Below are 461,373 nucleotides of genomic sequence, written 5' to 3'. Positions count from 1 at the left end.
TGCCGCCGGTCTGCTCGGCGGTGGCTCCCGCTTCCTCGGGGTGACCGAGGACTCTGGGATGTATCTCGATGAGGCCCTCCAGGGGCGGGACTTGCCGACTGACGATGCGGGGTGGGACGAGCTCGCACTGGAGGTTGTCACTGCAACGCGGGAGGCCGGCAAGTATGTCCCCGGTCTCGGGCATCCGGTGCACAAGGTCCAGGATCCGCGGACCCCGGTCCTGATCGGGATCGCCGAGGAGGAAGGCCTGCGCGGTCCACACCTCCGACTCTTCGAGGCCATCGGGCGGGTACACGAGCAGGTACTCGGCCGCAGGCTCCCGCTGAACGGAGCCGGCGTGTGCGGCGCCGCGCTCGCCGATCTCGGGCTGCCGGTCGAGTTGCTGCGCGGATTCGCCTTGTTGGCCAGGGCTGCCGGGTTGCTGGGTCAGCTCGCCGAGGAACGCCGCCGGCCGATCGGTATGGACGCCTACCTCACCGTGGACCGCAACGCCGTCTACGTCGATCCCGCTAGCTGAAGGAGCACCACATGGCCACAGTCGCCGCGGTCATCGCCTCCACGCATCACCCGTTCTACTACCGCGCGAGCACCGCCACCGGAGCCGACCGGCCGCCGTTCGCCGACGAGTGGGTGGCGAAGATCGAGGCGTTCCGGGAGACGCTGACCAAGGCCCGGCCGGACATCCTGGTGATGGTCGGCAGCGACCACTTCCACCAGCTCTGGCTGGACAACATGCCGCAGTTCCTGGTCGGCAAGGCGCCGTACTTCGATGCGAACTGGTACAACGAGGAGCGTGAGTTCGGGCTGCCGCGGATGACGCTGCCGGGGGAGGAGCGGCTGGCCGCGCACATCCTGCGGAACGGGCTGGACGCCGGCTTCGACCTTGCCTTCAGCAACGAACTGCGGATCGACCACAGCATCACCTGCCCGATCATCACGCTCCGCCCGGAGGCGGACCTGCCGATCGTGCCGATCTACACCAACATCTTCGCGCCACCGTTGCCCCGGCCCGGGCGGTTCGTCGAGCTCGGCCGGACGATCCGGCAACTGGTGGAGTCGTGGCCGATCGACGCCCGGGTCGCGATCATCGGCACCGGGCACCTGTCGCTGGAGCTCGGTGGGCCGCGGCAGTTCGGCGAGCACGGTCCGGATCCGGAGTTCGACCGCAAAGCCGTCGATTGGATCGCGAGCGGCGACGTCGACGGCTGCCTGGCCGAGGTGACGCTGGACAGCCTGCATCTGCCGGGCAACGCGACCCACGGTTTCATGGACTTCATGCTGATGATGGGCGTGGCCGGCGCGGGTGCGAAGGCGGATCACGTCGACTCGCTCGACCTCTTCCACACCATGGAGGCCTACTTCACCTGGTACCCGAACGGAGTGCCGTCGTGAACGAGCGTAGCGAGTTCACCATCAAGCACAGCGCGGTCCGTGCCTCATCAGCGCCCGGAGCGAAGCGAGGACGGGGATGAGCAAGTACCTGCTGGACAAGTTCCTCTACACCGTCGACCGCGATCCCGACCTGATCGAGCGCTATCGCGAGGACGCCGGCGGGACCGTCGCCTGGTGGGAGCAGGAGATGGCCAATCAGATCCTCAATTGCCACGCCGCCGAGCGGTCCACGTGGCTCGCCTTCACCGACGAGGAACGCCGGGCGCTCATCGAGCACGATCATGTCGCGCTGTTCGGGCTAGGCGCACACCCATTCCTCACGCTCACGCTGTTCATCGCGATGTTCGAGCGGGACCACGGGCCGCTCGAGTACCAGAAGGCTTACGGCCGCGCGCTGCAGCATCTCACGCTTCCCTATCCAGACGTCGCCACCTAGGAGATCCCGTGCGAGCCGCAGTCCTGCACACCCACGGCCAACCGCCGTCCCACGCCGACCACCCGGACCCGGTGTCGTCCGACGGGTACTCCGTCGTCCGCGTCACCGCGGCCCCCGTCGTACCGCTCGACCTGCTGTGTGCGTCCGGTACGTCGTACTTCGGCCAGCCGGCGGTGCCGTATGTGCCCGGGGTGCAAGGGGTCGGGGTGGTCGAGCAGTCCGAGGTGGTGCCGCCCGGGACGAGGGTGTTCTTCGCGACGTCGGCCGGGATGGCCGCGGGTGACGGCAGTTTCGCCGAGCGCTGCGCCGTACCGGATGTTGATCTCGTGGTGCTGGACACCCCCGTCCCGGACACGGAGGTCGCCGCGCTCGGGCTGTCCGGGGTGGCGGCCTGGATGGCGCTCACGTGGCGGGCTCAGTTCAAGCCGGGGGAGCAGGTGCTCGTGCTCGGTGGCGGCGGGGCGGTCGGCCAGGTCGCGATCGGCGCGGCCCGGCTCCTCGGTGCTGACGGTGTGGTCGCCGTGTGCCGGTCGGACGCGGCACGGGACCGGGCCCTGGCCGCCGGCGCCGACGAAGTAGTTGCCTCAGGCCCCGACGTGGATGCGCTCACCGCCCGGCTGAGGGACGCGACCGATGGTGCTGTCGACGTCGTCATCGACCCTGTCTTCGGCATCCCCGCCACCGCGGCCTCGCGGGTGCTCGCCCCGTACGGCCGCCTGGTCAACCTCGGCGGTTCGTCCGGTGACGAGGCGGTGTTCTCCTCGTCGGTCCTCCGCAGCCGTACGGCGAGTGTCCTCGGCTACACGAACAACGCCATCACCCCGGAGCAACGCCGCGATGCGCTGACCGCCGTACTGCAACACGCCGCGAACGGAGCCGTCGCTGTCACGCACGAGACCGTCTCGCTCGCCGATATCGCCACCGCCTGGCATCGCCAATCCACCGGCAGCACCGACGGCCGCCTCGTCGTCACCATCTAGCCGAGAGCCGTGACGGCGTCGACGATTCTGGTCCAGAAGGCTTCGCGATCCAGTTCGACAGCGACCTGCGCGTTGGGCGCCCGGCCGGTGTAGTTGAAGAGGTCGACCGGGGTCGCACCGGACGTCCACTCGCCCTGTGTCTCGACGACGACGTTCGCCTCGACGCAGCGCACGATCGCCGGATCCATCACCCGGGCGACCGCGACCGGATCGTGCAACGGCGGCGCCTCGAACCCCCACAGTTGCCGGTACGTCGAGGCGAAGAACGTCATCCACTCGACGCAGATCCGGGCCAGCGGCGTCCCGATCCGTTCGAAGCGCGCCAGTACGTCGTCCGTCACCAAAGCCTGATGCGTGACGTTGAGACCGCACATGGTGAACGGGACACCCGACCGGACCACCTGGTCCGCCGCCTCGGGATCGACGTACGCGTTGGCCTCCGCGAGCGGCGCGATGTTGCCGCGGTCCGTCGAGCCGCCCATCCAGACGATCTCGGCGATCTTCGGGGTCAGCGCAGGCTCCGATGCGAGCAGCCGCGCGATGTTCGTGAGCGCTCCCGTCGCCACGATGGTGACCGGCGTGGAGTGCTTCCGCAGTACGTCGATCAACACATCCTGGGCAGCTGACGGCGACTCGGGCACGGTCGGCTCGGTTTCGAAGAGCGGGCCGTCCAGACCGGTCTGCCCGTGGACATCGTCGGCGATGCGCAACCGTCGTACCAGCGGCCGGTCGGCACCACGGGCGACCGGGACATCCGTCACTCCGGCCAGGGACAGCACTCGGCGGGCGTTCACCGTGCACTTGTCGACTGTCTGATTGCCCGCGACAGTCGTCACCGCGAGCAACTCGACCGCGGGATCGGCTACCGCCAGCAGCAGCGCCATTGCGTCGTCGTGTCCCGGATCGCAGTCGAGCACCAGGGGGATCGCCATGCCAGATCGTACCGGCGCCGACCGGTCGCCGGAGTGGCGTCGGTGCTCGGCAAACCCGCCGGTGGCGACCTATGTTGGGCTGAGGCCGCGTGTCCAGGGCGCGGGCAGGTCACCAGCGGAGCCAGCATGAGTGAGAAGGATCAGCCGCCGCAGGAGAAGTCCACGCCTGATCAGGGGGACCGGGACAACGGATCGCAGCGGCATCCCCACAAGCCGTGGCGGACCGAGGGGCTGCCGACCGCTCAGGGCAACGGGGACAAGCCGCGGCGGCCGCGGTGGTGGCGGTGGGTGGCCTGGGTCGTCGGTGGGTATCTGGTGCTGTTCCTGATCACCACGATGCAGGACCAGATGTCCGGCGGCGAGCAGACCGTCGCGTACACCGACTTCACGGCGCAGGTGCAGAAGCAGAACGTCGCCGAGGTGTTCTCGCGTGGTGACACCATCGAGGGCCGGCTGAAGGCGGCCGCCCCGATCCCGGGCAAGACCGACTCGACGTACACGAAGTTCACCACCGAGCGGCCGACGTTCGCGAACGACGACCTGTTCGGGGCGCTGCAGAAGAGCGGCGCGACGGTCCGGGCGACGCCGGTGGTCCAGCAGCGCGGCGTGCTGTGGAACCTGCTGATCTCGTTGGGCCCGTTCATCCTGATCGCCGCGTTCTACTTCTGGTTGTTCCGGCGCAGCCGCGCCGCCGGCGGTGGGCTGGGCGGCCTGCTCGGAGGCGGCCAGCAGAAGAAGCCGATCGATCCCACCAGCGTGCGGGTCACCTTCGCCGACGTCGCGGGCATCGACGAGGTCGAGGCCGAGATCACCGAGGTCGTCGACTATCTGAAGGACCCGGACAAGTACCGCCGGCTCGGGGCCCGCGCTCCCAAGGGCGTGCTGCTCGAGGGTGCGCCCGGGACCGGCAAGACTCTGCTGGCTCGCGCGACCGCGGGGGAGGCCGGGGTGCCGTTCTTCTCGGCCAGTGCCTCGGAGTTCATCGAGATGATCGTCGGGGTCGGCGCGAGCCGGGTCCGGGAGCTGTTCGGCGAGGCGCGCAAGGTGGCACCGGCGATCATCTTCATCGACGAGATCGACACGATCGGACGTGCCCGCGGCGGTGCCCGGTCGATCAGTGGTCACGACGAGGGCGAGCAGACCCTGAACCAGATCCTGACCGAGATGGACGGCTTCACCGGCACCGAGGGTGTCGTCACCCTCGCGGCGACGAACCGTGCCGATGTCCTCGACCCGGCGCTGCTCCGGCCGGGCCGGTTCGATCGCACGATCACCGTGCACGCGCCGGACCAGAAGGGGCGCGAGGCGATCCTCGAGGTGCACGCGCGCGGGAAGCCGCTCGGCCCGGACGTCGATCTCCGTGCCATGGCCCGGTCCACGCCCGGGATGACCGGCGCCGATCTGGCCAACCTGCTGAACGAGGCCGCGCTGGCCGCCGCCCGCCAAGGCCAGTCCGAGATCGACCAGCGCGATCTGACCGACGCCCTGGAGAAGATCCAGCTCGGTACGGCGCGCAACGTGGTCATGCCCGAGGAGGAGCGACGTCGTACGGCGTACCACGAAGGAGGTCACGCGCTGCTCGGGATGATCCAGGTCGGCGCGGATCCGGTCCGGAAGGTGTCGATCATCCCGCGTGGCCGGGCACTCGGTGTCACACTGTCCACGCCGGAGATGGACCGCTACGGGTACGACACGGAGTACCTGCGCGGTCGCATCATCGGAGCGCTCGGGGGTATGGCCGCCGAGCAGGAGGTCCTCGGCGTGGTCACCACCGGCGCCGAGAGTGATCTGGAGAGCGCGACCCGGATCGCGCGCTCGATGGTTGGCCGCTGGGGCATGTCGGAAGCCGTCGGCCCGGTCTCCGTCCTGCCGTCCGAGGGTGACCCCCGGATGGCCGGTGCCTCCGACGAGCTGCTCAACACCGTCGACGAGGAGGTACGCCGCCTGATCGACCAGTGCTACCAGGAGGCCAGACGCCTCCTCCGCGAGAACCGCACCCGCCTCGACTCGATCGCCGAGCAACTCCTCAAGCACGAAACCCTCGACGAGGCCGACGCGTACGCCGCCGCCGGCATCCCCCACGACGCCCGCACCTGACGGTTTGTGCGGCCGGCACAGTCGCCGGCCGGAAGTTCGGCTCGCCGGGCCAGGAAGGGAGAGGCCCTGAGTTGCGATTCTTGGTGTTGCCAGCCGGAACCCCACCTCGGCGACACCGAAAGGAAACTCCGATGATCGCCTTTCTCATCCCCGTCCTGTCCGTCATCGCCCTCGGCGTCCCGATGGTCGGGCTGCGGTTGCTCGCCAAGCAGCACGGCTGAATCAGGGTGCAGGAGGCATCAGCACCGAGCCGGCCAGCCAGCGGCAGGCGACGAGCGCCAGTTCGAGTTCCAGGCGCTCGTCGTCCAGCGGCCGGCCGCGTTCCTCCAGTGCCTTGTCGACCCGGTACTTCACGGTGTTCTTGTGCAGATGGATCCGCTCCGCGGTGGCCAGATAACTGCCCTTCTCGGCCAGGAACACCAGCAACGTCTCGCGCAGCCGGTCGGCCGCCTCGGTATCGGCCGCCAACGGCCCCAGCGCGTTCCGCACCAGCCGGCGGGTCCCCTCGAGGTCGGCGGCCATCATCGCCGCCGTCCGGACCTGCGGATCGGCGAACGTGGTGACCCGGTGCGCGCGTTCCCGCGCCGCCAGCGCGACCTGTTGAGCCCGCAACGCCTCCAGGTGCGTGACCCGGAACCCGTCCGCTCCGGCCGCGGGTGAGCCGACCGCGATCCAGCGGTCGCCGTCGTCGTCACCGGCCACGGTGATCGCCGGGCGGCCCCGGCCGAGCGGGATCCAGCCCCACCCCGTCGATCGGTCCCGCGGCACGAACAGCGGTTGCCCTGAGCAACCAGCCGCGGTGGCCGCCTGCTGCAGCAGGCGTTCGAGCTGGCGGAGGTTCTCGTCGCCACCGGACCCCGACGTACTCCAGAGCACGACCCCGACGTGGTTCTGCCGGAGCCGGTAGCTGAGCGCGCCCTCGGCCGCGGCCAGGTCGACCGGTTCGCCGCGGAGCAGTTCCTCGATCATCGCCTTGCGGAGCGTGTTGCGGTTCGCCAGCCAGCGCACCCGCTCCGACTCGTAGGCGGTCACCACCTGCTCGGAGATCCGGTCGATGTAGCGGAAGGTCGTGTCCACGATGATCCGGCCGGCGGCGAGCGCGACGGACTGGTCGGCATCCCGCCCGAGTTCGTCGAAGGCCCAGTCCAGTACTTGCTGCTGTCCGAGCCGGTAGGCCCGGACCAGCGCGATCGGCGCGATCCCGCGCTGAGCCAGCCGGCGCGCGTACTCCTCGGCGGCGAACGGGGTGGCGACCTCGTCGACGGCGACGTCGTACCGCAGGATGTGCGCGACCGTCTCGAGGTTGCTCTCGATACTCGCCCCCAGCAGCTCGACGATCAGCTGATCGCCCTGCAGGTCCTCGATCGAATCGGCCAGGACCTTGTGCAGGGTCTTGGTCAGCGCCGGCAGCTCGGTGCCCATCTGAGTGGCGAGTGCCGTCACGCGGGCGACCGCGGCCCCGTGCAGCCTGTCAGCAGTCACGGCAGCTCCGTTCTCCCGGTCCGATTGTGCGCCCGGTCGCCGCGGCTGTCAGCCCGCGAGCACGAACCGGCGGCCGAGCTTCGTGTCCCGCGCACAGTGCACGACGACCCGCGAATTCCTACCGTCGAGGACAACCAGAGCGGAGGAAACCGTGACCAATCTCGACTATCTCCCGTGGCGTCGGCCCGCGGCGTACGACGACCGGCCCGCGATCCGTGACGCACACCATGACCTGACCTACGCCCAGTTCGGCGCCTGGACCGACGCCGTCGCCGAGCAGTTCGCCGGGTACGGCGTCGGGCCGGGCTCCGTGGTCGCGGTAATGCTGCCGAATCGCGTCGAACTGCTCGTCGTGCTGGTCGCCGCCTGGCGCCTAGGTGCCGCCGCGACCCCGATCAACCCGATGTTCACCACGCACGAGGCCGACTACCAGATCAACGACGCCGACGCCGCCGTCGTGGTGAACGCCGGCCCGGACGCGCCGACCGGTGGCCGGCCGAGCATCTCGGTCGACGATCTGCGCCGGACCCGCCGCGGCGACCGGACGCTGTCCGCACCCGTCACCGAATCCGGCGACCTGGCGCTGCTGATCTACACCAGCGGGTCGACCGGCCGGCCGAAGGGCGTCATGCTCAGCCACAGCAACATCGGCGCGATGGCCGCGATGATGGCCGAGCACCTCGAGATCACCGAGCAGGACCACTGCCTGCTGGTCCTGCCGCTGTTCCACGTGAACGCGATCTGCATCAGCTTCCTCACCCCGATCGCGGTCGGAGGCCGGCTCACCATGCTGCAGCGGTTCCAGCCGGTGGAGTTCCTGGCCGCGATCGCGAAGTACCGGCCGACGTACTTCTCGGCCGTGCCGACCATCTACTCGCACCTGGTCTCACAGCCCTTCGATGTCCTCGCCGACACGTCCTCGATCCGGTTCGCGATCTGCGGCGCGGCGCCCGCCTCGACGGAACTGCTCGCCGCGACCGAGGAGCGCTTCGGGATCGGACTGGTCGAGGGCTACGGCCTGACCGAGGGCACCTGCGCGTCGACGGCCAACCCGGTCGACGGCAAGCGCAAGGCGGGAACCGTCGGTGTGGCACTGCCCGGACAGCGGGTGGCGATCATGGCGCCGGACGGCACGCTGGTGCCGACGGGGGACCGCGGCGAGGTCGTGATCCAGGGCGCCAATGTGATGCAGGGCTACCTGAACCGGCCGGAGGCGACCGCCGAGGCGCTCGGTGACGGCTGGCTGCACACCGGCGACGTCGGCATCCTCGACCAGGACGGGTATCTGCGGATCGTCGACCGGATCAAGGACATGATCATCCGTGGCGGCGAGAACATCTACCCCAAGGAGATCGAGACCGTCCTGCACGGTCACAGCGCCGTCCTCGAGGCCGCCGTCGTAGGCGCGCCGCATCCGGTGTACGGCGAGGTCCCGGTCGCCGTGGTCGCGCCGTACCCGGACCGGATCATCGAGGTGGACGAACTGCTCGCGCTCTGCCGGACGAAGCTCACCAAGATCAAGGTCCCGGTCGCGATTCACGTGGTCGAGGCGATCCCGAAGAACCCGGTCGGCAAACCCGACAAACCCGCCATCCGCAAGTCCCTCCGCCACTGAAGGAGCGTCACGATGGGATTCAGCAAACCCTCGGTTCCCCCGGTGGAACCGGACAAGGTCTACGACCTGCCGTACCTGGAGCGGATCAGGATCCTGTCCCGCTACTGGGCCGAGAACGGCTTCGGCTCACCGAAGATCTTCCACGTCATCTACATCGTCAAGCTGCTGTTCTTCTACATCGCCGGTGGCTACCTGGTCGGCACTCTCACCTCGGGCTTCCACCCGCTCCACCCGGGCGGGTTCTGGACCGAGCCGGTGCTCTACCAGAAGTTCATCCTGTGGACCGTGCTGCTCGAGGCGCTCGGCGTGGCCGGGTCCTGGGGTCCGCTGGCCGGGCACTTCAAGCCGTTCACCGGCGGCTGGCGCACGTACGGCCGGGTCGACACGATCCGTGAACCACCGTGGCCCGGCAAGGTGCCGCTGACCGACGGGGACCGTCGTAGGCCGGTGGACGTCGGCCTGTACCTCGCGATCATCGTCACGCTGGTGCTGTCATTGGTCCTGCCAACGGTCGACGACGCCGGGCTGACCGCGCACGGTTTCACCGGCGGCCGGGTGTCCCCGGTGCTGATGGTGATCCTCGGCCTACTGCTGATCGGGCTCGGCCTGCGGGACAAGGTGTTCTTCCTGCAGGCCCGCGGCGAGCAGTATCTGCCCGCGATCGTGTTCTTCGCCCTGTACGGCGCCGTCGACATGATCGTCGCGCTCAAGCTGCTGATCGTCGTGGTGTGGGTCGGGGCGGGCTTCTCGAAGTTCGGCAAGCACTTCGGCATGGTCGTGCCGCCGATGGTCAGCAACACGCCGTGGGTCCCGTTCAAGGCGATGAAGCGGATCAACTACCGGAAGTTCCCCGAGGATCTGCGGCCCTCCCACGCGGGCAACCTGCTCGCCCACGTCGGCGGCACCCTGGTCGAGATCGTCACGCCCCTGGTGCTGCTGTTCTCGACCAACAAGACCGTGACGATCGTGGCCGCCGTACTGATGATCTGCTTCCACCTGTTCATCACCTCGACGTTCCCGCTGGCCGTGCCGCTGGAGTGGAACGTGCTGTTCGCGTTCGCGGCCGGGTTCCTGTTCCTCGGCAATCCCAACTGGGACGGTTTCGGTCTGGGGGACATGACACCGTGGTTGCTCGTTCTGACCGCGGCGGGCCTGCTGTTCTTCCCGGTGCTGGGCAACCTGCGGCCGGACCTGGTGTCGTTCCTGCCGTCGATGCGCCAGTACGCCGGCAACTGGGCGTCCGCGACCTGGGCCTTCGCGCCTGGCGCGGAGCAGCGGCTGAACGAGCGGCTGGTGAAGCCGGCGCCGATGGTGATCGACCAGGCCACCGAACTGCTCGGCAGCCGCGACGCCGCTGAGGTCGCGCTCTACCAGGTGATGGGCTGGCGCGCGCTGCACAGTCAGGGCCGCGCGCTGAACTCGATCCTGGTCGATCAGCTCGGCGACGACCTCGATCACTACGCGATCCGCGAAGCTGAGTTCATGACGAACTGCATCGTCGGCTTCAACTTCGGCGACGGCCACCTGCACGACCACAAGTTCATCGCCTCGATCCAGCGGCGCTGCGGATTCGCCCCTGGTGAGTTCATCGTGGCGTGGATCGAGTCGCAGCCGGTGCACAAGAACTTCCAGCGGTACGTCGTGATCGACGCGGCGCTCGGGATCGTCGAGCGCGGGACCTACCAGGTGGCCGACGCCGTCGCCGAGCAGCCCTGGCTGCCGAACGGACCGATCCCGCTGACGGTCGAGTGGCGCCTGCCCGGCTACCAGCGCGTTCGCTACCCGCGGCCGGGTGCGGTAGACAAGACGGTACCGACTCCTCCGCCTGCGACCGTCGAGTCGGCGCCGGACGGCTCGGGAGGTGGTGGATCATGACCAGGGCAATCGTCGTCGGGAGTGGGCCGAACGGACTGGCTGCCGCAGTCACTCTCGCCAAGGCCGGGGTGGACGTCGAAGTGCTCGAAGCCGCCGACCGCCCCGGCGGCGGCACCCGCAGCAGCGAGCTCACGCTGCCCGGACTGATCCATGACGAGTGCTCAGGGTTCCATCCGCTGGCCGTCGACACCGCGTTCTCCCGGTCTGTGGACCTGGCCCGGTTCGGCCTGACCTGGCGGTGGCCGGAGGTCCAGTACGCGCATCCGCTGGACGGCGGGCGCGGTGCCGCCGTACTGCGATCGGTTGAGGAGACCGCTGCGTCGCTGGGGCCCGACGGTCGCCGGTGGCGGCAGGTGTTCGGCCCGCTGACGGAGCGGTTCGACCGGATCACGTCGGATTTCTTGCGCCCCGTCGTACGCGTGCCGTCGCATCCGGTCGCGATGACGCGGTTCGGTGCTCTGTCCGCCCTACCGGCCTCGGTGCTCGCCAAGGGATGGTCGACGGAAGAGGCGCGGTCGCTCTTCGGCGGTGTGGCGGCGCACGCGGTGCGACCGCTGTCAGCGCCCTTCTCGGCGGCGATCGGCGTGGCCCTCGGTACGGCGGCGCACGCCTACGGATGGCCCGTGGCAGAAGGGGGATCGGCGGCGATCAACCGGGCGATGATCGCCGCCCTCGAGGAGCACGGCGGCAAGGTCGAGACCAACGTGCGGGTCGAATCACTCGATCAGGTCGGCGATGCGGACCTCGTTCTGCTGGATCTCGCACCGAGTGCGGCCGTGCGGATCGTGGGGGACGCGATGCCGGCCAAGATCCGGCGGGCCTTGCTCCGGTACCGGCATGGGCCGGGGGTCTTCAAGGTCGACTTCGCACTCTCCGGTGAGGTGCCGTGGACGCACGAGGCGTCCCGGCGGGCCGGGACCGTGCATGTGGTCGGGGACTACGCGGAGCTGGCGCGGGCTGAACAGGACGTGGTGTCGGGGCGGATGCCGGACCGGCCGTACGTTCTGGTCGGGCAGCAGTATCTGGCCGACCCGTCTCGTGCCGAGGGTTCCGTGCGGCCGCTGTACACCTATGCGCACGTGCCCAGCGGCTACGGCGGTGACGCGACGCTGCTGATCGAGTCGCAGATCGAACGGTTCGCTCCCGGCTTCCGCGACCTGATCCTGGCTCGGACCGTCCAGACGACAGCCCAGTTGGAGGAACGCAACGCGAACTACCTCGGCGGTGATGTGATCACCGGTGCCAACACCGCGCGCCAACTGATCTTCCGGCCGCGTGTCACCCTGCATCCTTACGGCCTCGGCGTACCCGGTGTGTTCCTGTGCTCTGCGGCGACACCGCCCGGCGCGGGGGCGCACGGGATGTGCGGCTACAACGCAGCCCGCGCTGCACTGGCGAGCCTGCGATGACCGCCCTCGCGAACGGTTGCCCGCAGCAACTGGCCGGTACCCTGCCGGCGGGCGGAAGCATCCTGGCCGTCATCGCCGAGGAGCCCGTCGCCGTGCCGCGGGTCGAGGAACGCCTGCGGACGATCGGCGTCGCCTCGGTATGGCAGGAGCTGCCGCGGGTCGTCGACCTGCTCGCGCTGGAGGCCCACCGCTACTCGGCCGCCTGACGCTGGTGGGCCGGAGTCAGGTGGTGTGCCCGGAACCAGGCTCCGGGCACACCGTTCGGGGCCTGGATCCTTATCCGACAGTCACCGTCTGACCGAGGTCGTTGTAGCCGGTGCTCGGTTGCCAGGTTCCGTCGTTCGCGAGACGGATCGAGTACTCGGGGCGGGTGGACAGGAGCGGGTCCGGCAGGTTGAGGAACAAGCGATACTTTCCGGGGATCGGCGGTGCGGCGACCTTCCAGTTGAGGTTGGTCGTCGTACCGGCGCCCCACCGGCGTGGGTCGGCCGGGACGTTGACCTTGAAGGTGTGCTTGTCGTTCTGGAAGATCAGCTGCACCTGGTGCGGGTTGTACGGAGCGGCCCAGCCGTCGTTGCGGACCTGCAGGTCGACCCTGACATCACCGCGCGGCTGCGCCTTGGTCGTGACCGTGCTCTGCGCGAGGGCGAATCGGTAGCCGAGCTTCTGCTTGACCGTCGTGAGGTTGTCGCCCCAGGTGTCCAGCACGTCCTGGTTGTATTCGATGTTCAGGAAGGAGAAGTGCAGTCGCGCCATCTCGGCCGACGCCGACTCCCAGTCCGACCGTGGTGAGTTCACCGCGCAGGTCTCGCCGCCCTCGGGCACGTAGTTCGTGTCCTGGGCAACGAAATCCTTGTCGAGCTCGATCGGGTCACTGAGGTAGGTGCCGAAGTCGTCCGGGCTGGCCAGGAAACAGTCGTTGTGATGACCGACCCGGGCCAGCGGCGAACCGTCGTACGCCTGCGCCGCGGTCAGGGCGCCCGCGGTCCCGGTCGGCACCCCGAGCATGCGCTGCTTCATGTACGGCGTCCGCACCTGGATCATCCGGTCCTTCGGGAGCGCCTTCAGCTCGGCCATGACGACGGCCTTGCGGTCGGCCCAGTTCTGGTCGGTGACCACGCTCGGGTCCTGCGGATCGGAGAAGTAGTCGGTGTAGTAGCCCTCACCCCACAATCCGACGAACCCGGCTTGGACGACCGCGATCACGTCGGAGTTCTCGCGCAGGATCGGGGTGAGCTGCTGGATCTGCTTGACCACGCGGGCCACCGGTGCGTCGCCGTACGGCGTCGGCGGCGGCCAGCCGTCGCCCGGCAGAGCGTAGGCGAAGCGGACGATCATCTTGACGCCCGCGGCGCGTGCGGTGCGGAAGTCCGCACGGACCAGGTCGAGGTAGTGCTGGTCGATCACGTCCTGCTTGGAGAACTTCTCCAGGTAGAACAGCCGCAGGATCTGGGTGATGTTCTCCTGGGTGCGGAAGTTGCGCAGGGTGGTGAGGTCGAGTGGGACATAACCGGTGCCGTCGGCCCGGTAGTGCGTCTCGGTGTGGTGGTAGAAACCGCGCTCCGGGTTGGCGATCACCTCGTCGGTCGACGTGTAGGTGCGGGTGGTCGTCGGCGGGTCGTTGTGCGCCATGGCTGCCTGGGTTGGCAGTAGCAGACCGATCGCCGCGACCGCTGTGACAAGCCTTCTCATCAAGAACTCCCTAGCTGACGGTGAGGGTGTGCAGGAGCGAGTTCATCCCGGTCGCCGCGTCCCAGGTGCCCTGGTTGGCGAGGCGGATCGAGTACTCGGGGCGAGTGGACAGGAGTGGGTCCGGCAGGTTGAGCAGCAGGGTGTAGGAACCCGCCGGCACGTTGGCGGGCACGGTGAGCGTCTGCGACACCGTGGTCGACGTACCCGCGGTCCAGCGCCGCGGATCGGAACTCATCGCGAGCCGGTAGGTCGTGCCGGTCGACGTGTTCCGCAGTACCAGCTCGAGGTTGCGTGGGTTGAAGGGCGTCGCATAGCCGTCGTTGTGGACGGTGAAGGACACCGGCAGGCTGCCGCCGGGTGAGGCGGTCGCCGGGTACGTGCCGGACTCCAGGCGGAAGCGGTACCCGAGGTTCTTGGTGACGTCGGCCAGGCAGCCGCCCGTATTCCACGAGTTCAGCACGGTTGGCTCGTAGTCGGTGTTGAGGAAGGACCAGTGGAACTGTGCGAGCTCACTGGTGGCCGTCGGGCAGCTGGACCGCGGTGGGTTGGAGCCACACGTCTCGCCGCCCAGCGCGACGTACGTCGTGTCGGACTGAAGGTACGGGTATTCGACCGCGGTGTTCTCGTAGGTGCCGAAGTCGTCCGCGCTGGCTAGGAAGCAGTCGTTGTGGTGACCGAGCCTGGACAGCGCCGAGCCGTTGTACGCCGCGGCCGACTGAACCGGCGTGGTCGAGTACAGGGTCCGCTTGAACTTCGGCGTCCGCAGCTGCACCATCCGGGTCGACGGCACGACACTGAGCAGCTTGTCGGTCACCGCCTTGCGGTTCGCCCAGTCGGTCGTCGTGATCGTGCCCGCGTTGCCGAAGTTCTGCGTGTAGTACCACTCACCCCACGCGCCGATCAGCCCCGCCTGCACGACCGCGATCACGTCCTTGCCTGCGTTCAGGTACGGCGCCAGTTGGTCGAGGTGGGCCAGGATCCGGTCCTTGGTCGTGTCGTCTCCGGCGGTCGACGTGGTGTAGGCGAAGCGCAGGACCATCTTGAGTCCGGCCGCGCGGACGGTGTCGATCTGCTGCTGCAACTGGTCGAGCGCCGCCTGCGCGATCGGGCCGTTCTTGTACTCGGCCAGGTAGAAGACGCACATCACCAGCGAGATGCCCTGGCTGGTGCGGTAGCTCTGCAGAGTCGTCTGGGAGAAGTCGGCCTTGTCGCAGTCGCCGGTGTGGTGGTAGAAGCCGCGCTCGGGGTTGGCGAAGTTGTCCGTGGCCGCGGTGTACGTCACGGTGCCGCCGGATCCGCCGCCGCTGTAGACGTGGGTGTACTTGCTCGAAGACTCCAGCGGGGCCTCCACCTGGAAGATCAGGTCGGCGTCGTTGGGGGAGGCGCTCTCGCCGAGGTCGGCGCGATTCACGGTCCACTGCGCGACTCCGCCCGTACCGGAGAAGGTGACCGCGCTGACCAAGGTCCAGCTCCAGCCGCTGCCGGTGTGCTGGTAGAGGCTGCCGTTCTCCAGCAGGTAGTCGGCGCCGGTGCCGCCCTGCGCGAAGCCCGTGCCGGCGTTCCGGTCGGTGTCGACGTAGACCCGCAGGTACTGCGGGGATCCGGTGTAGGAGAAGCGGTAGGTGACTGTCGTCGCGGTGTTGGTGGCGGTGCTGCCGCTGATCGTGGCGTGGGCGGGGGAGACGAGGACGGCGCTGAGCACAATGCCGGCCAGGGCAGCGCTGAGCAGGCGGAACGGACGCATCATGATGCTTCCTCTCGCTGGGCGGGCGATAGGAATAATCATGGAGTCCAGGAAAACTATGTCAAGGCCTCAGGCCGTTGTAGACGGCGGACTCCACCTGCTCGAGGGCCAGCCGGACCGCGCCGAGCGCGACCCCTTCGTCGGCGAAGGCGGAGATCCGGATCTCGGGTGTCCGCAGGCACCAGCGGTCCAGCTCGCGACGCAGCGGCTCGACCATCACGTCCGCCGACCGCGAGAATCCGCCACCGATCACCACCAGTTCGGGATCGAGCGTCAGGACCAGCGCCGAGGCGCCGACGGCGAGGTCGCGGACATACCCGCGAACCGCCCGGACAGCCTCGCGATCGCCGCCGCGCGCAGCGAAGAAGACGCTCTCGAACTCGTCCGACACGTCCGGCCGTCCGTTTCGCGCAAGCCAGTTGTGCAGATGCTCCGGCGCCCGGAGCCAGCCGGCGGCGGGCAGGGCGCCGATCTCACCGGACCAGTTGGCGAACCCGCGGTGCAGCTTCCCGTCGATGATCAGGCCGGCGCCGGTGCGCAGTCCGGCCAGCAGGAACACCACGTCCTTCGCGTACCGGGCGACGCCGCGCCACGTCTCGGCCAGCGCTGCGAGCTTGCAGTCGTTCTCCACCCGTACCGGTCCGGAGACGAGCCGGCGTACGTGCCCGGCGAGGTCGACCCCTGTCCACTCCGGCAGTGAGTCGGACAGCAGCACCTTGCCGGTTCCGTCGACGAGGCCGGTGGTTGCGACCCCGGTGGACCAGATCTGCCCCGGCTGGACACCGGCGATCGCCTTGGTGACGCATTTGTCCAGTACAGCAAGCCGTTCCCGGCGTCCGAGCCCGGGATCGACCGCGATCCGGGCCTGGCTCAGCACCTCGCCGTCGAGATCGGTGACCAGGGCAAGCACCTTGTGCCCGCCAATGTCCAGGCCCAGTAGCCGGCCGGCCCCGGAGTTGAACCGGTACCGCCTGGCCGGCCTTCCGACCGAGCCCAGCGCGGGCGCCACCTCGGTCAGCCAGCCCCGTCCGAGCAGGTCCCGGGCGACGTCCTCGGTCGAGGCCCGCGACAGCCGGGTCCGCCTCGACAACTCCGTCAGAGTGAGCGGTTGGTCGCCGCGCAACTCCCGGAGCACGGCGGCCGCGTTGAGCTGCCGCAACCGGGACAGGTCCCCGCCGGCGGGCTCCTCGCTCATCGTGACTCCTCGGATAATGCTGGACTCCTGAATAACTATAAGCATTCGTTCTGCGCACGGATCTCATCGTGCGAACGGGCGCGCCGACCCCTCCTCTTCCGCGATGACAACGTTGTACGGTGGTCCGGCGGTCGATCCGAAACGTTCCCACTGAGGAGGACCATGGTGTCCAAACCGCTCAAGATCGCGACCTTGAGTTTCTGGCACGTGCACGCGGGCGACTACTCCAGGCAGGCGCAACAGCATCCGGGTACGGACCTGGTGGCCGTCTGGGACGACGACGCCCAGCGCTGCCAGGACGCGGCCGACCAGTTCGGTGTGGAGTTCACCGGCGACCTCGATGCGCTGCTCGCCCGTGACGACCTCGACGGTGTCGCGATCACCACTCCGACCAACGAGCATCGCGACGTGATGCTGAAGGTGGCCCGGGCCGGGAAGCACATCTTCACCGAGAAGGTGCTCGCACCTACCGTGGCCGAGGCCGAGGAGATCATCGCGGCGACCGATGCCGCCGGCGTGAAGCTGATCGTCTCGCTGCCGCGGCTCTACCACGGCTACACCCAGGCGATCACAGAGGTGATCGACAGCGGGCAGCTGGGGACGCTGACCTACGGCCGGGTCCGGCTCTCGCATGACGGCGCGATTCCGCGCGACGGTGTCGCCGGCTGGTTGCCGCAGCGGTTCTTCGAGCCGACGACCGCGATCGGCGGCGCGCTGACCGACCTTGGCTGTCACCCGGTGTACCTGACCCAGCTGTTCCTCGGCGCACAGCCGGACACGGTGAGTGCGACCTACCGGTCGATCGCCGAACGCGGCCTGGAAGACAACGCTGTCGTGGTCGTCGGGTACGCCGACCAGAAGATCGGTGTGATCGAGGCAGGGTTCGCCAGCCGGAACCCGTTCACGATCGAGCTCTTCGGTACCGAAGGCACGCTCACCTACACCGACGACGGCAATGTCCTGACGGTGAACGGCGAGCAGGTGCCGGTGCCTGACCACGGCCAGGACGCGTTCGCGCAGTGGGTCGACCACATCAACAACGGCACCCGCGCGGACGAGAACATCGAACGCGCGCTCGAGCTGACCAGGTTGGTCGTGGCCGCGAACGAGGCCGCTGACCAGGGCACGTCCATCGCCTACAGCTGAGGAGACTCTGATGATCAAGGTTGGGCTCATCGGCGGCGGTGGGATCGCGTCCGCCCACATCAAGGGATACCGAGCGCACGCCGACAAGATCGGCATCACCGCGGTCGCGGACGCAGTCGAGCAGACCGCTGCCGCTCGCGGCGAGGAGTTGGGCGCGACGCCGTACACGGATTATCGGCAGATGCTGGCGACCGAGGAACTGGACGCGGTCGACATCTGCCTGCCACATCACCTGCACAAGGATGCGATCGTCGCGGCCGCCGAGGCCGGCAAGCACATCCTGTGTGAGAAGCCGCTCTGCCTCAGCGCGGAGGAGGCCGCGGACGTGCGTAAGGCGGTCACCAAAGCCGGCGTGACGCTGATGTGCGCGCACAACCAGCTGTTCATGCCGACCGTGGCCAAGGCGAAGGAGTTGCTGGACGCCGGGACCATCGGCACGGTCTACGAGGTGCGGACCACCGACAGCTTCTTCAACAACTTCGACCCGAGCTCGATGGGCTGGCGGGCGAGCGCCAAGACGAGCGGTGGTGGCGAGCTCATCGACACCGGGTACCACCCCACCTATCTGATGCTGCACCTCGCCGGCGGGCTGCCGGTCGAGGCCACCGCGATGCTCTCCACGCACCGGTTGAAGTTCATGGAGGGCGAGGATTCCGCGCAAGTTCTGATCAGGTTCGACAACGGTGTCGTCGGACAGATGGTGACCAGTTGGGCCTATCAGCCGGCTGCCTCGACCGAGCGGTTCTCGGCGGTCGGAGAGCTCGGCTCACTGACCAGCGACGGTACGACGCTGTCCTACCGGCTCCGGTCCGGTGAGAGCAAGACGTTCGAGCTGGAGCCGGTCGACACCTTCGTCGCCGAGATCGGACACTTCGCGGACTCGCTGCTCGGCAAGACCCGCCCGATCCACACCGAGGACGAGGGCATCGCCGTACTCGGCATCCTCCTGGCCGCCTACGAGGGATCGCGCACCAAGACGATCGCGCCGGTGCTGAAGGTCTAGGCACTGCGCGGCCGGAAGGCTGCTGCGGACATTCCGGCGGACCGGGCGTTGGGGCCCGGGACAGGAACTGGTGGGCTGGTACATGTCATTCCTTGTCCCGGCCCACCAGAAGGTGTCCAAGCCCTCAAGACCTGGCAACCGGAGCACCAGTGAGGACCGGTCGCACTCACCCGCGCGCCCAACCCCGGCCCGACCATCCAGCCAGGAAGCCGCCCCCCAGCCAGCCAGGAAGCCAACCGCCCGGTCAGGAAGCCGCCCAGCCACGAAGCCGGTCGCTTTGTGGAACATCGCTGCCACTCCGCTCACATTTATTACCGCAAACCCGATCGCCAGCCCATCCGGCGGTACGTCGCGCCTGTCAGCGGACCGCCACGAACCTCATCACCTGGTGCTGTTAGGCAGTCCGGAAGTAGAAGGCCTCGGCCAGTTCCTCGAGCAGGCCCGGGTACGTCGGGTGCCAGTCGAGCAGTTCGCTGGTCCGGGCGGCGGACGTCGGGTTGTCGATCCCGGCGAACGGCGCCAGGAAGCCGATGTACTCGGGCGCCTGCTCCGGCGTGACCGACCGGGCGGGTAGGTCGAGGCCGCGTCCGATCGCCTCGGCGATCCGGCGGACCTCGATGCCCTCGTCGGCGACGGCGTGCAGCCGGGTGCCGGCCGGGGCGGACTCGAGCGCGAGCCGGTAGAGCCGGGCGGCGTCGATGGTGTGGACCGACGGCCAGCGGTTGGTGCCGTCGCCGACGTACGCCGAGAATCCGTTCCGGCGGGCGAAGGTGATGAAGGCCTGCGCGAAGCCGTGGTGGTCGAGGGTGCTGTGGGTGATCGGTGGCAGCCGCACGACCGAGGTCCGGATCCCCTTGGCGGCCGCGTCGACGATGAAGTTCTCCGTGTCGATGCGGTAGCCGCCGGGCATGGTGTCGTCCTCGGTGCCGGGGCGGTCCAGTCCGGCGCGGCCGAGGAGCCCGGTGCCCGATGTGCCCACGAACGGCTTGTCCGTGCCGGCCAGGGCGTCGACGATCGCTCGCGCCGCGGCCAGATCGGTTTCGGCCGCGGCGGACAGATCTCCGGTCATCATGGCGTCGTGCCGGAAGGCGAGGTGGATGACGCCGTCGGCGCCCTCGGCCGCGGCGCGCAGACCGTCGAGGTCGTCCAGGTCGCCGCGGACGAACTCGGCGCCCCACTCGGTGAGCCGGGCGGCGGAGGCGTCGGAGCGGGCCAGGCCGACGACCGAGTGGCCGTGCTGCCGGAGTTCCGGGACGAGGGCGGAGCCGACATGTCCGGAGGCTCCGGTGATGAACACGCGCATATGCTGTTCCCTTCAGTGATGTCAGTCAGTGACATCACTATGCTACGACTCGTGATGTCAGTCAATGACATCAGCTAGGATCGGGCCTATGGGACGGTGGGAGCCAGGCGCGGCGGGCCGGCTGCGGGAGGCGGCGATGGCGTTGTACGCCGAGCGCGGCTACGACCGCACGACCGTCGCCGAGATCGCGGACCGGGCCGGGGTGACGGCGCGGACCTTCTTCCGGCATTTCGCGGACAAGCGCGAGGTACTGTTCGCCGGCTCCGAGGAGCTCGAGCGACACATGGTCGAGGCCCTGGTCGCCGCACCGGAGTCGGCGACCCCGATGGAGGCCGTGGCGGCCGCCGTACTGTCGTCCGCCGACTTCTTCGACGATCTCCGCCGGGACTACTCCAGCCGGCGGCAGGCCGTCATCGCCGCGACCCCCGAGCTTCGCGAGCGCGAGCTGATCAAGCTGGCCTCGCTCACCGCGGCGTTCACCGAGGCGCTGCGCAAGCGGGGTGCCGGCGAGGACGTTGCGGCGTTGGCGGCCGAGACCGGTGTCGCGGTCTTCCGGGTCGCGTTCGAGCGCTGGATCGCCGAGCCGGACGGCGTCGGCCTGGCGGACGTGATCCGATCCACGCTGGCGACGCTGTCGGGCCTTACTGCTTGACGCTCTCGTTCCACGAGGCGACGCAGACCAGCAGCACGCAGGTCACCGCCAGTAGCGCGAGGTCGGCCTCCACGCCGATCCACGGAGTCGCGAGGGGGAGCAGCAGGACGACCGCGACACCGGCGAGCGCGGAGCCCAGATGGAACCGCGACGGTTCCGAGATGACCCGGTGTACGGCCCACAGCAGGCCGACGAAGGCGGCGATCGGAATCGCCACGGCGTAGCTCACGGCGGTCGGTGTCAGGTGCAGGTCGTGCCCGGTCTGTTCGACGCTGACCTCGAGGCCGGCCCCGAGGGCTGCCAGCGCGGCGAAGATTCCGTAGTGGCCGTAGCCCCATCGGTACGAGCGGCTCCGGCGCTCCTCCAGCCGTGGACCGGCGGGGTGCAGGAAGTACAACCACCACAGGGCGAACAGGATCACCAGGCCACAGGCCGCGACCAGGATCAGGTCAGCGCTGCCCACGGTCTCCTCGACGGCACGTCGTACGGCGTTCGACGACGCCAGGACCGCCTCGCCGAGCAGGATGATCGTGAACAGGCCGTACCGCTCCGCGATGTGGTGGGGGTGCCAGGTGGTCGACCGGGGCCGCTCGGCCCAGAGGGGAACGCAAAGCTCGAGGATCGCCAGGACGACGAACAGGACGACCAGAGCAGTGTCCGACACCGCGCCGGTGCCGGCCAGGTAGAGGCGCCCGAACCAGCCGATCTGCAGGGCGCCGATCCCCATGGCGTAGCGGAACGCCGTACGACGGCGGGGCGGATCCTCGATGCCTGCCCGCAGCCATTGGGTGATCAGCCCGACCCGCATGATCAAGTAGCCAACGGTGATGAGGAGGTAGTCCCCATGATCGGCGGCCGCCGGGACGCCGGCGGCGAGGACCAGGACGCCGGCCATCTGGACCATGGTCAGCAGCCGGTAGGCGACGTCGTCGGTGTCGTACGACGACGCGAACCAGGTGAAGTTCATCCACGCCCACCAGATCGCGAAGAACACCTGCAGGAACGGGATCACCCCGTCGCCGGCGTGACCCTCGGCGATGGTGTGCGCGAACTGGTCCGTGGCCGCCGCGACCGCGACCACGAAGGTCAGGTCGAACAGCAGCTCGAGCTGGCTGGAGACCCGGTGCGGCTCGTCGATCGGCCGTGCGGTCATCCGGACCCGGATCCGGATCCTGGACGGTCCGTCGGCCGGCTCGGCGGCCGGTCCGGGAGCAGGCGCGGCGTCGGGCACAGTGGTCCCCCTCGGGGTGGTTTCGGACTGTCCACTTCTTCAGACAGGACAGCGCTGCCGGTTGTGACCGGGGTCTCCGCGGGTTGGCTGTCACAAGCCCGCGGTGTGCCCTGTCTTACCAGGTAACCGGGCGGCAAGGGATGCCGTCGGCAACGAAAGGGTTCTGCGATGAAGATCGTCGTGATCGGCGGCACCGGCCTGATCGGATCGAAGCTGGTGGCCAAGCTCGGGGAGCACGGCCACGAGGCGGTGCCGGCCGCGCCGAGCACCGGCGTGAACACCCTGACCGGCGAAGGCCTGGCCCAGGTGCTGGAGGGCGCCGACGTCGTGATCGACGTGGCCAACTCGCCGTCGTTCGAGGAGAAGGCCGTGATGGAGTTCTTCAAGACCTCCACCGGCAACGTGCTGAAGGCGGAGGCCGAGGCCGGCGTCCGGCACCACGTCGGGATCTCGATCGTCGGCACCGAGCGGCTGCCGGAGAACGGCTACTTCCGGGCCAAGATCGCCCAGGAGGAGCTGATCAAGGCCTCCGGCATTCCCTACTCGCTGGTGCACGCGACGCAGTTCATGGAGTTCGTCGCCGCGATCGCGGACGAGGGGACCTGGGACGACGGCAAGGTCCACATCGCGCCGGTCGCGTGGCAGCCGATCGCGGCCGACGACGTTGCCGCGATCCTCGCCCGGACCGCGATCGGTGCGCCGCTGAACACCCGGATCGACATCGCCGGTCCGGACGAGTACCGGATGGACGAGTTCTTCCGCAAGGCGCTGGCCGAGCGTGGCGACACCCGCGAGGTCGTCACCGACGAGCACGCCCGGTACTTCGGGTCGGAGCTGACCGAGCGCAGCCTGGTGCCGATCGGCGAGGCCACCCCTGGCGAGCTGCACTACGACGCGTGGTACGCGGCGCAGGCGAAATGAGCGGCAGCCAGGACGACCCGGTGCTGCGCGGTCTCGAGGTCGAAGTCGACGCCGATCTCGAGCTGATCGCCGCCAGCGGTGTGGACGAGAACGACCCCGGTCCGCCCGGCCAGTGGCAGTTCGATCCGGCCGAGGTCCAGGAGGAGGAGGTCGACCTGCGCAGCCTGCGCGGCGCGATCGAAGCGCTCGAGGGCGATCACCGGCGCGATCCCGGCTCGACCGTATCCTCGGGCTGACAGACGGGTGGTGCAGATGGCGGAGACCGGGCCGGCCGGCGATCTGGACGAAGCGGTCAGGATCTTCAACGGGGTGCGTCCGCGCCTGATGGGGATCGCGTACCGGATGCTGGGCAGTCACAGCGAGGCCGAGGACCTGGTGCAGGAGGTCTGGCTGCGCTGGCAGGCCGCCGATCGCAGTGCGGTGGTCAGCCCGGTCGCCTATCTGTCGACCGCCGTGACCAGGCTCGCGATCAACGCGAGCCAGTCCGCGCGGGCCCGGCGCGAGACCTACATCGGCCCCTGGCTGCCCGAGCCGGTCGACACCAGTGCCGACCCGACGCTGGGGGCCGAGCGCGGGGAGGCGTTGAGCTTCGCGGTCCTGCTCGTGCTCGAACGACTCTCGCCGACCGAGCGGGCGGCGTACATTCTGCGCGAGGCGTTCGACTACCCGTACGACGAGCTCGCCGCCATCCTGCAGTCGACCGAGCCGGCAGTGCGGCAGCTCGTCAGCCGGGCCCGCAAGCGGATCCGGGCCGAACGCCGTACCGAGATCAGTGGCAGTCAGCAGCGGACGTTGCTGACGGCGTTCGTCAACGCGGCGCGGTCGGGTGATCTCGCGGCGCTCGAACGGTTGCTGGCCAAGGACGCGATCAGCTACTCCGACGGGGGCGGCGCGGCCCGGGCGTCGCGCTTCCCGGTCGTCGGTGCGCCGCGGGTCGCGAAGTACCACCGGGCGTTCGCCACGCGCTTCTGGGCCGGCGTCGACGTGGAGTTCGGTACGGCGAACGGCCGGTCGATCGCGATGCTGCAACGCGATGGCGAGGTGTTCGCGGCACTCACGGTCACCGCGTCGGACGACGGGATCGACCAGGTGCTGTGGATGATGAACCCCGCGAAGCTCACCGCCGTACCCGCCTGACCCTGCTGGAGGAGATGTGAGCTTCCGACCGAGGCGGGCAGACGAGGCGGTCGTCCATCGGTTCGCGTCGGCCTGCGGCGCGGGTAGCATCGGTGCGATCCGGAGCCTGCTCGCCGCGGAGGTGGTCGTGGTGAGCGACGGCGGCGGGAAGGTCGCGGCCGCGCTGAGTCCGGTGCGGGGCGCCGATGCGGTCGCTCGCTGCGTCACCGAGTTGCTGAGTGCTGAACCTGGTACGGCGCTGAGCGTGGAAGCGGTCAACGGCCAGGCCGGCGTCGTACTGCGCAGGGCCGGGCAGGTCATGGCCGTGGTGAGTCTGAGTGTCACGGGCGCGAAGGTCGCGGCGGTCTGGATCGTGCTGAACCCGGACAAGCTCCGGCACTGGGTGTGAGGTCAGCCGTCGAGGTGGGTGCGTAGCGCGTCGAGGTTGCCGTCCCAGTCGCGAGCCATCGCGGCTAGGAACTGCTGGGCGACCTGCATCGGCGCCGAGCGAAGGCGGTAGCGGACGCGGCGGCGCTCGCCGTGTTCGGCTGTCACCAGACCGGCCTCGGACAGCAGAGTGAGATGCTTCGCGATCGCCTGGCGGGTGATCGGCAGCCGCTCGGCCAGATCGGTGGCCGTGGCCGGGCCGCCGGCGGCGAGGGTCGCCAGGATGTTGCGCCGGCTCGGATCCGCGAGGGCGACGAAGACGTGTTCCGCGATCGCCTCGGCCTCGGGCGCGACCAGGCGCTCGGTGCGATCGGGAAAGCCCACGGGTCCTCCGGTGGTGACGAGCATTGCAACCATGTGGTTGCTTCAAACTATAGCCTCCCTGGTCCGGGAATGCGGCCCGGGTCTCGCCGTGTTGACATGTCAACCTAGTATTTGATGTGGCGAACAGATGGGAGCAGGACATGGCCGACCTCGTGTTCGGACTCGACACCTTCGGGGACATCCCGGAAGGTGACGACGGCGCACCGATCACGGACGCGGCGGCGATCCGGCAGGTGGTTCGGGAGGCGGTCCTCGCCGACGACCTCGGCGTCGACGCGATCGCGCTCGGCGAGCACCACCGGCCGGAGTACTCGATCTCCACACCGGAGACCGTGCTGGCCGGGATCGCGTCGCTGACCCAGCGGATCAAGCTCGGGTCCGGCGTGACGGTGCTGAGCTCGGACGATCCGGTCCGGGTGTTCCAGCGCTTCTCGACCGTGGACGCACTGTCGAACGGGCGGGCCGAGGTCATCCTCGGGCGCGGCTCGTTCACCGAGTCCTTCCCGCTGTTCGGCTATGACCTGGCCGACTACGACGTCCTCTTCGAGGAGAAGCTGCAGCTGTTCTCCCGGCTGCTCGACGAGAAGCCGGTCACCTGGAGCGGCACCACCCGGGCCGCCCTCGACAACGCCGACGTCTATCCCAAGACCGAGTCCGGTCACCTGAAGACGTGGGTCGGGGTCGGCGGATCACCGCAGTCCGTCGTGCGTACGGCGTACTACGGGTTGCCGCTGATGCTCGCGATCATCGGTGGTGCGCCGGACCGGTTCGCGCCGTACCTGGATCTCTACCGGAAGGCGGCCGAGCAGTTCGGGACGACCGCGCAGGAGATCGGGATGCACTCGCCGGGCTTCATCGCCGACACCGATGAGGAGGCTCGCGAGGTGTTCTACCCGCGGTACAAGGTGATGCGGGACCGGATCGGCGCACTGCGTGGCTGGCCGCCGATCCGCCGGGAGGAGTTCGACTCGGAGGTCGAGCACGGCTCGATGTATGTCGGTTCGCCGGAGACCGTGGCACGCCGGATCGCCGCGGCGGTGCAGAGTCTCGGGGTGGGTCGGTTCGACCTGATCTACTCCGCCGGACCGGTGCCGGTCAGTGCTCGGCTGAAGACGGTCGAGTTGTACGGCGCGAAGGTGATCCCGATGGTTCGCGAGATTCTGGCCGAACAGGAGAACTGATGACGCTCGCCATCCTCGGCGCCGGGAAGGTCGGCACCGTACTCGCGCGGCTCGCGGTCGCGGCCGGCTACCGGGTGCTGATCGCGGGATCTGGTGAGGTGTCGAAGATCGCGCTGATCGTCGAGATCGTGACGCCCGGCGCGATCTCGACCACCGCGGCCGAGGCGGTCGCGGAAGCCGATGTGGTGATCCTGGCGCTGCCGCTCGGGAAGTACCGCACGATCCCGGCCGGGGCCTTGCGCGGGAAGCTCGTGATCGACGCGATGAATTACTGGTGGGAGGTCGACGGCATCCGCGACGACCTGACCGACCCGCGCACGTCGTCCAGCGAACTCGTCCAGGCCTTCCTGCCGGACTCGCGCGTGGTCAAAGCCTTCAATCACATGGGCTACCACGACCTGGAGGAAGGCGCCCGCCCGTCCGGATCGCCCGACCGCAAGGCGATCGCGATCGCCGGTGAGCCCGGTGACGCGGCCGAGGTCGCGACGATCGTCGACGCCCTCGGCTTCGACCCGGTCATCGCCGGCCCGCTCGCGGAAGGCGTCCGCCTGGAGCCCCACACCGACATGTTCGGTGCGAACGTCGGAGCCGCCGAAGTCCGCACCCTGCTGGAGCGCTTCCCGGACTCCCCGCGCGGCAAGGCGGTCGCGGAAGCCCGCACCACCGCCGAAACCGCAGCGTAGCCCGCGACGGCGCCGAGCTGTCAGGCGCATTCCTGCTGGCTCAGGGGCTGTCCCTGACCTTGACCGTCGACTACGCCGGTCGGCTGGTCCGGCTGCGTGGCGACTGAGCGTCGGCTGTGGGCTCGCTCTGCGCCCATGCCGGCGGCGACGACGCAGGCGATGCCGACGGCTTGCAGGAGGCCGGGGGACTGGCTGAGGAAGATCCAGCCGATGAGCAGGGCGAGGGCTGGTTCGAGGCTCATCAGGGTGCCGAAGACGCCGGCGTCGAGGCGGCGCAGGGCGAGGTACTCGAGGGTGAACGGGACCACCGGCAGCAGCAGCGCCAGGCCGAACCCGATGGCGACGAGCTGCCAGGTCATCACCGGGATCGTGCTCGGGCCCGCGACGATGGTCGCGACGAGGGCGGCAACCGGAATGGACACGCCCATGCCCTGCAGACCGGTCACATTGTCGCCGACATGCTGCGTGAGCAGGATGTACGCCGCCCAGCAGGCGGCCGCGCCGAGTGCGAACAGGACGCCGAGGCCGTCGACCGAACCGTGCCACGGCTGGGTCAGCAGCATGACTCCGGCAAAGGCCAGCGCGGGCCAGATGAGCCGGCCGCGACTGCGCAGTACGGCGACGGTCAGCGGACCGAGGAACTCCAGCGCGCTCGCGGTGCCGAGCGGGAGCCGTGCCACCGCGGCCATGAACAGCAGCGTCACGCCACCTGTCGCGACGCCGAGGCCGACCGCGGCCAGGAACGAGTTGCGGTCGAACGAGCTGGGGCGGGGGCGGAACAGCACGAGCACGATCAGCGCAGCGCACGCCAGGCGCAACCACGCGGCCCCCTCGGGACCGACCCGGTCGAAGAGGCTGACGGAGGTGGCGAGACCGAGCTGGACCATCGTCATCGACAAGACGGCGAAGGCCACTCCGGTGCGGCTGTCACGCGTGCTCATGAACCCAGTGAAGCTCGCGAATCCGTTCGCGTCCACGTGATTATCGTGGACAGATCGTTCGGGATTGCTGAACAATGAGAGCATGGATGTACGCCGCCTCGAGCTGCTGCTGGCCCTGTCGCGCCAGGGGTCGATGCATGCGGTTTCCGAGACCCTCGGCGTGACCACCTCGACCGTCTCGCAGCAGATCGCCGCACTGGCCAAGGAGGTCGGTACGCCGCTGCTCGAGCCCGACGGCCGCCGGGTCCGGCTCACCCCGGCCGGTCGCCGGCTCGCCGGCCACGCCGTAGAGATCCTGGCCGCGCACGAGGCGGCGCGGGCCGATCTCGACCCATCGGCCGAGCCGGCCGGGACAGTCCGCATCGCCGCGTTCCACACCGTGATCCGGGACACCCTGTTGCCCGTCGTCCACCGGTTGGCCGCCGACCATCCGGCGGTGCGGCTGGAGATCCAGGAGCAGGAACCCGTCGAGGCCCGGGCCATGCTCGAGCGGGACGAGGTCGACCTCGTGGTGAGCTACGACTACAACCTGGCCCCCGCGCCGCACGACCCCGCGTTGGTGGTGACCCCGCTGTGGGAGCGCAGCTGGAGCCTCGCGGTCCCTACGCGGTCCCGGCGTACGACGGGACCGGCGGCCGATGTGGTCGCGGCGTTCGCCGACAGCGACTGGATCGTCAACTCCCGCGACAGCGGAGACGAGCAGGTCGTCCGCACGCTCGCCGCCCTGGCCGGCTTCGAACCCCGCATCACCCACCGCGCCGACAGCCTCAGCCTGGTCCAGGAGATGATCACCGCCGGCCTGGGCGTCGCCCTGCTGTTCGCCGACTACCCGAAAACCACCGGTATCTCCCTGCGCCGCCTCCGCGACCCCGAACCCAGCATGCGAGCCCACGCCCTGACCCGCCGCGGTCGCGACGCCTGGCCCCCACTCGCGCTGCTCCTCACCCTCTTGGCAGCTTGAGGCCTGTCACTCGACCAGCTTGCCGTCGGACGAGACGTGGCGCATCAGGGTGCGGAACTCGTCGGGGATCGGTGGGATCGGCTCGTGCTCGATCGATCCGGGGCCGGACCACACGAGGTTGACCTGGAGGGATTCGTCGAGGTCGGGGTAGTCGGAGCGGTTGTGGCAGCCGCGGGATTCGCGGCGTTCGAGAGCTGCGTCGAGGGTGGCGCGGGCGGCCATGGCGGAGGCCTTCAGGTCGAACGCGTGGGCCAGGTCCTGGAAGCCGGCGATGTCGGGATGGACGCCCATCCGGGTCATCCGATCCTCGATGTCGGTGAGCTCCGACAGTCCCGCCAGCAGGCCGGTCGCATCGCGTACGACGCCGGCCCGGGCGGTCATCGTGTCGCGGAGCGCCCGTTGCAGGGCGCGGACGTTCTCCGGGCCGTCGTTCGCCAGGAGGGCATCGACTTCCGCGCGTGCGTCGGCGACGGCCTCCGCGGATCGCTGCTGGGATTGCCGGCCGATCGAGTACTTCGCCGCCTCCTCCGCCACGATCCGGCCGAAGACCAGGAGCTCGATCAGTGAGTTGCCACCCAGCCGGTTCGCTCCGTGCAGCCCACTCGCCGCCTCGCCGATCGCGTACAGCCCGTCGATGCCCGTGCCGTGGTCCTCCGGCCGGACCCACACCCCGCCCATCGAGTAGTGCGCGGTCGGGGCGATCTCGATCGGCTGCTTGGTGATGTCGAGCATCTGGAGCTCGAGCAGGGTCTGATAGACGCGGGGGAGCCGGCGCATGATCGTCTCGCGCGGGAGGTGTGACACGTCGAGCCAGACCCCGCCGTTCGGTGTACCGCGGCCTTCCTTGATCTCCGTGTACTCGGCGAGCGCGACCCGGTCCCGGGTGGACAGTTCCATCCGCTCGGCGTCGTACCGCGTCATGAACCGCTCGCCCAGGGCGTTGCGGAGCTGGCCGCCTTCGCCGCGGGCGGCTTCGGAGACCAGCGTGCCGGCGGCGTTCTCGGGCTCGATCAGGCCGGACGGGTGGAACTGGACGAGCTCGGGGTCGCGGATCCGGCCGCCGGCCTGGACGGCGAGGCGGAACGAGTCACCCGTGTTCTCGTCCCGGCGAGACGACGTACGGCGCCAGATCCGGGTGTGACCGCCCGCGGCGAGGATGACCGCGTCGGCGTGGATGACGTAGCGCCGCCCGGTGGTCAGGTCGAACCCGTACGCGCCGAACACGGCGTTGTCGCGGACGAGAATCCGCGTGACGTAGACCGTGTCGAGGATCGGGACGCCGAGCTGGACGGCGCGGTTGATCAGCGTGCGCTGGATCTCCAGGCCGGTGTAGTCGCCGGCGAAGGCGGTCCGGCGGTAGGTGTGCGCGCCGAAGAAGCGCTGCGAGATCCGCCCGTCCGCCTCGCGGGCGAACGGCATGCCGTAGCTCTCCAGGTCGGCGATGCCGCGGGCCGCCCCCTCGGTGACGATCCGGACCGTGACCGGGTTCGCCAGCAGGTAGCTCTCCTGCAGTGTGTCGGCGGCGTGCTGCTGCCAGGTGTCCTCCGGGTCCATCGTGGCGAGCGCCGCGTTGATCCCGCCGGCTGCCAGCGAGGTGTGCGCGTCCGAGCGCGGCCGCTTGCCCAGTGCAAGGACTTCGACGCCCTGCTCGGCCAGCTCGATCGCGGCCCGCAGGCCGCCGCCACCGGTGCCGATCACCAGGACGGAGGTGGCGATCTGCTGTTCGGCGATACTCATCTGATCTCCCTTGTCGGCTCGCGGCGTACTCACCAACTAGGACAGTCCACGGTGGCGATCTGTGACTGTCTCGCCGGTCACAATCCTGCTGTCCGGCTCGTCACAACCTGCCGGGCTGTCCGGTCCTTCTTGGTGACCCGAGAGAAGGAGAACCTCATGAACGAACAGAGCCCGGTCGTGGTGCTGGTCCACGGCGCGTTCGCCGAGTCGGCGAGCTGGAACGGCGTCGTCGAGCGGTTGCAGGCGCGGTCGATCGACGTCGTCGCGGCCCCGAACCCGTTGCGCAGCCTCGACGGTGACGCGGCGTACGTGCGCGACGTCATCGCCGGCATCGGCCGGCCGGTGGTCCTGGTCGCGCATTCGTACGGCGGCATGGTGATCACCGAGGCGGCGGCGGAGAACCCGGCGGTGAAGGCGCTGGTGTACGTGTGTGCGTTCGCGCCTGACCAGGGGGAGAACGCCTTCGGGCTCTCGGTCCAGTTCCCCGGCAGCACCCTCGGGGACGCTCTCGACACCTACCCCGTCAGCACCGGGGGCAACGATCTCCGGATCAAGCCCGCCCTGTTCAACCACCAGTTCTGCGCGGATGTCCCGGCCGAGCAGGCAGCCGTGATGGCCGCGACCCAGCGGCCGGCCACCGACGTGGCGCTGACCGGCAACCTGGTGACCGCGTCGCCCGCTTGGAAGACGATCCCGTCCTGGTTCGTCTTCAGCGACGAGGACCTCAACATCCCGGTCGCGCTGCACCGCTTCATGGCCGAGCGCGCCGGTGCGAAAGACATCCGCGAGGTCGCCGGTGCGTCGCACGCGCTCAGCGTCTCCGCCCCCGAGCCGGTCACCGCAGCCATCCTGGACGCCCTGTCCGCCTGACGCAGTGGTGGTCTCCGGCCCTGCGGTCGGAGACCGTCAGTGCGTCACCCGCGATCGGCCGGTTCCTCGGTCTCACAGATCTCGCAGTAGGCCAGATCGTCGTGCCGGATGCGGTAGAGCTCGAGCTTCTGCTGGTGGTACTGGTCGGTCTCGCCGATCCACTCCATGCCGATCCGCCGAGCGGTGGCGACGGCCCGGTCGTTGCCGGGCGAGACGAGCGCGAAGACCTCCTGGACCCCACTCCGGTGCAGCGCCCAGCGCGCCACCGCGTCCCCGGCCTCGGTCGCATACCCGTGGCCCCAAGCCGGGCGCGCGAGCTGCCAGCCGAGCTCGAGGTCTTCCCAAGGCGCGAGCCGGAGCACCGCCGCGCCGCCGACGATCTCCCGGGTGTCACGGCGTTCGACGGCCCAGTGGCTGACCGGCGCCACATCCTGGTCCCGCCACTTGCGCAGTACGTCGTGCATGGTCTGGACGTCCGGAACCCACGCCATGGCCGGAGTGAGCCAGCGAGTCACCTCCTCATCGCCGTAGATGGCCAGCGCGTCCGACGCGTCGGTGTCACGCCAAGGCCTGAGCAGCAGTCGTTCGGTCTCGATGGTGGGATTCATGTCACGCTCCACGGCTGGGGATGGGCCGGCACTGGTATGACCGCGTACGTCGATCTGCTGTGACACCCCACGAACCACAGGGGGAACCACGCACTCGACCACGGACTCTCCATGGCGCGGTGCGCTGCCGGCCCGGCGAGGGTGGGAGAAGCCCCCAGTGGAGGAGTCCGGATCATGAGTACGTCGACGGCTGGTGTGGATGAATTCGTGCAGGTACGACCGCGGCTGCTCCGGATCGCGCGCCGGATTGTCGGCAATCCGCATGAGGCCGAGGAGTTGGTGCAGGAGGCGTGGCTGCGGTGGCAGCGCACCGATCGGTCGGCCGTCGCGGATCCGGGGGCGTTCCTGGCGACCACGGTCTGCCGGCTCGCGATCAACCTGGTGCAGTCGGCCCGGCGTCGGCACGAATTCTCGGTCGGGCCGTGGTTGCCCGAGGAGAGTGCGGCGGGTGAGGTGGATCCGCAGAGTCTGGCGGAGCAGCAGGAGGCGTTCGACGACGCCGTACGGCTGTTGCTGGAGCGGTTGTCGCCGGCCGAGCGAGCGACCTACGTACTACGGGAAGGCTTCGAGTACCCGTATCGGCAGATCGCGGAGACGTTGCGGATCGGCGCGCCCAACGCGCGGCAACTGGTGAAGCGGGCCCGGGACCGGCTGTCGTCCGACCGGCGCCATCCAGTCAGCCCGGCTGCGCACCGAAGGTTCCGGCACGCGTTGGTCTCGGCGTCGCGCGCAGGTGAACTGGCCGACCTCGAACACCTCCTCGCCGCCGACCTCGCCCGGACGGCCTGCTGACCAATCTGGCGCTATTGCGACACTGCAGAGTTCTACCGCGCATCAGGCCTTGGGCTCTAGCCTCTGATGAGGTGGTGGAGCCATGGCGATTGGTGGACCGGCGCCCGAGCTACGCGGGCGGCGAACGGAGTGTAATCGGCTGGATCAGGTGGTGTCCGGCGTGCGCTCCGGCGACGGCCAGGTGCTGATCGTCCGAGGTGAGGCGGGCATCGGGAAGTCCGCTCTGCTCGAGTATCTGGTCGGGCAGGCCGACGGCTGCCGCGTCGCACGAGCGGCCGGCGTCGAGGCCGAGATGGAGCTCCCGTTCGCCGGTCTGCATCAGTTGTGTGCTCCGATGCTGAGCCTGGGGGACCATCTGCCGCGCCCGCAGCGTGACGCGCTGGCAGTCGCGTTCGGGCTCGAGTTCGGTGGTCCGCCGGACCGGTTCCTGGTCGGTGCGGCCGCGTTGAGTCTGTTGTCGGCGGCCTCCGACAACCGGCCGCTGCTGTGCGTCATCGACGACGCGCAGTGGCTGGATCAGGCGTCGGCCCAGGCGCTGACCTTCGTCGGTCGCCGCTTGTTCGCCGACCGCATCGGCCTCGTGTTCGCCGTCCGCGAGCCGGTGACCGGGCCGGAGTGGCGCGGCTTCCCCGAGCTGCCGGTCGGTGGGCTGACCGACCGGCACGCCGGGGCTCTCCTCGACGCTGTGGTCCCCGGGCGGTTGGACGAGCACGTCCGGGATCGGATCGTCTCCGAGACCAGAGGCAATCCGCTGGCGCTGCTGGAGTTGCCGAGCGGGCTGACCGCGGGTGAGTTGGCGGGTGGATTCGAGCGGCCGGACGCTCGCCCGTTGGCGAGTCAGATCGAGCAGAACTTCACTCGCCGGGTGCAGGCACTCCCGGTGGATACGCAGCGGTTGCTGCTGACCGCGGCCGCCGAGCCGATCGGCGACGTACCGCTGCTGCTGCGGGCGCTGGCGGTCCTGGACGTGCCGATGAGCGCGGCCGCACCCGCTGAGGCCGCGGGCCTGATCGAGCTCGGCGCGCGGGTCCGCTTCCGGCATCCGCTGGTCCGGTCGGCGACGTACCGTGCGGCGGATCCCGTCGATCGCCGCCAGGCGCATCAAGCCCTCGCCGACGCGACCGACCCGGATCTCGATCCCGACCGGCGGGCGTGGCACCGCGCGAACGGCGCGGACGGCCCCGACGAGGACGTCGCCGCCGAACTGGTCAACTCCGCGGACCGGGCACAGCGCCGCGGCGGCGTCGCGGCGACAGCAGCGTTCCTCCAGCGGGCGACCGAGCTGACCCCGGACCCGTCCACTCGGGCGGTCCGCGCTCTCGCCGCCGCGCAGGCGACACTGCGGGCCGGCGCGTTCGAGATCGCGCTGCGGCTGCTCGTTACCGCCGGCGAGGGTCCGATGAACGGCCTGCACCAGGCACGGGTGGAGCTCCTCCGCGCCCAGATCGCCTTCGCTTCGGGCCATGGGCGCGAGTCGGGGCCGCTCTTGCTGGCGGCGGCCCGCCGCCTCGAACCGCTGGACCTCGGCCTGGCCCGCGAGACCTATATCGAGGCGATCGTGGCCGCGCAGTTCGCGGGGCGGTTCGGCCGGACCTCAGGACCGGATGGCTCCGACGCACTCGCCGAGGCAGCGCTGGCGGCCCGGGCCGCGCCGACACCGGATCGGCGGCGCAAACATGACGTCCTGCTGGACGGTGTCGCGGTGTTGTTCACCGACGGGTACCCCGACGCAGTGCCGCTTGCCCGGGAGGTGATCCGGTTGTTCTCCAGCACGAACGGCACGCCGGATCAAGACGATATGCGGTGGCTCTGGCACGCGGAGCTGCTGGCAGTCGACCTCTGGGACGACGAGGGCTGGGACGCCTTGACCTCCCGGCACGTGCGGATCGCCCGCCGGCTCGGCGACCTCAACGAACTCCTGCTGGTCCTGAACCACCGAGTGCACCTCAGCCTGTTCACCGGCGACCTCGCCGCGGCCGGCTCGCTGGTCGCGGAGATCAACAACATCAATGACGCGACCGGCGCGGACCTGACGCCGTACGGCGCGATGAGCCTGGCGGCCTGGCGTGGGCGCGAGGACGGGGCCACGGCCGTGATCGCCGCTGGTATGGACGATGCGACGAACCGCGGCGAAGGCGGTGGGCTGAGCACCTGTCACCTGGCGAACGCCGTCCTGTTCAACGGCCTCGCGAAGTACGGGGACGCACTCGCGGCGGCGCGGGAGGCGACGGCCTATCCGGTCGAGTACGGCGTGGCGAACTGGGCGCTGCCCGAACTGGTCGAAGCGGCGGCTCGCACCGGCCGGCCGGAGCTGGCGGTCGACGGGCTGAAGCTGCAGGGGGAGATCGCGACGTCCTCGGGCACGGAGTGGGGTCTCGGCCTGCTGGCCCGGTCGCAGGCCCTGCTGGCCAGGGGCCGGCAGGCGGAATCGGCGTACCAGGAGGCGATCGAGCGTCTCGGCCGGACTCGGATGCGGATGGACCTTGCCCGGGCTCAGCTGCTGTACGGCGAGTGGCTCCGGCGGGAGGGACGGCGGCAAGACGCACGCGTCCAGCTGCGGACGGCGTACAAGCTGTTCGCGACGGCCGGTGCCGACGCCTTCGCCGACCGCGCGAGCCGTGAGCTGACAGCCACCGGAGAGACGGTCGGAGAGCGCACCGGCCGCGCCGCCGATGCCTTGACCGCGCAGGAGGCGCGCATCGCCGAGCTCGCCGGCGCGGGGCTGACCAATGCCGAGATAGGTGCGCAGATCTTCCTCAGCCAGCACACTGTCGAGTGGCATCTCCGCAAGGTCTTCCAGAAGCTCGGCATCACGTCCCGCAAGCAGCTTCGCCCCTGATACGTCACAACCCACGCGGCTGGGTTGTCTTCAACTACAGAGTCTCGACCGGAGAGAGGACACCCGTGCGCAGGATCCTGGTGGTCGGTGGTGGGTACGCCGGTTTTTACACGGCGTGGAAGCTCGAGAAGAAGCTCAAGCGTGGTGAGGCCGAGGTGGTCGTGGTCGATCCGCGGCCGTACATGACCTATCAGCCCTTCCTTCCCGAGGTGGTCTCGGGATCGGTCGAGGCACGCCACGCCGCGGTCTCGTTGCGTCGCAACCTCGACCGGACCCGCATTGTCTCCGGCTCGGTCACCGCGATCGAGCACGCCCAGCGGAAGGTCACGGTGCGGCCGACCCAGGGGCCCGACTTCGAGCTCGAGTACGACGTCCTCGTGGTGACCGCGGGCGCGGTGACCCGGACCTTCGACGTACCCGGTGTGGCCGAGCGGGCGATCGGGATGAAGCACGTCGAGGAGGCGGTCGCGATTCGGGACCGGCTGCTGACGGCGTTCGACGAGGCGTCCTGTCTCGAGCCCGGTCCGGCGCGGCGTCGATTGTTGACGATCACCTTCGTCGGCGGCGGCTTCTCCGGCGTGGAAGGGTTCGGTGAGCTGTTGTCGCTGGCCACCGCCTTGCTCAAGCGCTATCCGGAGCTGTCCGAGAGCGACCTTGCCTTCCACCTGGTCGAGGCGACCGGCCGGATCCTGCCCGAGGTCACCGATCAGCCCGGCCGGTGGGTGGTCTCGATGCTCGAGCGGCGCGGTGCGCAGGTCCACCTGAGCTGCACGCTGACGTCGGCCGAAGACGGGCACGTCGTGCTGTCGGACGGGACCGAGTTCGACTCGGAGCTGATCGTCTGGACCGCCGGCAACGCGGCGACCCGGCTGCTGCGCAACCACACCGACCTTCCGCATACGCCGCGCGGACTGGTCCAGGTCCGGGCCGACCTGCGGATCGGCACCGACACGGATCCGGTGCCCGACGCCTGGGCGGCCGGCGACGACGCCGCCGTACCGGATCTGGCGTCGCCGACCGAAGGCGCATTCACGGTGCCCAACGCGCAGAACGCCGTCCGGCAGGGGAAGCTGCTGGCGAAGAACCTGGTGCGGACTATGCGTGGACGCGAGCCGAAGCAGTACGTGCATCACAGCCTTGGCGCTGTGGCGACGCTGGGGTTGGGGAAAGGCATCTTCCAGTACCGCCGGCTCGTCATCAAGGGCTTCCTCGCGTGGCTGATGCACCGCGGGTACCACGTCCTTGCGGTCCCGACGTGGGACCGCAAGGTGCGCGTCTTCGCGATCTGGCTGGCCGCTGTCTTCTATGGCCGGGACATCGTGTCGCTGGCCTCGGTCCAGCGTCCGCGTGATGCGTTCACGTCCGCGGTCGACGCTGCGGCGCTCAGTTCTCGTCAGGCCAGTTCGGGGGAGCCCAAGTCGGGTGAGCTCAGTTCGACTCGCCCGGGATGAGTAGGTCGGTCAGGTCGAACACCGGGCCGGCGGCGGGCAGGGTCGGCTCCCAGTCCGGCTCGAGGCTCAGGTAGCTGGCCGGGTCGGCGCGGAGCAGACCGATCAGGACCTCCGCCACGATCCGGCCGCCGACCGGGCCCAGCCGGTCACCGCCGCCGAGGTGCTCGGATTCCTTGAGAATGTAGAACCACAGCGGGGTGCCGTCCGGCCATCCGTCCACAGTGAGCGGCGGTACGCCGATGTACTTGGCGAGCGCCTCACCGCTCGGCAGGCCGGTGGTGTCGCCGCGGAGCAGGTCGCGCACTGCCAGGGACCGGTAGGCGGCGGTGTCGACCACGCCGGTGACCTGCTCGGGGAGGCCGATGAGGCTCGCGGCGAGCCGGCCGTCGAGGCGCTTCGCGCGCTGCGCGGGTGGTCGGCCAGGTACGTCGAAGACCTGCGTCAGGTCCAGTCGCCGACCCGCGCTCGGCGGCCCGAAGCCGACCAGATCGGGGAACAGTGGCAACTCCGGTCCGCCGTCGACGAGCCGGTACGTGTGCCGGATCTGACCGTGGCCGTAGCGGAAGGCCGCGTCGGCGAACTCCAGCGGGATGTAGGCCTTCATCGGCTCGGGCGCGAACCAGCGGCCGCCCTTGGCGAGAACTTCCTCGACCAGGTCCGGTCCGACGAGCCGCGGCAGGAAGTCGTGGACCGCGATCCACTGGTAGTGCCAGGTGAGCGTGGTGCGGGCCTTCTCGAAGACGTCGCTCTCGGGTACGCCGTTCGCCCGCAGATTGTCGACGATCCGATTGTGTGCACGCAGCAGCGCGACATGCAGAGTCAGGGTGAACAGGTGTACGTCGTTGCGCGGGTCACCGATCAGTGCCACGCCCTGCTGGTTGCGCGGTACGTCGTACCCGTCGGGGCCGAGCAGGAACTTGGCCGGGTCGTGGACGTCGAACAGGTACGGCGAGCCGACCGGGCCGTCCGAGTACATGATCTCCAGGTTGAGCTTCGGCGACCGCGCGTTCCGCAGCGCCTCGGGATCGACGCCGCCGGTGATGGGGGAGCGGTCCGCGGTGATGTCGTGGGCGATGATCTGCCCGAAGAACGGCCACCCGGCCGCCTCGGTCGCGTCGTCGCCGTCGCTGCTCCGGTCGAGCTCGGCGGCGGCGTCGCAGATCCCGCCGTCACCACCCGCCCGCATCAGCACCTGGGGGTCGGTGCCCAACGGCTCCAGGCCCGCGAACATCCGCCCGTACCGCGCCCCGCCAGTCGGCCGATCCACCGCCCGCGCCGCGCTGAGACAGTGATCCCGCCCCGCCGGATGACTACTCATCCCAAACCTCCCGTACACCGACCGCCGTGCGCGGCCCACACCAGAACAAGACAGCACAGACGCTCCTCCTGTGACCGGTCAGGAATCAAGAAGCACGCCACCGCGGTCCGTCACCAGCGTGATGGCCATGACGACGACAGCAAGATCCGGCCCCGGCGCAGTCAGCTGATCCGCGTGAGGCGGCCGTCCGGTAGCACTCGGATGGTGGTCTTTCGCCGGCCGACGGTGAGATCGACGAAGAACATCGTGCCGACGGTGCGGCTGGTGAACGCGACCGACTCGCCGGTGCCGGCCGGCACGACGGCGGACAGGATCGTGGCACTCGTCGCGTTCCGGTTGAACTTGACCACGGGGGCCGGCAGCCGGTGGAAGATGTCCAGGAAGTACCAGCCCTGCACCGGATCCTGCTGACCCTGCGCGACGGTGATGGCATCGGCGGGCAACTGTTGCCTGTAAGGGATCTGCAGCAGATAGGTCTTCGTGCGATCGCCAGGTTTGGCGGCGACGGCCGTGGTCGGCGACTGCACCGTCACCTTCTGGTCCGGTGCCAGGTGCCACAACGTCTCGTACCGCTGGTCGGTGGCCGACTGCCCACGGTCCAAGGTGACGATCAGATCAGGATCCTTCAGCACGAGCACGTCCCGAGTCCGCTGCACACCCGGCGCCGGGCTGTCGGTCAACGTGTAGTACTCCGAGGTCGGTGCGATCGCCGCCCGGACCAGCCGCGTCTCCACCGAGGCGGTGTTCGCCGACGGGATCGTCATCACGTTGTGGGCGGCCTGGCTCTTGGTCCAGGCCTGCCACTTGTCGAGCTGATACCCCGAGTGGCCGGGATCGATCAGGATGTCCCGGCCGCGCGAGGTGTAGGTGATCGACATGTGGTCGTCGTGCCCGTGATACCGGCGGCCCGGGCCGAACCGGATGCTGTACGTCGATTCCTGCGTGAACGGCCGGGTCTCGCCCCAGCCGGTCCGCCCGAACACGTAGCCGGCATCGAAGATCGCGGTCCGCTCGGTCGGTTTCGTACCGCTCCGTCCGAGCGTCGCGGCGTACTCCAGGGCGGTGCCGGTGGCGCCCTGAGGCGTCTGGCGTACGGCGTCGCCGACCTGCTGGAGTTCGCCGGTGGACTTGGTGGCGAGTGCCAGCCACTCCGCCAGCGCGCGGCGCCGCTCGTCGATGACCCGTCCTGGATCGGCGCCGCAGCGCTTGAGGGCCGTGGTCGCGCGGCCCCACAACTGGTAGTTGAACATGGCGTACCCGACCGACTGCTCGTTCGTCGAGCCCTGCGGGTCGATGGCTGTCGTGATCGCCTCGGTCAGTCGTTCGACCGCGCGACTCTTCAGATCTGCTCGCTTGAGCGTGCAGCCGACGCCGAACATCGCGATGCTCTCGTCCGTCCCGTGGTTCGACGGTCCGCCCCAGTTGTCGGTCATGAACTGGGCATGATCGAGCAGCGACTGATCCAGCCAGGCGTACTGCGCGGGCAGTGAGCGGACATGCAGTCCCGCGAGCACGGCCTGGCGAGCACAGATCAGCACGTTGGTGCGGTGCATCGTGGCCTCCCAGGCGCCGACATCGCCCTTCCACGAGTACGGGTTGTCGCGGACCCAGTCGTGGATGATCGCCATCACGTGCGTCAGGGCTTTCCGGTCGCCGTTCGTGGCGGCCTTGATGCCCTGGCCCAGCCAGCGCAGCGAATGCAGCCACATGTACCAGCTCGGCTTGTGGTACGGGTCGGAGCGCCAGTTGACGTCGCCCGAGCCGTCACCGACGCGGTACGGCGGATCGTCGCCCCAGACGAAGGTGTCCTGCAGGACCATCGACACCGGGACCTTCGACTCGATGCCGCTGTAGCCGGGGCACTCGTAGGTCCCGGTCACGGCCACCGGCGTCGACGGCGGGGGAGCAGCGGGGGTGTCGACGCCCGGGATCGGCTCGGTCGAGGCCGGGTCGCTCGGGGCCGGGAGGCTCGGGGCCGGGAGGCTCGGGGTCGGGCCGAGCGGTCCGGTGGCGGCCGCCGTCGTACTGCGCTGCCGGGTGCTCGGCATCAGCACGGTCACCGCGCCGGCGAACGCGACCGCGCACACCAGCACACACACGACGGTGAGCGCGACGGTGGTGCCCCACCGTCTGCTCCGCTGCGCAGCCACCCCAGTCCCCCCATGTTCGGCCTGCGATACCCCGGATCTCCCCGGCCGGCGTCGTCACGATGAAAGACGCGATCGGGTACTCAAAACGTTGCATGTGCGGACCAGACCACTAGGTTCCTGGTTGGCGAGCGATTGTTCAAGCCCCGTGCTCGCTGTGGCGAGCGTGGTCAGGAACAGCGTGATCGTGGTGGCGGCGGACGCGACGATCACGCAGGTGACGAAGCCGGTGGTGAAGCTGTGCGTGGTGCCGAGGAGTGGGCCGAAGATGGCGACACCGACCGCCGCGCCGATCTGGCGGGAGGTATTGAAGGCTGCGGACGCGGCGCCGTGCAGGGCGGGCTCGACGGCGGCGATCGACTGCGAGGTCATGGTGGGCACGAGCAGACCCGAGCTGAAGCCGGCCGGCAGCAGGGCAAGCACCAGCGGCCACAGCGCCGAGGATGTGCCCGCCCAGGCCAGGGCGAGGAGTGCGATCGCCAGGACAGCCTGGCCGACGCTCAGGACGGTCGCTCGGCCGAAGCGCTGCGCGAGCGGGGTTGAGCAGAGGCTGCCGATCGAGATCAGCCCGGTCAGCGGCAGGAACAGCAGACCGGTGGCGAGCGCGCTGAGTCCGCGGCCTTGCTGGAGCATCAGGCTCAGCGCGAACAGCACGCCGTAGAAGGCGAAATTGAACAACGCGCCCTGTACGGCGGTGACGGCGAAGCCGCGATCGGTGTAGATGCCGGGCGGCAGCAGCGGTTCGGGGATGGACCGCTCGACCCAGACAAAGCCGACCAGCCCGCCGACGGTCAGCGCGGCGGCGGTGATGACCGCGGGATGCCGGCCGAGCGCCGGTGCCTCGATCAGCGCGAACACCAGTCCACCGATCAGCACGGTCGCGGTGCCCATGCCACCGACGTCGAGCCGCCGGCTTCGACGTACGACGGAAGGCATCGAGAGCAGACTCCACACGACGGCCGGGATCCCGATGACCACGTTGACGGCGAAGACGGCCCGCCAGTTCGCGAGCGCGACGAGCGCGCCACCCAGCAACGGCCCGGCCGCCATGCCGACGCCACCGGCCGCGGCCCACCAGCTGACGAGGCGATGCCGCGTGTGCTCGTCGGTCGCGGACGCGGTCGCGAGTACGAGCGCGCTCGGCAGGAGCAGCGCGGCACCGGCGCCCTGGACGAGCCGCGCGAGGTTGAGCATCAGCATCGAGGTGGCGACCGCGCAGACTGCGGACGACGCGGTGAAGACGATCACGCCCGCGACGAAGGCCCGCTTCGCGCCGAGGGTGTCCGTGATCGCGCCAGCGCCGAGCATCACCGCGGCGAAGGAGAGCGTGTAGGCGTTGACGGCCCACTCGAGTTCGGCACGAGAGGCGTGCAGGTGGGTGGCGAGCTGGGCCAGGGTGACGTTCACGATCGTGCCGTCGACGAAGACCATGAAGGCCGCGATCAGCGCGAGTCCCGCCACACCCCGGCGATGTTCGACAGTCATGAAACAACTGTAAGCCAGTGTTCGACCACCGTCGAACAGTAATCCAGCAGCAGACCAGGACGTGCGTCAGCTGACAGGGAAACCGGGGTCGGGTTCGGCGACGTGGCAGGCGGCGTCGTGGTCTTCGCCGAGGCGGCGGAGGACCGGCGTGACCTGGTGGCACTTGTCGACGACCAGCGGGCAGCGCCAGCGGAACCGGCAGCCGGGCGTCGGATCGATGACCTTCGGCGGCTCACCTGTGTCGCCTTCGACCGCCGCCGTCAGCGGTGCCCGCGGATCCGGGACCGCCCCGAGCAGGAGGTCCGTGTAGGGGTGCTTCGGGTTGGCCAGCACCGACTCCGCCGGACCGGACTCCACGATGTGACCGGCGTACATGATCATCAGCCGGTCCGCGACGTACCGCGCGCTCGCGATGTCGTGCGTGATGTAGAGGAACGACACGCCTTCGGAGCGGCGCAGCTCCGCCATCAGGTTGAGCAGGCCGATGCGGATCGACACGTCGAGCATCGAGACCGGCTCGTCGGCCAGGATGAGCTTGGGCTTGTGCGCCAGCGCCTGGGCGAACCCGATGCGCTGCCGCTGGCCGCCGCTGAGCTCGTACGGATAGCGGTTCATGATGTCGCCCGCCGGCGACAGTCCGACCGCCTCGATGACGCGCTCGGCTTCTTCGAGGCGCTGGGCTCTGGTGAGGTCGCGGCGGTGCAGCTTCAGGCTGCGCAAGACGCCGTGGGACACCCGGAAGGCGGGGTTGAGCGAGCCGAAGGGGTCCTGGAACACCATCGGTACGTCGCCACGGTAGGCCAACTGATCCCGTCGCGACCCCATGCTCGACATGGGCCGGCCCTGGTAGTAGATCTCGCCGCTCGTCGGCCGGTAGACCCCGGCGAGCAGACGGGCGATGGTGCTCTTCCCGCTGCCGCTCTCGCCGGCCAGCGCGACGATCTCCTGCCGGCCGATGGTGAGATTTACATCGTCGACGGCGTGCAGCAGCTGCTTGGAGAGGCCGCGGCCGACCCGGAAGTGCCGGCTCAGCTTCTTGGTCTCGAGCAGCGGCGCCTCGTCCGCATCGGTCGCTGCGATCTGGTCGGTGCTCACCGAGGTCATGGGGCCTCCCGGCCTGGACTGAGGAGTGGAGGGAGCGCGGTCGTGGGGCCTCCCGGCCTGGACTGAGGAGTGTAGGGAGCGAAGCGACTGGAGCGACGAGGGAAGGCTGGGAGTGAAAGCCCCATGACCCGCCGTGCCGGAGGCGCGGCCAAAGGCGCAGCGACCGGAGCGACGAGGGAAGGCCGGGAGCCAAGGCCCCATGACCACGCCGGCGCCGAAGGCCCGGCCAAAAACACAGTCATGGTGTCGTCTCCCGGACGGGCTCTTCGGCCTGGATATGGCCGGGGGCGTGGAGGAGGCAACGAGCCTGCACGGGGCCGACCTGGTAGAGCTCGGGCGCGATCTTCGGGCAGTCCTCGAACGCCTTCGGGCAGCGCGGCTGGAAGCGGCAACCGCTCGGCGGGTCGGCGAGGTTCGGCGGGGCGCCGGGAATCCCGGTCAGCGGCACCTTCGGCCCGCGGATCGACGGGAACGCGTCGAGCAGCCCCTCACTGTAGGGATGGGCGGGATGATCGAAGACCGCCCGGGTGGCGCCGAACTCGACCACCTGGCCGGCGTACATCACCATGAGCTGGTCGGAGAAGTGGCTGATCAGCGACATGTCGTGGGTGACGAAGAGGACCGCGAATCCGAGTCGTCGCTGCAGTTCCTTGATCTGCACCATCAGCGACCGTTGCGCCACCACGTCGAGAGCCGAGGTCGGCTCGTCCATGATGATGAGGTCCGGCGTGAACAGCAGCGCCATCGCGATCATGGCCCGTTGCCGCATCCCGCCGCTGAGCTGATGCGGAAAGCTCTTCAGGTGGATCGGGTCGATGCCGACCAGTCGCAGTACCTCGGCCGGGCGCTCGTCGGCCACCGGTTCGTCGTGCGCCATGATCGCGTCGTTGAACTGAGCGCCGATGCTCGTTACCGGGTTGAGAGCGTTCATCGCGCTCTGCATGACCACGGAGTAGTCACGCCAGCGCAACGCCGCCAGCTTCTTCTCGCTCATCGCGACCAGGTTCTGGCCCTGGAACGTCACGCTGCCGCCGGTGATCGCGGCCGGAGGGCTCAGCAGCTGGGCGATGGCGAACAACAACGTCGACTTGCCGCAGCCCGACTCGCCGACCACGCCGACGAACTCACCCGCGTGTACGTCGAGATCCACCGCGTCGACGGCGACGACCGGACGATCGCCGCCGGTGTCGTACTCGACGGTGAGATCACGGACCTCGAGGATTGGCTTGCCCTCAGTGCTACTTGGCACGTCGCCTCCGAACCGGCCGCAGCGCGGGGTTGCTGATCTCGTCGAACGCGTAGTTGAGCAGGGCAAACGAAACACCGAGCAGCGCGACCGCCAGGCCCGGCGAGAGCGCCCACGCCGGCAGGCCGTTCACCAGGGCGCCCTGGTTCTGGGCCCAGTACAGCATCGTGCCCCAGCTCAGCGAGTTGGGGTCGCCGAGCCCGAGGAACTGCAGGCCGGCCGCGGTGAGCACCGCGTACAGCGCGGCGCCGAGGAAGTTCGCGACGATCAGCGAGATCATCGTCGGCAGCACTTCGACCACGATGATGTACGACGACCGCTCGCCTCGGACCCGGGCCGACTCGAGGAAGTCCCGGTTACGCAGCGACAACGCCTGCGCGCGCATCTGGCGGGCGCCGTAGGACCAACCCGTCAGGATCAGCACGATGATGATCACCGTCAGATTGCCCTTACCGGCGTACGTCGCCAGCACGATGATCAGCGGGAACGTCGGCAGCACCAGGAAGATGTCGGTCAGCATCGAGAGCCCGTCGTCCGCGTAGCCGCCGAGATACGCAGCCGAGACACCGATGATGACGGACAGGATCGTCGCGCCCAGACCCGCGACGATCGCGATGACCAGGGACTCGCGGGTGCTGTAGATGAGCTCGGCGTACACGTCCTGGCCGAGGCCCGTCGTACCGAGCCAGTGTTCGCTGGACGGTTTCGCCAGCGGCATGTCGCCGATCGCGCGCGGATCGCCGTGCAGCCAGGGGACGAAGAGGTGGGGGAACGCCGCGAGCAGGACGAAGAGGACCAGCAGACCCACGCCGACCATGGCCTTGCGGTTGTGCAGGACGGCCCGCAACAGGCCGCCCCGGGGGCGGCGGGTCGCGGTCGGTGCTGCGGGCGCGGCGGCGCCGGTGACGATCGCGCTCATCAAATCAACCCTTCGTCCGGGCTCGCGGGTCGAGCAGGAACACCGCGAAGTCGCAGAGCAGGACACAGATCAGCACGGCCAGCGTCACCAGCAGGAACAGCGCCTGCAGCAGTGGGTAGTCCGTGCTCACGGTGGCGTTGTAGAACATGTAACCCAGGCCGGGGTAGTTGAACACGTACTCGACCAGGATCGTGCCGGAGATGACGAAGCCGAGCGACATCGCGAACCCGGACAGATTGGGCAGGAATGCGTTCCGGCCGGCGTACCCGAACATGATCTTCCGGCTCGGGATTCCCTTGGCCCGGGCCATCCGGACGTAGTCCTCGGCCAGCGTGGTGACCATGTTGTTGCGCATGGTCAGGATCCAGCCACCGATCGCGGTGATCAGGATGGTTCCGGCCGGCAGGATGCCGTGCTTGAGCACGCTGCCGATGAACTCGGGGTTGAAGCCCGGCGTCAACCCCTGATCGTAGTTGAAGTCGTTGGGCAGGACCGGATGGCTGCCGATCGCGAACAACGAGATGAACAGCAGCGCGACCCAGAAGTACGGCAGCGCCGACGTCACGATGAAGAGCGGCGGCACGACCCCGTCGATCAGCCCGCCGCGACGCCAGCCGGCGATCGTGCCGATGAACGTGCCGATGAGGAACGCCAGGATGGTTGCGATGCCGACGAGGCCGACCGTCCACGGCAACGCGCTGCCGATCAGCGTGGTCACCGGGACACCGAGGCTGCTGCCGATCGACACGCCCCAGTGCCCGGTCACCATCGCCTTGAGGTACTCGATGTACTGCAGTGCGAGGTTCTTGTTCGGATCGAACCCGAACTCGGCCAGGACGGTCTGCAACTGCTCTGCCGTGACGACCGCGCCGCCCTTGCTGAGCCGCTGCCGCAGTGCCTCCTCGGGACTGCCGGGCATCATCCGCGGGATGAAGAAGTTCAGCGTCATCGCTGCCCAGAGAGTGAGCACGAAGAACCCGAGACGACGTATCAGGTACCGCACGACCACCAGCTCCTCGAGCTCACTCTCACGAACGATTCCTTACTTCTGGGCCGACTTGGAGTACAGGTTCGTCAGGACCTGTCCGACGTCGGGGATGTTGTACGGCGCGGGCTGGGCGTAGGGGTCGTCCTGCGTCGGCCAGCCCTGCAGGTCCTTGGTGTTGTACTGGTACCAGTCGACCGACTCGGTGGTCGGGATGATCGGCACGTCCTTGATCATGTAGCCCGAGATCTGCTTGATCAGCTTGACCTGCGTGTCCGGGTCGGCGCTCGCGTACTGGTCGAACAGCTTGTCCACCTCGGGGTTGCTGTACCGCGAGTAGTTGCTGTTCGCCTGCTTGCCGATCGGCGCCGTGTTCTTCGAGTACAGCAGTTGCCGCAGCTCGTAGTACGGCGTGGGGCCGCCGGACAGGCTGGAGTAGGCGAGGTCGTAGTCACCGGTGTAGAGCTTCTGGTTGTACGACTGCTGCTGCAGGTCCTGGATGCTCAGCTCGACCCCGACGGCTGCGAGTTGCTGCTTGACGACCGCGAGGGACGCATCCCAGTCGGTGTAGCCGGTGACCGTGATGACGCTGAGCTTGAGCGGGTTGGACGACGAGTAGCCCGCGCTCTGCAGGAGCTGCTTGGCCTTGTCCGGGTTCGGCTTGTCGTAGCCGGCGGCGGTGACCGCGTCCTTGTCGTAGTACTTGTCGAACGTCGGCGTGACGACGCCGCTCTGGTTCGCGGCCGGCTGGTAGCCGCTCTCACCGATCTTCGAGATCTGCTCGCGGTCGAGTGCGTACGCGAGCGCCTGCCGGACCGCCAGCTTGCTGGTCGCCGGGCGGGACGGATCGTTGTTCGGGACGAGTGCCACGTTCGCGGTCGGCGGGAACCAGTAGTTGTTGTCCGGCGACTTGGACTTGTAGAAGTTGTCGATGTTCGGGATGTACTGACCGCCCCACTGGGCCTTGCCGCTGGCCAGGTCGAGGTTGGCCGGGTTGTTGTCCAGGTACGCCGGGTATTGGACCTTCTCCACGTACGGCTTGCCCGGCTGCCAGTAGCTGCCATTGGCAACGTAGGAGATGTTGTTGCTGGTGCAGGACTCGACCGTGAACGCCCCGGTGCCGACCGGTTTCGTGTTCGGCCAGGTGGCCGGCTTGGCCGCCGCTTCACCGGTGGACCAGATGTGCTTCGGCACGATGCCGACCTGGTTGGCGAAGTTGAAGAAGTACGGCTCGGCCGCGCCCTTGAACTTCATCGTGACCTTGTTGCCGGCCGCGGTGACGCTGGTCAGCCCGGCACCGGTCCACAACGCGTAGAGGTCCAGGGCCGGCTGCTGCTTCATCAGGTTGAACGTGTAGACCACGTCGTCGGCGCTGAAGGGCTGGCCATCGCTCCACTTCACCCCGTCGCGGATGGTGAAGACGATCGAGTCCTTGGCCGGCGACCAGGTGAAGTCGCTGGCCAGCATGGGCGTGGTGGCACCGGCCTTGAGCACGTTGACGAACGTCAGCGGCTCGTAGACGAAGCCGAGTGCCACCTGGTTGACCGACGGGTTGAACGGGTTGAACTGGCACGGCCAGGTCTGCCCGCCCACGTTGGCGATCGTGACGGTGCCGCCCTTCTTGAACTGCCCTGCGCCGTTGCTCGCCGAGGACGACGGGTTGTTGCTGGACGACGCGCTCCCGACCGGCTTGTCACCGCCCCCACAGCCCGCGGCGGCCAGTACGCCGACCGCGATCGCCGTGCCGGCGATCCGTTTGATGCCCCTCATCGTCTCTGCCTTTCACTCCTCGAACTGATGGTCATGCGAATGCCTCCGCGCCGAGAACCGCACCCGCGGCCTCGACACCGAGGGCGAGTGCCCCCACCAGCGGCGCGTCCGAAGGGAATCGGGCCACTGTCAGCTCCGGTGGGAAGGGGACTGCCGCGTCGAGTGCCCGGCGCAGCTCAGGGGCGATCCGGTCCCACGCACCGACCAGTCCGCCACCGACGACGATCCGGACCGGGTCGATGGCGATCGCCAGGTTGACGACATGCATCGCCAGTTCGCGATGGAACTCCGCCGCGAGTACAGCGGCGTCCGGCTGTGTCGATGCCATCGCGAAGACATCGGCCGCCGTGACCGGTCGGCCCAGCCGGGCGCTACCGGTTGTCTCGAGTGCCTGGCCACTGACGACATGTTCCAGGATCGTGCGCTCGTCGGCACTGATCCAAACGTCGGCGGCCGAGCGCAAGTTGTAGCCGACCTCGCCGGACGCGCCGTGCGCCCCGGAGATCACGGTGCCACCGGCAACGATCGCGGTCGCGAGACCGGTGCCGAGATTGAGGTAGAGGCCCGGATCGCAGCCGGTCAGCGCGCCCCACCGCAGCTCGGCCGCGGCGGCCGCCTTCACGTCCGTCCCGAGCCGGACCGGGATGCCGGGGAAGGCGTCGCGGACCAGTTGCCCGAACGGCAGCTCACCCCAGCCGGGAAAGGTGGGTGCGAGCTCGACGCGGTCGTCGTACGGGATGCCGAGGGTGGCCGCGCCGACACCGGCGAGCTCCTGGCCGGGCGCGACGTCGGTCAGCAGGTCGCGGCCCGCGCTCAGACCGCGCTCCATCGCCGCCGCTGCTCCGGCCTCGGCCAGGGTGTCGAGCTTCGTGACACCGAGACGCCGGCCGGACAAGTCGCCGACGGCAACGGCGATCTTGGTCCCACCGAAGTCGAGTCCGAGGACGACCGGCGGACGAATCATGGACTGGCAACTCCTCGTCCCGACCAATAGAATCGATAGGAAACTAACTTAACAATCACCGTTGGCACAAGGGCTAACTGTGACTGCTGCTCGAAGCGTTATGGACGCAAAGGGGGTCGACGTGACGGTAGTCGCCGGAGGTGCCTCCGCGGCGCGCCCGCAACTGATCCGAGCGATCAACGAGCAGGTCCTGCTGGAGCACATCCGGCGGTCCGGTCCGGTATCGCGGACCGAACTCTCCCAGCTCTCCGGGCTGTCCAAGCCGACGGTGTCGGCGGCGCTGACCACGATCGAGCGCGCCGGGCTGGTGCACGCGACCGGTCAGCGGACAGGCGTGCCCGGGCCGGCTGCGCGCCTGTATGAGGTGCGGCCGGAGGGAGGGTTCGTGCTCGGGCTCGATGTCGGGCGGGAGTTCCTGCGTGGCGCGATCGCTGACCTGGCCGGGAACACCCGCTGCCGGTTGAACGTGCGGACCAAGGCCGCGGACGCGATGGCGCGGATCCAGGAGCTCTCGGACCTGGCGGCGACGCTCGCGGCCGATGCGGGGATCACGGCCGGGCAGTTGACCCAAACCGTGATCGGCAGCCCCGGTGTGTACGACGCCCGGCTCGACGCGTTGACCCTGACCGGGCGACTGTCCGGGTGGGACTCGCCGGCGACGCTGACCGCGCTGCGTGATCGCTTCGGGCCGTCGCTGATGATCGAGAACGACGTGGACGCAGCCGCGCTGGCGGAGCGGGTGCACGGCCACGGCCGGGACGTCGACAGCTTCGCGTTCGTTTCGGTCGGCACCGGGATCGGGATGGGGCTGGTGCTGGACGGCAAACTCCGGCACGGTTCACACGGGGTGGCCGGCGAGATCGGTTATCTGCCGTTCACCGAGGGCAGCGGAAGTGATCAGCGGGACGCTCGCAAGCGAGGCGGCTTCGACGCGTCGGCCTCAGCGGCAGCCGTGGTCCGGGCCGCGCGACGGGCCGGAGTGCGCGGGGCGGTGTCGGCCGAGAAGGTCTTCGCGGCGGCGGCGCGCGGCGATGCGGTCGCGGCCGGGGTGGTGGCCGAGGAGGCACTCCTCGTGGCGAAGGCGGTGTGCACCGTCATCACGGTCGTCGATCCCGAGCTGATCGTGCTGGGTGGCGGGATCGGCCAGGCGCCCGGCTTCCTCGAAGCCGTCGTCAACCAGGTCCGCATGCTCGCGCCGGTCGTTCCGGAGGTGAAGGCCAGCGTGCTGGGCACCGAGACGGTCGTGGCCGGTTGTGTCGCGGCCGGCCTCGACCGAGCCTGGCAACGCCTGGTTGGGGAACTGGCGGTCCGGGCCGAGACAGCTCCGAACCTGGGTTGACCTTCGGCCGGGCGACGTCTCGTACCAGCGATCGAATCCATCCATCGCTGGTACGAACCCACGTCGGCGTCGTCCCCGGGCAGGCAACTAGGCTGGCGGCGTGGGCGATCAGGCGAACTGGCGTGCGGAACGGCGCGAGGCGGCCGCTGCGCAGGCCGCCGCGCTGGAGCGCCGGAAGGCCGGCGAGTCGGTGCAGGCGCGGGAACTGCTGGTCGGCTTCGTCAAGGAGATGCGGGCGCGGGGTGTGGAGCCCGAGCCGCTGCGAGCCCAGGTCGTGGGTTCGGGGGCGAGCTATCGGACCGGTGTCATCGGCTGGTATCTCCGTCGCAACCGCTCGTTGGGTGTCGACGTCGACGCCAACTTCTACATCCTCGGCGTTCCCGCCAGCCTGAAGTCCCGCCTCGCGGGCGTCGACATCCTTCCCTCCGACCCACCGCTCGTCGTCGGCCAGGGCGCCCGGGACGGCGAATCCATGCCGCTCAAGGAGCTGCTCCGCCTCCGGCTCGCATCAACGGCCTGAGAGAACTGTCGCGATCAGCGCGGTCCCCCGCGCTGTCCGACCCCCCGGTCCGGCCGACGGCGTGACGTCCTCAGCGGTCAGTGCGTCGCCGCACTCCGAGCAGCAAACCGTGGCCGTGGTGACCTTCCCACAGGTGGCGTGCGTGAAGGTCAGCGGCTGACCCGCGGGTGGCGTCGCCCAGCGATCACCCCAGGCGGTGAGCGTGAGGAGGATCGGCACGAGTTCCCGCCCGGCCTCGGTCAGCTCGTAGGCGTAACGGACCGGATTCTGCCGGTACGGCGTACGCACGACGAGGCCACCGTCCATCAGCGTGTTGAGCCGGTCGGTGAGGAGATTGCGGGAGATCCCGAGATCGGTGACGAACTGGTCGAAGCGGTCCAGACCTAGGTAGAGGTCGCGTAGCACCAGGGGCGTCCACCAGTCGCCGATGAGTTCGAGGGACTGGGCGAGCGAGCAGTGCATCGAGGCGAAGCTGGTGTTCCGCATGTCACCACTCTAGTCAGTTGCGTTATTGAACTCACTATCTCTACGGTGGAGGCGACGACCGACGAGGGGAGACCGGGGCATGTACCACCGGATCGTGGCGATGCAGGTGCGGAACGCCTTCGCCCAGATCAGCGCGGGGAACTGGGAGGCCATGGTGGCCGGGATGGCGCCGGCGTTCACCTACCGGTTCTACGGTGACCACGCGCTGTCCGGCGAGCGGCACACGCACGACGCGCTCCGGCGCTGGTGGGAGCGTTGTTTCCGGTTGCTGCCGAACACCACCTTCGACGTCGAGGACATCCTGGTCGCCGGCTGGCCGTGGAACACCCGCGTGGCCACCGCCGTCACCGTCAACGTCGGCGTGGTCGACGGTTCGCGCTACCAGAACGTCGTCCACCAGTTCCTCCGGATCCGCTGGGGCAAGATCACCGAGGTCCGCACGCTGGAGGACACCGCCGTCCTCCAGAAGACCCTCGACCGCCTGGCCGCCGCCGGCTACGCAGAGGCGCACGCCGCCCCGATCACCGACCAGTGATGTTGCTGACGGCAACCAAACGCCGGGGGCTGTACCGCGGGCCGGTGGAGGTCTAACCTCGGAGAGGGCAATCTGATTGCGCACGTCGGGGGGACGCGATGGCGCTGCGGACGGGCATGCCGGTGATGCGGCTTGCGCTGTTGAGAGGTTTCGCACTCTGTGCGGACGGCCGCACACTCACCCTGCCACAGAACGCCGAACGGCTGCTGACGTTCCTCGCGCTGAACGGCGGGACGCTGCGGCGCGACTACGTCGCCGGATCATTGTGGCCGGAGTCGGCCGAGGGCAATGCCGCCGCCAACCTGCGGACGGCGGTCTGGCGGATCCAGCAGGCCGGTGGTCGCGTACTCGACGCCACCCGGACCCGGCTGCACCTGGCCGAGGTCGTCGCGGTCGACGTCCTCGAGGCAACCGCCCTGGCGCTGTCCGTGGAGAGCCGGGCGGCGCCGGACGCCGGCGCCGAACTCCTGGATCTGCTGGACTCCGAGCTCCTGCCCGATTGGTACGAGGAGTGGCTGCCCCCGTATCGGGAGCGGTGGCGGCAGACCAGACTCCACTCGCTCGAGAGCCTGGCGTTGCGGATGGCGCGGGCAGGTCGATTCGCTGTCGCGGTCGACGCCGCGCTGGCCGCCGTACGGGCCGAGCCGCTGCGGGAGAGCGCGAACCGGTGCCTGATCCAGGTCCACCTCGCCGAAGGCAACGTCTACGAGGCGCGGCGGGTGCTGGAGCTGCATCGGCAGGCGATCCGGGCCGACCTCGGGATCGAGCCATCGGCGCAACTGGTCGCGCTGGTCAGCGGTTCACGGCACAACGGAGCGTTGACGATGCGATGACGCAGGGCGAGGACCGTTGACCCAAGGGGCGTGACCGGACGTCCCGGGACGGCTGGGGGGACCAGCATGGGCATCGAGCGGCGAGCCGGCCGGGCGTGATGGATCCAGCCGACCAGGTCCTGCTGCGGCTCGCCGACCCCGCTGCCCGCCCGACACTCCTGGACGCCGACGCGCTGCTCCAGCTGGCCGTCACCTGCTACGCCGTCGACCCCGCGGCCGTGACCGGCCCGACGACGGCTGTCTACGACCGGTTCGACCTCGCGGTCGCGCTGCCGGTGGAGACCTCCCTCTCCGCCCGGCTGATGCGCGCCGGTGACGCACTCCCCTGGGACGTCACCGCGGCTTGGGACACCGGCCGGCCACCCACCCCGGGTGCGGACGCTGTCATGGTGGGCAGCCTGGCCGTCCGTACCGCGGGGGTGGGTGGGCTGATCGAGGCCGTCGACGTGACCGAAGTCCCGGTCACCGGGAACTTCACCGCCGCACTCGGTGTCACCCTGCAGCTGAGCGCGCCCCCGAACGGCGAGGGAGGCGCACCACCTCTCCTCCTGCCGGTCGTGGTCGCGTTCCTGGTCGATGACGGGACCTCCCCGCGCGACCTGCTGCGCGCCACCGCCGCCGCCCGCCGGGTCGCTCGTTCCTACCCCTCACCGTCGCCCCCTGACGATGCACCGGCCCGCCGCGCCGATCGTGCCGTCTGCTGGCTCGTGCCCGCGGCGACCTTCGAGGACGACGGCTGGCCCGGCGGTACGACGGCGGACGCGCGGCTGGCCGCGGCGCGTGCCTGGCTCGGCCCGCAGGGCATCGCCGTCGTCGTCACCTGAGCATCCGACCGCACCACCCACCCCGAAACTCCGGAGGACTGCATGAGCACCCTGGTGCAACCGGCGTACCCGTACGTGAACGTGACCATCGACACCAGTGCCCTGGTCCCCACCGCACAACGCAACCCCGGCGTGGTCGCCGTCGTCGGCAACGCGGCGGCCGGCGCGTCCGCGCCGGCCGCGACCCCGGTCGAGGTCACCGACCACGCGTCGATCATGAGCTCCTTCGCCAGTGGTACGACGGCCAACGCGCTGACCCGGAGCCTGGACCTCGTCCTCGCCCAGGACCCACGGCCGAGCAAGGTGTACGGCGTACGCACGGCGACCGACGATGCCTACGCCGAGGCGCTGGCCGGTCTCGACGCCGCGGACGACGTCACGTTCGTCGCGCTCGCGGACGAGACCACGGTCGGTACGGCGACCAGCGGCGCGACCGCGGCCACCGGGCTGATGGCGCTGAAGGAGCACGTCGAGACCGCGTCGGCCGCCGGCAGCAAACGGATCGCGGTCGCGATGATCGACCCGGCCACACCGCGGTCGGCGACCTACGTCACGGACGTCCTGGCCACCGACGATCCCTTGCGCAGCGACTCCGGCCGGATGGTCCTGGTCGCCGCCCGCGGAGCGACTCTCGACCCGACCAGTACGACGGCCACCGCCGACGCCGCCGCGGCCGTGATGGGGGCGATCGCCGGGTACCCGCCGGGGACCAGTGTCGTCCTCAAACAGGTCCGTGGCTTCACGATGCCGGTGACCACTCAATACACGCCGGCCGAGATCACCGGGCTGGCCGGGCAGGGCGTCATCCCGCTCGTCGATCCCGCGCTGATCCCCGGCTCCGGTCTGTACCTTGGCGACGGCGGGCTGTTCTCCAGTGACGCGGCCCGCAACTACGTCGACCTGCTGACGCTGCTCGACCAGCTCGAGTTCTCGCTGCGGGCCGGGCTGATCGGGGCGATCGGCGACACCTCGATCACCAAGGCCGGGCTGACCGCGATCCGGGTCCGGATCGAAGGCATCGTCGGACCGTTCGTGGCGTCGGGTGCGATCGACTCGTTCGTGGCCTCGATCCCGCTGCTGGCGATCCTGTCGATCCCCGAGAACGCCCGGTCCGCCGCCGACACCGCCCGGCTGGTGACCGCGCGCCAGACCCGCCAGGTCGACGTGACGCTGCTGGCCGAGATCGCGTCGATCATCCATCAGCTCGACGTCATTCTGAAGCCGCATTTCTGAGGCAGGAGCAGCGATGACCATCACGCAGTCCGACTGGAAGACCAGGCTGGGCGTCCGGATCACCGTCGACGGGAACGAGACCCGGGTCTTCCTCGCGCAGTCCTACGTCCCGACGTTCGGGACCAGTGCCGAACCGCTGCACTCGATCGAGCGCACCCACGTGGGAGTGGTCGCGACACCACAGTCGCTGACCTTCACGCTGTCGGTCACCGCGATCGGGCCCGCCGCGGCCGAGCTCACCGCGCTCGCGTTGCGCGGTGACCCGTTCGAGATCGTGCTGCTCGAGCAGGAGGGCGATGACTGGTCGTTCTCCACGATCGTGCTGTCGCAGTGCTACATCACCAGCGCCGCGCCCGGTTCGGCCACCGTCAGCGGCGCGCCGGTCGCGACCTTCTCCGGCTTCTCGCTCGCCGCCGCCGTCACCGACACCGCCGGCTCGACCACGAAGGCACCGCAGTAAGTACAGACCAGGGGGAGTCGTGATGCAGGAGCCGCGAATCACCGAGCGCACCGGCCTGGTGGTCGTCAGCGCGGGTGAGCTGGTGATACCCGGGCCGGACAGCAAGGCCGTCCTGGCGCGGATCCAGGACGACGGGCTCGTGCTCGAGTTCCCGGTCGAGGTGGAGATCCGGATCGTCCCCGCATGCGATCCCGAGGACCACGTGAACATGACGCTGGCCCAACTCACGGCGGCCCTGGAGGCGCTGTCGTGACGACGGTCCGGATGCCCGTCCGGGTGCGGGTCGAGGTCACCGAGGACAGGGTCGACGACGACCTCGTGTGGCTGGTCACGGACGCCGTCGACGCTGCCCTCGGCCGGGCCGTCGACCGGGCGCTGACCGTGCGGATCGTCAGCGAGGCAATGGATTGCCGGGCCGCGCCGACCGCGATCTGCTTCAGTGGCGATCCACTGCCCGGCCGGGTGGCCGGTGCGCTGGAGGAGTCGTTGCTGACCAGCGTCGACCTCGCAGTCGCTCGGCTGTCCCGGCGTACGACGACCGCCGGAGACGAGCCGGACGAGTCCGGCGAGGGCGAGGTCCGGGACGACGATCGCGTCCAGCTCGGTGCGGCCGGTGATGCCTACCTGGTCCCGTACTACGACCAGAACGCGGCCCACATCAGTATGCGATTGGACGGTCTGCCGCGAGACCGCGATACGTCCGCCGGCCGGAGACCACGGCGGCGGCTGTCCAGATTCCAGAACTCCGCTCAGGTGTGGGCCGAGGTCGTTCGGCGCTCCGGTGGCGCACCGCCGGACTCGATCGCCGTCGTCGGCGCGCCCGCTTCCGGGGAGGGCGCTTTCGTGGCGTTCTTCGCGTTCGACGGCGAGCGCGCCCGGCAGCTGGACGGCATGCGGCTGCAGGTCTGGGACTTCAAGAGTGGAGACCGCCAAGCCCAGCTCACGGACAACATCGGCCTCGTGAGCGCGGATCAGTGGAGTCTCTACGGCCAGGCCAGTGGAGCGGCGCAGGTGTTCGACCTATTCGTCGAGGCGATGATGGTCGAGTTGCGGCAGGAGGCCGGCGGTGGCGGTGACCAGGCAGAGCTGAGACGACAGGCCGAGCGCAAGATCAAGCGGCTTCCGGACTGGGCCCGGGTCAAGGAGACGCTGTATCTCTACCAATTGACGGCGGACGGCAGCCCGGTCTGGATCGGCGCGGCCGACCCGCGGCTACCGCGCGGACCGGTCGACGTCCTGGTGCTCAGTGAGGACGACCCGGACACCCCGAAGGACACGTACGGCAAGTGTCCGCCGCTCAACGCCGACGAGCCCTTCAGCTGGCTGGGGATGTTCGGTCTCCTGCACGACTCTCCGTCCACGCCGGACACTCCATTCCTCGGCGAGCAGGACATCGCGCTGTGGCCGCACCACATCTCCGTCCGGCTGAGCCACAAGGTGGCGGAGGTCGCGGGCCTGTTGCACATGTCGCCGGGCAACTATGTCGGCGGCTTCCTGATCGCGGCGATGGTGCACATCGACCGCAGTTGCCGGACCCTCGTGCGCAATCACGCACCGATGGCGCCGCAGTTGCGGAACATGGCAGCCGCCTTCGGGGCGATCAAGGACCTGGAGCGCGAGTACATCACCCACATGCTCAGCCAGGACGACAAGCATCGCTTGCGATGCCCGATCGCCGGCCACGCCGCCGAGTGGGTGGCCGCCTTCGCAGGCGTCTTCGGCTCGGCCCGTGACGACGCGGTGGCCTCGATGTTCGTCACCCAGTGCCAGGACGTGCTCCTGCAAGTGCTCCTCGCCAGCGGCGACGAACTCAGCAAGCGCGCCCAGAACTTCAAGTCGTACATGGCGATGACGCGGGTGCTGCTCACCGTCATGCTCGCGGACCTGCCCGAGCTGATGAGGTTGCGGCAGGCGCTGCTCGAGGAGCTACAGCGGGAGCGGGTGATGGCCATAGGCATCCCCGGGGGACTCACCGCCGGGTGGATCGCCATGACCGGGCAGGTGATCGGCTCTCTCACCCCGGACCCCGACGCGCCTGAGCCCAAGGCCGGGACCGTCGCTCCGTTCAAGAACGGCCCGAAGGTGTACGACGGCAAGGGGCGCTGGTGGACCCTGGCCGAGCTGGACGCTGTGCTCTCGGCCGAGCGCCAGCAGGTGACGGCGATCGATCCTGTCCTGGACAAGGTGCCCGAGGTCGAAGACCTGGTCGAGCAGCTGAGGGCGGCACAGGTGCTGGACGCCTATGCGTCGACCGCTGCCGGCCACGCCCTCACCACGGCGGTCGACGACATCTTCAAGAGCCTGCTCACCGACCTGATCAAGGAGAACGAGCACTGGCAGCGCAAGGCGGCCGCCGACCGGAAGTATGCCTTCGGCCTGGCCAACTTCAGCCCTGACGACAAGGGTGCCGAGACCGACATCGGCGCCAAGCTGTCCGGTATCCACAAGATCGCCGCCGAACGGCTCCGGCCGGCTTTCACCGATGAGGAGGCCTACGTTACTGGAATGGCGCGGCTCGCCGAGACGGAGATCGGCAAGGCCGAACTGTTCGAGATCCTCAACCTGGTCGGAATGACCGTGCTGGCCGTCGTCTGCGCACCGCTCGCGTTCGCGGTCGGCGCGGTCCAGGCCGTCGAAGGACTGGAGACCGCATTCGAGCACCGCGACCTGCAGCGCGCGATGCTGGACGCCGACGACATTCTGTCGAAGGCGCAGGTCGAGGCCGAGATGTGGGCGGCGGTCATCAACGCCGCGCTCACCGTGCTGCCCGAGATCCCGTCCGCGGTCCGCGGCGCCCGGAGCGCCGGGAGTTCGCTGATCAAGCGGGAGGCGACCGAGGCGGCGGTGGCCGCCACCCAGCAGGCGATGCGCAATATCGCGAAGCGGCTGGCCGAGCTGAGTCTGGAGCACTTCACGGTCGAGTTCACCAAGCAGCTGACGCAGGGCTACCTGATCAACCTGGCGCTCTCGAAGGCGATGAACCGGATCACCGACGCGGTCGCCCACCAGGTGGCCGTCACCGGCGAGGCCACGATCGGCGACCTGGGTGGCGTGCTGGACCTGGCGATCGAAGGGTCGCCGGAGGGAGGGACACCGTGAACTTCCTCCGCGGTACCAAGTTCGAGGCGCAGATCCGGTTGAACCTGAAGGGACACCCCGTGGTCGAGGCCTTCGCCGCCCGGTTCGACGTACCGCACGAGCGGGCGCAGCACGTGGTCATCGAGTCCGTGATCGACGCGATGGAGCTGCTGGGTTCGGAGTACGTGATGAAGATGAACCGCGTCGTCGGCCGGATGACCCAGCTGCGCGAGGCCATCCACTTCGTCTACGAGCGGGTGCTGACCGGATCGCTCGAGGACATCGACACCGAGGGGATGGGGCAGAACTTCGCCGACCTGCGCGCGGAGACCCGGAAGCTGGTCGATCCGAAGACGTGGGCCGAGACCGAAGGCGCCGCGCTCCCTCCGCTCCCGCCGCTGCCGCATACGCCGCCACCCGGTGTCACGATCGAACCCATCAGGCCGCCGGTGACCACCGAGCCGGCCGTCCCCGCCACGCGGCAACGTGGCCGGCGTCGCCACGAGCCGCAGTACCCCGGCGCTCGTCCCGGCCTCGCCGACCGGCCGACCCGCGCACCGCGCAAGGGCGACCTCATCCCGGGGCGCGGCGGGAAGAGATGGGGCGAACAGATCGCCACGATCACGAAGGAGATCGACGCCGAGGGCCTGCTGTGGCACTGGCCTGACCTGAAGGACGACGTCGTCCTGCACTTCCCCGAGTACGGCTACCGGGTCTGGAAGGAGCATGGCACCGGAGCGGTCGTCGAGGAGTTGCTGACCGGCCCGAGTGTGACGAAGGGCCGGGGGCTGACTCGGGGCGAGGACGTCTTGTTCACCGCCGGGGACGTGAGCGAGGCGTACCGCGCGGCGAAGACGGAGCGCGCGCACGGTGCCGCGTCACCCGGCCTCGGCCTGGACGCGCCGTACGGCGTCGCCCACGCGGTACGGCGGATCAACCAGTGGCTGGAGAGGAGCGGGGTCGAGCTGTGGGCGCGCAGATTGCGCGACAACGCCGAGCCTGGGGTCGAGTACCTGTGGACCACGCGAACGCAGAAGCGCGGACAGACGCTGGCAAACCGTGAGTACGCCCTCAGCGCGGTCGTCGACGGGCAGATCCACGAGCTGTACATCTTCGAGACCAGCGTGCCGGCCGGCTCCCCGCCGAGCGATACCAACGTCGACTTCACGCTGGTCGGGGCCTCACCGGCCGCGGAGGTGTACGGCGCGCCGGTGACGCGGAAGAGCCGGGCAGCGATCGAGTCCGCGGCGCAGTCGGGAACTGACAGCCGGCACTTGATCGAACGGGTCGAGCCGCCGAAGGTCCTGGTCGAAGCACTCGGCCGGACCTCGCGGACGACGCAGGACCTCGCGCATCCCGCCGTACAGCGGACCGGTGAGCGGCTCGACAACCTCGCGACGCTGCTCGAAGGAAAGGAAGTGGAGCGACCCGGACGGACGGAGCTGGTCGGCGCGAAGTTGCTGAAGCGCGCGTTCGAATCCGAGGACAGCCATCTGATCGAGGCGATCGACGCGCTGACCAACGTCGTCCAGGATCTCCAGCGCGACATCACGACGGGTCCTGCCGATCCGGCCCGGCTCGCCCGGATCGACGCCGTGGTCAAGGCGTTCCACGATCGCGCCGCTCGCTGGACCGACAAGGTGACCGCCGCGGACGTCCTCGCACTCATCCGCCAGCTCAAGGCACTGCGATGACGAGCAGCTTCGCGCCGTACCTGCACACCCCGAGCGCGGTGTTGTTCGACGGAGTCGTGCCGGTGCCACTGTGGGCGGTGACCCAGTTGTCGATCGATTCGACGTTCTCGGTCCCGGCGATCGGTGGGACGAGCCGACGGGTCGCCCTGCCCGCGCACGACGACTCCATCGGTCTCAGCGCGGTCCTGATCGGGCCGTTGCGGATGGGGTGGAAGACGGCGCTGGAGAACATCGCGGAGGCGAGCCGCTACGGCACTGTGCTGTCCCCGAAGACCGGCGGTCTCGGCACTGGGCTGGTTCTGGTCTCGAGCGCGACCGTGCGGACCAACCTGGCCGTCCAGTCGCTGTCGTTCAGCTTCACGGCAGCTCGCCGGGACACCATCGACGTAACCATGCGGCTGGTCCACCTGCCGCCCCCGGGCAGCCTCACCCGGCTCATCGATGTCACTGCGATCGGGGTCGGCGCACTCACCGACGTCCTGCCGTTCTGAGGCCGCCGGATGACACATCTCCCCGCCTTCGTGACCCGGCCGCTCGTCGACGCGTACGCCGACGCGCTCGGGCCGGATGTGTTCCCACCGCCAGGCTTCCCGGCCGGCACGGTGGTCGAGTCCGGGCTGACCGACGGCGTACCGCTCCGGGTCGTGCTAGACGCATCCCGCACGCTCGTGCTCGCCGTACCGGTCGGGGCCGCCCGCGTCCTGCTCGACGCGGATCCGCTGACCGTCGTCTGGGACGACCTCACCGCCGGTACGTCGTTCGAGCGGACGCCCGTCGATCTGCCGCGGCCACGGCTCACCCTCGTGGTCGACGAACGGATCGCCGACAGTGCCGTGGTGGTCGAGCACCGGCCGATCCAGCTGGCCGACAACGGCCGCGCGCAAGTGGAGGTAGTCGTCGATCGTCTCGTCGTGACGGCCGCGACCCTGCGTGCACCGGGCGCTTCCGGTAGCCGGCTCGTGCTGCGCTGGCGCGACTTGCTCGTCGCAGCCGACTCCGGCCCGGCGCCGACGCCCCGAGATCCGGCTCTCGACCTGGTACGGAGGAGCGCGCGATGACCACAGGCCTGACCGATCCGCTGGGCGCCGGCAGCCCGAGCCGCGACGTCACTCCGGGAACGCTGCCGACGTGGGCCGTGGTGTTCTTCGACGACCTCGCCGGCCGGTCGCAGCGTCTGACCATCACCGGCGACACGTACGACGGCAGTGTCACCGCCACCCTTCCGGCGGACCTGTCCGGCGGGCGGTACGAGGTGATCGTCGAAGGCCTCACCGACGAGGACTACCAACGCATCAGGCATCCGGCCGGCCAGTCGCTGAACGCCGCGATCCACCTGTGGTGGAAGGATTCCGGCTCCGGCGTGTTCGCGGACCTGACCCGGGCGGCCGGGCTGAGCGACCTGCTGGGCGGCACCACACAGGCCCCGCCGGCCGGCAGTCTCGTCGCGGTGATCCGGGTCGACACCCTGCGCCGGGAGGCGGGGGAGCGGCGCTACAACACGATCATCAGCGGACGCGAACTCGTCTTCGCCCGCCTCGGCGACGCCAAGGTCAGAGGCCTCTGTTACGAGTCGCTCGAGGCGGCCGCCCAGGGCATCGCCCGCGATGCCGGTCTGCAGGTCGTGACGCACGGACTGAAATCACTCACTCCGGCGGCGGACGAGAAGAGTTTCGCCGACATCCGTCCCGGATCGGCGCTCGATGCGCTGCGGACGGTGCGGAACCAGGCCGCCGCGTCCCTCGGCCGGCAGGGCCTGTCCGCCGCCGTCGTCCGGGACGGCGTACTGCACGTAGGGATGTGGACGGCGACCGACGCCGGTACGGCGCGACTCGGAGTCGAGCGCGTGGTCGACACGACGAGCGGCCTGCTGGCCGTGACGCGCGGCGCCGACGCCGAGGTCCCGGCACCGGATTCGACGGACCAGCCGGGCGCCAAGCCGCGCGCGACAGTCACCGCGACGTGCCTCGGCCGCCCCGACGTCAAGCCCGGTGACATCGTGAAGATGCCGCTGCCGCCGGAGGACTTCCCCCAGCTCGCATCCACCGGACGTGGGCTGCCGCTGCTCAACGACCTGGCGGACCTGGTCGGTTCGCGGTCGGACTCGACGCCCGGACAGCCGTGCCTGGTGACCGGCGTGACGCATCGGCTCTCGGTCCGGCAGGGCTTCGTGACCGTCGTCCGGGCGTCAGCGCTGCGAGACGACAAGGACGACGGCTGGGATCCTGTCCCGCCGCCGCGCCACGAGGATGTGCACGCCGAACAGGAATCCGTCCGCGGCAGCGTGCCGGCCGACCAGGCCTCGGGGGCGGCCGGGGCGGTCCGTGGGGTCGCCCGTGCGGTGACGCGCGGCAGCCGGGCCCTGCGCTTCCTGGTCGGTCAGATCCGCGCGCATCCCGCCGAGCCGGGTGGCGGTTCGCCCGCGCAGACGAGCAGCGACCTCTGGTACTCCACTGCGCCGGACGACGGTCAACCGTCGGCTGTACGACGTTTGCCGGTGACTCCCGACGACCACGGCGAACTCCGGCAGGTGCCGGTCGTGACCCCGTTCGCGTACGGCGGGTACGGCCTCGTGCTTCCCCGCTATCCCGGTGAACGCGTGCTGCTCGCGGACACCGGCGGCGGCCGGGACGTCGTCGACCTCGGCAGCGTCTGGGACGACGGCGTCACGCCGCCCGCCGAGCCCGGCGACTGGTGGCTGGTCCTGCCGGTGTCGATCCCCACCGACGATCTTCCGGCCACGGAGAACGCGGCACCACCGAGCTCCGGCGACGCCAGTCACGACCTCATCGACGCCGACGGCCGCCGGGTCGTCGAGGTCAGCGGTCTGACGCTCCGCGTGGCCGACATCCCGCGGCAGTGCACCGAGCGCCCGGATCCGGGCGAGGTCGGCGTCGTCCTGCTCGAGAACACCAAGGACGGGAAGGCGGCCCGGATCGTGCTGCACAACGATGGCACCATCGCGATCACCGGCACCGGGATCACCCTCGACGCCGGCGACGGCGACATCACGCTCAAGGCGGCGGACGTCAAGGTCTCCGTCACCGGCACGATGGACGTGAGCTGATGGCCGGCCCGCTGGTCGTCGTCGATGCCGGCGATCTCACCTGCACACACACCGGGAAGCGGAGTCTGACCGCGCCTGGCACCGTGAAGCTGACCGTCGGCAGCTCGCCGGCGATCCCGCTGACATCCGTGGCCGGCGACGCGGCCTACGCGGACTGCATCTTCAAGGACACCAACGGCGTCGGCCATCCCTGCAAGAGCACCACCGTCACCAGCAAGGGCGCGAAGAAGCTCACCGTCGGCGGTACGCCGGTGCTGCTCGACAGCGACGCGGTGAACTCCGTCAACGACGTACCCGCGACCTTTCCGGCCACGGTCCATCCCGGCCAGTCCAAGCTGAGTGCCTCGTGAGGATGCCATGAGCCCGATCACCTCCAGCACGCCCGACCTGCCGGCGTCCGACGAGACGGTACGGCGCCGCCGGCTGCTCGGCGTCGGTGTCCGGGCCGACCTCGTCGACAACTCGGATCTGGCCCGCGACGTCGGCCTCCGCCGTACGCCGGGTGGCGTCGACCTCGATGTCGTGGAAGGACTCGACGCCCTCACCCAGGATCTCGCCGTCGGCCTCACCTCGCTGCGGGGGAGCGATCCGTTCAACTCGCGCTTCGGCTTCCTCGGGCTCGGGCCGCTGGCCGAGCAGACGTCGCCCGCGATCGCGCGGGAGGCCTTGCGGAGTGCGGTCGCGCAACTGGTCGCCGCCGACCCGCGCGTCCGCCGGATCACCCAGCTGACGGCCGGTACGCCGTCGGCCGGGTCGCGGGCGCTGGAGGTCTCGGTCGCGTTCGAGGCGATCAGCGATGCCGGTGGATCTCTCACCGTGGCCGGACTCGGCCCGGTACCGGACGCCGGACAGCAGGCCAGACAGGAGGACGGACAGTGAGCGACGACACGAGCCTGGACCTCAGCGAGATCCTGGCGGTGGACGACGAGGTGACGCGGTCGACCGGCAGCGACGGGTTCGGCGTCACCGCGGCCGGGTTCCTGCCCAAGCCGTTCACCCGGCTGCTGGCGGAGAAGATCGCGCTGGCCCGCCGGCTGATCGACGAGGACCTCGACCTGTCCAGCGGCAGCGTGCTGCGCAAGCTGCTGGAGGTCAGCGCGCTCGAGGACGCGCGGACCTGGTCCGCTCTCGGCGCGCTCTACGACGACTGCTTCGTCAGCACCGCCCGCGGCCAGGCGCTGGGCGATCTCGGCGCCGAGCTCGGCCTCGACCGGCCTTTCCTGGTGGCGTCCGGCCAGATCACGCTCACCTTGGCCGGCGCGCTGCCGAACGGCGTCGAGCAACTCATGCTCCCGCGCGGCAGCCGGATGAGTACGCCCGGCGGTCACCGGGTGGCCCTCGCCGCGACGACGACACTGTCCCGCCGTACGACGTCATTGCCCGCGGGCGTGGTCAGCTTCGACCCGGGTCCGATCGGCAACCTCGACCCTTCCGTTGCCGATGCCGATGGCAACCATCCGCAGCGGATCGATCGCTGGGAAGTTGCCGATGGCAAACTTGCCGACCTGCTCGCCGCCGACGCGGCGGCCGGACTGCCCGCTGGTGCGTCGGCGGCCGGTCAGGGGCTGGTCCGGATCGCGCACACCGCCGCACTGACCGGCGGTGAACAGCACTGGGACGACGAGCGGTACCGGGCCCTGCTGCTGGCGGCGCCACGGTCGATCTGGTCCGCGGAGGCCATCGCCACGACGGTCTCGCTGCTGCCGGGTGTCCGCCAGGTCAGTGTTCGCGACGGCTGGGGCGGCATCGACCTGTCCCAGTCCGTGTTCGGCGACTTCACCTTCCTGGAGCGGATGTTCGCGATCGACCGTGACCTGGCGTCGCCGTACTTCGTCAGCGTCCTCGTCGCGCCGACGGAAGCAGCCGTGTGGGACGGGCCGAACGGGCTGCAGGCATCCGTCGAAGCCGCCATCCGGGATGTCCGCCCGGTCGGTGTGTTCCCTGACGTGGTCGAGGCCGACCAGGTGTTCGTCGGCGTCCAGGCCGAGATCGTGACGACGGGACTGGCGTTGCCGGCCGGGAGTACGGCGAGCACGAACTCGAGCCCGTCGGCGCTGGCGCTCAAGGGCCGGCTCGCGGAGCGCCTGCATCGCGTCGTCGACCGCCTCCGGCTGGCCGAACCGGTCCGGTCGGCTGCGATCACCGCGGCCCTGATGTCCGAGCCCGGCATCACCGATGTCGTCAACCTCCGGCTCGTCCGGTTCCCACCGCTGGTCGATGCGGCGGGCAGTACGACGGATGGCAGTGACGGCCCGCAGGTCCTCGACGCCGATCAGAACCTCACGCTCGGCGCCGGCCAGATCGCCGTACTGGTCGACGCCCCGGACCTGCTGTCGGTGCGGTGAGGTGACCATGACAGTCCCGCAGACGACGGCCGACTTGCTCGACCAGGTCGCCGAGCCCGGCGCCGGATCGCTGGCAGCGGTCGCCCGTGAGCTCATCGGTCCGCTGGCGGGTGCGACGACACCGGAGCCCTTGCCCTGGGACGGTGTCGCGAACGCGCAGGTGACCGTGCCGGCCGGCAGTCGGTACGCCGTACTGAACGTCACGCTGCTGGTGGACACCGAGCGCGACCGGTGCGTCGTCGTACCGCGGGTTCTTCAGCCGGGGCCGGCTGCGGATCAGCCGGCGGTGACGTTCGAGGTGTGGAGTCAGGCAGGAAGCAGCGTGCCTGCGTACGTCCCGTCGGTGGATGAGTTTGGGGTGGCGCCGCAGCTTCAGCTGTCGGTGTCCGCGACCTTGATTGCCGCGGACGGTACGACGACTCAGCTGCCACCTGCCAAGGTGCGGAATCTGGTGCGGATCGATCTCGTCCAAGGTCTGACCGGCCGCGTGCTCGCCGCAGTCCTCGCGGAGAAGCAGCGGCTGCGGCGATGCGCGCGCGAGGTCGCAGCGATGCGTGTGCTGGCCGATGCGCGCGGGAACGCCCTCGATCGCATCGGGTCCGATCTCGGGTGCCCGCGCTTCGCCGACGAGTTGGTATGGGACGCCGTACGACGGTCTCCGGCAACCCAACCGCTGTCGCCACCAGGCCGCCTCGAGGACGACGCGGAGTACCGGGCGCGGCTCGCGCTGTTGCGGGGCTGGCGACTGCCCACGCCGTCGTGGGGTGAGAGCCTCCTGAACAGCGCACCCGGACCTGGCTTGCCCGCTCCCGTCGAGATCGACGAGACCCGCAACGCGGTCCACGTCGCCTTCCGGCTGGTTGCGCCGGACTCATCGGGCAACAGGGCCACGTTGCTGCAGGCCGTTCGGCAGGTGCACCTGGTCTGGCCCGCCGGCAGCGCCGACGGGGACGCAGCACATCAGGCCCGGCTGCTGCCGCAACGCGTCCAGGATCGGGTGGCGAGGACCCGCGCAGCTCTGGCGCGCTGGGCGCTGCCGGATCACCAACCGCTGGCGCCGGCCTTGGCCGGCGGGCTGGAGTTGCTCGAGACCCGGTGCCGCCAACTTGGTGCGCAACCGTGGACAGCTGTCGTGGCCGGACAGCACGACGATGGCGGGTCGCGGTTCGAGCTCGGTCTCGGCGCGCAGCTGTCGGCACCCGATCCGGCCGCCCTCGATGCCGCGGTCGCCGCCGCGCAGGCGCTGGGCGATCCGGGCCTCGTGCCGCGGCCGCGGTCGGACGATCCGGCCGGCGCGTGGCTGCTCGACGCGTGCGGCTTGCGCACCGCCGAACTGTTGCCGGACGCAACCGTGTTCGTCAGCACACTGCCGATGGGCCCACTCGTCGTCGACCTGACGCCCGGCCCGGACGCGCCACTGCCGCTGACCGCCACGGCGAGCCTCGTGACGTCGACGAACACCGGGTACGACGCGCCGCTGGCCGCTGTGGTCGCGGCGATGGAAGCCCGCCAGCTCACGCCTGTCGACGTGTCGGGTTTGTTGCCGGGAGCACAAGCGGCATCGGTGTTTCCCGACCTGACCCAGCGGCTGGCGCAGGTCGACGTACCGGTTGCCGAGCAGCTCGACGGATTCCGGCGGCAGCTGAGTGCGGTGTCCACGCGGTTGTTCGCGGCGTTCGATCTCGGGCCGGACGGGACCGCGGCGATCACCGCTCACCCCGAACAGGTCGCTGCCGTTCTGACGGCGGCAGCGGCGGCGGGGGCCAGCAGTGTGGTCGCGTTCATCGATGCCAACGGCAACGTCGTACTCGTCTTCGGCGTGACCGGGCTGCCGCTGGCGGGGAGCAACCTGGCCGCGCGACAGACTGTGCTCTACCGCTGGGAGTCACGCGGGCTGGCGGGCAAGGCCGTCCGGCTCGACCCGCGGCGTGGATCGACCACGCAGATCTACGCAGCCGGCGCGGGCATCAGCGTGGTGAGCTGTCTGGCCCACGTCCGCGGACTCGGCAACGACCCGTACGAGTGGAGTCCCGCGCTGCCCGAGGGGGCGCTGCTGACGCTGCGCCAGTACGAGCACCTGATGAACCTGGTCGAGCTGGTGACGCCCGTCGGCGTACGGGCGAACACGTGGGACCTACGCCAGCACCACGTCGACGTGGACGGCTCCGGGACGCCGTTCCCGCTGACCGCCGCCGCAGCCCGGACCTACCGCCACTACCGCACCGTTCGTTGATCAGCCGCCGCGCAGGAGGGGACCATGTCCACCAACGACAGCAACGCCGAGGGGCCGCTCGTCTTCGGCGTACCGGGAAGCACGATCGCGGCCGCGCTGCGGGAGGCCGGCCTCGGCGAGGACGCGGTGATCGCGGTCCTCGGCCAGGCGATCTCCCGCTCCGCGACGGGAGCCGAGCGCGAGGCCGGGTTCACGTTCCAGGTGCAGATCGCCGAGACCGCGCCCGAGTGTGCGCTGACCTATCAACGGTTGTTCGTGCATCCGGACTTCATCGACGGCGTCACCGTGGTGCAGGCCGGTCAGACGCCGGACGAGATCGGGTTCAACACCCGCTTCCACGCGCTCGAGGGGGAGCTGGACAGCATTTCCCGCGACCTGCAGACGTCGAGCAACTGCGTGGCCGAGCTGCGGCGGGAGGTCTTCGAGCTGACCCAGGAACTGGAGGCGAAGATCACCGAGATCGACAGCCGGCTGGACGCGAAGGGCAAGGACAAGGAAGCCAAGGAGGGGAAGGAGTCGAAGGAGGGCAAGGAAGGCAAGGAGACGAAGGAGAAGGAGCAGAGCAAGGAAGGCAAGGACAAGGAGGGCAAGGACCACAAGGAACACAAGGACAAGGACCACATCGACAAGGTCTCCGCCCTGGAGAAGCTGGTCGCCATCGAGAAGCAACTCGACACCCCCTTCGCGCCGAACCTGACGCCCGGCGCACCGACAGGCCGGGAGCGCACCTTCATCACCCTCGACGACCGCCCCGACGTAGGCGCCACCGCGCTGGACGACGAACCACCACCACCGGCGAAGAAGGCCGCAAAGAAAGCAGCAAAGAAGGCCGCGAAGAAGGCCGCGAAGAAGGCGCCCGCTAAGAAAGCGGCGGTGGGAGAGCCAGCGCCGGGGGAGGCGGCCGCGAAGAAGACGGCTGCAAAGAAGGCGCCCGCAAAGAAGGCTGCGGCCAAGAAGGCTGCGGCCAAGACGGCGCCCGCGAAGAAGGCTGTCGCGAAGAAGGCGGCTCCGCCTCCGCCTGGTACTGCGGAGAGCTGACATGCGGTTGGTACTTGCGCACGACCACGACATCACCGCCCGCGAGCTGGCCGCCCGCTGGGGGAGCGAAGCCGTACTTCTCACACCTGCAGAGCTCAGCTCCGAGCACCTGCTTCTCCACCTCGACGAACGCGGCGCTGCCCAGGCTGAAGTGACCTCCAGGCCGGGAGTGACGTCAGTGCTCACCCGGCTCGGCGGCATCAGTGCCGCGGACCTGCCGCAGGTCAACGCGCAGGACGCGGTGTACGCGGCGGCTGAGCTGGACGCGTTCCTGCACGCCTGGCTCGGCGTATGGCCCGGACCGGTCATCAACCGGCCGAGCACCACCTGTCTCAACGGACCCGGCTGGCGGCCAGAGCAATGGGTCGTGGCAGCCACAGCGGTGGGCCTCCGGGCCCGTCCGATCCGGCGACGCGCAACGCTGACCGACATGCCTGACGACGACCCGTACGGCGGCACAACCGTGAACGCGACTCGGGTGACCGTTGTCGGCGGCAACTGGTTCGGCCCGGTGAACGAGGAGATCGGACACAAGTTGTGCATCCTGGCTGATGCAGTCGGATGCTCCACCCTCGAGGCCGACCTCGTCGACGACGTGATCACGCAGGTCAGTGCCTGGCCGGATCTCACGCCCCCGCACGTCGCCGATGCCTTGGCACGAGTTTTGGACGGCACACCGTGACAGCACTCCTCTGGGGACTGCCGGGCGACTCGACGCTGGCCGCAGTACACGCCGAGCTCATCCGGCTTGACGTACCGCTCCTGTTCGTCGACCAACGGCTTGTGCTGGACACGACAGTCGAGCTGAACGTCGGAAAGACCGTCGAGGGAACAGTGCGGATCGGCGACACGGCGGCCGACCTCGCCACCATCGGCGCCGCGTACCTGCGACCACATGACGGCGCCCGCGTGGCCGCAGTACGCGACCAGCCGCCTGGCTCGCCGGCCTGGCGGCACACCCAGGAAGTCGGCGACGTGCTGTCCGCGTGGGCCGAGCTCACCCCGGCGTACGTCGTCAACCGCCCGTCCGCCTCGGCGAGCAACGGCTCGAAGCCCGCCCAGCTCCGCGACATCGCTGCCGTCGGTTTCGCCGTCCCCGAGACTCTCGTGACGAACGACCCAGCTGCCGTCGCGGAGTTCTCGGCCGCTCACGACAGCGTGATCTACAAGTCCACGAGCGGGATCCGGAGCCGGGTGCGATGCCTGACCGATGACATTCCGCTCGAGGACGTGCGGTCCTGTCCGACGCAGTTCCAGCGAAAGGTGCCGGGGACCGACGTACGCGTTCACGTGGTCGGGGCGGAGATCTTCGCGACGCGCATCCGCAGCGACGCCGACGACTATCGCTATGCCGCCCGCCAGGGCCTGCCGCGCCCACGGCTGTCCACGACCGACGTACCCGATGACGTCGCGGACCGCTGCCGCTTGCTGACGTCCCGGCTCGGCCTCGCCGTCGCGGGCATCGATCTGCGGGTCACGCCGGAGGGGGAGTGGTTCTGCTTCGAGGTCAACCCGTCACCGGCGTTCTTGTACTACGAGTACGGCACCGGCCAACCCATCGCGACCGCCGTTGCCGGATTGCTGGCCGCCGCCGTCACGTGCGCCCAGGTGGCCCGATGAGCACGGCGTCGCGGACCCGCCGAGTGTCAGTCGGCCCTGCGGAGGTCTACCTGCACCGAGTCCTCACCAAAGCCGAGTCGGCGTCCGCGGTGCAGCAACTGCTGAGCCCCTCGCCGTCCTTCCGAGACATGTGCTGGCACTCCGGCCCAGACCTGGCCACGATCGGCACACCGCTCTATCGCAGCCGGAACAGCCTGCAGTCGTACGCCGAACAGGCCCGGGCCACCAACGCTCTGCTCTATGGCGCCTACCGATGGCTCTACGACCGAGTGGCCGACTTCTTCGAGGATCGCTACCGCCTCCCAGTGGACTTCGTGGACGAGCTCGCCGTCCCGGGTTTCCACCTGATGTCCTACGACCGGGCCGGCCGGTTCGAGGGCGGCGGCTGGCACTACGACCAGCTCGCGCAGCAAGTGCCGTACTTCGCCGACCGAACCGCAGCGATCGACGGGGTCCTCAACTTCACCCTCCCGCTTGCAGTTCCCAGCGGAGGCACCGGCATGGACATCGTTCCCGAACCGGCCGAGGCGAGTGGTCCGCGACAGCAGGTGCACGTGGCCTACCGGCCCGGCGTCGTACTCTTCAACGACTGCGAGCTGCTCCACCGGATCGGCGCCTCGGTCTGCCGCGAGGCGGGCGAGTTCCGGCTGACGATGCAGGGCCACGGCGTCCGCTACCGCGGCCGCCTCCTCCTGTTCTGGTGAACGGCACCGCATCACCGATCGGTGAGCCCTCGGTTTCGCTCCGGGGTCGTGACGGTGCGTCCCGCGCAGGGAATCCCCGAACCTGTGCCTCTGACCTTCCACCGAGCCTGTGGACGACCTACCTTGTGGTGGCAGTTCCCCTGCTGCGTCTACACGGAGGCCACGATGGCGTCGAAGGCTTGGATCACGAGTTGTGCTTTGACAGCGAGTGCTGCGTTAGTGCTGGCGATCGGGCTGACGGCTCCGGCCGCCGACGCGAAGCAGCCGCCCGTCGGGACGACCACGGCCAAGGCTCTCGTGTTCATTCCGAACCCGGTCCAGTCCAGCGGCAACGAGTCGCTCACCGACCAGGACGACTCCGCGACCGCGGTCCCGCGCGGTGACTACTACGAGGTGACGCTAACCGACCTGGACGGTTCCGGCTATCTGAAGGGCACCTGGGCGAACGTGCGCAGTAACACCGGGCCGGCGGCGTACAGCTCGAACGGCACCTATTTCTACGACCGCAGCGACGACCGGTTCGAGCAGGTGATGGCGTACTTCTGGGGTACCGAGACGCAGAAGTACCTGCAGTCGCTCGGATTCGGCACAGAACTGCCCGCCGTGAACGCCGAGAGCCAGGACTACAAGGTCGATCAGTACGGCGGGGACAACTCGTTCGAGATCGAGAAGCGCGACACGATCACCCTCGGCAAGGGTGGTGTGGACGACGCTGAGGACGGCGAGGTGATCGTGCACGAGACCGGGCACTCGATCCACGCCGCCCAGGTGCCGGGATTCGGGTCGACGCTGGAATCCGGCTCGATCGGTGAGGCGTTCGGCGACTACTTCTCGGTGACTGTCGGCGATTGGGTGGCGAAGAAGTACGGCGTTCCGGAGAACCCGAATGTGCCGCTGGCGTGCGTGGCGGACTGGGACTCGACGTCGTACACGTCGACCGTGCCGCATTGCCTCCGTCGTCTGGACGCCGGGAAGCACTACCCGGAGGACGTCGTCGGCGAGGTGCACGCCGATGGTGAGATCTGGTCGCAGGCACTGTTCCAGATCCGCACCGCGCTCGGCCCGACGGTGGCCGACCGGATCATCGTCAACGCCCAGTTCGGCTTCGCCCCGGACACCAGCTTCGCGGCGGCGGCCCGGCAAACGGTCGCGACCGCTCGATCGATGTACGGCGTGTCCCAGGCTGCTGTGGTACAGAAGGCGTTCGCGGACCGCGGCATTCTCTGACAAGGCGTACCGTCGGCACGCCCCGGCAAACGACCCTGCCGAACAGGTTGCCAACGGCAACTGTCCGGCAGGGTCGGTGCGTGGTCAGGCAGCGGTGTTCTTGAAGCCCTTGACGGTCATGTAGATGCCGATCGAGAGCTCCCAGGTCGCGACGAGCACCGTCCCGGCCGCCGACACTGCGGAGATCTGGCTGTTGTGTCCCAAGACGGTGAGGATGTTGACGGTCAGCAGCAGCGGTGCGCCGATGAGACCCATGGCGGGGATGAACCGCGGGACCAGACGGAACCGGTAGAGCAGGCTGCCGAGGAGCAGGGCGCTGAAGGCCGGCATGAAGCCAGGACCGAAGAGGAAGGTCCAGTCGCGGACCGCGACCAGTGCCTGACCGATGGTGGTGAGCGTGGCGGGGTTGGTGCCGGCGGTGCCGGCGACATCCTGGCGCAGAGTGACGACGGCGAGGAGACAGACGACGCCGATCATGATGACGGCGGCCTCCAGCATGCGGGAGGTGACGAAGCCGAGGGCCAGGGATTCCTTGCGTCGCTTCAGTACGGGGAACAGGGCGACCGCACTGCCGATGCCGGCGAGGGCGTTGACGAAATCGAGGAAGCAGCCCCAGAGCACGCGGGTGTCCTGTCCGGCGCCGGTGATGTAGGCGGTGTCGTTCAGCACCGGCTGGATCAGAATCAGCGCCGGGATCGAGGCGGCGAAGGTCACCAGGTAGAAGATCCCGGCGGCCCGGACGTGGTTCCTGGTCGGATCTGCGGAGCCGATGGTGGTGGTTGTGGTCGGTACGGTGATGGTCATGTCAGTCTCCTGAGTGCTGGGTCTGCCGGTCGACCGAGAGCAACGGCAGACCGAGATCGCGAAGTCGCTGGAGCAGGCCGTGCAGGGCTGCCTGGTCGGCCACGAGGCCGTGGATGACGGTGGTGCCGTCGGTGTGGTCGGTGAGGGTCATGCCCTCGAACCAGGTGGCCCACCGTGGGTCGAGTCGCCCCTGGAGGCGGATTTCGTACCAAGCTGAGTCGTGGTCCATAGCCGCAAGTTAGGAGCGGGCCTGGTGACCACGCATCACATCATGTGGTGACCTTCAGCGGGTGAGCAGTCCGAGCTGATGGGCTCGCCGGACCGCCGCACGCCGGTTGTTCACGTCGAGCTTGGTGTAGATGTGCTTGGTGTGGGTCCGCACGGTGTTCAGTGACACCACGAGTTCGCGGGCGATCGACGGACCGTCGAGTTCGCTCGCGAGCAGGCGAAGTACGTCGATCTCGCGATCGCTGAGCGGGTCGACGAGCTCCTGCTCGACAGCCGGCTTGCTGACCCGGGCAGGCCGGCGCGCCGCTTCGAGAACCTTGCGTAGGTAGCCCCAGTCGGGTCGGCGCCGATGCAGCGTCGCGAGCAAGGCCACCATCGGTTGCCCCTCGGCGATGAAGACCCGAACGTACCCCTCGGGCTCGGCAAGGGTCAGTGCTCGTTCCAAGGCGGCCGGATCGCGAGTGGCGAGGGCTTGCAGGACCAGCACCTCGATCAGGGTGCCAATTCTGCCGCCTGCCTCAGTGGCCGCTCGCAACCGATCGAGGAGCGGTACGGCGTCCCCGTGCCGGGCCAGCAGAATCCTGGCCAACGTCACGTGCTCGTACTCGCGGAGATACGAGAGCTCATCGTCGACCGACAGCTCCTGCGCCCAGTCCTCAGCCGCGGACAGCTCTCCGCGGGCGATCAGCAGTCGCGCCCGGACGGCGGCGATCGGACGGACATCCGGTGAGAAGTCGCCGACGTACACCCGCAGGGCCGCATCCAGCAGGTCCAGTGCACTGTCGAGGTCGCCTTCGGCCTCGCGGATCCGGGCCATCGCGACCCGCCATCGGTACGGGTTCTGCGGGAGCTCGGCCTTCGCGCCCAGGTCCTCGCTGCGGCGCAGGTAGTCGCCGGCCACGTCGAGGTCGTTCCGCTCCCAGGCCAGCTGGCTCGACCCGACGTACATGTCGGCCGTTCCACGCAGGGCTGGGCTCTCGTGGCCGGCGAGCTCGAGGGCTCGCTCGAACCTTGTCTGCGCCTGCCGGAGCCGGCCTCGGGTGATCTCGAGGTCGGCCAGGGTGATCGAGCAGCCCAGGACGTCGGAGATGTGCCCGATCCGTTCGAGACCCTGGGCGGCGGCGCTGTAGCCGCGATGCGCGGCCTCGAGGTCCCCGCCGGCCCAGGAGGCGAGGCCGGAGAGCGCCGAGGCGGCCGAGGTGGTGAGGTGGTCACCGTCGACGGCTCGCTCGAGCGCGAGCCCGGCGTGCTCGATCGTGCCGGCCGGGTCGCCCGCGACGAGGGCGAGCGCGGCCCGGTACGTCTCGATGGCGCCGGGAAGACGCTCGACCTCGCCGCGATCCACGACCACCAGGGCATCGGCAGGTCCGGCCAACTGTCGCTCGACGTCGTCGAGCCGATCCCCGATGCCGTGGAAGTCGTTGCTGGCCATCAACGCGCCGACGAATCCGATCGCCAGGACCGGCCGTCTCCGGACGAGCTCGTCAGGTATGTCGTCCAGCCAACGCCGGATGGTGGCTTCTTGCCGCTCCCGCCGCAACCCCGGGACAGCGAGTTCGATCAGGTCGGCGGCCCGGTCGACGTCGCCGGAGGCCACGGCGTGCCGAACGGCCGCGACCGTTTCGCCGGCGTCGGCGTACCACCGGCTGGCCCGTCGATGCAGCTCAGCGACGTCGCCGCGTTCCGCAAGCAGATGCGCCCGCAGGACATCGGCGAAGAGGTGGTGGTAGCGATACCACCGCCGATGGTCGTCCAGGGGTACGACGAACAGGTTCTGGCGCTCGAGTGATTCGAGCATCGCCTTGCCCCCGGGCTGTCCGGTCACGGCGTCGCAGAGTGGTCCGGTCAGCCGGTCGACCATGGAGGTCTCGAGCAGGAACCGGCGTACGTTCTCCGGCTGGCGGTCGAGGACCTCCTCGACGAGGTAGTCGACGACGTACCGATCGTCGCCCGCGAAGCCGTCGATGAACCCGGCCGCGTCACTGCGGCCCTGCAACGACAGAGCCGCCAGGCCGAGCGCGGCGATCCAGCCTTCGGTGCGTTCTTCGAGCGTTGCGATAGCCGTCGCGTCGAGATCTAACCCGGTCACGCCGTTGAGATAGGAGCTCACCTCGTCGAGCGTGAAGCGCAGATCGGCGGCGCGGATCTCGACGAGCTCGCCCCGAGCGCGCAGGCGAGCCAACGGGAGTGCGGGGTCGGCCCTCGTGCTGATCAGCAGGTGCAGTTGGGGCGGGAGATGGTCGAGCAGGTACGTCATCCCTCGACTGATCTCCACGCCGTCCGCGAGGTGATAGTCGTCGAGGACGAGGTCCACATCGTCCGGGAGCACGCTGAGTTCGTTGAGGACGCCGGCGAGGATCGTCTCGATCGGCGTCGGACCCGACTGCAGCACCACGAGAGCGCCCTCGGCCACGCCTGGTGCCGCACGTTCCAACGCGGTCAAGACGTACGTCCAGAAGGTGAGGGGATCCTGGTCGCTCTCCTCCAGCGAGACCCACGCCGCACGCTCGGCCGGCCAGGACGAGACCAGCGTCGTCTTGCCGAAGCCTGCCGGGGCTGACACGAGCGTGAGCCCGACGCTGTCCTTCCGCCGCAGGCGGTCGTCGAGACGTGGCCGTGCCACCAGCCCCTGGCGAGTTCGCGGGCGGTAGAGCTTGGTCTCGACGAGAGGGCCCGCCATCACACCCCATCCCGTTCGACGTCGTTGACATGAGGGTAAGCCCGGCGATTGCGGGGCTGACCGAAACTCGGATGCTTTTGTCGGTGGTCGCCGTTACGGTCGGTTGGGTGCTGACTCTGCTGCGGTACGCCTTGCGGGTGGCACCTGGGAGCACCGCTCTGACGATGGGTCTGGCTGTCCTCGGCTCTGTCCTGGGCATGGGGGTCACGCTGCTCACCGGTCAGGTGGTCGGGGCTGTTCCAGGTGTGATCGACGACGCCCCGGGAGCGATGTCGATGACAGAGTTCAGCTGGCTGCTCGGGGCGCTGCTGACGGTCTTCGTCCTGGACAGCCTGACGCCCGCGATCCACCGGGTGGCCTCGCTGATCATGGACGCGGCGCTCGTCCGGGAGATCGGCACCGGCATCACCGAGCCGCTGCTCCGTCCGCGCCGGGTCACGCACCTCGAGGACTCGGAGGTGCTGGACGTTCAGGATCGGGCCAAGGGCAAGGGCGGTTTCCATCTCGCGCAGGGTCTGGCGAATCTGCCCTGGCTGATGGCCAGCCGCGTGACCCTGGTCGGTTCCGCGGTCATCGTCGGCGTGATGTTCTCCTGGTGGGTCGCCGGGATGCTCGTCGCGGTGACCGCCCTGCTGGAGTGGTACGGCGGCCGCCTGATCGAGCGCGAGATCGACGTGTGGTGGGGCAACACCGAGGAGCAGCGGCGGGCGAACTACCTGTTCGACCTCGGCATGCGCGATGCGCCCAAGGAGCTCCGCGTCTTCGGACTGCATGATTGGCTGGTCCAACGCTACGTCCGCGAGTGGACCGCGGGCTTCCGCGCGGTCTGGGACCGGCGCGGCAAGAACGTGAAGTGGTCGGTCCTGACCGGCGGTCTGCACCTGGCGGCGAACGGGCTCGCGATCCTGCTGGTCGGCCGGGCCGCACTCGACGGCGACCTCCCCCTGACCCAGGTCGCGACGACTGTCCCGGCGATCCTCGCCATCGGGGTGTCCAGCAACGGGTACGGCGTCGTCCAGGTGCGGCGCGGGTTGTCGGCGTACCGGGCGATGAAGGATCTGCCCGGCACGATCGCCGACCGCCACCCCGAGCCGGCCGCGGTCAGCAGCCATCGCGTCGAGACCATGCCGGCGCGGGAGATCCGTTTCGAGAACGTGAGCTTCCGTCATCCCGGCTCGGACGTGGACGTACTGCGCGACCTCGACCTCACCATCCATGCGCACGAGGCGCTCGCGCTCGTCGGCGTCAACGGTGCCGGCAAGTCCACGCTGGTGAAGCTGCTCGGTGGCGCGTACCGGCCGACCACCGGCCGGATCACAGTGGACGGCGTGGACCTCGCGGACCTCGACCTGACCGCCTGGCAGCGGCGCATCGCCGCGATCGTGCAGGACTTCCTGCGGTTCCCGTTGTCGGTGACGGACAACGTCGTGTTCGGCGCGGTCGAGCGGGCCGGTGACGACATCACCCTCGCCAAGGTCGCCCGCGAGTCGGGCATCGACGAGGTCGTGCGCGGACTGCCGGCCGGCTGGGACACCGTGCTCGACAAGACCTTCGACGGCGGTGTCGACCTGTCCGGCGGGGAGTGGCAACGGATCGCGCTGGCTCGGGCGCTGTTCGCCGTACATGCGGGGGCCGGGGTGCTCGTGCTGGACGAGCCGGCGGCGGCGCTCGACGTCCGGGCCGAGGCCGAGCTGGTCGAGCGGTATCTCGAGCTCACGTCCGGAGTGGCGTCCTTGATCATCTCCCACCGGTTCTCGGTGGTTCGCAACGCGCACCGGATCTGCGTGCTGGCCGACGGGCGGATCGTCGAAGACGGCACGCACGAGCAACTGCTCGAGCACGGCGGGACGTACGCCGCCATGTTCCGGCTGCAGGCCGAGCGGTACGTGACCGCGCCGGAAGACCCGGAGAGCGAGGCCGTCGATGCGTAGCCTGCGGATCCTCTGGCTGTGGCTCGCCACGTCCTTCCGGGCTGCGCCGGGGCTGATGGCGATGTCGACTGTGCTCGTCGCGGCGCGGGCGATCACGGCGCCCTTGCAGACGTACGGCGTCAGCCGGCTCGTCGACGGGATCGCGGCGGACCAGTCGAGCACGATCGCTCTGGGCATCGGCATCATCATCGGCGGTCTCGCGGTCTCGTTCGTGGCAGACGTGGTGGGCTGGCCGTTGCAGGACACCGCGCAGGAACGGATGGCGGGTCGCGTCCACGCCGACCTGCTGGACGTGACGACGGGTGTTCCAGGGTTGTCGCATCACGAGCGACCCGACGTGGCCGACCGGCTGGAGTTGGTCCGCGAGCGCGCGTGGCGGATGGGCGTAGGCGCCGAGGTGCTGCTGTGGGCGTTCGCGACGGTGACGAACACGGCGACCGTGCTCACCCTGCTCGGCTCGGTGCAGCCGTTGCTGCTCGTGCTGCCGTTGCTCGGTGCGACGCGGATCTGGTCGGCGTACCTGAGCAGCACGCGACAGCAGAAGGCCTGGGAGGACTCACTGCCGCAGGAGCGCTTGGTGGACCGGCTGATCGAGGTGGCGAAGGACCCACGGACAGGGCTGGAGCTGCGTGTGTTCGGGCTCGGGAAGGTCTTGCTGGACAAGATCTTCGCGCTCCAGACGGAGCGGTTCCAGCGCCGGGTCGCCGCGGCGCGCTGGGGCGGAAAGGTCGACGGGGTGGTGCGGCTGGCCTTCGGTCTCGCGTACGCCGCGGCCGTCGTGTGGATCATCGCCCGGGCGAGGGACGGCCTGCAGACGGCGGGCGACGTCGTCCTCGTGCTGTTGCTGGCGCCGCAGGTGGATCAGATGACCGGCGGCATCGCGCAGAACGTGTACTGGGTCGGCGAGGTGGTCCGGAGCTTCAGCCGGTACGACTGGTTGCGCGAGTACGCGAAAGAGAATTCGTGGCAGCAGAGCGTCACGCCGGCGCCGGCCCGCCTGAGGTCCGGCATCGAATTGCGGAACGTCGGATTCTCCTATCCTGGCTCGGATTCCGCCGTACTGAGCGCGATCGATCTCACCGTGCCCGCGGGATCGGCCGTCGCGCTGGTGGGGGAGAACGGCGCCGGCAAGACGACGCTGGTCAAGTTGCTCGCGCGGATGTACGACCCGACCACCGGACGCATCCTGGTCGACGGCGTCGACCTGGCGACGATCTCGCCGGACGCGTGGCGGTCACAGCTCTCGGCGGGCTTCCAGGACTTCGTGAAGTTCGAGCTGACGGCGGGTCTGGTCGTCGGGATCGGCGATGTCGAGCGGGCGGACGACGAGGCCGCCATCCGGGCTGCGATCGCGCGAGGTGACGCGGAGTCGCTGATCGCCGGACTGCCACGCGGGCTCGATACGCAACTGGGCAAGAAGTTCACCGACGGCGTCGAACTGTCCGGCGGCCAGTGGCAGCGGCTGGCTCTGGCCCGGGCCTTCATGCGCGAACGCCCTCTCCTGCTGCTCCTCGACGAGCCGACCGCGGCACTGGACCCCGAGGCCGAGCACCGGCTCTACGAGCAGTACGCCGCTGCCGCCCGGATAGCGGCCACCGAGACGGGAGGGATCACCGTGCTGGTGTCCCATCGGTTCTCGACCGTCCGGATGGCCGACCTGATCGTTGTCATGCACAACGGTCGCGTCGAGGAGGTCGGCACCCACGAAGACCTCCTGACCCACGGCGGCCGGTACGCCGAGCTCTTCGAACTCCAGGCTCGCGCCTACCGATAAAACGCCACTCCGGCATGGGTTGAAACTTACGCTTGATGGGTATTCCATCGAAGGGAAGTTTCGCGGCGACGCCTGATGTACCTCGCCGGGGAACTTCTGAGAGCCGGCTGAGAGCGTGATGAACAGCGGACGTCTCCCGTTCTTCGATCGTTCAACCGCCGGTTCCTGCCCGACGTTGTATTCCTTTCTAATGTTTCTCCGTCAGTAACACCGAGAAGGGAACCATGGACACACCCCCTGCAGTGCGGGCTCGCGGAATCGTCAAGTGCTTCGGTGAGGTGGTCGCCCTCGACGGCATCGATCTGGACGTGGCGCAGGGACAGCTCCACGGATTGGTCGGGCCGAACGGTGCGGGCAAGACGACGTTGCTCGGTCTCTTGCTGGGACTGGCCGTCGCCGACAGCGGCAGCTTGGAGATCCTCGGTACGCCGGTCGGCCGGGCGCTCGCCGTCCCCGAGGGCGTCGCGGGTTTCGTCGACGGTCCTGGTCTCTACCCCTCGCTGACGGCCAAGCAGAACCTCGCCGCCCTGGCCGCTCTCCGCGGCGACGCACCGACGATGGGCATCGGCGACGCACTCGACCAGGTCGGGCTGACCGACGTCGCCGACGACAGGGTCCGTGGCTTCTCCCTCGGCATGCGTCAGCGCCTCGGCCTCGCCGCTGCGCTTCTCACCAAGCCGCGCTTGCTCGTGCTCGACGAACCGTCCAACGGCCTCGACCCCGCCGGCAAGAAGCACGTGTACGGCGTCCTCACCCGGCTCGCCGCCGACGGAACTGCCGTGGTGCTGTCGAGTCACCGGATGGACGACGTCGAGGCACTGTGCTCGGACGTCACGATCCTGGCCACCGGACGAGTCGTCTTCTCCGGCCCGATGACGAAGCTGGCCACCGAGGGCCGGGAGCTCGACTACCGGCTCGTCACCTCCGACTCTGACGCCACCCACCGGCTGGCCGGTGAGACGGCCGGGATCCGGGTCGTCGACGACAGCGGCGTACGGCAAGGCGCCGACATGCTGGTGGTGTCCGCCTCGGTGGCTGCCCTGGACGAGCTCGTCAAAGGGCTCGTGCACTCCGGGGTCGCGGTGCGCGAGCTCGCACCGGTCGTGTCGCCACTCGAAGCCGCGTTCCTCGATCTCACCGAACAGCAGGAGTCGGACCGATGACCGCCACCGTCGCCGAGGCCACCAAGGAAACTGCGGCGCCCGTCGCCCGCAGCGTCTCGGTCTCGCGCGCCTACCGCTTCGAGTTGGTCAAGCTGCTCTCGCAGTGGCGCGTGCGCCTGCTGATCGTCGCGTGCTGGCTCGCGCCGGCGCTCTTCGTCGCGGTGATCAGCCAGCAGGCCGCGCTCCCGGTCGACACCCTGTTCGGCCGCTGGATGCATGCGACCGGGTGGGCGGGACCGCTGGTGATCCTCGGCTTCTCGGGATCCTGGGCGCTCCCGCTGCTGACCTCGCTGATCGCCGGTGACGTGTTCGCCTCCGAGGACCGGCTCGGCACCTGGCGCCATCTCCTGGTCGCGGTGCGATCGCCGCGACGGATCTTCGTGTCGAAGGCGCTGTCCAGCCTCACCGTGATCGTGGTGCTTGTGATCGGGATGGTGTGTTCGAGCACGATCAGTGGACTCGTGGTCGTCGGCAACCGATCCCTGAACGGCCTCGACGGCCACCTGCTGTCACCAGGCGACGCGGCCGGAAGGGTCCTGCTCGCCTGGGCCTGCGCACTCGCCCCGACGCTGGCTCTCGCCGCGATCGGCCTGCTCGGGTCCGTCGCGCTGGGCCGGTCGCCGATGGGCCTGCTGCTGCCGGCCGTGGTCGCCCTGGCGATGCAGATCGTTCAGCAGCTCCCGGTCCCCGTCGCGATCCGCTACGCACTGCCCGGCTACGCCTTCATCAGCTGGAACGGGCTGTTCACCAGCCCGGCACAACGCGGACCGCTGCTGATCGGCATCGCGGTCAGTCTGGTGTGGGTCGTCGTCGCGACCGCCCTGGCCTACTTCCTCTTCGTCCGGCGCGACTTCACCAACCCGGCCCACGACGGATCCGGCCGGCTGGCGATCACCGCCGGCCTGCTGCCGCTCGTCGTACTGTTCGGCCTCACCGCCGGGGTGCTGGCCCCGGTGGCCGGGGTCGGCTCCGGGATCGACCAGGACAAGGTGCAGCGGTCGGTCGCCACGTCGTTCGCGCACCTCTATCGCCTGCAGACCAAGCAGCTCAACCGGCCCGACGTCACCGAGGCGCAACTCCAGACCTCGGCCGCCTGCACCAAGGGCGGCGACCAGGTCGCCGCCGTCGGTGCCGGCAACGACTGGCGTTGCGTCGTGAGCTGGCACATCCCTGGTGTCGAAGCGGCCGGTTCGGCCATCTACCAACTCGACATCAACCCGCTCGGACGGTACGTCGCCGACGGGGACGGACCGAAAGAAGTCAACGGCTTCTTCCTGGTCCGGACCCCGGCAGGCGACGAACCGAATCCGCTCTGGCAGTTCGACGCCAACATCGAACTGCTTCCGTCCACCCCGAAGGGATAAACCCCATGCAGGTAACACGCCGCCGCCGGCGTGACGAGAAGGGCCTCACCACCCTTCTTCGCCGCCGGATACCACTCGTGACAGCCGGGACGACCGCTGTCGCCGTGGCCCTAGCCGGCACTGCAGTCGCCGCCACCCACCAATTCGGCTACGACCAGGTCGGCCAGGTCACCGACAAGGGCGAGGTGATCTCGAGCGACCAGTACATCAAGCCGCTCGGCGATCGTCTGGTCCTCCAGAAGGGCAAGATCATGTCGTCCACGGTCAGCGCGGACGGCAGCCACATGGCTGCCTCCGTGACCGACGGCGGGATGGCGCTCGCGATCATCGACCTGAAGAACTGGAAGGTTCAGCAGTACGTCGGCAACAACGCCGCCGCCGACCTGAGGATCCCCGGGAACGACATCGGCCAGGAGGGCCCGACGTACTCGCCCGACGGGTCGCAACTGTGGCTCGGGCAGGCCGACGGCTACCGCAGGTTCACGGTGAACCAGGACGGTTCGCTGGCCAACCCGACGTTCGTCACGATCGCCGCGGACGGCGCGAAGCGCGCGCTGGTCGGCGAGGCTGTGTTCTCGGCCGACAGCTCCACGGTGTACTCCGCGGTGAACGGCCAGAACCGCGTGGTCGCGATCGACACGGCGACCGGCACCGTCAAGCAGAGCTGGGCCGTCGGCAACGCCCCGCGTGACATGGTTGTGGTCGGCAACAAGCTGTACGTGAGCAACGAGGGCGGCCGCCCGGCCAAGCCGGGTGACCCGACGATCAACTCGTACGGCACCCAGGTGGTGGCCTCCCAGGTAACCGCGGCCACCACGACCGGTACGGTCAGCGTCATCGACCTGGCGAACCCGGCCGCCGCCGCGTCGAGCATCGACGTCGGTCTGCACCCGACCGCGCTGTACGCCAAGAACGGTGCCCTGTTCGTCACGAACACGGCCACCAACAACGTGTCCGTCATCGACACCACGAGCGACAAGGTCGTCCAGACCATCGCCACCCAGCCGTGGCCGGAGGCCTCGGTCGGCTACGAGCCGAACGGTGTGACGCTCACCGACGACGGTCACCTGCTGGTGACGCTCGGCCGCGCGAACGCGGTCGCGGTCTACAAGTACAAGAACCCGCTGGAGCCGGTCAGCTACGTCGGCCTGGTCCCGACGGACTACTTCCCGGCAGAGATCGCGACCGTCGGCACCAAGATCGTGGTGTCCAACACCCGCGGTGTGGACGCCCGCCGTACGACGACCGCCGCCGGTCACAGCACGCACGACACCACGTCCAGCCTGACCCAGTTCACGCTGCCGAACGACCAGGCGATCCACGGCCTCACGGCGCAGGTCTTCCAGCAGAACGGCTGGGACAAGGGCTCGGCCGCGACGGCCGACGCCACGGGCGCGGCCGCGGTGCCGGTCCCGCTGCGACTCGGCGACCCATCGACGATCAAGCACGTGTTCCTGATCGTCAAGGAGAACCGGACCTACGACCAGGTGTACGGCGACATCCCGGAGGGCAACGGCGACCCTGCGCTGACGCAGTACGGCGAGAACGTGACGCCGAACCAGCACGCGATGGCCAAGCAGTTCGGCCTGTACGACAACACCTACGACATCGGCACGAACTCCGCCGAGGGTCACAACTGGCTGATGCAGGCCGACAACCCGGAGTACACCGAGTCCTCGGCCGGTGAGTACCTGCGTAGCTACGACACCGAGAACGACGCGCTCGGCCACCAGAAGAGCGGCTTCATCTGGACCGGTGCGCAGGCGGCCGGCAAGACCGTCAAGGACTTCGGCGAGTTCCAGTCGATCGAGCAGAAGCCGGCCGGCGCGACCTGGCAGAACCTGTACTGCGACACCAAGAACATGCAGGCGACCGGTCAGGACACCGCCTACCCGATCAAGGTCGGTTCGGCGATCCCGTCGCTGAACGACGTGTCGGTGCAGGGCTTCCCGCAATTCGATCTGAATGTCCCGGACATCTACAAGACCGAGATCTGGAAGAAGGACTTCGAGAAGAACGGACCGGCCAACCTCAACATGTTCTGGCTGTCCAACGACCACACCGGCGGCCCGAACAGCGGCCCGGCCGGGGTGGCTGACAACGATCTCGCCGCCGGCCGGATCGTGGACGAGATCTCGCACAGCCAGTACTGGAAGGACTCGGCGATCTTCATCCTCGAGGACGACTCCCAGGCCGGTCTCGATCACATCGACGGCCACCGGGCGCCGATCCAGATCATCAGCCCGTACGCCCAGCACGGCGTCGTCGACAGCCACTACTACACGCAGATCACGACGATCCGCACGATCGAGCAGATCCTCGGGATGAAGCCGATGAACCAGAAGGACACCGCGGCCACCCCGATGTTCGGCGCGTTCACGCAGCAGCCCAACTTCACTCCGTTCAACGCCGTTCCCAACCGGACGTCGCTGACGGCGGGTCTGGCCACGCTGCCGCCCTGTGGCGCGGATGTCCCCGCGGCGCAGAACCCGAACGCCGCGCCGGTGCCGAAGGCAACGGTCCCGGCTGACCAGCAGGCGGTCGCCGCGCAGTGGGAGACGTGGCTGGCCCAGCAGCGGACCACCGGTCCGAACGCGAAGGCCGACTTCGCCAACCCGGCGCAGATGAACCACTTCGACTGGTACCAGGCGCACGACTGGTCCACGCCGTACCCGGGCGAGGACAAGATCGTCGCTCCGGCCGACGTGCCGGGTGCCGTCATCCCGTCCGCGGAGAACGACGGCTGATCAAGGTATGACGGACCGATCGCGCCGGGCGTCGGGCCGGATCGAGCAACCTGCCGATCCGGCCGACGTCCGGGCGGTCGGGTACGGCCCCGGCGATGTGGTGCAAGTGCCGGAGCGGTACGCCGGTCTGCCCGTCCGCAAGGAGAAGTCGGGACGGGCGGATCACTGGAACGACAACCTGTCCGCACCGGAGCCGTCGTCGGTCTACGTGGTCGACGACCGCTACCTGTACGCGACGGACAAGGCCGGCCGGGTCACCCATGCCGAAGGGTGGCTCGGCTGGCTGCCGTCGGAGCAGAACGACGAGCGTCGCGACCTGGACGCGCAGCGCGAGGCCGGCGAGCCCGACCGCGAGCGCACCGACGATGGTGGTCATCTGTTCGCGACGGTGTTCGACGGCCCCGGCGAGGCGATCAATCTCACCGCGCAGTCGCGGACGCAGAACCGCGCGGTGAAGGGCAGCGACAACTGGCGCCGGATGGAGGAGACCTGGCAGGCGCTGCGGGCGGCCGGCATCCAGGTGCACGCCGCCATCGACGTCCGGCACCCGAACGGTACGTCGCGCCGCCCGTCGGCCCGGACCGTCGTCGACCGGCACGAGGGCCGGCGATCGCCACGGCGTATCTTCAAGGAGACCAAACCGCCGCCGGCCCGGGGACGAGAATGAGCGAGATCGGCACCATCGACGCGATCGCCCGTGCGTTGACCGCCGGGCTGCCCGCCGGATGGCGTGAAGTGAGCGCGGTCTACCGGGCCACAGCGCCGTACGCCGAACTGGATGCGACCCTGGTCGGCCCGGGTGGTGAGCCGACGCAGCTCGACCCGCTGCCCGACGGGCTCGAGGACCTCTTCGAGGCCCTGCGGCGACAGATGTACCAGCCGGGCAAGGGCGCGTGGCTGACCGCGCACGTCGGCGTCAGCGCGGACGGGCGGTTCACAACCGACTTCGACTACGACCATGAACCTGCCTGGTCGCTCGCTGTCGACGCGGGCATCTACGCCGCCGACCTCGCTGAGTTCCCGCGGGACGACGAGTACATCCCGGACTGGTTGCGGACCAGCTCCGGTTGAGCCGCGCCACCTCCCGCCTGGAGTCGACTGACCTGCGGTTGACCAGATGACGCCGTACGGAGTTACGCGTGCACGGGCCGATTCGCGTCGTGCAAGGTGGCAACGACGTCGCGGTGCCCGGTGGACTCCAACGTGTCTCCGCAAGGCCTTGGACACAACGCAGCTTGAACGACCGCGAGGTGCAGCGAGTCCACAGGACCTCGACAACGAAGGCCGAAACATGATGTCAACCACCCGGCCGGGCCGTCGCGCGCAGTCGAGGTGGTTGCTAGCGGCAATCGTTCTGATATTCGGGCAGTACGAGAGCGGCCCGCCTCACGCGCGAGGCTGTGCACAGTCCCGGACCGCTGTGGATAGTCTCTTGTGAATGGAATCCCTTGAAAACAAGGGCTTCCGGGTTTGAAAACTGTCGGGGGCGCCGCCTACAGTTTGTGTATGGAGATTCTCGGACAGCGACCGGTGTGGTCGATGAGCGGCAGCGACATGCTGTCCACTCTCGACGCCACCTACGCCGAGATCGCCCGCCTGGAAACCCTCGCCCTGCACCTCATCGCCGGCCTCGACACCACCGGCCACGCCCACGAACTCGGCGCCGGCACCACCGCCCGGCTACTCACCTTCCGCTACCGCATCGACCCCACCAAGGCCCGCCGCGACGTCCACCTCGCCACCACCCTCGACAAGTACCCCGCCGTCGCCGCCGCCCTCCCCGACCCCAACCCGCTGCCAGACGACCCAACGACCGCTACCGGTGCCAGCGACGACGACCTGACCGACGACGCGAGCGGCAGCGACGCGGGCGGCAGCGACGCGGGCGGCAGCGACGCGGGCGGCAGCGACGCGGGCGGCAGCGACGCGGGCGGCAGCGACGCGGGCGGCAGCGACGCGGGCGGCAGCGACGCGGGCGGCAGCGACGCGGGCGGCAGCGACGCGGGCGGCAGCGACGCGGGCGGCAGGAATGGCAGCGACGGCGAGCACGATGCGGCGCGGGTGGGGGTGTTGTTGCACCCGGCGCAGGCCGAGGCGATCGTGTCCGCGCTGGACAAGGTCCCGGCCACCGTCCCGGCCGACGACCTGCGGGTCGCCGAACAGCAACTGGTCGAACTCGGCCGCACCCACGGCCCCCTCGACCTGCGCAAAGCCGGCCGCCTCGTCCGCGACCGCCTCGACACCGACGGCCCCGAACCCGCCGAACAAAAAGCCTACGACCGCGAGTCGCTCACCCTGAAGAACGCCGCCAACGGCGTCGCGTTCACCGGCTACCTGGCCAACGACAACGCCGAACTGTTCCGCACCCTCATCCACACCCACGCCAAACCCCACAAAACCATCGACGGCGCCCCCGACCCCCGCCCCCGCACCAAACGCCAAGCCGACGCCCTCACCACCCTCCTCACCACCACAAACCCCACAGCGGGCACAGTCGCCACCACCACCACCACGGCCGCCACCACACGCGCCGCCGCGCCCGCAGACACCGCCACAGCCGCCTCTGCGAGCGCCAGTGCGCCCACGGACACCGCCGACACCGCGCCCGCAGCGACCACCACCACCGACAGCGCCGACAGCGCCGACAGCGCCGACAGCGCCGACAGCGCCGACAGCGCCGACAGCGCGGACAGCGCCGGCAGCGCGGGCAGCGCGGGCAGCGCGGGCAGCGCGGGCAGCGCGGGCAGCGCGGGCAACCGTCAAGGGCGCGGGGCCGCTGCCGGGCACGGCTCGAAGCCACACATCACCGTCACCATCGACTACAACGACCTCAAGGCCGCCACCGCCGACAAACTCGGCCACCTGATCTACGGCGACGCCCTGTCGGCGGCCACCATCCGCCGACTGGCCTGCGACGCCCACATCCTCCCGATCGTGCTCGGCTCGGACTCCCAGCCACTCGACGTCGGCACCACCGTGCGGCTCGCCACCGGCCCGATCCGCAAAGCCCTCATCACCCGCGACAAAGGGTGTGTGTGCTGCGGCGCCCCACCCATCTACTGCGACGCCCACCATGTGAAGTCGTGGATCGACGGCGGCGAAACCAAGATCACCAACCTCGCCCTGCTCTGCAAACGGTGTCACCGCGACCTGCACGCCGGGCACTGGACCATCCAGATCACCAACGGCATCGTCGAGGTCGCCCGCCCCGCCTGGGCCACCCCCGGCCCCGTCCCCCGCGACAGATACCGGCCACCAACCACCACACCCCACCCACCCCCGGCCACACCCACAACCAGCGCCACCACCGGCCGCGCACCCACGACCGACCCAACTACCGGTCACGCACCCACAACCGACCCAACTACCGGTCGCACACCCACGACCAACCCAACCACCGGCTGCGCACCCACCGGCTGCGCACCCACAACCAACCCAACCACCGGTCACCCACCCACAACCGACGCCACCACCGGTCACGCACCCACGACCGGCGCAGCCGCGGGCGGCCCCGTCACCCACGCCTGGCCACGCGACACCGACCCACCCTGGATCACCGCCGACGAAACCGCACGCCTCAACCCCTGGGGCGACACCCCCGACGAACGACCCGTGCGCGCCAAGCAGCGCCCACCCGCCACCGAGGTCGATCCGTGGGGTGAAGGCTCCGGCGGCCGCCCTTCCGGCGTACCCAAAGAGCCAACCGGCAAAGCCCCTGCCGCCACAGGCCTCGACGTCTGGGGCGATCCAGTGAAGCCGCCCCCGACAGTTGATGGCAGCGGCGAGTTCGCCACGCGCTCCGGCGGCACGTTCGACCCCTGGGGCGACCTCGAGCTGGACGCCGACCAGCACAACTCTGCTGACGATCAGCCGGGACCCGAGCGCAGCCTCTCAGGCCCCTGGGGCGCTTCCACAACGCCCCCTGGCGCCCTCGCGGCGACCCCCACTGCCACTGCCGCGACCACTGGCGCGTCTGCCGCCACCTCGACCGCCTCCACTTCGACGGCGGCGTAAGTGCTGGGCTTGGCGGCGTTCTGAATCAAGCGTCGGCACCACGGGCTCATGTCGAGCGCGCTCCCCGCAACAACCGCGTCGCCAGCCGGCGGCCCGGCCGAGCAGGATGCCGACGGCGAACGAGATCACCGTCGCCAGACCGATCAGGCCGACGGTCCAGGGCAGCGTCTGATCGATGACCTGGGAGACCGGCACACAGACTATTCGGACGACGACACGTTCGGCGTGCGGCCGGACAATAGGTGAACCGCAGGGTCGCTGTGCGGTCGCGGACCGTACCTCGGAAGGCGCCTCCAACCCTCGGACGCCAATCCCCGACTGCGCTCTCTGACTGCGTTCTCTGACCCGCGTCGGTGACCCGGTCGAGGCAGATCTGCATCGAGGAAACGGTGGGCGGGGCCGCTGCCCAGCCGTGCGGCGATCAGACCAACGTCATGGACCTGGTCACGCCCGAAGCCCGCCACCACCTGACGGTCGCAGAGCGGCCCGTGCGTGGCATTCCGCCCATCGGCTGGATATTCGGTGGCGGACTGCCGGGGCCGCTGGTAGCGTCCTCGACCTGTCTTTTCGGGATCGAATCGAACCGGATGGTTGTGCTCCGGGGCGGGACCCTGCTGATCGTCCCCATCCGAAGCTCTCCACGATTCGAGGCTCTCTCCGATGGCCGAACCAGAACTCGACACCGAACGCGCGTTCCTCACCACGGCCCGCGCCGCGCTCGCCCGGATGTACCAGGAGGTGGAGGCCCGCGACGTCCCGCTGATCGGCGGCGAGGACAACGACGAGCGCTTCACCAACGAGGCCAACGAGCGGGCCAAGAAGATGCGCACGCAGGCCCTGCTCGACCTCCCCGACGTGCCGTTGTTCTTCGGCCGCATCGACTACGAGGCCGGGACGATCGAGGACCTGGACCAGATCTACATCGGTCGCCGGCACGTACACGACGGCAGCGGCGTACCGCTGGTCATCGACTGGCGGGCGCCGGTCTCGGTGCCGTTCTACCGGGCGACCCGCAGCGACCGGCAGCGGGTCCTGATGCGCCGCCGCTACGGCTTCTCCGATCACGCGGAGCTGACCGGCTTCGAGGACGAGCCGCTGATCGGGGCGGTCGAGACCGATCAGGCCGACGCGTTCCTGCGCGCCGAGATCGAGCGGCCGCGCACCGGGCCGATGCGCGACATCGTCGCCACGATCCAGCCGGAGCAGGACGACCTGGTCCGCGCGGCACTGCATCCGTCCGTCTGCGTGCAGGGTGCGCCCGGCACGGGGAAGACGGCCGTCGGCCTGCACCGCGTGGCGTATCTGCTCTACACCGAACGGGAGCGGCTGAGTCGCGGCGGTGTCGTGATCGTCGGGCCGAACCGCTCGTTCCTCTCGTACATCCGCAAGGTCCTGCCCGCGCTCGGCGAGGTCGACGTACGGCAGATCATCATCGAGGAGCTGATCAGCCGGCCGGCCGCGGCGGTGGACGCAGTGGAGGCCGAGCGGGTCAAGGGTGACGCCCGGATGGCCGACGTGCTGCACCGGGCGCTGTGGTCGTACGTCGGTACGCCGACCGAGGGAATCCTTTACAGCAAGGGATCCCGGCGCTATCGGGTGCACGACTACGAGGTGGTCGACATCGTGTCCGACCTACGCGAGTCGACCAGGTACGCGCCGGGGCGGAACGCGCTCGCGCAGCGGATCGCGCACGTCGTCCTGGTCCGGATGGAGCAGCGTGCCGAGTCGCCGGACGACCGCGTGCAGAACGCGGTGGCCCGATCGAAGCCCGTGAAGGAACTGATCGACGCGGTGTGGCCGCGCGTCGCACCCGAGCAGGTGCTGCACCGGCTGCTGTCCGATGCCGACTTCCTCGCGCGGGTGGCTGGCGACCTGCTGACGGAGGACGAGCGTACGGCGTTGCTGTGGCCCAAGCCGCCGCGTTCGTGGAAGTCGGCGAAGTGGTCGTTCGCCGACACCGTGCTGCTCGACGAACTCGAGGACCTGATCGAGCGCCGTACGGGCTCGCTCGGCCATCTCGTGCTGGACGAGGCACAGGACTTGTCGGCGATGCAGTTGCGTGCGCTCGGCCGGCGATGCCGCACCGGCTCGGCGACGGTTCTGGGGGACTTGGCGCAGGCAACCACCGCGTGGGCCGCCGGTTCGTGGGACCGGGTCCTCGGTCATCTCGACAAGTCGGACGCCGTGGTCGCCGAACTCGACCGGGGCTTCCGCGTCCCGGCCCAGATCATCGACTTCGCGGCCAAGCTCCTCCCACAGATCGCTCCCACGCTCGGCATCCCGAGCGGCGTCCGGACCGTCGCCGATGCGCTGGCCATCGTCGAGACCGACGAGCACTCCTTCGCCGACGAGCTCGTTGCCGCGTGCAAGACCGCCCTCGCCGGCGAAGGTTCGGTGGCGCTGATCGCAGCCGACGACCAGATCTCCCACCTCCGCGACGCCCTCGCCGCCGCCGGCCTGGAGCCGGCTCTCCTCGGTGAGACCGAGGACGAGATGGACACCACCAGACTGGTCTGCGTCCCCGCCACCCTGGCGAAGGGTCTCGAGTTCGACGCCGTCATCGTCGCCGAACCAGCCCAGATCGTCGCCGCCGAACCCCGCGGCCTGCACCGCCTCTACGTCATCCTCACCCGAGCCGTCAGCCGCCTCCACATCATCCACGCCCAGCCGCTTCCGAACCCCCTCAGCCGATAGCTTTCTCCGGAAGGAGGTGGGCATGGCCAGTGGGCTGGGGATTGTCGGGCTGATCGTTGTGCTGCTGGTGGCGGCGGGGGTGGTTTGGGGGATCGTCGCGCTCGTACGCCGGCAGCAGTACATCCGGTCGGTGCGGGACCGGGGCTGGACGTTCGTGAACAGCCCGACGTTCGACGCGGTGGGCAGGCTGGGGAATCCGCCGTTCGGCATCGGGTTCCGGCGGCGGCCGGACGATCAGATCACCGGGCTGACCAGCGGTGGCCGGCCGTTCCAGGTGATCGAGTACAGCTCCGAGCACTGGTCGGGCTGGGTCGGGATGGTCGGCCTCTCCCGCCGGCTGCCGGAGCTGTGGATCACCGGTGGTGAGACGCAGCCGCGGTACGGCGTCTTGGCGACCGGCGTACCGTCCCCGGCGCAGCTCGGACCGGGCTGGCAGATCGGTGCGCTGGACCCGGCGTTCGCCGCAGCGGCGTTGACCCCGCAGCTGTGTGCGCAGCTGAGTGCGATGGCAGCGGGCCAGCCGGGGGTGAACTTGAGCGTCGATGGTGACCAACTGGTGGTGCTCGACCCGCCGCGCAAGGACATCGATCGCCTCGGTCCCTGGCTTGAGCAGCTCGCCGCGGCCGCCGCAGCGATCGACGCTGCGCCCTTGGACGGCTGGATCCAGCCGGAGCGGCCGCCACGGCTGACGTTCTACCAGCACCCGGACTGGTACTGGATCGACGTCGACGACAGCCTGCTGCAGTTCGCCCCGGTCACGCGGTCGGGCCACGATCACCGCACCAGCGACGTGGTCCGGGGTCGCGACGGTGACGGACCGCCGTTCGTCGCTTTCACGCACCATTGGAAGGCCACCCGGACGGAGAGCTACACCGACAGCGAGGGCCGAAGTCAGACCCGGACCGTGGTCGAGAACCACAGTGAGCCGGTCCTCGGGTTCCAGTTGCCGGCCCGGATGCCGTGGATCCAGGTCGCGCGGCGCGGGTTCGGCCGCGGGATCAGCTTCGAGAGTGAGGCGTTCAACGATCAGTTCGCGGTCACCGCGCAGGACACCAAGTTCGCGTACGACGTCATCCATCCACGCCAGATGGAGTACCTGATGGCGAACCCACCGGCGTCGTTCCGGATTGCGGACGACTGGGCGTGGTTCTCGCCGGGTGTGCACAGCCAGCCGGCGATCGCCCACAGTTCACTCTTCCTGCATGGCTTCCTGGCCCGCATCCCGCGGTTCGTCTGGCGGAACCTGGGCCTTCCGGACGCGCCGTACGCAGCTCCGATCCCGCAGCGGTCGTGAAAATGGACCCCGGTGCTGTTTGGCTTCAACACCGGGGCCCTGAACGGCTCAAACCCCCGAGAGCTCGGGTCGTCCTGAACCTCCGGTGCCCGGTCGGAGCCGGAGTATTCGGGCTCAGCGCGGGAGTTTGCGGGTATCGACCAGTTCCTGCGCAACGTCGCGGAGTTTGCGGTTGGTGTCCTGGGAGTAGCGCTTGAGCACCTCGAAGGCGCGGTCGCCGTCGAGGTCGTACCGTTCCATCAGGATCCCCATCGCCTGTCCGACGAGCCTGCGGGCGTCGATGGCCTGGGCCATGGAGGCGTCGTGGCGGGCGGAGGCGATCGCGACCGAAGCGTGCTGGGCCAGGATGTGGGCGATCGCGACGTCGTCGGTGTCGAACGCGTCCGGCTGGTCGCTGTAGAGACTGAGCACTGCCTGGGCGTGCCCGGCCAGCATCAGCGGCACGTGCATCGCGGACCGGATCCCCGCGCTCGTGACCTCCTCGACCCAGCCCGGCGACCAGCGGGTCTCGGCTGCTGTGTCGGGGATCACCAGCACGTTCTCCTGATCGATGGAGGTCAGGAGTGGCCCGCTGCCGGCCTCGATCTGCTGCTGGTAGAGGTCGGCAAGCTTCGGGTCGGTGAGCGCCATCAGCTCCAGCCGCCGCTTTTGCGCGACGAGCACGACAGACGCGTGCTTGCACCGGACCGCCTGGCGGGCGAACTGCACCACCGCTTCGACGGTCTCTTCGACCCCCTCGAGGTCGTGCAGGTCAAGGGCGAATTGGCCGAAGGTTTCGGCCGACGACTGATCCAAGGACATGGTGACTCCCAGGGGTCGCAGACATGGGCGCACCCACCTTCTGGAGCGAACCCAGCCATAATGATGCACCCCGACCCCCCGGACGCAAAACAGCCTGCCGCTGCGCCGTGTCGGCCGGGCTCAGCGGGCTTCGAGGACGGCCAGATCGCGGTCCGCGAAGCGGTAGTGCTCGATGGCCTCGTCCATCAGGACCGCGAGGCATTCGGCGACCGCCCGAGGTTCTTCGGGGTACCCGGGCGCCGGGGTGCGCACGCACTCCCGGCCGAGGTCGCCGTCGGTGAGGCCGGCGAGCGTCCGGCGTACCAGCTCCGCCCGATCGGCATACAGGCTGAGGACTTCGGCGTACGACGGCGCCGCGTCAAGGTCGATGCCGAGGGCAACGGCGTCCTTGTCGGCGTACCAGGATTGCGCGACGCCGAGCGGATGGTAGGGCCGCTCCTGGTCGAGGACGGTGCGACTGAACCAGGCGTCCGTGATGAAGACGAGATGGCGCAGGGTCTCGACGAACGACCACTCGCCGTCGACGCGCTCGCGCCGGGCGGGCTCGGGCAGGCGTTCGGCGCGGGCGATCGCCTCCGACCAGAGCCGCTCGACGGTGTCCCACATCGCGCGGAACCCGTCGGCGTCCCGGATCTCGCGGAGCTGCACGCGCTCCGGGTGGCGGCGATCGAGTTCGGCGTCGACGTACTCGGTCACGTCGATGCCGTTGACGACGAGCCGCTCGACGTACCCGGAGATGTCGACGTCCACCAGGCAGCCGTCGACGACCTTGACCCCGGACAGGTCGCAGTCGGTGAAACGCGCGCCGCGCAGGTCCGCGACCCGGAAATCCTGACCACGAAAGGCATCGGTCTCTTCACCGCCACCTGAGAACCGGTGCGGTCCGTACTGAGCATCCATCGGCACAGTCAACCACTTGTCCGGGACACGCGGTGGACCACGAGCCGCGGGACGGCTTTCTAGACTTGAGACCAAGCGGGTGGTCGCGGCGTTCCCGACGGCCGAGATCCGCGAGCAGAGCTTCGAGGCGATCCGGGGCCGCGGCTACACCGTCGTACCCCGAAGCGCCTGAAGGAAGGCTTCTCCTAGGAGTCGGCGGGCTTCGTCTCCCAGCCGTGGAACGCCGACAGATCGCCCGCGTTCCAGGCCTCGCGGAGACCGGGCTTGCTGAGGTCCCAGTCCGGGCGGATCTCGCGGCTCGCCTCGCGCAGGTCACGCCAGAGGTCGTGCACCGACGGCCGGCCCCAGAACCAGTAGCCGTTGTAGATGCTGTGCACGACGAGACCCGGCTTGAGCACGAGGGTGTGCGGGATCATCGGGTTGTTCTCCGGGTCGGTGTACTCCCGGATGTCCAGATCCTGCTGGACGATCCGGCCGGGATCGGACAGGAACGGCCACTGCGCCCCGACCGCGGCCCGGAACTCCTGCAGCGTGTGGTGCTCGTCGGTGGCGATCGTGACCACCTGCGTGTAGGCGACGGCGATCTTCGGGTAGAACTCGGCGAGCTCGCGGTGCTGCTGGTGTTCCTTCGGGCAGTAGTGCCCGCGGGCCAGCGTGAGGATCAGCGGATCGTCGCCCTGCAGCTCACTGAGCTTGCGCGGTACGTCGGTGTGGTCGGGCAGCTCGTAGTCCGGGAAGGTGCTCCCGGGGATGATGTCGGATCGCATTGGACGCCTTTCACCGGAGGAGGCTTTGACCGCCGTCGATGTCGTACGTCGCCCCGGTCAGGGCGGTGTTCGTCATCAGGTGCACGGCGAGGGCGGCGACGTCGTCCGGCTGGACGACGCGACCGATGGGCAGTGTGGTCCGCAGCTCGGTACGGCGCTCTTCGAGCTGGTCACCGAGCAGCGAGGCCGACAACGGGGTGTCGACGAAGCCCGCCGCGATCAGGTTGAGGCGGACCGGTGCGACCTCGAGAGCCAGACTGGCGGCCAGGGCCGGCAACGCCACGGTCATCGCCGAGGTGATGCCGATCCCGCGATCCGGCCGGCGTCCGCCGGTGCCGCCCATGAAGGTCAGGCTGCCGCCGGGACGGACCTTCGCGAACCGAGCCACGCCGACCATCAGCATCGGGTGTTCCTGCAGCGCGCGCCTGGCTTCGTCGAAGTCGATGTCCGCGAGGGCGGCGTAGTACGGGCCGCCGGCGGTGGCCATCACATGGTCGATCGGGCCGCCCAGACCGGCGAAGAAGCTCTCCAGCTCGCGCGAGTCGTTGGCATCGAAGGACACGACACCGGTTGCGCCCACCTCGGCCGCCGCGGCTTTCAACCGCTCTGGGTCGCGGCCGGTCAGGATGACCGCGGCTCCGGCGGCTCGAGCCTGTCGCGCGGTCTCCAGGCCGATGCCGGCGCTACCGCCGATCACCACGACCGTCTGGCCCTGCAGTTCGTCGCCCATCAGAGTGTGACCCCTCCGCGTTGTGATTGGTACGCACCTACAATCGCGCTTGCGGGCCTACCTCGCACCAGTGAGAGTCCCTGGCCGCGTATCCGGAGCCAGGGACCGGGCTCCGAGGTCGAGGACACATCATGACATCACGATCGTTCGAGGGCCGGATGCCTGCGCTGACGGGCGCCACCGGCTGGCTGAATTCGGCGCCGTTGACCACCGAGGGTCTGCGGGGGAGACCGGTGCTGGTCAGCTTCTGGACCTACACCTGCATCAACTGGCTGCGTCAGCTTCCGTACGTGCGGGCGTGGTCCGAGAAGTACGCCGAGCTGACGGTGATCGGGGTGCACACGCCGGAGTTCGGGTTCGAGCAGGACGCGGAGAACGTCGTACGAGCCGTGCGAGACCTGAACGTCGGGTATCCGGTCGCGGTCGACAGCGACTACGCGATCTGGCGCGCCTTCGACAACCACTACTGGCCGGCGCTGTACTTCGTCGACGCGGAGGGCGCGATCCGCCACCATCACTTCGGTGAAGGTGACTACGAGCAGTCGGAGGCCGTCATCCAGGAGTTGCTGACCGACGCGGGAGTGGAGGCCGGCTCCGACCTCGTCGCCGTGTCCGCGGCCGGATTCGAGGCGCAGGCCGACTGGAACTCGCTCGGGTCGCCGGAGAACTACACCGGCTCCGAGCGGTCCGAGTACTTCGCCTCACCCGGCGGACTGCGGTCGGGGCGTGACGCGTCGTACTCGATCCCGTCGAAGCTGTCGTTGAACCAGTGGGCGCTGGCGGGTGAGTGGACCGTCGGTGAACAGGCCGCGCGCCTGAACACGCCGCACGGCTATCTCGTCGACAGGTTCCGCGCGCGTGACCTCCACCTGGTGATGGGACCTGCGGTCCGCGGCACCGAGGTCCGCTTCCAGGTCACGCTCGACGACCGGCCCCCGGGCGAGGACCACGGTCTCGATGTCGATGCCGACGGCCGCGGGACGCTGACGGAGCAGCGCCTGCATCAGCTGATCCGCCAGCACGGGCCCATCGACGAGCGCACCTTCAAGATCACCTTCCTGGACGGCGGGGCCGAGGTGTTCGCCTTCACCTTCGGCTGAGACGACCTCGAGCGTGTCCGCATCACCGCGGGCGGCCACATCCTCAACGCCGACGGCGGCCACTCCGCGCACTGACCGGCAACGGAGCGATCGTCGAGTTACCTTGTTTCCATCGCGGAGACGGTTCGGGGCGGCCAGTTCGTCGGAGGATGCTGACGTGAACCTCACCATGCAGCTCATCAAAGCCCTGGCGGCGCTGAGCGGGAAGCCGATCCGGATGTCGAGCGTGGCCGCTCCCGACGACGATCCGGACAGCATCGTCATCGCGCCGGATCCCGCGGCCAAGATCAGCCCGAGCCGCAACAGCCGCTCCTACAAGGGCCTTGCGTACGCCGACCACTCGCCGAAGCTGCGCATGGACATCCTGACCCCCCAAGGACCGGGTCCACACCCGCTGGTGCTCTATCTGCCCGGTGGTGGATTCGTGTCCGCGCGCCGGATGATGGCGGCCAAACAGCGCCGGTACGTCGCGGACGCCGAGTTCGTGGTCGCCAGCATCGACTACCGCACCACCAGCGTCGGCGCGACCTACCGTGACGGGCTCATTGACGTGGCCACCGCGCTGCAGTTCCTGCGGGGCCACGCCAGTGAGTACGGCGTCGACCCGGACCGGGTCGCGGTCTGGGGCGAATCGGCCGGCGGCTACATGGCGTCCATGGCCGCGACCGAGCCGGACAACAAGATCAGCGCCGCGGTCGACTTCTTCGGCGCGTCCAACCTCACCGAAGTCGCCGCCGGATTCGACGCGCCGACCGTGGCTGCTTATACGGGTCCCAAGTCCGCGATTCCGGCGTACATTCTGGGCCCCGGTCGAGCAGCGGCCGATCATCCCGAAGAGATGCGCGAAGCCGATCCGGCCAACCGTGTCACCGCGCAGACCCCGCCCTTCCTGATCCTGCACGGCGATGACGACCGGATCATCGCGCCGGCCCAGACGGCTCGCCTGCACCAGGCACTGCGAGCCGCCGGGGTGGACAGCACTCGCTATGTCCTCAAGGGCGGCGGACACGGCGAGCTGTCGGACACCCCGCAGATGTGGAGCAGCGCCGAGATCATGGATCGCGTCGTCGAATTTCTTCGAGCCCAAACGAGCCGCTGAGCTCTACTGAACGTCGGCGGGGGAAAATGGCAAGCGCTGGGGCGTGGAAGGTGCCAGGATGCCGGCATGGTTGTGCGTGCGTTGAGCTTCGGGGCGGTGGCGGAGGCGTACGAACGGTTCCGGCCTGGGTATCCCGTGGAACTCCTCGATCTGGTGACGGCGTACGCCGGTGGGCCGATCCGGACCGCCCTCGAGATCGGCGCCGGGACAGGCAAGGCAACGCGCCTGTTCGCGCAGGGAGGGATCGCGGTCACGGCGACAGATCCTGACGCGGCCATGCTCGCGGAACTGCGCAAACACCAGCCGGCCAACGTCACCACCGTGCAAGCCGCATTCGAGGATCTGCCGACAGATTCGTCGTACGAGCTGGTGTATTCGGCTGCCGCGCTCCATTGGACCAACCCTGAAGGCCGGTGGGCCCGCATGGCCACACTCGTCCGACCGGGTGGCGTGTTCGCCTCGTTCGGTGGACCGGTGGAGCTGGCCGATCCGGCCCTCAAGGAGGCCGCGCGCGCGGCACGTGCGCCGTATCTGGAGACCGACGGCGTGCCGTCGCCCGACGGCACGCCGTCGGATCGCCCGATGCAATGGCCCGGCACGGAGCTCGAGCAGTCCGACTGGTTCACCGATGTCCGGCAGTCGGTGATCGAACGGCACCTGACGATGAGTGCCCACGACTACATCGGACAACTCTCGACGATCTCGGCGTACGTGATGCTCCCGCCCGCCGACCGAGACCTGGTCTTCCGCCGAATCCTCCAGATCCTCCCCGAAACCGTGGAAATCAACGCCGAGATCACCGCCCACCTCGCCCGCCGCCACCACTAGCCCGACGCTCGGGCGGAGACTCGTTCGCCGCCGATCTTGCCGGCCTGGACCGACGCGCTGAAGGGTTCGGTCAACTGGCCGAGAGTAGAGTTCGGTGCCGTGACTCGTGGGGGAGCCGCTGCGAAACTGTTCGGCCGGGACGCCGAGCTCGAGCAGCTGGACGCGTTCGTCGCTACCGCAGCTGTCGGTGGCGCGGGTCTGCTCCTCACCGGCGAAGCCGGCGTCGGCAAGTCCGTGCTTCTCGATGCCACGGCGGTACGGGCGACAGCGCAAGGAGCCCGCGTGTTGCGGGCCGCGGGGGTCGAGTTCGAAGCGGACATGAGTTTCGCGGGACTCCACCAGGTGGTCCATCCGCTCGTCGACGTACTCCCGCGGCTGAGCGAGAGATACCGCCGCGCGCTGGAGACAGCGGTCGGGCTGAACGAAGAGACGCCGCCGGATCAGTTGACGGTTTCGAGCGCCATGCTCGCTCTGCTGACAGCAGCGGCCGGGGACCGGCCGTTGGTGGTGGTCGTCGACGACATGCCGTGGCTGGATCGCGTCAGCGCCGTCGTCCTGGGGTTCGTCGCCCGTCGGCTCGCGGGCAGCCGGGTCGGGTTCCTGGCCGCGTTCCGCTCCGACGAGGTCAGCTTCTTCGATCGCGGCGGTTTGCCGGAGCTCGAGGTGCAGCCTCTCGAGAGCGACGCTGCCGCCGCGCTGGTCGACGACCGCTTTCCCACGTTGTCACCACGGGTCCGGCAGCGTCTGCTCGAGGACGCGCAAGGCAATCCGCTGGCTCTGCTCGAGCTGCCGATCTCCCTCAGCGGCCGCCGGCCTGGTGGGCCGCCGGCGTCACCTCCGCCGCTCAGCAGACGCCTGCAGTCACTGTTCGCGTCGCGGATCAGCAACCTGCCGGACGAGACGCGTGGCCCACTCCTGCTGGCTGCCCTCGAGGGTGCCGGTGACCTACGCATCGTGCGCAACGCCGCAGCCGCGCAGTGGGGGAGCCCGGCGCTGGACGCGGCCGAACGGGCGCGGCTGATCCAGGTCGACAGCGGAGCCGGACGACTGATGTTCCGGCATCCGCTGACCCGTGCCGCCGTGGTCGAACTGTCGACCAGTGAGCAACGCAGCCAGGCCCACCGAGCCTTGGCCGAGCAGTACGCCGACGACTCCGAGCGGCATGCGTGGCATCTGGCCGAAGCCACCACCGGCCCGGACGAGGACGTCGCGATCCTGCTCGAACGGGCCGCTGCCAGGGTGCAACGGCGCGGCGACCCCGTCGGTGCCATGGTCCTGTTGCTCCGCGCTGCCGACCTCAGTCCCCGCCCAGATGACCGCAGGCGGCGATCGGTGATGGCCGCTTACATCGGCGTCGACGTCACCGGCGATCTCCGCAACATGCAGGACGTTCTCGAGCCAGGCGTACTGCGCGAGCCGCCCTCACTCGCCGTCGCCCTGGCGGGCGCGGCGTACCTGCTCAACGCCCACGGCGCCATCGACACAGCCCACCAGTTGATCGTGACCGCGATCGAGACCTCCCCGGATCCCACCGACGCAACGGACGAGATCCTCTTCGAGGCGCTGTGGGTCCTGCAGGCACTCGTCTCGTTCGGTTCGCGGTCTGAACTCGTCGAGTCGTTCCACACGGTGATGGCACGACTGCGGCCGCGACCTCCGGAGCTCATCGACCTCCTGGGGAGCACGTACATCGAGCCCGCGCGGCTCGCGTTGCCGGTGCTCGACCGGCTGGACGCCATGGTCGCCGGGCTGACCGAGCAGTCCGATCCGGGGCACATCATCCGCGTCGGCGTCGCCGCCCTGTACGTCGATCGGCTGCCGGCCTGCCGAGCCGCTCTCTGGCGGGCGGTCGAGCATGGCCGAGCCGGTGGCGCGATCACGGCCGGGATCGAGGCGCTGCTGCTGTTGGGATGCGACGGCCTGCTCGCCGGAGAGTGGGACGAAGTCACTCGGCTGGCGGACGAGGCCATTGCCCTGTGCGAGAAGCACAACTACGAACTGCTGTCGTATCTGCTGCGATTCCAGCACGCGCTGATCGCCGCCGCCCGCGGCGACGAGTCGACGATGACCGCTCTGACGGACCAGATGATCCAGTGGGCCGGACCGCGCCGGAGCGGGTTCGTTCTCAACTACGCGTACCACGCCAAGGCGCTGGCAGCCCTGGGCCACGCTGACTACGAGACCGCCTTCGAGCAAGTGACCGCGATCTCTCCGGCGGGCACGCTCGTACCCCACGCGGCGCATGCGCTGTGGGTCATCCTGGACCTGGTCGAAGCCGCCGGTCGCACGGGGCGGCACGCGGAGGCGGCCGCACACGTTGCCGCGGCTCAGGCCACCGGTATCGACCGGATCTCGCCACGGCTCGCCCTCGTGGTGACCGCGGCGGCTGCACTGGTGGCCAGTCAGCCGGAGGACGGCGAGCTGTTCGAAGCAGCGCTGGACGTTCCCGGCGCTGACCGCTGGCCCTTCGAGTTGGCGCGCGTACACCTTGCCTATGGCGAACGCCTGCGGCGGGCCAAGAGCGCCAGCCTGGCACGCAGCCACCTGGCTGCCGCGCGCGACATCTTCGACCGTCTGGGTGCTGAACCGTGGGCGAAGCGGGCCCGCACCGAACTTCGGGCCACCGGTCTGCCGTCGACTCACGAGGATGCCGCGCGAAAGATCGACGTACTCACGCCACAGCAGCGCGAGATCGCTTTGCTCGCGGCGGCCGGACTCACCAACAAGCAGATCGGCGACCGGCTCTTCCTGTCGCCGCGGACGGTCGGAACTCATCTCTACCAGCTGTTCCCGAAGCTCGGCGTCACATCGCGTGCCGCACTCCGTGACGCTCTGGCCGAGCATCCACCCGAATGAACCAGTCAGATGACGTAAGCGATCGACGACCTCGCCGACCTACCTTCGAGGCACCGAAATCCGGTGATCGAAGGAGAAATGATCATGACAAATACGCCCGTACGCAACGTCGTCCTCGTGCATGGAGGCTTCGTCGACGGCTCGGGTTGGCAGGGCGTGTACGACCTGCTCGTCCGGGACGGGTTCCGCGTCAGCATCGTGCAGAACCCGACCCTCTCGCTGGAGGATGACGTGGCCGTCACCAACCGGGTCCTCGACCAACTGGACGGTCCGGCCGTTCTGGTCGGGCACTCCTACGGTGGGGCGGTCATCACCGAGGCCGGCACGCACGAGAACGTGGTGGCGCTCGGCTACATCGCCGCGTTCGCCCCGGACAAGGGTGAGTCGGTCAACACGCTGATCGCCGACCCGCCACCGGGCGCCCCGGTGCCGCCGATCCTGCCGCCCCAGGACGGCTTCCTGTTCCTCGACCGGGAGAAGTTCGCCCACTCCTTCGCGGCCGACGTACCGAGCGAGCTCGCCGCGTTCATGGCCGACGCGCAGGTGCCGTGGGGAGTGGATGCGCTGGGTGGAACGGTGACCGAGCCCGCGTGGCGGGTCAAGCCGAGCTGGTACCTGGTCGCCACCGACGACCGGATGATCCCGCCGCCGGCGCAGCGAGCCATGTCCGAGCGGGCCGGCTCGACGGTCGTCGAGGTCCCCGGCAGTCACGCGATCTACGTGTCGCAGCCGCGGGCAGTGGCCGAGCTGATCAAGCAGGCCGCGGGCAGCTAAGACGGCATTGCAGTTCTCCGGTACGGCGGGATGGGCGCTACCCGGTAGGGGAGATGGGCGCCTGCCGGGATGATCTGTGCGGTGGGTCGGTCGAGTGTTGTCGAGTATGAAGGCATCCTCTTTGCACGTACTCCGTACGGCCGTGGCGATGACGGGGGTCGTCGCTGCGGCGGCGGGACTGACCGCCTGTGGCAACAACAAGAGCGCGTCGTCGTCGAGCAGCGCACCGCCCGCGAACACGAAGGTGGGCGTGCTGCTGCCCGACACGGCGACCTCGCCGCGTTGGGTCTCGGCCGACCCCAACCAACTGCGTAAGCAGTGCGCCGACAACAAGCTCACCTGCTACATCGACAACGCCAACGGCAGCCCGACCACCCAGCAGTCGCAGGCTCAGGCGCTGATCAACCAAGGCGTCGGCGTTCTGCTGGTCGTGAACCTGGACTCGGGCTCCGGGAAGGCGATCGAGGCACTCGCCAAGCAGCACAACGTCGTCACGATCGACTACGACCGGCTCACCGCCGGCGGCACCGCGTCGTACTACGTGTCGTTCGACAACGTCAAGGTCGGCCAGGACCAGGGCACGGCGCTGACCCAGGCACCTGAGGTGAAGGGCAAGAGTTCGGTCAACTACGTCGAGATCGACGGCGCGCCGACCGACAACAACGCCGCGTTGTTTGCCCAGGGCTACAACTCCGTACTGTCGAAGCAGCCTGGCTGGCACAAGCTCGCCGACCAGACCGGCAACTGGGACGCCGCTACCGCGCAGACCGTCTTCACCACGATGCTGGGCCAGCACCCGAACATCAACGCGGTGATGGTTGCCAACGACACCATGGCGCAGTCGGTCATCAACGTGCTCAAGGCCCAGAGCCTCGCGGGCAAGGTTGCGGTGTCTGGGCAGGACGCCACCGCCGGCGGACTCGACAACGTCATGGCCGGTACGCAGTCCTTCACGATCTACAAGCCGGTCGCCGGTGAGGCGGACGTGGCGATCAAGCTCGCCGGCGAGATCCTGGCGGGTCAGAAGCCGGCCGCACCGACGACGATCAAGGACCCGACGAGTGGCCGCGAGGTTCCGGCGTACCTGGCCGACCCGACCGTCATCACCAAGGCGAACGTCGCCCTGCCGGTGACCGACGGCTACGTGAGCGCGGCAGCCGTCTGCCCCACGCCGGCGCTGGTGGCGCTGTGCGCGGCCAACGGCATCAAGATGCCATGACCTCCCAGCCCACGTTGGAATTGCGAGGCATCGACAAGTCCTTCGGCCCGGTCCACGTGTTGTCTTCGGTGGACTTCACCGCGACGGCCGGTGAGGTGACCGCCCTGGTCGGCGACAACGGGGCGGGCAAGACAACGCTGGTCAAGTGCATCGGCGGCATCTATCACGTCGACGCGGGGGAGTTGATCTTCGACGGCACGCCCCGCACGGTCGGCGGTCCCCGGGACGCCGCGGCGCTCGGGGTCGAGATCGTGTATCAGGACCTGGCGCTGTGCGACAACCTCGACATCGTCGACAACATGTTCCTCGGCCGCGAGCGGATCAGCCGGTTCCGGACCCTGGACGAGAACACGATGGAGAAGCTGGCCCGGCAGGCGCTGGACTCGCTGTCGGTGCGGACGGTCCGCTCGATCCGGCAGCGCGTCGCCAGCCTGTCCGGCGGCCAGCGCCAGACGGTGGCGATCGCCAAGTCGGTGCTGTGGGAGTCGAAGGTCGTCATCCTTGACGAGCCGACGGCGGCCCTCGGCGTGGCCCAGACCGAGCAGGTGCTCGACCTGGTCCGCCGACTGGCCGAGCATGGTGTCGCTGTCATCTTGGTGTCGCACAACATGAACGACGTGATGCGGGTCGCGGACTCCATCGGCGTACTGTTCCTGGGCCGGATGGCGGCCCAGGTCAGACGCGCGGACGTGACCCAGACGCAGGTGGTCGAGCTGATCACCGCGGGCCGCTCCGGTGCGATGGGACTGTCGCCCGAAGAGTCGTCGGAGGCGACGGTATGAGCGCCGCAACCGACGATCTGGTCAGGCAGGACCAGCCCGAACCGGACCAGCCGAGCGAGGGTCTCGCCGCGCTGGGCGCCTACATCCGCGACTACTTCGCGCGGGTGCGTGGCGGCGAACTCGGCTCCATCCCGGCCGTGGTCGGGCTGATCGTCATCACCGTGGTGTTCGCTCTGGTGCACCAAGGCTTCCTGAGCGCCTACAACCTCGAGGCGCTGGTGATCCAGGCGGCGCCGATCATCGTGATGGCGATGGGGCTGGTCTTCGTGCTGCTGCTCGGCGAGATCGACCTGTCCGCCGGGACGACGGGCGGGCTGTGCTCGGCGATCACGGCGGTGCTGATTTTGCGGCACGGGTTCTCGTGGTGGCCGGCGCTGCTCGTCGGGCTGCTGACCGGTGTGGCGATCGGGTTCGGGATGGGCTGGTTGCGGGCGCGGGTCGGGATCCCGTCGTTCGTGATCACGCTGGCGACGTTCCTGGCGTTCCAGGGCATCACTCTGATCCTGATCGGTGGCCAGGGGTCGGTGATCCTGCCCGACTCCTCACCCCTGATCAAGCTGGAGAACAGTTTCGTGCCGCTGTGGCTCGGGTGGGTCCTGCTGGCAGTGGTCGTCATCGGGTACGCCGCGATGAAGATCAGCGCGGCCAACGGACGCCGGCGGGCCGGGCTGTCCCGGCCTCCGTTCACCGTGATCGCGGCGAAGGTCGTCGTGCTGGCGGTGCTCGGGGCGGCGTTCACCTACGAGATGGGCGTCAACCGCAACCTGACCACCAACGCGTTCTTCAGCAACAAGGCGCAGGGCATGCCGTGGGTCGTGGTGTTGCTGGTGATCCTGTTCACGGTCTGGCATTTCGTCCTCAGCCGCACCCGCTACGGCCGGCACGTGTACGCCGTCGGCGGCAACGAGGAGGCGTCGCGGCGCGCGGGTGTCGTGGTGTCCCGGATCCGGATCTCGGTGTTCGTGATCTGCTCTGGGATGGCCGCCATCTCCGGCTTCGTCGCGGCCTCGCTGCTGCAGTCGGTCCAGTCCAACGCCGGCGCCGGCAACACCTTGTTGCTGGCCGTCGGTGCGGCGGTCATCGGCGGTACCTCGCTGTTCGGCGGGCACGGCCGCATCATCGACGCAGTGCTCGGCGGCCTGGTCGTTGCCGTCATCATCAACGGCATGAGCGACCTGATCCAGGGCGCCAACTCCGCCGGCTGGGAATGGATCGTCACCGGCGCCGTCCTCCTGCTCGCCGCCGGCTTCGACGCGGTGGTACGCCGGGGGCGGACGACGTGAGCGATCGCCCTCACAACTCGTCGTGCGGCTCGATCGGAAGGTTGACCAGCACGGTGGTTCCCGCGCCGACCGGGCTGGTCACCGAGATCGTGCCGGCGAGCGCCTCGACCCGATCCGCGAGCCCGGTCAGGCCGGACCCGCGATCGGGTGCCGCGCCGCCACAGCCGTCGTCGCGGACCGACAGCCGCAGGCGATTGTCGCTGACCCGGGCGTCGATCCACACCGCCGACGCGCCCGCGTGCTTGGCCGTGTTGGCCAGCGCTTCGGACACGACGTAGTACGCGCAGACCTCGACCGGCGCGGCCAGCCGGCCCGGCACGTCGATGGTCACCTCCGACGGGACCGGAGAACGTCGCGCGAGCGACTTCAGGGCCGGGCCGAGACCGCCCTCGGTCAGGATCGCGGGGTGGATCCCTCGGGACAGCTCACGGAGTTCCTCGAGCGCGATGGTCAGTTCGTCCGCGGCGTTGCGGAGTTGGGGACGCACCTCCGGTGGCGCCGCCGCCTCGCCCGCCCTGAGCTGCAGTGCCAGCGACACCAGCCGCTGCTGGGTGCCGTCGTGCAGATCGCGTTCGATCCGCTGCCGGGCCCGGTCCGCGGCCGCGACAAGCCGGACCCGCGAACCAGCCAGCTCCCGCCGTCCCTGCTCGACCGCAGTAGCCATACTGTTGAAGCTCCGCTGCAGTACGCCGATCTCGCCCACGCCGTCGTCGGGCACACGGGCGCCCAGATCGCCGGCTGCGAGTTGCCCGGCCATGGTGGCGGTACGGCGCACGGGGCGAAGGATTCTCGAGTTCAGGTACCAGGTGAACAGCCCCACCAGCACGACCGAACCCGTCAGCCCCGCGGCGGCGGCGACGATCGCGCGATGGGCCACGGCGTCGGCCGTGTCCTGCCGAGCCGTGGCGAGTTGCTCCTCGGCCGCGATGAGCTGATCGAACTGGATCCGCATCGCGTCGGTCCGCTGCTTACCCTCCTGAGTTGCCGCCAGCGCGTCGACAGAGCTCCGGTTCCGTTGGGCGGCGGCGACCAGCGGCTCGGAGTATTCCTTCAGATAGGAGGTCCCGGCCTCGGTGAGACGCACAGCCCGGGCGTGCTGCTCGGCATTGCCCGCGACGAGGCTCTCCAAGCCGGCCGCCTGCTGCGGGAACGCCGCCCGGGCCGCGATCCACGGCTGCAGGAACTGATCTGACCCGGTCAGCAGGAACCCGCGCTGGCCGGTCTCCAGGTCGACGACCAGCCGCTCCAGCCGGTTCGCGGCCACCAGGACGTCCTCGGAATCCTGGGCCCGATGCTCCATGTCCTGCAACTCCGCGACGGAGGAGAACAGAACGGCGAACGTGGCGCCGATGATCACCGCGAGCAGGCCGCTCGCGATCATCGTGCGCAGGGTCAAACCAGGTTTTTCACGGTTCACCGACACCATCGAGGGTCCCTCGGATGGCGGCACCGGACAAGGCGGTCTTCGGCAGGAACCCGATCGCCGGGCTGGCGGCGATCAGATCGGCGTAGTCCTCTTCGGAATGCATGGAGATCAGGATGATCGGAGCGGGAGCTCCGTCGGCCTGGTCCGCCAGGCGCTTGGCCAGCTTCAGCCCGCTCTCGCCGCCGAGGTCGATGTCGACCAGCGTCACGTCGGGTCGCAGCTCGGCGGCCAGGCTCAGGGCCAGCGCTCCGGTCGACGCCGTGGCGACCACCGAGATGCCGTCGGGTTCCAATAGCGTCCGCGCGACCGCGAGGAAGCGGTCGCTGTCGTCGACGATCAGGCAGCGAAGCATGTGCCCAGACTCTCAAAGTGACCGGCCGATCGCATTCCCGCTAGCTGGTGACTTGCGCGATAGGGGCCGACAGCAAGGAACTGCTACCGGCCGTCGAGGTAGGTGAGGACCGCGAGGACGCGCCGATGGTCGTCCTCCGCCTCCGGGAGCTCGAGCTTGGTGAGGATGCTGCGGACGTGCTTCTCCACCGTCCCCTCGGTGACCCAGAGCTGCCGGCTGATCCCGGCGTTCGAGCGGCCCTCGGCGACAAGCGCCAGGACCTCCCGCTCGCGCTCGGTGAGCGCGGCCAGGGGGTCGTGCCGGTGGCGGGCGTCCACCAGTTCCTTCACCAGCCCCGGGTCGACCACCGAGCCGCCCCTGGCGACTCGCCGCAGGGTCTCGATGAACTCGTCCACGTCCGTGACCCGGCTCTTGAGCAGGTAGCCGACTCCGTGCCCGCTGGCGAGGATCTGCATCGCGTGCTCCACCTCGACATGGGCAGACGGCAGCAGGACCGCGGTCTCCGGGCGCTCCCGGCGGATCGCCTGCGCCGCTTCCAGCCCTTCGATCGAGTGGCCCGGTGGCATCCGGATGTCGATGACGACGAGATCCGGGAGATCCCGCCGGACCAGCGCGAGCAGCCCGGCGGCGTTGCCGGCCTGGCCGACGACCTCGAAGCCCGACTGCTCGAGCAGGCTCGCCAGCCCTTCGCGGAGCAGTACGTCGTCATCCGCGATCGCCACCCGCGTCTCAGCCACCTCACCGAGCGTAGCTCGCGCGGACGGCGGTGCAGCATTCTTGCAGCGTTCGGCGAGGCAGGCTGACTCCAAGCGGTGTTCGGGCCGCGGAGAGGGGAGATCATGCCTGTCGCACGGCTGAAGGAACTGGTCGACGAGGCACTGGCCAAGGGGTATGCGGTCCCGGCGATCAATGTGGTGGACGAGCTCAGCCTGCGCGCGGTCGTCGACGCCGCGGTCGAGCTGCGGTCACCGCTGATCGTCCAGACCTCCGTGAAGACCGTGAAGTCGGTCGGCCGCGACGTACTCAAGGCGATGTTCGACGCGACCGTCGCACCGGTTCCGGTGCCGGTCAGTCTGCATCTCGACCACTGTCCCGACCGCGCGGTCATCAGTTCCTGCCTCGAGGCGGGCTGGAACTCGGTCCTCTTCGACGCCTCGGCCCTCCCGGTCGAGGAGAACCAGCGCCAGACCGTCGAGGTCGTCGCCGAGGCCAAGGGGTACGGGGCGAACGTCGAGGGCGAGATCGAGGGCATCACCGGGGTCGAGGACGGCGTGGGTTCCGACGCGGAGTCGCAGCGTCAGTCCCTGGAGGTCGCCACCCGGTTCATCGAGACGACCGGGGTCGACGTCTTCGCGCCGGCGATCGGCAACGCCCACGGCATCTACCACTCCACACCCGACCTCGACAACCAGCGCATCACCGACCTGGTGACCGCGACCGGCATCCCGATGGCGCTGCACGGCGGTTCGGGACTGACCCGTGAGCAGTTCCAGGACCTGATCGGGCGGGGTTGCGCGAAGGTCAACATCTCCACCGCGCTCAAGGTCGCCTACATGAAGTCGTCGCTCGAGCATCTCGAACAGGCGCGCGCCACGGACAAGTGGGATCCGCCGTCGTTGTTCAACCACATCCACGCGGCCGTCAAAGCCATGGCCGCCGAGTACATCGAGATCTTCGGTAGCGGCGGTCACGCATGACGGCACTCATCTTCGACTGCGACGGCGTGCTGGGTGACACCGAGCGGGACGGGCACCTGCCGGCGTTCAACGCGACCTTCGCGCAGTTCGGCCTCCCGGTGCGCTGGTCCGTCGAAGACTACGGCCGCCTGCTCCGCATCGGTGGTGGCAAGGAACGCCTGGCCACCGTGCTGGACGATCCGGAGGTCTGGCGGGCGGCCGGGTCCCCGGCAACGGCAGCGGAACGTGCCGAGGTCGTGGCGACCTGGCACAAGGCCAAGACGAAGACCTTCACCGAGCTGGTCGCCGCGGGCGTCATCCCCCCGCGTCCCGGCGTACGACGGGTCATCACCGACGCACTGCGAGAGGGATGGACGGTGGCGGTGGCGTCGACGTCGGCGGAGCCGTCGGTCCGGGCCGTTCTGGCCGGGGCGGTCGGCGACGAGGTCGCGGCCACGATCCCGGTGTTCGCGGGCGACGTCGTACCGCGTAAGAAGCCCGACCCGGCCGTCTACCAGCTGACCGTCGAGCAGCTCGCGCTGGATCCCGCCGGGACAGTCGTCATCGAGGACTCGCGCAACGGCCTGCTCGCCGCCCTCGGCGCGGGGCTGGCGACGGTGGTGACCGTCAGCGGCTACACCCGGGACGAGGACTTCACCGAAGCTGCGCTGGTCCTGACCAGCCTGGGCGATCCGGACGGCGAGCGGCTCGAGGTACTCGCGGACCCCTGGGGAGTCCGGCCGGTCGACGCACTCGGCCTCTCCGAGCTCTCCCGGCTGGCCGGCCGGCCACCGCACGACACCCAAGGAGGTCAGACATGACGGACAGCTGGGGCGAGGTCGACCTCGTCATGACCACGATCATCACCACCTGCCTCGACAGCGAGAAGTACTTCGGCGACCTGGACTCGGTGGTCGGCGACGGCGACTTCGGTTACTCACTGGCCCGTGGCTTCGAGAAGGTGCAGGCGCAGTACGGCGAACTCGACCGGACCGATATCGGCACGTTCCTGAAGAAGGTCGGGATGCTGGTGACGTCGCGGATCGGTGGCACCTCGGGACCGATCTGGGGGACCGCGTTCCTGCGCGCGGGGATGACGGCCGGCGCGACCACCTCCCTGGACGGGGCGGACGTGGTGGCGATGTTGCGTGCCGCCGTGGCAGGCATCATGACGCGCGGCGGTGCCGAACTGGGGGACAAGACCCTGCTCGACGCACTGGTCCCGATGACGGATTCCATCGAGGAGTCGCTCGCGGCCGGGGCCAGTAGTGACGAGATCGTCGACCGGGCCGCGGTCGTGACCCGGTCAGCCGCCGACGCGACCGCGGAGCTGGTCGCGAAGCGTGGCCGAGCCGCCTACACAGGCGAGCGGAGCCGTGGATCGGTCGACGCCGGGGCCACCGCCGTCGCCGTGATCATCGAGCAGATCGCAGAGGTCTGGAAGACAAGGGAGTCCCGATGAAGAAGTTCGTCAACGATCCGAAGAACTACGTGCCGGAGATGCTGCGCGGTATCGCGCTGGCCAACCCGGACACGCTGAAGTACGTGCCGGAGTACAACCTGATCATGCGGACCGACGCACCCCGCGACGACAAGGTCTCGATCGTGCAGGGCTCGGGGTCCGGACACGAACCCGCCCACGTGATGACGGTCGGCAAGGGCATGCTCGACGCCGCGTGTCCTGGTGACGTCTTCGCGGCGCCGCCGATGGACTACGTGTACGAGACCACCAAGCTGCTCGCGTCCGAGAAGGGCGTGCTCCTGCTGGTCAACAACTACACCGGTGACCGGATGGCGTTCGACATGTCGCAGGAGCTGAGTCAGGCCGACGGGCTGAACGTCCGCACCTTGATCATCGACGACGACGTCGCGGTCAAGGACTCGACGTACACCGTCGGGCGGCGTGGCGTGGCCGGCAACTTCTTCGTGATGAAGGCGGTCGGGGCTGCGTCCGAGCAGGGTGCGGACCTCGACGAGCTCCTCCGGATCGGGGCGAAGGTCAACTCGGTCACCCGGACGATGGGCATGGCGCTCACCGCCTGTACGCCGCCGGCGAAGGGCTCCCCGCTCTTCGAGCTCGGCGCCGACGAGATGGAGATGGGCGTCGGCATCCACGGCGAGCCGGGCCGCAGCCGCGAGAAGCTCGCGTCGGCCGACGAGATCGTCGACACGTTGCTCGAGGCGGTCCGGTCCGACCTGCCCTACGAGTCCGGCGACGACGTCGCATTGATGATCAACGGGCTGGGCGGTACGCCGATCAGCGAGCTCTACCTGCTCTACGGTCACGCGCACCAGGTGCTCACCGATCGGGGGATCAACGTACGGCGCAACTATGTCGGGGAGTACTGCACGTCGCTCGACATGGCGGGTGCCTCGGTCACCCTGGTGAAGCTCGACGACGAGATCAACCGCCTGCTCGATGCTCCGGCGGAGATCGCGATCCGGGTCTTCTGAGCGGTCAGCCTTCGGTCCCGGCGGAGTCCAGTCCGTAGTCCGCGCGAAGCCGGCGTACCTCGGACTGGGCCGCGGACCACAGCGGTGAGGTGGGCGACATCAGCGACAGTTGGCGTTCCCACGCGCCCAGGTCGTTGACACCGGCGTACGAGCGGGTCCACGCCGCGACCAGGTCCACGTCGTACGTCTGCAGGACGGCGGCCCGGATCCGGTTCTCGAGCCGGTTCCGGGAGGCCACCACACCGGGTGCGTCGGACTGCGGCAGCAAGGGGCCGACGTAGCGACGCAGGGCCGACGACAACCGGTGGGAGTCGAGGTCATCGGCGGTCTCGAGCCAGTCCGCGGCGATGTCCGGGTGCAGACGGTACGGACGCGACTCGACGATGTCGGCGCCGAGCAGAGCGCGCAGGCGGGTGACCTCGCCGCGGAGTGAGGAACGGTGGTCGTCCTCGCCGTACAGGGCGTCCGACAACTCCTCGGCGCTCAGGCCCTCCGGGTGTGAGGCCAGGAGTACGACGATGTCGCTGTGCCGGCGGCTCAGCCGGAGGTCGCGGCCGTCGACCCGCACCTCGGCGTCCGGCCGGCCGAGGGCGGCGATCCGCATCCGGCGGGTCGAGTCGCCGGCGACTTTGCGAAGGATCATCAACCGGCCCAGCTCGGCCTCGGCCATCCGGGCCGCAGCCCGCACCATCGCCAGTGACTGCGGCGAGCTGGCGTCGGCGGTGCCGGTGATGTCGACGACGCCGAGCACGCGCTGGGTCTCCGGGTCGTAGATCGGGGCCGCGGCGCACGACCACGGCTGCACGAGGGTGGTGAAGTGCTCGGCGGACCGGATCTGCACCGCGCCGGAGACCTCCAGGGACGTGCCGAGTGCGTTGGTGCCGACGTGCCGCTCGGCCCACCACGCGCCCTCGGTGAAGTGGATGCCGTCCGCCGCGCGAATCGCTTCGGGTCGTCCACACACCCACAGCAACCGGCCGTCACTGTCGCCGACAGCCATCACGTAGTCACTGTCCTCGGCGGCTCGACCGAGGACGTCGTACAGCATCGGGAAGACCGCGGACAGTGGGTGCTCGGCCCGGTACGCCGCGAGTTCGTCGGACTCGAAGGCGAACGGCGCCGCGGCGTCGGACTGCAGCCCGGCCGCGATCGACCGCCCCCACGAGGCCGCGACCAGGCCCCGCACGTTCCGGCCCCCACCGTCGAGGAACTCCTCGTGTCGGCGGTGCAGCCACCGGTCGACGGAATCCACCTCTCCAGGGAACTGCCGAACCTGCCGAAAGTCCAGCACGGGCCGCGGTCTGTCCCCGGCGGCCGGTCCCGTGGATGATCGGGCCATGGGCAACCCGGGTGGTCTGCAGGCGATGGTGACGGGCTTCCGCCTCTCGGCGGCGCTCAGTGTTGCGGCCGAACTCGGGCTGTCCGACGAGTTGGCGGCCGGACCGCGCACGGTCGGCGACCTCGCGGCCGCGGTCGAGGTGGATGAGGACAGCCTGGGCCGGTTGCTGAGGGCATTGGTCGCGGTCGGGGTGTACGCCGAGAAGGAAGGCCTGGTCGAGAACACGCCCTTGGGTGAAGGCCTGCGGTCCGATCGGCCGGACAGCCTGCGCCCGTTGGCCCGGACCCTTCAGGATCCCGCGCTGTGGGCAGCCTGGGGACATCTCGGTCACAGCATCCGGACCGGCGAGAACGCGTTCCAGGATCTGCACGGTGAGGACGTCTGGACGCATCGGCAGGGCGACCCGAAGCAGAACGCCATCTTCAACGACAACATGGCCGCGCTCAGTTGGTCCGTCGCCGGTGCGGTCGCGGAGGCGTACGACTTCTCCGGGCTGCACAGTGTTGTCGACGTCGGCGGAGGTCAGGGCGCCCTGCTGGAGGCCGTGCTGACTCGGCACGAACACCTCACAGGAACCGTCTTCGACCTTCCGCATGTCGTCGCGAAGAAACCGAAGTCGAGCGCTGTGGAGTCCAGGTGGTCCGCGGTGGCGGGGAGCTTCTTCACCTCACTGCCTGCTGCCGATGCGTACCTGCTCAAGTCGATCCTGCACGACTGGCCGGACGGCCGCTGCGTCGAGATCCTCCGCACCTGCGCCGCCGCGCTCAACCCGGACGGCGTCGTACTGGTCGTCGAACTGGTTCTCGACCGTCCCGGCTACGAGGTTGTTGCGGCGTTCTCCGACCTGAACATGCTCGTGCTGCCAGGCGGGCGGGAACGCACCGAAGCCGAGTACGCCGCGCTGTTCGAGGCCGCCGGCCTGCACCTGACCCGGGTCATCGACACTCCCACCCGGATGGCCATCCTCGAGGCCAGGTGATCACCCTGTCCGCGGTGCCCAGCGGAAGGTCGTCGTACCGATGATTGTGGCTGCGACGCCCCAGAGGGCGACGACGCCGAGGTCGGCGAATGCGAATCCGGCGCCGGTGGTCGCCGGGTCGAAGACCGTCAGGAACGCGTCGTAGAGCCGTTGCACGGGGAAGAGCTGGGCGACCTCGCGGACGCCGGACGGGATGAGCTCCTGGGGGATGAAGATCCCGGAGATGAAGTAGAGCGGGAGGGTGATGGCGTTCGTGATCGGCACGGCCGCGTCTTGGGACGGGATCGCTGTGGACACGGCGAATGCCAGGGCGGAGAAGGTGAACGTACCGACGACGAGCGTGACCAGCCCGGCCGCGATCGTGGTGGTCGGTACGGCGACGCCGTACACGACGCGCCCGATCGTCACCAGGATGACGACGAGCAGGAACGCGGCGATCGCCGCCGTGATGATGCGGCCGGCCATGAAGGTCCAGGTCGGGAGCGGGGTAGTGCGGAGCCGCTTCAGCAGACCGCGTTCGCGGGAGGGGGTGAGCGACACCGTGAGGTTGGTGAAGGTCGTCTGGATCACCCCGAGGGTCACGATCCCCGGCAGGTAGTAGGTCGCGCCCCGGACCAGTTGCCCGTCGGCGAGCTCCATTCGCTGGTTGCCGAACACGGTGACGAAGATGATCAGGAACATGATCGGCAGCACGAAGGCGAAGAAGACAGTGCTCGGGCTGCGCCAGAACGTCTTCCAGTCGTAGCGGGCCTGGTGCCGCACGAGATTCGCCGTACTCACGGTTGCGCCTGGGGTGCAGTGGTGAGGTCGAGGTAGACATCCTCGAGGCTGGGGCGCCGTACCTCGAAGTCGGCGAGGTCTACACCGTTCTGCACTGCCCAGGTGGTGAGCGTGTGAACCAGCGGCAGCGGCTCGTGCGAGCGAAGCTCGACCCGGCCGTCGGAGACCTCGACGCGCTCGGGCAGGGCCGGGAGTTCGACGCCGTGCGGATGCCTGAAGGTGATCCGCGTCGCGTGGCCGGCGACCAGGGAATCGGGCGGTCCCTCGGTCCTGATCCGGCCGTCCACGAGGATCGCGACGCGGTCCGCGAGCGCCTGCGCCTCATCGAGGTAGTGAGTGGTCAGCAGCACGGTCTTACCCGCGTCCCGCAGCGCCGCGATGATCTGCCAAGCCCCTCGCCGGGCCGCCGGATCGAAACCCGTTGTGGGCTCGTCGAGGAACAGCAGTTCGGGATCGCCGACCAACGCGATGCCCATGTCGAGCCTGCGCTGCTGACCGCCGGACAGCCGGCCGGCGCGAGTGTCGCGCTGCGCCTCGAGACCGACGAGCCGGACCACGTCCTCGACCGGGAGGGGCCGTGGGTAGTAACCCGCGAACTGCGCGAGTGACTCGCGCACGGTCAGCGTCGGTTCGACCTGCCAGGTCTGCAGCATCACGCCGATGCGAGCACGCCACCCGCCGTCCGCGTGAGCGGGGTCGGCGCCGAGCACCTGGACCTTGCCGGCCGTCGGGTCCCGGTAGCCCTCGAGGATCTCGACCGTCGTCGTCTTGCCGGCGCCGTTCGGGCCCAGGAAGGCGAAGACCTCGCCCGCCCGGACCTCCAGGTCGATGCCGCGCACCGCCTCGTGCTGCCCGTAGGACTTCCGGAGTCCCTCGGCCGTGATCACCGTCATGGACCGAGTCTGGAGTGGCTCAGCCGAAACTGAAAGTGAAGGCGGAGATGCCGGGGGAGTAGGTCAGGGTGATCGTCCGGCGTTGCGGTGCCGGGTCGTCGATCAACTGGTAGGTGTACGGCGTACCGGAGACCTTGATCGTCTTGTCCGGCTCGCCGGGGACCGAGACGGTGACAGTGCCTTCGCCGGCCAGGACGTGGTAGACCTTCGCCGCCTGGAAGTTGAGGCGTGCGCGGGATCCCTGGGTGGAGGTGACGCTCTGGGTGCCGACGGCCCAGTTGCCGCCGAGGCTGTAGGTGTCGTCGGGCTGGGCGGCGTTGAGGCCGAAGGCAACCGTCTTGTTCGGCGTCAGCTCGCCGCTGCCGTTCAGGTTCGTCGACCGGGAATAGGCCAGGTAGGTCTCCGGCGTGGTGCCGTCGGCGCCGATCGAGTCGGCGTGGACGGTGCCGTCCACCGGGGCGGGCAGCCTCACCTCGGGGTTCGCGGCCGTCAGCAGCTCGCGGATCTGGTCCTCGGTCCGGCCGTAGCCGCCCTCGCCGAACTTGATCGACCGAACGTTGCCCTCGGCATCGACCAGGTATTTCGCCGGCCAGTACTGATTGCGGTACGCCGTCCAGGTGGCCAGGTTGTTGTCCTGGACCACGGGATAGGTGACCTGCTCCTTGCCGATCGCCGACCGCACGTTCGCCGCCGACTTCTCGAACGCGAACTCGGGCGAGTGGACGCCGACGATCTGCAGGCCCAGGGATCGGTAGGCCTTGTCCCAGGCGAGCAGATGCGGGGTGGCGCGCTGGCAGTTGATGCACGAGTAGGCCCAGAAGTCGACCAGGACGACCTTGCCCTTGAGTCCGGCGAGGGTCGCCGGCCGACCGCCGGGGGTGTTGAACCATTTCTGCGTGCCACGGAACTCCGGTGCGGCGCCGCAGGAGGCGAGCTGGGCCGCGCCGGGGGTGCACTTGGCGAGTTCTTCACTGCCGGTGCCGATCGCCGGGGCCAGGGCGCCCTGGACGGTCTTGTTCTCGGCGACCTTCTTCTCCAGGCCGCTGGTGTAGCTGGGAAGCGCCCGCTGGATCACGTCGGTGATGTTGAACGCCAGCGCGACCGCCAGTGCGATCATCACCACGCCACCGGCGATCCGGAACCCGCGAGCGTGGTCGCGGTAGGCCTTCACCCGCTGCGAGATCCGCGCACCGGCGGATGCGAAGATCAGCAACGGCAGCGCCGCACCGATCGCGAACGAGACTGTCAGTACGACGGTCCGCCACCCGACGTTGCCCGTGGCACCGGCCACCGTGATGGCGGCCAGCACCGGGCCCGCGCACGGTACGTACAGCGTGCCGAGACCAAGCCCCAGGACGAACGCACTGTTGCCGTTCCGGTTCACCTTCGGGAGGCGGTAGAACGGCTTCTCGATCCAGTGCCCCAGCGCCGGGAAGATCAGGCCGAGGCCGACCACGGTGAGGACCATGAGCCCGGCCCAGCGCAGGAAGTCGTCCGGAAGACCGAGCGCGGACAGGATCACCGACCCGGCCAGCGTGAACAGGCTGAAGCTGACCACGATCCCGCCGATGATCTTGAGCGGCCGCAGATCGCGCGTCGTCTTCTCGGTCTCGACCAGCACACTGCCCGCCGCGACGGGCCGTCCGGTCGTTCCCGCGAAGAAGATGATCGGCAGCATCGGCAGCACACACGGCGAGACGCCGGTGATCAACCCACCGAGAAGTCCGATCAGGGCGAGGGTGATCATCGCGAACGTCTCCATCCGTCGGGTGCCAGGGACACCAGCACTTCGACGCCGCCGTACCGCGTGGATAGGTCGGTTACTGTACTAATGGTTCGTTGTGTACGACGTCTCGTGGAGGTCCCGTTGAGTGACATCGCCGATCCGCTGGAGCTGGAGAACCAGGTCTGCTTCGCGCTCGCGGTCGCCTCGCGGAGCGTGATCGCGGTCTACCGGCCGTTGTTGGAGCCGATGGGGCTGACCCATCCGCAGTACCTGGTGATGCTGGCGCTGTGGCAGCACGCGCCGCTGTCGGTCAAGGAACTCAGCCGGCTGCTCCAGCTCGAGCCGGCCACCTTGTCGCCGCTGCTGAAGCGCCTCGAGGCCAGCGGGTACGTCGAGCGTCCACGGGCGCGAACCGACGAGCGCTCGCTGGCGATCACGCTCACACCGGCGGGCTGGCGGCTGCGCAACGAGGCCGAGAAGATCCCCGCGGCGATCGTGGGCCGGCTGGGGATGGAGGTGTCCGAGCTGCAGCACCTGCACCAGGTGCTGACCCGGGTGATCGGCGCCGCGAATGAGGCCAACGTCTCATACCGTGCGAATAGTTAGGGCACTAATCGTTCGTGTACGATGGAGGACGTGAGCGCAGGAATCCGGTCTAGGCGCCGGCCAAAGCCTATGAACATCGAGACCGTCCAGCGATGGGTCGCGTCGGTCATCCTCATCCACGTGGGCAGCGTGCCCGCCGTCACGCTCGCCGTCTACAGCATCGGCGTCGCCGGCACCGACTACGGCAAGGGCGTCGGGTTGTGGATCATGTCCGGCGTCATCGGCCTCCTCACGGTCGCCGGCGTGCTGGCCATCTTCCGCCGTTCCGTGCTGTCGCTGTGGCTCATCGTCGGCATCCTCCCCACCGCGATCACCGGCTTCTACGTCCTGTGACGGCCTGGCGCTAGGCTGGCGGTCGACGGAGCCGGGCCACGAGTGGCAGGGGGGTGCATGGCGCAGGAGGTTCAGGCGCAGGAGGTCCTCGGGCCGCCGCCGAAGGCCGCGATCTTTCTGGTCCTCACCGTGCGTCCGGGCGCCGAGAAGGCCGTCCGCGCGGTCCTTGCCGACGTGGCCGCGCTGACGCGCTCCGTGGGCTTCAAGGCGCCGGACGACGAGCTGAGCTGCGTGGTCGGCATCGGCGCGTCCGTGTGGGGCCGGCTCTACCGGTTGCCGCGGCCGGCTGGTCTGCATCCGTTCCGGGCGGTGACCGGCGCGCGGCACACCGCGCCCGCGACGCCCGGTGATCTGCTGTTCCACCTGCGTGCCCAGCGCATCGATCTGTGTTTCGAGCTGGCCCGCCGGCTGCTGTCCCGGCTCGCCGGCGACGTCGAGGTCGTCGACGAGGTCCACGGATTCCGGTACCTCGGCCAGCGCGATGTGCTCGGCTTCGTCGACGGCACCGAGAACCCGGAGGGCCCGGCCGCGGTCGCCGCGATCACGATCGGTGGCGAGGACCCGTCGTACGCCGGAGGGAGTTATGTGGTCGTGCAGAAGTACCTGCACGACCTCGACGCCTGGCAGGCGCTACCCGTCGCCGACCAGGAGCGCGTGATCGGCCGGCGCAATCTCAGCGACATCGAGCTGGACGACACCGAGCAGCCGTCCGACTCGCATGTCGCGCTGACCACGATCGTCGACGAGGACGGAACCGAGCGGCAGATCGTGCGCGAGAACATGGTCTTCGGCGAGCTGGGCGCGGGGGAGTTCGGCACCTACTTCATCGGGTACGCCGCCCTGCCGGACGTGATCGAGCGGATGTTGCGCAACATGTTCGTCGGCGACCCGCCCGGAAACCATGACCGCATCCTCGACTTCTCGACCGCGCTCACCGGCACCCTGTTCTTCGTGCCGGCCGCGGACTTCCTCGAGAATCCGCCCCTGTCAGCAGCACCGGCCGCGGCACCCGCCGCGGCCACGACTCGTCCCGGCCGTCCGTCGACTGCGGACGGCTCGCTGGGGATCGGCAGCCTGAAAAGGAGTCGCACATGACGAACAACCTGCACCGCGAGCTCGCCCCGGTCTCCGACGCCGCGTGGGTCGAGATCGAGCAGGAGGCCCGGCGTACCTTCACCCGTGACGTCGCGGGCCGCCGCGTGGTCGACCTGGTCGGCCCGTCCGGCCCGGAACTGTCCGCGGTCGGCACAGGGCACGTCGAGGCCGTCGAGTTCGCGGCCGAAGGCGTGATCGCGCGACGCCGCCAGGCCCAGCCGGTGATCGAGCTGCGGGTGCCGTTCTCCGTCACCCGGCAGGCCGTCGACGACGTCGAGCGCGGCGCGAAGGACTCCGACTGGCAGCCGGTCAAGGACGCGGCCAAGCAGATCGCGTTCGCCGAGGACAGCCTGGTCTTCCACGGCTCCGGCCCGGCCGGGATCCTCGGACTCGCGCCGAGCAGCTCGAACGACTCCCTGCCGCTGCCCGGCGACGCCCGGAACCTTCCCGACACCGTCGCCCAGGGGCTGCGGGCGCTCCGGCTCGCCGGCGTCGACGGACCGTACAGCCTGCTGCTCTCCGCCGACCTGTACACCGCCGTCGCGGAGACCACCGACCACGGTTACCCGATCCGCGACCACCTCGCCCGGCTGCTGCACGACGGCGAGATCATCTGGGCACCCGCTCTGGACGGCGCGCTGCTGGTGTCGACGCGGGGTGGCGACTACGAGCTGCACCTCGGCCAGGACCTGTCGATCGGCTACCTGTCGCACGACGCCGAGCGGGTCGAGCTCTACCTGCAGGAGTCGCTGACGTTCCTGGCCCTGACGGCAGAGTCCAGCGTCGTACTGACGTCCTGAGGATCGGCCGGATCAGGCGAGGAAGTCGATCCGGTGTTCGTGGCCGGCGAAGGTGAACCTGTCGCCGAGTCGCAGACCTTCGAGTGCGGCGTAGATCGGCGAGTCGGCGGAGAGGCCTTCGTAGGTGACGCCGTCGCAGTCGAAGGCTGCGGCTACGACACCGACGACGTAGCGGGCGCCGTCGAAGCCGACGAGCGCCCCGGGTGCGACCGCGTCCTTGACGCCGAAGTCGAGGTTCTCGATGCGGGTCAGGTTTGCTTTCTGCCGGTCATGGAAGTCGTCGAGCAGGCCGCCCAGGTCACCTGCCTCGTCGGACTGGGACAGCGCGTCGACCGAGTCCGTGACGTCCTGGTCCAGCTGGGCCGCGGAGTCGTGTTCCGCGACGTCCGCGCGGGACGTCCGCAGCTCGGCTTCGGCCTGGGCGATCAGCACGTCCTTGACCTGCTGTTTGGCAACCTTGTCCATCGCCAGCTCACTCCTTCGAAACTTACGGTCGAGTGGGCGGGTCGGCGTCGTCGTACATGCGGGCGGCGGACAGTCTGCCGCCGGGGCCCCGCGTGAAGACCGCGACACCGGCTTGGGGGGACAGTTTTGTTGCGCCCCACTGAACGATGTTGTACTCCAGTACGCAGGTGTCTTCGCCTTCGATCAGCGCACAGCGCTCCAAGGGGATGCCGCCGCTGTTGGAGCACCACTGCTCGTAGAAGGCTCGCAGTTGCTCGTGGCCTCGGTGGACGAACGATCCGCCGGCGGGCTCACGGGCGAAGCCGTCGGGTTCGAAGGCGCTGACGATCCCTTCCACGTCGCCGGCCGCGAGTGCGCTGAGATAGGCGGTCACGTAGTCGGGCGGACGCAGCGCGGGGACGGGCTGCAGCAGCGGTGGGCGGTTGATGTGACGTCCGGTCAGCTGCCAGCCGCTGTAGTAGATCCGGAGTTCCTGGATCCGCCCGCGCCTACGGCGATCCGCGACGATCGCGACGGGCAGATCGACCGGACCGCTCTCGCCGTGCAGGTGCAGGATCACCTCCTCGAAGCCGCGGGCCGGGAGGATGACGTGGTCGACGTTCTCGACGGAGACGTTGTGCTCCGCGAGCCAGCCCTTCATCTCGATGACGAAGGCCTCGAACTCCGGAATGCCCCTGATCCTGCCCCGGACCGGGTCGTGCACGACCGGCTCGTCGGCGAACGAGTCGATCAGCGCATCGAGCTCGCCGGACGTCAACCCGTAGAAGAACGGCACAGCCAGCAGCTCGGCCCTGCGCCGCTTGTCCAACAGGCGCTCCAGGGCCGGCGCACTGAACAACTCTGGCGCCCACGGCATCCCGCAAGTCTAGTCACCTTCCCCCGCTTGGGAAGGTGACACCGAGGGTGACCGGTCGCCGCGTTGTCGGCGAGGTCACAGGCGTTGACTGACTGATCAGTCAGTTCCCTTGTTACGATCAGGTAGGGGGATCGATCGGGCATCCCTTTCGATGGAGCGAGGTGCCGGGGATGGCGCTCACGGATACGACCACTTCCCGCCGGAGGGGACGCCGGCGGGACGATTCGAGGCTTGCCGAGCATGTCGATCGGCTGGGGGCGGAACACCCGCCGATCCCGCTCGACAGCGTCGACTACACCATGCACAGGCCCGGCCTGCTCGCCGAGCGATTCGGCACGGTGCTGAACTTCATGGCGCGGGTCGAGCTCGAGGTCGAGCGGAACGTGATCGAGCTCAACCTGCTGATGCCGGATCCGCCGGAGGTCGATCGGCACTTCTATGCCGACGTGTGGCTCCCGCAGGAGACCCATCACGGTCTGATCCTCGATCGTCTTCAGGTGCTCGCGGGTCTCGACGCGACGCAGCCCAACCTGACCGACGTGTCGTTCAAACTCAAGCTGCTCGGAGCCCTCGGCCGGGTGCATGGCGTTCAGGACGTGAGCCGGATGCTCTACTACCTGACCGGACTCACCACCGAACGGTCCGCGGTCCTTGCCTACAACAAGCTTCACGCGGGCCTGGTGGAGTTGGGCGAACGGGCTGTCGCCGCCACCGTGGTCGCGCCGATCCGCCGGCAGGAACCGGGGCATTTCGCGTACTACCAGATGGCTGCCCGCGACCTCTGGGCGCAGCTGTCGTCCTGGCAGCGGTGGCTGGTTCGCACGTTGCGACGGCAGTCGTTCGAGCCGGTCGGCGTGTACAACAAGCGGCAACGCGCCGAGTTCGGTCAGCTGATGCGCGCGCTGGGCATCAGCACCGGTGGCGATGCGGATCTACGGCACTACGCCCGCCAGGTCGGACGGGTCGAGCACGAACTGCTGTGGGCCAACCGCCAGGGTCTGCGCGTGCCGGACTACGTCTTCAAGGAACTCCGGCGCGCCGCCAGGGCAGCCGCCAACCTGAAGGGGGGACACCGGAATTCCGCCGGACGGAGTGAACCGTGACCGCGCAGGCCGCGGCGCGGAGTACCAAGCGTCAGGCCATCATCGAGACCGCCGAGCGCCTGTTCGCCGAGCACGGGTACGACGCCACGTCGACAGCGCGGATCGCTCACGAGGCCGGCGTACCGTCCGGGCTGGTGTTCTACCACTTCGCGACGAAACTGGATCTGTTGCTCGCCATCGTGCACGAACGGCCGACGCCCAGTGAGGTACTGCGGTCCGCGACGCGCGGCCATTCGGTGCGCGGGCGGCTGCGTGCCGTCGTCGCCGTGATGGCGGAGGAACTGGAGCACAACCGCGCGGCCCGGATCATCGTCTTCCGCGAAGCTCAGGCTCGTCCCGAGATCGCCGAGCGGGCTGCGGAGCTGTTCGCCGAAGCGACCGCCACCGTCGCCGACGTACTCGGCGGCGCCGACGACATCGTCGCCGACCCGGCCCGGGTGCGGACTGCCGCCGAACTCGTCGTCAGCCGAGTGTTCCTCGACATCGTCGCGCTCGGCGAGGCCGACTCCGCGGTGAAGCGGCACGCGGCGATGATCGACCTGGTCGCCGAGTCACTCACCACGCCGCGGCCGGTGCGCGGCCCGGCCTGAGCTGACAGGTCACCCCCACCGCCGCGCATACGTTACGTGCCTACGGATTGACGTTGCGTCAACAGCCGGACGACGCATGCCGGTGGGCACGGGGAAGGCATGCGCTTGACGGAGACTGCTGACATCTGGTGGAAGAACGCGGTGATCTACTGCCTCGACGTCGAGGCGTTCTTCGACACCGACGGTGACGGACGCGGCGACCTGCGGGGAGTGAGCCAGCGGATCGACCACTTGGCCGAGCTCGGGGTGACCTGCCTGTGGCTGATGCCGTTCTATCCGACGCCGGACCGCGACGACGGGTACGACATCACCGACTTCTACGGGGTCGATCCGCGCTTGGGTACGCACGGTGACGTGGTGGAGCTGATCACGCTCGCCCGGGACCGTGGCATCCGAGTGATCGTCGACCTGGTCGTCAACCACACCTCCGACCAGCACCCATGGTTCCAGAGTGCGCGGGCGTCGCGGGAGTCGCCGTACCGGGGCTGGTACGTCTGGCGGGACGAACCGCCGGCGGATGCGGACAAGGGCATCGTCTTCCCGGACAAGGAGACCAGCCTGTGGCAGTACGACGAGGAGGCGAAGCAGTACTACCTGCATCGGTTCTACAAGCATCAGCCGGATCTCGACATCGCCAACGCGGAGGTGCGCGAGGAGATCCAGCGGGTGATCGGCTTCTGGCTCGAGCTCGGGCTGTCCGGCTTCCGGGTGGACGCCGTACCGTTCCTGCTCGACACGGCCGGAGCGCTGGACGCGGCCGAGTTGCCGGACCCGCACGACTACCTTCGCGACCTGCGTGCGTTCGTCGACCGTCGGTACGGGCAGGCGATCCTGCTCGGGGAGGTCAACCTGCCGTACGAGGACGTACGGCGGTTCTACGGGGACGAGGACGGCGACGAGCTGACGATGTGCTTCGACTTCATCGGGATGCAACGGCTCTTCCTCTCGCTGGCGCGGCATGATCCGGCCGAGCTGGTGAAGGCGTTGCGAGCGCGTCCCGTGCTGCCGGAGGACGCGCAGTGGGGCACGTTCGTGCGGAACCACGACGAGCTCACACTGGACAAGCTGTCCGATGCGGAGCGCCAGGAGGTCTTCGACGCGTTCGGCCCGGACAAGGACATGCAGCTCTACGGTCGCGGACTGCGCCGGCGGCTGCCGCCGATGCTGGGCAACGACCAGGCCCAGCTCAAGATGGTCTACAGCCTGCTGTTCTCGCTGCCCGGGACGCCGGTGCTGTTCTACGGCGAGGAGATCGGCATGGGGGAGAACCTCGCTGTGGAAGGCCGGTACGCCGTACGGACGCCGATGCAGTGGACGACCGACCCGAACGGCGGCTTCTCGATGGCCGATCCGGACGAGCTGGCCACGCCGGTCGTCGAGGGCGAGTACGGGCCCGAGCACGTCAATGTCGCGGCGCAGCGGCGCGATCCAGATTCGCTGCTGAACTGGATGAAGCTGCTCATCGAGCGCTACCGCGAGTGCCCCGAGTTGTCCTGGGGAGAGTGCACGATCCTCGAGACCGAGGCGCCGTCGGTGTTCGCGCATCGCTCCGACCACGAGGACGGCACGATCGTTGCCGTCCACAACTTCGCGGCCGAGCCTGCCGAGATCACCCTGGCGGTGGCAGGTGCCGGCGCCGGTCTCCGTGCGGTCGATCTGCTCTGCGAGGGTACGACGGACGTCGGCAACGACGGCCTGCTGTCGCTCGAGCTCGCGCCCTACGGTTGCCGGTGGCTCCGCGTCGTACGCCCCGGTGATCGCTACATCATCTGAACGGCTGCAAACGATCTCTTCGGCGAACGGTCTACCTGCTAGCAGGAATCCTTCCTGGGGGTGAACCGTAGTCCTTTCTTGCTGCTTGAACCTGGCTGCCTGAACGCCTCGTGTGCGGGGTGTCAGTCGGTCAACACAGCAAGGAGAAACCTGAGATGAAACGCCTCGCCTTCCTCGTCGGCACGGCCGTGATCGGGCTGTCCACTCTCACTGCCTGCGGCGGCAGTTCCAACGCCTCGTCGAGCGCCCCCCAAAGCACTCCCAGCTCATCGGCGCCGGCCACGTCCGGAGCGGCCAAGGTGTCCACGGCCACCGTGGGGAACTTCGGCAAGGTGGTTGTCGACGGCGCCGGGCGCACGCTGTACGTGTACGACGTGGACACCGCCAACCCCTCGAAGTCGAACTGCAACGGCGCGTGCGCGACGGCCTGGCCACCGCTGCTGGCCGGCACCGGTACGCCGCAGGTGAGCGGGGTGTCCGCCTCGCTGGTGGGTACGGTGACTCGCTCGGACGGAACCAAACAGATCACTCTCGCCGGCTGGCCGCTCTACTACTACGCCAACGACGCCAAGGCCGGGGACGCGACCGGTCAGGCCGTCGGCGGAACCTGGTGGGTTGTCGGTGCCAACGGCCAGAAGATCACCACCCAGGCGTCGTCGAGCACCCCTTCCGGGAACTCCGGCTACTGATCCACTCGACGGGGATGCTGAACTCATCCATTCGTAGTCAGTGATGCAAGGGAGCGGCACATGAAGAAACCCCTGTGGGTTGTCGTCGGTGGGGTGGTGGCAGCCCTGGGGCTGCTGTTCACCCTGCAGGGCACGGACGTCATCGGCGGCAGCGCGATGAGTGGCACCACCTTCTGGGCGATCGCCGGTCCGGTCATCCTCGTGATCGGTCTGGTCGTGGTCGTGATGGGAGTCAGGGGGAGGCGCGGCTGACAGGTTGGAGCTGCGGGCCCTCGAAATCTTGACAGAGTTAAGTAAAGGCTCCAATATCCTATCGGATCCGTGTTCCTGGGAGCGCGTGGCGAAGACCGCGCGCGTCAGGGGTCTCGGCTGTCAGATGATCAGAGAGGTCACCGCTCATGACCAGATCCCTTCGCAAGAGGGCTACGCGCGGCATCGTCGCGCTCGTCGCCGTCGGCGCGCTGCTTCCGGCGGGCGCGGCGGCGACGCCTTCCGCCGTACCTGGCGCGAGTGGGCCACCGCAGGGGCCGCGCGGCGTCACCACCAAGACAGGTGCTGCCAGCGCGGCGAGCATCAGCACCCCGGCGACGGTGACCGCCGCCGCGAGCGCGTCGCTCGGGCCGGCGGGTGACGCCGCGGCGAAGCCCTACATGGGCTGGAGCAGCTACAGCATGCAGGTGTACTCGAACGACGGCGGCAACTGGATCTCGGCGGACCAGATCATCGCCCAGTCGGATGCGATGCACAAGAAACTCCAGCCGTACGGCTACAAGTACATCAACATCGACGCGGCGTGGAACGGCGGCACCGACGAGTACGGCCGGCCCGTGCCGAGCAAGAAGCTGTTCCCGAACGGTCTGCAGGCCGTCATCGACCACATCCACGCGAACGGCCAGAAGGTCGGGCTCTACAGCATCCCGGGCATCTCGAAGGCGATGCTGGACGCCAACCTTCCCGTGTACGGCCACCCGGAGTGCACGACGGGGGACCTGGCCAAGCAGCCGTTGCAGCAAGGCGACTACTGGGGCTTCGGGTACCGGATCGACATGACGAAGCCGTGCGCGCAGGCGTACATCGACTCGATCGCCGATCTGTTCGGCTCCTGGGGCATCGACTTCCTGAAGTTCGACAGCGTCACGCCGGGTTCGGGTCACAACGACCTGTCGATGGATGCGCGCGAGGAGGTCAAGGGCTGGTCGCAGGCGCTCGCCCGGCACAAGATCTGGCTCGAGCTCTCCTGGGCGCTCGACATCAACTACGCGGACTACTGGAAGTCGGTCGCGAACGGCTGGCGGGTCGAGTGGGACGTCGAGTGCTACTGCCCGGGTGAGGCGCTCACGGCCTGGCCGAACATCGCGCGACTCTTCCCGAAGGCGGCCGACTGGTGGAGGCACGCCGGGCCGGGTGGCTGGAACGACTTCGACTCCCTCGATGTCGGCAACGGCACCATGGACGGTCTGACGAAGGACGAGCGCCGTACGGCGGCAACGCTGTGGGCCGTCTCCGCTGCTCCGTTCTACATCGGCAACGACATGACCAAGCTCGACTCGTACGGCGTGGAGCTGCTCACGAACCCCGAGGTCATCGCGGTCAACCAGGCCGGGCGTCCCGCGCAGCCGGTGTCGACCAAGACCAACCGGCAGGTGTGGTACTCGCTGAACGCGGACAGCTCGTACACCGTGGCGATGTTCAACCTCGGGACCACCGAGGCCGACATGACGGCGAACTTCGCCGACCTCGGTCTGGACGGCTCCGCCAAGGTGCGGGACCTCTGGGCCCGCAAGGACCTGGGACAGTTCACGGGCAGCTACACCGCGGCGACCGTTCCCCCGCACGGCGTCCGGTTGTTCAAGGTCACGCCGCAGGATGGCGCGACGATCCGCGTCAACGACGACGATCTGCGCGTTGGGTACGACGGTACTTGGCAGCGCAACGGCAACAACGAGGTGCCGGCAGTGTCGGAGCCGTTGACGGTCACGGTGACCGACTCGGGTGCCGCCGCCCCGAAGGCGGCTGCCACCTCCGGCGTACGGACGGTCGAGCTGAACGACAACGACCCGGGGATCGTCTACACCGGTTCGTGGAGCGCGAGTACGGGCCGCGGGCTCGGTGACTATCAGGACGATGTGCACTGGTCGGAGACCAACGGCGACGCCTTCACGTACAGCTTCGTCGGCAACGGCGTCGACTACATCACGGAGAAGGACCCGTCTCAGGGCGAGGTCGAGATCTACGTCGACGGTGCGTTGAAGGCGACCGTCGACACCCACGCCGACTCGCGCTCGGCGCAGCAGCTGGTCTACAGCATCTCGGACCTGCCGAACGGAACCCACACGATCCGCGGCGTGAAGAAGTCGGGACAGTTCATGCTGGTCGACAAGCTGGTCATCCGGCAGGAGAGCCTGCTGAACCCGGGTACGGCGGCGTTCGACAAGGCAGCGCCGGCCGATGTGACGACCGAGATGGGGCGCGACCCCGGTGAGCTGGTCTCGATCACCAACGCGGGCAAGGCTCTCGTCAAGGGGACCGACTACACCGTCGACGGCAAGGTCGTGACGATCAAGCAGGCGTACCTCGCGACTCAGCCGACCGGCAGCACGAAGCTGGACTTCAGCTTCCACGGTGACTACCGCGACGACGTCCACGCGGCGACTGCGAACGGCGCGGCCATCGAGTTCGCCTTCAAGGGCACGGCGGTCGACTGGGTCACGGCACTCGGCCCGGACCAGGGTGAGGCCGACGTCTACATCGACAACAATCTCGTGAAGCGGGTGAACCTCGCCAACCCGGCGCGGGTCACGACCCAACTGGTGTTCACCCAGTCCGGCCTGAAGGACGGTTCGCATACTCTGCGCATCGTGAAGGTCTCGGGCGACGTACTACGCAACGACATGATCCGCTACACGTCAGGAAAGTAAGCGCCGCGGCCCCCGCGAACTGGGAGATCACCCAGCCCGCGGGGGCTCTTCGGTCGGCAGTGCGCGTACGGACAGGAGGGTGGCGCCGATGTCGCGGATGCCGGCGAGGACTCCGTGGAGTTGCGCCTGGTCCACGACCGTCCCGGTGAGGGTCGACGTACCGTCATCTTGACGAGTGATGGTGAGGTCGCCGAGCCAGGCCGGCCAGTGGTCGTCGAGGTGCCCGGCCACTGTGAACTGATAGCGCCGGCCACTGGTCAACGGACTGCGGTTTGGTCGAGGGCGTCCGTCGTACGGTCGGCGATGGCGGTCTGCGGGTGTCGCTGGTCGCGCCACAGGGAGATGCCGAGCCCGATCAGGGCCACGCCGGTCGGGATTGCGAGCGGCCGCAGGCGTCGACCCCGTCGAGATCGCCTTCGGACAACCGCGTCCAGGCGAGATAAGCGCTCAGCAGAGGACGTCGGCGTACGACGTCGTCGGGCAAGGACTGGAGCCATCCACGCAAGGTGCGGTCCTGGCGATGCCGTCGCAGTTCGGAGATGGCCGGCTCCACCAGATCGGCGGCTCGCTCGGAGTCACCGGCGGCCAAGGCATGGGTCACCGCGTCGGCGACCGTGCCGTTCTCGGCGTGCCACTGGCTCGCGGCCCGGTGCAGCTCGCTCAGTTTGTCTGGATGCTGTTGGGCGAGTCGCGCACGGAGTGCGTCGCCGAACAGGTGGTGGTAGCGGTACCACTGGCGCGACGCATCAAGGGGAACTACGAACAGGTTGCCTCGCTCGAGAGCTTCCAGCGTCTCCTGCCCGTCGGCGCGGCCGGTCAGTGCGTCACACAGCGGGCCGCTCAGCTCTCGCAGTACGGAGGTGTCGAGGAGGAACTCGCGCGTCTTGTCCGGCTGGCCGCGCAGTACCTCTTCCACCAGGTAGTCGAGGACGAAGCGGTGGCTGCCGGCGAACGCGTCGATGAAGGCGGCCGCATCGTCCTGACCGCGCATCGACACGGCGGCCAGTTGGAGGCCGACGGCCCAGCCCTCGGTCCGGTTCTCCAGAGCGGCGACGTGTGGGGGAGCGAGGTCGAGTCCCATCACCTGGTTGAGGAACGCGTCGGCCTCGGCCGGGGTGAAGCGAAGGTCGGCGGCTCGCAGCTCGACGAGCTCGCCACGGCTGCGCAGGCGGGCCAGTGGTAGCGGTGGGTCGGCGCGTGTCGTGATGGCGATCGTGGCCCGGGGTGGAAGGTGGTCGAGCAGGAAGGTCAACGCTTCGTGGATCTCGGGCGCTTCGATCACGTGGTAGTCGTCCAGCGCGAGAACGGTCGATCCTTGCAGCAGGTCCAGATCGTTGATCAGGCTGACCAGGATCGCCTCGGTGGGCAGGGCTCTGTCGGTGTTCAACAGCGCGGCAGCTTCGGTACCCACTTCCAGGTGTCGCAGCGACGCGACGAGATGGACGAGGAACCGGCGAAGGTCGTTGTCTTCGCTGTCGAGCGAAAGCCACGCCTCGCGGCCGGTTGCGGTCAATCAGGGTTGTCTTGCCGAATCCAGCCGGCGCGGACACCAAGACCAGTCGGGGCCGCGAGCCCTCGTCCATCCGCAGCGATGCGGTCAGTCGCGGGCGGGCCACCAGTTCCCGGCGCGGCAACGGGACGTGGAGCTTCGACCCGAGGATTACTCCCGCCTGGCCTGTGCCCATGGTCGAACGTTAGCGCCAGGCATCCCCAGGGGTCCGGACGTAGCGTCGCCAGACGTAGCGCCACGGGATGACAGCGAGGATGACGACGACGAAGGAGCAACGGAACAACAGATCGCGCGCTTCGGCGTTCAGGTCGTTGGAGACCAGCTGGGGAATCGCGACCGCGCCGATCCAGATGACCTTCCAGATCACCTCGAACAGCAGGATCGGCAGCATCCGCACCGGGTATCTGAGCCCGAGGAACGCCAGCAGCGACATGGCCGTCAGCAGACAGGCGACAACCCCTTCCATCACCGGGAGCGACCGAGCGTCCTGAACCACGACCGGCCACTTGACGACCACCAGCCCGATCCCCACGAACGCATAACCGAACCGCATGACATTCAGCTGCCGGGTGGACAGCTCCTGATCCATTCGCGATGTTCGTTCGCCAGGGACGGTAGTGGCGCTCACGGCGTGCCGCCGGCGGCGTGTGACGGGATGTGCTGCGGATCGAGCGATCGTGTGGTCATGCCCCAAGGCTGGGGGTGGGTGGGGGGTGCGCCTAGCAAGGTTGCTGTTTGTGGGAATTGGGGGTCAGATGAGTCATGGAGGACGCCTCAGCGGCGGAGATCGCCGCGGTGCTCGAACGGGTCGGGGGACGGCTCAAGCAACTCCGCGCACGCCGCCGGCTGACGCTCACCGACGTCGCGACGGCGACGGGGATCTCGAAGAGCACGATGTCGCGGCTCGAGAGTGGGCAGCGGCGGCCGACCCTGGAACTGCTGCTGGCGTTGTCGAATGTGTATCGGGTGCCGCTGGACGACCTCGTCGCGGCGCCGGTGCAGGGCGATCCGCGGATCCGGCTCAAGCCCAGTCGCGTCAAGGGGCGGACGGTGATCCCGCTGACGCAGGAGCCTGACGGCACGCAGGCCTGGAAGATCGTCATTCCGGCCAGCAAGGCGCCCCCGGAGCTCCGGGCGCACGACGGCCACGAGTGGATCTACGTACTGTCCGGCCACCTGCGGCTCATCCTCGGCGACGAGGAGTCGGTGCTCGGACCCGGCGAGGTGGCCGAGTTCAGCACCGAGGTGCCGCATTGGTTCGGCAGCACCGGCGACGAGCCCGCGGAGATCCTCAGCATCTTCGGCCGCCCCGGCGAACGGATGAATGCCGGGGGGACGACTCCGCACGCTTAGCGCAGGTCGAGGCGCATGAGGATGCGGGGATGGCCGGCCAGGACGGACGTGGTGTCGGCGGCTTTGGTGAAGCCGGCGTGTTCGAAGTTCTTGCGGAGTCCGGCGTACGCCATGGTCAGGTCGACCTTGGCGTCGCCGTTGTCCAGGGGATAGGCCTCGATCAGGGGCGCGCCGTGGTCGCGGGCGAAGTCGACCGCGCCGGCGATGAGGGTGTGCGAGATGCCCTGCTTGCGATGACCCGGGCGGACGCGAATGCACCACAGTGACCAGACCGGCAGATCGTCGACGTGCGGGATCTTGCGGTTGCGGGCGAAGGAGGTCGCCGAGCGCGGTGCGACCGCGGCCCAGCCGACCGGGGTGTCGCCGTCGTACGCGAGTACTCCCGGAGCGGGCTCGGCTCGGCAGAGCCCGGCGACGTACTCGCCTCGGGCCGGACCGCGCAGTTCGTTGTTCAGCTTGGACGGGATCCGGTAGCTCAGGCACCAGCAGACGTTGGACCCAGGCGACTTCGGGCCGAGGACGGCACGCACATCCTCGAAGACCGCAGCCGGGCGAATCGCGATGCTCATGGCCTCACGATCGCATGCGGTACGCACGCCAGTCGGACGATCGGTGAACTCAGTCACAGTGATGCTGGTTGCGCCGCATCCTGCTCAGTCGATGGGATGAAGTCGGTGGACCTGGCGAGCCGCGAGTGGGCTCCGAACCAGGCGTCCAGTACGGCGTCGTCGCCGAGCACGTCGAAGAGGGCCGGGCCCCGCTCGACGATGCGCAGCAGAGCGAGCAGGCGCTGCGTCGTCTCGCACATGATCGTCCCTCCGCCCAGCGTCGTAGCTTCCTGATCCCAGCCGCCGTCTCAACCGTGCCTCGGCTCGAAGCAGACGAAGTGGACGGCGCTTCAGGTCTGAACGCCGAGACCCCTCGCCCCACCCATCGCGTGGAGAGCACGAGGCGTTACAGATCCGGTCCAACGCATGGATCCGGGGATTGCGGGCACCCGGACGGGGTTGGATACCCCGAGCCCGTAAAGGAGAGACCGATGGGTGTCGGAGACAAGATGAAGAACGTCGCGGACGCTGCCAAGGGCAAGACCAAGGAGAAGGTCGGCGACGCGACCGACGACCGCGATCTGCAGGCCGAGGGCCAGGCGGAGAAGACGAAGGCCGACCTGAAGCAGGCCGGCGAAAAGGCCAAGGACGCCTTCAAGGACTGACCTCAGCATCCCGAGGGACCCGATCCAGCCAGATGGGGTCCCTCGGGCGTTTCCGGCCTGCTGGCCGCCGCTGAAGTTGCCCGAGGGCGCGGATTGGTGAGCGGAGTCCGTAATCCGGTTGATGGGGTGAGGGGGCTAGTGCGGTGCGGGGGGCGATGGCAGACTGCGGTTGGCGGGGCTGTTGGGGAGTCAGCAGCCGGGGTGACTGGGGGACATGATGGCGGTTGGTGGCGTCGACACCTACTACGACTACGACGAGAAGCAGTGGAAGAGCCGGAGGCTCGGCGGGGGACCGATCCGCCGCGGCCCGGTGTGTCCTGCTCCGCGGACGCCATCGCAGGAACAACACGGTTCCGGCACGACCACCCACTCCGAAAGCCGTCCGAAGAACACCGCAACCCGCGCCAAGGTCTAGCGCAGCCAAGGGCCTGCTCAGAGGAACTCGAGAGCGCGCTGGACGAAGTCCTGGTGGAACTGGAAGACGCCGCCATGGCCGGCGTCTGGGTAGATGACGAGCTGGCTGTTGGGGAGTCGTCGGTCCAGGTCGACGGTGTTCTTGGTGGGCACCATCTTGTCGTGGTCACCGTTGGCGACGAGGACCGGCTGGTGGATGGTCGCGAGGTTCGCGGGCTTCTGCAGTCCCCAGCGGTGGATGGCCTTGAGCTGCGCGCGGAACGCGCGCACGGTGACCGGCTTGTCGCGGTCGTTCGAGCGTTCCTCGAGACGTGCCAGGAATTCCTTGCCGGCTTGGATCCCGTTCGGAGTTCTGGTGAAGAAGAGGTACTGCTTGGGGTCTCGGCGGGTGAGTAGTCCTCGTGCGGTGTCGACGTACGAGATCCGGGTCACCTTGTCGATGCCCTCGCCGCCGGCCGGACCGGTTCCGGCGATGATCAGCTTGCGAACGAGTTGCGGCTCCTCCTGCGCGATCACCTGGGCGATCATGCCGCCCATCGAGAAGCCGAACAGGTCGACCTGATCGAGGCCGAGGGCGCGGATCAAGCTGACGGCGTCCGCGGCCATCGCTTCGATGGTCGTCGGCGTGGCCCCGCTGGAGGCGCCGACGCCGCGGTTGTCGAAGGTGATGACCCGATGCTGGGCGGCGATGCCGTCGACGACCCGAGGGTCCCAGTTGTCGAGTACGGCGGCCAGGTGGGTGAGGAACACCACCGGTACGCCGGTGTCCGGGCCGAGCTCCCGGTAGGCGTACTGCACTCCCGCTGCGGACAGGGTGCGCGTAGGGACGTCCTTCCAGGATGTCGTCACGGCTGATGACTCGTTCATGGCGGTTCCTTCCGTCGTTGCCCAACCGCCGGTGCGGTTGCGCTGATGGAATAGAGTATGATCATAATACTATCGAGATCACAACCCCGGGACGACGGAGGACGGCAGATGGCGCGGTATGGCAAGGAGCACAAGGAGGCGACGCGGCAGCGCATCACCGAGACGGCCGGCCGCCGGTTCAAGCAGGACGGGATCGACGGCTCGGGGATCGCGACGCTGATGGCGGATGCCGGGCTGACCAACGGCGCGTTCTACGCCCACTTCGAGTCCAAGGACGATCTCGTCGCCACGATCGTCGCCGACCAGCTGCGCGGACAGCGCGAGTGGATCAGCAGTACGGCGACCGACCGCGCCGGGATCGAGCGGATCGTGCGCGAGTACCTGTCGCCCACTCACCGCGACAACCCGGCAGAAGGCTGCCCGTCCGCTGCACTCCTCGACGAGATCGGGCGCTGCCCGGATGTGACCAAGCAGGCCTACACCGCCGGCGTATTGGGGTTCATCGACGACATCGCCGTGGTGCTGGCGCCGAATGATCCGGAGTCCGCGCGGGCGAAGGTGCTCAGTGTCTACGCCCTGATGGTCGGCACCCTGCAGCTCTCCCGCGCCCTGGCCGACCGGCAGCTTGCCGACCAGGTCCTCGAGCAGGGGATCCAGAACGCCCTCACGGTCCTCGACACCGCGGAGGCGACAGCATGAAGGCGTTCGTCATCGACCGCTACAAGGCCGGCATCCGGGTCGCCGACGTACCGGTGCCGGAGTTGGCGGAGGACGACGTACTGGTCGAGATCCACGCGGCCGGCGTGAACCCGCTCGACGCCAAGATCAGGGACGGGGAGTTCAAGCTCATCCTGCCGTACGGCCTGCCGTTGACCCTGGGCAACGATTTCGCCGGCGTCGTGGTCCGGGCCGGATCCCGAGTGCGGCGCTTCAAGCCGGGTGACGAGGTGTACGCGCGACCGGCCAAGGACCGCATCGGTACGTTCGCGGACTACATCGCAGTCAGTGAGGCTGACCTGGCGGCCAAGCCTCGGACGCTCACCATGGAAGCGGCGGCTTCGCTTCCGATGGTCGCGCTGACCGCGTGGCAGGCGCTGGTCGAACGAGCACACCTGAAGCCGGGGCAGAAGGTTCTCGTCCATGCGGGTTCCGGCGGCGTGGGGACGATCGCGATCCAGTTGGCGAAACATCTCGGCGCCACGGTGGCCACGACGACGAGCACCGCCAATGTCGACCTGGTGAAGGGCCTCGGCGCAGACGTGGTCGTCGACTACAAGAAGGAGGGCTTCGAGACGGTCCTTCGTGACTACGACGTTGTTCTCGATCCGCTGGGCGGAGAGACCCTCGAGAAGTCTCTGCGAGTCCTGCGGCCCGGCGGAATCGTCGTCGGAATCGCCGGTCCGCCGGATCCTGCTTTCGCACAGGAGATCGGAGCGTCGTGGTTCTTGAGGCTGGCCATGACCCTGCTGAGCTATCGAACCAAGAGGCGGGCGCGGCGCGGTGGCGTGAGCTATTCGTTCCTGTTCATGAAGGCGAGCGGTGAGCAGTTGCGCGAGATCACGGCGCTCGTCGACGCGGGCGTCCTACGTCCCGTCGTGGACAGGACCTTCCCGTTCGAGTCGACCGAAGAAGCGCTGGCCTACGTCGAGAGCGGACGCGCCAAGGGCAAGGTCGTCGTCAGCCGAGGTGTGGAAGGTGGCCGTCCGGGTACAGGCACAGAGGAGGCTACTGTGGAGTAAGGGGTGTGGTGTGAGTACTGGCGAGCGGGTCGTGCGGGATGTTGGTGAGCGGGAGGCTCGGGAGACTGCTGAGGCGGCCCGGGAGACGGTGTGGGTGCGACCGAGCTTCGCCAAGCAGCTGTATCTGGGGGACTTCGACCTGTCGCTGATCCATCCGCATCCACGCGCCACGGCCGAGGACGCCGTCCGCGGGGACGAGTTCCTCGGCCGGCTCGCGGCGTACTGCGAGACCCTCGACGGCCTGCTGATCGAGCGCGAGGCCCGCGTCCCGGACGAGTATCTGCAGGGATTCGCCGACCTGGGTGTGTTCGGCCTGAAGATTCCGACCGAGTACGGCGGACTCGGCCTGCCGATGTCGTACTACGGGCGCGCGTTGATGCTGATCGGGTCGGTCCACCCGACTCTCGGTGCGCTGGTGTCCGCGCATCAGTCGATCGGCGTACCGGAGCCAGTGAAGCAGTTCGGCACCGATGAGCAGAAGCAACGCTTCCTGCCACGCTGTGCGGGTGGTGCGGTGACCGCGTTCCTGCTGACCGAGCCTGATGTCGGCTCCGACCCGGCGCGGATGGCGTCGACTGCGACGCCGACCGACGACGGCGAGGCGTACCTGCTCGACGGCGTGAAGCTGTGGACCACGAACGGCGTGATCGCCGAACTCGTCGTGGTGATGGCCCGCGTTCCCGAGCACGACGGTCAGCGCGGCGGCATCACGGCGTTCGTGGTCGAGGCGGACTCGCCCGGCATCACGGTGGAGAACCGCAACGCGTTCATGGGCCTGCGCGGGCTCGAGAACGGCGTAACCCGCTTCCATCAGGTCCGGGTGCCGGCCGAGAACCGGCTTGGCCGCGAGGGCGAGGGCCTCCGGATCGCTCTCACGACGCTGAACACCGGACGGCTGTCGATCCCGGCGCTCTGTGCTGCGGCCGGCAAGTGGTGCGTGAAGATTGCCCGCGAATGGTCGTCGGAGCGTGTCCAGTGGGGCCGTCCAGTTGGCAAGCACGCGGCGGTGGCCGAGAAGCTGTCGTTCATCACGGCGACCACGTTCGCGCTCGAAGCGGTGCTCGACCTGTCGGCGCAGCTGGCCGATGCGGGGAGCAAGGACATCCGGATCGAGGCCGCACTCGCCAAGTTGTGGTCGAGTGAGATGGCCTGGAAGGTCGCCGACGAACTGGTGCAGATCCGCGGCGGCCGTGGCTACGAGACGGCCGACTCACTCGCCGCCCGCGGTGAGCGCGCCGTACCGGCGGAGCAGATCCTGCGCGATCTGCGGATCAACCGGATCTTCGAAGGCTCGACCGAGATCATGCATCTGCTGATCGCGCGGGAGGCGGTCGACGCGCACCTGGCCGCGGCCGGCGACCTCGCCTCGGCCGACGCGGATCTGCGGGCCAAGGCCAGAGCCGCCGTGAAGGCCAGCGGGTTCTACGCGAAGTGGCTGCCACAACTTGCCGTGGGCAAGGGATCCGTTCCGACGTCGTACGCCGAGTTCGGCCCGCTGGCGAGTCAGCTCCGGTACATCGAGCGCGCGGCCCGCCGGCTCGCCCGGCAGACCTTCTACGGGATGAGCCGGTGGCAGGCCAAACTCGAGTACCGGCAGGGATTCCTCGGCCGGATCGTGGACATCGGTGCGGAGCTGTTCGCGATGGCGGCCTCGTGTTCGCGGGCCGAGATGCTGCGGACGGACGATCCGGCCCGCGGCGAAGCGGCGTACGAGCTGGCGGAGGCGTTCTGCGAGCAGGCGCGGTTGCGGGTGGACCACCTGTTCGACCAGCTGTGGTCGAACACCGACGACACCGATCGGAGCTTGGCGGACCGGGTGCTGGACGGCAGGTACACCTGGCTCGAGGACGGCGTGATCGACCCGTCCGAAGGCACCGGCCCCTGGATCGCCGCCTGGCAACCTGGCGAGTCCAAGGCCTCCAACCACTCGCGCCGCTACCGCTGAACCCTTGCTATTTGCTCGCCCCGGCTTCGGCATCGCGGATCAGCTCGGTGGCGACGTCGCGGAGTTTGCGGTTGGTCTGGCGGCTGAAGCGGATCAGAGTGTCGAAGGCACGGCCGGAACTGATCGAGTAGCGCTCCATCAGCAGGCCGACCGCCTGGCCGATCAGGTCGCGGGTCTCGATAGCGGCGAGCAGGTTCTCCTCGCGTTGCGCACCCGCGTAGGCGACGGCCGCATGGGCGGCGAGCAACCGGCCGACATGCTCGGACTCGTCGGTGAAGGCGTTGGCCTCTTGGGCATACAGGTTGAGCGCGCACAGGCTGTCGTCCTTCACGAACATGGGGAAGGCCAGCACGCTCAGGGCTCCCAGCTCAGCTGCGCGGGGAGCGAACCGCGGCCAGCGGAGCTCCCGGCGCATGTCGTCGACCCGGATGATCCGGCGCTCGTGCAGTACAGCGTCCAGACATGGCCCTTCGTCGACCTCCGACATCACGGCGTCGACACGGGCCGGCAGCACGCCCGACTCTGCCTTGTGCTCCACCCGGTTGCCACCGACGAGTGCCGTCACGGAACCAGCCTCTGCCCCGGGGACGAGATCCATGGCGGCCTGCACGACTTCTCGCAGTACCGCATCAGGATCATCGGCGTCGTGAAGTTCCCGGGCCAGTTCACTCAGCGCATGGGCGAGCTGGTCCGGCTCCGACTGAGTGTCTTGCGGTGCCGGCCCTAGACTCCCCGAACTGCGGCGATCGGCCACGAGCACTCCTGCTTTCCTGGGTAGCACCGCAAGGCAGTCCAGTCCAGGGGTTTGGCGATTTGTTCGGGCACAGGGGTTGATCTAAGCGCTTCCAGCGGTCATAGTGGTTCAGCCTCAGACAGCCGGGCGACTTCTTCGACCTGCCGAGGCCTCTATGCGCGATGCTGATACCAGCACAGTCCGCGAACTGATTGCCGCCCTCCACGCCGTCGAGGCCGAGCTGCGCGCGGCCCGCTGCACCGCCGATCTCGATCGGCTGACCGCATTGATCCGACGCAAACGTTCGACCCTGTGCGAACTGCGCCGACGCCGCCTGCAGCTGTCCTGCGTGGCGTGATCCCGTCACCCACTGTCCGATTGCGGGCCCGTCCCTCTCGGGAGGGGGCAGGGGGAGCGGGCCCGCAATCACCTTCCTGCATCATTCGTTGACGTCGTGCAGTTCGAGGACGCGGTTGTCGAGCCGCGGGACGATCTGCTCCAGGACGAGCTCCTTGAAGTGGGTGGTCTGCTGGTGCGCGGCGAAGGCCTCGCGGGACTTGTACCGCTCGAGCAGCACGTACGTGCGTTCGTCGTCCAGCTGGCGATAGGCGACGAACGAGAGGTTCCCGGGTTCGGTCCGTGCCGCCTCGATCAGCCGGGGCAGCACGGCGAGCACGGCGTCCTCCTCGCCCTTCTTCATCGTGTGCTTGGCGATCACCAGAAGCTCGGTCACAGATCCTTCTCTCTCTCGGCTTGGTACGACGCTATCCGCCCGTCGCTTCGGCGAACACCGACGTCTCAGGACGGCAAGCGGTGGGTTCCGGCGTACCGGGCGGATGGCTACTGTTGACAGATGGGGAGAGGGCCGCGTGGCCCGGCGGTGGGGCTGGAGTTGGGGGTCCGGGCGGAGCTTCGGGCTGTTCCCGGGCTGCTGCTTTCGTTGCGGCTGTTGCCACTCGGGTACGACGCTCTGACCGGGACTGTGGAGCGAGAGCTCGCCGACAACCCGATGCTCGAGCGAGCGGCCGGATCTGCGTGTCCAGGGTGCGGGCGTCACCGCACGTCGGACAGTTGCCCGCGGTGCTCCGGCGTACTGCGGTATGCCGGCAACGACCCGGCCGTGATGCCCTTCGACACCCTGGAGGCAGCGGCCGCTTGTGAGATCCGGTCCAACTATCGCGAGGTGCTGCCGGTCGTGATCGCGCACCTCACCAGCCGTGGGCTGCTCGACGCGGAGCCGGACCAGATCGCGACCGCGCACGGCCTGGCACCTCAAGCTGTGGACGAGGCGGTCCGAGCGATCAAGGCGGCCGGACCGGTCGGCGTCGCGGAGACCTCCGTCGCCGACCTGTTGGTCGCCCAGGCCCGCGCACTCGTGGCGGCCGGCGCCGCCGAGGCTTGGATCGTCGACCTCGTCCGGGACCACCTGGAGGCCGTCGCCACGGGGGACACCGCGACCGTTGCCCGAGCACTCCGGGTCTCGCGGGAGGACGTAGAAGATGCGTTCCGGCTCGTCCGGGCCCGGTTGCGGCCGGTCGCCGTCGTCGAGGTGCCGGACCGGCCGGAGGCGTCCGGGATCCCCGACGTGTTCGTCTATCGCACCGATTCGGGTGCGTTCGAGGTCGAGGTGCCGGACAGTGACTGGTTCGGTCTGCGTGTGGTCGAGGTGACGTCTGCGGTGCGGGCCGACGCTGAAGCAGTCGCCTGGCTCGGCGGACACGAACGGGCTGCCCGAGAGCTGCTGCGCCAGCTCGACACACGTGGCAGCGTTTTGCGCCGAGTGGCGACGTACATGGTCGATCGTCAGGCCGGCTACTTCGAGCGCGGCCCGGTCGGGCATGTCCCGCTCAACCGGACCGATGTCGCCGTCGAGCTGGGGCTGCACCCCTCCACAGTCAGCCGCTGCGTCGCCGGCAAGCTGCTGCGCCGCCCCGACGGGAAGATCGTCGCACTGGCCGACCTGCTGGGGGGCGCGGTGGCGATCAAGGCACGGATCGCGGAGCTGGCCGCGGCCGGCCGGGTCAGCGATGCCCGATTGTGTCGCGCCCTTGCGGACAGCGGACACAAGGTCGCGCGCCGGACGGTGGCGAAGTACCGCGCCGAGCTGGGCATCGCCGCCGGCGGTCTGCGCCGAACCTGACTTCGGCCGCGGGGCGCTCCAGCCCCTCCGTGCGAAGGGTGCTTCGGCTGCGTGCGCTCCGCCGGGTTGGCACGAATTGTGCAGTAGGTGGGTGAGACCACGCGAGAGGGAGACATCCATGCACGACATCGACCGGGCACTGTTCGAGTCCGAAGCCTTCGGCGAAGGTGAGCAGAACGAATACCAGGAGTTCGGCGAGACGTCGGAACGCGAACTGGCGCTGGCCTCCGAGCTGCTGGAAGTCACGACCGAGGCCGAGCTCGACCGGTTCCTCGGCAGCTTGATCAGCGGCGCGATCTCCGCGGCCCGCGGCTTCGCCGGATCCGACGCCGGCCGGGCGGTCGGCGGGATCCTCAAATCGGCGGCCAAGCAGGCACTTCCGCAACTGGGGCGTGCGGTCGGGGACTTTGCGGCCCCCGGCCGCGGTGGCGCGATCGGCCAGCGCGCCGGGCAGTGGCTGGGCGGCAAGCTGGAGCTCGGGCTGCAGACCGAGGGGCTGTCGGCCGAAGACCGCGAGTACGAGGTCGCGCGCGCGTTCGTCCGGTTCGCAGACGAGACGGCTCGGCGGGCGGCGCAGGCGCCTCCCACGGTGCCGCCCGCGGTGGCTGCCCAACGGGCCGCCCTCGCCGCCGCGCAGCGCCATCTCCCCGGACTGGTGGGAGCCCAAGGAGCAGCAGGCGGTGGTCGCGGCACCGAAGGCCGCTGGATCCGTCGCGGCAACCGAATCATCGTCCTCGACGCGTGACACAGCCAAGAGAGAAGGGACAGCGGCATGTACGAGGCATTTGAGATCCCGGGGGAGAGCTACGAGTTTGCTGGTGAGGCCGAGTCCGAGTGGGAATCGGGCGAGGCGTACGAGAGCGAAGCCGAGACGATGGAAGCCGAACTCGTCCAGGAACTGCTGGAGATCAGCACCGAGGCGGAGCTGGACCGGTTCCTCGGCAAGCTGGCCAGCAGCGTGATGAAGGGCGCGTCCCAGTTCGTCAAGTCGCCGATCGGCAAGGCGCTGGGCGGCGTACTGAAGAACGTCGCCAAGACGGCGCTACCGATGGTCGGCGGAGCGCTCGGCTCGCTGGTGCTGCCCGGGGCCGGGACCGCGATCGGCGCCAAGCTGGGATCGATGGCAGGTGGCCTGCTCGAGGCGCAGGAGGCCGAGTCGATGGGCGAGGTCGAGGCCGAGTGGGAGGCCGCGAGCCGCTATGTCCGTTTCGCCCGCGGCGCGTACTCCAACGCTGCGCGGGCGCCGCAGAACATCCCGACCCGGGCAGCCGTCCGGGCGGCCGGGATCAGCGCCGCCCGGCGGTACGCACCGAGCCTGCTCGGCTCCGATCAGCGGATGTCTCCGTGGCGTTCGCGCCGGCGGTCGTACGGCGGCGGCCGGTCCCGACCGCCATGGGCCTACACCGAGCCGGTGCCGTGGTTCGGCGGTGGCGACGACTATGCGGGCGGCAGCTACGGCGAGCCCGATCAGTGGTGGCAGGGCGACGACTACGAGTCCGGCGAGGGCGAGGGCGAGGCCCAGGGCCGTCCGCCCGGCAGCAACGGGTCGCGAGCCATGTCCGGGCGCTGGGTCCGCCGGGGTGGCCGCATCGTCATCCTCGGCGCCTGAGGGGTTCCGATGGCCGATCCCGGAGGCTTGGCGACTCGCCTGCTCGAGCATGAGGCGCGCGGGCTGCTGACCCGTCTGGACCAGGTGCGGCCCTTCGCTCTGCACGAGACGATGGTGCCCGCTGCGGCCCTCCCGTACGACGCGCAGCTCATCATCGAGCGCTTCTTGCACGCGAGCCGCGGCCGCCTTCGGGAGAAAGTCCACGGGTACCTCGACTGGCTGCACGGCCAGGGCCGGCAGGCCGGCGCGGCCGAGCAGCAGCGGCGGTTCGTGCTGATCCGGCTGGGGTTCAACGACGTACTGTCCCAGTTCGATCTGTTCACCGAGGTCATCACCCAGCGCAGCGAACACGAGACGGGCGTCTGGCTGTCCGGCCTCGACGTACTGGCGCGGGACGCGCTCCGGGTCGATCTCGACGGCTACGAGCAGGTGCCGGCCGTGTGCTACCTGGCCCGGGGACCCGGCGCCGCGATCCGTCGGGCCCGCACGCGCTTGCCCGGCGGCGAGTCGAACCCGGTCGCGATCATCCGGGTCCCCAGGGAACGCATGGTGGGCAGCGGCATCGCAAGCTCGCTGGTGCACGAAGTGGGGCATCAGGGAGCTGCGCAACTGGGGCTGGTGGAGTCGTTGCGCGGCGACCTCGCCCGGGCGGCGGGCAAGGACCCGCAGGGCTGTTGGCCGACGTGGGACAAGTGGATCAGTGAGATCGTCGCCGACTGCTGGTCGGTCGGGAAGCTCGGGATCACGTCCACCATCGGTCTGCTCGCCGTCGTCAGCCTGCCGGCGTTCTTCGTCTTCCGGCCGTCCGGTAGCGATCCGCATCCCGTTCCGTACCTGCGGGTCCTGGTCAGCGCGACCATCGGCGAGGCCATCTATCCGCATCCGCAGTGGGCCGCGATGCGGCACAGCTGGAAGCAGTTGTACCCGACCAGCGACCTGCCGGCCGGCCGTCGTACCGAGCTGGAGCGGCTCGAGGCCGCGATCCCGGACTTCGTCCGGCTGCTGCTCCGACACCGCTCGGCTGCTCTGCATGGTCACCGGCTCGGCGACATCTGGCCGAGACGGGAACGCCACCCGGCGCGGCTGATCCGGCTGCACCACGACTGGGCCGGCGACATCGCGGTGATGGCGCGCCAGCCCTCGTCGCTGGTGTTCGCGGTCATCGGCCAGGCCAAGTCGGCCGGCCTGATCAGCCCGGAGGAGGAGAGCCGACTGCTGTCGGTCCTGCTCCAGGCCTGGGCCGTCCGCAGCAGTCTCGACGTCGTCCAGCGGCCCATCACCAACCACGCACAGCCCGCGCGACGGGCGTCATAACGAACTATCGAAAGGACACGACCGTGCACGTTTCGTGGACACCGGATCCCATCCGGGCCGGCCAGCGGGCCGTCCTGCAGATCCTGCTCGAGGACACCGATGACCCGGGCGACTACACCTTCCGGCTCACTGTCGCGGCCGACGACGTCAACCCGTTCGGCACCGGCGAGACCCATCGGATGCGGCGCGGCCTGGACTTCGAACCCGAGGTGCTGTTCGCCGTCGAGGGAAACAAGACGCTGACGATCACCAGGGGCAAGGAAGGCCCCTTCGAGGGGGATCCGGAAGTGGTCCTCCCGGTGCTCGCCGCGCTCACGCCGCAGGTGCCGACCCAGACGGTCGCCCTGGTGGCGGGCGACCCGCCGCAGAGCGCCGACGAGGTGCTCTGGAGCTTCATCCGTGAGCTCACCGGGCAACTGCGGTTCGAGGAGTTCCACGAGTTCGTCGAGCCCAAGCTCACCGGCCTGTCCGGGCCCGAGTGGTTCGGCACCGACGCCTACCGCCGGCTCTTCCGGGCCGCCGAGACCTTCGTCGAGGCCGCCGCCGACCCGCTGCGCGCGATCGAGAAGCGGCGGCTGCTCAAGGACGAGATCTCGCTGGGAACGGTGACCGGCGGACTCGAGCGGTCGTACGTGAGCAGCGAGCGCGACGACCTGGCGCAGCCGTTCCTGCGCTTCGCCCCCGATGTCCAGTTCCGGAACGACCAGGGGGTGGCGGCCAGGGGCGGCGGCGGGGGACCCGCCGCGCAGTTCCCGCTGCCGAACGTGCCGTTCGTCGAGTTGATCTGGAACTACTGGCATGAGGAAGGCGGCCTCGTGCAGACGATGAACCACATCCTCGCCCGGTTCCAGAACCGCCGGATCGGACCGCAGTACGACGCTCTGGCCCGGTTCGACCTGAATCCGCTGCTGCCACTGCGCAACCTGCTCTGGGGGTTCACCGAGGACGAGCAGAGCCGGCTGACAGTGCGCCGGCGGGCGGCGGAGTACATGGTGCAGTACGGCCTGCCGCTGGTCGGTCGTGCCGTGCCACCGCCGTACACGATGGTGGATCGGCGGACGCAGTTCCTCGAGGGCTTCCACGCGTTGCTGCACGCGGCGCACGAGTTCTACAAGGAGCGGGACGACAAGACCGTCGACGCCGACGCGTTCCCGTTGCTGAGCAGCCTGCGCGAGGTCCATCTGGTGCTGGCGCACGGGGCGCACAACCAGTTCGCCGACCTGCCGCTGGTAGCGCGCGCGGAGATGCTGACGATGCAGTGGATCCTGGCTCAGCCGGAGATGCGGGAGTTCCTCGGCGGCCCGACCATGGTCCCGTACGAGGAGGACTGGATGGACCGGGTCGACACCATGAAGAGCATCCAGGGGTGGCCCGAGGCCAGCATCACGCACTTCTTCGAGCTGGCCGTCCACGGCGAGCAGATCCTGCTCTCGATCCGGCACGGCCGCTGGAACGAGTCGAGCCGGACCCGCGAGGACGCCGCGAACTGGGCACTGACGTGGCGCAACGAGATCCAGCGCTACATCCACGCCTACCGGACCGTCACCGGGGTCGATCTGCAGACCTCGGTCGACGCCACCATGCCCTCGGTTCTGCTGGCTCGCCGCGGCGCGCGGCAAATCCGACGAGCGTGACCGGTCATGTCGCGACGGACCCGAGGCTCGACTTCACGTCGTCGTTGTTCCTCGGCCTGCAGCACGGCAGCAGTTCGCTGCCGCCATGGGCTTCGCTCACGACCGGCGTACCCCCGGTGCTGCACGAGGCGCCGGTCGCGCACCGGGTCGCTGCCGCCGTCGCGGCGGCGCAGGGTGCGCCGGCCGGCGTGGTCGGCCGTTCCGCCTTGCATGCGCTGATGGACGTGATGGGGATGATCCCGCAACGCGGCGACCTCGTCGCGATCGACGCGGCGGCCTACTCACTCGCCGAGTGGGCCGCATTGCGGGCAGCGGCCAACGGTGCTGTGGTGCGCAGGTTTCCGCATCATCGTCCGGAGGGGATCGTCGCCGAGCCCGGGCGACGGCTGTTCGTGCTGACCGACGGATGGTGCCCCGGCTGTAACCGGCCGGCGCCGCTGCCGGACTTGCGGCGGCTCGCCCGCGACACGGGTGGCGAACTCATCGTCGACGACTCACTGGCGTTCGGTGTCCTAGGCAACAAACTTCGGGGTGAGGTGTTCGGAGACGGCAGCGGTACGCCGGGATGGTGCGAGCTGGATCACCCGGCGATCGTCTGGGTCGCGTCGTTGGCCAAGGCCTACGGGGCACCGCTGGCGGTGACCACCGGCGACGCGTCGACCATCAGGCGACTGGCTGCGGATGGCGGCAACCGGGTACACAGCAGCCCGCCCTCGGCTGCCGACCTCGGGGCTGCGAGCACGGCTCTGCGCGATACGAGCGACAACCGGGCTCGGCGTACGACGCTGCAAGGGCATGTACTGCGCTTGCGCAACCGCTTGCGTGACATCGGCCTGTCGGTCAACGGCCTCCCGTTTCCTGTCGTCAGCATTCGGTTGCCGGGATCAGATGCCCAGAGCTGGTGGTCGCACCTGCAGTCGGTGGGCATCCGCGCCGTCCTCCAGCAATCACGATGCCGGCGCGGCGTCATGCTCACCGTCCTCGTGCGTGCCGATCACTCGCCTGCCGATCTCGACCGGCTCGCCCTGGCGCTGCGAGGGCTGGCTGGACGGCGAGGTGCGGCATGAGACGGCCCCCGATCATCGACGCGCATTGTCACGCCGGCCTTGGCGACGGATTCACCGGTCCGTGGGACACCGACGCATCGCTCGGCAAGTATCGGCAGCGGGCTGTGGAGGCGGGCATCGACCGGACGGTGCTGTTGGCTCCGCTGACCTCCGACTACCGCTCCGCCAATCAGGCGGTGGGCGCAATGGTGACCGCCGAGCCGCGACGCTACCTCGGCTTCGCCTTCGTCAATCCGGTGACCGATCGGGGCCGGGTCGGCGCGATGGTGGACGAGGCACGGGCGTGGGGTGCGTGCGGGATCAAGGTTCATTGGCGGGACGGCCGGATCACCCGCGAGGTGGCCGAGGTGGCGCTGCGCCGGGACCTGCCGATCCTGTACGACCCGGCCGGCGACACCGCCACGGTCGAGATGGCCGCGACGTCGTACCCGGGTGTCGCGTGGATCATCCCGCACCTGTCGTCGTTCTCCGACGACTGGAAGGCCCAGATCGCCTTCGTCGACCAACTGGTCCGGCTGCCGAACCTCTTCACCGACACCGCGGGCGTGCGCTACTTCGACGTACTGGCTGATGCCGTACGACGGGCCGGACCGGACAAGGTGCTCTTCGGCTCCGACGGCCCGTTCCTCCATCCCCTGGTGGAGATCAGCAAGATCCACGCCCTGCACCTGCCCCCGGCGGACGCCGCGCTCGTGCTCGGCGGCAACCTCCTGCGACTGACCCGGTCCGCCCGCCGCTCGGCGCCGCCTTATCTAGCAGCAACCCAGAACCGGAGGTACGCACGATGACAATGGCGATGCAGGAATCGGAGGCCCGGACGTGGTCCCCGCTGGGCCCCGCCGCACCTCGGCCAGGCCAGCCCCACCCGCGGCTGGTGCTGACGGCGCCGGGATTCGTGGAGATCAAGCCCCACACGGCCAGTGGGATCAAGTCCGGCCTGACCCAACTCGCCGGTCGCCTCCGCGGGGCCGGGCGCACGGTCGGGGTCCTCGCGACCTACCTGGGCGTCGACGCCCGCGGCCGGCCGATCCGGACGGGCCGGCCGGGATTCGTTCGGGTGAACGCGACGCTCGTGGACCTGGGCACGACACCGGTACCGACGACGGCTCAGTACAGCCGGCCCGCACAGTGGTTCTACCTCGGCCTGGCTCCCGTGCCTCCCAAGGTCGACCATCCACCGGTGGATCACGCACCCGCCTTCGGCTGGGCCGTCGAGCCGATCGTCCAGCGACAGGTCATGCAGATGGCCCACTTGCAGACCAAGAACCGGAGGTGGGTGCCGCTGGGAGGTCCAGGGCGCGGTCCCGATATCGAGTACAGCGAGCTTGCCCAGTTCTATCGGGAGCTGGCGCAAGAGTTGCGGGATCCGTTGTACGCCGAGATCGCGTCGGAGCTGGAGGCGATGGCCGCCTAGCTCACTCGCCGGTACGTCGTTTCGCCCGGCGCAGCTGCAATGCCCGGTCGGTGACGCCGAGACGCGCGGCGGCGGCGCGGATGCTCCCCCCGGATTCTTCGATCGCCGCGGTGACCGCGAGGTCGGCGACATGGTCGCGCAGTTCCCTGAGCGTCATGCCCTGCCGCAGCTGCTGCCGGATCGACTCCATCAGGGTCGGCGCCCGGCTGTCCGCCGTACCGTCCGCGGTCAACGGGCGATCCGAGGGCGGGAGATCGCCTGGCGTGACGGGGCCCGGGCCGACGTGCCGCGACGCGACTCGATGGGCTAGCTGCCGCAGGTCGCGGAGATTGCCGGGGTAGTCCCGCCGCCGCAACGCGATCTCCACCTCCGGTGTCACCTCGGCCGGTTCGGCGTGGCCCTGGGCTTCGGACACGAAGCTGCGGAACAACGGGATCAGATCGCCGGGCCGGTCCCGCAGCGGCGGCAGCTGCACGGAGTACGCCGCGATGCGGTAGTAGAAGTCGGCCCGGAACCGTCCGGCGATCACGTCGTCCTCCAGGACGCGGTTGGTGGCACAGATCAGCCGGAAACTCGTGTGCTGCCAGGTGTCGGCGCCGACCCGCTTGTACATGCCCTCCTGGACCACGCGCAGCAGTTCCGGCTGCAACTCGAGGGGGAGCTCACCCACTTCGTCGAGCATCAGGGTCCCGCCGTTGGCGGCGGCGCACGCGCCGGTCCGCACGCTCACCGCGCCCGTGAACGCTCCCCGCTCATGGCCGAACAACTCCGAGCCCGACAGGGTGGGCACGATGGTTGTGCAGTCCACCACCACGAGGTGCCCGGACCGGCCCGCCGCGCTCACCGTGTGCGCGACTTTCGCGGCCAGTTCCTTCCCGGTCCCGGTCTCGCCGGTGATCAGGATCGGACCACCGCCGAACTTGGCGGCCGTGACCAGGTCCCGCAAGGCGTGCCGCAGGGCCGGGCTGGTACCCCGGATCACGTCGGCCACCGGCGGCGACTCGACGACGTTCTCGACCTCGATCAGTCGCTCGAGGCGAGCCTGGATCGGCACGGGATCGTCGGCCCAGATCATCAGGTCGGTCGCACCGCAGGCCAGCAGCGACCAGGGCTCGAGGCTGTGTCCTGCCTCGGCTACGACAATCACATGGGCGTTGGTGGACGCCGCCAGCGCGAGCGTCTGTTCGAGATCGCGGGAGAAGGCCGAACACACGACGACGCCGGTGAGTTCGCCTGGTTCGGGAGCGGTCACCGACCGCAGATCCGGGTGCGAACCGCAGATCGCGCGCGCGATGGCCTTGGTACGTGAACCTCCGCCAAGGTCGAGCACCCACGTCATCAGATCCCCCGGGAGAAACCCCGTTAGAGCCTGGGTCCACGCCCCTCCGCCGCCGGCCACCCAGCCCTGATTTCAAGGTTAATCGGGCCGCGTCGGTTCTACCAGGGTTGAGTTACCTCACGTAGTCTGCGGACAGCGGGGAGGAGACTGCGATGAACCGTGGCTTGCTGAACTCGTTGACCGACGCCGAGCGGCTGCTCGTGGCCGAGACCGAGCGGGACGAGCTGAAACGCCTGGACGAGGACGAACTCCTGGACTTGCACCAGCGGATCCGACGGGCGCGAACCAAGTACGTGAAGAACTACCGGCGCACCGCGAGTGCCGCCGTCGCGCAGACCGGTGGCCGGGGGATGTCCTACCCGAAGAACCAGCGCGATCGCGACAAGGCGGAGCTGTTCGAGTCGGTCCTGGCGAGGGTGAGCCGCGAGGTCGCCGTGGTCGCCAACCGGGCGTCGATGGAGCTACGCAGCGAGCGGCTCGAGGCGGCGCGGGCGGCCAAGTCGGGTGCCGGTGCGCCGACGATGCGTGCCGTCGACCAACCGAAGCCGGAGGCGCGCACCAGGGCGCGGGCAACCAAGACCACGGGTGGCTTGAAGAAGGACGCCTCCACCCGGGCCACCGGCGCGCGTAGGCAGGCCAAGCGCGACGCCCGCTGAGGGCTCGCCCGAATCGGGGGATCCCAGCCGGCTTGCGGTCATGTCAGTTTGTCCCGCGACGGGAGGTGCGGAGATGCGAAGGACAAAGTTCGCAAGGACCTTGGTGGTTGGCTCGGCGCTGGTCATGGTCGGCCTCGCGTACGCCGTACTCGTGCCGGACGGCGCGGCCGGTGCGGACGGGCCGCAGTCCCAGCAGATCGAGGAAGGACGCAAGCTGTTCGCCGTCGGGTGCTCGAGCTGCCACGGTGCGCACGCCGAGGGGGGAACCGACGGCGAGGGACACATCACCGGGCCGTCGCTGATCGGCGTCGGCGCGGCCGCGGTCGACTTCCAGGTCAGCACCGGACGGATGCCGGCCGCTCAGACCGGTGCCCAGGTGCCGCAGAAGCCCCGGGTGTACACCCCCGAGGAGACCGCGGCGCTGGCGGCGTACATCGCCTCCCTCGCCCCTGGACCCGCGATACCGGCTGAGGAGGCGTACGACGTCAGCAAGGCGACACAGGAGGAGGTCGTCCGCGGCGGTGAGCTGTTCCGGACGAACTGCACGGCGTGTCACAACTTCTCGGGTCGCGGTGGTGCGCTGCCGAACGGACGCTATGCGCCGTCGCTGATGGAGACGACGCCCAAGAACATGTACCAGGCGATGCTGACCGGTCCGCAGCAGATGCCGGTCTTCTCCGATGGCGTGTTCACCCCGGAGGACAAGCGCGCTGTCATCGCCTACCTCGTCAGTCTGCAACAGTCGGAAGACCCCGGTGGCTTCGGTCTCGGCCGGCTCGGGCCGGTGTCCGAAGGCCTGTGGGGCTGGCTGCTCGGCATCGGTGCGCTGGTCGGCGTGGCGGTGTGGATCGGGGCCAAAACGCCTCGCGTCAAGCGCGACGAACAGGGACCAAAAGGGTGACAAAGGGCCGAATCGGCGCGCCGTAGTCGTTGCGAACCAGTTAGTCTCGTTATTTTGAGGACGGAGAAGGAGCGGGACCAGGGCAGAGCAGGACACGTCGGCCAAGGGGAGGGCGACGAGGGTGACGACCCCGACGCCAGGCGAAACGAGCGAGGAGATCCGGCGCTCGTCAGGCGGCCGCGTACCGCGGCCGCCGCTGACGCTGGTGACTCGTGAGCGGCTGCATTCCGCTCTCGACCTCGGCGCGCGAGCACCGCTGACGATGCTGGTGGCGCCCGCCGGTACCGGCAAGACGGTCCTCCTGTCGGACTGGGTCGCACGCCGAAGACAGGCGGGCGAGTCCGTGGTCTGGGTGCCGGGTCAGGCGGCCGGCGCGCTGGCCGAAACGATCGACGAGGCGGCCGGCGCCGACGGCACGCGACCTCCCGATCCGGTCGTCGTCGACGACGCTCACCTGCTCCCGGCCGAGACTGTCGCCGGCTTGTCCCAGATGCTGAGGAAGTCGCCGCACGCGGTCCGGCTCGTGCTGGCGACCCGGTACGACCTCCCACTTCCGGTGCCCGAGCTCGAGCTGGGCGGTATGGCGTTGACCCTGCGGTCGAGGGATCTGCGCTTCAACGACGCCGAGGCCACCGCGCTCGTGCAGGCACATGCGAGCAATGCCACCGAGGAAGACATCTCCCTGTTCCAGGAGCAGACGGCCGGCTGGGCAGCCGCGCTGGTGCTCGCGGCCCGGGCCTTCGCCGCGTCCGGCGCCGTCGTCTGGCCGCTCGCGAATCAGCGGCCGGTGCTCGACCTGCTCCTCGGCGAGACCCTGAGCACGCTCGACGCACGGGTCCAGGCGATGTTGCTGAGTACCTTCGGAGCCACCGCCGTGACCGGACACCTCGCGGTGATGCTCAGCGGCGACGCGGACGCCGGTGCGATGCTCGCGGATCTCGCCGGCAGCGGACTACTGGTCACGGCGTACGCCGACGGCCAGCGCAGCGACCCGCTGTATCGCTACCACCCACTGCTCGTCGAGCTGCTTCGCCGCCGGGTTGCCGGTAGCAACGAGGACGCCCGCACGGTGGTCGCGGCGCAGCGCCGGTCCGCCCTGTACTACGAGAACCGGGGCGACGGCGGGACCGCACTGCGGAGCGCGCTGGGCGCCGACGACCCGGCACTCGTCGCCCGGATCCTGCTCGGGCACGGGCCGGAGATCCTGGCCGCCGGGGATCTCGCCCTCGTCACGGCCGGCTTCGAGGCTCTCCCGGACGGCTACCTCGCCGCTCACCCGCACCTGATCGGTGTCCGCGGATTGCTGCGACGCGTGTCCGGGGACGTCACCGGGGCAGTCATGGACGCAGCCTCGGCCGACGACCTGGTAGGCGCGACGACGCGGCAGCCGGTGACACCTGACGACGACGCCCTGGAGGCAGACGCCGTACTGCTGCAGCTGTGGGAATCCCGCTACGGCTGGCAGGACGTCCATGCCGCGATCGGCCGGGCGCGGTGCATGCTGGGGCTGGAGCCGACCGACGGCGATCCCGGGCGTCGTGCCGTACTCGCGCCCGAGCGGCTGGCGTGGTTGCTGATCGAGCTCGCGGCGGCGGAGACCTGGGCCGACGAACTCGACGCCGCGCTCAGCCACCTGGACGAAGCCCTCGTCACGGCTCGGATGGCCGGCCACACGCGGCTGGTCGCGGGTGGTCTCGCGCACCGGGCCGTCGTGCAGTATGCGCGCGGCCAGCTGCAGAATGCGGCCCGGTCGGCGCAGGCGGCCCTCGACGTGGTCGGCGAGGACGGGCTACCGCAGGAGTACGCCGTCCGGGCCCACGTCGTGATGGGGTTCGCGGCCATGAGCCAGCTGGATCTCGACGGCGCCTGGCATTGGCACCAGCTCCTGGTCGCGACCGACCTGGCCGACTCCGACACCGTGGTCACGGCCTTGCGCTCGATCCTGCACGCCGAGCTCCTGATCGAGGCCGGTCGCCTCGACGAGGCGTTGACCGCGCTCACCACCGAACCCGCCGGGGCCGGACCGCTGCCGTCGTTCCTGTCCCGGGACCTCGCACTCCTGCGGGTCCGGCTGGCGATTCTGCTCGGGGACCGGGCCGGCATCGAGGCACAGCTCCGGGAGCTCGACCGGACCGGCAGCGCGACCGAGGCCGAGTTGCTCCGGGCCATGCTGTCGATCGGCCGGGGTGACCTGCAGGCAACCGTGGCGAGGATCGATCAGATCCTCGATCGACCCGACCCGTACCCTCCGATCGCGTCCGCGGCGGCCGCGTTCCGCACCGTCCTGCTGGCCCGGATGGGCGATCTGCCCGCTGCCGATGCCTCGCTGGTGGACACCCTGAACCGGGTGGCTCCGCAGCGCGTCCTGCAGGCCTTCGTCCCGGCCAGTGGCGAACCGGGGTTCCTCGACCAGCTGCGCAGGCACGTCGACGGACCGAACCCGCATCCGTTCGCCGCTCTCGCGCTCGGGAAACTGACCGACTACCTGGCCGCGTCGAGCGAGTCCCGCGGCCTGACCCTGCTGGCGCGGACCCGGCCGGACGGGCATGCTCCGCCGCCGCGTCGCCTGGACGCCGTGGTCAACGACGCCCGGATCCGGCTGACCGCCCGCGAGGCGGACGTGCTCGACCAGCTCGCACTCGGCAGTTCGTACGCCGAGATCGCCCAGGCGCTCTACATCACCGAGAACACCGTCAAGACCCACCTGATGTCGCTCTACCGCAAGCTGGGGGTGGAGAAGCGCTCGGCGGCCCTTCGGGTCGCCCGTGCCGTCGGCCTGACGCAGGGCGGCGGACAGCCCTTCGGCTGATTCATCCCCCACACCGGGTGACCCCGGTAGCTTTCCGACGGCCGCTGCGGCGTTCTCAGGTCACCTCATTCGGAGGAGGACGAGGGGCGCGCCCGGTTGATGGGATGGGGCGTCGCGGAACGGTGGGCGCGTCGTCCACCGCCGCTGCCGAGCTCCGGCCGGAGGAGATCACGTGAACACGACCCGAGACGACTTCGATCCGATCCCTTCGACGCGGCACCGGATACCGGTCGGCGTCGGTTCGCTGAAGCAGGCCGAGGAGGCGGCGGACGCGCTCGCCGTGCCGGTTGCCCTCGGCAAGGAGCCTCCGGACGAGCTGGGCACCGACGCGGCCGGGCTGGCGTCCGCCGGATTCACCGGTGAGCGCGGCCAGACCCTGGTCCGGACCCGGGAGAACGGTCCGGTCCGGGTCGCCGTGGGGACCGGTGCGCCGGAGCGGATCGACGCCACGCTCGCCCGCGACCTGGCCGCGGAGTTCGCCCGCGCCGTCCCGTGGCACAAGCGCCTCGCGATCGAGGTCCCGTCCCGGGACCTGGGGATCTCCCGGGCCGAGTTCGCGCAGGCGGTGACCGAAGGCGTGCTGCTGGCCCGCTGGCGGTACTTCGTCGGCAAGGACGCCGACCGGGCTCCGCTCGAATCGCTGCTCGTCGTGGCGCCCGACGAGGACGCCGAGGAGATCGGCCGCGGCGTCGAGCGCGGTCGCATCATCGCCGAGGCGTACTGCCTCGGCCGCGATCTGGCCAACTGCCCGGCGACCACGCTGTCGGCGGTCCGGATGGCCGAGGTCGCCCAGGAAGTCGGTCCGCCGGCCGGTCTCGTCGTCGAGGTGTTCGACAAGGACCAGCTGATCGAGCTGGGCTGCGGAGGCCTGCTCGGAGTCAACCGGGGGAGCGTGGAGCCGCCCCGGATGATCCGGCTCCGCTACCAGCCCGAGAACCCGACGGGCCGGATCGCCCTGGTCGGGAAGGGCGTCATGTACGACTCCGGCGGGATCAGCCTGAAGCCGAGCGACGAGTCGCACGCCCAGATGAAGAACGACATGACCGGCGCCGCGGCCGTGCTCGCCTCGATGACCGCCCTGCAGGCGCTGGGATGTACGGCGGCTGTGACCGGCTATCTGATGTGCACCGACAACATGCCGTCGGGGTCGGCCATGAAGCTCGGCGACGTGCTGCGGATGCGCAACGGTACGACGGTCGAGGTGTTGAACACCGATGCGGAAGGACGTCTCGTGATGGCCGACGCACTGGCGCTGGCAACCGAAGAACCGGTCGACGCGATCGTCGACATCGCCACCTTGACCGGCGCCTGCCTGCGGACGTTCGGTGTCGAGATCGCCGGTGTCATGGGCAACAACTCGGCAGTGGTGGAGCAGTTGAGGCGCGCGGGGGACGTCGTCGACGAGCCCGTCTGGGAGCTTCCGCTGCACCGGCCGTACCGGTCCCAGCTCGACTCCTCGATCGCGGACCTCACCAACATGGGCGGCGTCAACGCCGGATCCATCACCGCCGCGCTGTTCCTCGAGGAGTTCGTCGACGGCCGGCCCTGGGCCCACGTCGACATCGCGGGCACGGCTCAGCTGCCGGCGCCGAGAACCTGGCGGAACAAGGGCGCGACCGGGTTCGGCACCAAGTTGCTGATCGAGTTCGCGCTCGGGTTCGCCCGCCCCGCGGACGCCGACTCTGCCGCGGCGGCGTCATGACCGCCGAGGCGGTGCCCGAGAAACCCGTCAAGAAGGGCGGGATGCAGAAGGTTCTGGACGGCATCGAGAAGGCCGGCAACAAGGTTCCGCACCCGGCGCTGATCTTCCTGGGGCTCATCGTCATCGTCATCGTCGCGTCGCAGATCCTGGCCTGGAGCGGGACAAGCGTGACCACCGAGGTCGCCGAGCCCGGGACGGCCCAGGTCGAGCCCGAGTACCCCGGCGGGACCAGCGTCCCGGGCAACGACGCGCCTCCGGCGCCGGCCGTGCCGAACTTCGAGGTGCACAAGGAGACGATCACTGCCAAGACCCTGCTCGACGGCGACGGCATCCGCTTCATCTTCACCACGGCAGTCCAGAACTTCAACGACTTCGGTGTCGTCGCCGTCATCCTGGTCGCGATGATCGGGGTCGGTGTCTCCGAGGAGGCGGGCCTGATCGCGGCGCTGATCCGCAAGATGGTGAAAGTGGCGCCCAAGGGTGCGATCACCTTCATCATCGTGCTGCTCGGCGGGATCTCCAGCGTCGCCTCCGATGCCGGCTATCTGGTCCTGATTCCCTTGGGTGCGGCCGCATTCGCATCCCTCGGACGACATCCGCTGGCCGGCATCGCCGCGGCGTACGCCGGGGTCAGCGTTGCCTTCTTCGTCAACATCCTGATCACCCCGGCCGACGGCATCATCACCGAGGTCACGAACGAGACGATCGCGCTGGTCGCCCCCGGCGTGCATCTCAACGTCACGCAGAACCTCTACTTCAGCATCGCCTCGACGATCTTCTGCGCGCTCGTCATGACGGTGATCACCGAGCGCCTGCTCGAGCCCAGGCTCGGCAAGTACGACGCGTCCGAGGCCCCGTCCGACGCGCCGGTCGATCACCAGCCCAGCGACGAGGAAATGGCGCTGGAGTCGCGCGGACTGCGGTGGTCGGTCTACTACCTGCTGGTTGCCGTTGCCATCGTCTCGGCGCTGACCTTCATCCCGGGCGCACCGTTGCGCAACCCCGACACCGGCGAGATCTTCGGGAACTCGCCGTTCATGAGCAGCCTGCTCTTCATCATCTCGATGCTGTTCCTCGCGGCCGGCCTCGGGTACGGCCGGGGCGCGAAGTCCCTGGTCGGCAGCACGAACGTCATCAACGCGATCGTGAAGACGTTCAACGGGCTCGGTGGACTGATCTTCCTGATGCTACTGATCGCCCAGTTCATCGCCTACTTCAACTACAGCAACATCTCGACGCTGGCCGCGACCGGTCTGGCCGACCTGCTCGAGCGGGCCGACATCGGCGCCCTGCCGCTGCTGATCGGCTTCATCCTGCTCGTCGCGATCATCGACCTGATCATGCCCGGGGTGATCCCGAAGTGGGCGATCCTGGCGCCGATCTTCGTCCCGCTGTTCTACCGGCTCGGCATCGCGCCGCAGACCGTGATCGCGGCGTACCGGGTCGGCGACGGTCCGATGAACGTGATCACTCCGCTGATGGTCTACCTGCCGTTCATCGTGCTCGTCTGTCAGCGGTACCGGAAGAAGGCCGGCATCGGCACCGTGGTGTCGATGATGCTCCCGTACACGTTCATCGTCCTGGTCACGTGGACTCTCTTCTACATCGCGTGGTACGCCATCGGCATTCCGTGGGGCCCGGATGCACCAGTGCATCTTGGCTAGGAGGCGTCATGGATGACGGCACGGTGAGCCTGATCATCCTCGGGCTCGCCGTCGCCTTGTTCGTGTGGAACAGGCTGCCCGTCGACGTCGTCGCGGTGCTCGTCGCCTTGGCCTTGTGGGCGACCGGAGTGCTGGGCTTCACCGCCGTACTCGCGGGGTTCGGCGATCCGGTCGTCATCTTCATCGCCACGCTGTTCGTGGTGAGCGAGGGCATCGACTCCACCGGGGTGACCGCCTGGGCCGGCCAGGCGATCGTCAGGTACGCCGGAACGACGCGAGCGCGGCTGTTGATCGCCGTCACCGGTCTGTGTGCTCTGCTGGCGGCCCTGATCACGCTCAACGGAGCGGTCGCCGCGCTCCTTCCGCTCGTCGTGATGCTTGCCGTGCGCATCGGTCAGCCACCGTCGCGGATGCTGATGCCGCTGACCTTCGCGGGGAGCGCCGGATCGCTGCTGATGCTGACCGGCACGCCCGTCAACATCATCGTCTCCGAGGCGGCCAGCGATGCCGGCGCAGGCCCTTTCCCGTTCTTCTCGTTCGCGGTGGTCGGTGTTCCGCTCGTCATCGGCACCATCGCGATCTCGGTGCTGCTCGGCCCCAAGCTGTTGCCGGCCGCTCGGCCGGCCAATCCGGCTGTCGACTTCGCCGTTCATGCTCAGACGCTCGATGAGCACTACGACCGGGCGGACGGCTTCTACCGGCTGCAGGTGCGTGAGCTCTCGCCGTTACTCGGCCGAGGGGTCGGCGAGTTCGACCTGACGGCGTACCCGGACGTGGTGATCGTCGGCGTGCAGGACGGGCAGGGACAGTACCGCGCGGATGCGGCCATCGATGTCGGTGACGTCCTGGTGGTGACCGGTCCGACGGAGCAGGTGAGCAGCCTGACCGCCGACTCGGCACTCGCGGTCAGAATGGCGCCGACGCCGGTCGACGACCTGATGACTCGTGAGGCCGGGGTGGTCGAGGTCGTCATCCCACCGCGATCGTCCCTCGTCGGCGAGACGGTCTTTCCGGGCATGCGCCGTAGCGGTGACCTCGTCATCATCGCCGTCCAGCGGATGGGCAAGGACCGCGGTAACCGGCAGACCCAGTTGGCCGAGGGCGATGCGATCCTCGTCCACGGCCCGTGGCCGGCGCTCGACGAGCTGACCAGGGACCGGGACGTCCTGCTCGTGGACTCGCCGGAACTCATCCGGCGCCAAGCCGTGCCGTGGGGGCCGAAGGCATCGATCGCCGTCGCGATCCTGGGTGCGATGGTCGTCCTGCTCGCGACCGGCGCGGTGTCGCCCGCGATGGCGGGTCTGCTCGCCGCGACCGCGATGGTGCTGACGAAGGTGGTCGGACCGCAACAGGCCTATCGGGCCATCTCCTGGCAGATCGTCGTACTGATCGGTGCCCTGATCCCGTTGTCGGCCGCGATCCAGTCCAGCGGCGCCGCGGAACGGATCGCGGACCTGATCATCGACACGATCGGGCCTGGCCGGCCGTACTTGTTGCTGCTCGCACTCTTCGCCCTCACCGCCGCCCTGGGACAGATGGTGAGCAACACCGCGACCGTCCTGATCGTGGCGCCGATCGCGGTGGCGGCCGCCCAGGGGACCGGGACCTCCGTCAAGCCGGTCTTGATGCTGATCGCCGTCGCCGGAGCGGCGTCGCTGCTGACCCCGATCTCGACGCCCGCGAACATGATGATCATGAGTCCCGCCGGGTACCGCTTCGGTGACTACTGGAAGCTCGGTCTCGTCGTGATGGCCTGGTGGCTCCTCACGGCTCTGGTCGTCGTCCCGCTGGTCTGGCCGTTCTGACATGCCGAACGCCGACAGGTACGTATCCACCGGCGGCCTGCCCGAAGTCACAACGGTCGCCGAGCTCGTCCAGGCGGCGTACGAGCGCTTTCGCGGTGTTGGCGACGGGACGGTTTCGGAGGTGTATCCCGCCTTGGCCCGGGCGGATCCGGAGGGGTTCGGTCTGTGCGTCGTGGCGATCGACGGGCGCCGGTTCGAGGCGGGCGACTCCGGCCGGTCGTTCACGATCATGAGCGTCGCGAAGCCGTTCGTGTTCGCCCTGATGTGTCAGGCGGTCGGAGTCGATGCCATCCGCGCCCTGGTGGGCGTGAATGCGACCGGCTTGCCCTTCAACTCGGTGCAGGCGGTCGAGCGATCCCCGCAGGGACGGACCAACCCGATGGTGAATCCCGGTGCGATCGCGACGACCAGCCTGACACCGGGTCGTTCGCTGGATGACCGGTGGCAGTTCGTCGTCGACGGTCTTTCCCGCTTCGCCGGCCGGGAGCTCGTGCTGGACGACGACGTACTCGCGTCCGCGCTGGCCACAAACCATCGCAACCGGGCCCTCGCCGCCCTCCTGCGGAGTGTGGGCGGGCTCTCCGGTGATCCCGAGGAGGCGACCGAGCTCTACACCAGGCAGAGCTGTCTGAGCGTCACCGCGACAGATCTGGCGATGATGGGGGCGACGCTGGCGGACGGCGGCGTCTGCCCGGTGACGCAGGAACGGGTCGTCGATGCGGGTGTCGCGCGCGTGACGCTGGCGGTGATGACGATCGCGGGCCTGTACGAGACCTCCGGAGACTGGCTGCTCGACGTCGGGGTTCCGGGCAAGAGCGGGATCGGTGGCGGGATCGTGACGGTCTCGCCCGGTAAGGGTGGGCTGGGAACGTTTGGACCGCGGCTGGATCAGGCCGGCAACAGCATCAAAGGTCAGCTGGCCGCGGAGTTCCTCGCCCGCCGGCTCGGGTTCGACCTGCTCGCCTCGCAGCCGGTCCCGCCCGCGTGAGTACTACGGCGCGCCCAGGGTGAGGGTGGTGGTCGCCGACGTGCCTCCCCGCAGGTAGGTCAGCTCGATGGTGTCTCCGACCTTGCGGGTCAGCGTCGCGACCACGATCTGCTCACTGCTGACAGCCGGTGCGTTGTCGACCTCGGTGATGATGTCGCCTGGTTGCAGGCCGGCCTTGGCAGCCGGGCCGCCGGGGTCGACCGCGAGGACGAACAGGCCGGTCTGGGTGCCCGCCGCCTCGGCGACCGCGGGCGGGATCTCCTGGACCTGCAGGCCGGTCGTCGGGTGACCGGGCTGTCCGGTCCGGATGAGTTCGTCGGCGATCGGTTTCGCCAGGTCCACCGGGATCGCGAAGCCGAGGCCGACGCTGCCGCCGCCGCTGACCCCGGCCTCGTTCGGCACCGTGGCGATCGCCGCGTTGACTCCGACCAGATGCCCGGAGCAGTCCACCAGGGCGCCGCCGCTGTTGCCGGGGTTGATGGCCGCGTCGGTCTGGATGGCGCCGATCAGATGGTGGGTGACACCGTCGCCCGGCACCGGAACGTAGCGATCCAGTGCGCTGACGATGCCGGAGGTGACCGTGCTGGCGAGGCCGAGCGGAGCGCCGAGGGCGACGACGGGCTGGCCGACCCGCAGCGACGCCGACGACCCGAGGGTGATCACGGGGTAGTCCTTCGCGCCGTCGGCGGCCTTGAGCACCGCCAGGTCGGTGCTGGGATCACGGCCGACGATCGTGGCGTCGGAGCTGTGACCGTCGCTGTACCGGACCGAGACGTTGCCCCCACCCGCGGCGACCGAGATGACATGGTCGTTGGTGAGGATGTACCCACCGTCCTGGAAGACCTGGCCGGACCCGGTGCCGGCCTGGGCGCCACGGCTCGCCGCGATCGTCACGATCGACGGCAGGACCTGGTCCGCCAGCGGGATCGCGGGGCACATCGCCGTACTGGCATCAGCCGATGACGACGCGCCGGGGGTATCGTCGTTGCTCCGTACGGCGACGATGATCAGCGCGGCCACGACGATCACGCCGGTCGCGATCGCGATCCACAGCAGGTGGCGCCGGTCGTCCGGCGGTGTGGCTGCCGGCGTCGGCGGTTCGCTGTCGGCCTGGACCATTTGGACCTCCTCCGGTCCCCTCAGGAGTCGGAGCGCACCGAGGGCAGGTCTTGCTCGACGCTCCCGTCGCCACCCTGAGAATAGGTTTGGCCCGCGTCCGGGAGCTCACCCGATCCAGGTGATTCCAGCGCGAAGGCGGCGCGGTCGAAGTACAGGTACGCGACGGCCGCGGCGGTGATCGGCATCGCGAGGGCGAACATGATCGACGTCCCGAGGTTGATCAGCGTGGGGGCCAGGTCGGTGGCGAGCAGCAGGACGATCCCGGCGATCGGGCCGGCGGCCAGGCCGAGTCCGATGATGATCGCGAGTGGCACCGCGGTTCGCCACCACCGGCCCTTGACCAGCATCCGGCTGCGTCTCAGCGCCGTACGTCCGGAGCGCTGTTCCGCGACCACGATGGGTAGGGCGAACGCCCGGCTGACCGCGTAGTAGATGGCCACGGGGATCGTCGCGATGAACAGTGCGAGGACGGTGAACACGACCCAGTACTGCACGGCCGCGCGAGCCAGTGGCCGCCAGTTCGAGACCACCTCGCGCACCGTGAGCTTGGCCGTCACCTGGACGCCCCGATCCAGCTGGTCGAGCGTCGTCGTCACGGTCGCCAGCAGGGCGCCGTACGTCGCAATCGTGAGGATCGTGACCGCCAGCGCAACCAGGGACGCCCACAGACCGGGCGCGTTCTCGGTCGGAGCGCCGAGGTCGGTGGGAGCGTCGCGTCTGGCCATCTGAAACTCGGTCAGGACGACCGTGCAGAGGCTGAGTACGACGAACGCCGCCGCGAAGCCGGCGAACAGGATCGGCCGAAGCCGGAACAACCGCAGCGCGGCGGTGACAGCCTGCCCCCAGGCCCGCCGCTTCCGGGCCGGCAGGGGATCGGCATCGCTCCACCGCGTCCGGCTCGCCGCGAACCAGATCAACGCGACGAGTGCGGCGAGGATCAGGCCGAGCAGCCAGGTCCGGTCGAGGGTTTCGCGGACCAGGTTCGATCCGGCCGCGACCGCCGCACAGAAGGCGCCGGTGCTGCTCGGGCCCAGCAGGGAGCCGGCCGGGACGACACCGCTGTCGTCCCGCCACGTCGTCTCGGCATCCTGGATGGGCGCGGTCCACGAGTCCTTCATGTTCGGCCCGGTGGGTCCGTCGAAGAAGGACCTCTGCCGTTCGCCCCACCGTCCCTCGAACGCCAGCCAGGGATACTCCTTCACGTAGTCCGCGGTGGCCATCGGCACATAGGCGACGTGCGGACTCATCGGGGCTTTCGGCCTGGTCGTGTCGTCACAACCCAGACCCTCCGAGCCGCGACCGAGGTACAGGCGCTGACCGAACTTGTTCGCGTGCGAACCCGCGGCCGGATAGACGACCGGATGGGTTCCGTCGACGATCTCGAGCTTGGCGTCGCCCCACCGGGCCCGCTCGGCGCCGCCGTGCTGGCTGAACCCGACGGCGGTCGGGTGCGTGGCCAGTGCGGCGGCGGGCGTCGGCGCGTCGAAGACGAGCTGGATCGATTCCCAGTCGCCCTCGTGGGTGTTGTTGTAGTCGTTGAAGACGTAGAAGAACCAGTACTCCAGCGAGATCTGCCCGGGGAACTTGGGGTCCGTGGCGACGTGGGCATAGACGGTCGCCGGATGCACCGCGTTGATCCGCGCCGACCACTCGGCATAGTCGCACCCCGGGCGCAGCGGATCGCCGGGGAAGTCCAGGAAGTGACCTGGGTAGCCGAGGCCGAGGTCCTGGTCCCGCGGCTGCGTCTTGACCAGGTCGGGCGGCCGCCACGGTCCACGGAGCGCGACCTGCTGGTCACCCAGGACGGCCTCGACGTCGGTGGGCTGGAACTGCTCGCCGTCCTCGCATCTCGACGAATCCTGCTGCAGCCGGACGACGGGGGAGTAGCGGTCGGCCAGCAGTTGCCCGGCGGCATCCGCCGGGGAACCCGCGGCGACGGCCGCATCGGCCCGGCCGACGAGCAGCACTGTCAGCACGGCGGACAGCGCCAGCGGCAGCGCCTTCTTCCAAGCACGGGCCGTCATGGCGACAGCATGCGCACGCCGAAGCGGTCCGCGCACCATCCGTCTCCGACTCACCGAGGCAGGGCAGGTCACCCGATCCAGGTGATCCCTCCCCCCTGACTGCCCGGGTCCAGGCTTGCTTCGACCGTACGACGGGTAAACCGCCCCGGCCCAGCTGGGTCAGAGTTCGCCAGTCGGACGGCCCGTCGTCCAGGAAGGGTGATGCTTCCGGGCGCCGGACGCTGGAGAGTCGTGTCGAGGGGCCGTGAAAGGGGGCGTTCCTATGGGCCATTACGTCATCCGGGTGAAGGGCACCTTGTCACCTGACCTGACCGACGCGTTTCCTTCGCTGGCTGCCGACTCGGAACCGGCGCAGACCGTTCTGCACGGATACCTGGACGACCAGGCGGCGCTGGCCGGTATCCTCAACCACCTCGACATGCTGGGGGTGGACATCCTCGAGGTCATGCAGGTCCCGCCGACCCGGCCGCCGAAGAGTGCCTGAGCTCTCGAAGGAGTGGTGAGGTTGTGGCCCGTAGTCGGTGCGGTGCTTCCCCAGGCGATGGCGATCGCCTTGAGTCCCGTGCCGATGGTCTGCATCGTGCTGGTGCTGATGTCGCGCCGCCCGGTGCGTGCCGGGCTGAGCTTCGCCGCGGGCTGGGTCGGCGCGCTGGCGATCGCGGTCGGACTCGTCGCGTGGCTCACTGACACAGTCGCGGAGAAGAACGCGGACGCGGCACGTGACGGAGTCGACCTCATCCAGCTCGCGGTCGGCGTCCTGTTCGCCGTACTGGCTGTCCGGTACTGGCGCAAACGTCCGGAGCCTGGCGCGCCGCCACCCCGCCCGGCGGTCGTCGACCGGATCGCCACCATGGCCGCACCCGCCCTGGTCCTGACCGGCGCGGCCGCAGCCTTGGCGAACCTGAAGAACCTCCCGCTCGTCGTGAGCGCGGCCAGCTACATCGGCGGCGCCGGCCTCGCCCCCGGAACTACGGTCATCGCCGCGGGCATCTTCGTCCTGGCCGCTTCGGCGACAGTCCTCACCCCACTGCTGGCGGTCGCGATCATGGGCCCGGACCGATCGGCCCCGACCCTCAAGAGCATCGAGACCTGGCTCCTGGCCAACCTCAACACCATCACCGTCATCCTCCTGGCCGTCCTCGCCACGGTCATGATCGGCAACAGCCTCGACCTCTTCCGCTGACCGCTCGTCGTGCACGTGGTCAGTCGAGATAGCTAGGTCGTGAGAGCTGTGATGAGCCGGCCGACGTTGGGGACGCCGAGGCCGGTGACCTCGTCGTACCCGGCGCCGGCTTGGAAGGCGCCGTTCGTCCCGGCGGTGATGTCCCGGAAGCAGGGCCCGCCCGCGAGTGGGTAGAGCTGCGGGTTGAGGAATCCGAGCGCCGGCTTCCCGGCCCGGGTGCGGGCCTCGTTGATCAGGGCGCAGAACGCTGCCCACACGGGTGCGCTCCAGCTCGTTCCACCGATCTGAGTCGCCGCACCGTTGAGGATGAGCAGTGCGCCGGTACCGGGGTCGGCGACGAGGCTGACGTCCGGCACGAGGCGGCGGTCGCCGGCGGGCACTCCGGCGGCGGTCTGCCAGACCGGCCGGCCGAAGAAGATGCTGGCGCCGCCGCCGCTGCCGGCCCACCCCGTTTCGGCGCTGACCGCGCCTTGAGGGGTCAGATGCAGTGAGGTTCCGCCGACACCGATGACCGCCGAGTCCGACGACTCGTACTCGGCCTGTAACGGACCGTGGGAGCCGTGACCGGTCTGATCGGGGTTCGAACCCGCGTCACCGCTCGACACGAACACGTTGACGCCGGCCGCGGCGAGCCGGAGGAACTTCTGATGCTGGATGGCGACCTCACCCTGGGGACCGCCCAGGAAGGTCTCACCGAGGCCGAGGCTGATGGACAGTTGCCGTAGGCCCGGGTTCCGCGGGAGGTCGGCGATGATCCGGTCGAGCGCGCGGTCCAGAGCGACGAACGACAGCGATCCGCTGGCGTAGACCCGGATCTTGGCTCCTGGCGCGATGCCGCTCGACCAGGCGACGTCGAGTGTCTCTTCGCCTTCGGGCGGTCCCAGGGCCGCGCCGCTGACGTTGATCTTCTTGATCCGCGACGCCTTGGTCTTCAGGTCGTTGGCTTTCCAGAAGGCCGTGATGTCCGATGTCTTCGGGACGGTGTCGATCAGGATCGCGATCGTCTGCCCGGTGCCGTCCACGGTGAGGCCACCGGCGCCGTAGGCCGCGAGAATCTCGGATACGAGGTACGGCGGCGAATTCAGAACCCTCGCCGCCTCCGCGGCCGGGATGGGACGAACGACCGATCGGAAGTGCTTGTTGGCGTGCCGGAACGGCTGCAACCCGATGATCGCCTGGACGCCTTCGCCGACGGTGGCCGGCAGGCTCGGCGCATTGCGGGCCGCGGTGAAGGTGATCCCGTCCTTCGTCACCTGCACCATGTCGACCTGCAACTGCTTGGCCAGGTTCGCGACCGTGGAGGTCGTGTAGACGCTCGTCCCGTCCTCGGACACATGCTCGACGGAGAATCCGTGTCCCTCCAACCACGTCTCGAGCTTGGCGCGTTCACCATCGGCTGCCCGGATCGCCGCGAGCTCACCGGCCGGTACGACGTCGCCGCGGGCGACCGCCTCCTCCAGGCTGCGCTGGGAATCGGCGGGCAGCGCGAGGGAGAACATGACCTCCATCGTCTCGGCCCGATTGCGCGGCGCCCGCCGCCTGGACGACCAGCCCGCCGGCCACGAGTCCATCATCAGGCGGCAACGGAACAACGCTGTCTTCGAACACCTTCCTGGCCATGTCTCCTCCTTGGTAACGCCGGTTTCCCGTTGCGAGGGAGGGCGCGGTCCAGGGCCAGGGCAGGCGGCATCGATGATCGAAGGCCGGTGGCCGAGAGTTGTGGCAGGTGTCCCCCTGTTGCTTCCGACAGTCCTCCTCGGCCGAACCAAGGTCAATCCCCCATCAGCGGCGGAGGGCGGCGGCGTGGTCGGGGACCTGGGTCTGCATCTCGCGGGGTGGGCGTTCGTAGCCCTTCGACGGTGGGCGGGGTGGGAGGTCGATCGGTCGCCGCTGGACCTCGTGGTACTGGAGCGTGGACAGCAGGTGGGCGATCATGTTGATCCGCGCCGAGCGTTTGTCCTCGCTCTCGACGACGTACCAGGGCGCCTCGGGGATGTCGGTGTGGACGAACATCTCGTCCTTGGCGCGCGAGTAGTCCTCCCAGCGGGTGATCGACTCGAGGTCCATCGGGGACAGTTTCCAGCTGCGCATCGGGTCCTCGAGGCGGCGGCGGAAGCGGTTCTCCTGCTCGCCGTCGCTGACCGAGAACCAGTACTTGCGCAGCAGTACGCCGTCCTCGATCAGGAGCCGCTCGAAGATCGGGGACTGATGCAGGAACCGCGCGTACTCCTGGTTGGTGCAGAACCCCATCACCCGCTCGACGCCGGCCCGGTTGTACCAACTGCGGTCGAACAGGACGATCTCGCCGGCGGCCGGCAGGAGCTCGACGTACCGCTGGAAGTACCACTGCGACCGCTGCCGCTCGGTCGGCGCCGGCAGTGCCACGATCCGCGCGACCCGCGGGTTGAGGAACTGCGTCACCCGCTTGATCGTGCTGCCCTTCCCGGCGGCGTCCCGGCCCTCGAAGACCACCACCAGCCGGGCGCCTTCCACGCGCACCCATTCCTGCAGCTTCACCAACTCGGCCTGCAGGTTCAGTAGCTCCCGCTCGTACCGCTTCTTCGGCAACCGCTTCTTCGCACCACTGATCTTCTTCGCACCACTCATCCCTGAACCATCTCGCATCCGCGTCCGGCTTGCACGGCCCTGTAGCACCGAAAAAGTCCGTGACTCCACGACACTATGAGCAGGAAGTGATCTGCGAGGGGAGGTGCGGGGTGGCCGGCTGGTCGTTGTCTGCTCCCGGTATCACCCTCCTGCGCAGCTATCGCAAGGGCTGGCTGCGGTCGGACGTGATCGCGGGTGTGACGGTGGCGGCGTACTTCGTGCCGCAGGTGATGGCCTACTCGGAGTTGGCCGGATTACCCGCCGTGACCGGGCTGTGGGCGTCGCTGGGGCCGCTTGTTCTGTATTTCCTGCTCGGGTCGTCGCGGTTGCTGTCGCTCGGCCCGGAGTCGACCACGGCACTGCTGACCGCGGCGGCGATCGGTCCGCTGGCCGCTGGTGACCCGGCCCGCTATGCGGTGCTGGCCGCCGTACTGGCGCTCTTGGTCGGCGCGATCTGTGTGGTGGGATGGCTGGCGCGGCTGGGGTTCCTTGCGGATCTGCTGTCCAAGCCGGTGCTGATCGGCTATCTGGCCGGTATCGCGGTGATCATGATGACCAGTCAGCTCGGGCGACTGACCGGCGCCCCGGTGCATGGTGATTCTCCGCCGGCCCGGGTCTGGTCGGCGATCCAGTTGTTCGGCGAATGGCAGTTGGCGCCGGTGCTCTTGTCAGTGACCGCCTTGACGCTGTTGCTCGCATCGGCGCGCTGGACGCCGTGGCTCCCCGGACCGCTGATCGTGGTGACGCTGGCCGCGGTGGTGACGTGGGCAGCTGACCTGGCGGACAAGGGAGTGGCAGTCGTGGGGGAGGTGCCGAGTGGTCTCCCGGTGCCCCACCTACCGCCGGTGACGGGTAAGGACATCGCGTTGCTGGCGTTCCCCGCGCTGGGCGTCGCGCTGGTCGGCTACACCGACACCGTGCTGACCGGTCGCGCGTTCGCGACCCGCGGTGGTGAGCCGCTCGATCCGGATCGCGAGTTGCTCGTCCTCGGGCTGGGCAACCTCTCCGCAAGTCTGGTGCACGGGTACCCGATCAGCAGTAGCGGCAGCCGGACCGCGGTCGCGGAGGCAGCCGGCGCGAAGAGCCAGGTGTACTCGCTGGTGGCCGCGGCGGTCATCGTCGCGACCTTGCTGTTCGCCGGCCCGTTGCTGGCGACCTTCCCGATCCCCGCGCTGGGCGCGCTCGTCGTCTACGCAGCCCTCCGGCTCATCGAGGTGGCCGAGTTCCGCCGCATCGCCGCCTTCCGCCGCAGCGAGCTGTGGCTGGCGCTGGCGACGACGGTCGGTGTGATCGCTCTGAACGTCCTGTACGGCGTACTCGTCGCTGTCGGGTTGTCGGTTCTCGACGTACTGCGCAGAGTCGCCCGGCCGCATGACGGCATTCTGGGGTATGTGCCGGGGATCGCCGGCATGCACGACGTCGACGACTATCCGGACGCGCGCCCGGTCCCCGGCCTGGTCGTCTACCGCTACGACTCACCACTGTTCTTCGCCAACGCCGAGAACTTCCGCAGCCGAGCGATCGCCGCCGTCGACGCCGTCGACGCCGCCGAGCCCCCGGTCCGCTGGCTGCTCCTCAATACCGAGGCCAACATCGAGATCGACATCACCGCCCTCGACGCCCTGGACTCGCTGCGCGAAGAGCTCGCCGGACGCGGCATCGTCCTCGCCCTGGCGCGCGTCAAACAGGACCTCCGCGACGACCTCGAAGCAGCCGGGTTCCTCGAGCGGCTCGGCCCGCACCGAATCTTCTTCACGCTCCCCACCGCGGTCGAAGCGTTCCGCCGGGAAACCGCCACCGACGCCTGAAGCACCTGGTCGCATCGCGGACAGTGCCCACCGGACAGAGGACATCGGGAAGAATCGCCGGTGTGACGACCTACCGCGCGGCCGCTGACCGCTACGAACGTCTGCAGTACCGCAGGGCAGGCCGATCCGGGCTCGACCTGCCGGCGCTGTCGCTCGGGCTGTGGCAGAAGTTCGGCGCTGACTACCCGTTCGAGAAACAGCGGGAGATCGTGCTGCATGCCTTCGACCTGGGGATCACGCACTTCGACAACGCGAACCGGTACGGTCCGCCGTTCCGCGCCGCGGAGAAGTTCCTCGGCCGCGTGCTGCGGACCGATCTGGCGCCGTACCGTGACGAGCTGATCCTGACCACGAAGGCGGGGAATCCGATCGGTCCGAGCCCTTATTTCAAAGGCGGTTCACGCAAGTCCCTGGTGGCCTCTCTGGACCACAGTCTGCGTGACCTCGGCACCGAGTACGTCGACATCTTCTATCACCACCGCGCAGATCCCTCGACTCCGCTGGAGGAGACGGCCGGTGCATTGGTGGGCGCGGTCCAGCAGGGGAAGGCGCTGTACGTCGGTGTGTCGAACTACCCGACCGCCGCGGCGCATGCGATGGCGGAGCTGCTGCGTGCGGCCGGCGTACCGCTGCTCGTGCATCAGCCGAGGTACTCGATCTTCGATCGTGGGCCGGAGAAGTCCGGGCTGCTCGAGCTCGCCGGCGCCGACGGGTTCGGACTCGTTGCCTACAGCCCCTTGGCTCAGGGGCTGCTGACGGACAAGTACCTCGCTGGCCGGATCCCGGCCGGTGCCCGGGCCGCCAACAGCACCTTTCTCTCGCCCGAGCAGATCGACGACGTCTACCGCGAGCGCGCCGCGGCCCTCAACGGGATCGCCCGGGACCGCGGTCAGTCCCTCGCGCAGCTCGCGCTGCAATGGGTGCTGCGTCGGCCCGAGATCACGACTGCTCTGATCGGCGCGAGCTCGACCGGTCAGCTGGATCACAATGTCGCCGCTCTGGACTTCCCACCACTGACCGAGGCCGAATTGACCCTCATCGACCACCACGGCATCCACGGCACCGCCCAACGCACCTAAGCAGCCCTCGGGATCCGTCAGGTCTTCATGCGCACGCTGAGCCGGGCGGTCAGTACGACGAAGGCGACCAGGGCGAGGGTGGTCAGGCCCGCCGGGACGAAGAAGACATGTGGAAGGCCGATGATCGCCACGCCGATGCCACCGATCGTGCCGCCGATGGCCGAGCCGAGTGGGATGGAGCTGAGGAAGATGCCGGACGCGGTGCCGACGCCTTCGGGGTAGAGCTGTTGTGCGATCGACACTCCTAGCGCACCGACGCAGGCCCAGAGGCCGGCCGTCAGTGCTTGTCCGAGGAACAGTCCGCTGACCGAGCTGCTGGTCGCGTAGGCGATGTTCCCGGCCAGGCCCAGCGCGGCTCCCACTGTCATGATCCGCAGTGGTCCGTAGCGGTCGGCCAGCCGGGCCACCGCCGGCAGCATCAGCAACTCCAGCAGCGGCTGGATTCCGATCACCGCACCGCGCACGGAGTCGGAGACATGCAGCTGTTCGGCCATGTAGATGGGCAGATAGCCGAACTTGATCGTGTCACCGGTCATCGCCAGGACGCAGATCGCGGTGAAGACCAGCAACGGCATCATGTGGTCGAGCCGTCGCCGGCCCTCGGGGTGCGGCGAGATCCCCGGATCCTCGTAGCGCTCCACCCGCTGGCCGCCGAGCGGCAGCATCTGCGCGAAGACGCAGGCCGCGGTCGCCACCAACAGCGCACGCAGCCCGAAGACACCGCCGAACCAGCTGCCCAGCACCGGTCCGAGGATCCAGCCGACCGTGAAGGCCATCCGGATGGTCGCGATGACCCGGTTCTCGGCTTTCGTCGGGTGTCGGCTCAGCTCATCCCGGCAGGCCGCGAACAGCTGTGCCATCGACCCGCCGGCCAGGCTCAGCGCCACGGTGCTGATGACGAACGGAAGCCACACCGTCTTCGCAGCCGCCATGGCGAGCCAACCGACACCCCCGATCACCGCGCACACCCGGAACCAGAGCAGTCGATCATGGCTCCGGTCCGACCACCGGCCGACCAGGAAGCCCGCCACCGGGGCGGCCAGGTTGGTGACGTAGTACAACCCGGCCACCGGCAGGGGAGTACCCAGGTCACGCACCAGGAAGAGCGTCAGCTGGGGAGTCGCGGCCGACAACCCGATCCCCGCGATCAACAGGGCCAGGAACGCCGAGCGATAGAACTTCGACCGGACGACAACGCGCAGCGCAGACTCGGACCGGTCGAGCATCAGCCCCCACCTAGTTGTGCAAGAACGTTGCCGAAACCATATCCGGCTTGGCGGCGGGCAGCGTTCACCGCTGTGATTCTGATACGGCGGCAAGGGCAGCGGCTGCTCAGCCGGCTGCCATCTGTGCCGTCTGCTGTGCGGCCCAGGTGGTGGCGGCGTCGGCGACCGGGATCGTCGGGTTCACCAACCAGGCGGCCTCGAGCCCGTAGCAGAAGGCGATGATCTCCATCGCCTTGAGCTGCGGATCGAGGTCGTCGCGCATCTGGCCGCGCTGTTGTGCGGACCGCAGGGTCGCCGTCACCCGCTCGATCGTCGTCCGGTAGCCCTCGACCAGGCGCGGGTGGAGGTCGGTGTCGGGGCTGACGTTCTCCCCGAGCACGACGGTGTTCATGCCGAGCAGGCTGTAGACCTTGTCGTCGTGCTGGCTCGGCCAGCTCACCATATGCCGGGCGATGATGTCGACGATCTTGATGCCGGGGTCGGGGCCGTCGCCCCACAGCCACTCCTCGGTGAAGGCCAGGTGGCGGTCCAGGACGGCGTTCAGCAGCGCCTCCTTGCTGCCGAAGTGATAGAGCAGACCGGTTTGTGACACGCCCGCCTCGGCGGCGATATCGGCCAGGCTCGTGCCGCGCGCCCCGTTGCGGGCGATGAAGCGGACGGCGACGTCGACGATGCGCTCCCGCGTCTCGAGGCCCTTGGCCGAGGTCTTGGGCTTCTGAGTGGCGGGCACGGTCGATCTCCTCGCGGTGGCCGGGACGGTTGTCGCCAAGCATAGACAACCGACTGAGTACTCGGTAGCTTTTGCAAAACAGACTGAGTACTCAGTCTGGAATGCCGAGAGGACGGATGCGATGCGTGCAGCTGGCCACGACGAGGACACGACGCCACGGCCACACGAGCAGGTCCAGGCCTTCCTGGACAGCTCCGGCCCGTCGCCCGACCCGTGGAGCGCCGACATCGCGATGGTGCGGACGGACGCGCGCGAGAAGGTCCTGGCCGTGTCCGGCGAGCCCGCGCCGGTGGCGTCGGTCGAGTCGATCGGCGCGGACGGCGTACCGGCTCGGCTCTACCGGCCCGCGGGCGCGGAGCGGGAGGTGTTGGTCTGGGCGCATGGTGGCGGTTGGATGCACGGCGACCTCGACACCGCCGACTGCGTCGCCCGCGCGCTGGCGAACCGGGCAGCCTGCGCGGTCTTGTCGATCGACTACCGGCTCGCGCCCGAGCATCCCTTCCCGGCCGGGTTCGACGACACGTGGACCGCCATCGCCTGGGCGCGGCGCAACTTCGACCGCCTGGCGGTCGGTGGCGACAGTTCGGGCGGCAATCTCGCCGCGGCGGCGGCGCTCAAGGCGCGCGACGAAGGTGTCGAGCTGGCGGCCCAACTTCTCGTCTACCCGGTGCTCGACAGCACCGAGGACACCGACTACAAGGTCGCGTTCCGGCAGCGGTACGCGACCTTCGCGGGCCGGCCGGGTTTCGGCGCCAACAGCTACCGGCGGCTCGAGCACATCTGGGAGACGTATGTCCCCGACCCAACGGCCCGCAAGGCGCCGTACGCGTCCCCGCTGCACGTTCAGTCGGTGGACGGCGTTGCGCCGGCGACGATCATCACCGCCGAACACGACTTCCTCCGCGGCGAGGCCGAGGAGTATGCAGAGCGGCTCAGGACAGCCGGTGTACCGGTCGAGCTGGCCGAGTACACGGGCCAGATCCATGGCTTCTTCGAGATGTTCAGCGTCATGACCGACGCGCAGCACGCCGTCAACGTGGCCGGCGACGCCGTACGTCGTGCGTTCCCATCCATCCAGCCTTCGAAGGAGTTCTCGTGCGATCGCTGACCCAGTACCGCGGAATCGTCCGGGTGGTCGCCGTAGCCGCGACCGCCACCATGCTCCTCGCCGCCTGCGCGCCCGGTGGCAGTTCCGACGCCGGCCCGGCGTCGTCCGGGCCGGTGTCCACCGGCGTCGGCACCGAGCCCGTCACGCTGAAGCTGCTCGTCAACAGCGGCGTCGACGTGCCGTTCTACACCGCCCTCGGCGAGCTCTTCCACGCCAAGTACCCCAATGTCACGGTCAAGGTGGACAACCAGGACTACGCCACCCTGACCACGAACATCGCGCACATCCTTGCCGGGAGCAACGTTCCGGACCTCGTCCGCGTCTCGCAGCTCGGCAACTTGATCGAGGACCATCTGCTGACCAGCCTCGATCCGTATGCCAAGGCGTACGGGTGGGACAAATGGCCGCAGTCGCAGTTCGACTCCACCCGCGTCGGGCCGGACGGCAAGCAGCGGGGGACAGGTTCGCTCTACGCCGCCGGCGCCGGTTTCGGCCTGACCGGGGTGTACTACAACAAGAAGCTCGTGCAGCAGATCGGCATGACGCAGCCACCGGCAACCGTGGCCGAGTTCGAGCAGTTGCTCGCCAAGGCGAAGGGTGTCGGGCTGCAGCCGATCATGATCAACGGCAAGGACGGCGGCAGCGTCTACCCACTGCAGAACCTGGTGATGTCGTCGGCGGACGCCGCACAATCCGTCCAGGACTGGAACTACGCCAAGCCCGGCGCGAGTATCGACAAGCCGGAGACGGTGAAGGCTGCCACCACACTGCAGCGTTGGGGACAGGCGGGATACCTGCCGCCCGATGTGAACGACATCGACCAGACCCGCGCGCCGGCCGAGTTCCTCAAGGGCAACGGCGTGTTCTTCCCGAGCGGCAACTGGCAGGCGCCAGGTCTGGACAAGGGCGGGGCGGGCCAGTTCGGGTTCTTCCTGTTCCCGTCGGGAGAGGCCGGCGGACCGTCGTACGCGATGACCGCTGCCGCCAACCTGGGGATCCCGGCGAAGTCGGCCCATGCTGACGTCGCGGCCGCATTCCTGGACTTCGTACAGACGAACGAAAAGGCGCGGCAGGACACTGTGAACCTCGGCGGCCTGGTGCCGGCAGGCCCTTCGGATGCCTCGGCGCCGACCGCGCCGGAGGGATCGGCGGTTGCCGCCACCGTCAGCGCGTTCCAGGAATTGCTGAAGAGCAACGGGCTCGTCGGCTTCATGGCTGACGCGACGGCCTCGATCCATGTCAACAGCCTGATCCCGCAAACACAGCTGCTGCTGGTCGGCAAGACGACGCCCGCGGCGTACGCGGCCAAGGTGCAGGCCGACTACGAGCGCGACCTCGGGCAGTGACGGTGGCGAACCGACCCCGGAACGTACGGCGGCCCAGGCAGTGGAGCGCGCTGCTCTGGGTCGCGCCGGCGTTCGCGATGTACGCCGTGTTCGTGCTGTACCCGATGCTTCAGTCCGTTCAGTACTCGTTCTACGACTGGGACGGCATCGGCCCGTCGAGGCCGGCCGGGCTGGACAACTGGAAGGCGATCTTCACCCGGCCGGAGTTGCTGCATTCCGTGGAGCACGCGTTCATCCTGATCGTCTTCTACACGGTCCTGCCGGTCGGGCTCGGGCTGGTCGCGGCCTCACTCATCCGCGAACTCCGGCCCAGCGCGTTCAACACGACCGCCCGGGTGATGCTGTTCATCCCGCAGGTGCTGCCGCTGGTCGCGGCCGGCATCGCCTGGACCTGGATGTATTCGTCGAACGGTCTGGTCAACCAGGTCCTGCGCGCGGTCGGCCTCGAACGGCACACCCGGGCGTGGCTCGGTGACTTCACGTTCGCCCTGCCCGCGGTCGGCGTGATCGGGGTCTGGGTCATGCTCGGCTTCTGTACGGTGCTGCTGCTGTCCGGCATCGGCAAGATCGACCCGGCGCTGTACGAGGCGGCCCGGCTGGACGGCGCCGGGCGGATCAGCGAGTTCTTCGCCGTGACACTGCCCGGGCTGCGACGGGAACTCGTCGTCTGTACGACGTTCACGATGATCGCGGCGCTGGCGAGCTTCGACATCATCCAGATCTCGACCCAGGGCGGCCCCGGCTACCAGACGATGGTGCCCGGCGTGCAGATCTACCGGCTGACCTTCCTGCAGCAGCATGTCGGTCAGGCCTCGGCCCTCGCGGTGTTCCTGGCCGCGCTCGTCCTGGTCCTCATCTGGCCGATCCAGCGTCTCGGGAGGGAGAGATGACGGCTCACCGCGTCACGCGCACCGGCATCCTGCTCGCGCTGATGCTGTTCGCGATCGTGCCGCTGCTGAGCATGTTCACCACGGCGCTCGCGGCGCCGGGCAGCTCGCCCCAGGGACTCACGTGGCCGAGCGACCCGCACTGGCACAACTTCGTGGACGCATGGAACGCGGCGAACTTCCTCGCCCTGTTCCGCTCGAGCACGCTGATCGTGCTGGGCGTCGTCCCGGCCACGGTCGCCATGGCAACCGCCGCGGGCTACGCCCTCGCGCAGCTGAACGTGCCCTTCGGCAAGGCGATCTACGGTCTTCTGATCGTCGGGCTCACCCTGCCGTTCGAGGCGCTGATCACCCCGCTGTACTACGACCTCCGGGGCATGGGCCTGCTTGGTACGAGACTGGCGATCGTGCTGCCGCTGATCGGACTGCTGATGCCCTTCGGCGTCTTCTGGATGCGCGCGCACTTCCTCGGCGCCGAGCCGGCGCTCACCGAAGCCGCGAAGGTCGACGGCGCCACCACCTGGCAGACGTTCCGCCGCGTTCATCTCCCACTGGCCACGTCCGCCTGGTCCGCGTTGGCTGTGCTCTTCTTCCTGGCGAGCTGGAACCAGTACCTGCTGCCGCTCGTCCTCGTCGACGACCCGACGAAGCGGACCGTGGCCGGCGGGCTGGGCGCCTTCCAAGGCCAGTACGGCACCGACATCGTGCTGCTGTGCGCCGGATCGCTGCTGATCATCCTGCCCTCGTTGGTGATCTTCCTGATCTTCCAGCGCAACTTCGTCAAAGCTCTGATGCAAGGAGCCGTGAAGTGACATACGCAGCCCACCGCAGCGTCGTCGTCGCGCCGGCGACCTCGCAGATCGAGAGGATCGAGGTCCGTGCGCCCGGCCCAGGCGAACTCCTGATCCAGGTGGTCGCGAACGGCCTGTGTGCCAGTGAGTTGCCGGCCTGGTCGCGCGGTCCGACCGACGGTGCTCCGATGACGCTCGGGCACGAACCGGTCGGCCGGGTCGTCGAGGTCGGCGGCGGTGTCGAGAAAATCGCGATCGGCGACGTCGTCACCGGCCGGCTGACGGATTCGTTCGCCGAGCTGATCGTCGTACCGGCCGAGGACGCCGTCGTCGTCCCGCCCGGACTCAGCTTCGAGGCGGGCATCGGTGAGCCGCTCGGTTGCGTCGTCGAGGCGTTGCGGCGCGCTCGGCTGGACACCGGCGATCGCGTTGCTGTGGTCGGGGCCGGCTTCATGGGTCTCTGCCTGATCCAGTTGCTCGCCACCAGCGCAATCGGCGAGCTCGTCGCGATCGACGTACGAGAGGACGCGAAGCGGGCCGCATTCGGGTACGGCGCGTCAGCCGCGCTCGACCCTGATGAGGTGGCCCAGTTGGCCGACGCGTTCAACGTGGTGTTCGAGGTGAGCGGGACGCAGGGCGGCCTCGACCTAGCCACCATGCTCACTCGATCGGGCGGCGCGCTCGACATCGTCGGCTACCACCAGGGCGCCCGTACGGTCGACATGCAGGCCTGGAACTGGAAGGCCCTCGACGTCATCAACGGCCACGTCCGGGATCAGCGGCGGCTCACCGACAGCATCCGCCGTGGGCTCGACGTCGCCGCCAGCGGCCGCATCGACTACGCGTCGCTGTTCACGCATCGCTATGCACTGGGTGACCTCGACCGGGCGTACGCCGACCTCCGCGCGAAGCCCGACGGCTTCGTCAAGGCGCTGATCGTGCTGACCGAGGAATGAAGGCAGGCACTGGCAATACCTGTTCCGTGACGCCGGACGCCTTTACGGTCGATGACGTGGACAACCGCCAGGACGTACATGACTTCCTCGTCAGCCGCCGCGCCCGGATCACGCCGGAGCAGGCGGGCCTGCCGACGTACGACGACAAGCGGCGCGTGCCCGGGCTGCGCCGCGAGGAGGTCGCCTCCCTCGCAGGCGTCAGCTTCGACTACTACGCCCGGCTCGAACGCGGCAACCTCGCCGGAGTCTCCGGGCCGGTGCTCGAGGCGCTCGCCGCTGCGCTCCGGCTGGACGACGCCGAGCGCCAGCACCTGTTCGACCTCGCCCACGCGGCGTCGGCGCCGGTCCGGTCCGCCAGGGCGAAGAAGGCACCGGCCAGAGTGCGGCCCAGCATCCTCGCGATCATCACCGGCATGACGGGTACGCCGGCGTACGTCCGGAACGCTCGTATGGACGTCGTCGCCGCGAACGACCTCTGCGTGGCCTTGTACGACGGCATTCTCGACACGCTGCCCGTGAACGTGGCGCGGTTCGTGTTCCTCGATCCGCGGTCGGCGGGGTTCTTCGCCGACTGGAACACCGTCGCCGACGATCTGGTCGCGGCTTTGCGTCGCGAGGCGGGGCGCAACCCCGAGGACAAGGCTTTGAGGGACCTGATCGGCGAGTTGACCACTCGCAGCGATCCGTTCGCCAGTCGTTGGGCCCGGCACAATGTGCGTCTTCACAGCACCGCCCGCAAGCGCCTGCGCAATCCGGTCGTCGGCGAGATCGAGCTGACCGGTGACGCGCTCGAGCTCACCGGCGACGACCTGGTCGTCATCGCGTATTCGGCCGAGGCAGGCAGCCACGCCGAGGACCAGCTCAAACTCCTGGCCACTTGGTCCGCCACCGAGCGGCAGCAGACAGATCGGGCTCCACAGTCCTGAACCAGGTACTGCCAATGCGTGGTTCGGCAGTCACTCCCGCGCCGGAGTGAGGATGTCTAGCGTGGCCGGCATGACTGTTCCTCTGCTCAAGCTCAACAACGGTGTGGAGATGCCGGCCATCGGCTTCGGTGTCTTCCAGACGCCGCCGGACCAGACCATCGCCGCCGTCGAGACAGCGCTGGCCACCGGCTACCGGCACGTCGACACGGCCGCGGCGTACCTCAACGAGCGCGAGGTCGGCGAGGCGATCCGTCGCTCCGGTCTCGACCGCTCCGAGGTCTTCGTCGAGACGAAGGTCTGGATCACCGACTACGGCTACGACGAGACGTTGCACGCCTTCGACAAGAGTGCCGGCAAGCTCGGGATCGAGCAGCTCGACCTGCTGATCCTGCACCAGGCGTTTCCTGGCGAGTTCGAGTTGACGATCGGCGCCTACAAGGCGCTGGAGACGCTGCTGGCCGACGGCAAGGTCCGCGCGATCGGCGTCAGCAACTTCATGGCCGACCACCTGGCCCGGTTGTTCGAGGCAACCTCCGTGGTGCCGGCCGTCAACCAGCTCGAGGTGCACCCGTACTTCCGCCAGTCCGAGGTGCTGGCGGTCGACGCCGAGCACGGGATCCTGTCCCAGGCGTGGTCGCCCATCGGTGGGATCACCTTCTACCGCGACGGTTCTCACGGGAGCACCCTCGAGGACGCGACCATCAACGAGATCGCGGCGGCACACGGCAAGACGCCCGCCCAGGTGATGCTGCGCTGGCATCTGCAGCAGGGTCGTCTGGCCATCCCGAAGTCGGTCACGCCCGCGCGGATCGCGGAGAACCTCGACGTCTTCGACTTCGAGCTCACGGCCGAGCAGCTGACCGCGATCGACGCGCTCGACACCGGCGTACGCGGTGGTCCGAAGCCGGAGCAGATCACCCGCGAGAACTTCGGCATCGTGATCCCCGAGGCGTGAGTCAGCTCAGGCCGGCGGCTGCGGCGATCAGCTCGATCTGCTGGAGGTCGGGGTTGGCCGGGAACAGGATCAATTCGTCGCAGCCCGCGGCGGTGAAGCCGGCGACGGTGTCGGCGACCGCCTGCTGGGTGATGAGGGCACTGCCCACGACCCTGTCGGCGTACGCACCGGCGAAGCTGTAGTAGTCGCCGAGATAGCTCCGCGCGTGCTGCTCGGCCTCGTCGCCGAGGCTCACGTATCCGATGGCGACCAGGCGCGGCTCACCTTCACGTCCTGCCTCGCGCCACGCACCTCTGGCCTTGTCGGCTGCGGCGGTGAAGGCGTCCGGTCCGCCGGCGCCGAGGATCCAGCCGGCGCCGTACTCGGTCATCCGGCGGAAGGCGGCCGGAGACCCACCACCGATGAGCAGCGGGGGACCGCCTGGTCGCATCGGGGCCGGCCCGATCGCACCGGCGTACCCCCGCGACTCACCGGCCCACACCGCCCGCATCTCGGCGAGTTGTGCGTCGAACACCTTTCCGCGCTTCTCGTACGGCGATGCCGTCGCCTCGAAGTCGTCCGGGCGCGATCCCACCGCGATGCCGACCGTCAGCCGGCCCTCGGAGAGGCGATCCACGGTGGCCAACTGCTTGGCCAGCAGCGCACCGTTGCCGCGGTACGGGCCGATCATGATGGCCGTCGTCAAGCCGATCCGCCCGGTCACCGCCGCCGCGGCGGCAAGCGTCGAGATCGGCTCCAGATTCCCGTACACAATCCGGTCGAGCGTCCCGAGGGTCGAGAACCCGGCCTCCTCGGCAGCCCGCGCCCAGTCCAGGACCAGCCGTCCGCGAATACCCGGAATCGTGGACGGCAGACCGATACCAACATCCATCAGAGCTCTCCCTGGTTCGCAGTGTTCGAGGCCTTACCCAGACTGCACGATCGTCTTGACTCTGTCTTGGGTCGCGAGGAGGGTCGAGCCCCGGCACCGGGCGGCTCTGGCCTTGCGGGTCAGGGCCGTCCTGGAGGCCCGGCAGATCCCCATGGCTGGAGAGGCATGGGGCAGATCGGGTCCGTGGCGGCGTCGTTCAGGTCGTAGGCCACGAAGGGGCAGCGGGTGCAGTAGAGGAGGCCGTCGGCCGGGTCGCTGAGGAGGTCGTGACCGTAGGCCGGGCCGGCGGCTGGGCAGGTCGTGTTCTCGATCTCGGCGCGGTCGGTGAAATGCGCGCCGCACAGGAGACAGACAGGGGTGGCGCTCGAGCGCCCCATCCGGGAGAGTTCCACCACTCGATGGCCGTTGATTTCAGTGAAGAAGTCAGTCACGATCCTCTTTCCCCGGAGAAGATGTGGGCGCTGCCTCCCTAGTGCCCCGTGCCGCGATTCTTACGCACCCCAGCAAACGGATGACCTAGGCCGGTTCGGGAATGTCGTCGCGGATGACCAGGAGACGGTGCAGCATCGTCAGCTTGATCGTCGACTCGAGCTGCGGCCGCAGCCGTGCCAGACACAGGTTGCCGCCGGCGTCCTCGGCCAATTTGTGGAGCCTGACGAAGACTGCGAGACCGCTCGAGTCACAGAACGCCAGCTCCGCCAGATCCAGAATCACGGAGCGCCCGGCCTCAGCCAGCGGCTGCACGACCTTCAGGAAGCCGGCGGTGGTGCCGAAGTCCAGCTCGCCGGAGACCCTGACCACGACGTCCGCCCCGCGATCCAGTACGTCGACGGACAGGTGCTCGTCACTCACCGTGCGTGCCTCGGAGCTTCCGGGTGTCGATCAGTTCCTGCGCGACATCGCGCAGCTTGGTGTTGTGCTGCTGGGAGTAGCGCTTCAGGATCTCGAACGCGCGGGTCTCGTCCAGGTCGAAGCGCTCCATCAGAATGCCCATCGCCTGTCCGACCAGCTTCCGCGCGTCCACCGCCGCGGCCATCGTCTCGTCGTCCCGTGCCGAGGCAACGGCCACCGAGGCATGCCGAGCCAGGATGTGGGCGATCGCTTCGTCGTCCGCGGTGAACGCGTTCGGCTGGGTGTTGAACAGAGACAGCACGCCGATGAGCTGGTCGCCGGCCCACATCGGCACATGCAGGGCCGATCCGACCCGGTACTGCGTGACCCGTGCGGTCCACGCCGGCCACCGCGTCTCGATCTTGACCTCGGGGACATAGACCGAGACTCCCTCGGTGAGCGCGGTCAGGACCGGACCCTCGCCGATTTCGCATTGCAGTTGATAGAGCTCGCTGACCAGGGGGTCGGTGACCGCAGCGATCTCCCGGCTGCCCCGCACCGTGAGCATGACACCGGCGTACGAACAGGCCTCCGCCTGGAGCGCGAACTGCACGACTGCCTCGACCGTCTCGGTCATTCCCTCCGCGTGGTGGAGTTCGACCGCGAGGCGGGCGAAGGCATCCGCTCCGAACGCCGCGCGGTCGTCCGTCGCGGCCGACTCGGCCGGCGGGTTCGCGCTGTGGCTCCGAACGCCGGAGAGCCGAGCTGAATCGTCCATGCGCATATGATGCCTCGCTCCGGAAGGCCGCTCGGACAGACGGCGGGGAATCAGCTCACAGATCGTCGTCCGGGCGAATCGGGGCTCCGAGAGCGAGCAGAGCGGTGTCGTCGGCCAGCCGTGGCCCGAAGCCGGAGAGCACGTCGGAGAGTGCTCCGACGAGTGCAGTCGGTGACGTTCCGGCGTACTGAGTGGCGAGCGTTCGCAGGGATTCCGGGCCGTAGAAATCGCCGTTGACCCGCGCTTCGGTCAGCCCGTCGGTGTAGAGCAGCAACATGTCGCCCGGCTCGAGCGTGACGTCGGTCTGCGGGAACTTCGAGGACGGCAGGATGCCGATCAACGTGCCGTCTTGGCTGAGGAGGAACTCGCAACGTCCGTCAGCGCGCACCAACAGCGGTGGTGGGTGACCTCCCGACGCGAAACGTACGGCGACCTGGCCGGTCACGGGGTTGCTCCGCAGCGTCCCGAAGACCGCCGTGCAGTACCGCAGGTCGCCGCCGGCATACCGCTCATGCAGTACGGCGTTCAGCGTCCCTAGCGCCGCAGCCGGGTCATGCATTGCTGCGGCTCGCAACGTATAGCGAGCCACCGAGGTCATCGCGGCAGCCGCAGGCCCCTTGCCGCACACGTCACCGAGAAAGAAACCCCAGCGTTCACCGTCGATGGCGAACAGGTCGTAGAAGTCGCCGCCGAGTTCGTCGGGTGACGCCGTGTGGTAGTACGCCGCGGTGGTCAGTCCCGGCACCTTCGGCATAGTGGCCGGGAGCAACGATTGCTGGAGGACGGCCAAGGCGTCCTGCAGCCGGGCACGATCCGCCTCCGCCTGGCGCCGTGCGTGCTCGGCCGCCTGGCGTTCCCGCAACAGTTCTTCCTCGTACGCGCGCCGGATGTGCGCGTCGAAGATCGTCGTCCGGATCAGCACCGGCTGGTCGTTGTCGTCGTACCTGACGACCGACGACACCAGGATCGGCATCCGGGCACCGCCGGCCTGTTTCAGCTCGAGGGCGACGCCGCTGACCTCACCTTGCATCCGCAGCAGGGGAGCGAAGTGGGTCTCGTGGTAGAGCTTGCCGCCGACGGTCAGCAGGTCGGGGAACCGAAGCCGTCCGACCACCGCATCCCGGGGCAGGCCCAGCCAGTCCAGCAACGTGCTGTTGACCTTCACGATCGTGCCGTCCATCGACGTCGACAGGAGGCCGCACGGCGCGGCGTCGTACGCCTCCTCGTCGGTCACCTCAGGTCCGCGAGGAAGCCCACGATGGCCTTGTTGGTGGCCTCGGGTGCCGACAGGTGCGGGCAGTGACCGGTGGCGTCCAAGGTGACGAGGGTCGAGCCTTCGACGGCGGCGTGCACGTAGGCGCCGACCTGTCGCGGGGAGATGACGTCCTGGGCCGATTCGAGAATCAACGTCGGCACCCGGACCGTGGCCAGATCGGCACGGGAGTCGGACAGGAACGTCGTCCGCGCGAAGACGCGGGCCATCGCGGGATCGGTGGCGCAGAAGCTGTTCGTCAGTTCCTGGTTGAGCTCGGGACGGTCCGGCGTACCCATGATGACCGGAGCCATCGCGGCGGACCAGCCGAGATAGTTCGACTCCAGCGAGCTCAGCAGTTCGTCGACGTCCTGGACGCTGAAGCCGCCTTGGTAGTCACCGTCATCGACGTAGCAGGGGGACGGGGCGACCATGACCAACGCGCCGAAACGTTTCGGATCCTTCTGCGCCGCCAGTACGCCGATCATCGCGCTGACCGAATGGCCGACGAACACCGCGTCGGTCAGGTCGAGCGCGGCACACACCTCGACCACGTCCTCGGCGTACCCGTCGAGCGTGGAGTAGCGCTGCTCGTCGAAGGCCGACAGATCGGATCGGCCGGAACCGACATAGTCGAAGAGCACCACCCGGTGATCCGCGGCCAAGGCAGGAACAGTCAGCCGCCACATGTTCTGGTCACAACCGAACCCGTGAGCCAGCACCACCGCCGGCCCGTCCGGATTGCCGGTGACGACGACATTGTTCCTGCGCACGATGTCCACCTGGCCATCCTCGCAGCCAAGTCCACACGGGCAGACCTCGACTGCTACGGGAACAGCCAGTGCAGGGCTCGCTGGCACTTGTCCACGTAGCGGCTCTGTCCGGTCTCGACTCCGAAGGCGAGGTCTTCGAAGACACTGCACCGGGCGTAGAACATCGCCCGGTCGACCAGCTGATCGGTCGCGGCCGTTCCGTACTGCACGAGCGCCGCCGCGAGTGCGTCCGGTCCGAGATCTCGGTAGATGAGGCCGAAGTCGTTGGCGCGGTCGACCAGGGCGGCATCGGTCCAGTCGATCACCCCGGTGACCGCTCCGGACGCGGGGTCGACCATGACGTGTTCGATGCCGAGATCGTTGTGTGAGAACACGAGCGAATCGGGCTCTGCCGGTGGCTCCGCGGCGAGAAAGCGGGTGATCGCCGGCCTACGACTGTCCGGCACCTGGTCTCGGACGGCCTCGAAGGTTTCGGCGGCCTCCTCGAGCCAATCGCTCAGCGGCACGACATCGGGCGCCACCAGACCATCGAACGCTTCGACCGGAGCCGAGTGAAGCGCACCCAGGAACGCCCCCAACTGCTCCGCCACGAGGAGCCCGTCGTACGGCGAGTCCCACTCGATCAGCGGGATTCCCCGCACCATCCGATAAGCCAGACACCCCTCGTCCGCCTCGGCGAAAAGCGGATCGGGGACCGCCAGCGGCGAGATCCCCGCGACCACTCCGAGCAGGCGGGCCTCGCGCTCCACCTGGGCCGCCGCAACGTCCTTGGCGAACCGGACCACGATGTCACCGTTGACGACGTACGCCGTGTTGTCCATCCCGGCCCCGATCAGTTCCACACCCTCGACCCGGCACCCCGGCAACCGCCTGCCGACCAGCTCGCGAACCCTGACGTCATCCACAGCCTGATCCTCCCCTCCGCTTCAAGCGCAGAGCCTGGGCTGTCAGTGACCGGCCAGGTTCCGGCCGAGTTCGGTGCAGACGTACAGAACCTGTCTGCCCTGGCGGTTCCGGCTGACCAGGCCGGCGTCGTACAGCACCTTGAGATGGGCCGAGATGCTGCTGGGAGCCGCGCTGAGTCGTTCAGCCAGATGGGTGGTGGTCTGCGGCGCGTCGAGAATCGCCAGCATCCTGGCCCTGGTGTCGCCGAGCAGCCGGGCCAATGGGCGGCCGGTCGGCTGTGGAGCGCGTTCCCAGAGCGTGCCGATCGCCCGGGCGGCGTAGTACATGGCATGTGGCGAGGCAGCCCGAACGGCGAAGGCGGGGCGCCCGGCGAGGAAGACGCTGGGGACCAGCGGCATTCCGTCCCCGCGGAGTTCCCGCTCGATGCGATGGTGCCAGTCCATCTCCAACCGCCCTTGGGTCCACGTCAGGGACGGATGAATGTCGGCGAGCATCCGGCCCGGTCCGTAGTCGGCGAGGGCACGCGTGCGGAACGCGATGTCGGCTTCCAGCAGCGTTCGCATCCGGGCCCAGGCCGGCTCGATGGCCAGCCGCCACCAGGTGGCCAGCGCCGCGACCAGAAGCGGGAGACCACGTTCGGGTTCGGCCTGAAGCCGGCGGCCGAGGTCGGTCAGCGGCAGGTGCCCGCCAACGGCCTCCAGGCCGGCCCGGACCGTTTCCGGGTCCCGAATCGGGTGATGAACACGGGTCCAGTGTCGCTGACGATTCGGCTGAGAACGAATCGATTTCGCGGCTCGCCGTCATCGGGTTCCATTCCCGGCATGACTGTCGCCACCCCGCTCACCCGGGCACAACGATTGCTTCCTCCGGCCGGGCTGCCGCGAGCGCTGTGCCTGCAGTCGGCTCTGTATGCCGTGGGCTCGGGATTCTTCCTGTCCGGGAACGCCGTCTTCTTCACCACGATCGTCGGCCTGTCAGCTGCCGAGGTGGGCCTCGGCATCTCGATCGCCGGGGCTCTCGGATTCGTCGCGGCGGTTCCGCTCGGTGCGGTTGCCGACCGGATCGGCCCGCGGCGCGCCTGGCTGCTTGCCGCGCTGATCGAAGGATGCATCTACTTCGCGTATCCGCTGGCTCGCGGGTTCCTCGCGTTCGTGGTGATCGTCGCGGCCCTGGCCATCGCCGAGTCCGCCGGGCATTCGGGCCGGGGCGCCTACACGCTGGACGTCCTCGCGCCGGGGGAGCGAGTGCGGTTGATGGCGTTCAACCGCTCGGCCCTGAATCTGGGATTCACCGCGGGAGCCTTACTCGGCGGGCTCGCACTGGCGAGCGGCAGCCGAACGGTGATCATGGTGGTTCCCCCGCTCGCCGGGGGGCTGATGCTGGTCACCGCCCTGCTCATCTCGCGGTTGCCGGCCTCGCCACACCGGCGTTCCGACCAGCAGGTCTCACGGTTCGCGGTCCTCCGGGACCGGCGGTTCATGGTGGTGTCGCTGCTCAACGGCGTACTCGGATCGCATCAGGTCCTGCTGATGGTCGTCTTCCCTCTCTGGCTGGTCGAGCGGACCGACGCGCCGCACGCCGTACTCGCCTGGTTGTTCGCGCTCAACACAGTGCTGGCGGTCGGTCTGCAAGTCTGGGCGGCGCGCGGCGCGAACACGGCGCACGGCGCGGTCCGCTCTTCCCGCCTGGCTGCGGCCGGTATCGCCGTTGGTTGCCTAGTGATGCCGATCAGCGCCGGGACCGCCGCCTGGGTGACGGTCTGCCTGCTGGTCGGTGCGTACGCCGCCATCACGCTCGGCGAACTGTTCCAGTCAGCAGGGCATTGGGGGCTGGTCAGCGAACTGTCCCCAGCCGACCAACGGCCTCAGTACCAAGGAGCGTTCCGGCTCGGGCTGCAACTCCAGTCGATCGTCGGCCCGGTCGCATTCACGGCACTCGCGGTGACCTGGGGCCCGATCGGCTGGCTGGCCATCGCGGCCGTGTTCGTCCTGGCGGCGATCGCGCTCGGCCCCGCGGTCGGCCGTCATCACGCTGTATAAGCTCGGGCGTTGGAGATCGGTTGGTTCGTTTCGAGGCTGGGTACGGGGGGCGAATGCTGGTTGCGAAGCGTTACAGACTGGGGCCCGCTCTCGGGCGGGGCGGCATGGGCGAGGTCTTCCGCGCCACCGATGAACAACTGGAACGTGTGGTCGCGGTCAAGTTGCTGCTGCCGTCCGGTCACGACGCGCGCGGAGCTGCCCGATTCCAGCGCGAGGCGCGAGCCGCCGCGAGGCTGAGCGACCCGCACGTCGTGTCGGTGTACGACTTCGGCCAACACGGCGACGGCTTCTTCCTGGTGATGGAGCTGGTCGAAGGCCGGACGGTCTCCGCGGAGCTCGCCGAGCACGGGCCCCTGCCGAAAGAGCGTGCGATCGACATCATCGAACAGGCCGCCGCGGGCCTGGCCGCCGCGCATCGCGAAGATGTCGTCCACCGGGATGTGAAGCCGGGCAACCTGCTCCTGGCGGCGGACGGGACCGTCAAGGTCGCGGATTTCGGTATCGCTCATGTTCCCGGTGACGGGTCGAGCACGCTGACGGCGACCGGCCAGATCATCGGCAGCACGCACTACCTCTCGCCCGAGCGAGCCAGAGGCGGGCAGGCCGGCAAGCCGTCCGACGTGTACGCGCTGGGTTGCGTGCTCTACCAGCTGGTCACCGGTGAGCCGCCGTTCACGGCCGAGCACCCGACAGCGATTCTTTACCAGCACGTCGACACTCCTCCGGCGCCGCCGAGTGTGGCCCGCCCCGAACTCGCTGGACCGTTCGAGACCGTTTTGCTCCAGATGCTCGCCAAGGAGGCCGCGGACCGTCCGTCCGCCGCAGAGATCGCGACCGGCGCCTTGCGCGCCGAGCCACTCGGAGCCGACCTCGGTCCCGTCGTCGTTCCCGTTGCCGAGGCTCCGAGCATCGCAACCAGCCCACTCGAGCCGCTGGAGCCGCCGAACCGGATGAGCAGGAAGACCGTGCTGGCCGGGGGGATCGCCCTCCTCGCGACGGCAGGGGCCGTGGTGGCCGGAGTCTTGCTCAACGGCAACGACCCAAGATTGCCCCCGAGCACCGAGGTCGGCCCCCGACAGGGCCCTACCTCCGCAACGCCGGAGTCGAACCCCGCCGCGACGAGCACCGCATCCACTACCGGCCCCACCCGCTCCGGTACGGCGAGCCGCGCAAACCCGACCACTCCGTCGCAAAGCGCCTCCCAGCCGGCAACGTCGAGCAGCCCTACGGCCGGCACCACCACGACGTCGCCGAGCGCGTCCACCCGGCCCAGCACCACCCCCAGCGCTCCCACGCAGGGAACTCCGTCGACGGGAACCTCTCCCTCGAGCACGCCTCCGACCGACACCCCCACGCCGAGCGCCCCGGCGTCAGACACTCCATCGCCGAGCGCGACGGGGCCGGCAGCGGACTAGGCTCCTGCTCGGAGTCAGGAGGCACGGGTGAAGGAGCTCGTCGGTCGCGTCGCCCTCGGGGTGGCGGGCCTGTCATTCGCACCCCGCGATCGGTCCGCCGATCTGGCAACGATCCGAGCCGGCCTCGCCGCGGGTACGGCGATCCTCGACACCGCCCGCGCGTACGCCCACGTCGACAAGCCCTTGTACGGCGAGGAGCTGGCCGCGGAAGCCGCCCGGGGTACGAGCGCGATCGTCGGGACCAAGGGTGGTCACTCGCGAACCGGGGCGACCACCTGGGACGCGGATATCAGCGCGCCGCGGATCCGGTCCGACGTCGAGACGAGCCTGCGGGTCTTCGGAGGCGAGCGCGTCGATCTCTACTACCTCCACAGAGTCGACCTGGCCGAGCAGCCTGTGGAGGAGGGCGTCGGTGCTCTGGCGTCGCTCCGTGATGAGGGCAAGGTGGCCCGGATCGGTCTGTCGAACGTCGGCGTGGCCGAGCTCGAGAGAGCGTCCACGGTCGCTCGCGTCGACGCCGTACAGAATCACCACAGCGCCATGGGACGCGAGTCGCTCGAGGTGCTCGCGTGGTGCGAGGCCAACGAAGTGCCGTTCTTTGCCTACTCACCCCTTCGACCTGCGGCCGCGGCACCCCGGCTGACCGCCATGGCCGATGCCCGTGGCGTCTCGCTGCAACGCCTCCAGCTACGCGCTCTGCTGGCCTCGTCACCCGTGTTGTCGGTCATCTCGGGCGCAACCCGACCGCAAACCGTCCTCGATTCTCTCGCCGCGGAGTCCGAGCCCTGGGACGAAGCCCTCGAGACCGCGTACGCCGAGGACCTCGCGCTGGTCGCCTCAGCACCGCCGGCCTGACCCGTGGAAACTGTATTTATGGCCCGCATTCCGCCTCTTGTTGACAGAGCAGGGGCGTCCAGGAGGGTTCGATGGGATCTGTGGTGAGGACTTCGGTCGTGGTCGGCGGCGGGATTGTCGGTCTGGCCGTGGCGAGGGCTTTGCAGCGGCTCGATCCCGGGACGCCGGTCGTCGTCCTCGAGAAGGAGGGGTCGGTCGCGGCGCACCAGACCGGTCACAACTCGGGGGTCGTGCACTCGGGGCTGTACTACAAGCCCGGATCCCTGAAGGCGCGGCTTGCGGTGGCCGGGGGAGCGGCGCTGAAGGAGTACTGCGACGAGAAGGGCATCCCGCTGGAGGTCCCCGGGAAGCTCGTCGTCGCGACCACGGACGCCGAGTTGCCGCAGCTCGACCGGCTCTTCGGCAACGGCCAGCAGAACGGCGTCCCGGTACGACGCCTCACCCTCGACGAGGTCGCGGAGCGCGAACCGCACCTGCGCGTGAAAGGCGCCCTGGCCGTCGACTCCACCGGTCGGGTGGACTTCAAGCTCGTCGCCGCCGCCCTGGCCGATGACGTCCGCGCGGCCGGAGGCGAGATCCGCACCGGGGTGACGGTGACATCGATCGAGAACGCGGGCTCGGTCGTCCGCGTGCGTACGACCGACGACGTGATCGAAGCGGATCGGGTCGCCGTCTGTGCCGGCCTGCACAGTGACCGGCTCGCGCGGGCCTCCGGCCTCGAGCCCGGTGTCCGCATCCTCCCGTTCCGCGGCGAGTTCAGCGAGATCGTCCCGGAGCGCGCCTCGCTGGTGAGAGGCATGGTCTATCCGGTGCCCGATCCCGATCTGCCGTTCCTCGGCGTCCACCTCACGCGGGGCATCGACGGCATCGTCCACGTCGGGCCGAACGCCGTACCCGCCCTGGCCCGGGAGGGCTATTCCTGGTCGAAGATCGTCGGTCGGGACCTCTGGGAGTCCATGACGTATCGGGGCACCTGGCGTCTCGCGCGGCGGTACGGGAAGACGGGCGCCAAGGAAGTGATGCGCTCACTCACCGGCCGGGCGCTCGTACGGGAGGCGCAGCGGATGCTGCCCGAGCTGCGAGTCTCCGACGTACGACGCTCTGGCGCCGGCGTGCGCGCACAGGCCGTGACCCGCGACGGCAAGCTGGTCGACGACTTCCTCTTCCTCCGCGACGGGCGGACCTTACACGTCCTCAATGCCCCGTCCCCGGCCGCCACCGCCTGCCTGACGATCGCCGACCGCATCGCCGAGGAACTGTCGGCAGACCGAGCCTGACGGTAGACCGCGCTCGGCCTGCGTGACTGCAGGGCCGAGCGCGGATCAGCTCAGCTGCGGGCGCCCGCCTCCGCCATGACCTTCTGGGCGCCGGCGCTGCCAGGCCGACCGGATGTGGTCGGTCATCGCCTGCGCTGCGCCGGGCGCGTCGCGGTCGAGGATGCGGTCCAGGATGATCCGGTGCTCGCCGTTGGTGACGGTCACGGCCTCGATGCTGGGGTGACCCTGGTAGCGCAGGCTGGTGCGCGCCTGACTGTGCACGGAGCTGACGATCGAGCGGGCCAGCCGGTTGCCGGATGCGGCCATGATCCGGTCGTGGAACTCCACATCCGTCTCGATGAAGATCTCCGGCCGGGCGGTGTCGGCCTCGAGCCGGTGGTAGATCGCCTCGAGTTCCGCGCGGTCGTCGTCGGTGGCCAGCAGCGCGGCCTGGCCGGCGAGGTCGGACTCCAGTGCGCAGCGGACGCTCACGAGTTCGTCGAGGATGGTCAGGTTCGAGTCGTGCTTGACCGCCGCGGCCAGCACGGCCGAGTCCAGCAGGTTCCAGTGCGAGTCGTCGCGGACCACGGCGCCGATGCCCCGGCGGACCTCGACCAGGCCTTTGGCCTCGAGCAGCTTGAGCGCCTCCCGGACGGTGATCCGGCTGACCTCGAACTGCTCGACCAGCGCGGCCTCGGGCGGCAGAGCGGCGTACGGCGGAATGTCGCCGGAGACGATCCCGTCCACGATCGAGTCCACCAGCAGATCGGCCAACCGGGCCGGACGTCGCGCGGCCGCGGCCGGGGCGAGTCGCACGGTTGCCTGCGGGCTGTCAGTGGCCACGCTTCCTCCAGGGATCTGCTCGGGCGTCCACTGGATTGTCACCCGAAGCCGAGCAGTCAACAAACCCTTGACAACAGACAACAGACAACTAACATTCGAGCTGCCCGTGATCGCGATCTACCTGTTCTTCCAGCGCCAGATCACCGACGGCGTCACCGCCGGCTCGACCAAGGGGTAGCGCATGCGCATCACGGGATATCGCACCGCCACGACGGTGCACGACTGGGGCAGACCCATCGGTGACGCCAACGGCGCAGTCGACTCCGGCAGGACGTCGGTGCCGGTCGTCATCGTCACCACCGACGTCGGCCTGGAGGGCATCGGGCTCGGGTCGTACGACGGCATCAACACGGTGTTCCCGGCACTCGACGGGCAGGACCCGCGCGCTGTGGTCGCGTTGTACGACCGGATGCTCGCTTGGGTCTTCAAGCGTGGTCACGCCGGCGCGGTGTTCGGTGCGATCGGTGCGCTGGACATGGCGTTGTGGGACCTGAAGGCGAAGGCCGTCGAGCAACCGTTGTGGCGACTGCTCGGCGCGCGCGATCACGTCGTACCGGCGTACGCCTCCGGGCTCGACGGGCCCTTGGCGGACGAGGAGTTGGCGAGGCTGCACAAGCGGTTCGCCGAGCGCGGCCTGCAGGCGGTGAAGGTCAAGGGCGGTCTCGACGTGGCCGCGGACCTGCGGCGGCTCGGCCTGGTCGCGGAGCTCTACCGCGACATCACCGGTCAAACGCCCGCACTGATGCTCGATGCGAACGAGGCCTGGTCACGCAAGGAAGCAGTGCGGCACATCCGGCGGATCGAGGAGCATGTCGACCTGGCCTGGGTCGAGGAGCCGGTACGGCGCTGGGACGTCGACGGGCTCGCCCTCGTCACGCAGTCGGTGAAGGCGGCCATCGCCACCGGCGAGAACCTCACCGGACTCGAGCAGTTCCGGCCGTTGGTGGCAGGCAACGCCGTGGATATCGTGCAGACCGGCAGCGTCTGGGGCATCACACACTTCCTCCGGGTGGCGGCGCTGGCCCACGCGTTCGACCTGCCGATCAGCCCGGTCGGGTACAACGTGAACCCGCTGGGTCATGCGGCGGCCGTCGTACCCAACCATCTCTCGATCGAGATCCAGGACCTGGCGGCCCCGATCGGGATCACCGCGGACCAGGAGGTTGCCGACGGCCACCTTGTGCTGGGGGAGTCGCCCGGGCTCGGCTACACCGTCGACGAGGACGCGATCGCCCGGCTCGGCGACGCCGCCGGCTGGGGTGACAACGCCGGGACCGCACGTGCGACCCGATCGGGCCGGCCGCCGGCTGGTCGGCAAGCCCGTGATCCGGCCGGGTGACCACGTTTGAACTCCACCGGTAGCTACGGAATGGACGCAGCATGACGACACACGCGCACGGTGACAGCAGCGCCGTGGTGACGGGCGCCGGGGGTTCGCTCGGGCGGGCCACCGCGCTACGCCTCGCGAGCGACGGCTATGCCGTCGCCCTGCTCGATCTTCCCGGCGAAGGGCTGGCCGAGTCCGAGGCCGTGGTCAAGGCAGCCGGCGGGCGATCCGCCGTACTGCCGATCGATTTGCGCGACTCGACTGCACTCGTCACCGCGATCGGTGCGGTCGAGGATCGGCTCGGCCCGCTGCAAGTACTGGTGAACAACGCGGCGATCTATCCGGCAACGCCGTTCCTCGACATCTCGCTCGACGAGTACGACGATGTCGTCGCGGTGAACCAGCGAGCCTACTTCGTGGCAGCCCAGGCGGCCGCACGGCTGATGAGTGGGCGGCGGTCCGGCTCGATCGTCAATGTCGCCTCGATCACCTGGTACGGCGGCTGGGAGAAGCTGGCCAGCTACGTCAGCACCAAAGGCGCCGCCGTCGCGCTCACCCGGGCGCTCGCGCGTGAGCTCGGCCCGAACGGCATCCGGGTGAACGCCGTCTCGCCGGGCGCGTTCCCGACCAAGGCGGAGACGATCCACGACGACCCCGAGGCCTACACCGCCTTCGTGATCGACCACCAGTCGATCAAGCGGCGCGGAACCCCTGCAGAGCTCGCCGCAGTCGTGTCATTCCTGGCGGGCGCGGACTCGTCGTTCGTCACCGGGCAAACGATCAATGTCAACGGTGGATGGGTGATGGATTGAGCATGAACGTCTTCGGGGAAGAGTTGTCCGTCGCGGCGCTGCGGGAGCGGACTGGTGATCTCGCCAGCGTTGCTGGTGTCCGTGAGATCGAGTTGAGCAACGGTGTCGAGCGTGGGGTGCGGGCGGTGCAGTTGCGGAGTGCTGCCGGGCTCGAGGTCGAGGTGCTCGTGGATCGTGCGCTTGACCTCGGGTCTGCTCGGTTTCGCGGCGTTCCGTTCGGCTGGCGGTCGGGTAACGGGTTCCGCCATCCCGGTCTGCACGAGAACAACGACGAGGGCGGGTTGTCCTGGCTCCGGGCGCTGGACGGGTTACTGGTGTCGGGCGGACTGGACCATACGTTGTTCGGCAACGAGGTCGACGCCGGTCAGTACCGCTATCCACCGAAGCAGACCGTGGCGCACGGTTTACACGGACGGCTGACGGCAATCCCCGCTCGGCTGCTGGAGGCGGGCGAGGTCTGGGACGGCGATCGATGCACGCTGCGGGTTCGGGGCGAGGTCATCCAGGCGACGTCGTTCGGTGAACACCTGCGCCTGACCCGCACGGTGGAGGTCGACTTCGACGGACTCGAGATCCGGCTGTCCGACGTGGTGGACAACCTCGGGTACGAGCGGACTCCGCATATGTTCCTGTATCACCTGAACTTCGGGTGGCCGGTCATCGACGCGGGGACGGAGTTCGTAGCGCCGATCGTCGAGACGCCCTGGCGCAGTGACTCGGTGGCCGAGCAGAGTGTGTCGTACCGGGTGCTGCCGGACCCGCAACCCGTCCTCGTGGAGCAGGTGTACGAGCACCGCCTGGCGCCGGACGCGGACGGCCGGCACCGGGTCGCGTTGCTTCGCGGCGACGGCACCCTCGGCGTAGAGGTCGCCTGGGACGCGGCGACGATGCCGTGCTTCTTCGAATGGCAGAACCTGCGCAGCGGTCAGTACGCCGTCGGCCTCGAACCGTCGACCCACCACGTCGCCGGTGACGCCGCCGCCCGCGCGGACGGTTCGATGACCTGGCTCGAACACGGCGAGTCCCGGACCTACCGCACCGCGATCCGCGTCCTCGACGGCGTCGAGGCCACCACGTCCGCCCGGGCCGCGATCCGTCGCGTCGCCGGCCAGCCCGACTGAATCCCGAGCGCAGGAAGAGACGATGACCACGAACAACCGCATCCTCGACGGGTACCGCGTCCTCGACTGCTCCATCGCGATGGCCGGCCCGTTCGCCGCCCAGCGGCTCGGCGACCTCGGCGCCGACGTCGTCAAGGTCGAGCCGGTGACCGGCGAGTGGCAACGGCACGCCGCGGCCGGTGGAGCGAAGGGCAACGCGATCAACGTGTCGTTCCTGTCGCTCAACCGGAACAAGCGCTCGCTGGCCGTCGACCTCAAGTCGCCCGACGGCAAGCAGGTGCTGCTCCGGCTCGTCGAGACCGCCGACGTCTTCCTGCAGAACTACCGTCCGGGCGTCGCCGAACGCCTGAGCGTCGACTACGCGACGCTGTCGGCGATCAACCCGCGACTCGTGTACGTGTCGATGTCCGGGTACGGCGAAGACGGACCGCACCGCAATCTGCCCGGCCAAGATCTGTTGCTGCAGGCAAAGTCCGGCGCGATGCTCTCGACCGGCCGGCACGGAGAACCACCACAACCGGCCGGACAGTACCTGGTTGACGCCGTCACCGCGTCGACGGCGTTCGAGGCGGTGCTCGCCGCGCTCCTGCATCGCGAGCGCACCGGCGAGGGACAGCTCGTGCAGGTGAACATGCTCGACGCGATCACCACGTTGCAGATGCAGGAGCTGTCGGTCTTCACGGCTGGGGGAGTGCCCCAGCAGCGCGGCTCGGAGCCACACGCTCACGTTTACATCAGGTCGCCGTACGGGACGTTCAAGACCGCGGATGGCTTCCTCGCGCTGGCGATGCCGGATCTGCCGACGCTGGGCCGGGTGATCGGTGCGGACACCTTCTTGGCGATGGATTCCGAGGTGCACGGCTGGACGCATCGGGACGAGATCTTCCGTCGTACGGCGGAGCGCCTGCTGGAGCGCACGACCGCCGACTGGCTGGCGGACCTGACCGCGGCCGGGATCTGGTGCGGCCCGGTGTACGACTATCAGCAACTGGTCGACGATCCGCAGATCCGGCACAACGGCACCTTCGTGGAGTACGACCATCCGACCGAGGGACGCGTGAAGACGCCGGGGTTCCCGTACAAGTTCTCGAAGACACCGGCGACGGTCGACCGTGGTGCACCACTGGTCGGCGAGCACACCAGCGAGGTGCTCGGTGAGGCCGGATTCTCGGCCGACGAGATCGCTGCGTTGCTGGACACCGGCGCCGTCGCCGAGACGCGGCTGCCGGATCCGGTGCGCTGATGGCGTCGTACCGCGGTCTGACCTGGGATCATCCGCGCGGCCGGGACGCGCTGGTCGCGGCCGGCGGTGAGCTGGACCTGGTCTGGGACGTGCACCCGTTGAGCGGCTTCGAGTCCACCCCGATCGAGGAACTGGCCGAGCGGTACGACGTGATCGTGCTGGATCATCCACATCTCGGGGATGCACTGGCCCACGGCTGTCTTCAGCCGGTCGACGAGTTCCTTGATGCCGGCGCGGACTTCGCCGGTCCGAGTCTGGCGTCGTACCGGATGGATGGCCGGCTCTGGGCGTTGCCGCTGGATGCCGCTACTCAGGTCGCTGCGACGCGGGCGGATCTGGTTGAACCACCTCAGCTGTGGTCGGAGGTGGTCGAGCTGTCGCACCGCGCGCCTGTCGCCTTGTCGGTTGCTGGTCCGCACGCGTTGCTCACCTTCGCTTCGATCTGCGTCGCGCTGGGGGAGGAGCCAGGTGTGGCCGAGCGGTTCGTGCCGGCGACCGGTGTCCGAGCCCTCGAGCTGATGACTGACTTCACCGTCCGCGCGCCGCGGCACACTGTGTCGCTCGATCCGATCGGACTGCTAGCGGACATGACGTCCGAGGACACCGTGACGCATTGCCCGTTGGTGTACGGGTATGTGAACTACGCCGCCTTGGAACTGGACCACCGATTGACTTTCACCGACGCACCCAGTGAGCGGCCGGGATCTCGGCCTGGCTCGACGATCGGTGGTACGGGTCTCGCGGTCAGCGCGCGCTGCGAGGTCGGCCCGGACCTCGCCGAGCATCTACGCTGGTTGCTGTCGGCAACTGCTCAGGAATCCTTCATCCCCAGCCATTCCGGGCAGCCGGCGAGGCTGAGCGCCTGGACGGCGGCGGCGGTCAACGCGCCGGTGGGGGACTTCTACCGGGCCACCTTACGGACCATCACCGCCGCCTGGATCCGGCCTCGGTACGCGGGGTATATCGGCTTCCAGTCCGCGGCGAGCGAGGTGATCCGGGACGTGCTGTCCGGAGCCTCCTCGATCAGCGCGGGCCTCGATCGGATCGACACCTTGCACAGCTCGAGTCGCCAGGCCGTGGAAAGGATCCCTTCATGATCAGTCCAGCCACCGACGACGTGCTCTTCGAACAGCATGGACACGTCGCGGTCATCACCCTGAATCGGCCGGCCAAGCTCAACGCCGTCACCAGTGAGATGTCCGACGCACTGGTCGAACTGGCACAGCAGTGCAACCAGGACGACGACATCCGCGTCGTCGTACTGACCGGTGCCGGCGAGCGGGCCTTCAGCGCCGGCTCGGACATCCGCGAGCTGGACAAGTACGCGACACCGTGGGCGTTCCGGAACCGCGAGGACTACTGCGACTCGCTCAAGGTCCTGCGCAAGCCGGTGATTGCCGCCGTCAACGGTTACGCACTCGGCGGCGGTCTCGAGACCGCGCTGATCTGCGACATCCGGATCGCCTCGTCGAACGCGTCGTTCGCGGCGGCCGAGGTGAAGCTCGGCTGGATCGGCGGCGGTGGGATGTCGGCGCTACTGGCCCGATCGATCGGGCCGAGCAACACGTCCTTGATGCTGATGACCGGCGACCCGATCGATGCCGAGCGAGCGCTCACCTGGGGTCTGGTGAGCGAGGTGGTGGAGCCCGCCGCGCTACTGCCTCGTGCGCTTGAGCTGGCGACGACCATCGCCGCCCGAGCTCCGATCGCCGTCGAGACGGCGAAGGCCAACTTGTCCGCGGCGTACAACCTGCCGCTCGATCAGGCGGTCCGGTACGAGCGCGACATCCAGACAGTCTGCTTCGCGACGCAGGACGCGGCCGAGGGCAGGGCCGCCTTCGCCGAGAAGCGCCCACCGAACTTCACCCGGGCGTGAGGCGGTTCAGGCCTGGTCGGAACCCGCCGTTGATCGCCGGCCGTCGGCCTGGGGTACGGTCGTCTTCCGGTTCGTTCGCTATCCCCAGGAGTGCACGTGGCTGGTGAAATCCGACTGATCGTTCAAGGCGACGACTTCGGCATGGTGCATGCCGTCAATGCCGGCACCATCCAGGCGTTCGAGGAAGGGATCCTGACACAGACCTCCACGATGGCCGCGTGTCCGTGGTTCACCGAGGCCGCTGCGCTGGCACGTGAGTCCGGGATTCCGCTCGGCGTCCATCAGACCCTGACCTGCGAGTGGGACTATCTGCGCTGGCGGCCGCTGACCGATGGACCGTCGCTCGTGGGTGCGGATGGCACGTTCCTCCGGACGGTGGCCGAGGCCAAGGCGTCGATCACCCATGCCGACGCTGTCCGCGAGTTGTCCGCTCAGGTGGCGAAGTTCGCCGCGGAGGGGCTCACTATCGACTACCTCGACGTCCACATGGGCCAGTCCGCGCCGGAGGCGTACGACGAGGTCTCGGCCGCGGCCGGCAAGCCGTTCATCTACGGTCCGGTGGAGTCGCAACGGTTCGCCTCGATCGAGACGCTGAGCGACCGCGATGCGGCAGTCAAGAAGACCTGGGTGCTCGAGCACATCGCCGGCCTGACGCCGGGCGTGCACCTGTTGGTCACCCATTGCGCTCTCGCTGAACCTGAACTCGGTGCCCTGCACGCCCCCGGCAGTGACACCTACCGCTGGGCCGAGGAGTACCGGCTCTCGGATCAGGCCATCGTGACCGACCCCGAGATCCGCAAGGCGATCGAGGAGCGCGGCATCGAACTGGTGTCGATGCGCAACGCGTTCACCGACTGACGCCGGATGGCCGGTCCCGGCCGCCCCCGAAAAGTTCGCCGCACTTCGGCGCTCAGTCGCGCCAGCCGGTGAGTTCGACGGACTTGCCGGTGTCGACCCGGAAACCGAGCTTGATCAGGAACTCCTGGCCGGCGGCCAGGTCGAGCTTCCAGGTGACGACGCCGAGCTCGGTGGTCTCGGCCGGCTCGGGTTCGGCGGTGATCGGCTTGACGGTGATCTCGTGGTCGCGCGACACCGGCAACTGGTCGAGCACGGTCACCCGGGCCTTGCGTGGGGTGTGGTTCTCGATCTGGGTCTCGTACTCGACCTCACGCCGGCGGGTCGATCCGAGCGTGGCCTTGGTCGCGTTCCGGCGGACGAGCTTGCGCTCGACGCGGATGCGGTCGTCCAGGCCGAGGGCGAGCTCGACGTCCTCGCCGGGAGCCCAGACCGGCAGCGCGGCCGAGCCCACGAAGTCCGCCTCGTGGAAGACCGCGGCCTTCCCGGCGGGCAACGTGTGCGTGGACGAGTTCACGACCGTGGCGCGCAGGTGGACGTCGGTCGACCGGACCGGCGCGGTGATGTAGTCCAGCTCGGCGTCGAGGTCGATCGAGGCGATCGTCGCGCGGTGCGAGGCGCCGTCCGCGGGCACGGCGACCGGCCGGGGCGGAGTGTAGGTCGCTGCCGTGACGCCCTGCTCGACGGTCGCGGACTGCTCGACCCAGTCGGGTGCGTTGGCTGATTGGAGGCTCTCCCTTGCGGCGTTGGACGCCCGCCTGGAGTCGAGACTCAGCGGCACGCCGGCCGGCACCGGCGGCGGGTGGGAGCGGTCGAGGTACCAGGGGTCGAGCTCGGGGACCTTGGCGGTCGCCATGGGACGGGCCGTGGACAGCGTGAGGTCGCACTCGGGCCAGTCCTCGCCGGTGCCCTGGCTGACCAGGCCGTACCAGCTCAGCGTCAGCCGTTCACCACTCAGGCGTACGTCGTACGAGCTCCCCCAGCCGGCGGCGGGTACGACGTACGACAGCTCGATCTCCACCTCCGCCTCGCTCTCCAAGGCCAACGTGACGGCGGCCGAAAGGCGGTCGGGTGTGCGTTGCTGCCCGATCGCGGCGAGCCGGCGGTCGGCGGCGGCGAGACGATCGTCGGCCTCGTGCCGCAGGGTGGCGAGCTCCCGTCGCTTCGACCGTACGGCGGACAGCCGTGCGGCGAGCGACTCGGTGAACCCGCTCAGCTCGGTGGCGGTCTCACCGGAGGCCAGCGATCGTGCGAAGCTGCCGCCGGCCCGACGAGCGAGCTGGGTCAGGAACGCGTCCAGCTGGCCCTGGACATCGTCGTCGTCGGCGAGCTCCGCGACCTCGGCCTGGGCCTCGCGACGCTGCCGCTCCAGCTCGGCCACGGTCTCGTCCGGCGCCTGCGGATTGTGCCGCGTCGCCAGGTCCACGCCGAGCACGGTGGCCGGTCCGCGGCCGGCGACCCGGACCGAGTCCTGCTCCAGTACGAGCGGCAGCGGCTCGACGTACACCGTTTGGTCGCCGGCCGGCACGATGACCTTGCCGCGTCGCGTGATCCGGGCCCGGTCCGGATAGACGGCGACGGCGACGATCGGAGCGTCCACCACGAGTTCGGTCATGCCCCGACAGTAGCCCGCGGCTTCGGCCAGGCGACGTCGTCGATCGCGAGCCATGGTGCGGCGGCAACCGCGGCGGGCGTCGTCCCGGCGAACGCGAAAACCTCGCGATGCAGGTGTGATTGATCGACGTACCCGCTCTCGGCGGCGACGCCGGCCGCGGCGTGGCCCGCCGCAAGGAGGTGGGCGGCGTGGTCGAACCGCACCAGCTGAGCGGCTCGTTTGGGGGTGATGCCGAGCTGCGACCGGAACCGGGACCACAGGCGCTGACGGCTCCAGCCGATCTCGCTCGCCAGGCCGTCGACGCGCGCCCGCCCGCGACTGGTGAATGTCCGGCCCCACGCGTGGGCGACCTCCGCATCGACGGATCTGTGGGCGTCCAGACGCCGGCCGAGCACATCGATGACGATGGTGAACCGATCGTCCCACGACGCTGCAGCCCGCAGTCTGTCCTCGAACCGTCCGGCGTCGCGACCCCACACCTCCGCGAGGGACGCAACCGTCCCGGTCAGGATGGTCGATGCACCGAAGACCGCGGCCGCCGCGACCGGCGACAGCCGGATCTGGAGACATTCCCCGACCCTGCCGCCGGCCCGCAGGGCGCCCGGCAGGAGCCCGACGAAGACACTGCCTTTCTCTCGCCGGCCGTGCACGTCGTAGACGAGACCTTCGCCCTCGCCCAGATCGATGATCAGGCTGACGGCGGGGTGCGCGACCATGGCCATGTCCACGAACGCCGAGGCCCGGTGACCGAACCCGGCCATGCTGACGCCAGGCAGCCGGGCCGGACAGCGCGGGACGGCGATGTCCACCAGCGTCCAGTCAGGTGGTGTCCCGGTCGGTCGCATATGACGATGCTAGGCCTGATGGTCAGCGGTCTGCCGCGACGAAGTCCAGCAGCAGACCGCTCGTCGCCTCGGGAGCTTCGAGCATGGGGATGTGCCCGATCCCTGGCAGCATCTCGACCCGCGTGTTCGGTACGGCGTCATAATCGTGCGCCGACGACGGATCCCAGCGAGGGTCCGCACCGCCGAATGCCACCAGCACAGGTACGTCGAGGTCGGCCAGCCGGTCGGGGACACTTCGTGCCGCGATGTATTCGCCGTTGCAGCGCAGCACCGCCGCGAACGTGCTGTACGTGAGTCCCCGGAGCTCGGTGACGAGATCGTTCGGGATGTCCACCGGGCGGGCGCACGTCACGTTGATTCCTCTGCGGATCAGCTTGTCGGTGCGCAGCGCCCAGACGAGTCGGCCGATCGGCGGCCACGCCAGGGCCCGCATGAGGGGCGGCTGCGGTAGAAGTGCATCGGTTCTCGGGCCTGTGCTGACCAGTGCGATCGCCTTCACCAGCTCGGGTCGCTGTTCCGTGAGTGAGGTCGCCACATAGCCGCCGCTCGAATGTCCCACCACGGTGACAGGACCGAGGCCGAGGGCATCGATCACCCTCGCGACCTGGGCCGCCTGCGCCGGCACGTCGTACGACGCAGCGGGTTGGGAGTGGCCCATCCCCGGAAGGTCGACCCGGACGACGTGAAGGTTGCCGGCAAGTGCCGGGACCACTGGCGCCCAGCACGCCCCGGACGCGCCTGAACCGTGGATCAGCAGCAATGGAGGCGCCTGACGCGGGCCGTCGTGGACCACATGCATCCCGTCCGAGTACTCCCTCATGGACGACACGATGCCACGGCTGCGGACGGCCGGTCTTGTACGAATGTCAGTTCTCGAGTGCCGTCACAGACGACCGCCACGCGGTGGGCGCAACCTTTGGCGGCTCGGGTGCATCGAAGCAGATGTGGGGGATTTGCGGTAGGGGGTGGTGGTTCTTGGTGAGAGAGCTTCGGCAGTCACGTTCGACCTGAGCTGCAGGTCGGACCGTCGTTAGCGGCGAGCAGGCCCCGAGGGTGTCCGCGTGCTCGCCGATGGCAGGACAGATCTGGCCGGCAGTGCCTGAGCCCTGTCCAGTCGTGCATTTCGGCTCTGGCGCGCTCGCGACCCGAGCATCGACAGCGTCGCCGCGGTCCGGCGACGGTGGGGGAAGGACAAGTCATGCGATTCATGACCACGGCCGGTGCGGCCGTCGGGATCGCCGTTCTGGTACTGGGGGCGGGAACGGCAACAGGAACAACTCGAACACCAGCGGCCACGCCGGGCATCACGATCGTGCCCGCGCCGCCGGGGCCGGACCAGGCGGAGTTCGTGCCGGGGCAGAGCAACGTCGTACCCCCGACCGCACCGCCGGCGACGGACATCGGTACGGGCCAGGTCCAGTCGCTGGCGGCACCGTTCTACGCGTGTCCCGGCTTCAGCGGGCTCCAGACGACGAACCCGTTGGCGAATCTGTACGTGGACAAGTTCCAGTGGGGACCGTACGCGGCGTACAAGGTCGGCAATGGCGGCGGCAACATCAATTGGGCGTTGAACCCGTACAAGAACGCGAGCTGGTACATGTGGTTCCATTCGCTGCGCTGGCTCGGCCAGGGCATCGTCGCGGCCGGCCAGGGCAACCTGACCGCGCTGACCCGGGTGAACACCATCGCCTACGACTGGTACCGCGACAACCCGTATTCGTGGAAGGCGAACGTGGGTGCGTGGGAGTCCACGATGCACCGGACGAACGTGCTGATCTGTCTGCGGCAGGCCATCTTGTCCGGGCTGAAGGTGACCACGTTGCCGACCAGGTACGCCTGGCTGAACACCGCGTTGCTGAGTCATGCGAGGTTCCTGACGAACTACTGGAGCGGTGCCTGGAACCACGGCACCGACGAGAGCATCGCGCTCTTCGGTGTCGGGTGCACCTTGAACCGGTCCGATTACAAGAACCTCGCCCAGCAGCGGTTGGGGATCGGCATCACCACGTCGATCGACGCGCAGGGGTCGACGAACGAGCAGTCGACCGGGTACGCCGCGTTCAACTACTCGCTCTGGGGCCGCGCGATGACCGTGCTGACGAACTGTGGCGTCAGTCCCGGTACGACGATCGCGACCAGGCGAGCGCTCTTGGCCAAGTGGCTGACCCTGGCCACCAACTCGCTCGGCAAGTTGCACCAACTCGGTGACACCGAGGTCCAGGCGACGTACCCGTGGCCGGGAACGCCGATGGAGTACGCCGGCTCCCGGGGGACGAAGGGTACGGCGCCGCTGTGGCGGGTCGGGATCTACTCGAACGGCTATGTCTTCGGCCGGACCGGTTGGGGTACCGATGCCGCCCGGGGGTTCGCGGGTGAGTCGACGTACAGCATCAGGTTCGGTCCGGGGCGGGCGTTCCATGGGCACTTCGACCACACCAGCATCACCTACACGGCCCGTGGGCGGGACATCGTCATCGACGGCGGGTACGCGGCGTACAACGCCGGTGCGTACCGAACCTGGGCGGTGAGTCCCTCGGCTCACAGCGTGATGACGACGCCGCTGTCGACGTATCTGAACCCGGTCACGAAGCTGACCGCGTCGTCGGTGAAGGCGAATGCCGAGTCCTATCAGTTCGTCGACGCACCGGGGAGCGGGATCAGCCGGGTCCGTTCGGTGCTGGTGCTGAAGGGCCCGGACCTGATGGTCACTTGGGACCGTGCGTCGGCGAAGACGGCGCAGGCGTTCCAGACGCTGTGGCATCTGCCGCCGGATCAGAAGGCGACCGTGATCTCGCGGACCACCGCGGTGGCGATGGCACCCGGTGACACGACCAAGACGGTCCTGTTCCAGATCCCGTTCAGGCAGGCGCTCCCCGCGGGCGCAACCTTGGTCAAGCAGGCCCAGACGAACCCGATCCAGGGCTGGTCCTACCCGAGCAGCTACGTGCGCAAGTCCGCCCCGACCCTGCTACTCGCGCGGTCCGGCAAGACGGCGTCCATCCTGTCGTTCGTCGTACCCGTCCGGGCTTCCGGTTCGGTCAGCTACACCACCCGCTGGTCGGGTACAACGTTCATCATCAACCTGAACGTCGGCGGCCAACGCGCCACCATCGGCATCTCGGGTGGTGGCTCGCTGTACCGTGCCGGCTAGCTCGCAGGGCCCGGATAGTTGCCTTCAGCAAGCAGCATGACCCGGGAAAGAGGGCAGGCGGCGCCACATCGGCGTCGCCTGTCCTCCGACTGTCAGTCGACGGTCGTGGACGTCAGGTCGACCCCGCCGCTGGAGGCGTGGTGCAGGGCCGTCCGGTCGCCGTGGTCGATGATGGTGAGGTCTCCGCTTGCGCCGTCCACCACGACCCGGCGGCCGCAGCCGTCAAGACACTCGAACAGCAGACCGGCAGGGCCGGCCGTGCACTCCATCCGATGCGTTCTGGCCATGCTTCATGACAGCACCCTGCATCCGCACGCGCAATCGCATCCGGCACGGCATGGTTCGCGAGGAGTGCCGCACACCTGATGCGGCAGCAGCACCGGCCCGACGCCCGCCACCGCCTGGCTGCGGGCCAACCGCAACAACGCCTCTGCCGCCTGGGGAGCGTTTTCACCAGTCGCGGACATCCGTGCCGCGATCATCCCGGCCACCAGTGGCGTCGAGAACGACGTCCCACTCCAGTTCGCGATCCCCGCGAAGTGCCTTTGCTCATTGACATGGGGCTCTTCGACGCACGTGTAATCGCCGACTGCGAACGCGTTCACCAGGTCCTCGCCGGGCGCGTACACGTCAACCCAACCGCCGTAGTTGGAGAAGTCCGCGCGGCCGTTGCCGTCCGCCGACAGAGCGCCGACCCCGATCACCCACGAATACGCCCCGGGGAACGTCGGCAGCTGTGTCGTGTCGTTTCCGGCCGGCGCGAGTACGACGGCGTTCAAGTAGCGCAAACGCTTGTCATAGAAGGCAGTGAAGGTGTGCATCGGGCGATGGAACCGGGTGAAGCCGTCGAACTCGCAGACGATGATGTCCGCACCCAGGTCCAGCAGGTCGCTCATCTTCGCGATGATCTCGTGCTCGTACGCCATCCCCGCGCACGGCCGATGGTCGATGTACTCCGCCTTCTTGACGCACACTTTCGCCTTCGGCGCCGTACAGCGCACGCAGCCGGCGACGAACGTGCCGTGGCAGGAGTACGGCTGGATGTGTCCTTTGGGTCCGCCGAACGGCACCTCGGGGTCGCCGCAAACGCCGGCCATCCACGGCCATCGCTTGGGTGCGTCCTCGAGCAGACCGCCGTCCACGACACCGACTATCACCTCATGGCCGTCCCATCCGTGTTTTCCGCAACAGATCCCGTTGCTCACCGGTGGTACTGGGCTCATCGAGTGGCTGGGTACTTCCGCCGGCTCCGTCGCCGGGCAGGGATGCCCGTTGCCGCACAACGAGAGCGCATGGTCCGGGGTCGCCTTCCCCACACCGAGGACCTCGTCCAGCCGGCGCAGTACCGTCGGCGTCGAGAGTGCATCGTGATCGTCGTGGCGGCCGTCGTAGGTGCCACCGAGCTGGTCGCCACCGTATTTCCCAGGCCTGGTGGCCGCTGCGAAGGTCCTGCCATAGCGCCAGACGAGCCCCGTGACACCGTCGATCACGGGCAACCGATCGATCGCCACATTTGCGGGAATGATCGCTCCGACGTCGTCACGACGCTTCGACGCTGTCTGTTGATCAGGCATCGGTTCTTCCCGCAGCGCGTCGAGCACCACGTCCAGGTCCTCCGTGCGGACGAGGATGGTGTCCCGGCGGTAGAAGTACTCGACGTATCCGAGCTCTTCCCAGTTGTCCGGGTACGCGGCCGCGGTGCCGTGCCACCGTTCGTGTCCGTCACCTCGCTTCTTGCGACGGCTCGAACGCTCGTGGGCTTCAGGATCGTCCAGAATGAGGCTCAATGCTTCGTTGAGGCGTTTCTGCGGTGGCATTTCGTCCCCTCCTCCATCGTGAAATATTCCGGAGAATGCACAGGGGCGGAGTATTACGATTCGAAGATGGGTGGGCAAGGGGAGGGCGGTTTTTGCCGTGGACGCCGACGAATTGCACGCGCTTGCACTCTCGCGGCCCGCTGACGCCCTGCGGATCGCCCGCGACGTTCTCGCGAACTCCCCATCCCATTCCGAGGCCGCGGCAGCCCATCAGGCGGCGGGTGTCGTCCACCGCGACTTCGGCGACATCCACGAGGCGGTGACCGAGCTCCGAGCGGCGTACCGGCATGCCCGTAAGGCTGCGGATCGAGACCACGAGGCGGACATTCTGGCCAGTCTCGGCGTGGCTCTGGTGATGGCCGGTCACACCCAACGGGGTGTGGCCGCGCTCAACTCGATCCCACGTGGCCGCACCGGTGTGATGGCCGGCCGCATCCTGATTCGGCGCGTCTGGGTGTGGGGCGCGGTGCTCGGCAAGTACGACGAGGCGCTGGCCGATGCCGAACAGGCGGTGGTGTTGCTGAGCGACACCGGCGACCTGGTCTGGGAGGCTCGGGCACTTACCCACCGGGCGATGGTGCTGCTCGCGATGGGCGCGATCGACCGTGCCGACGAGGACTATGCCCACAGCGAAGAGTTGTTCGCGAAGAGCGGTCAGCAGGCCGAGTACGCAGACACACGTCAGGCGCGTGGCGCCGCAGCGTTCGCTCGCGGTGACCTGCCGACGGCGCTGTTGTACCTTGACGACGCACAACGGATGGACGAAGAGCTGGGCATCCTCGAGCCGGACTTGTTCGCCAACAGGTGTCTGGTGCAGCTGGCCGCCGGCCTGACCCGAGAGGCACTGACCGAGATCAACAACGCGCTCGACCGGATCGAACAGCAGCGTGGCTCGGCGGCGCGCCGCGCGGAGTTGTTGTACTGCGCCGGACTGGCAGCGCACGCTGCCGGCGCTCTGGATCTGGCCGGAAGCCGCAGCCGCGACGCGCTGAAGCTGTTCCGCCGCCAGCAGCGTCCGTGGTGGGCGGCGCGCGCGGAGCTCTCGCTGCTCCAGTCCCGCTATGTGAGCGGCGATCGGACGGCACGCCTGCTGCGCACCGGCCAGCGCGTCAGTGCCGAACTCGACGGGCTCGACCCAGACCTCGCGGCGGAGGCGCACCTCCTGACCGGCCGCCTCGCTCTGGCGCGCACCGACCCGGCCGAGGCCGGACGCCACCTGAAAGTCGCGGCTGGAGCCAGGAACCGTGGCCTGCGGGGGCGCGGCGCCGGTTGGCTGGCCCAAGCCACGCTCCACCAAGGTGACGGCCGATCGCGCGCGATGCTGGCCGCCTGCCGGCAGGGCCTGAATCTGATCGAGATCTATGTTCGAACCCTCGGCGCCACCGAACTGCGCGTACTGGCCACCGCCCAGGGGGCCGAACTCGCCGCGATCGCGCTCCGGTACGCCGTCCAGCGCGGCAACGCCCGGCAAGTTCTCGACTGGAGCGAACGCTGGCGTGCCACGGTGCTCGCGATCCCGCCGGTCCGGCCCCAGGCCGACGACGACCTGGTTGCCAACCTTGCCGCGCTGCGCGACCTGACCCACCGACTGGAGGCCGGCTACGATCACCGGCTCGGATCCGGCCCGCTGCATCGCGAACGCCGCCGCCTCGAAAACGTCGTACGTCGCCGGGTCCTGCTGACGCCCGGCACCGCGGGCGACCGGTCGGCCCAGTTCCGCAGTGCCGACCTGCTCGATCACCTCGGGAACCGCACCCTGGTCGAGCTCACCGACGTCGACGACCAGTTGTACGCCGTGGTCGCCGCGCGTGGCCGGGTCCACCTCATGCCGGTGGGTCCCACCGCGCTGGCGACTCATCGCCTGTCCCATGCATTGTTCGCGCTGCGACGAGAGGCGACCGGACGCGGCACGCACCAGCTCGACCTCGACGCCATCGGAGCTCGGTTGGAGGCGGCTCTGCTAGGCGAGGTGGTCAGGTATTTCGACGACGGCCCCGTCGTCGTCGTACCGACGGGGCGGCTGCACGCAGTGCCGTGGAGCCTGCTGCCGTCCTTGCGGAGCCGGCCGACATCGGTGGCCCCGTCGGCCGCGGCATGGCTGCGCGCGCGGAACGCAGTACCGCCGTCGACCGAGCGGGTGGTCCTGATCGGTGGTCCCCAGTTGTCGACAGGACTGGAAGAGGTGCGATCCCTCTCAGACCTGTATCCGCACGCGGTGGTGCTCACCGATGGCGATGCGAAGGCTGAAGCGGTGCTGGAGGCGATGGACGGGGCGTCGTTGGTGCATGTCGCGGCGCACGGCACGTTCCGCGCCGACAGCCCGCTGTTCTCGGCGCTCGAGCTGGATGACGGGCCTCTGACGGTGTACGACCTCGAACGGCTCGAACGGGCGCCGCACCGAGTGGTGCTGTCGAGTTGCAGCTCGGCGATCGGCGGACCAAGTGGTGCGGACGAGTTGCTCGGTCTGGTCAGTGCGTTGGTCGCTCTCGGATCGTCCGGCGTGGTGGCGAGCGTCGTACCGGTCAACGACCCCGCGACTGTACCGCTGATGCTCGGGCTGCACGGCAGGCTGCGGGCCGGGGACGATCTCGCCGGGGCACTCGCCCAGGCCCGGGCGTCGGCCGGCGTCGGCCGGCAGGCGCGCACGGCCGCACAGTCCTTCATCGCACTCGGAGCCTGACGGCCGATCACAGTTGCACCCAGTCGGTGACCAGTCGGCCGGTAGCCGTGTCGCATCGCAACCGGATCGCACCAGCAGGCAGCGACGGCAGTTCGAAAAAGCCTGACTCGCTGACACTGAGGTGGTACTCGGCGCCGTCCGAGGTCTCGATGTGGATCTCGCCGGCGCTGGCCGGCAGGATCTGGCCGACCACTTCGTCGTGCAGCACCTCCAGCTCCATCGACAGCGGAGCGGAGGTGAACACCAGCACTCGGCTCTCAGCCGAGTCGGACCGGGTCTCGGCAGCCGGTTCCAGCGACGAGTCGAAGGTCAGGATCGCCTGCAGGAGGTCCTCGTCGATCGTCTGCCAGGACAGGGCGTCCTCGGCGTGCTCGGCGATCTCCCGGGCCAACGGTGCGGTGGCGCGGAGAGCCTCGGCAAGATCCTCGAAGAGGAGATCGTCGTCATCCCAGCGTTCCGGCGCCATGCCGATCACCTCCTGACGATTCCGACCGCTCTGAGGCTGCGAGGTACGCCCTGACCGGCGGCGATCTGCGAAGCCGCTCGAGCGCGCGTGACCGGGTCGGTCCGATGCTGCCCACCGGGATACCGGTGCGCTTGCTGATCTCGGCGTACGACGGTTGCGGATCCTCCACCAGCAGCAACAGCAACTCGCGCTGCCGGCCGGGCAGATCGGCCAGCCCGGACAGCAGCACCTCGTGCCGCTCGGCGCGGAACAAGCCTTCGCCGGGGTCAGCGGTGTCGGCCGCGACCGACGCGTACACGGGATCCAGCGGGTCGCTGGGGCGCAGGCGCCGTGCGGATGACAGGTGCCGGATCGACTCGCGACGTGCGGTCGTGATGATCCACTGCGGGATGGCCTGCGGTTCCTGCAGGCTGTCCAGGTGCTCGACCAGCCGCAGCCAAACGGTCTGCGCGACGTCCTCGGTCTCGCTCGGCGTCAGCCGGAACCTCCGGATGACAGACACCAGCAGGGGAGCGTACCGGCTGACGAGCTCGCTCCAGGCCTGTTGCTCGCCACCGGCGGCGGCGACGACCAGGGCTGTGACTGGTGAGATGTCATCTGCCATGACGCCTCCTGGGTTGGTCCGCATCTGCTTCCCGGAGCAACTGGTGGACTTTCCTGCGGATCTCCACGCCTTCTCCGGGGCGGCCCGGTGGCGACACTGCAGCTCCTGCCAGGTCGCCGCCGGGCGGCGCCGATACGCAGCACCCGGCCCCTCCGCCGAGTCTGTGCATCAGCGACTGTCGGCTCCGCTGCCTCAGGGCCGGCGGAGCAGGAACATCGGCCCCTCGCTGAACGCGGCCATCTCCGTCAGGACGTTCAGCGTGTTCCGGTACGTGATCACCACGACGAGCTTGTACACGCCCGAGTCCGGCGGCACGTCGGACGGCAGCGTGCCGGCCGGAACGTTGATCGACGCGCTGTACGCCGGCCCACCGGTCGCCGCCACGACGGCGGTGCCGATCAGCACCTCGGGACCAGGGCCCATCGACTCCGCGTACACCTTGACGGTCCAGTTGCCGTCCAGCAGCGCGGCCGTGGCCGGTGGCTGGACGGTCCAGTCGATGGTCACATCGAAGGGAAGTTGGTCGTCGATGACCCGGTTCGGGTTACCGTCGTGATCGATGATCGCTACCGCGGTCACCGCGCCGTCGAGGGCCGGAAGGCCGTCGAAATCGGAATCTGCCATGGTGTGTCCCCCCAAAGTCGTGCCCCTGCTGATAGATAGGGGCTCCTATTGGTACGGACCGCACCAGGACACCGCCAGATACATGCAATCCATCGGGTCCACGGTGGCCAGCGCAGCGGACGACATCGGAGTACCCCAATCGCGAACGAACTTATCTATACGGACAGGTCCGAATCGGACGCTGATCCGTGGATTCAGGCCCCGGCTTACCGGGACGGATTGTTTCCGGCTGCTTGCGAAGGGTGAGTTGGTGGCGGTGTGCGTTCGGGTGGTTGCTGTGGGCACCTGATCGTCGGGCGACGTGCGTATTTGGTGGTCGCATGTACCGAGGTCTCGTCGTACATTCGTGTGCACACCTGCTGCGGGGGAACTGGGGAGTGGTACGCAGGTGTCGAGGGGAGTGACGACGTTGCTGAACCAACACCGGGAGACCTGGTCGGCGCTGCCGGACGGATCGATCCCGTTCTACGGCAGCTATCCGCTACCGGGGATGCCCGGCGGCGATCCACCGCTCGCGGCCTTCGGTTGGGGCCCCGAGCTCGACGATGACCGGGAGTACTTCCTCGGCCGCCGCAAGCCGCCGCGTCGAGGTCTGCTGATCGGCCTACTCGTCATCTGCAGCCTGGTCATCGCAGGCATGGCGACCGTCCTGGCCACCCGGCGAGACGATTCGCCCCCCGCCCCGCCCACGGCTGCGGGCCGGCTATCCGTTGCTCACAGCAACTACCACCCGCCGGCGCTCCGGGGGTGAGCTACCAGTTGCCGCGGTGGTCGGGGACCAGGAAGGTGAGCGGGATCATCAGCAGCAGGATGGCGGCGAAGACGACGAAGCTGTAGGCCTGGGCGGTGCCGCTGTTCGCGGAGTGGGTGAGGATCGTCGTGGTGATCGAGACGGCCACGATCCCGCCCGACTGACGGAACATCCCACGCAGTCCGGCGATCGCGGAGATCTGGTCCGGGGCCAGTTGCAGGCTGGCGTTGTTCGAGGCCGGGATCGACAGGCCCATCCCGATGCCGGTGATCCCCGCGGCCATCGCCAGCCACGCGTACGGCGTGAGTCCGTGCGGCGGCAGCGACATCACGGTCATCCCGACCGCGACCAGCACGAAGCCGCCGATCATCGGGGCCCGATAACCGGTACGGCGGAGCGCGAACACGGCCAGACCGGCGACGCAGATCATCCCGACCGCCCGTGCTGTCAGCAACGTCCCGGCCTGGAGTGGCGGGATGCCGTAGCGGGATTCGGCGTACAGCGGGACGAGTGCGCCGAATCCCAGCATGGCCGCGCCGAAGAGGAAGTTGATCGTGTTCATCGCCCCGAAGCCGCGGCCACGCAGCAGGCTGATCGGGATGAACGGCGCCGCGTGCCGGTTGGCGTGCCGGACGAACAGGACGCCGAGCGTGAGCGCGAGCGCCATCGACGCGATGAACAGTGGATCGGTCGGCTCCGCGCCGCTGCCGCCGAGCGAACTGATCCCGAACATGCCGAAGAGCAGCGTCAACGCCAGCAGTGCGGCGCCGGCGCCGTCGACCCGGGCGGCGGCCTTCGGGGTGCTGCTCGGGATGAACCGCAGGCCGAGCACGATCAGCAGCAGGCCGATCGGGATGTTCACGACGAAGATCTCGCGCCAGGACCAGTAGGTGACGATGATGCCGCCGATGATCGGGCCGATGATGCCGCCGATCGGGAAGATCGAGGTGAACATGCCGATCGCCCGGTCCCGGTCGCGACCGAACTGTTCGGCGACGATGCCGGTGGCGGTCGGCATGAACGCGCCGCCGCCGATCGCCTGGAGAGCGCGGAACACCACCAGCAGGTAGATGTTGTCGGCCAGGCTGCAGGCCAGTGAGGCGATGGTGAAGAGCGCCGCGGCACCGAGGAAGACCTTCTTGCGCCCGAACTGGTCTCCGAGCCGGCCGGCCAGCGGCATGACGATGATCTGGCCGAGCGCGTAGATGGTGATCGTCCAGCCGCTCCAGGTCAGCGGAGCGTTCAGGTCGCCGCGGATGGCATTGAGCGCGGTCGCCACTATGGTCTGATCGATCGAGGCCATCAGCAGAGCGATCGCGACGATGCCGAAGACGAGGCGCCGGTGGGCCAGTGGCTCGTCCGCGGCCGGCTCGGCGATCAGTGCGGGTGTTCTCGACGGGTCCATCGATGAAGAGACTACATTGCTTGCTGGCAGGCAATAAAGGGGTGACATGACTGACACCGAGACGTTGAGCAAGCTCCGTGGGGTGATCTCCAAGCTGGCGCGGGAGCTCAACGCCACGGCGACCGACGAGGGCCTGACACCGACCCAGGCCTCCGTGCTCGGCCTGATCACGTTCCGCGGCCCGCTCGGCCTGACCGAGCTGGCGCAGCTCGAGGGTCTCAACCCCACCATGCTGTCCCGGGTGGTCGGCAGACTCACCGAGCTCGGCCTCATCCAGCGCGACCCGAACCCCGACGACCTCCGCGCCGTCCGGGTCGAGGCGACCGACGCGGGTCGTCAGCTGCACGAACGCGTCAAACTCCTCCGCACACAAGCGATCGGCGCCTGCCTCGACCAGCTCCCCGAGCAGTCCGCCCAGACCATCATCAACGCCCTCCCAGCCCTCGAAGAACTAGCCCAAACCCTCCGCACCAGCCGCTGACCCGCCCCGCTCTCACGGGCGCGGTCCTCAGCGCGGACATGGCCATCAGTCGCGGTGAGCGGCGACTCCGGCCGTGCGTGTCAGCACGCATGCTTTCTCGGCGTCCGCACGTGATCATGGGATCGGGAACACATGACGCGCCCGGTCCGGGCGTGCGGTCCGAGGTTGTGGTGTGAGTTGGGCGTGGGGGCGTGGGGATGACAGGCTGGCAAGTCGCGCTGGCCGCCGCGGCGGGCGCGCCCGGCATCGTGCTCGGTCTGCTCCTGTTGCTCCGCGGACCACGGGTCGTCGGCGCACTGCTCGTGGCGCTCGGATTGCTCCCGCTGGCACTGCTCTCGCCCGACTCGACGGTGGCGGGCAGGTCGCCACCGCACGGTCTCGCCCTGCTCCTCGCGGTGGTCTCCGTCGCCGGATGGGTGTGGCTCTACGTCCCGCCTGCGCTGCTCGCTGCTTATTTCCCTGACGGTCGACTCGGCGGCGGCTGGTGGGTGCTTCCGGCAGGCTGGGGGATCTTCTTGGTCGCTTTCCACGTGGCGGTCGCCCTGGACCCGGGCAACTACGGTGGCCGGGCCGGACAGATCCCGGGTGGTCCGCCGCTGGAGGTGCCGCGCTGGGTCGACTCGGTGCTCGGTTTCGGCTCACTCGGCCTACTGCTCGCCTTGCTGGTCGGATCGGTGGTCAGGGTTGTCGTGCGCTTCCGCCGTGGAGGGGAGGTGGTACGGCGACAGCTGAAGTGGTTCGCGTTGAGCATCCTGCTGCTGCCGATCGTCCTGATCGTCACCTGGGCGGCGTACCTGCTCACCGACGTCGCCGGCATCGTGGTCCAGGTCGGACTGTTGCTGGTCTTCGTCAGCGTGCCGGTCAGCGTCGCCATCGCTGTCTTCCGGCACGACCTGTACGACGTCGACACGCTGGTCAGCCGCACGGTGGCCTACATCGTGTTGACCGGCGGCCTGGTGGCGATGTTCGCCGCGGTCACGGTGGGGCTCGGGGTTGTGGCGGGACGTGGCTCCGGTCTGACGACCGCGACGGCGACGCTGGTGTGCGCCGCTGCGTTCGGACTGCTGCGGCGAAGGGTGCAGGCCGTCGTTGACGCCAGGTTCGACCGCGGCCGGCGCGACGCCCTGGCGCGGCTGGACCGGTTCCTCGACGAGGTTCGAGATGGTCGAGTCGGGCCGGACCAGGTCGAGTCGGCGTTGCGTTCGGCCCTGCACGATCCTGGAATACGCGTGGTGTATTGGCTTCCTTCCGACCCGGCGACGCCATGGCGAACCGGCGACGGCGAGCCGTCGGCCCGGCCCGGGGAACCTGCGCTGGACGTCACGGTGGCCGGCAGACTGCTGGGCTGCGTCGGTTACGACCTGGCCGCGCGACGCCCCCGGCTGCTCCGGGAGGCGCTGCGACAAGCGCACCTGCCGTTGGAGCTGGCGCACTCCCGGATCGCGCTGCGCCACGCGCTGGCCGAGATGCGTTCCTCACGGGCGCGCCTGGTCGAGGCCGGCGACGCCGAGCGTCGCCGGCTGGAGCGCGACCTGCACGACGGCGCCCAGCAGCGGCTGGTCGCGATCGGGATGTTCCTGCGGCTGGCGCAGCAGCGCGCGGACCCGGCCGATCCGCTGCAACATGTGCTCGGTACCGCCGTACGGGACCTGCAGGAAGCCCTGGGCGAGCTGCGCCAGCTGGCCGGGGGAGTGCGCCCACGCGGGCTGGACGAGGGCCTGTCTGCTGCGATCCGGGGGCTGGTCCGGACGAGCCCGGTCCCCGTGGAGGTTCACCTGACCGCTGATGCCGTACCTGACCTGGTCGCGACGACGGCGTACTACGTGGCCGCCGAGGCGTTGGCGAACGCGCTCAAGCACGCAGAGGCGCGGTCGGTGGTCATCGACGTGACCCAGCGCAACGGGGACCTGCGGGTGGTGGTGTCCGACGATGGTTGCGGCGGCGCCGCGGTGCGCGCTGGGTCGGGGCTCGCCGGGCTGCGCGACCGAGTGGCCGCGACCGGAGGTGAGCTCGCTGTGCACAGCAGCCCCGGCTCTGGCACCAGGGTGGAGGCGAGGCTGCCGTGCGGATCGTGATCGGCGAGGACTCCGCCCTCGTCCGCGAGGGCCTGGCGCTGCTACTCGCCGAGGCCGGCTACGAGGTCGTCGCACGCGTCGGTGACGCGCCCGCAGTGGTGGCGGCGGTGCTGGAGCACGACCCCGACCTGCTGATCACCGACATCCGGATGCCGCCCACCATGAGCGATGACGGTGCCCGCGCGGCGCGGGAACTCAGGACGATGAGGCCAGGGCTACCGGTAGTGCTGTTGTCCCAGCACGTGGAGACGACCCAGTCGACCGAACTGGTCGCGACTGGAGCCTTCGGCTACCTGCTCAAGGACCGGATCCTCGACCTCGAGGACTTCCTCGATGCCCTACGCCGGGTCGCCGCCGGAGGATCGGCGCTGGACCCCGAGGTGGTCGCGTCGCTGCTGACACCGATGCATCCCGAGCCTGCCTTCGCCCAGTTGACCGCCCGCGAGCGCGAGGTGCTGGGGCTGGTCGCGGAGGGCCGCTCGAACGCGGCCGTGGCACGTCGGCTCCACACCACCGAGCGCACGGTGGAGACACATGTCCGGCACATCTTCGTCAAACTCGGACTGTACGACTCCGACGACGACCACCGCCGCGTCCTGGCAGTTCTCGCCTACCTGCGCAACAGTTCGTAGGTTTCCGGCTTCGTCCCCGGGGGACGTCGGCGGAGCAGGGCCGTCGCTGCCAGTCCGAAGCCGATCGCCTGCGCGACGGCTCCGATCACGTCCGAGAACGGGAAGCCGAGAACGTGGAACACCGGCCACGCCATCAGCCCGAGTCCCGCGAGCCGGCCCGCGGTGCGCGTCCGTACCAAGGCGAGGCCGAGCAGGAACGTGCCCAGGAAGTTGCCCAGGACGAAGAGCAGATAGACCCAGCGCGTCAGCGGCTCGTCCAAGACGGCCTGCAACACCTGGACGTCCTGGCTCGCCGAGCCGCCGACCTTCGCCATTGCGGCCGTGGTGAAGCCCTGGAACACCATCGCGAAATAGCAGACGTACGCCGCGGCGGTGAGCACACCGCCGATCAGGCCGAGACGCGCGGCGCGGACACGGACCAGTCGCATCACGCCGAGGACGGCGGGGACCAGCAGCAACGCACCGGCCAACGCGGCCAGGCTGGCCCAGCGGTTCAACGTCAGGTGCGCACCGGCCAGGGCGAGGTCGTCGCTCGGCTCGAGGTCATCACCCCCACGCAGGGCCATCACTGCGTTGCCCACCTCGGCGACGACGATGAGCCAGGGGGCGAGAAACATTGCGACAGCGAGTCCGATGCGGCGCGTCGTCGCGGTGCGCGCGTCCGGAGTGGACTCTGCGGTGGTGGTCATGGCGACTCCTTCGTGTCGAGATGGAACTCATCACCTCGAGCGTCGTACCAGCGCCCGCCGGGCACGTCGGCGCCAGCACGGCACCTGGGTACGGGCCAGCACGGACGTGCCTCCCCGCGCCATGGCGACGCTGGGGATGGCGCGGAGTACCTCAGGAAAGGTGATTGCTGGGTGTGAAGGGCAGTGCGGAGAGCCATCTACGATGCTCTGGCAGCCGTGATGATGGAAGCCAGGGAGACCACTTGTCGCTCAACACTCGACGTCGCGCAGCAGGCGATGCCCTCATCGCTGCATCACGCCGCCAGGTCGTGCTGGACTGTGCCGGCGCGCAAGGCGAGGCCGCAGAAGTTGCCGCAGGCAATTTGAGGAGAGTCCTTGTCGAGCGAGGCGGTGAGGTAAGCCAGTTCGGAGTCCGCATCAGCAACGCCCGGATCACCGGGCAACTGGACCTGAGCGCATGTCGTGTCGACTTCCCGGTCTACTTCAAAGACTGCCGGTTCACCGAGCCGATCGTGATCGAGGGAAGCGACCTTCATTCGCTCTTTCTCGTCGGTACCCCGCAGGCGGACGGAACCGACCCGGAATCGTCGGTGCCGGGCATCCTCGGGAACGGCGTTCGAATCCGACGCGATCTCCTCCTGTCGCACACCTTGATCACTGGTGCGCATTCGACCACGTCGTCGCTGAGTCGGTCGGCTGCGGTCTGGCTGACCGAGGCCGAGATCGGCGGTCGCATCATTGCGGTCGGCACCCTCATCGACACGAGTGCCGATCGCGCGATCCAAGCAGACAGATGTCAGGTCACCGGTGACATCAGACTCATCCAAGGCTTCCGCGCCAACGCCGAAATCAGGCTCATCGGTGCCCAACTGGGAGGCTCACTGGACCTGGCAGGCTGCCGGTTGGTGCCGCGCAACGGTCGGGCTGTGGACCTCGCCGAGGCCACTGTGGGAGGCAGCCTGTTCATCAACGACAGCCCTGCACATGCGCCACTGATCGAAGGCCGCCTCGAAATGGGACGAGTCTCCATCAACGGTCGCGTGCTCATTCGCCGGGCCACACTGAACGCACCGGCAGCCGGCGTCGGGCGGCACCACTACAACTCCAAGGATCCCGCACAGCGACTTGCGATCGTGGCACAGGGCGCCAGCATTCAGGGCGAACTCAGCATCGATGAGAATACGTCGGTGGATGGCGGTATCACCTTCGCCGGAGCCGCGATCGGCGGCGGCATCTACATCGACGGCGCTACGATCCAGAACGCGGGCGACATTGCGCTGGACTTCACGCACGCCCGAGTGGGATCGACGCTGTCCGCCCTGGGAGCGAACATTCAGGGGACGGTCGATCTGGACGGCGCCGAGGTGGCGGGCCCGCTCGGCTTGGCGAAGGCTGAAATCAGCAGGCCGGCCGGCCGGTACTGCCTGACGGCTGTCCGCGCCGTCGTGCACGGTGATGTGAAGTTGTCGGACGCAAAGGTCGGAGGCACCTACCCGGTCGCGATCCCAGGAGCTAGCGGTGGCATCGGTTTCAGGGGAGCTGAGCTCCGCGGAATGTTCGACGCCGAGCGGGCGCAAGTCATCAGTCCCGGCGATACGGCCGTGAACCTCCATCAAGCACGAATATCGGGCAACCTGCGGCTGTGCGACGGCTTCCGTTCCATCGGCTTCGTCGCCTTGAATCGAGCAGTGGTCGAAGGCCGACTGCGGTGCGACGGTGGTCGCTTCGAATGGCGACCCAGAGATGTGGGTGACACGCGCCCCGCCAAGCGTAACGAACGTGTAGTGGCGTTCGAGGCCATCTCGGCCACGTTCCGCGGCGGCGTGGGGCTCGGCTGGTCGATCGAGGGCGCGGTCGACTTCACCGACGCTCACACCACGTACCTGGCCGACCGGCCGACACAGGATTGGCCGGCGCGCCGCAGCTATCTGAGCGGCTTCAGCTATGAACGCTATGCGGCCATTTCGATGCAAGGATCCGGGGAGTGGGAATGGAAGGCTCGTGCGCGCTGGCTGGCCAACTGTGACCCAGCGACAAGTGACGAGCCTGGGGATCCCGGACCTTGGGAGCAAGCCGCACAGACACTCAAGAACCATGGCGACTCCGTCGGCTCTGAGCAGATCCTGATGGCATATCTGCGGACGAAACGGCAGCGGCGGGTCGGATGGGCGCGCAGCCGCTTGCTTCGCGGGCTGGACAGAATTTTCAACGATTGGTTCCGGGGATACGGCTACAGGCCCCTTCGCGCCCTCATCCCGCTCGCGCTGCTGGTCCTCGCTGTCGCTGGGCCACTGCTCCCGGCGCGCGCGAACCACGTCATGCGCGCTACGGACCCAGCGGGTGTTGTCTACACGCCCCAGGGGGAGTTGAGCCTCGTCGAGTCCGGTCAGGCGCCACCCGAGACCTGCGGCCAGGGCAAGGTGCGCTGCTTCAATCCCTGGCTGTACGCCGTCGACACCGTCGTACCCATTGTCGACCTGAAACAACGGAGTGCTTGGTCCCCGAGCAGCGACGCCGGTGGAGGTTTGATGCTTGCCTGGGTCAACACGGCCACACTTGCCGGGTGGGCGATCTCCAGCCTGCTCGTGGTCGGCCTGGCCCGAGCCGGAAGCCGCTCGCTGAACTGAGTCCGTTGTCGCGGGTGGACTCGGTTTGGAGGTCCGCGTTCGGCGTACGGTGGGGGGATGATCGCGCGGATGTGGCGGGGGTGGGTGCCGACTGAGAAGGCGGCTGAGTACGTCGAGATCGTGGAACGAACCGGGATGGCGGGGTATCGGAGTACGCCGGGGAACGAGGGTGCCCAGCTGCTCAGCCGCGATCTCGGTGACGGACGGACCGAGATCGTCACGCTGAGCTGGTGGAGCGACCTCGATCAGATCCGGGCCTTCGCCGGTGACGACATCGACTACGCCAAGTACTACCCGGAAGACGACGAGTACCTGCTCGACCGGGAGGCCACGGTGTCGCACTTCGAGGTTGCGCCCCCATCGTCACCATGAGGCAGCTAGTTTCGAGGTATGCCTCTGGATCGGCGGACTGTCCTGCGTTCGACGCTGCTGGCCGTGGGTGGCGCCGCGGCCGCCGGCTGCACGCCCCACGAGCAGACTCCGGCCAGCACCCCGACCCCGTCCGGTACGCCGTCGGAGACACCGGCGCCATCGCCGGTCCAGCCGAGTCAGCCGGCCCTGCCGCTGCCGGCTGCTGCGGTCGAGGTGGGTCATGGACCGCGTTCGGTCCGCAAGGTGGCGTTGACGTTTCATGGCAACGGCGACCCGGCGCTCGCAGAGCGGCTGCTCGCACTCGTCGAAGGCCACGCCGCCCGGATCAGCGTGCTCGCTGTCGGGACCTGGCTGGTCAGCCACCCGGAGATGGCCACACGGATCCTGCACGGCCGGCACGACCTGGGCAACCACACCATGCATCACAAGCCGATGCGCACCCTGGGCTCGGCTGACGCGCACCGCGAGGTCGGCGACTGCGCGGCAGTGCTTCGCCGTACGGCGAACTCGAAAGGCCGCTGGTTCCGCGCGTCCGGGACGCAGCGCACTACACCACTGATCCGATCGGCGGCGGCCGCGGCCGGGTACGACACCTGCGTCTCGTACGACGTCGACGGGTTGGACTGGCAGGACCCACCGGCGGACACCGTCGTCCGTGCGGTCCTCGACGGAGTCCGGCCGGGCTCGATCGTCAGTCTGCACCTCGGCCATCAGGTCACCATCGCGGCGCTGCCCCGAATCCTGGCCGGACTGTCCACAAAGCGACTCCAGCCGGTCACCCTGACCGAGCTCCTGGCATGAAACCCCTCCGGCTCGCTCTGCTGGGAGGGCTGCTGATCGCCACCGCGTGCACCGGACATCCCAGCGCCACCACGGGTCCCACCACCAGAGGCCCGACGCCGATTGCCACGCAGGTCCCCACGGCAGGCCCTGCGAAGGCGATCCCTCAACTCCTGCCGGGGATGCCACCTCCGCTGTCGCCCACCGATGTCTGGGCCGCCGACCGCCCCGGCCGGTTCGCCGCCTCGGTACGCCGGGACCCGGTGCGGATCTATGTCCCGAACAGCGGCAGCAACACGGTCACCGAGATCGATCCGCGGACCTACCGGGTGGTCCGGACCTTCCCGACCGGCCGGCAGCCGCAGCACGTCGTACCGTCGTGGGATCTGCGCGTGCTGTGGGTGAACAACGACCTCGGCAACAGCCTGACCCCGATCAACCCGGTCACGGGACTGCCCGGCCGCGCGGTGGCGGTCCACGATCCCTACAACCTCTATTTCACGCCGGACGGGAAACACGCGGTGGTGATGGCCTCGGCCGACCAGCGGCTGGTGTTCCTCGATCCACACACGATGGCCGTGCAGAAGTCGGTTCCGGTGCCTTGTGCCGGGGTGAACCATGCCGACTTCGCCGCCGACGGCCGGACCTTCGTGGTGTCGTGCGAGTTCTCCGGACAGCTCCTGCTGGTCGACACCGCGGCCGAGAAGATCCTGCAGGTGCTCCGGCTGCCGCAACGACGCAGGATGCCGGCTCCGATGCCGCAGGACGTGAAGCTCGCACCTGACGGGCGGTTCTACTACGTCGCGGACATGATGAGCAACGGCGTCTGGCTGGTGACTCCCCAGCCGTTCGCGGTCCGCGCCTTCGTGCCGACCGGCAAGGGGGCACACGGTCTCTACGTGACCCGCGACTCGCGGCGGCTCATCGTCACCAACCGCGAGGAGGGCTCGATCTCCTTGCTCGACTTCGCCACCCGGCGAGTGGTCGCGAAGTGGCGCATTCCGGGTGGCGGCAGCCCGGACATGGGTGGGGTCTCGCCGGACGGGTCAGTGCTGTGGGTCACGGGCCGCTACAACGCCGTCGTCTACGCGATCCGGCTCCGCGACGGCCGGCTGCTCGCCCGGATCACGGTGGGCAGTGGACCGCACGGACTCGCCGTCTTCCCGCAGCCCGGCAGGTACTCGCTCGGTCACACCGGTGTCTTCCGCTGACAGCCGGCCAGTAGGCCGGAACCTTTCGGCGTGCCGTCGCCAGAACCGTCTCCGATCGGTTGCTGGAGGCAAATGTCGTTCCTCAGCGTTCTCTCAGCTCCGTCTCGCAAGGATGGCGAGGTGATGCTCGTGCGACGTAGACGGTCGTCGGAAGCCCCCTGCGACATCACCACGGATGCAGCTGGGCCCAGGTTCAGTGTGGTGATCCCCGCCTTCAACGAGGAACGTCTCATCGGGGGCTGCCTGCAGTCGCTGGCTCGACAAGACTTCACCGGCGGGCACGAGGTGATCGTGGTCGACAACAACTGCACCGACGACACCGCGCAGATCGCCCGCCTGTACGGCGCAATCGTCGTACGCGAGGAGACACCGGGCGTCTGCGCGGCGCGGCACCGTGGCACGCTCACGGCCCGCGGACAGATCGTCGTGTCGAGCGACGCCGACACCGTGTTCGACGCCGGCTGGTTGTCCCGTATCGACCGGACGTTCCGGCAGGATCCGGTCCGGGTAGGTGTCGCGGGTCCGTGCCGGTACCCCGACGGACCCTGGTGGGGCAAGGTGTACGCCCGGGTCCTCTTCGAAGTCGTGCACCTCACCTACCGGGTGACCGGCCGGGTCGTTTACATCACCGCGACCAACATCGCATTCCGCAAGGACGCCTGGTCCGGCTACGACCTGACCGGCACCCAGGGCGCCGACGAGCTCGGTCTGCTGCGGCAGCTGAGGTCACGCGGCCGGATCGCCTTCGACCGGGGCAATCCCACCCTGACTTCGGCACGCCGGCTGACGCAGGGCCTGGCGTACAACCTCGTCGTATCGTTCTTGTTCTACTACGTTCTCGCCGTCACCCTGAACCGCGCGACCGGGCGCGCCGTCATCGGCACCGCTCCGGCCTTCCGGAGTGATCGGTCTCGGCCGGCTTCGCGGCGTTACCGGTTGCTTGGTTTGACCGTGGCCGCCGCTGCCACGGCGCTGACGGCCCGACTGATGGACAGTTGATGAGCCGCGCAACGAGATCGTCCAAAGCCTCGCGGTACGTCGCGGGGCTGACGGTGGGTACGGCGGCAGCGTATTGGCTCATGATGTCGCCCTACTCGCAAACGCTCGGCCCGTTCCCGTACCGCGGCCCAGCCGACCGGCGCGACGTCGCCCTCACCTTCGATGACGGCCCCAACGAACCGCACACGTCGCACCTCGCGGACTACCTCGACCACGAGGGCATCCAGGCGACGTTCTTCCAGGTAGGTCGGGCTGTCCAGCGCTACCCGGAGGTGACCGTGCGGCTGGCGTCCGCAGGTCATGTGATCGGCCTTCATGGCCACACCCACGACTTCACCCGGTACCTACGCCGAGGCACCCTCGCCGAGGATCTGGAGCAAGGGATGGCTGCCTTCGCACAGCTCGGGGTCCGGCCGGCGCTCTACCGGCCGCCCTGGCTGCTGCGGATCCCCGCGCTTCGCAGCCTCCTCCAGGACCACGGCCTCCACGTGGTGTCCGGCGAGTTCTGCCACCCGCTCGAGGTGGCTCAGCCCAGTCCCGAACGCATTGCTCGGCTCGCGGTGCGGGTCACCCGCCCCGGCTCCATCATCATTTTCCATGACGGCCGTGATGGCAAAGGCGGCGACCGGACCGCCACCGTCGACGCGGTGAAGTTGGTCGTCGACCGGCTCCGCGACAAGGGCTACGGCTTCGTCACGGTCGATCGCCTCCTCGGAGTACCCGCCTATCAAGATCCCTCTGCCATGGACTGAGAGCTGGGCAAGACGTGCGCACACAGGGGACCCGGCGTCCGCGGTAGGGCGGACGCCGGGTCGTTCGGTCAGAGGATGCTGAGCGTGATCGTGCCTCGCGCCAGCCCGCCGGTGGCCACCGTGTCGCGGCCGGCGAGCGTGTCGACGGTCAGGTGGTCGGTCGGTTCCGCGTTCTTCAGGCGTACGTCGGCCCGCAGTCCCGACACCCGCACGTTCCCGGCGGAACCGGAGACCTGGATGTGGTCCCGGCCGGCGGTGCCCGTGACGGTCACCGCGTCGATGGCCGAGTCGCCGCCGCTCGTGTTGAGCTGTGCACCGAGGTCGACGTCGACCCGCTGAACATCGGTGCCGCGCAGATCGCCGACGGTGACCGTGTCGGCGCCGCCGAGTGCGTTGAGCGCGACCCGCTCGACGTCATCGGTGTCCATCACGATGTTGCCCAGGTCCCGGATGAACCGCAGTCGCGGACCGTTGGCGGAGGCAACGAACTTCTCCGCGCCGGCCGCACCGTTGAACACCATGGTGTCCTGGCCGCGACCGCCCTCGATCACGTCGCTGCCGTCGCCCGGATCCCAGATGAACTTGTCGTTGCCGTCGCCGAGCAGCGCCGTGTCGGTGCCGCGGTTCCCGTCGACGACGTCGTTGCCGGCGCCGGTGCGGATCAGTTCGTTGCCGCTGCCACCGAATACGGTGTCGTTGCCGTCACCGGTGTCGATGATCGTGAACGGCTGCACCTCGGCGCCGTAGTCGATTCGCACAGTGTCGTCGCCGCCCCGGCTGGTGACCTGGATCTGGCCGAAGTCGCTCCGCTTCACGGTGCGCTTCGCCGTACCATCGCCGAAGTCGACCTCGAGAACCGACGTGTCGGCAGCCGGCACGCTCAGTGTGATGTGGTCCGCGTGGTTCGTGCCGGTGACGATCAGCTGGCCGGTGTCGATCGCGACGCTCCCCGAGGGCGTCGCGGATGCCGGGCCGGCCAGACTCACGGCGATGCCTGCGCTGATAGCCGCGGCAGCCGCCGCGCTGAGGCTCCGCCGGATACGTCTCGTCGTGCTGCTCATAGTGTGGTCCCTCCCTGTTGGTCACGGCGGTCTCGGATCGGAACGCCGCGGTGCCGGTTTGTCTGGGACCTATACGGGCGTGATCGCCGGCCGGTTCACCCCAATATCTCCAGAGTTTCGATGCACCCGTCGCAAGAAGTTGCCGAGGGCATCTAAAGACAGAAGTGTCCGGGGCGATCGGAATTCTCACCGATCGAAGGTCGAACCGGATCGGCCCGACGTCCGTATTGAGAGCACGAGAGGCGTATCAGGACCCGCAAAGGCAGGCGATCATGGCAACAGTCGCGGTGGACCCACCACCGACGGTCGTCGCGCCAGGGCACCTGGTGACCGGCCGATATCGCTTGCGGATGTTGCTGGGCCGCGGCGGTATGGGCCGAGTCTGGCTCGGAGAGGACGAACTGCTGCGCCGGCGAGTCGCGCTCAAGCACATGATGCTCCCGGACCACGCGTCCGAGCACGTCCGCGCCACTGCGCTGGCCGAGGCGCGCGCGGCGGCGCGACTGAATCACCACAACGCGGTCAAGGTGTACGACGTCATCGAGGACGCCGGCGATCACTGGATCGTCATGGAACCGCTGTCCGGGCGAACCATGGCCGACGCGCTGAGATCGGATGGACCGCTCCCGACCGCGGACGTACGGCGGATCGCCCTGCACCTGGTCGATGCACTGCGGGCCGTGCATCGTGCGGGTCTGGTGCACTCCGACGTCAAGCCCGCGAACGTCCAACTGTGCGACGACGGGCGGGTTGTCCTGATGGACTTTGGCATCGCCGCTGCCATCGACGATCAGCACACCCTGTCGAGTGAGGCTCTGGCCGGCAGTCCGGCGTACATGTCACCGGAGCGAGCCCGTGGTGACGCGGTCGGCCCGGCGTCCGACCTGTTCTCCCTGGGCGCGACACTGTTCGCGGCTGTCGAGGGGAAGTCACCCTTCGGCGCCGGCGACCCGTTCAGCACGCTGGTCGCGGTGGTCGAGGCCCAGCCGGGCCCGTTCGTGAACGCCGGCCCGCTGCGCCCGATCATCGAAGCCCTGCTCGCGAAAGACCCCGCCGATCGGCTGACCGTCGACCAAACCACCGCCGCCCTCCAGGGGCAGCCAGTCGAGTCGGAATCAGAACGGAAGTAGCCGGCCCGACGGGGACCGAAGGTCGAGGTCTTTCAGGCGTCTGCGCCTGACTGTTCGAATCCGCCTCGGCCGAATCAGAACCTGCTGCATCGATTGCACCTCCTCCGAAGGGCACGCCATCGTGCCGACGGTGTGTGTTGATCTCACTGGTAACGACGGCGCAGCCCGCCGGAATGTGACGTGGCTGGGCCGCTCAGCCGTTCGGACTGGCGTCCCAACGAGCGTTCTCCGCATGATGGTTGGAACGACGAAGGAGGGAGGGGAGTGACCTTGCCTCAGTCCCTGGCACGCACCCTCGCGACTTCTGGTGACCTGCGGGAAGGTCCGAGTCGGAGCGCACACCCGCCGATTGCGGACTATGCCTTCCTGTCGGATTGCGAGTCGAACTGCCTGATAGCGCCGAGTGGTGCGGTGGAGTGGATGTGCCTGCCGCGGCACGACTCACCCAGCGTGTTCGGAGCGATTGTCGACCGGGCCGCGGGGAGCTTCCGGCTCGCCTCGCTGTTGCTCCTGCCGTTGCTGCGGTTCCTGCCGGCTGACGATCCACGGGTTCGCGCCACTGTGCGGGCAATTGCCGACGAACTGACCGAGGACGGCATGGTGCTGCGCTACCGCGTCTCGGAGACCGACGACGGGATGCACGGTGCCGAGGGCACGTTCACGATCTGCTCGTTCTGGCTGGTGTCCGCGCTCGTCGAGATCGGCGAACTGGACCAGGCCACCGCGCTCTGCGAGAAGCTCCTGTCGTACGCGAGCCCGCTGGGTCTGTACGCCGAGGAGCTCGACCCGCTCAGCGGACGCCACCTCGGCAACTTCCCGCAGGCGTTCACCCATTTGGCCATGATCAACGCCATCACGCACATCATTCGCGCCGAGGAAGCAACCGGCCCGAACACCTTCGTCCCCGCCCACCAGCGCCTCTGATGCTTCGGGAGCCCCGCTAGGCGGCCTGGGGCAGGAGGGTCCAGCGGGGGTCTTTGTCGGGCCAGTGGTTGACCAGGGCGTCGACGGCGAGACGGTGGGTCGCCGGGTCGAGTATGCCGTGATCGGTGGCGGCTGTGAGTACGTCGAGGTACGTGGCGATGGACTCGATCGGCAGCGTCTTGGCGATCGGAGCCACGGACGTCGCAACGTCGCGCATGTCGACGAGGGTGAAGACTCCGACCAGGATCGCGCCTTCGCTCTGGAGTTCGTCGGCAAACGCCTCGAGCGCCGTACCTGACGAGACGGCATCGTCGACAAGCAGCACTCGCCGGCCTGTGACCGACGCTCCGCGGACGCGTGGTTCATGGTCTTCGTGCCCGACGTACCCAGGCTTGCGGACGAACGCGAAGGGGAGGTCGCCGGCCAGCGCGACTGCGGTGGCGAGCGGGATCCCACCGGTCTCTGCGCCCACGATGACGTCCACGTCGAGCTGATGGGCGAAGGTTGCACCTGGTTCGGCGAGGTCGTGCAGCAACCGCGGGTCGCCGTACGCGTTCTCATTGGAGAGCGGCTGCAGGGGGAGACGGGTCTTCATGTCCCAGTGCGCGATGCCGGGCCGGACCAGGCCCGGCACGGTGGCGAGCCGGGTGACGAGGTCGGTGCGCGGACTCGGTACGGCGGTGAGGCGGGCAACGTCCGCACGGTCGGCGAGCCTCGTCCGCCGGGGGTTCGCCAAGGTGATCTGGTTGGTGTTCATACCATTCACGGTCGCGCTGGACCGCTTTCGTCGCGCCCGTGGCTTTGCCTAGTGATCACCCTGGAAGCCCCGCGGGGAACCGAAGCGTGTTCAGCTGGCAGCGACGGTGATCAGCACCTTGCCGACCGCTCCACTCTCGACGGCGGCGTGGGCCGCAGCTGTCTCCTCGAGGGGATAGCGGTGCAGGGGGAGACCGGCCTCCTCACCGACCCGGAAGGCGCCGTCCGCGATTGCCTGGTTGATGTCCGTGGCGCCGGCGGAGATCCGGTCCCAGCCGACGGTGTAGAGCAGGACGAACTGGTAGCGCGTGTTCAGCCCCATATTTCGCCATACGTCGAGATCGACCGGGACGCCGCCGTCGTTCGCGTAGATCGAGATCGTCCCGCCCGGGCGGAGAACTGCCAGATCGAGCTCTGCATTGGCGCCGGCCGCGACCTCCACGACAAGGTCGACCCCATCGGGCGCGATACCCCTGATCGCCTCGACCGCGTCCGGATCGCGGTAGTTGACGACATGATGCGCCCCGGCGGCCGTCGCGAGCCGCGCTTTCGCCTCCTGGCTGACGGTCGCGATCACCTCCGCGCCCGCCCAGCGCGCGAGCTGGATCGCCGCGTTGCCCACTGCTCCGGCGCCGCCTGCGACCAGGATCGTCCGATCCGCCAGCGCATCGGGTGCCAGCCGGGTTGGGCCGCCCTCGCCGACCGTCAGCGCTCGATGAGCGGTGAGTGCCGGGATCCCGGTACTGGCGCCGAGGTCGAAGCCGGCACTCGCGGGCAAGGGGAACACGCGCTTGGCGGGGACGACGGTGAACTCCTGCGCGGTACCACTCGCGGGACGGCCGTCGCCGGCCAGCGTGACCCAGACGCGATCGCCGACGCCGAGGCTGTCGACGCCGGCGCCGAGTTTGTCGACCACGCCCGCGCCGTCGTGGTTGGGGACGGTTGCGTCCGCGGGTGCGCCGCCGTACTGACCGCTGCGCGCCTTCCAGTCCGTCGGGTTCACCCCCGACACCATCACGCGCAGCCGGACTTCGCCGTCCCGGGGTTCAGGGATGGGTGCGTCGACCAGTTCGAGCACAGCCGGATCGCCGGGGCGCGTGTACCTGATCGTTCTCATACAACGTCCTCCTCGACGTCGGCCGCTGCGGGCAGCGTCTCATGACCGGTGCGACGGCGTCGCCCCTGGGCCGAAAGCCTCGGCGCCGGACACGCACCAGGAGCCGGACCAGTGACTTCCACTGGGGTGACACGTCAACCACAGACGCACTGTGGTCGTAACGGAACCCCTCCGATGATTGGAAGACCGATGAGAAACCTGATGTCGAATGCAAAGAACCTGCTGGTCGGCGCGGCCGGAGTGGCGGTCCTGCTGGCCGGGGCGACCACTGCCCAGGCCGCGGAGGCCGGACAGACCGCCCAGTCCGAGCAGGTGAAGCCGACGATCGTGCTGCTGCATGGTGCGTACGCCGACGGCTCGAGCTGGTCCGGAGTGACCAGCCGACTCCAGCACGACGGCTACAACGTCGTGGCTCCCGCCGTACCGCTACGCGGGATCGCGTCCGACACGTCGTACCTGAGCGGCGTCCTCGCGACCATCCCCGGGCCGAAGGTGCTCGTCGGTCACTCGTACGGCGGCGCGCTGGTCAGCGAGCTCGCGGACACGTCCGGGGTGAAGTCGCTCGTGTACGTCGCAGCGTTCATCCCGCAGGCCGGCGAGACGCTGGGGGCACTCAACTCGCAGTTCCCCGGCAGTGAACTCGGTCCGGACGTGACCAACGTGATCAGCTACCCCGGTGGGGTGGACCTCGCGCTGAAGCCGGACAAGGCCGGCCCGATCCTGGCCGCGGACATCCCGGCCCGGCAGGGTGCTGTCTTGATTGCGGCGCAGCGGCCGGTTGCGGCTGCGGCGTTCAGCGAGCCGGTTGAGAAGACCGCCCCGGCGGCCCTTCCGAAGTACGCGGTGATTCCGACCGGTGACAAGGCGATCGCCCCGGCCGCCGAGCGGTTCATGGCCGCTCGGGCCGGCGCGACAGAGGTCGAGATCCCCGATGCGTCGCACCTGGTCGCGGTGTCCCAGCCGTCGGCAGTGACCCAGGTGATCGAGCGAGCCGCCCGTTGATCGCGTCCTCGCCAGAGCCGGCCGGAGCATCCCGCTCCGGCCGGCTCTGGTCTGCCAGGCGCGGTCAGCGGAACAGGGCTGGCAGCGGAGGTCGGCGGCGAACTGTCGTGAGGTGCTGTAGGCGTCCGGGAGTGAGTGCGATCCTGTGGCGGTGAGAACTGGGATGACGGCCGCTGCTTGGGCCGAGCAGCAGGTCGCCGCGGTCCGCGACGATCCGTCCGGCCGGCTCGCCCTGATGCAGCGTTGCTACTACGGTCCGTACGGGAAGGCGCCTCGGCACCTGCCCTATCGCCGGGCGGCGATGTCGGCGATGCAATGGGAGTTGCGGCGCGGTGTGCTGCAGCCACCCTTCAGTGATCGTCCGGGAAGTCCGTGGTGGCGGGCCGTGAATGAGCGTGTCCTTCGGGACGGCTGCGAGGCTGTCGCGCTGAGCGGCGACCTGTCGGGCTCGGCCTCGTCGCGCACGGTCGAGTTCTGGCTGTCCTTCGCGCAGTACCCGACCGCCAGGGCGTGGTGGCGAGCGCACAACGGAAGCGTGATCGCCGGCTATCTGGAGCACCGCGCGCTGGCTGAGACGGAGACCGTCGCTGAGCGCTTCTTCATGAACGTCGTGCTGTGCCGGGTGCTCTACACCCATGCCCTCGTCGCGGCGCCCCGGATCGCCTTGGGCTGGCTTCGCCCGCTCGCCCCGTTGCTCGGTGACCCGAGGCTCGGTATGGCCGGGATCTTCCTCCAGTTGTCCCGAGTGCTGCCGGACGAGTACCCACTGCGCGAGGAGGTGCGGTTCTATCTGCGGAACGAGCTCGGATTCGGCCGGCTTCTGGACTACGGCGTGATCGTCCCGCGGCTGCAACAGATCTACGAGTGGTCGGCACACGAACTCGCCGACTCGGGCCTGCTCGACTGCATCGACGACGGAGCCCTGACCTACGCGCTGTCAGCCGACGACCACACCTTCTGGCAGCCACCAGACTCCCTCATCCTCCACCTGGCCCGACGTCTGCTGCCCCCGCCGACGGAGCCTCGGAGGGGCGGTACGTCAGCGTGAGTAGCGGGCGACGAGCGTGTTCATCGCCTCGTCGATGTTGTGGTCGACGCGGCGCCGGGCGGGGTTCTCGTCGTACCAGGTGATGATCTCGCGGGCGCCTGTTTCGAAGGGGATCGTCGCGACGAAGTCCGGGACCACTTGGCGGAGCTTGCTGTTGTCGAAGACCGCCGAATGGGTCTTGTCGCCCAGCAGGCCGTCCCCCCATCCCTGATGTACGGCGGCGATCGCGTCCGAAGGAACGTGGACGATCTGTGCTGACGTCCCGGCTGCCGTGGCCAGCGCGTGCGCGATCTGGTCCCAGGTCAAGACGTCGTCGGAGGTGATCTGGAAGGTGTCGCCGAGCGTGCGTGGATGGCCGAGCAGGGGGACCAGTCCGCGGGCGAAGTCGCGGTGGTGCGTCAGAGTCCACAGCGAGGTCCCGTCACCGTGCACCACGATGGGCTGCCCGCGGCGCATCCGTTCGACGATCGTCCAGCCGCCATCGAATGGCACCAGGGTGCGGTCGTAGGTGTGTGAAGGCCGCACGATCGTCACGGGATAGCCCTCGTCCCGGTACAGCCCGGTCAGGAGGTCTTCGCAGGCGATCTTGTTGCGTGAGTACTGCCAGAACGGGTTGCGCAACGGTGTCGACTCGGTGATCGGCAGCCGGGCCGGTGGCGTCTGATACGCCGAGGCGGAGCTGATGAAGACGTACTGGCCGACGTGTCCGCGCAGTGCGTCGGTGCGGGTGCGTACCTGATCGGGCGTGAACGCAATCCAGTCGACCACGACATCGAAGTCCTGGCCGGCAACAGCGGCCAAGGACGCCGGGTCGTCGATATCGGCGGCGATCTGCTTCGCCTCCGGCGGGAGCGGGCGGATCGAGGTCTGGCCCCGGTTGACGACCGTGAGGTCGAGTCCCAGCTCGACTGCTCGCCAGGAGCAGGCCGAGCTGATGATTCCGGTTCCACCGAGAAAGAGAACACGCAGCCCACTCATTCGAACAACCTCTCCGTAAGATCACTCAGGTCCCGAACTTGGAGAATGATAACAACTGAGCCATCCTGGGCTTACATCTGAAAGATTCAAGAAGGGCGGGTGGGTTGTGAGCAGCCTCGAGGGGCGCGTTGTTCTGATCACCGGCGCCGGCGGCGGTATCGGCTCGGCGACCGCTCGCAGCGTGGTGGCCCAAGGCGGGCACGCGCTGATTCACGACATCACGGGATCCGCGCTCGATCCTCTCGCCAAGGAACTCGGTGACAGCGCCACGGCCCTGGTCGCCGACCTCACCGACCTGGAGGCGGTCAAGAAGCTGTGGGACGACGCTTGGGCCGTCAAGGGGCACGTGGACGTCCTGGTCAACAATGCCGGCGCCTATCCGCCTGCTCCACTGGACGCCCCGCTCGAGGAGTGGCTGAAGGTCTGGGACTTCTCGCTCGACCTGCATCTCAAGGCGCCCGCGGTCCTGTGCCGCGAGGCGGTGGCGGCGTACGCCGGACTGGACCGGGGCGGCATCATCATCAACTTGGCGTCGCGCGCTGCGTTTCGCGGCGAGGATCCGGAGTACTGGCACTACGCGGCCGCCAAGGCCGGTGTGGTTGCGATGACGCGCACGATCGCACGCCAGTACGGCCGTCACGGCGTGACTGCCTTCGCTGTCGCTCCTGGGTATGTGGACACCGACTTGAACGAGCACTTCCGTGACACGGTCGGCGTCGAGGTCGCCGCGGAGCAGACCGGTCTGGGGGAGGTCGCACAACCGCAGGACGTGGCCAACATCATCGCGTTCCTGGCGAGTGGTCTGGCGAAGCACGCGACGGGCACCACGATCGACGTGAACGGAGCGTCGTATGTCCGTTGACACCGCCCTCGCGCGGATGAGTGCGGACCTGTTCGTCAACGGATCCTGGACCACGGGCAAGGCCGGGGCTCTTGACAACGTTGACCCAGGCAACGGTCGTACGATCGGTGCCGTCTCGCTGGCCGGCACCGACCAGGTCGCCGAGGCGATCACCGCCGCCGAGAACGCGTTCCCGGCCTGGTCGGCGACGCGGGCCGCTGCTCGAGGAGACATCCTCCGGCATGCGGCCGCACTGCTCGCGGATCGCGGCGAGGAGGCCGTGGCGACGATCCTGTTGGAGACCGGTAAGACGGAGGCCGACGCCCGCGGCGAGATCGCCCGCGCCGTGGAGACGCTGCGCTGGAACGGCGAGCAGGCCGGCCGAATCCCAGCAAGCGTGTTCCCCGGCGTTGCCGCCGGGTCGCGCCGCCTCTCGATTCCGACTCCGCTCGGTCCCGTCGCGGTGATCACGGCCTGGAACTTCCCGGCTGTCCTGGCGACGCGGAAGCTCGGCGCCGCCCTCGCCGCGGGCTGCACGGTGGTGTTCAAAGCATCGGAGTTCGCCCCGGCCACCGCACGACTCATCGTCGAACTGCTGGTGGAGGCAGGTCTTCCGGCCGGGGTGGTGAATCTGGTCTTCGGTGATCCGCAGGCGGTCTCCGAACAGCTCACTTGCTCCGCGGCGATCAAGGCTCTGTCCTTCACCGGATCCACGGCCGTCGGCAAGATGCTGGCCGCGCAGTCGGCTCCGAACCTCATCCGCACAGTCATGGAGTTGGGCGGGCACGCGCCCGTACTGGTGATGGATGACGCCGACGTGGATCACGTGATCGCCACCACGGCGGCCGCCAAGTTCGGTTCCGCCGGTCAGTCGTGTGTCGCGCCCTCGAGGTACTTCGTTCATGAGTCCCTGTACCGCGAGTTCGTCGACAAGCTCACGGCCAAGGCGGCGTCCTACATCGTTGGCCACGGCACCGAGGATGGAGTGACGCTCGGCGCGGTCGCACACCAGGGACGGGTGGACGCACTTGTCCGGCTCGCCCGCGATGCCGCCGATCATGGCGCCGTCATCGCGACCGGAGGCCGGCAAGTGGACCGCGATGGCTTCTACTTCGAGCCGACCGTCGTCGCCGGACTGCCGCTGGACTCCAACGCCATGATCCTCTCGGAGGAGCCGTTCGGTCCGATCGCGACCGTCTCGTCGTTCAGCACGTTGGACGAGGCGATCGCTGCAGCCAACGCGGCGCCTTACGCGTTCGCGGCGTACCTGTTCACGAACAGCATGGATGTGCGCGACGAGGTCGTCCGGCGGCTGAGCGCGTCGAACATCGGCGTCAACCAGTTGGCTCCGTCGCTGCCCGACGTACCCCTGGGCGGCCTGGGCAACTCCGGCTACGGCTACGAAGGCGGAATCGAGGGCATCCTCGCCTTCACCCAACTACGTCTCGTCTCCGAGACCGCGGGAGATCCCCATGCTCGCCGATAATCATTCCTCCTTGGCGCACGTCCGTGACGTGGCCGCGACGGCGCGCGAACCGTACGTGCTCGACGCGATCGACCTGGCCCTGCTGAAGATCCTCGTGGCTGACTGTCGTACGTCGCAGCGCCAGATCGCCACCATGCTCGGAGTCTCCGCCCCCACTGTCGGTGAGCGGATGGCCCGGCTGGAGCGCAATGGCGTCATCACCGGGTACAGCGCCCAGGTCGACTGGTCGGTCGTCGGCTACGGGCAGGTCGTGTTCCTCTCCATCGAAGCAGGCCCGGGATATGACGTCGCCGCGATCATGGCCGCCCTCTGGGACCTGGCGGAGGTCGAAGACGTCACTCTGGTCACCGGTGAGCTCGATCTCCTGATCCGGATGCGGGTCCGCGACTACGGCGAGCTGAGGACGATCCTGATGGACCAGGTCTGGCGGATCCCGGGCATTCAGAGGACGGCGACCCTGCTGTCCGTGGCCGACATGCCGGCGAAGGACTTCGGAGCCGCCCTCCTCGACAAGCTCGAGCAAGCAGCCGGCGACTGACTCACGACGGTTGGGTCACCCCGCGAGCGTGACGGCGATCCGGGCAGCGATGTCAGCGTTGTTCCGGGCCAGGGCGAGGTTGGCTGGGATGCTCTCCCCGTCCGTCTCCTTCTCGATCCTCGCGAGGACGTACGGCGTGACGGCGGGACCTGCGACCCCGGCACGGGCACTCGCATCCAACGCCGCCGTGAGTACGGCGTCGATGCGCGACGCCGGGATCTCGTCGTCGACGGGAATCGGAACAGTCAGCAGGACGCCGGTAGCCGACCGCGCCCGGAAGCGGAGAACGTCACAGACGACTCGCTCGTCATCGACCCGGTGTGGAATCGGCAGACCACTCGACCGCGTGTAGAACGCCGGGAACCAGTCGTGCTGCCAGCCCAGGACCGGGACGCCGGCGGTCTCGAGATACTCGAGTGTTCGCGGCAGGTCGAGGAAGGCCTTGGCGCCGGCGCTCACGGTGATGACTGGGTGGTTGGCGATCGCGTCGAGGTCGGCCGAGACGTCGCCGCTGAGCTCTGATCCGCGGTGGACACCGCCGATGCCGCCGGTGGCGAACACCGAGATGCCGGCGGCGTGGGCCAAGGCAACCGTCGCCGAGACGGTGGTGACGCCGACGTCCCATCCTTGTGCCTGGGCCACTGCCAGGTCGCGCTCGGCGACCTTGCGGGTGCCCTGCAGCACTCGCTTCTCTTCGTCCGGCGAGAGACCGACATGCGGCCGGCCGTCGAGGATCGCGGTCACGGCTGGTGTGGCGCCGTGGTCGAGGACTGCTTGCTGGCACAGTCCGAGTGCGTCGGCGTTCGCCGGCGCCGGCAGGCCGAGATTCGAGAAGATCGTCGACTCGAGCGCGACGACCGCGCGACCTCTCTCCAGAGCGTGCGCCACGTCGTTGGACAAGATGGGCTCAATCACACACAGTTCCGTTCTCGTCAGTGGTCATGGACAGGGTGGCACCAGGTTCGCCGAGAACCCTCCGGGCAAGGCGATGGCCGGCTTCGACGGCCTCGACGGCATCGGCTGCATCGAGTACGGCGGACAGGAAGCCCGCGGCGAACGCATCGCCGGCGCCAGTCGTGTCACGCACGTCGTCGACAGGGGGTACCCGGACGGTTGCTGACCTGTTGCCGCCGAGATGAACCTCAGTGGGCTCCACGCCGTTCTTGACCACAACCGTCGTACCAGAAGTGGCGAGGTCTCGCAGGGAGGCGGCGTCGGCTTCGATCCCGTTCGCGAAGACGTACGTCGGCTGCAGTGTTCTGATCAGGGCACGGAACGGCGTAGGTCCGACGGCATCGATGAGAGCGACCGAGGACGCATCGATGGTGAGGATTGCGCCTTCGGCACGGGCGATGCCGGACGCTTGGCGGAGGACGGACAGCGACGGCCCGGCGAGGGAGTACGCCGAGAGGTGGATGGCGTCCGCGCCGGAGAGCCAGAGGTCAGGTACGTCAGCCAGCTGAGCCGCGGCCGCTCGGTCGGGGTACATCGTGCGCTCTCCATCGTCATCCACCAGAATCACGATGGTGCCGGTTCGTCCTTGCCTCTGGACCCTGGCGTCGACACCGGCCCTGGCCAGGTCCCGCACCAGTGCCGCGCCGACAGCGTCGTCCCCAACACGCCCGACGAACCGAACCGCCGTCCCGAGACTGCTCGCAAACGCAGCAACATTGGAGGCCGCGCCGCCGCGTGCCCGGCGGATCCGTGCCGGGTTGTCCGTACCCACCCGCGTCGCACCAGCCGCCCAAACAACAACGTCCTCGACAAGGTCACCAACACACACAAGACTCCGTCGACCCTGCAACGCCCCACCTCCCATCCCGGCTGAGGCGACGCTATGGGAAGCGAGTCGGTCAGTCGACCACCGCGGGCGGAACCTGGTCGTCGACGACAAGGCGTGTCACCTCGCGTTTGCGGGGCAGCATCAGGGCCGGCACCAGCGTGAGTACCACCAGCACCCAGGCGACCCAGAAGGTGTGTGCGAACGACGCGGCGGCGTCGACCAGCCCGCGCAGGACCGCGGCGGGGTCGAGATGGAGCAGGGCGATGCCCCCCGGGCGGGTGTTGGCCGCGATGGCCGCCTGGGTCTCCCGGATGCCTCCGTCCTGCCCGGGGAGGTTCTGCGTACCGGGGATGATCGGCGAGTTGTTGAGCTGATTGGTGAGGATGACCGACATCGTCGCGACGCCGCAGGACGAGGCGATCTGCTGGGTGATGTTGAGCAGGGTGGAGCCGCGCGCGACCTGGGGGCCGGGGAGTGTCTTCAGCGCCGAGGTGAACAACGGCATCATCGTGGCGCCCATCCCGAAGCCCATCACGACCAGCATGCCGATGATCAGCAGGTACGGCGTCGTCGCCGTGAGCTGGGTCAGGCCGAACATGCCGATGACGATCAGCACGAGACCGAACGGCACGATCCGGCCGACCGGCACCTTGTCCACGAGCCTCCCGGCGATCGGCATGGTCACCATGGCGCCGAGTCCCTGTGGCGCCACCAGGAGACCTGCCTGCAGCGTGGACTCGCCGCGGACCTGCTGGAAGTAGGTGGGCACCAGCAGGAGGCCGCCGAAGAACGCCGCGGCGAACAGGAACATCGTGATGATCGAGACGGTGAGGTTGCGGTTGCGGAACAGCCGAAGGTCGAGCAAGGGATGCTCCGGCCGGAAGGAGTGCCAGACGAACGCCGCCATCAGCAGCACCCCGACCAGCATCGAGAGCCACACTCGGGTCGCACCGAAATCACCGTTCTCGGCGGGCAGGGAGGACACGCCGAACAGGAACAAGGCGAGACCGGGAGACATCAGGAGCACCCCGACGACGTCGAGCGACTCCGACCGATGCGCGGTGTCCCTGGCCAGCGCGAACCAGGCGTAGACCACTGCGATCATGCCGAGCGGCACGTTGATGAGGAAGATCCAGTGCCAGCTCGCCACCTGGATCAACCAGCCGCCCAGGATCGGTCCCAGGATCGGGCCGAGCAGCATGGGCACCCCGAGGATGGCCATCAGCCGCCCCATCCGGTGTGGCCCCGCGGCCCTGGTCATGATGGTCATGCCCAGCGGCATCAGCATGCCGCCGCCGAGGCCCTGCAGGACGCGGAAGCCGATCAGCATGTTGATGGTCGTCGCGGTCGCGCACAGGGCGGACCCGGCGGTGAAGAGCAGAATCGCGGTCATGTAGAGCCGCTTGGTGCCGAACCGATCGGCGGCCCATCCGGTCAGCGGAATCACGGTCGCGAGCGCGAGCGTGTACGCCGTGACCGTCCAGGCGACATGTGAGTAGGGGACCGGGTTGCCAGGCGTGCCGAACTCGACCTGGAAGGTCGGCAGGGCGACGTTGACCACCGTGATGTCGAGGATCGACATCACCGCGCCCAGCACCACGACGCCGGCGATCTTCAGGACGGCGGCATCGATGTGGTCGGGGTAGTCGGACTGCGTCGCTGGCTGGCTCATTTTGCCCCCTGAGCACGAATCAGATGAACCCGAGCGTACGCGCGAATCCTGCGCGGGCACGAGCTTTTTCCTGATCAGCCGAGTTTGAAGGGGTCGCGGGTGGCGCCGGTGAGTTCAACCCAGACGGCCTTGACCTCGGTGTACTCGTGGATCGCATCGAGCCCGTTCTCACGGCCGATTCCGCTCGCCCCGAAGCCACCGAACGGCACGTTGGGAGCGACGACGCGGTAGGCGTTGATCCAGACGTTGCCGGCCCGGAGCCGCGCGGCGACCCGGTGCGCGCGGTGCACGTCCTTCGTCCACACCGCACCAGCCAGACCGTACGGCGTGTCGTTGGCGAGACCGAGCGCATCGGATTCGTCGCGGAACGTGTACACCGCCAGGACCGGCCCGAAGATCTCCTCCCGGACGACGGTATGCGCCTTACTCACACTGGTGAGTACGGTCGGCCGGATGAAGAGGCCGCCGTGGTCCTGGTCGGGACCGCCACCGCAGGCGATCACGGCCCCTTCCTTCCGCGCCGTCTCCAGGTAACCGAGCACCTTCTGGTACTGCGGTGTGTTCGCGGCCGGTCCCATCTCGGTGTCCTCGTCGTTGGGGTCTCCGAGCCGGATCCGGTCGGCACGCTCGACGATGAGACCGACCAGTTCGTCGTGGACACTCTCGTGCACGATGAGGCGTGATCCGGCCATGCAGGTCTGGCCGGTCGCGGCGAAGACACCGGCGATGACGCCATTGGCCACTGCGGCGAGATCCGCGTCGGGGAAGACCACCTGGGCGGACTTGCCGCCGAGTTCGAGCGTCACCCGGTTCAGATTCGCGCCGGCGGCCTGGGCCACGGCGGCACCGGTCGCGGTCGACCCTGTGAAGGCGACCTTGTCGACGCCGGGGTGCCCGGCCAGCGATGCGCCGACCGACCGGTCGAGCCCGCAGACGACGTTGAACACGCCAGGCGGGATCCCGGCTTCGTGAACGAGTTCGGCGAAGGCCAGGGTCGAGGCGGGGGAGTGTTCGGATGGCTTCACGACGAAGGTGCAGCCGGCCGCGAGTGCGGTGGCGAGTTTGAAGGTCATCAGCAGGAGTGGCGAGTTCCACGGCGTGATGGCCGCGACGACACCGACCGGCTCGCGTCGGGTGTATACGAAGAAGTTGTCCCGGTCCGAGGGGATCGCGCGGCCCTCGATCTTGTCCGCCAATCCGGAGAAGTAGTAGTACCACTCCGGCAGGTACCGCATCTGGCCGATCATCTCGCGGTAGAGCTTGCCGGAGTCGGCGACCTCGAGCCGGGCCAGTCGCTCGGCGTTGGCGGCGATGACGTCGCCGAGTCGCTGGAGGAGCCGCGCCCGCTGGAAGCCGGTCATGCTGCCCCACGGACCGTCGAGAGCGTCCCTCGCGGCTCGGACTGCTCGGTCGACGTCGTCGACCGTCCCATCCGGGACAATCGCCCAGTCCTTGCCGGTGTAGGGATTGTTCGAGGCGAAGGTCGCGCCCGACAGGGCGTCGACGAACTCTCCGCCGATGTACATCTGGAACCGCTGCAGGTCCTCCCGGTCCGTCTGCGGCGTGAGCGTCGTACTAGTCATCGCTGCTCCTGATCGTCGGAGGCGTCTCCCTACGGACGTTAGGTCACGCCGGTCCCGACGGCCAGCCAGGACGGAGGCTTGACAGTTCCTGCGGCGGGGGAGATCTTCGCTTGTGACGGGGGGGCGGGATGGTGGGTAGCGATGGTGTCGCGCGACGGCTCGCGCTGATCGTGGCCACATCGGCGTATGAGGATGAGGGCCTCGCGCAGCTGGTATCGCCCGCGTACGACGCTGCCGAGCTGGCCAGTGTGCTGGCGGATCCGGCGATCGGCGGGTTTGCGGTGTCGTCCGTGCTGGATGCTGCATCCGGGCAGATCTCTCAGACCATCGAGGACTTCGCGGCCGAACGCGAACGTGGTGACCTGGTGCTGCTGTATCTGTCGTGCCACGGACTGAAGGATGAGCAGGGCAGGCTGTACTTCGCCGCGCGCGATACGCGACGCGATCGGTTGCGCTCGACGGCTGTCTCGGCTGGGTTCGTGAATGACGTTCTGTTCGCCTGTCGATCGCGCTGCAAGGTTCTGGTGCTGGACTGCTGCTACAGCGGCGCGTTCGCCAGAGGCTTGTCCGTCAAGGCCGATCCATCGGTTCACACCGCGGATCATTTCGACGCGCGCGGCCTGGTGGTGCTGACGGCATCCGATGCGACGCAGTACGCCTTCGAGGGCGACAAAGTGGTCGGAGGTGCCACGCCGTCGATCTTCACGTCCAGCGTGACCCGCGGGCTCCAGACCGGTGCCGCCGACATCGACGGAGACGGCCTGGTCTCTGTCGACGATATGTATGAGTACGCGCGCCGACAGCTTGCCGGGCAACCGCACCTGCAGAATCCGCGCAAGTGGGAGTTCGACGTGGCCGGTACGATCGTCCTGGCCAGATCGCCAGCCGCGCCGGGGCCTGCGGTCGCGCCCCCAGCGGAGAGTCTTCCGGCGGTTCTGTCCCCCGACTGGGGGAACGCGGCGCCGGTCTCGGCTCGGATCCGGCAGACCCAGTGGTGGCTCGGGCTGCTGCTGTTCCTGGCCACCGCGGTCGTCCTCAGCGTGTTGCTGATGCGATGGCTCTTCGATTGGCTGTATTTCCTGGGTCTGACAGACCAACTGCCTTCTGACACCGCAGGACTGGTCACAGCAGCCGCGGGCGGTGCCTTGTGGGCTGCCGCCTACGGCGCCGTCGATGCAGCTCGGAGCTCGCCGTCCCGCTGGTACGACCTGCACCTGCGCTGGCTGGCCACCCTGCGCCAGGTGGTTCAGCCTTCAGGTTGGCGCCAGTTCGCGCAGGCGGTCCGCGCGGCAGTGCCACTGAACGTCGCACTCACGCTCGTGGTATCCGTCCTCATCGGCGCCTTCGGCTACGACCACTGGGGCGGCTCGCAGGGCCGCGACAAATCCTTCCCACTCGCTTACACACTCCTCACTACCCTCGCCGTCGCCACCTACCTGACCAGCGAACAACGCAAACGCCGAGAAGACTCCTAACTGTCCGGCCCATGGTGAACAGCTAGCGATCCGCGTCAGGATCGCCGTACAGGAGTGAGGCGAGTCCTCTTCGCAGTCCTGGCTCGTCGGCGACGCGGCGAATCGCCAGGAGGGTCCCGGCGACGTACGGGTCCGCGGTCGAACCAGGATCGTGGCGCATCACAAGTCGTTCCCCTGATCCACCGAACACCACCTCGGTCGTCACGACGAAACCGGGCAACCGGATGGAATGGATCCGGGTGCCCGCCAACCTCGGCACCTCGGGCCTCGACCGGACCGTGCAGGTCGGGGAGCGGGATGGCAGTCCCGGGCCGGTGCACACTGCCCAAGGTTTCGGCGAGCTCCCGGGACGTGCCGCTGGGGACATCGGGCTTCTGGTCGCTGGCGTAGTCGAGCACTTCCCAGTGCTCCAGGTGCTCGGCGGCCAGCGACGCGGCACGCAGTAGGACGGCCGCCATCACGGAGAAGTTTCCCGCCGCGATCACGCCGACGCCACGGTCACGCGCCGTACGATCGATCTCCGCATAGTCGGCGGCGGTCAGCCCGCTCGACCCCACCACGACATGGATCCCGGCCTCGATCGCCGTGACCACGTTCGTCTTGACCGCGGTGGCGCTGGTGAAGTCCACGACCACGTCCACCGGAGCCGATCGCAAGGCCGCGGTGACCGTCCCGTAGATCGATCCGCCGGCATTCGAGCTGGTGACCGTCGCGATGTCCTGACCGGCCGCCGATCTGGACACTCCGGCGGTGAGCGTCAGGTCATCGGAGGCTGCGATGGCAGCGACGATCGGCGCCGCGGTCCACCCGGTGATACCGGCGAAACACACATTCGTCATACCAAGACACTACGGGCTCGGTCACTCGACGAGCGCGACTCCGCGAGGCACACGAAGTGTTCGGGGCACCCGCGTCCTGCAGTTGTTGCCATTAGCAACATGCTGACCGGCTGACCCGGATGTGAAGGCGGCTTGGCGACGCTGTCGCCGCGGATTGCACCACCTCTGACAGCAACATCCCGCGTGGGCAGAAGCCTGCCCGACGACATCGATCCGGTGGTCGCGTGGGACGGCTACCAGGCTCGTCGGGCATTCTCGCGACGACGCGACGGTGGCGTTCAGACTTCCCTTTACAGCCAGGCGGAGGCGACGATCTGCGGTCTGTTGGCGGCCGGGTGTTCGCGGACGCCGTACTGCGCGCCGGCGCCGGCCCAGAGAATCAGCTGCCCTGCGTAGTCGGGGTGGAGCTCGATCATGTGGTTGAAGTAGCCGAGGGCAGTGGTCTCGGTCTTGAGGGCGGCTTCGGCTTCGTCGAGATACCGCCGGGTGGCGGCGATCTGGCGGACGGCGTTGTCGTCACCGAGCCGGTTCAGGTGTCCGGCAACGATCGTTCGCGGTGCGAGTGCCTCGACGTTGTCGATCGCGGCCCGCCACGGTGCGAGACCGTCGGGGGCCAGGGCGTCGCCGACGTACTGGTGGGCGCCGTTGTAGATCACGTCGCCGGCGACGACCAGCCCGAGGTCCGGGACGTGCAAGACACTCGAGTCGTCGGAGTCACCGTGGCCGACATCGACGATCCGGAGTTCGTGGCCCTCCAGCGCGAAGCGATTGTCCGGCACTGTCACCGCGGTGACCGATGACGGCGGAATGTCGTCGTACATCTTGTCCCACAGGAACGGCCGGGCGGCGACGCTGGCATGCATCGGCCGGATCACGCCCGCGGACGCGACGATGCGAGCGCCGAACCGGTCGGCGAGGAGCTGTGCCGCGAACCAGTGGTCCCCGTGGCCATGCGTGATGTAGATGTCGGTGAGCGTGCGTCGTTTGCCGGCCACCCAGTCGCCCAGGTCGCGCGCCGCGGAGGGGTTGAAGCCAGGGTCTGACAGAACGGCGTTCTCTTGTCCGTAGATCAGGGTGCTTGCGATCGGGGAGAAACTCCTCGGCGCACCATTCGGCAGGGCACCGGGCTGCGCGGGCGCTTCACTGACGAACACCTCGTACGCGAGACCCTCGGCCGACCTGCTGTTCATGGTCCTCTCCTCTGGTCGATGGACGTCTACGACGATGCCCTTCGAATGCGCTGATCGCGCCTGGGCAAATCCCTGGTCCGGCCACGCCGGCCAGGGACAGTCCCGCGGACCAGGGAATTACCCGGGCGCGACGCACGCGCATCCGGACGATCCTGAGATTCGAAGGAGACTCGCAGATGTTCGAAGGAGCAGGATGATGAAGCGCGATCGACTCACACCGCTGGGAGCCATCACTCGTGGGCTGGTCGCGGGCACGATCGGGACCCTCGCCATGGACACGCTGTTGTACGCCGAGTACCGAAGCGGCGGCGGCAAGAGCGAGATCGGCCGCTGGGAGTTCTCGGCCGACATCCAGACCTGGGAGCAGGCAGCCGCCCCAGCACAGGTCGGAAGACGGTTGTTCGAGGGCCTCTTCCAGCGCGAACTGCCGGACAGCGGAGCCGCCCTGGTCAACAACATCATGCACTGGGGGTACGGGATCGCGAACGGTGCCGCGTACGGCGTCGTCGCCGGGTCCGCACCCAAGCCCCGGGCCTGGTACGGCGCGATCTTCGGCGCCGGGGTGTGGGGAACCAGCTACGTCGTACTCCCGGCAGCAAAGCTCTATCGCCCGATCTGGCAGTTCAACTACAAGGTCCTGGCCAAGGACCTCAGCGCCCACCTGGTCTACGGCCTGACCACCGGCGCCGCCTTCAAACTGACAACCTTCGCGAGAAGGCGGCGCCGCTGACCGCCGTCCGGCGATCGGAGCGGCCCTGCGCAGCTCGTGGGTGCGCAGGGCCGCCGGGTTCAGCTACCGGCTGTCAGAGTCCGGCGCACTGGCCCGACTTCGGGCCGGACGCGGTGTTGGGTTGGCCTGCGTTGGTCGGCGCGGGGGAGTTGCCCGTGCAGGACAGCGGCCCGCTGATGTGGTTGCCGGCGACGATCGTCGAGCCGGTGTTGTTCTGCACGACGAGCGGGCCGGCGACGGTGGCGCCGTCGATCGTCACCTGACCCACCGAGCCGCTGACCCTCACCGGACCCCCGACCGTCGGGGGCGCGCACTCGCCATTGTGGTTGCCGAGCCAGACCCGGGTTCCACCGGTCACGCTCACCGGCCCGGACACGGTCGTGCCGCACAGCAGTACGCTGCCTGCCCCGGACGCCGTCACCGGGCCACGGAATTCAGACCCGGATGCGTAGAGTCCGGCACCCGCAGCCACGGTTACAGGTCCCGAGACAGTCGCGCCGTCGAAGCAGGCGACGCCCGCTGACACGGTCAACGGATCCTGGTGCGTCCCGGTGACCATCGTCGTACAGGACGGGACGCCGGTCGCGACGAACGGCACGTCCCAGGTCTGGCCCTGACGGCTGTAGGTGACAGTCCCGTGATAGACCCCGTCCACCGAGTAGGTGTGGCTCCCGCTGACGGTCATCAGGCTTCTGCCCTGACGTTGGCTCGCCACGTAATCGCGTGCTGCGATACCGGCGGCCTCGGCCGGGGATCCGTCGCCCCAATCGATCATGGCGGTGAACTCACCAGGCGGAATCGAGCCGGCGGCCAGACGTCCCAGAGGTGCGTTGCTCACGGTCTTGTCCACGCCGAAGCGGGTGACCGTGCCCATCGCCTCCGGACTCCAGGTGACCTGGGCGATCGAACCGAAGTTCACTCCTCCGAAGGCCCACCGAGGTCCGGCGACGCTGAGCCGTTGGCGATACGCGTCGTAGTCCTGGGTGAGCACCTTGGGAGACCAGGCTTTCTCCAGGATGCCGGCCAGCCGCGGGAACACCATGAACTCGTTCGTGGCCAGCCCACGCATCTGCTCGCCCCAGATGGGCGCCTCGATGCCGATGATGTCCTCCGCTTTCGGTCCGCCGTACGCCGGTTGCGCCCAGACGGACCGGTACTTCTCGTACACCCACTCCGGGTCCCACGAGTAGGCCTTGTCGAGCTCGGTCCGCGGTGTCCGGCCGGGAGACCCGTCGTACCCGAAGTCGAGGTAGGCGTTCCATTCCGGGGTCGTGATGACGCTGCGGCCCTGGTTGAACCACTCCGGCTTGATGAGCGGGGGGCCACCGCCGGTGTAGTCGGACCAGTAGTGGTTGATGGAGGTCGAGCCCGGTGCGTATCCCTCCAGTGCGGGGTTCCAGCCCATCATTCGCTTGCCGGCGTTGTTGACGATGGTCTCCATCTGCCCGATCCACCACTTGTAATCCTCGTGGGGCATCCCGATGGCCTCGTCGCCGCCGATGTGGATGATCGGTGCGGGAGAGATTGCGGCAAGTTGTGCGATCGCGTCCCGCCAGAAGGCGAGCGCTCGCTCACTCGCCGGGTCGTTCGGGTTGGTGCAGAACCGGTCGGTCTGGGTCTGGCCCTGGCAGCCCACGACCGCGACGCCGCCCAGGGATCTGACCGCCGCCGTCGCATGGGCCGGGCCTTCCAGCTCTGGGACGATCTCGATGAACCTGTCGGCGGCGTACTTGACCAGGTCCTTGAAGTCCTCTTGCGTGTAGAAGCCCGGGATACAGGCCGATCCGTTGCACCCGGTGCCGTCCAGAGCCGGGTAGCCCTTGATCTCCAGGCGCCAGGACTGGGAGTCGCTCAGGTGCAGGTGCAGCCGGTCGCCCTTTAACGCCGCGAGTTGGTCGATCATGGACCGGATCTCGGCGACAGTCATGAAGTTGCGGGCGGGGTCGAGCTGAAGACCTCGATGCTCGTAGCGCGGGTAGTCCAGGACCGTGACGGGCTGCGCTGTCCACGGCCCGGCGCCGGTAGTGGGGGAGTTGATTGCCGCTGGCAACAGCTGCCGGAGGCTCTCGAAGCCGTTGAACAGGCCATGTGCTTGCGGGGCGACGATCTTCGCGCCCGCACTCGACACCGTGAGGGAGTAGCCTTCGGCGGCCTTGTTCTCCGGGACGCCGGACACCGGCCCCAGGTTCAATGAGATGTCAGAGGCAGTAGCGGAATCTGTCACGACGGGGAGCACGAACCCGGTGGCGGGCCGCAGGTAACCGGCGAGCACCTCAGCTGTGGCGGCAAGGGCGCTGCTGGAGATCACGATCCGGGAGGTGTCCGTGAGTTCCCACGGCTGACCGGTGCCGGGCGTCTGCTTCACCGGCACGGGAATGATCTGTCCCACGACCGGCGGTGGCTTGGGGCCGGACCAGATCTCGAACTCGTTGATCGTGTACCCGGTGGTGGACGTCGTGGCCAGGGCTTGCATCCGGACACACGAGATCGGGTCCTTGCGATCGATCACCTGGGAATCCTTGTCGCTCGGATTCACCACGTGGGTGACCGTCGACCAGGTCTGGCAGTCGGCGTCCGTGGAGACCTGCAGATCGTATTCCGTCGGCTTGGCCGGAGAAGTCCAGCGGCTGAACACCTCGTAGACCGGGGCGGGCGTGGCCAGCTTGACCTGGAACCAGTCCTGGGTCGGGTCGTAGCCGTTGCCGACCGACGCGTAGTTCGAGCTCCATCCGTTGTGCACGAACACGTCGACCGCGTTGGCGGGCGCGTACGTCGCCGCGGGCGGAGTCATGCGTTGGGACTTGGCGGAGGCGACCGCACCCGGCAGGAGGGCGAGGTTGACGCTCTCGGAGGCTGAGGGATCGGCGGACGGTGTTGGTGTGCCGGCGGACGCCTGTCCCACTGTCAATGGGACAAGAGCTGCGGCCACAAGCGCACCGATTGTCAGAGCGGGGACAGCGCGAGACCGAGACCGATGGCCTGCGGCCCGTCTCCCCTCGGGTTTCGACGACAAGAACGAGATTCTCACGTCACTCCTTACCGGTGCTGGGCGGTGTCACGCGGGCGTAGAGAGGACGACCGTTCCGGCGATTTTCCCGCCCCACTCGCCAGACGTGCAACAGCACCAGCGCGCCGACCCTGGCCGGTCATCGAACCTGTTGCGGCAGGCGAGTTACCCCTCATCGGGCAGCGACTGATCTTCGGATGATCCTGCATGCCATGACTGCCAGAGTTTGCCGTAGACGCGTCCTGCGCTGACAAGTTCGTCGTGGGTGCCGAGCTCGACGAGTTCACCGGCTTCCATGACTGCGATTCTGTCGGCGTCGTGCGCTGTCTGCAGGCGGTGGGCGATCGCGATCACGGTGCGACCGCGGAGGACGGCGGCTAGTGATTGTTCCGTTCGCCGTGCTGTTTTCGGGTCGAGTTGTGCGGTGGCTTCGTCCAGGATCAGCGTGTGGGGGTTGGCGAGGACGACTCGTGCCAGCGAGAGCTGCTGGGCACTGGCGCCGTCGAGGTTGGTGTCGTGGCCGAGCTCGGTGTCCAGGCCGTGTGGTAGGCCGTCCATCCACGCGGCTCCGACGGCGTCCAACGCGGCGTACAGCTCCTGGTCCGTGGCGTTCGGTCGTGCGATCCGCAGGTTGTCGCGCACGGTGTCGTGGAAGACGTGATGATCTTGGGTGATGAGTACGACGTGCTCCCGCAGGTGGTCGGGCGACAGGTCGGCAACCGGCGTACCACCGATGGTCACGGACCCGGTGTGAGGGCGGTCGAGGCCGGCGAGGAGCCGTGCGAGGGTTGACTTTCCTGCTCCGGAGGTGCCGACGATAGCCAGCCGTTCTCCGGGCTGCACGAAGAGATTGATTCCGTGCAGTACGTCGCGAGCACCTGTGTAGCTGTAATGCGCGTTGTTCACTTGGATACGGTCACCGTCGAGGGCGTCGGTGCCTTGACCGTTCGAGGTCAGCTGGATGTCAGCTAGCCCTTCGACGCGGGCGTAGGAGGCTCCGGCTCCTTGCAGCTGTTCGATCCAGAGCATCAGAGTGTTGAGTGGGCCGACGAGTTGGCGTAAGTAGACCGTCGCCGTCACCACGATTCCCAGGCTGACCAGACCATTGGCGTAAAGGCCACCGCCGATGACAAGGACGCCGACCACCGGTAGTGCTAGCGCAACTTCCGACCACGGAAACAGCACCGTTCGCAGCCACAATGCACCTAGGCGTGCGGACCGGGCTTGGTTGATAGCGGCTTCGGTGGCCTGTGTCCGGCGGTGTTCCAATCCGAGGAGTTCGATCGTGCGAGCGCCTTTGGCGGTGCTGGCGACGACGTCGGCCAGCTCTGCACCAGATGCGGCGACTGCCAAATAGGCCGGCCTGGCACGTCGCAGATACCAGCGCACGGCGGCTCCAACGCCGATCAGGCACGCGAGCCCGCACAGCCCTAGCCACGGATCCAGGACGAGCACCGCGACGATGAGAAACAGGGCGTGGACGACGGCCACGAGAACTTCTGGCACTGCTGACCGCAATGTCATGGCCACCAGCGAGGCATCGGTGCTGCCGCGGGCGATCAGATCGCCGGCGGGAAGATGGTCCGCCACTCGTGGGGGCAGCGCCAAGGTCCGTTCCAGGAATCGCTCGCGAACGCGTGCGGCGGTGCGTTCGCCGAACCGATAGCCGATCTTGAGCGCCCACCACGTGAGCACCGTCTGCACGATCGTCAACACCAGCGCGCCGAAGGCAAGTCGGTCCACCGTGCTCAGCACGTCACCCGAGCCGGCCTGGATGGTGTCGATGATTCGGCCGAGCAGCCACGGACCCGTCAGACCTGCCGCCGAGGCGAGCCCATTGACAAGGATGACCCCAACCACGGCCCGGCGGTCTGCACCCAAGTCTCCGATCGCCGCAGTACGGACTTCGGCTGGGCCCGCAACCGGCATCTGCCTACTCATCGGCGACCTCATCGTCTTCGGTGTCAGCTTGGGCGCGGGAGACCAGGTCGCGATAGTAGGGGTCGCTGCGCAGAAGTTCCGCGTGCGTTCCGACTGACGAAGCGCGACCGTCGATCAGGACGATGACCTCGTCAGCACGATCGAGCACGAGTGGCGACGCCGTCGTGACGAGTGTGGTCGTGCCGCGCCGGGCTTCGCGGAGCCGGTCGATCATGGCCGCTTCGGTGTTGGCATCGACTGCAGAGGTCGGGTCGACGGCAAGCAGTACGTCGGGTGTGGAATAGACGGCGCGGGCGAGTTGGATGCGTTGCCGTTGCCCACCAGAAAGGTCACTCCCGCCGGCGGCGATCGCCGCATCCAGACCGCCGGGCAACGCCTCCACCACATCCTCGGCGACCGCTGTACGGATGGCCGCACGAATCCGGTCATCGTCAGGCTCAAGACGCCCCGCCACAACGTCTCGCACTGTGCCGGCGAACACCTCGGCATGGTTGTCAGCGACAACCAACCGATGCCGGAACTCCTCGCGGGCAACATCGTGAATCCGCGCACCGGCCCACGTCACACCTGCCTCGGAATCGGTGCTCAGGTGCCCAAGCCTCTCGATCACCGCGAGCGCCTCCGCGGGCCGGGCAGCTACCAACGCTGTGAACACGCCAGGACGAACGATCACGCCCGAGTCAGGATCGGCCAACGGGCCACAGCCAGTCGGGATCGTCGCAGGGTCGTCGTCGTTGTGGCGTACGACCGGCAGGTTGAGCAGATCGATGATTCGTTGACCGGCCACTCGAGCACGAGCGATATCGCCACCGCCTTCGATGAAGGACGCCACCGGTACGACCAGCACGGCAACGTAGCCGTAGACGGCGACAAGATCACCGATGGTGATATCGCCGACCGCCGCCATTCTCGCCGACAACCACACCACCGCGGCCAGGAACAGCGCCGGCAAGCCGCTCGACAATGCGCCAACCCAACTCGAGGGTCCGGCGACCCGGTAGCCGCGATCCACCAGTCCCTGCGACTGCTGTTCATACCGCTCGGCCACAAACGCCTTCCCACCGAGGCCATTCAGCACGCGGAGTCCGGCCAACACATCGACCAGACGCGTCGTCAACCGCCCCTGGTACGCCCGGTACTCGCCGCCGGTGTGTTCAATGCGCCGCAAGAACGGACCAACTGCGATGGCGAGCAACGGCACGCCGCCGAGGACCAGGGCGGCTAGCAACGGTGAAATGGTGAACAGCACAACCGCAACAACGGCGTAGGCCAGGACCGCGCCAACGCCAGGCCCCGTGACAGTCAACGCCTGCGCAACGGTGTTCACGTCGGCGATGCCGACGGTCACCACCTCCCCGGCGCTCACGCGACGCGCCAAAGAGGCACCCAAGCGGGACGTGTGCCACACCGTCGCCCGGACCGAGCGAAATGATGCGTCCATCCGGATCTTGGTCATGGTGCGATGCCGAGCGATCCCCAGCAGCGCGTTGACCACACTGACCACGAGCAATACCAGCGCCCACCCGACGAGAGCGGCAGTATCGCCTGCGACAAGCCCGTCATCCACCGCACGGGACAGCACCCAAGGTGGCACCGCCAAACCGACCATCCAGCAGCTGCCCAACATCGCACCCATCGCGACACGTCGTGACTGCGATCGGGTAAGCCAGAAAAGGAAGCGAAAAGGGCTGGTCAGATCACCCGGCGTCGGCGGGACCCAGGTCTCGGTTGTCCTGTCCAACCACCGGCGGACTGCAGCCATCCGGTACATCCGCCGCCGTGCACTGTCGCGGGCCATGCCGCAGATCCTCGCAGCAACGCATCCAACGAGGAAAACCACTCGTGATGCATCAGCCTCGGGAGGCGCTCTTCGTCGCCCTGGGGCGAGGTGTAATCCAAGGATTTGGAGCCCTACGCATTCAAGATCTCGGAAGAGATGTTCGACGGGGGCGTATTTTCAGACGGAGAGCCGGACGCGCTGTTCGCGAGCTGGAGGCGCTGACCAAGCTCCGCGAGTGCCCCGCAAGCATGACTTCCGTTTGGAGGACAAGTGATGCCGACCGACGATCGCCGGCCGCAACCGATGCCCACGTCGGCGAGCGCGATGCTGGCCACGCTGACAGACGAGCGTTTCTCCGATCCGGAGTGGTTGTTCGAGCGGAAGTGGGACGGCGTGCGATGCCTGGCGTTCCGTACGGCGTCAGGCGAGGTCCGACTGCGCACACGCAACGACAAGCCGCTGGAAGGTACCTACCCCGAGATCGCCGACGCGGTGGCGAGCGAGTGCGAGGTGGCCGCGGTGCTGGACGGTGAGGTCGTGGCGTTCGTCGGCCGCCGCACCAGCTTCGAGCGCCTGCAGGGCCGCTTGGGGCTGACCGATCCTGTCGCTGCGAGGGCGACCGGCATCGCTGTCTTCTACTACGTTTTCGATGTGCTGCATCTCGACGGGTACGACGTCCGGGGCTTGCCGTTGCGGGAGCGCAAGCGCTTGCTCCGCGACGCCGTCCATTTCGCCGATCCGCTGCGGTTCACGGCGCATCGCAACACCACGGGCGAGGATGAGTTCCGCAAGGCGTGCGCGCGAGGTGACGAGGGCGTGATCGCCAAGCGGGCCGATTCGCCGTACGCCGCCGGTCGGTCGCACGACTGGCTGAAGTTCAAGTGCGTGCGTGACCAGGAACTGGTGATCGGCGGCTACACAGCACCGAAGGGCTCCCGGATCGACTTCGGCGCGTTGCTCGTCGGCTACTTCGACGGGGACGATTTCGTCTATGCCGGGAAGGTCGGTACGGGTTTCAACGCCTCGGTGCTCACCGACCTCCACGCGCGAATGCAGAGCCTGGAGCGGGAACAGTCCCCGTTCACTCGTGGACGAGTTCGTGAGCGGGACGTGCACTGGGTCGAACCGCGGCTCGTGGCACAGATCGGCTTCACGGAGTGGACCCGGGACGGGCTGCTCCGGCATCCGCGGTACACCGGGTTGCGCGACGACAAGAACGCGCGAGAGGTCGTGCGCGAAAGCTGATCGGTCCCGATCTAGCCTCTGGGCCGGCACATGGCCTGGTCGATCGCGGTCATCGCGGCCATCACCGCGACGTCCGGATCAGGGTCGGCCAGGTTGCGCCAGACCTGGGGATCACACGGGCGGCCGCCGAGATCCGGAGGTGTGCTCGAGCTGTCCCAGACGTCTCGAGCAGTTGCGCCGCTGGAGGCCAGCGGGATGACACTGACGCCGCGTTCGAGTGCCCAGCGGACCTCGTCGCTGGTGCCGCTTCCCCCGCAGATGACCAGCAGCGCGCGGCAGTCGTTGAGGACGCTGCCGACGAGTTCTTCCCGCTCCAGGTCGGTGAAGATGGCGGTGCCGACGTGCGCGTCCATCAGTGGCGCTTGTTCTCCGAGGTTCTTCCGGAAGTAGATGCGGAACCGGTCAGGCTCGTAGCGGCCGTTGGCCCGGAGGAGTTCGGCGAGTCGGCTCGTGACGCCCCACCCCGCCGGCCCGCCGAGCGAGGCTAGCTGCCACGACGGAGGACGTGCGGTGAGCGCGACCGCGAGCTTGTCGTACCACGGCTTCAGCAGTGCCTTGTCGCCGCTCCCGCTGACGAACAAACGCTCCGGGCGGGTTCGGGTGGTGATTGCCCGCAGCATCGGGGTGAGTTCGCTGAAGTCGCTGATCTCGCAGACGTGCACACCGCTGTTCTCCAAGTCGCTGACCCGCAGTTCGTGGAGCTGGATCCCCTCAGGGTCGGCCGGCCGACGCAGGACGGTGAGGTGCCGGTCCGCGGCGGTGGTGCCGTACCGACGAGCAAGTCGCAGCAGAAGGTCGATGTTGGGGTCGGCGAAGCTGAAACCGAGGAAGAGCATCGTGCGAGTGAGGTACGACGCTCGCAGCAGCGCCCACATCCGCGGATGCGTGTCCTCGTACTGCTCGAAGTCGCTGCGGGTGATCACCGGCGGCGCGATCCAGGCCGGCGGGTTGTCGAGGCTGAGGCCGCCGTGCATCTTGATAATCGTCCGGCGGCCGGTGCCGATGTCCAGAGCATCGTTGTCCTGCGTGGCGACGCTGGCGTCGGGAGCTGCCGTTTCCAGCAGCGAATCGAAGTTGGTCGTCCAGATCTCGTCGATCGGGAGCTTCGCGATGAGGTCATGACTCAGTGCCGGTGTCCGGTACGCCGACAGTTCCTTGCGCAGGTGATTCTCCAGCGCCGGGCGCCGGCCGGGACCGTTCTGCTCGTAGTACTCGGCGAGCAATGGCAGATCCGCGAAGGCGCCCGCTACGCCGATCTCGGCGGCGAGCGGGCCCAGGAGGTCGCTCCAGGTCGGCAGTCCGGCCGCCGCGGACAGGCCGGCGCCCACGAACAGCGAGGCGACTCCGGCATCGACGGCGCCGCCGAAGATCCCCACGAGCTCGTACCGGTCGATGGTCACCCCGACAGCGTGCCACGTCCGGCCCGCGCCCGTTCCCTGCCGAGGATCTCAGGACTGGTCGAGTCAGTGCCGCACTCGGCGTCGCGGGCTGTGTTGGCGCCGCTGCGAGGATGCGGGTGGTCAGTGTTTGCGGCGGGTTCGGCGTGGGGGTGCTGAGCTGGCGCGGAGGACGAGGTGGGTCGGGAGGACGATGTCGGTGTCCGGCTCGTGGTCCGACGGTGTCTCCAAGGCTTGCAGCAGTAGCTGGGCGGCGACCGCGCCCTGCTCGTGGGCGTCTTGTGCCACGGTCGTCAGGTCGAGGACCTGTGCCAGCTCGTGATCGTCGATGCCCACGACCGACATTCTTTCGGGCACCGGGAGGCCGGCCCGGCGTAGCGCCCAGAGTGCCCCCAGGGCCAGTTCGTCGTACTCCGCGAACACCGCGGTCGGCAGTACCGGTCCCGAGAGCAGTTGCGCTATCGCGGCCGCGCCGCCTTCGATCCCGTAGTGACCGGTGACAGTGAGGTCCGGATCGACCGTGAGCCCAGCGGATCTCAGGGCCAGGTCGTAGCCCCGACGACGCTGCTCGGAGGAGGCGAAGCCGAAGCCCGGGTCGTCCGGTACGCCGGCGATGAGGCCGATCTTCTCGTGTCCCTGGTGCAGGAGATGGTTGACCGCGGTTCGGGCCGCGGCGATCTCGTCGATGCGTACGGAGGGCGAGCCAGGCACGTGGGAACCCACACTGACGAGCGGTAGGTCGAGGGCGCGTAGCGCCAGTGTGTGCTCCTCGGAGAGTGGCATCGACAGCGAGAGGATGCCGTCGACCCGTCGGGCGAGTGGCATCCGCTCGAAGAACCTGTCGCGGTCGTTCGCGCTGCCGAGGTGATAGAGGACCACGTCGTACCCAGACTCCCGCAGGATGTCGGTCACCCCGGCGACTACGGTGCTGAAGAACCAGCGGGTGATGAACGGGACGACTACTGCGATAGCACGGGTCCGGCCCGACGCGAGGCCGGACGCCTGGGGTGAGGCGACGTAGGAGAGCTGATGCGCCGCGTCCAGCACGCGCCGGCGGGTCTGCGGAGCGACCTTGGACTGCCCGCGCAGGGATCGGGACACGGTGGCGGGGGATACGCCGGCCAGAGCGGCGACGTCGAGAATGCCGGGCCGGCCGGCCGGCGACTCCCGCCCCCGCTCAGTGCTCACGACCCACTCCAACTGGATTGCTTCACGGATCTCCGGATGAAAACGCTTTCACCAATTCTTTTTCCCATCTTACCGCCAGTAAAGGCTTAAGAAATAAGGACTTACGGAGTCAAGGCGACACGCCCTTGTCCATCTCCAGTGACTCATGTCACACTCCCTATGAAAACGCTTTTACCACTCCCGTCGGCCTCGCCCGATGCCCTCCGCCCACGACCCGAGTGACGGCGCTGACGGAGGAGGAGCCTTGACTGCGAATGTGATCGTCACGGTGGAGCGCCAGTTCGACTACCCCCGCGAGCGAGTCTTCCGGGCATGGACCGAGCCGACGGAGCTGGCCCAGTGGCGCGGCTCCCCGGGCTGGCACGTGGAGACGGAGAGCCTGCGGGGCGAGCAGAAGCTCGGCGGCCATCACTATCACCTCAAGGTGCGCGACAACGATCCGAGCACCCGAGTGGGCACCGACGGCGTCTACACCGAGTACTTCGACCCCGACGTCTTTGTGTCCCGGGAGCGGATCACCGGAGATCCCGGCATCGACCCCGACGTACCGCTCGAACTGCGGGTCGAGTTCTCCAAGACCGGGCGTGACGGGACGCTGGTCCGGATCATCCAGGGCCCCTACGAACCCGACGTCGCCGGCTGGCACGGCGAGGGCTGGGAGAAGGAACTGATCCGGCTTCAGGACTTCCTCGTCAAGACGAGCCGGCAGGAGGCCACGCCATGAGTTCGGTCGAGCAGCGTTCCAGCCTGCAGCACACCGCCATCGTCCGGCAGAAGCCGCTGATGAACATGCGGCAGATCCTGCTGATGAATCTCGGGTTCTTCGGTATCCAATACAGCTTCGGGATGCAGCAGACCGCCGTGAACCCGGTCTACGAGTTCCTCGGCGCCAATCCGGGCGACCTGCCGATCCTGAACCTGGCCGGACCGATCACCGGTCTTCTCATCCAGCCGCTCATCGGAGCCCTGTCGGACCGGACGTGGAGCCCTCGGTGGGGTCGCCGCAAGCCGTTCTTCATCGCCGGTGCCATCGGCTGCAGCATCTGCCTGTTCCTGTTCCCGTTCGTCACGGCGGTCTGGATGGCCGTACTGCTGCTGTGGCTCCTCGACGCCAGCAACAACACAGCGATGGAGCCCTACCGCGCGTTCATCGCCGACAAGTTGCCGCCGTCCCAGCTGGGCAAGGGCTTCCTCGCCCAGTCCTTCTTCACCGGTCTCGGCATCACACTCGCCAACATCTCGCTGTACGTCTTCCAGCAGTTGATCGACGGCGCCACCAAGGCCGGCATCCCGTACTGGGTGGTGGGGTCGTTCATGCTCGGCGCGGTCTGCTCGATCGGGACGGTCCTGGTATCGGTGCTGACCACTCCCGAGATCCCGCCGAGTGCGGAGGAACTCGCCGCGCTGCGGGCGAAGCGGGGCGGCTTCGGCTCGGCCATGCGGGAGATCGGCGAGGCGATCGTCGAGATGCCGCCCGAGTTGCGCAAGCTGGGCCTGGTTTACCTGTTCCAGTGGTACGGCATGGTCTGTTACTGGCAGTTCGTCGCGTTGTCCATCTGGAAGTCCGTCTTCCCGCCGACCGATCAGGGCAAGGAGGACGCCGTCGCGTGGACCGGCCTCGTCAACGGCTGGTACAACATCGTCACCTTCAGCGTCGCCTTCTCGCTGGTCGCCTTCGCCCGCCGGCGCGGGGCCAAGGTGGTGCACTGTGTCTGCCTGATGCTGGCCGCAGTCGGGTTGCTGATCTTCCCGTCGGTGAGCAACAAGTACCTGCTCTTCATCCCGATCATCGGGCTCGGCATCGCGTGGGCCTCGATCATGGGCGTGCCCTACATCATGGCGGTCCGGATGATCCCGTCGACCCGGTACGGCGTCTACATGGGCATCATCAACATGATGATCGTCGTCCCGATGCTGATCCAGTCTGTCACCTTCGGTGCGATCTACGAGAACGTCCTCGACGCCAACCCCAACAACGCCATCCGGTTCGCCGGCGTACTTCTCGGTCTGGCGGGGCTCACCATGCTGTGGATCAAGGAACCGCCGATCGTCCGTGACGTCGACGAGGTCAGCTACATGCCGTCGGCCGGGCACTGAGGAGGAGGATCGCCATGACCATGAAGGACTACCGCACGATCGTCGTCGGCACCGACGGATCCGAGCTCGCGGGGCAGGTGGTCGCCCGGGCCGCTTGGCTCGCCGTCCGGGACGACGCCGACCTCGTCATCGTCTGCGCGTTCTCCCAGCTGCCCCGCCGGGCAGAGGCGAAGAACGTCGCCACCCTGGGCGGCGATCCGCGCACTGGACAGGTGCTGGGCCGCGAAGCCGCCGGCCTGGCCCTGGATGGGGCCATGACGACGGCGAGGAAAGAGGGGGCGACGGTCTCCGCCGCCCTCCTCGTCGATGGGGAGCCGTCCACCGCGCTGACCACCACTGCCGAGGAGCGTTCCGCGGATCTGATCGTGCTCGGCGCCGTCCACGACCGCTCACTCGCGGACAGGCTGCTCGGAACGGTCGCCACCGAAGTGACCAAGCGGGCCGGCTGCGACGTACTCGTCGTCCGGCCGGTGGACGAGAAGGGTGATCTCGAGATACCCGAGGAGGCATCCCGGGTCTGAGGGCAGTGGCCATGGCAGACAAGGTTGAGCTGATCGCCTACGCGGACCGCCTCGGCGGAGACCTGCCGGGCTTGCACGAAGTACTGCGCGGGCCGCTCGCAGGACTGTTCGGCGGGGTCCACGTGCTGCCGTTCTTCCCGCCGTACGACGGCGCCGACGCCGGCTTCGACCCAGTGGACCACACAGAGGTCGACGAACGGCTCGGCAGCTGGTCGGACGTCGCGCGCCTCGCGAAGGACTTCGACCTGATGGTGGACGTCATCGTCAACCATGTCTCGGCCGACTCCGCGCCGTTCGTGGATTGGCTCGCGCACGGCGGGCGGTCCGAGTCCGACGGTATGGTCCTCACCTTCGCCGGAGTCTTTCCCGACGGGGCGACCGAGGAGATGCTGCTGCGGCTGTACCGCCCGCGTCCCGGGCTGCCGTTCACGCCGTACCAGCTCGCGGACGGTACCAAGCGGCTGGTCTGGACGACGTTCACACCGCAGCAGATCGATATCGACGTGCGGCACGCGGGGACGCGCGAGTACTTGGTCAAGGTGCTCGATCGGCTCGCCGCGGCCGGGGTACGGCGAGTGCGTCTGGACGCGGTCGGCTATGCGGTGAAAACGCCGGGGCTGACCTCGTTCATGACTCCTGAGACATTCGAGTTCATCGACGACGTCACCGCCTGGTGCCGTGAGCGCGGGCTCGAGGTCCTTGTCGAGGTGCACTCATACTACCGCCGGCAGATCGAGATCGCAGATCGGGTCGACCGCGTCTACGACTTCGCCCTTCCACCGCTCGTGCTGCACGCGATCACCGCCAAGGACGCCGATCCGCTCCTGGCCTGGCTGGCCATCCGGCCGCGGGATGCGGTCACCGTGCTCGACACCCACGACGGCATCGGGGTGATCGACGTCGGCGCCGACGCCGGCGACCGGTCCCAGCTCGGGCTGCTCACACCCGAGCAGATCGATCGGCTGGTCGAGGCGATCCACGACGGCAGCGGAGGCACCTCGCGCCAGGCGACCGGCGCCGCCGCCTCCAACGTCGACCTGTACCAGGTGAACTGCACCTTCTACGACGCCCTCGGCCGGGACGACGACCGCTACCTGCTGGCTCGGGCGGTGCAGCTCCTCACGCCCGGTATCGCGCAGGTGTACTACGTCGGGCTCCTTGCCGGTTGCAACGACATGGAGCTCCTGGCACGCTCCAATGTCGGACGCGACGTCAACCGCCACCACTACACACGCCCGGAGATCGAGCTCGAACTGCGACGCCCAGTGGTGCAGGCATTGCTGCGACTCATCCGCTTTCGCAACTCCCACCCGGCTTTCGAGGGCGCGTTCTCAGCCGCGGGCGGCGGCCCTCACCTGACCATGGCGTGGACCCACCACAACGACCAGGTAACCCTCGACGCGACCCTCGACACCCCGTCGGCCACCCTCACCTGGACCGAAGCAGGCACCCGCCGAACTGCGCCGCTCCACGAACTCCCCTTCTGACGCCTGCCCGCATCGTCACCTCTCGTGCCCGGCCGGCCGGAGAGGTGAGTCTGGTTCTTGCAAAGATTGATTCAGATATTGCGTTGATGTCTGCCGCGTTACGGTCTGGCCGCCGCGCCGCAGTCCTTCGGAGCTGTGCGATCGACTATCCGCCCCTGTCGAGAGAGAGCAGCGCATGTTCCGGTCAATCAAATCCTGGAAGGCCCGCGTCGGCGTGCTCGCCGCGTGCGGCGCGTTGGTCGCCGCCAGTCTTGCCGTCGTGGCCGCCGTACCGGCGTGGGCCGCTGCGTCCGGCGGTGTCGGCGCCACCTTGCCGTACGTCGAGGTGCAGGCCGAGAACTCGTCGACCAACGGGACCGTCATCGGCCCGAGCGCCGACTACAACACGCTTGCCGCCGAGTCGTCCTATCGCAAGGCAGTGACGTTGCAGGGCACCGGCAAGTTCGTCGAGTTCACGACGCCCGCGGCGACGAACTCCATCGTCTTCCGCTACAGCATCCCGGACACCGGGTCCGGGTCGGTCTACACGCCGCAGCTGTCCCTCTATGTCAACGGGACCAAGCAGCCCACCTTCACCCTGACCAACGCGTACAGCTGGTACTACGGCGGCCACCCGTTCACGAACTCGCCGGGGAGCAACCCGCACCACTTCTACGATGAGGTCCACCGGCTGTTCCCAACTCCCTACCCGGCCGGCACGAAGTTCCGGTTGCAGGTCGACTCCGAGGACACCGCTTCGTCGTACACGATCGACTTCGCCGACTTCGAGAACGTCGCGGGCGCTCTGACCCAGCCGGCCGGCTCGGTCTCGGTGACCAGTACGGGCGCAGACCCGACGGGCGCCGCGGACTCGACCGCCGCGTTCAACTCGGCGATGACCGCAGCCGGCGCCGGCGGCACCGTATGGATTCCGGAGGGGACGTTCAGGATCCCGGGTCACCTGATCCTGAACAACATCACCATCAAGGGTGCGGGCATGTGGCGCTCGACCGTCGTCGGTGCGGCGCCGGGCTTCTACGGCAACTACGCGCCCAACGGCAGCAGCGGCGTACACCTGTCGGACTTCGCGATCTTCGGCGACGTGCAGGAGCGCAACGACGGCGCCCAGGTGAACGGCATCGGCGGCGCGCTGAACAACTCCACTGTGGACCGGGTGTGGATCGAGCACGAGAAGGTCGGCGCCTGGATGGACGGCCCGTTCACCAACCTGGTCCTCAGCGGCGTGCGCATCCGCAACGTGACGGCCGACGGGGTCAACTTCCACAACGGCGTCACCAACTCCAAGGTCACGAACAGCGATCTGCGCAACCTCGGCGATGACGGCCTGGCGACCTGGGCGGAGCAGAACGCCGACGTCAACGACTCGTTCGACCACAACACGGTGCAGTACCCGATCCTTGCCAACGGCATCGCCATCTACGGCGGCCACGACAACTTCGTCACCGACAACCGGGTGATCGACGCAGGCCTTACGCAGGGCGGTGGAATCCACGTCGCGCAGCGATTCGCCTCGACGACGCTCGGGCGTACGGACGTTCTGCGCAACACGATCATCCGGTCCGGGAGCCTGGATCCCAACTGGCAGTTCGGGGTCGGGGCACTCTGGTTCGACGCGCGGGACGGCGCGATGTCCGGCCTGACCAACGTCGACAACATCCTCATCGAGCAGAGCCCGTACGAGGCCGTCCAATTCGTCTCGGGCTCGAACATCAGCAACGTCAAGATCAACAACGCGACGATCCAGAACACCGGAACCTGGGTGGTCCAGGAGCAGGTCGGCGGCTCGGCCACCATCACCAACAGCACGGCCACCGGTACCCAGGCACCCGGACCGATCTACAGCTGTGGCGTCGGCTTCACGCTCACCGACGGCGGCGGCAACTCGGGCATCTTCGCGCCTGGACAGTGTCAGAACATCACCGCGCCGGCGTTCCCGCCGTACCTGCCGGACAACGGATCGCAGCTCTCGATCAGCCCGAGCGCGCTCAGCTTCGGCTCCGTCGCGACCGGTACGTCGAGTGCCCCGCAGGCCGTCACCGTCACGAACAGCGGTACGGCGGCGGCGCCGGTCAGCTCCGTCGCGATCACCGGTGACTACGGTCAGACCAACAACTGCGGCACCAGCATTGCGGCCGGCGCCTCGTGCACGGTCAACGTCACCTTCAGCCCCACGACGGCGGGCAGTCGAGCCGGAAACCTGACCGTCAACGCGGCCGGGGTCACCAGCACCGTCCCGCTCTCGGGTACGGGTGTCGCACCCGGGCCGATCCTCACCCCGAACCCGGGCAGCCTGTCCTTCCCGGATACCCAAGTAGGAAGTTCCTCGCCGACTCAGACCGTTGCGGTGACCAACTCCGGTACGACGTCTGCGACGGTGTCGGCCGTGTCCGCCTCGGGCGACTTCGGTCAGACGAACAACTGCGCCACAGTCGCCGTCGGCGCGTCCTGCACGGTGACGGTCACGTTCCGGCCGACTGCGTCGGGAGCGCGTGCCGGCGGGGTGACGGTGACCAGCAACGCCAACAACAGCCCGACCTCGATCTCCCTGACGGGCAACGGCATCGGGACCGACACCAACCTCGCCCTCGGGAAGCCGGCCTCGGCGAGCAGCCAGGCCAACGGCACGCAGACCCCTGCGATGGCAACGGATGGCGATGCGAACACCTATTGGGAAAGTGCCAACAACGCCTTCCCGCAGTGGCTGCAGGCGGACCTCGGAGCGGTACGCAGCATCGGCAAGGTGACGCTGAAGCTACCGCCGAGCTCGGCGTGGGGCACGCGCACGCAGACGTTGTCGGTCCAGACCAGCACCGATGGAACGAACTTCAGTACGGCGGTCGCATCCGCGACGTACACATTCACGTCACCTACCAACGTCGTGAACATCACCGTTCCGGCGACCGATGCTCGCTACGTCCGGGTCAACATCACGGCCAACAGCGGTTGGCCTGCCGGGCAGGTGTCGGAACTCGAGGTGTACCCAAGCGGTGGCAGCCCGATCAACGCTCCGGTGTTGAGCGCCAGCCCGTCCTCGCTCACCTTCGGATCGCAGACGCTCAACACGACAAGTGCCGCCCAGGCGATCACCGTGACCAACACGGGCAGCCTGGCCGCCTCGGTCTCGAGCGTCACGGCCTCGGGTGACTACACGCAGACCAACAACTGTCCGGTACTGGCGTCGGTGCCACGAACACCAACCTCGCCGCGGGCAAGCCCACCAGCGAGTCCAGCCACACTGACGTCTACCCGTCGAGCAACGTGACCGACGGCAACCAGGCGACGTACTGGGAGAGCGCCAACAATGCCTTCCCGCAGTGGGTACAGGTCGACCTCGGCTCTGCAAGTAGCGCCAGCCGGATCGTCCTGCAGTTGCCCACCGCATGGGGAGCGCGCACCGAGACGCTGTCTGTCCTCGGCAGTACTGACGGCACGACCTTCAGCACGGTCGCCGGATCCGCGGGCTACTCCTTCGCCTCTGGTAGCAACAACACGGTGACCATCACCTTCGCCCCGACGACCAAGCGCTACTTCCGGCTGAACATCACGGCGAACACAGGTTGGGCTGCGGGCCAGCTCTCCGAGTTCCAGGTCTGGGACTCCTAGTCGGGAACCGCCGGCCGGTACGACGAACCCGTCGTACCGGCCGGAGGTATGGACTCATCGTTGTGTATTGATGCGCGAATCTGCATCATAGGGTCCACAATCACGCAAAGAAGCGTGTCGTCCTGGCGTCGGAAGGAGTGGTCCGAAGTGACCGCGAAGTGGACGTTCGTACTCTGCGATGCGCTCGCGAAGGTGCACCCGGTTCGGGACCCGCGGCCCGTGACCACCGCAACCCGGTTCCAGGCGTTCCTCGGCGAGCCGGCGTCCTTCCAACTCGCCTACCGCCCTCCGCTCGACCCGACGTTCCGCGACCCGCGCCCGCTCCAGGTGCGGATCGAGGGGGAAGCTGGCGACCTGGTCGCGGTGTCGAGCGTGGACCTCGTGCCTTGCGCCTTCCTCGCTCTCCCGGGGCATGACGACGGCTATGAGTGGGACGAACCCGGGCTGTATCCCGACGTGCTGCGTCCCGTGCCGAACGGCGAAGCTCCCGTGCGGTTCGGCAGTTGGGGGGCGGTGTGGTTCGACCTGACCGCGACCGATCCGGTGCGGGCCGGCGTACACGAACTCACGATCGTGATGGTCTCGCCGGACGGGTCTGAGCTCCATCGGGAGCCGGTCACCGTCGAAATCACCGGTATCGAGCTGCCGCCACTCGACATCGTGTCGAGCCACTGGATGCACCTCGACGCGCTGGCCGATCACTACGGTGTCGAGGTGTTCAGCGAAGAGCACTGGACCCTCGTCGAGCGATTCATCGCATCGGCGGCGGAAATGGGTGTGACGTCGCTGCTCGCACCGGTCTGGACGCCACCGCTCGACACTGCGGTCGGTTCGTACCGCACCGTTGTGCAGCTCATCGACATCACGGCGACCGCCGAGGGATACCGGTTCGGCTTCGATCGGCTTCGGCGCTGGCTCGACCTGTGCCGACGCAACGGGATCAGCGGCGTCGAGGTCGCGCATCTCTTCACCCAGTGGGGCGCGGAAGCAACGCCCGGCATCGTCGTGAACCAGCAGCGAGCGTTCGGTTGGGACGTCCCGGCAACCGACGCTCGATACCGGACCTTGATGGAAGCGCTCCTGCCGGCGCTGCAGGCAGTGCTCGACGAGGAATGGGACCGCGAGCACGTGGTCTTCCACATCTCGGACGAGCCATCCGGAGAGGGTGGACTCGCGAGCTACCTCGCCGCGAAAGCCGTCGTCGCCGATCTCCTGAAGGGCTGGACGGTCGTCGACGCCCTCAGCGAGCACTCCTTCTACACGTCGGGTGCCGTTCCCGTGCCCGTCGTCGCGACCGATCACGTCGAACCGTTCCTGGCGGAGCGGCCGGAACGCTTGTGGGTGTACTACTGCGTCTCACAGGATCGCGATGTCGCGAACCGATTCATCGGGATGCCCTCGTCGCGCAACCGTGCGATCGGGCACCAGCTCTTCTCCTCCGGCGTAGACGGATTCCTCCACTGGGGATTCAACTTCTGGTACTCCTGGCACTCCATCCGGCGGGTGGACCCCTTCACGGACACCTCGGCGGGAGGTGCGTTCCCGTCCGGAGACCCCTTCGCCGTCTACCCGGGCCCGGACAGAACACCCTGGCCGTCGATCCGCTTCCGCGTCTTCGCGCAGGCAATGTGGGACCACCGCGCACTACAAGCCGTACGCGCGGCCCACGGAACCACCGCGGCCCTGGACCTCATCGACCCCGACCGCACCCTCCGCTTCAACCGCCCCGTCCTCGACCCAAACCACTACTACCAAGCCCGCCAACGCATAGCCGCAGCACTGACCAACACTGAGCCCGTGGCTTAGATCGAACGACTCCACTCTGAGGCGGGGAGTGGCCGAGTCGAACCTCGAACCCGGGTGGATGCACTCTCATACTTAAAGTTGACTTGAGGTCAACAGTGGCAGGACTGGCGACGCCGGCCTTCCACGCGCGCGCGGCGGAGTGTGGGGGCTCCGCCGCGCGCTTCGTGCTCTGTGAGTATCAGCCGGCAACCGCGCGGGCGTACTCACCGATCTGCAGGACACCGTCCGGGTCGTACTTTCGGCTCACCTCGGCGATCCGCCGAAGTGTCTCCTCGTCGTACGCGCGGCGCGCCGTCCGGGCGTCGTGGGGAGGCCCGAAGTTCGGCCAGACGCCGCCGGTGTCCCACTCGGACAGCGCCGCGTAGAGGCGGTCCCAGTGCGGTAGCACGCGGGGGTCTTCCGCGATGCCCACGGCGAGCACGCTGAAGCCGGCGGCTCGGTGCGAGAAGGCGTCCGGGTGTTCGGCCTCCCGGGCGTAGGCGCCACCCAGCTGGCGGACCTCGACCATGATCTGCGGTGACCCCGCGTCGTAGCCGGCCACGTCGAGCAGCCGCTTCGCGGTCACGTCGGTGAACTCGGTGAGCAGCATGGCCGGGTCGACGACGGGCATCGGGTCGACCGGGTCGGCGTGCACCGAGTCGACGGCCAGGTACGGCTTCAGGTCGGCGTCGTCGAGGATCACCGGAGCGACGGAGCGGATCTGGTCCAGCAGCTCGCGGCCCTCGTCCGCGGCCCCGGTCCAGAGGAAGCGGACACCGAGGGTCATGCGGCCCGCCAGGGCCGGCGGGACGCCGGGCATGTCGGGCAGTTGGAAGAGCACGAACGACGTCGTCGCCTGCTCGGGAAGATTCTCCGACCAGTCCCGCCACCGCTCGATGACGCGTGCTGAGTCGGCGCCGTCGAAGTACACCGCGCCGCCGTAGAACGTCGGCAGGTGCACCAGGTCGAACTCCACCGCCGTCACGATCGCGGTGGCGCCCTTGCCGCCCCGGAGGGCGAAGAACAGATCCGGGTGCTCGGTCGGGGTGACGCGACGGAACTCGCCGTCTCCTGTGACGACCTCGAACGCGCGCACCTTGTCCGCGGCGAGACCGTACGTGCGGGCCATCGGGCCGACGCCACCACCGGTCGTGTACCCGACCACGCCGACGTCGCTGGTGGACCCGTTGAGCGGAGCCAGCCCGTACCGCGCGGCCGCTCGGATCACCGGGAGCCATTTGACGCCGGCCCCGACGCGAGCCCAACCCTCAGGGTGAACAGTGACCTCGTCGAGGCCCTTGGTCACCACGAGCAGGTGTCCGGCGTACGAGCTGTCGGCCCCGTGGCCGGTGGCCTGTACGCCGACGGTGTAGCCGTGTTCCCGGGCGAAGCGGACGGTGGCGACCACGTCCTCGGCAGTGCGTACGGCGACAACCGCGGCCGGCCGCATGGGTACCGTGAGGAGCCACGGCGTGGACAGCGCGGCGTACTGCTCGTCGTCGGGTGTGTGAACCTCGCCGGTCAGGCGACTGCGGAGTTCCTCGAGGGAGGTGTGCTGCCGGATGGTGGCGCGGTCAAGAGCGATCGTCATCGAACTTCTCCTGTTCGGTCTGTCGTTGCTGTGATGACGGACCGACGGTGTCGCGAAGCACTTGACGGCGACTTGTGACCGGCTTGAGGCGCCGGCTCAAGTCTGATGCGGTGCCATGAAGAGCCTGTGCGGATCGAGCCTGCGACGGATCGCGGTGAGCCGGGCGTGGACGTCCGGCGGGAAGGCTTTGCGGGTGTCGCTGCTGTCGTCGAGCATCGGAAGATAGGTGCCTCCGGTCGACCAGGGGGCGACCGCGGCCAGGAACCGCTCCGCGTCGGCGCGCTGCCGCGGCCAGTCGTCGGGCTCGAACCCCAGGCCGACACCCAGTGCCAGGAAGGCGCCGTCGAGGGCCGACAGGATGCCGCCGTCCGGGTCCGGCCGGGACAGTGCGCCGCCGAGCTGGCGCAACTCGGCCACCGTGAGGGTGCTGCCGGATCGCGGACCGACAGTCTCGATGACCGCGGCGATCGCGGCGACGGGAAGCTCGGCGACCAGCGTGCTGCTCGCGTACGCGGGGGTCGGCTCCTCCGGCTCGAGGTGCAGCCTGACCAGGTCGGCGGCCGGAACCCGGCCGATCGTGTCGAGCTCCGGAGCGAGTCCGCGCAACGGCGCCAGTACGTCGTCTGCGAACGCGTCGTCGCCGAGCACGGCACCGTCGATGATGGCCAATCGCCGACCCCGGACCTCGGCCGGTATCGAGTCCCGATCGGGTACGTCGACCAGGCGGAACGACGTCGTCACGTGCTCGGGGGCGTCCGCGCACCACGCGACCCACCCGGGCAGGACCTGGTCGACGGCCGTCCCGTCCCAGGCGAGGAACCCGGCGACGACCGTCTGGATCGGCTGGAGCTCGAACTCGAGCGCACAGACCACGCCGAGCGGCGTACCGCCACCGCGGAGGGCCCAGAACAGGTCGGGGTCGCTGTCGGCGGTCGCTCGTACGAAGGTGCCGTCGGCGAGGACGACCTCGACTGCCGTGACGGAGTTGCATTGCAGACCGAGTCGCCGGGCGTACCATCCGATCCCGCCACCGAGCGAGTAGCCGACCACGCCGACGTCGGGGGAGGACGGATGCAGCGTGGCCAGCCCATACCTCCCGGCCGCCTCCGCGACATCACCCCACAACACGCCGGCGCCGACGCGGGCGATTCGGTTCTCGGGGTCGATGCTCAGCTCCGTCATCGCGGAGGTGCGCAGCAGTACGGCATCGGCCAGCCTGCCGCCCAGCGCCGGGGCGCCGTGGCCGGTGCCCTGCGGCGCGACCGAAAGGCCGGCGGCCTGCGCGGCGCGGACGACCTCGGCGACCTCCTCGGGAAACGCGGGATAGGCGACGGCCGCGGGATAGTCGGAGACGACCAGGTTCCACGGTGCGCGCGCCATGTCGTACGCCCGATCGCCGGGAAGCTGCACGGCGCCGCCGCAGAGCCCTCGAAGGCTCGCGGCCCGGAGACTCTGCTGCACCGTCACTGGAGCCTCCCGTTCTGGTCGTGCGTCATGGTCACCTGTCCGACTTGAGAAACTCTTGAGCTGCCGGGTTCCGCCGTGAAGCCGGCACCGTCCAGGACGTCCCGAACGGTTCCCGGTGTGACGAACATCCGCTGCGCGACTTCGTGAACGTCCAGGCCGGCGGCGGTCAGGTCGAGGATCTGCCGGTCGGTCCGCGACAACCGGGGCACCTCGTCGGTGCCTGGCTCGATCGGGCGACCGCGCCGCTCCAGTTCGGTCAAGGCCCGCTCGCGCACCGCACCGGCGCCGCGCTGCTCCGCCAACCTGCTTGCAGCTTCCAGCAGCGCGATCGCATCCTCGCCGCCCACGTCCGGATGGCTGCCGAGCGCGCATTGTGCTCGGGCGAGGTCGACCGCGGCGGTCGTCGACGAAAGCAGCTCCACCGCCTCCACGAGGTCGTCGAGACCCGCGCGACCACGGAACTCGCCCAGCATGCACAAAGCCCTGCCGAGGAAGCTCGGTGCGCCCCAGGTCCGAAGCAGAGCCAGTTCCTCCTCGGCCGTCTCGATCGCCTCCGACGTTCGTCCGAGCCCGAACAAAGCTGCGGCCTTGATGGACCGCCACGGGTTCCAGACCGGATTGACGATGGCGATCCCGTCGATGGTCGACTGCGGATCGCCGAGCACGACAAGGGCTTCCTCGCAGCGGCCCTCGGCGACCAGCAGGCGCGCCACGGCCTGCTGATAAACGCGACCGCCTTCGCCGAACGCGGCGCCGCCGGCGAAGGCGTCGGCCGCCCGGCGGGCGGCAGCGAGGTCGCCCCGATCGAGATGACAGCCGATCTGGAAGGCGCGGGCGAAGGGTTCGCCCACCCGCGTACCTCCCCAGAGGCGATCCTGGTCGAGCGCGGCCCGCAGGCACGCCAGGGCCTCGTGGAGCTCACCGCGGCGCCACTGCCAGAAGCCTTCCCACAGGCTGGTGGAGAGGGCCGCGAACAGCGACCCGCGCGCGTGGCTGGCGGCGCGAGCCCGGCTCCAGAAGTCGCCGATGTCGTCGTCGGAGAGGATCCGGACCGCCGCGGCATTGACCCAGAACAGCCCGTCGTCGACCGCGATCAGGTGGTCGCCGTCGAGTGCGAAACGGGCCATCGCGATGGCGCGTTCCCGGTCGCTGCCGGCCAGAACCGCTTCCAGTGCGACCGTGGCGGCCAGCATCCGCGCTCCCGGTCCTTGGCCGGCCGGCTCCTGAGCGGGTGTCTGCCAGCCGTCGCCGATGCTGTGCATGAACCCACTGATGCGCTGGATGGCGATGAGCGCCTGGCGCTGGTCGGCCAGTCCGTCAGGCAGCGCCGCGGCGGCCTCCCGGGCGAAGGTCGTCGCGACTCCGGGCGGACTCGCGAACACTTGGGTCGAGGCGGCCGCGATGGCGATCTCGCTGCGGACGCGCGGGTCGTCCTGCAGCCGGTACGCCTGCACCAGGTGTTCAACCGCCGCCGCACCGTCCACTGGCGCTTCTCGCATCCCGAGCTCGAGCACGACGTCACCTCGCCCCGAGCCCATCGGCGACTCGACAAGTGCCCTGCGCAGTAGGTCACCGCGCTCTCCGACGCCCCTCGCTCCGCCGCCTCGCGCGCCGCCGTACGGAGCAGTGTCACGACGTTCTCGTCACCCCGGGGCGGCGCCAGCAGTAGGTGTGCCGCAACCAGTTCGTCACTCGTCCGGGCAGACCGGAGGACCGACGCGGCCCGCTCGTGGCAAAGTTCCCGCTCGGCCGCCGGCTGCGCTTGGTACACCGCGTCCCGCACGAGCGGGTGTGCGAACGTCACTGGTTGCTCGTCCCTGACGATCTCGGCACGCGCCAGTGCGGCCAGCGCTTCCGCGGTACGGGCCTCCGTGACGCCGGCCAGTGCCGCGATCGCCGGCAGGGCCGCACCGTCGCCGAGGACGGAGGCCGCCCTCGCGACGACCACGACGTCGGGTGGCAGCCTGCGCAACTGCAGCAGTACCCGGCTCGACACCGCCCGCGACCCGACCGCTACGACCCGGTCGGCGTGGGAGGCATCCGGCCGGACGCCGTCAGCCGCAAGAGCCTGGAGCAGCTGACACAGCAGGAACGGGTTCCCCGCGGTCGTCCGCTCGCAGGCGGTGACGAACAAGGGTGCGGGTCGTACGCCGAGCCGTCGCTCCACCAGTTCCGCCGTCGCCTCCGTGGACAGCGGCGCCGGCCGTACGACGAGCGCCTCGGGTTCGAGCGCCAGCTCTGCGATGAGGTCCTCGTGGTCGTGTTGCTCGCCGGTGCGCAGGGTCGCCAGGACCAGTACGGGTACCGCGGCGAGCCGTCGTACCAGATATGCCAGGAAGCGGAGCGAGGCGCCGTCACACCACTGCGCATCGTCGACCGCGAGTACCAGTGGTCCCTCGGTCGTGAGGTTGACCGCCGGCCAGTACAAGCCGTGCAGCACGGCGAAGCCTTCGGCCCGGCCGCCGTCGGCGATGTCGAACACGGCCCCGGCTCCCGCTGCGGCCCCACGCAGCAGCTCGCCGCGACGCACGGGGTCGCCGACTTCTGCCTCGAACAGCTGGCGTACGACGCCGAACGCGAACGCACTCTCCAACGCGCTCCCGCGGGCCGACAGCACCCGCACGGACCGCTCGGCCGCGAGCCTGCGCGCCTCGGCCAGCAGCCGCGTCTTTCCGATCCCGGCCGGACCCTCGAACAACAGCAGGCCGGGCTGCCCGCCAGCGAGGTCGTCCAGCGTCGACCGGAGTGCGGCGAGCTCGCGGTCCCGGTCGACGAGACCGTTGCGGTCCGGGGCCGTTGCCTGCACCGTCTCCTGCCGCGGTTGCTTGGCCGGAACCAGTTCGGGCGACTGCGCGAGTACCTGCGCCTCCAGTTCGCGGAGAGCCGGACCGGGGTCGACGCCGAGCTCGTCGGCCAGGGTCTCGCGGGCACGCCGCAGCGCGGCCAGTGCGTCGGCCTGCCGATGGGCGCGGTACAACCCGAGCGCCAGCAGCCGCCACCGCTCCTCCCGCAACGGCTCCTCGGCGACCATCCCCTCCAGCTCGGCAGCGACAAGGGCCGCCTCCCCGAGATCGAGACGAGCGGCGAGCAGCCGCTCCCGGCCGACAGATCGCAGCTCGGTCAGGCGGGCGATCTCGGCAGCGGCCCACGGCTCGTCGGCGTACTCGGCCAGCGCCGGACCGCGCCACAGCGCGAGCGCCTCGTGCAGCGCGGCCGCCGCCTCCGCAGGGGACGTCGTGGCCGTCTGCAGCAGGGTCTCGAACCGCCAGGCGTCGACCGCGTCGGAGGGGAGTCGTACGGCGTACCCGGGACCCTCGCGGACGACGACCGCGGACCGGGCGCGAGCCGGTGACCCCGGCTGCAAGCTGCGGCGCAGGTGCGAGACATAGGACTGCAGGGCGCCGGCGGTGTTGCCAGGCGCATGTTCTCCCCAGACCGCGTCGGCGAGCCGGTCGGCCGGGACGACCTCGCCGCGTGCGAGCACCAGCACGGCGAGTACGGCGCGCTGCCGCCGCCCACCCAGATCGAGCACGGCACCGTCGTACGACGCCGTGAACTCGCCGAGCAGGTTGATCCGCAGCTGGTCCGCCCCCACGCCACCACCCCCACCGCCACGGTAAACGAAGAAGACTCATTTCGACATCGCCTCCGCGGTCGGTGAGCGCCCTGCTACTACCAGTCGCGACGCCGGGACGGCCTCCAACTCGTTGCGGGGGGCAACTGATGCGGTGGTGGATGAGAGGACGCTGAGAGCGACGTGTCTGGTCTGATATCGCGAACTAGCTTGGACAGGTGCGCGCTGCCGGGCAGGGTGTTCGATCGCTGACGAGGCTCTTCGGCGTCAGTGCGCTGGCCGGTGCACTGATGGCGGGGCTGCTGGTGCCGCTCGCCGGGCTGGCGGGGATCGGCAGCGAGCAGGTGGCCGACTCGCTCCACGCGTTGCCGCAGACATTGACGTCTCAGCCGCCCGAGGTGCGGACCCGGATCCTGGCAGCTGACGGGAGCTTGATCGCGAATCTGTACGAGGAGAACCGCGCGCCGGTCGGGCTGAACCAGATCGCCCCGACGATGCGGCAGGCGATCGTCGCGATCGAGGACTCGCGGTTCTACCAGCACGGCGCACTCGATCTCCAGGGCACGCTGCGGGCGATGATCCGCAACCGCGCCGACGGAACTGTCCAAGGCGGCTCCAGCATCACCCAGCAGTACGTGAAGCTGACCCTGCTCGAGAACGCCCGCACCCCGGCCGAGCAACGCGCCGCGACCGCGCTCACCTACCAGCGCAAGCTGACGGAGCTGCGGTACGCGATCGCGGTCGAGCAGGAGTACTCCAAGGACGAGATCCTGGCCAGGTACCTGAACCTGGCCAACTTCGGCGACGGGACGTACGGCGTCCAGGCCGCCGCCCAGCACTACTACGGCGTCAACGCCTCCGAGCTCACCCTTCCCGAGGCCGCGATGCTGGCCGGCATCGTCAAGAACCCGAGCGGCTACGACCCGGTGACCAATCCGGTGCAGGCCAGGAACCGCCGGGACACGGTGCTCGAGCGGATGCTCAAGCTCGGCCGGATCTCGGTCGCTGAGGCGAACGCGGCACTTCGGGCACCGGTGATCGACCTGTCCACCGTCCGCCCACTGCTGAATGGCTGCGCGAACTCGCCGTACCCCTTCTACTGCGAGTACGTCGTCTCCAAGCTGGTCGACAACCCGGCGCTCGGCGACACCGTCCAGGAGCGCGACCACAATCTGAAGACCGGTGGCCTGACGATCCAGACCTCGCTGGACCCGCGCATCCAGGCCGCCGCGCAGCACTCGATCGACCAGCACAGCAAGCCGACCGACAACACGATCGCCGCGGTCACCGTGGTCGAGCCGGGGACCGGCCTGGTCAAGGCGATGGTGCAGAGCACGCCGTACGGCGATGGCCGGCACGAGACGGCGTACAACTACAACGTCGAGAAGTCCTACGCCGGTGGGTACGGCGGGTTCCAGAACGGCTCGACCATGAAGGCGTTCACCATCGCCGCGGCGATCCAGCAGGGGATCCCGATCGACTACCAGATCAACTCGCCGCCGCAGATCGACCTGAGCGGTGTCCCGTTCCGGACCTGCACGGGCCGGACCCGGGTTCTGAACTACCAGCCGAAGAACTCCACCAGGAGCGGTGACTTCACCATGGTCGACGCGGCCCGGTTCTCGGTGAACACCTACTTTCTGCAGCTGTCCGAGAAGACCGGCTTGTGCGCGCCCGCGACGGTCGCGGCCGAGCTCGGCATGTACAACGCGCAGACCCTGAAGCCGCTCGACCAAGTGGTGTCGTTCACCCTCGGAGTCGGCTACGTGACTCCGCTCATGCTGTCGAACGCGTATGCGACGTTCGCCGCCCGTGGTGTCTACTGCCAGCCCCTACTCATCACCTCGATCACCGACCAGGCCGGCAAGTCGATCGCGACCCCGGGCCAGTCCTGCAAGCAGGTCCTCGAACCGTGGGTCGCGGACGGCGTGAACCGGGTGCTGAGCGCGGTCATGCAACCCGGCGGTACCGGCGGGAACCTGACCTTCGGGAACTGGGACCTGGCCGGCAAGACCGGCACCATCAACCAGAATCTCGCCGTCTGGTTCTCCGGCTACACCCCGAACCTCGCCGCCGCGGCGGTGGTCGCCGACGCGACTCCGCCGTACACGAACCTGATGAACGGGCACAAGCTGGACGGTCAGGACATCACCGACCCGACCGGTTCGGGTACGGCGGGACCGATCTGGGAGACCGCGATGCGCGGCGCACTGGACGGGATGCCGCTGGAACACTTCGTCGCCCCACCGGACCGGGTCCTCGGCAGCCTGGCCGGCCAGAGCTCGAGTCAGACCGCCGGCCCGAACCAGAACCAGAACCAAAACCCGAACCAGAACGGTGGTTGACCAGGGCAACCGTACGGGCGATGGCATGGTCAGTGGCTGGTGACGACGACTGTCGGCGGGTCGTGGACAGGGCGAACGCCAGAGAGACGGTCGTGTTCCAGCGATCCGCTGTAGATGCTTCGGGCAAGTGATCAGAGCTGCACCGTGAGGGTCCAGCTGTTGAGTTTTCCGACGTCGCGGCCGGCCTTGTCCACAACCGTGAGGGTCCAATCGCCCTGGGCGTCCAACCCCACGAAGGCGGCGAGTGGTTCGCCGGCGTCGCTGCGGTAGGTGGTGATCAGGTGATCCACTTCCGCGCCGCCCCGGCGATGGACGGTGACGCGTTTCCCGGTCGGGCCGCGCAGCGCGACGCCCAGGTCGCCGACTTGCGCGTGGGCGATGTCGACGGCAAGCGCTACCCCTGCGACGGTTCCAGCCTCGCTCACGGTGACCTTGTTCTCGAGGGCGGGGCCTTCGGCCGGTATCGGCGCGCCGAGCAGGGATTGCAGTTGCACCGACGGACCCACGGGGGCGATCCCGACCGCGAGTGCCCAGCTATCCAGTCGGCCGACGTCTGCCGGCGCACGGTCCGCCACCTGCAACGACCAGCTTCCGCCGGTCTGCGTCCCCACGAGTGCGGCGAGCAAAGCGACCGAGTCGGAGTCGTACGACCGCTGCAGGTTGTCTGCCCCGCCGCCGGTCCGGTTGTGCAAAACCGCGGTCCGGCCGTCCGGCGCCACCAGGCTCACCACCAGGTCACCCCGGAACGGGTGCGTGATGACGACGTCGACTGCGAGCGACTGCACCACTCCCGCAGCCGGGAGCGAGACAGTGGACACCACGCCTTCCGCATCGGCATCCGGGATGGTCAGGCCGGGAGCCGCCTCGGCCCGCAGGATTGAGGTCGACGGGGCAGGCGGCGGCTCGAAGTCGGCGACGATGCCGCTCAGTTGCGGTCCGTCGGTCCGCGCACCAGGACCCATCCCATAGCGGGCGAACACCTCCCAGGCGGACTGCACAAAGCTTGCTGTGGCCCCGTCGTCGTCTCCGCGCGCGACGGAGAACTGCCGGGCCGCGAGCAGGATCGCGTCGCGCGCGGCGAGCAGGCTCGGGTTGGCGGCCGTGAGCTTGAGGCTGTCGACAACGATCTGCAGGGTCTCGGTGCGGCCCAGCCGTCGGCCGAGCGACATCAGTCCGGCGCACCAAAGCTCGCCGATATCGTGCACCTTGGTGTACTGCGGTGAGCCGAGCTCGGCATAGGTGCCGGGGTAGTCCTCGGTGTAGGCGTGGCGGCGGATCCCGGTGGCGCGGTCGACCACCCAGTCGCCGACGACTTTCTTGCCGAGCAGTGAGCACGCGACGAAGTCGCTCCAGCCCTCACCCATCCCACTCGACTGAGCCGCGTCCAGCGAGGTGTCGTCCAGCGGGCCTCCGACGAGCCGGTTCGACAGCCCGTGGGTGTACTCGTGATAGACCACGTCCGCGTCCAGTGCGGTGTGCCGCTGGGTGGAGTTGACCAGTCCCATGTTCATCGTCGGCGCGGATCCGTCGGCCGGCGTGGCCATGTTCGCCGTACCCCAGACCACCCCCGGGTGCACCTGGGCGAGCACGGCGTCCCCGGCCCGGCCGCCGCGTCCGAGCGCGCTGAGCTGGAAGTTGCCGTCGGGCTCCCGGAACCCCAGCAGGTACAGCGCGTCGTGCATCGCGGCGCAGTACGAGAACACGTTCAGGACGAGCTGTTCCGGCGCGTTCTCCTGAGCGGGTGCTGCGAACACCACGCCGCCCGCGCTCGGTGCTCCTTTCACTGTGCGGCCCGTGCTGAAGTCGATTGCGCGTACCGAGGCTCCCGCTGTGGTCTCGTCGAGCAGCCAGGGATCCGGGAACCCGGCGGGCAGCCCGGGAGGCACAGGTACGCCGTACGTCGCCAGTGGCAGCGGGAAGTCGACATCCTTCCGTCCCTCGCCGGAACGCAGTACCACCTGGGCGTGCCCGCCCAGCCCGTGCGTGAGCCGTCGGCACAGCAGGATCCGCGCGTCGGCGGCGTCGATCAGGAACCGGTACTCCGGGGCGCCGGGCACCTGGACCCGTAGATGCCACGAGAGTCGCAGCCCTCCGTCCAGCGGGAACCACATCAGCGCGACCGTCACCGGCCGGGCGAATCCGGTCGCTTCGAAGACCGTTGCCCGGTCGGGGCGCTCGAGCGGGGAGGTGATCAGCCGCGCGGTCATCGACTGGACGTCCGGAACCGGCTCGGCGACGGACTGGCCGAAGGGATCGGGCTCCACCTCGTCGTCGCCGGCTGCGAGATGTGCCGCCGCCACCTCGAGAGCCTCCGACGCCGGGATCGACGGCTCGACGACGAGATCGTCGGCGATCGTGTACGACCGCCCGGCCACTTCGAGCAGTTGGCCGCTCGGGTCGAAGCGGACCGTCTCGCTCGCGTCGTAGATCGCGATGCCTTTGTACTGCTGCCTCAGGTGTACGGCGACGCCGTCGGCCGAGGTGGTCTGGTAACCAGGATCGGCGAGGTACTCGGGCGCCTGCTCCGGAGCGAGGCCGAGTGCCGGCCCGACGTTCTGCACATGCGCCAGCGCACGCCGGACGAAGTCGCCGTCAGCAGCCGGCGCGTCCCGGGACACCACGACCGCGGGATTGCCGGTGCTCGCGTCGAAGCTGACGATCTGGACGTCGTGGCCGCCCGGCCGGGCGGAGGCTGCCTCGGCCGCGGCGTGGAGTTCCGCGCGTCGCTCCGCAGCGACGGTGGTGCCGCTGCTCGCCTCGGTGCGGAGATCGAATTCTCTGGCCATGACAGCTGTCCTTACTTTCTAGGGGATGACGTCGAACACGCGTAAGGCGACGCCGGGCCGGCGGCCGACGAAGGCGCGGAGGGTCTCCAGGTCGGCGAAATCGGCCGGGACGTCGAGCAGCCAACCGGGGCGGTTGTCGTCGGCGACACAGAGCAGGAGTTCGGTGCTCGGGGCAACGGGGCCCGGGTTCCACGCGAGCTCCTCGACATGAGTGCTGCCGGCCGGCACCGGCGGGGCCGCAGCGACGATCTCGTTCGCGGTGATAGGTGTGGCGGCGAGGTCGAGGCGGAACAGCCGCAGCCGCGTCTGGGTGGAGTCGACCGTGCCGACGTTGCGCACCCGCAGGTACAGGGTGTTCGGGACACCCGCCTTCAGCACGTCCTTACCGAGCGCGGCCCGGACGGCGAACAACGCGGGTCGATCCGGTGCCGCGACCGCCGCGGGAGTGGCGACGAGCTCGGCCAGATAGGCCCCGCCGAGCACCGGATGCCGCCGCCCACCGCCCTCGGGCGACGCCGCGACCCGCAGGTCGATGTTCGGTACGGCGGCCTTCGCCGGAACGCCGACCAGTTCGCAGGCCAGCGAGATCGCCCGCCGGATGTCGGCATGCCGTGCGTGGGTGAGGTCGGGGATGTCGGCCGGGTCGCTGTCGAACCGGACAACGGCTCGCGGCGTGACCTCGACATGGAGCACCGGCCCGGCCGTCAGGTCCAACGGCCCCGGAGCGGCTCGCAGCCTGCTTCCGGTCGCCGAGGTGAAGCCGATCGCCGCCAGCCCTGGTCCGCTGATCGTCATCGAGCTCGAGTCCGGGCCGTACAACTCGAGCCCGGTGACCAGCCGCACCGTCACCAGTCCGTCGACCCCGCCGAGTCTGAGGTCGTCGATGACCGCCCGGGCCACGTAGTCTCGCCGGACGAACACCGCGCCGGAGAAGCGGGACGGCGACAGATCCACCGGTACGACGACGTTGCCGCCGGCAAGCACCACCGTGATCGTCAGCGCCGTCGCCCCGGCGAGCGCGAACGCGTCCGTGAGCCGGGAGCTCTGCAACTGCGCCGTACCCGGTCCGCCGACCGGGAAGCCGAGTGCTGCGGCCGCGGATCCGCCGGCCCGCAGTGTCGCCCCGCCGGTCCCTTCGAGCACGAACCCGGCTGCCGGGTCCCAGGCCCCGATCGGCAACCCGGCCTGGGTGATCCGCCGCTGCAGCATCCGGACCAGCTCGGCCGGCTGGACGGCGGCCGCCGTACGGGCCTCGTCCGCGGCCGGAAGGAGCGCGAGGTCGGCAACCAATGGCGCCGCGAGCCGGATTCCCAGGGCCGGCCGGGGGCTTGCGAGGGCCGTGAGGTTGAGGTCGTCGGCCGCCGCAACCTTGGTGACCCGGATCCGTCCGGCCACGCCGAGGTCGCCCGGCTCGAAGCCGAGATTCACCGCAGCCGGCGTGCCCTCGGACGCGGCGACGTTCTCGATCACGATGTCGCCCGGCCCGGTCGCTCGCACGACCAGCGTGCGGTCGTCGTCCAGCCGTCGTACGACGACCTCGCGGAAAGCAGCCCGCCGTTCCGTGGCCAGCAGGGCGGGGACAAGGGTCGGCCCGCCGGTGAGCGGGTCGGCGGTCGCGGTGGTGAGCACGAGCAGCCCGACCGAGTTGACCCCATCGAGGGCCGGCCAGGCGACGGGGAAGGTGACGACGCCGGTGTCGCCGCCCGGGATCGTCCGCGGGACTTGACCGTCGCCGCCGACGAACCACGCGCCGACTGGCCCGACGAGCGGTGGCGCAGCAGCCAGCCGGGTCCAGATGTCGGCCGGGAGTGGCGGGATGCCGTTGTCGAGGGGGGCCCACAACAGCACGACCCGGGCCTGCTCGGCGACCGGTCCGCCGGGAGGTGGCACGGAAACGGGCCCGACGTTGCTCACCTGCACCATCACGTCGGCGGCCGACCCGGCCACGATGTCGTCGTGCGGGATCTCGAGATCGAACGTCACGCCGTCGATGTCGGCGTCCGTGCCCAGGCCGGCCGCACGGCGTCGTACCACCTTGATGTCGGGGGAGCCGATCGGGACGGGACCGGCGGCGGCAGTGCCGAACGAGGGCGCGGCGCGGGCGGGCCGGAAGCCGTCGTCGAGTTCGGTGGTGCGGACGAGCAGGCGTACGTCGTCGGGCGGGTCGGCGTCGATCCGGCGCTCGTAGGCACCGCGCGTCCACAGGGATGCGCGCAGCATCCGTTGTTCGGGATGGCTGACGAGGTCGACGACCTGTGCGTTCGGGAGGCCTTCATTCAAAGGCGTCCACGTGTCGCCGGAATCGGTACTGCGGAAGACCCCGGCATCGGTGGCGGCGAACAAGACGGTCGGATCGGCCGGGTCGAGCTCGAGCGCGTGGACACCGAGCGGGACACCGCCGCTCACGATGCCTTGCGCGACACCACCGACGACCTGATGCCCGATCGGCTGCCAGGTCGTGCCGCCATCGACTGTGCGGAACACGAACGTCGGGTCACCGGGCACGGTGGCTTCGCCGGACAATGCCATCCAGGCGTTCAGCGGCTCAGTCGGATGGACGGCGATCGCCTCGGTCTCGCGATCGCCGAGCCGCATCAGCGGGATCGTGCAATCGAGCCAGGTCGCGCCGCCGTCCCGGGTGACGAAGACGCTGCCGTCCTGTCCGCCGGCCCACGCCGGGGACGGCATCGCGGGACCACCAACGGCTGCCGGTTGCGGCGGGCCGAACGTCAGCTCGCTGACCCAGCCCTCGGCGGGCATCACCACCAGGTCCGCCCGCACCCGGACGGCAGGTGTAGCGGCGAGGTGGCGACTGATCAGGCTGTGCAGCTCCTCGACGGTGACCGCCCGCAAGTCGGCCACATCGGCAGCAGTGAACCGGAGTGGCGGCGTTGCGTTCGTACCGTCGGAGATCACCAGTTCCAACGGCGGTCCGGTCGGGGTGAAGTCGACGCCGGCGAAGTTGCGCACGTTGGTCTTCAGGTGCGCGGTCGTGCGGCTGAACAGGCCGATCCGGACCAGTGGAGCTCCGGCGACGGGAAGCGACAACCGTGCCGCTGCGGTTCCGGTGAGCACCACTCGAGTGCCCGCCTCGGACAGCAGCGAGACCCAGGCGTTGGACGGTACGGCGTGCACGTGGACCGGGGCGCCGGCCAGCAGATCGGCGAGTCCGGAGGCGAGCTGGCCGGCCGTGATGTTCGACGGGTCGGGGAAGGTCGGCGGTTCGATGCGCAGCGGCCGTACGGCGCCGGCGTTGATCGTCACCTCCAGCGTGCGGACGGGCCCGGAGAAGTCGCGGTTGGTCCGCGAGTCGAGGTTCACCAGGTTCAGCAGGACCGAGGCCGGCCGGGCGTCGTCACCGTGGTAGTCGCCACGGTTCACCGCGAGCCGGGACAGCCCGTCGGGCAACGGATCCAGCGCATCGCCGCCGAGCCGGATCAGCGTCGCGGCGCCGGCGTCGTGGGTGACGAGCTGCACCGCGGACGGCGTACGCCACATGGTCGGGAACGCCTCGACCTGGTGCACCGGCAGGTTGGCGACCGTACGGACTACGTCGGCGACCATGACACTCGCCAGGTTGATGCCGTCGGCCGCCCGGAACTTCACCGATTGCGCTGCTCCGTCGATCAGCAGCCGCAGTTCGTCGCCCTCGGTCAACTGGTATGGCGCGGGCAGGCGGCTCGCGATGACGAATCGGTCGTGGTCGGTGACGTCGACATGTTCGTACCGGCCGCCGCGTCCGGGCAGCAAGCCCAGCTTCCGGGCGCCGGGTGTATCGATGACTTCGACCACCACACGGGGTTCCGGTGGCGGTGGCGGGTAGAACCGCAGCGGCTTCGGCATCCGAGTTCGCGGTCCACTCGCGGCGGGTGGCATCCGGACCCGCAGGACGAACGATCGGCCGACCATCTCGAGACCGAATCGCTCACCGGAGCCGGGTTTCAGGCCGTAGAGCCGGCCCTTTCGCGCAAGCAGCAGGCGGCCGGTGTCGAGCGGGTCGCGAGCTGTCTCGGGAACGAAGACCGAGTCGTCGTCGAGCCCATCGGTCAGCATCCGCTGGGTCGCGGTGTCGGGACGGTCGCGGGCCTCATCGGCGAAGATGCTGTCGCGCAGCGCCGGGAACTGCAGGGCTGCGAGCCCGCCGTAGTAGCTGACGGCCAGCCGGTACGGGTCGTCCGGATCGAAGGTGCAGAAGGCGCCGTCGCCGCCCATGATCGGGCGCCACGTCTGGCCGCCCGAGCGCAGGTACGTGCCGTTATCCTGCAGGCCGGTGGCGAGGACGCCGCGCACGAGCGGGCTTTGCGCGAGGTCGTAGGGCTGGGCGCCTTGGATGCCGACGTCGCGTCGTTCCCAGCCGACGGTGCCAGGCGCCACGGGGCGGGTCCATTCGACCTCGACGGCTGCCGGGTCCGACCAGTTCGGTGTCGCCCGCGCTACGCCGCCGTCGTTGCCCACCCACAGCTGCGGTGGGTCCCCGGCGATGGTCACGCCGTGCTGGTCGGCGTGATGACCGCGCAGTCCTTCCCGGTGCAGCGGCCACGACATGATCCGGCGCCACCGGACCGCATCCGGCGCGAGGTTGGCGTTCGTACTGACGTGCAGGTAGACCAAGCCGGTCACCAAGAGCTCAGGATGGCCCGGCCGGACCGCGAGGACCATGTCGTAGACGGCCTGACCGTCGTTATGGAAGTCCGAGTGATCCGCGAGCTTGGTCCAGACCATCGACCGGCCGAGCGCCGCATTGAGGTTCGTGGTCCGGAAGATGCCGATGTGCCGATCGTCCTCGTCGGCGAACCGCACGTAGGCGGTGGCCGCCGTGGCGATCGCGATCTTGCCGCTGGCGGGCCACGCGGCCCGGGGCGGTCGTGCTGCAACGACGACGCTGAGCGCGTCGGCGGAGGCGAGCTCGGCCCTGACCGCGGCCTCCGCCGCGGCGGGAGCATTCAGCCGCAGTACCGCGCCCTCGCCGGCGGTGCTGGTGCCACGGACCAGCAGCAGCCGGCGGTTGGCGGTGAACGCGACATCACTGAAGTACGTGCCCGCGAGGTACGGCGGGTCGTCCCAGGTCAGGCCGCCGTCGAGGGTTCGAAAGGCGCCGTCCACCCCCACCGCCCAGGCGTGCAGCGGCTCGCCGGGATCGACCGCGATCGCCTCGAAACCACCGCGGTGCACGGGGTTCGCCATACCGGCGCCGAAGTTGTCCCAGGTGTCGCCGCCGTTGGTGGAGACGAAGACGCCGAAGCCGCGCAGGGTGTTCGAGCCGGCCGGTGACGCTTCGCCGGTGGCCGCGTAGATGCGGGTCGGATCGGTGGGCGCGACGGCCATGGCACCGACGACCAGGCAGCGGCGGTCGTGCCAGTCGGGCAGCGGTTCCCAGCGCCGGCCGGCGTCGCGGGTCCGCCAGACTCCGCCGCCGGCCGAGGCGGCGAACCACACTTGGGGATCTGGGTTGGCGGGATCGCCGCAGACGATCGCGCGCATCCGGCCGGCCACGTTCCGCGGACCGATCGGCACCCAGTTGTGGCGGGCCCTGGCTTCCTGGCCGACGCTTGCGGTCGGCCGTCGCACGGCGCGTGGGCCTGCGGCTGGTGCGGCGCCGCGGCCCGGTGTGCCGAGCCAAGCGGCCGGCCATTCGGCGATCAGGTCGGGATCGGCGGCGGGAGCGCCAGGTGCCATCGTGGCGCGGGCGAGCAGTTCGTCCGGGCCGTCGTCGTCTTCATCGGGTTGCTCCGGCTCGAAGACGTCGGTCATACCGGCCACCTCCCGTCGCGGATCATGTGGGCCCCAGATCGAGCAGGTACCGGATGCCTTCGGTCAGTTCGGCGTTGATCGGTCGCCGGACCGAGCCGTCGGCGAAGCGGACCAGGGGAGTCGAAGCGAGCGGGAGGGGTGACGCGGCGTCGGCCTGCGGATCGGTGGCGACCCGGATCCACGCGCGCCACAAGGGAATCCAGCCCATCGCGGCGACCAGGTCGGCTCCGACTGGCTGGGCGCCGGCGTACCCAATGGGTGGTGTCCGCAGCAGCGGGTCGGGTGCCGCCTCCGGCGGCCCGTCGGGAGGAGCGCCGCCGCTGACCAGTGTTTGCCACTCGGCCAGTCGTCGCTCGTCCAGGTTCCAGCGGCGGAAGACCTGCACCACTTCACCGACAGCAGGCACGGGCAAGGCCGGCAGTACGCCGTCCGCGACGGCGACCGGACCGAGGGCCGGGGCGGCCGCGACTGCCAGCAGCGTGGCGAGGTCGGCGGCCGCGCCCAGGCCGCTGCCTTCGAGGTCACCCAGGGATGCCACCGGTACGACGGGGAACGCGTCGGGGCCGGACGCCATCAGTCCCGCCGGGGTGGACAGGTCGGCCCGCGGTGCATGGCGGAGTACGACGCCGGTCTCCTGCGTCTTGCCGACCGGCACGAACCTGGCCTTGGCCACGGCGGCGTCGGCGATCGGTCCGGGATCGCCGGGGTCGGCGAGAGTGGCCGGCCAAGGCAGCGACGGGTCCGGTGGCTTGCTGGTCAGTAGGGCGGACTGAACGCCGTCCATCTCAGCCGGCAGCAGCTCCGCCAATGATTCAGCAGTCGTCCCGGCGGGGATCCGGACTGGTACCGGGACACCGCCGTTGACGCGGAAGGTGACCAGGTCGTCGGCGTACTGCACCTCCAGAGTCCCGTTCCCTAGCCACCAGATCGTGATCAGGTCGCGCATGCCGCTCGGGTAGTCGTGCCCGGAGAGGTCCGCGGGGAGTGCGGTGTCGGGGTCCGACCAGAGCGTGGAGTCGTCGAAAACCCTTGCCAGGGCGGTGGGTTCGGGCGGTAGCAGACCGGCCGCGGCAACCGAGGACAGCAAGGGGAAGTGCCGGTCGGAGCGCAGGAACCAGGACTGCCAGCCGCCGCCGTTCGACAGCGCGATGGACGCGATGATGCCGACCAGCAGCCACATGATCGCGGTGAACAGACTCCACACCAGCCAGAACGGCCAGCCCGTATTGATGCCGAGCGCCTTCATCACCGCCGACACGATGAGTGTGAGCCCACCGGTCGCGGCCGGGATGGTCTGGATCGCGAACACGGTCGAATCGCCGGGGCGGCGCGAGCCGGCGGCGAGCGACCGGATCAGTGCGTAGATGTCGAGTGAGACGAGCGGAGCGAACATGCCCAGCCACTGGGTCAGCGAGCTCTGCTCGGCGTTGCCGGAGGTCGCCAGCGCACCGGTGACGATGCCGGCCCGGGCCAGGAACATGATCAGCGCGGTGACGAACACCTCGGTGTGTTCGTCGACCGCGGACCACAGGATCATCGAGTAGACGAACGGTGCGACCGATCCGATGCCCATCGACAGCGTGAGCAGTTCGAAGACGGACCGCGGTGTGAGGTCGCCCTCGGCGAAGAACAGGCCGGCGTTCGGCAACGTTCTGGCCGCGAGCATCGAGATCGACGGGGCCAGCAGGATCGGCGTCAGCAGACCCCACCAGGCCGGCGCGGGCCAGGACGAGGTCCGCAGATCGTCGAGCACGAGGTTGTAGGCGTTGCGCATCCGTACGGCGGTGAGCCAGTCCCCGGTATCCAGCCCGTCCTCGAACAGCGGGAATCCCAGCGCCCGCTTCTCCGGCAGGCCGTACACGTCGGAAAGCGCCCGGAGATAGCCGTCCCAGACCGCCGTCGGCACACTCTTTGCTGTAGGCAACCAATCGATCAGCGGGGCGGGCACTGCCTCGCCACCCAGGAAACGCCGGCGCAGGTAGCGTTCCGCCGCCGCAGCGCCGCCCGACTGCGAGTGGCGGTGCCAATCCGCGTTGGTGTCGCGCGCCAGCAGGTCGGCGAGCTGCGGCCCGACCATCACGCCGGCCGCGGCAGCAGCGAGCATGCCGCTGCCGAACCCACGGACCGCGGCCGCCGCGGCGGCGTCCGCTCCGGCAATCGTGAGTCCTGCTCTGGCCATCGCCAGCGGAAACTCCGAGGCCGGTACGGCGACCCGGCTGCGCTGTGGATCCGGTGTGCCCCGCCGCATCAGGTCGGACACCCAGGTGCCGCCAGGAGCGAGGACGGACGTGAAGCCGGGCAACTCGAACCCCAACGCGCCGAGCAGTGCGTACTGCCCGATCCCCGCGCCGGGCAACGTCCGCGGGACCGTGGCGGCAGGGCCACCAGCCATTGCCGCCCGTGCTGCCGTCGCCATCGCCAGCACTCGGCGCTCGACGGGATGTGGACGGACCGGGACGGTATAGCCACCGAAGGCGGGGGAGACCCGGGCAGACTGCACCTTCCGGCTCAGCTGGTCGGTCAGGTCGCCAAGCCGTTGGTGCGCGAGCAATGCGGTGGTCAGCGGCACGAGCAGACCGGTCCCGCCCGGCGGGTTCAGTGAGGCCGCCCCACTGGCTGCCGACGCCGCGGCCAGACCTTTCGCGGGTACGGCGGTCACCCGGCGCATCGCAGCCCGTGGCTCGCCGGTCACGAGGGTCACCGGGTTCTGCGACGCGGCCACTGGGAACGGATCGCTTGCGTGGTGTACGAGCGCCAGCAACACGAACCGTTGGCCCTCGGCAACGTCCACAGTGGGGAGCAGATCACTCGTCAGGTTGAAGCTCGCCACTCCCGGCCGGCCGGGCTTGATGCCGTCGACCGTGCGGATCCCCACCGTCTTCCAGCCCGCCGCGTCGATCGGCGTACCGTTCACGACGACGTTGCCGAAGCCGGGTGGCAGCGGGACCGGCGGGGTCGCGTCATCGGCGCCCGCGGGACCGATCAGCAGGGCGACGCGGACGCCGTCGACGGGCGGATTGGCCGGACTCACGCCGCGATTGCGAACCGTCACGTGCACCCGCGTCGTGGCCACCGCGGCCGGGACGCTGGCCAGGACCTCGCGTTTGCCGTCGAGGTTTCGCAACTCCACCAGCGTCGGCGCGGTGACCGCCTCGATGACGTACTTCCCGTTCTGGTTCGGGGCGTCCACGGCGATGTCCGGACTGGCGTCGATCGTGCTGGCCAGCTTGTGGTCGCCGGGAAGCGCCACACCGACCCGGGCCGGACGACCACGGTCCACCGGCGTGGCACGCAGTACGAGACTGACGGGTGGCTGCGGCGCACCGGAGAGGTCGAGTTCGAACACGCCACGCCCGTGGACAGTGGCGCGCAGAATCGCGGGAGCAGCGGGGACGGTCGGGTCGGTCACGAGGTCCAGATCGAGTACGGCGGCATCGGGCAGGTTGGCCGAGAGCACCTGCCAGACCCCGGCGCCGGCGTTCCAGGTCCAGACCCCGAGGTCGGCGCCCACCCAGCGGCGGTTTCCAGTGGGGTCCGCGGGGTCCAGCACGATCGTGTTGTGCTGTACGTCGATCAGGCCCGGACCGGCCGGCGCCCACGGCCAGCCCGGCGGCAGGACCGCCGGGGGTGGCCGGGTGTCCAGCAACCAGACCCGGTCGACGGTCCCCACCGGCAGCACCGCCGGCCCGCCGACCGTGACGTAGACGCGTTGCCCGGCCGGAACAGACGGATCGATCGCGATGCTGGTGATCGGTCTGAACTCGCCGATCCGCGGAAAGTCCAGTACGGCCCAGCCGCCCGCGCCCTTGTCGTACCGGGCCACGTGACCGTCGGTCCAGCCGGCATAGAGCCGGGTGGGTGAAGCGAACGCCAGCGAGCGAACGCGGACTCCCGCCGGTGTCACCGGAGTCCGGGGTGGCAGGCGCTTCCAGTTCCCACCGAAGGTCTCGCTGACGTAAGGCACCTCGCCGCCGAACGCCACCACTCGCGAGTCGCCGGGGACCGCGCTCGGCGGCGCGCCGACCAACGGTGGGTAGAACAACTGATCCGCCGGGCTCGGGTTGACCAGGGTGGTGTCGTACCGGGCACCGTCGATGTCGCTGCGACGAACGGTTTCCTCGATGTAGATGCTCAGCAGTTGACGGCGGGTGCCCGGACCGGCGGGTGCCCAGTCGACCACGGTGTCGCCGCCGTCGCCGTACAACTGGTGGTCCCAGACCTCGGAGCCGAGGTAACGCAAGCCGCCGTTGTCCTGCGCGCCGCAGAACGCGTACGAGTCCTCGCCGGGGATGTGCCCGAGTCCCATCAGGCTCAGGGTTCCCAGGCCGGCGTTGCAGGAGCGGAACAACCGGTTGCCGGTGCCACGGGCGTTCGTGGTCGCGAAGACCCCGCCGTCGCAGCCGATCCACAGGTCGCTCGAGGAGCCTGGCCGGTGCACCAGCGCATGGACGTCGGCATGCGAGGACGCACCGATGTAGATGTCCTTGCACTTGAAGCCTGCGCCCGACGGCTCGACCTCGAGGCGATACACGGCGGCGGAGAACTCGCCCTCGGTGTTCTTCCCTGATCCGCCGATGTAGACGACGGTCGGGTCGGTGGGGTCGACCGAGATCGCCTGGTCGTAGTTGCCCTGTCCCGGCTCAGAACCGCCGAACACATCGTTGGGTGCACCCGAGATCGTGGACCACGCCGGCGCCACGGCCGACGGGTCGATCCTGTGCACGCCGTGCAGTACGCCGCCCTTCGGGTTCTTCGGATTGGCAAAGGTCACCGGGGTCGCGGACAACGCGTAGACCACGACCGGGTCGCTGCCCGAAGCCGCAAGCGAGCTGCGGCTCGACCCGGCCGGCAGTGGAGGGAGCGCGGCCCAGCCGGCGCCCGGCCGCCATTCGAAGGTGTCGCCGTTCTGGACCACGATGTAGAAGCGGACCTGTCCGGCCACCCGGCCGACCGTCACGCTGGTGATCCGGTTGCCGGCACCGATCACCGGCAACGCCTCCTCGACCCACGGCGCCGGCGTGGTCGAGCTCGCGAGAGTACGGCGGAACACGCCGGCGTTGGTCGCGACCACGACATGCTCGCGGTCGGTGGGATCCACGGCGAGGGCGTAGACCGTCCGGCCGAGGAGTGGCGGGGCCGCAGGCTCCTGGAACCAGGTCCGTCCGCCGTCGTCGGATCGCAGCATGCCGACGCCGAAGAAGTCGGGGGAGGTGCCGGTCCCGAAGGACGCGTGACCCTCGCCGGTTCCGACGTACAGCCGGTCGTGGGCCGCGTCGCCGCCGTCGACCATGGCGATCGCGCCGGTGGCGAGTGTGTCGACCTGCTGAAGGGCAGGGACGACCCCGCCGGGGCCGCCCGGGAACACCACTTCCAGGGCATCGAGTTCGTCGCTCATGGGTTCCCACGAGCGGCCCGAGTCTCCGGTTCGCCACACGCCGCCGTTCGCGGTGGCCAGGTAGACCCGTTGACCGTCCTTCGATACAGCGAGGTCCTGGACCCGGCCGCTCACCACGGGCTTGGGCGCCGCCTGGCCGAGCACTGCACCGAGTGGTCCGATCGGCACCCAGTTCGGCCCGCCGGCCACGGCGACCAGACCCTCCACCGGGCCATCGGTACTGGCCGTCCGGGCCTCGCGCTTCAGGTCGCGGTACGCCCGCAACTGCTCCAGGCGGCCCTCGATGCCGGCTCCTGGCTGCGCGAGATCGTCGGACGCGGCGAAACCCGCGGGTGCGCCGGCTGCGCCGCCCAGTCGCTCTTCGACGAAGTACTCCCATCGCAACTGCGAGCCGCGCTTGCCCGAGCGACCCGGTTTCGAGCCGGCCATCAGAAGCCCACCTCGATCCCGATGTCGGCACCGATCGAGAGCGGCGACTCCTCGACGTGATCCGGCAGCGCTGCCTGCAGCCGCTGCAGTGCATCGCCAGTACGGTCGAATCCCTCGTCCAGTTGGGCCGCGAGCACGTCCAACGCAGCCAGCACCGGTTCGAGCAGCGCCCGTACATCCAGCCCCGAGGCCAGCGCCAGTACGTCGTGCTGGATCGTCACGACATCTGCGAAAACCACTGTGGGACGGACGTTCTCGAGTACGTCGAGAGCTGCCTGCTGTGCTGCGGCAACGGCATCGCGGACCGGCGCCAGCGGGTCGAAAGCGCGCAGCCGGGCGATCACCTCGTCCGCCTCGGTCAGCACTCCGCCGAGCAACTGTACCGGACTGAGCGCCTGCACCTCGCCGGAGATTTGGGTGTACAGGGCAACCAACTCGTCAACGATCGGCTGCAGGTCGAACGCCTCGATCAACCCCCGGACCGTGTCCACCACATCGAGCGCCGGCTGCAGGAACACGTCGAGCAGCGCGATCAACTGGTCGCGTCCAGCTGACACCAGGTCGGCGATCGCGGGCAGGATCCGGGCCGGGCCGGCCAGGTCGTACAGCTCCAGCACCAGTTCCGACAGCGGCGCCGAGCCGTCCACACCAAGCGCACTGAGGATGTCGCGCAGCTTGGCCGGGATCGTCATCACCGGCAACAACGCCACCGTGACGCCGCCCGCGGCGGCTGTGACCTCACTCCGTCCGGAGGCCGCCAGCGTCTCGGCCACCACCGCGTCCACCTCCAGCGCGGCCAGGTAGCGGCGGCGGTTCTCCGCGATTGGACCGAGCACCACGGCTGGAGACACACCGGCGAGCAGCGGCTCCAAAGCCACCCGCAGTTGGGATCCCGGCGGATGGACCTGCAGTGCACCACTGATCGCCCGGTGCTGCGCCCCGGTCGCAGTAGTCAGCGGCACCGGGTCGAGTCCCGCGACGCCATCCCGCACCGACGCGACCTGATCGGCGACCTGACGCAACCGCGCCCGCACAACCGCCGCGCCGTCCTCGCGACCCCCGATCCACGCGAGCATGTCCGCGACGGCCGGCTCGGTCAGGTCGAGCCCACCGGCCTGACCCAGCTTGACGAGGATCGATCCGAACGCGCCACCGGGCGGTCCGGCCGGCAGATCACGCAGCCGCGCCGCCACCGCTTCATCCAGTACGGCGGCCAGCGCCATCGGATCGACACGCCCGAGCCGTTCCGCCGCACCATCGCGGAACGACGTCACCGCAGCAGTCACGTCGTCCAAATGAAGGGCATCGAGCGCGGTCTGCCGAACCTCGTCGAGTGGCGCCTGAATCGGGTCGAGCACGTGCGACGGGTCCAACTCGGCCAGGGCGTTCAGGACCGGGTCGAACAGATCGGCCAGCGGATCAAGGACCGCAGCCTTCAGGTCGATCCCGTCGAGCAGACCGCGGACCTCGTCGAGCGCCTCGGTCGCCGGAGCCAGCAGCGCGACCGGATCCACCTCGGCGACGGCGGCGCGCAACTCCTCCAGCGGTCCGGCTTCCAGTTCGACCAACGCCGCCTCCGGGTCGAGCGAGGCGAGGAAGTCGACGACCTTCTGGTACACCTCCTCGATCGCATCGAGAGTCTCGGCGTGCAACGACTCCTGGATCGCGGTCAGCTCCGCGCGCAGCGTGTCCTCGACCTCCTGCAGATCGAGCTCCTTGATCGGCTTGGCCAGGTCGACGATCTCCTGCTGTACGTCGGTCGGCAGCAACCCGAACGGGACGGCGTCGATCACCTGCGCGCCGGTGTCGATCACGTCGTTCGCGGTGTCGAAGTACGGCGTCAGCTGGGCCGCGCCGAGGGCGGCCGAGATCGCACCGAGTTCGGTGCGGAGGGTTTCGGCCAGGTCGGCCAGCTTCAGCTCGTCGAGGGCTCCGCTGACGCGGCCGAGGGCGGTTCGCACCTCCTCGGCGGCGTCGCCGACCGCGTCCGCGACCACCTGCAGCCCGTCCTCGATGTTGCCGCAGACCTCGAGCAGGACGTCCTCGGCCGTGCCGACCGCGGCCTCGATTGCGTCGAGCGTGTCGATCACCGGCTGCATCGCCCGCTGCACGGCCTCGGCGACCGAGCTCAGATCCACCTCGTCGACCAGTTGCCGGACGGTACGGATCGCGGACGAGATCGTTCCGGACACCGACTCGACGGCCAGCCGCACTTCGTCGAGCGGACCCACGACGAGGTCCGTCACGTCGGTCACCGGCTGCAGCAGCGTCGCCGGATCCCAGCTCCGGACCGCCGTCACCATGCCGCCGACGAGATCCAGCGCCTGGTCGACGACATCACGGGTGGCGTCCGCCGGGACCGGCAACTCGAGGTCGAGCACCGGCGCGGCCATCGCCCGTACGTCGGTCGCCATCTTGCCGACGGCCTCGAGGTTCGCGCCCGCCATGGCCAGCCGGGCCAGCTCCAGACCGGCGACGCCACCGGCGAGATCGAGCCCGATCAGCGCTGCCTCGCCGAGTCCCATGCCTGCCGTCCAACGCCGTTCAACGTCGAGCACGGCGTCGAGGAAGGCGACCACTCGTCGCCCCAAGACCTCAACCGCGTCAGGATCGTCCGGGTCGGCGGATCGCAGCGCCGCCACCAACCCGGTGTCGGCAGCGAGTGAGCCGAGCCGGTCGGCCGCGGCTTTGGCAGCTTGTACGTCGAGTCGCCCGGCCAGCAACTCGGTTCGCGCCACAAGGCGATCGCTGACCGCGGCCGTCGCGGTGAGCCCGGCGAGCACTCGCACGAGCTCCACCAGGCCGCCGACCGTGCCTGAGGTGTCCACGAGGCTTTGCGGCAACTGCAGTTCTGGAACCAAGCCGAACAGTGCGGCGAGCGGACCCTGCTCGACGGACGAGATCACGGACGTGGTGCGGGCGAGGAGTGAGTCCAGGCCGGTCTCGGCCACCACGTCCAAGGCCGGTTCGAGGACGCTGCCGGTTTGGCCGATCGAGGTGATCAGGCTGAGCAGTCCGTCGATCTCGGACGGCACCTCGGCGCCGGGGACGCCGGCCTCGAGTCGGGCGGTCAACGTGACGGACGCCGTACCGCTTGCACTCAGGACGGCCGCCAGATCAGGGGGTGCTGCGCTCGCGACCAGGGTGAGGATGCCGGACGCGTCGAACCGGACCTCGCCGAGATCGGCGCCGGTGAACGATCCGGACAGGGTGGTGAACACCGCGTCGAGGTCGATCGCGGCGGTCGCCTGGAGGTCTGCGTCGAGCATGTCCGCCGCCTATCCGCGCTTGACCCGGATGGTCAGCCGCATCAGGCCGCCGGGAGTCGGGAAGTCCTCGGCGCCGGTGATCGCGGCCTGCGACGACGAGACCGGCCGGCCACTGCGGTCCATCAGGTAGTCGCAGACGACGTCGACGAGAACGACGCCGCCGAGTTCTTTGAGCGAGTTGATGGATTGCTGGGCCGAGACCGAGATCGTGAGTTGGTTCGCTTGGACGGCGACGGTGTGGGGCGGGTGCAGGATCGGGAGCGCGTCGGTGCCGGGGAGGACGAGCACCTGGACGGCGACGCCGGAGAACCGCTTGAAGAACTCCGCTTCCAGGTCACTCGACCAGTCGAGCACCAGCCGTTCGAGCAGCCCCGGGACGTCGCCGATCCCGAGCAGCACGACCGGATCCCAGTTGATCCCCTTCAACGTCGTCACCGCGAACGGCTGACCACCCCCAGGCGGCCCTTGATCCCCCTTCGGCCCTTGAGCCCCCTGATCACCCTTCGGCCCCTGGTCTCCCTGGTCACCCTTGGGCCCTTGCCCACCTGGGTTCCCCTTCGGTCCCTGGTCGCCCGGGTCACCTTTGGGGCCTTGCTCTCCCTGGTCGCCCTTCGGGCCGGCGTCGCCCGACGGCCCGGCATCTCCTTTGGTGCCGGTGTTTCCCTTGTCTCCCTTGGGGCCTTGCTCGCCGGGCGGACCTTGTGGTCCGGGGTCGCCCGGTGGGCCTTGGGTTCCCTCGACGTCGCCGAGGTCGATGGGCGCACCGTCGTACAACCAGAGCCCATCGTCGTCCTGCTTCCACGTCCCCGAGTGCGCATGCGACTGCGCCGGCACGAACCGGGCCGGATCCTCCACTGTCGCGAGCTCCGGGTCCCGCCGTACCGTCCCGACCACGAGCGTGTCCGGATCCGCAGCATCGGCCGGCGCGACCACCTCGCTGAGCACGTCCACGATCGTCGCGACTGCGCCGAACATGGTCGCGTCGTCCTCCCGCACTACCGCGTGGACCCCAACGACGACATCATCCGTGCCGTCCGGCAGGGACAACGTGACCTGCTCGTCCCGTCGTACGGCGAGCCCACTGCGGGTAAACCCGACCCCAGGCGTGAGTACGACGTCGCCCCCTTCCACCAGCAGCCGGAAACCCAGCGCGATCCGATCGCGCCCGACCACCCGGCGCAGGTCCGTGATCGCCGCATCGGCCACGGTCTGCAGGTGGTTCAGGTGCGCCGGAGTGACCCGGAGGCCGTCCACGAAGCGCGTTCCCGGAGCATCGGTCACGGCGACACCTCCTGCTCTCGATAGGTGACCAGCACGGTGTCGAGGGTCAGCGATCCGGCGGCGGCACAGGTCGCGCGCAGCAGCACCGGCGGCGTGGCCGGAATCGGCGTCCGCATGATCAGTCGAGCCTGTAAATCCGTCTGCCCGGGATCGACATCCAGGAAGTCAGGCGTGCCGACCACCTGCAACGTCGTCGCCGCGATCAAGTGGTCGCGGTCGGGCAACCCGACCACTCGTACGGCGGCGCGCAGCGGACCGATCGCCGGGATGTCGGTCAACCCACCCGTCGCCCCACCGGACAACCGCCGACGCAACGGACCACCCGGGTCGAGCACATCCGACGGTGACCCGGCGGTGAGCGAGCACTCGACTTCGCCGTACCCGGGCTGAAGCTCCAGCCACGCGGCGACGAAGCGCTCCTCGGACGGTTGCGGAGGTGGTGCCGGCGGCTCCGGCGGCAGGGGTACGGCGACCGGAGCCGCGAACGGCAGCGTGTACCAGCGGGCCACGACATCGCTGACCTGGACCGGGCTGAGCGTGCCGTCCTCGAGCGGTTCACCCGGCCGGCCGTCGGCTGTTGCCGCCAGCAACTGACCGGTGACCTGGCCGCCGCTCGTGTTCTCGGGCGCTCGCAGGTTGAGCCGGACGCCGCTGACCGTGCCGAACCTCGAGACCAGCGTCCGCGGCAGACCGATCAGCAGACTCCGGCCGACGGCGAGCACGACCCGCGCGGCAGCACTGATCTCGGGGCCGGTGGCCGGCTGGATCCGCTCGGGCCCGAACGTGCCACGGACCACGAGCGACACCTCGTGCACCGCCTCGGCGTTCGGTGGTGTCACCTCCACCTCGACCACACCTTCTTCGGCGAGGTCGAAGGACCGGGCCAGCCCTTGTGGCGGAAAGTCTTGCGAGTAGACCCGCAGCACGTTGATCTGAGGTGTCAGCCGCAACGCTCCCGGCGCGGCGGCCCGCAGGGCAACACGGATGACGACCGGCGCGGCCGGGTCGGTCGCCGCGGCCACCGCTCGCGCGAACGCTTCCCGTACGGCGTCGGTGCGGTCGACCACGTACCGCACTCCGGCGGCCAGCTCTGGCTCGTTCGGTACGTCGATCTCAGCGGGCGAGCTGCCCTGCCGCTCGAACCACACCGTTCGCCCGTCGACCAGCACCTCTAGCGACGGCGGTACCGCCGGCAGCACCACCCCCGCCATCTCGAGCAGCCGGTCCGCGAGGTCCTCGGTCCCGTCGCCGCTGTTGGTCGATTGCAGCAGCAGCCGCTCGGTCGCGGCCTCGGCGAACTCCGGCGCCGAGGCGAGGAAGCGCCACTCGGTCCCGGTCCAGCGGTACACGTTGTCGACACCGAGCACCGAGGTGAACTTCTCGTCGCCGATCAGCCCGCCGAGCGTGACCAGCCGGCCGAAGTCGACGGTCGCGGCGGCGGTCGCGTCCGAGGTGAGCGGCGTACTCGACCGGATGTCCGCGATCGTCGAGAGTTTCGCGTTGTCGACCGGTTCGGCGATCACCTCGAACAGCGCGGACTCGATCCGGGCGTCGGCCGGCAGCGGCAGGTCGAGCTCGACCAGCGACCCGGCGACCGTCGACTGCCCCGGGATGATGATCGTGTAGCTCCCGGGGTAGTGGTTCGTCGACACCTCGAGGACGCCTTCGACCGAGCCGAAGGCCTTCCCGAAGCCGGTGGTGGAGACGGCCATCACGGTGTACCGAACGACGTCAGCATCTTCAGCGTCTCGATCGACGCGTCGACGTCCCGCCCGGGGACGGTGTCCTCGATCGTCACGTCACCGGACAGGAACAGATCCTTCAGTGCCTGTACGTCGGTGGAACTCAACGGCCCCTCGGACGCCCGGACCACCAGGCGCTGAGCCTGCGGCTTGCCCCGGACCAGCCGGTCGTACGCGTTGCCGATGGACGTCGTGCGCAGGCCCTCGTGGACACCGCGGACGATCCCGACCGGCAGCGTGTTTGGCCGCGCGAGGGTCAGGTCGACGACCGTGTCGAGCGGGACCGGCGTCCCGGGCTTCACCGACTGCGCGACGATCCGGTAGAGGATGATCGGCTCGCCGATGACGACGTCGTTGAGGATGTCGGGGTCGATCTCGTGGACCGCGATCGGGATGCCGTCGCGGACCACGTTCGACTCGATCTGGCGCGCGCCGACGTCGATGAAGACCACGTCCTGGTTCGACCGCAGCTTCGACGTCGTGGCCCGGGGCGTGACCGGTGACAGCGGGCTCTCGCTCATCTCGTGACTCCTATTGATCGGCCGCGGTCTCGCGGAACGTGGTGGTGCCTACCCGCAGGCCGAGCTTGCCGAGCGCCTGCTGTGCCTCGGACAACGTCAAGCCGGCCAGGCTCGGCATGGTGACCACGGGCTCGCGCCGCAGGGCCGAGGAGACGACCATCCGGACCCGGCCGGTGCCGCTCGGAACCACCGCGCCGGCTGCGGGCAACTGCGCGAGTACGGGCGCATCGACGTACTCCGCGGGGACGGCGACCCGGGAGATCTCGCGTCCGGTGGTGTCGAGCACCAGGTCGGCATCGATGCCGAGGGCCCGCAGTTTGTCGAGCGCACCGCGCATGCCGAGGCCGAACAGGTCCGGGGTTTCGACGCCGTCGGTGGTCAGCGTCACCGCGAGTGGTTCGGTGTGCGGGATCGTCACCTCGCGGATCTCCGCGGTGAAGCCCGGCGCCTGGATGTGCACTCGCCAGGTTCCGTTGGTCAAGCCGCCGAGCAGGTGCGCGGTGCGGGTCCCGAACGGCGGCAACGCCTGGACCGAGTGGCCCTCACCGAGCGGCTCCGCGAGTACGTCGGCCGTCGGCAGCGGCTCGGTGGTGGCGGTCGTCCCGGTCCCGACCGACCTGGTGACCGCGACGTCGAGCGTCTCACCGCCGAGTGCGATCACGGCGTCGTACAGTGCGGTCAGGCCGGTGACGATCGCGTTCCAGCCCTGCGCGGTGACAGGTTCGCCGGCCGTGACACTGGCCAGGCTCGGGGTGGTGAGCGTCATCGTCGTTCTCCTAGGGCTCGGGCTGTTCGGTTCCGTCGGGCCACAACTGGGTGCCGGCCAGGACGACTCCCAGGGCGTCGTCCGCGCCGGCGCGGACCACTCCTTCGCCCAGCGACCAGCGCGGGTCGGCGTACTCGATCCGTACGTCGACGCCGGCCGCCCGGTGCCGGTCGAGCAGGCGGGTGAGCGGCTGGCGGAGCAGGGTTCCGGTCTCGTCGTCGGCGGCCGCGAAACGCTGTGGCAGCAGGACTCTGACCGCGAACGGCTCACGTTCCTCCCACGCGAAGCCGAGCAGCATCGAGGGCTGGACCTCGGCGGTGGTCGCGGCGGCGAAGACCGAGCCGTCGAACCGTCCCGCCACTGTTCGCGGTACGGACGCCTGGCCGACCGCGCCACCCGAGCGGGCAACTCGGACGAGTGCCGTCCAGCGGCTCTCGCCGCGGGGGAGTTGCAGCGGTCCGACGGAGGCTGCGCCATGTGGCAACGGCGGCGACTCGTCGAACGCTTCGGCTACCGGTGTGGCGACCGCGAACCTGGCTGCGGGGCCTGGCGATCCGGCGCTCGCCGTACCGGTCGGGACACTGCCGTCATCAGCTGTGTAGACGAAGTCCTCGCCCGGCAGCGCGTTGCCGTCGTCGGCGAACAGCCCGCCGGTGAAGGTCCAGCTCGAGCCGGTCACATCGGTCTCGTCGAGGGTGACCCGGCCGCTGGAGCTGAAGGCCAGCTCCACCCCGTCCGGCACGTCGCCCTCGTACACGAGTCCGCGACCGGTGCCCAGATGCACGATCATCGGCCGGACCGTGCGGTTGCCGAGGCCGAGCACCCGGATCGTCACGTCCACGTCCTCGAGGCCGCCGCGAAGGATCCGCGTTCGCTGGCCGTGCGATTTCGGCGTGGGCTCGATGTCGGCTCGGCGTACCGGATTCTCTTCCAGCGCAAGGACGTCGGGCAGCGCAGCCAGATCGGGTGGGGGAGGCGGAGGCGGGGCGCCGTCGACCGGCGGCGCTGGAGGCGGCGGGACCAGCCGGAGCTGCTCGACAGCCTGGGCCAGGTGCCACCAACCGCCGGCTACGTGGCGCACGATCTTGACCTCGAGCCCGAGATAGGCGGCGGTGGCGAGCAGCAGCGCGGCGGGCGTGGTGTTGCCGATCCGATGCGCCCCGATCGAGCCGAGCACCGCGGTGCGTCCCAGTGCGACTCTGGTCTGGTATTGCGAGGCAACCGCAAGTGCAGTGGCGAGATCGACCGCGCTGAGCTCGGCCAGCTTTGTCGCGGGTACGCCGAGCAGTCCCGCGAGTACATCGAGATTCGGGGGCACGGCCGCGGCCGTGGTCCGCAGTTTGAGCGCACGGTTGTCCAGCGGTACGAGCGCCTCGCCACCGAGTCGATGCAGATTCGCCAGGGCCAGGAGATCGCGGATCGTCGGCGCTTCACTGACCCGGCGGGACGCGCGGACGGTCTGCACCTGCTGCGTCAGTACGTCGAGATCGGCCACCAATCCCGTGACCACGGCACCGAACCGCTTGCCCGGGTCCGTCGCCGCGAGGTGCAGCGGGAACCGGTCGAGTACGGTCGCGGCGCGGGTGCTCATGACCCCACCTGCGTCTCGGTCACGACCACACTGCGCACCCACACCTGCTGGGCCGGACCGAGTGGCACAGTCACGTTCGAGGCCGTCACCCGGACGCCCTCGTCGATCAGCTCGACCCGGTAGGACAGTTCCTCGACGGCGTAGTCCGCGGTCGGGTCGAGCATCCCGAGGAGCGCGGCCGGCGTCAGCACAGGCGGCGTCAACGCAAGGGCCTCCACCAGCCGACGCTCGATGTCCGCCCGGGCGGCGCCGAGCGCGGCCTCCGGCTCGGCCGAGGCCGCGAGCCCGCGGCGTTCGACCACCACGCTGAGGTCGACCACAACCCGCTCGCCGCGCAACGTGACAGCGAGGTTGCCGACTTCCAGCTGGGCGCGCGCACCGGGGACCGGCGGACGGACGTTGTAGCGCTTGAGCGGTTCGCCGGCCGGCCGGTCCTTGGGCCCGATGTCGATCACCGCATCGAGTACGCCGCTGACCGCCATCACCGCAGACACCAGCCGGTTGTAGATCACCGGCTCACCGACCCCCAGGGCCTCGACCGCCGCGATCAGTGCGGCCGCAGTGTCATCCTCCAACCGGCGCCGCTGTTCGTCGGTCAGCCCGGTGTCGCCCGGCGTCACCGTGAGCCGCGCCTCGAGCGGCATGAACACCCCTTCGAGGGCGACACCCGAGGTCGGGCCGTCGCCACCGCCGCCGGTGTTCTCAGCCAGTGTCGGTGCGGCCGGCGCCGGGACGAGCAGGTTGTCGTCGACCCGCACACCGGCAGGCCGTGCTTCGTCAAGTGCTGCCCTGGCCAGCACGGCCGCGGCCTCCGTCAGTTTGGTGGCGATGGTGACCTTGACGACGCCTGGGAAGGCGAGGTGGTCCTCCTCGACGAGCACGTCCTGCTCGCGGATACCTTCGACAGTCATGAGTGCCCCGACCAAGGCGTCGCGAGTACCGCGACCGGAACGGGCCAGCGAGTACTGGATCCGGGCCCGCAGATCCTCATCGGTCTCGGCGCCACCGCGGAATGCCATCGGCTCGGGGTTGAGGACCTCCTCGATGCCGAAGATCGGCCGGTGCAGCACGGTCAGCGTCCGCGCGGCGGCGACGCCGGCCGGCCCAGCGGCCAGCGCCCGGACCGGCGCTTGTGCGCTGACGGTGCCGCGCCGCAGCGTGACGGTCGCCGTTGTCTCGACCGTGACCGCGATCGGAGCATCGGCCGACGTAGAGACGAGGGTGCCGGCCACGACGGTGACATCGGCCGGCGCCGGCGTCGAGCGAGCGAGCACCACCTCGCCCGCGGCCTGCGTGACGCCCCGGCGCTCGACGCCGACCAGCGCCGCCAGTTGGTCGAGGTCGCGTCCGCCCGCGGTGGCGACGAACGACCCGGAGTACACGCCGTCCAGCTGATGCGAGATCACGGCCAGCTCGAGTGCGAACGACTCCGCCAGAGTCCTGGTGATGCTGCCGGGGTTGCGGTCGGTCAGCACCGGCGGCGGTCCGCCGGGCCGCCGGTCGAATCCGACCCAGACGTCGGTGCCAAGATCCGGAACCGTTGCCCCGGGCAACGCTTCGCCTGGTACGACGTGTCGCCACTCCACTGCACCGTCGACACTGAGGACGAAGTCCCGGCCGGAGACGAATGTGGTGAAGAGGCCGCTCGCCAGGCCGGTCACGCGCAGGGTCTCCGGCAGGACCCGCTCGTGCTCGGGGATCTGGAACGGCAACTCGGTCTCGAGGTAGTGGAACCGCAGCCGGCTGGTACCACCGGTCAGGTTGGCGATCAGGTCAGCGGCGAAGACGCCGTACGGCTCGGCGGCGAAGCTCATGTGACCGCCCCCAGGTCGAACGGGACGACCAGGTTCAGCGGGTCGTCGACGTCGATCAGCCGCACCGTCAGCTCGACCCGGACAATGTCGCGGCGGGCCTCACTGCGGACGTCGCAGCGTTCGATCTTCGCGATCCGCGGCTCGTGGCGCAGGGCTTGCAGGATGTAGAGCTTGACCAGGTTGCGGGTGCGTTCGGTGTTGGGCTCACCAATCAATTCGTGGTGCCGGCTGCCGTACTCCGGGTGGCCGAGCGGCGCCAGCTCGCCCTCGCGCGTCATCAGCCGGTTCACCAGCAGCTGGACCGCTTGATCGAGGTTCTCGGCGACGTCGAGGTCGACCACGGTCCGGCCGTGACCCGGTCGGTTCTCGGTGGCGAGGTCGGCGTCCGCGAACGATCCCGCCGTACCGGCCCAGAAGAGTCCGAGGTCGCGGCCGAGCCGCCGCCAGAGCAGCTCGATCTCGGCCGCGGTCCGCCGCGGTGCCGCGGTCATGGCGCGGTCCCGTCGGTCACGAACGGCGCGGCCGGCGGGCCGAGCACCGTGAGTACGCCGGGCCCGGTCGGGATCCGGTCGCCGACACGCACCAAAGCCTGGCCGTCGACGGTCACGCCGGTCGACGCTCCGGGCTGGCCGATCGGCAGCACGTACGGCACACCGCTGACGGAGTTCACCAGCGTGCAGAGCGAACCGGTCACGGCCAGCGGCATCCCGCCCGCGGTGGCCGTCACCTGCAGGACAGCGGTGATGAGGCCGCTGTCCGGTGGCCCGGCCGCACCGGGGGAGAGCATCACCGAGCACCCGACGGTCACGGGCGGGCCGGACATCGGTCAGCCCGCCGAGAAGCTGGTCGTGCCGGCAATGGTCGTGGTGCCGCCCTTCAACGTCGCGGACCCGGAGCCCTCGACAGTGACGCTCGACCCCTTCAGCGTCGCGGTCGACGCGGCCTCGAGCGTGAGTGAGCCGTTGGCCTTGATGCTCACGTCGGCGGCGGCCTCCAAGGTGATCGCGCCGTCGGTCTCGACCGTGACTTTCGTGGACCCCATCGCGATCTCCAGGGAGTCGTCGGTGACGGTCAGGGTGCTGCCGTTGGGCAGCTTGAGCTCCAGTCGCCGGGTGCCGCCGGAGTCGGGGACCTCGTAGACCACTTCCTCGGGAGTCGCATCCGGTGGTGGGGTGCCGGCGGCGTGCAAGGTTCCGAGGAGTACGGCGCCGTTCACGTCTCCGTCGATGAAGCCGAGCACTACCAGGTCGCCTTGCCTGGGCACTGCCGACAGCCCTGGTCGCGCTACGGCAACCGGGACGTCTTGGAGGACGAGTCCCGAGCCGTGGAGACGGACGTCGCACTCGAGGTGGTGTTCGCCGGATCCGCCGTCGTTGGTGCGGGCCGCATCGACGACGCCGAGCGCGACGCCGCGGTGAGCGGCCAGCTCGCGACGGGCCACGTCGGTCATCAAGGAGACAAGACCGGTCACGAATCCCCCTCGAGTAACAAGTCGCAGAGGTAGCCGGTGGCCGGGTCGACCGCATGCTTGACGCGCAGGACCCGGTAGGACTCGCCGCGGGCCTGGATCGTCGTACCGGCCCGCAGATCCGGCCGGCCGGTCACCCGCATCCGCGCGCGCCGAGTCGCCCGCGAGGCGTCCGCCGCAAACGCGTCGGTGCCTGCGTTGGCGGCCTCTCGGGTCCGTAGCGCCGGGTCCACGACCTCGACATCACTCCCGCTGTCCGGCGCGGCTTCCAGCAAGTACCAGTACTGCGCACCCGCCGGACTGACCCGCGTCAGGGCAGTGCGCCCCTGCCGCGCCCCAGCCCGGAAGCTGAGAAGCTCGGCCCCTTCACGAAGCTCGCCACTTCCGAGCCCGGTGGGGAGACTTCCCAGTCCAGTTGAAGGTGTGAAGGAGACTTTGCCGTCGGACGTCGTCGTGATTTGGTGGCCGGTGCGGCGAGCCAAATCGTGGAGGGCGGACCAGATGCTTCGGTGTGGATCGACGTGGAGAGCGGGCAGCGAGAGCGTGGCATCCACGTCTCCGGCGTCCACCTCGCCGTCGCCGAGCAGGTCATGTACGACCTGCCCTAGCGTCGTCTGCCGCCACGACCGGCCGGAATGCGTCAGGGACAACCGCCGGCTCGCCGAGAACGCGGTCAGCACCGACCCACCCGCAATCGCATCCACCCCGCTGACCTCGGCCCGCAAGACATCCTCCGGATCGCCCTGACCGTTGCCGAGGGCAACACTCAGTACGTCACCCGGCGCCGCGCCGGCCAGCTTCGACCCGGCCCACAGCACGAGCTCCACCCGGTCATGCGCCTCATCGACCGACAGATCCACCCGCAATCGCCGTACCGCCGCCTCCGCCAGCCCCACTGCACCACCAGGCGGAGCGGCCGCACCGCCGCTCAACGCCAAACTCGCTACTGGTCGCCCGATACTCACGGCGCCCCCGCATCCAGCCCGTACCGCTCCGCCTCACGCAAGACCAACGCCTCGAGAGCCTCCTCGACCTCATCCTCGAGGTTCCCCAGCAAATCCGCCGGCGCAAGCACAGCAGCAGGCCAGGTGTGGACCACGTGATCCGTCCCGGAGAACTCAGAACCCCCACCGGGTCGGCGCGTGCCGCCCGGAGCGCCGCCAACTGGGGTGCCGCCAAGTGGGCCGGCGCCAAAGGGAGTGGCGCCCAGTCGGGCGTCGTCGAGGGGAGCGGCGCCGAGTGAGCTGGCGCCGAGCCGGGCGTCGTCGAGGGGAGCGGCGCCGAGTGAGTTGGCCCTGAGTGAAGTGGCGTCGAAGGGGGCGGCTCCCAGCCGGGTGTCGTCGAGAGGAGTGGCTCCCAGCCGAGTGTCGTCGAGGGAAGCGGTGCCCAGCCGGGTGGCGTCGAAGGGAATGGCGCCGCGTGATGTGGCGTCGAAGGGGGGCGCGTTGGGAGGGGTGAGGTCGGGTGGGCCGGCGTGGGGTGCATCCTCGGGCGGGGTGGTGCCGGAGTTGCGCATCGGGATGGGCTTGGCGCCGGGGAAGGTTGTTGCCGTGTCGTCCGGTTGGGCGTCCTCCCAGCGCCGCAACAGCTCGCCAAGTCCGCGCTGCCCCACGTCATCGCTGCGACCGACGTCCGATCGGTCTCGGACGACCCCGGTGTCTGAGCCCGTGACCTGCCCCGCAGGTCCGGGCTGCAGGTCGACGCCCGGCGCGCCCTCGACGGCCCCTGAACCTCGTACAGGTGGCGTCACGAGCGCCTCAGGTACGTCGTGCGGGAGCCGGGAGCCCCGTCGTGCAAGAGGGCCAAGCCAATCGCCCGAGCCCGCCGGCCACAGGCCGTTCGATGCATGAGCCGGCGTCGGCACCGCCTGATCGGAGGCCGCGTCGTCCTGGACCATCCGGTTTCCCGGGCCGGGCCAAGACCGTTGCCTCAGGCCACCATCAGATGGCGCTTCCCCTCCCGCCGAACTGCTGCGTACCTCGGCTGGCGATGCCGGACTGAGCGCTCGGGCAAGGACTGCCAGATCGACGGCGCGGACGGCCAGGTCCCGCCACGGTTGGCGTAACGCCGTGAGGGCTGGGGGTTGGAACAGCTCGGCTCCGGCGAGACCACGTGCTCGCAGCCGGCCGCGGGCCGCGCGGATGCCTTCGCCTGCGGCGGTTGTTCGGCGGGCTCGTCGTACGGCGGCAGTCAGGCCGGATGGAGTGATCATGAGGCGGGGTGCTCCCCGCGTCCGAGCATCTCCAGGTAGAGGAGGACCTGGCCGACGGTCAGCTCGGCGCAGCGATCCGGGGTCCAACCGAACTCGCGGGCCAGCACAAAGCACGCCCGCGCGAGCGGTGCGTGCACGGCATCCTCCAACTCGTCCCCGTGCAGGCTCAGCCCACTGACCCGGTTCACCTCACCGAGCATGAACTCCACCAAACCGGCCGGCAGCCGATGCACCTGCTCCAACGTCAACCGCGGCTCCACCAACGCCTGGTGCACCATCAACGCGCTCGCCAGGTCGCCGTCATCCGCCGCAGCCCGGTTCAGTCGGGCGATATCCGCGAGTACCAGCGGCCGCACCACCACCTCCGCCGGCGCGGCTTCCGCCGTACCCCCGGCGACGAGGTGTGCGGGCAACGTCACCCGGTGGGTGAGCGCGGAGCCCGCGAGCAGCTCCTCGGCGGTGAGGGTCGGCACGTCAGGCCCCCTCGCCGGCGGCGTCCGCGACCCCGATCCACAGCGCGCGGAACGTCACGCCTTCGAGAACGAAGTCGTCCTCCGGGACGGTCAGCGACCAGCCGTCCAGCTTGACCTGGTGGACCGTGACAGTGGCCGACTGGCCGGGCCGGGCCGGATTCTCCAGCACCAGGCTGAGGTTGAACGTCGGGCTGACGAACGCACCCGCCGGTCGCGTACCGGCTCCACCCTCGCCCAGCATCAGCTGCAGCAGTGCACCGTTGATGTACGCGCGGCCCATCGTTCCGGTGACGTTGACGTTGCCCGGACGGAGCTCGGTGGCATAGCGCTGGCCAATCTCGTGGAACGGGCGCATCGCGGACGTGACCTGGACGGTGACGTCGGTGGCCCGGCCGACGGGCGTCAGTGCGAAGGTCTCGGCCACGGTGTTGGCGGCCTGTCCCTCGGGGGTCGCGGCGTCGTCGACGGCGATGGTGATCGCGCCGTCCATGCCGGTGTAGACATTGGTGTTGGGCACGGCGGATCCCTCACTCCAGGTTCATGGTGACGCGGATGTAGTCGATCGAGAACGTGGGCAGCAGAGTCATCACGACCGAGCAGAGACCGGCCCGTTCCTGCGCCCGCGTGGCCGAGACCTCGAGCTGGTAGCCGACGAGCATCTCGTCGAGCACCATCTGGGACAGGAACCCGTCGAGCGTCGCCTGCAGTGCCTTGCGGACCCGGTTGTTGTTCAGCCGGCCGATGTACGGGTCGGCGCCGAGTCGCACGCCCGCCTTCGCGTAGTCGACGATCCGGCGGATGCTGATCTGGGTGAACGGTGGCTGCGCACTGGTGATCCCCTTGACTACCTGCGCACCGAACTTCTGCCGCACCAGCAGCACCCTGTTCTGCAACAGGCTCTGGGTCAGTGCGGTGGAGTAGCGCACGTCCGGCACGACCGGCAGCACCTTGTTGGTGAGGCTGACCTGCGGTGCCAGAGTTGACAGCTTGCCCGCCACAACGGCCGCCAGGTACGGCGGCGGCAACGCCACGTTCGCACCGGTTTGCGCGTCCGTCGCGACGAGCCCCGGTGCCACGAGCACGATCCGGTCGTCGCTGGTGGCCGCGGCGTCCGCCTCGACACCGCCGGCGGACGTCGCTGTACCGGAGGCTCTGGCGCCGAGGATCGCGATCCGCTCCCGGCCCTCGGCCTCGGTGCGGTCGACGTGGCCGAGCACGGTCGTCCCGATGACGTTCGCGCCGAGTCCCGCGACCAGCAGGATGTTCACCGGCTGGGATTCCAGGACGGTCAGCCCACGCAGTACGTCGACGGCGCTGACATTCGCGCCATCGGTGCCACCGGCCAACGAGGTGGTGGGCAGCGCGGTGAAACCCGACGTGGCGTTCTGCACGGCGCCGGCCTGGACCAGCTTCGACGTTCCCAGCTTGCCGTGGATGTCGCCGACGGTGGCGCCTTCGTAGACCTCGCGGAGCTGGCCGTACGCCACGGTCATCCGCCAGGTCACCGGCGTCGTCGTACTGTCGGCCACCACCTCGACGTCGATGTCCTGGCCCCAGGTGCCGGAGCTGCCGGCGATCTCGGTCCCGGTCTCGCCCGCGATGCCCTGGGCAGTCAGGGTGAAGGCCGGCTGATCCACCCCGGAGGCGCCGATGTTCAGGGTGGCCGCCGTACGGTCGCCGTTGGCGATCCGGATAGCGAAGACATTCCGGGCGCCTCCGGCGTACGCCTGCTCGAGCGCCCGGGTCAGGGTGAGCGGCTGGCCGTCCACCCGGGGGTCGGCGAACGCGTCCGGCTGGCCGAAGATGTCGGCGGCTTCGGTGAAGGACCCGATCGGTACGACGGTGTCGACCTGGCCACGCCCGGCGGTGCCGACGATGCCGATGTTTCCGGTGGAGATGCCGCCGACCGCGATCAGTCCTTCGGCCCGTACCTCGATGTACGTGCCGGGGATGACCATCTCGGCGATGGACTCGCTCATGTCGTGGCTCCTCGCGTGACGGTGAACGGCTCGATGGGCAAGGGGATGTCCGGGGGACTGGACAGGGCGCCGGTGACGGCGACCCGGCTGATCACGCCGCCGCCGGAGGTGAGCACCGGCTCCTCCAGTTCGGCGTCCAGCTGGAACGTGGTGACCTGGGACCGCGTCGCGGTCTCGTCGGGTAACTCGGCAGGACGGACCGGACCCCAGGACGACGGCGTGGTGCGTATCCCCGGGTCGCTCGCGGCGAGCGCGGTGGCGACCGCGCGCGAGGTGTCCGCGACCGCTTCCGCGGTGCCGGCGACCACCTCGACGGCGAGGGTGCCCTGCACCCGCGTGGTGACGACGTCCCACTGGCCGACGTGGTAGGTCAGGTCGAGGTCGCCGCTGGTGGCCAGCGGCACGCCGAACAACAGGGTGCCCTCCTGTGGATCGACCTGGACCTGGCGTCCGGCCGGCGTACCGGCCACGACGATGAACGGAGCGCCGTCGTCGGCGGACACGTCGCCCGGTCCGAACGGCGGATCGGGCGTGCCGTCGGCGCGGACCAGTGGGCCGTGGGGGAGCGTCAGCGTGCGGCGATCGGCCGAAAGCAGGTCCAGGGTGTCGCCGCCGCCGAGATCGAGAACCGGGTCGGCGAGGTCGACGGTCGCTGCCAACCGGAGCGCGCCGGTGCGGGTTCCCCGGGGTACCCGGCCGACCCCGACCAAGGTCTGCGTCACGGCATCCAGGGACAGCACGGCGCACGGTAGATCGGTCGTCGCGACCGGTGCGACGTCGTCCACCCGGACGCCGTCGACCTCGCTTGCCAGGTGTGCGGCCAGCGGGTCGAGGACACGATGCAGAGTCACGCCGGCATCCCGAGGGCTTCACGCAGTCCGCCGAGCAGCGCCGGAACATCGGCCACCGCGTCCCTCGCCGTACCCAGGGCGGGCCGGATCGGCTCGCTCGGATCGGCCAGCGCCGGTACGCCGCCCAGTAGCGCGGGCAGATCGAGACCATCGAGGAGGTTCCCGGCCAGATCCGCGAGACCGGCGAGGTCGTCCAGCGGGAGCTCCGGGACCAATGGCGGCGGTTCGGGCGGCTCGACGTACTGGCGCACCACGATGCGATAGCGGACGGCGTCGACCCACTCGTCGGTCTCGACCACATCGAAGCTGACGATGACGACGTCCTCGAGCTCGCTGGACTCCACGATGTCGGCGACGAACGGCACCGGATCACCGCTGCGGAACTGCTCCTGCAACGCCTCCAGGAACCCCGACCGCGTCTCCGCACCGGACAGGCTGCCGGTGATGGTGACGGCCAGGCTCTCGACACCGAGGTCCTGGTGCAGGTCACCGAGCAGGCCCGGTACGCCGAGCCGGACCTGGCGTCGAGCCTGATGCAGCTCGACGCGCTCGATGCACGGCAACTCCCAGTCGCCGATCATCGGTCGCACAATCATTCGACCATGCGATCAGGTCGGGGGTCGCCCAGACGTCGCGACGGCGTCACCCCGGCGTTACGGCGCTCTGCCCGTGGGGTGAGCGCTGCCGCAGCCACCAGGTGTGTCACGGGGCGCGTGGTGGCGATGCGCCGGACACGCCGTCGTGACGCCCGACCTGCTGCGCTGGCTGCATGGCCACCGGCTGGGCTGGCGTTGTGATCCGCTGCGAGCAGATCGAGGGATCGGCAGCAGACGACGATGCGCTGTTGCTGCGCGTGCAGGTCTCGATCGGTGACCGGACTCCCGAGATCCTCGGGCCGCTGGTCGCGCGCCGCTCCGAGGCCGGCCAACTCGTGGCGGAGGTTCTCGACCGGATCTTCGAAACGCTTGTATCAGGCGAGGCCGGCGACAGCGGAGATGCCGCGACGTCTTCAGATTCCTGACCCCGGGGCAGATGATCGTCTTGTGCCCCGGACCTCACCAGCCGGGGCCGCGGTACAGGGGGGTGGACGGTGATGGTCATCGTACGGCTGCTTGATCGTTTCGTCGTGACGTCGGGCGGCGTCGCGATGCACGTCCCGGCGAGCGCCCATCGTCTGGTCGCCTTGCTCGCGTTGCGCGGCTCGCCCGTGGAACGCTCGTACGTCTCGCAATGCCTGTGGATGGACAAGACCGAAGCGCGGGCCTACGCCAATCTGCGGTCCGTCATCTGGCGGCTGCGCAGGAGCAGTCCGCAGCTGGTCAGTCTGTCCGAATCTCACCTGTCGCTCCGTCGCGAGGTCGAGGTCGACATCGACGCGTTGCGTGGATTGGCCCGGGCCCTCGTCGACGAGTCGTCTGCCGTCGAGCTGTCCGCGGTCGATGCGGAGAGCTTGTCGGGGGAGTTGTTGCCAGGGTGGTGCGACGACTTCGTGGAGCTCGAACGCGAACGGTTGCGGCAGATGCGGCTGCACGCGCTGGAGTCCCTGTCGCACCGGTTGCTGCGCGCTGGACATTACGCGCTGGCACTCGACGCGGCTCTCGCGGCGGTCGCTGCCGATCCGCTGCGCGAGACCGCCCACCGCGCGGTCATCACGGTCCACCTTACGGAGGGCAACTTCGGCGAGGCGCTCCGTCAGTTCTCGTCCCTGGCCGACTTGCTGGCCCGGGAGCTGGGGATCGCGCCGTCGCGTCGTACGGCGGAACTGGTCGACGTCCGATCGGACTGGGCCGCCGGTCCACCGCCGCCGCAGGCCTCCCGGTTGCTGCCGATCTGAGCTCTTATCGCGACAGCTTGATCTGTAGGGCGTCCGAGACGCCTTTCTCGAGGAGCTGCTTGCGAACGTCGTCGACGGCGTCTTCGTCTTGTTCGGGGGAGACGGCGTCTTCGAACCGGCGGTAGAGCTCGGGGTCGGTCGCCAGGTAGAAGGCGAGTTCTTGGCCGACCTGGCCGAGGTCGGCCGGTACCTTGTCGGCGGTGGTCCGCAAGAGGTCCGCCAACCCGTCGTCGAGGCCGTTCGCCGGACCTGGTGCAGCGGCGAGAAGTGGTTGGGCGCTGCGGACGGTGCTCTCGAAGAGCTGGCCGAAGGTGGTGAGGCCGCCGCGTCCTAACGGAACGTGTTGGGTGGCGGTCGGCGCGAGGGTCGGTACGGTCCGGCCGTTCGGCAGCTGTGCAGAGAGCAATGCGTCGGCGTTCACGAGTCCGCCGCCGAACTGCCCGGACGGCCAGCCCGGGACCGGGGTTGCGGTGTCTCGCACGAGTTGCGAGAACGTCGACGCGATCCGCTCCTTTCCGCCGCAGGCGCTGATGATCGTGTTCCGCCCGTGTTTGGCGAGCCACAGGGCAGCGATCCCCGCGACGGTGGCAACGGCGTACGACGTTCCCGAGCCCTGGCTCACGTTGTTGAGGGCGTCGTTGGCATTCGCGGTGGCGTGCCACACCCGGTCGCCTGGCGCGGTGATGTCCACCGCGCGTCCTCGTGAGGAACCCTTCCAGATGCCGCGCTCGGCATCGCACGCGGCGACAGCGACGACCTCGTCGTACGCCGCGGGGAACACGACGAAGCGCACGCAGTTGCCTGCGGCGGCGAGCACGATGACGCCTCTGCTGGTCGCGTAGACCACGGCGTCATGCAGACGATCGCTGCCGACGCCGCCCATGCTGATGGAGATGACGTCGACACCCCGGTCCGTGGCCAGCTCGATCGCCCGGGCGAGGTTGAGTGTGTCAACGACGACCACGCTGTCGGAGACCCGGAACGGGACCAACTTGGCGTGTGGCGCCGTACCGCTGACCGCGTTCTGCGGATTCGCGTCGGCGGCGCCTCGTGGACTGACGATCACGCTCGCCGTTCCGGTGCCGTGCCCGCCGTTCTGCCAGGGGAAGGTCTTCTTCAGTTCGTCCTGCGGGTCGTCGTCGTTGTCGACGAGGTCGCGGCCGAGGCCGGTCAGCAGGTTGGCCGCGATCTCGGGGTGGCGACGGTAGCCGGTGTCCGGGTGGCCGATGACCACTCCTTCTCCCGGCTGGGCGCCGGCGAAGTGGTTCTGCCAGGCCAGGGGGACGTTGGCCAGCTCGATGCTCCACTCGTGCGCCTTGGCCTTGGCGAGATCCTCGCCGCTGCCACAGGCAAAGCTCGGGAGACCGAAGGCGGCGGCCGGTTGCTCGTCGCCGTCGAAGCCCCACTCCGGACGGTCGGTGACCCAGGCCTTGAACAACGGCTCGGCGCTCGCGATGCCTTTGTGCGCGCGAAGCTGGTACGTCCGGTCCCACGCTTCTGGGCGTTAGCGCACTCTTCTCGGAGATCACTTCGAACTGGTTCCTGCGGTCTCCGTAGTTCGTGGCGTGCCAGCCCTCGCCGAGGACGTCGCCGATCGCCCGATCGACCTTCTGTTGCGCCGCGCGAGCGGTGGTCTTGACGGCGAAGGCCTGGAAGGCCGGACCCGGGACCTGCTCGTTCTCGCTCATGTGCGCGCGTCCAGGTCAGATCGTCGACTTGGCGATCAGATGATCGAGGACCCGCTGGGTCTTGCTGACCTGGCTGTCGTCGACCGGTAGCTGCTGCTGCTGCACGAAGTCGGTCAGCGCGGCCTGAGCGGCGACGGCCTTCTTCGGCTTGGCGACGATCGACAGCTCGAGGAAGTCGAGCCCGGCGTCGACCTGCCAGCGTTCGGCCCGCACCTCTGTCGTCAGGCCGTCGAGGGTGAACTTCTCGTACCGGGTAGCGGCGATCGGCGGCAGCATGCTGACGGCCGCGAGGTTGACCCGGCCCTGGCCGCACTTGCCGAGGAAGTCGAGTTGCTCCTTGCTGAACAGTTCGGGGACCAGCCCGGCATCGGCCTGCGCGGCCGCCAGCCGCGAGTCCGTCCATTGCACGGTCATCGCCGTGGCGAGCGACCGCTTGTCGCCCGCCCAGTCCGCCTCGATCTTCAGCTCTTCGTCGCCGGCCTCCCGGTTCTCGAAGTACTGCGGGGCGAGCTGGGACCAGCGACTGGGCCGGAGCTTGATCGTCGAGTCGCCGGTCGTCGCGGTCTTGCCGCGCACGCGCAGAACGACTCCGATGTCGAGCAGTGCCGTCGACGCCGCGGCGTCGGTGACGTCCTCGCAGAAAGCCACCGTCCAGGCGTCGCCGCCGGTCAGCCCGAGTCGGTCGACCGCCTCCTCGATGTGCGCGCCGGCAAGCGTGATCTTGATTTCCACCGATTCTGGACGCACCTCGACACCCCCCAATGAGTACGTCGGCCGGACCCGCTCCCCAGCTCCACCGGCCGCACGTCAAATTTCACACTCCTCTCCCTCCCAACCACCGTCAAGGTTGCAAATGTTTGACATCTGCAGGCCCTTGCGACCGGTTGGCCGAGAGCGGATCCTGCAAGGACAGGCGAGCCCGTGGGGGAGTCACCATGCCGGATCCAGGTAAGCCCGTCCGTCGCCGTTTCTGGTTCGAGCTGGTACTCGCGATCGTCACCGGCGTGCTCTTCGTCGTGACATTGTTCTGGCACGAATGGCTGGAAGCTTTCGGATTCGATCCGGACCAAGGGTCCGGCACGGCCGAGTGGCTCATCGTCGGCGCGCTGCTGCTGGCGTGCGTAGCCTCCAGCACCCTCTCAACCATCGAATGGCGCCGGACCACAACAGCACCACCTGAAGGCCTCACCGACTGAGCCCCCCTGCGCTCTAGGCCATCCGAGCCGACCCGTTGCTGGCAGCAACTACCAGCGACGGCACGACAGGCGGCACGATCTGTGCCGCCTGCGCGGGGTTCAGATGACTTGGAAGCGGCCACGGCCGAGGTTGGCCAGGTCCTTCGGGCCGGGGATGCCATCGATGAACTTGGGAGCGCTGCCGATGGCCTTCTGATGCTTCTTGTAGGCCTCACGGGTGAACTTGCCGGCCCGGCCGTCTACGGCCAGGTTCGTCTTGACGCGGGCATTGAGTGCCAGCTGGATCGTCTTGACGTCGGGCAACACCTTGGTGCCGCCGGCCCTGAACTGCTGCTGAACCGTCACCAGATGTACCACCGGCCGACCTCCGACCGGCACCACGCCGCCCGTTGGCATCGTCAACGGGAACACTGTGATCTTCACCCGTGGACCATCGAGCGGGCCGCCGTCCTTCAGCCCGTTCTTGCCATTCCTGTAGGCCTCCACCTGCCTGGCCGCGGACGGATCCAGACCAGGATCGCCGATGGCCACCGCGTGGATGTGGTCGGCGAATCCCTGCTTCGTGGTGCGATGGAAGGCGGCGAAGGAGACCTTGCGGAGCTCGACGAGTGTTTGTGTCTGCTGTGCCGCGGTTTGGTCCTTCGTCCGGATATCCACGACCCCGGCGCGGTTGTGCGTCGGACCGGACCTCTTCGCCGCCTTTCCGGCCAGGAAAGAGCCTTGCACAATGACGAGTTTGCGCCCGAGTTTGCGTTCGACGGCCTCGAGCATCGCCTTGGTACGGCGGTTGATCACCAGCGGTCGTCCTGAGGAGTCCCTGCCGAGGGATATCTTCTCCAAGAACACATTGGCCATGATCTTTCGTCCCCCTTCAGGCCGGTTCGCCCGGCCTCAGATCCGTGGCGCCGTTCTGTCGCTCGCTCGTCGGCCCCGGCGTGTGCAGCGCGGCCCCCACGTCCAGCGGAATGCTGTCTAAACCACAGTGAACGGCCGGCCAGGATGGGACAAGGGGGAGCCGGGACTTGGACGGACCCGGTGCTCAGATCTCGACTCAGGCGGTCGACGCGGAACGCGAGCTTACGCGGGGGAGCTTCTGCGTGGTTTGGAGCGTGGCGGACAGTTCGGCGAGCTGGTGGCAGCCTGCATTGATTGCGTCCTGCAGGTTTGGCCATTGGTCGACGCATCAGAAGGGGTCGTCGGGTTGGCGGTCGTTGTCGTCGTCGATGTCGGCGCACCAGCCGCCGGTGTAGGCGTGGTGAACGTGCAGTCTGAGGTTCATGGTCTTGAACTGTCGGTGTGGGCGGGTGGGATCAGAACGGGAGCGGTCGGCCCGATGGTGTGCGGAGGTCGAGCGGCTGCGTGTTCATGCGGGCGAGTGCTCGTAGCGGCCTCCTGCGGATCTGGATCTGTCGCATCGCTTTGCTCCTGTCCTGGGGAGTGATGCGACGGGTCGTCGTACCACTCCCGGCTACTTGGTGGGAATGTTTCGTCATGCGATGCCTTCGGGGCGATTGCAGGCGCGGATGGGTGAGGAGGCGGCGCGATGGCTGCGTGCGTGGCTGGTGTCCTTCGATCGAGCCGCCGGACCCGATGGATCCCGATCTGTCGATCCTCGAACTCGCGGATGCCCACGTTGGAGCGCTTCCGAGCTGCAGCCGGCGGAAGGTACCTCGAGCCGCTCGCGATGCCCGTCGCCGCGATGACCGAGGAGACCTTGAACGGCGTTCCGGTTGACACCCGGCTGGCTCACCGCGGAAACCAATGGCTCTTAGGGCCGGCCCGTGGTTGCCGGTAGCAACTTGAACGCCTTCATCGGCGACAACGTGTGAGATGCGGAGCGACAGACTCGAGCGCTCAGAACCCCGAACCCATGGTCGACGATGTGCGAGAAGGCGCTGGGCTGGTGCCGCGTCAAGCAAGGTTGGGGCGGTAATCCGGGGCGACCACTACCCCGAAGCCCGCCCCTGCGGCCAGGTGCGGGGTTCACCCCTGATCTTGTCCCTTCACCCCGGGTATGCGGTGGGTAGAAGGGTGCAGCTGCGAGGTTCTCCCCCGAAATTGCCCCAGGCGGAAGGCGAGTGCGGTAACGACCTCGACGTTTCTTGGCGAGGCACCAGCACCTGCAGGTACGTGGCGCGGCCTGTCGGTCTAACAGCTCTGATCCGAGTGACCTTCTTGCTCCTGGCCGCGCACTGAGCCTCGTTGTCCGGCGCGGTACGCCGCCTTCGGGGCTGTGCATCTGGGGATGCGCCGGCGGGGTAGTGTTTCGCTCTGATGCCTCCAGCCCGCGCCCGCCGTCCTCGCCCTGCCGACATGACAGTCCCTGTCGGCGCCCGCACGGTGTTCACCGACGGTGCCTGTTCGCGCAACCCCGGACCTGGAGGCTGGGCCTGGGCGCTGTCGACGACCGAGTATGCCGCTGGTCACGAGGCTGCCTCCACCAACCAGCGGATGGAGATCCGAGCCGCCCTCGAGGCCGTGCGGGCCAACGACGGTCCGCTGCTGGTCGTGTCGGATTCGACGTACGTTGTCAACTGCTTCCGCGACGGGTGGCACAGGGGTTGGCTCGAGCGAGGCTGGCTCACCTCAGCAAAGAAGCCGGTCGCCAACAGGGATCTCTGGGAGCCCCTGGTGGCGTTGGTGACCAAGCGCGGGGATGTCGCCTTCCAGTGGGTAAAGGGCCATTCCGGCCACCAGATGAACGACTTCGTGGATGGCTTGGCCGTCGCTGCCTGCTTCCCACAGCACTGACCTGGGTGGACGCGCGACACCCCGTATCTTGTGACGATCCGGCCCGGGTGCTTTCCTGATCGTGGGGCTGTGGTGCGGGCGGGCGAGGTGCCTGCGGTCGCCGCAGAGGACGATGAGCGATGGATCGAGTACGACGTACCTCGTGCTGGAAACCGGATCGCACCAGGGGCAGCGGATCGACCTGACCGGCGCCCGTCTGACGGTCGGCCGGCTGCCGAGCTGCGAGGTACGGTTCGAGGACCCGTACCTGAGCCGGACGCATGCGGCGCTGTGGCAGCAGGGCGGTGTGGACTACGTCGAAGATCTAGGCTCGGCCGGCGGCACCTTCGTGAACGGCGAGGCGATCACGGTGCCGCGGCGGCTGTACCCCGGGGACCGGGTTGCGTTCGCGGACCTGCAGCTTCGCTACGACACGGGCGAGGGCGCGCCGACCGCGGTTCGCTACGACATCGGCGATCAGCGAGCGCACACGATCAACAATGTCGGACGGGACCAGTACGTGCAGCACGTGATCCAGCAGCGGGAGAACTTCTTCCGCGAGATCGGCCCTCGTTGGGCCCCTCGGCGTGCTCGCGCAATGGCTGGGACCCTCGGAGCAGGCCTCCCGGCCGAAGGTGTTGAACGAGGTCAGGTAGCTGACCTTCGTCAGGCCGCTGTCCGCTCACCGATCCTCGGCCTCCTGCCGGCTCTGCTGTGAGTTGTGTGTCCGAGGAGGAACACGCACGTTAACCACAGGCCTCCAGGTCCACGTCTGAGCCCACGCCAGCCGCGGTCATCCGGTGACGATGTTGACGAGCCGTCCGGGCACCACGATCACCCGCTGGACGTCGACGTCGGCCAGCATGCGGGCTACCTGAGTGTCGGCCAGCACCAGCGCCTCGGTGCTCGCCTTGTCGGCGTCGGCAGGTAGCACGGTCGTCGCCCGCACCTTGCCGTTCACCTGCACCGCGATCTCGATCGTCTCAGTCGTCAGCAGGGTCGGGTCGGCGACCGGAAAGGTCTCCCACGCCAGCGAATCCGCATGCCCCAGCCGCGACCACAGCTCCTCGGCGACGTGGGGTGCCAGGGGGGCCAGCATCAGCAGCAGTGGTTCGACGACCTCACGCGGTGCTCCGCCGGCCGCGCCCCATCGCGCGGTCAGGTGGTTGTTCAGCTCGGTGATGCGGGCGATCGCGGTGTTGAAGCGCAGCCCTTCCATCCCCTCGCGCACGGCCGCGATGGTCCGGTGGAGGTGCCGCCGCGTCTCCTCGTCGGCCGCGTCCGAAGAGACCCGCGGCGAACCGGTCTCCTCGTCGACGACGTTGCGCCAGACCCGCTGCAGTAGGCGGTAGACACCGATGACCGCCTTGTTGTTCCACGGCCGGGATTGCTCCAGCGGACCGGTGAACATCTCGTACAGCCGCAGGGTGTCCGCGCCGTACTCGGCGTACATCTCGTCCGGGGCGATGGAGTTCTTCAGGCTCTTGCCCATCTTGCCGAACTCGCGGGTGACCGGCCGGCCCTCGTAGGTGAAGCTGCCGTCGACCTCGGTGACCTGCGCTGCCGGTACGTAGAAGCCGCGCTCGTCGGCGTACGCGGCGGCCTGGATGTAACCCTGGTTGAACAGCCGGGCGAACGGCTCGGACGCCGACACGTGCCCCAAGTCGTACAGCACCTTCTGCCAGAAGCGTGCGTACAACAGGTGCAGAACGGCGTGCTCGACGCCGCCGACGTACAGATCGACGCCGCCGGTCGGGTTCTCGGCGGTCGGCCCCATCCAGTACCGCTCGACCTCCGGGTCAACGAAGCGATCGTGGTTGGTCGGGTCCAGGTAGCGGATCTCGTACCAGCAGGAACCGGCCCACTGCGGCATCGTGTTGGTCTCGCGGTGGTACTTCTTCGGCCCGTCGCCCAGGTCCAGCTCGACCTCGACCCAGTCCGGCAGCCGGGACAGCGGCGGCTCCGGCTCTGAGTCGGCCGCGTCCGGTCCGTCGTACGTACGCGGCGAGAAGTCCGTCATCTCGGGCAGCTCGACCGGCAGCATCGACTCGGGCAGCGGTACCGGCAGCCCGTGCTCGTCGTACACGATCGGGAACGGCTCGCCCCAGTACCGCTGTCGGCTGAACAGCCAGTCCCGCAGCTTGTACGTGATCGCCGCCTCGCCCAGGCCCTGCACCTGGAGCCAGGCCGTGATCCGGGCCTTCGCCTCTTCCTTATCCAGTCCGTTCAGCGAAACGCCGGCGTTCGCAGAGGCGATCAGGACGCCGTCGCCGGAGTACGCCTCCGGCCACTCGGCCGGTGGGGTGTGCGCGCCGATCCGGTGCCGCTCGGTCCACTCGGCCGGCGGCTCGATCACCTTGACGACGGGCAGGCGGAACTTCTGCGCGAACTCCAGGTCCCGCTGGTCGTGCGCGGGCACCGCCATGATGGCGCCGCTGCCGTACCCCATCAGCACGTAGTCGGCGACGAAGATCGGCACCTGCTCGCCGTTGACCGGGTTGAGCGCTGTTGACCCGGTGAAGACGCCGGTTTTGTCCCGGCCCTCGGTCTGCCGCTCCAGGTCTGAGCGCCGCGAGGCTGCTTTACGGTACTCGGTGACGGCCTTGCCCGGCGTCGGGGCGCCACCGGTCCACTCCGGACGTACGTCGTCCGGCCACCGGTCGGCCGTGACCTCGTCCACCAGCGGGTGCTCCGGGGCCAGAACCAAGTAGGTGGCGCCGAACAGTGTGTCCGGCCGGGTCGTGAAGGCCTCGATGTCGCCGGCGGGCGAGCCGAAGCGGACCCGCGCGCCACTGGACCGGCCGATCCAGTTGCGTTGCATCTGGGCCACCGACTCCGGCCATTCGACCGAGTCCAGGTCGTCGATCAGCCGGTCCGCGAACGCGGTGATCCGCAGCATCCACTGAGTCAGCGGCCGCCGGTAGACCGGGAAGTTTCCGCGCTCGCTGCGGCCGTCGGGGGTGACCTCCTCGTTGGCCAGCACGGTGCCGAGGCCGGGGCACCAGTTGACGACCGCATCCGACCGGTACGCCAGCCGGTGTGCGTCCACCACGTGCCGGCGCTCCACTGTGGACAGCTCGGGCCACGGTCGGCCGTACGGGTTGGTGCCCTGGGCCGGCTCCCGGACCCGGGCGTCCAAATCGGCCCACAGTTCCGTGACCGGGCGGGCCCTGCTCGCGGCCGCGTCGTACCAGGCGTCGAAGATCCGCAGGAAGATCCATTGGGTCCAGTGGTAGAAGTCGACGTCCGTGGTGGCAACGCTGCGGCGCAGGTCGTGGCCCAGTCCGAGCCGGCGCAACTGCCGCCGGTAGTTCCGGATGTTGGCCTCGGTGGTGGTTCGGGGGTGTTGCCCGGTCTCTATCGCGTACTGCTCGGCGGGCAGGCCGAACGCGTCGAAGCCCATCGTGTGCAGCACGTTGGCCCCGGACATCCGCAGGTAGCGGGCGTAGACGTCGGTCCCGATGTAGCCCAGCGGGTGGCCGACGTGCAGCCCAGCGCCGCTCGGGTACGGGAACATGTCCAGCACGTAGCGGCGCGGCCGGCCGGCGACTTCGTCGAAGCCGTCGGACAGCGGGCCGGTCGGGTTGGAGGCCTGGAAGGTGCCCTCTCGCTCCCACCGCTCCTGCCAGGCGGTCTCGATCCGCCTGGCCAGCGCCGCGGTGTACCGGTGCGAAGGGATACCGGCCGCCGATGTCTCCGTGGTCCCGTCGACAACTTCGCTCATCGTCGTCGCTCCTTGGTCGGTGCGGATACGAAAAGAGCTCCCGCAGTCCACGGTCGCGACGAGGTGGTCATTGGCTGGTGACGACGAGTGTCGGCGGGTCATGGACGGGGCCCGGAAGCGCGTTCGTCTCGTAGGGCTGCCGCAGTCCGGGCCGCCAGGCGAGGAGCCGGGTGCGGGACCCGGCGTTGAGGGCGATCACCAGCCAGTCATCACGGCCGGTGAAGGTCAGCCCGGGTTGTGACTTGGTGGGCAGTTCGATGCCTGGCACGATGCTCAGCCGGCCGGTGTCGAGTTGCAGGATCGCGATGTCCAGGGGCGGGAGCGGCTGGCCGGCAAAACGTTGGTCTGTCGTTGCTCGTTGGATCAGGAAGGCGACCCTCGTGCCGTCCGGGCTGACGACACCGCAGCAGGCGGGGCGTGGAAGGGGGGATCCGAGGGTCTCTCCGCCGGCGATCAACCGGCGGTGGAGCCTGCACGGTGACGCGTCGTCGTGACAGCCGGTGGTCCAGAAGACTTGGCCCGCGCCGGCCGCGAGTGGCGCGACATATTGGTCGAGCTTGGCCTGTAACCGACCGGTGCGTGCGTCGACGAGGGCGAGCCACGTCGGTGAGATCCCCGGATCGGGCTGCATCAGGCCGACGATCGTGTCGCCCACGATTGCGGATGCGTAGAAGCCGAGCGGCAGCCGGACCCGCTGCCCGCCGACGACCGGAGCGATCGTCCCGTAGGGGTTGTCGATGTCACTGGCGAAGGAAGCGATCCAGACCCGATTGCCATCGGTCAGCGCCCACTCGGTGGGACGGAGTGGGCGGATGACACTCACCCGGTGATCGACGCTGATGCGCAACATCGCGTAGGGAGCCGTCTCACTGCACGACCCGGTTGTCGCGTACGCCGTGACCGGATCACCGGCCAGCACAGCGGCGTACTCACCCGGACGGACGACTGCGTCAGGCAAGGTCGTCACGCGGCCGCTGTCGAAGTCGACGAGTCGCAGCCGGTCTCCGCCGAGCAGCACCTGGATCCCGGTGTGCCCCGCGGGTGGCGCACTCGACACGATCGGCAGCAGCGTGTCCGCTCCGCATGCGCCGGGCGCCGTCGGCCACGCCGTCGCCGTCCGCCCGCCCGGGATGGCGTTGATCGCCTCGGACGGGGTTGGACTCGGCACGGCCTGATGGGGCGGACGATCCGTCGAGGCACGAAGGACGATCAGGGTCAGCACCGCCACCAGGACCAGAATCCATCCGGCCCTTCGGCGCCCACGTCTCGAAGCCTTCCCGACTTCGAGGATCTCTTCCTGTTCGTGCTCCACACCACCATGAAATCACCGCTCGTGCCGTTCAGGCCGCGAGTTGTACCCGCAGTGACGAGGCTGATCGGCTTCTTCTCGCCGGCCCTGCCGTCTTGACGCGTCGATGACATTCGCGTTTCATCCTCCTCACGGTGTCTTCGCAATTTCTCGATGTTTTGAAGCAAGTTTCTGACACCGTGGCCGACGCGGCGCCCATCATCCACAGGCCTCCTGCCGGCGGTAGGAGGCAGCGTCTCCTAGCAGAGAGCTAACCGGTCGTGGTCACGGTCTTGGTGGCCGGTTCACACTGACCAGCAAGTGCACGTTCTAACCAGATTGCAGCCTCCGGAGAGTAGATAGATTATGTGTGAGGACGCTGAGAAGGCTCCGTCACACCGGGGCATGCTCAAGCTGGGCACGGCGGCGTTGGCGGCCGGCGCGGTACTGACCGGAGGTGCCGGTCAGGCAGCCTCGGCGGCACCTGGCCCCAAGTCGGCGAGGCCCAGGTTCGCACCGCTTCCGCGCTCGGAAGTGCGATGAGTCCTACTGTGATGGCCGGCTTGGACAACGGCGTGCCCAACAACCCGGCCGTAGTCAAACACGCGCGCCAAGGAGTCGTACGCGCGCTCTCCGCGGTGTTCCACCAGGTCGACAAGAACTGCACCGGGGTCGACACAGTTCGGATCTGGTTCTGATCTGCATGGGTTCGCCTCTGCGTGATCGGCGTGATCGTCTGGCCGCGCTGCTCGGCAGGCGCAGCGAATGCGCGACCCTCGACGGCCTGATCGCGGGTGCGCGGGCAGGGCAGAGCCACGTGCTCGTCGTGCGGGGTGAGGCCGGAATCGGCAAGACCGCATTGCTCGACTATGTGGAAGCGGGCGCAGCTGGTTGCCGCATCGCCCGATTGGCCGGCGTTGAGGCCGAGACTGAGCTCGCCTACGCCGGGCTGCATCAGCTCTGCGCCCCGTTCCTGGATCGACTTGACCGCCTGCCCACTCCGCAACGTATCGCCCTCGGGACTGCCTTCGGCCTGACCGGAGGGCAGGCACCGGACCGGTTCCTGGTCGGACTCGCGGTGCTGGACCTGCTGGCTGACCGCGCCGAGCAGCGACCGCTGATCTGCCTCATCGACGACGTGCACTGGCTCGACCGTGTCTCGGCGCAGACGATCGCCTTCGTTGCCAGGCGGCTGGCGGCTGAGCGGATCGGGCTTGTGGTTGCGCTACGGGAGCCAAGCGATCAGCACGACTTCGCCGGCTTGCCGGAGCTCACGGTCAACGGACTGATCGAGGCAGACGCCGGCCGGCTGCTCGACTCAGTGGTGAAGGGTCCGATAGATCCCCGCGTCCGCGACCGAATCATCGTGGAGACCCGCGGCAACCCGCTTGCGCTGCTCGAGTTGCCGCGCGCGTGGACGGCGGCAGAGCTCGCAGACGGGTTCGAGCAATCGGATCTGGTTCCATTGGCCAGTCGCATCGAGCAAGGCTTTCTTCGTCGGCTGTCGACGCTCCCGCAGGACACCAGGCGTCTGCTCGTGGCCGCGGCGGCTGAACCGCTCGGCGACGCGACGTTGCTGTGGCGGGCGGCGGGTGTGCTGGGGATCAGGGCGAATGCTGCGCAGCCGGCCGAGACGGCGGGTCTGATCAAGTTCGGTGCGCGGGTCGGGTTCCGGCATCCCTTGGTACGCGCGGCTGCGTACCGCTCTGCGTCTCCGGAAGAGCGCCAGGAGATCCACCGCGCATTGGCCGAGGTCACCGACGCCGAGGTCGATCCCGACCGGCGAGCATGGCACCGAGCCCAGGCAACGCTGGCGCCGGACGAAGGGATCGCCGCTGAGCTGGAAGAGTCGGCCGCCCGAGCGCAGTCTCGTGGCGGCCTGCTGGCTGCCGCGGCGCTGCTGGAACGAGCGGCAAGTCTCACGCCCGAACCAACCGGGCGGGCTGAACGCCAGCTCGCCGCGGCCTGGCGCAAGCGCGATGGTGGCGCCCTCGATGCTGCTCTCGCGCTCCTGGCCGCGGTCGAGAGCGGCCCGGCCGATGCGATGCGGTCTGCGGAGGTGAAGCACCTGCGCGGACAGATCATGTTCGACCAGCGGAGAGCCGCCGGCGCCGCTCCGCTACTCCTGGACGCCGCTGGACACCTCGAGTCGCTCAACGGTGATCTGGCCCGCGAGACGTATCTGGATGCGCTTGCCGCCGCCATCTGGGCCAGCGGGACCGATACGCCCGAGCTGACGAACGTCGTTGCGGCCGCCGCGCGGGTCGGCTCCCCGCCCCGAGGAGCGCCGCGGGTCATCGACTGCATCCTCGACGCGCTGGCCAGCAGATTCACGGACGGCCACGCGACGGCGGCAGCATCGCTTGCCCGAGCGCTGATGGCTGTGCAGAGCATCGATTGCGGCGCCGAGGACGTCGGCCGGCTGCTTCGGCTCGGCGGCAACCGGGTCACGGCAATACTCGCGACCGAGCTGTGGGATTTCGAGGCGGGACGGGCGCTGGCCGAGCTCCAGGTCCGCCGAGCCCGTGACGCCGGCGCGCTTGTTCAGTTGCAATTTGCTGTCAACGTGCTCGCGACCAACAGGCTGCTTGCCGGGGAACTCACCGAGGCCGCTGAGCTCGTCGAGGAGGACCGAATGGTCGCCGACATCACCGGCAATCAAGCAGTCGGCTACGCCGCGATGCTCCTCGCTGCCCTCCGCGGGCCTGACGAGAAGGCATCGAGGTCGATCGCGGCGGTCCGCGGCGAGGCGTGGTCACTGGGCCAGGGGCGGATCGTCACCTTTGCCGACTACGCAACCTCGGTGCTGGACAACAGCCTGGGGCGTCACGAGGTCGCACTGCTGGCCGCGCGCGAGGTCTTCGACCGCGATGTCGTGGGCGGATACCAGATGATGGTGGTCTCGGAGCTCGCGGAGGCGGCCTCCCGCACCGGCGATGCAAAGCTGGTAGCGGCAGCGCATCAGCGGATGTCGGAGCGCGCTCGTGTCACGCCCACCTCTTGGGCGTTGGGTATCGAAGCTCGGCTTCGCGCGTTGCTGGGTGACGAGGACGTGGACGCGTCGCACCGCGAGTCGATCCATCACCTGGACTGCGCGGGTCTTCGCCTGGAGGTCGCACGAGGGCACCTCTTGTACGGCGAGTGGCTGCGACGGATCGGTCAGCGCATCAAGGCCCGGGAGCAGCTACGCACCGCTCACGACATGCTGTTTGCGATGGGGGCGACCGCGTTTGCCGAGCGGGCTCGGCGCGAGCTCGCGCTGGCCGGCGGCAAGGCGCTCCGCCGGGGTGTCGAGACCACTGAGGAACTGACCGTCCAGGAGTTCCACATAGCGCGACTCGCCCGCGAGGGCCTGTCCAACGCAGAGATCGGCACCCGTCTCTTCCTCAGTGCCCGCACTGTCGAGTGGCACCTCGGGAAGGTGTTCACGAAGCTAGGCGTCAGTACCCGCAAAGAGCTCCGAAACGCGGTGCTCGACGTGGCACCCGGATAGCCCAAACCTGCATCAGGGCGAGGCCCTGGGGCGAGCGAACCAGGCATGGGCCGGGGTGTTCACCGGGTCCGCGTCGGGCAGCGAAACGGAAGGATCGGGGTGAAGCCGACCCGGTCGGCGCCGTAGCTGAACGCAGGAGGCTCGCAGATGGAGTATCTGGTCACGATGACGACGCAGGTTCCGGAGGGAACCGCGGACGAGGTAGTTGAGGAGGTTCGTCGCCGCGAGGCTGCACGTTCCATCGAGCTTGCCGGCCAGGGGCATCTGCTGCGTTTGTGGCGTCCGCCCCTACAGGCGGGCGAATGGCGCACCCTCGGCCTGTTCGCCGCCGACGACGAGATGGAGCTCGAGGCCGTCCTCGCGTCGATGCCGTTGCGCGTTTGGCGCTCGGATCAGGTGGTGCCGTTGGCGGCCCATCCCAACGACGCCGGTCTGTCGTACGAAGCACATGCCAAGGAGTTCCTGACGACGTTCGAGGTCACGGTTCCCGACGGCGCGAGTGAGCAGGAGGTCGCCGACATCCAGGCCCGCGAGGCCGAGCGGACGCGCGACCTCGCCGAGGAGGGACATCTCGTCCGACTGTGGATGCTGCCGCCTACGCCGGGCAGTTGGCAGGCTCTTGGCCTCTGGCGGGCCGAAGACGGGGACGAGCTGCAGGTGATCCTGAAGTCGCTGCCCATGGGCATGTGGATGACGACTGAGACCACCCCCCTCACCGAGCACCCGAGTGACCCGGCCAACTCCCAGGTCTGACAGACGCGGCTCCCGGCTGCATGTCACCGGCGGACTGCAGCGTCGGTGCGATCCCCACACTCGGCCAGCAGCAGCTGGTCAAGAACCCAGTAGAACAGTTGTGTACAAACGAGAAAGAGAGTGGACATGAGCTCCACGCGTAATGACGCAGGCATCGGCGAGGGCGAGATGCATCTCGAGAACGATGTCATTCCGGTCTCCGACGTCGATCGGTCCAAGCAGTTCTATGAACGCTTGGGATGGCGGTTCGACGACGACGTCGCCCCGCTGGACGGTCTTCGGATCGTCCAGTTCACCCCACCGGGCTCCCCGTGCTCGATCACGTTCGGCACCGGACTCACCGCGGCCGCGCCCGGCTCGGCGCAGGCGGTGCTGGTTGTCTCCGACATCGAAGCGACGCACAAGGATCTCGTCAGCCGTGGCATCGACGTGGTCGATGTCTGGCACGGCCCACCGTTCCCGGTCGAGGCACGGCAGCCCGGCCCTGACCCGGAGCGGACCAGCTACGGCTCGTTCTGCTCGTTCACCGATCCGGACGGCAATACCTGGCTGGTCCAGGAGATCACGACCCGACTCCCCGGTCGGGTCTGATACCGCACCAGAAGAAGGCCCGGACCAGACGGTCCGGGCCTTCTTGCTATACGCCGGGCCGGCCGACCCGGGGGTGACCGGGGTTCGCCCCGGGCGCAGGACGGCCACTCGGCCCGCGATGGTGAGTGTGGAAAAGCAAGCAGCAGACAAGGAGAACGTCATGCCACGCATCGCCGTCGGCACCGAGAACAGTGCCCCGATCGAAATCCACTACGAGGACCACGGGTCCGGGCAACCGGTCGTGTTGATCCACGGCTACCCGCTCAACGGCGCTGCGTGGGAGAAGCAGGAACGAGCGGTGCTGCAGGCCGGATACCGGGTCATCACCTACGACCGGCGCGGGTTCGGCAAGTCCAGTCAGCCCACGGTGGGCTACGACTACGACACCTTCGCCGCCGATCTCAACACGTTGCTCGAGCACCTGAACCTCAGCGAGATAGTGCTTTGCGGCTTCTCGATGGGCACCGGCGAAGTGACCCGCTATCTCAAGACCTTCGGCTCGGCCCGAGTCGCCAAGGCCGTCCTCATCGGGGCGATCCCGCCGTTCCTGCTCAAGACCGGCGACAACCCCGACGGGGTCGACGGGGCCGTGTTCGACGAGATCAAGGCCGCGATCGTCAAGGACCGGCCCGCCTACCTCGAGGCCTTCCTCGACAGCTTCTACAACCTCGACGTACTCGGCGGCTCCCGAGTCAGCGAGCAGGCCTGGCAGAACAGCTTCAACGTCGCGATCACCGCCTCCCCGTACGCCGCGCACGCCTGCGTCGACACCTGGCTGACCGACTTCCGCGGCGACCTGCCCGAGATCGACGTACCGACACTGCTGATCCACGGCGACGCCGACCGAATCCTCCCGTACGCCGCCACCGCTGCCCGGCTGCCCGGCTTGATCAAGGATCTCGAGGTCGTGACGGTCGAAGGCGGGCCGCACAACATCGCTTGGACCCACCCCGACGAGGTCAACCAGGCCCTTCTGACCTTTTTCGCCCAATAGGCCGCGTATTTCATCTGCGCTGAACCACACAACGATTTGTCTCTATCCAACGCACGAGAGGCTCTGATGAACGCAGCAACGCATGATCCGCAACTCAGGCTCAATCGAGTCACACCTTCATACTGTCGAGTCGTACTCGACAACCCGCCGCTCAACCTCATGGGTCCAGAATTCGTTACGCAGCTGCGAGAGATCGTCACGGCGCTCGAGGACGACGACCGAGTGAAGGTAGTGGTCTTCGAAAGTGCCGTCGACGGCTTCTTCCTGAATCACTCCGACTTCCTCGCGAATTTCGAGGATCTGACGAGCATCCCGCAAGGTCCGACCGGCCTCGAGGCGTGGCCCGACATCCTGGTGCGGCTGACGCGCGCCCCGTTCGTTTCGATCGCGCTGATCCGGGGGCGGGCGACCGGAAACGGCAGTGAGCTCGCGCTCGCCTGTGACATGAGCTTCGCGAGCCGAGAGAGAGCGATCTTGTCGCAGTGGGAAGTGGGCGTGGGTCTGGTCGCCGGGGGAGGGCCGATGGCGCGATTGCCGCGAGTCATGGGACGGGCACGAGCCCTCGAAGTACTCCTCAGCTCAGACGACGTTCGGGGCGCCGACGCCGAATTCCTCGGTTACGTGAACCGTGCGCTACCGGATGCAGAGCTGGACAATTTCGTCGACGCACTCGCAACCCGGATCGCCTCGTTCGACAAGTGGGCGATCGCCAACACCAAGCGCCTCGTGAACGAAGCGAGCCTGCCGCCCGACGTCGAAATCAGAGCCGGCTGGGACGCCTGCATGACGTCCGTCAAACGACCAGCGGCGCAGGAAAGCATCAAAGCCCTCCTGGCGCAAGGCTTGCAGGAGCCTGGCGACTCGGAGAATCGACTCGGAGCCTTCGTGGGTCAGCTGGCGCTCAAGCGCGAGCACTGAAACCCGAACGACCTGTCTTACTTTCTGGAAGGAAAACACATGACCACGGACTTGCTCACCATCGCGAAGGAAATCGCGGACCGCGTCGAGGCCGAGTCGCTCAAACAAAGCGTACCCGTCGCGGTTTCCGTCATCGATATCCACGGCAACGTCGTTCTCACGCACCGCATGACCGGAGCGCCCGCATTCTCTCTCGAGCTCTCCGAGCGAAAGGCCTACACATCGGCCCTCGTCCGGATGCGCACCGCTGACCTCGTCCCCCTCGTGCAACCAGGCGCGGCCCTCTATCCACTCCTCGCCGTCTCCGGCGGCAGATACTCCGCGATGGGCGGCGGCGTGCCGCTCACCAGCGAGGGTCAGGTGATCGCCGGCATTGGAGTCAGCGGTGGAACGACGGAAGAGGACATAGCCATTGTCGAAGCGGCGATGAGACAGGTCGGAGCCATGTTCCCCTTCGAAACCGGAGTAAACCGATGAACGACGACAGACATCAGGACGGCATCTACCCCTTCCCAGCCGGTGTGCAGTCGCGTGAGATCGAAACCAACGGCGTCACGATCCACGTACGCGTCGGCGGGCATGGTGCACCGGTCGTCATGCTGCACGGCTTCGGTACAACGGGCGACATGTGGGGTCATCTGGCGAGCGCACTCATCGAAGACCACACGGTTGTCGCGCCCGACCTGCGTGGGTTGGGCCTCTCGTCGAAGCCTGAGGGCGGCTACGACAAGAAGAATCAGGCGGCGGACATCTGGGGCGTCGTGGACGCCCTGGGTGTGCAGACGATCGAACTGGTGACGCACGACATCGGCATCATGGTCGGCTTCGCAGTCGCCGCCACCCACCCCGAGCGGGTGAGCCGATGGGTGGCGATCGATGCGCCGCTGCCCGGCATCGGGCCCTGGGATCAGATCATCCAGGATCCGGTCATGTGGCACTTCGGCTTCGGTGGTCGCGACATGGAGCGCCTGGTCGCCGGCCGCGAGCGTATCTATCTCGACCGCTTCTGGAACGAACTCTCCGTGGACCCGACGCGGTTCGACGAAGCGAAGCGCGAGCACTATGCGGCGCTCTATGCGCAACCCGGCGCAATGCGAGCGAGCTTTGCCCAGTTCCTGGCGTTCGGGCAGGATGCGACCGACAACAGAAAGTTCCTTGCGCAGGGCAATAAGCTGCAGATGCCGGTCTTGGCCTTCGGTGGCGAAGCTACCTTCGGCCCTGGGATCGGCGAGGTGATTCGGTGTGTCGCCGACAACGTCGAAGATGCGGTCATCCCGGATTGCGGGCACTGGATCACGGAGGAGCAGCCGCAGGCGACGACAGACCTGGTCGTCGACTTCCTGCGCCGGGCGCGTTGAAAGGCGGTCCCTGCCGTTGCGGTACGGGCGGCAAGCCGCTGAGCTCTGGCGCGGGGAGCGATCCTCGCGCGTCTCGGCGTACTCGGCGCTCTGGACGCCGCGGTCGAGCCGGCCGCCCGGCGGACCTGCCGGAAGCTCAGGCTGTGGCGTCGTCGAGGAGTTGGATGATGACCCGCTGTTCATGCTTGGCCGCCTCGGAGCCCACGCCGCCGCGGCCCGTTGCTCGGCGTGCGAGGGAGGCCGGAGTCGAGCCGCGGTCGTTCGCCAAACGACGATTCGCGCCCAAGCGCAGGAGTGTCTCGACAGCAGCCGAGCACCGGTTTCGGACGGCTCGATGCAAGGGCGTGGTCCCACCCAGCGCCGCAGCGTTCGGGTCGGCGCCCGCCTCGATGAGGTACTCGATGACTGCCCTCTGACGGGTCGGATTCCAATTCGTTGCGCCGGGTCCACCGCTGACGGCCGCATGCAGAGGTTCGGCGCCCCGACGGTTGCGGGCGCGGAAGTCGGCGCCGCGCGCGACCAGATCTTCGGCGAGCTCGACGTCGTACGCGAACGCCGCGGCATGCAGCGCCGTGTCGCCTTCGTAGACCTGGACCTGACACTCGGCGATGAAGCGCTCGTCGCGGCGCGCCAGCCGCGCCGTTGCCAGCTGTGGTGCCGCGTCGAGCGACGCCGTGACGACTATGCGATCGCCCGCCGCGATGGCCACCAGCAACCCGGCGAGGTCTTCGATGGCAGGCATACGGCACGCTACCTCGGTCAGGCGGCCAGCAGCTTGGCGATCTGGGCCGGCTGAGCCAGGAGCGGGAAGTGTGCGCTGCCCGAGGAGGACGGTGAGACCGGGAGCGCGTTCTCCAAGCACTGCCAGTACGTCGGTCCGCTGGCGGATGGACTCGATCGTGACCCCGGCGTCGCCTTCTGAAATATCCGTTTGGTGTCCGAGGGGGACACGCACATCAACCACACGGCTTAGTACTCCAGCCGTAGATCGTTATGGCCGGAGACGCGCCACTACGCCGCTTGGCGGCGGCGTACGTGGGCCTCCAGAAGTTCGCGCAGGCGGGTCTCGTCGGCCGGACTCGCCAGTCCACGCTTCGGCAGGATGAGGAGCGGTCCATCGGAGGGACGGCCTACGCCGAGCCGGAGGATGAATGCGCGGCCGCTCTCCTCGACGTCGCGGATCCGGGACCACCCCCACCAGCACTCGAAGTCCTGCTGCCGGCGCGACAGGCCCCGGTTGTCGGCCACGTACTCGACCAGATCCTGGAGCAGCGGGTCGTTCTTCCATCGCAGTTGGAGCGATCGCCGTGGCGCAGTGCCGAGCAACAGCAGGAGCACGCCGCCGACGGCGACGAGGAAGCCACCAGACTTTTCCGCCGCCCCGGTCGCGAGCAGAAGCAGGCCGACGACGAGAAGGGTCGAGGCGACGGCCAGCGACTTCGCGATCTGCCTCCGAAAGGCCGGCCGGCGCGCCAGCTCTTGCAGGTCCGCCGGCTCCGGCATCCATCGCAGCGTGATCGCGTCCGGGTGTATCTCGATCGCCATGACCGCAGAGCGTACCCGTCATCAGAGGTCGTCACCTGGGCAAGCGGCCCGCGAACAGCATCTCGGGAAGCGCCGTCGAGCAGGGGGACGCCGGTAGCCCGCGTCCGTCGGGCGGGACGTGGTCACGGCTGTCGAAGCGAGGAGGGAACGCTGTGTCACGTGTGCGTAGCGCGCTGGTGCGGTGTGGCCCAGCCGCAACGTAGGCCCAGGTATCCCGGCGAAGATCTACAGAACGGCTGTGTCTCAAGACCAAGGCTGCGTCCAGCTTCAAGACAGGACGGAGGAACGAGGACCCCGTCCTTGAACACGACAGCTGCGCCGACGGCGCACGATTCGTTGATTCCTGGACGCAGCGGTGCGGTGTGCATAGGCTCGATGGTGGCCAGTCGGCCTCTCCTGGGATGTCCGCGCTGGCCGTGGTGGAGCCCGGCAATCCCCACGCCAACACGATGCCGGGGGAGACGCAGCACTGGAGGCCGTGATGACGACACACGCAGCACCCTCGACGTCGAGCCCTCAGCCGGGCGGGACCTCCGTCGACCCCGCCGTGCGGGTGGGGCTCTACGAGATTATGGTGCTCTCCCGCACCTACGAGGAGGCGATCCTCCGGGAGTACCACGCCGACAAAGGACCCGGCTTCGATATCGGCAAGGGGCTGGTCCCCGGGGAGATGCACCTGTCCGCCGGACAGGAGCCCGTGGCGGCCGGCGTGTGCGCGCACCTGACCGCGGAGGACGCGGTAACCGCGACGCACCGCCCGCACCACTTCGCGATCGCCCACGGCGTGGACCTGCGGAAGATGACGGCAGAGATCTTCGGTCGCGAGACTGGTCTCGGGCGCGGGCGCGGCGGCCACATGCACCTGTTCGACCCTGATACGCATTTCTCCTGCTCGGGGATCATCGCCGAGGGCTACCCACCCGCGCTGGGACAGGCGTTCGCGTTCCAGCGCCGCGGCGGCAGCCAGATCGCTGTCGCGGTGACCGGTGAGGGCGCCGCCAACCAGGGCGCGTTCCACGAGTCGCTGAACCTGGCGGCCCGATGGCTGCTGCCGGTGGTGTTCGTGATCGAGGACAACGACTGGGCCATCTCGGTGCTGCGCTCGGCGTCCACGGCGATCGGCTCGAATGCGGACCGTGCAGCGGCGTACGGCATGCCGGGCGAACGTGTCGAGGACAACGACGTCGAGGGCATCTACGGCGCCGCACAGCGCGCCGTTGCCCGAGCCAGGGCGGGCCAAGGGCCGTCGCTGATCGAGGTTCACACCCTGCGGCTGTGGGGGCACTTCGAGGGCGATGCTCAGGGATATCGCCCCGAGCTCGCCGACGTACCGATGCAGGACCCAATCCCTCGCTACGAGCAGACCTTGCGCGCGGCCGGGCACCTCGACGACGCCGCCGCGGCCCGGATCAAGGACGCGGCGAGCGCGCGAGTCGAGGACGCGATCACCTACGCCAAGAACAGCCCCGTGCCCGACCCTGCGTCGGCCACTTCCTACGTGTTCGCCTGAGGAGACGACGATGACCATCATCGACACCCCGGCTGCACCCGCGCCCCAGGCAAGCCGCCGGCTGACTACGTCCAAGGCGATGGTCGAGGCCATCGCTCAGGAGATGGAACGCGACCCCTCGGTGTTCTACCTGGGCGAGGACGTCGGCGCCTACGGCGGAATCTTCAGCTCGACCACCGGCCTGCTCGAGCGGTTCGGGCCGCAGCGAGTCATCGACACCCCGATCTCGGAGACCGCCTTCATCGGCCTCGGCATCGGCGCCGCGGTCGAGGGCATGCGCCCCATCGTGGAGCTGATGTTCGCCGACTTCATGGGCGTATGCCTGGACCAGATCTACAACCACATGGCGAAGATCCACTACGAGTCCGGCGGCAACGTGAAGGTCCCGATGGTGCTGACCACCGCCGTGGGCGGGGGCTACTCCGACGGCGCGCAGCACTCGCAGTGTCTGTGGGGCACGTTCGCGCACCTGCCGGGCATGAAGGTCGTGGTCCCCAGCAGCCCCGCCGACGCGAAGGGCCTGATGACCTCGGCGATCCGTGACGACAACCCGGTGGTCTACATGTTCCACAAGGGCGTGATGGGGCTGCCGTGGATGGCGAAGAACGCTCGCTCCGTCGACGAGGTACCCGAGGGTGACTACGCCGTGCCTATCGGCAAGGCGAGGGTCGCCCGCGAGGGCAGCGACGTCACAGTCGTGACCCTCTCCCTGTCGGTGCACCACGCCCTCGACGTCGCCGAAAGTGTTGCCGGTGAGGGCATCGACGTGGAGGTCATCGACCTCCGCAGTCTGGTGCCGCTGGACCGCGAGGCGATCCTGACGTCGGTGGCCAAGACCGGCCGGCTCGTCGTGGTGGATGAGGACTACCGCTCGTTCGGTCTGTCCGGTGAGGTCGTCGCCACCGTTGCCGACCACGACCCAACGATGCTGCGGGTCCCGGTACAGCGGCTCGCGATGCCCGATGTGCCCATCCCGTACGCCCACGCACTCGAGTACGCCGTCCTGCCGCGGCAGGACAAGATCGAGAAAGCCGTACGCGCTGCGGTGGCCGGATGACCGACGTACCGTTCCCCGCATTGTCGAAGGACACACCGGACGCGGAAGGAGTGCTGGCTACCTGGTTCGTCAGTGACGGCGCCACCGTCAGCGCTGAACAACTGCTTGCCGAGGTACAGGTCGACAAGGTCTCGGCAGAGGTACCGGCACCTGTAGGCGGTGTGGTGCGCCTCCTCGTGGCGGAGGACGAAACTGTGAAGCAGGGTTGCCCGATCGCGCGCATTGAGTGAGTCCCGACGGGAAATCGGGATCTGTCGCCCACCCACCGCGCTCACGCCGGGCCGGCCTTGGCCGCCGCGGTAGGCACATTCGGTGGCTGTTGCCGCCGGACCGCGCCGCATAGGCTCAGCCTGGTGACCGGGTCGCGGGTCCATTCTGGCGCCGCCGGGCCTAGCCCGAGGCGGATGGTCGCACGCCAGCTGGAGCGACTGGCCGGCCTTGGCGCTCGGCCAGAGGACTCCCGCGACGAGCGGCTTCGGCAGGGGACGCTCATCTTCGTCTCGGTTCTGATCGCCCTGATCGCCACGATCTGGGTTCTCACCTACCTCGCCTACGGCGACCCGGTCTCGGCGGCGATTCCGGGCGTCTACCAGGTGATCACCGTCGTCGGGCTGGTCGTGCTGGCTCGGAGGCGGCGTTTCGGCACGTTCCGCACCACGCAGCTCGCAGCGTTCCTGGTGCTGCCTGCCTTGCTGCAGCTCTCTCTCGGCGGCTTCGTGGCCTCGAGCGGGATGATCCTGTGGGCGATGGTCACGCCGCTGGCGGCGCTTGCGCTGCTCGGACTCGGGCGCTCTGTGCCGTGGCTGGCGGCGTACCTGGTCGAGTTGGTACTGCTGGCAGTCCCCGATGCCCGGCTCCCATACTCCCCGGCGGCGCTGCCGGAAGGTTTCGTGGTCACGTTCCTGGTGCTGAACATCGCGGGCGTCACGGTGAGCGCGTATTTAATGCTCGGCTACTTCGTGGAGCAGCGGGACCGCGCCCACCGGGAGCTCCAGGTGGAGCGGGAGCGGTCGGAGCGGCTGCTGCTCAACGTGCTGCCGGAGCCGATCGCGGAGCGTCTCAAAGCCGAGCCGGGCGTGATCGCGGAACACTACGAAGCGGTGAGCGTGCTCTTCGCCGACATCGTCGGCTTCACCGCCCGGTCCGCGGTGATGGAGGCGGCGGAAGTCGTTGCGCTGCTGGACCAGGTGTTCTCCGCGTTCGACCGGCTCGCCGATGCCGCGGGCGTCGAGAAGATCAAGACGATCGGGGACGCGTACATGCTGGTCGGCGGGCTGCCGGAGCCGCGGTCTGACCACCTGGCGGCGGTTGCCCGAACCGCGCTCGCGATGCGCGAGGAGATCCTCCGGATCGCGGCCCGCCCGGGGCAGGGCTGGCTCGCGGTCCGGATCGGGATCGACTCGGGACCGGTGGTCGCCGGAGTGATCGGCCGGCGCAAGTTCATCTACGACCTGTGGGGCGACACCGTGAACACGGCGAGCCGGATGGAGTCCTATGGACAGCCCGGCGAGATCCAGGTGACCGGGCGAGCGGCCGCCGCGCTCGGTCCGGAGTTCGTGGTGCGGCCGCGCGGCACGATCGAGGTCAAGGGAAAAGGCCCGATGGAGACCTACCTGCTCGACTGGGCCGATCAGGCTGCGGAGGAGATGCCTCCGCGCCCATATCACCGGGAGGCTGGGATGACGCCAGGGGAGCGGTTCGACGAGTTGGTTGGCGAGTTCCTGGATATGCCTGGAGTGACGTTGCCAGGTCCGGGACGGGGCTTCGGTTCTTCGGCGTTGCGTATCGAGAAGAAGATCTTTGCGATGTTGGCGCAGGAGCGGCTGGTGGTGAAGTTGCCGGCGGCCCGGGTCGATGTGTTGGTGGCCGCGGGGGAGGGAGTTCGGTTCGACGCGAACAAGGGTGTGCCCATGAAGGAGTGGTTCAGTGTTGATCCTGATTCGGCTTTGCCGTGGCAGCAGCTTGCTTCTGAGGCTTTTGCTTTCGTCGCGGGGGAGTAGGCCGTGGCCGCTCGCCTCGGACGGCAAGGTTTACGGCTTCCCACCGGTGGACGGTGGTATTCGCGGTAGGTGAATTCCGATCAGGCGTTGCCGGAGGCCGGTTGCACGTAGCGCTCTGCGGCCCATGGCCAGACGTACGGACGTTTCGTTCCCGACGACGCGTAGTCGGTCTTGGGCACGGGTGATTGCTGTGTAGAAGAGTTCGCGGGTGAGCAGGCGCGACTCTTCGCCTGGCATCAAGACGGTGACTTCCGCCGCCTGGCTGCCCTGGGCTTTGTGGATGGTCATTGCGTGGAGCGTTTCGATGTTGCCTAGTCTGCTGGGGGCGAAGTCGAGACGGCCGCGGGAGCTGTCGATGCAGACTCGTAGGGAGCCGTCGGGGCGCCGGATCGTCACTCCCACGTCGCCGTTGTAGATGCCCAAGGCGTAGTCGTTGGCGGTCACCAGTACCGGTCGGCCGACGTACCAGGTGTCCCAGAGTGGGTCCTCGGCTTCTTCGGTGATCCATCGCTCGATGGTTCGGTTCCAGTGGTCGACGCCCCACGGCCCTTCCCGGTGCGCGCAGAGTAGGCGGTGCCGGTCGAGCGCGGCCAGTGCGGCGTCGGGGTCGCCGGCTTCGGCGGCGGTCCGGATCGCGAGTACGTCGGGAAGCAGCGCGGACCGCAGGGTCTCGCGTGGGTCGTCGTCCTCGACGAAGTGGACCCGTTCGCCGCTGCTGCGTAGTACGGCTAGAACGTCCTCGGGGCGGTCTTCGCGCACGGCCAAAGCCAGCTCGCCGATCTCGCTGCCGAAGCGGTGCGAGGTGCGTAGTTCGGCTCCTTTGATGTGCCCGCCTGCGACCAGCCCGTCGACGAGGTCGGCGAGTACAGCGCCGGCTTCGATGGAAGCGAGCTGGTCGGGGTCGCCAACCAGTACGAGCCGCGCCTCGGGTCGCATCGCCTCCAGCAGCCGCGCCATCATCGTCAGCGAAACCATCGAGGTCTCGTCGACGACGATGGTGTCGTGCGGCAGCCGGTTCTCTCGGTCGTGGCGGAACCGGGTGGACGAGTCGGAGCGCCGGCCGAGCAGCATGTGCAGGGTACGGGCGTGGAAGTCGCCCAGCCTCTGTGTGTCCTGTTCGGAGAGGCGGTCGGACATCTCCCGCCGTACCGCCTCTTCGAGCCGGGCTGCGGCCTTGCCGGTTGGTGCGGTCAGCGCGATCCACGGGCGGCGCTCGCCGGCGATCTCGGCCTGCTCCGCGAGTACAGCCAGCAGGCCGGCGACAGTGGTGGTTTTGCCGGTGCCAGGGCCACCGGTGAGGACCGTTGTCCATTGCCGGGCCGCGGTCTGTGCGGCAGTCCGCTGTTCGTCGTACGAACTACCTGGAAAGAGCCGGTCGAGCCCTGCGACCAGCGCAGCTTCGTTGGCGATCTGTGGCGCCGGCAGAGCGGCGCGACGGCGAAGGTCCTGCTCGACCTGCTCCTCTTCGCGCCAGTAGCGATCGAAGTACAGACGCGCGTCATCGAGGCGCAGTGGGTGTGGAGCGGCGAGCAGGGGGCTAGCGGCGATTGCTGCGAGCCATTCGTCCAGGACGGGCCAGGCCAGCTCGTCGCCGTCATCGCCGACTTCGTTGCGGACCTCGGTGAGGTCGAGGCAGATGGATCCGGCCCGGACGGCTCGCGCTACCAGTGCACAGGCGAGTGCCACTGACTCGTCGGTCTCGTTCAGCATGGTCGTGAGCCGGGAGGCGACATGGACGTCGGCGGCCAGGATCACGCCGGCCTGGTTGAAATCGCGCAAGATCCCGGTCGCGGCGAGCGCCAAGGCCGAGTCGAACTCGTCGACTGTCGTGGTCATGCCGTCCTCTCATCGAGTAGGTCGGACAGCGCGAGTACGAGCGCCGCCGGCAATGGCCAGCTGAACACCCCGGCCGGATGCCGGTCCACGAGAGGCGTCTCCGGGCCGCACATGCCGCGCAGGTAGAGATAGACGACCCCACCGAGATGCACCTGAGGGTCGTAGGCCGGCAGTCGCCAGCGGAGGTATCGGTGCAGCACGACCGAATAGAGCATCGCCTGCAACGGATAGTCGGAGTGCAGCATTGCGGCGCCCAGTTGATCCGGGCCGTACTCCGCCGACGTAGCAGGCTGCTCGGGGTCGCCGAGCCGGTTGGTCTTGTAGTCGACCACGACGAATCGGTGGCTGTCGCCGTGCGGGACACGCAAGACGACGTCGATCGATCCGGATAGATAGCCTCGCAAGCTCTGTCGGCCGAGCAACGGTTGTTCGAGTCGGTCGGCGTACGCAAGGAGCGGGTCGTCGGCCGACAGATGGGTGCGTAGCAGTGGCGCCACCCCGGCCAGCCGTACGTCGCCGGCCATCGCGTGATCGCCTCCGGCCAATGGGATCTCGAAGTCGAGTTCGCGGAGCCGGTCGGCGCGGCCGAGGTCGCCGAGGGTCAGTCCAGGCACGAGCGGACCGAGCGGCGTGGTGTGCATCGGCAGCATCGCCGTGGCCAGGGCATCGGGTGTCACGTCGACGTCGACGCGCCAGAGCCGCAACTGGTCGCGGACCTGTGCAGCCAATTCGGCGTGCAGATCGGGCGCGTGTGGGTCGGCCTCCTCGAGCACTGCGTGCACCAGCGACCCGAACGTGGCCCCGACCGGCAGTCCGTCCATCGGAGACGGCAGCGCATCGGGCGGCACGTTCTCCGGTGTCGGTACTGGATCCACCGACTCGTCCTCGAGTTGGCTTTCCTCCTGTTCGCTGACTACACCGCCCACCTGCTGGTCGGCCGCGCGGATCAGCCCGGAGTACGACGTACGGCGCCAGGCGAGGTCGACCTCGCGGGAGAAGGTCCCGACTGCGAGCCCGCTGGGCAACCCCTCGCCCACGGGCTCGACCTGCTCGGCGATCATCGACTCCTCGACGACGGGACCGCCGGCCTGCTGCCAGCGGCGCAGCCAGATCAGCACCTCGTCGTCGGACGATGGCCTGTCCAGGCTGTCGGGTACGACCGGCTCGCCCTGCTTGCGACCGCGCAGCAGGCGGGAGATTCCGCCGTTGACCTCGTCCCAGGACGGCGCCCACCAGGCCACGACCTGCGACTGGGCCCGGGTCAGCGCGACGTACGTGAGCCGGATGTCGTCACCGGCGACCTCGGTCCGCCAGAGTTTCTCGTTGGCGGTGTAGCCGGTGCGGTTCTTGCCGCCGATGTCGAGACTGCGTACGCCGTTCTCGTGGAAGAGAAGGAGTTCGTCATCGTCGAAGATGTGCCGGTTGAACCCGAACGGCAGGTAGACGATGGGGTACTGCAAGCCCTTACTCACCCATACCGTCATGATCTGCACTGCCGCGGTGTCACTGTCGAGCCGGCGGGTTCGCTCCGTCGTACGCCCCTTGCCGGTGCACTCTTCGCGCAGCCAGTCGAGCAGCGCGGGCAGCCCGAACCCCTCCCGGTGAGCGGTCTCGTGCAGCAGTTCGGCGAGGTGGGCGAGGTCGGTCATATCGCGTTCGCCGCCGCGCCAGGCAAGTACTCGTTGCGCCATCCCCTTCACCTGGGCGGTTTCGAACACGGCAGCCACACCGCGGGTGCGGAGGTGGTCGGCCCACCCGCGCAGGGTTTGTCCGATCCGATCGGTGAGGTCGTCCCCACCGGCTTGCAGAGTGGCCGCGGTCTCCCCGAAGAACATCGTCGTCGCAGCGGCGCGGACCAAGCCGGATCGGTGCGGTTGCTCGAAGGCTTCGAGCAGACACAGCCAATCCTGGGCGGCCTGCGACGAGAAGATGTCGAGGTCGCCGGAGTAGACCGCGGGAATCCCGGCCTTGGCCAGTGCCTCCCGGCAGGCCCGCGCGTCCTTGTGTGCCTCGACGATCACCGCGATGTCGCCGGCCCGGAGTGGCCGTTCGTCGTAGGCCGCGTTGGACGCGAGCAGTTGACCGATGTCGACGGCGAGGTCGCGGGCGATGTGGTCGCGCAGGTCGTCCATGGGGATGCTCTTGCGCGTCGCCGATCCGAACTGCTCCCGGCGCGCGACCCTGAGCCGGACTGGCGCGTCGGATGGTGCACCAGTGAGCCGGCTGCCCTGGTGATGGGCGCTGACCTTGTGGACGACGATGTCCGAGTGGCCGAGCCGGGCGCCGCCGAGCACCACTTGAAGGCAATCGACCAGCGGCTGGTCGCTGCGCCAGTTCGTACCGAGAGTGCGCCGCTGACCCGCGGTTTCCGCCGCCGCAAGGTACGTCGCGATGTCGCCACCGCGGAACGCATAGATGGCCTGCTTGGGGTCGCCGATCAGCACCAACGTGCTGTGACCGTTGAAGGCGGCGTCGATCACCTTCCACTGCACCGGATCGGTGTCCTGGAACTCGTCGACCATCACCACCGACCAACGGCGCTGCATCCGCTGGCGAGCCGGGGCGTGGGGATTCTCCAGCGCGGTGGCCAGCCGGGTCAGCAGGTCGTCGTACCCGAGGATGCCGAGGCGGCGTTTGCGGCGCTCCAGCTCGGCCAGGACGGCCTTCGCGAACTCGACCCGGACGCCCTCAGGCGAGGACCCGTCGTACTGTTCGGGCACCAGCCGGGTGTGCGGGTTACCGACGACCTTGAGGGCGAGCTCCAGCGCGGTGGAGCGGGTGATAGTCGGTTGCTCGGCGGAACCTCCGAAGCGATTGAGATAGATGTCGTCGACGACCTCGGCGACAAGCTCTCCGAGGTCGTCGACCAAGGTGACGCCGGCGTCGGTGTCACCGGCGACGCCGAGCGAACGCAGTACGAGCTGGCAGAACTGATGAGTCGTCGCGATGGTGGCCGCGTCGAAGTTGGCCAGGGCGTCCCGAAGACGGCTGTGTCGTACGGCGACGTCGGCAGCGCTGCCGTTGACCAGGTGACCGAGCAGACCTGGGTCGTCGCGCCAGCGATCCGGATCCGCAAGAGCACGCTCGGCGTCCAGCAGTTGGGAGCGGACGCGTTCACGAAGCTCCTGGCTGGCGGCGCGGCCGAAGGTGATCAGCAGCATCTCGTCCAGACGTGCGGCGCCCTCGGCCACGTAGCGGGTGACCAGCCCGGCGAGGGCATAGGTCTTGCCGGTGCCGGCGCTCGCCTCCAGCACAGTGGTGCCCGTCGGCAGTGGACCCAAGAGGTCGAAGGGCTCCATCACGGCGCCCCTTGCTCGAAGCGCAGCATCGGTTCCCAGACACGGTTCGCGTAGGCGCCGAGCCGAGTCGGTTCGCCCGGCCGTTCCTCACCGGGCCGAGTCGGCTCGAGAAGAACCTTGAGGTTGGTGTTGGGTCCCCAGACGCGGACGTGGGCGGGATCAGAGTTCTCGCCGTCGTAGTTCGCGGGGCGCCACCGACGTCCGGCAGCGAGCATCGGGTCGTCGTCCGTGCGCCGCGCCTGGCACCAGGCGAAGGAGGTCTTCAGCGGTAGCGGCAACGGCTCGCGACGGCCGGCGTCGTAGACCGCGACCAGGTCGGCGAGCAGGGCGCGGGCGTCGGGTCCGACCGGCCCGAACAGCCGACTCGCGGGGGTGCGACCGCTGCGCGGGCGGCCGATGGCCAGACCCGTCCAGTTGTGGTCCTCGTCGTCGGCGGACAGCGCGAGCAGTTGAATCCAGGAGGTCAACAATTGCTTGGCGTCGAGCCGCGAGTAGCTCACCGAGACGAGCCGGTAGGTGTACACACCTGGAACTGTTCCGGTGAGGCGCCGGCCACTGCCGAGGTCGACGTCCACATCGAACGCCTGTGGACTCGCCTGGCGATGCGGGTACGCACTGATCGCGAGACTTCGGGCGATGTCACGGATCTCGGTCGCGGTCCGCCAGCCCAGCCGTCCCGGTGGGAGAACGCCCCGTCGCCACTCTGCTTGGAGGGCCGCGTCGGGGTGGATGCCTGTCAGCATGTCGCGGAGCATCCGGTCGCCGACCGACCACTTCTCGAGGTTGTCGATCTCCACCGGCATCACGTCCGAGACGCCGTCGACCTCCCACGGCAGAGTTAGATCGAGCGCCCGGAAATACCCCTTCACCGGATCACGGAAGAACGCCAGGAGATCCGATAACGCGACATCATCATCCGCCGGTAGCGTCAACTGTCCGGCGATGAACTCCGGGCGTGGCGGCCGGGAACCCGCTGCGGCCCGCGCCGCGACCAGTGCGGTCGGGTCGAACGTGAAGGGCCCCGGCGTACCAAGACGGCCGGCCTCCAGGTTCTTCCGATCGAAGGGCTGGAGCGGATGCTTGACCACGACCGCTTGCCGAACCTCCGACTCGGTGGTGCGGTCGAGGACATCGAGGAGCTCACCCAGCGGTACGGCGGGCGGCCGTGGCTGACCGGTGTACTCGTTGGCGCCGGTGTAGGTGATCACGAGCGACTCGGTCGCGGCGAGAATCGCGTCGAGCATCAGCTGGCGATCCTCGCTGCGGACGTCGCGCTCGCCGGTGACCGGTGACCTGGCCAGTACGTCGTCTCCGTCAGCGAGCCCGAACCGTGGAAACACCCCGTCGTCGAGGCCCAGCAAGCAGACCACCCGGTGCGGCACCGAGCGCATCGGCACCATCGTGCAGACGGTCAGCGTGCCGGTCCGGAAGTTCCCGCGGGTCGGCCGCCCGGCCAGATGGGTCGACAACAGGGCCCGGACGTCCGGCAACCTCAGCGAGGTCGCGGCCAGGTGACCGGCCTCGGCCGCGACCTCGGCGAACTCGCGATACACCTGGCCGACCTGCCAACCGTCATCGCGACCGACGCGAGTCAGCTGGTCGATCCCGTCGCGGAGCGCGTCCAGCCACTCCGCGAGCGGTTGGGCGCCGCTGAGCCTGTCAGTTGCCGCCAGCAACCGATCGACGTACTCGGCGAACCGGCCGGCCAGCTCGATGCGGGTGCTGCCTACGTCGTCGAGCGGCAATGTCGTGTCGATCCACGCGTGCGCGTCCGCCGACATCGTCACGCCTGCCAGTACTCGATCAATGCCGAAGCGCCAGGTGTTCTGCGGGTAGTCGGCCAAGCCGAACGGGTCGCGGTGGTCCTGGTCGAACGCCCACCGCACGCCTGATTCGCGCACCCAGGCGGTGGCGATGTCGATGTCGTCATCAGTGAACCGGAAGCGGCGGCGTACTGGCTCGGTCTCGGCGAGGTCGAGCACCTGGCTCGCCGTCGCTCTGCTGCCGGCGAGGTCGAGGAGTTGAGCGGCGACGCCGAGCAGCGGATTCGTCTGGGTGAGTGACCGGTCAGCCAGTTGGACGCGGAGCCGATGCGCCGGGTGGCCGTCGTTGTCGACCTCTCCGAGACCGAACCGGGCGCTGATCAACGGCGCGTAGGTCTCGATGTCGGGGCACATGACAAGAATGTCGCGCGGCTCGAGCGTCGGGTCTGCCTGGAGCTTCCCGAGCAGCACCTCGCGCAGTACGTCGACCTGCCGGGCGGTGCCGTGGCAGGCATGTATCTGCACGCTGCGATCGTCGGCGGCGAGGTGGCGACCCTCAGCGGCGAGGGTGTTGTCGCGCAGGTCATGCTGCAGCCAGCCGAGAAGTGTGTCGGGCGCCGGTGGTGACGGAAGGTGTCGGTCAACGGCTGGTGCTGCGGCGAGGGCCAACTGCAGCTCGCGACTGTCCCGCCCGAGGGTGGCGAGCAGCGGGTTGTCGGCCTCTTGATGGCTCGTGTCGGCGGCTCGGTCGCCCGCAGTAGAACCCGCTGTCCTCAGCCGTTCCCAGAGCGCGCCGCTGGGGTGGGGGAGCCAGAGGTGTACGTCGCGGTGTTCCGCCAAGGTGGAGAGCAACTCGATCTCCGTGAGCGGCAGTCGAGTGTGTCCGAACAGTGAGAGGCGTTCCGGTAGATCGAAGGACTCTGGCTGATCCCGGAGCCGGCCCAGCGTGTCGGCGTGGCGAGTGTTCGGTGGCTGTGCGTCGATTCGGCCGACCAGTCGCCGCCAGAGTTCGGGTTGCCAGTTCAGGTCATCGTCGATCGGCACTCCGCGACCGTCGGTGTCGCGACCTTCGCTCCAGTCAGCGAGGAGAGCCGGCCGTTGGACGGCGTACGCCGCGAAGAGCCGGGCCAACCGCGCTGCGACGGCGTACCTGCGCCCCTGGCGCAACTCGGCCTCGGCTCCGGTGTCGAAATGGCCCAGGTGTCGCGCAACAGGCTCGCACCAGACCTCGTCGAGAGACTCGTCGAGCACGGCCAGCAGCGGCCAAGCCATCGCCTCCGCGGCCCACGGGTCGTCGTCTGTGAGACCCAGCACCGCGGACACCAGCGAGCGCGGTGTCGCAAATCGAACCCCAGCGCACACTCCGTCGGCTCGCCCCGCCGCCGCACCCAAACGGTGTGCGAGTCGCTGGGAGAGCCACCGCTCAACGCCCTTGGCCGGCACCACCACCAGCTCCTCGGCGAATGGATCGGCCAGAGGAGCGGCGAGCAAGTCACCGAGCCCGTCGGCGAGCACGTCTGTGCGCTCGGCACGGTGCAAGTACAGGGCCACCGACGCAGCATGCCACGTCGCGCCTCCGCCTCGTGGGAAGGCGGGTACTTTGCTCCCCACGGACGGCGGCCGACCAGTGAGCAGCCGCGTCGATCAGGAGGGCGCGGTTTGCCGTTGGCAACTTGAGCACGTCGGAGGCCGCCGCAGGCGCAGAACAATGTCGGTTACTGAGTGGCGGACTCCAATCCTGTAGCCGCTGATGTGCAGTGGAGACTGATTGCCGGTGCCGATGACGCGACATGTCCTGTGAGTTGTGGGTCACTGGACCCGGCCCGCTGCCTCGCCCAGGCAAGCGGCCGAGGCGCCGAGCCGCTGAGGCGTCGAAGGTCAGGCGGCTGTTTCGCTGACTCCGAGGCGTTGCGCGGCGTCTTCGAGCTCGCCGATGGCCCGGAGACGGAGCTCGCCGGTGCTGTAGTCGGTGACTTGGTGCCACTCGTGGCCGGTCACGTAATAGACGTGTGGGCTGACCGAGCCTGGCCGAGTGCTGAACATGCGGTTAGCGGTTGTGATCAGCAACTGCAGAGCTTTGAGCATCGTCTGATCTCGCAGTACGTGCACGAACAGCATGTCTCGGGCCGGCATTGCGACAAGGCAGCCGAACGGAGGGTTCTCGACCTGCAGCGATTCGCGCAACACAGTGTCGAACACGAGTGCCCGCGACGCTGTGAACATACTGCCAGTGAGCAAGGTGATCTCGGCACCCTCGAAGCGCACGGTCTCGACCTCATCCCGAATGCCGCGTAGGTTCGCCAACCCCATCCGTGTGGCTTCCTCTCGTGGCACGCCGAGGCTGTCGATGTTGAAATGCATGGCCACCCCGCGCCCGACGTACGTGGCCGGCACTGTGAGAACGCCCGGAGCGAACTCGGGCACACCTTTACCCATCTCGGGGTCGATCGTCGCCGCACACACCAGCCGGAGGTAGAGCTCGTTCTCCAGATCGTCCGGGATCGGTGGAGGCTCATTGAGAGAGGTCATCTGGTCGAAATGCGCCGCCACCGCGGAGCGCCACTGCTGACGTGGCAGGTCGGCAACGGTCCGCGCGAGGTTCATGAGACCGGCCGACGGGCCGTCTCCCACCGGAGCGCCGTCGCTTCCAACCGGCACCAACGCCCCCGCGCCGTCGTACCGCATCGTGAATCCGCGCTTCGCGACCGCCTCCTCGGACATCCGCACCAGCCGCTCCGCCTGACTCGCCGTCAGCGGCGTCAACACCTGGTGTGGCTGCAACGTGTCTGTCTCCTTGCGCCGCCGATGGCTTCCATGTCGGCTCTGACGGCTGTCCTTGGCCTTGCCAGCACTCATCGAGCACCTCCTTTACCCAAGAACATAGGGACTTTCGGAGACGTGGAACGGACGACTTTGCAACCTGTGGATAACTGGTCCTCGGCGTACTTACATGGTGGCCAACTCGAACCCCGAGTCCGCTGATATCCAAGCGAGGTCGTTCGTGGGCTGCTGCTACTTGGCAACGGGAACCTCTGCGCTCGGCGGCCATCAACGCGACGCCGACGCCGCTTATACGGGTTTGAATGGGCCGCCGGTGGCGGGCGCGACGACTTCCAGGAACGCGCTGTCTTTCGGGAGATCGTCGGTGGAGAAGAGGGTGGCTACTTCCTTGAGTGCGTTGACCAGAGTTTGGCGGGGGACCATGGTCTGGGCGGAGTGGCCGTGGACGTCGGGTTTGGTGGACATCAGCGCGGTCAGTGGCGGGGCGCCGGCCGGGCGCTTCGTCCACAGGGCGTACAGGCTGCGTGGGGTGGCGTTGCGGCTGCCGTGGTGGCCGACCTTGTAGAGGTCGATCCCGGCGAGTTTGGCGCTCAGGACCTGGTCGTCCGCGAGTTTGTCCAGGGTCGGCTGCCAGTCCTCGATCTGCGCGTCGCCCGGGAACAGCATCGACAGGTTCCCGATCTCGAGCACCAGGATCAAGCTCGTGTTGTTCATCGCGTCGTCGAGGTCCCGCACCAGCCTGGTCAGGGAGTCTGTCTGGTGCTTGGCCAGATGCTCGACGAGCCAGCGCACCTGGCCGGGCGGTACGTCGGCGGGCGGTTGCACCTCCGCCGGTGCGGACGCCGTCAGGGACTGTTGCAGCCGTAGCATCCAGTACTCCGGATTTCGGCTGACCTGCTTCGCAACCCGCTTGTCCTGGTTGACGGTCGGCGGTCCGAGGACCGTGACCTTGAGGCCCGGTACGACGCTCTGCAGGCGCAACGCCGTGCCGGCGTGCAGATATTGACCTCGTCCGTCGGCGGCCAAGGTGTCGAGCGCGGTCACCGCCGCCTGGTTAGGGAGCGCCTGGAGTGCCTCCTCGTGCAGGTCGTGCTTCGCACCGCTACTCTCCGCGGTCGCGGTGGCGACCCCTTCAACCGCCGATTGGGCATTGGCCAGGTGAACTGCGAACCTCCCCGCTGCTGCGGCACCGTCATCCGCTGGTCCGTCGGCGGTTGCAGGCAGCGTCGGATCCTCGGTCCAAGGCCGCAGTACGAGCTTGGGAGCGAGCGTCCGGAAGACCTCCGCGCCGTGCGTGTCGCCGAAACCGAGCAGGTGGTCGCGATGCCGGTGGGTGAGGACGAGGACATCGAGACTGCCGTGGGTGTGCTCGGCGATGAGGTCGGCGATGTCGGCCATGTTCACCGGCCTGTCGTCCGGGCCGCTGGTCGAGCCGCAGTCGAAGAGGATGTGCCGTTCCGCGCGAGTGTTCCCGCCGGCGCCGTCGTACTCGATCGTGACCAGGAAGCAGTCGCCGAAGCCGACCTGGTACATCCGGACCCGGACTCTGGCCGGAACCAAGGTGGCCATCACCACACCTCCCCGGTGTCGGAGCCGGCCGAGTGCAGCTCGGCGAAGATCTGGCCCGCCGCTCCGCCGAAGGAGAACCCCAGCCTGCCTGCGCGGTCGTAGAAGCCGGCGTCGTGGAGGTACCGAGCCCGCTCGACCTGACGTTGCCAGTCGTCCAACCGCTTGACGATGTGGAGCTTCGCCCGCCCGAACTGGTCGAAGACCAGGGTGCCTCCGCCGAAGATCTGCAGCGTCGTGGTGGGGTCGAGATCCGCGGGCAACGGTATCCCTGCGCGTTTCTCGAGCTCGCCTGCCGTGAGCTGGAGCATCTGAACGTAGTTGGCGACGGACTCGCGAACCACGAGGCCGTCCGGGCCGACGCGTTCGGTCGCGAGCACGGCCTCGACATGGGTGTGGTAGTCGGTGTCGATGCCGAGCAGCGAGGCGTTCTCCCACATGAAGCGGAACACCTCGTCGCCCGCGGTCCGGAGCGCGGTGAAGTTCATGGTCGCGTAGTGGGCCGGGAAGGCGCCGGACACCAGGTCGCGGTTGGTGTCGGGCGGGCGCCCGATGCCGAAGCGGGCGAACTGCTCGACCAGGCCCTTGCGGTACCCGAGGGAGTCTTCCGGCAGGACCTCTTCGTCGGCGCGGATCACGGCATCGAGCAGGTCATCGAACTCGAACTCGACCGGTGGCAGGTAATCCAGGCCCCGAATGAGCATGGTCAGCAGATGTCCTGCGGCCTTGGCGCCTTCCTCTGCCGCCCGAGCCCGGTCGACGGTGGGCTTGGCTCGGCCGCTGCGCTTGGATTTGAGGGCTGTCAGGCGGCGGGTCCAGAGATCGAGCAGGACTTCGAGTACGGCGGCGACCAGAATCTCCCCGCGGCGATGGGGTTCCTGGTACGCCGGAAGGCTGCTCCAATCGGGCGGCGGCTGCTCGAGGGCCGACCTTCGCAGCGCGCCGCGTCCTTGGGTCAGCACATCGCCGAGCTGTTCCGCGACGCCGGTCAGCACACTGGTGCGGAGGACGTTCTCGTCGGTCATGTCAGAACTGAGGCGGCTGGTGGTGGATCCCAGATCGAGGCAGACCTCGACGACCTCCTGGAGCGAGAACACCGACAGCAAGGCGACGATGTCCGCGAAGCCTTCGTGGAAGCCCGCCTGATCCGGCAGGCCCGGTTCGAGGAAGTGGTGCCGCAGACCATCGAGTACCGCGTGGGTCGTCTCGTGCGCGACGACATCGTGCGACAGGCACGTATAGATGGTGGAGTCGTCGCCACCTGGCACATAGCCGAACAGCAGGGCCCGATCGTCGAACGAGTAGTAGGCGTTCGCTTCACTGAAGGCGTGCGGCACGAGGTACAGCTGATGTCCGGCGAACCCCCAGGGCAGGCGGCGTCCGAGGGCGGACTCGAAGGTGGCGAGCGTGCGGGCGGCGACGGCGTACACCTGCTGGGCATGGAACGCGAAGTCGGTGGTCAGTGTCTTGTCGTCGGCCTTGGCGAACAGGTCGCTGTCCGGCGGCAGATTCGCGGCCGGCACGAGCGTCCCGGTCGAGGCGTCATAGTCCACTACGTAGAACCTCGGAGTCCGCGGTCCTGGTTCGAGTCGAGCGGCCGGCACCTTGGCACGCGCGGTGAGGATGTGCTTGTCGGGACCGCTCCGCACCGACGGATCCTGAGCGATGATCGTCAGGTCGGTCACGTTGCGCGCCGCGCGTACCGCTGGACCTTCGACGTACGCCTCGGCGTCGGTCACGCTACGCCGCCGGCATACGGATAGGCGGCCGGGGGAGCCGCGGCAGTGTCGAGATGTGATCGCAGTCCGGCGTCGCCGACGGCGTACCCCCAGTTGATCAGCCGTTCCTGGTCGCTGTCCGGGATCTCCTTGAGCCGCGTCTTGATCTCGGCGATCCCGGTGGTGACGGCGAAAGGTGCCTGGAGCAACTTTTCCGCCGGGTACCGGGTGATGTCGCTGCGGATACCGACGTACGCGCCGTCGCGGCGGCCCTGGACGAAAGACTCGATCACCTGCCGCTTACGCAGCGACCTGATCTGATGATCGAGTAACTGGGTGACTCGCAGCATGTGCTGGGCCCAGTCCGCGGCCGGATCCGCTTGGGGCGAGAGGCTGCCTCCGGCGTCGGAGACGAAGACGGTGCGGCAGCGCTTCCACGCGGTCTCGAGCCCCAGGTTGTCGTAGACGCCGCCGTCGGTCAGCGCGAACTCGTCGCGGTACTCGGCTCCGGTGAGATCGTTGCCCTTGTCATCGATCCAGGTCGCCTTGCCGAGATCCAGACGGTACGGCGACAGGAACGGCGGGAAGGCGGACGACGCGGCAACGGCTGCGGACAATCGCAGTTCGGGATGCTCGACCCGGCCGACCCGCCAGTCCGCGATCCGGTCCCGGCTGAACCGGACGAGGTTGCCGGAGCCGGTGTTCGTCGAGTTGAAAACGAACGTCGGGGTGACCGGAAGATCGGCGAGCATCGTGTCGCCCAGCAAGTGTTGGCGTAACTCCGCCTCGAACTGCTCGCCGATCGTGGTGAACGGCGAGAGGAGGCCGGAGATCACGCTCGGCTTGTCGATCGTGCGCGACGCCAGCGAACGGATCGGCGCCACGACCAGGTCGGCGAACGCCTGGTGCGGATCGGCCGCTTGGTGGAATTCCGGCCAGACCTTGGCCAGCATACCGGCGGTCATGCTGCCGCCCGAGACACTGGAGATCCGGTTGACCTGGTGCAGCCAGCGAGTCTCGGCCAGCCGCCAGAGCACGCCGGTATGGAACAACATGGCGCGATACCCGCCACCGGACAGACACACTGCCACGCCGTCCACGGGCGCCTCGTCCGGATCTGCCGGCAACTGCCTGACAGGATCAGCCAGTTCGGCAATGGCTTCGGTCATGTCGATCTCCCCCCGACATCGCCGATCCCCAGCGGCCCGTCGGCAAACGTTCGTCGCACCTCACGACGAATCCCCTTCCATTCAGTGAGGCACGCCCACCACGGGGTGTCAATCCACGAACCACCGTGGTCATCCGCATCCGCGGAAGGCGGCAGCGGGTCACCGGCTGCGGGTGTTCGTGATCGATGAGTTCGCGGCCGCCGGCGTCGCCGCAGGCAAGGTCGTCCGGTCGCGGCTACCTGTTCGTCCGGCGATCGTGTCGGTTGAGACGTACGTTCCCGACAACCCGCCGCATATCACTGCCCCCCAGGTTCTGGCCTAGGTCGTCGGTGGATCGGGGCTATGGTTGCTGAGTGGGGCTCGATGGGCGGTCGTCGAGTGGGGAGCAGCGGTTTGGCGTGGTGTTGCGCCGTTACCGCGCTTTGGCGGGCATGTCGCAGGAGGTGCTCGCACAGGAGGCCGGCCTCAGTCGCCGTGGTATCGCGGACCTCGAGCGGGGCGCCCGCAACTCTCCCTACCCTGATACCGCTCGGCGGCTGGCCGATGCGCTGAAACTCAGCTCGGCTGACCGCGAAGAGTTCATGGCGGCGTGCCATCGCACTGCGAAAGGCGCCGCAGCGCGGTACCGCCTACCCATCGAGCCGTCACCGATCGTCGGGCGGCAAGGTGAGCTGGCCGACCTGGCAGGTCTCGCCGGCACCTCGCGACTCCTCACACTCACGGGACCGGCTGGGGTCGGAAAGACCCGGCTCGCCCTCGAACTGGCAGGAGAGTCGGAGGCCATGTACCGCGACGGCGCCGTACTGGTCGACCTGGCACCCGTAGCCGATGGCGCGCTCGTGTCGGCCACCGTTGCGGCAACACTCGGCGTGATCCCGGCACCCGGACAGCCTGCCGCGGAACGGGTACGTGAGCATCTGCATTCGATGCAGATCTTGCTCGTGCTGGACAACTGCGAACACCTGGTGACGGCGTGTGCGGAGTGGGTCGACGGAGTGCTGCGCGATGCTGCGGATCTACGAATTCTGGCCACTAGTCGCGAGCCGATGAGGATCCACGGCGAGACGGTGTGGGTCGTGCCGCGGTTGACCACCGCCGACGCGGTCACGCTCCTGAGCCGGCGGGCGCATGCGGCCGGCGCACCAGCATTCACCCGAGGTGAAGCCGACGTTGTCAACCAAGTCTGCGGCCGATTGGAGGGCCTACCCCTGGCGATCGAGCTCGCAGCCGCGCACATACCGGCTCTCGGCGTGGCCCAGGTCGCCGACCTCCTCGCCGATCGGCTGGACTTCTTGGTGGGAGGTGGTCGAGTCACTCCACCGAGGCACCGCACGCTCCGCGCGGCTCTGGACTGGAGCTTCACGCTGCTCGACACGACCGAGCAGCGGGTCATGACGCAGCTGGCCAGCTTCAACGGCGGTTGGAACCTGGACGCAGCGCGAGACGTTTGCGCGGATGGCGACATCTCGCGAGCCGCTGTGGTCAAGGCTCTCGAGGGACTGGTCGAGAAGTCCGTTGTCGCCGTCGAAGACGGAGGCGGAGAGCGACGTTATCGCTTCCTCGAGATCATTCGTGAGTACGCCGCGGAGCGCCTCGCCGGCGCCGCTGACGCAGAAACCACTCGCGACCGTCACGCACGGTACTTCTTGACGGTCGCCGAGGCCGGCGCGGCCACTCGCCTCGGTATCCGCTATCCCCGCGATGTTGCCAGGCTGCGCGTCGAGAACGCCAACCTCCGCGCGGCCCTGCGGTGGCTGCTCGAAGGGGAGCGGCTCGATGCGGGTCTCGAGTTGTGCCAGGCGCTCAGCGGCTTCTGGTTGTCGCAAGGCTTCCTTCTCGAGGGTGAGGAGTGGTTCGAGCGGTTCCTCGATCGCACTGGTGGGAGGTCGTCGCCGGCTGTAGCTGCCGGCCTGTATTCGTGGGGACGGCTCGCTGAGTACGCCGGTGATCTCGACCGGGCTCTCGAACTGATCGAGACCAGCCGATCCATGAGCAGCACCCTCGATGACCCGACGGTGTGGTCCCGTGCCTGCTGCGGGCTGGGCGACCTCGTGCTGCATCACGGCAAGTACGCCGAGGCGCTTGAGTTGTACGAGTCTGCGGCGGAGACAGCCGACAGTGCCGGGAGCGTGCCCGAAAAGGCGCAGGCGCTGTTGGGTCTGGCGCGGGTGACGGGTCTGATGGGCGATCCGCAGCAGTCGATGTCGTGGCTCGAGCAGGCATTGACGCTTGAGCGACAGCTGGGCGATCGATGGGGCGTCGCCTATGTGCTGAACGAGATGGGACTGCAAGCCCGCAGGGCCGGTCGGCTCGACCAGGCGCTGACACTGCTCGAGGAGTGTCACGTGCTGTGGCGTCAGACCGGTACGCGCATGGGCGAGCGTTCTGCTGTCATGAATCTGGCGCTGGTCATGCTGGAGCTAGGACTGGTCCAGCGTGCTGCAGAGCTTGCTCGGAACAGCCTTGAGCTGAGTCTCGAGATCGGCGACACCGGCTCGACGGCCTCGGTTCGCTGCATCGAGATCGCGGCACAGGCCCTCGGCGGGCTCGGCGAGATGGCAATCGCGGTCCGCGTGATCGCAGCGGCGACCGAGCGGCGATCCCAGCTCGGTGCTCCACGGCCGTCGATGGAGGAAACCGAGATCCTCCAACTACTGGGAGGTTCTCGCGAGCGGCTGGGTGGGTCCGAATTCGAGGCGGCGTGGTCCTGCGGACTCGACCTAGCCATCCGCGACGCTGTCGATCTGGCAGCTGAAGAGCTCACACGGCGCCTCGAGATGAGGACGTCGGTCGCCGACCCGGACTCTTCGTAGCTCGCTGATCGGAACGTGGAACTGCGAACCAAGTGCGTACATCGTGCACATCGATCCACAGCCGCCCCGGCAACTACCGTGTTGGCAACGAAGGAGGCTCTCATGACCATCGAGCCCTTGAGAACGGCGGTTGTCGGATGTGGTGGACACGGCACGGCTTTGGCCCGAGCCGTCGTACGGTCGGACCAGCTGCAACTCGTTGCGTGCGCCGATCCTGACGAGGTCGCCAGGCGGACCGTCGCGGTACTGGCTGACGGCGTCAGTTCTCACAAGTCAGTTGTCGAGCTTCTGGGTGCCGCAGACGTCGACGCCGTGTTGATCGCGACGACGCACGAGGCACTCGCCCCCACAGCGTTGGCCGCGATCCGGGCCGGCAAACATGTGATGATCGAGAAACCGATGGCTCTGAACGAGGAAGAGGCCAAGGAGGTTGAATTCGCCGCGGCCAGCGCCGACGTGACTTGCATGGTCGGGTACTCGTTCCGCTACGGGATGGCGAGGTATGTGTCGCAGTTGCTGGCGCAGGGAGCCGTGGGCGACCCCCGGGTGATCACTGGTGCTATCGGGACCCCTGCGATGGACGACGGTTGGGTCGCTCAAGCCAGCTCCGGCGGCGGCCCGATGCTCTACGTCGGCTGTCATCTGATTGATCTCGCCCTGTGGGTCATGGGCGAGGAGCCAAGCGAGGTCACGGCCCGTGTGCACTATGCAGCCGACACTGAAGTCGACGAGACATCGGCCGCCACGCTGGGATTCAGCGACCGTCGTCTCGCGCAGCTCGTCGTGACTCAGAAGGCCTCCGGGTTCTTCTACGAATTTCGCATTATTGGCAGCTCGGGTTTCATCGGGCTCCGCGGGCGGAACTTCGTACAGTTCGAGATCGAGGTTCAGAGCGACGTTCTCGAGGCGTACCGGGAACCGACGATCATCCGGCCGTCGATGCGAGGCGACAACGTCACGATGATGCTGGTGCCTGAGCTGGCGGAGTTCGCGTCGGCGATCGTCGATCAACGACCGGCAGCCATCACGGCGACGGACGGACGCAGAGCACTTCGCGTCATCGACGCTGTCGGTCAGAGCGCACGTAGCCTGCGCCCTGTGGCCTTGGCGCCAACGCTGACCGCCTACTGACTGCCGGCCGGAAGCGGAGGAACAAACCCGCCCCGGTCGGAGGGGCCGACCTCGCACGCCCGATTGCGATCCGATCATCTCTGGATTCTCGTCGTACCTGGTCCGCCAAGTGTGCGAGCCCGCCGACGCGAGGAGCGGAGCATCGACCATGTCTAAGTCAGAAAGCACCAGAAGGTGGCGAATGGTCGGCGTCGCCGCGGGCGGGGCAGCCTGTGCGGCTCTTCTCTCGATCACGCTGCCGGTGAACGCCAACGTGAAGCCTCATGACCCGCCGGTCGCGTCCAGGGGTGCGGCTTGTTCGGGCTGCAACCAGCCGTACAACTACTCCAACTACGATCCGTACTACGAGGTCCAGCCCCTCGAGCGCGAAGAACGACCGGATACAACCTGGGTCGCGCTCGGTGCTATTTCCGCCGCCGGCGCCACACTCGGCATCACCCTTGGCGTGCGTCGACGACGCGACCCACTCGTCATCAGCGAGAAGTGACCGTGATCCTCTTGGTCCCGGTCGGCGATCCGTCCTTGACGTTCGACATCCGTCACCTGCGGGCGCGGTGAGTGTCGTAGGCGTCACCGACCGATCCCATCGACGGGCTGAGACCATGCAGGTGCAGGGTGTCGCGGCCTGGAGAGCTAAGCCGGTTGATGCCCGATGTCGTAGTCGCCGCCTCATTCACCGAGTTGCCGAGCGGTCGTTGCCCGCAGCGTTCAGGGGCGGCGGACGTAGTACTCGGTGAACTCACGGCAACGTCCTGCGCCATCGAAGCGCATGATGAAGCAGTTCTCGTAGGTGCGGACGATGGGTCCGTCGGGCACTTCGCGGTACCGCGAAGTGCCGGTGGCCACCACGGTGTCATCGTCGACCGCGACCGGAGAGTACTTGGCCTCGTAGGTGCCGGGCGCGTCGCGGGTGGAGGCGCCGCCCGACGCGCTCTGTCCGAGCCAGGATGCGACGACCGCGTCCCGACCGGCGATCGGCTCGTCATACGGGTGGTAGCGGTACGCGACGTTCTCGCTGAACAGCCTTGATATGTCGCTCGGATCGTAGGACATCCACGCCTCGACGTACTGGTCCAGCCAGTCCTGAGCGGTCTGCTTGTCCATTGGCCAACCTTAGTCCGCTCATCTCTCTACGAAGAACGCAAATGCAGGCAGCCAGATCTGTCGCGATCCGGGATCGCGCAGGATCCACGGTGCTCCTCGGCAGCCCGCGGCGGATGCGCCATCCGGCTGGGGGGTCAGGTGGTCTCGAGGAGGCCGAGTTGGTTTCCATCGGGGTCGGTGCACGTGACAAGTCGCTGGCGGCCGCTCGCCACTACCAGAGGATCGGCGGTGGCGATGTCCGTCGCGGTCAGCCGGCCCACTCGCTCGTCCAGGTCGTCGACGAGGAAGTTGACCGTCGTACGGCCGGCCTTGCCTGGATCGTGGAAGACCTGAACGATGCCGGCGTCGATCAGATGCCATTCGGCCAAGGAGTCCATCGGTCGCTGATCGGCTGGACGCCCGAAGAACGACGCGTACCAGTCGCATGCTGTATCGAATTGCCCGACCGGTATCACCGCCAGTACTGCGTTGATCGCCATCGGTGTCGCCTTTCTCACCTGGCTGAATGACTCGTCGCGATCGTCTGTACCCAGAACTTGCGAACTGACCCCGTCGGGGTCGGCGACACGCTGACGCCGAGCCCGCTGGGTCGACGTTCGCGTTATCGACCGGGTGTCGCACATCGGCGTGCGCTGCTGTCCCGACGGCCAGGACGGCCTGCCGCGGATCGTCGCCGAGCTTGCCGGGACCCCGATGCTCGAGACCGGCCGCTATGGCAGATCGTGATGGTGCGCGATGCCGGGCTCACCCGGCTCATGCCGGGCTCACCCGGCTCTCGCCGTGCGATCATCGACGGATGGATGTCTCGTCGATCGACGATTTGGCTGCCGAGCGGCTTGCCAAGGCAGCGTCGGCCGAGAGTGGGCGCAGCTCGGTCACGGTCTACAGCAGGCCCGGTGCCCGTCTGCGGCAGACGCTCACGGCGCTTGCCGCAGGTCGGGTGATGGGTGAGCACAAGAGTCCCGGGGATGCCTCGCTGCTGTGCCTGCGTGGCCGTGTCCGGGTCCGTGCGGGTGACGCGGAGGTCGAGCTCGGTCCGGGTGATCTGGTCGCGGTGCCGCCGCAGCGCCACGACGTCGAAGCGTTGGAGTCGTCCGTCCTGCTGCTCACGGTCGCACTGCACTGATTCCTTTCGCGCCGAGCCCGTGTCCGGATCGTGCGATTGCTGACGGCAACTGATTCCATGTGCGAGCGGCCCGCCGGCCGCAAACACAACAGGCGGCACGAACCGCGCCGCCGGCCACAACTGAACCATCTGTTTCAGTATCTGTGGAGGAACACGCACCTTAACCACACGCCTGGAGCTCGGGCCTGCGGCGTGACGTGGCGATCTCCTGCTGACTGATGGCCGCGCGTAGTCGTCCACTTGGGGCGCTCCTTGGACGCGCCGGGCACTTTCCGATGTTCACCGCCAAGGAGCTAGACCGGCTGAGGACCGCACGCCCTGCCTAACCATCGATCCGCGCTCATGAATTGGGGCCTGGTGTGCCGACTTCGAGGCAATGTTCGACTCCGAGTCGGCGGCTTGGTTAAATCCGCTTGCGGGTAGGTGCGGGATTCTGCCGTATTGGTCGGTTAGCGTCGGGGCGTGTTGCTGCCTGAGTCGTCGGTGCCGGGGGCGGATCTGCCTGTCCGGGCGGTTTTGCCTGCCACGGTCGATGCGGTGCGTTCGCGCGGTACTGCGGTGTTGGTTGCGCCGCCCGGATCGGGGAAGACCTCGCTGTTGCCGCTTGCGCTGGGCGACGCGCTCGGGGGCACGATCATCGTCGCCGAGCCGCGAAGGATGGCAACCCGCGCGGCGGCGGCCCGGCTGGCGATGCTGGTCGGCGAACCGCTCGGGCAGCGGATCGGCTACGCGATGCGCGGTGAACGCAGCGGCGGCAAAGGACTCCGTATCGAGGTGGTGACGACAGGGCTCCTCGTACGGCGTCTGCAGCAGAACCCGGAGCTGCCGGGTGTCGCCGCGATTGTGATCGACGAGTGCCACGAGCGACACCTCGATGCCGATCTGCTGCTCGCGTTCTGCGTCGACATCCGGGCGAATCTTCGGGAAGACCTGGCGATCGTTGCGACCTCGGCCACCGCGGACACGAACAGGCTGGGTCGCGCATTGGGCACCGACATTCCGGCCCCAGTGATCACCGCGTCCGCGGCGCTGTTCGACGTGGCGATCGAATGGGCCTCACCACCGGTCCCCGTGCCGCTGCTTCCCGGTGGGCGGGTCGACCCGCGACTGCTGGATCACATCGCGGCCGTCGTTCGGCGTGCACTGACGGAGAACGACGGCGACATCCTCGTGTTCGTCCCGGGGGAGGCCGAGATCAACGGTGTGACTCGCCGGTTGGCCGGTCTGAATGTTCTGCCGTTGTTCGGTCGCCAGTCCAGGGCTGAACAGGACCGCGCGTTGAGGCCGGCCGCCACTCGTCGGATCGTGGTCACGACGTCGGTTGCGGAGAGTTCGCTGACAGTGCCTGGAGTCAGGGTTGTGGTCGACTCGGGTCTTGCCCGGGAGCCGCGGACCGATCAATCGCGTGGCCTAGGTGCGTTGGTCACCTGCCGGGTTTCGAGATCGTCGGCCGACCAGCGAGCGGGTCGCGCCGGGCGGGAGGCGCCTGGCCGGGTCTATCGGTGCTGGTCTGCCACCGACCACTCGCATCTCGACGATCATCCGGCGCCGGAGATCGCGATCGCCGATCTGGCAGGCTTCGCCCTCGACCTGGCGGCGTGGGGTGCGCCTGCTGGTGCCGGTCTGACGTTGCTGGAGGCGCCGCCGGTGGTGGCGATGACCGCGGCCGCCGAATTGCTGCGCCGCCTCGATGCCGTTGACGACGGTGGCCGGATCACCGAGCGGGGACGGCGGATGGCGGCGATCGGGGCGCATCCTCGGTTGGCTCGTGCGTTGCTGGATGGGACGCCGCGGGTCGGCGCTGACCGGGCGCGCGAGGTCGTCGCGATGCTCTCGGACGACTCCGGCCGTGACTTCGGCGATGATCTACCGGCCCGCTGGCGAGCCCTCCGCCGTGGCGAGGACCGCGGAGCCACGGCCCGCTGGCGAGAAGAAACGAAGCGCCTCGGCCGAGGCACGACGACCGGCGACCCGTTGGGTGGTGATGGAGTGCGGCCGGCGGTTCGTGGAGGGACGCGCGTACTACCGGATGATCTTGCGGTGGGGGTTGTGGTGGGGCTGGCGTATCCGGATCGGATTGCGCGGGTCCGGGGGGCCGACCTCGCGACGTACCAGATGTCTGGTGGTACGGGTGCTGCGCTGGATCCGCAGTCGCCGTTGCGGACGACGACCTGGCTGGCGATCGCGGCTGCTGACCGGGCTCCGGGTCGCGCCGACGCCAGGATCCGGTCCGCGGCGCCGATCGATGAGCAGACCGCGCGAGACATCGCGGGCGACCTCGTCTCGACCACCGACCAGATCCGCTGGGACGACGGCCGGATCGTGACGCGGCGTGTTGAGGCACTCGGCGCGATCGTGCTCAACGACGTCCCGCTGGCAAAGCCCGACCGGCTGCTGGTCCAAGCGGCCGTCCGCGACGGTATCCGGCACAGCGGTCTGTCCGTACTGCGCTGGTCGGAGGCCGCACTCGCCTTGCGGGAGCGGCTTGCGTTCTGCCATGCCCACCTCGGATCCCCGTGGCCCGCGGTCGACGACGAGGCACTCCTGGCCGATCTTGACCGATGGCTGGGTAGCGAGCTCGCCTCGGTGCGAGGCGCGCGCGATCTTGCCCGCATCGACGTGGCTTCGGCGCTCAGGCGACTACTGCCATGGCCCGCGGCAGCCCGGTTCGGCGAACTCGCACCGGAACGGCTCCGGGTCCCATCGGGCTCCGAGGTGCGACTCGCGTACCACGGTGTCGAGCCACCGATCCTCGCCGTGAAGCTGCAGGAGGTATTCGGCTGGACTGCCACTCCAGCCGTCGCGGACGGTCGTGTCCCTGTCGTTCTGCATCTACTGTCGCCCGCACGGCGCCCGGTCGCGATCACGAGCGATCTCGCCTCTTTCTGGAAGCAGGGCTATCCCCAGGTCCGAGCCGATCTGCGAGCCCGCTACCCCCGCCATCCGTGGCCGGAAGATCCGCTCACCGCCATCCCGACCAAGCGACCAAAGCCTCGCCGGTGAACCGAGCTGGGGTCGCCTCTTGACAGGCGCACGCGACGGAGGAGGGTGCGGGGGAATGAAAAGGCTCCGGGAGCCGGTGTACTCGCGAAGCCTTGTGAATAGCTCTGGTGTCCGAGGCCGGACACGCAACTTAACCACACGCTTGGAGCTTCGGGAGATCCCGGAAGTGGAACACCGTAGCCGGTGATTCTAGCCGAGGTCGATCGAGAAACCGTATCCGACGACAGCGAGCTGCTCGACCACGCCATCATCCGCAACTGAGCAGAGTCCCTGCAGTCGTAGCGGCCCTTTGACGGGCCGTGTCCGCGGCCCGTCAAAGGTCGGAGCACTGCACGTTCTTTGCGGGGTGATCTGGGCGGACCACGGCGTCGCGTGACCGGCGGCAACATCGAGCCCGGCAAAGGCCGACTGGACTTCGCGTTCGACGCGCTGTCGGCGGAGTTGGGTCGGCGGCTCGAGGCTCGAATCAACGAGGAGATCGCGGCCGCCCGGGTGATCGTGGTGGATTTCGTCGGGCGCGAGATGGCCGACGCGTACCCCGCACTGATCCGGGTCGCCGCTCACCTGATCCCGCGCGAGATCGACCCGCTCCGGGTGATCGACATCGTCGGCCTCGACAAACAGGCCGACGGTGGCACCCACGTCCTCAGCGCCGCCGAGATGGGCTCAGTCGCCGTCACCGGAACCGAGTCCAGGGGCAAGGCGAACAAGCGCATCCGCATCGAGGTGCGGTGACCACCCGCTCGAACCAGCCGCAGCGACACGGAGGCTCCGATGGTGCCGAAGACCTGGACCACCACCGTCGCCCTGACCGCGACGCGGCATTGACCCTGGCGTCGGGCTGACAGCGCCCGTTGCCAGGGCACCGAGGCACAGAAGTACCCGCAGTCGCTCGGCTTCGGCAGCGAGCGACCGCCGGTGAATGCCGAGAGCCAGGACTACAAGGTCGACCAGTACGGCGTGGACAAGGCTGCCAGCCTGAGTAGGACTGGCCTGTCGGCCAGTGGATGCTTCGGGTGAGCTCGAAGGCGGTCTGGACTTGGTCGTGACGGCGTCGGACAGCGTGGACGAGATGAACGCCAACGTTCCGATCGACTCGCCGGAGCGAAGGGGCTTGGGTGGCAGGTTCTCCTCCACACCGATCGGCCCGTATGTGGCTCCACAATGAGTCGCGGGTTCCCGTAGTACCTCAGTTGCCCAGTAGCCAGCTTGCGAGCCCGCCTTCCGCTCCTTCGACGACCAGAGGGATTCTGGCAGGCCGAGCGCGTCGGCCGACAGGGACACAGCCACAGGATGCGTCTCCTCCTCGGTCCCCGGCAGCGTCTGGGTCTTCAGGTGCCCGTTCGAGTCATAGGTTGTCCAGGTCCGTATGGCGCCCGAGGTAGGTCACCGGCCCGTGGTCCGGGACTGAGATCTCGTGGAAGCCCAGTCGGTCGTAGAAGGCGCGGGCTGCGGTGTTGGTCGTGGCCATGCCGAGGTGCACGGCGGACACCTGCTTGCGGTGTAGCGCGTCGAGGAAGGCGTACATCAGCGTGCGGCCGTGACCTTGGCGCTGGTACTGCGGCAGTAGATCGATGTGCAGGTGTGCCGGGTATGGCGCGAGCTCGGGCACGAGCATGCGTTCGGGATTGTGCATCAGTCCGATCATGATCTCAGTGGGCGTCACTGGCGGGGTGCTCGGCGCCGGGTATCGCTGCTGGATCGTGGGCAGCCACGATGCGCGGTACTCCTTGACGAACCTGGCCGTGTCTGCGGTGCCGAGGATGTAGCCGACAGCGCGGTCACCGTTGTCCAGCACGAACGTGAGATCAGGTTCCAGATAGGGGTAGGGGCCGGCGAAGATGCTCGGCATGAGTTCCGGGTCTGGGTAGATGTGCCGAGAGTCGCGGCCCCCGTCGGCCGTCCGGACACAGATGTCGTACAGCGCGGCGTGGTCGTCGGGGTGATAGCGCCTGACATCGAGTGTTGGGCTCATGCGATACATCGTCTCGCATCGCCGGTGGCGGCGTCGAAGATTGCCTCGCCCACGCCTGCTTCCAGAAGCCGAAGTCGCTACTCACGCCACGCTCCTGCGCAATTTGGGCGGGTTCACCGGTTCGACCGAACACAGTCCGGACGTATCCCCCGGGTCGCCACCGGCTGAAGCTTAGCGTCCGTCACCGTCGCAGTGGGATGCCCGTCACAAAATCTGGAGGTTCCTGCAACCGTTGCCATCAGCAACATCCCGCCGCCACGGCAGACCAGGCCGCGAACAGAAAGAGGCGACACGCGGATCCGTGTCACCTCTCCTATCAAACAGCTGTTTCGGTGTCTGAGGAGGGACACGCACACTAACCACACGTCTCACCATGAGTTCCTGAGCACGGAGCTCGGCGCAAAGTGCCAAGTTCGCTGACCATGAGGCGCCGGAAGATGCCTCGCGCTTGGGCAGAATGGCGTCGGAGCACATCCCATCGAGAAGGGGAATCATGGCCGAACCCGGCGTGACCCGTGTCGCCGTCTACATCGACTTCGACAATATTGTGATCTCGCGCTACGACCAGGTGCATGGTCGTAGCCAGTTCCAGCGTGACAAGGTGCGGGCGTTCGACCGGGCGGAGATGTCGGCCGAGCCCGACATCGCAGACAAGCTCAGGCGCGCCACGGTCGACATCGGCGCAGTCATCGACTTCGCCTCGTCGTTCGGCACGCTCGTCCTCACGCGCGCCTACGCGGACTGGTCAGAACCGGTCAACGCCGACTACCGCGGGCAACTGGTCAGTCGCGCAGTGGACCTGGTGCAACTGTTTCCCGCCGCGGCCTACGCCAAGAACGGTGCTGACATCAGACTGGCCGTAGACGCGGTGGAAGACATGTTCCGCCTCCCGGACCTGACCCATGTGGTGATCGTGGCCGGAGACTCCGATTACATCGCGTTGGCCCAACGCTGTCGGCGCCTTGGCCGTTACGTCGTGGGCGTGGGGGTGGCCGGATCGACCAGCAGATCGCTCGCCGCAGCCTGCGACGAGCTCGTGACGTACGACGCGTTGCCCGGTGTCACACCCATCGACACCTCCCAGTCGGCGACCGAACAGCCGGCAACCCCCAAGGCTGAACCCGACGGGCCCGCCGGAACCGTCTCCCAACCCGGCTCGCGACGGACCAGGCGCCCGGGCGCTACCGTGCGAAACGAGGCCGATCCCGACTCCGAAGATCCCCAGCGGCTGGCGACGAGCCTCCTCGAGCGGGCGCTGCGCCTGGGACAAGAGAAAGACGACGCAGACTGGCTGCACAGTTCCGCGGTGAAGAGTCAGATGAAGCGCATGGACCCGTCGTTCAGCGAGAGGGCGCTCGGCTACCGATCGTTCTCGGACTTCGTGAGGTCACGAGAAGCCGTCGCCGAACTCGACGAGACAACCTCCGCTCAGCTCGTACGGCTCAATCCGACGCTGGCCGCACGGTAGCGGATGACTCAGACCGCACCCGACGATCCAGGCAAGCGACGCCTCGCCTCAACACGAAGGCGGCCACACCCACGCTCGCTACCCCTGCGATCGAACAACGGTGCCACCCGTACGCGGAGCGGAGAGCTGAGCGTCGAGAGCACTACGCCCACGACATCGAGTGCGTGGCCAGGGCTGATTCCGGCCTCGCTGCGGGCAGCGCATCCTCCCACACACGCTTGAATGACATCCGACGGCCAGCGCCGAAGCTTCGACTACGCTCTAGGTTCTCGGTGTGCTGGTAGTGGTCCGCCTCCTCGATGAGGGGCAGCCTCATCGCATCGACGTACAACCGTCGGCTCACCCTCGGATCCGGGGTGATCACAGCGACGCTCGAGATGAACTGGACCTGCATCACGCCACCTTTCTTCATCCTGGCATCCCTGCGTACTCCGATGGTGCTCGACGGAACTGTGCCGACGCCGACCTCCGGGCGCGGATGCCGGCTCGTGCTCATGCGTCGCGGCGGCGGATCAGCCACAACGTGGCGGCCAGGAGGACGACCGCGAGTGCGGTGAGCCAGCCGAACTCGATCCACTGGAACGTCCAGTACCGGCTGCCCGGTTGGTAGCTGGTCCACTGTGTGTAGCCGTGGTGGAGCAGGTAGGTCACCGGGTCGGTGCCGTCGCCGGGAGTAGTGGGCGTGGTCTTGCCGCCGCCACCGATATTGACCTGCTTGACGCCTGCCGACTGGAGGGTCGCGTTGAGGTCGCTGTTGCTCACGACGGCGCCCGCCTTCTCCCACCATTGCTGGATGGTCTGCGAGCCGGGCACGAAGTCGAGGCTCTTGGTCTTGAGCGGCGCGAGGTAGTGGAACCGGAACCTGGATGCGGCGAGGGCGAGGCCGAAGCCGATCGCGAGGGCGGTGGCGAGCGCGGGCAGCGTACGTCGCCACAGGAACCCCGCGAGTACCCCGACGGCGTACGCGAGCAGGCTCCAGCCGACGACCGCGATGCCGGTGGTGGGGAACTCGTTGGCACCGAGCCGGGCGGTGACGTCGGCGTCCCACAACGGGTGGTCGTGCCAGGAGACCAGCGCGCCGAACGCTCCGGTCAGGACGGCGACCACGACCGCACCGGGGACGAGCAGTGCGATCGCCCACCGGAGACGGCCGACGCCCTGGGTCCAGGCGTAGCGGAAGGTGCCGGTCTCGAGCTCGCGGCCGATGAGCGGGGCGCCGGCGAAGGCGCCGATGAGGAGCGGCGCGAAGAGGAACGCCGCGCTGATGATGCCGGGGTTGGAGTAGCGGTCGTGAAAGTTGTTCCACTCGAAGTTGCAGGCTCTCGACTGTCGCGGGGTGCAGGCGTTGACGGTGTTCCAGGCCGAGCGCATCCGCAGTCCGGTCACGAGGAGGTAGATCGCGACCAGGCCGAGCAGCGCGAGGGTCGTGAGGATCATGGTCCGCTGCCGGCGCCAGCTGACCCAGGCGAGCCGCTGCCAGGGGATCGGTCGTGCCGCGTGCGGTGGGACCGGAGTCAGGGTGGTCGTGCTCATCGCAGCGCCTCCAGGGGTGTCGGTCCTGACGTTCGGGCGTCTTCGCGCAGGTAGGCCATCGTCAGCGCTTCGAGGCTGATCGGCCGGCCCTCCCAGCCCAGCGGTGTCGGGCTGTCCGGCGGGGCCTCGACGACGAGGTGGCTCTGAGCGCCGGCGGTGGTCTGCTGGATTGCTCGCCAGCGGGGGTCGAGGTGTTCGTCGCGGGGGCCGGTGACAAGGCGGTGCGCGGCGAGCAGGTCCTCGACGGCGCCAACGAGACGGACCCGGCCGCGCGAGATCAGGACCAGGTGGTCGGCGACCCGCTCGAGCTCGGCGAGCACGTGGGAGGAGAGCACGACGGAGATGCCGTCCTCGGCCATGGCCGTCATGACGGCGGCCATGAAGTCGTGGCGGGCGAGCGGGTCGAGAGGCGCAGTGGGCTCGTCGAGCACGAGGAGCCTGGGATGCCGGGCCAATGCGAGTGTCAGGGCGAGCTGTGCCCGCTGGCCCCCGGAGAGCTTTCCGGCCTTCTGTCGTGGCGGAATGCCCACGTCGTCGAGACGGCGTCGCGCATAGTCGTCGTCGAAACGCTGGTTCAGGTTGCGGGTGAGGTGGATCAGGTCCGTCGCCGACAGGTTCCGGTACAGCGGCATGTCCTGGGCCACGAAGGCGATCCCGTCCAGAGCGGCGGGAGAGCCGGCCGGTACGCCGTCGAGGACGGAGACCTCACCGCTGCTGGGTGCCGCCAGGCCGACCACGAGATTGAGCAGGGTGCTCTTGCCGGCGCCGTTCGGACCGACCAGCGCGACCAGCTGGCCCTCGGGAACACTGAGCGTGCAGTCGGAGAGTGCGGCGATGCGACCGTAGGTCTTGCCGAGCTCGCGAGTCTCGATGGCGGTCGTCATGCTGCACCTCCTCCGGCCCGCTTGCGCTCACTCGGCACGCCGCGAGGGGTGCCGACCTCGCGGCGTTCAGCGAAATCCCGCAGGGTGCTCGAGAACAACGCGACGATGCCGTCGTGGTCGAGGCCGGACGAGTCGGCGTGACGCAGCCACGTGAGCAGCGACGTACGAAGGTCTGTGACACCGGCCAGGTCGATCTGGTCGAGGCTCGCCTTGATGAACGTCCCCTGTCCGGGACGACCCGCCGTGAGCCCCTTGCTCTCCAGGTCGCGGTAGGCCTTCAGCACGGTGTTCGGGTTGATCGCCAGGTCCGCGACGACCTCGCGGACCTTGGGGAGCTGGTCTCCCAGCCTGAGGTAGCCCAGCCGCAGCGCGTGCTCGACCTGATGCACCAGCTGGAGGTAGGTCGGCACGCCTGACGCCAAATCAAGGGTGAACACGATCGGCGAGGACGCCGGGTCACCCCTGTCCTGCTTATCTAGTGTCATAGTTAAACTATAGAGGGCTCCACGCTGCAGACAAGCCACAGACGCAGGGAGACGTGACGCTGCTCGACGTCTGACCTCCGCTGCACATCGGGGCGCGGCTTAGCGCCGCCCGAGTAGGCGCCCAGATTCAAACGGTCAGCGGATGGGACGTTCAGCTCCGGGGGACCAGGCACACTGAATGTCGAGACGACGCATAGCGGCGCAGCGCGCTGGCAGCGAACCTCCCGGCCACGATCCTGGCCGACCTCGCCGATATCAATATCAGCACCGCCATCCAGTGCACACGTCAAGCCAAGACCGACTGGACGACCTACATAGCCGACAGGGCGTCCGATGCCCAGCTTGAACGCGAGAGTCGGTATCTGAGCAACTGGGCTCGCAGCCCATTTTGGCAATCCACAGCAGCTTTAGGCTTGACCGCCTGAATAGGCCTCATAGTTTCCACATTCTGCCGTGATCTCGGCCGTCGCTTGCGCCGCGCTGAAGAAGTCCTCGGCCAGCGGCGAGATGCGCGATGCCGCCATTGCGAGGCACACCTGGTCGGGCGCGAGTTCCGGGATGGGTACGTAGCTGATGTCCGGACGTGAGTAGAACAGTGTCTCCGAACGCGCCACGAACGAGATGCCCCTGCCGGCTGCGACGTGCTCGAGTTTCTCCTCCACGCCGCGCACCCGGAGCCCGGAGTCGGGGTGCGGGCGTCTGGTGGGGTGCGTGCTCGGCTCGGCATGCCAGACCAGCGGCTCACCGGCCAGGTCGGCCTCGGTGACCTCCTCCTTGCCGGCCAACCGGTGGCCTGCGGGCAGTACCACCATGAGCGGCTCGGTGTACAGCAGGGTCACGCGCAGGCCGGTCTCGTCGATGGGCAGCCGCACATAGCCGACGTCGATGCGGCCGTCGAGCAGCATCGGGGCCTGGTCGTCCCATTCGATCCGCTGCACGTCCACGACCACGTCCGGATGCCGGGCCCCGAACGCCTGGGCCGCCGGGATGACCGGGATGCCGGTCCGGAAGCCGACCGCCAGTCGCCGGCTGACGCGGGCGGCCACGGTCACCCGGCGGCGGACCGCGTCCGCGGAAGCGAGCAGCGGACCGGCGTCGGCCAGCAGTTGTCGGCCGGCGTCGGTCAGCACCACTCCGTGGCGATTCCTGGTGAACAGCGAGGCGCCGAGATCCTGTTCCAGCGCGCGGATCTGGCGGCTGAGTGCCGGCTGCGCGATATGCAGCTCTTCAGCGGCGCGGCCGAAGTGCAGCCTGTCGGCGACGGCGAGGAAGTAGCGCAGTTTGCGCAGGTCCAGATCCATGGCGCCTCCTGGTCCGGTGATGCCTCCAAGGTATCACCACGGCTGAAAGAGGTCTTGGACACCCGCTCGGGCCAATGGCAGCCTTAATAGGTAGCTGATGGGGCCAAGCGAATTCGGTAGAGGAATTCGGGACTTGATAGCAGGGCCCAGAATCAGAATGAATACTTCATGAATTGAGCCAGGCCCATCGCGTCATTCGACGGCATCGACGACAACCGTTGACAGCGACGGGTGGGCGTGACCTCCTATCCAGCTCCAGAAAGCAGGCACACCAATCGTGGGAAAGCTCGATGGCAAGGTAGCGGTGATCACCGGCGGATCCACCGGCATGGCACTGGCCGGCGCCAAACTGTTCGTCGAGGAAGGAGCGCACGTCTTCATCCAGGCCCGGCGGCAGGAAGCACTGGACGACGCCGTCAAGCTGATCGGCCGCAACGTCACCGCCGTCCAGGGTGACGCGGCCGAACTGGACGACCTGGACCGCTTGTACGACGCCGTCAAGCGGGAAAAGGGCTCGATCGACGTGCTGTGGGCCAGCGCTGGGATGGGCGAACCGGCCGTCCTCGGCGAGATCACCGAGGAACAGTTCCACCGCGCCTTCTGGCTCAACGCGCGCGGCACCCTGTTCACCGTGCAGAAGGCACTGCCGCTGATCAACGACAACGCCTCGATCTTCATGACCGGATCCAACGCCTCCCTCGGCGCCTTCCCCGGCTGGAGCCTCTACGCGGGAAGCAAAGCCGTCCAGCAGGCCTGGGCCCGCGTCTGGCTCAACGAACTGCGCGACCGCAAGATCCGGGTCAACGTCCTGACCCCCGGCCAGGTCGCCACCGCCAAACAGGAAGAACTGTTCGACGAGGCAACCAAGGCCGCATTCGAGTCCCTCATCCCCCGCGGAAAGATGGGCCGCCCCGAAGAAATCGCCACCGTCGCCCTGTTCCTCGCCTCCGACGACTCCAGCTACGTCAACGGCCTGGAACTGGTCGCCGACGGCGGCACTACCGCCATCTGAACGACACACAAGGAATGTCGCGGGGGATTGAGCGACACCTCGAGAACAGGAAGAGCACACCTCATGAGCAGCATCACCCTCATCGGTACGGGGAACATGGCCCGTACCATCGGCACACTCGCGGTGGCGGGCGGCAACACCGTCGAGGTCATGGGACGCGATCAGTCCAAGGCCGAAGACCTCGCCAAGGCTCTGGGCGGCGGCGCAACAACGGGCAAGTGGGGCGCCGTCCCGGCCGGGGACATCGTCATCACGGCCCTGTTGTACGACGGTGTCGTTCCGGTCGTCTCCGAGTACGGAGACGCCCTCGCGGCCAAGGTCATCGTCGACATCAGCAACCCCTTCAACGCCACGTTCGACGGACTGGCCCACAGCGAGGAGACCTCGATCGCGCAGGAAGTCGCCAAGGTGGCCCCGGCCAGCGCCAGCGTGGTGAAGGCATTCAACACCATCTTCCGCAATGTCCTGGAGAACGGCCGGCCCGACGTCTTCATCGCCGGCGACAATGCGCAGGCCAAGGCGGACGTGGCGGCATTCATCGAGAGCCTCGGGCTGCGCCCGCTGGATGTCGGCGGCCTGAAGATGGCGCACTGGCTGGAAGGAGCGGGCCTGCTGATGATGGGCCTGGCCGGCCACGGCGTCGGGAACTTCAACTTCTCCCTCGGCGTCAGCATTCTCAGCTGAGCGCACCCGCACCACCACTTCTCGTGCCACATCATTCACAAGGAGCCGTAGCGCGCGCGTATTCGTCACTGGCGGGACCGGCCATTCCGGTTCATACATCATCCCCGAGCTGATCGCCGCCGGGCACGAGGTCACCGGCCTGGCCCGGTCGGACACAGCTGCTTCAGCGCTGTCCGCGCTCGGCGCGAAGGTGTGTCGCGGCGACCTCGAGGATCTCGACGGGCTCAAGGAGGCGGCCGCGGACTCCGACGGCGTCATCCACGTTGCACACAGGCAAGACCTGCTTCCGTTCGGCGGGATCGACGCCGTAGCGGCCGCGGAGCTCCCGATCATGCTCGCGTACGGCGAGGCGCTCGCGGAAACCGGAAAGCCGCTGGTCGCGGCGGGGAGCATTGGCTCGCCCGGGAACCTGGGCCGGCCGGCCACCGAGGAGGATCCGGCCCTTCCCAGCGGCGACGAGTACAAGGGCACACTCCGGGTTCGTAACGTCGTGGAAACCGCCGCAGTCGGCCTCGCCGAGCGGGGAGTGCGGTCTTCGGTCGTGCGGATTGCCAACATCGCGCACAGCACGACCGACTGGACCTGCCCGCCGTGAGCATTCCCGCGGACGAACTGATGGTGCCGGGATACTTCGGGTTCCTCGCGAATATCGTCACGCAGAACTACCCGGCGTCCAACCTCATCACCCGCCGGACCCTGGGCTGGGAACCCGCTCAGCCCAGCCTGCTCGCCGATCTGGACAACGGCCATTACTTCTCCGCCAGCTGACGGCAGGCACTGGATGCCGGCTGGGGTCCGGTAGAGTTGCGTGAGCGATGCAACGCGGCTGTCGCGGAGAAGCGATCGGCCGAAGCGGCGCTCGCTGCGACCTGCTCGGCGACATCGTGAGTGCCCTGGACACTGCCGAACCCGGGGAACTCAGCGAGTTCTACGCGTCGGCGATCTACCACCACGTGGAGCAGATTGTGGAGGTCAGCCCGCTGGCCGATCGTGTGGAGAAGTGTGTCCGAGGAGGGATACGCACACTAACCACACGCCTACAGCTCAGCCGTCTGAGCCGGGGGACCAGCCAACTCGAACCCCGAATCCGCTGATTTCCAGCTGAAGTTGATCGTTGTGTGTCTGGGTTGCGCGAAAGCCCTTGTTTGTAATGGACTTCACGGACTGGTGGAGCGCATTGGTTGTCATCGCTCACCATCCTCGCGCGCCGATAGAGGTGCGTAAAGAGGTGTGCTGTACGTGTCTCTCTCCGTGCGGCGTGTTCGTCTGCCGCACATGGTATAGCTGACGGATCGCGACTGAGCCGGGACCGTGACGAAGACACAACCGGGCACTTTCGAAGCCGCGCTCGTTGATCGCTGAGACGTAAGGCGGGTGTTCGCTGGACGATAGGGGATTCGTCTGCGCCGTCCGTTTGGTGGCTGAGGGTCGTGCTTGGTCTGAGGACTGCCGGGTTGGCGCGGCGGCTCGGTTTGGCGCTGACTGTTTCGTGCGGTGTGTGTGATTGGTCCGCGGTTGGCTGCGCTTATCCCGTGTCGGGGAGCCTGCCTGGGACAGCGGGCGCAGAGACCACGGGCTTTGGACCAGAGGGCAGCTGTTGAGGAGGTCACTGAGATGGGCTTCTCGGTGAGCTGGCGCCGGGTGTGCGGGTTCGAGCTTCGAGTCGGGGTGTTCGTACGAGTCCGGGTCCACGCGTCGCCCGGGTACATGTCGGAGCCGGCCGGACCGGTTTCTCGACCGGCGTCGGGCCGGTTGGCTTCTACACCAGCGCCGGACGCGGACGATCTCGCTCGGCGAGTACGGCGGCAGCGAACCGGCAGTGGTGGCGGCCGTTCGTCAGCAGGCCGCTGCCGGCAAAGCCGCGGAAGCCAAGGCGCTTGCGGATGCGCTCGTTGCGATCACCGAGATCCATCGTCCAGAGTTTCCGCCAGCTGCGCGGCCGATCGCGCCCGAGGCACCCCGAGTGGACACCGCCGAGATCATCAGACGCCATCGCAAGTCGGCGAAGCAAGCGACCAGCCTGTTTGCCAGGCGCTCCCGCAAGAGCGCGCTCACGCGGTCCGCGGTCGACGCTCAGGAGGAGATGGCGGCCGGCGAAGCTCGGGCCATATGCGGGGGTCGGTTAGGGCCGTTGTTGTATCAGTGTGTCGAGCTCGCTGTAGTTCAAGCTGTTGTCGGACCGATGCGAGGTTGAGAGGGTTCATCGCCGGACGGTTGAGTTCTGGCTGGGGGCTGTTGTTGCCTCAGCCGACGCCGTTGGTCTGATTTGACCGACCCGACCGAACGCGTCCGCGAACCAGTCGAGTTGAGCGTCTTGCTGGTAGGCCTGGCCGCCCTCGTGCTCGTTGTGGCTGTAGATTTTGATGTTTTTGGCGACCCCGGCGTTTGCCTCGGTGCCATAGGCGTTGTAGGCGGCGAAGACGGTCGAGGGCGGGCAGTTTGGGTCCATCAGAGCGACCGAGAACAGTGCTGGTGCCGTGGCCAGGCGGCCCAGGTTGACGCCGTCGAAGTAGCTCAGGGTCCGGTAGACGGTGTCGACGTGGTCTCGGAAACCTCTCAGGTACTGGGTGATCTCGGCGTACGGGTCCTGATCGGTGATCTGCACAGCCCGCTGGAAGTGGCACAGGAACGGTACGTCGGGTGCGCAGCCGAGCAACTCGATTCCGGTCAGTCCGGCCAGGCCGGCCGCCGCGATGGCGATGCCACCACCCTGGCTGCCGCCCGTGACGATGATCTTGTCCGGATCTACGAGCGGAGACGTCCGCACCGCGTCCAGCGCGCGGACGGCGTCGACAAAGACTCGGCGGTAGTAGTAGGTCTCAGGGTCGGTGATGCCCGCGGTCATGAACCCTGGGCTGTGGTTGAGACCGGCATACGCACTGTTGTCCGGGGTCGCATCGGGCCCGCCGCTGTCGTAGCCCTGGCCACGGTTGTCCATCTGGAAGAGGGCGTAGCCGGCTTGGGCCCACAGCGTGCTGGTGTGCGGGAAACCGCGGCCTCCGGAGTAGCCGAAGTACTGCACCACGGTCGGCAACGGGCCGGTTGCGCCGGCCGGGACGTGCAGCCAGCCCTTGATCGGCGCACCGCCGAAACCAGCGAACGTGACGTCGTACGTGTCGATCACAGCGAGCTTGTTGTCGACTGCCGTGAATGTGGCGGACAGGTCGTGAGTGCGCGCCTTCTCGATCGAGCGGCACCAGAAAGCGACGAAGTCGGCGGGTGCGGCCACCTCGGGCCGGTACTCGCGGAGCTCGTCGAGGGAAAGGTCGAACATCGCCATGAGCAACCAATCTGAGCCAGACGCGTGGGCTAATGCCCTGACGTACGAGGAAAGTAGGAGCGTTTCGAATCCGGCGGGCGCGGCGTCGACCGGGCGGGTAGTCGAACAACTCGAGTTCGGGGCCTAGTGCAACCTTACCGACGAGCACATCGATCTGCCCCCAGAATCCGTCTGCTCAAAGGAGAATGGATCAGCGCCAGAGCAAACTTCGAGCGATTGTCCAACGGCGATAAGCCCTCCGAGACGTATGCCACCTGCCGGACGGGACGTGAGCCGCGATGTACCACGTGAACGACGGCCGGATCGTCGAGGTCTGGGGCGACCTGGACCACGCCCCCGCCTGGACAGGTAGTCCCAATGCTCCAGGCGGCCGCGTGGTCAGGACGAACGGGAGGCCGCACGATGAACTGGGGGCTCAGGCTGATAGCCGGGACGGCCCGTGTTGTGACGATCGCATCGCGGCGGGTACTGGAGCGGTATGCGACTGCGCCGGAGTCATCCTGACCAGCCGGGGTACTCCCGTCGGCGTCGGGGCAGCGGTTTCAGCTATCTGGACAAGGATGGCAAGACGATCAAGGATCCCGACGTCGTCGAGCGGATCCGGACGCTGGCCATCCCGCCGGCCTGGACGGAGGTGTGGATCTGCCCCTATCCCAACGGGCACATCCAGGCGATCGGCACCGACCAGGCAGGGCGGAAACAATACCTCTACCACGACGACTGGCGTTCGGCTCAGGATGCCGATAAGCACGATCGGGTCCGTCAACTCGCTCGCAAACTGCCGGCCTTCCGCGAGGCGGTCGATGCGGATCTGTGTGCCAGCGGTCTCGGTCGACGCCGGATCCTGGCCGTCGCGTTGCGGATGCTCGACTACGGTGTCTTCCGGACGGGCAACACAGAGTACGCCGAGGAGTACGGCAGCCGCGGCGCAGCCACCCTGCTCCGCGACGACGTCCGAGTCAGCAACAGCAAGGTTGCCTTCGACTTCGTCGCCAAGGGAGGTCAGCAGCGCTCGCTCGAGCTCGACGACGACCGGCTCGCGGCCGCGGTGCGGTCTCTGAAACGCGGCCGTCACAAGAACCGGAGGCTCCTCGTCTATCGCGACAAGTTCGGCTATCACGAGATCGACGCAGGGATGATCAACGAACGCTTCCAGGAACTGGTCGGCGAGGACTACACGGTCAAAGATCTGCGTACGTGGACCGCCACCGTCCATGCGGCCGTGGATCTGGCGGAGCAAGACCCGCCCCGGACCAAGAAGGCCCTCGACGCCGCCGTCAAGGACATGCTGGAGGAGGTCTCCGACCATCTCGGCAACACTCCGGTGGTCGCGCGGGCGTCGTACGTCGACCCTCGTGTGGTCACGCAGTACGAACACGGGCACAGCATCGCGGACACCGTCGACCGTGTCGGCGCTGGTCTGGACGACGAGCAGGCCCGCAATGCACTCGAACGCTCGGTGAACCGCCTCCTGGACCAGGACAGTCGCTGAGCGATCGACGCCATGGGTTCAACCCCAGGCCCGCTCTGGTGACGCGGTCTCGAGTGGTATGTCGTCGGCTGGGATGACGCCGAGTCGAGTTGTCTGGCGCCGCAGGACGGCATCGAGCAACCAGTCGGTGGCGGTGCGGACGCGGTTCCGTGGCGATATCGCCCTGGGATACCGGTCCCGAAGCTTGCCGCGTCGATCGAGACGCCCATCCGGACGTCGAGCCCGCGCTGGCGCAGTACCTGTCCGCCGTACGGGAGAGGCGTTCATCGAGTTCCGGCAGGACTCGGTCGGCGACGCCGAGGAGGAGCAATCGGATGGGTTGATCGCGGTTGGCGCTGCCTCAGCAGGTCGGTGTAGAGGACGCCATGGGCGGCGACCTCATTTCGGCACAACAGCGCGGTGGCTCAGGGCTTCGAGCGGGTGCGGCGCTCGAGGGCTTCGATGATGGTTGGGCAGACGTCGATGTCGTAGAGCCTTTCGACGCTCTGCATCCCGCCGGGGCTCTCCGCGTTGATCTCCACCACCTTGTCGCCGATCACATCGATGCCGACGAAGTACATGCCGTCGGCCACGAGTTTCTCACTCATTGCTTCGACGATGCCGCGTTCCGCGGCACCGATCTCGAGAGGGACCGAGCGTCCACCCTTGCTGATGTTGGCCCGTGGGTCGCCACCCGTGGGCACCCGCCGGAAGGCGGCCGGCTTCCCGTCGCGCTCGAGGATCTGTCCCTCGAGCAGGAAGATCCGGGCATCGCCGTCCTCGCCGCCGTCGACGAACTCCTGGACGATCGCGTAGCCGTCCTGGAGTACCGCCTCGGTCATCTGCGCGAGGTTCGCTTCGCCCGCGTCCTCGATCATGAACACGTTCCGGCCTTTGGATCCGTACACAGGCTTGACAACGCAGTGGCCGACATCGCCGGCGAACCGCTCGATCGCCTTCGGGTCGCGTGTCACCAGCGATCGGGGCCGGATCTTCTCGGGGAACTCTTCCAGGTAGAGCTTGCTCGTGGCGCGGGTGAGTGACGTCGGGTCGTTCACGACCGTTACGCCTCGAGCCTTCAGCATCTGGCCGAAAACCACGCCCAGTGGACTTGCCCACGGCCGCTCCTGCAGATCGTCGATCGATTCGTTGCGGAGGAACAAGGCATCGAGGTCGTCCATGACGATCCGCTCGGCATCGCGCTCCTTGATGCGCTCCATGAAGACCTCGAGCGTGTCGTGTCTCTCGAACTCTGCGGCATGAGCCCGGGCGACCAACTGCCCATCGCTTTCCCCGAGCTCGACGTCTCCGACCCCGACGTACCAAACCTCATGCCCACTCTGAGCGGCGGCCCTCGCCAGCCGCGTAGTCGTGTACTCGTCTACCTCGGTAGCGACGTCGTTGACGAAGAAGGCAAGCCTCATACCGATACATCTCCTTCGTAGAGGTCCGTGACCGACGCACCCGCGCGCAGCCTGTCAAGGCGCTCCTGAGCGCCGGGCACGTCCAGCCAGCGTGGACGCACCCATGGCGCCTTGAGCACCTTGCGGTCGAGCAGATCCTGGATCAACGGGATCTGATCCAACGCGAGCTTGCCGACGAAGAGGGCATCGAGGCTGCTGCCCTCGGCGAGGGCCTCGAGGATGCGCGTGATCCCACGCAGGTAGATCGCGTCCTTCACAGAACCGCCCCCCACGACAACCCGGATGGCGATGGACCAGGCGGTCCTCGTCGGTATCCGATGTTCTGCCCGTAACGATTCGAAGATCTCCAGGAATCCGGCGCCGTCGAGCATCTGGCCGATCGCAACAACCCTCGCCGCGAGCACGCGCAGACGCCGCGGATCCAACCCGCCGGTCAGGTACTCGGCGAGCACGGCAAGGCCCTCCTGGGTCTCGTCGTAGCCCGGCAATCCGATCGTCAGCAGCGTCAGGGGCTGCCTGGCACCGTTCTGGTAGGTGACGACATGGGTGCCGACCTCGTGATGCAGCAACGGCTCGACGCGATCCGCCCTGATAGTGGCGGCCTCGGGGATGAGCAGCCAACCGAACGACACCATCAGTTCGGAGATATCGTCGCGCACCTCGATGTGCACCGGGAAGTCCGGATACACCGCACGGTACCGATCGAACTCCGCACGAGCCGCCTCCGCGAACGCGCCGGCCGTGACGCTCCGGGTGCTGGGAGCCTGGGCTGGGATGTTCTCGAGCAGCCTATCCGCGGCGGACGCGAGAGGCTGGGCAATCCCTCCATACAGCTGCAGCGACCCGTACACGAACCGTGACGTGTCGCGATCCTCCAAGACCGTGATCTGTCGCGCTATCTCGTCGCGCTTCGCCCCGAAGAGTGCGTGCAGCGCAGGGTCGGTGACGTTCTCGATCTCGAGGCTGTAGAGATCACGTCGTACCACGTCCGGCTCGAACTCCAGCGGTCTGAGCCGCAGAGTCGGCGCCATCCCGAAGTCAGACCGTTCGAAGTCCGCCCATGCCTCTGCTGCATTGACCGGCGTGATGTTCAGCAGCAGGTCCAAGCCGCGCTCGATCTCGGTCAGGCGGGCATCGATATCGAGAGCAGGCGCAAGCTGCTGAGTCGGAGAGCTCATCTACACGAGGTACCCACCAACCACTACAACCCAAGCATAGTTGAGATGGAGTCCCTGACCCGATAGAGACGGCAGCCTTGGAACAAGACATTCTGCGGCGTCGTCACCTAGTGCGTTCGTGGAGCCGGAGGCCCTCGTGTCGTCGGTGGTTGTCGGCTGATCGGGCAAATCGGTCAGGGGCACCGGCCGGGCGACTGAACGTCGACGTACCCGCGCACCACGCTGGACGAAGCCGGCATGGGCCCGGTCACCTACCGAGCGAACCGGGCCGATCAGAAGCAGCAACCGTTACGGTCCTCGCGGACCCAAGAGATGGCGGAGCAGATCGATACCTGCACGAACAGGCGGGAACGGGGTGAGCAGCGCGTCGATCACAGCCGGGCCGACGCGTTCCCAGTGGGAGTTCAGGTCCAGCCAAGCCTGTCGTCGCCTGCGGCCTGCACGTCCAGGGAAGCCGCGGTGTCGGCAGGATCAGGGTGGACGAGAGCCCAACCGCCACTGCGTAATGGGTTTCCGACAGGCGCCGGCGCGTTGCACCACTCCAAGCCGTACTCGCCAAGATTCAGATTCTTGATCGTGGGCGACACGGCCGCCAGCGGGCAGAACGAGCTGAAAGTGTCGTGCACAAACGAGGCGTCAACGTCCGTCGCGCTACGAACCGCGCCGGCGATCTCGTCGGTGGCCTCCAGCGGTACGACGTCCCATCCGGCCTCGACCAGCAAATTCGCGCCAACCAGCCCGGTTCGGCCCGGTACCAACAACAACGGCGTCACTCACGAGCTGCAGCTTTCATGTTCATGTCTTGAGGTACCCCACTCAGTAGCCTGGCAGGAAGAGGCACAGGAGGTCTCCGTGGGGGTCGCGCATGACCCGTACGCCGTCGGGTTGTGGCTGGTGTTGCTCCATGGTCGCGCCGAGGTTCACGGCACGCTCCACTTCGCGGTCGAGATCGTGGACCTCGACGTCGAGATGGGCCTGCATCTGCTGCGCATCGGGGCGTTGCGGCCAGACTGGCCGGATGTGGTCGGATTCCAGTTGGAAACTCAGTCCGGGGCGTTCATGGTCAGGGTGGCGCAACCGAACCCACCCCGGCTCTCGGCTGGTTTCGATCCAGCCCAGGAGCTCGCGGTAGAAGTCGGCCAGCGCCGGCGGATCGGGTGTTCCAAGAACGGTCGCGGCAAGACTCGCGGTCATCAAGATTTCCTTAATTGGCGTCCGGCTTCGCTGTAGCTACGCGTCCACTGCCGGTCCCCGCATCACGTGACCTGACTCGGACGAGATGTTGATGGGTACCTGGGGCGTGTAAGTGACTGATCGGGAGGGGTGCAGGCGATGGCAGAGGCGATGTCCACCGGGGGTGACGAGCGTCCGGACCGGCCGTACCCGAGTGGCGACATGAGCTTCCAGCGCGGGGACGAGGTAGCCGCGGTGACGGACCTCGGCGGTTTCTGGCAGGGCAAGATCCCAGCCGGCACACCGGGCGTGGTCGACGAGATCGACGAAACGGATCCCTCGACGCCGATCTTGACCGTCACCTTCACCATCGAGCAGGACGACCTGCTCACCCCTCACCAAACGACTGTGACAGGCCTGACCATCACCGAGCTCAGCAAGCAGTGAGCTGACCAGCACGCAGTAGCCGAGAAGGACGGCAGTTGCATCGGCTGGACTCGGTCCAAGGTGGCTCGAATCGAACTGGGGCAAGCTGCTTCATGCAGGCGCACGCTGGCGAACCCGTTCAAGGATTGACCCCTTGAGAAGTTGCGCGGTCCCTGGTGCTGTCGTCTCAACACCCGGAACCTGGGACGGCTCCGACCTCGAGATCGCGCCGTCCTTGGAGGCCATGTGCCCGCAGTGCAGGCAGAATACTCAGTTCTAGCGGGTAGCTTTCGAGTGTCGATCAGCTCTTGGGCGACGTCGCGGAGCTTGCGGTTGTTGTCTTGGGAGTAGCGCTTGAGGACTTCGAAGGCGCGATCGCTGTCCAGATCGTAGCGCTCCATCAGGATGCCCATCGCCTGGCCGACGAGTTTTCTGGCGTCGACAGCCTGTGCCATGGACGAGCCGCTCCTGGCGGCCGCGATCGCGACTGCGGCGTGCCTGGCAAGGATGTGCGCGACGGCGATGTCATCGGCATCGAATCCATCGGCGTGCTCGCTGTACAGGCTCGGCACTGCCTCGGCGCCTCCGGCCACGATCAAGGGCAAGTGCATCGCGGATCGGACGCCCGCCGCCCTGACACGCTCGCTCCACTGCGGTGACCACCTGCCTTCGGTAGCCACATCTGGGATCAGCAGTGTTTCGCCGGCTTCGATGACGGTCAGCGCAGTACCGAACAGCGGTGAGGCGAGTGGGAGAGATGATCGCGGCCCGGTACAGGGTTGTCGACGCCATCGGGCGCGGTGGGATGGGGGAGGTGTACCGGGCGACCGATGTGGTGTTGGGCCGCGAGGTGGCTGTCAAGGTCATGCTGCCCATCCCCAACACGGTTGCCGCGGGGAGCGCTTCCTGCGCGAAGCGCGTGCCAGTGCACGGCTGCGTCATCCACATGTGGTGGCCGCTTCTGACTTCGGTGAGTACGGCGCGGCCTACTACCTGGCAATGGACCTTGTTCGGGGCCGAACGGAAGGCGAAGAGCTCAGGCGGCTCGGTCCGCTCCCGGCGGCCCGGGCCGAGCACATGATCAGGCAGGCCGCTGCCAGGTTGGCAGCCGCGCATGCGGAGGGCATCGTCCACCGGGACATCAAGCCTGACAACCTTTGTCTATGCCCTCGGGTGTGTGCTGTACCAGCTCCTCACCGGTCGTCTCCGAGAGTCCTGCGTCGGTCATGTTTCAGCACGTCCAGCGCGAACCGACACCACCGACGGAGCTTCGGGCGGAATTGCCCAGTGAGCTCGAGGCGCTGACTCTCCGGATGCTGACGAAGGACGCGGCCAACGACCGACCGCGGGTGAGATAGCGAACGGCGTCCGGCCGCCGATCGTCTTGGTGTCAGAAGCCGACATGGCGACAACGGTGATTCTGCCCGTACGTCGGAAAGCCATGAGAACGGTGTTCATCGGGGTCGCCGCGCTCGCCGCTGTCGCGGTGCCGGCGACTATTGGCGTCCTCTCTGGAGCCACAGATGATCAGCTCCCGACCACCACTGACCTCGCGCCGTCGGAAGCCAGACGCACCGCACCGCCCATCGCCCCGGTTCCGGCGAAGACGCCCAGGCCGACGGCTGTGCGGACGGTTACCCACACAACGACGTCCAAGCCCTACGTGGCGCCCCGAAGGTGAGGCAGACCAGACCAAGGCGAACCTCATGCAGGCCGGCGAAAAGGTGAAGGACGCCTTCAAAGACTGACGCCTTGAGTGTTGGTCGGTCCCTGGTGCTGTCGTCTCAACACCGGGGACCTGGGATCATGCGGCGGACCACCTCCGGTCGCTTCCGCCTCGTGCAACATCCATCAGCTGTCGGCCTCGCTCTGCAGCTTCTTCTGCAGTTTGTCCTTGGTCAAGCCGGACGTCCCTGAGATGTCGGCGTTGCTTGCTTGCTGCGCGAGCTGGTCCCGGGTGATGTCGCCAGGTTGTTCACCGAGGTGTTGTTTGCGACTGGCAACGAAGGCCTCGCCCAGCTGGGTACGGCGCTCGTCCGACAGATTCGAGCGCATCCCGGGCAGAACCTTGGTCTCCTCCTCCTCGACATGGTGGGACACCGCGTCGACGAGGTTCTGCAGGGCCTTGTCGAACTCGGCCGACGTCGGATCGGTCTTGGCGAGCTTCGCGAGCAGCTGGTCGGCCTCGATGTGCTCCTGCTGGCTGTGCGACACCTCTTCCTTCTCACCGGCCTCCGCCGCGGCCACCGGGTAGACCTCTGCCTCTTCGGCTCTGCTGTGAGCGGTCAGCAAGGTGGTGAGCACCGGAAGCAGGTTCGGGCGCTTCTCCGGGTTCTCCTTGAGCTCCTCGAACAACCGTTCGACCTCGCGGTGGTCCTGCATGATCAGATCGACAACATCAACGGGCATTTCAAGCTCCTCTCGCCGGGTCTGGTGCCGGGCCCGGTACCCCGGCGCAATCCCGCCTGCCGCTCCCATCAGGCGTAGTGCGTCAGGTCGTTCGGGCGAGTGAGGCGAGGACTCGTGGGTACCTGGCGGCCATAGGCGTGGATCGGGATGGTGCTGATGCGTTGGGTTCGGCTGCGGGCCTTGTTGCTGGTGAATCTGGGGTTGTTCGCCTTGTTCCTGGTGGGCGTGTTGCTCACCGGGCACGCGCACGAGAACGAGGACTTGTCCGATCACGGTCAGCCGACCGAGTCACTGGCCGCGTATGCCGGGTCGTCGTCGTTCGGTGAGACGGTCTTCGAGAACTGGGAGTCGGAGTTCTTGCAGATGGGGATGTATGTGCTGCTCACGACGTTCCTGGTGCAGAAGGGGTCGGCGGAGTCCCGGCCGATCGGCGGACCCGCCGAGCAGGACGAGGATCCGCGGGACCATCGCAGCGATGCCAGGGCTCCATGGCCTGTGCGGCATGGGTCGGAGCTGGTGTTGCGGTTGTACGAGAACTCGCTGGCAATCGCCTTCGGGATCGTCTTCTTCTTGTCTTTCTGGCTGCATGCGGTGACCGGCGCGGGTGCGTACAGCCAGGATCAGCAGTTGCACGGCGGCCAGGCCGTCACGGCCTGGCAGTACGTGCGTACGTCGCAGTTCTGGTTCGAGTCGTTCCAGAACTGGCAGAGCGAGTTCCTCGCGGTCGCGGCGATCATCGGCGGCTCGGTTTACCTGCGCCAGCGTTCCTCATCGCAGTCGAAACCTGTGCATGCTCCGAACGATCAGACCGGCGACTGATCCGACGGCTCAGACACCGGCACCACTCGGCTCCGTCAGAGTGCGCCTGTGGCGGCGGAGGCGATGTTGCGTTGCATGCCGCCGAAGACGAGCCCGTGGAACGGCTTGATCGCCCACCAGTACAGGTGGCCGGGCAGGCCGCGCGGGTGGAACAGCGCACGTTGGCGGAAGACGGTGTTTCCCGCGTCGTCGTGGTCGACCACGAGTTCGAGCCAGGCCAGGCCGGGGAGCCGCATCTCGGCGCGGAGCCGGAGCAGCCTGTGGTCTTCGATCTCTTCGACGCGCCACCAGTCGAGCGGATCGCCCACGGACAGGTCACGTGGATTGCGCCGGCCGCGGCGCAGACCCGGACCACCGAACAGTCGGTCCAGCAGGCCACGGGCCCACCAACCGAGGCGCCAGGAGTACCAGCCGTTTCCGCCGCCGATGCCCTCGATCACCCTCCATAGCCGGTCGGGGCTCGCGGGTACTACGGCCTCGCGCTCGTCCACGTACAAGGAACCGCCGGACCAGTCGGGATCACTCGGCAGGGGATCGCTCGGCGCGCCCGGCGTTGACGCCGACGCCCAGCTGGTTGTCACGTCCAGGTCGCGGACCCGCTTGAGCGCGAGTTCCACCGCCCGATCGAAGCCGATCAGTCCGGACTCCGGATCGGGCACGTACTTCGCGATGTCGTGCTCCTTGCAGACGACCTCGTGGACCAGGCTGTCGACCAGCGGTCTGGCGATGCTGCTCGGTACCGGGGTGACCAGACCGATCCAGTGGCTCGACAGCGACGGCGTGAGGAGCGGCAGCAGGACGATGCGTCGTTGGTTGAGGTGGGCAACCTTCGCGTAGCGCTGCATCATGTCGCGATAGGTCAGGACATCAGGCCCACCGACGTCGAATCCGCGGCTCACGCCGGCCGGCATCGACGCGCTGCCGACCAGATAGTGCAGGACGTCGCGTACGGCGATCGGCTGGATCCGCGTGCTGAGCCAGCGGGGGGTGACCATCACCGGCAGGCGATCGGTGAGGTGCCGCAGCATCTCGAACGACGCCGAACCGGAACCGAGAATCACGGCCGCGCGCAGCACAGTGACCGGTACGCCGGATGCCAGCAAGATCTCGCCGACCTCGCGCCGGGATGCCAGATGCGGCGAGAGTTCCTCGCCTTCGGGGTAGAGGCCGCCGAGGTAGACGATGCGGGGCACGCCGGCTTCCCTGGCAGCCGTCCCGAACGTCAAGGCATTGTGCCGGTCGCGCGCCGCGAACCGCCGGCCGGTGCCGAGGGAGTGGATCAGGTAATAGGCGATGTCAACGCCGTTCATCGCCGCCCGCAGTTGCCGTGGGTCCCCGGCATCCGCTTCGACGACGTCGACCTCGTCGTACCAGTCGTGATCTCGGAGCCGGTCTGGGTTCCGTGCCATCGCGCGGACCCGGAAGCCGCCCTCGAGCAGTTCCGGCACGAGGCGGCCACCGATGTAGCCCGTGACTCCGGTGACGAGAGCAAGACGCTGGTTCATGACTCCCGGTGCCCTGCGCGTGCCGAGCGATGCGGTCGAGATTCCATCGCAGCCGGTCGAGTTGCTTGGTTTGGGTGTTTGGTGGCGGGTACCGGGCGACTAGTTTCAGTGGTCTCGCGGCCATGCCGGCGTCGGGCGCGATCTGCTGCTCCAGCAGCTCGACGCTCTGACCTCGGCGCCACGGCAGGGGCTGGGGATCGGCGTCGCGATCGCCGTCGTGGCCGCGTTGTGGAGCGCGTCAGGAGGTGCGGGGTACCTCCTGACCGCTGTCAACCTCGCGTACGACGAGGACGAGACGCGCGGGTTCGTCCGCCGCAAGCTCCTGGCACTGGGCATGACGTTGGGCGCGATCGTCTTTGTCCTGCTCGCGATCGCCCTGTTCACGGCCGGCGCGGCGATCGGGAACGATGTGGCCACGCCGGTCCGGATCCTGCTCGAGGCGGTACGGCTGGTGCTGGCCGTCGTACTGATCACGGTGGCGCTCGCGGTCACCTACCGGCTGGGGCCGGATCGGGACGCCCCACGCATCCGCTTGGTGTCCACGGGCGCCGTGGTCGCGACCGTCATCTGGCTGATCGCGTCGATCGGTTTCTCGATCTATGTCGAGACGTTCGGCAACTACGCCAAGACCTACGGCAGTCTGGCCGCGGTGGTGGTCCTGATGTTGTGGCTGTGGCTCACCGCGTACGCCGTACTGCTCGGAGCCGAGATCAACGCCGAAGCCGAGCAGCAGACCGCCCGGGACACGACGAAGGGCGCGCCGCGTCCCCTCGGCGAGCGAAACGCCGTCAAGGCCGACTCCGTCCCGCAGCAGTAGGTCAGTTGTCCTTGTCGAAGGTCGCGTTGAGGTCCTCGGCGAGCTTCCGCAGTTTGACGTTGCCGTCCTGGGACAGCCGGGTGAGGAACGCGAAGGCGCGCTGATCGGTCAGCTTGTAGCGTTCCATCAGGATGCCGACGGCCTGACCGATGGTGGTCCGGGTCCGCACGGCTTCCTGGAGGTTCTGGATCTCCTGCGCATAGTCGATCACCGCGGCGGACTGGTGCGCGAAGAGCTGACCGAGGGCGCCGAGATCCTCGAACGAACCCACGTGGAGCGAGTACAGGTTGAGCGCGCCCTGCGACTTGGGGGCATCGAACAGCCGGATGCCTGCCTGCGCCCGGATGCCGGCCTCCACCGCGACGGCTGCGTAGCGGAGGAATCGTGAATCTGCCGCCAAGTTCGGCGCGCTGACGTGCACCGCGTCCGTCGCGGCGTCGTAGCAGGGCCCTTCCTGCAACTCGTACTGCGCCGCGTCGAGTCTCAACAGCATGTCGTCAGTCGGTGCCGCAGTTTCCAGCCGGCCATCGGCGCGCTTCACGGTGATACTCGCGTAGTCGACGTCGGGCAGTACCTCGACCGCAGCCGCAGTGATCCGACCCAGGGTATGGTCCAGATCACCCGGAGTCAGCGACTCGAGAGCCGACGTGCGGTTTCGATCAAGCGTTGCTCATCCACGCCCGATCGGTACCCCCCTCCGCAAACATGAACCGCCCAAGGACACTCACTTCGGCCACGTGACGGACAACGGCTTTGACTCCGGTCGTTTGAAGTTGGGTACAGAGGCTCTGGCGCGGGGAACTCGCCGGCAAGCATCGGTCCGGCCCAAGTGATGGGAACTACCGTGGGTCTCATTCTGTGGATCATCGCGGCGATCCTGGTGATCGCCGGCATCTTCTCGATCGTTCGCGGTCAGCTGATCTGGGGCATCGCTCTGATCATCATCGGCCTCCTCGTCGGTCCCGGCGGCGTCAGCATCTTCACCTGACCCCAGCCGCTGGCCGGATTCTGATCAGTCATCCGTCAGACGTGGACCTGCATGTCCGGCGAGACAGAGCCATCGGTCGTCGACCTGGACCCACGTCTGCGTCATCGGCATCCGGAATGTGTCGATGCCACGACCGTGGCCGACGCGGTCGGTCACCACGCACCGCAGTACTGCGGTGTCGCAGACCACTGCTCGCCATTCGCACTGGCCAACGCGTCCGCCCGGGCCAAAGCAGCGGCTACGACTTGGTCCTCGACAGTTCCCATGACATCCATTTCTTGGAGCTGGATCGAATCCGCGGGACGGCGCAGTCAGATGATGGTGGCTTAGGGCAACGGGCGGCCGCCGGTGGCGCCTATACCTACGCCGGTGTGCGAGTTCGGCGGGCTGACCAGCTCGACCGAGCGGGGTGTCGGCGCCGAACTCGTCGACCTTCTCCGGCGGCATGGTCGCGGGGATCAACGGGGTTCAGATGGGTCCAGGGGCGACGGCATTGACCCGGATGCCCTGGGGCGCGAGCTCCTGGGCCAGACCTTTGGTGAAGTTGAGGATGGCGGCCTTGCTGGTGGCGTAGTCGAGGAGGTTCGGCGACGGGTCATAGGCCTGGATCGAGGTCGTGTTGATGATCGCCGCGCCCGTCCCGGATGTCTCCGGGTACGGCGGCCGCCGTACGCCCGGCGTCCCGGACCAGGCGACAGGTCTCGCGGGCGTCCTTCTCCTCCGCGGCCAGATGGGAGATCATCACGTCGGCTCCTTCGCGGCGAAGGCGAGCGCGACGGCCCGTCCGATGCCGGAGTCGCCGCCGGTGATCAGAGCCCCCCGACCGGTCAGCTTGCCGCCGCCGCGATAGCTGTCTTCGCCGTAGTTGGGCTCGGGACTCATCGCATCGCCGTGTCCCGGATGCGGCTGCCGCTCCGGATCCTGCTGGTCGGGCCCGGGTCACGACTGCGCGGATCTGTGCTCACTGTGTGCCCGCCGTCAGCCGGCATGAAGAATCGGCTCGATGCGAGTCCGGGTACCCGCTCGAAAGGTGATCCATGCCCGGACGTCCGCGGTGCCCGAGCCTGCCTCTTTGCTCTTAGCAACAACATCGGCCGGCGGCTATGAGGCATGAGGACACAGCCGGCCCATCGAATCAGGCGTCGGTGGTCGGCCGGATCGTTTTGATCGGTGAACGGGGTGGGAACCGTCCCGAGCCGTAGATGTTGGTCTCGACGACCGCGCCGGCGGCGTCGCGGATGATGTGCTGGGCTTGCGCCCACCGGGCGACTTCGGCCCCGATCGCGACCTGCCGCAGCCGTGGGCCGCCGCTGGAGAACGGCTCACAGCCGGGTCGGCGGTTCTTCCAGACACCGTTGTCGCAGTAGGTCTCGACATCTTGAGCGTCCATCGCCAACCCCCTCGTGCTATTTGGCCTGCCGGCTGGCAGGGACCTGTCCACCGACGACGTAGCACCTGTACCCCGCCACAATCGTTCGTTCCACCCACCAACGGCTCTCGGCAACGATGCGAGTCCCTTCATGACGATGTCCTCGGCGTTTGTTCGAGGGTCCGGTCGACTCGTGCTCGGCCGGCGGCCGCCGCAGGGGGGCGCAATACGTCCCGGGATGGCATCCTGATGGAACGCTATGACCTCGACGGCGACCGGGCCTTCACCGTGCTCAGACGCTACTCGCAAGACACCAACACCAAGTTGCGCGACGTCACTCAGCAACTGATCGACACACGCAAACTCCCCGGCACCGAAGCCCGGCGATTGAACACCGAAGCCGCTGCCGGAATCAGGGCGGCCATCGAGCTTCGGCGCGCGGTACAGCGAACGCCTAGATCCGGAGTCTGGTACGGCGAGCTGCTGCCGACCGTCGTGGTGCTCACCGGGGCGTGACGTCCGCTGCTTCAAACGCGCCCACATGCCCTCTTCAGAGGCGACGAACACGTCATCGAATGGATGACGGATGCTGCTTGTCATCCATTCGATGACGTGTTAGAACGGTGCTGCGTATTGACACCGAAGTCGACAGTCTGGAGGTGGACGATGTTGATGCGCACCGACCCGTGCCGGGACCTGGACCGGTTGACTCAGCAACTCCAGCGGTGCCTCGTCGCCAGGGACATGGTCGAGGCGGAACCCGACGCGGATCGGATCACGGCGGAGTACGAGAACGGCGTACTGACGGTGAAGATCCCGGTCGCCGCGCAGGCCAAGCCCCGCAAGATCTCCATCAGTGGCGGGGATTCCGAGCCGCGCCAGATCAACGCCTGACTGGCCCGCGACACAGGGGAACCCAGATGCATCGAGCTGAGCCGCCCGACGGACTTGACGAGGCGACCGATGCGCTGGCCTTCGTCACCGGTGTACTGCGCGAGCTCGATGCTGACGGCGACGATTCGGCCGCCCGGTTGCTCGAGGCGCTGGTCCGGATCCGCGAGGTGCGGGATCACCTGGCCGAGTGGGAACCGAGATTGATCGAGCAAGCCCGGGCCGCCGGCACCAGCTGGGCCCAGCTGGCGCCGGCGCTGGGGGTGGCGAGCAGGCAGGCGGCCGAGCGGCGGTACCTGCGGATCAACGCGCAGGCCGCCGGCGCCGCGATGACCGGCGAGCAGCGTGTCCAGGCCGCCCGGGATCAGCGTGCGAGCGACCGGGCTGTGGCTACCTGGGCGCGGGGCAACGCTGCTGATCTTCGGCGGCTCGCGGGGCAGGTCACCGCTTTGGACGGGCTCGACCGGTCCACCCAGGAGAGTGTGGACCGGATCCACGATGCGCTGGGCGACGACGACTCCGCGGCCCTGCTCGGCCCGTTGGCCGATGCCGGCCCGCGACTCACCGTCGATCATCCGCGGATCGCGGACCGGATCTCCGAGCTCGGTGACCGGGCTGACGAGGTCCGCCGAGCATCGACACAACGGCCGGGCGAGGCCCGGCAGAGCCAGGAGGAGGGACTCTGATGAAGTTGCTGTTCGAACTCCGGCCGGTCGACCACCTGGACGCCAGCGTGGACGACTACCGCAGCCTCGGGCTCGAACCGCTTGGGTGGCCCGACGACGACACGGCCATGCTCGGACCGCGCGGCGGCGCGGCGACGATCGTGTTGGTCCGTGATCCCGCCGAGAGCGCGCTCGGCGCCGGGGGTGTGTACGACGTGGGCGACCTCGGGGTCTTCTTCGGCGATCACCCCGGACCTGGATTGGTTGATGGCCCCGGTCCGGTCGTCGCTCGGCTGGTACGCGGTGTTCGCCGACCGGACCGGCACCTGCATCCGGCTGCTGGACCCGTCCCCACACCTGCCGAGCGCCGAGGAACCATCGCCGAACTTGTTCGCCGTCGCCAGCTGACAGCACCAAGAACTTGACCGTGGTCCAGGGATGTGGCCACGCCGTGTCTCGAGGGTCGCGAGGTCAATCATGCTTTCTGGAAAGACCGACGAGACAGTACCGACGCAGTGCTCGACGCCCGACGAGCGGGCCGCGCGTGAAGCCGCTACCCAGGAACTGCTGCAGCGCCGGGAGCGAACGTCCGACGACGTGGAGCGACAGGCGTTGATCGATGAGGTGGTCGAGCTCAACATCGAGATCGCGCGCGGGATCGCCCGCCGGTTCCGCGGACGTGGCGCCGAGGCCGATGATGTCGAGCAGGTCGCCTACCTGGGCCTGGTCAACGCGGCTCACCACTACCGGCTCGACGCGGATACGCCGTTCATCGGGTTCGCGATCCCGAGCATCCGCGGCGAGGTGAAGCGGTATTTCCGCGACTGCGCATGGACCGTGCGGATCCCACGCCGGCTGCAGGAGCTCCAGGGCTCGATCATGGCCAAGCTGCCCGAGCTGCAGCAACAGCTGAACCGCGACCCGACCCGGGCCGAGGTCGCGGATTACCTCGGCCTGGAGGTGGACCAGGTCGAGGAGGCGATGGCCGCGAGCGGTTGCTTCAACGTGCTGTCCCTGGACCGCCCGTCAGACGCGGACGCGAATCTGACGCTGGTAGATCTGGTCGCCGCCGAGGAGGACCGGACGGTCGATCAGTTGGAAGCGGTTGACATGTTGCGGCCAGTGCTGGCAGAGCTGGGAGCGCGTGAACGACGCATCTTGGAACTGCGTTTCATCGAGGGCTGGACCCAGACCGAGATCGGCAGAGAGATCGGCCTCAGCCAGATGCAGGTCTCCCGCGAACTACGCAAGATCCTCGACGACCTCCGCACAAAACTCACCCCCACACAGGCGATCGCCTGACGGTCAGCGGTCAGCGGTCGACGGTGATGGCGCAGACTCTGCCCGTGCAGCCGGCGACGATCAGCAGTCTTCGTAGTACCGTCCGCCCTCTGCCCTCGGGATGTGAGCGACTGAATACTCTTGGGCACCGGTGTGTCAGGTGGCCACAAGCCCGCGGGCCGAAGGGTCACTAGGCCGCGCGCGTTGCGCTTATCAGCGCGCGCGGCCGCCTCATGACTGCCTGGTTCACATCCTCCTCCGCAACCGTGCTCTGCGCTTCCGGCTGGCCAGGGCCGGCTGCTCAACGCCAGCGGGGCCGCTCTTCTGCCGCCAGGGACAGGCTGGATTGAGAGTCGAGTCCCCGAGCGGACATCTGGCGGATGCCCACCGGCCATCCACAGCCGCTGACGCCGAGGGAGATTCGAACGATGGTCGATCTGTTCGGCGACATTCGTCGAGCGCTGGATCAAGCGCTGCCTTGGAGCATCCGCCGACGGTGTATCTGCGGGCGGATCAGCTCAGCACGAAGGTCAACGATGCGGCCGAAGGGACCATGTCGGGGCTTCGGCGTGCGTTGGATGCGGGCTGGGATCCTGCCAGTTGACCGCGTAGTACAACGCTGCCGATGCTGAGAAGCGGCGGCCGAAGCAGGGCTGGAGACGATCGTGTACCCGGAGCGGCTGACGCCGAAAGAGGTTCGAGCGAACCAGCGAGAGCTCGCTGAGTTGTACGACGCTCTTCGGCTGGCGGTCGATTACGACCATCGGACACAGGTAGCCGAAGTGTCGATCACACCTGCCCCGCGTGTGGTTAGTGCGTGTGTCCGAGGAGGGACACGCACCTTAACCACACGGTTCGAGCTCGACGCGGCGCCCGCTGGTCGAACTCCGTAACGGCTGATCTCCATCTGAGGTTGATCGTGAGTTGTCAAAGATGAGCAGAATCCCTTACTGGTAAGGGTTCTGCTCGTTCGGTCGTGCGCAAGAGCTCCCGTCGCTGGCCATCGTCTCGCGCTGATTGAGGTGCGTAAAGAGGTGTGATCTCGGAGGTTCGCGGCGCGGCCCCGGTGGCGGCCCAGTTCCGGCCCCCATGTCGACGTCGTCGGTCTGCGGCTGTCGGAGATCGCGCCGAATACGGTGACTGACGTCCCGACCCGGGCGCCGCGGTCCGGGTTCACCGAGTGCTTCGCCGTCCCGACACAGCACTGCCTTCAGGCTGCCCGGTTGTAGTAGATGCCGGCCTGGATGACACCGCTGTTATGGGTGGTCTGGTGGCCAGCCACGACCTGTTCCTTCTCGAGGACGACGGCCGGTTCGTCACCTTTGGACGTCAGCTCCCAGGATGTCGCGGCGCCCACAATTCCGCTGCCGACACCGCTACCTCGGACATGACGCCTCATCCTCGCCGAGAAAGCCGGACACCGCGAGGGTTGCATTCTGCACCATCCGGTGCATCGTTGCCGACAGGAGATTGTCATCGGTTGCCGGCGCGGCGATCCTGTGCCTATCTGATTTTGTTCTAGGGGGCGGCAATGGCAACGAAGAAGTTGACAATGCGGGCAGTCGTATTCGATTTCCTGGAAAGGGCAGGTTGGTCTGCCGGGCAGATGTTCTTCGCTACTCTCCTCGCGGGCGGTACGGAGATTTCCGCCGGCAACCTTCCGTGGAAGTACTCCGGCACCCTCGCGATCGGCGCGGCCGTGGCTTCGGTCATCCTCACCGCGCTGCAGTACCTGACCAAGATGACCGAACTCACCTTCTGGCCCGACGTTGTTGTCCGGCTGGCGAAGACATTCCTCTCGTCGCTGGCGGCATCGATCGTCGCTGTCGGCGTCTTCAACGTCGGCACGTTCGACTGGGGCACCGCACTCAATCTGGCGTTGCTCACCACCATGGGCTCGCTGGGGAAGGGCCTGCTGGCCCGCCAACCGGGCAAGGCGGCGAACCCGTCAACACTGCCACCGGAGACCTACGCGGCAGCGGTCTCAGGCCCGACTCCGGCCCCACCCGGCTAGAGATCTGCTCTCGCCGCGCGCGGCGTCGTATCGTGCCAGCTGGGGGTGGGGGAGATGTCTCAGGCTGCGAGTGGGAGTCCTTCGGGGCGGTCGGGGTCGTTCGCGGAGGCGTTGCGGTGGGCGGAGGCGTCGGCGGCGTTGCGGGGGGCAGGGCAGACGGTGAGCGAGCCGGACCTGTTCCTCGGGACCTTGCTGGCTCATCCTGATCCGGACGGCGAGATGCGGCGCCTGATCGGGTACTTCGGGCTCACCGCTCGTGATCTGCTGCCGGACGACTTTCCGAAGATCACGCTGGACAGCCTCCGGCAGGCGGCCGCGACCGTCGGCGCCAGCCCGCTCGGCCAGGATCAGCAGGTCACTCAGGTCATCTCGGTGGCGGACCGGCTCGCCCCCAGGCGGACGCCCATCCTCGCCGACCTGGTCGGCGCGCTGCTGGCCGAGTCGCAATTCTTCCGGCAGGCTCTGCAACGCCCGCTGAACCGATCCGGCCTCTCGGTGAGTACGCTCGCCGATCGGTATCGCACCTTTCTGGTCGAACTGGTCCCGCAGCAGGAGATCGCGGGGAAGAAGCTGGGGGAGTGGCTGGCCGGGACCTTTCCGCGCCGGCCGGCCAGCCTGGCCGCGTTCAGCAGTGACGTGGTCGATCCGACAGCCGACTTCGTCGACATCAGCGTCGAGGCCGACGCCTTCGCGTACCTGATCTCGTCCCGCACCCTGGTGCCGCCGCTGGCCATCGGCCTGTTCGGTCAGTGGGGCAGCGGCAAGAGCTTCCTGATGGCCAAGATCCGGCACCGGATCTGCCAGCTCAGCGAGTTGGCCGGCAAGACCGCGCAGGCCAACCTCACCGTCTGGCCCAATGTCGCGCACATCCAGTTCAACGCCTGGGAGTACGTCGAGACCAACCTCTGGGCGTCGCTGCTGGAGAAGATCTTCGACAAGCTGGGTCCGGCGCAGCAGACGCTGTCCGATCGAAAGCGGACAGACATCCTGGAGAGCCTGGACGCCACGAAGAACGAGGTCGCTGCTGCCGAGCGGGAGCTGGAGAGGTTGCGCGGCGCCGAGACCAAGGCGGCCGACGCTGTTCGGAAGAAGGAGGAGCACCTCGACGCGGTGGTGCGGACGACCGCGGAGCTCCGGGACAGGATGATCACCGGTGAACTCGAATCCGTCGCTCGCGCGACGCTGGTCCAGACGGTCGTTGCCGCTGGCAAGAACGAGCTCGACGGTACGCCGGCCGCGGCCGTGGCCGACGGGGTCGCCGAGGTACGGCGGGCCGTGGTGGCCAGCCGAACCAGCCCATGGTTGCAGAAGAAGTTCTGGACCGGCTGGCGAGTCGTCTACGTGGCACTGGCGGCGGCCGTCGTACCGGTGGTCGCGTTCGTGATGGACAAGCTGTCGGCTCCACCACTCGCCAGCCTGGTGACGAGTCTCGCTCCGCTGATTCCCTTGGCGGCGTTGGCGCTCAAGGCGGTGGCAGACTTCGCCACGAACCAGCAAGAGGCCTTGGCCGAAGCCGAGCGCAAGGTCGACGAGGAGCTCGCGGCGGCCGTCACCGAGGTCAAGAACGACCTGAGCGCAGCCAAGGACCAACTCCAAACGACGCAGGCTGACGTGGGAGCCGCGAAGACGGTCGCGCACGAGGTTCGCGACCGGCAGACCGAACTGGAGCGGAGGCGCGATGCCTACACGGTCGGAACCACGCTGGCGGATTTCGTCGCCGGTCGTGGGGCCAGTGATGACTACCGCAGCCAGCTGGGCCTGATCAGCAAGGTTCATCAGGACCTGCAGGATCTCGCCGACCTGACCGCCGAGTTCAACCGGGAGACACCACTGGCCGCGGGCGGACCGCCGAACCGGATCGTGTTGTACATCGACGATCTGGATCGATGCCCACCGAAGAAGGTGGTCGAGGTTCTGGAGGCGGTGCACCTGCTGCTGTCGTTCCCCCTGTTCGTCGTGGTCGTCGCGGTGGACACGCGCTGGCTCCGATCGGCCCTGCACGACGCGCTGCCCGCGCTCGACGCGACGCCGGACGAGGCCGGCGAGCAGCCGAAGGCGATGGACTACGTGGAGAAGATCTTCCAGATCCCGTTCTGGGTGGAGGATCTCGACGACGACGCCCGGCGACGACTGTTGCGCGGACTGCTGTTGCCATCGGTGGCAGCACAGCCGATCACTGCCGGCGGCGGAGGTGACACCCTGCAACTCGGCAAGCGCGAGGAAGAGCTGGTGACCGCGATGCTGACGGACTTCGGCAGCTGGCTCGACCTCGACGCCACGCAGCTTCAGCTGACCGAGGAGGAACTCGCTTTCATCGAGTCGCTCGCACCCCTGATGGGCGGAACACCGCGCCGGGTCAAGCGTTTCGTCAACATTTGCCAGCTGTTGCTCGCGATGGCACCGCCGCTGTCGGCGGAGGGCGGACAGCCGACCGAGCGGATGGCCACTTGTTTCATGGCAGTCCTGCACGAAGGTACGCCGTACCTGGCAAAGCGTCTCGCGTTGGCATCCGCCGACGAGATCTCCGAGCCGCCGGCCACCCTTCGCACTGCCCTCGCCGCGTTCGGCGAGGACGAGCTGACCGTGGAGCGAAGGTGCGTGGAGACCTGGCTGACGAAACGCAAGGAGCTCATGGGTCGAGGCGCAGGCGATGATTTCGACCTGACACCGATGAGCAGATTCCTCAGCCGCTACGACCTGATTCGCCGGCTGACCTTCGATGCCGGAACCTGATCCGAATCAGCATGCCGGCTTGTTGGAGAAGTAGTTCAGCACGACCTTGGTCTTGAGCTCGGGCTTCGTACTCACGTGCACGCCCTCTTCCTCGGAGAGGTCGAGAAGTTGCTGCCGGGTCGCGGCAGCCGCCGACGGATCCTCTTCACGCCCGGAGAGCTCGAGGAAGCGAAGATCGGGCGGCAGATGGAGGGCGCTCCGCGGAAGCACGCGATGTTCTACCGGTGCGCCGTGCGGACCCTGGTTCCGGGGTCGAGGGCGGCTCTTGGACATCCGCGGCGGTTTACGTCCGCGAGGATCGCCTCTCCGACGGTGTGAACGAATGGATTGCGGGACTGTTCAGTCCTGAAAATCTTGATCGGACTGTTGCACTTCTGGCGGGTGCACAGAGCGAGGAGGATCCCGCGGACGCGGCGGAGCGAACGTTCCGGCAGAGGATCGCGGCCGCGGACGCGACGATGACGCGGCTTCAACGTGCTCTGGACGCGGGTTGGGATCCCGAGGCGCTGACGAGTCAGTACAACGCTGCCGTCGCGGAGAAGAAGGCCGCGCTGGCGGGACTGGAGGCGTTGGAGCCGGCCGAGCGTCTGAGCGGTGCGGACATCCGCGCGATGGTGGAGGAGCTGGGAGGCCATGAAGGCGGTGCTGGACCAGGCGGATCGAGCGGATTTGGCTGACCTCTACGGCGCTCTGAGGCTCGAAGTCTCCTACAACTACGAAACGCGGGTGGCTGATGTTTCCATCAGGCCTAGCCCGCGTGTGGTTAGCATGTGTGTCCGAGGAGGAACACGCACCTTAACCACACGCCTCGAGCTCACCTCTGACCCCGGCGGCCGAACGCCAGAATGGTGACTGCGTGGAGAGCAGGAAAGGCGACGCCAGCGAAACGCAGCTCAGCTCTCCTAGTGGAGCGTTTCTGAAGTCTGCTGACGGTTGGCCTTCTTGAGGATCTGGTCGGCGGTCTTGGTCCAGACGAAGGGGTGGCAGCGGTTGTTCCAGCCGTCGATGAAGGCGCGGATCTTGGCGTTGAGGTCTTTGACCGAGCCGAATGTGCCGCGGCGGATGGCCTGTTTCTCGATGATCCCGAACCAGACCTCCACGAGGTTGAGCCACGACCCCGAGGTGGGAGTGAAGTGCACCTGGATCCGGGGGTTCGCGGCTAGCCAGCCGCGGATCTCGGGTCGCTTGTGCGCGGCGTAGTTGTCCATCACCAGGTGCAGTTCCTCGTCCGGGTAGGCCTTGGCGACCTGCCTGAGGAAGCCCAGGAACTCCTGGTGGCGATGCCGCGGCCGGACCGCGGCGGTCACCTTCTCGGTGGCGACCTCCAGCGCCGCGAACAGGGTGGTGGTGCCATGCCGGACGTAGTCATGCGTGCGCCGCTCGGGAAAGCCGGGCTGCATCGGCAGCATCTTCTGGGTCCGGTCCAACGCCTGGATCTGCGACTTCTCATCGACACAGAGCACGATCGCGTTCTCCGGCGGCGCCAAATACAGTCCCACCACGTCGGTCACCTTCGCGACCAGTTCGGGGTCGGTGGAGAACTTGAACGTCTCGGCCCGCCAGGGCTGCACTCCGTAGTCACGCCAGGCCCGGGCCACCGTCGCATTGCCAACGCCCAGCTTCGCGGCCAGCAGCCGGCTCGACCAGTGCGACACCCCCAGCCGCTTCGGCGGCGGCCTCAACGTCGCCGCCACGATCGCTCGATGGTCCACCAAACGCGGCCGACCCGAACGCGGCTCGTCCTCCAGCCCTCTCAGTCCACCCTCTTCGTACCGGCCACGCCAACCGACCACCGTCTGCCGGGTGACGCCGACCTTATCCGCGATCGCGGTGTTCGACACCCCGTCGGCAGCCAGCAACACGATCCGCGCCCGCTGCGCCAGACCCGCCCGCACACTCGAACTCCTCGTCAGCGACACCAACCGCTCCCGGTCACCATCACGCAAACCCAACGCCGCCGCCGCACGATTCGCCATGCCTCATTCTCGCCCAGACGAATACGTCTAGAAACTAATGACACGCTCCACTAGCGTCGGCTCCCGCGCGTGGTCAGACCTTCCCGTGCCAGATCCATTGCTCACAATCTGCAACCGCCACCTTGGCACCGAGTAGGAATTGCGGCATAGTCCTGGTCTGGGGGGGTTCACGATGTACCTGGGGGAGCGCTGGCCTAGCTTGTTGGCCGTTGCACGCGTGGGCAGTGACCGTCGGCCGTCTCGGTCGGTGGGGCTGTATGCGTGCAATGGCTTCAGCATTGCCGCCGAACTGAATAGCGAGCGACCTAGCAACTTGCGGGCCGACGCCGTCGCGCCGCTCAATCTGCCCGTGCCTGCTGAGGGTATGAGCAATCGCTTGATTTGTACGGTTTCGCTTACTCATGCATTTGAGTCGTCCCGTCTCGAAGGCGCCATCTCGAGGGCCGGAGCAACACGCATCGCGTGCTTGCCGCGCCGCGAGGTCGCATCTGTTGCACCATTGCAGAGGACCCAGTTTCCAATCGGCTGCAGTGGCGCGGGATGCGTAGGACGACCGGAGGTTCCATGGACGATGCGAGGTGTGGGGAGTGGGGAACGATGACAGCGTCAGCTCTTGAGATGCGACCGGCCGAGGGTGAGCGTGTGCTCGCGACGGTAGCCGAGCGGATCGTGCAGGTGATCGGACGGAACGAAATCAGGGTCAAGCTGGATCAGTTGGTCGATGAGCTCTCACAGACGATGCACTGCACGCCCCAAGACGTGTACCTCGCGTTGTCCAGGCTCGATGTCGAGGTGCGAGGTGACGACTCACTACGCATCGTACGGGACTGACGTTGCCTCCGAAATCTCGCGCGGATGAGCGAGTCTATGGCGTCAACTCGACTGCCTCTGGGCGGATAACCCGTCCGAGTGGGCGATCACGGAGGCCAGAGGAACCGGACGTCCGTTCGCAGGCGCAGCGTGATCGAGATCGGATTCTCTATTCAGCTGCATGGCGTCGCTTGACTGGCGTGACGCAGGTGATCACACCCTTTGACGATCTCCCACTGATGCACAATCGCTTGACGCACTCGGAGAAGGTGGGGCAGGTCGCGCGCAGCATCGCGGAGCGACTTGTCCAGAATCGGGACAACTGGGCCGACATGGAGAAGCTCGGCGGGTTCGATGTTGAGGTTTGTGAAGCTGCAGCATTGGCGCACGACCTCGGGCATCCTCCGTTCGGCCACATCGGCGAGCAGATATTGGACGAGGTCGCACGAGAGATCCTCGGCCTCCCCGATGGTTTCGAGGGAAACGCGCAGACGTTCCGTCTGCTGACGATCGGCAAGGTTCGAAGTCTTAAGTACGAAGGGCTCGATCAGACGTATGCAACGCTCGCCGCAGCGGCGAAGTATCCCTGGATGCGTGTTGCCCGACGCTCTGGCGCCGATCACGACGATGGCTTAAAGGCAGACTCCGACTATCGCAGGCACTGGAACAAGTTCAGCGCGTACGAGCCTCAAGGTGAGTTGCTCGCAACCTGTCGAGACTTCGCTAATGGTATCGGCGCGGAGATCCAGACATTGGAAGCATCCGTGATGGATGTGGCGGACGACATCACCTACGCCGTGCATGACCTTGAAGACTTCTACATCGCGGGCGTGCTGGACGTGTCAGCGATCCGAGAGGATCTGGATGAATTCGGCGATCGGGACCTCATATTCACGCCGTTCAAGAGTCTCGGTGATCGCCTGGCGATCGACTATCCGGGGTGGTTCTCACGCGAGGCGCTGAAAGAGGCCGCCGGCAAAGTGGAGAACTCGTTGAAGATCGGATTCGAGCGGCACCGCGCGGACCTGAGCGAAGTCGAGGCCCGCGCTCGAGGGAAAGGCTCGGATCTCATTGGGTCGTACATCGCGGCGGTCACTATGCAGGCCGCCGAGCCTCTTTGGCCAGGTGGGCCACACATTGGCCTCAAGCAAGCCGAGTGGCACGAGGTCCAGATCCTCAAGGAGATTACCCGCTCGTACGTAGTGCAGCGGCCAGACATCGCGTTACTACAGCGAGGGCAACAGACGGTGATCGAGAACCTTGTGCAGATGCTGCACGACTGGGTCCGCAAAGACCGTGATCGTCTGCCGCCGCGGCTCCGCAGGGAAGTCCAGATTGCCGAGGAACTCGGCGCCGGCAAGCTGAAGCTCGGATATGGCCACGACTCATCAGGTCCACGTGGCGGTGAGAACCGCGCCATCCTCGATTACATCTGTGGGTTCACGGACCAGCACTGTCTAGCCTTGTATTACAAGCTTAGCGGTATCCAAGTCCATCGCATGAGCATGACTTCCATGCTCTAGCCCTCAGCCGCGCATCAAGCCTACGTAGTCGGACTCTTGGGAAGTTGATGTCGGTGCGTGAAGGGCATTTGAGTGGACGAGGCTGACTACGGCGAACTCTTCCGGCATATTCGGAGAGCAGTGCGGGGAAGGCGCCGGGACATAGATGCTGTCCTGATCGAGTCAAGGCGGATCGAGGGACTCGATCCCCGCATGGCGGTTGGCTGCGCGCTCGCCTCTTGGGACAGTTCGCGTCGCACTGGCGCCGCGGTGCCGTGAGTGAGCGTTGGCACGATGACGTGCTCATGGATTGGAGCACGATCGGTTATGTCGGTGACGGAGTTGGCTGGTGCTGCTGTCGCCGTTGCTGCCGCGGTAGCAATCACAAGGTCATGGCGGGACCGGCATGACGCTTCGGGCCTTCACGGTGAAACGTACTTCCAGGCCTTGCAGAGGAGACGGACGGCTTATCGGTCGAGCAGGCCGTCAGAGAGCGGATCCACCTTCGCCACACCGGCCGGCGGCCGTCCACTCGAAGTCTCGCAGGCCCCGTCCTAGTGAAGGACTCGAGGGTCGACCACGCGGTCGTGCCCGGCGTAGCGCAGCGCAACGCCCACGAGCGCTATGCTGCGCTGACTAGAGGCAGCCGGTCGGACGGCCATCACAGGGAGCCGGTCGTTCGCCCGCCGCCTTTCCCTGCGAGCAGCCACTCGTCCAGATCCTGCCTCTCCACGACAGTCACGAATCAGCGGCCCCGGCGCGCGGAGACGGCGCTCGCCTCGGCATTTGAGTAGGATCCGCTGCGGCTTGTGCTGCGTCCCGGCGCGAGGAAGGTGCGCGCGGTCGTGAGGAGTGCTTCGTTCGAAGCGGCAAGCCACTGCTGAGTGCCTGGGATGATCTGGACCGACCCGTTGTATCCGTGTCGCGGTGTTATCCGGTCGAGGTTTCGTTGTCTCCCGCTGAGAATTGAACTGGCCCAAACGCGACATCGCCACATTCAAACGGTCGCGTGCAGTATGGTCTCCGTCTCAAGCACGCACACGTAGGGACAGCGCCTGATGCACATCGTTTTCTGCATCTCCCATGGCCGACCGACCTGTGCCGACGACTCCGTGGTCAGGTGTACGCATGGCGAGTGAACCTGCTGGTCAGGGCAACAGCTCTTCGAAGAATCCTTTCACGGCCACGATCATCGCAATCCTGGTCGCATTCGGGCCGCCGGCGATCGCGACCGGATCGCTTTGGTCGGCGGTTCGCGCGCATATTCCGCTGAGTTGTCTCATCCTGGTCGCCTACTGGCTGATCGTCAGCGCCTCGCGTTTTCTGCTCCGCGTGGCTCGCGCGGTGAGCGACCTATGGGTGCCTCGGGTAGCCACCGCCGTTGACCTGCGGCTGAGAGCTCTGGTGAACCGACATCGCGCGCGCTACGTAAAACAACTCGTCGCCAGCGTGCGGGACATCGAGTTGCTCGGCATGTCAACTCAGGGAGAGTTCGCGCTCCCACTCCGGGACGTGTACGTCGACGTCAGCCTGGCGCCGTCCCCGTTGCAAACGACTACTCGGACGCCGTTCGTGGGTGCAGAAACCGCTACAGGCGAACGAAGGACGCTCGACTCGTTCCTGAACAGCAAGGAGCCGCGGGTCTTCGCGATCATCGGCGGCCCCGGATCCGGGAAGACAACCTTGCTGCGTCGTACCGCGCTGAGCTTCGGGGAGGGGCCGCGGCGCGGAAGAAGACTGCTGCCGGTGATCCTCTACCTGCGGGACCACGCACAGGAGATTGGCCGAAATCCCAATGTCACGATCCCCGAGCTGCTCGTCGGCGTCTCCTGGTTGAAGGGCTTGGTTTCCGCTGACCTGTTCGAGCGCGACCTGGAGCACGGGCGCTGCGTTGTGATGCTGGACGGTCTGGACGAGGTCGCGTCAGAAGAACAGCGCCGGCTGACCTCGAAATGGGTGCAGGATCAGGTCGCACGCTATCCCCGGAACCACTTCGTCCTGACGTCACGGCCACATGGCTACCAGGCAAATCCGGTGAGCGGTGCCAACGTTCTTCAAGTCCGCCGGTTCACCAGCGAGCAGATCTTCAACTTCGTCCGCGGCTGGTACTACGCGATCGAGTGCCGCAGCAGGGGCGAGGAAGGGGATGAGACCCGGACCATCTCCGACGATCATGCGGATGACCTCCTCCGCCGTATGCGTCTGCAGCCGGCTCTGTACGACTTGGCCGCCAACCCAATGCTGCTGACGATGATCGCGAACGTCCACAAGTACCGAGGCGCTCTTCCCGGCAGCAGGGCGGCCCTGTACAGCGAGATGTGTGCCCTGCTCCTCCACCGGCGGCAGCAGGCGAAGAATCTCCAGGTCGGTACCAACCTGAAGACCGAGCAGCGCGCGATGGTGGTGCGGAAACTCGCACTGGCGATGATGTCGCTCGAGGTCCGCGACGTCACATCGGCGAAAGCCAGCGAAATCCTCGGACCGACCCTGAACCGCATCCCACGCGCGGCGACGCCGGAGGAATTCTTGGACGAGCTCACGAGAAGTGGTCTGCTGATCGAACGTGAGGCCGGGACGTTTGCATTCGTCCACCAGACGCTGCAGGAGTATCTCGCCGCCGTCGAGATCCGGAACGATCCAGACGAAGTCGATCTTCCCGCTGTGGTGGAGAATCCTTGGTGGCGGGAAACCACCCTTCTCTGGGCGGCGGATGCGGACGCTTCGGCGGTGGTCGCAGCCTGCCTGGAGTCTCGCTCTGTCGACGCCCTCGCACTGGCCTTGGACTGCGCCGAGGAGGCACGTGAGGTCGACATCGTGCTGCTGGAGCGCCTGGACCAGTTGCATGATCCCGGTGTCTCATCCAGCGATGCTCAGGCCCGCAAGATCCATCGGCGTCTGATGGCCGCCGTTCGAACCTCGAGAAGCCTGCGCGTCACGGTAACCCTGAGCAACGGTGCGGTGGCCTGCGCCCAGCCGATCCCGCAGACCCTTTACCAGTTGTACGTCGAGCAATTCGGCGATCCGGCTGCTCGTCGCGCGCAGTACGGAGAAGCCGACTCACGCGATGACAGCACGGAGGCTGTCGGTATCCCGGCAGCGGATGCCGAAAGGCTCGTACTCTGGGTCAACGGTCTGTTCGACGGCGGAACGACGTATCGGCTCCCTACCCGGGCCGAGCTGGCTGATCCAACGACGAGCGTCGTTGTAGACCTTGCTCGGCACACCGTATGGTATTCCGACGCGATCTCGAATGAGCCGCCCGGCATAGCGGCTGGCGGTCCTTCCGGGAACCCCGTCGAGGAGCTGTACGCAGGGCCGAAGATCTTCGTGCCCCGCGGCGTCAAGCATCCGTATGTTCCAGCCGAGCACCAAGTCAAAGACGCGATCCAACGCGATCTTGCGGCCCTGTCAAGCACGGTGCCGTTCATCCTGGCACTTTGTCTCGAGCGCGATCCAGGCAAGGCCTACGTACGCGACTTCAGAGCCTCCGTGCGGCGGCTCGATCGATTGGCAAACAGCCTGACTCCATCCTTGGAAAGGAACGCGACACAGGTCGATCGTGCGATCTCACGCCTTCACGGCGGCTTCATGGAAATGCAGTCCGTGCGTGGCGACGTGCGGCGACTGGTAAACCTGACCGATGAACTGGCTACCATGAGCGGTTTCTCCGTTCCATCAGACCTTGCGCAAGGTCTGCGATCGTTGTACCGGCGCGATCCACAGCTTGCGAGAGCACTCGGTCAGGCGCTCGACATTATCCTGGCGAACGCAATCGAGGCAGAAGAGATCTCGGCGCTTGCGGATGACCGCCGCCGACCAGGGAGGTCTGCGACGAGCGAGCCCCCGGCGACGCTCCTGCTCGCGTGGCCCGACCGCCCTGAGGCTGCCAATGAGTCAGAGCTCCCGTTGCATGTCCAGGAATTCGAGCTCACCATCCTGGCGATGAGCACCTTGCTTTCGCTGTGGGAACTGAACCGCACGAAGGGCAGTCCGCGGTCCGCGTGGGAACAGTTCACGGTCTTCCTCGACGGCCTGTGTTCGAGGGAGCTCGACTCGTTGCCCACCATCCCGGAAGAAGTTGAGATATCTCTGCAATCGGTGCAATCGCTCCTGCTCAGGGCCACCTGGGGAGGACTGGATCCCAAGCTGCCTGAGTCTGCAGGGTCGGACCCTGGCCGTGATGATGAGAGCAGGCGGTTGCTGGCTCGGCGAGTAGTCGACGCGGTTGCAGCCATTACTAAGTTGCTTCTGCAAGAACCCGCGCGAACAACGCGGCACAGCTCAACAGTGCGGATCGGTCTACTGGCCGCCATCTGTGTGTCGGACAGATTCCTCGAGAAGGACATCGCGAGAACGCTGCGAGGCGTGTACGGCAGCCTGGTATGCATGGAAGCCCGTCAGATCGATCCGAGCCTGGCGTCGGAGGTCGTCCTCTTGATGCGCGCCTGACTCAGCTTGACGAGACTTCGATCGGCGGAACCGCCGGCGGCATCCTGCAAGTTTGCTGATTGTCCAAGGCCGAACACGCACCTTAACCACACGCCTGGAGCTTGACGTGGATCCTGCGAGTCAGACCCCCTGATGGCAGGTTGGACGTGGCAACCTCGGTCATGTGTCGGTGGGGCCGATGAGTCGGCGGTATCGGGTCTTGATGGCGTCCTCGCCGCCTTCGAGGATTACGCAGACGTTTGCCTTGACGGCCCGAACCTGGAGTGTGCCTTCGGTCTCTATCTTGGGAAGAGATTCTCCGTGCTCGAGTACGAGAATATTCTCGGCGGCGGACGTGACGACGATGTTCGCGTTGTGTGTCGAGACGATGATCTGTCGCCGGGTTTTGATGTTCTTGAGGGTTTCGACCGCGAGTTGCTTGATCAGCTTGTTCTCGAGATCATCCTCAGGCTGGTCCAGCAGGAGCGGATCGGTGCCCATCTGGAGGATGACGGTGAGGAGAGCCGCCGTCTTCTGACCGGGAGATCCTTGATCGACGGGCGTGAAATTGCCGCCCTCGGTTTGGCGGTACTGGACGGCGATGAGGTCTTCTGGAAACCAGAGCATGATGTTCGTGACCAGGTCGAACGTGTCGGCAGCAGCGAGGCGACTGTAGAAGCGGGCGTCAACCTTGAGGGACAGCCCGATCTCGGAGTCGGCGCCTCTTTCCACTAATTCGACGAGAGCTGCCCTGAACTCGTCCACCTCGTTCGGGAAACGTGGATCCTTCGGCTGTTGTTTGAGCAGAGATGCAGCGATGCCGTCCTGGCCGAACGCTGACTCGAACGACTCCGGGCAGTTGAGGAGAGCGCGAAGTCCAGCTCCGATGGTTGCGACATCGCCTTGTTCATGAACGTTCACGCGCGTGTGGGTGGCCGTAGCGTTGAGCTGCCTGGCGAACTCCTGACGCCGTCCGAAGAGCTCGCTTCTTTTCGAGGAAAGTTCCTGCATGAGTTGGGCTATCGCCGCGTCCTGTTCCTGACGCCTTTCAGCGGAACTCTCGACCTCCCGGAGCTCGGCCTGCAGTTCAGCTTCCCGCTGCCGATCCGCCTGCGTCTGCTCGGCATCCGCGTGGAAGGCGCCGCTCTGCTCGGCCAGCCAGGCGTTGAGCTCCTCAACTCTTGCTTGCCATGACGCCGAGGTCGCTTCGCTCTGCCACGATGCGCGCGCGGTCGCCAGAGCAGTCGCAGCCTGCTCGAGCAGATCTGCGGCGATGGTGAACGAGGTTGCCCTGTCAGCGTAGTCGGTCACCTGCAGGACATCAGTCACGAGGCCGCGCAACTCACTGGCGTGGGTACCGAGGTTCTGCTCGATACTTTCGGCCTGGTCTTCGGCCGTCGTGGCATCTCTGATCCGGGCCTCGGTTGCCGTCAGTTCATCGTATTGTGGGGTCGATTGAAGCTCGGCCAGGCGGTGCAGACGACCCTGCACTTCTTCGAGCTGGCCTCGGATTCGGTCGGACTTGTCCGCCTCTGCCAGCAGTTGGCGGAGCTTGTTGCGCTCACCCTTGAACTTGAGTTGGAGTTCCTCGTACTCGATGTCCCATTCGCTTTTCTGGATCGGTGGCATGTCGTCGAGGATCGTCAGGAAGCTTCGTGGGGAGGTCGCGAGCTCGTAGATTTGCTTCTGACTGAACACCCGAATCGGGACACGGTCGAACACTCGGCCGGCTTGTGCCTGCCAGGTGCCTCCTTCTAGGACCTCGAGGACTGACTTGTGGGGCTCGTCCCCTGACCAGGTGACTCGAAGCAGACGGTCATCCTTCGTGTATTCCACGACGATCCGCGTCTTGCCGTCCCACCACCGTTCGCTGGGATCTGCGGAGGGCTGGAACCGCTTCAGGTCCACGGCGACCGACCCCGCCAGCTCATGGCTGCGGCCAAGGGCCAGCCGGAGCAACTCGACAAGCGTTGACTTGCCGACTCCACGTCCGCCGATGAGGCAGTTCAGCCAAGGGCCGAAGCGGTAATCCTCGGTGACGCCATCGTGCTCGACCCAGATTCTGTCGATGTGTCCGTGCCCTGTGTTGTTCGGATCGATGTCACCGCGCCGGGATCGTCGAACGGAGTGGATGGGATCGGTCAGAGCGAGCCGAAAACCTTCGAGGTCGAGGGTCTCTGCCTTGATGAGGGTCGTGTGAGTGCCCGGCGCTTTCGCGACGACCTCATCAGGACAGCCGTCGGTGGTCAGGTGAGGTGCGTCGGATCCCAGAACAGGAACCCACCCCACCCGCTCGGCCTCGCCGACGTTCCCGTCGTCGACGACCTCAACGGCGAGGATGGACTCCGACGCGATGAGGGCTTCGAGGTCCCGGGAGTCGATCTTGAACACGCCCCGAAACTGGTCGGCGTGCGCGGGCACGCAGATCCCTCCCTGGGTGACGATGACCGCGGCCGCGTCGAGGACGGTCTTGTTCGCGGTTCCGTCGCTGTGCCCGCGCGTTCCGGTGAACTCACAAAGGGTCAGTACCCGATTGACGACTTCGGCGTCGCAGGTCGGGTCGAATATCCCGAGGATGTGAGTGCCGCCAGTTACTGTCAGCTCGACGCCTGGAAAGATCACGAACGGAGGAAGCTCCGGGCTCTCTCGGCGCAGCTCTGCCAGAGCCTGCCGGGCCTGATCGATCCCTGCGTGCGAGTTGTGGTCCGTGACGACGAGGCCGTCTAGTCCCGCGTCGATGTAGGCACGGATCCACTCCTTGAACGACGGCTTGAGCGCCTCGTTTGCGTGACCTTCGGTGCCCCCGTAGTCGAAAGACTCGGGTGAGTGGGCGTGGATGTCGATGCTCCACCACCGCGCTCCTGCCTGCTGCCGCGCCAGGCCGTCTGAGGCGTCATTGGCCCCACTTGTAGAGATCACTGCGTCCCTTCCTGACGGCCGACGATTCGGCCGTTTCCAACCAGATCCGGGGGGGCGTGCGGATCCGCCTTCTAGGTGCCCCGTACATCGAGAACGGACACAAAGCGTTACATCCCGTCTCCGGTCCGCCGGATGTCCTCGACGACTAACGAGTCGAGCCGCATTAAGTCATCTCGCCACCGATGGGTGGCCGGCGAAGTAGACGGCGTCGATGCTGGGTTCGCTGTCGATGATGGTGAAGTCGGTTCGGGTCTTAGGGGTGAGGGTGCCGGTGTCGGTGGGGCCGGCCTGGCGGGCGGGGCAGAGGGAGGCCATGCGGAGGGCTTCGTCGGTGGGACGCCGATGAAGTGGACGTAGCCTCGGATGGCTCGGGCCATGGTGAGGGCGCTGCCGGCGAGGGTGCCATCCATGGTTTCGGAGCGGCCGTCGCGGTGGTGGATCTCAAACTCATCGAGGCGGAATTCGGCCGATAGGCATCCTTCAAGCAAGGAGCGAAGTCCTCATAGGTCAGGAGTCCACCGAAGCGGGGGACAGTCGCGAGGAACCGTCGCCACCTATGAGCAGTTAGCCGCCATCGACTCAGCCACCTATGGCCCTCTGCCCGGCACAGCACGCCACGTGCTGGCGGACCCCAGATGAGGGATTCGGATTCGGGCGGGATCATTGCGATTTGTGCCAGCTCTTTGGCATTGGGCTCACACCTCTGTGGGTGCCTCAAGCCCAGCTCGGTACAGCCGCCTGCGGAGTTCGAGGCCCAGCTGGTCCAGGTCACCGTCCGGGCGAGGCAGGTGGAGCCGATAGGTCGTCATCGGGCGCGAGGTAGTCGCGTAGTAGCTGGAGTTGGCGAAAGAGCTCGTCGTACGTCACCACGCGGACTCCCGATAGGTGCTCGCGGAACAGCTCGAACGACTTCTGCTTGTCGGCGGTCGTCAGTTCGTCTGTCCGTCCCGCGACGACGAAGCATCTCGGCGCAGTGCTCACCCAGGACGCGCCAGGCGTCCTTGCTTGCGTGTCCTTCTCGTTTTTGGTCAGTTGCAGCGCCTGATCGAGCACTTGGGTGACGGATTTGGTGATTTCGGATGAGACACCGTATACACCCTCGCGGTAGGCGCGGGCGTTCATGAGGCGGGTACTCGGTCTCTTGATCTCGACCAAAGCCGCGTTGTTCGTTGTTGGGCTCTGGAACAGATAGTCAGCGATCTTCTTGCCTTTGGCCGAGTTGCCCCCTTTGCCTATGGGGACCTGGGAGCTGACGAAGACTGTTGGTCCGCCGAAGAGCAGTTGGAGCACGAACACGTTCTCCTCGAAGTATCTCTGCCACCAAGGCTCGTTGTGACCGGCGTCGAGTCCTGCTTCGTAGGTGCGCAGGAGCTGATCGAGGTTGACCAGCTCGATGTCACGCTGGAGACGAACCACGCGGTGCGGTGTCCTGGTTGCGAGCTCGGCCGCGCTTGCGGCCGCGGCCGCAAGCAGCTCCTCCTCTTCCCTGTCGGTGAGCGCGGTATCTCCGGCTGCGATTTTTGTCATCCACTTCGTGGTCGGGTGTCTGCCCTCTGAATAGTGCTTTTCATCGAGGTCCAAGACCTCGGCGAGAGCGTTGTGGGTGAGGGCGTCCTTGACACGGTGGATCGCCATGCCGCCCCGGTTTCCAATCCTATTCAGCTCTGACCGGATTGCCTCGAAGTCCGCGATCTTGAACCGGAACGTTCGGCCGCTGACGGTGGTGCTCTGCGAATGCGTGAATTCGAGCGTGTCGCAGTCGGTGTGGGCCTCGATGAGATCGATGACTACGCCGTAGTCCTTGATCAGACCAAGTCCGTACTCAGGGTCCCTGATGAATCCGGAGGGGAGGAAGTCCTCGAGGAGGTCGATCAGGTCGATCTCGATGTCCTCGTAGTCGTCGAATGGGAGCGTAATAGCTCTGATCTTTGTGTACTTCGGGCCGAGGTAGTCCGGGTGTCCCGGGAGCGTGTTGAGTGGGAAGATCCGCACTACGCCGTTCTGCGGATCCGTCTCGATGATCTTGACGCTGACGAGCTGGTGCTGCCCTGGATCGCCATCATCGATCGGCTCCTTCGGTACGAAGTGCCCTTCTATGCCTGTCGCGGCGTCATGAATCTCGAACGAACCGCGCTCGCCGGACTCCATCCCAAAACGTGCCACGGGCCATCAACTCCTCGACTTGTATGGCATCGGCGACTGAGGGCCACTGATGCGTTGACTGTACTTGCCAGGCGTCGAAATCGGACAGGCGAGGGATGCACGCGAAGCAGCGGTGTTGGTGTGTTGCCGTCGATGATGATGGACATTCGGGCAAGTGCGAGGGCTCGGCGCGGCCGGTGGCGACGAGCAGGCGAATGCCGCACTCGGTGCGCGAGCGGCTGCTCATTTCGATGGGTCGTGGGCAGCGGCAGACCTGCAAACACTTGCTTGATTGGCAGCCGGCTTATGCAAGTGCAGACTTCCTGGCGTTGGGCGCCTATTGTTGGTGAATGGATCTGGACCTCGACTGGGACTCGCCGTTGCGGACTCGACGCGGTGCTCCGAGGCAGTTGCGGGGGATTCGGCTCTTCTATGACTTCGTGTGGCGCGATGTCTTTTCCAGTGGGCGAGCGCACTTCAAGAACGGTTTGGTCCTGGCTCGTACGGTCCAAAGCAGGGCGCCCGAGGGCTTGGAGCCGGCGTTGCTGCTCACCAGGAGATCCGATGTTCCGCAAGGATTTCGGCAAACCTCCACCCACTTCCTCTACATTCTCAACATCGACGAGTATCGTCAGGCGCAAGGCAACCCGGCACTCTCGTATCTCGCCAATCATTTGGCCGTTGATGCGACGGAGATCCATGAGTTTGCCGACCTGGCTCAGTTCGGTGACCCGGAGAGGGTGCGGTCGCTGCTCATGCGTCACATAAAGCTGGACGATGTCGTATCTTGGCTCAACGAGGACGTAGATCGCCCGGAGTTGCTCGCGGAGCTTGTGAATATTGGCACGAAGAGCTCCGCGACGATGGACGACGTCGTTGATTCAGTGCTCGGCCTGGGTGGTCTGGGCGAGGAAGATATTCGCAAGCTGGTCGAGCTGACGGTCGGCCTGACCAGCACAGAACATCGTGCCGACCTGCTGCGGGGTGCGATGTCCGATGAAGAAGGCCGTCGCGCCGCAGGGATGGTTCTGGGTGAGCAGATCGCTGAGCGAATTGCCGACGCCGGCCATGTGGTCGATGCATACGAAGAATTGTTGCGTGCTGATAATACAACCGAGACCGAGATGCAGAAGTTCTTGGCAGACAATCCCCTGATATTCGGCCTCGAGTACGTGACAATTCGCCCTCAGACTCGCGGCCCAAGCGGCTCGATGGACTTCATCCTCGAGCGGATCGATGGATACAACGATCTTGTCGAGCTGAAGAGTCCCGGAGACGCCATCATCAAGGTGTCTTCGCGGGCAAACGAGACGGGCAGTCCGAGCCCGCACAACTACAGCCTGAGCTCGGGGCTCTCCCAAGCGGTGGCGCAGGCCATGGCCTACCGTGACCGACTGACTCGCTTCGCCGATGTGGCGATCGAGCTTCACGGCATCTCCAATCCAAGAGATCCTCGACTGCTCATCGTCCTCGGGCGGTTCGACCGGCTCTCCCCCGATGTTCAGTTCGTCCTCCACGAGCTGAACAGATCACTCGTCCGAGCCCAGATACTTCCCTACGACCTACTGGCTCGGCGTGCTCGTGCGATTCTCGGCAATGTCCGCAGCTACCTCGTCGCGGCCAAGGAGCATGCCGACCTGCCGACGTGACGGGGAGACGAAGACTCTCGTCAGGACGTGCTGCGGCTGTGGAAGGTCCGTGTCGTCCAAGACGGCTAATGCCGCCAAATGCATGGCAGGCTTGCTCTTTCGGTCAAATTTGGCGCCGTAGTCGTTGAGCAGCGCCGGCCGAGCAGTCCCGAGTCGAGCCACAAGGCGAGTCATTCACAGTCTGCCGTGCTGTCACAACCCACTCGTATCCCTGCTCGACATTCGCCGACCGGACAGGTGAGGTGATGAACGGCCGCCTCGTGCGGCATCGCCGAAGCTCCGCCTAACAGCGCATCTCGTGCGCCGACTCGTGCCCGGCGTCTACATCAGATGCCACCTGCGGTATGGGTTTCGGGCCGACAACCTGCGAGCCTGCGCGCGTCTTAGTGCGTCGCGGAGGGTTGTGTTCGCGTCCTGAAGTTCGGTGACTTGGCGCCGCAATCTGTCGATTTCCACGAGGAGCGCGGTGACGTGTTCGGCCTCGATTGCTTCTGCTGAGCGGACCCGTTTGCGGCTTCGCCAGTGGCGGAGGCGGCAGCGATCTGAGCAGAAGCGTTGGTCGGATCTGGCCGCGGTGTAGGTGTCGCTGCAGTGCTCACAGACGTGTCGGCGCGCGGTCAGATCGCGCCCGAACGGGGGTGGAAGGTCGTCCATGGATGCTCAACGTGCGTCCCGCGAAGGTGCCGGAATACTCGTTGCACTTCTCTGACACGCCTCGGATGCCAGAAGTGTGACGGCGTTGGGTATGCCGCTTTGGCTCGATGGTCGCGTTGGCGTGCTGGTCGGCGGTGCGTTGTGGGCTGGTGGCCTGGCGAGTCGTGACTGTGGTTCGACCGCCATGGGCAGTACTCGAAGGTCGTCGCTCAGTCGTTCAGGTGCTGAGTCGGCGGGGGAGCTGGTCGGGGGACAGCCTGGTGTTGATGGTGATGTCGACGCGAAGCGGCAGGGAGGGTTGTTCGCCGAGCACGGCCGTTGTTGGCCCCAGGACCGGGGGAGCAGGTTGGTGCTGACGTGTCATGCTGGCGTGGTGGAGGATGGGCTGACCGCGGAGCTTCAGTTGCCGTCGCCGGTGGTTGAGATTGAGGATGACCGGTTGAGGGCTGCGGAGGTGCGGGTTCTGTTGAAGCGGGATGATCTGATTCATCCGGAAGTGCCTGGTAACAAGTGGCGGAAGTTGAAGTACAACATCGCGACTGCTCGGGAGTCGGGGACCGAGACTCTGCTGACATTTGGTGGGGCGTACTCGAATCACATTCGGGCGACTGCTGCGGTCGGGTCGTACTGCGGCTTCAGGACGATCGGGGTGGTCCGTGGTGAGGAGCATCTGCCGCTCAACTCGTCGCTTCGGTACGCCGTGTCGCGCGGTATGCGGCTGACATACGTCGATCGGACGACGTACCGGGCGAAGACCTCGGACGCTGTGGTCGAGGCGCTGCGTCAGGAGTTCGGCGACTTCTATCTGATACCCGAGGGCGGCAGTAACGCCGACGCGGTCCGGGGATGTGCCGAGTTGCCGGCGGAGCTGAATGCGTCAGTCGACGTCGTGTTCTGTGCGGTCGGTACCGGAGGGACGCTCGCAGGTGTGGCTGCAGGAGTGCGACCCGACCAGTTGGTGATCGGGGTTCCGGTCCTGAAGGGTGGCGCGTTCCTTGAGGGCGACATCGTTGGGCTGCAAGAGCAGGTGTACGGCGCACGTACCGGGTCGTGGCGGCTCGAATGTGATTACCACTTCGGTGGATATGCGAAGCGGAGCCGGGAGTTGGGCGAGTTCATCGATGACTTCGAGGCGCGGCATGGTTTGCGGCTGGACTGGGTTTACGAGGCGAAGATGATGTACGCGTTGTTCGACCAGGTGGCTCGCAACGCGTTCGCGAGAGGCGCGACGATCGTGGCCTTGATCAGCGGCTCCGGCGATGTGCCGGACATCTGATGGCTAGGCGTCCAGCCACTCCAGGTGCCAGTCTCCTGAGTTGACGATGAAGTTCTTGCCGAAGCCGAGCCAGCGGCCGTTCATGCCGCGGGCGTGTGGGCTGACGACCAGTTGGATGGTGCCGTGGTAGACCGCGCCGCGGTAGTAGCCGGTGGGTGCGGTTCGTTCGTTCCAGGTTCCGGTGGCGATGGCTCCGTTGACGGACAGGTCGAGTGTGAGTCGTGATTCGCCATCGGCGGGATCGGTGGTGCCATGGAGCCGGCTGCCGGTGTGGTGGAGGCGGATCTTGTGCTCGCCGTGGAGGTTCGTGTCACGGCCGGTGGAGAAGTAGCTGTACTGGGAGAGCCAGAGTCCGTTGAGGTTGCCGCTTGTGGCTCGCGCTGCGTCGAGGTTGGAATAGTCGGCCAGGTCGACGACGAGGTCGGCGACGGCGCACTGGTAGAGCTCGGCTAGCCGGGCGAGGACATCGAGGGAGGGGGAGTAGCCGGTTGGTGCGGGCCATTGCTCCCAATAGGAGAAGTTCTTGAAGGTCTTCGGGTCGTCCGGCCAGTGATGGTTCCATTGTTCGGCTGCGTCGCGCTGGCTCCAGTCGTGAGCGAGGCGGAACGACACCCGTGGATTCACGCCGTACCCGTCGGCGAAGGCGTCGGCGATCTCGACCCAGGTTGATCCCTGGGCGCGCAGTTCGGCGGCCCAGTTTCGTCGCTCCTGGCGCAGACTGCTCGCCCTCGCGGGACGCTTGCCAGCGTTGATGCTCATGCGTCCCATGGTGTCACAACCTCCCCGTTACGCGGGGAGGTTTGAGGCAAATGGTCACTGGCTGTCTCGGTGGTTCCTACGCGCTGCTGGCGGCAGATTTGGAGCACGGTCAGGGCGTTGGGTGAGCCCCGAGCGTGCGCCGGGCGGTGTGCGGTTCTCCTGCCCCGTCGCCCTGGCCGATCCAAGCGGGAGCTGTGATCGGAGGACGGGGAAGTGGACGTGACAAGGCAGCGGACGCGGGAGTGGCCGGTGCTGCGTTCGGCGCAGGAGTTGGATTGTGACGGCCGGAACCTTCGCAGCGATGAACCGTGCGTCCTCGGATATCACCAGGGTCCGCATCGGGACGAGGCCGGCGATGAGTGGCTCGATGACGGTGACCTCGCGCGGCCGGACTGGCTCGAGGATTCGTTCGGCAAGCGCGCCTGAGGCGTGCAGTAGGCCAAGACCACTGACGAGCGTTGCGAAGTTTTGATCACTCTGTGTAGCTCATGCGTTGAGCTGGCATGGAGAAGCCAGGTACGGACGGTACGAACAAGTCGCGGGTCCGGGTGAGGTTGCCGAACAAACCACCGCTGCTTTATCCACAGGCGGCTCGTGTGCTGCGCCGGATCGTTGTACGACTGGCACAGGCGAGGCGCGGGACCGACAACGCCTCTCAGCCGGAGGAGAAGGCATCTTGAGCGACGAGGGTATCGATCCATGGGCGACTCTGGATGAGCTGCTGGGCACGGAGGCGCTGCCTGATCATCCGACGGACGGCGGCGTTGGACGGCTAGCGTTCTATGGGCGGTGCTCGACCGAGGACAACCAGGACCCGAAGACGTCGAAGGCCTGGCAATTGGGGGAGGCGACGCGGTTCGTTGAGCCACTCGGCGGCGTGATTGTGGAGGAGTTCTTTGACATCGGACAGTCCCGCTCGTTGCCGTGGGAACGACGAGACGAAGCCAATCGCGCGTTGCAGGCTTTGAAGAACCCGAATCGCGGATGGGACGGACTGGTCGTCGGCGAGGCGACTCGATGCTGGTTCGGCAACCAGTTCAGCCTGACCTGGCCGAAGTTCGATCGGTACGGCGTATCGCTCTGGATTCCCAGTCTCGGTGGTCGGTTCGATGCTGAGAACACGGTGCACGACATGGCGATGACGATCACGGGTGGTCTGTCGAAGTCGGAGCGGCAGCATGTGCAGCGCCGAGTTCGAGCTGCGATGGCAGCTCAGGTGCTGATCGACGGCAAGCATCAGGGCGGGCGAGCGCCGTACGGCTATCAGGTCGTCGACGCGGGACTGCATCCCAACCCGCGGAAGGCGCAGGAGGGCTACCGACTGCGAGTTCTTGCCATCGACGAGGTGGCAGCTCCGGTCGTCCAGCGGATCTTCGAGCTGTACCTGGAAGGCACCGGTCACAAGGGCATCGCGCAGTTGCTGAACGCTGAGAACGTCCCGTGCCCCGCGGCCCACACTCCTGAGCAGAACCGGCATCGTTCCGGCGACGGCTGGCAGGGCTCGACGGTGAGGGCGATCCTGTGCAATCCGCGATACACGGGCTATGCGATCTATGGCAGGTGGCAGAAGGTCGAGGAGTTGCTTGACCCGGACGATGTCGCGGCGGGTCATGTCGTGAGGTTCAAGCGCTCGCCGGCGTCCAAGATCGTGCGATCGCGCGAGCCGGCGCATCCGGCGATCGTGTCGGTCGAGCACTTCACGCGGGTGCAACTCGAGATGTCCGCGCGTGCCGGGGCGAGCATGTCAGAACGGGCTCGGATGAACAGGACGCGCGTCACGTCGTCGCACTCCTATGTCTTGCGGAGGCGGATCCGGTGCACGATCTGCGGACGGAGAATGGAAGGTTCCTACCGGTCGCATGCGACGTTTTGCCGGTGCCGCGCACGCAGTCTTGCTCCGGGATCACCCGCGCTGCAGGGGCACCCACCGAATGTGTACCTGCGCGAGGACCATCTGACCGCCAAGATCAACTCCTGGGTCGCGCGGTTGTTCGATTCAGCTCATGTCGACAGCACTGTTGAGGCGTTGGCCGACGCGAACGAACTTGCACGCAGTATTGAGACCCAAGCGCAATCGTTCAGGCGCCGCATCGCGGCCGCGGAGTCGACGATGGAGCGCCTGCGGCGGGCGATCGAGGTCGGTTGGGATCCGGAAGCACTTACTGAGCAGTACAACGGGGCAGTGGCCGAGAAGCGGGCGGCGCAAGCAGGTCTGACGGCGATCGATCCGGTGCCTCGACTGACGGCAGGCGATATGTGCGCGATGGTGACGCACCTCGGTGACATGGCGAACGCGCTGGACCGGGCGGACCGTAACGATCTGGCCGAGCTGTACGACGCTTTGGGCCTAGCGATTGCTTATGACCACCGACTGCAGGTCGCGGAGGTGTCGATTACTCCCGCCCTGCGTGGGGTTAAGAAGTGTGTCCGAGGGGGGACTTGAACCCCCACGCCCCGCGAAGGGCACTAGCACCTCAAGCTAGCGCGTCTGCCTATTCCGCCACCCGGACGAGTGGTCGCCCCGCCTCAGCGGTGCTGACCGGAGAACAGTAGCAAACTCCAGGGGTGGAATTCACATCGGGCGGGCGGGGTGGTGACGAGGGGGTGGGGAGAGCGTAGTTTGAAATTCAAGGAGCGGCTCGTGGTGGGAGGTGAGCGGGCATGAGCGGGTGGAACGGCATGTCCTTCGAGGGCAAGGAGACGATGCTCGGGGTGGTGCGGCGAGAGGCCGGACAGTTCTTCGAGATGGTGGACTCCGACGACGTCTGGGAGGCGCCGACCGGGGCCGGGCACTGGCAGGTGCGGGACGTGGTGGCCCACATCACTGACACGACGGAGGCGTACTTCGTCGCCTTCGACGCGGCTCGAGCCGACCAGGAGCTGCCGGAGGCGTACGGGTTGCCGGGGATGGCTGCGCGGGTGGACACACAGGCGCTGGCGCTGCGGTCGGTGCCGCGGACCGAGTTGGTCGAGCGGCTGCGTACGGACTTCGACAAGATGATGGAGATCTTCGACGCGCTGGGCCCAGACGAGTGGACCGGGTTCAACGTCCCGCACTTCTACATGGGTCCGCTGCCGGCGTTCTTCTTCCCGGCGTTCCAGCTGATGGACTACGGCGTCCACTCCTGGGACATCCGGCAGGGGACCGGCCGGGCCCACGGGCTCTCGGGCGAGGCGGCGGATCTCCTCGTACCGTTCATGTTCGTGCTGTGGAAGTACACGACCGGCGCCAAGGACCCGTGCGAGCTCGGCATCCGGATCACCAGCGGCCCGAACGCCGGCGACACGCTGGTGCGAGTCGGCCCGGACGGCATGGACTACGAACCGGGGGACGCGACCGGGCTGCCGACCGTCCTCGAGTTCGACCCGGGCAGCTTCGTGCTGACCGCGTTCGGCCGGAGCAACGCCGGCACGATCCGTGGCGACCGCGCGATCGCCGACCGTTACCTGAACCTGTTCTTCCGGATCTGAGGGGATCGCATGACCGATATCGACCTGCCCGCGATCGAGGCCGAGCGCGACCGGATCAGGACGACGTACCTGACACCGGGCGGGAAGAGTTCCGCGCGCGGGCTGCATCACACCGCGCTGCTGAGTGCGGACGTCGAGCGCACGGTCAAGTTCTACCAGGAGGTGCTCGGGTTCCCGCTGACTGAGATCGTCGGGAACCGCGACTACGAGGGGTCCAACCACTTCTTCTTCGACATCGGGAACGGGAACCTGCTCGCGTTCTTCGACTTCCCCGGGCTCGATCTCGGTCCGTACGCCGAGGTGCTGGGCGGACTGCATCACCTGGCGATCTCGGTGGAGCCGGCGCAGTGGGAGCGGCTGAAGCACAACCTGGACGAGGCCGGCGTCGAGTACTTGGAGGAGAGCGGTACGTCGATCTACTTCCGCGACCCCGATGGCGCCAGGATCGAGCTGATCGCCGACCCGCTGGGCGAGATGTACGGCCTAAAGGTGCTCTGACCCGCGAGCGCGGCGGGCGGACCGGCGGGCCTGCCGTAACGGCTCGGGCGTCCGGTGGCCGCCGAGCGACGCCGAGACGATCCGGATCGCTGTGGGCAGGTCGGTTCGCCAACCCGGGTGCACCACCAGCGGGCGGGTGCCTTTCCTCGTGCGGAGCCAGGCCGCGACCTGGTCGGTGCCGATCGTCAACGGTGAGGTCGCGCCACGCTCGTCGGCCGGCCAATCTCCGGAGGCGGTCAGCGGGCGATGCGTGACACCGACTGTGGGCAGGTCCAGGACGGCGCCGAGATGCAACGCCAGCCCGGCCTGTCGCGGGTGATCGCGTCCCGTCGCGTCGAGGAGCAACACGGCGGGCCTGGGGCGCAGACGTCGTACGACGTCCTCCCACAACGGACCCACGCGGAGGGCGAGCAGTCCCGGGATGTAAGGACCCGAGGCGTGACCGGTCACCAGCTCCTGCCCGACGACGCGACCGCGATCCAGGACGAGCGCGGCGGCCCAAGCGCGGTCGCCGGCCGAGCCCGGACCTGTCGATCCGCGAGGGAAACAGACCCAGATACCGCCGATCAGAAGGCGGTCCGGCGGAGTCCACAGTGTGGGTTGCGTGTGCGCAAGCTCCTGCTGCCGCGAGATCAGTTCGCCGGGCTCGGTCGGCCAGGTCATAGGTGGGTGCGGAACCAGTCGCGGGCCAGTTCGGCGACGTGTTCGAGGGTGCCGGGTTCGGTGAAGAGATGGGTGGCGTCGGCAACGATCTCGAGGCGGTTGACGCAGCGTAACTGCGTTTGGGCGTCACGATTGAGGCTGAGTACGTCGGTGTCCAGCTCGCCGACGACCAGGAGAGTGGGTGCCGTCACATCGGCAAGCCGCGCGCCGGCCAGGTCGACTCGTCCGCCCCGGGGAGACCACCGCGCGCACGTCGTCGGAAGCGCTGCCGGCCGACCACACCGCGGCGGCGCCGCCGGTACTCGCGCCGAAGTATCCGACCGGGAGATCGCCGATGTCGTCGCGCCGCTCGGCCCACTCGTGGGCAGCTGTCAGTCGCTCAGCCAGCAACGGGATGTCGAAGACGTTCCTTCGATCCTGCGCCTCCACCGGGGTCAGTAGGTCGAACAGCAGGGTGGCGAGGCCGGCCCGGTTGAGGACGTGGGCGACGTACTTGTTACGAGGGCTGTGACGGCTGCTGTCGCTGCCATGGGCGAAGATCACCAGACCAGCCGCAGCCCCCGGCATGGCCAGATCCCCGGGCAGTTCCATGCCGTGGGCGTCGATGACGACCTGTTCAATGTTCATGTCCGTCGGCCGAGGGCTCGCCGGCCGGGTGCTCCACCAGCGCGATCACCCGGGCGGAGATGAAGCGGGCGGTGCGGATCGGCGTACCGGAGCGGGTCACCTCGACCACCTCGGTGACATTGCGGCTGGTGGTGACCTCGACCCGGCGACCGGCCTTGGTCGCCGTGATCTCGTACGCCGACGCGCCGTTGCCGGTGTCGACGACGATCTCGACCCGATCGCCCTTCATACACCCAACGTACTCGTCTCATCCGGATCCCGACGGGCTCCGGCCTCAACCGTTGACCGGGCGTGCGCCGGGCGGGATCCTCGGATCAACGCTCCGGGGGAAACGAGATGGGGCAACGCAGTCCGTTGGTGACGCTTGCGGCGACAGCCGTGGGTCTCGTCGTCCTGCTCGTGGTGGACAGCACCCAGACCGGCCCGGCCCCGGCCTACACCTCGACCGCGCCGGTGACGAGTACGCCGACAACCACGGCACCCGCGACCACACCGCCGCCGACGCCAGCAGCGGCGCCGCAGCAGACCGTCACACCGCAGGCGCAGCGGACCATCGTCTACGCCGGAAGGACGACGAAGCGTGAGGCCTCGGTCGCAATCGCGGTCAAGGGCGATCGAGCCGTCGCCTACGTCTGCGACGGGCGTCGGCTGGAGGCCTGGCTGACCGGCACGTTCACAACGGGTCAACTCGCACTGCGCTCCCGCACCGGCGAACGGCTCGTCGGCCGGGCTACCGCGAAGTCAGCGGTTGGCACGTTCACGTTACGTGGCCGCACGCTGCACTTCGCGATCAGCGCGGCTGGTCCGCCGGCCGGCCTGTACCGGTCGGCGAGCAACAGCAGGACCATCGGGTGGATCGTGCTGCCGGACGGCAGTCAGGTCGGCGTCGACAACGACGGGACGCCGGCAGCGGCGCCGCGGCTCGACCTGGCGAGCCGGGTGGCGAGCGTCGACGGCGTGCAGGTGACGGCGCAGTCGATCACCGGTGACGAGACGTTCTGAGGAGCGGATGTGACGACGACACCGGTTCACCAGGTCACGAGGGTCGGGATCCCACTCGCGGTCGGGGCCGCGGCCGCCGTCGCGCTCGGCGTCTACGGCCGGGTCCACGATCCCACCGGCGTCGCGATCAACGTCGCGGGCTTCTCGAGCTTCCAGTCCGTGAAGGCCTGGATGGCGACCCTCGCCCTGCTGCTCGGCCTGGTGCAGGTGGTCTCCGCGATGGCCCTCTTCGGACACTTCAAGGGGCTGGCCGGGCGCGCCTGGGTCGGCCCGCTCCACCGCTGGTCAGGCCGTGCCGCGGTCGCGGTCACCCTGCCCGTGGTCGCGCACTGCCTGTACGCATTGGGATTCCAGTACGGCGAACCGCGCGTACTGATCCATTCACTGCTCGGCTGCTTCTTCTACGGCGCGTTCGTCGCGAAGATGCTCACGCTCAGTCGCAAGGACGCGCCGTCGTGGCTGCTGCCCGTGGCCGGCGGTGCCGTGTTCACCGCCCTGGTCGGGCTGTGGCTGACCTCGTCGCTGTGGTTCTTCACCACGTTCGGCATCATCCGTTGAAGGGACCACCTGTGGCTGAGACCAGTCGCCGTACCTTGCTCGTCGCCGCCGGACTGGCGACCGTGACCGGCTGCGCCAAGTACGGCGAACCCAAGAGCACGCCGGCCCCGGCGCCGGCCAACGCCATCCTCGGTAAGACCGAGGACATCCCGGTCGGCGGCGGGGTGATCTTCGCGCCGAACCAGGTGGTCGTCACGCAGCCGACCAAGGGCAGTTTCAAGGCGTTCAGCTCGATCTGCACCCACCTGGGCTGCCCGGTCGCGACGGTCGCGGACGGCACCATCAACTGCGACTGCCACGGCAGCAAGTACGCGATCGCCACCGGCGCCGTAGTCGCCGGACCGGCGCCGCGACCACTCCCGCCCAAGCAGATCACCATCTCCGGCGACTCGATCACCCTGACCTGACGACGATCTGACCGACCCGGTGGGGGAGGATGGGTCGCATGACTTCTCCGACGCCGAGCGACCGTACGTCGTACACCCCCGACGCCGAGGTGGTGGAGCTCTGCAGTGAGCTGATCCGGATCGACACCACGAACTACGGCAACGGCAAGAGCAACGGTGAGCGGGTCGCCGCCGAGTACGTCGCGGCCAAGCTGGACGACGTCGGGATCGAGTCGACGATCTATGAGTCCGAGCCCGGCCGGGCCACTCTGGTCGCGCACTGGGAAGGCGAGGACCGGTCCGCCGATCCGCTGCTGGTGCACGGCCACCTGGACGTCGTACCGGCCGATCCCAAGGACTGGAAGGTCGACCCGTTCGCCGGGGAGATCTTCGACGGGTGCGTCTGGGGCCGCGGCGCGGTCGACATGAAGGACTTCGACGCGATGGTGCTGTCGGTGGTCCGGGCGCGGCAGCGGGCCGGGGTGAAGCCGCGGCGGCCGGTGCGGCTCGTCTTCACCGCGGACGAGGAGGCCGGCGGCGTGTACGGCGCCCAGTGGCTGGTCAACAACCACCCAGACACCGTTGCCGACTGCACCGAAGGGATCGGCGAGGTCGGCGGGTTCTCGGTCACGCTGAAGGACGACCTGCGGCTGTACCTGATCGAGACCGCCGAGAAGGGCATGAACTGGATGCGGCTCAAGGCCCGCGGTACGGCGGGCCACGGGTCGATGGTCAACACCGACAACGCGGTCACCAACCTGGTCGAGGCGGTCACCCGGATCGGCACGCACGAGTGGCCGCTGCGGGTCACGCCGACGGTCCGGGAGTTCCTGAAGACGCTGGAGGACGTGCTCGAGATCGAGCTCGACCCGGACGACATGACCGCGACGCTGGCGAAGCTCGGGAGCTTCAGCCGGATGTTCGGCGCGACGGTCCGCAACAGCTCCAACCCGACGATGCTGAACGCCGGCTACAAGGTGAACGTGATCCCCGGCGACGCCGAGGCGCACATCGACGGCCGGTTCCTGCCCGGATACGAGGACGAGTTCTTCGCCACCATCGACGAGCTGCTCGGTGACAAGGTGCGGCGCGAGACGGTCGTCGAGGACATCGCGCTGGAGACCGAGTTCAGCGGTGGCTTGGTCGAGGCGATGAAGGCCTGCCTCGCGGCCGAGGACCCACAGAGCCGGACCGCACCGCTGTTGATGTCGGGTGGTACGGACGCCAAGTCGTGGAGCCGGCTGGGAGTGCGCTGCTTCGGATTCGTACCGCTGCAGCTGCCGCCGGACCTCGACTTCATGGGCATGTTCCACGGCATCGACGAGCGGGTGCCGACGAGCGCCCTGGAATTCGGTTCCCGGGTCCTGGACCGCTTCTTCGATCAGGCCTGATGCCGCAGGACCACCGTCGGTGGGTTGAGCAGACCTGAGTTCAGGAAGTCGGCGGCATGCTCGACGTCCTGGAGGTCGAAGCGGCGTCCGTACTGAGCGGTGACGGATTCGACCAGCGGCGCGAGGTGATCGTCGGCCGCCAAGGCATTGGCCGCGGTGTTGTGGACGACGATGCGCAGCTCGTTCGGTCCGGGCTGCGCCGCGTGCGTCAGGTCGACGCGGTACGGCGGCGCCCAGAGCGTGCCGCAGAGGGTGTCATTGAGCCAGATCTCGGCGGCGACTCCGATCGGCGGCACGAGCATCGCCCGGTAGGAGTGCGCCGGCAGATAGGTCTCGGCCTCGGCCGGCACAGCCTGGCCGGCGCCGAAGTCGAGCAGCACCCGCATGGTCGCTTCCAGATCAGGCAGCTCGATCGAGGTCTGGTAGGTCGCGGAACCCGAGTACGCCGCTCGGCCGGGATCGTCCTCCCATCGGTGCGGGAGCGTCACGGGCGTGGTCTCATCGGCGAAGCCGACCATCCACGCCCCTCCGCCCGAGCCGACCGTCACCTCTTCCACCGCGACTCGGTCTGCCGACGAGCTAGTTGGGACGAGGACGGTCGCCTCGTATGCGTCCAACGTCACCTCTGCACCGTCGATGACCGTGACCGCGCCGGTGAACGGATCCCACTGCTCAACCGGCCCCTCGTAGCGGACTGTCCGCGGCTCGTTGCCGGTGTTCGCCACGAAGTACACGTCACCGTCGTCCAATCGCCGGTGCACCACCCCGACGTCGTCCGGCGCTCTCACCGGTGCGGCCGGCAGCGCCGCCGACGGGTCGCTGACCACCGAGCCGCCGGCCGCGCGGACCGCGTCGAGCCAGCGTGTGGTTGCCTCCGGCAACGTCGCGTCCGCGGGTACGACGACCAGCGGCACGCCGGCCGGGTCGATCACGGTGAGCGCGTCGTCGTCGATCAAGTCGAAGTCGACTCCCGCCGACCGGATGATCCGCGGGATGTCGTCGCCGATCAACCGTCGGACGGTCCGGTACAGATTCACCGATCCGTGCATCTCGGCGTACGCGTCAGAGGCCGGCACGTAGACCTTGACCGGCCGGACCGGTGTTCCCTGCTGCAGCAACCAGGACAAGCGGTGCAGATAGCCGAAGAGATCCGTTGCCACCGGCCACCAAGGGTTGCGGTCGTCGAGCGCACCGGCGGCGTAGAAGATCCAGCCCAGCCCGGGTGCGCCGGACGGCGAGTACGGCCAGCCGTGTCCGATCAGCTGGTTCACCCCGGACAGGAAGTGCTCGTGCGCCTCGCCCTTGAGATCTAGCGGGGTCGCGCGGAACGACGGCGAGTGGACCCAGGTCCAGGCCTCCGCCGACACGACCGATCGGCCGTGGATGCTCGCGGCCGACGACGCCCACCGCGTCTCCGGGATGCTCGTCCACCCCCAGCCCTCGCCCTCGAACAGGTCGGCGAAGCGGTAGCTGCTCATCGTCGCGGGCGGTTCGCCGTAGCTCTGGATCCGGAACGGTACGCCGTGCCCGGCCGCCCAGCGCTGGAAGACCGCGACGAAGTTCTCCTCGTACAACTCCGACAACGTCCGGTGGAAGTCGATGCGCAGTTGCCTCGAGCCGGTCGTGTCGACGAGCAACTCGTACAACCGCGGCCGCAAGTCGTATCCCCGCCGACGGCCGAACTCCTCGAGGATGCCCACCGTCCAGTCGGCCTGATACACCTCCAGGCTGTCGCAGAACACTGATCCGACCAGCTCCGGCGTGGCCGCCATCAGCAGCGGTTCCACGACACACCTGATGTGTTCGGCCGCCGCAGCCGCCGAGTAGTGATCGAGCACCGGCCCTTCCGCGCCCGCCGCGGCTCGCTTCACGTTCTGCCCGGTAAGGCGCGAGGACGCGATCAGCACCTCACGCGGCCCGTTGCCCCGCGGCACCCGGATCGTGCCGTCGCTGACCGGAAGTTCGACGTAGGACGTGGGCACACCCCCTGACCCTTCGCCCACGAACGCCGCGACGACCTCGTCTCCTGGCCACGCCGCCACCGCCGGTACGTCGTACGCCTCGGGGCCGATCTCACGCCGGTCCCAGCAGAGCCGGCGGGCGGCCAGGTCCGGTCCGATATGCCCGCCGCCGAAGGGCCAGCCGCTACCCAGCGTCAGATCGAACCTCAGCCCCAACTCGCGTGCCGTCCTCGCGGCATGGCCTACGTCATCGAGGAACTTGTCCGAACCGAAGGGCGTGTCGACCGAGCCCAGGGGATAGACGAAGGCGACCTCGACCCCGCCCAGCCCGGCCGCGGCCATCGCCCGCAGTTGGCGGTCGAGCTCACGCCAGTCCACCGACGGCCCGAACCACCACCATCGCATCATCGGCCGCCCCTCGGGCGGCGGTGTCCGGAACTGGCTTCGTACGTCGTCGACGGTCGCCACCCGATCACCCCATCGCGATCCGCGACCAGAGGTCAACGCCTATGACCACTACCGGTCAGATCCGGTCGCGATGCGGTGATGCCGGAGGTGAGGAGGTACTGACCGATCGCGTACGACGACATCACCAGCGCACCGCGTCCCGGGAAGTCGCGGCCGGCCATCCGCAGCGCGATCAGCGTGTCGGAGATGAAGAACAAGGTGCCGCCGAGGCCGCTGCGCGGGCTGTGCCAGCGTGAGGCGATCGCCGTTGCCGTGAGCAACAACGCGTACACCGCGACGGGGACGCGCTGACCGCCCAATCCGGGGGAGAGCGCCGCGATCAGCGCCGCCCAGAGCGCGCCGTACGCGGCGAGCACGCGCCACGACCGTTGCGCCGGGTTGGCGAGGAAGACCGCCAGGTAGCAGGCGTGGGCGGCGGCGAAGGCGGCCATGCCGGCCAGTTGGAGATCGGTCTCGAGGAGGAGGTCACCGGCGGCCGACGCCAGCAAGGCCGCTTGGAGGAGTGGCGGTGCGTCCTGGGTCCGCGACCATGACCACAGCAGTGGCATGAGCGGCACTTTGCTGGCCTGCTTGAGGATCTTGACGTCGAAGGCAACGGCCGCCACCTGCACGACCGTCGTACCCCAGAACGCCGTCAACAATCGCCGGTCACGCGCCAACCCCCGCAGGTTCATACGTCCGAGTCTGCCGTACGGCGGGCCGCGGCTCGCCGGTGTTCACGACAAGTTCAACGTGGCGCGGAGGCGCGGGAGGTACCGGATCAGTGGTTTGGGTGGCGTGGGGGTGGTGATGACGGAGAGCGTGAGGCGGTAGCGGAAGGGGGCCGGGGTGAGGTGTTCGCCGGGGCGGAGCTCGGTGGCGAGGGCGCTGCGGGGGACCAGGGCCAGGTGGGCGCGGCGGCGGGCCATGGCGACCGTTGTACTGAGGGTGACACCGCGGCGTGGGAGCGCGCCGAGGGCGGCCAGGCGGGCGTGGATGTCCTCGATGCCGCGGTCGTAGGTGGCGAACGCGACCGGACGATCCTTCAGCGGGTGCCGGCCGCGGCCGGGTGGGCGGGCGCCGGGTGGGACGAACAGGACGAGTTCGTCGCGGCCGACGCGGCGCGCGACAGTCTCCCGCGGCAGGGTCATCTGGTCGGCGATCGCGATGAAGGCGGCGTCCATCGTGCCCTCGGCGATGCGCTCGACCAGGAAGTGGCCGTGGTCGACCTGCTGCTCGATGTCCAGGTCGGGCAGATCGGCGTCCAGGACCGGGAACAGGATCGGCGCGAGGCTGGCGAAGGTACCGATCACCAGTCGCCGGCCGACGGCGGCCGCCCGGGTGGCGGCGTACACCTCCTCGAGGTGGCCGAGGATATGGTCGGCCCGGCGGCTGAGCTCGGCGCCGGCCGCGGTCGGGCGGGCGCCGCGGGTGTCGCGCTCGAACAGCCTGGTGCCGCACAGGCGTTCCAGCCGGCTCAGTCGCTGGGACGCGGAGGGCTGCGAGATGCGCAGTTCGCGGGCGGCCGTGCCGACGGCGCCCGTACGGGTGACGGCCTGGACCAGCCGCAGGTCCTCGACCGAGGGTAATGAGGCCATAGGTTCAGCCTATGGCAACCAGGCAGCACCGGCTCACTACCTGAACGGCCGGAAACCTCGAAGAATCAAGGGTATGAGAGCCCGGTCCGAAGCGCTGGCGTTGCTCGCCGGCGGGGGAGCGGCAGACTTCGCCTTCCGGATCGCGCAGGTCGCACTGCCGTTGGTGATCCTGCGCGAGACGGGCTCGGTCGCCGCGACCGGCCTGGTCGGTGGTGCGGCCGGCATACCGGTGCTGTTGTCGCCGTGGTGGGCCCGGAAGGCACGGCAATGGGTGGACTCGGGTCCGAGGCTCGCAGTGGTTGCGGCGGTCTCGGCGGCAGCGCTGGCCCTCGTGCCGGCTGCGGCGATGCTCGGACTGCTCACTCCTGAGCTGCTGGTGATCAGCGGACTCCTGCTCGGCTGCGGCGACGCGCTGTCCACGCCGGGCCGGTCGGCTCTACTCGCCGACACCGGAGACCGGTGGGTTGAGGGCAGGGCCGTCGTACTGCTGACCTGGCAGGACGGACTCCGCCGGATCGGCATGATGGTCGGCCCGGTCGTCGGCGCCCTGGCGGTCGCGGCGGACCTGACGAACGGACTCCTCTGGGTCGAAGCCGCGACCGTGCTCGCCTCCGGTCTGCTGGCCTGCACCGTGCGCGCCGAGCGAGCACCTGGAGGTATAGCGACACCCTCGATCCGGGCGAGCCTCGAAGGGCGCCGTGAGGTGCTCTACGGCTGGATCGTCCGGGGTACGGGATGTGTGACGTGGTTCGCGTTCACTCTCGGCTTGTCGGTGATCGGCGAGGAGCGCGGACGGCCGGGCATCTACCTCGCCTCCGGCATGACCGGGTACGGCGTGGGGTCGGTGATCGGGACCGCGATCTCGCTGGCGATCGTCCGGCGGATCCGCCCGGTGCCGTTGGCATCGATCGCCTGGACCGGCATGGGGCTGTGCTGGATCGGCATGGGTCTGTGGACCACCCCGGCGGTCGTCGCCGTGATGGGCGCGTTCTCCGGGCTGACCGTCGTCCTGGGGATCGCGGCGATCTCCGTCATCATCACGCGGTCGTCGGCCGGCGCCGAGCGGCGGACGTTGTTGTCGGGCCAGAGTGTGGTGGTGAGCGCGAGCAGTTCGGCCGGGATGCTGGCCGGCGGGCCGATCATCGCCGCCGCGGGGGCTGCGCACACTCTGGTCGGAGCCGGGCTGCTGACGGCGCTGGTCGCCGTACTCGTGCTGGTGCGGTGCGAGACTGCGGGGTATGTCCGAGATCGTGATCACCACGTTGGCCGAGCGGCCTGAGTACCTGGAGCGGATGTACGAGTTCGCCGACGCGTGGCCCGAGTTCATGCACAACGACCCGATCGGCAACGCGTTCATGGGTCAGGTGCCGGTGCGGTTCCCCGACCAGTGCGTGGTGGCGACCGAGGACGGTGAGCTGGTGGCGCACGGCCGGAGCATCCCGTTCGTCTTCCCGGACGAGAACCGCACGGAGCTCCCGTCGGGCGGCTGGGACCGGGTGCTGCACTGGGGGTTCGCCGACCTGCGCAACGGCCGAGAGCCGAACGTGTCGAGTGCACTGGAGATCCTGATCCGGCCGTCCCACCTCGGCCGCGGCCTGTCTCACGAGATGCTCAGGGCGATGCGGGCGGCGGTGAAGGCGAAGGGACACAGCGCCCTGTTCGCGCCGGTCCGGCCGAACGGCAAGACGGACGCGGATCAGCCGATGACGGAGTACATCAAGCAGCTGCGCCCAGATGGTCTGCCACAAGACCCGTGGCTGCGGGTGCACGTCAAGGCGGGCGCAACCATCGTCAAGGTGGCGCCCCGGTCGATGGTGATTGCGGGCTCACTGGCGGAGTGGCGCGAGTGGACCGGCCTGCCCTTCGACACGACGGGCGACGTGATCGTCCCGAAGGCGCTCGTACCGGTGCATTGCGACGTACGGCATGACCACGCGGTGTACGTCGAGCCCAACGTCTGGATGCGGCACGATCTTTAGCGGGCGAGTCGGCCGAGGAGGGAGGCGGCTGCGCAGATGCCGGCGGTGGCGGCGACGATGAGGACTCCGAAGTCCAGCCAGTAGTTGGTGGGTAGGCCGATGAGCAGGCCGCGCAGGGCGCTGACCTCGTACGTGAGTGGGTTGACGTGGCTGACGACCTGCAGCCAACCGGGCATCAAGCTGACGGGGTACAAGGCGTTGGACGCGAAGAACAGCGGCATGGTGATCGCCTGACCGATGCCCATCAGCCGGTCGCGCCGCAGGACCAGGCCGGCGATCGTCATCGACAGGCAGGAGAAGAAGGCTGCGCCGAGGACGACGACCACGAACACGGCCAGCAACTTCAGCGGATTCCACGTCATGCTGACGCCGAGCAGCGCGGCGACGATGATGACGACGATCGCCTGCGAGATCGTCCGTACGCCGGCCGCGAACGCCTTGCCGGTCACCAGGGCGGAGCGCGGGCTGGGCGTGACGAGGAGCTTGGTGAGGATGCCGGCGTCGCGCTCCCAGATGATCTGGATGCCGTAGAAGATCGCCACGAACAAGGCGGACTGCGCGATGATGCCCGGCGCGAGATAGTCCAGGTACGGAACGTCGCCGGTCGGGATCGCCCGGATCCGGCTGAACGTCTGGCCGAAGATGACCAGCCACAGGATCGGCTGGATCGCGCGGGTGACGAGCTCGGTCCGGTCGTGCCGCAGTTTCTGCAACTCGACCAGGCAGAACGTGGCGATCCGCGACAGCAGCCGGACGGCGGCCCGGGGCCTGGACTCAGCCCATGCGTTGGGCGGTGCGACGGGTGCCACGGACATCGCGCAGGCCTCCCTTCTCGGCAGCGGCGAGACTCTCGCCGGTGTGGTGGCGGAAAACGTCCTCGAGGCTGGCTTCGGGTCCGAGCTCGGCCTTGAGCTCGTCCGGGCTCCCGATCGCGCGCAACCGGCCCTCGTGCATCAGGGCGACCCGGTCGCAGAGCAGGTCGGCCTCCTCCATGTAGTGCGTGGTCAGCAGCACGGTCATCCCGTACCGCTCCTGCATCTGCTGAACCCGGGCCCAGACCGAATCCCGGGCGACCGGGTCGAGGCCGACCGTCGGCTCGTCCAGTACGAGCAGTGCCGGCCGGTTGACCAGCGCCTGCGCCAGCTCCAGGCGGCGCACCATGCCACCGGAGTACGTCGAGGCGAGCCGGTCCGCGGCATCGGTCAGGTCGACGATCTCGAGCACCTCGGCGACCCGGGCGGCCCGCTCCCGACGCGGTACGTCGAACAGCCGCGCGAACCACGACACGTTCTCCCGGGCGGTCAGCGCCCCTTCGATCGACAGCTGCTGCGGGACGTAGCCGAGCATCCGCCGTACCGACATCGCGTCGGTGCGGACGTCGAGCCCGAAAACCCGGACTGTGCCGGACTGCGGTCGGTAAAGGGTGTTGAGGACGCGCAGCGTGGTGGTCTTGCCGGCGCCGTTCGGACCGAGCAGGCCGAAACACTCGCCGGGTGAGACCTCCAGATCCAGGTTGTCGACGGCGAGATGATCGCCGAACCGATGGCTCAAGCCGTCGATCCGGACGGCCGGAACCGGGTCAGGCACTGAATCCGCACTCATCCTCGCTCCTTCCCCTGCTGGACCAGGGCACGTTCGTCTTGCTGGGGGTGCAACCGCTCCGCGAGTACGTCGAGCACCGGCAACGCGGCCCGCAATGCGTCCCGATCGTCGGTCTCGAGGCCGTCGAGCGCCTGGGTGACGAGCGCGGTACGGCGGTCGCGCCAGGCCTCGACCTGCTCACGGGCCGGCTCGGTCAAGGTCAGCCGGGCGACGCGCCGATCGGCCTCGTCCGGGGAGCGCACGAGCAGCCCGCGCTCGATGAGCTGACCGACCAGTGTCGACACCGTGTTCGCGACCAGGCCGAGCTCGGCGGCGGCCTCGGTCACCGAGATGCCGGGGTTGCGGCGGACTGTCCGGACCAGCTCGGTCTGTGAGCCGGTCAGCGTCGACAGCGACCCGGGCCGCCCCGCGGATCGGCGGAGGTGCCGACGCACCAGCCCGAGCGCGGCCAGCAACTCCTCGGCGAGGACGTCGTTGCTCATGCTGATCAGAATACCTCTGTCGCAGAGATATTTCAGCGACACGAAACCCCAACTTGTGGGGGTACGCCGGGGAGCCGGTCCGTCGGAGCATCGATGCCATGAACACAACAGACAGCAACAAAGCCGTCGTCAGGGACTTCATCGACGGACTGTTCACCAAGGGGGACCCGAGCGCGGTCGACACGTACCTCGCCGGGGACTTCATCAACCACGATCCGCCGTTCGGAGTCACGCCGGACGGTGACGGGATGCGGGCGGCCGGCGCGATGATGCGGGCCGCGTTCCCCGACTGGCACAGCGAGCTGCACGCACTCGTTGCCGAGGGCGACATCGTGGTCGAGCGGTTCACCGCCGGCGGGACCCACGAGGGCGAGGTGATGGGCATCGCGCCGACCGGGAAGACCGTCAGCCTGCCCGGGATCAACATCTTCCGGCTCCGCGACGGCCGGATCGTCGAGCGCTGGGGCGGCCTGGACGACCTCGGTTTCCTCAGGCAGCTCGGCGTCGTACCGGCGTAGCATCACGATCATGGGGGCGGCGGATCGCCTGGACGTGCTGATTCAGCGCTGTTACGCGGGGCTGGACGCCGATGAGCTGCGGTCCGAGACGCTACGCCGGCTGAAGGGCCTGATGACGATCGACGCGGCGTTCTTCGCGACGGTCGATCCGGCCACCGTGCTGTTCACGGCGGTCAGTGTGGACGAACCGCTCGGTGCGGTGACCGAGCAGTTCCTCGCGAACGAGTTCGGTCAGGCGGATGTGAACAAGTTCGTCACACTCGCCGCGGCACGCGATCCGGTCAGCTCACTCGGGCACGCGACGAAGGGTGACTGGGCCAGCAGCGCTCGGTACGCCGAGGTGATGCGGCCACTCGGTCTCGGTGACGAACTCCGGGCCGCGCTGGTGTCGAACGGCCGCTGCTGGGGCGTCATCTGCCTGCACCGCGAGGACGCGGACGCCGGGTTCTCGGAGCAGGAGTTGCAGCTGGTACGGCGCCTGACACCACATCTGGCCGAGGGACTGCGACGAGGCCTCCGCATGGGGTCGATGGAGACCGCGGACGTCGGGCCGGGGGTGGTCGTGCTCGATGCGGATCTGCGGGTGGAGTCGATCAGTGCGGAGGCCGAGCACTGGTTGGCCGAGCTGGATCCGGATCGTCGCAGCGAGCTCCCCGTCGCGGTGCGAGCGGTGGCCGCTCAGCTGATGCAGGTGCAGGAACTGCCCGCGGCGCCGGCGGTCAAGGTGCGGACGAAGGCGGGCCGCTGGCTGGCCCTGCACGCCTCGACACTTCGAGGCGGTGGCGAGCGGACCGCGGTGGTGATCGAGCCGGTCACTCCGGCGCAGCTGGGGTCGTTCCTGCTGGATGTGCATGGGTTGACGCCGGCTCAGCAGCGCGTGACGGAGTTGCTGTTGCAGGGGTTCTCCACACGGCAGATCGTCGAGCGGTTGTGCTTGTCGCCGTACACCGTGCAGGAACATGTGCGAGCGGCGTACGACAAGGTCGGCGTTGGCAGCCGCCGGGAGCTGGTGACGGCTTTGCTCAGAGGGTCCGCATCACCCGGATGATGCGGCGGCGGAGCCAGACCCGCCGGGTGCCGTCGGGGTAGCGTCTCAGCCGGGCCAGCTCCCAGCCGCCGTACTCCGCGTGCTCGGTCAGCAAACGACGGACCGCGCCACGCGATTCCGTCCTCGACACCTCGAACTGCTGTAGCTCATATTCGGCCATCCGCACCTCCAACGACTTACGACACATCCTCCAGCGCAGCGACGATCGCGGGCGGGAGGGTCAGCTCCTCCACACCCAGGACCGACTTGAGCTGCATCGCCGTCCGGGCCCCGACGATCGCCGCCGACACTCCCGGCCGGTCCCGCACCCAGGTGAGCGCCACCTCGAGCGGGGTCCAGCCGAGCCCGTCGGCGGCTCGTGCGACCGCTTCCACGATGCCCGAACCGCGGCCGTCGAGATAGGGGTCGACGAATCTGGACAGATGCTGAGACGCGGCCCGGGAGTCCGCAGGGATGCCCGTTCGGTACTTTCCAGTCAACACACCGCGGCCAAGCGGCGACCACGCCAGCACCCCGATCCCGAGCCCGCCGGCCGCGCGGATCGCGTCCGCCTCGGCGTCGCGGGCCAGCAGTGAGTACTCGACCTGGTTGGACACCGGCACCGCGCGGCCGGGCCAGGCCTGCTGCCAGGTGACGGCCCGGGCCGACTTCCAGCCGGCGTAGTTCGACACGCCGACATACCGGACCTTGCCCGAGTTCACCGCGTGGTCGAGCGCGGACAGCGTCTCCTCCAGCGGTACGTCGTCCGACCAGGTGTGCAGCTGCCACAGGTCGATGTGGTCGACGTTCAGCCGACGCAGCGACGCCTCGAGGTCACGCAGCAGGGCACCCCGCGAGGTGTCGGTGATCCGCTCACCGCGGCGGACGCTGAACCCGGCCTTGGTCGCGATCACCAGGTCGTCGCGGTCCACCACGTCGCCGAGCAGCGACCCGATCAGGCGCTCGCTGTCGCCGTCGCCGTACGCCGCCGCGGTGTCGATCAGCGTGCCGCCGGCGGCGACGAACGCGGCGAGCTGCTCGCGCGCCTCGTGCTCGTCGGTGTCGCGGCCCCAGGACATGGTGCCCAGGCCGAGCCTGCTCACCGCCAGTCCACTGTGACCGAGATAGCGCTGCTGCATGACCCGAGCCTATTGCGGGCCACCGACAACGGCTCGCTAGGCTCGCCAGTCATGCGACTCGGACTCAACATCGGCTTCGTCTTCGGCGGCGACGACCATCTGGACCATCTGCGGCTGGTGCGAGAGGCCGAGCGGCTCGGATTCTCGGTCACCTGGGCGGCGGAGGCGTACGGCTCGGACGCCGCCACGCTGCTCAGCTGGATCGCCGCCCAGACCACCACGATCGACGTCGGCGCCGCGGTCTTCCAGATCCCGGCCCGGTCCCCGGCGATGACCGCGATGACCGCGGCCACCCTGGACCGGCTGTCGAACGGCCGGTTCCGGCTCGGCCTCGGCGTGTCCGGACCGCAGGTGTCGGAGGGCTGGCACGGCGTCCGGTTCTCTCAGCCGTTGCTCAGGACGCGTGAGTACGTTGCCATCGTGAACTCCGCTCTCCGCCGTGAGACCGTTGCGTACGAGGGCAAGTACTTCACGCTGCCGCTGCCGGACGGACCGGGCAAGGCGCTCAAGCTGACCGTCCGGCCGATCCGTGACCACGTGCCGATCTATCTGGCCGCGGTCGGCCCCAAGAACCTCGAGCTGGCCGGCGAGATCGCCGACGGCTGGCTCGGCATCCTCAACGACCCCGCCTATCTGGGAGAGCAGTTGAACCACGTCAAGACGGGCCGCGAGACCCGCCAACTCGCTCTCGACGGTTTCGACGTCGTCGCGTCCGTACCGGTGATGACCGGAGACGACCTGCACGCCGCGGCCGACCCGATCCGTGGATACGCCGCGCTGTACATCGGCGGCATGGGGAGCCGGGAGAAGAACTTCTACAACGCGCTCGCGGTCCGGATGGGCTACGCCGACGAGGCCAAGGAGATCCAGGACCTCTACCTGGACAAGAAGCACCGCGAGGCGATGGCCGCCGTACCGGAAGGATTCATCGACTCGATCTCGCTGCTCGGCGGCAAGGAGCGGATGGCCGAGAAGCTCACCGCGTACGCCGAGGCCGGCGCGACGACCGTCGCGATCACGCCGTTCGCCTCCACCGTCGACCAGCGGATCGCCGACCTGCGCACGGTCGCCGAGGCGCTCGACCTCGCCGGAGTCGGTCACTGATGACGATCTGGGACGCCATCATCCTCGGCATCGTCGAGGGCCTGACCGAATTCCTGCCGGTGTCCAGCACCGGCCACCTGACCATCGTGTCGAAGATGCTCGGCCTGCAGATCGACGACCCGGCGATCACCGGCTTCACCGCGGTGATCCAGGTCGGCGCGATCGCGGCGGTCGTCCTGTTCTTCTGGAAGGACATCCGGCGGATCGCCGTCGCCTGGGTGCGCGGCCTGGTCAAACCCGAGCACCGTGGTGAGTTCGACCACCGGATGGGCTGGTACGTGATCGTCGGCTCGGTGCCGATCGTCATCGTCGGGTTCCTCGCGCGAGACATCATCTCCGGTCCGCTGCGCAGCCTGTGGTGGGTGGCCGCGGCTTTGATCGCCTGGTCGTTCGTGATGGTTGCCGCCGAGCGCCTCGGCACCAAGAGCCGGCCGCTGGAGAAGCTCACCTTCGTCGACGCGCTCGTGATGGGCCTGGTCCAGTGCCTGGCGCTGATCCCGGGCATCTCGCGGTCGGGTGCGACGATCTCGGCCGGCCTGTTCCGCGGCCTGGAACGGGTGGCCGCGGCCAGGGTCTCCTTCCTGCTCGGCATTCCGGCCCTCGTCGGTGCCGGTGCGTACGAGCTGAAGGACGCCCTGAACGGCGACGTCGGCGCCGTCCCGCTGCTGGTCGGGACCGTGGTCAGCTTCATCGTCGCCTACGTGTCGATCGCCTGGCTGCTGCGGTTCCTCGTCAACCACACGATCGAGGTGTTCGCCTTCTACCGCCTCCTGCTCGGCATCGTGCTCGTCATCCTCCTGGCCACCAGCACAATCACGGCGACTTAGCTCGGATCCGTGGCTGCCGACGGTCCCGCCCACGCCGGCCCGCGGGTTGCGGCCTGGGCGGACGTGGCGCACTGACTAACCCGGTCCGTCAGCCGCCGAGGGCTCGCGGCCGAGCGGGGCCTGTGTGGCATCGCGTTGCTGTGAGTGGTGCAGGTCCGGTCAGCGGCGCGGCGTCGCCGAACCCGGCACCGCCGCCGGGGCGGGGTGTGGGTGGACTTGCAGGCCATCACATTCGCCGAGACGCTGCGATGGTCCGTGCGAGGCCTTCGTCCCCGCCTGGTTGTGATGGCCTGGCGATCCGGTCGACGGCGCGGCAACACCCACGGAACCGACCGAAGTTGCGCAGTGGGCTGGGGCGGAGAAGGGATCCGGGGACGAGGGCCGGACTCGTCCGTGGATCCCGGCTCAGAGCCAGCCCACCTTGCGGAAGAAGCGGTACATGGTGGTGCAGGTGACGGCCAGCAGCAGGAGGATGGCGTAGTACCCGAAGTGCCAGCGGAGCTCGGGCATGTTGTCGAAGTTCATCCCGTAGATGCCGGCCACCATGGTCGGCACCGCGGCGATGGCGACCCAGGCCGAGATGCGGCGCATATCGTCGTTCTGCTGCACCGAAACCCTGGCCAGGTGGGCATGCAGGGCCGAACTGAGCAGCGTGTCGATGGACTCGGTCTGGTCGGAGACGCGGTTGAGGTGGTCGACGACGTCGCGGAAGTACGGCGCGGCCTTCGGGTTGATCCCGGGCATGCCGTGGGCGAACTGTTCCATCGGATCGCGCAGCGGCTGGACGGCCCGGCGCATCTCGAGCACCTCGCGCTTGAGCTTGTAGATCCGCTCGGCGTCGCTGGTGCGCTCGGGGGAGAACACCGAGCTCTCGATCTCATCGACGTCGAGCTCGACCGACTCCGCGACCTTCTCGTAGTCTTCCACGACCGAGTCGCAGATCGCCCACAGGACGGCGGCCGGACCGTGGCCGAGCAGGGAGGCCCGCTCCTCCAGCTGATGCCGGGCCGTGGCCAGCTCGCCGCCCTCGCCGTGCCGTACGGTCACGACGTACCGCGGACCGATGAAGACGCTGAGCTGGCCGGTCTCCACGGCGTCGCCCTCGTCGACGTACCAGAGGGTGCGCAGGACGACGACGATCGCCTCGCCGAAGCGCTCGATCTTCGGCCGCTGGTGGGCCTTCAGCGCGTCCTCGACGGCGAGCTCGTGCAGGTCGAACAGGCCCTGGACGCGACGCATCTCGGCGTCCGACGGATCGTGCAGGCCGACCCAGCCGAAGCACTCGCCGTTGTCGTCGATGGCCTGGGCAACGGTCTCGGGATCCCTGGGCAGGTCCTGCCGTTCGCCCTCGGCGTACACGCCGCAGTCCACGATCACGCCACCATCATGGCACCGTCGCTTGACCGGACCGGATAGCGTGCAGGTCATGCCCACGGTGATTCTGGTCCGGCACGGCCGCAGCGCCGCGAACACATCCGGCACACTGGCCGGCCGCACGCCGGGTGTGAAGTTGGACGAGACCGGCGTCAAGCAGGCGGAGGCGGTCGCGCAACGGCTGGCCGAGCTGCCGCTGGCGGCGATCGTCACCTCACCGCTGGAGCGCTGCAAGCAGACCGCGGCGGCGATCGCGAAACACCACGAAGGGTTGCGTCCGGCAACGGATCGGCGGCTGACCGAGTGTGGGTACGGCGACTGGACCGGGCAGAAGATCGCCACCCTGGCGAAGGATCCGTTGTGGGCGGTCGTCCAGCAGCACCCGTCCGCGGTGACGTTCCCGAACGGCGAGTCGATGCGGGCCATGCAGCAGCGTGCCGTCGACGCCGTACGGGCGCATGACGCGGCGCTGGCCAAGAGCCACGGCGACGGTGCGATCTGGGTGGCGGTGTCGCATGGCGACGTGATCAAGGCGATCGTCGCGGACGCGCTGGGTCAGCACCTGGACACCTTCCAGCGGATCGTGGTGGACACCGCGTCGACCACGATCATCACCTACACCCCGACCCGCCCGTTCCTGGTCCGGCTGAACGATTCCGGCAGCGAACTGAAGTCCCTGATCCCCAAACCCCCGGCCAAGGGAAGGACCAAGAAGCAGTCCTCGGACGCGGTGGTCGGCGGACGGTAATAGGGTCTAGACATGGCGCGAGTTGTGCATTCCTACGACGACCCGGATCGGTTCGTCGCCGGCACCGTGGGGGAACCCGGTGCGAGGACGTTCTTCCTGCAGGCGCGGGCCGGCGTCCGGCTGACCTCGGTGGCCTGTGAGAAGGAACAGGTGATGGCGCTCGCGGAGCGGCTCGACGTGATGCTGGACGAGGTGGCCCGGCGGTTCGACCGGGACCCGGCCACGCCGACCTCGATCGACGACACGGACCCGCTGGAGCAGCCGATCGAGGAGGAGTTCCGGGCCGGCACCATGACGCTGGCCTGGGAGGCCGACGCCGAGCGGGTGGTGATCGAGGTGTTCGCGGTCGTCACCGGCGAGCAGGCCGACCTGGAGGAGACCGACCCGATCACGGCCGCGATGGAGTCCGAGGACGCGGAGGTGTTCGTCGTCCGGATCACCGAGGAGCAGGCCCGCGCGTTCGCCCGGCGGGCGGTCGCTCTGGTCGCGTCCGGTCGCCCGAGCTGCCCGTTCTGCGGCCGGCCGATCGACCCGGAGGGGCATATCTGTCCACGTGCCAACGGCTACCGCAGGCACCTGCCGGAATGAGCGATCCGGACCTGCTCGCCCAGGGGGAGCTGTCCCTGCACGGCCGGCTCGTGGCCGCGTCGAACGGCACCTTCCAGGGATCGGTGAGCCTCGACGGCGAGACCGCGACCGTGGTCTACAAGCCCGTGCAGGGGGAGCGGCCCTTGTGGGACTTCCCCGACGGCACGCTGGCTCAGCGCGAGTTCGCGGCGTACGTCGTGTCCGAGGCGCTCGGGTGGTCGGTCGTGCCGCCGACGCTGCTGCGCGACGGGCCGCTCGGCGACGGCATGGTGCAGCTGTGGATCGACGAGGCCGAGCTCGGTCCGGGGGAGACCGAGCTGGTCGACATCGTCCCGCAGGGGCGGGTGCCGGCCGGATGGCTCGGCGTACTCGACGCGCTCGACGGGCGGCACAACCCGGTGACGCTGGTGCACGCGGACAACGAGGCGTTGCGGCGGATGGCGGTATTCGATGCCGTGGTCAACAATGCCGACCGCAAGGGCGGCCACGTGCTGAACCCGGGCGACGGCCGGGTGTACGGCGTCGACCACGGCGTCACGTTCAACGCCGACGACAAGCTGCGGACGGTCCTGTGGGGCTGGGCCGGCGACCCGATCCCGGCCGACCTGCTGGACGACGTACGCCGGTTGGCCGATCAGCTGGCCGGTGGACTCGGTCAGCAGCTGTGCGACCTGATCACCGCGGTCGAGCTGACCGCCACCCGCGAGCGCTGTGCGACCCTGCTCAAGACGGGTGCCTATCCGTTGCCCAGCGACGATTGGCCCGCCATTCCCTGGCCCGCGTTCTGACCTGGTCTCGACCGTGGAATGGAACGTGTCGCGTCGTTGAAAACCGGACTGGCATAAGCTCCGACACATGCAGGCGTGGACGAAACCAGACATCCCGGTCGTGCCGGGCCCGGCCCGGCGGCTGCGCCTTTACGACACCGCCTCGGGCGGGCTGGTCGAGGTGCCGCCGCTCGACAGCGCGACGGCCCGGATGTACGTGTGCGGCATCACACCGTACGACGCCACCCACATGGGCCATGCGGCGACGTACCTGACGTTCGACCTGGTCAACCGGCTCTGGCGAGACGCCGGGTACGACGTCCACTACACGCAGAACATCACCGACGTCGACGATCCGCTGCTCGAGCGCGCGGCCGAGACCGGTGTCGACTGGACCGACCTGGCGTACCAGGAGATCCAGCTCTTCCGCGACGACATGACCGCGTTGCGGGTGATCCCGCCGCAGCACTACGTCGGTGTCGTGGAGTCGATCGACCTGGTGGCGAACGCGATCGAGGACCTGCAGCGGGCCGGCGCGGTCTACTCGGTCGACGGCGACCTGTACTTCGCGGTGAAGGCGGACCCGGCGTTCGGCAGTGTCTCCGGGTACGACCGCGAGACGATGCGGGAACTGTTCGCCGAACGCGGTGGGGACCCCGATCGCGAAGGCAAGCGGGACCCGCTCGACAGCCTGCTGTGGCGGCACGAGCGCCCGGGCGAGCCGGCCTGGGACTCGGCGGTCGGCCGCGGTCGCCCGGGCTGGCACGTCGAGTGCTCGGCGATCGCGCTCGAGCATCTCGGGATGACGTTCGACGTCCAGGGCGGTGGGTCGGACCTGATCTTCCCGCACCACGAGATGTCGGCGAGCGGCGCGCAGGTGGCGACCGGGAAGTACCCGTTCGCGCGGGCCTACGTGCACCAGGCGATGGTCGGCCTGGACGGCGAGAAGATGTCCAAGTCCAAGGGCAATCTCGTGCTGGTGTCGAAGGAACGCCTGGCCGGTGCCGACCCGATGGCGATCCGGCTGGCGTTGCTCGCGCACCACTACCGCACGGACTGGTTCTGGATGCCGTCCGATCTGCTCGACGCGCAGGCACGACTGGACGTCTGGCGTGGCGCGATCGGCCGGGGTTCGGGTCCGGACGGTGCCGCCGCGGTCGACGCCGTACGCGCGGCGCTCACCAACGACCTGGACACGGTCGCCGCGCTGTCGGCGGTCGACACCTGGGCGTCCGCCAACGGCGACGACCCGGAGGCGCCCAGCCTGGTCGCCCAGGCCGTCGACGCTTTGCTGGGAGTGAAGCTCTAGCCGGTCACCGGCTGGTGGGTCTTGATCGGCGTCGGGCCTGGGTTCGGGTGATTCGTCGAGGCCAATCGGATGCCGCGCAGCCGTCGGCCGGGAGGTGTCCGGTCCCAGGGTGGTGTTCCGTCCGATGCAGTGGGGCGGAGGTGGACTGGGGAGGGAAATGTACTGATATGGGGGTAAAACCCTCCCCAGTCTCGCCGCGACCTCTGGCCAAACCATCACACCCGTCCCGTGCGTACCGGCATACCAACCAAATCGGCTACTCCGGGTGAGGTTACGGCGTCAGGTAGTGATCGGCGATGTCGTCGCTCGTGGTCAGCCAGACGTCGGGCTGCGCGGCGATGTACTCCAGCGCGAGGTCCAGGTACTTCGCCCGGAACGGCTGCCCGATCACGAACGGGTGCAGGGCCAGCGCCATCACGCGGCCGCTGTGCTCGGACTCCGCCCGGAGTACGTCGTACTGGTCCTTGACCATCTGGAGGAAGTCGGGACCGGTGAGGCCACGCAGGAACAGGCCGAGGTCGTTGAGCTCGAGCGTGTACGGGACGCTGAGCATGCCGGGGACGTTCAGCCGGTAGGGCTGGTCGTCGTTGGTCCAGTCGAGCACGTAGCTGTAGCCGAGCTCGGACAGCAACTGGGGAGTGTTGTGGGTCTCGGTCAGGGCCGGACCCATCCAGCCCTTGGGGTGTTGACCGGCGGCCGTCTCGATGGTGTCGGTGATGTCGGTGAGGATCCTGCGTTCCTCGGCCGGCTCGTAGCCGGTGTGCAGGGTCGAGTTGGTCTGACCGTGGGCGAGCCAGGCCCAGTCGCGTTCCACGCCGGCCTTGATGATCTGTGGGTTGTGCTCGGCAACCATCGAGTTCACCAGCGCGCTGGCGCGGATGCCATGCCGGTCGAGGATGTCGATGGTGCGCCAGATACCGACCCGGGCGCCGTAGTCACGCCAGCCGTGGTTGAGCGGGTCGGGCTTGACGTCGAGGGGCCAGATGCTCGTCGACGGCTGGTCGGGGACGAAGTGCTCGAGGTTGAGGCCGACATAGAAGGCGACTCGCTTGCCATCGGGCCATGTGAGCCGGGGGCGTTCGGTGATCGGGCTGTAGTCGAAGAGCGTCATACCGGGAGGGTAAAATCTGACATCAGTGTCAACTTCAAGTCCTGCGGGAGGATTGGCGATGCGGATCGGGGAGCTGGCCCGGCGGACGGGTGTGAGCGAGCGGTCGCTGCGGTACTACGAGCAGCACGGGCTCCTGGTGTCCGAGCGGACCCCTGGTGGGCAGCGCGAGTACGCCGAACGCGCGATCGACCGGGTGATCCTGATCCAGGAGCTGTTCGCCGCCGGCCTGCACAGCAAGAAGATCGCCGAACTCCTCCCGTGCATGCGCGACCCCGACGGCGGCCCCAACGAGCACGCCACTCCCGAGCTCGTCACCTCGCTGACCGCTGAACGCGACCGCATCGACCGCATGATCGCCGACCTCGCCACGTCCCGCGCCGTCCTCGACGACGTCATCACCACCGCCGCCCGCGAACTGTAGTTCCGGGTACTGGGGTCGCCCCACGCGCGACGTGGTGGGCCGGGACGGGATAGTTCGGCTCTTCTGCTGGATGTGTGGGTGATGCGAGTGTCTGTCCGGCCGGGACGTCCAGGTCGAGCCCGTCGTGGGTCGGTTGGGATGTGCAGGGTCGACAGGAGGTGCCGGTGCAGGAGTGCTGCTCGGGCGAGGCATTCACGCCTGAGATCGGCTGGCCCGACTGGGGCTGGGGCCGACACCTCCTGTCGACCTTGCACGTCCCAGCCTCCAGCTGCGCGCCATCAGCCTCCGACCGCACCCAACCGACCCCACCGGACCGACCGCACGGGGGCACGGCGGAGCGGGAGCCGGGGCGGATTCGTGGGGTTGACGGTGGGATCGGTGCGGGTCTGCGGGACTTGGGACACCAGTTGGAGTCGTCGGACAGGTTGTGCCGTGTCCGCGGTCCTGGGTACCTGTCCGAGGTCGCGACGTAGGAGCTGTAGCACGCGTGGGTGTGACACCCAGCCCTAGTCGCTGGGGTGGTTTTTGTTGCGGCGGCGTAGGTAGCGTTCGAATTCGGCGGCTATTGCTTCGCCGGTGGCCTCGGGGAGGTCGGTGGTGTCCCGTTGCTCCTCGAGCGACTGGACGTACTCGGCCACCTCCGGGTCCTCCTCGCTGAGCTCGTCGGCGCCGCGCTGCCACGCGCGGGCCAGCTCCGGGAGGTCGCCTTCGGGGATCTGCAGGTCCAGCAGCGCCTCGACCTTGCCGAGCAGGGCGAGAGACGCCTTCGGGCACGGAGTGCCGGCGATGTAGTGGGGGATCGCCGACCAGATCGAGACCGACGGTACGCCGAGGGTGCTGCAGAGGTCGGCGAAGACGCCGGTGATGCCGGTCGGGCCCTCGTACGTCGACGCCTCCAGGCTCCAGGACGCGGTCAGCTCCGGGTCCGACGAGCTGGCCGACACCGGGATCGGGCGGGTGTGCGGCGAGTCGGCGAGCAGGGCGCCGAGGACGACGACGAGCTGCGCGTTGGACTCGTCGACGACCTCGAGCAGCTCCTGGCAGAACCCCCGCCAGCGCATGTTCGGCTCGATGCCGCGGATCAGCAGCACGTCCCGGTCGGTGTCCTCGGGCCGGGCCAGGTAGAGCCGCGTGGTCGGCCACGACAGCCGTCGTACGCCGTCCTCGTCGAAGCCGACCTGGGGCCGGTTCACCTGGAAGTCGTAGTAGTCCTCGGGGTCGATCGCGGTGACCAGCTCCGCGTCCCACTCGTCGATGAGGTGGTCGACCGCTCCGGTGGCCGCCTCGGCCGCGTCGTTCCAGCCCTCGAACGCGGCGATCACGACCGGGTCCCTCAGGTTCGCGAGGTCAACCACTCGCAGGCCCCCTGTCGTCTCTGTAGCCATCCGGCGGGGTCGCCGGAAACCGGACTGCCAGCCTACGTGCTCGGCCGGTCCGGCGTGCCGGGTTTCACGCCCAGCGGAACGTGTCGGACGGCCCCGGCATGTCCTGACCTGGGGCGACACGGGAAACTAGGTGTGACGTGATCGCCGGAGACTGACGGAGGAGCTGGAGTTGCCACCCCTGCAAGCGGTGCTGTGGGACATGGACGGGACGTTGGTCGACTCCGAGAAGGTCTGGGCGGAGGTCCAGCTGCGCCTTCTGGCCGAGCTGGGCGCGACCTGGACGGTCGAGGACTGTGTCGGGCTGATCGGTAGTGACCTGCGGGACGCCGTGCAGGTGTGGATGTCGCGGATCCCCGCGGGGGTGATCACCGCCGACGAGCTGGCCGACCGGATGTTCTCCGAGGTGATCGAATCGCTCCGCAGGGAGGTGACTTTCCAGCCGGGTGCGGTCGAGCTCCTGCAGGCGCTGCGCAAGGAAGAAATCCCGTGCGCGCTCGTCTCGGCGTCGTACCGGACGATGATCGACGCGGTGCTCGGCCACCTGCCGCCGGAGCCGTTCGACGTGATCGTTGCCGGCGACGAGGTAACCCTCGGCAAGCCACACCCGGAGCCGTACCTGACCGCCGCGGCGAAGCTCGGCGTGGACCCGGCGCACTGCGTGGTGATCGAGGACTCGGTCACCGGCACCCAGGCGGGGACCGCGGCCGGCGCGTACGTCGTCGCCGTACCGCAATGGGTGTCGATCCCGGAGGCGCCACGCCGGCTCGTCGTCGGCTCCCTCGAGCCCCTCACCCCGGAGTCCCTGCGCGCGCTGCTCCATTGCCGAGTTACCGTCACTTGGTGCCCTCGGGGGCGTTGTAGTTCGGGGAACGGGCTGGGGAAGGGTGAGATCGTGATCGAGTGGGTGCGCCGGGTGTCGGCGGCCGCGGCGGTGGGCGCGCTGGGCGTGTCGCTGGCCGCGTGCGGTGAGCCGGACGACAACGCGCCGCACCAGGGTCAGACGACGCCGAAGCTGATGGTGCTCCGGCTCGCGACCACGGACGCGATCACGTCGCTCGACCCGGCCGGTCCGTACGACGTGGGCTCGCGGACGGTGCAGGCGAATCTGTACCAGACCCTGCTGACGATCATGCCGGGTAAGCCGACTCCCGTGCCGGATGCCGCGGACTGCCAGTACGACTCGCCGACGACGTACACGTGCAGCCTGAAGGAGCACCTGACCTTCCCGAACGGGCACGAGCTGACGTCCTCGGACGTGAAGTTCAGCTTCGACCGGATGCTCCGGCTGAAGACGCCGGGTGGCGCGGCCGGCCTGTTCACCTCGGTGAAGTCGGTGAGTACGCCGGACGACCTGACCGCGGTGTTCAACCTGAAGAGCCCCGACGCCCGGCTGCCGTACCTGCTGACCACGACCGCCGCGTCGATCGTGGACGAGGAGTCCTACCCGGCGAACAAGCTGCTCGACACCAAGGCGATCGGCAGCGGCCCGTACCAGGTGACGGCGTACAAGCCCGGCGAGGAGATCACGCTGGCGAAGTTCGCCGGGTACCACGGTCCCCGCGGCGCGCAGAACGACGGGGTCGAGATCAGCCTGCTGAAGGACTCCACCGCGCTCTACCAGGCGATCACCACCGGCAAGGCCGACCTGGCCTTCCACGGCTTCGGGCCGAGCCTGCTGGACAAGTTGCGCAAGTCGGATCAGGTCCAGGTGATCGACAGCGACTACGCGGACACGCGGTTCTTCGCCTTCCACATGAAGTCCCTGATCGCGCGCCAGCCGGCCGTACGGCGTGCGATCGCGCAGCTGATCGACCGTCCGGCGATCGCCAAGAAGGCGTACGGCGACCACGTCACGCCGCTGTACTCCGTGGTGCCGCCCGGGTTCGGTGGGCAGGTCGACGCGTTCAGGACGGAGTACAAGCAGCCGAGCAAGGCGGCCGCCACGGCGATCCTGAAGGACGCGGGCATCACCGTGCCGGTGCCGTTGACGGTCGGCTGGACGCCGACGGAGTACGGCGTGGGCGCGAAGGCCGAGGTGATCGAGCTCAAGCGGCAGCTCGAGGCGTCGGGGCTGTTCCGGGTCACCTTGCGGAGCGCGGAGTGGCCGCAGTACCAGCAGCTGACCCGGGCCGGGGCGTACGACCTGTTCCACGCGGGCTGGATCCCGCAGTACCCGGATGCCGACGACTACCTCGCCCAGTTCGTCGCCACCGACGGAGCGTTCCAGAACGGCTACCGCTCGGCCGCGGCGTCGAAGTTGCTGCAGCAGGAGACCACCGAGCAGAACGGCCTGGAGCGCGACGATCTGGTCGGGCAGTTACAGGGCGTGCTCGCCCGAGAGGCCCCGGTGATCCCGAGCTGGCAGGGCCGGCTGACCGTGGTCGCGGGCAAGGATCTGGAGAACGTTCCGGCGGCGATGGACCCGCTGTCGTACCTCTATCTCTCCGTCCTGCGGAAATGACACAAAGATGCCATGACAGTAACGGTTCGCGAGGCCCCGGCGACCGTGGGTGCGTCACCGTGGTTTACTGCGGAATGTCCACGATACGGGACGATTTCCTGACGATCACGATCGGGCAACGCAGCACTTTCCGCGTTTGACTCCGGCGAGTAATGGCGGCAGGTTTAGGCGGCAGCCAACCAAACCGGTCTCGTACCGGTCCGTACTGAATCAGGCAGGGGAACCCATCGCGTGACTACCCCACTCGACGTCGAACCCGGATCATCGGCAGCCCAGCCGGAGGCCGTCGTCGCGGGTGTGCGCAAGATCGAAGGCCGCTCGCTCTGGCAGATCTCCTGGATGCGCCTGAAGCGCGACAAGGTCGCGATGGCCGGCGGCGTCGTGGTGATCCTGCTGATCCTGGTCGCGGTCTTCGCGCCGCTGATCTGCAAGCTCGTCGGGGTCACACCCAACGACTTCCACCAGGACCTCGTCGACCCGTCGCTGCAGATCCCGATCGCGAAGTGGAACGGGATCAGCTGGGACCACCCGTTCGGGATCGAGCCGGTGAACGGTCGCGATATCTTCGCCCGGATTGTGTACGGCGCCCGGATCTCCCTGCTGATCGCCTTCCTGGCCACCCTCGTGGCGGTCGTGATCGGGGTCACGATGGGCGTCATCGCGGGCTACTTCGGCGGCGTGGTGGACACCCTGATCAGCCGCTTGATGGACATCTTCCTCGCCTTCCCGCTGGTGCTGTTCGCGCTCGCCCTGGTCGGCGCGATCCCAGACTCGGCCTTCGGTCTCCAGGGTGACTCGTTACGGGTGGCGCTGATCGTCTTCATCATCGGGTTCTTCAGCTGGCCCTACATCGGCCGGATCATCCGCGGCCAGACACTGTCGCTGCGAGAACGGGAATTCGTCGACGCCGCCCGCAGCCTCGGTGCCCGGCGTCCGTACATCCTGTTCACCGAGCTGCTGCCGAACCTGATCGCACCGATCCTGGTCTATGCGACTCTGCTGATTCCGACGAACGTGCTGTTCGAGGCGGGGCTGTCGTATCTCGGTGTCGGGGTCCGGCCGCCGACCTCCAGTTGGGGCGACATGCTGTCCGGGGCCGCGAACTGGTACCAGGTCGATGCGCTCTACATGGTGCCTGCCGGCCTGGCCATCTTCGTCACGGTACTGGCCTTCAACCTGTTCGGTGACGGGCTGCGGGACGCCCTCGACCCACGCTCGCACTGAGACCTACCTCAAACCAGGGAGCCTGGCTCTCACGAAAAAAGGGGTGCAACAAGAGATGAGATGGAATCGCATCACGACGGCAACAGCCGTCAGTGCGGTCGTCGCAGCGAGCCTGGTGGCATGCGGGGGCTCCGACAACGGAGGGTCCAGTGGCTCCGGCAACAGCGCTAACGCCACCAAGGCCGAGTACAACGCGGCCATCGGCAAGGTGTTCAAGCCGACCGACCAAAAGGGCGGCACGCTCCGGATGGCCATCACCGAGAAGTGGGACTCCACGGACCCGGCTGACACCTACTACGGCTTGTCCTGGAACCTCATCCGCAACTACGTCCGGCCGCTGACCACCTTCAAGGCCGCTCCTGGTAAGGCAGGCACGGAGGTCGTTCCGGACCTCGCCGAGACGCTCGGTGTGCCCAGCGACGACGCGAAGACCTGGACCTACAAGATCCGCAAGGGCGTGAAGTTCGAGGACGGCACGCCGGTGACCTCGAAGGACGTCAAGTACGGCGTCGCGCGCTCGCTGGACAAGGCCACGTTCACGCAGGGCCCGACGTACTTCAACGACTTCCTGCTGGACGTGCCGAAGGACTTCAGTCCGTACAAGGACAAGGCGCTGGCCGGGCTCGCGAAGGCGATCGAGACGCCGGACGACCAGACGATCGTCTTCCACCTCAACAAGCCTTTCGCGGGTTTCGACTACTTCGCTCAGCTGCCGTCGACCTCTCCGGTGCCGCAGGCGAAGGACACCGGTACGAAGTACCAGCTGCACCCGATGTCCACGGGCCCGTACAAGTTCGAGAGCAATGACCCGAACAAGGGCATTGTGCTGGTCCGGAACGACCAGTACGACCCAGCGACGGACCCGAACTCCGGGCGGAAGGCGCTGCCGGACAAGATCACGGTCGACTACAACGTGAACCAGGCCGACATCGACAACCGGCTGCAGGCCGGTGACCTCGACGTCGACATCGCCGGTACCGGTGTGGCCGCGGAGACCCAGGCGAAGGTGCTGGCCAACCCGCAGCTCAAGGCTCACGCGGACAACGGCTCCTTCCCCCGGCTGTGGTTCACCGTGCTGAACAGCGACGTCAAGCCGCTGGACAACATTCACTGCCGGAAGGCCGTGCTCTACGCTGCCGACCACGAGGGTTACCAGCGTGCGTACGGTGGTCCGGTCGGTGGCGACATCGCGACCAACCTGATGCCGCCGCAGGTCGCGGGTGCGCAGAAGTTCGACGACTACGGCTTCGAGACCGACAAGAACGGCAACCTGGACAAGGCCAAGCAGGAGCTCCAGCAGTGTGGCCAGCCGAACGGCTTCAGCACCAACGTCAGCTACCGGGCGGACCGGCCCAAGGAGAAGGCCACCGCGGAGTCGCTGCAGCAGTCACTGAAGCGGGTCGGCATCAACCTGACCACGAAGCCCTACCCGACCGGTGACTACACGAAGCTGTATGCCGGCAAGCCGGACTTCGCGAAGGCCAACAACCTTGGCCTGATCGTCTACGGCTGGGGTGCGGACTGGCCGGACGGCTTCGGCTTCCTGAGCCAGATCGTCGACAGCCGGGTCATCCGGGCCGCCGGTGGCAACACGAACCTCGGTGTCAAGATCCCCGAGGTCGACCAGATGATCGACAAGGCTCTCGAGACCACCGACAAGTCGGCCCGCGAGAAGATCTGGGTCGATGTCGACAAGAAGGTCATGGAGCAGGCGGCAGTCCTGCCGGGCATCTGGGCGAAGGGCCTGCTGTACCGCCCGGACTCCCTGACCAACGTGTTCATCAGCGACGGCCAGAGCATGTACGACTACGCCGCACTCGGCGTCGCCCCGAAGTAGTCGGCCCGCCGCTCTATCGACACTTCCCATTCAGAGGTAGGTGAAGGCTAACGGTGGCCGGTGATCCCCAGGGACCACCGGCCACCACGCCGACCAGGTGTTCGCATACTTAGTCCGCCGGGTGATCGGGGCAGTGTTCCTGCTCATCATCGTCACGGCCGTTACGTTCTCGATCTTCTTTCTGGTGCCCCGGCTCGGCGGCGCGACCGCGGACGACCTGGCGGGGCGCTATGTCGGCAAGAGTGCCGGCGCGGCGCAGATCCACGAGACGGCAGTCAGGCTCGGCTTCACCGACCCCCTGTACCAACAATACGGCCGCTTCATCAAGGGCTTGGTCGTCGGCCAGGACTACAACTACGGTCCCTCCACCGAGCACTGCCCGGCGCCGTGCTTCGGTTACTCGTTCCTCACCCAGCAGCCGGTCTGGCCGGACCTTGTCGCCCGAATACCGGTCACGATATCGCTGGCGGTCGGTGCTGCCGTGATCTGGCTGATTGCCGGTGTTGGGACCGGTGTCATCTCGGCGCTCAGACGTGGATCGGTGCTGGACCGATCACTGATGTCGGTGGCGCTGGCCGGTGTCTCGCTACCGATCTTCTTCACCGGTCTGCTCGCGTTGTCGATCTTCAGCTACGGTCTTGGCTGGACCGCGCAGGGCGGGTCCAACCCGATGGACGCGTCCAATCCGCTCGAGTGGGCCTACGACCTGATCCTGCCCTGGACCACACTCGCGTTCCTGTATGCCGCGGCGTATGCACGACTCACCCGGGCGGGCATGCTGGAGACCATGAACGAGGACTACGTCCGGACCGCTCGGGCCAAGGGCCTGACCGAACGGACCGTGGTGACCCGCCACGGCCTGCGGGCGACACTGACCCCGATTCTGACCATCTTCGGCCTGGACGTCGGTCTGTTGCTGGGTGGTGCGATCCTGACCGAGACCACGTTCTCGCTGCCCGGCATCGGTCAGTACGCCGTCATCGCACTGCGGGCGAACGACCTGCCCAAGGTGCTCGGCGTGACCCTGGTCGCCGCGTTCTTCATCGTGCTGGCGAACCTGATCGTCGACCTCATGTACGCCGTCGTCGACCCGAGAGTGCGGATCCAGTGAGCGAGCCCCAAGTCAACCAGCAGCCGCAAGACACCGTCCAGCGCATCGAGCGCGGCGAGGCGTTCCTCGACGTCCGGGATCTCAAGGTGCACTTCCCGACCGACGACGGCGTCGTGAAGTCCGTCGACGGGATCTCGTTCAAGCTCGAGCGGGGGAAGACGCTCGGCATCGTGGGCGAGTCCGGCTCGGGCAAGAGTGTGACCAGCCTGTCGATCATGGGCCTGAACCCGCCGGGTGCGGCCAAGATCAGTGGCGAGATCTTCCTCGACGGCCAGGACCTGGTCTCGTCGACGCGCGAGGAGGTCCGGCAGCTCCGCGGCAAGCGGATGGCGATGATCTTCCAGGACCCGCTCTCCGCGATGCATCCGTTCTACACCGTCGGGCACCAGATCATCGAGGCGTACCGGGTGCACAACCAGGTGAGCAAGCAGGTCGCGCGCAAGCACGCGATCGAGATGCTCGACCGGGTCGGCATCCCGCAGCCGGACAAGCGCGTGGACGCGTACCCGCACGAGTTCTCCGGCGGTATGCGGCAGCGGGCGATGATCGCGATGGCGCTGTCCTGCGACCCCGACCTGCTGATCGCGGACGAGCCGACCACCGCGCTCGACGTGACCGTACAGGCGCAGATCCTGGACCTGATCCGGGACCTGCAGCGCGAGTTCAACTCGGCGGTCATCATCATCACCCACGACCTCGGCGTGGTCGCCGAACTGGCCGACGACATCCAGGTGATGTACGCCGGCCGGGCGATCGAGTACAGCACCGCGGAGGACATCTTCGACCGCCCGCAGCACCCGTACACGTGGGGTCTGCTCGGCTCGATGCCCCGCATCGACCGGGAGCGCAGCGAGCGACTGATCCCGATCAAGGGCACGCCGCCGAGCCTGATCAACGTGCCGAGCGGATGCCCCTTCAACCCGCGCTGCGACTACGCGCACCTGACCCGCGGCGCCAGCGAGACCGAGCGTCCCGAGCTGCTGGACATCGGCGACGGTCACATGGTCGCCTGCCATCTCACCCCGGAGCAGCGCAAGCAAGCCTGGGAGACCGACATCAAGCCGAAGCTGTGAACGGGACGACGACTGTGACGACTGCGAATACCGACCCAACCGCCGTCCCGGGCATTGTCGAGCCGAAGATCGGCGAGGAACTGCTGTCGGTCAGCGGCTTGGTGAAGCACTTCCCGATCCGCAAGGGCGTGCTGCAGCGCCAGGTCGGCGCCGTCCAGGCGGTCGACGGTCTGACGTTCAACGTCACCCGCGGCGAGACCCTGTCGCTGGTGGGGGAGTCCGGTTGTGGCAAGACCACAACCGGCCGGCTGCTGACCCGTCTGCTGGAGCCGACGTCGGGCACGATCACCTTGGAAGGCCGGGACATCAGCCACCTCCGCGAGGGCCAGATGCGGCCGCTGCGGAGAGACGTGCAGATGATCTTCCAGGACCCGTACGGCTCGCTGAACCCGCGGCACACGGTCGGCAAGATCGTCGGCGCGCCGTACAAGCTGCAGCATGTCAAGACCGAACAGGGCACCAAGAAGGCGGTCCAGGAACTGCTCGAACTGGTCGGCCTGAGCCCGGAGCACTACAACCGGTACCCGCACGAGTTCTCCGGCGGTCAGCGCCAGCGCATCGGCATCGCCCGTACGCTCGCCCTCCGCCCGAAGCTGATCGTCGCCGACGAGCCGGTGTCCGCGCTGGACGTGTCGATCCAGGCCCAGGTGGTGAACCTGCTGGAGGACCTGCAGGAAGAGTTCGATCTGACGTACGTGATGATCGCTCACGACCTGTCCGTCGTACGGCACGTGTCGGACCGGGTCGCGGTCATGTACCTCGGCAAGATCGTCGAGCTCGCCGACCGGGTCGACCTGTACGAGAGGCCGATGCACCCCTACACGGTCGCGCTGCTGTCGGCCGTCCCGGTCCCCGACACCAAGCGCAAGGCCAAGCAGGACCGCATCCGCCTCCAGGGTGACGTCCCCAGCCCGATCAACCCACCGCCGGCCTGCCGCTTCCACACCCGCTGCTGGAAGGCCCAGGACATCTGCAAGACCACCGAGCCCCCGCTGCTGCAGCTGGCTCCCGGCCACCAAACCGCCTGCCACTTCCCGGAGAACCAGCCCTCCGACAAGCCTGTGGCTCCGGCCCCGAGCCCGGACACACAGGACAGCTGAGGTCAGTGGCTGGGCGTCGCCTCGAGGAGTAGCCGCGCGATCAGGGCGTGGCCGGCGGCGTTGGGGTGGTCGCCGTCAGGGGCCAGCAGGGTTGTGACGTCGGCGGCATTGCGCTCGAAGGGCGTGTAGATGTCGACGTACGTGGCGTCGCCCGTTTGGGCGGCGCCGGCGATCGCGGCGTTGACCTGGAGGGTGAGTTGGTCGGTGGCCGCGCGACCCGTGGCCGGGAAGGTACGGCGGGCGACCTCGCCGTCCTCGAAGACGTTCCAGTAGCCGGTGGCCAGGATCGTGGTCGGCCGGCCGCCGCGCAGGGCGTGGATGCGGCCGAGGATCCGGTGCAGGTTGATGGCGAGTTGTTCGCGCTCGTCGGCGACGCAGTCGGTGTCGGTGCAGCGGCCGGCGGTGACGTCGTCGTGGTGGTCGCCGAAGTCGTTCGCGCCGATGGTGAGCAGCACGATGTCGGCGACGGAGATCGCTTGCTCCGTGGGGGAGTTGGGCTGGTCGAGCCGCCGGAGCAGACCGATGCTGTCGAGGCCGCCCGCGCCGAGGTTGTCGACGGTGACGGTGTCGCCGGTCCGGGTGTGCAGAAGGTCGCCGTACATGCTGGGGAAGGCCGCGCAGCTGCAGGCCGTGCCTGAGGTGACCGAGTCGCCGAGCGCGACGACGTGGAGCTGAGCGACCGGAGGAACCGGTGGGACCGGTGGGACCGGTGGGACCGGTGGCCGTGGTGCGGCGCTCACCACGCCGCCGCCGGCCAGGATGGCGACGAATGCGATGAGAAGCAGCGCGGTGATGAACCGTCGCAGTCTGGGCATCACGCCGGTTTCGAGGACCTCGCTTCACGGTGCGCCGTGACGGCGGCGAGCTGGTTGACCAACCAAGGGTAGGCGGTCGCGAACGCGGGACCGGCGAACTGCCAGACGTGGCTGCCGGGAAAGACCTCGACCTGGGACCAGATGTCCACCTTGGCCGCGGCCTGGGAGAGCTCCTCAGCCTCGTGCTGGTGCCGGGGCTCGGCGGTGCTGGTGAGGAACAGGCCGCTCACGCCGCGGTACCGGCCGTGGGCAGGCATGACCAGGAGCGGTTCGTTCGCCTGCTCGGCGGCGACGTTCCCGCCGTACAGATCGGCGAGGGTCTGGGCCGGGTCGCCGCTGTTCGGGGCCAGGTCGCCGGAGATGTCGACGAAGTGGGTGAAGGTCGACGGGTGCTCGACGACCAGGTCGAGGGCGCAGGTGCCGCCCATCGAGAATCCGGCGACGGCCCACTGCGCCGGATTCCGGGACGCGTCGAAGGTGTGCTCGATGAACTGCGGGATGTCCTGGTAGAGATGGTCGGCGGAGTTGCCCCGCGGGCCGTTCACGCACTCGGTGTCGTTGCTGAACCTCGCGATCGAATCGGCGAAGACGAGGATCGGCGCGTACCCGTGGTGGCGGCGGGCGTAGTCGTCCGACGTCTGTACGGCGTTGCCGAGCCGGACCCAGTCACCCGGACCACCGCGCTCGCCGCCGATGAGCTCCACCACCGGCAGCGCCGGGCGGTGACGGCCGCGGAACCAGATCGGCGGCAGGTAGACCAGCTCCTGCCGGTGCCGGAAGCCGCTGTACGCCGGTGGGATGTTCACCGCGACCAATCGACCGGCCGGCGGGAGTTTCGCCGTACCGGCGTCGTGTGCCAGCCCGGACATCGATTCCTGACCGGGCAGCGGGGTGTGGGTCCAGTCGTTCACCGCCGCGGAGATGGTCGGGTAGTAGCCGACGAACTGGTTGATCTGGTTCGCGAAGACCAGCGTCGCGAGCGCGATCGCCACGACCGCCGTCCCGCGTCGCCACCAGCGCGCGCTCCGCCACCCTGCCGCCAGCACGATCAACGCCGCCAGCGCGGCCCCGAACCAGAGCCAGACGTGGAACGGCAGCGGGTCGGTGACGCCAAGCAATCGTGCCGCCGGATACGCGGCGATCAGCGTCCCGAACGTCGCCCCACCGACGATCATCGGCACCGCCCGTACGCGCCACTGCCGATCTCGCCACCCCACCGCGACCACTAGGGCAGCAACGGCCACGACATCCAGCATCGCCGGCAACCAGCCCCCGAGCAGCGACACGTTCATCCAACCCCTCCAGAAGCCGAGCAGCCCCAAACCACAGACGCCGACCAAGCCGAGCCGGTTGGCATGAAGTCAGATCTGCGGCTGGAGACGGTTACCGTTCAAGCATGGGGCATCCCCTTGATCATCTGGTGTTTGCTACTCGCGATCTGGCCGGGACCATCGCCTGGTTCGCCGAGGCGACTGGGGTTCAGCCGGCTGAGGGCGGGCGTCATGACGGACGTGGCACTCGGAACTATCTGGTTGGTCTGGGACCTACGGCGTACCTCGAGATCATCGGGCCAGACCTGGAGCGCCCGGCGAGCCGGCCGGCGCCGTTCGGGATCGACGAGCTGGTCGGAGCGCGGCTGGTGACCTGGGCTGTGCGGCCGGACGACATCGAGTCCGCCGCTGTCGCGGCGCGGGCGGCCGGGGCGGATCTCGGGCCGATCCTGCCGATGTCGCGGACGACGCCCGACGGTGAGGTGCTGAGCTGGCGGCTCGCGACGGTGTACCCGGCGCCGTACGACGGGATCGTGCCGTTCCTGATCGATTGGGGCACGAGCCGGCATCCCGCCGCCTCCGGGTTACCGACTGCCGATCTGGTCGAGTTCGAAGCCACGCACCCACGCGCGGACGAGGTGAGCGCCGTACTGGACGCCTGCGATGTCAGCTTGCCAGTGGTGGCCGGCGCGGCGGGTTTGCGAGCCGTTGTCGCCGGGCCGGGAGGTACCTGCGTGCTCCTGTGAGGTCACCGTGTGTCGCAGTCGGGGGCCTGGGGCGCGGCGTTCGACAATGTCGAACGACGGGCGTTGTGCCGCCTCGCGATCGCTCCTAGATTCCGGACAGCCGTGGTCGTCACGGCGTGGAAGGGAGGCTCGGTATGGCTACGACCGAAGCGGTCAAAGCACGAACCCTTCTGGCTGAGTGTTCCTCGGAGTTCGCGGGAACGTTCATCCTGATCCTGTTCGGTGTGGGCGTGGTGGCCCAAGTGGTGGCAGGTGGTATCGGGAATCACGACTCGATCGCATGGGCCTGGGGTATCGGCGTGACCATGGGCGTGTACGTGTCGGCCCGGATCAGCGGCGCCCACATCAATCCCGCGGTCACGATCGCCCTGGCGGCGTTCCGCGGGTTCGCCTGGCGGAAGGTGCTTCCGTACATCGGTGCGCAGTTCCTCGGCGCGTTCGTGGCGGCTCTGGTGGTCCGCTGGAACTACAACGCCGTTCTGGAGAAGTTCGACCCTGGCCTGACCATCAAGAGTCAGGGCGTGTTCTCGACCCTGCCGGGCAACGGCCGGACGGATCTCGGCGTCGGCGTGTGGGGCGGTTTCCTCGACCAGATCATCGGCACCGCGATCCTCATGATGGTCATCCTGGCCATCGTCGACCTGCGCAACACCGCCCCCGCAGCGAACCTGGGCCCGTTCCTGATCGGCCTGCTGGTCGTCGGCATCGGAATGGCCTGGGGCACGCTGGCGGGTTACGCGATCAACCCGGCGCGTGACTTCGGGCCGCGACTGGCCTCCTACCTGACCGGATACGGAGGAGCCTTCAAGGACCAGTTCGGAGACCTCTATTTCTGGGTCCCGATCGTGGGACCGATCATCGGCGGGCTCATCGGCGCACTCCTCTACGACCTGCTGGTCGGCCGGAACCTGCCGGTCGGTGACGTCGACGAGGAGCCGGGCCGGGTACCCGACGAGGAGACCGCAGCATGACGCATCGCGCCACAGAGCAGTGTGAGGAGAGGACTTTCCATGGCTGACTTCGTCGGTGCCGTCGATCAAGGCACCACGAGCACCCGATTCATGATCTTCGACCACTCCGGCAACGAGGTGGGTATCCACCAGCTGGAGCACGACCAGATCCTGCCGCAGGCCGGCTGGGTCGAGCACAACCCGGTGGAGATCTGGGAGCGGACCAGCTCGGTCATCCGGACCGCGATGAACGCGCAGGGGCTGCAGGCCAGCGACCTGGCGGCGGTCGGCATCACCAACCAGCGCGAGACCGCGGTGGTCTGGAACCGCAAGACCGGGCGGCCCTACTACAACGCGATCGTCTGGCAGGACACCCGGACCGACCGGATCGCCTCCGCGCTGGACCGTGAAGGCAAGGGCGACGTGATCCGGCAGAAGGCCGGTTTGCCGCCGGCGACGTACTTCTCGGCCGGCAAGATCCAATGGATCCTCGAGAATGTCGACGGGGTCCGCGCGGCCGCCGAGGCCGGTGACGCCGTCTTCGGCAACACCGACACGTGGGTGCTGTGGAACCTGACCGGCGGCACCGAGGGCGGCGTCCATATCACCGATGTCACGAACGCCAGCCGCACGATGCTGATGAACCTGGAGACGCTCGACTGGGACGACGAGCTGATCTCGTTCTTCAACATCCCGCGCCAGATGCTGCCCGAGATCCGGCCGTCGTCGGACCCGAACAAGTACGGCGAGACCCTCGCGAACGGCCCGCTGGGAGGCGTGGTGCCGCTGACCGGCGACCTCGGCGACCAGCAGGCGGCGACCGTCGGCCAGGTCTGCTTCAACCCGGGCGAGGCGAAGAACACCTACGGCACCGGCAACTTCATGCTGCTGAACACCGGCACCGAGCTGGTCCGGTCGAAGGCGGGCCTGCTCACCACGATGTGCTACAAGTTCGGCGACGAGGCGCCGGTCTATGCGCTGGAGGGCTCGATCGCGGTGACCGGGTCGGCCGTCCAGTGGCTGCGGGACCAGCTCGGCATCATCTCCGGCGCGGCGGAGACCGAGACGCTGGCCCGGCAGGTCGCGGACAACGGTGGCGTGTACTTCGTGCCCGCGTTCTCCGGCCTGTTCGCGCCGTACTGGCGCTCCGACGCCCGCGGTGCGATCGTCGGACTGTCCCGGTTCAACACCAACGCCCACCTGGCCCGAGCAACACTGGAAGCGATCTGCTACCAGAGCAAGGACGTCTCGGACGCGATGGAGAAGGACTCCGGCGTCAAGCTGGACGTGCTCAAGGTGGACGGTGGCATCACCGCCAACGAGCTCTGCATGCAGATGCAGGCCGACATCCTGGGTGTGGCGGTGAGCAAGCCGGTCGTGGCGGAGACCACGGCACTCGGGGCGGCGTACGCGGCCGGCCTGGCGGTCGGCTTCTGGAAGAACAAGGAAGAGCTCGTCCAGAACTGGAACGAGGACAAGCGGTGGGAGCCGCAGTGGAACGACGAACAGCGGGCCAAGGGGTACGCCGGCTGGCAGAAGGCGGTCCAGCGCACACTTGACTGGGTCGACGTCGGCTGATCAGGCGGTATCCGCAGTAGGTAACGGAATCGGAAGGAACAGCACAGTGGGCGTAGTGGCTCTGTCACCGCAAGCGAGGGCCGAAGCGATCGACGCGATGGCCGACGGACGGGAACTGGACGTCCTGGTGATCGGTGGCGGGGTGGTCGGCACCGGGTCAGCGCTGGACGCCGCGACCCGAGGCCTGACCACTGGACTGCTGGAGGCGCGCGACTTCGCGAGCGGAACCTCCAGCCGGTCCAGCAAGCTCGTCCACGGTGGCCTGCGCTACCTGGAGATGCTCGACTTCCGGCTGGTACACGAGGCGTTGCAGGAGCGTGGTCTGCTCCTGCAACGCCTGGCACCGCATCTGGTGAAGCCGGTGCCGTTCCTCTACCCGCTCCAGCACCGGTGGTGGGAGCGGTTCTACGCCGGCGCCGGCGTGGCCCTGTACGACGGCATGGCCGTCAGCTCTGGTTTCGGCGCCGGACTGCCGCTCCACCGGCACCTGACCCGCCGCGGCGCGATGCGGCTGGTCCCGAGCCTGCGGAAGTCCGCCCTGATCGGCGCATTGCAGTACTACGACGCCCAGGTCGACGACGCCCGGCACACGATGGAGCTCGCCCGGACGGCTGCGTCGTACGGCGCTCACGTGGCCAACCGGGTCAAGGTCACCGGCTTCCTCCGGCAGGGCGAGCGTGTCACCGGGGTGCAGGCCAAGGACCTGGAGAGCGGCCGCGAGTTCGAGGTTCGGGCCAAGCAGGTCGTGAACGCGACCGGCGTCTGGACCGACGACACCCAGGCGATGGTGGGGGAGCGCGGTCAGTACCACGTGCGCGCCTCGAAGGGCATCCACCTCGTCGTCCCGAAGGACCGGATCCAGTCCAGCACCGGGATGATTCTGCGGACCGAGAAGTCCGTGCTGTTCATCATCCCGTGGGGCCGGCACTGGCTGATCGGCACCACCGACACCGACTGGCACCTGGACAAGGCCCACCCGGCCGCGACCAGCAAGGACATCGAATACCTGCTCGAGCACGTCAACGCGGTCCTCACCACGCCGTTGACTCGCGAGGACGTCGAGGGTGTGTACGCCGGGTTGCGGCCGCTCCTCGCCGGTGAGTCGGAGAGCACGTCGAAGCTGTCCCGCGAACACGTCGTCGCACATACGGCACCGGGTCTGGTGGTCGTTGCCGGCGGCAAGTACACGACATACCGGGTGATGGCCAAGGACGCGATCGACGCCGCCGCGGCGGCCCTGGACGGCCGGGTGCCCAAGTCGGTCACCAAGACCACCCCACTGGTCGGCGCCGACGGCTACCACGCGCTGTGGAACCAGCGGCACCTGATCGCGCAGCGCTCCGGCCTGCACGTGGCCCGGATCGAGCACCTGCTGAACCGGTACGGCGCGATGATCGACGAGGTCCTCGCGCTGGTCGAGGAGGACCCGACGCTCGGTGAGCAGCTGCCCGGCACGCAGGACTACCTGAAGGCCGAGATCGTGTACGGCGCCAAGGCCGAAGGCGCGCGCCATCTCGACGACATCCTGGCCCGCCGGACCCGGATCTCGATCGAGGCCTGGGACCGTGGGGTCGGCGCCGCCGAGGCCGCGGCCCGCCTGATCGCCCCGACCCTCGGCTGGGACGAGGCGGCGATCGAGCGCGAGGTCTCGGTCTACCTCCGCCGGGTCCAGTCCGAGCGCGACTCCCAGGAGCAGCCCGACGACGAGTCCGCCGACAAGGTCCGCCTCGAGGCGCCCGACATCGTGTCGCCGGCCTGACTACAGGCTCTGGTCCTCCGGGCGGATCCAGTTGAAGGTGCGCTGGACGGCGGATTTCCAGTTCGTGTACTCGGTCTCCCGGCGGGCGGGATCCATGTGCGGCAGCCACTGGCCGGCGCGGTGCCAGTTGCTGCGGAGCCCCTCGAGGTCGGGCCAGTAGCCGACCGCCAGGCCAGCGGCGTACGCCGCGCCGAGCGAGACGGTCTCGGTCACCATCGGGCGCACCACGCGTACGTCGAGCAGATCGGCCTGGAACTGCATCAGCAGGTTATTGGCCGTCATCCCACCGTCGACCTTCAGCGCGGTCAGCGCGATCCCGGAGTCGGCGTTCATCGCGTCGACCACCTCGAGGGTCTGGAACGCGGTCGCCTCCAGCACCGCGCGGGCGAGATGGCCCTTGGTGATGTAGCCGGTCAGCCCGGCGATCACCCCGCGCGCCTCGCTCCGCCAGTGTGGCGCGAACAGGCCGGAGAACGCCGGCACGATGTACGCCCCGCCGTTGTCCTCGACCGTCCGAGCCAGCGTCTCGATCTCGGCCGCGGTATGGATCATCCCGAGCCCGTCCCGGAACCACTGCACCAGTGAGCCGGTCACCGCCATCGACCCTTCCAGCGCGTACGACGCCGGGTGGTCACCGATCTGGTACGCGACCGTGGTCAGCATGCCGTGCTTGGACCGGACGATCTCCTGCCCGGTGTGCAGCAGCAGGAATGAGCCGGTGCCGTAGGTGCACTTCGCCTCACCGGCACTGAAGCAGGTCTGCCCGAACAGTGCGGCCTGCTGATCACCGAGGGCCGCGCCGATCCGGACTCCGGGCAACACCTCGGTCGCGGTCGCGAAGACCCCGGACGACGGGCGGATCTCCGGCAGGATCGCGCGCGGTACGTCGAACGCTTGCAGCAGCCGGTCGTCCCATTCGAGCGTCTCGATGTTCATCAGCATCGTACGGCTCGCGTTCGTCACGTCGGTGGCATGCAGTCCACCGGCAGCGCCGCCGGTGAAGTTCCAGATCAGCCAGCTTTCCATCGTGCCGAAGAGGATCTCGCCGCGCTCGGCGCGTTGCCGTAGACCGGGTGTGTGGTCGAGCATCCACTTGATCCGCGGCGCGGAGAAGTACGTCGTCAACGGGAGACCACACAGATCCGCGAACCGGTCTGGGCCTTCGGTGCCGGCCAGTTCGGTGACGAGCCGGTCCGTCCGGGTGTCCTGCCAGGTCACCGCGTGACCGATCGGCCGGCCGGTGATCCGGTCCCAGAGCAGACTGGTCTCCCGCTGGTTGGCGATGCCGATGGCAACAATTTGGGCCGGCGAGGCGCCGATCTGCCGGATCGCGGCGGGCACCACGCGGGTGACGTTGTTCCAGATCTCGCCGGCGTCGTGCTCGACCCAGCCCGGCCGGGGGAAGAGCTGGTGGTGCTCCCGCTGTGCCACCGACACCAGCCGCCCGCGCCGATCGAAGAGGATGCACCGCGTCGAGTTCGTCCCCTGATCCACCGCGGCCACGTATTGCTCAGCCATCTGCCCAACCCCCGATCACCCGCCGGCCGGTTCTCCGCGACCGACTCGGCCCACCCGTCAAGTGTCCTCCCGGAGGTCACGACCGATGGCCTCCGCGGTGGCACGAACCATGCTGACCAGGTCGGCGCGGTGCCGCAGGCGGCTGTCGCAGATCCGCTCGACCCGCCCCGCCAGCCCGACCGCGCCGACCACCAGCCCGCCGAGGCCCCGGATCGGAGCGGCGATGCCGGCCAGCTCGACGGTGTATTCCTCGAACTCGCTGGCCCAGCCCTTGGCCCGGACCGCAGCCAGTTCGTCGGCGAGCCGGGCCGGGTCGATGATCGTCCGGGTCGTGTACGCCTCCAGCTTGTGCGGCCGGGCGGCGCCGCTGGTGTCGAACGCCAGCACGGCCTTGCCGAGAGCGGTCGCATGCGGCGGGAGCGTCGTACCGACGTCGAGGTCCTGGTCGCTGTCGTCCGGCCGGAAGACGTGATGGACGACCACGACCTTGCCTTCGACCAGGCGGCCGACGCGGACCACCTCGCCGCTGCGGGAGGCCAGCGAATCAGCCCAGTTGATCGCGCGGCTGCGGAGCTCGTTCGGATCCAGGTAGCTCTCGCCGAGCCGGCCGAAGGCGTCGCTCAGGTGGTAGTGCGCGCCGGTGTGGTCCTGTTCGACGAAGCCGACCTGGTGCAGGGTGCGCAGAATGCCGTGCACGGTCGTCTTCGCCAGCCCGAGCGCGTTGCCGAGGTCGGCCACTCCGAGCCCGTTGGGCGCGGCGGCGAGCAGTCGCAGCACGGCCGCAGCCCGCTCGATCGACTGCACTGTGCCCGGCACAATCGCAGGCTACCTGCGATGGCAGTGGTATGGCTGTAGGTCGCCTCTACTCCGTGGCGATCGCCTGCAGGACGTCCAGACGCGCTGCACGCCGTGACGGCCAGACCGCAGCGAGTACGCCGACGACCGCGGCCGCCAGCGCGGCGACCACCAGCTGGAGCACCGGGATGTCGCGGACGTTCAGGCCGTTGTCGACCATCGCGGACTGGATGGACGCCGCGAACAGCACCCCGATCGCCAGCCCCAGCAGGGCGCCGAGCAACGAGATCGCGATCGACTCGACCCGGAGCATCCGGCGCAGCTGCGGGCGGTCCATGCCGATCGCCCGGAGCAGGCCGATCTCGCGGGTCCGCTCGACCACGCCGAGTGCGAGCGTGTTGATGATGCCGAGGATCGCGATCAGGATCGCCAGCGCGAGCAGCATGCCGACCGCGGCCAGCGCGCTGTTGACCGGTCCGCGGGCGCCGGCCGCGTACGCCTGCTGATCGCGGACCTGGATCGACGGGTAGTCCTTCAGCCGGCCGAGGATCAGGGCGGCGACCGGCGCCACTTGGGTGCCCTGGGCAACTTCGACGTACAGGACGGAGTCGCTCGCGGTGCCGCCGACGGACTCGTACGCCGGGAGCGACAGGACGATCGCGTTCAGTTGACGGTTCGGGGCCAGGATCCCGCCGACGGTGAGGCGGTGCTTGCCCGTCGTCGTGGTGAGGTCGAACGTCTTGCCGACGCTCAGGCCGAGGGTCTTCGCCAGATTCCGGGGGAGGACTGCCTGGCCGTCGTGCAGTCCGGCCGCCGAGCCCGCGTCGAACTTCGTGGTGATCGACCCGTCGAGGGTGCCATCGCTGACACCGCTGACCTGCACCGCGGAGTCACCGACCTGCCCGGCCTGCTGCCGGAGCTGATGCACCGACTGGACGCCGGAGACCTTCGAGACCCGGTCGGCGACCTGCGGGCTGAAGCTGGCCGGGCCGTCGGAGGTGATGACGAGCTCCGCCGTACCGAGCTCGTCGGCGATGTTCTTGTCGATCGACGCCTTCGCCGACGCGGCGATCACCAGCAGGCCGCTGATCAGCGCGACCGAGATCATCAGGGCGGACGCCGTGGCCGAGGTCCGCCGTGGGTTCCGCTCGGCGTTGCGGCGCCCCAGGGTCACCGGGGCCTTGCGCCCGAACGGCCACATCAGGGCGCGAACGACGTACCTGCTGATCAGCGGGCTCACCATGACGACGCCGAGCACGGTGATCGCGGCCCCGAACCCGATCAGGACGGCGCCGGGGAGAGCACCGGCGCTCAGCCCGATCAGGTACAGCGTCACGGCCATGAGCAGCATGAACGCGCCGATGAGGACGCGCGCCAGCAGCGAGCGCTCCGGCAGCGTCACGTCGTCACGCATCGCGGCGACCGGCGGGAGCTTGCCTGCCCGGCGCGCCGCCGGGTACGCCGACGCGATCGTGACACCGATGCCGATCAGGTAGCACGTGATCACGGTGGCGGCGCTGACCTGCATCGGCGCGGTCGGGATCTGGATGTCGAGGTGCTGGTAGAAGAACCGGATGCCCGCCGCCACACCGATGCCGACGAGCAGACCGAGGGTCGAACCGATCACGCCGATGACGAGCGCCTCGGCCAGGACCGTGCCGGTGACCTGGCCGCGGGACGCGCCGATCGCCCGGAGCATCGCCAGCTCGCGGGATCGCTGCGCGACCACCATCGCGAACGTGTTGACGATCAGGAACGTCCCCACGAACAGTGCGAGGCCGGCGAACAGCATCAGCACGGTGCTGAGGCCGCCGAACGTGTTGTCCAGGTCGTTCTGGCCATCGACGGTGACCTGGGCGGCGGTGCGGACCTTGACCGAGTCGCCGGTGGTCTGCGCGATCGCGTTGCGCACGGTGCCGGGATCGGCGCCGGATTGGACGGCCACGCTGATCGACGTCCAGCCCGGCTCGCCGAGCAGGAACAGCTGCGCGGTGACGGCATCGAAGGTGACGAGCGGTGCGCCGGCCGAGATCCCGGCCAGACCGGGCGTGGTGATCGCGGTGAGCTTGGCGGTCACGGCCCTGGTCGGGGTGACGATCCGGACCTGGTCGCCCAGGTCGTAGCCCAGGCGGGTCGCGGTCGACCGGTCGAGGCCGAGTTGGCCCACGCCCCAGGGCAGGTCGCCTTCGAGGAGTTTGAACTGTGCGGTCCGGGAGTCCCGCGGCCACGCGGAGCCGAAGCTGGGCAGGCCGTACGTCTCCATCGGCTTCCCGTCCGGGCCGAGGATCTGTACGCCGCTGACCAGGAGCTGCGGGTTCGCACTCGCGACACCGGGTACGGCGGCGACGCGCTCGACCAGTGTGGAGAGGAAGGTCGCGGGCCGGTCGGTCCCGGCGTCGATCGGCGTGACGGGCGTGACGGTGATGTCCGCCGTACTGGTGGTGAAGTTCTTCTTCAGAGCTGCGGAGAGGGTGTCGGTGAAGACCATCGCACCGCCGGCGAACGCGACGCCGAGCAGGACCGCGACCGTGCACAGCACGAAGCGGAGCCGGTGCGCGAGGACCGAGCGCAGGCCGAGCTTCAGCATCAGCCGGCCACCGCGGGGTCGAGCGTCTTCATCGTGTCGAGCACGGTTTCGGCGGTCGGGTCGAGCAGCTCGGACTCGAGCCTGCCGTCGGCCAGGAACAGCACGCGGTCGGCGTACGAGGCCGCGGTCGGGTCGTGGGTGACCATGACGACGGTCTGACCGAAGTCACGGACGGACCGATGCAGGAAGCCGAGTACGTCGGCCGACGAGCGCGAATCGAGGTTCCCGGTCGGCTCGTCGGCGAACACCACGTCCGGCCGGGAGACGAGCGCCCGAGCACACGCCACCCGCTGCTGCTGGCCGCCGGACAACTCGGACGGTTTGTGCCCGAGGCGGTCGGTCAGGCCGATGGTGTCGATCACGGTGGTGAGCCAGTCCTGGTCCGGCTTGCGGCCGGCCAGGTCGACGGGGAGCGTGATGTTCTCGAGCGCGGTCAGGGTCGGGACCAGGTTGAACGCCTGGAACACGAATCCGATCCGGTCCCGGCGCAGGTGGGTGAGCTGCTTCTCGGGCATCCGGGTGAGGTCGACGTCGCCGAGGAAGATCTGTCCGTCGGTCGGCTTGTCCAGGCCGGCGAGGCAATGCAGCAGGGTCGACTTCCCGGACCCAGAGGGCCCCATGATCGCGGTGAACCGGCCCTTCCCGAAGTCGGCACTCACGTCCGCGAGCGCGTCGACCTGCGTCTGGCCGCCGCCGTACCGCTTCCACACTCCGACAGCACGCACCGCAGCCGTGTCAAGCACACTCATGCGACGAACGCTATCCACCCAGGGTTCCTCCGGGGGCGGGTGGCTGGCCTCAGCCGTCGACGCCGACCAGATCCACCCCGGCGGATTCGGCCGCTACCTCCTCCACCGAGCGGGTCGGGAGGGGAGGGGGTGTGCCGCCCCAGGCGGGGCAGAGGGCCTTGTGGTCGCACCAGTCGCAGAGCGGGCCGGGGCTCGGGCGCCAGTCGCCTGACTCGAGGGCGCGGGTGATCGCCGTCCACAGGGCCGAGATCTTGCGTTCGCAGGCGCGGAGGTCGGCCTCGTCGGGGACGTAGCGAACGATCTCGCCGTTGCCGAGGTAGACGAGCTGGAGCATCGCGGGCACCACGCCGCGCAGCCGCCAGAGCACCAGCGCGTAGAACTTCATCTGGAACAGAGCCTTGGCCTCGAAGAACTCCGACGGCGACCGGCCGGTCTTGTAGTCGACCACGCGGATCTCACCGGTCGGAGCGACATCCAGGCGGTCGACGTACCCGCGCAGGACCAGGCCGGACTCCAGCGCGGTCTCGACGTACAGCTCCCGCTCGGCCGGCTCGAGAGCATTCGGGTCCTCGAGGGTGAAGTACTTCCCGAGCAGCTGGTGCGCCTCGGCCAGCCACTTGGCCAGCTCCTCGCCGCTCGCGTCCTCGGCGAACAGCTCCGCGACCTCCGGCTCCATCTCCAGGACGTGCTGCCACTGCGGCTCGAGCATCTCGGCCGCGTGCTCCAGCGTCCGCTGACCGCGCGGCAGGTCGAACAAACGCTCCAGCACACCGTGCACGACGGTGCCCCGGACCGCGGCGGACGACGGCTTCTCGGGCAGCCGGTCGATGACGCGGAAGCGATACTTCAGCGGGCAGCTCATGAAGTCCGCGGCCCGGGACGGCGACAACGCCCCACGGGGATGCCCATGCACATCGACTTCGGCTGCAGAACTCATCCACGTCCTCGCTTCGCTCCGGGCGCGGCTGAGGCACAAGACGCGCTGTGCCTGATGATGACCTCGCTCCGCTCGCTCATACCCAAGACCCTAGGCGAGTCCATGGACACTTCGCGTGCGCACCACCCGGGTCTGTGGAAAACCTGTTCACAGCGAACTCCCAGCGGACTTTCGGCCGACCATCGGCTCCAGTTGCCAGGCTGGTCCCATGACGCCGCCACCGAAACCACCCCGTGAACACGACCTGGGGCTGGAGTACGACCTGGGCACGCTGCATCGTCGACGCTTCCTCGGCCTCTTCGCGGGCGCCGGCCTTGCTGCGGTGGCCGGCTGCTCGGCGGACGACACCGGCTCGGTCACAGCCGATCCGACCGCTGCCTCGACCTCGCCGACGGCGTCCACCACCTCCGGTGCGACGGACGTCGACGAGATCCCGCAAGAGACCGGTGGGCCGTATCCGGCTGACGGCTCCAACGGACCGAACGTGCTGACCGAGTCCGGCATCGTCCGCAGCGATATCACCAAGTCCTTCGGATCCGCATCCGGCGTGGCGAGCGGCGTACCCCTGACTGTCGAGCTCACCATCCTCGACGCGGACAAGGACACCCCGCTGAACGGCGCGGCCGTCTACCTCTGGCACTGCGACGCCCAGGGCCGCTACTCGCTCTACTCCGACGGCGCCACCGACGAGAACTATCTCCGCGGCGTCCAGGCCGCGGACTCCACCGGCAAGGTCACCTTCACCACGATCTTCCCGGCGGCGTACATGGGCCGCTGGCCGCACATCCACTTCGAGGTCTACTCGAGCCTGAACGACGCGACCGCGGCCGGGAAGATCACCAGAACCTCCCAACTCGCCCTGCCCAAGGACGCGTGCGACACGGTCTACGCCACCGACGGCTACGACGGCAGCGCCCAGAACCTGGCCCGGACATCCCTGGAGAACGACAACGTGTTCGGCGACGACGGCGGCGTACATCAGCTCGCGACGGTCACCGGAAACGCGACCGAGGGGTACGTCGCCACGCTCGGCGTCGGCGTGTGAGGTGGGTATGTAGCGTGGTGTTACCGCCGGACAAGTAGCGTTGGGTCGATGCCAGAACCGCGCGATCCCCAGAACCCCGCCCAGCCGGCCGGCCCACCACCGGGAACCTGGGTGATCGGTCGTGTCCGCGGCATCCGGCTGACCATGCGGTTCACCTGGCTGCCGGTGGCGATGCTGCTGGCGATCGGGTTCGCCGCCATCATCGGGCAGCAGTTCCCGGATCTGGGCGGCTGGCGCTATCTGGCCGCGTTCGCGTTCGTGGTCGCGTTCACACTGTCGATCCTGGTGCACGAGCTGGCGCACGCCTTGATGGCGATGCGGTTCGGCATCCCGGTGTCCGAGATCAACCTCGGCTTCTTCGCGGCCGGCACGCATATCGAGGGCGAGCGGAAGTCACCATTCGAGGAATTCGCCGTCTCGGTGGTCGGCCCGGTCGCCTCGCTGATCGTCGGCGGGCTCGCCTACCTCGGCTCCCGCGCTTTCGACGAGGGCGTCGGGTACGTCGCGCTCTGGGAGCTCGGCATCGCGAACCTGATCGTCGGCGTCACCAACCTGCTCCCCGGGCTGCCGCTGGACGGCGGCTGGGTGCTGCGGGCGGCGGTCTGGAAGTTCACCGGCAACATGCACACCGGCACCGTCGTGGCCGCGTGGGCCGGCCGGGTGCTCGCGTTGCTGGTACTGTCGGCCCCCGTCCTGATCGAGGAGATCTGGAACCGGCAGCCGTCGTTCATCGACTTCATCATCGCGGCCCTGGTCGGATGGTTCCTGTGGATGGGGTCCACAGCGTCGCTGATGCAGGCCCGGCTCCGGCGCAAGCTGCCCGCCCTGCAGGTCCGCACGCTGGCCCGCCGCGCGATCGCGGTCCACTCCGGTACGCCGATCTCCGAAGCGGTCCGGTTGGCCGGGGCGTCGCAGGCCGGAGCGGTCGTGGTCATCGACGGCGACGGCAAGCCGCACGCGCTGGTGTCCGAGTCCGCGGTGACCGCCGTGGCACCGAACCAGCGCCCGTGGACCACCGTGAGCGAGGTCGCGACGCGCATCGGCGCGGGCCACATCATCGGCATCAACGACACCGGCGAGGAGATCCTCGCCACCGTCCGCGAGCACCCCGCCTCGGAGTACCTGGTCCTGGACGCCACCGGCGCCGTGTACGGCGTACTCGCGACCGCCGACATCGAACGCGCGTTCCGCGGCCGCTGAATTCCCCACCCCACCCCACCCCACCCCGGCCTACCCCGCCGCCTCCACTCCACCTCGCCGCGCCCACCCCGTCCGCTCGGCGAACCCTCTAGCTCAGGGGATAACCACCGAGGTGGAGGGTTGCCCCCTGAGAATCTGAGTGGGCAACCCTCCAAGTCAGTGGATATCCACCGAGGCGGAGGGTTGTGGCGAGGGGCGGCGTGGGTGGTGGTGGGATTCGGGGATCGGGGTGACTCAAAGTTAAGGTGAGCGCCTTATGGCTGACTTGCGCGACTTTCCCGACCAGGCGTTCTCCGGGGTCCATCACGGCCCCTTGCAGGCGGGGGAGTGGATCACCCTGCAGGACTCCAAGAACCGGCGGCACTCGGTGTTCCTGGAGCGCGGGAAGATCTTCCACACCACCAAGGGCGGGATCGCGCACGACGACCTGATCGACGGGCCGGACGCGGTCGTGATCAGGTCCAAGGGCGGCGTCGAGTACCTGGCGTTGCGGCCGTTGATGGCCGACTACTCGGTGTCGATGCCCCGGGGCGCGGCGGTGATCTATCCGAAGGACACCGCGCAGATCGTGACGATGGCCGACATCTTCCCGGGCGCGAAGGTGGTCGAGGCCGGGGCCGGCTCCGGCGCGCTGACCACGGCGCTGCTGCGGGCGGTCGGGATCCACGGGCAGGTCGTCTCGTTCGAGCGGCGGGAGGACTTCGCCGAGGTCGCCCGGAAGAACGTGACCGGTTTCTTCGGCGGCGAGCACCCGGCCTGGCGGCTCGAGGTCGGCGACCTGGTCGAGAAGCTGAACGAGCAGGACGTGGACCGCATCGTCCTGGACATGCTGGCCCCCTGGGAGTGCGTTGACGCCGCCGCTGAGGCGCTTTCACCCGGTGGCGTGCTGTGTGCCTATGTGGCCACCACGACGCAGCTGAGCCGGTTTGTGGAGACGCTGAGGGCACACGGTGAGTTCACGGAGCCGCGCGCCTGGGAGTCGCTCGTGCGAGACTGGCATGTAGAGGGTCTCGCGGTCCGCCCGGGACACCGAATGCAAGGTCACACAGCTTTTCTGGTCACCGCTAGGCGGATGGCGCACGGGGTGCAGGCACCCCGCAAGAAGCGCCGGCCCGCACCAGGCGCATACGGCGACGACTACGTGGGGCCGCGCCGTGCCGAGACATCCGACGACATGCCGAAGGCAACTGATTCATCCGCAACCGACACGTGATGGGATACAGCTTGCCCGGCGAGGTTTTCTGGGTAAGGTCCATAGGGTCGAGCCCCACATGGTGAGGTGATGATCGTGGCTGGAGACGAGAGTCCTACCGCGGCAGAGCTGCGTAACCAGGTCCGGTACCTGGAAGCCGAGGTCGCGGCGTTGCGACGTCGGCTGCTCGAGCACCCGGCGGACAGCCGGTCGCTCGAAAGCAGACTGTCCGAAACCCAGGCCTCCTTGGCGAGTGTCACCGCTCAGAACGAGCGGCTGGCCGACACGCTGCGGGAGGCGCGAGAGAAGATCATCGCCCTGAAGGAGGAAGTCGACCGGCTGGCCCAACCGCCGTCCGGATTCGGCACCTTCCTCGGACGCAACGAAGACGACACGCTGGACGTGTTCACCGGTGGCCGCAAGCTCCGGGTCGCGGCCAGCCCGTCGGTCGACCTGGACGCGCTCAAGCTCGGCCAGGAGCTGATGCTGAACGAAGCACTCAACGTGGTCGAGGCCTGTGACTTCGAGGTCGTCGGCGACGTGGTGATGCTGAAGGAGCTGCTGGCCGACGGCGAGCGGGCGCTGGTGATCGCGCAGGCAGACGAGGAGCGCGTCGTCCGGCTCGCCTCACCGCTGATGGACCAGGCCCTGCGGGCCGGTGACTCGCTGTTGCTGGAGCCCCGCTCCGGCTACGTCTACGAGAAGATCCCGAAGTCCGAGGTCGAGGAGCTGATCCTCGAAGAGGTCCCCGATATCGACTACACCCAGATCGGCGGTCTGAGCGGTCAGATCGAGCAGATCCGGGACGCGGTCGAGCTGCCGTACCTGCACAAGGACCTGTTCCTGGAGCACGAGCTGAAGCCGCCGAAGGGCGTCCTGCTGTACGGCCCGCCGGGCTGTGGCAAGACGCTGATCGCGAAGGCGGTGGCGAACTCGCTGGCCAA

At 68.3% G+C, this 461,373-nt stretch carries 406 protein-coding genes, 1 tRNA gene and 2 pseudogenes (2 of these 409 cut by a window edge); 232 read left to right on the top strand and 177 right to left on the bottom strand.

Features of this window, described 5'->3' with window-relative positions; all coding sequences use genetic code 11:
• From OG558_RS37330 to OG558_RS37315, 4 genes are all read left to right on the top strand, one after another.
• Nucleotides 1-517, top strand: the 3' portion of a protein-coding gene (locus OG558_RS37330; protein WP_405067222.1) for a citryl-CoA lyase. The gene continues 260 nt to the left of window position 1, outside the view; the window shows 517 of its 777 coding nt (coding positions 261-777); its start codon lies off the left edge, out of view; its stop codon occupies nt 515-517.
• Between the two features lie 11 nt (nt 518-528).
• The gene (locus tag OG558_RS37325; protein ID WP_329476403.1) at nt 529-1,392 is read left to right on the top strand and encodes a hypothetical protein; all 864 of its coding nucleotides are present in this window, start codon (nt 529-531) and stop codon (nt 1,390-1,392) included.
• A 76-nt stretch (nt 1,393-1,468) separates the two neighbouring features.
• Nucleotides 1,469-1,828 carry a hypothetical protein gene (locus tag OG558_RS37320; RefSeq protein ID WP_405067221.1) on the top strand — a complete coding sequence of 120 codons (360 nt, stop codon included), beginning with the start codon at nt 1,469-1,471 and terminating at the stop codon, nt 1,826-1,828.
• A gap of 8 nt (nt 1,829-1,836) precedes the next feature.
• Nucleotides 1,837-2,808 (top strand): zinc-binding dehydrogenase, encoded by a 972-nt coding sequence (locus tag OG558_RS37315; protein WP_405067220.1) that lies wholly within the window; start codon nt 1,837-1,839, stop codon nt 2,806-2,808.
• Here OG558_RS37315 and OG558_RS37310 read toward each other — a convergent pair.
• The gene (locus OG558_RS37310; protein ID WP_405067219.1) at nt 2,805-3,740 is read right to left on the bottom strand and encodes a nucleoside hydrolase; all 936 of its coding nucleotides are present in this window, start codon (nt 3,738-3,740) and stop codon (nt 2,805-2,807) included. The genes OG558_RS37315 and OG558_RS37310 overlap by 4 nt on opposite strands.
• A 126-nt stretch (nt 3,741-3,866) precedes the next feature.
• Between OG558_RS37310 and ftsH the strand changes: the two genes are divergently transcribed.
• Nucleotides 3,867-5,837 carry an ATP-dependent zinc metalloprotease FtsH gene (ftsH, locus tag OG558_RS37305; RefSeq protein ID WP_405067218.1) on the top strand — a complete coding sequence of 657 codons (1,971 nt, stop codon included), beginning with the start codon at nt 3,867-3,869 and terminating at the stop codon, nt 5,835-5,837.
• A gap of 222 nt (nt 5,838-6,059) precedes the next feature.
• Here the strand turns inward: ftsH and OG558_RS37300 are convergent, their stop codons facing one another.
• Complete coding sequence (locus tag OG558_RS37300; RefSeq protein ID WP_405067217.1) at nt 6,060-7,319, bottom strand: PucR family transcriptional regulator; 1,260 nt, start codon at nt 7,317-7,319, stop codon at nt 6,060-6,062.
• 151 nt (nt 7,320-7,470) lie between these two features.
• On the opposite strand from OG558_RS37300, the gene OG558_RS37295 reads away from it, so the two are divergent.
• Genes OG558_RS37295 through OG558_RS37280 form a run of 4 tightly spaced genes read left to right on the top strand, consistent with a single transcriptional unit; the run spans nt 7,471 to nt 12,424 of the window.
• Nucleotides 7,471-8,934 carry a class I adenylate-forming enzyme family protein gene (locus OG558_RS37295; RefSeq protein ID WP_405067216.1) on the top strand — a complete coding sequence of 488 codons (1,464 nt, stop codon included), beginning with the start codon at nt 7,471-7,473 and terminating at the stop codon, nt 8,932-8,934.
• A 12-nt stretch (nt 8,935-8,946) separates the two neighbouring features.
• Nucleotides 8,947-10,809: a DUF3556 domain-containing protein gene (locus OG558_RS37290; RefSeq protein ID WP_405067215.1), complete on the top strand. Its 1,863-nt coding sequence runs from the start codon at nt 8,947-8,949 to the stop codon at nt 10,807-10,809.
• Nucleotides 10,806-12,218 (top strand): phytoene desaturase family protein, encoded by a 1,413-nt coding sequence (locus tag OG558_RS37285; protein WP_405067214.1) that lies wholly within the window; start codon nt 10,806-10,808, stop codon nt 12,216-12,218. Before OG558_RS37290 ends, OG558_RS37285 begins: the two co-directional genes overlap by 4 nt.
• A complete protein-coding gene (locus tag OG558_RS37280) occupies nt 12,215-12,424 on the top strand; it encodes a hypothetical protein (protein ID WP_405067213.1) in 210 nt (69 codons plus the stop codon). Before OG558_RS37285 ends, OG558_RS37280 begins: the two co-directional genes overlap by 4 nt.
• Nucleotides 12,425-12,494: 70 nt before the next feature.
• On the opposite strand, the gene OG558_RS37275 is transcribed toward OG558_RS37280, so the two are convergent.
• From OG558_RS37275 to OG558_RS37265, 3 genes are read right to left on the bottom strand one after another with little or no spacing between them, the layout of a single operon-like run.
• Nucleotides 12,495-13,910 (bottom strand): DUF4832 domain-containing protein, encoded by a 1,416-nt coding sequence (locus OG558_RS37275; protein WP_405067212.1) that lies wholly within the window; start codon nt 13,908-13,910, stop codon nt 12,495-12,497.
• 10 nt (nt 13,911-13,920) lie between these two features.
• Nucleotides 13,921-15,657: a DUF4832 domain-containing protein gene (locus OG558_RS37270; RefSeq protein WP_405067211.1), complete on the bottom strand. Its 1,737-nt coding sequence runs from the start codon at nt 15,655-15,657 to the stop codon at nt 13,921-13,923.
• Nucleotides 15,658-15,715: 58 nt separating this feature from the next.
• Nucleotides 15,716-16,849: an ROK family protein gene (locus OG558_RS37265; RefSeq protein WP_405067210.1), complete on the bottom strand. Its 1,134-nt coding sequence runs from the start codon at nt 16,847-16,849 to the stop codon at nt 15,716-15,718.
• A 162-nt stretch (nt 16,850-17,011) separates the two neighbouring features.
• On the opposite strand from OG558_RS37265, the gene OG558_RS37260 reads away from it, so the two are divergent.
• Both OG558_RS37260 and OG558_RS37255 read left to right on the top strand, forming a co-directional pair.
• Nucleotides 17,012-17,995: a Gfo/Idh/MocA family protein gene (locus tag OG558_RS37260; protein ID WP_405067209.1), complete on the top strand. Its 984-nt coding sequence runs from the start codon at nt 17,012-17,014 to the stop codon at nt 17,993-17,995.
• 10 nt (nt 17,996-18,005) lie between these two features.
• Entirely contained in the window at nt 18,006-18,998 is a 993-nt protein-coding gene (locus tag OG558_RS37255) for a Gfo/Idh/MocA family protein (RefSeq protein ID WP_405067208.1), read from the top strand.
• Nucleotides 18,999-19,392: 394 nt separating this feature from the next.
• On the opposite strand, the gene OG558_RS37250 is transcribed toward OG558_RS37255, so the two are convergent.
• The gene (locus OG558_RS37250; RefSeq protein WP_405067207.1) at nt 19,393-20,301 is read right to left on the bottom strand and encodes an SDR family oxidoreductase; all 909 of its coding nucleotides are present in this window, start codon (nt 20,299-20,301) and stop codon (nt 19,393-19,395) included.
• An 88-nt stretch (nt 20,302-20,389) separates the two neighbouring features.
• Here OG558_RS37250 and OG558_RS37245 point away from each other — a divergent pair, with 88 nt between their 5' ends.
• Nucleotides 20,390-20,953 carry a helix-turn-helix domain-containing protein gene (locus tag OG558_RS37245; RefSeq protein ID WP_329476418.1) on the top strand — a complete coding sequence of 188 codons (564 nt, stop codon included), beginning with the start codon at nt 20,390-20,392 and terminating at the stop codon, nt 20,951-20,953.
• Here OG558_RS37245 and OG558_RS37240 read toward each other — a convergent pair.
• A complete protein-coding gene (locus OG558_RS37240) occupies nt 20,943-22,184 on the bottom strand; it encodes a low temperature requirement protein A (protein ID WP_405067206.1) in 1,242 nt (413 codons plus the stop codon). The genes OG558_RS37245 and OG558_RS37240 overlap by 11 nt on opposite strands.
• Nucleotides 22,185-22,352: 168 nt before the next feature.
• Between OG558_RS37240 and OG558_RS37235 the strand changes: the two genes are divergently transcribed.
• The 4 genes from OG558_RS37235 to OG558_RS37220 are packed head-to-tail and all read left to right on the top strand — an operon-like array spanning nt 22,353 to nt 24,630.
• Nucleotides 22,353-23,105: an SDR family oxidoreductase gene (locus OG558_RS37235; RefSeq protein ID WP_405067205.1), complete on the top strand. Its 753-nt coding sequence runs from the start codon at nt 22,353-22,355 to the stop codon at nt 23,103-23,105.
• Nucleotides 23,102-23,341, top strand: a complete 240-nt coding sequence (locus tag OG558_RS37230; protein WP_405067204.1) for a hypothetical protein — start codon at nt 23,102-23,104, stop codon at nt 23,339-23,341. Before OG558_RS37235 ends, OG558_RS37230 begins: the two co-directional genes overlap by 4 nt.
• 16 nt (nt 23,342-23,357) lie before the next feature.
• Nucleotides 23,358-24,242 carry an RNA polymerase sigma-70 factor gene (locus OG558_RS37225; protein ID WP_405067203.1) on the top strand — a complete coding sequence of 295 codons (885 nt, stop codon included), beginning with the start codon at nt 23,358-23,360 and terminating at the stop codon, nt 24,240-24,242.
• Nucleotides 24,243-24,258: 16 nt separating this feature from the next.
• Complete coding sequence (locus tag OG558_RS37220; protein WP_405067202.1) at nt 24,259-24,630, top strand: hypothetical protein; 372 nt, start codon at nt 24,259-24,261, stop codon at nt 24,628-24,630.
• Between the two features lie 2 nt (nt 24,631-24,632).
• Here OG558_RS37220 and OG558_RS37215 read toward each other — a convergent pair whose 3' ends face one another.
• Complete coding sequence (locus tag OG558_RS37215) at nt 24,633-24,992, bottom strand: ArsR/SmtB family transcription factor (RefSeq protein WP_405067201.1); 360 nt, start codon at nt 24,990-24,992, stop codon at nt 24,633-24,635.
• A gap of 140 nt (nt 24,993-25,132) precedes the next feature.
• On the opposite strand from OG558_RS37215, the gene OG558_RS37210 reads away from it, so the two are divergent.
• Complete coding sequence (locus tag OG558_RS37210; protein ID WP_405067200.1) at nt 25,133-26,173, top strand: LLM class flavin-dependent oxidoreductase; 1,041 nt, start codon at nt 25,133-25,135, stop codon at nt 26,171-26,173.
• On the top strand, nt 26,173-26,856 hold the full coding sequence (locus OG558_RS37205; protein WP_405067199.1) for an NADPH-dependent F420 reductase: 684 nt from the start codon (nt 26,173-26,175) through the stop codon (nt 26,854-26,856). The genes OG558_RS37210 and OG558_RS37205 overlap by 1 nt, the downstream gene beginning before the upstream one ends.
• Before the next feature lie 20 nt (nt 26,857-26,876).
• On the opposite strand, the gene OG558_RS37200 is transcribed toward OG558_RS37205, so the two are convergent.
• Nucleotides 26,877-27,797: an EamA family transporter gene (locus tag OG558_RS37200; protein WP_405067198.1), complete on the bottom strand. Its 921-nt coding sequence runs from the start codon at nt 27,795-27,797 to the stop codon at nt 26,877-26,879.
• A gap of 82 nt (nt 27,798-27,879) precedes the next feature.
• On the opposite strand from OG558_RS37200, the gene OG558_RS37195 reads away from it, so the two are divergent.
• Nucleotides 27,880-28,758 (top strand): LysR family transcriptional regulator, encoded by an 879-nt coding sequence (locus OG558_RS37195; RefSeq protein WP_405067197.1) that lies wholly within the window; start codon nt 27,880-27,882, stop codon nt 28,756-28,758.
• Nucleotides 28,759-28,764: 6 nt separating this feature from the next.
• Here the strand turns inward: OG558_RS37195 and OG558_RS37190 are convergent, their stop codons facing one another.
• A complete protein-coding gene (locus OG558_RS37190; protein ID WP_405067195.1) occupies nt 28,765-30,495 on the bottom strand; it encodes an L-aspartate oxidase in 1,731 nt (576 codons plus the stop codon).
• 156 nt (nt 30,496-30,651) lie between these two features.
• Here OG558_RS37190 and OG558_RS37185 point away from each other — a divergent pair, with 156 nt between their 5' ends.
• Nucleotides 30,652-31,365, top strand: coding sequence for an alpha/beta fold hydrolase (locus OG558_RS37185; RefSeq protein ID WP_405067194.1), 714 nt, complete (start codon nt 30,652-30,654; stop codon nt 31,363-31,365).
• Nucleotides 31,366-31,409: 44 nt separating this feature from the next.
• Here OG558_RS37185 and OG558_RS37180 read toward each other — a convergent pair whose 3' ends face one another.
• Entirely contained in the window at nt 31,410-31,973 is a 564-nt protein-coding gene (locus tag OG558_RS37180; protein WP_405067193.1) for a GNAT family N-acetyltransferase, read from the bottom strand.
• A gap of 174 nt (nt 31,974-32,147) precedes the next feature.
• On the opposite strand from OG558_RS37180, the gene OG558_RS37175 reads away from it, so the two are divergent.
• The 3 genes from OG558_RS37175 (at nt 32,148) to OG558_RS37165 (ending at nt 37,055) form a co-directional block, all read left to right on the top strand.
• Nucleotides 32,148-32,765, top strand: coding sequence for a sigma-70 family RNA polymerase sigma factor (locus OG558_RS37175; protein WP_405067192.1), 618 nt, complete (start codon nt 32,148-32,150; stop codon nt 32,763-32,765).
• Nucleotides 32,766-32,847: 82 nt separating this feature from the next.
• Nucleotides 32,848-35,604 carry an ATP-binding protein gene (locus tag OG558_RS37170; protein WP_405067191.1) on the top strand — a complete coding sequence of 919 codons (2,757 nt, stop codon included), beginning with the start codon at nt 32,848-32,850 and terminating at the stop codon, nt 35,602-35,604.
• Nucleotides 35,605-35,669: 65 nt separating this feature from the next.
• Entirely contained in the window at nt 35,670-37,055 is a 1,386-nt protein-coding gene (locus tag OG558_RS37165; protein ID WP_329476434.1) for an FAD-dependent oxidoreductase, read from the top strand.
• On the opposite strand, the gene OG558_RS37160 is transcribed toward OG558_RS37165, so the two are convergent.
• The 9 genes from OG558_RS37160 to OG558_RS37120 form a co-directional block, all read right to left on the bottom strand.
• The gene (locus OG558_RS37160; protein WP_405067190.1) at nt 37,033-38,373 is read right to left on the bottom strand and encodes a peroxidase family protein; all 1,341 of its coding nucleotides are present in this window, start codon (nt 38,371-38,373) and stop codon (nt 37,033-37,035) included. The two genes, OG558_RS37165 and OG558_RS37160, sit on opposite strands and share 23 nt — an antisense overlap.
• 161 nt (nt 38,374-38,534) lie before the next feature.
• Nucleotides 38,535-40,523: a heparinase II/III family protein gene (locus OG558_RS37155; RefSeq protein WP_405067189.1), complete on the bottom strand. Its 1,989-nt coding sequence runs from the start codon at nt 40,521-40,523 to the stop codon at nt 38,535-38,537.
• Between the two features lie 54 nt (nt 40,524-40,577).
• Entirely contained in the window at nt 40,578-42,005 is a 1,428-nt protein-coding gene (locus tag OG558_RS37150; RefSeq protein ID WP_405067188.1) for an MFS transporter, read from the bottom strand.
• A gap of 66 nt (nt 42,006-42,071) precedes the next feature.
• The gene (locus OG558_RS37145; protein WP_405067187.1) at nt 42,072-43,109 is read right to left on the bottom strand and encodes an ABC transporter ATP-binding protein; all 1,038 of its coding nucleotides are present in this window, start codon (nt 43,107-43,109) and stop codon (nt 42,072-42,074) included.
• A 238-nt stretch (nt 43,110-43,347) separates the two neighbouring features.
• A complete protein-coding gene (locus OG558_RS37140) occupies nt 43,348-44,358 on the bottom strand; it encodes an ABC transporter ATP-binding protein (RefSeq protein WP_405067186.1) in 1,011 nt (336 codons plus the stop codon).
• Complete coding sequence (locus OG558_RS37135; protein WP_405067185.1) at nt 44,348-45,274, bottom strand: ABC transporter permease; 927 nt, start codon at nt 45,272-45,274, stop codon at nt 44,348-44,350. The genes OG558_RS37140 and OG558_RS37135 overlap by 11 nt, the downstream gene beginning before the upstream one ends.
• Before the next feature lie 4 nt (nt 45,275-45,278).
• A complete protein-coding gene (locus tag OG558_RS37130) occupies nt 45,279-46,277 on the bottom strand; it encodes an ABC transporter permease (RefSeq protein ID WP_405067184.1) in 999 nt (332 codons plus the stop codon).
• Between the two features lie 39 nt (nt 46,278-46,316).
• On the bottom strand, nt 46,317-48,029 hold the full coding sequence (locus tag OG558_RS37125) for an ABC transporter substrate-binding protein (RefSeq protein ID WP_405067183.1): 1,713 nt from the start codon (nt 48,027-48,029) through the stop codon (nt 46,317-46,319).
• 31 nt (nt 48,030-48,060) lie between these two features.
• Entirely contained in the window at nt 48,061-48,993 is a 933-nt protein-coding gene (locus OG558_RS37120) for an ROK family protein (RefSeq protein ID WP_405067182.1), read from the bottom strand.
• Nucleotides 48,994-49,114: 121 nt separating this feature from the next.
• Here OG558_RS37120 and OG558_RS37115 point away from each other — a divergent pair, with 121 nt between their 5' ends.
• Both OG558_RS37115 and OG558_RS37110 read left to right on the top strand, forming a co-directional pair.
• Nucleotides 49,115-50,332 carry an ROK family transcriptional regulator gene (locus OG558_RS37115; protein ID WP_329476444.1) on the top strand — a complete coding sequence of 406 codons (1,218 nt, stop codon included), beginning with the start codon at nt 49,115-49,117 and terminating at the stop codon, nt 50,330-50,332.
• A gap of 100 nt (nt 50,333-50,432) precedes the next feature.
• Nucleotides 50,433-50,852, top strand: a complete 420-nt coding sequence (locus OG558_RS37110; protein ID WP_405067181.1) for a hypothetical protein — start codon at nt 50,433-50,435, stop codon at nt 50,850-50,852.
• Here OG558_RS37110 and OG558_RS37105 read toward each other — a convergent pair.
• Nucleotides 50,841-51,338 (bottom strand): helix-turn-helix domain-containing protein, encoded by a 498-nt coding sequence (locus tag OG558_RS37105; protein WP_329476446.1) that lies wholly within the window; start codon nt 51,336-51,338, stop codon nt 50,841-50,843. The genes OG558_RS37110 and OG558_RS37105 overlap by 12 nt on opposite strands.
• Nucleotides 51,339-51,417: 79 nt before the next feature.
• Here OG558_RS37105 and OG558_RS37100 point away from each other — a divergent pair, with 79 nt between their 5' ends.
• The 20 genes from OG558_RS37100 to OG558_RS37005 all read left to right on the top strand — a co-directional run bounded on the left by OG558_RS37100 (nt 51,418) and on the right by OG558_RS37005 (nt 72,226).
• Nucleotides 51,418-51,873: a nuclear transport factor 2 family protein gene (locus OG558_RS37100; RefSeq protein ID WP_405067180.1), complete on the top strand. Its 456-nt coding sequence runs from the start codon at nt 51,418-51,420 to the stop codon at nt 51,871-51,873.
• A gap of 98 nt (nt 51,874-51,971) precedes the next feature.
• Complete coding sequence (locus OG558_RS37095; RefSeq protein WP_405067179.1) at nt 51,972-52,706, top strand: BTAD domain-containing putative transcriptional regulator; 735 nt, start codon at nt 51,972-51,974, stop codon at nt 52,704-52,706.
• 95 nt (nt 52,707-52,801) lie between these two features.
• The gene (locus tag OG558_RS37090) at nt 52,802-53,530 is read left to right on the top strand and encodes a hypothetical protein (protein WP_405067178.1); all 729 of its coding nucleotides are present in this window, start codon (nt 52,802-52,804) and stop codon (nt 53,528-53,530) included.
• A 42-nt stretch (nt 53,531-53,572) separates the two neighbouring features.
• Nucleotides 53,573-54,763: a hypothetical protein gene (locus OG558_RS37085; RefSeq protein WP_405067177.1), complete on the top strand. Its 1,191-nt coding sequence runs from the start codon at nt 53,573-53,575 to the stop codon at nt 54,761-54,763.
• A 13-nt stretch (nt 54,764-54,776) separates the two neighbouring features.
• Nucleotides 54,777-55,223 (top strand): hypothetical protein, encoded by a 447-nt coding sequence (locus OG558_RS37080; RefSeq protein WP_329476451.1) that lies wholly within the window; start codon nt 54,777-54,779, stop codon nt 55,221-55,223.
• A 22-nt stretch (nt 55,224-55,245) separates the two neighbouring features.
• Nucleotides 55,246-55,476 carry a hypothetical protein gene (locus OG558_RS37075; RefSeq protein WP_329476452.1) on the top strand — a complete coding sequence of 77 codons (231 nt, stop codon included), beginning with the start codon at nt 55,246-55,248 and terminating at the stop codon, nt 55,474-55,476.
• The gene (locus OG558_RS37070; protein ID WP_405067176.1) at nt 55,473-58,322 is read left to right on the top strand and encodes a hypothetical protein; all 2,850 of its coding nucleotides are present in this window, start codon (nt 55,473-55,475) and stop codon (nt 58,320-58,322) included. Before OG558_RS37075 ends, OG558_RS37070 begins: the two co-directional genes overlap by 4 nt.
• Nucleotides 58,319-59,995, top strand: a complete 1,677-nt coding sequence (locus OG558_RS37065) for a hypothetical protein (RefSeq protein ID WP_405067175.1) — start codon at nt 58,319-58,321, stop codon at nt 59,993-59,995. Before OG558_RS37070 ends, OG558_RS37065 begins: the two co-directional genes overlap by 4 nt.
• Nucleotides 59,992-60,486: a hypothetical protein gene (locus OG558_RS37060; protein ID WP_405067173.1), complete on the top strand. Its 495-nt coding sequence runs from the start codon at nt 59,992-59,994 to the stop codon at nt 60,484-60,486. The genes OG558_RS37065 and OG558_RS37060 overlap by 4 nt, the downstream gene beginning before the upstream one ends.
• Nucleotides 60,487-60,495: 9 nt before the next feature.
• Nucleotides 60,496-61,053 (top strand): hypothetical protein, encoded by a 558-nt coding sequence (locus OG558_RS37055; protein ID WP_405067172.1) that lies wholly within the window; start codon nt 60,496-60,498, stop codon nt 61,051-61,053.
• Entirely contained in the window at nt 61,050-63,059 is a 2,010-nt protein-coding gene (locus OG558_RS37050; protein WP_405067171.1) for a hypothetical protein, read from the top strand. Before OG558_RS37055 ends, OG558_RS37050 begins: the two co-directional genes overlap by 4 nt.
• Nucleotides 63,059-63,409, top strand: coding sequence for a hypothetical protein (locus tag OG558_RS37045; RefSeq protein ID WP_405067170.1), 351 nt, complete (start codon nt 63,059-63,061; stop codon nt 63,407-63,409). The genes OG558_RS37050 and OG558_RS37045 overlap by 1 nt, the downstream gene beginning before the upstream one ends.
• A gap of 7 nt (nt 63,410-63,416) precedes the next feature.
• Nucleotides 63,417-63,938 carry a hypothetical protein gene (locus OG558_RS37040; RefSeq protein ID WP_405067169.1) on the top strand — a complete coding sequence of 174 codons (522 nt, stop codon included), beginning with the start codon at nt 63,417-63,419 and terminating at the stop codon, nt 63,936-63,938.
• Nucleotides 63,935-65,404, top strand: coding sequence for a hypothetical protein (locus OG558_RS37035; RefSeq protein WP_405067168.1), 1,470 nt, complete (start codon nt 63,935-63,937; stop codon nt 65,402-65,404). The genes OG558_RS37040 and OG558_RS37035 overlap by 4 nt, the downstream gene beginning before the upstream one ends.
• 7 nt (nt 65,405-65,411) lie before the next feature.
• Complete coding sequence (locus tag OG558_RS37030) at nt 65,412-67,637, top strand: hypothetical protein (RefSeq protein WP_405067167.1); 2,226 nt, start codon at nt 65,412-65,414, stop codon at nt 67,635-67,637.
• Nucleotides 67,638-67,661: 24 nt separating this feature from the next.
• Nucleotides 67,662-68,675, top strand: a complete 1,014-nt coding sequence (locus OG558_RS37025; RefSeq protein ID WP_405067166.1) for a hypothetical protein — start codon at nt 67,662-67,664, stop codon at nt 68,673-68,675.
• Between the two features lies 1 nt (nt 68,676).
• The gene (locus tag OG558_RS37020) at nt 68,677-69,357 is read left to right on the top strand and encodes a hypothetical protein (protein ID WP_405067165.1); all 681 of its coding nucleotides are present in this window, start codon (nt 68,677-68,679) and stop codon (nt 69,355-69,357) included.
• Entirely contained in the window at nt 69,354-70,295 is a 942-nt protein-coding gene (locus OG558_RS37015) for a RimK family alpha-L-glutamate ligase (RefSeq protein ID WP_405067164.1), read from the top strand. The genes OG558_RS37020 and OG558_RS37015 overlap by 4 nt, the downstream gene beginning before the upstream one ends.
• Entirely contained in the window at nt 70,292-70,999 is a 708-nt protein-coding gene (locus tag OG558_RS37010) for a hypothetical protein (RefSeq protein WP_405067163.1), read from the top strand. The genes OG558_RS37015 and OG558_RS37010 overlap by 4 nt, the downstream gene beginning before the upstream one ends.
• 165 nt (nt 71,000-71,164) lie before the next feature.
• Complete coding sequence (locus OG558_RS37005) at nt 71,165-72,226, top strand: M4 family metallopeptidase (RefSeq protein WP_405067162.1); 1,062 nt, start codon at nt 71,165-71,167, stop codon at nt 72,224-72,226.
• 84 nt (nt 72,227-72,310) lie between these two features.
• Here OG558_RS37005 and OG558_RS37000 read toward each other — a convergent pair whose 3' ends face one another.
• Genes OG558_RS37000 through OG558_RS36990 form a run of 3 tightly spaced genes read right to left on the bottom strand, consistent with a single transcriptional unit; the run spans nt 72,311 to nt 75,938 of the window.
• Nucleotides 72,311-73,030 (bottom strand): DUF4386 domain-containing protein, encoded by a 720-nt coding sequence (locus OG558_RS37000; protein WP_405067161.1) that lies wholly within the window; start codon nt 73,028-73,030, stop codon nt 72,311-72,313.
• Between the two features lies 1 nt (nt 73,031).
• Nucleotides 73,032-73,259, bottom strand: a complete 228-nt coding sequence (locus tag OG558_RS36995; protein ID WP_329476468.1) for a hypothetical protein — start codon at nt 73,257-73,259, stop codon at nt 73,032-73,034.
• Nucleotides 73,260-73,313: 54 nt separating this feature from the next.
• Nucleotides 73,314-75,938: a LuxR C-terminal-related transcriptional regulator gene (locus OG558_RS36990; protein ID WP_405067160.1), complete on the bottom strand. Its 2,625-nt coding sequence runs from the start codon at nt 75,936-75,938 to the stop codon at nt 73,314-73,316.
• A 107-nt stretch (nt 75,939-76,045) separates the two neighbouring features.
• Between OG558_RS36990 and OG558_RS36985 the strand changes: the two genes are divergently transcribed.
• From OG558_RS36985 to OG558_RS36940, 10 genes are all read left to right on the top strand, one after another.
• A complete protein-coding gene (locus tag OG558_RS36985; RefSeq protein ID WP_405067159.1) occupies nt 76,046-77,869 on the top strand; it encodes an ABC transporter ATP-binding protein in 1,824 nt (607 codons plus the stop codon).
• Nucleotides 77,862-79,643: an ABC transporter ATP-binding protein gene (locus tag OG558_RS36980; RefSeq protein WP_405067158.1), complete on the top strand. Its 1,782-nt coding sequence runs from the start codon at nt 77,862-77,864 to the stop codon at nt 79,641-79,643. Before OG558_RS36985 ends, OG558_RS36980 begins: the two co-directional genes overlap by 8 nt.
• 224 nt (nt 79,644-79,867) lie before the next feature.
• A complete protein-coding gene (locus tag OG558_RS36975; protein WP_405067157.1) occupies nt 79,868-80,806 on the top strand; it encodes an ABC transporter ATP-binding protein in 939 nt (312 codons plus the stop codon).
• Nucleotides 80,803-82,170: an ABC transporter permease gene (locus OG558_RS36970; RefSeq protein ID WP_405067155.1), complete on the top strand. Its 1,368-nt coding sequence runs from the start codon at nt 80,803-80,805 to the stop codon at nt 82,168-82,170. Before OG558_RS36975 ends, OG558_RS36970 begins: the two co-directional genes overlap by 4 nt.
• Before the next feature lie 5 nt (nt 82,171-82,175).
• Nucleotides 82,176-84,917, top strand: coding sequence for a bifunctional YncE family protein/alkaline phosphatase family protein (locus OG558_RS36965; RefSeq protein ID WP_405067154.1), 2,742 nt, complete (start codon nt 82,176-82,178; stop codon nt 84,915-84,917).
• A gap of 7 nt (nt 84,918-84,924) precedes the next feature.
• Nucleotides 84,925-85,584 carry a DNA/RNA non-specific endonuclease gene (locus OG558_RS36960; protein WP_405067153.1) on the top strand — a complete coding sequence of 220 codons (660 nt, stop codon included), beginning with the start codon at nt 84,925-84,927 and terminating at the stop codon, nt 85,582-85,584.
• On the top strand, nt 85,581-85,988 hold the full coding sequence (locus OG558_RS36955; protein WP_405067152.1) for a hypothetical protein: 408 nt from the start codon (nt 85,581-85,583) through the stop codon (nt 85,986-85,988). Before OG558_RS36960 ends, OG558_RS36955 begins: the two co-directional genes overlap by 4 nt.
• A 435-nt stretch (nt 85,989-86,423) precedes the next feature.
• A complete protein-coding gene (locus OG558_RS36950) occupies nt 86,424-88,931 on the top strand; it encodes a DUF222 domain-containing protein (protein ID WP_405067151.1) in 2,508 nt (835 codons plus the stop codon).
• 660 nt (nt 88,932-89,591) lie between these two features.
• Nucleotides 89,592-91,625: a HelD family protein gene (locus OG558_RS36945; protein WP_405067150.1), complete on the top strand. Its 2,034-nt coding sequence runs from the start codon at nt 89,592-89,594 to the stop codon at nt 91,623-91,625.
• Nucleotides 91,626-91,647: 22 nt separating this feature from the next.
• Nucleotides 91,648-92,919 carry a hypothetical protein gene (locus OG558_RS36940; protein ID WP_405067149.1) on the top strand — a complete coding sequence of 424 codons (1,272 nt, stop codon included), beginning with the start codon at nt 91,648-91,650 and terminating at the stop codon, nt 92,917-92,919.
• A 114-nt stretch (nt 92,920-93,033) separates the two neighbouring features.
• Here the strand turns inward: OG558_RS36940 and OG558_RS36935 are convergent, their stop codons facing one another.
• The 4 genes from OG558_RS36935 to OG558_RS36920 all read right to left on the bottom strand — a co-directional run bounded on the left by OG558_RS36935 (nt 93,034) and on the right by OG558_RS36920 (nt 96,117).
• Nucleotides 93,034-93,720: a GAF and ANTAR domain-containing protein gene (locus tag OG558_RS36935; RefSeq protein WP_405067148.1), complete on the bottom strand. Its 687-nt coding sequence runs from the start codon at nt 93,718-93,720 to the stop codon at nt 93,034-93,036.
• A 120-nt stretch (nt 93,721-93,840) separates the two neighbouring features.
• Complete coding sequence (locus OG558_RS36930) at nt 93,841-94,620, bottom strand: DinB family protein (protein ID WP_405067147.1); 780 nt, start codon at nt 94,618-94,620, stop codon at nt 93,841-93,843.
• Nucleotides 94,621-94,805: 185 nt separating this feature from the next.
• On the bottom strand, nt 94,806-95,387 hold the full coding sequence (locus tag OG558_RS36925; RefSeq protein WP_405067146.1) for a redoxin domain-containing protein: 582 nt from the start codon (nt 95,385-95,387) through the stop codon (nt 94,806-94,808).
• 10 nt (nt 95,388-95,397) lie between these two features.
• Nucleotides 95,398-96,117, bottom strand: a complete 720-nt coding sequence (locus OG558_RS36920) for an SDR family oxidoreductase (protein ID WP_405067145.1) — start codon at nt 96,115-96,117, stop codon at nt 95,398-95,400.
• A gap of 131 nt (nt 96,118-96,248) precedes the next feature.
• Here OG558_RS36920 and OG558_RS36915 point away from each other — a divergent pair, with 131 nt between their 5' ends.
• The 8 genes from OG558_RS36915 (at nt 96,249) to OG558_RS36880 (ending at nt 106,058) form a co-directional block, all read left to right on the top strand.
• The gene (locus OG558_RS36915) at nt 96,249-97,217 is read left to right on the top strand and encodes a redoxin domain-containing protein (RefSeq protein WP_405067144.1); all 969 of its coding nucleotides are present in this window, start codon (nt 96,249-96,251) and stop codon (nt 97,215-97,217) included.
• A gap of 157 nt (nt 97,218-97,374) precedes the next feature.
• Entirely contained in the window at nt 97,375-98,316 is a 942-nt protein-coding gene (locus tag OG558_RS36910) for a prolyl oligopeptidase family serine peptidase (protein ID WP_405067143.1), read from the top strand.
• Nucleotides 98,317-98,382: 66 nt separating this feature from the next.
• Nucleotides 98,383-99,144 (top strand): class I SAM-dependent methyltransferase, encoded by a 762-nt coding sequence (locus OG558_RS36905; protein WP_405067142.1) that lies wholly within the window; start codon nt 98,383-98,385, stop codon nt 99,142-99,144.
• A gap of 99 nt (nt 99,145-99,243) precedes the next feature.
• A complete protein-coding gene (locus OG558_RS36900; RefSeq protein WP_405067141.1) occupies nt 99,244-102,000 on the top strand; it encodes a helix-turn-helix transcriptional regulator in 2,757 nt (918 codons plus the stop codon).
• An 84-nt stretch (nt 102,001-102,084) separates the two neighbouring features.
• Nucleotides 102,085-102,774 carry an alpha/beta fold hydrolase gene (locus OG558_RS36895; RefSeq protein WP_405067140.1) on the top strand — a complete coding sequence of 230 codons (690 nt, stop codon included), beginning with the start codon at nt 102,085-102,087 and terminating at the stop codon, nt 102,772-102,774.
• Nucleotides 102,775-102,880: 106 nt separating this feature from the next.
• On the top strand, nt 102,881-103,993 hold the full coding sequence (locus OG558_RS36890; RefSeq protein ID WP_329476489.1) for a substrate-binding domain-containing protein: 1,113 nt from the start codon (nt 102,881-102,883) through the stop codon (nt 103,991-103,993).
• Nucleotides 103,990-104,775: an ATP-binding cassette domain-containing protein gene (locus OG558_RS36885; protein ID WP_329476490.1), complete on the top strand. Its 786-nt coding sequence runs from the start codon at nt 103,990-103,992 to the stop codon at nt 104,773-104,775. Before OG558_RS36890 ends, OG558_RS36885 begins: the two co-directional genes overlap by 4 nt.
• Complete coding sequence (locus tag OG558_RS36880) at nt 104,772-106,058, top strand: ABC transporter permease subunit (protein ID WP_329476491.1); 1,287 nt, start codon at nt 104,772-104,774, stop codon at nt 106,056-106,058. The genes OG558_RS36885 and OG558_RS36880 overlap by 4 nt, the downstream gene beginning before the upstream one ends.
• Nucleotides 106,059-106,068: 10 nt before the next feature.
• Here OG558_RS36880 and OG558_RS36875 read toward each other — a convergent pair whose 3' ends face one another.
• The 3 genes from OG558_RS36875 to OG558_RS36865 all read right to left on the bottom strand — a co-directional run bounded on the left by OG558_RS36875 (nt 106,069) and on the right by OG558_RS36865 (nt 108,573).
• A complete protein-coding gene (locus tag OG558_RS36875; protein WP_405067139.1) occupies nt 106,069-107,439 on the bottom strand; it encodes a CHASE3 domain-containing protein in 1,371 nt (456 codons plus the stop codon).
• A 25-nt stretch (nt 107,440-107,464) separates the two neighbouring features.
• Nucleotides 107,465-107,836 carry a response regulator gene (locus OG558_RS36870; protein WP_405067138.1) on the bottom strand — a complete coding sequence of 124 codons (372 nt, stop codon included), beginning with the start codon at nt 107,834-107,836 and terminating at the stop codon, nt 107,465-107,467.
• Nucleotides 107,837-107,919: 83 nt separating this feature from the next.
• Nucleotides 107,920-108,573 (bottom strand): response regulator, encoded by a 654-nt coding sequence (locus tag OG558_RS36865; protein WP_405067136.1) that lies wholly within the window; start codon nt 108,571-108,573, stop codon nt 107,920-107,922.
• Between the two features lie 102 nt (nt 108,574-108,675).
• Between OG558_RS36865 and OG558_RS36860 the strand changes: the two genes are divergently transcribed.
• From OG558_RS36860 to dhaK, 4 genes are read left to right on the top strand one after another with little or no spacing between them, the layout of a single operon-like run.
• Entirely contained in the window at nt 108,676-109,533 is an 858-nt protein-coding gene (locus OG558_RS36860; RefSeq protein ID WP_328520315.1) for a class II fructose-bisphosphate aldolase, read from the top strand.
• Nucleotides 109,530-110,333 carry an HAD-IA family hydrolase gene (locus OG558_RS36855; RefSeq protein WP_405067135.1) on the top strand — a complete coding sequence of 268 codons (804 nt, stop codon included), beginning with the start codon at nt 109,530-109,532 and terminating at the stop codon, nt 110,331-110,333. The genes OG558_RS36860 and OG558_RS36855 overlap by 4 nt, the downstream gene beginning before the upstream one ends.
• Nucleotides 110,330-110,974, top strand: coding sequence for a dihydroxyacetone kinase subunit DhaL (gene dhaL / locus OG558_RS36850; protein ID WP_405067134.1), 645 nt, complete (start codon nt 110,330-110,332; stop codon nt 110,972-110,974). Before OG558_RS36855 ends, dhaL begins: the two co-directional genes overlap by 4 nt.
• Nucleotides 110,971-111,966, top strand: a complete 996-nt coding sequence (gene dhaK, locus OG558_RS36845) for a dihydroxyacetone kinase subunit DhaK (protein ID WP_405067133.1) — start codon at nt 110,971-110,973, stop codon at nt 111,964-111,966. The genes dhaL and dhaK overlap by 4 nt, the downstream gene beginning before the upstream one ends.
• Nucleotides 111,967-111,970: 4 nt before the next feature.
• Here dhaK and OG558_RS36840 read toward each other — a convergent pair whose 3' ends face one another.
• Nucleotides 111,971-113,218: a GAF domain-containing protein gene (locus OG558_RS36840; protein WP_405067132.1), complete on the bottom strand. Its 1,248-nt coding sequence runs from the start codon at nt 113,216-113,218 to the stop codon at nt 111,971-111,973.
• Between the two features lie 85 nt (nt 113,219-113,303).
• Here OG558_RS36840 and OG558_RS36835 point away from each other — a divergent pair, with 85 nt between their 5' ends.
• The gene (locus OG558_RS36835; RefSeq protein WP_405067131.1) at nt 113,304-114,284 is read left to right on the top strand and encodes a methyltransferase; all 981 of its coding nucleotides are present in this window, start codon (nt 113,304-113,306) and stop codon (nt 114,282-114,284) included.
• Here OG558_RS36835 and OG558_RS36830 read toward each other — a convergent pair whose 3' ends face one another.
• Genes OG558_RS36830 through OG558_RS36820 form a run of 3 tightly spaced genes read right to left on the bottom strand, consistent with a single transcriptional unit; the run spans nt 114,285 to nt 117,704 of the window.
• Complete coding sequence (locus OG558_RS36830; RefSeq protein WP_405067130.1) at nt 114,285-115,064, bottom strand: ABC transporter permease; 780 nt, start codon at nt 115,062-115,064, stop codon at nt 114,285-114,287.
• Complete coding sequence (locus OG558_RS36825) at nt 115,061-115,957, bottom strand: ATP-binding cassette domain-containing protein (RefSeq protein WP_405067129.1); 897 nt, start codon at nt 115,955-115,957, stop codon at nt 115,061-115,063. The genes OG558_RS36830 and OG558_RS36825 overlap by 4 nt, the downstream gene beginning before the upstream one ends.
• 19 nt (nt 115,958-115,976) lie before the next feature.
• On the bottom strand, nt 115,977-117,704 hold the full coding sequence (locus tag OG558_RS36820) for a cytochrome c biogenesis protein CcdA (protein ID WP_405067128.1): 1,728 nt from the start codon (nt 117,702-117,704) through the stop codon (nt 115,977-115,979).
• A gap of 120 nt (nt 117,705-117,824) precedes the next feature.
• Here OG558_RS36820 and OG558_RS36815 point away from each other — a divergent pair, with 120 nt between their 5' ends.
• The 4 genes from OG558_RS36815 to OG558_RS36800 all read left to right on the top strand — a co-directional run bounded on the left by OG558_RS36815 (nt 117,825) and on the right by OG558_RS36800 (nt 120,517).
• Complete coding sequence (locus OG558_RS36815; protein ID WP_328520324.1) at nt 117,825-118,289, top strand: MarR family transcriptional regulator; 465 nt, start codon at nt 117,825-117,827, stop codon at nt 118,287-118,289.
• A gap of 69 nt (nt 118,290-118,358) precedes the next feature.
• Nucleotides 118,359-118,622 carry a hypothetical protein gene (locus OG558_RS36810; protein WP_329476504.1) on the top strand — a complete coding sequence of 88 codons (264 nt, stop codon included), beginning with the start codon at nt 118,359-118,361 and terminating at the stop codon, nt 118,620-118,622.
• 57 nt (nt 118,623-118,679) lie between these two features.
• A complete protein-coding gene (locus OG558_RS36805; RefSeq protein WP_405067127.1) occupies nt 118,680-119,717 on the top strand; it encodes a Dyp-type peroxidase in 1,038 nt (345 codons plus the stop codon).
• Nucleotides 119,714-120,517 carry a family 1 encapsulin nanocompartment shell protein gene (locus OG558_RS36800; protein WP_405067126.1) on the top strand — a complete coding sequence of 268 codons (804 nt, stop codon included), beginning with the start codon at nt 119,714-119,716 and terminating at the stop codon, nt 120,515-120,517. The genes OG558_RS36805 and OG558_RS36800 overlap by 4 nt, the downstream gene beginning before the upstream one ends.
• A 12-nt stretch (nt 120,518-120,529) precedes the next feature.
• On the opposite strand, the gene OG558_RS36795 is transcribed toward OG558_RS36800, so the two are convergent.
• Together OG558_RS36795 and OG558_RS36790 are read right to left on the bottom strand one after the other, a co-directional pair.
• Nucleotides 120,530-120,982, bottom strand: a complete 453-nt coding sequence (locus OG558_RS36795; RefSeq protein WP_405067125.1) for a hypothetical protein — start codon at nt 120,980-120,982, stop codon at nt 120,530-120,532.
• Nucleotides 120,983-121,004: 22 nt separating this feature from the next.
• Nucleotides 121,005-121,838 (bottom strand): nuclear transport factor 2 family protein, encoded by an 834-nt coding sequence (locus OG558_RS36790; protein ID WP_405067124.1) that lies wholly within the window; start codon nt 121,836-121,838, stop codon nt 121,005-121,007.
• Between the two features lie 170 nt (nt 121,839-122,008).
• On the opposite strand from OG558_RS36790, the gene OG558_RS36785 reads away from it, so the two are divergent.
• The 6 genes from OG558_RS36785 (at nt 122,009) to OG558_RS36760 (ending at nt 128,911) form a co-directional block, all read left to right on the top strand.
• Nucleotides 122,009-122,941 carry a GTP-binding protein LepA gene (locus tag OG558_RS36785; RefSeq protein ID WP_405067123.1) on the top strand — a complete coding sequence of 311 codons (933 nt, stop codon included), beginning with the start codon at nt 122,009-122,011 and terminating at the stop codon, nt 122,939-122,941.
• The gene (locus OG558_RS36780) at nt 122,938-123,531 is read left to right on the top strand and encodes a helix-turn-helix domain-containing protein (RefSeq protein WP_328520331.1); all 594 of its coding nucleotides are present in this window, start codon (nt 122,938-122,940) and stop codon (nt 123,529-123,531) included. Before OG558_RS36785 ends, OG558_RS36780 begins: the two co-directional genes overlap by 4 nt.
• 99 nt (nt 123,532-123,630) lie before the next feature.
• A complete protein-coding gene (locus tag OG558_RS36775) occupies nt 123,631-125,304 on the top strand; it encodes an alpha-amylase family protein (protein WP_405067122.1) in 1,674 nt (557 codons plus the stop codon).
• A gap of 155 nt (nt 125,305-125,459) precedes the next feature.
• Nucleotides 125,460-125,993, top strand: a complete 534-nt coding sequence (locus OG558_RS36770) for a hypothetical protein (RefSeq protein WP_405067121.1) — start codon at nt 125,460-125,462, stop codon at nt 125,991-125,993.
• 60 nt (nt 125,994-126,053) lie between these two features.
• Nucleotides 126,054-126,245: a hypothetical protein gene (locus OG558_RS36765; RefSeq protein WP_405067120.1), complete on the top strand. Its 192-nt coding sequence runs from the start codon at nt 126,054-126,056 to the stop codon at nt 126,243-126,245.
• 146 nt (nt 126,246-126,391) lie between these two features.
• Nucleotides 126,392-128,911: a X2-like carbohydrate binding domain-containing protein gene (locus tag OG558_RS36760; RefSeq protein WP_405067119.1), complete on the top strand. Its 2,520-nt coding sequence runs from the start codon at nt 126,392-126,394 to the stop codon at nt 128,909-128,911.
• A 27-nt stretch (nt 128,912-128,938) separates the two neighbouring features.
• Here the strand turns inward: OG558_RS36760 and OG558_RS36755 are convergent, their stop codons facing one another.
• From OG558_RS36755 to OG558_RS36745, 3 genes are all read right to left on the bottom strand, one after another.
• Nucleotides 128,939-129,142, bottom strand: coding sequence for a hypothetical protein (locus OG558_RS36755; RefSeq protein ID WP_405067118.1), 204 nt, complete (start codon nt 129,140-129,142; stop codon nt 128,939-128,941).
• Nucleotides 129,143-129,266: 124 nt separating this feature from the next.
• A complete protein-coding gene (locus tag OG558_RS36750) occupies nt 129,267-130,424 on the bottom strand; it encodes a hypothetical protein (RefSeq protein WP_405067117.1) in 1,158 nt (385 codons plus the stop codon).
• 181 nt (nt 130,425-130,605) lie between these two features.
• The gene (locus OG558_RS36745) at nt 130,606-131,010 is read right to left on the bottom strand and encodes a hypothetical protein (protein ID WP_405067116.1); all 405 of its coding nucleotides are present in this window, start codon (nt 131,008-131,010) and stop codon (nt 130,606-130,608) included.
• Between the two features lie 173 nt (nt 131,011-131,183).
• On the opposite strand from OG558_RS36745, the gene OG558_RS36740 reads away from it, so the two are divergent.
• Nucleotides 131,184-131,774 (top strand): helix-turn-helix domain-containing protein, encoded by a 591-nt coding sequence (locus OG558_RS36740; protein WP_405067115.1) that lies wholly within the window; start codon nt 131,184-131,186, stop codon nt 131,772-131,774.
• On the opposite strand, the gene OG558_RS36735 is transcribed toward OG558_RS36740, so the two are convergent.
• Together OG558_RS36735 and OG558_RS36730 are read right to left on the bottom strand one after the other, a co-directional pair.
• Nucleotides 131,771-132,343, bottom strand: coding sequence for a GNAT family N-acetyltransferase (locus OG558_RS36735; protein WP_405067114.1), 573 nt, complete (start codon nt 132,341-132,343; stop codon nt 131,771-131,773). The two genes, OG558_RS36740 and OG558_RS36735, sit on opposite strands and share 4 nt — an antisense overlap.
• Nucleotides 132,344-132,396: 53 nt before the next feature.
• A complete protein-coding gene (locus tag OG558_RS36730; protein ID WP_329476521.1) occupies nt 132,397-132,582 on the bottom strand; it encodes a hypothetical protein in 186 nt (61 codons plus the stop codon).
• A 231-nt stretch (nt 132,583-132,813) separates the two neighbouring features.
• On the opposite strand from OG558_RS36730, the gene OG558_RS36725 reads away from it, so the two are divergent.
• Nucleotides 132,814-132,987: a CsbD family protein gene (locus OG558_RS36725; protein ID WP_328520346.1), complete on the top strand. Its 174-nt coding sequence runs from the start codon at nt 132,814-132,816 to the stop codon at nt 132,985-132,987.
• 214 nt (nt 132,988-133,201) lie between these two features.
• The gene (locus OG558_RS36720; protein WP_405067113.1) at nt 133,202-133,402 is read left to right on the top strand and encodes a hypothetical protein; all 201 of its coding nucleotides are present in this window, start codon (nt 133,202-133,204) and stop codon (nt 133,400-133,402) included.
• A 17-nt stretch (nt 133,403-133,419) separates the two neighbouring features.
• Here OG558_RS36720 and OG558_RS36715 read toward each other — a convergent pair whose 3' ends face one another.
• Entirely contained in the window at nt 133,420-134,268 is an 849-nt protein-coding gene (locus tag OG558_RS36715) for an alpha/beta fold hydrolase (RefSeq protein ID WP_405067112.1), read from the bottom strand.
• Between the two features lie 108 nt (nt 134,269-134,376).
• On the opposite strand from OG558_RS36715, the gene OG558_RS36710 reads away from it, so the two are divergent.
• The 3 genes from OG558_RS36710 to OG558_RS36700 are packed head-to-tail and all read left to right on the top strand — an operon-like array spanning nt 134,377 to nt 137,952.
• Nucleotides 134,377-134,967: a TetR/AcrR family transcriptional regulator gene (locus OG558_RS36710; RefSeq protein WP_405067111.1), complete on the top strand. Its 591-nt coding sequence runs from the start codon at nt 134,377-134,379 to the stop codon at nt 134,965-134,967.
• Nucleotides 134,964-136,007, top strand: coding sequence for an NADP-dependent oxidoreductase (locus tag OG558_RS36705; protein ID WP_405067110.1), 1,044 nt, complete (start codon nt 134,964-134,966; stop codon nt 136,005-136,007). Before OG558_RS36710 ends, OG558_RS36705 begins: the two co-directional genes overlap by 4 nt.
• Nucleotides 136,008-136,017: 10 nt before the next feature.
• Complete coding sequence (locus OG558_RS36700; RefSeq protein ID WP_405067109.1) at nt 136,018-137,952, top strand: acyl-CoA dehydrogenase family protein; 1,935 nt, start codon at nt 136,018-136,020, stop codon at nt 137,950-137,952.
• A gap of 7 nt (nt 137,953-137,959) precedes the next feature.
• Here the strand turns inward: OG558_RS36700 and OG558_RS36695 are convergent, their stop codons facing one another.
• On the bottom strand, nt 137,960-138,706 hold the full coding sequence (locus OG558_RS36695) for a GAF and ANTAR domain-containing protein (RefSeq protein WP_405067108.1): 747 nt from the start codon (nt 138,704-138,706) through the stop codon (nt 137,960-137,962).
• Nucleotides 138,707-138,860: 154 nt separating this feature from the next.
• Here OG558_RS36695 and OG558_RS36690 point away from each other — a divergent pair, with 154 nt between their 5' ends.
• Nucleotides 138,861-139,043, top strand: coding sequence for a hypothetical protein (locus OG558_RS36690; protein ID WP_329476525.1), 183 nt, complete (start codon nt 138,861-138,863; stop codon nt 139,041-139,043).
• Nucleotides 139,044-139,124: 81 nt separating this feature from the next.
• Here OG558_RS36690 and OG558_RS36685 read toward each other — a convergent pair whose 3' ends face one another.
• A complete protein-coding gene (locus tag OG558_RS36685; protein WP_405067107.1) occupies nt 139,125-139,418 on the bottom strand; it encodes a putative quinol monooxygenase in 294 nt (97 codons plus the stop codon).
• A 120-nt stretch (nt 139,419-139,538) separates the two neighbouring features.
• Between OG558_RS36685 and OG558_RS36680 the strand changes: the two genes are divergently transcribed.
• The 8 genes from OG558_RS36680 (at nt 139,539) to OG558_RS36645 (ending at nt 147,863) form a co-directional block, all read left to right on the top strand.
• On the top strand, nt 139,539-140,825 hold the full coding sequence (locus tag OG558_RS36680; RefSeq protein ID WP_405067106.1) for a hypothetical protein: 1,287 nt from the start codon (nt 139,539-139,541) through the stop codon (nt 140,823-140,825).
• 118 nt (nt 140,826-140,943) lie between these two features.
• The gene (locus OG558_RS36675) at nt 140,944-141,570 is read left to right on the top strand and encodes a hypothetical protein (protein WP_405067105.1); all 627 of its coding nucleotides are present in this window, start codon (nt 140,944-140,946) and stop codon (nt 141,568-141,570) included.
• 27 nt (nt 141,571-141,597) lie between these two features.
• Complete coding sequence (locus tag OG558_RS36670; protein ID WP_405067104.1) at nt 141,598-142,434, top strand: hypothetical protein; 837 nt, start codon at nt 141,598-141,600, stop codon at nt 142,432-142,434.
• Nucleotides 142,435-142,443: 9 nt separating this feature from the next.
• Nucleotides 142,444-143,748 (top strand): hypothetical protein, encoded by a 1,305-nt coding sequence (locus tag OG558_RS36665; protein WP_405067103.1) that lies wholly within the window; start codon nt 142,444-142,446, stop codon nt 143,746-143,748.
• Between the two features lie 23 nt (nt 143,749-143,771).
• Nucleotides 143,772-145,382, top strand: coding sequence for a hypothetical protein (locus tag OG558_RS36660; RefSeq protein WP_405067102.1), 1,611 nt, complete (start codon nt 143,772-143,774; stop codon nt 145,380-145,382).
• On the top strand, nt 145,379-146,449 hold the full coding sequence (locus OG558_RS36655) for an aminotransferase class I/II-fold pyridoxal phosphate-dependent enzyme (RefSeq protein WP_405067101.1): 1,071 nt from the start codon (nt 145,379-145,381) through the stop codon (nt 146,447-146,449). The genes OG558_RS36660 and OG558_RS36655 overlap by 4 nt, the downstream gene beginning before the upstream one ends.
• Nucleotides 146,446-147,237, top strand: a complete 792-nt coding sequence (locus OG558_RS36650) for an amidohydrolase family protein (RefSeq protein WP_405067100.1) — start codon at nt 146,446-146,448, stop codon at nt 147,235-147,237. The genes OG558_RS36655 and OG558_RS36650 overlap by 4 nt, the downstream gene beginning before the upstream one ends.
• Nucleotides 147,234-147,863 carry a hypothetical protein gene (locus OG558_RS36645; RefSeq protein ID WP_405067098.1) on the top strand — a complete coding sequence of 210 codons (630 nt, stop codon included), beginning with the start codon at nt 147,234-147,236 and terminating at the stop codon, nt 147,861-147,863. Before OG558_RS36650 ends, OG558_RS36645 begins: the two co-directional genes overlap by 4 nt.
• A gap of 1 nt (nt 147,864) precedes the next feature.
• On the opposite strand, the gene OG558_RS36640 is transcribed toward OG558_RS36645, so the two are convergent.
• Nucleotides 147,865-149,202 carry a sigma-54-dependent transcriptional regulator gene (locus OG558_RS36640; RefSeq protein WP_405067097.1) on the bottom strand — a complete coding sequence of 446 codons (1,338 nt, stop codon included), beginning with the start codon at nt 149,200-149,202 and terminating at the stop codon, nt 147,865-147,867.
• Nucleotides 149,203-149,354: 152 nt separating this feature from the next.
• On the opposite strand from OG558_RS36640, the gene OG558_RS36635 reads away from it, so the two are divergent.
• The 7 genes from OG558_RS36635 to glsA all read left to right on the top strand — a co-directional run bounded on the left by OG558_RS36635 (nt 149,355) and on the right by glsA (nt 159,727).
• Complete coding sequence (locus OG558_RS36635) at nt 149,355-149,858, top strand: hypothetical protein (RefSeq protein WP_329476527.1); 504 nt, start codon at nt 149,355-149,357, stop codon at nt 149,856-149,858.
• A 73-nt stretch (nt 149,859-149,931) separates the two neighbouring features.
• Nucleotides 149,932-150,759 (top strand): c-type cytochrome, encoded by an 828-nt coding sequence (locus tag OG558_RS36630; RefSeq protein WP_405067096.1) that lies wholly within the window; start codon nt 149,932-149,934, stop codon nt 150,757-150,759.
• A gap of 121 nt (nt 150,760-150,880) precedes the next feature.
• Nucleotides 150,881-153,568, top strand: coding sequence for a LuxR C-terminal-related transcriptional regulator (locus OG558_RS36625; RefSeq protein ID WP_405067095.1), 2,688 nt, complete (start codon nt 150,881-150,883; stop codon nt 153,566-153,568).
• Between the two features lie 172 nt (nt 153,569-153,740).
• The gene (locus OG558_RS36620) at nt 153,741-155,270 is read left to right on the top strand and encodes a leucyl aminopeptidase family protein (protein ID WP_405067094.1); all 1,530 of its coding nucleotides are present in this window, start codon (nt 153,741-153,743) and stop codon (nt 155,268-155,270) included.
• Between the two features lie 41 nt (nt 155,271-155,311).
• Complete coding sequence (locus OG558_RS36615; protein WP_405067093.1) at nt 155,312-156,934, top strand: AbgT family transporter; 1,623 nt, start codon at nt 155,312-155,314, stop codon at nt 156,932-156,934.
• A gap of 8 nt (nt 156,935-156,942) precedes the next feature.
• Entirely contained in the window at nt 156,943-158,739 is a 1,797-nt protein-coding gene (locus OG558_RS36610) for an SLC13 family permease (RefSeq protein WP_405067092.1), read from the top strand.
• A gap of 1 nt (nt 158,740) precedes the next feature.
• Entirely contained in the window at nt 158,741-159,727 is a 987-nt protein-coding gene (gene glsA, locus OG558_RS36605) for a glutaminase A (RefSeq protein ID WP_405067091.1), read from the top strand.
• Between the two features lie 3 nt (nt 159,728-159,730).
• Here the strand turns inward: glsA and OG558_RS36600 are convergent, their stop codons facing one another.
• The gene (locus OG558_RS36600) at nt 159,731-160,846 is read right to left on the bottom strand and encodes a trypsin-like peptidase domain-containing protein (RefSeq protein WP_329476532.1); all 1,116 of its coding nucleotides are present in this window, start codon (nt 160,844-160,846) and stop codon (nt 159,731-159,733) included.
• Between the two features lie 20 nt (nt 160,847-160,866).
• Nucleotides 160,867-162,870, bottom strand: a complete 2,004-nt coding sequence (locus tag OG558_RS36595) for a hypothetical protein (RefSeq protein ID WP_405067090.1) — start codon at nt 162,868-162,870, stop codon at nt 160,867-160,869.
• Nucleotides 162,871-163,132: 262 nt separating this feature from the next.
• Here OG558_RS36595 and OG558_RS36590 point away from each other — a divergent pair, with 262 nt between their 5' ends.
• Together OG558_RS36590 and OG558_RS36585 are read left to right on the top strand one after the other, a co-directional pair.
• Nucleotides 163,133-163,354, top strand: coding sequence for a hypothetical protein (locus tag OG558_RS36590; protein ID WP_329476534.1), 222 nt, complete (start codon nt 163,133-163,135; stop codon nt 163,352-163,354).
• Between the two features lie 15 nt (nt 163,355-163,369).
• The gene (locus tag OG558_RS36585; RefSeq protein WP_405067089.1) at nt 163,370-164,053 is read left to right on the top strand and encodes a GAP family protein; all 684 of its coding nucleotides are present in this window, start codon (nt 163,370-163,372) and stop codon (nt 164,051-164,053) included.
• A 32-nt stretch (nt 164,054-164,085) separates the two neighbouring features.
• Here OG558_RS36585 and OG558_RS36580 read toward each other — a convergent pair whose 3' ends face one another.
• A complete protein-coding gene (locus OG558_RS36580; RefSeq protein WP_405067088.1) occupies nt 164,086-165,552 on the bottom strand; it encodes a protease pro-enzyme activation domain-containing protein in 1,467 nt (488 codons plus the stop codon).
• Between the two features lie 283 nt (nt 165,553-165,835).
• Nucleotides 165,836-166,660, bottom strand: coding sequence for a polyphosphate kinase 2 (gene ppk2, locus OG558_RS36575; RefSeq protein ID WP_329476537.1), 825 nt, complete (start codon nt 166,658-166,660; stop codon nt 165,836-165,838).
• 110 nt (nt 166,661-166,770) lie between these two features.
• On the opposite strand from ppk2, the gene OG558_RS36570 reads away from it, so the two are divergent.
• Together OG558_RS36570 and OG558_RS36565 are read left to right on the top strand one after the other, a co-directional pair.
• The gene (locus OG558_RS36570) at nt 166,771-168,468 is read left to right on the top strand and encodes a SulP family inorganic anion transporter (protein WP_405067087.1); all 1,698 of its coding nucleotides are present in this window, start codon (nt 166,771-166,773) and stop codon (nt 168,466-168,468) included.
• Between the two features lie 62 nt (nt 168,469-168,530).
• A complete protein-coding gene (locus OG558_RS36565) occupies nt 168,531-169,547 on the top strand; it encodes an aldo/keto reductase (protein ID WP_405067086.1) in 1,017 nt (338 codons plus the stop codon).
• Between the two features lie 17 nt (nt 169,548-169,564).
• Here OG558_RS36565 and OG558_RS36560 read toward each other — a convergent pair whose 3' ends face one another.
• Both OG558_RS36560 and OG558_RS36555 read right to left on the bottom strand, forming a co-directional pair.
• Nucleotides 169,565-170,773, bottom strand: coding sequence for an MFS transporter (locus OG558_RS36560; protein WP_405067085.1), 1,209 nt, complete (start codon nt 170,771-170,773; stop codon nt 169,565-169,567).
• A 106-nt stretch (nt 170,774-170,879) separates the two neighbouring features.
• A complete protein-coding gene (locus OG558_RS36555) occupies nt 170,880-171,503 on the bottom strand; it encodes a TetR/AcrR family transcriptional regulator (RefSeq protein WP_405067084.1) in 624 nt (207 codons plus the stop codon).
• A 121-nt stretch (nt 171,504-171,624) separates the two neighbouring features.
• On the opposite strand from OG558_RS36555, the gene OG558_RS36550 reads away from it, so the two are divergent.
• The 7 genes from OG558_RS36550 to OG558_RS36520 all read left to right on the top strand — a co-directional run bounded on the left by OG558_RS36550 (nt 171,625) and on the right by OG558_RS36520 (nt 178,472).
• Nucleotides 171,625-172,611: an alpha/beta hydrolase gene (locus OG558_RS36550; RefSeq protein WP_405067083.1), complete on the top strand. Its 987-nt coding sequence runs from the start codon at nt 171,625-171,627 to the stop codon at nt 172,609-172,611.
• On the top strand, nt 172,599-173,957 hold the full coding sequence (locus tag OG558_RS36545) for an ABC transporter substrate-binding protein (protein ID WP_405067082.1): 1,359 nt from the start codon (nt 172,599-172,601) through the stop codon (nt 173,955-173,957). Before OG558_RS36550 ends, OG558_RS36545 begins: the two co-directional genes overlap by 13 nt.
• 2 nt (nt 173,958-173,959) lie before the next feature.
• Nucleotides 173,960-174,847, top strand: a complete 888-nt coding sequence (locus tag OG558_RS36540; RefSeq protein ID WP_405067081.1) for a carbohydrate ABC transporter permease — start codon at nt 173,960-173,962, stop codon at nt 174,845-174,847.
• Nucleotides 174,844-175,656, top strand: a complete 813-nt coding sequence (locus OG558_RS36535; RefSeq protein WP_329476545.1) for a carbohydrate ABC transporter permease — start codon at nt 174,844-174,846, stop codon at nt 175,654-175,656. Before OG558_RS36540 ends, OG558_RS36535 begins: the two co-directional genes overlap by 4 nt.
• The gene (locus OG558_RS36530; RefSeq protein WP_405067080.1) at nt 175,653-176,591 is read left to right on the top strand and encodes an alcohol dehydrogenase catalytic domain-containing protein; all 939 of its coding nucleotides are present in this window, start codon (nt 175,653-175,655) and stop codon (nt 176,589-176,591) included. Before OG558_RS36535 ends, OG558_RS36530 begins: the two co-directional genes overlap by 4 nt.
• 56 nt (nt 176,592-176,647) lie before the next feature.
• The gene (locus tag OG558_RS36525; RefSeq protein ID WP_405067078.1) at nt 176,648-177,517 is read left to right on the top strand and encodes a helix-turn-helix domain-containing protein; all 870 of its coding nucleotides are present in this window, start codon (nt 176,648-176,650) and stop codon (nt 177,515-177,517) included.
• A gap of 70 nt (nt 177,518-177,587) precedes the next feature.
• Nucleotides 177,588-178,472, top strand: a complete 885-nt coding sequence (locus tag OG558_RS36520; protein ID WP_405067077.1) for an aldo/keto reductase — start codon at nt 177,588-177,590, stop codon at nt 178,470-178,472.
• Nucleotide 178,473: 1 nt separating this feature from the next.
• Here OG558_RS36520 and OG558_RS36515 read toward each other — a convergent pair whose 3' ends face one another.
• From OG558_RS36515 to OG558_RS36480, 8 genes are all read right to left on the bottom strand, one after another.
• Nucleotides 178,474-179,343: an LLM class flavin-dependent oxidoreductase gene (locus OG558_RS36515; RefSeq protein WP_405067076.1), complete on the bottom strand. Its 870-nt coding sequence runs from the start codon at nt 179,341-179,343 to the stop codon at nt 178,474-178,476.
• 119 nt (nt 179,344-179,462) lie between these two features.
• Nucleotides 179,463-179,774, bottom strand: a complete 312-nt coding sequence (locus OG558_RS36510) for a hypothetical protein (protein ID WP_405067075.1) — start codon at nt 179,772-179,774, stop codon at nt 179,463-179,465.
• Nucleotides 179,775-179,859: 85 nt separating this feature from the next.
• Nucleotides 179,860-180,195, bottom strand: a complete 336-nt coding sequence (locus OG558_RS36505; RefSeq protein WP_405067074.1) for an STAS domain-containing protein — start codon at nt 180,193-180,195, stop codon at nt 179,860-179,862.
• Complete coding sequence (locus OG558_RS36500; RefSeq protein ID WP_405067073.1) at nt 180,188-180,952, bottom strand: GAF and ANTAR domain-containing protein; 765 nt, start codon at nt 180,950-180,952, stop codon at nt 180,188-180,190. The genes OG558_RS36505 and OG558_RS36500 overlap by 8 nt, the downstream gene beginning before the upstream one ends.
• Nucleotides 180,953-181,007: 55 nt before the next feature.
• Nucleotides 181,008-182,186 (bottom strand): PP2C family protein-serine/threonine phosphatase, encoded by a 1,179-nt coding sequence (locus OG558_RS36495; protein ID WP_405067072.1) that lies wholly within the window; start codon nt 182,184-182,186, stop codon nt 181,008-181,010.
• Complete coding sequence (locus tag OG558_RS36490) at nt 182,183-182,977, bottom strand: alpha/beta fold hydrolase (RefSeq protein WP_405067071.1); 795 nt, start codon at nt 182,975-182,977, stop codon at nt 182,183-182,185. The genes OG558_RS36495 and OG558_RS36490 overlap by 4 nt, the downstream gene beginning before the upstream one ends.
• A gap of 53 nt (nt 182,978-183,030) precedes the next feature.
• Complete coding sequence (locus OG558_RS36485; protein WP_405067070.1) at nt 183,031-183,882, bottom strand: phosphotransferase family protein; 852 nt, start codon at nt 183,880-183,882, stop codon at nt 183,031-183,033.
• A gap of 42 nt (nt 183,883-183,924) precedes the next feature.
• Complete coding sequence (locus OG558_RS36480; protein WP_405067069.1) at nt 183,925-184,446, bottom strand: ArsR/SmtB family transcription factor; 522 nt, start codon at nt 184,444-184,446, stop codon at nt 183,925-183,927.
• 258 nt (nt 184,447-184,704) lie between these two features.
• On the opposite strand from OG558_RS36480, the gene OG558_RS36475 reads away from it, so the two are divergent.
• The 4 genes from OG558_RS36475 to lhgO all read left to right on the top strand — a co-directional run bounded on the left by OG558_RS36475 (nt 184,705) and on the right by lhgO (nt 189,469).
• Nucleotides 184,705-185,922, top strand: a complete 1,218-nt coding sequence (locus tag OG558_RS36475; protein WP_405067068.1) for an MFS transporter — start codon at nt 184,705-184,707, stop codon at nt 185,920-185,922.
• Nucleotides 185,923-185,975: 53 nt separating this feature from the next.
• On the top strand, nt 185,976-187,337 hold the full coding sequence (locus OG558_RS36470; protein ID WP_405067067.1) for a protein kinase domain-containing protein: 1,362 nt from the start codon (nt 185,976-185,978) through the stop codon (nt 187,335-187,337).
• A gap of 27 nt (nt 187,338-187,364) precedes the next feature.
• A complete protein-coding gene (locus OG558_RS36465) occupies nt 187,365-188,192 on the top strand; it encodes an aldo/keto reductase (RefSeq protein ID WP_405067066.1) in 828 nt (275 codons plus the stop codon).
• A gap of 71 nt (nt 188,193-188,263) precedes the next feature.
• Entirely contained in the window at nt 188,264-189,469 is a 1,206-nt protein-coding gene (gene lhgO / locus OG558_RS36460; protein WP_405067065.1) for an L-2-hydroxyglutarate oxidase, read from the top strand.
• A gap of 45 nt (nt 189,470-189,514) precedes the next feature.
• Here the strand turns inward: lhgO and OG558_RS36455 are convergent, their stop codons facing one another.
• Complete coding sequence (locus OG558_RS36455; protein ID WP_405067064.1) at nt 189,515-190,291, bottom strand: FadR/GntR family transcriptional regulator; 777 nt, start codon at nt 190,289-190,291, stop codon at nt 189,515-189,517.
• Between the two features lie 181 nt (nt 190,292-190,472).
• On the opposite strand from OG558_RS36455, the gene OG558_RS36450 reads away from it, so the two are divergent.
• From OG558_RS36450 to OG558_RS36420, 7 genes are all read left to right on the top strand, one after another.
• On the top strand, nt 190,473-191,630 hold the full coding sequence (locus tag OG558_RS36450; protein WP_405067063.1) for a mandelate racemase/muconate lactonizing enzyme family protein: 1,158 nt from the start codon (nt 190,473-190,475) through the stop codon (nt 191,628-191,630).
• A gap of 41 nt (nt 191,631-191,671) precedes the next feature.
• Complete coding sequence (locus OG558_RS36445) at nt 191,672-192,430, top strand: SDR family NAD(P)-dependent oxidoreductase (RefSeq protein ID WP_405067062.1); 759 nt, start codon at nt 191,672-191,674, stop codon at nt 192,428-192,430.
• Nucleotides 192,431-192,432: 2 nt separating this feature from the next.
• Complete coding sequence (locus OG558_RS36440) at nt 192,433-193,551, top strand: aldose 1-epimerase family protein (RefSeq protein WP_405067061.1); 1,119 nt, start codon at nt 192,433-192,435, stop codon at nt 193,549-193,551.
• A 22-nt stretch (nt 193,552-193,573) separates the two neighbouring features.
• A complete protein-coding gene (locus OG558_RS36435) occupies nt 193,574-194,794 on the top strand; it encodes a CaiB/BaiF CoA transferase family protein (protein WP_405067060.1) in 1,221 nt (406 codons plus the stop codon).
• A complete protein-coding gene (locus OG558_RS36430) occupies nt 194,794-195,891 on the top strand; it encodes a hypothetical protein (RefSeq protein ID WP_405067059.1) in 1,098 nt (365 codons plus the stop codon). Before OG558_RS36435 ends, OG558_RS36430 begins: the two co-directional genes overlap by 1 nt.
• Nucleotides 195,888-196,670, top strand: a complete 783-nt coding sequence (locus tag OG558_RS36425) for an enoyl-CoA hydratase/isomerase family protein (RefSeq protein ID WP_405067058.1) — start codon at nt 195,888-195,890, stop codon at nt 196,668-196,670. Before OG558_RS36430 ends, OG558_RS36425 begins: the two co-directional genes overlap by 4 nt.
• Before the next feature lie 96 nt (nt 196,671-196,766).
• Entirely contained in the window at nt 196,767-197,528 is a 762-nt protein-coding gene (locus OG558_RS36420) for a carbohydrate deacetylase (protein WP_405067057.1), read from the top strand.
• 52 nt (nt 197,529-197,580) lie between these two features.
• Here OG558_RS36420 and OG558_RS36415 read toward each other — a convergent pair whose 3' ends face one another.
• The 3 genes from OG558_RS36415 to OG558_RS36405 are packed head-to-tail and all read right to left on the bottom strand — an operon-like array spanning nt 197,581 to nt 200,805.
• The gene (locus tag OG558_RS36415; RefSeq protein ID WP_405067056.1) at nt 197,581-199,140 is read right to left on the bottom strand and encodes a DUF4139 domain-containing protein; all 1,560 of its coding nucleotides are present in this window, start codon (nt 199,138-199,140) and stop codon (nt 197,581-197,583) included.
• Nucleotides 199,137-199,985, bottom strand: a complete 849-nt coding sequence (locus OG558_RS36410) for a helix-turn-helix domain-containing protein (protein ID WP_405067055.1) — start codon at nt 199,983-199,985, stop codon at nt 199,137-199,139. The genes OG558_RS36415 and OG558_RS36410 overlap by 4 nt, the downstream gene beginning before the upstream one ends.
• Before the next feature lie 22 nt (nt 199,986-200,007).
• The gene (locus OG558_RS36405) at nt 200,008-200,805 is read right to left on the bottom strand and encodes an alpha/beta fold hydrolase (protein WP_405067054.1); all 798 of its coding nucleotides are present in this window, start codon (nt 200,803-200,805) and stop codon (nt 200,008-200,010) included.
• Between the two features lie 378 nt (nt 200,806-201,183).
• On the opposite strand from OG558_RS36405, the gene OG558_RS36400 reads away from it, so the two are divergent.
• Nucleotides 201,184-203,136: a heparinase II/III family protein gene (locus OG558_RS36400; protein ID WP_405067053.1), complete on the top strand. Its 1,953-nt coding sequence runs from the start codon at nt 201,184-201,186 to the stop codon at nt 203,134-203,136.
• Between the two features lie 92 nt (nt 203,137-203,228).
• Here OG558_RS36400 and OG558_RS36395 read toward each other — a convergent pair whose 3' ends face one another.
• The gene (locus OG558_RS36395; protein ID WP_329476573.1) at nt 203,229-203,423 is read right to left on the bottom strand and encodes a hypothetical protein; all 195 of its coding nucleotides are present in this window, start codon (nt 203,421-203,423) and stop codon (nt 203,229-203,231) included.
• 3 nt (nt 203,424-203,426) lie between these two features.
• Complete coding sequence (locus OG558_RS36390; protein WP_405067052.1) at nt 203,427-204,953, bottom strand: S8/S53 family peptidase; 1,527 nt, start codon at nt 204,951-204,953, stop codon at nt 203,427-203,429.
• Nucleotides 204,954-205,050: 97 nt separating this feature from the next.
• On the opposite strand from OG558_RS36390, the gene OG558_RS36385 reads away from it, so the two are divergent.
• Entirely contained in the window at nt 205,051-207,633 is a 2,583-nt protein-coding gene (locus tag OG558_RS36385; protein WP_405067051.1) for a CHAT domain-containing protein, read from the top strand.
• Nucleotides 207,634-207,640: 7 nt separating this feature from the next.
• Here OG558_RS36385 and OG558_RS36380 read toward each other — a convergent pair whose 3' ends face one another.
• From OG558_RS36380 to OG558_RS36370, 3 genes are all read right to left on the bottom strand, one after another.
• Entirely contained in the window at nt 207,641-208,099 is a 459-nt protein-coding gene (locus OG558_RS36380; RefSeq protein WP_405067050.1) for a hypothetical protein, read from the bottom strand.
• The gene (locus OG558_RS36375) at nt 208,077-208,703 is read right to left on the bottom strand and encodes an RNA polymerase sigma factor (protein ID WP_405067049.1); all 627 of its coding nucleotides are present in this window, start codon (nt 208,701-208,703) and stop codon (nt 208,077-208,079) included. The genes OG558_RS36380 and OG558_RS36375 overlap by 23 nt, the downstream gene beginning before the upstream one ends.
• A 192-nt stretch (nt 208,704-208,895) precedes the next feature.
• Nucleotides 208,896-209,327, bottom strand: a complete 432-nt coding sequence (locus OG558_RS36370; RefSeq protein ID WP_329476578.1) for a hypothetical protein — start codon at nt 209,325-209,327, stop codon at nt 208,896-208,898.
• 388 nt (nt 209,328-209,715) lie between these two features.
• On the opposite strand from OG558_RS36370, the gene OG558_RS36365 reads away from it, so the two are divergent.
• Nucleotides 209,716-210,078, top strand: a complete 363-nt coding sequence (locus OG558_RS36365) for a hypothetical protein (RefSeq protein WP_405067048.1) — start codon at nt 209,716-209,718, stop codon at nt 210,076-210,078.
• A gap of 1 nt (nt 210,079) precedes the next feature.
• Here the strand turns inward: OG558_RS36365 and OG558_RS36360 are convergent, their stop codons facing one another.
• The gene (locus tag OG558_RS36360; protein WP_405067047.1) at nt 210,080-211,483 is read right to left on the bottom strand and encodes an MFS transporter; all 1,404 of its coding nucleotides are present in this window, start codon (nt 211,481-211,483) and stop codon (nt 210,080-210,082) included.
• Nucleotides 211,484-211,529: 46 nt separating this feature from the next.
• Between OG558_RS36360 and OG558_RS36355 the strand changes: the two genes are divergently transcribed.
• The 3 genes from OG558_RS36355 (at nt 211,530) to OG558_RS36345 (ending at nt 214,671) form a co-directional block, all read left to right on the top strand.
• Nucleotides 211,530-211,964, top strand: coding sequence for a MarR family transcriptional regulator (locus OG558_RS36355; protein WP_328520422.1), 435 nt, complete (start codon nt 211,530-211,532; stop codon nt 211,962-211,964).
• A gap of 197 nt (nt 211,965-212,161) precedes the next feature.
• The gene (locus OG558_RS36350; RefSeq protein ID WP_405067046.1) at nt 212,162-214,039 is read left to right on the top strand and encodes a sensor histidine kinase; all 1,878 of its coding nucleotides are present in this window, start codon (nt 212,162-212,164) and stop codon (nt 214,037-214,039) included.
• On the top strand, nt 214,027-214,671 hold the full coding sequence (locus tag OG558_RS36345; protein WP_329476583.1) for a response regulator transcription factor: 645 nt from the start codon (nt 214,027-214,029) through the stop codon (nt 214,669-214,671). The genes OG558_RS36350 and OG558_RS36345 overlap by 13 nt, the downstream gene beginning before the upstream one ends.
• On the opposite strand, the gene OG558_RS36340 is transcribed toward OG558_RS36345, so the two are convergent.
• Nucleotides 214,650-215,360, bottom strand: coding sequence for a hypothetical protein (locus tag OG558_RS36340; protein WP_405067045.1), 711 nt, complete (start codon nt 215,358-215,360; stop codon nt 214,650-214,652). The genes OG558_RS36345 and OG558_RS36340 overlap by 22 nt on opposite strands.
• A gap of 242 nt (nt 215,361-215,602) precedes the next feature.
• Here OG558_RS36340 and OG558_RS36335 point away from each other — a divergent pair, with 242 nt between their 5' ends.
• The 6 genes from OG558_RS36335 (at nt 215,603) to OG558_RS36310 (ending at nt 222,101) form a co-directional block, all read left to right on the top strand.
• A complete protein-coding gene (locus OG558_RS36335) occupies nt 215,603-217,987 on the top strand; it encodes a hypothetical protein (RefSeq protein ID WP_405067044.1) in 2,385 nt (794 codons plus the stop codon).
• Between the two features lie 57 nt (nt 217,988-218,044).
• A complete protein-coding gene (locus OG558_RS36330) occupies nt 218,045-218,359 on the top strand; it encodes an antibiotic biosynthesis monooxygenase family protein (RefSeq protein WP_405067043.1) in 315 nt (104 codons plus the stop codon).
• Nucleotides 218,360-218,377: 18 nt separating this feature from the next.
• On the top strand, nt 218,378-219,160 hold the full coding sequence (locus OG558_RS36325; RefSeq protein WP_405067042.1) for a polysaccharide deacetylase family protein: 783 nt from the start codon (nt 218,378-218,380) through the stop codon (nt 219,158-219,160).
• A complete protein-coding gene (locus OG558_RS36320; RefSeq protein ID WP_405067041.1) occupies nt 219,157-220,350 on the top strand; it encodes a YncE family protein in 1,194 nt (397 codons plus the stop codon). Before OG558_RS36325 ends, OG558_RS36320 begins: the two co-directional genes overlap by 4 nt.
• Before the next feature lie 129 nt (nt 220,351-220,479).
• A complete protein-coding gene (locus OG558_RS36315) occupies nt 220,480-221,349 on the top strand; it encodes a glycosyltransferase family 2 protein (RefSeq protein WP_405067039.1) in 870 nt (289 codons plus the stop codon).
• On the top strand, nt 221,349-222,101 hold the full coding sequence (locus OG558_RS36310) for a polysaccharide deacetylase family protein (protein WP_405067038.1): 753 nt from the start codon (nt 221,349-221,351) through the stop codon (nt 222,099-222,101). The genes OG558_RS36315 and OG558_RS36310 overlap by 1 nt, the downstream gene beginning before the upstream one ends.
• Before the next feature lie 68 nt (nt 222,102-222,169).
• Here OG558_RS36310 and OG558_RS36305 read toward each other — a convergent pair whose 3' ends face one another.
• Nucleotides 222,170-223,162: a calcium-binding protein gene (locus tag OG558_RS36305; RefSeq protein WP_405067037.1), complete on the bottom strand. Its 993-nt coding sequence runs from the start codon at nt 223,160-223,162 to the stop codon at nt 222,170-222,172.
• A gap of 272 nt (nt 223,163-223,434) precedes the next feature.
• On the opposite strand from OG558_RS36305, the gene OG558_RS36300 reads away from it, so the two are divergent.
• A complete protein-coding gene (locus OG558_RS36300) occupies nt 223,435-224,292 on the top strand; it encodes a serine/threonine-protein kinase (protein WP_405067036.1) in 858 nt (285 codons plus the stop codon).
• A gap of 180 nt (nt 224,293-224,472) precedes the next feature.
• Nucleotides 224,473-225,216 (top strand): glycoside hydrolase family 15 protein, encoded by a 744-nt coding sequence (locus OG558_RS36295; RefSeq protein ID WP_405067035.1) that lies wholly within the window; start codon nt 224,473-224,475, stop codon nt 225,214-225,216.
• Between the two features lie 16 nt (nt 225,217-225,232).
• Here OG558_RS36295 and OG558_RS36290 read toward each other — a convergent pair whose 3' ends face one another.
• Both OG558_RS36290 and OG558_RS36285 read right to left on the bottom strand, forming a co-directional pair.
• Nucleotides 225,233-225,973, bottom strand: a complete 741-nt coding sequence (locus OG558_RS36290; protein ID WP_405067034.1) for an orotate phosphoribosyltransferase — start codon at nt 225,971-225,973, stop codon at nt 225,233-225,235.
• Nucleotides 225,974-226,063: 90 nt separating this feature from the next.
• A complete protein-coding gene (locus OG558_RS36285) occupies nt 226,064-227,089 on the bottom strand; it encodes an NADPH:quinone reductase (RefSeq protein WP_405067033.1) in 1,026 nt (341 codons plus the stop codon).
• A 201-nt stretch (nt 227,090-227,290) separates the two neighbouring features.
• Here OG558_RS36285 and OG558_RS36280 point away from each other — a divergent pair, with 201 nt between their 5' ends.
• Both OG558_RS36280 and OG558_RS36275 read left to right on the top strand, forming a co-directional pair.
• Nucleotides 227,291-228,091 carry an alpha/beta fold hydrolase gene (locus OG558_RS36280; RefSeq protein ID WP_405067032.1) on the top strand — a complete coding sequence of 267 codons (801 nt, stop codon included), beginning with the start codon at nt 227,291-227,293 and terminating at the stop codon, nt 228,089-228,091.
• A gap of 151 nt (nt 228,092-228,242) precedes the next feature.
• Nucleotides 228,243-229,139, top strand: a complete 897-nt coding sequence (locus OG558_RS36275; protein ID WP_405067031.1) for a hypothetical protein — start codon at nt 228,243-228,245, stop codon at nt 229,137-229,139.
• On the opposite strand, the gene OG558_RS36270 is transcribed toward OG558_RS36275, so the two are convergent.
• The gene (locus tag OG558_RS36270; protein WP_405067030.1) at nt 229,131-230,117 is read right to left on the bottom strand and encodes an SDR family oxidoreductase; all 987 of its coding nucleotides are present in this window, start codon (nt 230,115-230,117) and stop codon (nt 229,131-229,133) included. The two genes, OG558_RS36275 and OG558_RS36270, sit on opposite strands and share 9 nt — an antisense overlap.
• A gap of 106 nt (nt 230,118-230,223) precedes the next feature.
• Here OG558_RS36270 and OG558_RS36265 point away from each other — a divergent pair, with 106 nt between their 5' ends.
• From OG558_RS36265 to OG558_RS36255, 3 genes are read left to right on the top strand one after another with little or no spacing between them, the layout of a single operon-like run.
• Entirely contained in the window at nt 230,224-230,979 is a 756-nt protein-coding gene (locus OG558_RS36265) for an SDR family NAD(P)-dependent oxidoreductase (protein ID WP_405067029.1), read from the top strand.
• The gene (locus OG558_RS36260) at nt 230,969-232,444 is read left to right on the top strand and encodes an aldehyde dehydrogenase family protein (RefSeq protein ID WP_405067028.1); all 1,476 of its coding nucleotides are present in this window, start codon (nt 230,969-230,971) and stop codon (nt 232,442-232,444) included. The genes OG558_RS36265 and OG558_RS36260 overlap by 11 nt, the downstream gene beginning before the upstream one ends.
• 10 nt (nt 232,445-232,454) lie before the next feature.
• Nucleotides 232,455-232,982, top strand: a complete 528-nt coding sequence (locus tag OG558_RS36255) for an Lrp/AsnC family transcriptional regulator (protein WP_329476603.1) — start codon at nt 232,455-232,457, stop codon at nt 232,980-232,982.
• A 15-nt stretch (nt 232,983-232,997) separates the two neighbouring features.
• Here the strand turns inward: OG558_RS36255 and OG558_RS36250 are convergent, their stop codons facing one another.
• From OG558_RS36250 to OG558_RS36235, 4 genes are all read right to left on the bottom strand, one after another.
• Complete coding sequence (locus tag OG558_RS36250) at nt 232,998-233,897, bottom strand: pseudouridine-5'-phosphate glycosidase (protein ID WP_405067027.1); 900 nt, start codon at nt 233,895-233,897, stop codon at nt 232,998-233,000.
• Nucleotides 233,890-234,801 carry a carbohydrate kinase family protein gene (locus tag OG558_RS36245; protein ID WP_405067026.1) on the bottom strand — a complete coding sequence of 304 codons (912 nt, stop codon included), beginning with the start codon at nt 234,799-234,801 and terminating at the stop codon, nt 233,890-233,892. The genes OG558_RS36250 and OG558_RS36245 overlap by 8 nt, the downstream gene beginning before the upstream one ends.
• 34 nt (nt 234,802-234,835) lie before the next feature.
• A complete protein-coding gene (locus OG558_RS36240) occupies nt 234,836-236,437 on the bottom strand; it encodes a DHA2 family efflux MFS transporter permease subunit (protein WP_405067025.1) in 1,602 nt (533 codons plus the stop codon).
• 74 nt (nt 236,438-236,511) lie between these two features.
• On the bottom strand, nt 236,512-238,020 hold the full coding sequence (locus tag OG558_RS36235) for an aldehyde dehydrogenase (protein ID WP_405067024.1): 1,509 nt from the start codon (nt 238,018-238,020) through the stop codon (nt 236,512-236,514).
• 128 nt (nt 238,021-238,148) lie between these two features.
• Here OG558_RS36235 and OG558_RS36230 point away from each other — a divergent pair, with 128 nt between their 5' ends.
• Nucleotides 238,149-239,495, top strand: coding sequence for a caspase domain-containing protein (locus OG558_RS36230; protein WP_405067023.1), 1,347 nt, complete (start codon nt 238,149-238,151; stop codon nt 239,493-239,495).
• Between the two features lie 22 nt (nt 239,496-239,517).
• Here the strand turns inward: OG558_RS36230 and OG558_RS36225 are convergent, their stop codons facing one another.
• The 3 genes and pseudogenes from OG558_RS36225 to OG558_RS36215 form a co-directional block, all read right to left on the bottom strand.
• Complete coding sequence (locus tag OG558_RS36225; RefSeq protein ID WP_405072266.1) at nt 239,518-239,862, bottom strand: dihydrodipicolinate reductase C-terminal domain-containing protein; 345 nt, start codon at nt 239,860-239,862, stop codon at nt 239,518-239,520.
• 157 nt (nt 239,863-240,019) lie between these two features.
• Nucleotides 240,020-240,334 (bottom strand): annotated as a pseudogene (locus tag OG558_RS36220) (4-hydroxy-tetrahydrodipicolinate reductase); the annotation flags it as partial.
• A 290-nt stretch (nt 240,335-240,624) separates the two neighbouring features.
• On the bottom strand, nt 240,625-241,524 hold the full coding sequence (locus OG558_RS36215; RefSeq protein ID WP_405067022.1) for an MBL fold metallo-hydrolase: 900 nt from the start codon (nt 241,522-241,524) through the stop codon (nt 240,625-240,627).
• Between the two features lie 196 nt (nt 241,525-241,720).
• Between OG558_RS36215 and OG558_RS36210 the strand changes: the two genes are divergently transcribed.
• Entirely contained in the window at nt 241,721-242,254 is a 534-nt protein-coding gene (locus OG558_RS36210; RefSeq protein ID WP_405067021.1) for a DUF1440 domain-containing protein, read from the top strand.
• Between the two features lie 73 nt (nt 242,255-242,327).
• Here OG558_RS36210 and OG558_RS36205 read toward each other — a convergent pair whose 3' ends face one another.
• The 3 genes from OG558_RS36205 to OG558_RS36195 form a co-directional block, all read right to left on the bottom strand.
• A complete protein-coding gene (locus tag OG558_RS36205) occupies nt 242,328-245,045 on the bottom strand; it encodes a family 20 glycosylhydrolase (protein ID WP_405067020.1) in 2,718 nt (905 codons plus the stop codon).
• A gap of 381 nt (nt 245,046-245,426) precedes the next feature.
• Nucleotides 245,427-247,202 (bottom strand): ABC transporter ATP-binding protein, encoded by a 1,776-nt coding sequence (locus OG558_RS36200; RefSeq protein WP_405067019.1) that lies wholly within the window; start codon nt 247,200-247,202, stop codon nt 245,427-245,429.
• Nucleotides 247,195-248,838, bottom strand: coding sequence for an ABC transporter transmembrane domain-containing protein (locus OG558_RS36195; protein WP_405067018.1), 1,644 nt, complete (start codon nt 248,836-248,838; stop codon nt 247,195-247,197). The genes OG558_RS36200 and OG558_RS36195 overlap by 8 nt, the downstream gene beginning before the upstream one ends.
• A gap of 417 nt (nt 248,839-249,255) precedes the next feature.
• Here OG558_RS36195 and ligD point away from each other — a divergent pair, with 417 nt between their 5' ends.
• Entirely contained in the window at nt 249,256-250,227 is a 972-nt protein-coding gene (gene ligD / locus OG558_RS36190; RefSeq protein ID WP_405067016.1) for a non-homologous end-joining DNA ligase, read from the top strand.
• Nucleotides 250,228-250,238: 11 nt separating this feature from the next.
• On the opposite strand, the gene OG558_RS36185 is transcribed toward ligD, so the two are convergent.
• Complete coding sequence (locus OG558_RS36185; RefSeq protein ID WP_405067015.1) at nt 250,239-251,627, bottom strand: SIR2 family protein; 1,389 nt, start codon at nt 251,625-251,627, stop codon at nt 250,239-250,241.
• A gap of 120 nt (nt 251,628-251,747) precedes the next feature.
• Entirely contained in the window at nt 251,748-252,812 is a 1,065-nt protein-coding gene (locus OG558_RS36180) for a LacI family DNA-binding transcriptional regulator (RefSeq protein ID WP_405067014.1), read from the bottom strand.
• Nucleotides 252,813-253,056: 244 nt separating this feature from the next.
• Here OG558_RS36180 and OG558_RS36175 point away from each other — a divergent pair, with 244 nt between their 5' ends.
• From OG558_RS36175 to OG558_RS36145, 7 genes are all read left to right on the top strand, one after another.
• Entirely contained in the window at nt 253,057-253,536 is a 480-nt protein-coding gene (locus OG558_RS36175; RefSeq protein WP_329476617.1) for an SRPBCC domain-containing protein, read from the top strand.
• A complete protein-coding gene (locus OG558_RS36170) occupies nt 253,533-254,909 on the top strand; it encodes an MFS transporter (protein ID WP_405067013.1) in 1,377 nt (458 codons plus the stop codon). The genes OG558_RS36175 and OG558_RS36170 overlap by 4 nt, the downstream gene beginning before the upstream one ends.
• Nucleotides 254,910-254,923: 14 nt before the next feature.
• Entirely contained in the window at nt 254,924-255,430 is a 507-nt protein-coding gene (locus OG558_RS36165) for a universal stress protein (RefSeq protein ID WP_405067012.1), read from the top strand.
• Nucleotides 255,431-255,441: 11 nt separating this feature from the next.
• The gene (gene gtfA, locus OG558_RS36160; RefSeq protein WP_405067011.1) at nt 255,442-256,917 is read left to right on the top strand and encodes a sucrose phosphorylase; all 1,476 of its coding nucleotides are present in this window, start codon (nt 255,442-255,444) and stop codon (nt 256,915-256,917) included.
• Nucleotides 256,918-257,092: 175 nt separating this feature from the next.
• The gene (locus OG558_RS36155; RefSeq protein WP_405067010.1) at nt 257,093-260,179 is read left to right on the top strand and encodes a choice-of-anchor D domain-containing protein; all 3,087 of its coding nucleotides are present in this window, start codon (nt 257,093-257,095) and stop codon (nt 260,177-260,179) included.
• On the top strand, nt 260,176-260,520 hold the full coding sequence (locus OG558_RS36150) for a discoidin domain-containing protein (protein WP_405067009.1): 345 nt from the start codon (nt 260,176-260,178) through the stop codon (nt 260,518-260,520). Before OG558_RS36155 ends, OG558_RS36150 begins: the two co-directional genes overlap by 4 nt.
• A gap of 147 nt (nt 260,521-260,667) precedes the next feature.
• On the top strand, nt 260,668-262,326 hold the full coding sequence (locus tag OG558_RS36145; RefSeq protein WP_405067007.1) for a DUF4091 domain-containing protein: 1,659 nt from the start codon (nt 260,668-260,670) through the stop codon (nt 262,324-262,326).
• A gap of 178 nt (nt 262,327-262,504) precedes the next feature.
• Here the strand turns inward: OG558_RS36145 and OG558_RS36140 are convergent, their stop codons facing one another.
• The 4 genes from OG558_RS36140 to OG558_RS36125 form a co-directional block, all read right to left on the bottom strand.
• The gene (locus OG558_RS36140; RefSeq protein ID WP_405067006.1) at nt 262,505-263,896 is read right to left on the bottom strand and encodes an FAD-binding oxidoreductase; all 1,392 of its coding nucleotides are present in this window, start codon (nt 263,894-263,896) and stop codon (nt 262,505-262,507) included.
• 96 nt (nt 263,897-263,992) lie between these two features.
• Nucleotides 263,993-265,363 carry an FAD-binding oxidoreductase gene (locus OG558_RS36135; protein ID WP_405067005.1) on the bottom strand — a complete coding sequence of 457 codons (1,371 nt, stop codon included), beginning with the start codon at nt 265,361-265,363 and terminating at the stop codon, nt 263,993-263,995.
• Entirely contained in the window at nt 265,360-266,556 is a 1,197-nt protein-coding gene (locus OG558_RS36130; protein ID WP_405067004.1) for a hypothetical protein, read from the bottom strand. The genes OG558_RS36135 and OG558_RS36130 overlap by 4 nt, the downstream gene beginning before the upstream one ends.
• On the bottom strand, nt 266,457-268,958 hold the full coding sequence (locus OG558_RS36125) for a BTAD domain-containing putative transcriptional regulator (RefSeq protein WP_405067003.1): 2,502 nt from the start codon (nt 268,956-268,958) through the stop codon (nt 266,457-266,459). The genes OG558_RS36130 and OG558_RS36125 overlap by 100 nt, the downstream gene beginning before the upstream one ends.
• A gap of 197 nt (nt 268,959-269,155) precedes the next feature.
• Between OG558_RS36125 and OG558_RS36120 the strand changes: the two genes are divergently transcribed.
• Entirely contained in the window at nt 269,156-271,282 is a 2,127-nt protein-coding gene (locus tag OG558_RS36120; RefSeq protein ID WP_405067002.1) for a transglycosylase domain-containing protein, read from the top strand.
• 131 nt (nt 271,283-271,413) lie between these two features.
• Here OG558_RS36120 and OG558_RS36115 read toward each other — a convergent pair whose 3' ends face one another.
• The 20 genes from OG558_RS36115 to OG558_RS36020 all read right to left on the bottom strand — a co-directional run bounded on the left by OG558_RS36115 (nt 271,414) and on the right by OG558_RS36020 (nt 304,206).
• Complete coding sequence (locus OG558_RS36115; RefSeq protein ID WP_405067001.1) at nt 271,414-274,068, bottom strand: M36 family metallopeptidase; 2,655 nt, start codon at nt 274,066-274,068, stop codon at nt 271,414-271,416.
• Between the two features lie 18 nt (nt 274,069-274,086).
• Nucleotides 274,087-279,819 (bottom strand): hypothetical protein, encoded by a 5,733-nt coding sequence (locus OG558_RS36110; RefSeq protein ID WP_405067000.1) that lies wholly within the window; start codon nt 279,817-279,819, stop codon nt 274,087-274,089.
• 22 nt (nt 279,820-279,841) lie between these two features.
• The gene (locus OG558_RS36105; RefSeq protein ID WP_405066999.1) at nt 279,842-285,643 is read right to left on the bottom strand and encodes a hypothetical protein; all 5,802 of its coding nucleotides are present in this window, start codon (nt 285,641-285,643) and stop codon (nt 279,842-279,844) included.
• Nucleotides 285,643-288,912 carry a hypothetical protein gene (locus OG558_RS36100; protein ID WP_405066998.1) on the bottom strand — a complete coding sequence of 1,090 codons (3,270 nt, stop codon included), beginning with the start codon at nt 288,910-288,912 and terminating at the stop codon, nt 285,643-285,645. Before OG558_RS36100 ends, OG558_RS36105 begins: the two co-directional genes overlap by 1 nt.
• 9 nt (nt 288,913-288,921) lie before the next feature.
• Nucleotides 288,922-290,193, bottom strand: coding sequence for a hypothetical protein (locus OG558_RS36095; protein ID WP_405066997.1), 1,272 nt, complete (start codon nt 290,191-290,193; stop codon nt 288,922-288,924).
• On the bottom strand, nt 290,190-291,905 hold the full coding sequence (locus tag OG558_RS36090) for a hypothetical protein (RefSeq protein WP_405066996.1): 1,716 nt from the start codon (nt 291,903-291,905) through the stop codon (nt 290,190-290,192). The genes OG558_RS36095 and OG558_RS36090 overlap by 4 nt, the downstream gene beginning before the upstream one ends.
• Nucleotides 291,905-292,456 (bottom strand): hypothetical protein, encoded by a 552-nt coding sequence (locus OG558_RS36085; protein WP_405066995.1) that lies wholly within the window; start codon nt 292,454-292,456, stop codon nt 291,905-291,907. The genes OG558_RS36090 and OG558_RS36085 overlap by 1 nt, the downstream gene beginning before the upstream one ends.
• 10 nt (nt 292,457-292,466) lie before the next feature.
• On the bottom strand, nt 292,467-293,222 hold the full coding sequence (locus tag OG558_RS36080) for a hypothetical protein (RefSeq protein ID WP_405066994.1): 756 nt from the start codon (nt 293,220-293,222) through the stop codon (nt 292,467-292,469).
• A 10-nt stretch (nt 293,223-293,232) separates the two neighbouring features.
• The gene (locus tag OG558_RS36075; RefSeq protein WP_405066993.1) at nt 293,233-294,813 is read right to left on the bottom strand and encodes a hypothetical protein; all 1,581 of its coding nucleotides are present in this window, start codon (nt 294,811-294,813) and stop codon (nt 293,233-293,235) included.
• Nucleotides 294,810-296,627 (bottom strand): baseplate J/gp47 family protein, encoded by a 1,818-nt coding sequence (locus OG558_RS36070; protein WP_405066992.1) that lies wholly within the window; start codon nt 296,625-296,627, stop codon nt 294,810-294,812. Before OG558_RS36070 ends, OG558_RS36075 begins: the two co-directional genes overlap by 4 nt.
• The gene (locus OG558_RS36065) at nt 296,624-297,118 is read right to left on the bottom strand and encodes a GPW/gp25 family protein (protein WP_405066991.1); all 495 of its coding nucleotides are present in this window, start codon (nt 297,116-297,118) and stop codon (nt 296,624-296,626) included. The genes OG558_RS36070 and OG558_RS36065 overlap by 4 nt, the downstream gene beginning before the upstream one ends.
• Complete coding sequence (locus OG558_RS36060) at nt 297,115-297,450, bottom strand: hypothetical protein (RefSeq protein WP_405066990.1); 336 nt, start codon at nt 297,448-297,450, stop codon at nt 297,115-297,117. The genes OG558_RS36065 and OG558_RS36060 overlap by 4 nt, the downstream gene beginning before the upstream one ends.
• A gap of 3 nt (nt 297,451-297,453) precedes the next feature.
• Nucleotides 297,454-298,098 carry a hypothetical protein gene (locus OG558_RS36055; RefSeq protein WP_405066989.1) on the bottom strand — a complete coding sequence of 215 codons (645 nt, stop codon included), beginning with the start codon at nt 298,096-298,098 and terminating at the stop codon, nt 297,454-297,456.
• Complete coding sequence (locus OG558_RS36050) at nt 298,095-298,991, bottom strand: hypothetical protein (protein WP_405066988.1); 897 nt, start codon at nt 298,989-298,991, stop codon at nt 298,095-298,097. The genes OG558_RS36055 and OG558_RS36050 overlap by 4 nt, the downstream gene beginning before the upstream one ends.
• A 65-nt stretch (nt 298,992-299,056) precedes the next feature.
• A complete protein-coding gene (locus OG558_RS36045) occupies nt 299,057-299,707 on the bottom strand; it encodes a hypothetical protein (protein WP_405066987.1) in 651 nt (216 codons plus the stop codon).
• Between the two features lie 596 nt (nt 299,708-300,303).
• Nucleotides 300,304-300,780, bottom strand: coding sequence for a hypothetical protein (locus OG558_RS36040; protein ID WP_405066986.1), 477 nt, complete (start codon nt 300,778-300,780; stop codon nt 300,304-300,306).
• 1 nt (nt 300,781) lies between these two features.
• Nucleotides 300,782-301,297, bottom strand: coding sequence for a hypothetical protein (locus tag OG558_RS36035; RefSeq protein WP_405066984.1), 516 nt, complete (start codon nt 301,295-301,297; stop codon nt 300,782-300,784).
• A 10-nt stretch (nt 301,298-301,307) separates the two neighbouring features.
• On the bottom strand, nt 301,308-302,759 hold the full coding sequence (locus tag OG558_RS36030; RefSeq protein WP_405066983.1) for a phage tail sheath C-terminal domain-containing protein: 1,452 nt from the start codon (nt 302,757-302,759) through the stop codon (nt 301,308-301,310).
• Entirely contained in the window at nt 302,756-303,610 is an 855-nt protein-coding gene (locus tag OG558_RS36025; RefSeq protein ID WP_405066982.1) for a hypothetical protein, read from the bottom strand. The genes OG558_RS36030 and OG558_RS36025 overlap by 4 nt, the downstream gene beginning before the upstream one ends.
• Nucleotides 303,607-304,206 (bottom strand): hypothetical protein, encoded by a 600-nt coding sequence (locus tag OG558_RS36020; protein ID WP_405066981.1) that lies wholly within the window; start codon nt 304,204-304,206, stop codon nt 303,607-303,609. The genes OG558_RS36025 and OG558_RS36020 overlap by 4 nt, the downstream gene beginning before the upstream one ends.
• Before the next feature lie 173 nt (nt 304,207-304,379).
• Here OG558_RS36020 and OG558_RS36015 point away from each other — a divergent pair, with 173 nt between their 5' ends.
• Both OG558_RS36015 and OG558_RS36010 read left to right on the top strand, forming a co-directional pair.
• The gene (locus OG558_RS36015; protein WP_405066980.1) at nt 304,380-304,631 is read left to right on the top strand and encodes a hypothetical protein; all 252 of its coding nucleotides are present in this window, start codon (nt 304,380-304,382) and stop codon (nt 304,629-304,631) included.
• 72 nt (nt 304,632-304,703) lie between these two features.
• Nucleotides 304,704-305,444: a BTAD domain-containing putative transcriptional regulator gene (locus tag OG558_RS36010; protein ID WP_405066979.1), complete on the top strand. Its 741-nt coding sequence runs from the start codon at nt 304,704-304,706 to the stop codon at nt 305,442-305,444.
• A 4-nt stretch (nt 305,445-305,448) separates the two neighbouring features.
• Here the strand turns inward: OG558_RS36010 and OG558_RS36005 are convergent, their stop codons facing one another.
• Nucleotides 305,449-306,882 carry a S8 family peptidase gene (locus tag OG558_RS36005; protein WP_405066978.1) on the bottom strand — a complete coding sequence of 478 codons (1,434 nt, stop codon included), beginning with the start codon at nt 306,880-306,882 and terminating at the stop codon, nt 305,449-305,451.
• Nucleotides 306,883-307,147: 265 nt separating this feature from the next.
• A complete protein-coding gene (locus OG558_RS36000; protein WP_405066977.1) occupies nt 307,148-307,864 on the bottom strand; it encodes a hypothetical protein in 717 nt (238 codons plus the stop codon).
• Between the two features lie 203 nt (nt 307,865-308,067).
• Between OG558_RS36000 and OG558_RS35995 the strand changes: the two genes are divergently transcribed.
• The gene (locus tag OG558_RS35995) at nt 308,068-308,328 is read left to right on the top strand and encodes a hypothetical protein (protein ID WP_329476632.1); all 261 of its coding nucleotides are present in this window, start codon (nt 308,068-308,070) and stop codon (nt 308,326-308,328) included.
• A 99-nt stretch (nt 308,329-308,427) separates the two neighbouring features.
• Here OG558_RS35995 and OG558_RS35990 read toward each other — a convergent pair whose 3' ends face one another.
• On the bottom strand, nt 308,428-309,174 hold the full coding sequence (locus tag OG558_RS35990) for a peptidoglycan-binding protein (protein ID WP_405066976.1): 747 nt from the start codon (nt 309,172-309,174) through the stop codon (nt 308,428-308,430).
• Nucleotides 309,175-310,641: 1,467 nt separating this feature from the next.
• Between OG558_RS35990 and OG558_RS35985 the strand changes: the two genes are divergently transcribed.
• Nucleotides 310,642-311,079 carry a ribonuclease H gene (locus OG558_RS35985; protein ID WP_329476635.1) on the top strand — a complete coding sequence of 146 codons (438 nt, stop codon included), beginning with the start codon at nt 310,642-310,644 and terminating at the stop codon, nt 311,077-311,079.
• Nucleotides 311,080-311,191: 112 nt separating this feature from the next.
• Nucleotides 311,192-311,776, top strand: a complete 585-nt coding sequence (locus tag OG558_RS35980) for an FHA domain-containing protein (protein ID WP_405066975.1) — start codon at nt 311,192-311,194, stop codon at nt 311,774-311,776.
• 75 nt (nt 311,777-311,851) lie between these two features.
• Here OG558_RS35980 and leuS read toward each other — a convergent pair whose 3' ends face one another.
• Together leuS and OG558_RS35970 are read right to left on the bottom strand one after the other, a co-directional pair.
• Nucleotides 311,852-314,782 (bottom strand): leucine--tRNA ligase, encoded by a 2,931-nt coding sequence (leuS, locus tag OG558_RS35975; RefSeq protein WP_405066974.1) that lies wholly within the window; start codon nt 314,780-314,782, stop codon nt 311,852-311,854.
• 67 nt (nt 314,783-314,849) lie between these two features.
• Nucleotides 314,850-316,010: a hypothetical protein gene (locus OG558_RS35970; RefSeq protein WP_405066973.1), complete on the bottom strand. Its 1,161-nt coding sequence runs from the start codon at nt 316,008-316,010 to the stop codon at nt 314,850-314,852.
• 599 nt (nt 316,011-316,609) lie between these two features.
• Here OG558_RS35970 and OG558_RS35965 point away from each other — a divergent pair.
• From OG558_RS35965 to OG558_RS35930, 8 genes are all read left to right on the top strand, one after another.
• On the top strand, nt 316,610-316,768 hold the full coding sequence (locus OG558_RS35965) for a hypothetical protein (protein ID WP_405066972.1): 159 nt from the start codon (nt 316,610-316,612) through the stop codon (nt 316,766-316,768).
• Between the two features lie 5 nt (nt 316,769-316,773).
• On the top strand, nt 316,774-319,563 hold the full coding sequence (locus OG558_RS35960; protein ID WP_405066971.1) for an ATP-binding protein: 2,790 nt from the start codon (nt 316,774-316,776) through the stop codon (nt 319,561-319,563).
• A 147-nt stretch (nt 319,564-319,710) separates the two neighbouring features.
• Nucleotides 319,711-320,316 carry a muconolactone Delta-isomerase family protein gene (locus tag OG558_RS35955; RefSeq protein WP_405066970.1) on the top strand — a complete coding sequence of 202 codons (606 nt, stop codon included), beginning with the start codon at nt 319,711-319,713 and terminating at the stop codon, nt 320,314-320,316.
• Between the two features lie 126 nt (nt 320,317-320,442).
• Nucleotides 320,443-320,907, top strand: coding sequence for a VOC family protein (locus OG558_RS35950; protein WP_405066969.1), 465 nt, complete (start codon nt 320,443-320,445; stop codon nt 320,905-320,907).
• A gap of 160 nt (nt 320,908-321,067) precedes the next feature.
• Complete coding sequence (locus tag OG558_RS35945) at nt 321,068-321,901, top strand: alpha/beta fold hydrolase (protein ID WP_405066968.1); 834 nt, start codon at nt 321,068-321,070, stop codon at nt 321,899-321,901.
• A gap of 66 nt (nt 321,902-321,967) precedes the next feature.
• Entirely contained in the window at nt 321,968-322,819 is an 852-nt protein-coding gene (locus OG558_RS35940) for an enoyl-CoA hydratase/isomerase family protein (protein WP_405066967.1), read from the top strand.
• A 39-nt stretch (nt 322,820-322,858) separates the two neighbouring features.
• Nucleotides 322,859-323,296: a heme-binding protein gene (locus OG558_RS35935; RefSeq protein WP_405066966.1), complete on the top strand. Its 438-nt coding sequence runs from the start codon at nt 322,859-322,861 to the stop codon at nt 323,294-323,296.
• Entirely contained in the window at nt 323,293-324,177 is an 885-nt protein-coding gene (locus OG558_RS35930; protein WP_405066965.1) for an alpha/beta fold hydrolase, read from the top strand. Before OG558_RS35935 ends, OG558_RS35930 begins: the two co-directional genes overlap by 4 nt.
• A gap of 136 nt (nt 324,178-324,313) precedes the next feature.
• On the opposite strand, the gene OG558_RS35925 is transcribed toward OG558_RS35930, so the two are convergent.
• Together OG558_RS35925 and OG558_RS35920 are read right to left on the bottom strand one after the other, a co-directional pair.
• Entirely contained in the window at nt 324,314-324,919 is a 606-nt protein-coding gene (locus tag OG558_RS35925; RefSeq protein WP_405066964.1) for an ankyrin repeat domain-containing protein, read from the bottom strand.
• Nucleotides 324,920-325,188: 269 nt separating this feature from the next.
• Nucleotides 325,189-325,722, bottom strand: coding sequence for a YcxB family protein (locus tag OG558_RS35920; protein ID WP_405066962.1), 534 nt, complete (start codon nt 325,720-325,722; stop codon nt 325,189-325,191).
• Between the two features lie 481 nt (nt 325,723-326,203).
• Between OG558_RS35920 and OG558_RS35915 the strand changes: the two genes are divergently transcribed.
• From OG558_RS35915 to OG558_RS35900, 4 genes are all read left to right on the top strand, one after another.
• Nucleotides 326,204-327,232 carry a thiamine pyrophosphate-dependent dehydrogenase E1 component subunit alpha gene (locus tag OG558_RS35915; RefSeq protein ID WP_405066961.1) on the top strand — a complete coding sequence of 343 codons (1,029 nt, stop codon included), beginning with the start codon at nt 326,204-326,206 and terminating at the stop codon, nt 327,230-327,232.
• Between the two features lie 10 nt (nt 327,233-327,242).
• A complete protein-coding gene (locus tag OG558_RS35910) occupies nt 327,243-328,289 on the top strand; it encodes an alpha-ketoacid dehydrogenase subunit beta (RefSeq protein WP_405066960.1) in 1,047 nt (348 codons plus the stop codon).
• Nucleotides 328,286-328,519 carry a lipoyl domain-containing protein gene (locus tag OG558_RS35905; RefSeq protein ID WP_405066959.1) on the top strand — a complete coding sequence of 78 codons (234 nt, stop codon included), beginning with the start codon at nt 328,286-328,288 and terminating at the stop codon, nt 328,517-328,519. Before OG558_RS35910 ends, OG558_RS35905 begins: the two co-directional genes overlap by 4 nt.
• A gap of 174 nt (nt 328,520-328,693) precedes the next feature.
• Nucleotides 328,694-330,289 (top strand): adenylate/guanylate cyclase domain-containing protein, encoded by a 1,596-nt coding sequence (locus OG558_RS35900; protein WP_405066958.1) that lies wholly within the window; start codon nt 328,694-328,696, stop codon nt 330,287-330,289.
• A 30-nt stretch (nt 330,290-330,319) separates the two neighbouring features.
• Here the strand turns inward: OG558_RS35900 and recD are convergent, their stop codons facing one another.
• The 7 genes from recD to OG558_RS35865 all read right to left on the bottom strand — a co-directional run bounded on the left by recD (nt 330,320) and on the right by OG558_RS35865 (nt 344,421).
• Nucleotides 330,320-332,125 carry an exodeoxyribonuclease V subunit alpha gene (recD, locus tag OG558_RS35895; protein WP_405066957.1) on the bottom strand — a complete coding sequence of 602 codons (1,806 nt, stop codon included), beginning with the start codon at nt 332,123-332,125 and terminating at the stop codon, nt 330,320-330,322.
• Nucleotides 332,122-335,424: a UvrD-helicase domain-containing protein gene (locus OG558_RS35890; protein WP_405066956.1), complete on the bottom strand. Its 3,303-nt coding sequence runs from the start codon at nt 335,422-335,424 to the stop codon at nt 332,122-332,124. The genes recD and OG558_RS35890 overlap by 4 nt, the downstream gene beginning before the upstream one ends.
• Nucleotides 335,424-338,738: an exodeoxyribonuclease V subunit gamma gene (gene recC / locus OG558_RS35885; protein ID WP_405066955.1), complete on the bottom strand. Its 3,315-nt coding sequence runs from the start codon at nt 338,736-338,738 to the stop codon at nt 335,424-335,426. The genes OG558_RS35890 and recC overlap by 1 nt, the downstream gene beginning before the upstream one ends.
• Before the next feature lie 327 nt (nt 338,739-339,065).
• Nucleotides 339,066-340,043, bottom strand: a complete 978-nt coding sequence (locus tag OG558_RS35880) for a hypothetical protein (protein WP_405066954.1) — start codon at nt 340,041-340,043, stop codon at nt 339,066-339,068.
• Between the two features lie 213 nt (nt 340,044-340,256).
• Nucleotides 340,257-341,537, bottom strand: a complete 1,281-nt coding sequence (locus OG558_RS35875) for a hypothetical protein (RefSeq protein ID WP_405066953.1) — start codon at nt 341,535-341,537, stop codon at nt 340,257-340,259.
• Nucleotides 341,537-343,273: a hypothetical protein gene (locus OG558_RS35870; protein WP_405066952.1), complete on the bottom strand. Its 1,737-nt coding sequence runs from the start codon at nt 343,271-343,273 to the stop codon at nt 341,537-341,539. Before OG558_RS35870 ends, OG558_RS35875 begins: the two co-directional genes overlap by 1 nt.
• Nucleotides 343,270-344,421: a patatin-like phospholipase family protein gene (locus OG558_RS35865; protein WP_329476681.1), complete on the bottom strand. Its 1,152-nt coding sequence runs from the start codon at nt 344,419-344,421 to the stop codon at nt 343,270-343,272. Before OG558_RS35865 ends, OG558_RS35870 begins: the two co-directional genes overlap by 4 nt.
• Before the next feature lie 353 nt (nt 344,422-344,774).
• Here OG558_RS35865 and OG558_RS35860 point away from each other — a divergent pair, with 353 nt between their 5' ends.
• From OG558_RS35860 to OG558_RS35850, 3 genes are all read left to right on the top strand, one after another.
• Nucleotides 344,775-347,234, top strand: a complete 2,460-nt coding sequence (locus OG558_RS35860) for an ATP-binding protein (protein WP_405066951.1) — start codon at nt 344,775-344,777, stop codon at nt 347,232-347,234.
• A gap of 102 nt (nt 347,235-347,336) precedes the next feature.
• Nucleotides 347,337-348,365, top strand: a complete 1,029-nt coding sequence (locus OG558_RS35855) for a Gfo/Idh/MocA family protein (protein WP_405066950.1) — start codon at nt 347,337-347,339, stop codon at nt 348,363-348,365.
• 148 nt (nt 348,366-348,513) lie between these two features.
• Nucleotides 348,514-348,852 (top strand): hypothetical protein, encoded by a 339-nt coding sequence (locus OG558_RS35850; RefSeq protein ID WP_405066949.1) that lies wholly within the window; start codon nt 348,514-348,516, stop codon nt 348,850-348,852.
• Nucleotides 348,853-349,073: 221 nt separating this feature from the next.
• Here the strand turns inward: OG558_RS35850 and OG558_RS35845 are convergent, their stop codons facing one another.
• On the bottom strand, nt 349,074-349,469 hold the full coding sequence (locus OG558_RS35845) for a nuclear transport factor 2 family protein (protein ID WP_329476688.1): 396 nt from the start codon (nt 349,467-349,469) through the stop codon (nt 349,074-349,076).
• A gap of 134 nt (nt 349,470-349,603) precedes the next feature.
• Nucleotides 349,604-349,948, bottom strand: coding sequence for a VOC family protein (locus tag OG558_RS35840; protein ID WP_405066948.1), 345 nt, complete (start codon nt 349,946-349,948; stop codon nt 349,604-349,606).
• Nucleotides 349,949-350,265: 317 nt separating this feature from the next.
• On the opposite strand from OG558_RS35840, the gene OG558_RS35835 reads away from it, so the two are divergent.
• From OG558_RS35835 to OG558_RS35825, 3 genes are all read left to right on the top strand, one after another.
• Complete coding sequence (locus OG558_RS35835; RefSeq protein ID WP_329476692.1) at nt 350,266-350,595, top strand: cupin domain-containing protein; 330 nt, start codon at nt 350,266-350,268, stop codon at nt 350,593-350,595.
• A gap of 462 nt (nt 350,596-351,057) precedes the next feature.
• Nucleotides 351,058-353,598: an ATP-dependent helicase HrpB gene (hrpB, locus tag OG558_RS35830; RefSeq protein ID WP_405066947.1), complete on the top strand. Its 2,541-nt coding sequence runs from the start codon at nt 351,058-351,060 to the stop codon at nt 353,596-353,598.
• A 372-nt stretch (nt 353,599-353,970) separates the two neighbouring features.
• On the top strand, nt 353,971-354,333 hold the full coding sequence (locus OG558_RS35825; RefSeq protein ID WP_405066946.1) for a hypothetical protein: 363 nt from the start codon (nt 353,971-353,973) through the stop codon (nt 354,331-354,333).
• A 613-nt stretch (nt 354,334-354,946) separates the two neighbouring features.
• Here OG558_RS35825 and OG558_RS35820 read toward each other — a convergent pair.
• On the bottom strand, nt 354,947-355,573 hold the full coding sequence (locus tag OG558_RS35820) for a GNAT family N-acetyltransferase (protein WP_405066945.1): 627 nt from the start codon (nt 355,571-355,573) through the stop codon (nt 354,947-354,949).
• Between the two features lie 493 nt (nt 355,574-356,066).
• Between OG558_RS35820 and OG558_RS35815 the strand changes: the two genes are divergently transcribed.
• Entirely contained in the window at nt 356,067-357,041 is a 975-nt protein-coding gene (locus OG558_RS35815) for an NYN domain-containing protein (RefSeq protein ID WP_329476700.1), read from the top strand.
• Nucleotides 357,042-357,183: 142 nt separating this feature from the next.
• Here OG558_RS35815 and OG558_RS35810 read toward each other — a convergent pair whose 3' ends face one another.
• From OG558_RS35810 to OG558_RS35790, 5 genes are all read right to left on the bottom strand, one after another.
• A complete protein-coding gene (locus OG558_RS35810; protein WP_405066944.1) occupies nt 357,184-357,453 on the bottom strand; it encodes a hypothetical protein in 270 nt (89 codons plus the stop codon).
• Between the two features lie 80 nt (nt 357,454-357,533).
• The gene (locus OG558_RS35805; RefSeq protein WP_405066943.1) at nt 357,534-358,574 is read right to left on the bottom strand and encodes a hypothetical protein; all 1,041 of its coding nucleotides are present in this window, start codon (nt 358,572-358,574) and stop codon (nt 357,534-357,536) included.
• A complete protein-coding gene (locus OG558_RS35800; RefSeq protein ID WP_405066942.1) occupies nt 358,571-359,458 on the bottom strand; it encodes an ABC transporter ATP-binding protein in 888 nt (295 codons plus the stop codon). The genes OG558_RS35805 and OG558_RS35800 overlap by 4 nt, the downstream gene beginning before the upstream one ends.
• Complete coding sequence (locus OG558_RS35795; RefSeq protein ID WP_405066941.1) at nt 359,455-359,943, bottom strand: GntR family transcriptional regulator; 489 nt, start codon at nt 359,941-359,943, stop codon at nt 359,455-359,457. Before OG558_RS35795 ends, OG558_RS35800 begins: the two co-directional genes overlap by 4 nt.
• Nucleotides 359,944-360,350: 407 nt before the next feature.
• Nucleotides 360,351-361,244: a LysR family transcriptional regulator gene (locus OG558_RS35790; protein ID WP_405066940.1), complete on the bottom strand. Its 894-nt coding sequence runs from the start codon at nt 361,242-361,244 to the stop codon at nt 360,351-360,353.
• Nucleotides 361,245-361,521: 277 nt separating this feature from the next.
• On the opposite strand from OG558_RS35790, the gene OG558_RS35785 reads away from it, so the two are divergent.
• The 4 genes from OG558_RS35785 to OG558_RS35770 all read left to right on the top strand — a co-directional run bounded on the left by OG558_RS35785 (nt 361,522) and on the right by OG558_RS35770 (nt 363,708).
• The gene (locus OG558_RS35785) at nt 361,522-362,256 is read left to right on the top strand and encodes an SDR family NAD(P)-dependent oxidoreductase (protein ID WP_405066939.1); all 735 of its coding nucleotides are present in this window, start codon (nt 361,522-361,524) and stop codon (nt 362,254-362,256) included.
• A 63-nt stretch (nt 362,257-362,319) separates the two neighbouring features.
• On the top strand, nt 362,320-362,940 hold the full coding sequence (locus OG558_RS35780; RefSeq protein ID WP_405066938.1) for an NADPH-dependent F420 reductase: 621 nt from the start codon (nt 362,320-362,322) through the stop codon (nt 362,938-362,940).
• 97 nt (nt 362,941-363,037) lie between these two features.
• Nucleotides 363,038-363,535 carry an NAD(P)H-binding protein gene (locus OG558_RS35775; RefSeq protein WP_405072265.1) on the top strand — a complete coding sequence of 166 codons (498 nt, stop codon included), beginning with the start codon at nt 363,038-363,040 and terminating at the stop codon, nt 363,533-363,535.
• Nucleotides 363,532-363,708 (top strand): hypothetical protein, encoded by a 177-nt coding sequence (locus OG558_RS35770; RefSeq protein ID WP_405066937.1) that lies wholly within the window; start codon nt 363,532-363,534, stop codon nt 363,706-363,708. The genes OG558_RS35775 and OG558_RS35770 overlap by 4 nt, the downstream gene beginning before the upstream one ends.
• Nucleotides 363,709-364,699: 991 nt before the next feature.
• Here OG558_RS35770 and OG558_RS35765 read toward each other — a convergent pair.
• Together OG558_RS35765 and OG558_RS35760 are read right to left on the bottom strand one after the other, a co-directional pair.
• Nucleotides 364,700-364,852, bottom strand: a complete 153-nt coding sequence (locus OG558_RS35765) for a hypothetical protein (protein WP_405066936.1) — start codon at nt 364,850-364,852, stop codon at nt 364,700-364,702.
• Nucleotides 364,853-365,140: 288 nt separating this feature from the next.
• Nucleotides 365,141-366,214, bottom strand: a complete 1,074-nt coding sequence (locus OG558_RS35760) for an acetylxylan esterase (RefSeq protein ID WP_405066935.1) — start codon at nt 366,212-366,214, stop codon at nt 365,141-365,143.
• A gap of 484 nt (nt 366,215-366,698) precedes the next feature.
• Between OG558_RS35760 and OG558_RS35755 the strand changes: the two genes are divergently transcribed.
• Nucleotides 366,699-367,712, top strand: a complete 1,014-nt coding sequence (locus OG558_RS35755; RefSeq protein WP_405066933.1) for a DNA topoisomerase IB — start codon at nt 366,699-366,701, stop codon at nt 367,710-367,712.
• 404 nt (nt 367,713-368,116) lie between these two features.
• Here OG558_RS35755 and OG558_RS35750 read toward each other — a convergent pair whose 3' ends face one another.
• The 4 genes from OG558_RS35750 to OG558_RS35735 form a co-directional block, all read right to left on the bottom strand.
• Nucleotides 368,117-369,115, bottom strand: coding sequence for a glutathione synthase (locus OG558_RS35750; RefSeq protein ID WP_405066932.1), 999 nt, complete (start codon nt 369,113-369,115; stop codon nt 368,117-368,119).
• On the bottom strand, nt 369,112-370,293 hold the full coding sequence (locus tag OG558_RS35745; RefSeq protein ID WP_405066931.1) for a flavohemoglobin expression-modulating QEGLA motif protein: 1,182 nt from the start codon (nt 370,291-370,293) through the stop codon (nt 369,112-369,114). Before OG558_RS35745 ends, OG558_RS35750 begins: the two co-directional genes overlap by 4 nt.
• A 404-nt stretch (nt 370,294-370,697) precedes the next feature.
• Nucleotides 370,698-371,066: a hypothetical protein gene (locus OG558_RS35740; RefSeq protein ID WP_405066930.1), complete on the bottom strand. Its 369-nt coding sequence runs from the start codon at nt 371,064-371,066 to the stop codon at nt 370,698-370,700.
• 43 nt (nt 371,067-371,109) lie between these two features.
• Nucleotides 371,110-371,487 carry a VOC family protein gene (locus OG558_RS35735; protein WP_405066929.1) on the bottom strand — a complete coding sequence of 126 codons (378 nt, stop codon included), beginning with the start codon at nt 371,485-371,487 and terminating at the stop codon, nt 371,110-371,112.
• A gap of 138 nt (nt 371,488-371,625) precedes the next feature.
• Between OG558_RS35735 and OG558_RS35730 the strand changes: the two genes are divergently transcribed.
• Complete coding sequence (locus OG558_RS35730) at nt 371,626-371,913, top strand: hypothetical protein (protein WP_405066928.1); 288 nt, start codon at nt 371,626-371,628, stop codon at nt 371,911-371,913.
• On the opposite strand, the gene OG558_RS35725 is transcribed toward OG558_RS35730, so the two are convergent.
• Nucleotides 371,862-372,581 carry an ANTAR domain-containing protein gene (locus OG558_RS35725; protein ID WP_405072263.1) on the bottom strand — a complete coding sequence of 240 codons (720 nt, stop codon included), beginning with the start codon at nt 372,579-372,581 and terminating at the stop codon, nt 371,862-371,864. The two genes, OG558_RS35730 and OG558_RS35725, sit on opposite strands and share 52 nt — an antisense overlap.
• A gap of 22 nt (nt 372,582-372,603) precedes the next feature.
• On the opposite strand from OG558_RS35725, the gene OG558_RS35720 reads away from it, so the two are divergent.
• Nucleotides 372,604-373,197 (top strand): protein kinase domain-containing protein, encoded by a 594-nt coding sequence (locus OG558_RS35720; RefSeq protein WP_405066927.1) that lies wholly within the window; start codon nt 372,604-372,606, stop codon nt 373,195-373,197.
• Nucleotides 373,198-373,743: 546 nt separating this feature from the next.
• On the opposite strand, the gene OG558_RS35715 is transcribed toward OG558_RS35720, so the two are convergent.
• On the bottom strand, nt 373,744-374,301 hold the full coding sequence (locus OG558_RS35715; protein WP_405066926.1) for a hemerythrin domain-containing protein: 558 nt from the start codon (nt 374,299-374,301) through the stop codon (nt 373,744-373,746).
• A gap of 156 nt (nt 374,302-374,457) precedes the next feature.
• Between OG558_RS35715 and OG558_RS35710 the strand changes: the two genes are divergently transcribed.
• Entirely contained in the window at nt 374,458-375,120 is a 663-nt protein-coding gene (locus tag OG558_RS35710) for a DUF6766 family protein (protein WP_405066925.1), read from the top strand.
• Nucleotides 375,121-375,155: 35 nt separating this feature from the next.
• Here the strand turns inward: OG558_RS35710 and OG558_RS35705 are convergent, their stop codons facing one another.
• The gene (locus tag OG558_RS35705) at nt 375,156-376,625 is read right to left on the bottom strand and encodes an SDR family oxidoreductase (protein ID WP_405066924.1); all 1,470 of its coding nucleotides are present in this window, start codon (nt 376,623-376,625) and stop codon (nt 375,156-375,158) included.
• Nucleotides 376,626-376,767: 142 nt separating this feature from the next.
• Between OG558_RS35705 and OG558_RS35700 the strand changes: the two genes are divergently transcribed.
• Complete coding sequence (locus OG558_RS35700; RefSeq protein WP_405072261.1) at nt 376,768-377,442, top strand: YihY/virulence factor BrkB family protein; 675 nt, start codon at nt 376,768-376,770, stop codon at nt 377,440-377,442.
• A gap of 1 nt (nt 377,443) precedes the next feature.
• Here OG558_RS35700 and OG558_RS35695 read toward each other — a convergent pair whose 3' ends face one another.
• The gene (locus OG558_RS35695) at nt 377,444-377,935 is read right to left on the bottom strand and encodes an ANTAR domain-containing protein (RefSeq protein ID WP_405066923.1); all 492 of its coding nucleotides are present in this window, start codon (nt 377,933-377,935) and stop codon (nt 377,444-377,446) included.
• A gap of 351 nt (nt 377,936-378,286) precedes the next feature.
• Between OG558_RS35695 and OG558_RS35690 the strand changes: the two genes are divergently transcribed.
• Complete coding sequence (locus OG558_RS35690; protein ID WP_329477912.1) at nt 378,287-378,430, top strand: GPGG-motif small membrane protein; 144 nt, start codon at nt 378,287-378,289, stop codon at nt 378,428-378,430.
• Between the two features lie 468 nt (nt 378,431-378,898).
• On the opposite strand, the gene OG558_RS35685 is transcribed toward OG558_RS35690, so the two are convergent.
• The 4 genes from OG558_RS35685 to OG558_RS35670 form a co-directional block, all read right to left on the bottom strand.
• The gene (locus OG558_RS35685; protein ID WP_405072260.1) at nt 378,899-379,039 is read right to left on the bottom strand and encodes an SDR family oxidoreductase; all 141 of its coding nucleotides are present in this window, start codon (nt 379,037-379,039) and stop codon (nt 378,899-378,901) included.
• The gene (locus OG558_RS35680) at nt 379,026-379,172 is read right to left on the bottom strand and encodes a hypothetical protein (protein ID WP_405066922.1); all 147 of its coding nucleotides are present in this window, start codon (nt 379,170-379,172) and stop codon (nt 379,026-379,028) included. The genes OG558_RS35685 and OG558_RS35680 overlap by 14 nt, the downstream gene beginning before the upstream one ends.
• Nucleotides 379,172-379,312: a hypothetical protein gene (locus OG558_RS35675; RefSeq protein ID WP_405066921.1), complete on the bottom strand. Its 141-nt coding sequence runs from the start codon at nt 379,310-379,312 to the stop codon at nt 379,172-379,174. Before OG558_RS35675 ends, OG558_RS35680 begins: the two co-directional genes overlap by 1 nt.
• A 253-nt stretch (nt 379,313-379,565) precedes the next feature.
• Entirely contained in the window at nt 379,566-379,820 is a 255-nt protein-coding gene (locus tag OG558_RS35670) for a hypothetical protein (protein ID WP_405066920.1), read from the bottom strand.
• Between the two features lie 219 nt (nt 379,821-380,039).
• On the opposite strand from OG558_RS35670, the pseudogene OG558_RS35665 reads away from it, so the two are divergent.
• From OG558_RS35665 to OG558_RS35645, 5 genes and pseudogenes are all read left to right on the top strand, one after another.
• Nucleotides 380,040-380,168: pseudogene (locus tag OG558_RS35665) on the top strand (ANTAR domain-containing protein); the annotation flags it as partial.
• Nucleotides 380,169-380,471: 303 nt separating this feature from the next.
• Nucleotides 380,472-380,693 carry an Hsp20/alpha crystallin family protein gene (locus tag OG558_RS35660; RefSeq protein ID WP_405066919.1) on the top strand — a complete coding sequence of 74 codons (222 nt, stop codon included), beginning with the start codon at nt 380,472-380,474 and terminating at the stop codon, nt 380,691-380,693.
• A gap of 26 nt (nt 380,694-380,719) precedes the next feature.
• A complete protein-coding gene (locus OG558_RS35655; RefSeq protein ID WP_405066918.1) occupies nt 380,720-381,376 on the top strand; it encodes a hypothetical protein in 657 nt (218 codons plus the stop codon).
• Nucleotides 381,376-381,780 (top strand): hypothetical protein, encoded by a 405-nt coding sequence (locus tag OG558_RS35650; RefSeq protein ID WP_405066917.1) that lies wholly within the window; start codon nt 381,376-381,378, stop codon nt 381,778-381,780. Before OG558_RS35655 ends, OG558_RS35650 begins: the two co-directional genes overlap by 1 nt.
• 52 nt (nt 381,781-381,832) lie before the next feature.
• Complete coding sequence (locus OG558_RS35645; RefSeq protein ID WP_405066916.1) at nt 381,833-382,657, top strand: sigma-70 family RNA polymerase sigma factor; 825 nt, start codon at nt 381,833-381,835, stop codon at nt 382,655-382,657.
• Nucleotides 382,658-383,846: 1,189 nt separating this feature from the next.
• Here the strand turns inward: OG558_RS35645 and OG558_RS35640 are convergent.
• Nucleotides 383,847-384,035 (bottom strand): FAD-dependent oxidoreductase, encoded by a 189-nt coding sequence (locus OG558_RS35640; protein WP_405066915.1) that lies wholly within the window; start codon nt 384,033-384,035, stop codon nt 383,847-383,849.
• 153 nt (nt 384,036-384,188) lie between these two features.
• On the opposite strand from OG558_RS35640, the gene OG558_RS35635 reads away from it, so the two are divergent.
• Nucleotides 384,189-384,650, top strand: coding sequence for a hypothetical protein (locus OG558_RS35635; protein ID WP_405066914.1), 462 nt, complete (start codon nt 384,189-384,191; stop codon nt 384,648-384,650).
• 54 nt (nt 384,651-384,704) lie between these two features.
• Nucleotides 384,705-387,383 (top strand): P-loop NTPase fold protein, encoded by a 2,679-nt coding sequence (locus OG558_RS35630; RefSeq protein WP_405066913.1) that lies wholly within the window; start codon nt 384,705-384,707, stop codon nt 387,381-387,383.
• 6 nt (nt 387,384-387,389) lie between these two features.
• Here OG558_RS35630 and OG558_RS35625 read toward each other — a convergent pair whose 3' ends face one another.
• Nucleotides 387,390-387,593 carry a hypothetical protein gene (locus tag OG558_RS35625; RefSeq protein ID WP_405066912.1) on the bottom strand — a complete coding sequence of 68 codons (204 nt, stop codon included), beginning with the start codon at nt 387,591-387,593 and terminating at the stop codon, nt 387,390-387,392.
• 248 nt (nt 387,594-387,841) lie between these two features.
• Between OG558_RS35625 and OG558_RS35620 the strand changes: the two genes are divergently transcribed.
• The gene (locus OG558_RS35620) at nt 387,842-388,060 is read left to right on the top strand and encodes a hypothetical protein (protein ID WP_405066911.1); all 219 of its coding nucleotides are present in this window, start codon (nt 387,842-387,844) and stop codon (nt 388,058-388,060) included.
• Nucleotides 388,061-388,285: 225 nt separating this feature from the next.
• Here the strand turns inward: OG558_RS35620 and OG558_RS35615 are convergent, their stop codons facing one another.
• Complete coding sequence (locus OG558_RS35615; RefSeq protein ID WP_405066910.1) at nt 388,286-389,359, bottom strand: IS630 family transposase; 1,074 nt, start codon at nt 389,357-389,359, stop codon at nt 388,286-388,288.
• A 642-nt stretch (nt 389,360-390,001) separates the two neighbouring features.
• On the opposite strand from OG558_RS35615, the gene OG558_RS35610 reads away from it, so the two are divergent.
• The 3 genes from OG558_RS35610 (at nt 390,002) to OG558_RS35600 (ending at nt 396,120) form a co-directional block, all read left to right on the top strand.
• Nucleotides 390,002-390,190 (top strand): hypothetical protein, encoded by a 189-nt coding sequence (locus OG558_RS35610; protein WP_405066909.1) that lies wholly within the window; start codon nt 390,002-390,004, stop codon nt 390,188-390,190.
• A 2-nt stretch (nt 390,191-390,192) separates the two neighbouring features.
• Nucleotides 390,193-391,692, top strand: a complete 1,500-nt coding sequence (locus OG558_RS35605) for a deoxyguanosinetriphosphate triphosphohydrolase family protein (protein WP_405066908.1) — start codon at nt 390,193-390,195, stop codon at nt 391,690-391,692.
• Nucleotides 391,693-392,799: 1,107 nt separating this feature from the next.
• A complete protein-coding gene (locus tag OG558_RS35600) occupies nt 392,800-396,120 on the top strand; it encodes an NACHT domain-containing protein (protein ID WP_405066907.1) in 3,321 nt (1,106 codons plus the stop codon).
• Nucleotides 396,121-396,279: 159 nt separating this feature from the next.
• Here OG558_RS35600 and OG558_RS35595 read toward each other — a convergent pair whose 3' ends face one another.
• The 3 genes from OG558_RS35595 to OG558_RS35585 form a co-directional block, all read right to left on the bottom strand.
• Nucleotides 396,280-399,018 carry a TrlF family AAA-like ATPase gene (locus tag OG558_RS35595; protein ID WP_405066906.1) on the bottom strand — a complete coding sequence of 913 codons (2,739 nt, stop codon included), beginning with the start codon at nt 399,016-399,018 and terminating at the stop codon, nt 396,280-396,282.
• A gap of 168 nt (nt 399,019-399,186) precedes the next feature.
• A complete protein-coding gene (locus tag OG558_RS35590; RefSeq protein ID WP_405066905.1) occupies nt 399,187-399,333 on the bottom strand; it encodes a hypothetical protein in 147 nt (48 codons plus the stop codon).
• 453 nt (nt 399,334-399,786) lie between these two features.
• A complete protein-coding gene (locus OG558_RS35585) occupies nt 399,787-401,166 on the bottom strand; it encodes a Shedu immune nuclease family protein (protein ID WP_405066904.1) in 1,380 nt (459 codons plus the stop codon).
• Nucleotides 401,167-401,510: 344 nt separating this feature from the next.
• Between OG558_RS35585 and OG558_RS35580 the strand changes: the two genes are divergently transcribed.
• Entirely contained in the window at nt 401,511-402,809 is a 1,299-nt protein-coding gene (locus tag OG558_RS35580; protein ID WP_405066903.1) for a Shedu anti-phage system protein SduA domain-containing protein, read from the top strand.
• 321 nt (nt 402,810-403,130) lie between these two features.
• Here OG558_RS35580 and OG558_RS35575 read toward each other — a convergent pair whose 3' ends face one another.
• Nucleotides 403,131-403,463, bottom strand: a complete 333-nt coding sequence (locus tag OG558_RS35575; RefSeq protein ID WP_405066901.1) for a DUF2116 family Zn-ribbon domain-containing protein — start codon at nt 403,461-403,463, stop codon at nt 403,131-403,133.
• Nucleotides 403,464-403,929: 466 nt separating this feature from the next.
• Here OG558_RS35575 and OG558_RS35570 point away from each other — a divergent pair, with 466 nt between their 5' ends.
• Nucleotides 403,930-404,739 (top strand): 1-aminocyclopropane-1-carboxylate deaminase/D-cysteine desulfhydrase, encoded by an 810-nt coding sequence (locus OG558_RS35570; RefSeq protein ID WP_405066900.1) that lies wholly within the window; start codon nt 403,930-403,932, stop codon nt 404,737-404,739.
• A 3-nt stretch (nt 404,740-404,742) separates the two neighbouring features.
• Here the strand turns inward: OG558_RS35570 and OG558_RS35565 are convergent, their stop codons facing one another.
• Nucleotides 404,743-405,498 (bottom strand): hypothetical protein, encoded by a 756-nt coding sequence (locus OG558_RS35565; RefSeq protein ID WP_405066899.1) that lies wholly within the window; start codon nt 405,496-405,498, stop codon nt 404,743-404,745.
• 213 nt (nt 405,499-405,711) lie between these two features.
• Between OG558_RS35565 and OG558_RS35560 the strand changes: the two genes are divergently transcribed.
• Together OG558_RS35560 and OG558_RS35555 are read left to right on the top strand one after the other, a co-directional pair.
• Nucleotides 405,712-405,924 carry a hypothetical protein gene (locus OG558_RS35560; RefSeq protein WP_405066898.1) on the top strand — a complete coding sequence of 71 codons (213 nt, stop codon included), beginning with the start codon at nt 405,712-405,714 and terminating at the stop codon, nt 405,922-405,924.
• Between the two features lie 67 nt (nt 405,925-405,991).
• Entirely contained in the window at nt 405,992-407,941 is a 1,950-nt protein-coding gene (locus OG558_RS35555; protein ID WP_405066897.1) for a recombinase family protein, read from the top strand.
• Here the strand turns inward: OG558_RS35555 and OG558_RS35550 are convergent.
• Nucleotides 407,923-408,008 (bottom strand) — tRNA-Leu (locus OG558_RS35550). The genes OG558_RS35555 and OG558_RS35550 overlap by 19 nt on opposite strands.
• 151 nt (nt 408,009-408,159) lie before the next feature.
• Here OG558_RS35550 and OG558_RS35545 point away from each other — a divergent pair.
• The gene (locus OG558_RS35545; protein WP_329476737.1) at nt 408,160-408,969 is read left to right on the top strand and encodes a maleylpyruvate isomerase family mycothiol-dependent enzyme; all 810 of its coding nucleotides are present in this window, start codon (nt 408,160-408,162) and stop codon (nt 408,967-408,969) included.
• Nucleotides 408,970-408,978: 9 nt separating this feature from the next.
• Nucleotides 408,979-409,467, top strand: coding sequence for a VOC family protein (locus tag OG558_RS35540; RefSeq protein ID WP_329476740.1), 489 nt, complete (start codon nt 408,979-408,981; stop codon nt 409,465-409,467).
• On the opposite strand, the gene OG558_RS35535 is transcribed toward OG558_RS35540, so the two are convergent.
• The 3 genes from OG558_RS35535 to OG558_RS35525 all read right to left on the bottom strand — a co-directional run bounded on the left by OG558_RS35535 (nt 409,453) and on the right by OG558_RS35525 (nt 410,986).
• Complete coding sequence (locus OG558_RS35535) at nt 409,453-410,130, bottom strand: endonuclease V (protein WP_405066896.1); 678 nt, start codon at nt 410,128-410,130, stop codon at nt 409,453-409,455. The two genes, OG558_RS35540 and OG558_RS35535, sit on opposite strands and share 15 nt — an antisense overlap.
• 126 nt (nt 410,131-410,256) lie before the next feature.
• Nucleotides 410,257-410,757 carry an alpha/beta hydrolase family protein gene (locus tag OG558_RS35530; protein WP_405066895.1) on the bottom strand — a complete coding sequence of 167 codons (501 nt, stop codon included), beginning with the start codon at nt 410,755-410,757 and terminating at the stop codon, nt 410,257-410,259.
• Complete coding sequence (locus OG558_RS35525) at nt 410,747-410,986, bottom strand: hypothetical protein (protein WP_329476746.1); 240 nt, start codon at nt 410,984-410,986, stop codon at nt 410,747-410,749. Before OG558_RS35525 ends, OG558_RS35530 begins: the two co-directional genes overlap by 11 nt.
• A gap of 107 nt (nt 410,987-411,093) precedes the next feature.
• Here OG558_RS35525 and OG558_RS35520 point away from each other — a divergent pair, with 107 nt between their 5' ends.
• The 4 genes from OG558_RS35520 to OG558_RS35505 are packed head-to-tail and all read left to right on the top strand — an operon-like array spanning nt 411,094 to nt 414,094.
• Nucleotides 411,094-411,759, top strand: a complete 666-nt coding sequence (locus OG558_RS35520) for a hypothetical protein (protein WP_405066894.1) — start codon at nt 411,094-411,096, stop codon at nt 411,757-411,759.
• Between the two features lie 9 nt (nt 411,760-411,768).
• On the top strand, nt 411,769-412,317 hold the full coding sequence (locus OG558_RS35515; protein ID WP_405066893.1) for a DUF6529 family protein: 549 nt from the start codon (nt 411,769-411,771) through the stop codon (nt 412,315-412,317).
• Nucleotides 412,318-412,328: 11 nt separating this feature from the next.
• Nucleotides 412,329-412,724, top strand: coding sequence for a Rieske (2Fe-2S) protein (locus OG558_RS35510; protein ID WP_329476752.1), 396 nt, complete (start codon nt 412,329-412,331; stop codon nt 412,722-412,724).
• A gap of 38 nt (nt 412,725-412,762) precedes the next feature.
• Complete coding sequence (locus OG558_RS35505; protein ID WP_405066891.1) at nt 412,763-414,094, top strand: M20/M25/M40 family metallo-hydrolase; 1,332 nt, start codon at nt 412,763-412,765, stop codon at nt 414,092-414,094.
• Here OG558_RS35505 and OG558_RS35500 read toward each other — a convergent pair.
• The 3 genes from OG558_RS35500 to OG558_RS35490 are packed head-to-tail and all read right to left on the bottom strand — an operon-like array spanning nt 414,085 to nt 418,100.
• Nucleotides 414,085-416,523: a glycosyl hydrolase gene (locus OG558_RS35500; protein ID WP_405066890.1), complete on the bottom strand. Its 2,439-nt coding sequence runs from the start codon at nt 416,521-416,523 to the stop codon at nt 414,085-414,087. The genes OG558_RS35505 and OG558_RS35500 overlap by 10 nt on opposite strands.
• A 32-nt stretch (nt 416,524-416,555) precedes the next feature.
• Nucleotides 416,556-417,197: a lysoplasmalogenase gene (locus OG558_RS35495; protein WP_329476758.1), complete on the bottom strand. Its 642-nt coding sequence runs from the start codon at nt 417,195-417,197 to the stop codon at nt 416,556-416,558.
• 42 nt (nt 417,198-417,239) lie between these two features.
• Nucleotides 417,240-418,100 (bottom strand): LysR family transcriptional regulator, encoded by an 861-nt coding sequence (locus OG558_RS35490; RefSeq protein ID WP_329476760.1) that lies wholly within the window; start codon nt 418,098-418,100, stop codon nt 417,240-417,242.
• A gap of 73 nt (nt 418,101-418,173) precedes the next feature.
• On the opposite strand from OG558_RS35490, the gene OG558_RS35485 reads away from it, so the two are divergent.
• Both OG558_RS35485 and OG558_RS35480 read left to right on the top strand, forming a co-directional pair.
• Nucleotides 418,174-419,379 (top strand): MFS transporter, encoded by a 1,206-nt coding sequence (locus OG558_RS35485; RefSeq protein WP_405066889.1) that lies wholly within the window; start codon nt 418,174-418,176, stop codon nt 419,377-419,379.
• Complete coding sequence (locus OG558_RS35480; protein ID WP_405066887.1) at nt 419,339-420,079, top strand: N-acetyltransferase; 741 nt, start codon at nt 419,339-419,341, stop codon at nt 420,077-420,079. Before OG558_RS35485 ends, OG558_RS35480 begins: the two co-directional genes overlap by 41 nt.
• Here the strand turns inward: OG558_RS35480 and OG558_RS35475 are convergent.
• Genes OG558_RS35475 through OG558_RS35465 form a run of 3 tightly spaced genes read right to left on the bottom strand, consistent with a single transcriptional unit; the run spans nt 420,076 to nt 422,163 of the window.
• The gene (locus tag OG558_RS35475) at nt 420,076-420,894 is read right to left on the bottom strand and encodes an ABC transporter permease (protein ID WP_405066886.1); all 819 of its coding nucleotides are present in this window, start codon (nt 420,892-420,894) and stop codon (nt 420,076-420,078) included. The genes OG558_RS35480 and OG558_RS35475 overlap by 4 nt on opposite strands.
• Nucleotides 420,854-421,681 carry an ATP-binding cassette domain-containing protein gene (locus OG558_RS35470; RefSeq protein ID WP_329476769.1) on the bottom strand — a complete coding sequence of 276 codons (828 nt, stop codon included), beginning with the start codon at nt 421,679-421,681 and terminating at the stop codon, nt 420,854-420,856. The genes OG558_RS35475 and OG558_RS35470 overlap by 41 nt, the downstream gene beginning before the upstream one ends.
• Nucleotides 421,678-422,163: a MarR family winged helix-turn-helix transcriptional regulator gene (locus OG558_RS35465; protein WP_405066885.1), complete on the bottom strand. Its 486-nt coding sequence runs from the start codon at nt 422,161-422,163 to the stop codon at nt 421,678-421,680. Before OG558_RS35465 ends, OG558_RS35470 begins: the two co-directional genes overlap by 4 nt.
• 98 nt (nt 422,164-422,261) lie before the next feature.
• Here OG558_RS35465 and OG558_RS35460 point away from each other — a divergent pair, with 98 nt between their 5' ends.
• Nucleotides 422,262-422,681, top strand: coding sequence for an ester cyclase (locus tag OG558_RS35460; protein ID WP_405066884.1), 420 nt, complete (start codon nt 422,262-422,264; stop codon nt 422,679-422,681).
• 10 nt (nt 422,682-422,691) lie between these two features.
• Entirely contained in the window at nt 422,692-423,729 is a 1,038-nt protein-coding gene (locus OG558_RS35455) for a LuxR C-terminal-related transcriptional regulator (RefSeq protein ID WP_405066883.1), read from the top strand.
• On the opposite strand, the gene OG558_RS35450 is transcribed toward OG558_RS35455, so the two are convergent.
• Together OG558_RS35450 and OG558_RS35445 are read right to left on the bottom strand one after the other, a co-directional pair.
• The gene (locus tag OG558_RS35450; protein WP_130448421.1) at nt 423,704-423,889 is read right to left on the bottom strand and encodes a DUF5703 family protein; all 186 of its coding nucleotides are present in this window, start codon (nt 423,887-423,889) and stop codon (nt 423,704-423,706) included. The two genes, OG558_RS35455 and OG558_RS35450, sit on opposite strands and share 26 nt — an antisense overlap.
• Nucleotides 423,890-423,905: 16 nt before the next feature.
• A complete protein-coding gene (locus OG558_RS35445; RefSeq protein ID WP_328520594.1) occupies nt 423,906-424,847 on the bottom strand; it encodes an aldo/keto reductase in 942 nt (313 codons plus the stop codon).
• Between the two features lie 51 nt (nt 424,848-424,898).
• Between OG558_RS35445 and OG558_RS35440 the strand changes: the two genes are divergently transcribed.
• Nucleotides 424,899-425,951 (top strand): LLM class F420-dependent oxidoreductase, encoded by a 1,053-nt coding sequence (locus OG558_RS35440; protein ID WP_405066881.1) that lies wholly within the window; start codon nt 424,899-424,901, stop codon nt 425,949-425,951.
• The gene (locus tag OG558_RS35435) at nt 425,951-426,778 is read left to right on the top strand and encodes an undecaprenyl-diphosphate phosphatase (protein WP_329476779.1); all 828 of its coding nucleotides are present in this window, start codon (nt 425,951-425,953) and stop codon (nt 426,776-426,778) included. Before OG558_RS35440 ends, OG558_RS35435 begins: the two co-directional genes overlap by 1 nt.
• A 405-nt stretch (nt 426,779-427,183) precedes the next feature.
• Here the strand turns inward: OG558_RS35435 and OG558_RS35430 are convergent, their stop codons facing one another.
• Nucleotides 427,184-428,155: a magnesium and cobalt transport protein CorA gene (locus OG558_RS35430; RefSeq protein WP_329476781.1), complete on the bottom strand. Its 972-nt coding sequence runs from the start codon at nt 428,153-428,155 to the stop codon at nt 427,184-427,186.
• 49 nt (nt 428,156-428,204) lie between these two features.
• On the opposite strand from OG558_RS35430, the gene OG558_RS35425 reads away from it, so the two are divergent.
• From OG558_RS35425 to mshC, 4 genes are all read left to right on the top strand, one after another.
• On the top strand, nt 428,205-428,900 hold the full coding sequence (locus OG558_RS35425; RefSeq protein WP_405066880.1) for a histidine phosphatase family protein: 696 nt from the start codon (nt 428,205-428,207) through the stop codon (nt 428,898-428,900).
• Nucleotides 428,901-428,912: 12 nt separating this feature from the next.
• A complete protein-coding gene (locus OG558_RS35420) occupies nt 428,913-429,488 on the top strand; it encodes a DUF3090 family protein (protein ID WP_329476784.1) in 576 nt (191 codons plus the stop codon).
• On the top strand, nt 429,485-430,276 hold the full coding sequence (locus OG558_RS35415; RefSeq protein WP_405066879.1) for an SCO1664 family protein: 792 nt from the start codon (nt 429,485-429,487) through the stop codon (nt 430,274-430,276). The genes OG558_RS35420 and OG558_RS35415 overlap by 4 nt, the downstream gene beginning before the upstream one ends.
• A 67-nt stretch (nt 430,277-430,343) precedes the next feature.
• Entirely contained in the window at nt 430,344-431,564 is a 1,221-nt protein-coding gene (mshC, locus tag OG558_RS35410; protein WP_405066878.1) for a cysteine--1-D-myo-inosityl 2-amino-2-deoxy-alpha-D-glucopyranoside ligase, read from the top strand.
• 271 nt (nt 431,565-431,835) lie between these two features.
• Here the strand turns inward: mshC and OG558_RS35405 are convergent, their stop codons facing one another.
• Nucleotides 431,836-432,675 carry a polysaccharide deacetylase family protein gene (locus OG558_RS35405; RefSeq protein ID WP_405066877.1) on the bottom strand — a complete coding sequence of 280 codons (840 nt, stop codon included), beginning with the start codon at nt 432,673-432,675 and terminating at the stop codon, nt 431,836-431,838.
• A gap of 58 nt (nt 432,676-432,733) precedes the next feature.
• Between OG558_RS35405 and OG558_RS35400 the strand changes: the two genes are divergently transcribed.
• Entirely contained in the window at nt 432,734-433,096 is a 363-nt protein-coding gene (locus OG558_RS35400) for a MerR family transcriptional regulator (RefSeq protein ID WP_405066875.1), read from the top strand.
• Nucleotides 433,097-433,602: 506 nt separating this feature from the next.
• Here OG558_RS35400 and OG558_RS35395 read toward each other — a convergent pair.
• A complete protein-coding gene (locus OG558_RS35395; RefSeq protein WP_405066874.1) occupies nt 433,603-434,451 on the bottom strand; it encodes a PAC2 family protein in 849 nt (282 codons plus the stop codon).
• Between the two features lie 199 nt (nt 434,452-434,650).
• Between OG558_RS35395 and OG558_RS35390 the strand changes: the two genes are divergently transcribed.
• The 6 genes from OG558_RS35390 to OG558_RS35365 all read left to right on the top strand — a co-directional run bounded on the left by OG558_RS35390 (nt 434,651) and on the right by OG558_RS35365 (nt 443,287).
• Entirely contained in the window at nt 434,651-436,942 is a 2,292-nt protein-coding gene (locus OG558_RS35390) for an HAD-IA family hydrolase (protein WP_405066873.1), read from the top strand.
• A gap of 231 nt (nt 436,943-437,173) precedes the next feature.
• Nucleotides 437,174-438,166 (top strand): ABC transporter permease, encoded by a 993-nt coding sequence (locus OG558_RS35385; protein WP_405066872.1) that lies wholly within the window; start codon nt 437,174-437,176, stop codon nt 438,164-438,166.
• A gap of 55 nt (nt 438,167-438,221) precedes the next feature.
• Entirely contained in the window at nt 438,222-440,003 is a 1,782-nt protein-coding gene (locus OG558_RS35380) for an ABC transporter substrate-binding protein (RefSeq protein WP_405066871.1), read from the top strand.
• A 97-nt stretch (nt 440,004-440,100) separates the two neighbouring features.
• Nucleotides 440,101-441,114: an ABC transporter permease gene (locus OG558_RS35375; RefSeq protein ID WP_405066870.1), complete on the top strand. Its 1,014-nt coding sequence runs from the start codon at nt 440,101-440,103 to the stop codon at nt 441,112-441,114.
• 44 nt (nt 441,115-441,158) lie between these two features.
• Nucleotides 441,159-442,187 carry an ABC transporter ATP-binding protein gene (locus OG558_RS35370; protein WP_405072259.1) on the top strand — a complete coding sequence of 343 codons (1,029 nt, stop codon included), beginning with the start codon at nt 441,159-441,161 and terminating at the stop codon, nt 442,185-442,187.
• Between the two features lie 14 nt (nt 442,188-442,201).
• Nucleotides 442,202-443,287 carry an ABC transporter ATP-binding protein gene (locus OG558_RS35365; RefSeq protein ID WP_405066869.1) on the top strand — a complete coding sequence of 362 codons (1,086 nt, stop codon included), beginning with the start codon at nt 442,202-442,204 and terminating at the stop codon, nt 443,285-443,287.
• Nucleotides 443,288-443,289: 2 nt separating this feature from the next.
• On the opposite strand, the gene OG558_RS35360 is transcribed toward OG558_RS35365, so the two are convergent.
• Nucleotides 443,290-444,102, bottom strand: coding sequence for an SGNH/GDSL hydrolase family protein (locus OG558_RS35360; protein ID WP_405066868.1), 813 nt, complete (start codon nt 444,100-444,102; stop codon nt 443,290-443,292).
• Complete coding sequence (locus OG558_RS35355) at nt 444,102-445,394, bottom strand: alpha/beta hydrolase (RefSeq protein WP_405066867.1); 1,293 nt, start codon at nt 445,392-445,394, stop codon at nt 444,102-444,104. The genes OG558_RS35360 and OG558_RS35355 overlap by 1 nt, the downstream gene beginning before the upstream one ends.
• Nucleotides 445,395-445,498: 104 nt before the next feature.
• Here OG558_RS35355 and OG558_RS35350 point away from each other — a divergent pair, with 104 nt between their 5' ends.
• From OG558_RS35350 to OG558_RS35335, 4 genes are all read left to right on the top strand, one after another.
• Nucleotides 445,499-446,119: a VOC family protein gene (locus OG558_RS35350; RefSeq protein WP_405066866.1), complete on the top strand. Its 621-nt coding sequence runs from the start codon at nt 445,499-445,501 to the stop codon at nt 446,117-446,119.
• A 134-nt stretch (nt 446,120-446,253) separates the two neighbouring features.
• On the top strand, nt 446,254-447,090 hold the full coding sequence (locus OG558_RS35345) for an MIP/aquaporin family protein (RefSeq protein ID WP_405066865.1): 837 nt from the start codon (nt 446,254-446,256) through the stop codon (nt 447,088-447,090).
• A gap of 39 nt (nt 447,091-447,129) precedes the next feature.
• Entirely contained in the window at nt 447,130-448,647 is a 1,518-nt protein-coding gene (gene glpK, locus OG558_RS35340; RefSeq protein ID WP_405066863.1) for a glycerol kinase GlpK, read from the top strand.
• Between the two features lie 46 nt (nt 448,648-448,693).
• Nucleotides 448,694-450,406, top strand: coding sequence for a glycerol-3-phosphate dehydrogenase/oxidase (locus tag OG558_RS35335; protein ID WP_329476821.1), 1,713 nt, complete (start codon nt 448,694-448,696; stop codon nt 450,404-450,406).
• On the opposite strand, the gene glpK (OG558_RS35330) is transcribed toward OG558_RS35335, so the two are convergent.
• From glpK (OG558_RS35330) to OG558_RS35310, 5 genes are read right to left on the bottom strand one after another with little or no spacing between them, the layout of a single operon-like run.
• Nucleotides 450,407-451,924 carry a glycerol kinase GlpK gene (glpK, locus tag OG558_RS35330; RefSeq protein WP_329476823.1) on the bottom strand — a complete coding sequence of 506 codons (1,518 nt, stop codon included), beginning with the start codon at nt 451,922-451,924 and terminating at the stop codon, nt 450,407-450,409.
• 57 nt (nt 451,925-451,981) lie between these two features.
• On the bottom strand, nt 451,982-452,740 hold the full coding sequence (locus tag OG558_RS35325; protein ID WP_405066862.1) for an IclR family transcriptional regulator: 759 nt from the start codon (nt 452,738-452,740) through the stop codon (nt 451,982-451,984).
• A gap of 46 nt (nt 452,741-452,786) precedes the next feature.
• Nucleotides 452,787-455,306 (bottom strand): ABC transporter permease, encoded by a 2,520-nt coding sequence (locus tag OG558_RS35320; protein WP_405066860.1) that lies wholly within the window; start codon nt 455,304-455,306, stop codon nt 452,787-452,789.
• A complete protein-coding gene (locus tag OG558_RS35315; protein ID WP_405066859.1) occupies nt 455,306-456,055 on the bottom strand; it encodes an ABC transporter ATP-binding protein in 750 nt (249 codons plus the stop codon). Before OG558_RS35315 ends, OG558_RS35320 begins: the two co-directional genes overlap by 1 nt.
• 49 nt (nt 456,056-456,104) lie before the next feature.
• Nucleotides 456,105-456,992, bottom strand: coding sequence for a RecB family exonuclease (locus OG558_RS35310; protein ID WP_405066858.1), 888 nt, complete (start codon nt 456,990-456,992; stop codon nt 456,105-456,107).
• A 208-nt stretch (nt 456,993-457,200) separates the two neighbouring features.
• On the opposite strand from OG558_RS35310, the gene OG558_RS35305 reads away from it, so the two are divergent.
• The 4 genes from OG558_RS35305 to arc form a co-directional block, all read left to right on the top strand.
• Nucleotides 457,201-458,037 (top strand): intradiol ring-cleavage dioxygenase, encoded by an 837-nt coding sequence (locus OG558_RS35305; protein WP_405066857.1) that lies wholly within the window; start codon nt 457,201-457,203, stop codon nt 458,035-458,037.
• Nucleotides 458,038-458,085: 48 nt separating this feature from the next.
• Nucleotides 458,086-459,237: a site-2 protease family protein gene (locus OG558_RS35300; protein WP_405066856.1), complete on the top strand. Its 1,152-nt coding sequence runs from the start codon at nt 458,086-458,088 to the stop codon at nt 459,235-459,237.
• Nucleotides 459,238-459,493: 256 nt separating this feature from the next.
• Nucleotides 459,494-460,450, top strand: a complete 957-nt coding sequence (locus OG558_RS35295; protein ID WP_329476838.1) for a tRNA (adenine-N1)-methyltransferase — start codon at nt 459,494-459,496, stop codon at nt 460,448-460,450.
• Nucleotides 460,451-460,519: 69 nt separating this feature from the next.
• Nucleotides 460,520-461,373, top strand: partial view of a proteasome ATPase gene (gene arc, locus OG558_RS35290; protein ID WP_329476840.1) — the start only. Its footprint extends 892 nt past the window's final position; only the first 854 of its 1,746 coding nucleotides appear in the window; its start codon is at nt 460,520-460,522; its stop codon lies beyond the right edge, outside the window.

This window comes from Kribbella sp. NBC_01510, assembly GCF_045040325.1.
Classification (GTDB): Bacteria; Actinomycetota; Actinomycetes; order Propionibacteriales; family Kribbellaceae; genus Kribbella.
This window is presented reverse-complemented; position numbering and strand designations above follow the sequence as displayed.

What these genes read in the sequence shown, in the direction of transcription:
- OG558_RS37325 (WP_329476403.1), top strand. Translation starts at nt 529, where the DNA reads ATGGCCACAGTCGCCGCGGTCATCGCCTCCACGCATCACCCGTTCTAC.
- OG558_RS37320 (WP_405067221.1), top strand. Translation starts at nt 1,469, where the DNA reads ATGAGCAAGTACCTGCTGGACAAGTTCCTCTACACCGTCGACCGCGAT.
- OG558_RS37310 (WP_405067219.1), bottom strand. Translation starts at nt 3,740, where the DNA reads ATGGCGATCCCCCTGGTGCTCGACTGCGATCCGGGACACGACGACGCA.
- ftsH (WP_405067218.1), top strand. Translation starts at nt 3,867, where the DNA reads ATGAGTGAGAAGGATCAGCCGCCGCAGGAGAAGTCCACGCCTGATCAG.
- OG558_RS37290 (WP_405067215.1), top strand. Translation starts at nt 8,947, where the DNA reads ATGGGATTCAGCAAACCCTCGGTTCCCCCGGTGGAACCGGACAAGGTC.
- OG558_RS37285 (WP_405067214.1), top strand. Translation starts at nt 10,806, where the DNA reads ATGACCAGGGCAATCGTCGTCGGGAGTGGGCCGAACGGACTGGCTGCC.
- OG558_RS37280 (WP_405067213.1), top strand. Translation starts at nt 12,215, where the DNA reads ATGACCGCCCTCGCGAACGGTTGCCCGCAGCAACTGGCCGGTACCCTG.
- OG558_RS37275 (WP_405067212.1), bottom strand. Translation starts at nt 13,910, where the DNA reads ATGAGAAGGCTTGTCACAGCGGTCGCGGCGATCGGTCTGCTACTGCCA.
- OG558_RS37270 (WP_405067211.1), bottom strand. Translation starts at nt 15,657, where the DNA reads ATGATGCGTCCGTTCCGCCTGCTCAGCGCTGCCCTGGCCGGCATTGTG.
- OG558_RS37265 (WP_405067210.1), bottom strand. Translation starts at nt 16,849, where the DNA reads ATGAGCGAGGAGCCCGCCGGCGGGGACCTGTCCCGGTTGCGGCAGCTC.
- OG558_RS37260 (WP_405067209.1), top strand. Translation starts at nt 17,012, where the DNA reads ATGGTGTCCAAACCGCTCAAGATCGCGACCTTGAGTTTCTGGCACGTG.
- OG558_RS37255 (WP_405067208.1), top strand. Translation starts at nt 18,006, where the DNA reads ATGATCAAGGTTGGGCTCATCGGCGGCGGTGGGATCGCGTCCGCCCAC.
- OG558_RS37250 (WP_405067207.1), bottom strand. Translation starts at nt 20,301, where the DNA reads ATGCGCGTGTTCATCACCGGAGCCTCCGGACATGTCGGCTCCGCCCTC.
- OG558_RS37245 (WP_329476418.1), top strand. Translation starts at nt 20,390, where the DNA reads ATGGGACGGTGGGAGCCAGGCGCGGCGGGCCGGCTGCGGGAGGCGGCG.
- OG558_RS37235 (WP_405067205.1), top strand. Translation starts at nt 22,353, where the DNA reads ATGAAGATCGTCGTGATCGGCGGCACCGGCCTGATCGGATCGAAGCTG.
- OG558_RS37230 (WP_405067204.1), top strand. Translation starts at nt 23,102, where the DNA reads ATGAGCGGCAGCCAGGACGACCCGGTGCTGCGCGGTCTCGAGGTCGAA.
- OG558_RS37225 (WP_405067203.1), top strand. Translation starts at nt 23,358, where the DNA reads ATGGCGGAGACCGGGCCGGCCGGCGATCTGGACGAAGCGGTCAGGATC.
- OG558_RS37210 (WP_405067200.1), top strand. Translation starts at nt 25,133, where the DNA reads ATGGCCGACCTCGTGTTCGGACTCGACACCTTCGGGGACATCCCGGAA.
- OG558_RS37205 (WP_405067199.1), top strand. Translation starts at nt 26,173, where the DNA reads ATGACGCTCGCCATCCTCGGCGCCGGGAAGGTCGGCACCGTACTCGCG.
- OG558_RS37200 (WP_405067198.1), bottom strand. Translation starts at nt 27,797, where the DNA reads ATGAGCACGCGTGACAGCCGCACCGGAGTGGCCTTCGCCGTCTTGTCG.
- OG558_RS37195 (WP_405067197.1), top strand. Translation starts at nt 27,880, where the DNA reads ATGGATGTACGCCGCCTCGAGCTGCTGCTGGCCCTGTCGCGCCAGGGG.
- OG558_RS37190 (WP_405067195.1), bottom strand. Translation starts at nt 30,495, where the DNA reads ATGAGTATCGCCGAACAGCAGATCGCCACCTCCGTCCTGGTGATCGGC.
- OG558_RS37185 (WP_405067194.1), top strand. Translation starts at nt 30,652, where the DNA reads ATGAACGAACAGAGCCCGGTCGTGGTGCTGGTCCACGGCGCGTTCGCC.
- OG558_RS37180 (WP_405067193.1), bottom strand. Translation starts at nt 31,973, where the DNA reads ATGAATCCCACCATCGAGACCGAACGACTGCTGCTCAGGCCTTGGCGT.
- OG558_RS37175 (WP_405067192.1), top strand. Translation starts at nt 32,148, where the DNA reads ATGAGTACGTCGACGGCTGGTGTGGATGAATTCGTGCAGGTACGACCG.
- OG558_RS37170 (WP_405067191.1), top strand. Translation starts at nt 32,848, where the DNA reads ATGGCGATTGGTGGACCGGCGCCCGAGCTACGCGGGCGGCGAACGGAG.
- OG558_RS37160 (WP_405067190.1), bottom strand. Translation starts at nt 38,373, where the DNA reads ATGAGTAGTCATCCGGCGGGGCGGGATCACTGTCTCAGCGCGGCGCGG.
- OG558_RS37150 (WP_405067188.1), bottom strand. Translation starts at nt 42,005, where the DNA reads ATGACTGTCGAACATCGCCGGGGTGTGGCGGGACTCGCGCTGATCGCG.
- OG558_RS37145 (WP_405067187.1), bottom strand. Translation starts at nt 43,109, where the DNA reads ATGACCTCGGTGAGCACCGACCAGATCGCAGCGACCGATGCGGACGAG.
- OG558_RS37135 (WP_405067185.1), bottom strand. Translation starts at nt 45,274, where the DNA reads ATGAGCGCGATCGTCACCGGCGCCGCCGCGCCCGCAGCACCGACCGCG.
- OG558_RS37125 (WP_405067183.1), bottom strand. Translation starts at nt 48,029, where the DNA reads ATGAGGGGCATCAAACGGATCGCCGGCACGGCGATCGCGGTCGGCGTA.
- OG558_RS37120 (WP_405067182.1), bottom strand. Translation starts at nt 48,993, where the DNA reads ATGATTCGTCCGCCGGTCGTCCTCGGACTCGACTTCGGTGGGACCAAG.
- OG558_RS37105 (WP_329476446.1), bottom strand. Translation starts at nt 51,338, where the DNA reads ATGCGGAACACCAGCTTCGCCTCGATGCACTGCTCGCTCGCCCAGTCC.
- OG558_RS37100 (WP_405067180.1), top strand. Translation starts at nt 51,418, where the DNA reads ATGTACCACCGGATCGTGGCGATGCAGGTGCGGAACGCCTTCGCCCAG.
- OG558_RS37095 (WP_405067179.1), top strand. Translation starts at nt 51,972, where the DNA reads ATGGCGCTGCGGACGGGCATGCCGGTGATGCGGCTTGCGCTGTTGAGA.
- OG558_RS37085 (WP_405067177.1), top strand. Translation starts at nt 53,573, where the DNA reads ATGAGCACCCTGGTGCAACCGGCGTACCCGTACGTGAACGTGACCATC.
- OG558_RS37080 (WP_329476451.1), top strand. Translation starts at nt 54,777, where the DNA reads ATGACCATCACGCAGTCCGACTGGAAGACCAGGCTGGGCGTCCGGATC.
- OG558_RS37075 (WP_329476452.1), top strand. Translation starts at nt 55,246, where the DNA reads ATGCAGGAGCCGCGAATCACCGAGCGCACCGGCCTGGTGGTCGTCAGC.
- OG558_RS37060 (WP_405067173.1), top strand. Translation starts at nt 59,992, where the DNA reads ATGACGAGCAGCTTCGCGCCGTACCTGCACACCCCGAGCGCGGTGTTG.
- OG558_RS37055 (WP_405067172.1), top strand. Translation starts at nt 60,496, where the DNA reads ATGACACATCTCCCCGCCTTCGTGACCCGGCCGCTCGTCGACGCGTAC.
- OG558_RS37050 (WP_405067171.1), top strand. Translation starts at nt 61,050, where the DNA reads ATGACCACAGGCCTGACCGATCCGCTGGGCGCCGGCAGCCCGAGCCGC.
- OG558_RS37045 (WP_405067170.1), top strand. Translation starts at nt 63,059, where the DNA reads ATGGCCGGCCCGCTGGTCGTCGTCGATGCCGGCGATCTCACCTGCACA.
- OG558_RS37040 (WP_405067169.1), top strand. Translation starts at nt 63,417, where the DNA reads ATGAGCCCGATCACCTCCAGCACGCCCGACCTGCCGGCGTCCGACGAG.
- OG558_RS37030 (WP_405067167.1), top strand. Translation starts at nt 65,412, where the DNA reads ATGACAGTCCCGCAGACGACGGCCGACTTGCTCGACCAGGTCGCCGAG.
- OG558_RS37025 (WP_405067166.1), top strand. Translation starts at nt 67,662, where the DNA reads ATGTCCACCAACGACAGCAACGCCGAGGGGCCGCTCGTCTTCGGCGTA.
- OG558_RS37020 (WP_405067165.1), top strand. Translation starts at nt 68,677, where the DNA reads ATGCGGTTGGTACTTGCGCACGACCACGACATCACCGCCCGCGAGCTG.
- OG558_RS37010 (WP_405067163.1), top strand. Translation starts at nt 70,292, where the DNA reads ATGAGCACGGCGTCGCGGACCCGCCGAGTGTCAGTCGGCCCTGCGGAG.
- OG558_RS37005 (WP_405067162.1), top strand. Translation starts at nt 71,165, where the DNA reads ATGGCGTCGAAGGCTTGGATCACGAGTTGTGCTTTGACAGCGAGTGCT.
- OG558_RS37000 (WP_405067161.1), bottom strand. Translation starts at nt 73,030, where the DNA reads ATGACCATCACCGTACCGACCACAACCACCACCATCGGCTCCGCAGAT.
- OG558_RS36995 (WP_329476468.1), bottom strand. Translation starts at nt 73,259, where the DNA reads ATGGACCACGACTCAGCTTGGTACGAAATCCGCCTCCAGGGGCGACTC.
- OG558_RS36990 (WP_405067160.1), bottom strand. Translation starts at nt 75,938, where the DNA reads ATGGCGGGCCCTCTCGTCGAGACCAAGCTCTACCGCCCGCGAACTCGC.
- OG558_RS36980 (WP_405067158.1), top strand. Translation starts at nt 77,862, where the DNA reads ATGCGTAGCCTGCGGATCCTCTGGCTGTGGCTCGCCACGTCCTTCCGG.
- OG558_RS36975 (WP_405067157.1), top strand. Translation starts at nt 79,868, where the DNA reads ATGGACACACCCCCTGCAGTGCGGGCTCGCGGAATCGTCAAGTGCTTC.
- OG558_RS36970 (WP_405067155.1), top strand. Translation starts at nt 80,803, where the DNA reads ATGACCGCCACCGTCGCCGAGGCCACCAAGGAAACTGCGGCGCCCGTC.
- OG558_RS36965 (WP_405067154.1), top strand. Translation starts at nt 82,176, where the DNA reads ATGCAGGTAACACGCCGCCGCCGGCGTGACGAGAAGGGCCTCACCACC.
- OG558_RS36960 (WP_405067153.1), top strand. Translation starts at nt 84,925, where the DNA reads ATGACGGACCGATCGCGCCGGGCGTCGGGCCGGATCGAGCAACCTGCC.
- OG558_RS36955 (WP_405067152.1), top strand. Translation starts at nt 85,581, where the DNA reads ATGAGCGAGATCGGCACCATCGACGCGATCGCCCGTGCGTTGACCGCC.
- OG558_RS36950 (WP_405067151.1), top strand. Translation starts at nt 86,424, where the DNA reads ATGGAGATTCTCGGACAGCGACCGGTGTGGTCGATGAGCGGCAGCGAC.
- OG558_RS36945 (WP_405067150.1), top strand. Translation starts at nt 89,592, where the DNA reads ATGGCCGAACCAGAACTCGACACCGAACGCGCGTTCCTCACCACGGCC.
- OG558_RS36940 (WP_405067149.1), top strand. Translation starts at nt 91,648, where the DNA reads ATGGCCAGTGGGCTGGGGATTGTCGGGCTGATCGTTGTGCTGCTGGTG.
- OG558_RS36935 (WP_405067148.1), bottom strand. Translation starts at nt 93,720, where the DNA reads ATGTCCTTGGATCAGTCGTCGGCCGAAACCTTCGGCCAATTCGCCCTT.
- OG558_RS36930 (WP_405067147.1), bottom strand. Translation starts at nt 94,620, where the DNA reads ATGGATGCTCAGTACGGACCGCACCGGTTCTCAGGTGGCGGTGAAGAG.
- OG558_RS36925 (WP_405067146.1), bottom strand. Translation starts at nt 95,387, where the DNA reads ATGCGATCCGACATCATCCCCGGGAGCACCTTCCCGGACTACGAGCTG.
- OG558_RS36920 (WP_405067145.1), bottom strand. Translation starts at nt 96,117, where the DNA reads ATGGGCGACGAACTGCAGGGCCAGACGGTCGTGGTGATCGGCGGTAGC.
- OG558_RS36915 (WP_405067144.1), top strand. Translation starts at nt 96,249, where the DNA reads ATGACATCACGATCGTTCGAGGGCCGGATGCCTGCGCTGACGGGCGCC.
- OG558_RS36905 (WP_405067142.1), top strand. Translation starts at nt 98,383, where the DNA reads ATGGTTGTGCGTGCGTTGAGCTTCGGGGCGGTGGCGGAGGCGTACGAA.
- OG558_RS36895 (WP_405067140.1), top strand. Translation starts at nt 102,085, where the DNA reads ATGACAAATACGCCCGTACGCAACGTCGTCCTCGTGCATGGAGGCTTC.
- OG558_RS36890 (WP_329476489.1), top strand. Translation starts at nt 102,881, where the DNA reads ATGAAGGCATCCTCTTTGCACGTACTCCGTACGGCCGTGGCGATGACG.
- OG558_RS36885 (WP_329476490.1), top strand. Translation starts at nt 103,990, where the DNA reads ATGACCTCCCAGCCCACGTTGGAATTGCGAGGCATCGACAAGTCCTTC.
- OG558_RS36880 (WP_329476491.1), top strand. Translation starts at nt 104,772, where the DNA reads ATGAGCGCCGCAACCGACGATCTGGTCAGGCAGGACCAGCCCGAACCG.
- OG558_RS36875 (WP_405067139.1), bottom strand. Translation starts at nt 107,439, where the DNA reads ATGATCGCGAGCGGCCTGCTCGCGGTGATCATCGGCGCCACGTTCGCC.
- OG558_RS36870 (WP_405067138.1), bottom strand. Translation starts at nt 107,836, where the DNA reads ATGCTTCGCTGCCTGATCGTCGACGACAGCGACCGCTTCCTCGCGGTC.
- OG558_RS36860 (WP_328520315.1), top strand. Translation starts at nt 108,676, where the DNA reads ATGCCTGTCGCACGGCTGAAGGAACTGGTCGACGAGGCACTGGCCAAG.
- OG558_RS36855 (WP_405067135.1), top strand. Translation starts at nt 109,530, where the DNA reads ATGACGGCACTCATCTTCGACTGCGACGGCGTGCTGGGTGACACCGAG.
- dhaL (WP_405067134.1), top strand. Translation starts at nt 110,330, where the DNA reads ATGACGGACAGCTGGGGCGAGGTCGACCTCGTCATGACCACGATCATC.
- dhaK (WP_405067133.1), top strand. Translation starts at nt 110,971, where the DNA reads ATGAAGAAGTTCGTCAACGATCCGAAGAACTACGTGCCGGAGATGCTG.
- OG558_RS36835 (WP_405067131.1), top strand. Translation starts at nt 113,304, where the DNA reads ATGGGCAACCCGGGTGGTCTGCAGGCGATGGTGACGGGCTTCCGCCTC.
- OG558_RS36825 (WP_405067129.1), bottom strand. Translation starts at nt 115,957, where the DNA reads ATGACGGTGATCACGGCCGAGGGACTCCGGAAGTCCTACGGGCAGCAC.
- OG558_RS36820 (WP_405067128.1), bottom strand. Translation starts at nt 117,704, where the DNA reads ATGATCACCCTCGCCCTGATCGGACTTCTCGGTGGGTTGATCACCGGC.
- OG558_RS36810 (WP_329476504.1), top strand. Translation starts at nt 118,359, where the DNA reads ATGAACATCGAGACCGTCCAGCGATGGGTCGCGTCGGTCATCCTCATC.
- OG558_RS36805 (WP_405067127.1), top strand. Translation starts at nt 118,680, where the DNA reads ATGGCGCAGGAGGTTCAGGCGCAGGAGGTCCTCGGGCCGCCGCCGAAG.
- OG558_RS36800 (WP_405067126.1), top strand. Translation starts at nt 119,714, where the DNA reads ATGACGAACAACCTGCACCGCGAGCTCGCCCCGGTCTCCGACGCCGCG.
- OG558_RS36795 (WP_405067125.1), bottom strand. Translation starts at nt 120,982, where the DNA reads ATGGACAAGGTTGCCAAACAGCAGGTCAAGGACGTGCTGATCGCCCAG.
- OG558_RS36790 (WP_405067124.1), bottom strand. Translation starts at nt 121,838, where the DNA reads ATGCCGTGGGCGCCAGAGTTGTTCAGTGCGCCGGCCCTGGAGCGCCTG.
- OG558_RS36785 (WP_405067123.1), top strand. Translation starts at nt 122,009, where the DNA reads ATGGCGCTCACGGATACGACCACTTCCCGCCGGAGGGGACGCCGGCGG.
- OG558_RS36775 (WP_405067122.1), top strand. Translation starts at nt 123,631, where the DNA reads ATGCGCTTGACGGAGACTGCTGACATCTGGTGGAAGAACGCGGTGATC.
- OG558_RS36770 (WP_405067121.1), top strand. Translation starts at nt 125,460, where the DNA reads ATGAAACGCCTCGCCTTCCTCGTCGGCACGGCCGTGATCGGGCTGTCC.
- OG558_RS36765 (WP_405067120.1), top strand. Translation starts at nt 126,054, where the DNA reads ATGAAGAAACCCCTGTGGGTTGTCGTCGGTGGGGTGGTGGCAGCCCTG.
- OG558_RS36760 (WP_405067119.1), top strand. Translation starts at nt 126,392, where the DNA reads ATGACCAGATCCCTTCGCAAGAGGGCTACGCGCGGCATCGTCGCGCTC.
- OG558_RS36745 (WP_405067116.1), bottom strand. Translation starts at nt 131,010, where the DNA reads ATGGATCAGGAGCTGTCCACCCGGCAGCTGAATGTCATGCGGTTCGGT.
- OG558_RS36740 (WP_405067115.1), top strand. Translation starts at nt 131,184, where the DNA reads ATGGAGGACGCCTCAGCGGCGGAGATCGCCGCGGTGCTCGAACGGGTC.
- OG558_RS36735 (WP_405067114.1), bottom strand. Translation starts at nt 132,343, where the DNA reads ATGAGCATCGCGATTCGCCCGGCTGCGGTCTTCGAGGATGTGCGTGCC.
- OG558_RS36730 (WP_329476521.1), bottom strand. Translation starts at nt 132,582, where the DNA reads ATGTGCGAGACGACGCAGCGCCTGCTCGCTCTGCTGCGCATCGTCGAG.
- OG558_RS36725 (WP_328520346.1), top strand. Translation starts at nt 132,814, where the DNA reads ATGGGTGTCGGAGACAAGATGAAGAACGTCGCGGACGCTGCCAAGGGC.
- OG558_RS36720 (WP_405067113.1), top strand. Translation starts at nt 133,202, where the DNA reads ATGATGGCGGTTGGTGGCGTCGACACCTACTACGACTACGACGAGAAG.
- OG558_RS36715 (WP_405067112.1), bottom strand. Translation starts at nt 134,268, where the DNA reads ATGAACGAGTCATCAGCCGTGACGACATCCTGGAAGGACGTCCCTACG.
- OG558_RS36710 (WP_405067111.1), top strand. Translation starts at nt 134,377, where the DNA reads ATGGCGCGGTATGGCAAGGAGCACAAGGAGGCGACGCGGCAGCGCATC.
- OG558_RS36705 (WP_405067110.1), top strand. Translation starts at nt 134,964, where the DNA reads ATGAAGGCGTTCGTCATCGACCGCTACAAGGCCGGCATCCGGGTCGCC.
- OG558_RS36690 (WP_329476525.1), top strand. Translation starts at nt 138,861, where the DNA reads ATGCGCGATGCTGATACCAGCACAGTCCGCGAACTGATTGCCGCCCTC.
- OG558_RS36680 (WP_405067106.1), top strand. Translation starts at nt 139,539, where the DNA reads ATGGGGAGAGGGCCGCGTGGCCCGGCGGTGGGGCTGGAGTTGGGGGTC.
- OG558_RS36675 (WP_405067105.1), top strand. Translation starts at nt 140,944, where the DNA reads ATGCACGACATCGACCGGGCACTGTTCGAGTCCGAAGCCTTCGGCGAA.
- OG558_RS36670 (WP_405067104.1), top strand. Translation starts at nt 141,598, where the DNA reads ATGTACGAGGCATTTGAGATCCCGGGGGAGAGCTACGAGTTTGCTGGT.
- OG558_RS36665 (WP_405067103.1), top strand. Translation starts at nt 142,444, where the DNA reads ATGGCCGATCCCGGAGGCTTGGCGACTCGCCTGCTCGAGCATGAGGCG.
- OG558_RS36650 (WP_405067100.1), top strand. Translation starts at nt 146,446, where the DNA reads ATGAGACGGCCCCCGATCATCGACGCGCATTGTCACGCCGGCCTTGGC.
- OG558_RS36645 (WP_405067098.1), top strand. Translation starts at nt 147,234, where the DNA reads ATGACAATGGCGATGCAGGAATCGGAGGCCCGGACGTGGTCCCCGCTG.
- OG558_RS36640 (WP_405067097.1), bottom strand. Translation starts at nt 149,202, where the DNA reads ATGACGTGGGTGCTCGACCTTGGCGGAGGTTCACGTACCAAGGCCATC.
- OG558_RS36635 (WP_329476527.1), top strand. Translation starts at nt 149,355, where the DNA reads ATGAACCGTGGCTTGCTGAACTCGTTGACCGACGCCGAGCGGCTGCTC.
- OG558_RS36630 (WP_405067096.1), top strand. Translation starts at nt 149,932, where the DNA reads ATGCGAAGGACAAAGTTCGCAAGGACCTTGGTGGTTGGCTCGGCGCTG.
- OG558_RS36615 (WP_405067093.1), top strand. Translation starts at nt 155,312, where the DNA reads ATGCAGAAGGTTCTGGACGGCATCGAGAAGGCCGGCAACAAGGTTCCG.
- OG558_RS36610 (WP_405067092.1), top strand. Translation starts at nt 156,943, where the DNA reads ATGGATGACGGCACGGTGAGCCTGATCATCCTCGGGCTCGCCGTCGCC.
- glsA (WP_405067091.1), top strand. Translation starts at nt 158,741, where the DNA reads ATGCCGAACGCCGACAGGTACGTATCCACCGGCGGCCTGCCCGAAGTC.
- OG558_RS36600 (WP_329476532.1), bottom strand. Translation starts at nt 160,846, where the DNA reads ATGGTCCAGGCCGACAGCGAACCGCCGACGCCGGCAGCCACACCGCCG.
- OG558_RS36595 (WP_405067090.1), bottom strand. Translation starts at nt 162,870, where the DNA reads ATGACGGCCCGTGCTTGGAAGAAGGCGCTGCCGCTGGCGCTGTCCGCC.
- OG558_RS36590 (WP_329476534.1), top strand. Translation starts at nt 163,133, where the DNA reads ATGGGCCATTACGTCATCCGGGTGAAGGGCACCTTGTCACCTGACCTG.
- OG558_RS36580 (WP_405067088.1), bottom strand. Translation starts at nt 165,552, where the DNA reads ATGTTCTCCCTCGCGCTGCCCGCCGATTCCCAGCGCAGCCTGGAGGAG.
- ppk2 (WP_329476537.1), bottom strand. Translation starts at nt 166,660, where the DNA reads ATGAGTGGTGCGAAGAAGATCAGTGGTGCGAAGAAGCGGTTGCCGAAG.
- OG558_RS36560 (WP_405067085.1), bottom strand. Translation starts at nt 170,773, where the DNA reads ATGCTCGACCGGTCCGAGTCTGCGCTGCGCGTTGTCGTCCGGTCGAAG.
- OG558_RS36550 (WP_405067083.1), top strand. Translation starts at nt 171,625, where the DNA reads ATGCGTGCAGCTGGCCACGACGAGGACACGACGCCACGGCCACACGAG.
- OG558_RS36535 (WP_329476545.1), top strand. Translation starts at nt 174,844, where the DNA reads ATGACGGCTCACCGCGTCACGCGCACCGGCATCCTGCTCGCGCTGATG.
- OG558_RS36520 (WP_405067077.1), top strand. Translation starts at nt 177,588, where the DNA reads ATGACTGTTCCTCTGCTCAAGCTCAACAACGGTGTGGAGATGCCGGCC.
- OG558_RS36515 (WP_405067076.1), bottom strand. Translation starts at nt 179,343, where the DNA reads ATGGATGTTGGTATCGGTCTGCCGTCCACGATTCCGGGTATTCGCGGA.
- OG558_RS36500 (WP_405067073.1), bottom strand. Translation starts at nt 180,952, where the DNA reads ATGGACGATTCAGCTCGGCTCTCCGGCGTTCGGAGCCACAGCGCGAAC.
- OG558_RS36480 (WP_405067069.1), bottom strand. Translation starts at nt 184,446, where the DNA reads ATGCGAACGCTGCTGGAAGCCGACATCGCGTTCCGCACGCGTGCCCTC.
- OG558_RS36475 (WP_405067068.1), top strand. Translation starts at nt 184,705, where the DNA reads ATGACTGTCGCCACCCCGCTCACCCGGGCACAACGATTGCTTCCTCCG.
- OG558_RS36470 (WP_405067067.1), top strand. Translation starts at nt 185,976, where the DNA reads ATGCTGGTTGCGAAGCGTTACAGACTGGGGCCCGCTCTCGGGCGGGGC.
- lhgO (WP_405067065.1), top strand. Translation starts at nt 188,264, where the DNA reads ATGGGATCTGTGGTGAGGACTTCGGTCGTGGTCGGCGGCGGGATTGTC.
- OG558_RS36450 (WP_405067063.1), top strand. Translation starts at nt 190,473, where the DNA reads ATGCGCATCACGGGATATCGCACCGCCACGACGGTGCACGACTGGGGC.
- OG558_RS36445 (WP_405067062.1), top strand. Translation starts at nt 191,672, where the DNA reads ATGACGACACACGCGCACGGTGACAGCAGCGCCGTGGTGACGGGCGCC.
- OG558_RS36440 (WP_405067061.1), top strand. Translation starts at nt 192,433, where the DNA reads ATGAACGTCTTCGGGGAAGAGTTGTCCGTCGCGGCGCTGCGGGAGCGG.
- OG558_RS36435 (WP_405067060.1), top strand. Translation starts at nt 193,574, where the DNA reads ATGACCACGAACAACCGCATCCTCGACGGGTACCGCGTCCTCGACTGC.
- OG558_RS36430 (WP_405067059.1), top strand. Translation starts at nt 194,794, where the DNA reads ATGGCGTCGTACCGCGGTCTGACCTGGGATCATCCGCGCGGCCGGGAC.
- OG558_RS36425 (WP_405067058.1), top strand. Translation starts at nt 195,888, where the DNA reads ATGATCAGTCCAGCCACCGACGACGTGCTCTTCGAACAGCATGGACAC.
- OG558_RS36415 (WP_405067056.1), bottom strand. Translation starts at nt 199,140, where the DNA reads ATGACCGAACTCGTGGTGGACGCTCCGATCGTCGCCGTCGCCGTCTAT.
- OG558_RS36410 (WP_405067055.1), bottom strand. Translation starts at nt 199,985, where the DNA reads ATGCGACCGACCGGGACACCACCTGACTGGACGCTGGTGGACATCGCC.
- OG558_RS36405 (WP_405067054.1), bottom strand. Translation starts at nt 200,805, where the DNA reads ATGAGGGAGTACTCGGACGGGATGCATGTGGTCCACGACGGCCCGCGT.
- OG558_RS36400 (WP_405067053.1), top strand. Translation starts at nt 201,184, where the DNA reads ATGCGATTCATGACCACGGCCGGTGCGGCCGTCGGGATCGCCGTTCTG.
- OG558_RS36395 (WP_329476573.1), bottom strand. Translation starts at nt 203,423, where the DNA reads ATGGCCAGAACGCATCGGATGGAGTGCACGGCCGGCCCTGCCGGTCTG.
- OG558_RS36390 (WP_405067052.1), bottom strand. Translation starts at nt 204,953, where the DNA reads ATGCCACCGCAGAAACGCCTCAACGAAGCATTGAGCCTCATTCTGGAC.
- OG558_RS36380 (WP_405067050.1), bottom strand. Translation starts at nt 208,099, where the DNA reads ATGGCGCCGGAACGCTGGGATGACGACGATCTCCTCTTCGAGGATCTT.
- OG558_RS36375 (WP_405067049.1), bottom strand. Translation starts at nt 208,703, where the DNA reads ATGGCAGATGACATCTCACCAGTCACAGCCCTGGTCGTCGCCGCCGCC.
- OG558_RS36370 (WP_329476578.1), bottom strand. Translation starts at nt 209,327, where the DNA reads ATGGCAGATTCCGATTTCGACGGCCTTCCGGCCCTCGACGGCGCGGTG.
- OG558_RS36360 (WP_405067047.1), bottom strand. Translation starts at nt 211,483, where the DNA reads ATGGACCCGTCGAGAACACCCGCACTGATCGCCGAGCCGGCCGCGGAC.
- OG558_RS36355 (WP_328520422.1), top strand. Translation starts at nt 211,530, where the DNA reads ATGACTGACACCGAGACGTTGAGCAAGCTCCGTGGGGTGATCTCCAAG.
- OG558_RS36350 (WP_405067046.1), top strand. Translation starts at nt 212,162, where the DNA reads ATGACAGGCTGGCAAGTCGCGCTGGCCGCCGCGGCGGGCGCGCCCGGC.
- OG558_RS36340 (WP_405067045.1), bottom strand. Translation starts at nt 215,360, where the DNA reads ATGACCACCACCGCAGAGTCCACTCCGGACGCGCGCACCGCGACGACG.
- OG558_RS36330 (WP_405067043.1), top strand. Translation starts at nt 218,045, where the DNA reads ATGATCGCGCGGATGTGGCGGGGGTGGGTGCCGACTGAGAAGGCGGCT.
- OG558_RS36325 (WP_405067042.1), top strand. Translation starts at nt 218,378, where the DNA reads ATGCCTCTGGATCGGCGGACTGTCCTGCGTTCGACGCTGCTGGCCGTG.
- OG558_RS36320 (WP_405067041.1), top strand. Translation starts at nt 219,157, where the DNA reads ATGAAACCCCTCCGGCTCGCTCTGCTGGGAGGGCTGCTGATCGCCACC.
- OG558_RS36310 (WP_405067038.1), top strand. Translation starts at nt 221,349, where the DNA reads ATGAGCCGCGCAACGAGATCGTCCAAAGCCTCGCGGTACGTCGCGGGG.
- OG558_RS36305 (WP_405067037.1), bottom strand. Translation starts at nt 223,162, where the DNA reads ATGAGCAGCACGACGAGACGTATCCGGCGGAGCCTCAGCGCGGCGGCT.
- OG558_RS36300 (WP_405067036.1), top strand. Translation starts at nt 223,435, where the DNA reads ATGGCAACAGTCGCGGTGGACCCACCACCGACGGTCGTCGCGCCAGGG.
- OG558_RS36290 (WP_405067034.1), bottom strand. Translation starts at nt 225,973, where the DNA reads ATGAACACCAACCAGATCACCTTGGCGAACCCCCGGCGGACGAGGCTC.
- OG558_RS36285 (WP_405067033.1), bottom strand. Translation starts at nt 227,089, where the DNA reads ATGAGAACGATCAGGTACACGCGCCCCGGCGATCCGGCTGTGCTCGAA.
- OG558_RS36280 (WP_405067032.1), top strand. Translation starts at nt 227,291, where the DNA reads ATGTCGAATGCAAAGAACCTGCTGGTCGGCGCGGCCGGAGTGGCGGTC.
- OG558_RS36270 (WP_405067030.1), bottom strand. Translation starts at nt 230,117, where the DNA reads ATGAGTGGGCTGCGTGTTCTCTTTCTCGGTGGAACCGGAATCATCAGC.
- OG558_RS36260 (WP_405067028.1), top strand. Translation starts at nt 230,969, where the DNA reads ATGTCCGTTGACACCGCCCTCGCGCGGATGAGTGCGGACCTGTTCGTC.
- OG558_RS36245 (WP_405067026.1), bottom strand. Translation starts at nt 234,801, where the DNA reads ATGGGAGGTGGGGCGTTGCAGGGTCGACGGAGTCTTGTGTGTGTTGGT.
- OG558_RS36240 (WP_405067025.1), bottom strand. Translation starts at nt 236,437, where the DNA reads ATGAGCCAGCCAGCGACGCAGTCCGACTACCCCGACCACATCGATGCC.
- OG558_RS36235 (WP_405067024.1), bottom strand. Translation starts at nt 238,020, where the DNA reads ATGACTAGTACGACGCTCACGCCGCAGACGGACCGGGAGGACCTGCAG.
- OG558_RS36230 (WP_405067023.1), top strand. Translation starts at nt 238,149, where the DNA reads ATGGTGGGTAGCGATGGTGTCGCGCGACGGCTCGCGCTGATCGTGGCC.
- OG558_RS36225 (WP_405072266.1), bottom strand. Translation starts at nt 239,862, where the DNA reads ATGTCCCCAGCGGCACGTCCCGGGAGCTCGCCGAAACCTTGGGCAGTG.
- OG558_RS36215 (WP_405067022.1), bottom strand. Translation starts at nt 241,524, where the DNA reads ATGAACAGCAGGTCGGCCGAGGGTCTCGCGTACGAGGTGTTCGTCAGT.
- OG558_RS36210 (WP_405067021.1), top strand. Translation starts at nt 241,721, where the DNA reads ATGAAGCGCGATCGACTCACACCGCTGGGAGCCATCACTCGTGGGCTG.
- OG558_RS36205 (WP_405067020.1), bottom strand. Translation starts at nt 245,045, where the DNA reads ATGACTCCGCCCGCGGCGACGTACGCGCCCGCCAACGCGGTCGACGTG.
- OG558_RS36200 (WP_405067019.1), bottom strand. Translation starts at nt 247,202, where the DNA reads ATGAGTAGGCAGATGCCGGTTGCGGGCCCAGCCGAAGTCCGTACTGCG.
- OG558_RS36195 (WP_405067018.1), bottom strand. Translation starts at nt 248,838, where the DNA reads ATGGGTGCGATGTTGGGCAGCTGCTGGATGGTCGGTTTGGCGGTGCCA.
- ligD (WP_405067016.1), top strand. Translation starts at nt 249,256, where the DNA reads ATGCCGACCGACGATCGCCGGCCGCAACCGATGCCCACGTCGGCGAGC.
- OG558_RS36170 (WP_405067013.1), top strand. Translation starts at nt 253,533, where the DNA reads ATGAGTTCGGTCGAGCAGCGTTCCAGCCTGCAGCACACCGCCATCGTC.
- OG558_RS36165 (WP_405067012.1), top strand. Translation starts at nt 254,924, where the DNA reads ATGACCATGAAGGACTACCGCACGATCGTCGTCGGCACCGACGGATCC.
- gtfA (WP_405067011.1), top strand. Translation starts at nt 255,442, where the DNA reads ATGGCAGACAAGGTTGAGCTGATCGCCTACGCGGACCGCCTCGGCGGA.
- OG558_RS36155 (WP_405067010.1), top strand. Translation starts at nt 257,093, where the DNA reads ATGTTCCGGTCAATCAAATCCTGGAAGGCCCGCGTCGGCGTGCTCGCC.
- OG558_RS36140 (WP_405067006.1), bottom strand. Translation starts at nt 263,896, where the DNA reads ATGACGATCGCTCTTGACCGCGCCACCATCCGGCAGCACACCTCCCTC.
- OG558_RS36130 (WP_405067004.1), bottom strand. Translation starts at nt 266,556, where the DNA reads ATGCTGGCCGCCACGGTCGCACTGGAAGCGGTTCTGGCCGGCAGCGAC.
- OG558_RS36115 (WP_405067001.1), bottom strand. Translation starts at nt 274,068, where the DNA reads ATGGCCAGAGAATTCGATCTCCGCACCGAGGCGAGCAGCGGCACCACC.
- OG558_RS36110 (WP_405067000.1), bottom strand. Translation starts at nt 279,819, where the DNA reads ATGACCGACGTCTTCGAGCCGGAGCAACCCGATGAAGACGACGACGGC.
- OG558_RS36105 (WP_405066999.1), bottom strand. Translation starts at nt 285,643, where the DNA reads ATGGCCGGCTCGAAACCGGGTCGCTCGGGCAAGCGCGGCTCGCAGTTG.
- OG558_RS36100 (WP_405066998.1), bottom strand. Translation starts at nt 288,912, where the DNA reads ATGCTCGACGCAGACCTCCAGGCGACCGCCGCGATCGACCTCGACGCG.
- OG558_RS36090 (WP_405066996.1), bottom strand. Translation starts at nt 291,905, where the DNA reads ATGGCCGTCTCCACCACCGGCTTCGGGAAGGCCTTCGGCTCGGTCGAA.
- OG558_RS36085 (WP_405066995.1), bottom strand. Translation starts at nt 292,456, where the DNA reads ATGAGCGAGAGCCCGCTGTCACCGGTCACGCCCCGGGCCACGACGTCG.
- OG558_RS36080 (WP_405066994.1), bottom strand. Translation starts at nt 293,222, where the DNA reads ATGACGCTCACCACCCCGAGCCTGGCCAGTGTCACGGCCGGCGAACCT.
- OG558_RS36075 (WP_405066993.1), bottom strand. Translation starts at nt 294,813, where the DNA reads ATGAGCACCCGCGCCGCGACCGTACTCGACCGGTTCCCGCTGCACCTC.
- OG558_RS36070 (WP_405066992.1), bottom strand. Translation starts at nt 296,627, where the DNA reads ATGAGCTTCGCCGCCGAGCCGTACGGCGTCTTCGCCGCTGACCTGATC.
- OG558_RS36065 (WP_405066991.1), bottom strand. Translation starts at nt 297,118, where the DNA reads ATGACCGCGGCACCGCGGCGGACCGCGGCCGAGATCGAGCTGCTCTGG.
- OG558_RS36060 (WP_405066990.1), bottom strand. Translation starts at nt 297,450, where the DNA reads ATGTCCGGCCCGCCCGTGACCGTCGGGTGCTCGGTGATGCTCTCCCCC.
- OG558_RS36030 (WP_405066983.1), bottom strand. Translation starts at nt 302,759, where the DNA reads ATGAGCGAGTCCATCGCCGAGATGGTCATCCCCGGCACGTACATCGAG.
- OG558_RS36020 (WP_405066981.1), bottom strand. Translation starts at nt 304,206, where the DNA reads ATGATTGTGCGACCGATGATCGGCGACTGGGAGTTGCCGTGCATCGAG.
- OG558_RS36015 (WP_405066980.1), top strand. Translation starts at nt 304,380, where the DNA reads ATGGCCACCGGCTGGGCTGGCGTTGTGATCCGCTGCGAGCAGATCGAG.
- OG558_RS36010 (WP_405066979.1), top strand. Translation starts at nt 304,704, where the DNA reads ATGGTCATCGTACGGCTGCTTGATCGTTTCGTCGTGACGTCGGGCGGC.
- OG558_RS35995 (WP_329476632.1), top strand. Translation starts at nt 308,068, where the DNA reads ATGCCGGATCCAGGTAAGCCCGTCCGTCGCCGTTTCTGGTTCGAGCTG.
- OG558_RS35985 (WP_329476635.1), top strand. Translation starts at nt 310,642, where the DNA reads ATGACAGTCCCTGTCGGCGCCCGCACGGTGTTCACCGACGGTGCCTGT.
- OG558_RS35980 (WP_405066975.1), top strand. Translation starts at nt 311,192, where the DNA reads ATGAGCGATGGATCGAGTACGACGTACCTCGTGCTGGAAACCGGATCG.
- leuS (WP_405066974.1), bottom strand. Translation starts at nt 314,782, where the DNA reads ATGAGCGAAGTTGTCGACGGGACCACGGAGACATCGGCGGCCGGTATC.
- OG558_RS35965 (WP_405066972.1), top strand. Translation starts at nt 316,610, where the DNA reads ATGAGTCCTACTGTGATGGCCGGCTTGGACAACGGCGTGCCCAACAAC.
- OG558_RS35960 (WP_405066971.1), top strand. Translation starts at nt 316,774, where the DNA reads ATGGGTTCGCCTCTGCGTGATCGGCGTGATCGTCTGGCCGCGCTGCTC.
- OG558_RS35955 (WP_405066970.1), top strand. Translation starts at nt 319,711, where the DNA reads ATGGAGTATCTGGTCACGATGACGACGCAGGTTCCGGAGGGAACCGCG.
- OG558_RS35950 (WP_405066969.1), top strand. Translation starts at nt 320,443, where the DNA reads ATGAGCTCCACGCGTAATGACGCAGGCATCGGCGAGGGCGAGATGCAT.
- OG558_RS35945 (WP_405066968.1), top strand. Translation starts at nt 321,068, where the DNA reads ATGCCACGCATCGCCGTCGGCACCGAGAACAGTGCCCCGATCGAAATC.
- OG558_RS35940 (WP_405066967.1), top strand. Translation starts at nt 321,968, where the DNA reads ATGAACGCAGCAACGCATGATCCGCAACTCAGGCTCAATCGAGTCACA.
- OG558_RS35935 (WP_405066966.1), top strand. Translation starts at nt 322,859, where the DNA reads ATGACCACGGACTTGCTCACCATCGCGAAGGAAATCGCGGACCGCGTC.
- OG558_RS35930 (WP_405066965.1), top strand. Translation starts at nt 323,293, where the DNA reads ATGAACGACGACAGACATCAGGACGGCATCTACCCCTTCCCAGCCGGT.
- OG558_RS35925 (WP_405066964.1), bottom strand. Translation starts at nt 324,919, where the DNA reads ATGCCTGCCATCGAAGACCTCGCCGGGTTGCTGGTGGCCATCGCGGCG.
- OG558_RS35920 (WP_405066962.1), bottom strand. Translation starts at nt 325,722, where the DNA reads ATGGCGATCGAGATACACCCGGACGCGATCACGCTGCGATGGATGCCG.
- OG558_RS35915 (WP_405066961.1), top strand. Translation starts at nt 326,204, where the DNA reads ATGACGACACACGCAGCACCCTCGACGTCGAGCCCTCAGCCGGGCGGG.
- OG558_RS35910 (WP_405066960.1), top strand. Translation starts at nt 327,243, where the DNA reads ATGACCATCATCGACACCCCGGCTGCACCCGCGCCCCAGGCAAGCCGC.
- OG558_RS35905 (WP_405066959.1), top strand. Translation starts at nt 328,286, where the DNA reads ATGACCGACGTACCGTTCCCCGCATTGTCGAAGGACACACCGGACGCG.
- OG558_RS35900 (WP_405066958.1), top strand. Translation starts at nt 328,694, where the DNA reads ATGGTCGCACGCCAGCTGGAGCGACTGGCCGGCCTTGGCGCTCGGCCA.
- recD (WP_405066957.1), bottom strand. Translation starts at nt 332,125, where the DNA reads ATGACCACGACAGTCGACGAGTTCGACTCGGCCTTGGCGCTCGCCGCG.
- OG558_RS35890 (WP_405066956.1), bottom strand. Translation starts at nt 335,424, where the DNA reads ATGGAGCCCTTCGACCTCTTGGGTCCACTGCCGACGGGCACCACTGTG.
- OG558_RS35880 (WP_405066954.1), bottom strand. Translation starts at nt 340,043, where the DNA reads ATGAGTGCTGGCAAGGCCAAGGACAGCCGTCAGAGCCGACATGGAAGC.
- OG558_RS35875 (WP_405066953.1), bottom strand. Translation starts at nt 341,537, where the DNA reads ATGGCCACCTTGGTTCCGGCCAGAGTCCGGGTCCGGATGTACCAGGTC.
- OG558_RS35865 (WP_329476681.1), bottom strand. Translation starts at nt 344,421, where the DNA reads ATGACCGAAGCCATTGCCGAACTGGCTGATCCTGTCAGGCAGTTGCCG.
- OG558_RS35855 (WP_405066950.1), top strand. Translation starts at nt 347,337, where the DNA reads ATGACCATCGAGCCCTTGAGAACGGCGGTTGTCGGATGTGGTGGACAC.
- OG558_RS35850 (WP_405066949.1), top strand. Translation starts at nt 348,514, where the DNA reads ATGTCTAAGTCAGAAAGCACCAGAAGGTGGCGAATGGTCGGCGTCGCC.
- OG558_RS35845 (WP_329476688.1), bottom strand. Translation starts at nt 349,469, where the DNA reads ATGGACAAGCAGACCGCTCAGGACTGGCTGGACCAGTACGTCGAGGCG.
- OG558_RS35840 (WP_405066948.1), bottom strand. Translation starts at nt 349,948, where the DNA reads ATGGCGATCAACGCAGTACTGGCGGTGATACCGGTCGGGCAATTCGAT.
- OG558_RS35835 (WP_329476692.1), top strand. Translation starts at nt 350,266, where the DNA reads ATGGATGTCTCGTCGATCGACGATTTGGCTGCCGAGCGGCTTGCCAAG.
- OG558_RS35820 (WP_405066945.1), bottom strand. Translation starts at nt 355,573, where the DNA reads ATGAGCCCAACACTCGATGTCAGGCGCTATCACCCCGACGACCACGCC.
- OG558_RS35815 (WP_329476700.1), top strand. Translation starts at nt 356,067, where the DNA reads ATGGCCGAACCCGGCGTGACCCGTGTCGCCGTCTACATCGACTTCGAC.
- OG558_RS35810 (WP_405066944.1), bottom strand. Translation starts at nt 357,453, where the DNA reads ATGAAGAAAGGTGGCGTGATGCAGGTCCAGTTCATCTCGAGCGTCGCT.
- OG558_RS35805 (WP_405066943.1), bottom strand. Translation starts at nt 358,574, where the DNA reads ATGAGCACGACCACCCTGACTCCGGTCCCACCGCACGCGGCACGACCG.
- OG558_RS35800 (WP_405066942.1), bottom strand. Translation starts at nt 359,458, where the DNA reads ATGACGACCGCCATCGAGACTCGCGAGCTCGGCAAGACCTACGGTCGC.
- OG558_RS35795 (WP_405066941.1), bottom strand. Translation starts at nt 359,943, where the DNA reads ATGACACTAGATAAGCAGGACAGGGGTGACCCGGCGTCCTCGCCGATC.
- OG558_RS35790 (WP_405066940.1), bottom strand. Translation starts at nt 361,244, where the DNA reads ATGGATCTGGACCTGCGCAAACTGCGCTACTTCCTCGCCGTCGCCGAC.
- OG558_RS35780 (WP_405066938.1), top strand. Translation starts at nt 362,320, where the DNA reads ATGAGCAGCATCACCCTCATCGGTACGGGGAACATGGCCCGTACCATC.
- OG558_RS35765 (WP_405066936.1), bottom strand. Translation starts at nt 364,852, where the DNA reads ATGGATCTCGGTGATCGCAACGAGCGCATCCGCAAGCGCCTTGGCTTC.
- OG558_RS35760 (WP_405066935.1), bottom strand. Translation starts at nt 366,214, where the DNA reads ATGTTCGACCTTTCCCTCGACGAGCTCCGCGAGTACCGGCCCGAGGTG.
- OG558_RS35755 (WP_405066933.1), top strand. Translation starts at nt 366,699, where the DNA reads ATGCGACTGCGCCGGAGTCATCCTGACCAGCCGGGGTACTCCCGTCGG.
- OG558_RS35750 (WP_405066932.1), bottom strand. Translation starts at nt 369,115, where the DNA reads ATGAGGCTTGCCTTCTTCGTCAACGACGTCGCTACCGAGGTAGACGAG.
- OG558_RS35745 (WP_405066931.1), bottom strand. Translation starts at nt 370,293, where the DNA reads ATGAGCTCTCCGACTCAGCAGCTTGCGCCTGCTCTCGATATCGATGCC.
- OG558_RS35735 (WP_405066929.1), bottom strand. Translation starts at nt 371,487, where the DNA reads ATGACCGCGAGTCTTGCCGCGACCGTTCTTGGAACACCCGATCCGCCG.
- OG558_RS35730 (WP_405066928.1), top strand. Translation starts at nt 371,626, where the DNA reads ATGGCAGAGGCGATGTCCACCGGGGGTGACGAGCGTCCGGACCGGCCG.
- OG558_RS35720 (WP_405066927.1), top strand. Translation starts at nt 372,604, where the DNA reads ATGACGGTCAGCGCAGTACCGAACAGCGGTGAGGCGAGTGGGAGAGAT.
- OG558_RS35715 (WP_405066926.1), bottom strand. Translation starts at nt 374,301, where the DNA reads ATGCCCGTTGATGTTGTCGATCTGATCATGCAGGACCACCGCGAGGTC.
- OG558_RS35710 (WP_405066925.1), top strand. Translation starts at nt 374,458, where the DNA reads ATGCGTTGGGTTCGGCTGCGGGCCTTGTTGCTGGTGAATCTGGGGTTG.
- OG558_RS35705 (WP_405066924.1), bottom strand. Translation starts at nt 376,625, where the DNA reads ATGAACCAGCGTCTTGCTCTCGTCACCGGAGTCACGGGCTACATCGGT.
- OG558_RS35695 (WP_405066923.1), bottom strand. Translation starts at nt 377,935, where the DNA reads ATGCTGTTGAGACTCGACGCGGCGCAGTACGAGTTGCAGGAAGGGCCC.
- OG558_RS35680 (WP_405066922.1), bottom strand. Translation starts at nt 379,172, where the DNA reads ATGATCTCCCATCTGGCCGCGGAGGAGAAGGACGCCCGCGAGACCTGT.
- OG558_RS35675 (WP_405066921.1), bottom strand. Translation starts at nt 379,312, where the DNA reads ATGAGTCCCGAGCCCAACTACGGCGAAGACAGCTATCGCGGCGGCGGC.
- OG558_RS35670 (WP_405066920.1), bottom strand. Translation starts at nt 379,820, where the DNA reads ATGGACGCTCAAGATGTCGAGACCTACTGCGACAACGGTGTCTGGAAG.
- OG558_RS35660 (WP_405066919.1), top strand. Translation starts at nt 380,472, where the DNA reads ATGCGCACCGACCCGTGCCGGGACCTGGACCGGTTGACTCAGCAACTC.
- OG558_RS35655 (WP_405066918.1), top strand. Translation starts at nt 380,720, where the DNA reads ATGCATCGAGCTGAGCCGCCCGACGGACTTGACGAGGCGACCGATGCG.
- OG558_RS35650 (WP_405066917.1), top strand. Translation starts at nt 381,376, where the DNA reads ATGAAGTTGCTGTTCGAACTCCGGCCGGTCGACCACCTGGACGCCAGC.
- OG558_RS35645 (WP_405066916.1), top strand. Translation starts at nt 381,833, where the DNA reads ATGCTTTCTGGAAAGACCGACGAGACAGTACCGACGCAGTGCTCGACG.
- OG558_RS35640 (WP_405066915.1), bottom strand. Translation starts at nt 384,035, where the DNA reads ATGAGGCGTCATGTCCGAGGTAGCGGTGTCGGCAGCGGAATTGTGGGC.
- OG558_RS35635 (WP_405066914.1), top strand. Translation starts at nt 384,189, where the DNA reads ATGCGGGCAGTCGTATTCGATTTCCTGGAAAGGGCAGGTTGGTCTGCC.
- OG558_RS35630 (WP_405066913.1), top strand. Translation starts at nt 384,705, where the DNA reads ATGTCTCAGGCTGCGAGTGGGAGTCCTTCGGGGCGGTCGGGGTCGTTC.
- OG558_RS35620 (WP_405066911.1), top strand. Translation starts at nt 387,842, where the DNA reads ATGACGCGGCTTCAACGTGCTCTGGACGCGGGTTGGGATCCCGAGGCG.
- OG558_RS35615 (WP_405066910.1), bottom strand. Translation starts at nt 389,359, where the DNA reads ATGGCGAATCGTGCGGCGGCGGCGTTGGGTTTGCGTGATGGTGACCGG.
- OG558_RS35600 (WP_405066907.1), top strand. Translation starts at nt 392,800, where the DNA reads ATGGCGAGTGAACCTGCTGGTCAGGGCAACAGCTCTTCGAAGAATCCT.
- OG558_RS35590 (WP_405066905.1), bottom strand. Translation starts at nt 399,333, where the DNA reads ATGGCCTCCCTCTGCCCCGCCCGCCAGGCCGGCCCCACCGACACCGGC.
- OG558_RS35585 (WP_405066904.1), bottom strand. Translation starts at nt 401,166, where the DNA reads ATGGAGTCCGGCGAGCGCGGTTCGTTCGAGATTCATGACGCCGCGACA.
- OG558_RS35580 (WP_405066903.1), top strand. Translation starts at nt 401,511, where the DNA reads ATGGATCTGGACCTCGACTGGGACTCGCCGTTGCGGACTCGACGCGGT.
- OG558_RS35575 (WP_405066901.1), bottom strand. Translation starts at nt 403,463, where the DNA reads ATGGACGACCTTCCACCCCCGTTCGGGCGCGATCTGACCGCGCGCCGA.
- OG558_RS35565 (WP_405066899.1), bottom strand. Translation starts at nt 405,498, where the DNA reads ATGAGCATCAACGCTGGCAAGCGTCCCGCGAGGGCGAGCAGTCTGCGC.
- OG558_RS35545 (WP_329476737.1), top strand. Translation starts at nt 408,160, where the DNA reads ATGAGCGGGTGGAACGGCATGTCCTTCGAGGGCAAGGAGACGATGCTC.
- OG558_RS35540 (WP_329476740.1), top strand. Translation starts at nt 408,979, where the DNA reads ATGACCGATATCGACCTGCCCGCGATCGAGGCCGAGCGCGACCGGATC.
- OG558_RS35535 (WP_405066896.1), bottom strand. Translation starts at nt 410,130, where the DNA reads ATGACCTGGCCGACCGAGCCCGGCGAACTGATCTCGCGGCAGCAGGAG.
- OG558_RS35530 (WP_405066895.1), bottom strand. Translation starts at nt 410,757, where the DNA reads ATGAACATTGAACAGGTCGTCATCGACGCCCACGGCATGGAACTGCCC.
- OG558_RS35525 (WP_329476746.1), bottom strand. Translation starts at nt 410,986, where the DNA reads ATGAAGGGCGATCGGGTCGAGATCGTCGTCGACACCGGCAACGGCGCG.
- OG558_RS35520 (WP_405066894.1), top strand. Translation starts at nt 411,094, where the DNA reads ATGGGGCAACGCAGTCCGTTGGTGACGCTTGCGGCGACAGCCGTGGGT.
- OG558_RS35505 (WP_405066891.1), top strand. Translation starts at nt 412,763, where the DNA reads ATGACTTCTCCGACGCCGAGCGACCGTACGTCGTACACCCCCGACGCC.
- OG558_RS35495 (WP_329476758.1), bottom strand. Translation starts at nt 417,197, where the DNA reads ATGAACCTGCGGGGGTTGGCGCGTGACCGGCGATTGTTGACGGCGTTC.
- OG558_RS35490 (WP_329476760.1), bottom strand. Translation starts at nt 418,100, where the DNA reads ATGGCCTCATTACCCTCGGTCGAGGACCTGCGGCTGGTCCAGGCCGTC.
- OG558_RS35485 (WP_405066889.1), top strand. Translation starts at nt 418,174, where the DNA reads ATGAGAGCCCGGTCCGAAGCGCTGGCGTTGCTCGCCGGCGGGGGAGCG.
- OG558_RS35480 (WP_405066887.1), top strand. Translation starts at nt 419,339, where the DNA reads ATGTCCGAGATCGTGATCACCACGTTGGCCGAGCGGCCTGAGTACCTG.
- OG558_RS35475 (WP_405066886.1), bottom strand. Translation starts at nt 420,894, where the DNA reads ATGTCCGTGGCACCCGTCGCACCGCCCAACGCATGGGCTGAGTCCAGG.
- OG558_RS35470 (WP_329476769.1), bottom strand. Translation starts at nt 421,681, where the DNA reads ATGAGTGCGGATTCAGTGCCTGACCCGGTTCCGGCCGTCCGGATCGAC.
- OG558_RS35465 (WP_405066885.1), bottom strand. Translation starts at nt 422,163, where the DNA reads ATGAGCAACGACGTCCTCGCCGAGGAGTTGCTGGCCGCGCTCGGGCTG.
- OG558_RS35460 (WP_405066884.1), top strand. Translation starts at nt 422,262, where the DNA reads ATGAACACAACAGACAGCAACAAAGCCGTCGTCAGGGACTTCATCGAC.
- OG558_RS35455 (WP_405066883.1), top strand. Translation starts at nt 422,692, where the DNA reads ATGGGGGCGGCGGATCGCCTGGACGTGCTGATTCAGCGCTGTTACGCG.
- OG558_RS35450 (WP_130448421.1), bottom strand. Translation starts at nt 423,889, where the DNA reads ATGGCCGAATATGAGCTACAGCAGTTCGAGGTGTCGAGGACGGAATCG.
- OG558_RS35445 (WP_328520594.1), bottom strand. Translation starts at nt 424,847, where the DNA reads ATGCAGCAGCGCTATCTCGGTCACAGTGGACTGGCGGTGAGCAGGCTC.
- OG558_RS35440 (WP_405066881.1), top strand. Translation starts at nt 424,899, where the DNA reads ATGCGACTCGGACTCAACATCGGCTTCGTCTTCGGCGGCGACGACCAT.
- OG558_RS35435 (WP_329476779.1), top strand. Translation starts at nt 425,951, where the DNA reads ATGACGATCTGGGACGCCATCATCCTCGGCATCGTCGAGGGCCTGACC.
- OG558_RS35425 (WP_405066880.1), top strand. Translation starts at nt 428,205, where the DNA reads ATGCCCACGGTGATTCTGGTCCGGCACGGCCGCAGCGCCGCGAACACA.
- OG558_RS35420 (WP_329476784.1), top strand. Translation starts at nt 428,913, where the DNA reads ATGGCGCGAGTTGTGCATTCCTACGACGACCCGGATCGGTTCGTCGCC.
- OG558_RS35415 (WP_405066879.1), top strand. Translation starts at nt 429,485, where the DNA reads ATGAGCGATCCGGACCTGCTCGCCCAGGGGGAGCTGTCCCTGCACGGC.
- mshC (WP_405066878.1), top strand. Translation starts at nt 430,344, where the DNA reads ATGCAGGCGTGGACGAAACCAGACATCCCGGTCGTGCCGGGCCCGGCC.
- OG558_RS35405 (WP_405066877.1), bottom strand. Translation starts at nt 432,675, where the DNA reads ATGACGCTCTTCGACTACAGCCCGATCACCGAACGCCCCCGGCTCACA.
- OG558_RS35400 (WP_405066875.1), top strand. Translation starts at nt 432,734, where the DNA reads ATGCGGATCGGGGAGCTGGCCCGGCGGACGGGTGTGAGCGAGCGGTCG.
- OG558_RS35380 (WP_405066871.1), top strand. Translation starts at nt 438,222, where the DNA reads ATGAGATGGAATCGCATCACGACGGCAACAGCCGTCAGTGCGGTCGTC.
- OG558_RS35360 (WP_405066868.1), bottom strand. Translation starts at nt 444,102, where the DNA reads ATGCCCAGACTGCGACGGTTCATCACCGCGCTGCTTCTCATCGCATTC.
- OG558_RS35355 (WP_405066867.1), bottom strand. Translation starts at nt 445,394, where the DNA reads ATGAACGTGTCGCTGCTCGGGGGCTGGTTGCCGGCGATGCTGGATGTC.
- OG558_RS35350 (WP_405066866.1), top strand. Translation starts at nt 445,499, where the DNA reads ATGGGGCATCCCCTTGATCATCTGGTGTTTGCTACTCGCGATCTGGCC.
- OG558_RS35345 (WP_405066865.1), top strand. Translation starts at nt 446,254, where the DNA reads ATGGCTACGACCGAAGCGGTCAAAGCACGAACCCTTCTGGCTGAGTGT.
- glpK (WP_405066863.1), top strand. Translation starts at nt 447,130, where the DNA reads ATGGCTGACTTCGTCGGTGCCGTCGATCAAGGCACCACGAGCACCCGA.
- glpK (WP_329476823.1), bottom strand. Translation starts at nt 451,924, where the DNA reads ATGGCTGAGCAATACGTGGCCGCGGTGGATCAGGGGACGAACTCGACG.
- OG558_RS35320 (WP_405066860.1), bottom strand. Translation starts at nt 455,306, where the DNA reads ATGCTGAAGCTCGGCCTGCGCTCGGTCCTCGCGCACCGGCTCCGCTTC.
- OG558_RS35315 (WP_405066859.1), bottom strand. Translation starts at nt 456,055, where the DNA reads ATGAGTGTGCTTGACACGGCTGCGGTGCGTGCTGTCGGAGTGTGGAAG.
- OG558_RS35310 (WP_405066858.1), bottom strand. Translation starts at nt 456,992, where the DNA reads ATGAGTTCTGCAGCCGAAGTCGATGTGCATGGGCATCCCCGTGGGGCG.
- OG558_RS35305 (WP_405066857.1), top strand. Translation starts at nt 457,201, where the DNA reads ATGACGCCGCCACCGAAACCACCCCGTGAACACGACCTGGGGCTGGAG.
- OG558_RS35300 (WP_405066856.1), top strand. Translation starts at nt 458,086, where the DNA reads ATGCCAGAACCGCGCGATCCCCAGAACCCCGCCCAGCCGGCCGGCCCA.
- OG558_RS35295 (WP_329476838.1), top strand. Translation starts at nt 459,494, where the DNA reads ATGGCTGACTTGCGCGACTTTCCCGACCAGGCGTTCTCCGGGGTCCAT.